The sequence below is a fragment of the Dyella sp. SG609 genome (assembly GCF_012275375.1).
Lineage (GTDB): Bacteria > Pseudomonadota > Gammaproteobacteria > Xanthomonadales > Rhodanobacteraceae > Dyella_D > Dyella_D marensis.
The window spans coordinates 1-454,775 of record NZ_JAAZQJ010000001.1 but is presented as its reverse complement, the minus strand read 5'-3'; the positions used below and the strand labels follow the sequence as shown (position 1 = coordinate 454,775).

The 454,775-nt window shown below is 68.0% G+C and carries 402 protein-coding genes, 3 tRNA genes and 3 pseudogenes (1 of these 408 running past the window's edge); 198 read left to right on the top strand and 210 right to left on the bottom strand.

The window, feature by feature from the left end:
• A protein-coding gene (locus FHW85_RS02035) for an aldose epimerase family protein (RefSeq protein ID WP_246866610.1) crosses the window boundary here: on the bottom strand, positions 1-1,093 show its 5' portion. The gene continues 11 nt to the left of window position 1, outside the view; the window shows 1,093 of its 1,104 coding nt (coding positions 1-1,093); the start codon lies at positions 1,091-1,093; its stop codon lies beyond the left edge, outside the window.
• A 456-nt stretch (positions 1,094-1,549) separates the two neighbouring features.
• On the opposite strand from FHW85_RS02035, the gene FHW85_RS02030 reads away from it, so the two are divergent.
• The 8 genes from FHW85_RS02030 to FHW85_RS01995 all read left to right on the top strand — a co-directional run bounded on the left by FHW85_RS02030 (position 1,550) and on the right by FHW85_RS01995 (position 9,855).
• Complete coding sequence (locus tag FHW85_RS02030) at positions 1,550-2,275, top strand: FadR/GntR family transcriptional regulator (RefSeq protein ID WP_168647138.1); 726 nt, start codon at positions 1,550-1,552, stop codon at positions 2,273-2,275.
• Positions 2,272-3,195, top strand: a complete 924-nt coding sequence (locus tag FHW85_RS02025) for a 2-dehydro-3-deoxygalactonokinase (protein ID WP_168647137.1) — start codon at positions 2,272-2,274, stop codon at positions 3,193-3,195. The genes FHW85_RS02030 and FHW85_RS02025 overlap by 4 nt, the downstream gene beginning before the upstream one ends.
• Positions 3,196-3,209: 14 nt before the next feature.
• Positions 3,210-3,851 carry a 2-dehydro-3-deoxy-6-phosphogalactonate aldolase gene (locus tag FHW85_RS02020; RefSeq protein ID WP_167258676.1) on the top strand — a complete coding sequence of 214 codons (642 nt, stop codon included), beginning with the start codon at positions 3,210-3,212 and terminating at the stop codon, positions 3,849-3,851.
• A complete protein-coding gene (gene dgoD, locus FHW85_RS02015) occupies positions 3,848-4,996 on the top strand; it encodes a galactonate dehydratase (protein ID WP_167258678.1) in 1,149 nt (382 codons plus the stop codon). The genes FHW85_RS02020 and dgoD overlap by 4 nt, the downstream gene beginning before the upstream one ends.
• 2 nt (positions 4,997-4,998) lie before the next feature.
• The gene (locus tag FHW85_RS02010) at positions 4,999-5,763 is read left to right on the top strand and encodes an SDR family oxidoreductase (RefSeq protein WP_168647136.1); all 765 of its coding nucleotides are present in this window, start codon (positions 4,999-5,001) and stop codon (positions 5,761-5,763) included.
• Entirely contained in the window at positions 5,760-6,662 is a 903-nt protein-coding gene (locus FHW85_RS02005) for an SMP-30/gluconolactonase/LRE family protein (protein ID WP_168647135.1), read from the top strand. Before FHW85_RS02010 ends, FHW85_RS02005 begins: the two co-directional genes overlap by 4 nt.
• A 77-nt stretch (positions 6,663-6,739) precedes the next feature.
• Positions 6,740-8,131 (top strand): sugar porter family MFS transporter, encoded by a 1,392-nt coding sequence (locus FHW85_RS02000; RefSeq protein ID WP_167258684.1) that lies wholly within the window; start codon positions 6,740-6,742, stop codon positions 8,129-8,131.
• A 176-nt stretch (positions 8,132-8,307) separates the two neighbouring features.
• Positions 8,308-9,855 carry an RICIN domain-containing protein gene (locus FHW85_RS01995; protein WP_168647134.1) on the top strand — a complete coding sequence of 516 codons (1,548 nt, stop codon included), beginning with the start codon at positions 8,308-8,310 and terminating at the stop codon, positions 9,853-9,855.
• 505 nt (positions 9,856-10,360) lie between these two features.
• Here the strand turns inward: FHW85_RS01995 and FHW85_RS01990 are convergent.
• From FHW85_RS01990 to fucP, 4 genes are all read right to left on the bottom strand, one after another.
• Entirely contained in the window at positions 10,361-11,182 is an 822-nt protein-coding gene (locus FHW85_RS01990; RefSeq protein ID WP_168647133.1) for an OmpA family protein, read from the bottom strand.
• Positions 11,183-11,223: 41 nt separating this feature from the next.
• The gene (locus FHW85_RS01985) at positions 11,224-17,841 is read right to left on the bottom strand and encodes an ESPR-type extended signal peptide-containing protein (protein WP_167254683.1); all 6,618 of its coding nucleotides are present in this window, start codon (positions 17,839-17,841) and stop codon (positions 11,224-11,226) included.
• A gap of 1,234 nt (positions 17,842-19,075) precedes the next feature.
• The gene (locus tag FHW85_RS01980) at positions 19,076-19,423 is read right to left on the bottom strand and encodes an L-rhamnose mutarotase (protein WP_167254681.1); all 348 of its coding nucleotides are present in this window, start codon (positions 19,421-19,423) and stop codon (positions 19,076-19,078) included.
• A gap of 1 nt (position 19,424) precedes the next feature.
• Positions 19,425-20,693 carry an L-fucose:H+ symporter permease gene (gene fucP, locus FHW85_RS01975; RefSeq protein ID WP_167254769.1) on the bottom strand — a complete coding sequence of 423 codons (1,269 nt, stop codon included), beginning with the start codon at positions 20,691-20,693 and terminating at the stop codon, positions 19,425-19,427.
• 211 nt (positions 20,694-20,904) lie between these two features.
• Between fucP and FHW85_RS01970 the strand changes: the two genes are divergently transcribed.
• Positions 20,905-21,684: an IclR family transcriptional regulator gene (locus FHW85_RS01970; RefSeq protein ID WP_167254679.1), complete on the top strand. Its 780-nt coding sequence runs from the start codon at positions 20,905-20,907 to the stop codon at positions 21,682-21,684.
• A 117-nt stretch (positions 21,685-21,801) separates the two neighbouring features.
• Positions 21,802-22,617 carry a glycosyltransferase family 2 protein gene (locus FHW85_RS01965; protein WP_167254677.1) on the top strand — a complete coding sequence of 272 codons (816 nt, stop codon included), beginning with the start codon at positions 21,802-21,804 and terminating at the stop codon, positions 22,615-22,617.
• Here the strand turns inward: FHW85_RS01965 and FHW85_RS01960 are convergent.
• Both FHW85_RS01960 and FHW85_RS01955 read right to left on the bottom strand, forming a co-directional pair.
• Entirely contained in the window at positions 22,586-23,164 is a 579-nt protein-coding gene (locus FHW85_RS01960) for an isochorismatase family cysteine hydrolase (RefSeq protein WP_167254675.1), read from the bottom strand. The two genes, FHW85_RS01965 and FHW85_RS01960, sit on opposite strands and share 32 nt — an antisense overlap.
• 86 nt (positions 23,165-23,250) lie before the next feature.
• Positions 23,251-23,562 carry a hypothetical protein gene (locus FHW85_RS01955; RefSeq protein WP_167254673.1) on the bottom strand — a complete coding sequence of 104 codons (312 nt, stop codon included), beginning with the start codon at positions 23,560-23,562 and terminating at the stop codon, positions 23,251-23,253.
• A gap of 136 nt (positions 23,563-23,698) precedes the next feature.
• On the opposite strand from FHW85_RS01955, the gene FHW85_RS01950 reads away from it, so the two are divergent.
• Both FHW85_RS01950 and FHW85_RS01945 read left to right on the top strand, forming a co-directional pair.
• Entirely contained in the window at positions 23,699-24,625 is a 927-nt protein-coding gene (locus tag FHW85_RS01950; RefSeq protein WP_343203658.1) for an isocitrate lyase/phosphoenolpyruvate mutase family protein, read from the top strand.
• 223 nt (positions 24,626-24,848) lie between these two features.
• A complete protein-coding gene (locus tag FHW85_RS01945; RefSeq protein WP_167254669.1) occupies positions 24,849-25,124 on the top strand; it encodes a hypothetical protein in 276 nt (91 codons plus the stop codon).
• Between the two features lie 12 nt (positions 25,125-25,136).
• Here FHW85_RS01945 and FHW85_RS01940 read toward each other — a convergent pair whose 3' ends face one another.
• Positions 25,137-26,543 carry a PLP-dependent aminotransferase family protein gene (locus FHW85_RS01940; protein WP_168647132.1) on the bottom strand — a complete coding sequence of 469 codons (1,407 nt, stop codon included), beginning with the start codon at positions 26,541-26,543 and terminating at the stop codon, positions 25,137-25,139.
• A gap of 101 nt (positions 26,544-26,644) precedes the next feature.
• On the opposite strand from FHW85_RS01940, the gene FHW85_RS01935 reads away from it, so the two are divergent.
• The 6 genes from FHW85_RS01935 to FHW85_RS01910 all read left to right on the top strand — a co-directional run bounded on the left by FHW85_RS01935 (position 26,645) and on the right by FHW85_RS01910 (position 34,328).
• Entirely contained in the window at positions 26,645-27,562 is a 918-nt protein-coding gene (locus FHW85_RS01935) for a DMT family transporter (RefSeq protein ID WP_167254665.1), read from the top strand.
• A gap of 106 nt (positions 27,563-27,668) precedes the next feature.
• Positions 27,669-29,426, top strand: coding sequence for a PD40 domain-containing protein (locus FHW85_RS01930; RefSeq protein ID WP_168647131.1), 1,758 nt, complete (start codon positions 27,669-27,671; stop codon positions 29,424-29,426).
• Between the two features lie 74 nt (positions 29,427-29,500).
• A complete protein-coding gene (locus FHW85_RS01925; protein WP_343203657.1) occupies positions 29,501-30,598 on the top strand; it encodes a histidine kinase in 1,098 nt (365 codons plus the stop codon).
• Positions 30,595-31,356, top strand: coding sequence for a LytTR family transcriptional regulator DNA-binding domain-containing protein (locus FHW85_RS01920; RefSeq protein ID WP_168647130.1), 762 nt, complete (start codon positions 30,595-30,597; stop codon positions 31,354-31,356). Before FHW85_RS01925 ends, FHW85_RS01920 begins: the two co-directional genes overlap by 4 nt.
• 122 nt (positions 31,357-31,478) lie before the next feature.
• The gene (locus FHW85_RS01915; protein ID WP_168647129.1) at positions 31,479-32,453 is read left to right on the top strand and encodes a PD40 domain-containing protein; all 975 of its coding nucleotides are present in this window, start codon (positions 31,479-31,481) and stop codon (positions 32,451-32,453) included.
• A gap of 324 nt (positions 32,454-32,777) precedes the next feature.
• Positions 32,778-34,328 (top strand): MASE1 domain-containing protein, encoded by a 1,551-nt coding sequence (locus FHW85_RS01910; RefSeq protein ID WP_167254657.1) that lies wholly within the window; start codon positions 32,778-32,780, stop codon positions 34,326-34,328.
• On the opposite strand, the gene FHW85_RS01905 is transcribed toward FHW85_RS01910, so the two are convergent.
• From FHW85_RS01905 to fusA, 4 genes are all read right to left on the bottom strand, one after another.
• Entirely contained in the window at positions 34,306-34,989 is a 684-nt protein-coding gene (locus FHW85_RS01905) for a hypothetical protein (RefSeq protein WP_168647128.1), read from the bottom strand. The two genes, FHW85_RS01910 and FHW85_RS01905, sit on opposite strands and share 23 nt — an antisense overlap.
• A 246-nt stretch (positions 34,990-35,235) precedes the next feature.
• Complete coding sequence (locus tag FHW85_RS01900) at positions 35,236-35,781, bottom strand: cytochrome b/b6 domain-containing protein (protein ID WP_168647127.1); 546 nt, start codon at positions 35,779-35,781, stop codon at positions 35,236-35,238.
• Positions 35,781-36,866, bottom strand: coding sequence for a catalase family peroxidase (locus FHW85_RS01895; RefSeq protein WP_168647126.1), 1,086 nt, complete (start codon positions 36,864-36,866; stop codon positions 35,781-35,783). The genes FHW85_RS01900 and FHW85_RS01895 overlap by 1 nt, the downstream gene beginning before the upstream one ends.
• A gap of 514 nt (positions 36,867-37,380) precedes the next feature.
• Positions 37,381-39,546, bottom strand: coding sequence for an elongation factor G (fusA, locus tag FHW85_RS01890; protein WP_167254649.1), 2,166 nt, complete (start codon positions 39,544-39,546; stop codon positions 37,381-37,383).
• A gap of 220 nt (positions 39,547-39,766) precedes the next feature.
• Here fusA and fabV point away from each other — a divergent pair, with 220 nt between their 5' ends.
• On the top strand, positions 39,767-40,969 hold the full coding sequence (gene fabV, locus FHW85_RS01885; RefSeq protein WP_168647125.1) for an enoyl-ACP reductase FabV: 1,203 nt from the start codon (positions 39,767-39,769) through the stop codon (positions 40,967-40,969).
• Positions 40,970-41,202: 233 nt separating this feature from the next.
• On the opposite strand, the gene FHW85_RS01880 is transcribed toward fabV, so the two are convergent.
• Positions 41,203-53,601: an autotransporter-associated beta strand repeat-containing protein gene (locus FHW85_RS01880; protein ID WP_168647124.1), complete on the bottom strand. Its 12,399-nt coding sequence runs from the start codon at positions 53,599-53,601 to the stop codon at positions 41,203-41,205.
• Between the two features lie 760 nt (positions 53,602-54,361).
• On the opposite strand from FHW85_RS01880, the gene FHW85_RS01875 reads away from it, so the two are divergent.
• Positions 54,362-54,613 carry a GlsB/YeaQ/YmgE family stress response membrane protein gene (locus tag FHW85_RS01875; RefSeq protein ID WP_168647123.1) on the top strand — a complete coding sequence of 84 codons (252 nt, stop codon included), beginning with the start codon at positions 54,362-54,364 and terminating at the stop codon, positions 54,611-54,613.
• Between the two features lie 77 nt (positions 54,614-54,690).
• On the top strand, positions 54,691-54,891 hold the full coding sequence (locus tag FHW85_RS01870; RefSeq protein WP_167254641.1) for a hypothetical protein: 201 nt from the start codon (positions 54,691-54,693) through the stop codon (positions 54,889-54,891).
• Between the two features lie 7 nt (positions 54,892-54,898).
• On the opposite strand, the gene FHW85_RS01865 is transcribed toward FHW85_RS01870, so the two are convergent.
• Together FHW85_RS01865 and FHW85_RS01860 are read right to left on the bottom strand one after the other, a co-directional pair.
• On the bottom strand, positions 54,899-55,243 hold the full coding sequence (locus tag FHW85_RS01865) for a hypothetical protein (protein ID WP_168647122.1): 345 nt from the start codon (positions 55,241-55,243) through the stop codon (positions 54,899-54,901).
• Positions 55,244-55,721: 478 nt separating this feature from the next.
• Positions 55,722-56,342, bottom strand: a complete 621-nt coding sequence (locus FHW85_RS01860; RefSeq protein WP_167254637.1) for a response regulator transcription factor — start codon at positions 56,340-56,342, stop codon at positions 55,722-55,724.
• Positions 56,343-56,568: 226 nt separating this feature from the next.
• Between FHW85_RS01860 and FHW85_RS01855 the strand changes: the two genes are divergently transcribed.
• The 3 genes from FHW85_RS01855 (at position 56,569) to FHW85_RS01845 (ending at position 62,169) form a co-directional block, all read left to right on the top strand.
• Positions 56,569-59,142: an ATP-binding protein gene (locus FHW85_RS01855; RefSeq protein WP_168647121.1), complete on the top strand. Its 2,574-nt coding sequence runs from the start codon at positions 56,569-56,571 to the stop codon at positions 59,140-59,142.
• A gap of 132 nt (positions 59,143-59,274) precedes the next feature.
• Positions 59,275-60,966, top strand: a complete 1,692-nt coding sequence (locus tag FHW85_RS01850; protein ID WP_168647120.1) for a FecR domain-containing protein — start codon at positions 59,275-59,277, stop codon at positions 60,964-60,966.
• A 51-nt stretch (positions 60,967-61,017) separates the two neighbouring features.
• Positions 61,018-62,169, top strand: coding sequence for a CHASE2 domain-containing protein (locus tag FHW85_RS01845; protein ID WP_246866609.1), 1,152 nt, complete (start codon positions 61,018-61,020; stop codon positions 62,167-62,169).
• Positions 62,170-62,173: 4 nt separating this feature from the next.
• Here the strand turns inward: FHW85_RS01845 and FHW85_RS01840 are convergent, their stop codons facing one another.
• From FHW85_RS01840 to FHW85_RS01830, 3 genes are all read right to left on the bottom strand, one after another.
• Positions 62,174-62,803, bottom strand: a complete 630-nt coding sequence (locus tag FHW85_RS01840) for a response regulator transcription factor (protein ID WP_167254631.1) — start codon at positions 62,801-62,803, stop codon at positions 62,174-62,176.
• Positions 62,804-62,863: 60 nt separating this feature from the next.
• Positions 62,864-63,502 carry a response regulator transcription factor gene (locus FHW85_RS01835; RefSeq protein WP_167254629.1) on the bottom strand — a complete coding sequence of 213 codons (639 nt, stop codon included), beginning with the start codon at positions 63,500-63,502 and terminating at the stop codon, positions 62,864-62,866.
• 118 nt (positions 63,503-63,620) lie between these two features.
• Positions 63,621-64,586 (bottom strand): histidine kinase dimerization/phospho-acceptor domain-containing protein, encoded by a 966-nt coding sequence (locus FHW85_RS01830; protein ID WP_168647119.1) that lies wholly within the window; start codon positions 64,584-64,586, stop codon positions 63,621-63,623.
• Positions 64,587-64,853: 267 nt separating this feature from the next.
• Between FHW85_RS01830 and FHW85_RS01825 the strand changes: the two genes are divergently transcribed.
• The 3 genes from FHW85_RS01825 (at position 64,854) to FHW85_RS01815 (ending at position 66,273) form a co-directional block, all read left to right on the top strand.
• A tRNA-Thr gene (locus FHW85_RS01825) sits at positions 64,854-64,929 on the top strand.
• A 419-nt stretch (positions 64,930-65,348) separates the two neighbouring features.
• Positions 65,349-65,888 (top strand): hypothetical protein, encoded by a 540-nt coding sequence (locus tag FHW85_RS22260; RefSeq protein WP_246866608.1) that lies wholly within the window; start codon positions 65,349-65,351, stop codon positions 65,886-65,888.
• Positions 65,889-65,955: 67 nt separating this feature from the next.
• Positions 65,956-66,273, top strand: a complete 318-nt coding sequence (locus FHW85_RS01815; RefSeq protein ID WP_167254484.1) for a RebB family R body protein — start codon at positions 65,956-65,958, stop codon at positions 66,271-66,273.
• A 67-nt stretch (positions 66,274-66,340) separates the two neighbouring features.
• On the opposite strand, the gene FHW85_RS01810 is transcribed toward FHW85_RS01815, so the two are convergent.
• The 7 genes from FHW85_RS01810 to murJ form a co-directional block, all read right to left on the bottom strand.
• Positions 66,341-67,630: a type II toxin-antitoxin system HipA family toxin gene (locus FHW85_RS01810; RefSeq protein WP_168647118.1), complete on the bottom strand. Its 1,290-nt coding sequence runs from the start codon at positions 67,628-67,630 to the stop codon at positions 66,341-66,343.
• Positions 67,627-67,992: a helix-turn-helix transcriptional regulator gene (locus tag FHW85_RS01805; protein ID WP_167254479.1), complete on the bottom strand. Its 366-nt coding sequence runs from the start codon at positions 67,990-67,992 to the stop codon at positions 67,627-67,629. Before FHW85_RS01805 ends, FHW85_RS01810 begins: the two co-directional genes overlap by 4 nt.
• A 204-nt stretch (positions 67,993-68,196) precedes the next feature.
• Complete coding sequence (gene ispH, locus FHW85_RS01800) at positions 68,197-69,159, bottom strand: 4-hydroxy-3-methylbut-2-enyl diphosphate reductase (protein WP_168647117.1); 963 nt, start codon at positions 69,157-69,159, stop codon at positions 68,197-68,199.
• A gap of 49 nt (positions 69,160-69,208) precedes the next feature.
• Positions 69,209-69,709: a signal peptidase II gene (gene lspA, locus FHW85_RS01795; protein WP_168647116.1), complete on the bottom strand. Its 501-nt coding sequence runs from the start codon at positions 69,707-69,709 to the stop codon at positions 69,209-69,211.
• Positions 69,710-69,768: 59 nt separating this feature from the next.
• The gene (gene ileS / locus FHW85_RS01790; RefSeq protein WP_168647115.1) at positions 69,769-72,630 is read right to left on the bottom strand and encodes an isoleucine--tRNA ligase; all 2,862 of its coding nucleotides are present in this window, start codon (positions 72,628-72,630) and stop codon (positions 69,769-69,771) included.
• A 94-nt stretch (positions 72,631-72,724) separates the two neighbouring features.
• Positions 72,725-73,684 (bottom strand): bifunctional riboflavin kinase/FAD synthetase, encoded by a 960-nt coding sequence (locus FHW85_RS01785; RefSeq protein WP_167254472.1) that lies wholly within the window; start codon positions 73,682-73,684, stop codon positions 72,725-72,727.
• A gap of 41 nt (positions 73,685-73,725) precedes the next feature.
• Positions 73,726-75,333 carry a murein biosynthesis integral membrane protein MurJ gene (murJ, locus tag FHW85_RS01780; RefSeq protein WP_168647114.1) on the bottom strand — a complete coding sequence of 536 codons (1,608 nt, stop codon included), beginning with the start codon at positions 75,331-75,333 and terminating at the stop codon, positions 73,726-73,728.
• A gap of 282 nt (positions 75,334-75,615) precedes the next feature.
• On the opposite strand from murJ, the gene rpsT reads away from it, so the two are divergent.
• Positions 75,616-75,879 carry a 30S ribosomal protein S20 gene (rpsT, locus tag FHW85_RS01775; RefSeq protein ID WP_167254468.1) on the top strand — a complete coding sequence of 88 codons (264 nt, stop codon included), beginning with the start codon at positions 75,616-75,618 and terminating at the stop codon, positions 75,877-75,879.
• 335 nt (positions 75,880-76,214) lie between these two features.
• Here rpsT and FHW85_RS01770 read toward each other — a convergent pair.
• The 7 genes and pseudogenes from FHW85_RS01770 to FHW85_RS01740 all read right to left on the bottom strand — a co-directional run.
• Positions 76,215-79,538: pseudogene (locus FHW85_RS01770) on the bottom strand (SbcC/MukB-like Walker B domain-containing protein); the annotation flags it as partial.
• A gap of 241 nt (positions 79,539-79,779) precedes the next feature.
• Positions 79,780-80,460 (bottom strand): DUF4194 domain-containing protein, encoded by a 681-nt coding sequence (locus FHW85_RS01765; RefSeq protein WP_168647113.1) that lies wholly within the window; start codon positions 80,458-80,460, stop codon positions 79,780-79,782.
• The gene (locus FHW85_RS01760; protein ID WP_167254464.1) at positions 80,447-81,916 is read right to left on the bottom strand and encodes a DUF3375 domain-containing protein; all 1,470 of its coding nucleotides are present in this window, start codon (positions 81,914-81,916) and stop codon (positions 80,447-80,449) included. Before FHW85_RS01760 ends, FHW85_RS01765 begins: the two co-directional genes overlap by 14 nt.
• A 60-nt stretch (positions 81,917-81,976) precedes the next feature.
• Complete coding sequence (cgtA, locus tag FHW85_RS01755; RefSeq protein ID WP_168647112.1) at positions 81,977-83,056, bottom strand: Obg family GTPase CgtA; 1,080 nt, start codon at positions 83,054-83,056, stop codon at positions 81,977-81,979.
• A gap of 193 nt (positions 83,057-83,249) precedes the next feature.
• Positions 83,250-83,507 (bottom strand): 50S ribosomal protein L27, encoded by a 258-nt coding sequence (rpmA, locus tag FHW85_RS01750; protein WP_026636285.1) that lies wholly within the window; start codon positions 83,505-83,507, stop codon positions 83,250-83,252.
• A gap of 24 nt (positions 83,508-83,531) precedes the next feature.
• Complete coding sequence (gene rplU / locus FHW85_RS01745) at positions 83,532-83,846, bottom strand: 50S ribosomal protein L21 (RefSeq protein ID WP_167254461.1); 315 nt, start codon at positions 83,844-83,846, stop codon at positions 83,532-83,534.
• A gap of 229 nt (positions 83,847-84,075) precedes the next feature.
• Positions 84,076-84,774, bottom strand: coding sequence for a DUF2059 domain-containing protein (locus FHW85_RS01740; protein ID WP_243868004.1), 699 nt, complete (start codon positions 84,772-84,774; stop codon positions 84,076-84,078).
• 243 nt (positions 84,775-85,017) lie between these two features.
• Between FHW85_RS01740 and uvrA the strand changes: the two genes are divergently transcribed.
• From uvrA to FHW85_RS01715, 5 genes are all read left to right on the top strand, one after another.
• The gene (gene uvrA / locus FHW85_RS01735; RefSeq protein ID WP_168647111.1) at positions 85,018-87,951 is read left to right on the top strand and encodes an excinuclease ABC subunit UvrA; all 2,934 of its coding nucleotides are present in this window, start codon (positions 85,018-85,020) and stop codon (positions 87,949-87,951) included.
• Entirely contained in the window at positions 87,948-88,400 is a 453-nt protein-coding gene (locus FHW85_RS01730; protein ID WP_167254455.1) for a thioesterase family protein, read from the top strand. The genes uvrA and FHW85_RS01730 overlap by 4 nt, the downstream gene beginning before the upstream one ends.
• Positions 88,401-88,625: 225 nt before the next feature.
• Positions 88,626-89,639, top strand: a complete 1,014-nt coding sequence (locus FHW85_RS01725; protein WP_168647110.1) for an asparaginase — start codon at positions 88,626-88,628, stop codon at positions 89,637-89,639.
• A 123-nt stretch (positions 89,640-89,762) separates the two neighbouring features.
• On the top strand, positions 89,763-91,229 hold the full coding sequence (locus tag FHW85_RS01720) for a DUF4139 domain-containing protein (RefSeq protein ID WP_343203656.1): 1,467 nt from the start codon (positions 89,763-89,765) through the stop codon (positions 91,227-91,229).
• A gap of 80 nt (positions 91,230-91,309) precedes the next feature.
• The gene (locus FHW85_RS01715; protein WP_168647108.1) at positions 91,310-92,062 is read left to right on the top strand and encodes an enoyl-CoA hydratase/isomerase family protein; all 753 of its coding nucleotides are present in this window, start codon (positions 91,310-91,312) and stop codon (positions 92,060-92,062) included.
• A 115-nt stretch (positions 92,063-92,177) separates the two neighbouring features.
• Here the strand turns inward: FHW85_RS01715 and FHW85_RS01710 are convergent, their stop codons facing one another.
• From FHW85_RS01710 to FHW85_RS01700, 3 genes and pseudogenes are all read right to left on the bottom strand, one after another.
• Positions 92,178-93,038, bottom strand: a complete 861-nt coding sequence (locus FHW85_RS01710; protein ID WP_168647107.1) for a sulfurtransferase — start codon at positions 93,036-93,038, stop codon at positions 92,178-92,180.
• A pseudogene (locus FHW85_RS01705) lies at positions 93,035-93,828 on the bottom strand (CoA pyrophosphatase). The gene FHW85_RS01710 and the pseudogene FHW85_RS01705 overlap by 4 nt, the downstream one beginning before the upstream one ends.
• A gap of 316 nt (positions 93,829-94,144) precedes the next feature.
• Positions 94,145-94,876, bottom strand: coding sequence for an FKBP-type peptidyl-prolyl cis-trans isomerase (locus FHW85_RS01700; protein ID WP_168647106.1), 732 nt, complete (start codon positions 94,874-94,876; stop codon positions 94,145-94,147).
• A gap of 178 nt (positions 94,877-95,054) precedes the next feature.
• On the opposite strand from FHW85_RS01700, the gene FHW85_RS01695 reads away from it, so the two are divergent.
• The gene (locus FHW85_RS01695; protein WP_168647105.1) at positions 95,055-95,837 is read left to right on the top strand and encodes an enoyl-CoA hydratase-related protein; all 783 of its coding nucleotides are present in this window, start codon (positions 95,055-95,057) and stop codon (positions 95,835-95,837) included.
• A gap of 117 nt (positions 95,838-95,954) precedes the next feature.
• Here the strand turns inward: FHW85_RS01695 and FHW85_RS01690 are convergent, their stop codons facing one another.
• From FHW85_RS01690 to FHW85_RS01665, 6 genes and pseudogenes are all read right to left on the bottom strand, one after another.
• On the bottom strand, positions 95,955-96,854 hold the full coding sequence (locus FHW85_RS01690; protein ID WP_343203655.1) for a DUF1684 domain-containing protein: 900 nt from the start codon (positions 96,852-96,854) through the stop codon (positions 95,955-95,957).
• Between the two features lie 5 nt (positions 96,855-96,859).
• Positions 96,860-97,675 (bottom strand): annotated as a pseudogene (locus FHW85_RS01685) (DUF1684 domain-containing protein); the annotation flags it as partial.
• A gap of 175 nt (positions 97,676-97,850) precedes the next feature.
• Entirely contained in the window at positions 97,851-99,689 is a 1,839-nt protein-coding gene (gene mutL / locus FHW85_RS01680; RefSeq protein WP_168647103.1) for a DNA mismatch repair endonuclease MutL, read from the bottom strand.
• A gap of 120 nt (positions 99,690-99,809) precedes the next feature.
• Positions 99,810-101,432: an N-acetylmuramoyl-L-alanine amidase gene (locus FHW85_RS01675; protein ID WP_168647102.1), complete on the bottom strand. Its 1,623-nt coding sequence runs from the start codon at positions 101,430-101,432 to the stop codon at positions 99,810-99,812.
• 186 nt (positions 101,433-101,618) lie between these two features.
• Positions 101,619-102,086: a tRNA (adenosine(37)-N6)-threonylcarbamoyltransferase complex ATPase subunit type 1 TsaE gene (gene tsaE, locus FHW85_RS01670; RefSeq protein ID WP_167254434.1), complete on the bottom strand. Its 468-nt coding sequence runs from the start codon at positions 102,084-102,086 to the stop codon at positions 101,619-101,621.
• Entirely contained in the window at positions 102,083-103,567 is a 1,485-nt protein-coding gene (locus tag FHW85_RS01665; protein WP_168647101.1) for an NAD(P)H-hydrate dehydratase, read from the bottom strand. Before FHW85_RS01665 ends, tsaE begins: the two co-directional genes overlap by 4 nt.
• Positions 103,568-103,618: 51 nt before the next feature.
• Here FHW85_RS01665 and queG point away from each other — a divergent pair, with 51 nt between their 5' ends.
• Positions 103,619-104,692, top strand: coding sequence for a tRNA epoxyqueuosine(34) reductase QueG (gene queG, locus FHW85_RS01660; protein ID WP_246866607.1), 1,074 nt, complete (start codon positions 103,619-103,621; stop codon positions 104,690-104,692).
• A 7-nt stretch (positions 104,693-104,699) separates the two neighbouring features.
• On the opposite strand, the gene pgi is transcribed toward queG, so the two are convergent.
• The 6 genes from pgi to pcnB all read right to left on the bottom strand — a co-directional run bounded on the left by pgi (position 104,700) and on the right by pcnB (position 110,527).
• Positions 104,700-106,337 (bottom strand): glucose-6-phosphate isomerase, encoded by a 1,638-nt coding sequence (pgi, locus tag FHW85_RS01655; RefSeq protein WP_168647099.1) that lies wholly within the window; start codon positions 106,335-106,337, stop codon positions 104,700-104,702.
• 107 nt (positions 106,338-106,444) lie between these two features.
• Positions 106,445-106,831 carry an aspartate 1-decarboxylase gene (gene panD, locus FHW85_RS01650; protein ID WP_090450268.1) on the bottom strand — a complete coding sequence of 129 codons (387 nt, stop codon included), beginning with the start codon at positions 106,829-106,831 and terminating at the stop codon, positions 106,445-106,447.
• 99 nt (positions 106,832-106,930) lie between these two features.
• Positions 106,931-107,776: a pantoate--beta-alanine ligase gene (gene panC, locus FHW85_RS01645; protein WP_167254419.1), complete on the bottom strand. Its 846-nt coding sequence runs from the start codon at positions 107,774-107,776 to the stop codon at positions 106,931-106,933.
• A gap of 9 nt (positions 107,777-107,785) precedes the next feature.
• Positions 107,786-108,616, bottom strand: a complete 831-nt coding sequence (gene panB, locus FHW85_RS01640; protein ID WP_167254417.1) for a 3-methyl-2-oxobutanoate hydroxymethyltransferase — start codon at positions 108,614-108,616, stop codon at positions 107,786-107,788.
• 55 nt (positions 108,617-108,671) lie between these two features.
• The gene (gene folK / locus FHW85_RS01635) at positions 108,672-109,154 is read right to left on the bottom strand and encodes a 2-amino-4-hydroxy-6-hydroxymethyldihydropteridine diphosphokinase (RefSeq protein WP_168647098.1); all 483 of its coding nucleotides are present in this window, start codon (positions 109,152-109,154) and stop codon (positions 108,672-108,674) included.
• Entirely contained in the window at positions 109,151-110,527 is a 1,377-nt protein-coding gene (gene pcnB, locus FHW85_RS01630) for a polynucleotide adenylyltransferase PcnB (protein WP_167254413.1), read from the bottom strand. The genes folK and pcnB overlap by 4 nt, the downstream gene beginning before the upstream one ends.
• A 165-nt stretch (positions 110,528-110,692) precedes the next feature.
• Here pcnB and FHW85_RS01625 point away from each other — a divergent pair.
• Together FHW85_RS01625 and fdxA are read left to right on the top strand one after the other, a co-directional pair.
• Positions 110,693-110,768 (top strand) — tRNA-Glu (locus FHW85_RS01625).
• A gap of 47 nt (positions 110,769-110,815) precedes the next feature.
• Positions 110,816-111,139, top strand: coding sequence for a ferredoxin FdxA (gene fdxA / locus FHW85_RS01620; protein WP_167254411.1), 324 nt, complete (start codon positions 110,816-110,818; stop codon positions 111,137-111,139).
• Positions 111,140-111,236: 97 nt separating this feature from the next.
• Here fdxA and FHW85_RS01615 read toward each other — a convergent pair whose 3' ends face one another.
• On the bottom strand, positions 111,237-111,833 hold the full coding sequence (locus tag FHW85_RS01615) for a hypothetical protein (protein ID WP_167254409.1): 597 nt from the start codon (positions 111,831-111,833) through the stop codon (positions 111,237-111,239).
• Positions 111,834-111,867: 34 nt separating this feature from the next.
• Positions 111,868-112,761 carry a 4-hydroxy-tetrahydrodipicolinate synthase gene (gene dapA / locus FHW85_RS01610; RefSeq protein WP_168647097.1) on the bottom strand — a complete coding sequence of 298 codons (894 nt, stop codon included), beginning with the start codon at positions 112,759-112,761 and terminating at the stop codon, positions 111,868-111,870.
• Between the two features lie 125 nt (positions 112,762-112,886).
• Between dapA and FHW85_RS01605 the strand changes: the two genes are divergently transcribed.
• From FHW85_RS01605 to FHW85_RS01570, 8 genes are all read left to right on the top strand, one after another.
• Positions 112,887-113,441: a glycine cleavage system protein R gene (locus FHW85_RS01605; protein WP_243868001.1), complete on the top strand. Its 555-nt coding sequence runs from the start codon at positions 112,887-112,889 to the stop codon at positions 113,439-113,441.
• 297 nt (positions 113,442-113,738) lie between these two features.
• On the top strand, positions 113,739-114,200 hold the full coding sequence (locus FHW85_RS01600; protein WP_167254405.1) for a peroxiredoxin: 462 nt from the start codon (positions 113,739-113,741) through the stop codon (positions 114,198-114,200).
• 145 nt (positions 114,201-114,345) lie between these two features.
• A complete protein-coding gene (locus FHW85_RS01595) occupies positions 114,346-115,725 on the top strand; it encodes a PhoH family protein (RefSeq protein ID WP_167254403.1) in 1,380 nt (459 codons plus the stop codon).
• Positions 115,726-115,791: 66 nt separating this feature from the next.
• Complete coding sequence (locus tag FHW85_RS01590) at positions 115,792-116,085, top strand: GIY-YIG nuclease family protein (protein WP_168647096.1); 294 nt, start codon at positions 115,792-115,794, stop codon at positions 116,083-116,085.
• Positions 116,086-116,124: 39 nt separating this feature from the next.
• A complete protein-coding gene (gene thiD / locus FHW85_RS01585) occupies positions 116,125-116,910 on the top strand; it encodes a bifunctional hydroxymethylpyrimidine kinase/phosphomethylpyrimidine kinase (protein WP_168647095.1) in 786 nt (261 codons plus the stop codon).
• A gap of 85 nt (positions 116,911-116,995) precedes the next feature.
• Positions 116,996-117,922, top strand: a complete 927-nt coding sequence (locus FHW85_RS01580) for an aspartyl/asparaginyl beta-hydroxylase domain-containing protein (protein ID WP_279589716.1) — start codon at positions 116,996-116,998, stop codon at positions 117,920-117,922.
• Positions 117,923-117,984: 62 nt separating this feature from the next.
• Positions 117,985-118,884 (top strand): RNA polymerase sigma factor SigJ, encoded by a 900-nt coding sequence (gene sigJ, locus FHW85_RS01575; RefSeq protein WP_167254397.1) that lies wholly within the window; start codon positions 117,985-117,987, stop codon positions 118,882-118,884.
• A gap of 40 nt (positions 118,885-118,924) precedes the next feature.
• A complete protein-coding gene (locus tag FHW85_RS01570) occupies positions 118,925-119,383 on the top strand; it encodes a carboxymuconolactone decarboxylase family protein (protein WP_167254395.1) in 459 nt (152 codons plus the stop codon).
• 190 nt (positions 119,384-119,573) lie between these two features.
• Here FHW85_RS01570 and FHW85_RS01565 read toward each other — a convergent pair whose 3' ends face one another.
• The 3 genes from FHW85_RS01565 to grxC all read right to left on the bottom strand — a co-directional run bounded on the left by FHW85_RS01565 (position 119,574) and on the right by grxC (position 121,496).
• Complete coding sequence (locus FHW85_RS01565; protein ID WP_167254393.1) at positions 119,574-120,590, bottom strand: isocitrate dehydrogenase; 1,017 nt, start codon at positions 120,588-120,590, stop codon at positions 119,574-119,576.
• 268 nt (positions 120,591-120,858) lie between these two features.
• Positions 120,859-121,236: a carboxymuconolactone decarboxylase family protein gene (locus tag FHW85_RS01560; protein WP_168647094.1), complete on the bottom strand. Its 378-nt coding sequence runs from the start codon at positions 121,234-121,236 to the stop codon at positions 120,859-120,861.
• Entirely contained in the window at positions 121,233-121,496 is a 264-nt protein-coding gene (gene grxC / locus FHW85_RS01555) for a glutaredoxin 3 (RefSeq protein ID WP_167254389.1), read from the bottom strand. Before grxC ends, FHW85_RS01560 begins: the two co-directional genes overlap by 4 nt.
• Before the next feature lie 125 nt (positions 121,497-121,621).
• On the opposite strand from grxC, the gene FHW85_RS01550 reads away from it, so the two are divergent.
• From FHW85_RS01550 to FHW85_RS01520, 7 genes are all read left to right on the top strand, one after another.
• A complete protein-coding gene (locus tag FHW85_RS01550; RefSeq protein WP_168647093.1) occupies positions 121,622-123,310 on the top strand; it encodes a M48 family metalloprotease in 1,689 nt (562 codons plus the stop codon).
• 130 nt (positions 123,311-123,440) lie between these two features.
• Positions 123,441-124,130 (top strand): phosphate regulon transcriptional regulator PhoB, encoded by a 690-nt coding sequence (phoB, locus tag FHW85_RS01545; RefSeq protein WP_026636248.1) that lies wholly within the window; start codon positions 123,441-123,443, stop codon positions 124,128-124,130.
• A gap of 90 nt (positions 124,131-124,220) precedes the next feature.
• Positions 124,221-125,489 (top strand): phosphate regulon sensor histidine kinase PhoR, encoded by a 1,269-nt coding sequence (phoR, locus tag FHW85_RS01540; protein ID WP_168647092.1) that lies wholly within the window; start codon positions 124,221-124,223, stop codon positions 125,487-125,489.
• A 247-nt stretch (positions 125,490-125,736) separates the two neighbouring features.
• The gene (ppk1, locus tag FHW85_RS01535) at positions 125,737-127,866 is read left to right on the top strand and encodes a polyphosphate kinase 1 (protein ID WP_168647091.1); all 2,130 of its coding nucleotides are present in this window, start codon (positions 125,737-125,739) and stop codon (positions 127,864-127,866) included.
• Between the two features lie 74 nt (positions 127,867-127,940).
• Positions 127,941-129,458 (top strand): Ppx/GppA phosphatase family protein, encoded by a 1,518-nt coding sequence (locus FHW85_RS01530; protein ID WP_167254383.1) that lies wholly within the window; start codon positions 127,941-127,943, stop codon positions 129,456-129,458.
• A gap of 95 nt (positions 129,459-129,553) precedes the next feature.
• Positions 129,554-130,261, top strand: a complete 708-nt coding sequence (locus FHW85_RS01525) for a peptidylprolyl isomerase (protein ID WP_167254381.1) — start codon at positions 129,554-129,556, stop codon at positions 130,259-130,261.
• On the top strand, positions 130,261-130,992 hold the full coding sequence (locus FHW85_RS01520) for a UDP-2,3-diacylglucosamine diphosphatase (RefSeq protein ID WP_168647090.1): 732 nt from the start codon (positions 130,261-130,263) through the stop codon (positions 130,990-130,992). The genes FHW85_RS01525 and FHW85_RS01520 overlap by 1 nt, the downstream gene beginning before the upstream one ends.
• 418 nt (positions 130,993-131,410) lie before the next feature.
• Here the strand turns inward: FHW85_RS01520 and FHW85_RS01515 are convergent.
• The 12 genes from FHW85_RS01515 to FHW85_RS01460 form a co-directional block, all read right to left on the bottom strand.
• Positions 131,411-131,503 (bottom strand) — tRNA-Ser (locus FHW85_RS01515).
• Between the two features lie 71 nt (positions 131,504-131,574).
• Positions 131,575-131,772 (bottom strand): carbon storage regulator CsrA, encoded by a 198-nt coding sequence (gene csrA, locus FHW85_RS01510; protein WP_167254377.1) that lies wholly within the window; start codon positions 131,770-131,772, stop codon positions 131,575-131,577.
• A gap of 257 nt (positions 131,773-132,029) precedes the next feature.
• On the bottom strand, positions 132,030-134,663 hold the full coding sequence (gene alaS / locus FHW85_RS01505) for an alanine--tRNA ligase (protein ID WP_168647089.1): 2,634 nt from the start codon (positions 134,661-134,663) through the stop codon (positions 132,030-132,032).
• 58 nt (positions 134,664-134,721) lie between these two features.
• Positions 134,722-135,231: a regulatory protein RecX gene (locus FHW85_RS01500; RefSeq protein ID WP_167254373.1), complete on the bottom strand. Its 510-nt coding sequence runs from the start codon at positions 135,229-135,231 to the stop codon at positions 134,722-134,724.
• A 15-nt stretch (positions 135,232-135,246) separates the two neighbouring features.
• Entirely contained in the window at positions 135,247-135,402 is a 156-nt protein-coding gene (locus tag FHW85_RS01495) for a hypothetical protein (protein ID WP_168647088.1), read from the bottom strand.
• Positions 135,403-135,420: 18 nt separating this feature from the next.
• Positions 135,421-135,864 carry a sulfur transferase domain-containing protein gene (locus FHW85_RS01490; protein WP_343203663.1) on the bottom strand — a complete coding sequence of 148 codons (444 nt, stop codon included), beginning with the start codon at positions 135,862-135,864 and terminating at the stop codon, positions 135,421-135,423.
• 190 nt (positions 135,865-136,054) lie between these two features.
• Positions 136,055-137,089 carry a recombinase RecA gene (recA, locus tag FHW85_RS01485; RefSeq protein ID WP_167254367.1) on the bottom strand — a complete coding sequence of 345 codons (1,035 nt, stop codon included), beginning with the start codon at positions 137,087-137,089 and terminating at the stop codon, positions 136,055-136,057.
• Positions 137,090-137,225: 136 nt separating this feature from the next.
• Positions 137,226-137,735: a CinA family protein gene (locus FHW85_RS01480; RefSeq protein WP_167254365.1), complete on the bottom strand. Its 510-nt coding sequence runs from the start codon at positions 137,733-137,735 to the stop codon at positions 137,226-137,228.
• Between the two features lie 118 nt (positions 137,736-137,853).
• Positions 137,854-140,205, bottom strand: coding sequence for a TonB-dependent receptor (locus tag FHW85_RS01475; protein WP_167254363.1), 2,352 nt, complete (start codon positions 140,203-140,205; stop codon positions 137,854-137,856).
• 159 nt (positions 140,206-140,364) lie between these two features.
• A complete protein-coding gene (locus tag FHW85_RS01470; protein WP_167254361.1) occupies positions 140,365-141,345 on the bottom strand; it encodes a FecR domain-containing protein in 981 nt (326 codons plus the stop codon).
• On the bottom strand, positions 141,345-141,896 hold the full coding sequence (locus tag FHW85_RS01465; RefSeq protein WP_343203580.1) for a sigma-70 family RNA polymerase sigma factor: 552 nt from the start codon (positions 141,894-141,896) through the stop codon (positions 141,345-141,347). The genes FHW85_RS01470 and FHW85_RS01465 overlap by 1 nt, the downstream gene beginning before the upstream one ends.
• Positions 141,884-142,939, bottom strand: a complete 1,056-nt coding sequence (locus tag FHW85_RS01460; RefSeq protein WP_168647086.1) for a DUF535 family protein — start codon at positions 142,937-142,939, stop codon at positions 141,884-141,886. Before FHW85_RS01460 ends, FHW85_RS01465 begins: the two co-directional genes overlap by 13 nt.
• 277 nt (positions 142,940-143,216) lie before the next feature.
• Here FHW85_RS01460 and mutS point away from each other — a divergent pair, with 277 nt between their 5' ends.
• Positions 143,217-145,805, top strand: coding sequence for a DNA mismatch repair protein MutS (gene mutS / locus FHW85_RS01455; protein ID WP_243867999.1), 2,589 nt, complete (start codon positions 143,217-143,219; stop codon positions 145,803-145,805).
• 19 nt (positions 145,806-145,824) lie between these two features.
• On the opposite strand, the gene FHW85_RS01450 is transcribed toward mutS, so the two are convergent.
• A complete protein-coding gene (locus tag FHW85_RS01450) occupies positions 145,825-146,454 on the bottom strand; it encodes a glutathione S-transferase family protein (protein ID WP_167254357.1) in 630 nt (209 codons plus the stop codon).
• Positions 146,455-146,591: 137 nt separating this feature from the next.
• Here FHW85_RS01450 and FHW85_RS01445 point away from each other — a divergent pair, with 137 nt between their 5' ends.
• Positions 146,592-147,191, top strand: a complete 600-nt coding sequence (locus FHW85_RS01445) for a TetR/AcrR family transcriptional regulator (RefSeq protein ID WP_168647085.1) — start codon at positions 146,592-146,594, stop codon at positions 147,189-147,191.
• Positions 147,192-147,328: 137 nt separating this feature from the next.
• Positions 147,329-149,530: a catalase/peroxidase HPI gene (gene katG / locus FHW85_RS01440; protein WP_168647326.1), complete on the top strand. Its 2,202-nt coding sequence runs from the start codon at positions 147,329-147,331 to the stop codon at positions 149,528-149,530.
• A 187-nt stretch (positions 149,531-149,717) separates the two neighbouring features.
• Here katG and FHW85_RS01435 read toward each other — a convergent pair whose 3' ends face one another.
• From FHW85_RS01435 to FHW85_RS01425, 3 genes are all read right to left on the bottom strand, one after another.
• Positions 149,718-150,266: a response regulator gene (locus tag FHW85_RS01435; protein ID WP_167254353.1), complete on the bottom strand. Its 549-nt coding sequence runs from the start codon at positions 150,264-150,266 to the stop codon at positions 149,718-149,720.
• Between the two features lie 109 nt (positions 150,267-150,375).
• Positions 150,376-150,768, bottom strand: a complete 393-nt coding sequence (locus tag FHW85_RS01430) for an RNA-binding S4 domain-containing protein (RefSeq protein WP_168647084.1) — start codon at positions 150,766-150,768, stop codon at positions 150,376-150,378.
• A 7-nt stretch (positions 150,769-150,775) separates the two neighbouring features.
• A complete protein-coding gene (locus FHW85_RS01425) occupies positions 150,776-151,678 on the bottom strand; it encodes an AEC family transporter (protein WP_210427673.1) in 903 nt (300 codons plus the stop codon).
• 130 nt (positions 151,679-151,808) lie between these two features.
• On the opposite strand from FHW85_RS01425, the gene FHW85_RS01420 reads away from it, so the two are divergent.
• Positions 151,809-152,951 carry an NAD(P)/FAD-dependent oxidoreductase gene (locus tag FHW85_RS01420; RefSeq protein ID WP_168647083.1) on the top strand — a complete coding sequence of 381 codons (1,143 nt, stop codon included), beginning with the start codon at positions 151,809-151,811 and terminating at the stop codon, positions 152,949-152,951.
• A gap of 88 nt (positions 152,952-153,039) precedes the next feature.
• Complete coding sequence (locus FHW85_RS01415; protein WP_167254347.1) at positions 153,040-153,597, top strand: hypothetical protein; 558 nt, start codon at positions 153,040-153,042, stop codon at positions 153,595-153,597.
• Positions 153,598-153,671: 74 nt separating this feature from the next.
• On the opposite strand, the gene htpG is transcribed toward FHW85_RS01415, so the two are convergent.
• Positions 153,672-155,540: a molecular chaperone HtpG gene (gene htpG / locus FHW85_RS01410; RefSeq protein ID WP_168647082.1), complete on the bottom strand. Its 1,869-nt coding sequence runs from the start codon at positions 155,538-155,540 to the stop codon at positions 153,672-153,674.
• Between the two features lie 104 nt (positions 155,541-155,644).
• Positions 155,645-156,532, bottom strand: a complete 888-nt coding sequence (gene htpX, locus FHW85_RS01405; RefSeq protein ID WP_167254343.1) for a protease HtpX — start codon at positions 156,530-156,532, stop codon at positions 155,645-155,647.
• 115 nt (positions 156,533-156,647) lie between these two features.
• Here htpX and gluQRS point away from each other — a divergent pair, with 115 nt between their 5' ends.
• The 3 genes from gluQRS to FHW85_RS01390 all read left to right on the top strand — a co-directional run bounded on the left by gluQRS (position 156,648) and on the right by FHW85_RS01390 (position 162,957).
• Positions 156,648-157,514, top strand: a complete 867-nt coding sequence (gene gluQRS / locus FHW85_RS01400) for a tRNA glutamyl-Q(34) synthetase GluQRS (protein WP_168647324.1) — start codon at positions 156,648-156,650, stop codon at positions 157,512-157,514.
• 174 nt (positions 157,515-157,688) lie between these two features.
• Complete coding sequence (phbB, locus tag FHW85_RS01395) at positions 157,689-158,429, top strand: acetoacetyl-CoA reductase (protein WP_167254335.1); 741 nt, start codon at positions 157,689-157,691, stop codon at positions 158,427-158,429.
• Positions 158,430-158,694: 265 nt separating this feature from the next.
• A complete protein-coding gene (locus FHW85_RS01390; RefSeq protein WP_168647081.1) occupies positions 158,695-162,957 on the top strand; it encodes a hypothetical protein in 4,263 nt (1,420 codons plus the stop codon).
• 56 nt (positions 162,958-163,013) lie between these two features.
• Here the strand turns inward: FHW85_RS01390 and FHW85_RS01385 are convergent, their stop codons facing one another.
• The gene (locus FHW85_RS01385) at positions 163,014-163,811 is read right to left on the bottom strand and encodes a tRNA threonylcarbamoyladenosine dehydratase (protein ID WP_168647080.1); all 798 of its coding nucleotides are present in this window, start codon (positions 163,809-163,811) and stop codon (positions 163,014-163,016) included.
• A gap of 155 nt (positions 163,812-163,966) precedes the next feature.
• Between FHW85_RS01385 and FHW85_RS01380 the strand changes: the two genes are divergently transcribed.
• Positions 163,967-164,356, top strand: a complete 390-nt coding sequence (locus FHW85_RS01380; RefSeq protein ID WP_167254329.1) for a cytochrome c — start codon at positions 163,967-163,969, stop codon at positions 164,354-164,356.
• 81 nt (positions 164,357-164,437) lie between these two features.
• Here the strand turns inward: FHW85_RS01380 and FHW85_RS01375 are convergent, their stop codons facing one another.
• The 7 genes from FHW85_RS01375 to FHW85_RS01345 form a co-directional block, all read right to left on the bottom strand.
• Positions 164,438-164,740 carry a DUF962 domain-containing protein gene (locus FHW85_RS01375; protein WP_167254327.1) on the bottom strand — a complete coding sequence of 101 codons (303 nt, stop codon included), beginning with the start codon at positions 164,738-164,740 and terminating at the stop codon, positions 164,438-164,440.
• 67 nt (positions 164,741-164,807) lie between these two features.
• Positions 164,808-165,683 (bottom strand): pirin family protein, encoded by an 876-nt coding sequence (locus tag FHW85_RS01370; protein WP_168647079.1) that lies wholly within the window; start codon positions 165,681-165,683, stop codon positions 164,808-164,810.
• Between the two features lie 14 nt (positions 165,684-165,697).
• Positions 165,698-166,750 (bottom strand): NADH:flavin oxidoreductase/NADH oxidase, encoded by a 1,053-nt coding sequence (locus FHW85_RS01365; protein ID WP_168647078.1) that lies wholly within the window; start codon positions 166,748-166,750, stop codon positions 165,698-165,700.
• Positions 166,751-166,805: 55 nt separating this feature from the next.
• Positions 166,806-167,699, bottom strand: a complete 894-nt coding sequence (locus FHW85_RS01360; protein WP_343203654.1) for an alpha/beta fold hydrolase — start codon at positions 167,697-167,699, stop codon at positions 166,806-166,808.
• A gap of 111 nt (positions 167,700-167,810) precedes the next feature.
• A complete protein-coding gene (locus FHW85_RS01355) occupies positions 167,811-168,032 on the bottom strand; it encodes a cold-shock protein (RefSeq protein WP_167254321.1) in 222 nt (73 codons plus the stop codon).
• A gap of 258 nt (positions 168,033-168,290) precedes the next feature.
• Complete coding sequence (locus FHW85_RS01350) at positions 168,291-168,506, bottom strand: cold-shock protein (RefSeq protein ID WP_167254319.1); 216 nt, start codon at positions 168,504-168,506, stop codon at positions 168,291-168,293.
• A 254-nt stretch (positions 168,507-168,760) separates the two neighbouring features.
• Positions 168,761-168,970 (bottom strand): cold-shock protein, encoded by a 210-nt coding sequence (locus FHW85_RS01345; RefSeq protein ID WP_026636216.1) that lies wholly within the window; start codon positions 168,968-168,970, stop codon positions 168,761-168,763.
• A 391-nt stretch (positions 168,971-169,361) separates the two neighbouring features.
• Between FHW85_RS01345 and FHW85_RS01340 the strand changes: the two genes are divergently transcribed.
• Entirely contained in the window at positions 169,362-169,826 is a 465-nt protein-coding gene (locus FHW85_RS01340; RefSeq protein WP_167254317.1) for a hypothetical protein, read from the top strand.
• 4 nt (positions 169,827-169,830) lie between these two features.
• Here FHW85_RS01340 and FHW85_RS01335 read toward each other — a convergent pair whose 3' ends face one another.
• Complete coding sequence (locus FHW85_RS01335; RefSeq protein WP_168647077.1) at positions 169,831-171,144, bottom strand: crosslink repair DNA glycosylase YcaQ family protein; 1,314 nt, start codon at positions 171,142-171,144, stop codon at positions 169,831-169,833.
• Between the two features lie 125 nt (positions 171,145-171,269).
• Here FHW85_RS01335 and FHW85_RS01330 point away from each other — a divergent pair, with 125 nt between their 5' ends.
• Both FHW85_RS01330 and FHW85_RS01325 read left to right on the top strand, forming a co-directional pair.
• The gene (locus FHW85_RS01330) at positions 171,270-171,755 is read left to right on the top strand and encodes a hypothetical protein (RefSeq protein WP_168646891.1); all 486 of its coding nucleotides are present in this window, start codon (positions 171,270-171,272) and stop codon (positions 171,753-171,755) included.
• A 123-nt stretch (positions 171,756-171,878) separates the two neighbouring features.
• Positions 171,879-172,958, top strand: coding sequence for a phospholipase A (locus FHW85_RS01325; protein WP_168647076.1), 1,080 nt, complete (start codon positions 171,879-171,881; stop codon positions 172,956-172,958).
• A gap of 31 nt (positions 172,959-172,989) precedes the next feature.
• Here the strand turns inward: FHW85_RS01325 and FHW85_RS01320 are convergent, their stop codons facing one another.
• Together FHW85_RS01320 and FHW85_RS01315 are read right to left on the bottom strand one after the other, a co-directional pair.
• On the bottom strand, positions 172,990-174,177 hold the full coding sequence (locus tag FHW85_RS01320; RefSeq protein ID WP_168647075.1) for an NAD(P)/FAD-dependent oxidoreductase: 1,188 nt from the start codon (positions 174,175-174,177) through the stop codon (positions 172,990-172,992).
• 89 nt (positions 174,178-174,266) lie between these two features.
• Positions 174,267-174,749, bottom strand: coding sequence for a peptidylprolyl isomerase (locus FHW85_RS01315; protein ID WP_167254309.1), 483 nt, complete (start codon positions 174,747-174,749; stop codon positions 174,267-174,269).
• A gap of 164 nt (positions 174,750-174,913) precedes the next feature.
• On the opposite strand from FHW85_RS01315, the gene FHW85_RS01310 reads away from it, so the two are divergent.
• Entirely contained in the window at positions 174,914-176,278 is a 1,365-nt protein-coding gene (locus FHW85_RS01310) for an MATE family efflux transporter (RefSeq protein WP_168647074.1), read from the top strand.
• Positions 176,279-176,289: 11 nt separating this feature from the next.
• Positions 176,290-177,837, top strand: a complete 1,548-nt coding sequence (dacB, locus tag FHW85_RS01305; RefSeq protein WP_168647073.1) for a D-alanyl-D-alanine carboxypeptidase/D-alanyl-D-alanine-endopeptidase — start codon at positions 176,290-176,292, stop codon at positions 177,835-177,837.
• Here dacB and FHW85_RS01300 read toward each other — a convergent pair.
• Positions 177,822-178,307 (bottom strand): glutathione peroxidase, encoded by a 486-nt coding sequence (locus tag FHW85_RS01300; RefSeq protein WP_168647072.1) that lies wholly within the window; start codon positions 178,305-178,307, stop codon positions 177,822-177,824. The genes dacB and FHW85_RS01300 overlap by 16 nt on opposite strands.
• An 89-nt stretch (positions 178,308-178,396) precedes the next feature.
• On the opposite strand from FHW85_RS01300, the gene FHW85_RS01295 reads away from it, so the two are divergent.
• The 3 genes from FHW85_RS01295 (at position 178,397) to FHW85_RS01285 (ending at position 181,082) form a co-directional block, all read left to right on the top strand.
• The gene (locus tag FHW85_RS01295; protein WP_167254301.1) at positions 178,397-179,407 is read left to right on the top strand and encodes a methionine ABC transporter ATP-binding protein; all 1,011 of its coding nucleotides are present in this window, start codon (positions 178,397-178,399) and stop codon (positions 179,405-179,407) included.
• The gene (locus FHW85_RS01290) at positions 179,404-180,087 is read left to right on the top strand and encodes a methionine ABC transporter permease (RefSeq protein WP_167254299.1); all 684 of its coding nucleotides are present in this window, start codon (positions 179,404-179,406) and stop codon (positions 180,085-180,087) included. Before FHW85_RS01295 ends, FHW85_RS01290 begins: the two co-directional genes overlap by 4 nt.
• Before the next feature lie 188 nt (positions 180,088-180,275).
• Positions 180,276-181,082: a MetQ/NlpA family ABC transporter substrate-binding protein gene (locus tag FHW85_RS01285; protein WP_168647071.1), complete on the top strand. Its 807-nt coding sequence runs from the start codon at positions 180,276-180,278 to the stop codon at positions 181,080-181,082.
• A 210-nt stretch (positions 181,083-181,292) separates the two neighbouring features.
• Here FHW85_RS01285 and pncB read toward each other — a convergent pair whose 3' ends face one another.
• Positions 181,293-182,486, bottom strand: a complete 1,194-nt coding sequence (gene pncB, locus FHW85_RS01280; RefSeq protein ID WP_167254295.1) for a nicotinate phosphoribosyltransferase — start codon at positions 182,484-182,486, stop codon at positions 181,293-181,295.
• A gap of 422 nt (positions 182,487-182,908) precedes the next feature.
• On the opposite strand from pncB, the gene FHW85_RS01275 reads away from it, so the two are divergent.
• Complete coding sequence (locus tag FHW85_RS01275; RefSeq protein ID WP_168647070.1) at positions 182,909-183,733, top strand: cytochrome c; 825 nt, start codon at positions 182,909-182,911, stop codon at positions 183,731-183,733.
• Position 183,734: 1 nt separating this feature from the next.
• Here the strand turns inward: FHW85_RS01275 and FHW85_RS01270 are convergent, their stop codons facing one another.
• The 4 genes from FHW85_RS01270 to FHW85_RS01255 form a co-directional block, all read right to left on the bottom strand.
• Positions 183,735-185,012 carry a dicarboxylate/amino acid:cation symporter gene (locus FHW85_RS01270; protein WP_167254291.1) on the bottom strand — a complete coding sequence of 426 codons (1,278 nt, stop codon included), beginning with the start codon at positions 185,010-185,012 and terminating at the stop codon, positions 183,735-183,737.
• Positions 185,013-185,113: 101 nt separating this feature from the next.
• Positions 185,114-186,145, bottom strand: a complete 1,032-nt coding sequence (locus tag FHW85_RS01265; RefSeq protein ID WP_343203662.1) for an aminopeptidase — start codon at positions 186,143-186,145, stop codon at positions 185,114-185,116.
• A gap of 103 nt (positions 186,146-186,248) precedes the next feature.
• Positions 186,249-186,635 (bottom strand): hypothetical protein, encoded by a 387-nt coding sequence (locus FHW85_RS01260; RefSeq protein ID WP_167254287.1) that lies wholly within the window; start codon positions 186,633-186,635, stop codon positions 186,249-186,251.
• Between the two features lie 107 nt (positions 186,636-186,742).
• Positions 186,743-187,348, bottom strand: coding sequence for a rhomboid family intramembrane serine protease (locus tag FHW85_RS01255; RefSeq protein ID WP_168647068.1), 606 nt, complete (start codon positions 187,346-187,348; stop codon positions 186,743-186,745).
• A gap of 136 nt (positions 187,349-187,484) precedes the next feature.
• Between FHW85_RS01255 and FHW85_RS01250 the strand changes: the two genes are divergently transcribed.
• Both FHW85_RS01250 and FHW85_RS01245 read left to right on the top strand, forming a co-directional pair.
• Positions 187,485-188,369, top strand: coding sequence for a PhzF family phenazine biosynthesis protein (locus tag FHW85_RS01250; protein ID WP_168647067.1), 885 nt, complete (start codon positions 187,485-187,487; stop codon positions 188,367-188,369).
• Entirely contained in the window at positions 188,366-188,860 is a 495-nt protein-coding gene (locus FHW85_RS01245; protein ID WP_343203578.1) for a YaiI/YqxD family protein, read from the top strand. Before FHW85_RS01250 ends, FHW85_RS01245 begins: the two co-directional genes overlap by 4 nt.
• On the opposite strand, the gene FHW85_RS01240 is transcribed toward FHW85_RS01245, so the two are convergent.
• On the bottom strand, positions 188,857-189,735 hold the full coding sequence (locus FHW85_RS01240; protein ID WP_168647066.1) for an NAD(P)-dependent oxidoreductase: 879 nt from the start codon (positions 189,733-189,735) through the stop codon (positions 188,857-188,859). The genes FHW85_RS01245 and FHW85_RS01240 overlap by 4 nt on opposite strands.
• Before the next feature lie 74 nt (positions 189,736-189,809).
• Positions 189,810-190,988: an NAD(P)/FAD-dependent oxidoreductase gene (locus FHW85_RS01235; protein ID WP_167254279.1), complete on the bottom strand. Its 1,179-nt coding sequence runs from the start codon at positions 190,986-190,988 to the stop codon at positions 189,810-189,812.
• An 86-nt stretch (positions 190,989-191,074) separates the two neighbouring features.
• Between FHW85_RS01235 and FHW85_RS01230 the strand changes: the two genes are divergently transcribed.
• The gene (locus FHW85_RS01230) at positions 191,075-191,557 is read left to right on the top strand and encodes a YajQ family cyclic di-GMP-binding protein (protein ID WP_167254277.1); all 483 of its coding nucleotides are present in this window, start codon (positions 191,075-191,077) and stop codon (positions 191,555-191,557) included.
• A 106-nt stretch (positions 191,558-191,663) separates the two neighbouring features.
• Here FHW85_RS01230 and FHW85_RS01225 read toward each other — a convergent pair whose 3' ends face one another.
• From FHW85_RS01225 to FHW85_RS01210, 4 genes are all read right to left on the bottom strand, one after another.
• Complete coding sequence (locus tag FHW85_RS01225) at positions 191,664-192,341, bottom strand: DUF1345 domain-containing protein (protein ID WP_246866605.1); 678 nt, start codon at positions 192,339-192,341, stop codon at positions 191,664-191,666.
• Between the two features lie 60 nt (positions 192,342-192,401).
• Positions 192,402-192,692 carry a GNAT family N-acetyltransferase gene (locus tag FHW85_RS01220; protein WP_168647065.1) on the bottom strand — a complete coding sequence of 97 codons (291 nt, stop codon included), beginning with the start codon at positions 192,690-192,692 and terminating at the stop codon, positions 192,402-192,404.
• A 120-nt stretch (positions 192,693-192,812) separates the two neighbouring features.
• Entirely contained in the window at positions 192,813-193,910 is a 1,098-nt protein-coding gene (locus FHW85_RS01215) for a 3-deoxy-7-phosphoheptulonate synthase (protein ID WP_168647064.1), read from the bottom strand.
• Between the two features lie 269 nt (positions 193,911-194,179).
• The gene (locus tag FHW85_RS01210) at positions 194,180-194,647 is read right to left on the bottom strand and encodes a VOC family protein (RefSeq protein ID WP_168647063.1); all 468 of its coding nucleotides are present in this window, start codon (positions 194,645-194,647) and stop codon (positions 194,180-194,182) included.
• 180 nt (positions 194,648-194,827) lie between these two features.
• Here FHW85_RS01210 and FHW85_RS01205 point away from each other — a divergent pair, with 180 nt between their 5' ends.
• From FHW85_RS01205 to FHW85_RS01185, 5 genes are all read left to right on the top strand, one after another.
• Positions 194,828-196,657 (top strand): 3'-5' exonuclease, encoded by a 1,830-nt coding sequence (locus tag FHW85_RS01205; RefSeq protein WP_167254269.1) that lies wholly within the window; start codon positions 194,828-194,830, stop codon positions 196,655-196,657.
• Between the two features lie 85 nt (positions 196,658-196,742).
• A complete protein-coding gene (locus FHW85_RS01200) occupies positions 196,743-197,828 on the top strand; it encodes an aromatic ring-hydroxylating dioxygenase subunit alpha (RefSeq protein WP_167254268.1) in 1,086 nt (361 codons plus the stop codon).
• A complete protein-coding gene (locus FHW85_RS01195) occupies positions 197,825-199,129 on the top strand; it encodes an amino acid permease (protein ID WP_168647062.1) in 1,305 nt (434 codons plus the stop codon). The genes FHW85_RS01200 and FHW85_RS01195 overlap by 4 nt, the downstream gene beginning before the upstream one ends.
• Positions 199,130-199,430: 301 nt before the next feature.
• Positions 199,431-200,831: a glycosyltransferase gene (locus FHW85_RS01190; protein ID WP_168647061.1), complete on the top strand. Its 1,401-nt coding sequence runs from the start codon at positions 199,431-199,433 to the stop codon at positions 200,829-200,831.
• Positions 200,828-202,243, top strand: a complete 1,416-nt coding sequence (locus FHW85_RS01185; protein ID WP_168647060.1) for a tetratricopeptide repeat protein — start codon at positions 200,828-200,830, stop codon at positions 202,241-202,243. The genes FHW85_RS01190 and FHW85_RS01185 overlap by 4 nt, the downstream gene beginning before the upstream one ends.
• On the opposite strand, the gene FHW85_RS01180 is transcribed toward FHW85_RS01185, so the two are convergent.
• Complete coding sequence (locus FHW85_RS01180; protein ID WP_243867994.1) at positions 202,240-202,683, bottom strand: hypothetical protein; 444 nt, start codon at positions 202,681-202,683, stop codon at positions 202,240-202,242. The two genes, FHW85_RS01185 and FHW85_RS01180, sit on opposite strands and share 4 nt — an antisense overlap.
• Before the next feature lie 74 nt (positions 202,684-202,757).
• Between FHW85_RS01180 and trxC the strand changes: the two genes are divergently transcribed.
• The gene (gene trxC / locus FHW85_RS01175) at positions 202,758-203,195 is read left to right on the top strand and encodes a thioredoxin TrxC (RefSeq protein WP_167254258.1); all 438 of its coding nucleotides are present in this window, start codon (positions 202,758-202,760) and stop codon (positions 203,193-203,195) included.
• Between the two features lie 68 nt (positions 203,196-203,263).
• On the opposite strand, the gene FHW85_RS01170 is transcribed toward trxC, so the two are convergent.
• From FHW85_RS01170 to FHW85_RS01155, 4 genes are all read right to left on the bottom strand, one after another.
• Positions 203,264-204,685: a phosphatidylinositol-specific phospholipase C domain-containing protein gene (locus tag FHW85_RS01170; RefSeq protein ID WP_168647059.1), complete on the bottom strand. Its 1,422-nt coding sequence runs from the start codon at positions 204,683-204,685 to the stop codon at positions 203,264-203,266.
• Positions 204,686-204,853: 168 nt separating this feature from the next.
• Entirely contained in the window at positions 204,854-205,213 is a 360-nt protein-coding gene (locus FHW85_RS22460) for an antibiotic biosynthesis monooxygenase (RefSeq protein ID WP_168647058.1), read from the bottom strand.
• Positions 205,210-206,181, bottom strand: coding sequence for an alpha/beta fold hydrolase (locus FHW85_RS01160; protein WP_168647057.1), 972 nt, complete (start codon positions 206,179-206,181; stop codon positions 205,210-205,212). Before FHW85_RS01160 ends, FHW85_RS22460 begins: the two co-directional genes overlap by 4 nt.
• Before the next feature lie 118 nt (positions 206,182-206,299).
• Positions 206,300-207,856, bottom strand: coding sequence for a YdiU family protein (locus tag FHW85_RS01155; protein ID WP_168647056.1), 1,557 nt, complete (start codon positions 207,854-207,856; stop codon positions 206,300-206,302).
• Between the two features lie 270 nt (positions 207,857-208,126).
• Here FHW85_RS01155 and FHW85_RS01150 point away from each other — a divergent pair, with 270 nt between their 5' ends.
• Positions 208,127-208,279, top strand: coding sequence for a hypothetical protein (locus FHW85_RS01150; RefSeq protein ID WP_168647055.1), 153 nt, complete (start codon positions 208,127-208,129; stop codon positions 208,277-208,279).
• Between the two features lie 3 nt (positions 208,280-208,282).
• Here the strand turns inward: FHW85_RS01150 and FHW85_RS01145 are convergent, their stop codons facing one another.
• The 4 genes from FHW85_RS01145 to FHW85_RS01130 form a co-directional block, all read right to left on the bottom strand.
• The gene (locus FHW85_RS01145) at positions 208,283-208,984 is read right to left on the bottom strand and encodes a 16S rRNA pseudouridine(516) synthase (protein ID WP_168647054.1); all 702 of its coding nucleotides are present in this window, start codon (positions 208,982-208,984) and stop codon (positions 208,283-208,285) included.
• Complete coding sequence (locus FHW85_RS01140) at positions 208,981-210,033, bottom strand: methyltransferase (protein WP_246866630.1); 1,053 nt, start codon at positions 210,031-210,033, stop codon at positions 208,981-208,983. The genes FHW85_RS01145 and FHW85_RS01140 overlap by 4 nt, the downstream gene beginning before the upstream one ends.
• A gap of 84 nt (positions 210,034-210,117) precedes the next feature.
• Positions 210,118-211,083: a C4-dicarboxylate ABC transporter gene (locus FHW85_RS01135; protein WP_168647052.1), complete on the bottom strand. Its 966-nt coding sequence runs from the start codon at positions 211,081-211,083 to the stop codon at positions 210,118-210,120.
• Positions 211,084-211,157: 74 nt separating this feature from the next.
• Positions 211,158-211,499 (bottom strand): carboxymuconolactone decarboxylase family protein, encoded by a 342-nt coding sequence (locus tag FHW85_RS01130; protein WP_167254241.1) that lies wholly within the window; start codon positions 211,497-211,499, stop codon positions 211,158-211,160.
• A 117-nt stretch (positions 211,500-211,616) separates the two neighbouring features.
• On the opposite strand from FHW85_RS01130, the gene FHW85_RS01125 reads away from it, so the two are divergent.
• Complete coding sequence (locus FHW85_RS01125; protein ID WP_168647051.1) at positions 211,617-212,543, top strand: AraC family transcriptional regulator; 927 nt, start codon at positions 211,617-211,619, stop codon at positions 212,541-212,543.
• 166 nt (positions 212,544-212,709) lie between these two features.
• On the opposite strand, the gene nfi is transcribed toward FHW85_RS01125, so the two are convergent.
• Positions 212,710-213,384: a deoxyribonuclease V gene (nfi, locus tag FHW85_RS01120; protein ID WP_246866604.1), complete on the bottom strand. Its 675-nt coding sequence runs from the start codon at positions 213,382-213,384 to the stop codon at positions 212,710-212,712.
• 94 nt (positions 213,385-213,478) lie between these two features.
• Here nfi and FHW85_RS01115 point away from each other — a divergent pair, with 94 nt between their 5' ends.
• Positions 213,479-215,929 carry a DUF3772 domain-containing protein gene (locus tag FHW85_RS01115; RefSeq protein WP_168647050.1) on the top strand — a complete coding sequence of 817 codons (2,451 nt, stop codon included), beginning with the start codon at positions 213,479-213,481 and terminating at the stop codon, positions 215,927-215,929.
• Between the two features lie 4 nt (positions 215,930-215,933).
• On the opposite strand, the gene FHW85_RS01110 is transcribed toward FHW85_RS01115, so the two are convergent.
• A complete protein-coding gene (locus tag FHW85_RS01110; RefSeq protein ID WP_168647049.1) occupies positions 215,934-216,809 on the bottom strand; it encodes a GyrI-like domain-containing protein in 876 nt (291 codons plus the stop codon).
• 220 nt (positions 216,810-217,029) lie between these two features.
• Between FHW85_RS01110 and FHW85_RS01105 the strand changes: the two genes are divergently transcribed.
• Positions 217,030-218,949 (top strand): CocE/NonD family hydrolase, encoded by a 1,920-nt coding sequence (locus FHW85_RS01105; RefSeq protein ID WP_168647048.1) that lies wholly within the window; start codon positions 217,030-217,032, stop codon positions 218,947-218,949.
• A gap of 295 nt (positions 218,950-219,244) precedes the next feature.
• Here FHW85_RS01105 and FHW85_RS01100 read toward each other — a convergent pair whose 3' ends face one another.
• The 4 genes from FHW85_RS01100 to FHW85_RS01085 form a co-directional block, all read right to left on the bottom strand.
• Positions 219,245-219,763 (bottom strand): DUF3761 domain-containing protein, encoded by a 519-nt coding sequence (locus FHW85_RS01100; protein ID WP_168647047.1) that lies wholly within the window; start codon positions 219,761-219,763, stop codon positions 219,245-219,247.
• Positions 219,764-220,088: 325 nt separating this feature from the next.
• Positions 220,089-221,708 carry an alpha/beta hydrolase-fold protein gene (locus tag FHW85_RS01095; RefSeq protein WP_168647046.1) on the bottom strand — a complete coding sequence of 540 codons (1,620 nt, stop codon included), beginning with the start codon at positions 221,706-221,708 and terminating at the stop codon, positions 220,089-220,091.
• Positions 221,709-221,772: 64 nt separating this feature from the next.
• A complete protein-coding gene (locus FHW85_RS01090; protein WP_168647045.1) occupies positions 221,773-223,413 on the bottom strand; it encodes a serine hydrolase in 1,641 nt (546 codons plus the stop codon).
• 96 nt (positions 223,414-223,509) lie between these two features.
• Positions 223,510-224,493, bottom strand: a complete 984-nt coding sequence (locus FHW85_RS01085; RefSeq protein ID WP_168647044.1) for a PD40 domain-containing protein — start codon at positions 224,491-224,493, stop codon at positions 223,510-223,512.
• A 154-nt stretch (positions 224,494-224,647) separates the two neighbouring features.
• Between FHW85_RS01085 and FHW85_RS01080 the strand changes: the two genes are divergently transcribed.
• A complete protein-coding gene (locus FHW85_RS01080) occupies positions 224,648-225,481 on the top strand; it encodes a DUF72 domain-containing protein (RefSeq protein ID WP_168647043.1) in 834 nt (277 codons plus the stop codon).
• A gap of 103 nt (positions 225,482-225,584) precedes the next feature.
• Here the strand turns inward: FHW85_RS01080 and FHW85_RS01075 are convergent, their stop codons facing one another.
• Positions 225,585-226,583, bottom strand: a complete 999-nt coding sequence (locus FHW85_RS01075; RefSeq protein ID WP_168647042.1) for an LLM class flavin-dependent oxidoreductase — start codon at positions 226,581-226,583, stop codon at positions 225,585-225,587.
• Positions 226,584-226,771: 188 nt separating this feature from the next.
• Here FHW85_RS01075 and FHW85_RS01070 point away from each other — a divergent pair, with 188 nt between their 5' ends.
• Positions 226,772-227,821, top strand: coding sequence for an HDOD domain-containing protein (locus FHW85_RS01070; RefSeq protein WP_168647041.1), 1,050 nt, complete (start codon positions 226,772-226,774; stop codon positions 227,819-227,821).
• Here FHW85_RS01070 and FHW85_RS01065 read toward each other — a convergent pair.
• From FHW85_RS01065 to FHW85_RS01045, 5 genes are all read right to left on the bottom strand, one after another.
• Complete coding sequence (locus FHW85_RS01065; protein WP_167254216.1) at positions 227,815-228,024, bottom strand: oxidoreductase-like domain-containing protein; 210 nt, start codon at positions 228,022-228,024, stop codon at positions 227,815-227,817. The genes FHW85_RS01070 and FHW85_RS01065 overlap by 7 nt on opposite strands.
• A gap of 4 nt (positions 228,025-228,028) precedes the next feature.
• A complete protein-coding gene (locus FHW85_RS01060; RefSeq protein ID WP_167254214.1) occupies positions 228,029-228,796 on the bottom strand; it encodes a class I SAM-dependent methyltransferase in 768 nt (255 codons plus the stop codon).
• 80 nt (positions 228,797-228,876) lie between these two features.
• Entirely contained in the window at positions 228,877-229,476 is a 600-nt protein-coding gene (locus tag FHW85_RS01055; protein ID WP_167254212.1) for a 2'-5' RNA ligase family protein, read from the bottom strand.
• A 194-nt stretch (positions 229,477-229,670) separates the two neighbouring features.
• Positions 229,671-230,879, bottom strand: a complete 1,209-nt coding sequence (locus tag FHW85_RS01050) for a multidrug effflux MFS transporter (RefSeq protein ID WP_168647040.1) — start codon at positions 230,877-230,879, stop codon at positions 229,671-229,673.
• A 431-nt stretch (positions 230,880-231,310) separates the two neighbouring features.
• Positions 231,311-232,195 carry a DUF3014 domain-containing protein gene (locus tag FHW85_RS01045; protein WP_246866603.1) on the bottom strand — a complete coding sequence of 295 codons (885 nt, stop codon included), beginning with the start codon at positions 232,193-232,195 and terminating at the stop codon, positions 231,311-231,313.
• A 168-nt stretch (positions 232,196-232,363) separates the two neighbouring features.
• Between FHW85_RS01045 and FHW85_RS01040 the strand changes: the two genes are divergently transcribed.
• Both FHW85_RS01040 and FHW85_RS01035 read left to right on the top strand, forming a co-directional pair.
• Positions 232,364-232,756: a biopolymer transporter ExbD gene (locus FHW85_RS01040; RefSeq protein ID WP_167254206.1), complete on the top strand. Its 393-nt coding sequence runs from the start codon at positions 232,364-232,366 to the stop codon at positions 232,754-232,756.
• 123 nt (positions 232,757-232,879) lie between these two features.
• Positions 232,880-233,374 carry a VOC family protein gene (locus FHW85_RS01035; RefSeq protein ID WP_168647039.1) on the top strand — a complete coding sequence of 165 codons (495 nt, stop codon included), beginning with the start codon at positions 232,880-232,882 and terminating at the stop codon, positions 233,372-233,374.
• A gap of 39 nt (positions 233,375-233,413) precedes the next feature.
• Here FHW85_RS01035 and FHW85_RS01030 read toward each other — a convergent pair whose 3' ends face one another.
• The 3 genes from FHW85_RS01030 to FHW85_RS01020 form a co-directional block, all read right to left on the bottom strand.
• A complete protein-coding gene (locus tag FHW85_RS01030) occupies positions 233,414-233,788 on the bottom strand; it encodes a hypothetical protein (protein WP_167254202.1) in 375 nt (124 codons plus the stop codon).
• Positions 233,789-233,889: 101 nt separating this feature from the next.
• Positions 233,890-234,258, bottom strand: a complete 369-nt coding sequence (locus FHW85_RS01025; protein ID WP_168647038.1) for a hypothetical protein — start codon at positions 234,256-234,258, stop codon at positions 233,890-233,892.
• A gap of 103 nt (positions 234,259-234,361) precedes the next feature.
• Positions 234,362-234,703 carry a zinc ribbon domain-containing protein YjdM gene (locus tag FHW85_RS01020; RefSeq protein WP_168647037.1) on the bottom strand — a complete coding sequence of 114 codons (342 nt, stop codon included), beginning with the start codon at positions 234,701-234,703 and terminating at the stop codon, positions 234,362-234,364.
• Between the two features lie 66 nt (positions 234,704-234,769).
• Between FHW85_RS01020 and FHW85_RS01015 the strand changes: the two genes are divergently transcribed.
• Positions 234,770-235,027: a GIY-YIG nuclease family protein gene (locus tag FHW85_RS01015; protein WP_167254196.1), complete on the top strand. Its 258-nt coding sequence runs from the start codon at positions 234,770-234,772 to the stop codon at positions 235,025-235,027.
• A 149-nt stretch (positions 235,028-235,176) separates the two neighbouring features.
• Here the strand turns inward: FHW85_RS01015 and FHW85_RS01010 are convergent, their stop codons facing one another.
• Together FHW85_RS01010 and FHW85_RS01005 are read right to left on the bottom strand one after the other, a co-directional pair.
• Positions 235,177-236,361 carry a YncE family protein gene (locus tag FHW85_RS01010; protein ID WP_168647036.1) on the bottom strand — a complete coding sequence of 395 codons (1,185 nt, stop codon included), beginning with the start codon at positions 236,359-236,361 and terminating at the stop codon, positions 235,177-235,179.
• Positions 236,362-236,412: 51 nt separating this feature from the next.
• Entirely contained in the window at positions 236,413-237,228 is an 816-nt protein-coding gene (locus FHW85_RS01005; protein WP_168647035.1) for a creatininase family protein, read from the bottom strand.
• Between the two features lie 188 nt (positions 237,229-237,416).
• Between FHW85_RS01005 and FHW85_RS01000 the strand changes: the two genes are divergently transcribed.
• Together FHW85_RS01000 and FHW85_RS00995 are read left to right on the top strand one after the other, a co-directional pair.
• Positions 237,417-237,881 carry an SRPBCC family protein gene (locus FHW85_RS01000; protein ID WP_168647034.1) on the top strand — a complete coding sequence of 155 codons (465 nt, stop codon included), beginning with the start codon at positions 237,417-237,419 and terminating at the stop codon, positions 237,879-237,881.
• Entirely contained in the window at positions 237,865-238,212 is a 348-nt protein-coding gene (locus tag FHW85_RS00995) for a metalloregulator ArsR/SmtB family transcription factor (RefSeq protein ID WP_167254188.1), read from the top strand. The genes FHW85_RS01000 and FHW85_RS00995 overlap by 17 nt, the downstream gene beginning before the upstream one ends.
• A gap of 68 nt (positions 238,213-238,280) precedes the next feature.
• Here the strand turns inward: FHW85_RS00995 and FHW85_RS00990 are convergent, their stop codons facing one another.
• Positions 238,281-239,621: a hypothetical protein gene (locus FHW85_RS00990; RefSeq protein ID WP_168647033.1), complete on the bottom strand. Its 1,341-nt coding sequence runs from the start codon at positions 239,619-239,621 to the stop codon at positions 238,281-238,283.
• Between the two features lie 368 nt (positions 239,622-239,989).
• On the opposite strand from FHW85_RS00990, the gene FHW85_RS00985 reads away from it, so the two are divergent.
• On the top strand, positions 239,990-240,490 hold the full coding sequence (locus tag FHW85_RS00985) for a hypothetical protein (protein ID WP_246866602.1): 501 nt from the start codon (positions 239,990-239,992) through the stop codon (positions 240,488-240,490).
• Positions 240,491-240,676: 186 nt separating this feature from the next.
• Here FHW85_RS00985 and FHW85_RS00980 read toward each other — a convergent pair whose 3' ends face one another.
• From FHW85_RS00980 to FHW85_RS00970, 3 genes are read right to left on the bottom strand one after another with little or no spacing between them, the layout of a single operon-like run.
• Entirely contained in the window at positions 240,677-241,963 is a 1,287-nt protein-coding gene (locus FHW85_RS00980) for an MFS transporter (protein WP_167254184.1), read from the bottom strand.
• Between the two features lie 46 nt (positions 241,964-242,009).
• Positions 242,010-242,567, bottom strand: a complete 558-nt coding sequence (locus FHW85_RS00975) for an isochorismatase family protein (protein WP_167254182.1) — start codon at positions 242,565-242,567, stop codon at positions 242,010-242,012.
• Positions 242,568-242,627: 60 nt separating this feature from the next.
• Positions 242,628-243,095 (bottom strand): MarR family transcriptional regulator, encoded by a 468-nt coding sequence (locus FHW85_RS00970; protein WP_168647032.1) that lies wholly within the window; start codon positions 243,093-243,095, stop codon positions 242,628-242,630.
• A 268-nt stretch (positions 243,096-243,363) separates the two neighbouring features.
• On the opposite strand from FHW85_RS00970, the gene FHW85_RS00965 reads away from it, so the two are divergent.
• Both FHW85_RS00965 and FHW85_RS00960 read left to right on the top strand, forming a co-directional pair.
• Complete coding sequence (locus tag FHW85_RS00965) at positions 243,364-244,023, top strand: glutathione S-transferase family protein (protein ID WP_168647031.1); 660 nt, start codon at positions 243,364-243,366, stop codon at positions 244,021-244,023.
• A 27-nt stretch (positions 244,024-244,050) separates the two neighbouring features.
• On the top strand, positions 244,051-244,755 hold the full coding sequence (locus FHW85_RS00960; protein ID WP_168647030.1) for a DUF899 family protein: 705 nt from the start codon (positions 244,051-244,053) through the stop codon (positions 244,753-244,755).
• Between the two features lie 62 nt (positions 244,756-244,817).
• Here FHW85_RS00960 and FHW85_RS00955 read toward each other — a convergent pair whose 3' ends face one another.
• Together FHW85_RS00955 and FHW85_RS00950 are read right to left on the bottom strand one after the other, a co-directional pair.
• Complete coding sequence (locus FHW85_RS00955; RefSeq protein ID WP_168647029.1) at positions 244,818-247,742, bottom strand: TonB-dependent receptor; 2,925 nt, start codon at positions 247,740-247,742, stop codon at positions 244,818-244,820.
• Between the two features lie 233 nt (positions 247,743-247,975).
• Entirely contained in the window at positions 247,976-248,512 is a 537-nt protein-coding gene (locus FHW85_RS00950; RefSeq protein WP_168647028.1) for a cysteine hydrolase family protein, read from the bottom strand.
• 136 nt (positions 248,513-248,648) lie between these two features.
• Here FHW85_RS00950 and FHW85_RS00945 point away from each other — a divergent pair, with 136 nt between their 5' ends.
• The 6 genes from FHW85_RS00945 (at position 248,649) to FHW85_RS00920 (ending at position 253,358) form a co-directional block, all read left to right on the top strand.
• A complete protein-coding gene (locus FHW85_RS00945) occupies positions 248,649-249,239 on the top strand; it encodes a DUF1579 domain-containing protein (RefSeq protein WP_168647027.1) in 591 nt (196 codons plus the stop codon).
• A 131-nt stretch (positions 249,240-249,370) separates the two neighbouring features.
• Positions 249,371-250,600, top strand: coding sequence for a DUF4331 family protein (locus FHW85_RS00940; protein WP_168647026.1), 1,230 nt, complete (start codon positions 249,371-249,373; stop codon positions 250,598-250,600).
• Positions 250,600-251,196 carry a HupE/UreJ family protein gene (locus tag FHW85_RS00935; protein ID WP_168647025.1) on the top strand — a complete coding sequence of 199 codons (597 nt, stop codon included), beginning with the start codon at positions 250,600-250,602 and terminating at the stop codon, positions 251,194-251,196. Before FHW85_RS00940 ends, FHW85_RS00935 begins: the two co-directional genes overlap by 1 nt.
• 8 nt (positions 251,197-251,204) lie before the next feature.
• Positions 251,205-251,678 carry a hypothetical protein gene (locus tag FHW85_RS00930; protein ID WP_168647024.1) on the top strand — a complete coding sequence of 158 codons (474 nt, stop codon included), beginning with the start codon at positions 251,205-251,207 and terminating at the stop codon, positions 251,676-251,678.
• Positions 251,675-252,496: a DUF4198 domain-containing protein gene (locus FHW85_RS00925; RefSeq protein WP_210427671.1), complete on the top strand. Its 822-nt coding sequence runs from the start codon at positions 251,675-251,677 to the stop codon at positions 252,494-252,496. Before FHW85_RS00930 ends, FHW85_RS00925 begins: the two co-directional genes overlap by 4 nt.
• Before the next feature lie 37 nt (positions 252,497-252,533).
• On the top strand, positions 252,534-253,358 hold the full coding sequence (locus tag FHW85_RS00920) for an AraC family transcriptional regulator (protein ID WP_168647023.1): 825 nt from the start codon (positions 252,534-252,536) through the stop codon (positions 253,356-253,358).
• A gap of 60 nt (positions 253,359-253,418) precedes the next feature.
• Here the strand turns inward: FHW85_RS00920 and FHW85_RS00915 are convergent, their stop codons facing one another.
• The 3 genes from FHW85_RS00915 to FHW85_RS00905 form a co-directional block, all read right to left on the bottom strand.
• The gene (locus FHW85_RS00915; RefSeq protein WP_167254166.1) at positions 253,419-253,568 is read right to left on the bottom strand and encodes a hypothetical protein; all 150 of its coding nucleotides are present in this window, start codon (positions 253,566-253,568) and stop codon (positions 253,419-253,421) included.
• Positions 253,569-253,661: 93 nt separating this feature from the next.
• Positions 253,662-254,042 carry a hypothetical protein gene (locus FHW85_RS00910; protein WP_168647022.1) on the bottom strand — a complete coding sequence of 127 codons (381 nt, stop codon included), beginning with the start codon at positions 254,040-254,042 and terminating at the stop codon, positions 253,662-253,664.
• A gap of 38 nt (positions 254,043-254,080) precedes the next feature.
• Entirely contained in the window at positions 254,081-254,419 is a 339-nt protein-coding gene (locus FHW85_RS00905; RefSeq protein WP_343203653.1) for a helix-turn-helix domain-containing protein, read from the bottom strand.
• 150 nt (positions 254,420-254,569) lie between these two features.
• On the opposite strand from FHW85_RS00905, the gene FHW85_RS00900 reads away from it, so the two are divergent.
• Entirely contained in the window at positions 254,570-255,316 is a 747-nt protein-coding gene (locus FHW85_RS00900; RefSeq protein WP_167254159.1) for a glucose 1-dehydrogenase, read from the top strand.
• A gap of 88 nt (positions 255,317-255,404) precedes the next feature.
• On the opposite strand, the gene FHW85_RS00895 is transcribed toward FHW85_RS00900, so the two are convergent.
• On the bottom strand, positions 255,405-256,247 hold the full coding sequence (locus FHW85_RS00895) for an MBL fold metallo-hydrolase (protein ID WP_168647020.1): 843 nt from the start codon (positions 256,245-256,247) through the stop codon (positions 255,405-255,407).
• 153 nt (positions 256,248-256,400) lie between these two features.
• A complete protein-coding gene (locus tag FHW85_RS00890; protein WP_168647019.1) occupies positions 256,401-257,276 on the bottom strand; it encodes a LysR family transcriptional regulator in 876 nt (291 codons plus the stop codon).
• A 167-nt stretch (positions 257,277-257,443) separates the two neighbouring features.
• Here FHW85_RS00890 and FHW85_RS00885 point away from each other — a divergent pair, with 167 nt between their 5' ends.
• Complete coding sequence (locus FHW85_RS00885; protein WP_168647018.1) at positions 257,444-258,559, top strand: hypothetical protein; 1,116 nt, start codon at positions 257,444-257,446, stop codon at positions 258,557-258,559.
• A 15-nt stretch (positions 258,560-258,574) separates the two neighbouring features.
• Here FHW85_RS00885 and FHW85_RS00880 read toward each other — a convergent pair whose 3' ends face one another.
• Positions 258,575-259,432, bottom strand: a complete 858-nt coding sequence (locus FHW85_RS00880; protein WP_168647017.1) for an AraC family transcriptional regulator — start codon at positions 259,430-259,432, stop codon at positions 258,575-258,577.
• Positions 259,433-259,701: 269 nt separating this feature from the next.
• Here FHW85_RS00880 and FHW85_RS00875 point away from each other — a divergent pair, with 269 nt between their 5' ends.
• The gene (locus FHW85_RS00875; protein WP_167254150.1) at positions 259,702-260,433 is read left to right on the top strand and encodes a hypothetical protein; all 732 of its coding nucleotides are present in this window, start codon (positions 259,702-259,704) and stop codon (positions 260,431-260,433) included.
• Positions 260,434-260,474: 41 nt separating this feature from the next.
• Here FHW85_RS00875 and FHW85_RS00870 read toward each other — a convergent pair whose 3' ends face one another.
• Both FHW85_RS00870 and FHW85_RS00865 read right to left on the bottom strand, forming a co-directional pair.
• Entirely contained in the window at positions 260,475-262,244 is a 1,770-nt protein-coding gene (locus FHW85_RS00870) for a monovalent cation:proton antiporter-2 (CPA2) family protein (protein WP_168647016.1), read from the bottom strand.
• Positions 262,245-262,416: 172 nt separating this feature from the next.
• Positions 262,417-262,872 (bottom strand): helix-turn-helix domain-containing protein, encoded by a 456-nt coding sequence (locus FHW85_RS00865; RefSeq protein ID WP_167254148.1) that lies wholly within the window; start codon positions 262,870-262,872, stop codon positions 262,417-262,419.
• 205 nt (positions 262,873-263,077) lie between these two features.
• On the opposite strand from FHW85_RS00865, the gene FHW85_RS00860 reads away from it, so the two are divergent.
• From FHW85_RS00860 to FHW85_RS00850, 3 genes are all read left to right on the top strand, one after another.
• Positions 263,078-263,998: an alpha/beta fold hydrolase gene (locus tag FHW85_RS00860; RefSeq protein WP_167254147.1), complete on the top strand. Its 921-nt coding sequence runs from the start codon at positions 263,078-263,080 to the stop codon at positions 263,996-263,998.
• Between the two features lie 136 nt (positions 263,999-264,134).
• Entirely contained in the window at positions 264,135-265,352 is a 1,218-nt protein-coding gene (locus FHW85_RS00855; protein WP_168647015.1) for a serine hydrolase, read from the top strand.
• 52 nt (positions 265,353-265,404) lie between these two features.
• The gene (locus FHW85_RS00850; RefSeq protein WP_167254145.1) at positions 265,405-265,788 is read left to right on the top strand and encodes an arsenate reductase ArsC; all 384 of its coding nucleotides are present in this window, start codon (positions 265,405-265,407) and stop codon (positions 265,786-265,788) included.
• A 13-nt stretch (positions 265,789-265,801) separates the two neighbouring features.
• Here the strand turns inward: FHW85_RS00850 and FHW85_RS00845 are convergent, their stop codons facing one another.
• Entirely contained in the window at positions 265,802-266,377 is a 576-nt protein-coding gene (locus tag FHW85_RS00845) for an ABATE domain-containing protein (protein WP_167254144.1), read from the bottom strand.
• A gap of 66 nt (positions 266,378-266,443) precedes the next feature.
• On the opposite strand from FHW85_RS00845, the gene FHW85_RS00840 reads away from it, so the two are divergent.
• The 4 genes from FHW85_RS00840 (at position 266,444) to FHW85_RS00825 (ending at position 271,747) form a co-directional block, all read left to right on the top strand.
• Entirely contained in the window at positions 266,444-267,325 is an 882-nt protein-coding gene (locus FHW85_RS00840) for an EamA family transporter (protein WP_168647014.1), read from the top strand.
• 11 nt (positions 267,326-267,336) lie between these two features.
• Positions 267,337-268,308: an aldo/keto reductase gene (locus FHW85_RS00835; RefSeq protein WP_168647013.1), complete on the top strand. Its 972-nt coding sequence runs from the start codon at positions 267,337-267,339 to the stop codon at positions 268,306-268,308.
• A gap of 392 nt (positions 268,309-268,700) precedes the next feature.
• A complete protein-coding gene (locus tag FHW85_RS00830; protein WP_168647012.1) occupies positions 268,701-269,204 on the top strand; it encodes a hypothetical protein in 504 nt (167 codons plus the stop codon).
• Positions 269,201-271,747 (top strand): XVIPCD domain-containing protein, encoded by a 2,547-nt coding sequence (locus FHW85_RS00825; protein ID WP_168647011.1) that lies wholly within the window; start codon positions 269,201-269,203, stop codon positions 271,745-271,747. Before FHW85_RS00830 ends, FHW85_RS00825 begins: the two co-directional genes overlap by 4 nt.
• A gap of 63 nt (positions 271,748-271,810) precedes the next feature.
• Here FHW85_RS00825 and FHW85_RS00820 read toward each other — a convergent pair whose 3' ends face one another.
• Entirely contained in the window at positions 271,811-273,013 is a 1,203-nt protein-coding gene (locus tag FHW85_RS00820) for an aminotransferase class V-fold PLP-dependent enzyme (protein ID WP_168647010.1), read from the bottom strand.
• Between the two features lie 126 nt (positions 273,014-273,139).
• Here FHW85_RS00820 and FHW85_RS00815 point away from each other — a divergent pair, with 126 nt between their 5' ends.
• Entirely contained in the window at positions 273,140-273,865 is a 726-nt protein-coding gene (locus FHW85_RS00815; RefSeq protein ID WP_168647009.1) for a hypothetical protein, read from the top strand.
• A gap of 91 nt (positions 273,866-273,956) precedes the next feature.
• Entirely contained in the window at positions 273,957-275,123 is a 1,167-nt protein-coding gene (locus tag FHW85_RS00810; protein WP_168647008.1) for a serine hydrolase domain-containing protein, read from the top strand.
• Between the two features lie 23 nt (positions 275,124-275,146).
• Here the strand turns inward: FHW85_RS00810 and FHW85_RS00805 are convergent, their stop codons facing one another.
• From FHW85_RS00805 to FHW85_RS00765, 9 genes are all read right to left on the bottom strand, one after another.
• Positions 275,147-275,872 carry a hypothetical protein gene (locus FHW85_RS00805; protein ID WP_168647007.1) on the bottom strand — a complete coding sequence of 242 codons (726 nt, stop codon included), beginning with the start codon at positions 275,870-275,872 and terminating at the stop codon, positions 275,147-275,149.
• A 44-nt stretch (positions 275,873-275,916) separates the two neighbouring features.
• Positions 275,917-276,642, bottom strand: coding sequence for a LytTR family DNA-binding domain-containing protein (locus FHW85_RS00800; RefSeq protein WP_167254133.1), 726 nt, complete (start codon positions 276,640-276,642; stop codon positions 275,917-275,919).
• Positions 276,639-277,733: a histidine kinase gene (locus FHW85_RS00795; protein ID WP_168647006.1), complete on the bottom strand. Its 1,095-nt coding sequence runs from the start codon at positions 277,731-277,733 to the stop codon at positions 276,639-276,641. Before FHW85_RS00795 ends, FHW85_RS00800 begins: the two co-directional genes overlap by 4 nt.
• 62 nt (positions 277,734-277,795) lie before the next feature.
• Positions 277,796-278,296: a nuclear transport factor 2 family protein gene (locus FHW85_RS00790; RefSeq protein ID WP_168647005.1), complete on the bottom strand. Its 501-nt coding sequence runs from the start codon at positions 278,294-278,296 to the stop codon at positions 277,796-277,798.
• Between the two features lie 164 nt (positions 278,297-278,460).
• Entirely contained in the window at positions 278,461-279,888 is a 1,428-nt protein-coding gene (locus FHW85_RS00785) for a nitrilase-related carbon-nitrogen hydrolase (protein WP_168647004.1), read from the bottom strand.
• Positions 279,872-280,453: a TetR/AcrR family transcriptional regulator gene (locus tag FHW85_RS00780; protein ID WP_167254125.1), complete on the bottom strand. Its 582-nt coding sequence runs from the start codon at positions 280,451-280,453 to the stop codon at positions 279,872-279,874. The genes FHW85_RS00785 and FHW85_RS00780 overlap by 17 nt, the downstream gene beginning before the upstream one ends.
• Positions 280,454-280,723: 270 nt before the next feature.
• A complete protein-coding gene (locus tag FHW85_RS00775) occupies positions 280,724-281,116 on the bottom strand; it encodes an STAS domain-containing protein (RefSeq protein ID WP_167254123.1) in 393 nt (130 codons plus the stop codon).
• Positions 281,117-281,130: 14 nt separating this feature from the next.
• Positions 281,131-283,437, bottom strand: a complete 2,307-nt coding sequence (locus FHW85_RS00770) for a SpoIIE family protein phosphatase (protein WP_168647003.1) — start codon at positions 283,435-283,437, stop codon at positions 281,131-281,133.
• Positions 283,438-283,560: 123 nt separating this feature from the next.
• Positions 283,561-284,409, bottom strand: coding sequence for a helix-turn-helix transcriptional regulator (locus FHW85_RS00765; RefSeq protein WP_168647002.1), 849 nt, complete (start codon positions 284,407-284,409; stop codon positions 283,561-283,563).
• Between the two features lie 105 nt (positions 284,410-284,514).
• On the opposite strand from FHW85_RS00765, the gene FHW85_RS00760 reads away from it, so the two are divergent.
• Complete coding sequence (locus FHW85_RS00760) at positions 284,515-285,420, top strand: SDR family oxidoreductase (RefSeq protein WP_168647001.1); 906 nt, start codon at positions 284,515-284,517, stop codon at positions 285,418-285,420.
• Between the two features lie 72 nt (positions 285,421-285,492).
• Positions 285,493-286,779 (top strand): MFS transporter, encoded by a 1,287-nt coding sequence (locus tag FHW85_RS00755; RefSeq protein WP_168647000.1) that lies wholly within the window; start codon positions 285,493-285,495, stop codon positions 286,777-286,779.
• Between the two features lie 134 nt (positions 286,780-286,913).
• On the opposite strand, the gene FHW85_RS00750 is transcribed toward FHW85_RS00755, so the two are convergent.
• The 3 genes from FHW85_RS00750 to FHW85_RS00740 all read right to left on the bottom strand — a co-directional run bounded on the left by FHW85_RS00750 (position 286,914) and on the right by FHW85_RS00740 (position 293,282).
• Positions 286,914-290,381 (bottom strand): methylmalonyl-CoA mutase family protein, encoded by a 3,468-nt coding sequence (locus FHW85_RS00750; RefSeq protein ID WP_168646999.1) that lies wholly within the window; start codon positions 290,379-290,381, stop codon positions 286,914-286,916.
• A gap of 94 nt (positions 290,382-290,475) precedes the next feature.
• Positions 290,476-291,606, bottom strand: a complete 1,131-nt coding sequence (locus FHW85_RS00745; RefSeq protein WP_168646998.1) for a PepSY-associated TM helix domain-containing protein — start codon at positions 291,604-291,606, stop codon at positions 290,476-290,478.
• Positions 291,607-292,325: 719 nt separating this feature from the next.
• Positions 292,326-293,282 carry a transporter gene (locus FHW85_RS00740; RefSeq protein WP_168646997.1) on the bottom strand — a complete coding sequence of 319 codons (957 nt, stop codon included), beginning with the start codon at positions 293,280-293,282 and terminating at the stop codon, positions 292,326-292,328.
• Between the two features lie 134 nt (positions 293,283-293,416).
• Here FHW85_RS00740 and FHW85_RS00735 point away from each other — a divergent pair, with 134 nt between their 5' ends.
• Positions 293,417-294,892: a PLP-dependent aminotransferase family protein gene (locus FHW85_RS00735; RefSeq protein ID WP_168646996.1), complete on the top strand. Its 1,476-nt coding sequence runs from the start codon at positions 293,417-293,419 to the stop codon at positions 294,890-294,892.
• A 1-nt stretch (position 294,893) separates the two neighbouring features.
• Here FHW85_RS00735 and FHW85_RS00730 read toward each other — a convergent pair whose 3' ends face one another.
• Positions 294,894-295,523, bottom strand: coding sequence for a YceI family protein (locus tag FHW85_RS00730; protein ID WP_168646995.1), 630 nt, complete (start codon positions 295,521-295,523; stop codon positions 294,894-294,896).
• A 226-nt stretch (positions 295,524-295,749) separates the two neighbouring features.
• On the opposite strand from FHW85_RS00730, the gene FHW85_RS00725 reads away from it, so the two are divergent.
• Positions 295,750-296,616 carry a hypothetical protein gene (locus FHW85_RS00725; RefSeq protein WP_168646994.1) on the top strand — a complete coding sequence of 289 codons (867 nt, stop codon included), beginning with the start codon at positions 295,750-295,752 and terminating at the stop codon, positions 296,614-296,616.
• A gap of 21 nt (positions 296,617-296,637) precedes the next feature.
• Here the strand turns inward: FHW85_RS00725 and FHW85_RS00720 are convergent, their stop codons facing one another.
• Together FHW85_RS00720 and FHW85_RS00715 are read right to left on the bottom strand one after the other, a co-directional pair.
• Positions 296,638-297,414, bottom strand: a complete 777-nt coding sequence (locus FHW85_RS00720; RefSeq protein WP_168646993.1) for a LytTR family DNA-binding domain-containing protein — start codon at positions 297,412-297,414, stop codon at positions 296,638-296,640.
• Positions 297,411-298,469, bottom strand: a complete 1,059-nt coding sequence (locus FHW85_RS00715) for a histidine kinase (protein WP_246866601.1) — start codon at positions 298,467-298,469, stop codon at positions 297,411-297,413. Before FHW85_RS00715 ends, FHW85_RS00720 begins: the two co-directional genes overlap by 4 nt.
• Positions 298,470-298,655: 186 nt before the next feature.
• Between FHW85_RS00715 and FHW85_RS00710 the strand changes: the two genes are divergently transcribed.
• Positions 298,656-298,991, top strand: a complete 336-nt coding sequence (locus tag FHW85_RS00710; protein WP_168646991.1) for a hypothetical protein — start codon at positions 298,656-298,658, stop codon at positions 298,989-298,991.
• A gap of 162 nt (positions 298,992-299,153) precedes the next feature.
• Here FHW85_RS00710 and FHW85_RS00705 read toward each other — a convergent pair whose 3' ends face one another.
• Together FHW85_RS00705 and FHW85_RS00700 are read right to left on the bottom strand one after the other, a co-directional pair.
• Positions 299,154-300,095 carry an alpha/beta fold hydrolase gene (locus FHW85_RS00705; RefSeq protein ID WP_168646990.1) on the bottom strand — a complete coding sequence of 314 codons (942 nt, stop codon included), beginning with the start codon at positions 300,093-300,095 and terminating at the stop codon, positions 299,154-299,156.
• A gap of 18 nt (positions 300,096-300,113) precedes the next feature.
• Positions 300,114-300,716 carry a TetR/AcrR family transcriptional regulator gene (locus FHW85_RS00700; protein WP_168646989.1) on the bottom strand — a complete coding sequence of 201 codons (603 nt, stop codon included), beginning with the start codon at positions 300,714-300,716 and terminating at the stop codon, positions 300,114-300,116.
• A 112-nt stretch (positions 300,717-300,828) separates the two neighbouring features.
• Here FHW85_RS00700 and FHW85_RS00695 point away from each other — a divergent pair, with 112 nt between their 5' ends.
• The 3 genes from FHW85_RS00695 to FHW85_RS00685 all read left to right on the top strand — a co-directional run bounded on the left by FHW85_RS00695 (position 300,829) and on the right by FHW85_RS00685 (position 302,529).
• Positions 300,829-301,632, top strand: coding sequence for a M48 family metallopeptidase (locus FHW85_RS00695; RefSeq protein WP_168646988.1), 804 nt, complete (start codon positions 300,829-300,831; stop codon positions 301,630-301,632).
• 142 nt (positions 301,633-301,774) lie between these two features.
• A complete protein-coding gene (locus FHW85_RS00690) occupies positions 301,775-302,104 on the top strand; it encodes a YXWGXW repeat-containing protein (RefSeq protein WP_167254088.1) in 330 nt (109 codons plus the stop codon).
• A gap of 74 nt (positions 302,105-302,178) precedes the next feature.
• A complete protein-coding gene (locus FHW85_RS00685) occupies positions 302,179-302,529 on the top strand; it encodes a YXWGXW repeat-containing protein (RefSeq protein ID WP_168646987.1) in 351 nt (116 codons plus the stop codon).
• A gap of 12 nt (positions 302,530-302,541) precedes the next feature.
• On the opposite strand, the gene FHW85_RS00680 is transcribed toward FHW85_RS00685, so the two are convergent.
• A complete protein-coding gene (locus tag FHW85_RS00680; protein WP_167254086.1) occupies positions 302,542-303,270 on the bottom strand; it encodes an AraC family transcriptional regulator in 729 nt (242 codons plus the stop codon).
• Between the two features lie 139 nt (positions 303,271-303,409).
• Here FHW85_RS00680 and FHW85_RS00675 point away from each other — a divergent pair, with 139 nt between their 5' ends.
• The 17 genes from FHW85_RS00675 (at position 303,410) to FHW85_RS00595 (ending at position 326,287) form a co-directional block, all read left to right on the top strand.
• A complete protein-coding gene (locus FHW85_RS00675; RefSeq protein ID WP_167254085.1) occupies positions 303,410-304,351 on the top strand; it encodes a 4-hydroxyproline epimerase in 942 nt (313 codons plus the stop codon).
• Positions 304,348-305,454: an FAD-dependent oxidoreductase gene (locus FHW85_RS00670; protein ID WP_210427670.1), complete on the top strand. Its 1,107-nt coding sequence runs from the start codon at positions 304,348-304,350 to the stop codon at positions 305,452-305,454. Before FHW85_RS00675 ends, FHW85_RS00670 begins: the two co-directional genes overlap by 4 nt.
• A complete protein-coding gene (locus FHW85_RS00665; protein ID WP_167254084.1) occupies positions 305,451-305,696 on the top strand; it encodes a 2Fe-2S iron-sulfur cluster-binding protein in 246 nt (81 codons plus the stop codon). The genes FHW85_RS00670 and FHW85_RS00665 overlap by 4 nt, the downstream gene beginning before the upstream one ends.
• Positions 305,689-306,978: an FAD/NAD(P)-binding oxidoreductase gene (locus FHW85_RS00660; protein WP_168646986.1), complete on the top strand. Its 1,290-nt coding sequence runs from the start codon at positions 305,689-305,691 to the stop codon at positions 306,976-306,978. The genes FHW85_RS00665 and FHW85_RS00660 overlap by 8 nt, the downstream gene beginning before the upstream one ends.
• Positions 306,975-307,880, top strand: a complete 906-nt coding sequence (locus FHW85_RS00655; RefSeq protein ID WP_167254081.1) for a dihydrodipicolinate synthase family protein — start codon at positions 306,975-306,977, stop codon at positions 307,878-307,880. The genes FHW85_RS00660 and FHW85_RS00655 overlap by 4 nt, the downstream gene beginning before the upstream one ends.
• 1 nt (position 307,881) lies before the next feature.
• Positions 307,882-309,468 (top strand): aldehyde dehydrogenase family protein, encoded by a 1,587-nt coding sequence (locus tag FHW85_RS00650; RefSeq protein ID WP_168646985.1) that lies wholly within the window; start codon positions 307,882-307,884, stop codon positions 309,466-309,468.
• Positions 309,465-310,670 carry a Xaa-Pro peptidase family protein gene (locus FHW85_RS00645; protein ID WP_168646984.1) on the top strand — a complete coding sequence of 402 codons (1,206 nt, stop codon included), beginning with the start codon at positions 309,465-309,467 and terminating at the stop codon, positions 310,668-310,670. The genes FHW85_RS00650 and FHW85_RS00645 overlap by 4 nt, the downstream gene beginning before the upstream one ends.
• Positions 310,671-310,689: 19 nt before the next feature.
• On the top strand, positions 310,690-312,453 hold the full coding sequence (locus FHW85_RS00640) for a DUF885 family protein (protein ID WP_168646983.1): 1,764 nt from the start codon (positions 310,690-310,692) through the stop codon (positions 312,451-312,453).
• Positions 312,454-312,481: 28 nt separating this feature from the next.
• Entirely contained in the window at positions 312,482-313,906 is a 1,425-nt protein-coding gene (locus tag FHW85_RS00635) for an amino acid permease (RefSeq protein ID WP_168646982.1), read from the top strand.
• 9 nt (positions 313,907-313,915) lie between these two features.
• Positions 313,916-316,270, top strand: coding sequence for a twin-arginine translocation signal domain-containing protein (locus tag FHW85_RS00630; protein ID WP_168646981.1), 2,355 nt, complete (start codon positions 313,916-313,918; stop codon positions 316,268-316,270).
• A 283-nt stretch (positions 316,271-316,553) separates the two neighbouring features.
• Positions 316,554-316,922 carry a hypothetical protein gene (locus tag FHW85_RS00625; RefSeq protein WP_168646980.1) on the top strand — a complete coding sequence of 123 codons (369 nt, stop codon included), beginning with the start codon at positions 316,554-316,556 and terminating at the stop codon, positions 316,920-316,922.
• A gap of 153 nt (positions 316,923-317,075) precedes the next feature.
• On the top strand, positions 317,076-319,949 hold the full coding sequence (locus FHW85_RS00620) for a TonB-dependent receptor (protein ID WP_168646979.1): 2,874 nt from the start codon (positions 317,076-317,078) through the stop codon (positions 319,947-319,949).
• Positions 319,950-320,173: 224 nt separating this feature from the next.
• Positions 320,174-321,277, top strand: a complete 1,104-nt coding sequence (locus FHW85_RS00615) for a Glu/Leu/Phe/Val dehydrogenase (protein ID WP_167254065.1) — start codon at positions 320,174-320,176, stop codon at positions 321,275-321,277.
• 518 nt (positions 321,278-321,795) lie between these two features.
• Complete coding sequence (gene yccS / locus FHW85_RS00610) at positions 321,796-323,937, top strand: YccS family putative transporter (protein WP_343203652.1); 2,142 nt, start codon at positions 321,796-321,798, stop codon at positions 323,935-323,937.
• 97 nt (positions 323,938-324,034) lie between these two features.
• Complete coding sequence (locus tag FHW85_RS00605) at positions 324,035-324,583, top strand: hypothetical protein (RefSeq protein ID WP_167254063.1); 549 nt, start codon at positions 324,035-324,037, stop codon at positions 324,581-324,583.
• 55 nt (positions 324,584-324,638) lie between these two features.
• A complete protein-coding gene (gene fabG, locus FHW85_RS00600; protein WP_168646977.1) occupies positions 324,639-325,367 on the top strand; it encodes a 3-oxoacyl-ACP reductase FabG in 729 nt (242 codons plus the stop codon).
• A 29-nt stretch (positions 325,368-325,396) separates the two neighbouring features.
• Positions 325,397-326,287: an aldo/keto reductase gene (locus tag FHW85_RS00595; protein WP_168646976.1), complete on the top strand. Its 891-nt coding sequence runs from the start codon at positions 325,397-325,399 to the stop codon at positions 326,285-326,287.
• A 5-nt stretch (positions 326,288-326,292) separates the two neighbouring features.
• Here FHW85_RS00595 and FHW85_RS00590 read toward each other — a convergent pair whose 3' ends face one another.
• Complete coding sequence (locus FHW85_RS00590) at positions 326,293-326,760, bottom strand: hypothetical protein (RefSeq protein ID WP_168646975.1); 468 nt, start codon at positions 326,758-326,760, stop codon at positions 326,293-326,295.
• Between the two features lie 283 nt (positions 326,761-327,043).
• On the opposite strand from FHW85_RS00590, the gene FHW85_RS00585 reads away from it, so the two are divergent.
• On the top strand, positions 327,044-328,201 hold the full coding sequence (locus FHW85_RS00585) for an isovaleryl-CoA dehydrogenase (RefSeq protein ID WP_167254055.1): 1,158 nt from the start codon (positions 327,044-327,046) through the stop codon (positions 328,199-328,201).
• A 36-nt stretch (positions 328,202-328,237) separates the two neighbouring features.
• Here FHW85_RS00585 and FHW85_RS00580 read toward each other — a convergent pair whose 3' ends face one another.
• Positions 328,238-331,048, bottom strand: coding sequence for an autotransporter serine protease (locus FHW85_RS00580; RefSeq protein ID WP_246866600.1), 2,811 nt, complete (start codon positions 331,046-331,048; stop codon positions 328,238-328,240).
• A gap of 247 nt (positions 331,049-331,295) precedes the next feature.
• Here FHW85_RS00580 and FHW85_RS00575 point away from each other — a divergent pair, with 247 nt between their 5' ends.
• The 6 genes from FHW85_RS00575 to FHW85_RS22155 all read left to right on the top strand — a co-directional run bounded on the left by FHW85_RS00575 (position 331,296) and on the right by FHW85_RS22155 (position 340,273).
• The gene (locus FHW85_RS00575; protein WP_168646974.1) at positions 331,296-332,477 is read left to right on the top strand and encodes an acetyl-CoA C-acyltransferase; all 1,182 of its coding nucleotides are present in this window, start codon (positions 331,296-331,298) and stop codon (positions 332,475-332,477) included.
• Between the two features lie 146 nt (positions 332,478-332,623).
• Positions 332,624-332,977 (top strand): hypothetical protein, encoded by a 354-nt coding sequence (locus FHW85_RS00570; RefSeq protein WP_167254051.1) that lies wholly within the window; start codon positions 332,624-332,626, stop codon positions 332,975-332,977.
• Positions 332,978-333,142: 165 nt separating this feature from the next.
• On the top strand, positions 333,143-334,750 hold the full coding sequence (locus FHW85_RS00565; protein WP_168646973.1) for a carboxyl transferase domain-containing protein: 1,608 nt from the start codon (positions 333,143-333,145) through the stop codon (positions 334,748-334,750).
• A gap of 126 nt (positions 334,751-334,876) precedes the next feature.
• Positions 334,877-336,613, top strand: a complete 1,737-nt coding sequence (locus tag FHW85_RS00560; protein WP_168646972.1) for a J domain-containing protein — start codon at positions 334,877-334,879, stop codon at positions 336,611-336,613.
• A 40-nt stretch (positions 336,614-336,653) separates the two neighbouring features.
• A complete protein-coding gene (locus FHW85_RS00555; RefSeq protein ID WP_168646971.1) occupies positions 336,654-338,336 on the top strand; it encodes a molecular chaperone HscC in 1,683 nt (560 codons plus the stop codon).
• Positions 338,333-340,273 (top strand): J domain-containing protein, encoded by a 1,941-nt coding sequence (locus tag FHW85_RS22155; protein ID WP_210427669.1) that lies wholly within the window; start codon positions 338,333-338,335, stop codon positions 340,271-340,273. Before FHW85_RS00555 ends, FHW85_RS22155 begins: the two co-directional genes overlap by 4 nt.
• 170 nt (positions 340,274-340,443) lie before the next feature.
• Here FHW85_RS22155 and FHW85_RS00545 read toward each other — a convergent pair whose 3' ends face one another.
• From FHW85_RS00545 to FHW85_RS00535, 3 genes are read right to left on the bottom strand one after another with little or no spacing between them, the layout of a single operon-like run.
• Positions 340,444-340,746: a DUF6587 family protein gene (locus tag FHW85_RS00545; protein WP_167254044.1), complete on the bottom strand. Its 303-nt coding sequence runs from the start codon at positions 340,744-340,746 to the stop codon at positions 340,444-340,446.
• Entirely contained in the window at positions 340,743-342,602 is a 1,860-nt protein-coding gene (locus FHW85_RS00540) for a ferrous iron transporter B (RefSeq protein WP_167254042.1), read from the bottom strand. Before FHW85_RS00540 ends, FHW85_RS00545 begins: the two co-directional genes overlap by 4 nt.
• Positions 342,599-342,859, bottom strand: a complete 261-nt coding sequence (locus FHW85_RS00535; RefSeq protein ID WP_168646970.1) for a FeoA family protein — start codon at positions 342,857-342,859, stop codon at positions 342,599-342,601. Before FHW85_RS00535 ends, FHW85_RS00540 begins: the two co-directional genes overlap by 4 nt.
• A 173-nt stretch (positions 342,860-343,032) precedes the next feature.
• Between FHW85_RS00535 and FHW85_RS00530 the strand changes: the two genes are divergently transcribed.
• The 7 genes from FHW85_RS00530 (at position 343,033) to FHW85_RS00500 (ending at position 351,551) form a co-directional block, all read left to right on the top strand.
• Positions 343,033-343,827 carry an enoyl-CoA hydratase-related protein gene (locus tag FHW85_RS00530; protein ID WP_168646969.1) on the top strand — a complete coding sequence of 265 codons (795 nt, stop codon included), beginning with the start codon at positions 343,033-343,035 and terminating at the stop codon, positions 343,825-343,827.
• Positions 343,828-343,872: 45 nt separating this feature from the next.
• Positions 343,873-344,262, top strand: a complete 390-nt coding sequence (locus FHW85_RS00525) for a VOC family protein (RefSeq protein WP_167254036.1) — start codon at positions 343,873-343,875, stop codon at positions 344,260-344,262.
• 111 nt (positions 344,263-344,373) lie between these two features.
• Positions 344,374-344,892, top strand: coding sequence for a cupin domain-containing protein (locus FHW85_RS00520; protein WP_167254034.1), 519 nt, complete (start codon positions 344,374-344,376; stop codon positions 344,890-344,892).
• 193 nt (positions 344,893-345,085) lie between these two features.
• Positions 345,086-347,083 (top strand): biotin carboxylase N-terminal domain-containing protein, encoded by a 1,998-nt coding sequence (locus FHW85_RS00515; protein WP_168646968.1) that lies wholly within the window; start codon positions 345,086-345,088, stop codon positions 347,081-347,083.
• Positions 347,084-347,136: 53 nt separating this feature from the next.
• On the top strand, positions 347,137-348,033 hold the full coding sequence (locus FHW85_RS00510; protein ID WP_168646967.1) for a hydroxymethylglutaryl-CoA lyase: 897 nt from the start codon (positions 347,137-347,139) through the stop codon (positions 348,031-348,033).
• Positions 348,034-348,228: 195 nt separating this feature from the next.
• Entirely contained in the window at positions 348,229-350,058 is a 1,830-nt protein-coding gene (typA, locus tag FHW85_RS00505) for a translational GTPase TypA (RefSeq protein WP_167254027.1), read from the top strand.
• Positions 350,059-350,225: 167 nt separating this feature from the next.
• Positions 350,226-351,551 (top strand): carbohydrate porin, encoded by a 1,326-nt coding sequence (locus tag FHW85_RS00500; RefSeq protein ID WP_246866599.1) that lies wholly within the window; start codon positions 350,226-350,228, stop codon positions 351,549-351,551.
• A 163-nt stretch (positions 351,552-351,714) separates the two neighbouring features.
• On the opposite strand, the gene FHW85_RS00495 is transcribed toward FHW85_RS00500, so the two are convergent.
• On the bottom strand, positions 351,715-353,583 hold the full coding sequence (locus FHW85_RS00495; RefSeq protein ID WP_168646966.1) for a beta-galactosidase: 1,869 nt from the start codon (positions 353,581-353,583) through the stop codon (positions 351,715-351,717).
• A gap of 9 nt (positions 353,584-353,592) precedes the next feature.
• A complete protein-coding gene (locus tag FHW85_RS00490; protein WP_168646965.1) occupies positions 353,593-354,249 on the bottom strand; it encodes a hypothetical protein in 657 nt (218 codons plus the stop codon).
• Here FHW85_RS00490 and FHW85_RS00485 point away from each other — a divergent pair.
• Complete coding sequence (locus FHW85_RS00485) at positions 354,248-355,357, top strand: hypothetical protein (RefSeq protein WP_168646964.1); 1,110 nt, start codon at positions 354,248-354,250, stop codon at positions 355,355-355,357. The two genes, FHW85_RS00490 and FHW85_RS00485, sit on opposite strands and share 2 nt — an antisense overlap.
• A 41-nt stretch (positions 355,358-355,398) precedes the next feature.
• On the opposite strand, the gene FHW85_RS00480 is transcribed toward FHW85_RS00485, so the two are convergent.
• Together FHW85_RS00480 and FHW85_RS00475 are read right to left on the bottom strand one after the other, a co-directional pair.
• The gene (locus FHW85_RS00480) at positions 355,399-357,585 is read right to left on the bottom strand and encodes an alpha-N-acetylglucosaminidase (RefSeq protein WP_168646963.1); all 2,187 of its coding nucleotides are present in this window, start codon (positions 357,583-357,585) and stop codon (positions 355,399-355,401) included.
• Positions 357,586-357,978: 393 nt separating this feature from the next.
• On the bottom strand, positions 357,979-358,137 hold the full coding sequence (locus FHW85_RS00475) for a hypothetical protein (RefSeq protein ID WP_168646962.1): 159 nt from the start codon (positions 358,135-358,137) through the stop codon (positions 357,979-357,981).
• Positions 358,138-358,258: 121 nt separating this feature from the next.
• Between FHW85_RS00475 and FHW85_RS00470 the strand changes: the two genes are divergently transcribed.
• The gene (locus FHW85_RS00470; protein WP_168646961.1) at positions 358,259-359,497 is read left to right on the top strand and encodes a hypothetical protein; all 1,239 of its coding nucleotides are present in this window, start codon (positions 358,259-358,261) and stop codon (positions 359,495-359,497) included.
• Between the two features lie 17 nt (positions 359,498-359,514).
• Here the strand turns inward: FHW85_RS00470 and FHW85_RS00465 are convergent, their stop codons facing one another.
• From FHW85_RS00465 to FHW85_RS00435, 7 genes are all read right to left on the bottom strand, one after another.
• Positions 359,515-360,672 (bottom strand): metallophosphoesterase family protein, encoded by a 1,158-nt coding sequence (locus tag FHW85_RS00465; RefSeq protein ID WP_168646960.1) that lies wholly within the window; start codon positions 360,670-360,672, stop codon positions 359,515-359,517.
• A gap of 157 nt (positions 360,673-360,829) precedes the next feature.
• Entirely contained in the window at positions 360,830-363,847 is a 3,018-nt protein-coding gene (locus FHW85_RS00460; RefSeq protein ID WP_168646959.1) for a TonB-dependent receptor, read from the bottom strand.
• Between the two features lie 98 nt (positions 363,848-363,945).
• The gene (locus tag FHW85_RS00455; protein WP_168646958.1) at positions 363,946-365,430 is read right to left on the bottom strand and encodes a hypothetical protein; all 1,485 of its coding nucleotides are present in this window, start codon (positions 365,428-365,430) and stop codon (positions 363,946-363,948) included.
• Positions 365,431-365,492: 62 nt separating this feature from the next.
• On the bottom strand, positions 365,493-367,505 hold the full coding sequence (locus tag FHW85_RS00450; RefSeq protein ID WP_246866598.1) for an enterotoxin: 2,013 nt from the start codon (positions 367,503-367,505) through the stop codon (positions 365,493-365,495).
• Between the two features lie 99 nt (positions 367,506-367,604).
• Positions 367,605-368,537 (bottom strand): hexose kinase, encoded by a 933-nt coding sequence (locus tag FHW85_RS00445; RefSeq protein WP_168646957.1) that lies wholly within the window; start codon positions 368,535-368,537, stop codon positions 367,605-367,607.
• Positions 368,534-369,472 carry a carbohydrate kinase family protein gene (locus FHW85_RS00440; RefSeq protein WP_343203651.1) on the bottom strand — a complete coding sequence of 313 codons (939 nt, stop codon included), beginning with the start codon at positions 369,470-369,472 and terminating at the stop codon, positions 368,534-368,536. Before FHW85_RS00440 ends, FHW85_RS00445 begins: the two co-directional genes overlap by 4 nt.
• A complete protein-coding gene (locus FHW85_RS00435) occupies positions 369,469-370,671 on the bottom strand; it encodes a tagatose-6-phosphate ketose isomerase (protein WP_243867979.1) in 1,203 nt (400 codons plus the stop codon). Before FHW85_RS00435 ends, FHW85_RS00440 begins: the two co-directional genes overlap by 4 nt.
• 108 nt (positions 370,672-370,779) lie before the next feature.
• On the opposite strand from FHW85_RS00435, the gene FHW85_RS00430 reads away from it, so the two are divergent.
• The 5 genes from FHW85_RS00430 to FHW85_RS00410 all read left to right on the top strand — a co-directional run bounded on the left by FHW85_RS00430 (position 370,780) and on the right by FHW85_RS00410 (position 376,728).
• Complete coding sequence (locus FHW85_RS00430) at positions 370,780-371,646, top strand: fructose-bisphosphate aldolase (RefSeq protein WP_243867977.1); 867 nt, start codon at positions 370,780-370,782, stop codon at positions 371,644-371,646.
• A gap of 115 nt (positions 371,647-371,761) precedes the next feature.
• Positions 371,762-372,964 carry an amidohydrolase family protein gene (locus FHW85_RS00425; RefSeq protein WP_168646956.1) on the top strand — a complete coding sequence of 401 codons (1,203 nt, stop codon included), beginning with the start codon at positions 371,762-371,764 and terminating at the stop codon, positions 372,962-372,964.
• Complete coding sequence (gene agaR, locus FHW85_RS00420) at positions 372,961-373,767, top strand: transcriptional repressor AgaR (RefSeq protein ID WP_167254004.1); 807 nt, start codon at positions 372,961-372,963, stop codon at positions 373,765-373,767. Before FHW85_RS00425 ends, agaR begins: the two co-directional genes overlap by 4 nt.
• Before the next feature lie 350 nt (positions 373,768-374,117).
• On the top strand, positions 374,118-375,368 hold the full coding sequence (locus FHW85_RS00415; RefSeq protein WP_168646955.1) for a DUF5077 domain-containing protein: 1,251 nt from the start codon (positions 374,118-374,120) through the stop codon (positions 375,366-375,368).
• Positions 375,369-375,435: 67 nt separating this feature from the next.
• Positions 375,436-376,728, top strand: coding sequence for a DUF5077 domain-containing protein (locus FHW85_RS00410; RefSeq protein ID WP_168646954.1), 1,293 nt, complete (start codon positions 375,436-375,438; stop codon positions 376,726-376,728).
• A gap of 94 nt (positions 376,729-376,822) precedes the next feature.
• Here FHW85_RS00410 and FHW85_RS00405 read toward each other — a convergent pair whose 3' ends face one another.
• The gene (locus FHW85_RS00405) at positions 376,823-377,428 is read right to left on the bottom strand and encodes a class I SAM-dependent methyltransferase (protein WP_168646953.1); all 606 of its coding nucleotides are present in this window, start codon (positions 377,426-377,428) and stop codon (positions 376,823-376,825) included.
• A 141-nt stretch (positions 377,429-377,569) separates the two neighbouring features.
• On the opposite strand from FHW85_RS00405, the gene FHW85_RS00400 reads away from it, so the two are divergent.
• The 3 genes from FHW85_RS00400 to FHW85_RS00390 all read left to right on the top strand — a co-directional run bounded on the left by FHW85_RS00400 (position 377,570) and on the right by FHW85_RS00390 (position 380,786).
• The gene (locus tag FHW85_RS00400) at positions 377,570-377,857 is read left to right on the top strand and encodes a hypothetical protein (RefSeq protein ID WP_167253996.1); all 288 of its coding nucleotides are present in this window, start codon (positions 377,570-377,572) and stop codon (positions 377,855-377,857) included.
• Between the two features lie 157 nt (positions 377,858-378,014).
• The gene (locus FHW85_RS00395) at positions 378,015-379,577 is read left to right on the top strand and encodes a DUF1800 domain-containing protein (protein WP_168646952.1); all 1,563 of its coding nucleotides are present in this window, start codon (positions 378,015-378,017) and stop codon (positions 379,575-379,577) included.
• Between the two features lie 9 nt (positions 379,578-379,586).
• Complete coding sequence (locus tag FHW85_RS00390; RefSeq protein WP_168646951.1) at positions 379,587-380,786, top strand: DUF1501 domain-containing protein; 1,200 nt, start codon at positions 379,587-379,589, stop codon at positions 380,784-380,786.
• Positions 380,787-380,898: 112 nt separating this feature from the next.
• Here the strand turns inward: FHW85_RS00390 and FHW85_RS00385 are convergent, their stop codons facing one another.
• From FHW85_RS00385 to FHW85_RS00365, 5 genes are all read right to left on the bottom strand, one after another.
• The gene (locus FHW85_RS00385) at positions 380,899-381,030 is read right to left on the bottom strand and encodes a DUF1090 family protein (RefSeq protein ID WP_168646950.1); all 132 of its coding nucleotides are present in this window, start codon (positions 381,028-381,030) and stop codon (positions 380,899-380,901) included.
• Positions 381,031-381,125: 95 nt separating this feature from the next.
• On the bottom strand, positions 381,126-381,569 hold the full coding sequence (locus FHW85_RS00380) for a DUF1579 family protein (RefSeq protein ID WP_168646949.1): 444 nt from the start codon (positions 381,567-381,569) through the stop codon (positions 381,126-381,128).
• A 24-nt stretch (positions 381,570-381,593) separates the two neighbouring features.
• Complete coding sequence (locus tag FHW85_RS00375; protein ID WP_246866597.1) at positions 381,594-382,928, bottom strand: hypothetical protein; 1,335 nt, start codon at positions 382,926-382,928, stop codon at positions 381,594-381,596.
• A gap of 28 nt (positions 382,929-382,956) precedes the next feature.
• Positions 382,957-383,862 carry a sensor domain-containing protein gene (locus FHW85_RS00370; protein WP_168646948.1) on the bottom strand — a complete coding sequence of 302 codons (906 nt, stop codon included), beginning with the start codon at positions 383,860-383,862 and terminating at the stop codon, positions 382,957-382,959.
• Entirely contained in the window at positions 383,859-384,224 is a 366-nt protein-coding gene (locus FHW85_RS00365; protein ID WP_026636043.1) for a PadR family transcriptional regulator, read from the bottom strand. The genes FHW85_RS00370 and FHW85_RS00365 overlap by 4 nt, the downstream gene beginning before the upstream one ends.
• 196 nt (positions 384,225-384,420) lie before the next feature.
• On the opposite strand from FHW85_RS00365, the gene FHW85_RS00360 reads away from it, so the two are divergent.
• From FHW85_RS00360 to FHW85_RS00345, 4 genes are all read left to right on the top strand, one after another.
• Positions 384,421-385,002: a TetR/AcrR family transcriptional regulator gene (locus FHW85_RS00360; RefSeq protein WP_168646947.1), complete on the top strand. Its 582-nt coding sequence runs from the start codon at positions 384,421-384,423 to the stop codon at positions 385,000-385,002.
• An 88-nt stretch (positions 385,003-385,090) separates the two neighbouring features.
• Complete coding sequence (locus FHW85_RS00355) at positions 385,091-385,915, top strand: oxidoreductase (protein ID WP_168646946.1); 825 nt, start codon at positions 385,091-385,093, stop codon at positions 385,913-385,915.
• 56 nt (positions 385,916-385,971) lie between these two features.
• Positions 385,972-386,865, top strand: coding sequence for an NAD(P)/FAD-dependent oxidoreductase (locus FHW85_RS00350; RefSeq protein WP_168646945.1), 894 nt, complete (start codon positions 385,972-385,974; stop codon positions 386,863-386,865).
• A 592-nt stretch (positions 386,866-387,457) separates the two neighbouring features.
• Entirely contained in the window at positions 387,458-388,717 is a 1,260-nt protein-coding gene (locus tag FHW85_RS00345; RefSeq protein ID WP_168646944.1) for a delta-60 repeat domain-containing protein, read from the top strand.
• Between the two features lie 404 nt (positions 388,718-389,121).
• Here FHW85_RS00345 and FHW85_RS00340 read toward each other — a convergent pair whose 3' ends face one another.
• The gene (locus FHW85_RS00340) at positions 389,122-389,649 is read right to left on the bottom strand and encodes a YdeI/OmpD-associated family protein (protein ID WP_168646943.1); all 528 of its coding nucleotides are present in this window, start codon (positions 389,647-389,649) and stop codon (positions 389,122-389,124) included.
• A 449-nt stretch (positions 389,650-390,098) separates the two neighbouring features.
• On the opposite strand from FHW85_RS00340, the gene FHW85_RS00335 reads away from it, so the two are divergent.
• Complete coding sequence (locus FHW85_RS00335; protein ID WP_168646942.1) at positions 390,099-390,470, top strand: carboxypeptidase-like regulatory domain-containing protein; 372 nt, start codon at positions 390,099-390,101, stop codon at positions 390,468-390,470.
• 69 nt (positions 390,471-390,539) lie between these two features.
• On the opposite strand, the gene FHW85_RS00330 is transcribed toward FHW85_RS00335, so the two are convergent.
• Positions 390,540-390,725, bottom strand: coding sequence for a CsbD family protein (locus FHW85_RS00330; RefSeq protein ID WP_168646941.1), 186 nt, complete (start codon positions 390,723-390,725; stop codon positions 390,540-390,542).
• A 36-nt stretch (positions 390,726-390,761) separates the two neighbouring features.
• Positions 390,762-390,953 carry a hypothetical protein gene (locus tag FHW85_RS00325; protein WP_167253830.1) on the bottom strand — a complete coding sequence of 64 codons (192 nt, stop codon included), beginning with the start codon at positions 390,951-390,953 and terminating at the stop codon, positions 390,762-390,764.
• Here FHW85_RS00325 and FHW85_RS00320 point away from each other — a divergent pair.
• Positions 390,952-391,935, top strand: coding sequence for a DNA topoisomerase IB (locus FHW85_RS00320; RefSeq protein ID WP_246866596.1), 984 nt, complete (start codon positions 390,952-390,954; stop codon positions 391,933-391,935). The two genes, FHW85_RS00325 and FHW85_RS00320, sit on opposite strands and share 2 nt — an antisense overlap.
• Positions 391,936-391,975: 40 nt before the next feature.
• Here FHW85_RS00320 and FHW85_RS00315 read toward each other — a convergent pair whose 3' ends face one another.
• From FHW85_RS00315 to FHW85_RS00285, 7 genes are all read right to left on the bottom strand, one after another.
• Positions 391,976-392,167 carry a hypothetical protein gene (locus tag FHW85_RS00315; protein ID WP_168646939.1) on the bottom strand — a complete coding sequence of 64 codons (192 nt, stop codon included), beginning with the start codon at positions 392,165-392,167 and terminating at the stop codon, positions 391,976-391,978.
• Between the two features lie 205 nt (positions 392,168-392,372).
• The gene (locus FHW85_RS00310) at positions 392,373-394,745 is read right to left on the bottom strand and encodes a GH92 family glycosyl hydrolase (RefSeq protein WP_246866595.1); all 2,373 of its coding nucleotides are present in this window, start codon (positions 394,743-394,745) and stop codon (positions 392,373-392,375) included.
• Between the two features lie 61 nt (positions 394,746-394,806).
• Entirely contained in the window at positions 394,807-397,935 is a 3,129-nt protein-coding gene (locus FHW85_RS00305; RefSeq protein WP_246866594.1) for a TonB-dependent receptor, read from the bottom strand.
• Positions 397,936-398,392: 457 nt separating this feature from the next.
• Positions 398,393-399,031, bottom strand: coding sequence for a glutathione S-transferase family protein (locus FHW85_RS00300; RefSeq protein ID WP_168646937.1), 639 nt, complete (start codon positions 399,029-399,031; stop codon positions 398,393-398,395).
• 95 nt (positions 399,032-399,126) lie between these two features.
• Positions 399,127-400,335, bottom strand: coding sequence for an autotransporter domain-containing protein (locus tag FHW85_RS00295; RefSeq protein WP_168646936.1), 1,209 nt, complete (start codon positions 400,333-400,335; stop codon positions 399,127-399,129).
• A gap of 214 nt (positions 400,336-400,549) precedes the next feature.
• A complete protein-coding gene (locus tag FHW85_RS00290; protein WP_168646935.1) occupies positions 400,550-400,933 on the bottom strand; it encodes a YciI family protein in 384 nt (127 codons plus the stop codon).
• A 143-nt stretch (positions 400,934-401,076) separates the two neighbouring features.
• Positions 401,077-401,508 (bottom strand): RcnB family protein, encoded by a 432-nt coding sequence (locus tag FHW85_RS00285; protein ID WP_168646934.1) that lies wholly within the window; start codon positions 401,506-401,508, stop codon positions 401,077-401,079.
• 413 nt (positions 401,509-401,921) lie between these two features.
• On the opposite strand from FHW85_RS00285, the gene FHW85_RS00280 reads away from it, so the two are divergent.
• Both FHW85_RS00280 and FHW85_RS00275 read left to right on the top strand, forming a co-directional pair.
• Positions 401,922-402,647 (top strand): hypothetical protein, encoded by a 726-nt coding sequence (locus tag FHW85_RS00280; RefSeq protein ID WP_168646933.1) that lies wholly within the window; start codon positions 401,922-401,924, stop codon positions 402,645-402,647.
• Positions 402,648-402,723: 76 nt separating this feature from the next.
• Positions 402,724-403,569 (top strand): transporter, encoded by an 846-nt coding sequence (locus FHW85_RS00275; protein WP_168646932.1) that lies wholly within the window; start codon positions 402,724-402,726, stop codon positions 403,567-403,569.
• A gap of 56 nt (positions 403,570-403,625) precedes the next feature.
• On the opposite strand, the gene FHW85_RS00270 is transcribed toward FHW85_RS00275, so the two are convergent.
• The 3 genes from FHW85_RS00270 to FHW85_RS00260 all read right to left on the bottom strand — a co-directional run bounded on the left by FHW85_RS00270 (position 403,626) and on the right by FHW85_RS00260 (position 405,672).
• Positions 403,626-404,327, bottom strand: coding sequence for a DUF4440 domain-containing protein (locus tag FHW85_RS00270; RefSeq protein WP_168646931.1), 702 nt, complete (start codon positions 404,325-404,327; stop codon positions 403,626-403,628).
• Positions 404,324-405,064 carry an AraC family transcriptional regulator gene (locus FHW85_RS00265; protein ID WP_210427668.1) on the bottom strand — a complete coding sequence of 247 codons (741 nt, stop codon included), beginning with the start codon at positions 405,062-405,064 and terminating at the stop codon, positions 404,324-404,326. Before FHW85_RS00265 ends, FHW85_RS00270 begins: the two co-directional genes overlap by 4 nt.
• 107 nt (positions 405,065-405,171) lie before the next feature.
• Complete coding sequence (locus FHW85_RS00260) at positions 405,172-405,672, bottom strand: hypothetical protein (protein WP_168646930.1); 501 nt, start codon at positions 405,670-405,672, stop codon at positions 405,172-405,174.
• Positions 405,673-405,818: 146 nt separating this feature from the next.
• Here FHW85_RS00260 and FHW85_RS22530 point away from each other — a divergent pair, with 146 nt between their 5' ends.
• The 3 genes from FHW85_RS22530 (at position 405,819) to FHW85_RS00245 (ending at position 408,564) form a co-directional block, all read left to right on the top strand.
• Complete coding sequence (locus FHW85_RS22530) at positions 405,819-406,931, top strand: histidine kinase (protein WP_168646929.1); 1,113 nt, start codon at positions 405,819-405,821, stop codon at positions 406,929-406,931.
• Positions 406,928-407,689, top strand: coding sequence for a LytTR family DNA-binding domain-containing protein (locus FHW85_RS00250; protein WP_168646928.1), 762 nt, complete (start codon positions 406,928-406,930; stop codon positions 407,687-407,689). Before FHW85_RS22530 ends, FHW85_RS00250 begins: the two co-directional genes overlap by 4 nt.
• Before the next feature lie 296 nt (positions 407,690-407,985).
• Positions 407,986-408,564, top strand: coding sequence for a hypothetical protein (locus FHW85_RS00245; RefSeq protein WP_167253944.1), 579 nt, complete (start codon positions 407,986-407,988; stop codon positions 408,562-408,564).
• Between the two features lie 136 nt (positions 408,565-408,700).
• On the opposite strand, the gene FHW85_RS00240 is transcribed toward FHW85_RS00245, so the two are convergent.
• The gene (locus tag FHW85_RS00240) at positions 408,701-409,288 is read right to left on the bottom strand and encodes a GrpB family protein (RefSeq protein WP_168646927.1); all 588 of its coding nucleotides are present in this window, start codon (positions 409,286-409,288) and stop codon (positions 408,701-408,703) included.
• Between the two features lie 93 nt (positions 409,289-409,381).
• On the opposite strand from FHW85_RS00240, the gene FHW85_RS00235 reads away from it, so the two are divergent.
• The 5 genes from FHW85_RS00235 (at position 409,382) to FHW85_RS00220 (ending at position 413,595) form a co-directional block, all read left to right on the top strand.
• Entirely contained in the window at positions 409,382-409,990 is a 609-nt protein-coding gene (locus FHW85_RS00235; RefSeq protein WP_210427667.1) for a PadR family transcriptional regulator, read from the top strand.
• Between the two features lie 5 nt (positions 409,991-409,995).
• Positions 409,996-410,499 (top strand): hypothetical protein, encoded by a 504-nt coding sequence (locus FHW85_RS22245; protein WP_246866593.1) that lies wholly within the window; start codon positions 409,996-409,998, stop codon positions 410,497-410,499.
• A complete protein-coding gene (locus FHW85_RS22240; RefSeq protein ID WP_343203650.1) occupies positions 410,489-411,115 on the top strand; it encodes a DNA-3-methyladenine glycosylase in 627 nt (208 codons plus the stop codon). The genes FHW85_RS22245 and FHW85_RS22240 overlap by 11 nt, the downstream gene beginning before the upstream one ends.
• 371 nt (positions 411,116-411,486) lie before the next feature.
• The gene (locus FHW85_RS00225; RefSeq protein ID WP_208399692.1) at positions 411,487-412,332 is read left to right on the top strand and encodes a hypothetical protein; all 846 of its coding nucleotides are present in this window, start codon (positions 411,487-411,489) and stop codon (positions 412,330-412,332) included.
• A gap of 6 nt (positions 412,333-412,338) precedes the next feature.
• Positions 412,339-413,595: a DUF4785 domain-containing protein gene (locus tag FHW85_RS00220; protein ID WP_246866592.1), complete on the top strand. Its 1,257-nt coding sequence runs from the start codon at positions 412,339-412,341 to the stop codon at positions 413,593-413,595.
• A 135-nt stretch (positions 413,596-413,730) separates the two neighbouring features.
• On the opposite strand, the gene FHW85_RS00215 is transcribed toward FHW85_RS00220, so the two are convergent.
• The 5 genes from FHW85_RS00215 to FHW85_RS00195 all read right to left on the bottom strand — a co-directional run bounded on the left by FHW85_RS00215 (position 413,731) and on the right by FHW85_RS00195 (position 419,953).
• Entirely contained in the window at positions 413,731-415,158 is a 1,428-nt protein-coding gene (locus FHW85_RS00215) for an XVIPCD domain-containing protein (RefSeq protein WP_168646925.1), read from the bottom strand.
• Positions 415,159-415,168: 10 nt separating this feature from the next.
• Entirely contained in the window at positions 415,169-415,789 is a 621-nt protein-coding gene (locus FHW85_RS00210) for a hypothetical protein (RefSeq protein WP_167253920.1), read from the bottom strand.
• A 280-nt stretch (positions 415,790-416,069) separates the two neighbouring features.
• Positions 416,070-419,015 (bottom strand): GGDEF domain-containing phosphodiesterase, encoded by a 2,946-nt coding sequence (locus FHW85_RS00205; protein WP_168646924.1) that lies wholly within the window; start codon positions 419,013-419,015, stop codon positions 416,070-416,072.
• Between the two features lie 126 nt (positions 419,016-419,141).
• A complete protein-coding gene (locus FHW85_RS00200; RefSeq protein WP_168646923.1) occupies positions 419,142-419,324 on the bottom strand; it encodes a hypothetical protein in 183 nt (60 codons plus the stop codon).
• The gene (locus tag FHW85_RS00195) at positions 419,324-419,953 is read right to left on the bottom strand and encodes a TetR/AcrR family transcriptional regulator (RefSeq protein ID WP_210427666.1); all 630 of its coding nucleotides are present in this window, start codon (positions 419,951-419,953) and stop codon (positions 419,324-419,326) included. The genes FHW85_RS00200 and FHW85_RS00195 overlap by 1 nt, the downstream gene beginning before the upstream one ends.
• A gap of 142 nt (positions 419,954-420,095) precedes the next feature.
• Here FHW85_RS00195 and FHW85_RS00190 point away from each other — a divergent pair, with 142 nt between their 5' ends.
• Together FHW85_RS00190 and FHW85_RS00185 are read left to right on the top strand one after the other, a co-directional pair.
• Entirely contained in the window at positions 420,096-420,611 is a 516-nt protein-coding gene (locus tag FHW85_RS00190; RefSeq protein ID WP_167253907.1) for a hypothetical protein, read from the top strand.
• A gap of 230 nt (positions 420,612-420,841) precedes the next feature.
• Positions 420,842-421,207, top strand: a complete 366-nt coding sequence (locus FHW85_RS00185; RefSeq protein ID WP_168646922.1) for a DoxX family membrane protein — start codon at positions 420,842-420,844, stop codon at positions 421,205-421,207.
• Positions 421,208-421,210: 3 nt separating this feature from the next.
• Here FHW85_RS00185 and FHW85_RS00180 read toward each other — a convergent pair whose 3' ends face one another.
• The 4 genes from FHW85_RS00180 to FHW85_RS00165 form a co-directional block, all read right to left on the bottom strand.
• On the bottom strand, positions 421,211-422,014 hold the full coding sequence (locus FHW85_RS00180; protein WP_168646921.1) for an SDR family oxidoreductase: 804 nt from the start codon (positions 422,012-422,014) through the stop codon (positions 421,211-421,213).
• Between the two features lie 118 nt (positions 422,015-422,132).
• Complete coding sequence (locus tag FHW85_RS00175; RefSeq protein ID WP_168646920.1) at positions 422,133-423,449, bottom strand: ATP-binding protein; 1,317 nt, start codon at positions 423,447-423,449, stop codon at positions 422,133-422,135.
• Positions 423,446-424,186 (bottom strand): response regulator transcription factor, encoded by a 741-nt coding sequence (locus tag FHW85_RS00170; protein WP_168646919.1) that lies wholly within the window; start codon positions 424,184-424,186, stop codon positions 423,446-423,448. Before FHW85_RS00170 ends, FHW85_RS00175 begins: the two co-directional genes overlap by 4 nt.
• 26 nt (positions 424,187-424,212) lie before the next feature.
• Positions 424,213-424,752: a thioredoxin family protein gene (locus FHW85_RS00165; protein WP_167253896.1), complete on the bottom strand. Its 540-nt coding sequence runs from the start codon at positions 424,750-424,752 to the stop codon at positions 424,213-424,215.
• Between the two features lie 301 nt (positions 424,753-425,053).
• Between FHW85_RS00165 and FHW85_RS00160 the strand changes: the two genes are divergently transcribed.
• From FHW85_RS00160 to FHW85_RS00130, 7 genes are all read left to right on the top strand, one after another.
• Complete coding sequence (locus FHW85_RS00160) at positions 425,054-425,467, top strand: organic hydroperoxide resistance protein (RefSeq protein ID WP_168646918.1); 414 nt, start codon at positions 425,054-425,056, stop codon at positions 425,465-425,467.
• A 35-nt stretch (positions 425,468-425,502) separates the two neighbouring features.
• On the top strand, positions 425,503-425,781 hold the full coding sequence (locus tag FHW85_RS00155; RefSeq protein ID WP_168646917.1) for a DUF2282 domain-containing protein: 279 nt from the start codon (positions 425,503-425,505) through the stop codon (positions 425,779-425,781).
• Positions 425,778-426,209 carry a DoxX family protein gene (locus FHW85_RS00150; RefSeq protein WP_168646916.1) on the top strand — a complete coding sequence of 144 codons (432 nt, stop codon included), beginning with the start codon at positions 425,778-425,780 and terminating at the stop codon, positions 426,207-426,209. The genes FHW85_RS00155 and FHW85_RS00150 overlap by 4 nt, the downstream gene beginning before the upstream one ends.
• Positions 426,210-426,261: 52 nt before the next feature.
• Complete coding sequence (locus FHW85_RS00145; protein ID WP_167253888.1) at positions 426,262-427,017, top strand: alpha/beta hydrolase; 756 nt, start codon at positions 426,262-426,264, stop codon at positions 427,015-427,017.
• 45 nt (positions 427,018-427,062) lie between these two features.
• Entirely contained in the window at positions 427,063-427,347 is a 285-nt protein-coding gene (locus tag FHW85_RS00140; protein WP_168646915.1) for a hypothetical protein, read from the top strand.
• Between the two features lie 239 nt (positions 427,348-427,586).
• Positions 427,587-428,432, top strand: coding sequence for a DUF692 domain-containing protein (locus tag FHW85_RS00135; RefSeq protein WP_168646914.1), 846 nt, complete (start codon positions 427,587-427,589; stop codon positions 428,430-428,432).
• Positions 428,432-429,178, top strand: a complete 747-nt coding sequence (locus FHW85_RS00130) for a DNA-binding domain-containing protein (RefSeq protein ID WP_246866617.1) — start codon at positions 428,432-428,434, stop codon at positions 429,176-429,178. Before FHW85_RS00135 ends, FHW85_RS00130 begins: the two co-directional genes overlap by 1 nt.
• 40 nt (positions 429,179-429,218) lie before the next feature.
• Here FHW85_RS00130 and FHW85_RS00125 read toward each other — a convergent pair whose 3' ends face one another.
• The 5 genes from FHW85_RS00125 to FHW85_RS00105 form a co-directional block, all read right to left on the bottom strand.
• Positions 429,219-429,455, bottom strand: coding sequence for a 4-oxalocrotonate tautomerase family protein (locus tag FHW85_RS00125; protein WP_167253880.1), 237 nt, complete (start codon positions 429,453-429,455; stop codon positions 429,219-429,221).
• Positions 429,456-429,506: 51 nt separating this feature from the next.
• Positions 429,507-430,217 carry an SDR family oxidoreductase gene (locus FHW85_RS00120; protein ID WP_168646912.1) on the bottom strand — a complete coding sequence of 237 codons (711 nt, stop codon included), beginning with the start codon at positions 430,215-430,217 and terminating at the stop codon, positions 429,507-429,509.
• A 102-nt stretch (positions 430,218-430,319) separates the two neighbouring features.
• The gene (locus tag FHW85_RS00115) at positions 430,320-431,291 is read right to left on the bottom strand and encodes a LysR family transcriptional regulator (protein WP_168646911.1); all 972 of its coding nucleotides are present in this window, start codon (positions 431,289-431,291) and stop codon (positions 430,320-430,322) included.
• A 52-nt stretch (positions 431,292-431,343) separates the two neighbouring features.
• On the bottom strand, positions 431,344-431,748 hold the full coding sequence (locus tag FHW85_RS00110) for a hypothetical protein (protein WP_168646910.1): 405 nt from the start codon (positions 431,746-431,748) through the stop codon (positions 431,344-431,346).
• Between the two features lie 223 nt (positions 431,749-431,971).
• Positions 431,972-432,889: a hypothetical protein gene (locus FHW85_RS00105; protein WP_168646909.1), complete on the bottom strand. Its 918-nt coding sequence runs from the start codon at positions 432,887-432,889 to the stop codon at positions 431,972-431,974.
• A 107-nt stretch (positions 432,890-432,996) separates the two neighbouring features.
• Here FHW85_RS00105 and FHW85_RS00100 point away from each other — a divergent pair, with 107 nt between their 5' ends.
• The 6 genes from FHW85_RS00100 (at position 432,997) to FHW85_RS00075 (ending at position 440,268) form a co-directional block, all read left to right on the top strand.
• Positions 432,997-433,878, top strand: a complete 882-nt coding sequence (locus tag FHW85_RS00100) for an alpha/beta fold hydrolase (protein ID WP_168646908.1) — start codon at positions 432,997-432,999, stop codon at positions 433,876-433,878.
• 102 nt (positions 433,879-433,980) lie between these two features.
• Positions 433,981-435,069 carry an alginate lyase family protein gene (locus FHW85_RS00095; protein WP_168646907.1) on the top strand — a complete coding sequence of 363 codons (1,089 nt, stop codon included), beginning with the start codon at positions 433,981-433,983 and terminating at the stop codon, positions 435,067-435,069.
• Positions 435,070-435,184: 115 nt separating this feature from the next.
• Positions 435,185-436,120 carry a peptidylprolyl isomerase gene (locus FHW85_RS00090; RefSeq protein ID WP_168646906.1) on the top strand — a complete coding sequence of 312 codons (936 nt, stop codon included), beginning with the start codon at positions 435,185-435,187 and terminating at the stop codon, positions 436,118-436,120.
• Positions 436,121-436,349: 229 nt separating this feature from the next.
• Complete coding sequence (locus FHW85_RS00085) at positions 436,350-438,491, top strand: AsmA family protein (RefSeq protein ID WP_168646905.1); 2,142 nt, start codon at positions 436,350-436,352, stop codon at positions 438,489-438,491.
• Between the two features lie 103 nt (positions 438,492-438,594).
• Positions 438,595-439,302: a PadR family transcriptional regulator gene (locus FHW85_RS00080; protein WP_243867970.1), complete on the top strand. Its 708-nt coding sequence runs from the start codon at positions 438,595-438,597 to the stop codon at positions 439,300-439,302.
• Between the two features lie 174 nt (positions 439,303-439,476).
• Entirely contained in the window at positions 439,477-440,268 is a 792-nt protein-coding gene (locus FHW85_RS00075) for a siderophore-interacting protein (protein ID WP_168646904.1), read from the top strand.
• Between the two features lie 117 nt (positions 440,269-440,385).
• Here FHW85_RS00075 and FHW85_RS00070 read toward each other — a convergent pair whose 3' ends face one another.
• A complete protein-coding gene (locus tag FHW85_RS00070) occupies positions 440,386-441,291 on the bottom strand; it encodes a LysR family transcriptional regulator (RefSeq protein ID WP_168646903.1) in 906 nt (301 codons plus the stop codon).
• Positions 441,292-441,404: 113 nt separating this feature from the next.
• Here FHW85_RS00070 and FHW85_RS00065 point away from each other — a divergent pair, with 113 nt between their 5' ends.
• Together FHW85_RS00065 and FHW85_RS00060 are read left to right on the top strand one after the other, a co-directional pair.
• Positions 441,405-442,283: an MBL fold metallo-hydrolase gene (locus FHW85_RS00065; protein ID WP_168646902.1), complete on the top strand. Its 879-nt coding sequence runs from the start codon at positions 441,405-441,407 to the stop codon at positions 442,281-442,283.
• 64 nt (positions 442,284-442,347) lie between these two features.
• On the top strand, positions 442,348-442,986 hold the full coding sequence (locus tag FHW85_RS00060) for an NAD(P)-dependent oxidoreductase (RefSeq protein WP_168646901.1): 639 nt from the start codon (positions 442,348-442,350) through the stop codon (positions 442,984-442,986).
• A gap of 104 nt (positions 442,987-443,090) precedes the next feature.
• On the opposite strand, the gene FHW85_RS00055 is transcribed toward FHW85_RS00060, so the two are convergent.
• From FHW85_RS00055 to FHW85_RS00040, 4 genes are all read right to left on the bottom strand, one after another.
• Entirely contained in the window at positions 443,091-443,642 is a 552-nt protein-coding gene (locus tag FHW85_RS00055; RefSeq protein WP_168646900.1) for a cytochrome c, read from the bottom strand.
• A gap of 13 nt (positions 443,643-443,655) precedes the next feature.
• Positions 443,656-444,588 (bottom strand): copper resistance protein B, encoded by a 933-nt coding sequence (locus tag FHW85_RS00050; RefSeq protein ID WP_168646899.1) that lies wholly within the window; start codon positions 444,586-444,588, stop codon positions 443,656-443,658.
• Positions 444,585-446,318 (bottom strand): copper resistance system multicopper oxidase, encoded by a 1,734-nt coding sequence (locus FHW85_RS00045; RefSeq protein WP_168646898.1) that lies wholly within the window; start codon positions 446,316-446,318, stop codon positions 444,585-444,587. Before FHW85_RS00045 ends, FHW85_RS00050 begins: the two co-directional genes overlap by 4 nt.
• Before the next feature lie 79 nt (positions 446,319-446,397).
• Positions 446,398-446,775 (bottom strand): hypothetical protein, encoded by a 378-nt coding sequence (locus tag FHW85_RS00040; RefSeq protein WP_168646897.1) that lies wholly within the window; start codon positions 446,773-446,775, stop codon positions 446,398-446,400.
• A gap of 158 nt (positions 446,776-446,933) precedes the next feature.
• Here FHW85_RS00040 and rlmJ point away from each other — a divergent pair, with 158 nt between their 5' ends.
• The 3 genes from rlmJ (at position 446,934) to FHW85_RS00025 (ending at position 449,412) form a co-directional block, all read left to right on the top strand.
• Positions 446,934-447,809, top strand: a complete 876-nt coding sequence (rlmJ, locus tag FHW85_RS00035; RefSeq protein WP_168646896.1) for a 23S rRNA (adenine(2030)-N(6))-methyltransferase RlmJ — start codon at positions 446,934-446,936, stop codon at positions 447,807-447,809.
• A 140-nt stretch (positions 447,810-447,949) separates the two neighbouring features.
• Entirely contained in the window at positions 447,950-448,462 is a 513-nt protein-coding gene (locus FHW85_RS00030; RefSeq protein ID WP_167253844.1) for a Slp family lipoprotein, read from the top strand.
• A 41-nt stretch (positions 448,463-448,503) separates the two neighbouring features.
• Positions 448,504-449,412, top strand: coding sequence for a cation diffusion facilitator family transporter (locus tag FHW85_RS00025; RefSeq protein WP_167253842.1), 909 nt, complete (start codon positions 448,504-448,506; stop codon positions 449,410-449,412).
• 10 nt (positions 449,413-449,422) lie between these two features.
• Here the strand turns inward: FHW85_RS00025 and FHW85_RS00020 are convergent, their stop codons facing one another.
• The gene (locus FHW85_RS00020) at positions 449,423-449,812 is read right to left on the bottom strand and encodes a VOC family protein (RefSeq protein ID WP_168646895.1); all 390 of its coding nucleotides are present in this window, start codon (positions 449,810-449,812) and stop codon (positions 449,423-449,425) included.
• Positions 449,813-449,828: 16 nt separating this feature from the next.
• Positions 449,829-450,215 (bottom strand): MmcQ/YjbR family DNA-binding protein, encoded by a 387-nt coding sequence (locus FHW85_RS00015; RefSeq protein WP_168646894.1) that lies wholly within the window; start codon positions 450,213-450,215, stop codon positions 449,829-449,831.
• A 182-nt stretch (positions 450,216-450,397) separates the two neighbouring features.
• Between FHW85_RS00015 and FHW85_RS00010 the strand changes: the two genes are divergently transcribed.
• Together FHW85_RS00010 and mfd are read left to right on the top strand one after the other, a co-directional pair.
• The gene (locus FHW85_RS00010; protein ID WP_168646893.1) at positions 450,398-451,012 is read left to right on the top strand and encodes a GNAT family N-acetyltransferase; all 615 of its coding nucleotides are present in this window, start codon (positions 450,398-450,400) and stop codon (positions 451,010-451,012) included.
• 144 nt (positions 451,013-451,156) lie between these two features.
• On the top strand, positions 451,157-454,615 hold the full coding sequence (gene mfd, locus FHW85_RS00005) for a transcription-repair coupling factor (protein WP_168646892.1): 3,459 nt from the start codon (positions 451,157-451,159) through the stop codon (positions 454,613-454,615).
• Positions 454,616-454,775: the final 160 nt, after the last annotated feature.

Here is a 454,775-nt window from a genome sequence, read left to right as displayed (position 1 = left end):
CTTGCACCGGCTCCGTGCCGAATTCGTACACGATGGTGTGGCGGTATTCCTGCCCCGGCGCCAGCCGCGCCGAGCCGAACGCCGCTTGATTGGGCGTGTCGGGATGGAACTGCGGTTCCAGCGCGAACGCATCGCCCTGGCGGTAGACATGGCCGCCGGTGCCCACGCTGGTCGCGTCGAGGAAGTTGCCGGAATAGAACTGCAGGCCCGGCATGGTGGATTTCAGCGTCATCACGCGGCCGGAAGCCGGGTCTTCCACTTTCGCCACCAGGCGGGGTTCCTTGGCCACGTCGCGCGCGATCACGAAATCGTGGTCGTAGCCGCGGCCGTTGAGCAGTTGCGCATCGGGCGTGCGGATATCGCGGCCGATCGGCTTGCCCTGGCGGAAATCGAAAGGCGTGCCGGCCACCGGCTGGAACTGGCCCAGCGGAATCGAAGTAGCATCGATCGGCAGGAAGGTTTCCGCCGGGATCGTCAGCTTCTGCTCCAGCACCGAGCCGGAACCCTCGCCGGAGAGATTCCAATACGCATGGTTGGTGAGGTTGACGATGGTCGGCTTGTCGGTGGTGGCGCGGTATTCGATGGTCAGCCGGTTGTGCGCATCGAGCGTATAGATGGCCGTGGCGGTGAGCTTGCCCGGATAGCCCATGTCGCCGTCGGGGCTGACATAGGTAAGCGTGACGCTGGCGCCGTCGGCGCCGCTCTTGGCCTCGCCCAGGCTCCACAGCACCTTGTCGAAACCCTTGCTGCCGCCGTGCAGCGAGTTGGGACCGTCGTTGACCGGCACGCTGTAGCTGTGGCCGTCCAGGCTGAAATGGCCCTTGGCGATGCGGTTGGCATAGCGCCCCACCGTGGCGCCGAAGTACTGCGGCTTCTTCAGATAGTCGTCGAACTTCGCATAGCCCAGCAGGATGTTGGCGCTCTTGCCATGGCGGTCCGGCGCGCTCACTTCCTGCAGGCTGGCGCCATAGGCGATCACGCGCACGCGCACGCCGTGGCCCGAGTCGAGCACCACGGCATCGACCTTGCTGCCGTCGGGCAGCGACCCGAACGTTTCGCGCTTCGCTTCCACTGCCTGCACTGCCGTCGCCATAGTCATCGCACCCAAAGAAACCGTGCCCATGAAACCCAGGAGCATCGCACGTCGCATCTCTCGTTTCCCCTTCGCCACCCTTACGGGACGGCGCATGCAATCACATTGTATGATTATCGTGCAAGCGATCTTTGCACCGTGTCCGCGCCCTTGCGCGGCGCAACATCGGCCTCGTGCACGCATACGATTCCCATCTTCGGTTTGTCATTTCAGGCCATTGCACCATTTCTTGCGGGACCTGACTTTCGTAAGCGATCTGAGAAATATCGCAATGCGTCATCGCCGGCGAATAGCCGTCCATGTACGGAACCGTCCGAAAACACACGCGACGCTTGGCAGAGACTAAGCGAAGTGCTTATAGTCCGTTTGTATGACAAATAACCCGGCAGCCCGGAAGCCGGGCGTCTGCGGCGCCGCCGCCCCTCATACAGAAAGGCACAGGGGATCGAGACATTCATGAAGAAGCCGCCCACCGTCCGCACGCTGTACGGACACGTGATGCACGAACTCGGGCAGCGCATCGTCAGCGGCCGGGTCAAGCCCGGCGACGTGCTTCCCCGCGAGGAAACCCTGGCCGAGAACCTCGGCGTGAGCCGCACCGCCCTGCGCGAAGCGCTGAAGGTGCTTTCCGCCAAGGGCCTGATCGCCTCGCGCACCGGTGTCGGCGCGCGTGTGCAGGAAGAACGCTACTGGAACCAGCTGGACTCCGACGTGCTCGCCTGGCGCTGCGCCTCCATGCCCACCGACGACTTCGTCGAGAAACTGGTGGAGATGCGTGAACTGATCGAGCCGGCCGCCGCTGCTTCCGCCGCGCGCCATCGCAACGCCGCCCAGCTGGCCGAGATCGACAGCGCCTACCGCGCCATGGACGCCGCACAGACGCCGGATGCCTGGACCGAAGCCGACGTGCGCTTCCACGACGCCGTGCTGCATGCCACCGGCAACGAACTGCTGCACTCGCTGTTCTCGGTGGTGGAAACCGCGCTGAGCGCGTTCTTCAGCCTGTCCGCGCGCAGCGCCGGCGACTTCAAGTACTCCCTGCCCTACCACCAGCAGGTGCTGGAAGCGATTCGCCGCAAGCAGCCGGAGGTGGCGCGCAAGGCGATGCTGGCGATGATCGCCGACTCGCGCGACAACATGCGCCGCAGCCGTCCGCGCACGCGCCGGAAGGCTTCCGCGTGAGCGCCAGCCTGATCGGACTGGACTGGGGCAGCACCCACCTGCGCGCTTATCTGTTCGGCGCGGACGGCATGGTGCTGGAGACGCGCGCGCTGGCCCATGGCATCCGCCAACTGCCGGCCGGCGGATTTCCGGAAGCGTTCGCCCTGGCCGTACGCGAATGGCCGGCGCTGCCGGTACTGGCCTGCGGCATGGTCGGCAGCCGCAACGGCTGGCAGGAAGTGCCTTACCTCGATACGCCCACCGGCGTCGAACGGCTGGCGCAACACCTGACCCCGCTCGCCACGCCCGGTGGCCACCGGCTCTATCTGGTGCCCGGCCTGCACGACCCGCACCGTCCCGACGTGATGCGCGGCGAGGAGACGCAGATCGTCGGCGTACTGGCCACCGAACCGGCCACCACGCGCCTGCTGCTCCCGGGCACGCACAGCAAATGGGTACGCCTGCGCGATGGCGTGGTCACCGATTTCGCCACGGTGATGACCGGCGAGCTGTATGGCCTGCTGCGCCAGCATTCGATCCTCGGCGCCGCGCTGCCCGAAGCGCGCGATGACGAAGAGGCCTTCCGCCGCGGCGTCGCCGCCGCGCGCGACAGCGGTCCTGCCGGCGCGCTGTCGCGGCTGTTCTCGGCACGCGCGCTGATGCTCGACGGCGCGCTCGATCCGGCCGCCGTGCCCGACTATCTCTCCGGCCTGTTGATCGGCGAGGAAATGCGCATGGCCCTGGCCGCCGGCTGGGCCGACGCGAACGGCAGCATCCCGATGGTCGGCGAAGGCCCGCTGTGCGACCGCTACCGCCGCGCCGCGGATCTCTACGGCCTGCAGCTTTCGCGCGCGCCGGACGGCACCACTGCCGACGGCCTGTGGCAGATCGCCACCGCGGCGGCGCTCGCCGCGGCACCCGCAACCGCCCACACCTCATGAACACGCTCCCTCCCATGCATACCTGGCTACAAGACTTGCCGCTGGTCGCGATCCTGCGCGGCCTGCATCCCGACGAAGCGGTGGACATCGGCCACGCGCTCGCCGGCGCCGGCTTCCGCGTGCTCGAAGTGCCGCTCAATTCGCCCGAGCCCTGCGCCAGCATCCGCCGCCTGGCCGACGCGCTGGGCGACGGCTATCTGGTCGGCGCCGGCACCGTGCTCGATCCGGCGCGGGTGAAAGACATCGCCGACGCCGGCGGCCGCCTGATCGTGATGCCGCACGCCGACGTCGCGGTGATCCGCGCCGCCAAGCAGGCTGGTCTCTATTGCGTGCCCGGCGTGGCCACGCCCACCGAGGCCTTCGCCGCGCTCGCGGCCGGCGCCGATGCCTTGAAGCTCTTTCCCGCCGAGCAATCCTCGCCCGCCGTGCTCAAGGCCTGGCGCGCGGTGCTGCCGAAAGACCTGGCCGTGCTGCCGGTCGGCGGCATCGCTCCCGACAACATGGCGCCATGGGTCGCTGCCGGCGCGGCCGGCTTCGGCATCGGTTCGTCGCTCTACGCCCCCGGCCGCGCGGCCGTCGACGTCGCCGCCCGTGCGCGCGACTTCGCCGACGCCTGGCGGCATCTACACCCCGTTTCGCAAGGAAACCGCGCATGAAGATCACCCGCCTCACCACCTTCCTCGTTCCGCCGCGCTGGTGCTTCCTGCGCATCGACACCGATGCCGGCATCAGCGGCTGGGGCGAGCCGGTCGTCGAGGGCCGCGCGCATACCGTGGCGGCGGCAGTCGAGGAACTCTCCGACTACCTCATCGGCAAGGACCCGCACCATATCGAAGACCTGTGGAGCGTGATGTACCGCGCCGGCTTCTACCGCGGCGGCCCGATCCTGATGAGCGCCATCGCCGGCATCGACCAGGCGCTGTGGGACATCAAGGGCAAGGACCTCGGCCGCCCCGTCTACGACCTGCTCGGCGGCCCGGTGCGCGAACGCATCCGCGTGTACTCGTGGATCGGCGGCGACCGCCCGGCCGACACCGCGCGCGCCGCGATGGAAGCGGTGGCGCGCGGCTTCACCGCGGTGAAGATGAATGCCACCGAAGAAATGCAATATGTGGACAGCTACGACAAGGTCGACCGCGTGCTCGCCAACGTGCAGGCGGTGCGCGACGCGGTCGGCCCGCACGTCGGCCTGGGCCTGGACTTCCACGGCCGCGTGCACAAGCCGATGGCCAAGGTGCTGATGCGCGAGCTGGCGCCGTACAAGCTGATGTTCATCGAGGAGCCGGTGCTGTCCGAATACCTCGAGTGCATTCCCGAACTGGCCGCCATTTCGCCCGCGCCGATCGCGCTGGGCGAGCGCCTGTACTCGCGCTACGACTTCAAGCGCGTGCTGGAAACCGGCGGCGTGGACATTCTGCAGCCCGATCCCTCGCACGCCGGCGGCATCACCGAGACGCGCAAGATCGCCGCGATGGCCGAAGCCTACGACGTGGCCATCGCCCTGCACTGCCCGCTGGGTCCCATCGCGCTGGCGGCCAACCTGCAGATCGACGCGGTCAGCCACAACGCCTTCATCCAGGAACAGAGCCTGGGCATCCACTACAACGCCTCCAACGACCTGCTCGACTACGTCACCGACCGCAGCGTGTTCGCCTACCAGGACGGCTACGTCAGCATGCCCACCGGCCCGGGCCTGGGCATCACGGTGAACGAGGAATACGTGGCCGAGCGTGCCGCCGAAGGCCATCGCTGGCGCAATCCGCTGTGGCGCCATGCCGACGGCAGCGTGGCGGAGTGGTGAGCATGGAGCAGTTCGCCACCTACCCCAGCCTGCTCGATCGCCACGTCTTCGTCAGCGGCGGCGCCACCGGCATCGGCGCCGCCTTCGTCGAGCACTTCGTACGCCAGGGCAGCCGCGTCGCCTTCGTCGACATCGACCGCGAACATGGCGCAGCGCTGGCGCAAAGCCTGGCCGGCGAACGCCACGCGCCGCGCTTCCTGCCTTGCGACATCACCGACCTCGACGCGCTGTACGCGGCGATCGCCGGCGCGCGCGAAGCGCACGGCCCGGTGGCGGTGCTGGTGAACAACGCCGCCAACGACGTGCGCCACAGCTTCGGCGACACCACCGGCGAGCAGTTCGACCGCAGCATCGCCATCAACCTGCGCCACCAGTACTTCGCCACCCAGGCCGTGCGCGAGGACATGCGCGCGCTCGGCGGCGGCTCGGTGATCTGCCTGGGCTCCACCGGCTGGATGAAGAAGAACGCCGGCTATCCGATCTACGCCATGGCCAAGTCCGCCGTGCACGGCCTGGTCAACGGCCTGGCGCGCGAGCTGGGCCACGACCGCATCCGCATCAATGCGCTGGTGCCCGGCTGGGTGATCACCGAGAAGCAGCGCCGCCTGTGGCTGGATGCGGCCGGCGAGGAAGAGATCCGCCGCACGCAGTGCCTGCCCGGCTACCTGATGGCCGAAGACCTCGCCCGCGCCGCGCTGTTTCTCGGCGCCGACGACAGCCGCATGTGCACCGGCCAGTCCTTCGTGGTCGACGGCGGCTGGGTATGAACGCGCGCGTCGTCCACCATCCGGCCAATACGCTGGGCGAAGGCATCCTGTGGTGCGAACGCGAGCAGGCGCTGTACTGGACCGATATCCAGGCCGCCGCGCTGTGGCGGCACCGCCCGGCGGACGGCGAAACACGCCGCTGGGACATGCCCGAACGCCTCGGCTGCCTCGCCCTGTGCGAAGCCGATGGCTGGCTGCTGCTCGGGCTGGCCTCGCGCCTGGCTTTTTTCCGCCCGCAGGACGAAACGCTGTTGCCGATCGTCGAGGTGGAACCGGACCTGCCCACCCGCCTCAATGACGGCGGTTGCGACCGTCAGGGGCGCTTCGTGTTCGGCACCCTGCACGAGCCCGCGGCCGGCGAAGCGCGCCAGCCGATCGGCGCGTTCTACCGCCTCAACGCGGACCTCACGCTGGAGCGGCTTAATCTTCCCGGGGTTGGCATCAGCAACAGCGTCGCCTTCAGCCCCGATGGCCGCACCATGTATTTCTGCGATTCGCCTTCGCGTTTGATCCAGAGCTGCGACTACGCCGAACGCTGCGGCGAGCCGCGTGCGTTCGCGCGCGTGGACGATGCGCGTGGCGAGCCGGATGGCTCCGCCGTGGATGCCGAAGGTTTTCTGTGGAATGCGCAATGGGGCCTGGGCCGCGTGGTGCGCTACGCGCCGGATGGCCGCGTCGACCGCGCGATCGAGGTGCCGGCCACGCAACCCACCCGTCCGGCTTTCGGCGGCCCGGAGCTGGCCACGCTCTACATCACCAGCGCGCGCGACGGCCTGTCCGCCGACGCGCTGGCAACCCAGCCGCAGGCCGGTGCGCTGTTCGCGGCCGATGCCGGCACCACCGGCCTGCCGGAACCCCGTTTCCGCGGAGCGCCGCCCGGTTTCGGCCGGCCTTCCTGATCCATCGTTCGTTCCTTATCCATCGGCGGTCCATCCTTGTTCACGCCTGCCTTCACGCCAGCGAGGTCCTCGGTTCCATGAACTCCCAAGCCATCGCCTCACCCACCGCCCACGCCAAGGGCACCGTGATCTACACCTGCGTGCTCGCCGCGCTCGCCGGCCTGATGTTCGGGCTGGATATCGGCGTGATTTCCGGCGCTTCGCAGTTCATCAAGGCCGAGTTCGCCATCAGCGACCACACCATCGAGTGGATCGTCAGCTCCATGATGTTCGGCGCGGCGGTCGGCGCGCTGGGCGCCGGCTGGCTGTCTTCGCAGCTGGGCCGCAAGCGTTCGCTGATCCTGGGCGCGATCCTGTTCGTGATCGGCTCGCTGCTGTGCGGACTGGCCTGGTCGCCGGAAACCCTGATTGCCGCGCGCGTGATCCTGGGCCTGGCCATCGGCATCGCCACCTTCACCGCGCCGCTGTACCTGGCCGAGGTGGCGCCGGAGCACATCCGCGGCGCGATGATCTCCACCTACCAGCTGATGATCACCATCGGCATCCTGGTGGCCTTTCTTTCCGACACCGCGCTCAGCTACCACGGTGCGTGGCGCTGGATGCTCGGCGTGATCGCCATTCCCGGCGCGCTGTTCCTGCTCGGCGTGCTCGGCCTGCCCGACAGCCCGCGCTGGCTGATGATGCGCGGCCGCCGCGACGAGGCCATCGAGGTGCTGCGCCGCCTGCGCGGCGACGAGGCCGCGGTGGCGCGCGAAGCGGCGGACATCGAGGAGCAGCTGAAGACCCCGCAGCGCGGCTGGCACCTGTTCCAGGAGAACCGCAACTTCCGCCGCTCGGTGTATCTGGGCGCCCTGCTGCAGCTGATGCAGCAGTTCACCGGCATGAACGTGGTGATGTATTACGCGCCGCGCATCTTCCAGGAAATGGGCTACGACACGTCCGCGCAGATGTGGTTCACCGCCCTGGTCGGCCTGACCAACGTGCTGGCCACCTTCATCGCCATCGCCCTGATCGACCGCTGGGGCCGCAAGCCCATCCTCTATACCGGCTTCACCGTGATGGCCATCGGCCTGGGCGTGGTGGGCATACTGATGAACGGCGGCATCACCGGCCAGACCGAGCAGTACACCTGCGTGGCCATGCTGCTGATCTTCATCGTCGGCTTCGCCATGTCGGCCGGTCCGCTGGTGTGGACGCTGTGCTCGGAGATCCAGCCGCTGAAGGGCCGCGACTTCGGCATCGGCGTGTCCACCTTCACCAACTGGATCACCAACATGGTGGTCGGCTTCACCTTCCTCAGCCTGCTCAACAGCATCGGCAATGCCTCGACGTTCTGGCTGTATGCGGCGCTCAACGCGGTGTTTATCGTACTGACGTTCTGGCTGGTGCCGGAGACGAAGGGCGTGACGCTGGAGCAGATCGAGCGGAATCTGCTGGCCGGAAAAAAGCTGCGCGATATCGGCCGCTAGCCATCGTAGGTTGGGGGGAGCCGCAGGCGAACCCCAACCTCGCGGCAAGCTTGGGGTTCGCCTGCGGCTCACCCCAACCTGCGCCGAAGGAATGAGCACAGAAAGCGAGGCCGGACCTACCGGCCCGCGCGCTCCACGACTTCACACACGCCACCAACTCATCCGGAGAGAACGTCATGCATCGCATCCGTTCCTGGTGGTTCACCGTGCTTTGCGCCTGCCTGCTCGCCGTCATCGGTACGGCCCACGCCGCAACCGGCACCGTCCTGCAAGGCAGCACGCTCTACCCTCGCGTGGTCCGGCTCGAACACGGCCCCGCCAACACCTACGGGCGCCTCGTCGCCAGCACCAACGGCATCATCTTCCAGAGCAACGACAACGGCGCCAGCTGGAGCCAGCTCGGCACCGTACCGACCGTGCCGGGCAGCAGCGAGCGCTGCTGCACCACGCTGTACGAACTGCCGCAGCAGGTGGGTTCGCTGGCGGCCGGCACGCTGATCTCCGCCGGCTCGTACTTCTCGGGCGGCAATCCGGCGATCGAGGTCTATGTCAGCACCAACCAGGGCGTGTCGTGGACCTACCACAGCACACCCGCGCTGGCCGCCGACAACAACCACGGCGGCCTGTGGGAGCCGGAGTTCAGCGTGGCCAGCGACGGCGCGCTGGTGATGTTCTGGTCCGACGAAACCGACCCCTGCTGCAGCCAGAAGCTCGCGCAGATCCGCACCTACAACGGCAGCTCCTGGCAGGACCGCACCGACACCATCCGCAGCACCATCCAGGGCGACCGCCCCGGCATGATCACGGTGAGCAAGCTGCCGAACGGGCATTACTTCATGAGCAACGAGCTGTGCGGACCGGCGGCCTGCACGGTGTTCTCGCGCACCTCGACCGACGGCTGGAACTACGGCGATCCCACCAACATGGGCACGCGTGTGCAGACTGCGGCGGGCCAATACCTGGAGCACGCGCCGCTCAATCGCTGGAGCCCGTCGGTGCTGTCAGCCAACGGCGCCATCCTGCTGGTGGGCCAGGTGATGTACGAATCCAACGGCAGCGTCTCGCCGTCCAACGGCAAGGTGCTGTTCGCCAATACCAACACCGACGGCAGCGGCAACTGGTACACCATCGCCGCGCCGGTGCAGGTGCCCACCGCGTACGACAACTACTGCCCGAACTACTCCTCCGCCCTGCTGCCGGCGGCGGATGGTTCCAGCATCCTGGAACTGGCTTCGGACTATCTCAATGGCGGCTGCATCGTGTACTTCGCCAGCGAGCCGTGGAACCGGCTGCCCGCCGACGGTTCGGTGCATAGCTTCCAGAGTGTGCAGGCTCCGGCGCTGTGCCTGGACAACACGGGCTGGTCGACCGCCAACAACACCAGCGCGGAGCTGTGGGATTGCAACAATCTCTCGGTGCAGAACTGGACTGTGCATGCCAAGGGTGGCGGCTGGTTCAGCATCCAGAATCAGGCGACTGGCTTGTGCGTGGACAACACTGGTGGGAGTACCTCGCCGGGCAATCTGGTCACGTTGTGGGGCTGCGCCAATAATGCCAATCAGAATTGGCAGTTTCTGGATCTGGGCAATGGCAGCTATAAGCTGATGAATCAGGCGTCGGGGGCGCTGATTCTGGATGATCCGGCCGGTTCCACTACGCATGGTACGCAGTTGCAGTTGTGGACTGATAACGGCTTGGCGCCGCAGCAGTGGATTCTGCATTGAGTCCATCCACGGGCTTTCCTCGCCGCCCCATCTTCGTCATCCCTGCGTAGGCCGGGATCCTTTTGCGGTATCGCCTGGTTTTTGCGCTGACGCGATTTGGCCGCTTATGCAGCGGGCATTTCGGACGCCTGCCGGCGCCCGAGTCACTTTCTCTTTGCTGGCCCAAAGAGAAAGTAACCAAAGAGAGAATGGCCTAAGAGCAACGGCTCGCGACGCGACTAGAAGGAGCGGTGGGCGGCTGCGGTAGCCTGATTAACCTGGGTCTACACGAAACATCAGTGCGTTTACGTAGCGGGTGCTTCAACGTGCCGTGGCGAAGAGGAAGTTCAGCGACTGAGGCGGCTTCTGCTTTTCGCTCCTGTATGCGACGCCACCACACTTCTCCCTCTCCCCTCCGGGGAGAGGGTCGGGGTGAGGGGCCGGGCGGAGCGGGGCGATGAATCCCGATGCAATGCGTCTCTTCCCTTCGCTCACCGCGAAGAGAAGAGACGCCCTATGCAGCGCACTACTCCGCGCTATCGACCTTCACTTCCACTCGCCGGTTCGGTGCCAGGCAGGCGATCAGTTCCGCGCGCTTGCCGTCCGGGCAGTCCTTCACCTGATCGGCCTTGCCATGTCCTTCGGCGCTGATCCGCTGTGCCGGCACGCCGGCGCGTACCAGTTCGGCTTTTACCGATTCGGCGCGGCGCTGCGATAGCTGCTGGTTGTAGGCATCGCTGCCCAGGCGGTCGGTGTAGCCGTCGATGCGTACCGAGCGCAGTTTGTCGCCCTGCCCGCTCAGTTCCGCGGCGAGGTCGCCCACCGTGCGGCGTCCTGCCGGCGACAGCTCGGACTTGTCGAACGCGAACAGCGCATCGGCGGAAAGCACGCGCGGCTTGCTCGCTGCCGGCGCCACGGGTGCGGGCGCCGGCGGCTTCGGCTCATCCAGCAAGGCCGCGCAGGACTCCGGTTTCCAGTAGAAGCTGCGCGCCAGCTTGTTCTCGTCGAACAGCACCTTGTACTGGCACACCGTCACCTCGTCGCTGCCGGGCTTGCGGAAGTTGAACAGGTAGTTCCACTCGCGCACGCCCCACACGCCTTCGCTGAAATGCGGATAGCCGATCAGGTCGGACACCTGCGGCTTGTTGAGGCCGGCCCTGATCTGCCGCAGGTTGGCCAGGTTCGGGAAGGTGCCGCCCTTGTGCATCGGCGTGGTGTCGCCGGGCTCCGGCCAGACCATCTGGCCGGCCGAGCCGCCGTCCTTGGCGATGTCGTGGCTCACATTGCCGCAGGCGGCCAGGGCCAGCGCAAACGAGGCCAGGGCGAGGTGCTTGATCGAGATACGCATGGAATGGACTCCTTGAAGATCGCTCATGGTCTTGTTCGCGCTCACCACACCACCCCCGCGCCGACGCCGGCGCCGGCATCGCCGCGCGAGTTGGTGGTGGCATTGAGCTTGAATACGTAGCGGCCGCTCTCGGTGATGGTGGACACGCCGACCGCAATGCCGTTCTCGCCGTGGAACGTGCCCAGCGCCACGCCGGCCGAACTCTGGTTCGGCTGGTAGGCCTGCGGCAGGCTGGCCATGGCCATGGCCGAGGCGATGCCGGCATTGGCGCGGTTGCCGATGCGGTTGAGGTCGCGGTCCACCGACTGGAAGCGCTGGTCGACGTAGTCCTTCGACCAGTTCTTGGCGCTCTGGATGGCGTCGTTGAGCTGGCCCACGTTCACCGCGTCGGTAGCGTTGGTGCCGGCCGCCACGTTGGTGACGGTGCGCTCGTGGCCCACCGAACCGACCGACACGGTATTGGCGGTATTGGCTACCGAGTTGGCGCCGATCGCCACGCTGTTGTCGCCGGTGGCGCTGGAGTTGCCGCCGATCGCCGTACTGTTGTTGCCCGAGGCGTTGGAGTTGGCGCCGGCCGCGGTGGAGTTGTTGCCGGTGGCGGTGGCGTTCTTGGTGTTGTCGACGCTGGTCTGGTAGGTGTTGTTGGTAGTGCCCGGCCCCTGCGACGGCAGGTTGTTCACCGTGTTGGTCAGGTTCTGCAGGCTGGTGTAGAGCTGCTGCAGGGTCTGGTTGGTGGCGAACAGCTGCGAGCCGTTGATCGCATCCGTGCTGCTGCCGCTGATGCGGCCCGCCGCCACGTTGGTAAGCGTGCGCTCCGCGCCCACGCTGCCCACGCTCACCGTCGAACCCGGCGTCGCGCCGGCGAAGTTGTAGGTGGTGCCCGCCAAGGTTGCGCTGGCCGTACCCACCGCCGCGTCGGTCTTCGAACCCGCGCCGAGCGCCACGCTGCCGGCGAATGCCGCTTCCGTACCCGCGCCCAGCGCCATCGCCTGGATACCGTTGGAGGTGGCATTGGTACCGAGCGCCACGCCATCGGCCAGGTTCACCGTGGCGTTCTGGCCGATCGCCGTGCCGCCCGGAGCCGTCTGCTGCACGATCGCACCGTTGCCGATGCCTACGCCGTTGTCGCCGTTGACCGTGGTCTTCGGGCCGACCGCCACGGACTCCGCACCCGCCGCCAGCGAATCGCTCGCGGTGGAGTTGGCGTGGAAGTACTTGATCGGCGTGACCGAGAACGAGGACATCGCACCCTTCAACTGGCGCAAGGTCACGGCATCCTGGTCGAGCGTGCCGTCCGCCACGTTGGTGATCTGGCGGAAGTCGGTGGTGTTGCCCACCGACACCGCGCCGAGCAGGTTGCGGTCCGTGGTGTTGTACGGAATCACATTGGTGCCGACGATGATCGAGCCGGACGCCGGCGCGATCGCACGATCGGACACCGCTCCCGAACCCAGCGCCACGCCGCCCAGCACCGATACCCCGGTATTCTGGCCCAGCGAAGTACCGGAAGCCGCCGTGGCCGTGGCGCCCACGCCCGCGGCCAGCGAGTTGGCACCCGTCGCGCCGTTGTTGGCGTAGTTGCCGCCCTGCGTGCCGCCGTCGTTGACGCTGTAGTAGTGCGTGGCGTTGGCGATCACGGTGCTGTTCAACGTGTCGATCGCCTGGTTGGTGGCGTACAGCTGCGAGCCGTTGATGGCATCGGTGCTGTTGCCGTTGACCTGGCCCGCGGCCACGTTGGTGACGGTGCGTTCGGCACCCGGCGCACCCACGCTCACCGTGCTGGTCGGCGTCGTGCCGGCATAGGTGTAGGTGTTGCCGGCGATGGTGCCGCTGCCGGTCTGCACTACGGCCGCGGTGCTCGAACCCGCGCCCAGCGCCACGTCGCCCACGTTCGCGCCGGCGGTGGCGCCATTGCCGATCGACACCGCGTTCTCCGTGTTGGCCGTCGACACCGGGCCGATCGCCACGCTGTTCAGGCCATTGGGCAGCGAATCGGCCAGGTTGGAGTTGGCGTGGAAATACTTGATGCCGCCGGTGTTGATCTGGTTGAACACCTGCTGCAGCGAGCTGTAGGTGTTGCCGCCGTAGGTGATGCTGGTATTGAGCGTGCCGGTGGCCGGATCGTAGGTGGTGTTGCCGCCGTAGCTGGTGGCGATCGAGTTGCCCAGGTTGGTGACGGTATTGCCCAGATTGGTGACGCTGGTGCCTACCGTGCCGATCGCCTGGTTGGTCTGGTACAGCTGCGAGCCGTTGATCGCATCGGTGCTGTTCTGGTCCAGGCGGCCGGCGGCCACGTTGGTGATGGTGCGCTCCGCACCGGTGGTACCGACGCTGATGGTGCTGCCCGGCGTGGTGCCGGCGAAAGCGTAGGTCTGGCCGTTGATCACCGTGTTGGGCGTACCCACCGCCGCGGCCGTGACCGAACCCGCGCCCAGCGCCACGCTGCCGGCGAACGCCGCCTGCGAGCCCTGGCCGATGGCCACCGCCTGGATGCCGTTGGAGGTGGCATTGGTGCCCAGCGCCACGCCGTCAGCCAGGTTCACCGTGGCGTTCTGGCCGATCGCCGTGCCGCCCGGCGCGGTCTGCTGCACGATCGCACCGTTGCCCATGCCGATGCCGTTGTCGCCATTGACGGTGGTCTGCGGACCGATGGCTACCGACTCCGCACCGGCGGCCAGTGAGTCGGTCGCGCTGGAATTGGCGTGGAAGTACTTGATCGGCGTCACCGAGAACGAGCTCATCGCACCCTTCAGCTGGCGCAGGCTCACCGCATCCTGGTCCTGCGTGCCGTCCGCCAGGTTGGTGATCTGGCGGAAGTCGGTGGTGTTGCCCACCGACACCGCGCCGAGCAGGTTGCGGTCCGTGGTGTTGTACGGAATCACATTGGTGCCGACGATGATCGAGCCGGAGGCCGGCGCGATTGCCCGGTCGGACACCGCGCCTGCGCCGAGCGCGACGCCGCCCAGTATCGATACGCTGGTGCCCTGTCCCAGCGAGGTGCTGCGATCGGCCGCGGCAGTGGAACCGACGCCCGCGGCCAGCGCATTGACGCCGGTCGCGCCGTTGTTGGCGTAGTTGCCGCCCTGCGTGCCGTTGTCGTTGACGCTGTAGTAATGCGTTGCACCCGCCGCCACCACGTTGCTGAGGTTGTCGACCGCCTGGTTGGTCGCCCACAGCTGCGAGCCGTTGATCGCATCGGTGCTGCTGTTGCTGATGCGCCCGGCGGCCACGTTGGTGATGGTGCGCTCGGCACCGCCCGCGCCCACGCTCACCGTGCTCGCCGGCGTGGTGCCTGCGAAGTTGTAGGTGGTGCCGGCGATGGTGTAGCTAGCCGTGCCCACCGCCGTGGTGGTGGTGGATCCGGAGCCCAGCGCCACATCGTTGGCATTGGTGGCGACGGCACCGTTGCCGAACGCCACGCCGCCCGCCGCCTGCGCGGCACTGCCGTTGCCCAGCGCGACCGAGCCCACGCCCTGCGCGTTGTTGCCGTTGCCGATCGCCACCGCACCGTCGCCGTTGGAGGTGTTGTTCGAACCCACGGTGACGGCGCCGTTGCCGGTGGCGGAGTTCGGATCGCCGATCGCCACCGCGCCATTGCCGTTGACGGTCTGGCTTTCGCCCAGCGCCACCGCGCCGGTGCCGCCGAGCACCTGCGAGTTGTGGCCGCCGGCGATCGAGCCTGTACCCGCGCCCGCCGCGACAGTATTGGTGTCGCCCAGAGCCACGGTAGATGCGGCGAGCGCCTGCGAAGCATTGCCGACCGCGGTCGCATTGGCCGCCGACGAAGTCGCCGCATTGCCGACCGCTATCGCGTTCTGGCCAGACGCATTCGCATGAAGCCCGACCGCCGTTGCGGCAGCCCCCGACGCGGAAGTCTGGAAACCCGCGGCAAACGCAAAATTGGCTGAGGCGACGCTGCTGGCACCAAGAGCGGTGGCCTGCTGGACCGAGGCGTTCGCTCCTTGACCGAAGCTCGTCGCCCAATCGCCGGTCGCCTTCGCGCCGATACCGATGGCGGTGGCGAACGAGCCGTTCGCGTTGGCGTTGCCTCCGATCGCGATAGCGCCTCCCGATGGTCCGGTGGAAGCAGCGCTGGTACCGATCGCGATGCTATCGACCGCGGACGAGGCTGCGCCGTTACCCACTGCCACGGCGTTCTGGGCGGAAGCGTTGGAATGAAGGCCGACGGCAGAGGCCCCCGAGCCGGTGGCCGACGCCTGGAACCCTGACGCCAGCGCGAAGGTGGCGCTGGCTGTGCTGCCGGCTCCCAGGGCCGTAGCCGTTTGCACCGTGGCGTTGGTGTTCTGTCCGAGCGCCACCGCCCAATCGCCGCCTGCCTTTGCATTCATGCCGATGGCCGCGGCGTAGGTGCCCGAAGCAGCGGCGCCCGGTCCGATGGCAATAGCGTTGGGGGAAGTGGCACCGTTGTTGAGGTAATTGGCCTGCTGCGTGCCACCGTCGGTGACGCTGAAGTAGTGCGTAGGCGCGCTGGTCGCGACCGCATTGACCGCCTGCGTCAGCGCATAGAGCTGCGAGCCGTTGATCGCATCCGTGCTGCTGCCGCTGATGCGGCCGGCGGCGACATTGGTGATGGTGCGCTGATTGGTACCACTGCCGACGCTCACGGTGCTGGTCGGTGTGGTGCCGGCGAAGTTGTAGGTGGTGCCGGCGATGGTGTAGCTGGCCGTACCGACCGCGGCAGCGGTGGTGGACCCGTTGCCCAGCGCCACGTCGCCGACATTGTTGGCGGCGGCCGAGTTTCCGAGTGCCAGCGTGCTGTTGGCGTTCGCGCCGGCGCCGGCACCCAGGGCCACCGCATTCGTCCCGTTCGCGGTGCTGATCCGGCCGATGGCGATGGCGCTCCCGCCGGTGGCACTCGAACTGGTACCGATCGCGATGCTCTGGTTGGTGTTGGCCACCGCCGTATCGCCGAACGCCACGGCACCGGCGGCCAGCGCCTGGCTGGTGCTGCCGATCGCGATACTGCCCTGGCCGACCACCGTGTTCTGGTAGCCGATGCCGACCGCGCCCTGCGCCGCGGTTCCGGCCGTACCCACCGCTTGCCCACCGCCGCCGACCATGTTGGTGTTACCCATCGCGACCGAGCCGTTGCCGGTGGCGGTGTTGTCCAGGCCGCTGGCGATCGCGCCGTTGCCGGTGGCGGTATTGGGATCGCCAATGGCGACAGCGCCATTGCCGCTGGCGACGTTGCCGGAGCCGACCGCGACGGCCTTGCCGCCGGTGGCGGTCGAGCCGTTGCCGATCGCCACGGCATCGCCCGCATTGGCGACCGTGGCGGTGCCGATGGCGATCGCGTTGGTGGCGGAAGAGGCAGACTGCCCGCCAATGGCGATGGAGTTATCCCCGCTGGCCGTCGCACTCGCGGTGGCATTTGCACCGATCGCGGTGGCCCCCACGCCCGTGGCATTGGCTCTCACACCCAGGCCTACCGCGTAATCCTTATTGGCGAGGGACTGTACGCCGATAGCGACGGAACCCGCGCCGCTGGATGTCACGTCCGTACCGATAGCCACCGCGCTTCCCGCGGTGGCCCCTGTATTGGCGGCCGTGCGCGCTCCGAGATAAATCGAATTAGTGCCGGAAGCGATCGCACCAGCGCCTTGAGCGATCGCGTTCAAAGCAGAACCATTGGCTCCTGAGCCCAGGACGACGGCACCTTGCCCACTCGCCTTGGTCAAATAGCCGATCGCTACGGCATTGACACCGCTCACCGCCGACTGCAGGCCCATGCCGATCGAGTACTGGCCTGACACGCTCACGTCCGTACCGATGGCGATGGCCGATTCGGCCGACGCGCCAGTACCCACGGTGCGCGCGCCAAGATAAACCGCATTGAGCGCTGTTGCATAAGCTTGCCAACCGGCGGCGGTCGCATGAGTGGCGGTGCTTTGCGATGACAAGCCGACCGCCGTTGCGCCATCAGCCGAAGCTTTGCTGGATGCGCCCAGCGCAGTGGCCTGGCCCGTACTTGCCGCGGCGCCGGAACCAAGGGCTACGGCATTGATGGCGCCGGTCGCGCTGGCCGAAGGACCGATCGCCACGCTGTTGCCGGAGTTGACATCGACGGAACTGAGAGCGCCGATGGACACCGCGTTGCCGCCGACAGCTTTCGCGACCGTACCGATGGCGACACCACTGACGCCGGAGGCGGTGACGTCCTGGCCTATACCGATGGAGCTATTGGCGAGCGCACCAGTGCCCGCTGCCGTGCGTGCACCGAGATAGATCGAATTGACGCCGGTCGTGTATGCCTGGAAGCCGAGGGAGATGCCGTTCTGGGCTGCCGCGTGCGAGTTGTACCCCACCGCCAGTGCGCCCAGCACGTCGGCATGCGCAAGCGAACCGAGCGCGGTGGCTCCTACGCCGCTTGCCGCGGAACTGAGGCCCATGCACGCAGCGGTACTGTTATAGGCGTTGTAAGGCGCCGCCGAGCAATCCACCGACTGCGCCTGCGCTGTCGCCGACCACCCGACCCAGCCAAACGCGACCATCGCGGTGAACACGCCCGCGCCCAACGGACGCAGCACGCCGCGCGCATCGCCCTTGGTACTGGCGCCACGCCGGCTCGTCGCCAGCTCCGACACCACCACGAGCTGCTGCAGCGCGCGGTTCCAGACCTTGCCGTAAATCTTGTTCATGACGATCTCCTTGCATGGGGCGAGTGCAAATCAAGGAGGCGCGCGGATCCGGCGACGCGGGCGCGCAAAGACCCGGAGCGCGCAACCGCCATCGGGTTCCGCGCTATCGGCGCCTGCGGCGCGCGTGCAGGTTGTGGTTCCGCGGCCCGTGTGTTTCAGGCGTTCGCGACGAGCGCGAACATCACGGCGACGGTGCCCGGGACATGGCCCGGATCAGTCGCTCATAAGCGCGGAAGCGGCGCGAGGCCGCGACATGGTTGGATGGGGATCCCCTGGATCGGCGGGCGCTGGAATCGCTTGTGCTCGACCAACGTCATTGTCGACTACTCCCGTATGGCTTCCATCTGTGGATACGTGTCCTTTGCGTATGCCACTTCCCTTCCTGGGAAGGCCGCCCCTTTCCATTCGTTTCCACCGCCGCTGCCGGAGTGCGCGCGAAACCGCGCGCCGGAAAGCGCGATGCGTGATCGTGGTCGAACCGGCGATGCGCGCGATGGCACGCCCACCGGCGAAAAACGCCAGGGCACTGCGTGCCTGCGATACTCGCCATCTGCTCTGGTGATTTTTCGCGCAGGGCATGTGCGCACGCGCGCGCATCAACGTTTGCCACGGCATGCATCCGCGCGGCCACCGGCAGCAACCTGCACGGCTGGCTCGGACTGGGTTTCCGCACGCGCGGGCACTGGCCCATTGCTTTCTCCCATGGCGCTGCATGGGAACACGGGAAGGTGGAACGTTTTCGCGGGGCAGCACTTTCCCGTGGCGCGGCGGACGCGCCATGGCAGGAACACATGCTTTGCCGGGCGAAACGCTGCTTCCGGATGCCCCCTGCACCTCGCTGTCTGGGGCCGCGTCCAGGCCCGTCGCTTCCTGGCGATGAGGCGTGAACGCAACCGTTGATTGGCATTCACGGATGGAAGCCGATGCGGGCCATCCAAGAATGCTTCCGTGAGACTACGCAGGTTTTGAGCAACGAAAAGTAGTGCCGCGCGGAGTTGCGAGCTGCGTCACTCTATTTTCCGGTAACGCTTTGTCGCTGATCTTTTCCGTCACGCGAGCCGTGACATTGATGCGCCGAAGACTTGAAAGATTGCGCAATCTAAAAATATTTGGACGTCCAAACAGAATGTCGCGCGATGCCGTCGCGGTCGCCGATCGCGATGATCGGAAGCCGGTTGCGAAACATGCGCGATGCATATCATCCGGGCGCCATGCGCACGCCGGAAACGATGGCTCAGGGGCAATCGCGCAAGGAGAAGATCGGCGCCATCGGCACCCATTTCTGTCCAGGCTGCGCCCACGGCAGGCGTTGCTGGAAGCTGTCCATCAAGGCCTCCCACGCCTGCACGCGCGGGTTGGCGGCATCGGCGGCGGCCTTTGCGGCGCCGTCGAAATCCTCGGCCACGTCCATCACCAGCACCAGGCGGTTGCCGGTGCGGAAGATCTCCAGGTCGCGCACGCCTGCATCGCGGATCGAGGCGACGATCTCCGGCCAGATCTGCTCCGGCCGGTGCCAGCGTTCGTATTCGGCGATCAGCGCCGGGTCGTCGCGAAGATCCAGCGCGAAGTACATGCGCGGCATGTCAGCGCTCCGCCGCGCCGCGCATGCGCGCGAACAGCAGGATCACCACGAAGCTCACCGCCGGCACCAGCATGGCGCGCGCGATGTCCGCGGCATCCGACACCGCGCCCATCACCGCCGTCAGCACCGCGCCGCCGATGATGGTCATCACCAGCAGGGCCGAACCGAGCTTGCGCTCGTCGTCGCCGCGGCCTTCCACGCCCAGCGCGAAGATGGTGGGATACATCACCGACATGAAGAAGCTGCACGCCACCAGCGCGCAGGCGCCCAGCGCTCCGGGCACCGCCACCGCGAACACGGTGAGCACCACGTTCACCGCGGCGAACAGCGCGAGCAACCGGCGCGGCGCGACATAGCGCATCAGCGCGCCGCCGGCGAAGCGCCCGGCCATGAAGCAGGCGAGGGACACGAGCATATAGTTGGCGGCGAGCTTGGCCGGCGTGCCGGGCACGGTTGCCTGCACGTAGCGGATCAGGTAGCTCCACACGCCCACCTGCGCGCCCACGTAGAAGAACTGCGCGGCCAGCGTGGCGAGGAAGCGGCGGTCGCCCAGCAGGCGCGCCAGCACGCCTTGGCCTTGCGCCGCGCCGCCCTCTCCCACCGCATGCACGGCGGGAAAGCGCGTGAGCACGATCAGCAGCCCCCAGGCCAGCACCACCAGGCCGATGGCCAGGTACGGCAGCTGCACCGCCGCGGTCTCGTGCGCGACGAAAGCAGCGCGCTCGGCGGCGCTCAAGGCGGCGAGTTGTTCGGGCGTGTGTTCGACACCGGAAAAGATGAAGTGCTGGCCGATCAGGATGCCGGTGATCGAACCCAGGGGATTGAAGGCCTGCGCCAGGTTCAGGCGGCGCGCCGCGGTTTCGCGCGGGCCCAGCAAAGTCACGAACGGATTGGCGGAGGTCTCCAGGAAAGCCAGCCCGCTGGCGATCACGAACAGCGCGAACAGAAAGAAACCGTACGTGCCCTGCTCCGCCGCCGGCCAGAACAGCAAGGCGCCCAGCCCGTACAGCGCCAGCCCGAACACCACCGCGCTCTTGTAGCCGAAGCGGCGCATATAGATGCCGGCCGGCATCGCCACCAGGAAGTAGCCCAGGTAGAACGCGCTCTGTACCAGGCCCGCCTGGAAGTCGTTCAGCACGAACGCCTTCTTGAACTGCGGGATCAGCACGTCGTTGAGGTTGTTGGCCACGCCCCACAGGAAGAACAGGCTGACGATCAGCGCCAGGGGAATCCACGGATGGCCGGCTACCCGCGCCGAGGGCGCCGCCAGCTGCGGCGTTTGCGTTGTCGTGTCCAAACTGCCTACCCCGCTGGCTGGCGTCCCTGGAGGGACAAGTCGCGACAGATTGTGCAAATATGAACAGCAAATTCACCCGTAACACAAGATGCAACGCAGCAAGGGGCCGCTGCGTGGCGCTACAGGACGCGCTGAGGCAATCTTGCCGGTCATCGAAGGGATCATCGAGGGGACCCCCAGCATCATGCCCAAGCAGAGCACACCCAAGTACCGCGCGCCCGCGCTGGACAAAGGCCTGGACATCCTGGAGCTGCTCGCCGGCTCGCCGGTGCCGCTGAGCATCGCCGAGGTCTCCGAGGGCGTAGGCCGGTCCCGCGGCGAGATCTTCCGCATGCTGCAGGTGCTGGAGGAGCGCGACTACATCATGCGCGGCGAGGGCGACTCCGGTTACTCGATCACGCCGCGCCTGTTCCGCCTGGGGATGGAGCAGCCGCCGCTGAAGACCGCGGTCGAAGCGGCCTTGCCTGTCATGCATCGCCTGGCCCACTCGGTCGACCAGTCCTGCCACCTGGTGGTGCCCTCGCGCGAGCAGATCGTGGTGATCGCGCGCATCGACCCGCCCGGCGAGATCGGCCTGGTAGTGCGCGTCGGCCACCGCCGCCCGATGTCGCAGGCCACCTCCGGCCACGTGCTGCTGGCGTTCCAGACCGACGAAGTGCAGAAGCTGTGGCTGGACATGATCGCCGCGCACGAACCCGAGCTCGACCGCAAGAAACTGCTAAAGCACGCCGCGCTGGTGCATTCGCGCGGCTACGCCACCGCACCCAGCCATATCGTCGACGGCGTGACCGACCTGTCGGCGCCGGTGATGCAGCACGGCAGCGCGGTGTGCGCGCTGACGGTGCCGTTCATCGAGCGGCGCGCTTCGGCGATCAGCGAGAAGCTGACGCTGGAGCATCTGCGCCAGGCGGCGGCGGATATCTCCGACACGCTGCAATACGGCGGCCCTTCGCGAGCGGATTGAACCGGACGGATCCGCACACGCGTTAGCGCGTTAACGGGCAAAGGCATACGTTTTTCACGCTCCGCCACGGCAAGGATGCCGACACTGGCTTGCCCTCAGGCCGCCCAGGAGCGCGTCATGCCGTCGTCCCTTCCGCGCTGGTGCATCGTGATCCCCTGCCACAACGAGGAACGCGCCATCGGCGGCGTGCTGGCCAGTGCGCAACGGCTGGGCGTGCCGATCTGCGTGGTGGACGACGGTTCCACCGACGCCACGGCGAAGATCGTCGCGCGCCATGCCGGCGTGACCCTGCTGCGCCACCAGGGCCGGCACGGCAAGGGCGAGGCGCTGCGCACCGGCCTGCGCGCCGCGCGGCAGAGCGGTTTCGAAGCGGTGCTGACCATGGACGGCGACGGCCAGCATCAGGCCGACGACGTGCCCTATATGCTGGCCGCCGCCAAGCGCCACCCCGGCAGCGTGGTGATCGGCGCGCGCCTGCTGGATACCGAACGCCAACCCCGCGCCCGCCACATCGCCAACCGCGTCGCCGACTGGGGCATCTCCTGGGCCTGCGCCCGCGGCATCGCCGACACGCAGAGCGGCCAGCGCTGGTATCCGCCGTCCGTACTCGAGCTGGCCGATACCGCCACCACGAACGGCTTCGCCTACGAGGCCTCGCTGCTGATCCGCGCCTGCCGCGAAAGCGGCGTCGACGTCGTTTCCATCCCCATCCCCTCGCGCTATGGCGCGCAGTTCCGCCACAGCCATTTCCGCCCGCTGCTGGACGTGGCGCGCATCACCTGCGCCACCGCCATGCACCTGCTGAGCTACGGGAAACTGCGCGAAAGCTACCGCCTGGCCCGGGAACGCCAGGCCTGCGTCGAGCACCATCGCGTGCGCATCGCCGCCGACGGCGCCCACCTCAGCACCGGCCTTCCCGGGGGATTCGGCTGACCAGCTCTTCCACGCCGGGCGTGGCCATGCCCAGCGTCTCGCGCAAATGCTCCAGCACGCGCCGGTTGCGCGCCTGCGTCTGGCTGGCGATGGCATCGCGCACCACCTGCACCTTGTAGCCATGCACGTGCGCATCCAGCGCGGTGGTGAACACGCAGGCATCGCCGGCCATGCCCGCCAGCACCAGCTCCCCGACCTGCAAGTGTTCCAGCAGCGCGGGCAGCTGCGTGCGGTAGAACGCCGAATGGCGCGACTTCAGCAGACGCACGTCCTCGCGCCCCGGCATCAGCGCATCGGCTGCTTCACGCGATACGGCAGGGCCGGCTTCGCGCGTGTAAGCGACCACGCCGTGCAGGTCCTCATGCCAGCGGTCGAAGTTGTCATTGACGTAGACGACCGGCACGCCCCGGCCACGGAAATGCTCGCGCAACAGCGCAAGCTGCGGGATCGCCGGGCGGAACTGCTCTGCCAGTCCGGTACCGCCTTCGAAACGGAAGTCGTTGAAGACGTCGACGATCAGCAGGGCCTGGCGATGGGGTTGCACCATGGCCGCAACGTGGCACCCGGATGGTCAACGGGGAGTGTTGGGGACGTGGAATTTTTCGGCAACGCACTGCCAGGCTTTCACTGGCGCTACGGCAGCCTGAACTTGCGCGTGGCGCGCAGCGGCCAGATAGACGTAAAGCGAGTGCCGCCGACCAGGCGGTGGGCGGCCGAAACGCCGTTCAGAACGCCCAATCCATCGAGCACATCCTTGGCGCGCCGGAAGGCATGCCGCGGGTCAGCGGTGAGCATGAAAAGATTGATCTCCTTCGGGCTGACGTCGTAGCCCTCCAGTTCGACCGCATCGCCCAAGGCCTCCTTCAACTTGCCCTCGATGGCCGCGAGAAAGGCTTCGTCGGCCAGGGATTTGCGCCAGAACTTGATGACGAGCTGATAGTCCATCGAATGATTGTATGCCCTGTTCCGGGTTCGTCGGCAGAGCTTATGCAAGCGCCATCGGAGTCACTCGAGGCGGTCGCTAAAGATTCTGACAGCGGGCCGGGCCGCCCCATGGTCTGCTTTACCTGCCCGGCGTCGGGTGCAACCACAGGCCAGCAGCATGAACCGCAAACAGAGAGAGCGTGCCGAGCTTTTCCATCAACTGCATGCCGGCCCAGGGCCATTGATGCTGCCCAACGCCTGGGATGCCGCCAGTGCCAGGGTGATCGAAAACGCGGGCGCCAAGGCGATCGCCACCACCAGCGCCGGCATGGCCTGGGCGCTGGGCTATCCCGACGGCGAGCAGATGCCCATACAGGAGCTGCTGGCGGCCTGCCGGCGCGTTTGCCGGGTGGTCGGCGCGCCGGTCAGCGTCGATATCGAACGTGGCTATGCGCTCGATGCCCAGGACACCGGCAACCTGGCCGAGGCGCTGATCCAGCTGGGCGTGGTGGGCATCAATATCGAAGACGGCACCGACCCGGGCTCGCGGACGCTGGCGCATCCCGGCGTGCTCAGCGAGCGCATTGCCTGCGTGCGGAGGATTGCGCGGCATCGTGACCTGCCTTTCTTCATCAATGCGCGCATCGATACGTATCTGAGCGATCTGCCGGCCGAAGCACGCCTGGAGGAAACCCGAAAGCGCGCGCTGGCCTATGTCGATGCCGGCGCCGATGGCATCTTCGTTCCCGGCCTGGCCGAGGCCGCGGACATCGCAACGCTCGCGCAATGGCTGCCGGTGCCGCTCAACGTCTATGCCGGCTATCCGGGCGCACCGGGCTCGCAGGCGCTGGAACAGCTGGGCGTGCGGCGCATCAGCCTGGGGTGCGGACCGATGCAGGCCACGCTGGCACACCTGGGCGCCATCGCGGCGGAAGCGCTCGATGAAGGCCGCCACGACACGATGGGCAAGCGGATGTTGACCCCAGCCCAAGCGAATGGCCTGTTTCGCACGAGCGAGCACGAGAAGGCCGGCGTCCAGCGATACGCAAGCCGTGCCGTGGCCGGCGCGGCGGCGACAGCATAGGAACACGGGGCGGCGCCACGAAGGGTTTCGGGTATGAGGCCACCCACGAGGATGGCCACAGGTGGAGCGCAAGCAGTGGAATGGGCAGAACCCAGCCAGGCCAGGAACATGGCCCGCGGCGTGCGATGCCCGCGCACCTGGGCCTGGCAAGCTTGCGAAGCAACGCTTGCAGGCGTCATACCCACCCGGCACTCTAGGCGGCTTTCGCCAACCGGGAATCCCCATGTCGAACCTCGACAACATCCTCCAGATCATGCCCGCCACCGGCTGGGTCGCCGTCTACGACGAAGCCGGCGAAGAAAGCGCCCAGGCCATCGTCTGCTTCGCCCTGGTCGAATCCGAAACCGGCGGCACCCGCCGCCGCAGCGTGCGCCCGATGTGCGCCGACGGCCGTGCCGTCGCCTTCGCCGACGAAGCGCCGAACTTCGTGCGCGTCGAAGAGCTCGAAGCCTTCGAGGAAGACGAGGAAGACGAAGAGGAAGAAGAAGACGAGGAATAAGCCCCCGTCCGCTCAGGCCAGCTGGCGCGCCGCCAGCTGGCCGAGTTTTTTCAGCGCCTGCTCCAGCCGCGCATCCCACGGCATCCCGCAGCTCAGGCGCAGGCAATCGCGGTAATCCCCGCGGCTGGAAAACAGCACGCCCGGCGAAGTGCCGATGCCCTGCCCCAGCGCCGCCTCGAACAGAGCCTCGCCATCGCCGCCCGGCGGCAATTGCAGCCACAGCGACAGGCCGCCCCGCGGCTCGCAGGCGCGCGTGCCCGCCGGCCAGTGCCGCGCGATCGCCTCGTGCAGGCGTTGCGCGTTGTCCGCCAGCGCGCGGCGCAGGCGCCGCAGATGGCGTTCCAGATCGTGCTTCTGCAGGTAATCGGCCATCGCCAGCTGCGGCAGGCTGGCCGCGCCGACGGTGGAGAAATACTTGGCGCGCACCAGCGCATCCGTCCATGCGCCGGCCGCCATCCAGCCCAGGCGCAGGCCCGGCGACAGCGATTTGGAAAACGAACCGCAACTGATCACGTTGCCGCGCGTATCCCAGCGGCGCAGCGGCGAGGGACGTTCGCCGGACCAAGCGAGATCGCCGTAAACGTCGTCCTCGATCACCACCGTGCCATGCCGCGCGCAACTGGCCAGCAGCGCCTGCTTCGCCGCGTCGCTGGTGACGCTGCCCAGCGGATTGTTGAAGTTCGGCACCAGCACCGCCGCGCGCACGCGGTTCTGCTGCAGCAGTTGATCGAGCCGCACCGCATCGATGCCCTGCCCGGGCAGGTTCGGTACCTCCAGCACCTTCAAGCGCAACGCCGCTACGGCCTGCAGAATGCCGTGATACGTCGGCGTCTCCACCAGCACCACGTCGCCCGGCGCAGTGAGCGTGCGCAGCGCAAGGCTGATGCCTTCCATCGCGCCGGCGGTGATCACGATCTCGTCCGGCGACACCGCGGCGCCCAATTGCGCATACCGGCGGGCGATCTGCCGGCGCAGCGCGGGCAGGCCTTGCGGCGGCGCGTAGTCGAGCGCTACGGCGGGATGGTGGCGCAGGCTGCGGCTCAATGCCGCCGTGAGCGCCGCCTGCGGCAACAGCGCGAGCGAGGGCGTGGCGCTGTGCAGCGGCAGCACGTCGCCGCGCGCCAGCATGTCGAGCACCTCCTGCAACGCAGGGTTGTTCACCGTGCCCGGCGCGCGCCGGCGCATCGGCCTGGCATCGGGCGGCGGCGGCGCGGCGGCCCGCACGTAATAGCCCGAACGCGGACGCGCCAGCACCAGGCCCTCCCGTTCCAGTTGCAGGCAGGCCTGTACCGCGGTGGCCGCACTCAAGCCATGGCCTTGCGCCAGCTGGCGGATCGACGGCAGGCGCTCGCCCGCGCGCAGGGCGCCGCGGGCGATCTGGCCGCGCAGTTCGCCGGCCAGGCGTTCGTAGAGCAGCATGGCGCCCTCCCAACTGTATCGGTCTAATTTCATCCTATCTGAATCTGTATCGGTTGAGGCAAGCGGCCTACGCTGGCCTCGTCGCCCACAGAGAAAACGCCATGACCTCCCTGCCCGGCCGCGGCGATTCGCGCGCGGCCCTGCTCCAGCTGCTGTTCGCCGAACTGCTGATCGGCTCGGTCGGCGTGTTCGTGCACGAGAGCGGCCAGGACGCCGTCACCGCCGTGTTCTACCGCTGCCTGTTCGGCGGCCTGTTCCTGCTGGTGCTCGGCCTGGCCCGCGGCTATCTGCGCGGGCTGTGGCAGGATCGCGCCCTGCTGCGCGGCGCCGTGTTCAGCGGCATCCTGCTGGTGCTCAACTGGGTGGCGCTGTTCGCCGGCATGGCGCGTTCGTCGATCGGCGTGGCCACCCTGGTCTATCACTTCTTCCCGTTCGTGATGCTGATCCTCGCCGCGCTGCTGCAGGGCGAGCGCACGCATCCGGCGGACCTGGGCTGGACCCTGCTGGGCTTTATCGGCGTGGCCTGTTCGGCCGATCCCCTCAAGCTGTGGCGCGACGCCGACACCTCGTACCTGATCGGCATCGGCCTGACCCTGCTGGGCGCGCTGCTCTGCGGTGCTTCCTTGCTGATGTCGCGCACGATCGGACGCGAGCGGCCGTTTGCGCTGGTGATGATCCAATGCTGGGTGGGCGTGCTGATGCTGGCGGGATTTTCCAGCCCCGGCGTGTTCCACGTCGGCACGCACTGGTGGTGGCTGTGCGGGCTGGGCGTGATCCACAGCGGCATCGTCTACATGCTGTTCTATTCCTCGTATCCGCGCCTGCCGGTGGTGACCATCGCGGTGGTGGCGTTCGTGTATCCGCTGGTGACCTTGCTGCTGGATTACCTGATCTACGGGCATCGGCTGGCGCCGGTGCAACTGGCGGGGCTGGCCCTGATCGTGGCGGGGACGCTCGGGGTCAATCTGAAGTGGCGGCTGGGCGCGGGCCGCAGGGTGGGCAAGGCCGTGTCCACCTGACCGGTCGACCGCTGGTCACGCTCGCGGCACCGCTCGTCACCGGAGGCGCGACCGCCGCCCGGTGCGCATCTAGCCTCGCCGTGGTTCCCATGACGAGGCACGACCGATGCGCCGCCTGCTCCCCCTGGCTTTCCTGCTCACCTTCGGCGGCACCGCCGCCGCGACCGACAACCCCACGGCAGCGGCGCTGTTCGCGCCCGGCGTGATCTCCGGCGCCGGCGACGAAGGCCCGGCTGCGTTCCTGCCCGATGGCAATACGGTCTACTTCTCGCGCGGCAGCAGCGACCACGAGCACTACGCCATCCTGGTCTCGCAACGCACCGGGCAGGGCTGGTCGGAACCGCGAACGGCGCCGTTCTCCGGCCGGTGGCGCGATGCGGATCCGGCCATGTCGCCGGACGGATCCTTCCTGGTGTTCGCCTCCAACCGTCCGGCCGACGGCAAGGGGGCAGTGCTCGATACGGTGATGGGCGGCAAGAGCTACCCCGGCCGCGGCATGAACTTGTGGCGCGTGGCGCGGCAAGGCCAAGGCTGGGGTGCGCCGGAGCGCTTGCCCGATACGGTGAACACCTGCCACTCGGTATTCGCACCCGACGTCGGTCCTGACGGCACGCTCTATTACATCGGCTGCGGCGCGGACGGCCAGCTGCGCCTGCTGCGTTCCGTGCATAAGGACGGCCGCTACCAGGCGGCGGAGCCGGTGGCATTCGGCGCGGACGACCTGACCGTGCGCGACCCGGCCATCGCGCACGACGGCTCCTTCATGGTGGCCAGCATCAAGAGTGCGAAGACGCAGCCGTACCGCCTGGCCATCGCCTTCGCCACGCCGCAGGGTTGGAGCACGCCGCAGGACCTTGGCGACGCCGTCAACGGCGGCACGCACGCCATGGGTGCGCAACTGGGCGCGGACGGCCGCACCCTCTACTTCGTCAGCGACCGCCGCGTGCCCGGCGAGCAGGCCGACTGGAACAAGGACGGCGACAACCTGTGGCAGGTGTCGCTGGCGCCCTGGCTGGATGCGCATGCGCGCGACGGCGCGCCGGTGGCCGGGCCGTGGGACCGCGCCCAGGACGCCTCGCCGGCGTTCGGGCCCGGTGATCGTTCGGTGGTGTTCACGCGCCAGGTGGACAAGACCTACCGGCTGTTCTTCTCCTCGCGCGATGGCGGCCGCTGGTCCGTGCCGCAGCCGCTGCCGTTCTCCACGCAATGGCAGGACATCGAGCCGGCGATGGCGCCGGACGGTGCCTCGCTGGTCTTTATCTCCAACCGCCCCGAGCACGACGGCGGCGCGGCACTGGACGGCGTGTTCGACGGCCAGCGTTTTCCGGGGCGCGGCGGCAACCTGTGGCAGGTGGCGCGCGGCAAGGACGGCTGGGGTACGCCGCAGCGCATCGCTGCGCTGCTCAACACCAACTCCTCCGTGTTTGCGCCCGCGCTGGCCGCGGACGGCACGCTTTATTTCATGCGCACGGATCCGGATGCCAATGGCAAGGGTGCGTTCCGCCTGTTCCGCAGCCGCAACGTGCATGGCCAGTACCAGGCGCCGCAGCCCCTGCCCTTCAGCGACGGCGTGACCGGCGATTTCGATCCGGCGGTGGCGCCCGACCAGTCCTTCATCGTCTTCAGTTCCAAGCGCGCACCGGCGGGGCCGGCGGGCAGCGAGCTGTTCATCGCCTTCGCGCGCGGCGAAGGCTGGAGCACGCCGCAACCGCTGGGCCTGACCGGCATCGAGGCGCGGCTGTCGTCCGATCACGCCACGCTGTACTTCAACGCGCCGGACCGCCGGGTGCATGCGTTCGACCTGCGCGGCTGGCTGGCCAGACACAGCGCGGTGGCCGACGTCGCCCGCGCCCGCAACCCCTGAGACCTGCGGCACTACCCGGGCATCGGCATCCGTCCCACACTGGATGCCCATTCCCGGTTGCCGATGAGAACCTCGTGTCCGCAGCAAGCACCACGCCACGCTGGGCCCGCCTCGCCATGCCGCTGGGTTTCTGGACCCTGCTGGCGGCCTCGTACACGCTGAGCGGCGGCCTGTCGCAGATCAGCGAAGGCGAAGTGCCGAACTGGCCGCGCGTGGCCACCTGGAACTTCAGCGACTTCTATCTGTGGATGCTGCTGGTGCCGCTGGTCGCCTGGCTCGGACGGCAGGCGGCGGACGGCGACTGGCGCCGCTACGCGGCGGTGCACGTGCCGGCCAGCCTCGCCGTGGCGCTGGCGCAGCTGCTGGCGCATCTGGCGATCTTCTGGAACGTCGCCGGTCCGGGCCATGCGCCGGTCGGCACGTACGCCGGCTTCGTGCGCATGCAGTTCGCTTTCAGCTACCACTTCGCCCTGCTGATGTACTGGGTGATCCTGGCGGTGCTGCGCGGGCTGGATTCGCGCCGTCGCCTGCGCGACGAACGCCTGCGCAGCGCGCAGCTGGAATCCCAATTGGCGCAGGCGCAGTTGCGCACCCTGCGCGTGCAGCTGCAGCCGCACTTCCTGTTCAACACGCTCAATGCCATCTCGGCATTGGCCCTGGCCGATCCGCACCAGGCGCGCCTGATGATCTCCCGGCTCAGCGACCTGCTGCGCCTGACCCTGGAAGAACGCCACGCGCTGGAAGTGCCGCTGTCGCGCGAGCTGGAACTGCTGCGCTGCTATCTCGACATCCAGCAGGTGCGTTTCCAGGACCGCCTGAGCACCCAGCTGGACGTCGCCGCCGACACCGTGCGCGCCGCGGTGCCCAGCATGATCCTGCAGCCGCTGGTGGAAAACGCGCTGCGCCACGGCCTGCTCGACAAACCCGAACCCGGCCGCCTGCACATCGTCAGCCGCCGCGAAGGCGCGCAGCTGTACCTGCGCGTGGACGACGACGGCCTGGGCCTGCCCGATGGCATGGCCGAAGGCCTCGGGCTGGGCAATACGCGTACGCGCCTGCAGGTGCTGTTCGGCGACGCGGCCAGCGTGGCCTTGGCGCGCAGGAACGAAGGCGGCACGCGGGTGGAGTTGCGTTTTCCTTATCGCGAATACGCCACCGAGCACGTGGCATGAGCATGCAGCCGATCCGCACCTTGCTGGTGGACGACGAAGTGCTGGCGCGCCTGGCGCTGCGCCAGGCGCTGGCCGCGCATGCGGACGTGCAGATCGTGGGCGAATGCGGCAATGCCCATGAAGCGCTGCAGGCGATCGCCGCGCTGGAGCCGGCGCTGGTGTTCCTGGATATCCGCATGCCCGGCATGGACGGCTTCAAGCTGCTGCACAAGCTCAAGCCCGAGACCTTGCCGATGGTGGTGTTCGCCACCGCCTACGGGCAGCACGCACTGCGTGCGTTCGACGCGGATGCGGTGGACTACGTGTTGAAGCCGATCGACCAGGCGCGCTTCGACCAGGCGATGGCACGCATACGGCGCGTGTGGGCGGGCTTGCAGACGGCAACGCCAAGCGTCATTAACAGCATGCCCGTGTCGCTCCCCACCCATGCGCAACGCATCAGCGTGCGTGTGGGCGAGAGCATCCGCGTGATCGCCACCGACGATATCGACTGGATCCGCGCCGACGGCAACTACGTGCATATCCATGTCGCCGGCACGCGCTATCTGCACCGCGAAACGCTGAGCCATCTGCTGGAGGCGCTGGATCCGCAGCGCTTCCTGCGCATCCATCGCGGCACCCTGGTCAATGTGGAGCGCATCCGCGAGATCCACCCGCTGTTCCAGGGCAATGCCGAAGTGGTGCTGCGCGACGGCACGCGGCTGAACCTCAGCCGCCGCTTCCGCGCGCAGGCGCGGCTGGCGCTGGGCATGGCCTGAGCGTCCGTCCGGACCGCTCGCCACGCTGCCGCAACCGCTCGTCACAAAAGCACGGCACGCTTGCGCACCTGCGCGCACCGTACGCACGGGCCGGCATGGCCCGGCCATCCACGGAAGCACACATGAAGTTGCATACGTTCGCCTGGGCGACCGCCTTTGCGCTGGGTTGCGCCCCACCTGTCGGCGCCGCCGATCTGCTCGGCCCCGGCGTGATTTCCACCGGCCTGCAGGAAACCACCGCCGCGCTGTCGCCCGATGGCCAGACCCTGCTGTTCCTGCGCTCCGATTTCGCCGAGAAGGACGACACCATCCTGCTCGCGCATCGCCAGGGCAACAGCTGGTCCGCGCCGGAAGTGGCGCCGTTCTCCGGCCAGTGGCACGACTCCGAACCGGCATTCGCCCCGGACGGCAAGCGCGTGTACTTCGTCTCCAACCGGCCGCCGCATGCCGGCGAGGCGCCGGTGACGGCGGAGATGGGCGGGCAGCATTTCGCCGGCACCAACCTGTGGTATGTCGAGCGGCAGTCGAATGGCCGCTGGGGCGAACCGGTGCACGTGGATGGCGCGCATAACGACGGGGCCATGCTTTACAACCCGACGGTGGCGGCCAATGGCGACATCTATTTCTCCGCGCACCGGCCGGATTCCGGCAAGTTCTATCAGGTGTACGTGATCCATCCCGCCGGCCAGGGCTATTCGGCGCCGGAGCGGGTGGACCTGGGCGATAGCGAGCACAACCGCATGGATCCGTGCATCGATCCCAAGGGACGCTTCCTGCTCTATGCGGGCAACGAAGGCGATTCGCTGGGCAGCGCCGACATCTATATCGCCTTCCGCCAGGCCGATGGCCGCTGGGGCAAGCCGGAACACCTGGGCGGCGACGTCAACACCGCCGCCCTGGAGAACGCGCCCACACTGGGTCCGGGTTTCGGCGAGCTGTATGTGTCCAGCAACCGGCAGGACGACGTGCAGTTCCCCAAGAAGCGCGACGACATCGGCTCGCTGCAGAAGCGGCTGAACGGTCCGAATAACGGCTCGCGCAATATCTGGCGCATGGATATCGCCGACGTGCTGAAGGCGCACGGCCTGCACGATTGACGGGTTTGCCGGTCACCCGGCGTGCGCACGGCAAGGCGCAGGCCGGTTCTTTTTGCTTCGCCGCGATCGCCGATGGTCATGCCAATGGACATCCGGAGGCGTAACGACAAGAAAAAAGCGTGATGCGATCGCCCATTTTCCCGACGCTTGCGTCACGCGGCACATGACATGGCGACAGCCTGGACTAAGCACGTTTTCACGCTGTTTTGTCATTCCTTATGAGCTTTGCAACAGCCGGTTGTTACCGCAGGAATCTTCTCGGACATTTCACGCCAGTGACCCTAATTTGCCACCGAATCGGGGAGCGGAGCGGCTGGCGCAAACATGGAATCCAGGCTTGGATGGTTAGGGCGGCAGCTCGCGGTCGCGATCATCTACGGCATCGCCTACATGCTGCTGCGCAAAGTGGGCTTCGCCCACTTCGTGCCCGCCAGCGGACTGAAACTCGCGGTCCTGCTGCTGACGCCGCGGCGCTACTGGCCGGCGTTCCTGGTCAGCGAAACCCTGTTGCTCGCCTACGATCTTTACGACGGCGTCGCCATGTTCGGCTGGGCGTTCTATCTCGCCTCCATCGTGCCGCCGATCGCCCTGCTGATGGCGGTGGTCGCCCTGTGCCAGGACCGCCTGCCCGGCGCCGCGTTTCCCGATATCCGCCTGGGCAGCGTGCTGGTGTGCATCTTCGGCGCCAGCGTGGTGCTGGTCGCCGACGGCCTGATGGTGGCTTCGCTGATGCCCGAGGCGGCGCGCTTCGGCCGCAAGCCGCTGACCGACCTGGTCTCCGATTATTTCCTCGGCACCTATAGCGGCATGCTCGCCGTGGTGCCGCTGGCGCTGGCCGGTGCGCAGCAGTGGCACGAGCAGCGTTCGCTGAGCGGCGTATGGATGGCCAATCGCAGCCTGCTGCAGGCTTCGGTGATCACGGTGATCGCGATGTCAGTCGAGGTGCTGGCGCTGTCGGGCACCCAGGACACCGCGCTGCGCTTCGTCGGCCAGGCGGTGCTGTTCGTGCCGGCCGCGTACTTCGCCATCACCTGGGGCTGGAAGGGCGCGGCGGTGATCGGCGCCATCGCCAGCTTCGGCATCGTTGCGCTGATGCCGGAGATGTTCGACATCGCCACCTTGATGACGCAGACCATGATGGCGCTGTTCCTCACCATCTCCACCGTGCTCGGCATGCAGACCACGCGGCTGGAACATGCGCTCGCCGCGGTGGACGACCAGCTGGACAAGGCCCGGCTGGAACAGCACCTGGCGGAGATGAAGCTGCAGCGCAGCTCGTTCGAGCTGGCTTATGTCAGCGGCGAGCTGGCGCGTGCGCATCGCCATCTGCTGATCCAGCTCGATCACTCGCCCAACCGCGGCGAAGTGGATACCTACAAGCGCACCCTGACCATGACCACCTCGCGCCTGAAGGAAATGGCCGATGCGCTGTCGCCGCCGATGGGCGCGGGCCATCCGCATGCCTTGAGCGAAGGTCCGCTGGTGCAGGTGCTCGACTCGCTCGGCATTGCCTACCAGGCCAACGTGCATGGCCAGTGGAGCCGGCTGCCGCGCAATACGCTGTCGCTGCTGTATCGCCTCGCCTGCGAAGCGGTGACCTACCTGCTCAAGGAATGCCCGAGCGACCGCATCGCGCTGACCACCGACACGCACACCACCGACAGCGGCACCACCATCCACCTGAGCGTGCGCAGCGAAGGCGTGCCGATGGCCCCGCCGGCACAGGACAAGATCACCAAGGGATTGGGCACGCTGGGCCTGGGGCTCGGCGAGCTGCGCCTGCGGGCGCAGCTGTTCAACGGCGACGTGATGGTGGATGGGCGCAGCGTCCAGGTGACGCTGCGCCAGGAACTCACTGTTCCCCGATTCGATTGATCGGGCAGCTGTTCGGGTCTTCCTTGCAGTTGGAATCCGGCGTGTCCTGCGGCGACAGGCGCATCGACTGCTGCGGATTGGCGCGATTGATCGGGCAGCTGTTCGGATCCTGCTTGCAGTTGGAGATGTCGCCGTCCGCCGGCGAAAGATTCGTGGTCGGCATGGTGACGCGGCGGTTGATCGGGCAGCTGTTGGGATCCTGCTTGCAGTTCGACGGATCGTCCGCCGGCGCGTAGCGCCCACCCGCCAGGGTGGCATCGGCCACCGTCCACACATATTGGCCGGCATCGTTCAGCCCGACGCTCAAGCTCACCAGCCCATCTTTGTAGACCGTTTCCGCACCACGGATGGCAGCCACGGCCAAGGGCGATTCCGGCGTGGAAACGCGCTCGGCATCGACACCCATCGGCAACACCAGATGCACCCCCGCAGCCGCCGCGACGCCGGCGCGCACGCGCCCCGCGGCATCGTTGACCTGGACGTACTCGATGCCGTCCTTGACGAAGGTATAGACGTGCCAGCGCGGACTGATCGAACGGTCCACCGTGCCGGGCGCGGCGCTACCCATGCCCTGCGTGGGGCCAGCCGCCCACACGACCGAACTGCAACTCAACGACACGCCCGCGGCAAGCAGGCCCCATGCGAGATAGCGCAGCTTCATCGTGGTGATTCTCCCTGTGGTGTCACCCCTGTGGTGTCAACGCATCGTGACCAAGCCATCGTGATGGCCGGGTGAGCGGTGCGCTATGCAATGGATACTCGAACGTGCAGTCAACGTCTGCATTTAGGTGACGTTCGAGCACCGATCCCCGGGTGAAACGCGGCGAGAACGTTTACGCGCACGCAGTACCGCGCAGGGGCCGAGCGGGGCCGGTGCATGACCTCGCTCGTGCCGGCATGCCGACTATCAGCGGCGCGGCCGCCACCCCACCATGCTGCCCAGCACGCCATCCCGGCGCACCAGTCCGTGATAGAGCGCCGCGCCCAGATGTGCGAGGAAGGTGGCGAACAGCAGCACCGCCAGCCATGCATGCAGATGCCGCAGCACCGCGAACGCCACCGCATTCGCCGGCAGGATCGAGGGCAGCCGCAGCGAAGCGCTGAGCATCACCGGATACCCGCCCGCCGAAAGCATCGCCCAGCCGACCAGCGGCAGAGTCAGCATCAAGGCGTACAGCAACCAGTGCGAAGCCAGTGCCGCCCACTTCTGCAGCACGGGAAGATCGGCAGGCAGAGGCGGCGGCGGATTACGCCATCTCACGATCAGCCGCACCACCGCCAACACCAGGATCGCCACGCCCAGCGGCTTGTGCAGCCGCACCAGCCAGTCATGGCGCTCGGATACCGAAGCCACCATCCCCACGCCGATGAACAGCATCGCGATGATCAGGACGGCCATCAGCCAATGCAGCAGCCGCGCGGGCCACACGAACATATCGGTCGGGCGTGCCATCAGCGGGCCTCCTTCTTTGCGGTCGCGCTACCTGGCAGGTGCGCCTCTTCGCTGGTGCGGCGCAGGTACGAAGCGGCGTAGGCCGCCGAACGCGCGGGCAGCAGCGGATCGTCCGAAGCCTGGATGCCGTCGGGCAGCACCAGCGGGTCGTAGTTGACGTCGCGGCAGGGGCCGCTGTCCTGCGGCTGGGTGGAAGTGAGCTCCAGCGTGCCGGCATCGATTTCGCGGCGGCTTGCCGGCCACGCCTTGGTTGCGTCGGACGTGGGATCGCCGGGATCGGCCAGCGTCACCAGCAGGTGCCAGCGCAAGGGGCCGGCCGCCAGGCGTTGTACGAGGTCGGCCGCGAGATAATCCTCGCCCTGCCCCGCGCTGCCGTCCGCCCTGGCCTCCGGCACCATCCGCCAGCGCACCGGGTGATGCGCGCCCTGCGCGTCGACCAGCTCGAACGCGTTCAAGCTCCAGTAGCTGTCCACCGCATAGCTGGGCGAAGGCTTCGCCGTCTTGACCCAGGCCAGGAACGCGCCGGCTTCCGGATGCGCACCGAAGAACGCGCCGACCTTGGCCTGGTCCGGCTTGCCGCTCGCCGGATCCGGCTGCTGCGCCTGCAGCAGTTCGTAGAAGGCCTGCGGCGTGGCCACCGGAAACACCGGCATGCTGTTCATGCCCGTGCGCCATTGCTGCCCGTTGGGCTGGGTCAGGCGCAGCGCCATGCTGCGGATCGGCGCGCTGCTGTCCGGCGCATAAGGGTTGCCGCCGGGAATGGCGAAGCGCCCGACCACCGGCACCACGCCCGGCGCGAACACCTGCGCCTTCGAATACGACTGCAAGGCGCCATTGCCGGTGAACGTGCCTGCCACGCACACGCCCTTGGCGTGGTTGCGGCGATAGCCCGGATGCACGCCGGCATTGGACTGCAGCTGGTCGACCAGTTTCTGCGCCGTGAGCCGCCCTGGCGTCAGCCAGCCGCCGGCGTAGCCCAGGCCTGCGGCGACCACCAGCGGCACGCCGGCGATCATGCCGTAGCGCCACCATCCACCCACGCGCCGCAGGACGCGGCGCCCTTCCCCATTTCCGTTCGATCCCATGACACCTGCCCCGTGGCTAGCCGACGATGCGCTGTTTTCGTAGGAACAAACCCGGAGGTTACTTCCTTCAGAAATGTCTGCCTGCCTGACGGATGGCCGATGCCGCGGGCGGCGCAAAAAGAAGGCCCCCTGTGCGGGGGCCTGGGAGTGCCTCGAAAGTAACCGCGAGGTGCTACCTCCGGGCACGGGCGAGACTCTGCGACGGCTTGCATCCGGGTCCATGGGCAAGGCGTGAAATCCGCCGAGAAGGCGGGAATCCGGGTGCTGCGTCACGCTTTTCAAAGCCGTGATACGGAGCTCGTTCGCACTGACGGCGCCTTCACGTTGCGACCGGTATCTAGTCACCCGTCGGGACGGTCTTGACCCCCCTTTCAACCCTCCCGACAGGCTATTTCCCAACGGATGGCCTGGCCCCCGCAAGGGGGCCATTTTTATGGGCGCGACAAAAATCGGCGCCATAAAAAAAGCCGCCGGGCGAACCCGGCGGCTTTCTCGATCGGGCAAGGCGAAAGAATTACTTCGCGCCTTCCTTCTCCATCAGCTTCGCGACCATGCTGGCCGGCACTTCCTCATAGTGGTCGAACTCCATGGTGAAGGTGCCGCGGCCGCTGGTGGCCGAGCGCAGGAAGTTGATGTAGCCGAACATCTCCGCCAGCGGCACGAAGCCCTGCACGAAGGCGTTGGTGCCACGCTGGCCCTGGTCGCTGATCGAACCGCGGCGGCGGTTGATGTCGCCGATCACGTCGCCGAGGTAGTCGGCTTCGGTCACCACTTCGAGCTTCATCACCGGCTCGAGCAGCTTCGGGTTGGACATCTTGTGCGCTTCGCGGAAGCAGGCCTTGCCGGCGATTTCGAACGCCAGCGCGGACGAGTCCACGTCGTGGTACTTGCCGTCGACCAGGCGCGCCTTGAAGTCGAGCACTTCGTAGCCGGCCACCTGGCCTTCGCGCGACTCCACCGTCACCGCATGTTCCACCGCCGGGATGTACTCGCGCGGCACGCGGCCGCCGACGATCTCGTCGGAGAAGATCACGCCGCTGCCGGGTTCGCCCGGCTCGAAGATGATCTTCACTTCGGCGAACTGGCCCGAACCGCCGGACTGCTTCTTGTGCGTGTAAGTGTGCTCGATGGTCTTGCCGAACGCTTCGCGGAAGCTCACGCGCGGCTTGCCCATGCTGGCGTCGACGCCCAGCTCCGTGCGCATGCGGTCGATGGTGATTTCAAGGTGCAGCTCGCCCATGCCCTTGAGCACGGTCTCGCCGGTTTCCTTGTCCACTTCGAGCTTCAGCGACGGGTCGGCCTTCACCATCTTGTAGAGGGCGGAGGACAGCTTGTCGATGTCGTTGCGGTTCTTCGGCTCCACCGCCACGCTGATCACCGGGTCGGGGAAGCGCATGCGCTCCAGCAGCACCGGATGGGCCGGATCGGTGAGCGAGTCGCCGGTCTCGGTTTCCTTCAGCGAGACGAAGGCGCAGATGTCGCCGGCGCGCACTTCCTCGATGTCCTTGGTGGCATTGGCCTGCACTTCCACGATGCGGCCGATGCGCTCCTTCTTGCCGCGGGTGACGTTCTGCAGGGTGTCGCCCTTCTTGATCACGCCGGAGTAGATGCGGCAGAAGGTGAGGCTGCCGAACTGGTCGTTGATCACCTTGAACGCCAGCAGGCGCGCCGGAGCGTCGTCCACCACGCCCTGCTCGCCGACCACGTGGCCGTCTTCGTCGACCAGCGCGATGCCGCCGTTCTCGCCCGGGTAGGGCATGTAGTCGACCACGGCGTCCAGCAGCTGCTGCACGCCCTTGTTGCGGTAGGAGGAGCCGCAGAACACCGGCACCAGCTTGCCGCTGACGCAGCCCTTGCGGATCGCCTTCTTCAGCAGTTCCAGGCTGAAATCGCCGCTCTTGACGTAGGTTTCCACGTCGCCCGCGTGCAGCAGCTTGTCGAAGGCCTCGTCGTCCATCTCCAGCGCGCGCTCGATGGTTTCCTCGTGCAGCTTGGCCAGGTTGGCCACCCACTCGCGGTCGCCGGTGGCGCTGAACTGGCACTTCGGATGGCTGGCGACCTGGTCGAGCGGGACGCTCTCCCAGGTGCTGTCCTTGTCGTCGCCCTGCCAGATGTAAGCCAGGCCGGCGACGAGGTCGGCCATGCCGATGAACTCGTCGTTGCTGCCGAGCGGCACCTGGCACAGCAGCGCGTTGGCGCCCAGGCGGTTCTTGATGCCTTCGACGGCGTGCTTAAAGTTCGCGCCGATGCGGTCCATCTTGTTGACGTAGCACATGCGCGGCACGTTGTACTGGTCGGCCAGGCGCCAGTTGGTCTCGGTCTGCGGTTCCACGCCGGCCACGCCGTCGAACACCACCACGGCGCCGTCGAGCACGCGCAGGCTGCGGTTCACTTCGATGGTGAAGTCCACGTGCCCGGGGGTGTCGATCACGTTGATCTGGTGGCCCTTCCACTCGGTCGACACGGCGGCCGACTGGATGGTGATGCCGCGCTTGCGCTCCTGCTCCAGATAGTCGGTGGTGGTGGAGCCCTTGCCGTCCTTGGTGTCGTGCACGTCGACGATCTGGTGCTTCTTGCCCGTGTAGTACAGGACGCGTTCGGTGGTGGTGGTCTTGCCCGCGTCGATGTGGGCGATGATGCCGATGTTGCGGTAGAGCGAAAGCGGTTTTTGGCGAGGCATACGGCCGTCCGGGTTGGTTGGATGGGAAGAAGGAATGGGAAAGCGGGGGGCTAAACCTGGAGATTCTAATGGGTTATGGCTACCGGTGGAAAACGTGCGGCGGGCACGAGCAGGCCGGGCCGGGTCCCGGACCCGCCGGAACCTACGTGCCAGTACGGGTAAAACGGCGCCATTTGGCTAAAATGCCCCGCTTTCACGCCCCAAGACGGACCCGAGACTCGTGATCATCAACCCCAAGATCCGCGGCTTCATCTGCGTCACCGCCCACCCCACCGGCTGCCGCCAGAACGTGCTGGAGCAGATCGCCATCACCCGCCAGGCGGGCGCCGCCACCCCGGCCGGCCCCAAGCGGGTGCTGGTGCTGGGCGCCTCCACCGGCTACGGGCTGGCCTCGCGCATCGCGGCGGCGTTCGGTTTCGGGGCCGCCACCCTGGGCGTGTTCTTCGAGAAACCCTCCAGCGAGAGCAAGCCCGGCACCGCCGGCTGGTACAACGCCTGGGCCTTCGACGAGGCGGCCAAGCAGGCCGGCCTGTACAGCAAGTCGATCAACGGCGACGCCTTCGCCAACGAGACGCGCCAGCGGGCCATCGAGATCATCAAGAACGAGATGGGCGGCCCGATCGACCTGGTGGTCTATTCGCTGGCCTCCCCCGTGCGCAAGCTGCCGGATACCGGCGAGGTGGTGCGCTCGGCCCTCAAGACGGTGGGCGAAACCTTTACCGCCACCTCGGTCAACACCGACAAGGACGAGGTGATCCAGGCCACGGTGGAACCGGCCACCGAGCAGGAGATCAAGGACACCGTCACCGTGATGGGCGGCGAGGACTGGGCGCTGTGGATCGACGCCCTCAGCCAGGCCGGCGTGCTCGCACCCGACGCCAAGACCATCGCCTACAGCTACGTGGGCACCGAGATCACCTGGCCGATCTACTGGCACGGCACCCTGGGCAAGGCCAAGCAGCACCTGGACAACACCGCCCGCGAGCTGCGCCAGCGCCACCCCGGCCTGGACGCCCGCGTCGGCGTGATGAAGTCGGTGGTAACCCAGGCCAGCGCGGCCATCCCGGTCATTCCGCTGTACGTGTCCCTGGCCTTCCGCATCATGAAGGAGAAGGGCATCCACGAAGGCTGCATCGAGCAGGCCAACCGCCTGCTGCGCGAGTTCATGTACCGCGCCGACGGCAAGCCGGCGCCGCTGGACGACGAAGGCCGCCTGCGCCTGGACGACTGGGAGCTGCGCGACGACGTGCAGCAGGCCTGCAAGGCCCTGTGGCCGACCGTGACCACCGCCAACCTGAAGCAGATCACCGATTACGAAGGCTTCAAGGCGGAGTTCCAGAAGCTGTTCGGGTTCGGGCGCAAGGATGTGGATTACGCGGCGGAGGTCAATCCGGACGTGCACTTCGACGTGGTGCAGCTCTAACCGAAGGAACCCTTCTCCCCTCCGGGGAGTACGCGGGGAGGGCACATGGATGTGCCCGGCTTTGAGGAGCGAGGAAGGTGGCGGCAGCCGGATGAGGGGCGGGTGCTCGCGGTAATGTTTCTACCGGGCGAGCAAGAGCTTTTGAGCTTGTAACGACCCTCCGCGCACCGCTCCGCCCGGCCCCTCACCCCAACCCTCTCCCCGGCGGGGAGAGGGGGCAAAGGCGGCGGCGCTCAGCCGTCGCACAGCGGCTCGGCGGCAGCGGGCTTCGGCTTCGCCGGTACCGCCCTCTTCTTTTTCACCACCACCGCCGGCTTGGCACCCGTGCCCGGCGCCGGCACGTGGCGCGGCCCCGTGCGCTTGCTCTTGGCGATCGCGGCTTTCTTGGCGCCCGCCGCAGCGCGCGGCTTGCACTTGCCGAGCGGGGCGTCGTCCGTAGCTGCTGGCTTGGCCGCTTCGGCGGCACCCGCACCGGCAGCGGCCAGCGCGGCGCCGGCAACCACCGGCGCGGCCTTGTCGCCACGCGAGGACGGATCGTCCGCCGCGGGCGCTGCAGCCGGCACGGCCGCGGCGGCCGGAGCCAGCGGCGCCGCCGGCAGCGCGTCCATCCGGCGCGCGCTCGCCGCCATCGCCGCGGCCGGCGCGGCAAAGCTCCAGCGCACGCCCAGGTTGGCGGCATGGCTGTCGCCGCGGCTGGCGATATCGGCGGTGTAGTAGAAGTAGGTGCTGGCCTGCGGCGAGATGTCGAAGCTGAAGCCGGCGCCTGCCTGCCAGTGATTGCTCACGCCGGGCGTGCCGTGCACGGCGAAGCCCATGTCCGGTGCGCCGGCGAAAGCCACGCTGGTGGTGGCATCCGCATCGGCACGCGTGTCGTGCAGATAGCGCAGCAGGAAGATCGGATGGATCTGCGTGCCATTGGCCTGCCTGGCGAAATCGCCGATCACGCGCAAGCCCGCGCCGTAGGCCATGCTGCTGGCGCGCGAGCGGCCCACGGCGAGGTTGGCATCGCCCGCGCCCTGCTCGGTGAAGGCGTCGTACTTCACCTTGGCGTAGTAGGCGCCGACGAAGGGCTCCAGATGCCACGCGCCGGTGTTGAAGCGATAGCCGCCTTCCAGTCCGGCGTTGAGCGACGTGCCGTCGTAGCGCGAGCTGGCGCGCGAATCGAACAGCGGCCCCACCTGGATGCTGCGGTCGCCGCTGGCGCGCTGCCAGCCATACGAAGCCGCGCCTTCCACCCACCACTGCTCCACCGGCATGTACAACGCATGCAGGCCCAGCGTGTACTGGTCGATATCGACCCGGTCGCGGCGGCTGTCCACCTGGGTGCGTGAATTGCCGAAGCTGGCATGCGCGCCCAGGCGCAGATCGGAACCGAGCGTGGTATCCGCGCCGACGATCACGCCGCGGATGCGGTAGTCGGTCTGGGCAATGCCATTGCTCGCGTCGCGGCTGGAACTGTACGTATACGGCTCCGCCCACACCGCCGTGCCCTGCTCGCCGGTATCGCGCGCCAGCTTCAGGCGATGGAACACGGTATCGAGCAGTTGGCCCTGGCCGTTGAGTTCGTAGCGCGTGGACGAGGCATAGGTCTCGCCGGTCAGCGTGTCGAACGAGCCGATCACCTGGTCGCTGGTGAGGCCGCGCGCGTAGCCGAGCAAGGTGGCCAGGCGCTGCGGCGTCTGCTGCGAGATCGTCTGCAGCGCACCCGCCATCGCCACCTGGTTGGACGACAGCCCCGGGTACTGGTTGAACGGCGTGCCGGTGGGCGCGCCGCTGCCGGCCTGGGTCAGCGTCAGCAGCACCGCGTTGCCTTGCGTGGTGACGCTGGCGGTGAGGAAGGGCAGCAGGTTCTGCACCACGCTCGCATAGCTGCCGCTCAGTCCACCGGTGGCGTTGAGGATGGTGTAGGTGGTGGTCGGCGCGTAGGAGCCGGCCGCCGGCAGCGCCACCAGCTGGCCGCCGAGCGTGGCCGCGCCGTTGACCTGCACGTGGTCGCTGGTGCCCGCCGCGGTGGCGCGGATATCGGTGATCGCACTGCCGCCGCTGCTCAAGCCGCCCAGCGTGATGGTGCTGCCCGCCGCGCCGCTGCCACCGGCCATGCCACCCGCGCCGGGCAGGCCGCTCGGTGCCAGCGTGCCGTTCAAGGTGACATTGCCGCCGACCGTGCCGCTGCCGATCAGCGCGCCGCCATTGGCGATCGTCGCCGGGCCGCCCAGGCTGCCGTTGCTGTTCACCACCAGGTTGCCGCCCACCGTGCTGCCGCCGGCAAAGCTCGCCGCGGTGCCGCCGGCGATGCCGAGCGTGCCGCCCGCGCCGACGTTGAGGTTGTCGATGTTGTTGAACGTGCCGGAAGGCAGCGTCGCCTCGCCGGTGCCGGTGAGGTTGACCGCGGTGCCGGCGCCCTGCCCGTTCACCGTGCCGGTGATGCCGCCCAGCGCACCGTAGCCCACGTTCACCGCGCTGCCGGCGCCCAGGTTGAGCGTGCCGGCCAGCGCACCGTTCACCGTCGCGCTGCTGCCGCTGCCCTGCAGGTTGGCGGTGGCGCCTGTGCCGACGCTGATGCCGCCGCTGTACGGCGAGGTGGCGGTCAGCGTGCCGCCGTTCACCGCCAGCGAACCGCCGAAGCCGCCCAGCGCACCGCCGAGCGTGAGCGTGCCGCTGCCTTGCTTGTCCAGCGTGCCGGTGCCGGTGAGGCTGCCGTTGAGGCCAAGATCCGCCGCGCCCTGCACGGTGAGGCCGTTGCCGCCGATGCTGACGTTGTTGGCGAGCGTCACCGCGGCATTGGATTGCAGCGAGCCGCCGTTGGCGGTCAGCGCACCGGTACCCAGCGCCGTGGCATTGCCCACCACCAGGTTGCCGCCGCCGAGCGTGACGCCGCCGGTGAAGCTGTTGGCGCCGTTCAAGGTGATCGGCGCCGTGCCGCCCACGTTCACCGCGCCGCTGCCGGAAAGCGTGCCGCCCAGCGTCAGCGCCTGCGCGCCGCCCAGGCTGAGCGCGGCGCCGAGCGTGACGTCGTTCGCCACGGTGAGCGGCCCGGTCGCATCGAGCGTGGTGGCCCCCGCGACGTCGAGCGCACCCGTGCCGAGTGCATTGGCATTGCCGAGAACCAGGCCGCCGCCGTTGCTCGTCAACCCGCCGGTGAAGGTATTGGCGCCGCCCAAGGTGAGCGTCGACGCACCGTCCTTGACCAGATTGCCGGTACCGCTGATCGCGCCATTGAGCGTGAGCGCGCCGCCCGCGCCCGGCAGCGTCAGCGTGGTGCCGCCGCCGAGGGCGATGGCATTGCCCACCGAGACCGGAGCCGACGCATCGAGCGTGGCCGCGCCATTGACCGTGAGCGCGCCGGTGCCGAGCGCGTTGTTGTTGCCCAGCAGAACCCCGCCACCGTTCAGCGTGACGCCACCCGTGAAGGTATTGGCGCCACCCAGCGTGAGCGTGGAGGCGCCGTCCTTGACCAGGCTGCCGCTGCCGCTGACCACGCCGCCGAGATTCACCGCGCCGCCGGCGCCGGGCAAGGTCAGCGTGGCGCCGCCATTGAGCGCGACGTTGTTGGCGACGTTGAGCGCCGCGGTCGCATCGAGCGTGGCCGCGCCGTTGACCGCGAGCGCACCGGTACCCAAGGCATTCGCGCTGCCGACGATCAAGCCGCCCGCATTGAGCGCAACACCGCCGGTGAAGCTGTTGTTGCCGGACAGCGTCTCCACCCCGCTGCCGTTCTTCACCAGGCTGCCCGTGCCGCTGATGGTTCCGGCAAAGGTCTGGTTGCTGGCGTCGCCGAAAGCCAAGGCGTTCGCACCCAGATTGATGCCACCTCCCGCGCCGCTCAGTGCACCGATGGTCTGCGCACCACCCGCTGCGCTGAGATCCAGCACGCCGGTGCCGTTGAGCGTGACCGCCCCCGTCGCCGCCAGGCTGCCGCCCGCGCCCAGGGCCAGCGTGCCCGTGTTGATCGTGGTGCCGCCGGTATAGGTGTTGGCGCCGTTCAAGGTCAGCGTGGCGTTGCCGTCCTTGACGAGGCTGCCGCTGCCGCTCACCGCGCCGTTCAAGCTCAGCGCGCTGCCGCCGAGCACGTCGAGCGCGGCGCCCGCGCCGAGCGTGACCCCGTTGGCCAGTGCGATCGGACCGCTCGCATCCAGCGTCGCCGAAGCACCCACGTTGAGCGCACCGGTACCGAGCGCCGCGTTGTTGCCTACCAGCAGGCCGCCGCCGTTGAGCGTCACGCCGCCGCTGAAGGTGCTGGCGCCGGACAGCGTCTGCACGCCGGTGCCGTTCTTGATCAACCCGCCGCTGCCGTTGATGGCGCCGGCGAACACGCTGCTGGCGGCGCCGCCGAGCGTGAGGCTGGCGGCGCCCAGGTTGACGGTGCCGCCGGTGCCGGCCAGCGCGCCGATGGTCTGGTTGCCGGCCGCGCCGATATCGAACGTACCGGTGCCGCCGAGCGTCACCGTGCCGGCCGCGCTCAGGCTGCCGCCCGCGCCGAGCGCCAGCGTGCCGGCATTGATGGTGGTGCCGCCCGTATAGCTATTGGCGCCGCTCAGCGTGAGCGTCGCCGCACCGTCCTTGATCAAGCCGCCGGTGCCACCGATCGCGCCGCTCAAGGTGAGTGCATTGCTGCCCACCACGTCGAGGTTGGCGTTGAGGTTCACCGCATTGGCGAGGTTCAGGCTCGTGGTGTTGTCGAGCGTTGCCGCGCCATTGACCGTCAGCGCGCCGCTGCCCAGCGCACCGGCATTGCCCACGCTCAGCCCGCCCGCATTGAGCGCGACGCCGCCGGTAAACGTATTGGCTCCGCTCAGCGTCTGCACGCCCGCGCCGTTCTTGATCAGGCTGCCGGTGCCGGAGATCGTGCCGGCGAAACTCGTGTTGCCCACGCCGTTCAGGGTGAGCGCGTTGCCGCCCAGGCTGACCGTGGTGCCCGCACTGCCCGCCAGCGAACCGATCGCCTGGTTGCCGCCCGCGCTGATATCGAAGGCGGCGCCGGGATTGATCAACGCAACGGCACCCGTCGCCGCCAGGCTGCCGCCCGCGCCGATAGCCAGCGTGCCCGCATTGATCGTGGTGCCGCCGGTATAGGTGTTGGCGCCGGTCAGCGTCTCGGTGCCCGCGCCATCCTTCACCAGGCTGCCGCTGCCGGCGATGCCGCCGCTGAAGGTGCCGTTGGTGGCGCCGCCGACGTGCAGCGTATTGGCGCCCATGTTCACCGTGCCGCCGCCGGTGAGCGTGCCGAACACCTGCGTGCCGTTGCCGGCGGAGAGATCGAAAGTGGCGCCGGTGGCCACATTGACGATGCCGCCCGCATTGAGGCTTGCACCCGCGCCCAGCGCCAGGATGCCGCTGTTGATCAGCGTGCCGCCGCTGTAGGTGTTGGCGCCGTTCAAGGTCAGCGTCGCCGCGCCTTGCTTGGTCAGGCTGCCGAGGCCGCTGAGGTTGCCATCGAGCGTCAGCGCATTGCTGCCGCCCACCGTCAGCCCGGCATTGAGCACGATGTTGTTGGCAAGGGTGACCGCGTTGTTCGCATCCAGCGTGGCCGCGCCGGCCACGGTCAGCGTGCCGGTGCCGAGCGCGCTATTGCTGCCCACGATCAGGCCGCCATCCACCAGCGCCACGCCGCCGCTGAACGTGTTGTTGCCGGACAGGGTCTGCGTGCCCGTTCCGGTCTTCAACAAGCCCCCGGTGCCACCGATGGTGCCGGCGAAGGTCTGATTGCTCGCATCGCCGAAGGTCAGCGTGTTGGCGCCGAGATTGACGCTGCCGGAAGCGCCGGCCAGCGAGCCGATGGTCTGGTTGCCGCCCGCGGAGATATCGAAGCTGCCGGTACCGCCGAGTGTCACCGCTCCGTTGGCGGCGAGGCTGCCGCCCGCGCCGATCGCCAGCACGCCGGACTGGATCGTGGTGCCGCCGGTATAGGTGTTGGCGCCGGTGAGCGTGAGCGTGGAGCCGCCATTCATGCTCAGGCTGCCGGCACCGGAAATCACGCCACCCAGCGTCAGCGCGCCACCGCCCTGCACGGTGAGGCCGGCGCCCAGCGTCACATTGTTGGCGAGGCTGATATTGCCGTTGGCGGCCAGCGTGCCGGCGCCGTTGACGCTGAGCGCGCCGGTGCCCAGAGCCGCGTTGTTGCCTACCACCAGGCCGCCCGCATTGAGCGCGACGCCGCCGCTGAACGTGCTGGCGCCATTGAGCGTCTGGATGCCCGCGCCGTTCTTGATCAGGCCACCGGTACCGCCGATCGCACCGTCGAAGCTGGCATCCACCGCACCGCCGAGCGTGAGCGTATTGGCACCCAGGTTCACGTTGCTGCCGGCCACGCCGGACAGCGTGCCGATCGCCTGGTTGCCACCCGCGCTGATATCGAACGCGGTGCCCGCGTTGACCAGCGACACCGCTCCATTCGCCGCAAGGCTGCCGCCCGCGCCCAGTGCCAGCGTGCCGCCGCTGATCACAGTGCCGCCCGTATAGGTGTTGGCGCCGGTGAAGGTCTCCACGCCCGCGCCGATCTTCACCACGCCACCGCTGCCGGCGATGCCGCCGCTGAAGGTTCCATTGGTGGCGCCGCCGACATTGAGCGTGTTGGCGCCCATGTTCACCGTGCCGCCGCCGGTGAGCGTGCCGAAGGTCTGCGTGCCGTTGCCGGCCGACAGATCGAAGGTGGCGCCCACCGCAACATTCACCGTGCCGCTGCCCGCAAGGCTGGCACCCGCGCCCAGCGCCAGCGTGCCGCTGTTGATGAAGGTGCCGCCGAGATAGCTGTTGGCCCCGTTCAAGGTCAGCGCGGCCGCGCCGTTCTTGATCACGCCACCGTTGCCGCTGAGGTTGCCATTGAGGGTGAGCGCGTTGCTGCCGCCGAAAGTCAGGTCGGCATTGAGCAGCATGCTGTTGGCAAGCGTGAGCGCGGTGGTGGCATCGAGCGTGGCGGCGCCGCCCACGGTGAGCGTGCCGGTACCGAGCGCGGTGTTGCTGCCCAGGCTGAGCCCACCCGCATTGAGCGCAATGCCGCCGGTGAAGCTGTTGTTGCCCGACAAGGTCTGCGTACCGGCGCCGAGCTTGATCAAGCCACCGGTGCCGCCGATGGCGCCAGCGAAATTGCCGCTGCCCGCGCCGCCCAAGCTCAGCGTGCTGGCGCCGAGATTGACGCTGCCGCCTGCACCGGCGAGCAAGCCGATCGTTTGATTGCCGCCACCGGAGATATCGAACAGCCCGGTGCCGCCGAGCGTTACCGTACCCGTCGAACTGAGGCTGCCGCCGGCGCCCAGGGCCAAGGTGCCCGCATTGATCGAGGTGCCGCCTGTAAACGTGTTGGCACCGGTCAGCGTAAGCGTGGAAGCGCCATTCATGGCAAGGCTGCCGGCACCGGAAAGCACGCCGCCCAGCGTGAGCGCACCGTTGCCCAGCACATTCAAACCAAAGCCGGCGCCGAGGCCGATCGTATTGGCCAGGCTGATATTGCCGTTGGCGGCAAGCGAAGCGTTGCCGCCCAGCGTGAGCGCCCCCGTGCCCAGCGCCGCATTGTTGCCAACCACCAGGCCACCGGCGTTGAGCGTCAGTCCACCGCTGAACGTGCTGGCGCCGCCGAGCGTCTGGATACCCGCGCCGTTCTTGATCAAGCCGCCGGTACCGGCGATGGCGCCGCTGAAATCCGCATCGGCCGCGCCGCCCAGCGTGAGCGCATTCGCGCCCAGGTTCACCGTGCTGCCCGCGATGCCGGCCAGCGATCCGATCGCCTGGTTGCCGCCGGCACCGATATCGAAAGCCGCACCCGCGCCGGCAAGATTCACCGCGCCATTCGCGGCCAGGCTGCCGCCTGCGCCCAGGGCCAGGGTGCCGGCATTGATGGTGGTGCCGCCGAGATAAGTATTGGCGCCGGTGAGCGTAGTGATGCCGGCGCCCAGTTTGACGATGCCGCCGTTGCCGCCGATTCCGCCGCCGAAACTCAGGTTGGCGGCGCCGCCCAAGCCAAGATTGTGCGTGCCGAGCAGGATGCTGCTGCCCGCGACGCCGGACAGATCGCCGATCACCCGATCGGCGCCTGCCGCGGAAAGATCGAGGCTTGCGCCGGCACCGGCGAGGTTCAATGCGCCATTCGCGGCGAGGCTGCCGTTCGCACCCAGGGCGATCGTGCCGGCGTTGATGGTGGTGCCGCCGGTGAAGGTGTTGGCGGCATTGAGGGTGATCGACGCGGCCCCGTTCTTTACCAGCGCACCGGCGCCTGAGATCGCACCGTTGAAGCTCAGCGGCTGGCCGCCGATCAGGTTGAGCGCGCCGCCCACACCGAGATTCACCGCATTGCCCAGCGACAATGCAGCCGTACCGTCCAGCATGACGTTGCCGCCGACGTTCAACGTGCCGGTGCCCAGCGCCGCGCCATTGCCGAGCAGCAGGCCGCCCGCATTCAAGGCGACGCCGCCGGTGAAATTGTTCGCGCCCGTCAGCGTCTGGATGCCGGTACCGACTTTCACCAGTCCGCCGGCGCCGGTGATCAGGCCGCCGTAGGTCTGGCTGGTGCCGTTGCCCAGCGTCAAGGTCTGCGCACCGAGATTGACGGTGCCGCCCAGGCCGGCCAGCGAACCGATGGTCTGGTTCGCGCCGCCGCTCAGGTCGAACGTCGCACCGGTGGCAAGCGACACGTCGAGGTTCGCGCTGAGGCTGCCGCCCGCGCCCATCGCCAGGGTGCCAGCGTTGATCGCCAGGCCGCCGCTGAAAGTGTTGGCGCCATTCAAGGTCAGCAACGAACCGCCGCTCTTGATCAAGCCGCCCGTACCGACAAGCCCGCCGTTGAACACCAGCGGCTGGCCGCCGAGCACGTTGAGCGAAGTACCCGCGCCGAGCGTGATGACGTTGCCCAGCGTGAGTCCGGCCGAAGCATCGAGCGTGACATTGCCGCCGACGTTCAAGGCGCCCGTGCCCAGCGCCGCACCGTTGCCCACCAGCAAGCCACCCGCATTGAGCGCAAGCCCACCGCTGAAGGTGTTGGCGCCATTCAAGGTGAGCAGCGCGCCGCCGTTCTTCACCAGCGCTCCGGTGCCGCCGATCGCGCCATTGAAGGTGAGCGGCTGGCCGCCCAGCAGGTTGAGCGTGCCGCCTGCGCCGAGATTCACCGCATTGCCCAGCGACAACGCAGCCGTGCCATCCAGCGTGACATTGCCGCCGACACCGAGGGCGCCCGTGCCAAGCGCGGCGCCGTTGCCGAGCAGCAGGCCGCCCGCATTGAGCGCGAGACCGCCGCTGAAGGTGTTGGCACCGGTGAGCGTCTGGATGCCGGCGCCGACTTTCACCAGGCCGCCGGTACCGGCGATAAGGCCGCCGAAGCTCTGGCTGGTGGCGTTGCCCAGTGTGAGCGTCTGCGCGCCGAGATTGACGGTGCCGCCGAGACCGGCCAGGGTGCCGATGGTCTGGTTCGCGCCGCCGCTCAAGTCGAACGTGCCGCCGGCGGCGAGCGAAACATCGACGTTGGCCGTCAGGCTGCCGGCAGCGCCCATCGCCAGCGTGCCGGCATTGATCGCCAGGCCGCCGCTGAAATCGTTGGCGCCATTCAAGGTCAGCAGACCCCCGCCACTCTTGATCAAGCCGCCCGCGCCGGTGAGTCCGCCGTTGAACACCAGCGGCTGGCCGCCGAGCACGTTGAGCGAACCGCCCGCGCCGAGGCTGATCGCATTGCCCAGTGTCAACCCGGCCGACGCATCGAGCGTGACATTGCCACCCACGCCGAGCGTGCCGGTGCCCAAGGCACCCGCATTGCCCAGCAGCAATCCGCCACCGTTGAGCGCAAGACCGCCGCCGAAGGTGTTCGCGCCATTCAAGGTAAGCAGCGCGCCGCCGGTCTTTACCAGCGCACCGGCACCGGAGATCACGCCATTGAAGCTAAGCGGCTGGCCACCCAGCAGATTGAGCGTGCCACCCGCGCCGAGGTTGACCGCATTGCCGAGCGACAAGGCACCCGTGCCATCCAGCGAGACATTGCCACCCACGCTGAGCGCGCCGGTCCCCAGCGCGGCGCCATCGCCGAGCAGCAGGCCGCCTGCGTTCAGAGCCACGCCGCCGCCGAAGCTGCTGGCGCCGGCCAGGGTCTGAATACCGGTGCCCAGTTTCACCAGTCCACCGGTGCCCGCGATACTGCCGGCGAAGCTGGTGTCGCCCAGGCCATTGAGGGTGAGCGTGTGGGCGCCGAGATTCAACGAACCGCCGAGGCCGGCGAGCGAACCGATCGCCTGATCCGTGCCCGCGCCCGACAGATCGAGATTCGTTCCCGCCGAAAGCGTGATGCCCGCGCTCGGCGACAGACTGCCGCCGGCACCCAGCGCCAGCGTGCCGCCGAGAATGGAAAGGCCGCCGGTGAAGCTGTTCGCACCGCCGAGCGTGAGCGTGGCAGCGCCGCTCTTCAGCAGGCTGCCCGCGCCGGAAAGACCGCCGTTCAACGTGAGCGCATTGCTGCCGAGCAGATTCAAGGAACCGCCGCCGCCGATCGCGATGGCGTTGTTCAAGGCGAATGCGCCGGAGGTGTCGAGCGTGGCGGCGCCTCCGACATTCAATGCGCCGGTGCCAAGCGCTCCGGCATTGCCGAGCAGCAGGCCGCCGCCATTGAGCGCAAAGCCGCCGCTGAAGGTGTTGGCACCATTCAAGGTGAGCTGCGCGCTACCGCTCTTGGCCAGGCCGCCGGCACCCGCAATCAATCCGTTGAAGCTGAGCGCCTGCCCGCCGAGCAGGCTGAGCGTGCCGCCCGCTCCAAGGTTCACTGCATTGCCCAGCGACAAACCCACGGAAGCGTCGAGCGTGGCGTTGCCGCCCACGTTCAACGCGCCGGTGCCAAGCGCACCGCTGTCGCCGAGCATCAAGCCGCCGGCATTGAGCGACAGGCCACCGGTAAATGTGTTCGCGCCATTCAAGGTGAGCAGCGCGCCGCCGTTCTTCGCCAGCGCGCCGCTGCCGCCGATCAAGCCATTGAAGCTCAGCGCCTGGCCGCCCAGCAGGTTGAGCGAAGTGCCGGCGCCGAGGTTCACGGCATTGCCCAGCGAAAGGCCAAGCGACGCATCGAGCGTGGCATTGCCGCCGACGTTCAACGCACCGGTACCCAGCGCACCGCCATTGCCCAGCATCAGGCCGCCGGCATTGAGCGCCAGGCCGCCGCTGAAACTGTTCGCGCCATTCAAGGTAAGCAAGGCGCTGCCGCCCTTCACCAGGCCGCCGGTGCCGCTCATCGCTCCGTTGAACACCAGCGGCTGCCCACCGAGCAGATTGAGCGTGCCACCCGCGCCAAGGTTGACGGTATTGCTTAGCGACAAGCCCACCGAGGCATCGAACGAAACATTGCCGCCCACGCCCAGCGCGCCGCTGCCCAGCGCGGAACCGTTCGCCAACACCAGGCCGCCCGCATTGAGCGCGACGCCGCCGCCGAAGGTATTGGCGCCGGACAGCGTGATCGGCGACGTCGTATTGATCGCCAGGCCGCCCGTGCCGGAGAGCACGCCGCCGAAACCGAAGTTGTTGGTGCCGCCGAGCGTAAGGCTGCCGTTGAGCGCGACGTTATTGCCCAGCGACAAGCCCGCGGTGGATGAGGCCAGCGCGCCGCCGTTGACCGTGAACGAGCCGCTGCCGAACACGTTGGCGTTGTCGAAATTGATCAGGCCGTCGTTGAGCGTGGCGTCGGTGCTGACCAGCGCGCCCTGCAGATTCCACGTGCCGCTGTGCACGGTCAGATGCTGGAAGCCGAGATAACCGGCGGCGCCGATGGTGGTGGCAGCGCCGCCCGTACCCGAACCGGGACCCGCGGCAGAGTTCTGCAATACCAGCGTGTTGTTCGCACCGGTGCCCGCGCTGACCGTGCCGGCCGCGGCCAGCTTCACGCCGGTGACGCCGGTCATCACACCGGCGATGGCCGTGCCGCCCGAAGCGTTGACGCTGGAACCCGAAACCGCCGTGAAGGTGCTGCCGGCGGCCGAGTCGCCGAGGTAGATACTGCCGTTGACCGTGCCGGCATTGAGAAACGTATTGCTGCCGCTGCTCGCCGCGCCCAGGCCGATGCGGCCGGTGATGGTGCCGGTATTGGTGAGGTTGGCGTTGGCGCCGCCATAGGTCACCACCGCGCCCGCGTCGGCGGTGTTGCCACCGCCGAGCAGCGACATGCCGATGGTGCCGGCGTTGGCGATGGTGGTGGTGCCGCCCGCGCCGTTCTGCACGGTCAGCGCCTGGCCGCCGAAGCCGAACAGCGTGGCGATGTTGAACATGCCGCGCATCGAGCCGCCGGCCAGGTTGTTCACCGCGATGGTGTTGGCGGAGGCGTTGCCGAGCACCGAGCCGGCCATCACCAGCGACAGGCCCGCGCTGTTGGTGGTGGGATCGATCGTGCCCTGGTTGTTGAGCGTGATGCCGTTGCCGGTGAGCGTGAGCGAGTTGCCGCCGACGATCGGCGGCGAACTGACCACCGCGCCGGTCTGCACGTTCACCGTGACATTGGCCGTGCTGTTGGAAAGATTGTTGGTGCTGGAGCCGGTGGCGCAGGTAACCGTGGTGCCGGCGGTGGTGCACGCGGCGAATGCCACGCCGGTGGTGAACGGCAGCGCGATCACCGGCGCCAGCGCGAGCAGGATGCTTTGGACCAGGGGGCGGCGGCCGAAGCGGCCGGAACGATGCACCTGCATGACGGTTTCTCCTTTGCACGAATGGGCACGCACCGCAGCCGCCATCGGCCCGCGCAGGCGCGCGGACGCACGGCGACGCGCCGCCCCGCGGGCGGCGGATCGAATCAGATGAAAATCAGGAATCCCCTTCCGCGCGGTTTACGCGGGATGCGGCCCTGGTGGCGACGCCGGGGGAGGCCCATCGCGATGGAATGAGCCGCGGCGATAGCTGGAACGAAGCACCTGCATGACAGCCTCCTTACCGATAGGCACCGCACCGTTGCCAGCTCGCGTACCCCCTGGAGGTCGTTCCACGCCCCCGCCCTGCCGCGAGCCGGTCCGCCGCTTGCGTGAAGCGGTCGGTCCACTTGCGTCGAAGAATTCGCGCGGCTCCGCACGCGAGCTTCGATCCCCTGCCGGTCGTCCGCTCCTCTGCCGGGAGGAGCGGCGGCGATGTTCCTTTCCGTAAAAACTGCGCGCCATATCACGAAATGCGCGCGCGGCGGAGTTTGCCGCCACGTGCCGTGAAAAGGTCGTCAATCGATCAGATGGCCGAAAGAAAACGCCGCAGCAAGAACGACGCCAACCGCGCTCGGATCAGCCTGAACAGCTGCCGCACGAAAACGGCTTCGTTGCGTGCAAGTAGGACTTATCTGAAAGAGCCGCCGCAGCGCGCTTCCTAGACTGCCGCCCGACCCGACCGCAGCACGCGGCGGGCCATGCGGCCGGGACACGGGGGCACTCCCGCACGGCCGTTCCATCAACGAACGGAGGGCATGACATGACGCACGGCATCCTGGCGTGGCTGGTCATCGGGGCGGTCGCCGGCTGGCTGGCCGGTGTGGTGATGAAGGGCGGCGGCTTCGGCCTCGTGGTCGACATCGTGGTGGGCATCGTGGGCGCCTTTATCGGCGGCTGGCTGTCGGGCCTGCTCGGCATCAGCCTCGGCGGCGGACTGATCGCTTCGATCGTCACCGCCACGCTCGGCGCGATCGTGCTGCTGTTCGTGGTGCGCCTGTTCAAGCGCGCCTGAGCACGGCGCCGGTCCACAGCAAGGCAGCGCGCGCGACGGTGGCATGCCGCCGCGCGCGCCAGCCGGGGGGCGACATCATGCAGACCATCGTTTACCGCATCCAGGAAGACCAGAACGGACGCTGGACCCTGTGGACTGGAGACCTGCCGGTTTCCGGCGGCCTGCGCCTGGGTCCGGCGATCAAGCTGGCGCGCATGCTCGCGCGCGAACGCAGCGACGACGACGCGCGCATCGAACTGGTGAGCTGCGGCCACACCATCGCGATCGACCGCTGCTGAGCGGCACTCAATAAAGGCGCTTGAGCGTCGCCACCGCGCGGCGCAGCACGTCGCCCATGTCCGGATCGACCGCCAGCAGGCTCTCTTCGGTACGCAGCATGGCCAGGGCGATTTCGTCGTGCAGGGCGGGCGCGCCCCATTCGGCTTCCAGGATGCGGCGGAGCAAGGGCTGGCGGATGCGCGCGAGCGACGCCGGTTCGTCCTGCCTGGTATGCGCGACCAGCTCGGCCAGTTCGCGCCACAGCTGCATGTCGCGCGGGCTGTGATAAGGCCGCGTGCGCGCATCCCCGACCAGGCGGAGCACATCGAGCAGCGAGCGGCGCCGGATCGGCCAGGCCATGGCAGCGTTCATGCCCGTCCCGCTTTGGCGTACAGCCCTGCCGTGGCGGCGACCTGCGTGCATGACCCGTTGCGATTCCTGCTCATCGTCTTTCCCGAATGACCGTTGCTCCGACTGCCGATGCCATCCGTTGCATGTGGATCCCGCATGGAATGAGGATCCCGGCACCCAGGCGCCAGGGGGCTAGTGCCTGGGTACCGCCAGCGTTAGCTCGCCGACACATACGCATCCTTGGTATGCGGGAAACCGGGTGCGGCACGGGGTGGGCGCTGAGCCCTGAAAGAGCGGACGTGCCCCGTCGCACTTGGCATGGCACATTTTGGTGACGGGGAGCACGCTTTGAATCAGAAAAGTCCTAGTGCGCACAGAATGTGCTTTAAGTCACGCAATTGACCGAAATGACGTGATAAGCGGCTGAACCCCGCATTCAGGCACGCGAAGCGCGCCGGCCAGCGGGGCCTGCGGGGAAGGAATCCGGTTGAGGGAGGGGCTACAACAGCCCGTTGGACCGCGCGTAGTCGAACAGCTGCTTGTCGCCGTCCAGGCCGAGCTTGCGCATGGCGTCGCGCTTCTGCTGGCTGATGGTCTTGACGCTGCGGCCGGTGCGGCGGGCGATCTCGGAAACCGTGACGCCCTGGGCGAGGAAGCGCACCACCTCGGCCTCGCGCGGCGACAGCGCGCTGGTTTCGTCGCCGCCCTCGATCTGCCGGCGGGTGCGTTCGCTCAGGTACACGCGGCCGGCCTTGATCATGTCGATGGCCAGCATCAGCTCGCGGGTCATCGCCATCTTGTCCACCACGCCGCGCACGCCGGCGGCGAGCATGCCCTGCACCAGGGCCGGGTTGCTGAGCATGGTGAGCACGAGGATGGGCAGCTGCGGCCAGTGTTCGCGCACGCGGGCGAGCATGGCCAGGCCGTCTTCGTCGGGGTTGTCGCCGGGCATGGCGAAGTCGGTGATGAGCAGGTCGCAGGGCTCGCGTTCGAGCAGAGCGAACAGCTCCTTGCCGCTACGCGCCTCGCCCACGATGCGGAAGCGCTCGCCGTAGCCCTGCAGGGCTGCCTTCAATCCCATCAGTACGACGGGATGATCGTCGGAAATGATGACCCGCAACGTGCCCTGCCTTGCCTGGGTAACCCCCTTGCCAACTGCCCCGGCGGGCTCCCCCCGGCCGGTCCGTCCGGTTTGTACCGGAACGGCGGCAACAGTAGCATGAACGCGCAGCGGGACATGGACACCGGCCGCCTGCGCCACGGGGAGCATCGCCAACCACAGCAGGCCGCCGGTCGCCGGCGCGCTTGCCGCGCACCCGATCGGAACCGTGACGTCCAGGAACGCCATGCCAACCACGCTACGCCGTCCTTGCTCCAGGCTTGCGTTCTCCCGGCCGGCCGCCGCCGCGCTGGCCTTCGCCTGGATCGACAACTCCCTGGTGGATAACCAGGCGGTGCCGGTCACCGGCGCCACCCTGATGCTGGCGGGCCTGCTGATCCTGGTGGCGGTGGCTGCCATGGCGCTGGCCTGGCGGCTGCACGGGCAGAACGAGCGCCTGCGGCAGAGCGAAGACGAGCTCGCCGCCGAGCGCGCCGCGCGCAGCGCCGACCGGGGCCTGCGCGAAGTGGTGCAGCACATCCCGGTGGTGGTGTTCACCCTGCAGCGCGATGCGGATGGCACGCGCCACGTGACGTTTTCCGCCGGCGACGTGCAGGCCCTGTTCGGCCTGGACACGCGCGAGCTGCTGCGCGACGGCGACGTGCTGCAGGAGCGGCCGCTGAAAGAACGCGTGCATCCGGACGACGCCGACGCCTTCCTCGCCCTGATCTCGCCGCTCGGCGACGACCTGGCGCCGCGCTCGCTCGACTTCCGCGCGTTCGGCGCCGAAGGCCTGCGCTGGATCCACGCCATGCTCGCGCCGCGCGCGCTGCCGGAAGGCCGGCTCAGCCTGGCCGGCTATTTCATCGACACCACCGAGTTGAATGCGCGCAACGAAGCGCTGCGCATCGCCCGCGACGTGGCCGAGCGCGCCTCCAAGGCCAAGGCCGATTTCCTCGCCACCATGAGCCACGAGATCCGCACGCCGATGAACGGCGTGATCGGCATGCTCGAACTGCTCGGCCGCACGCCGATCAATGCCGAGCAGCGCGAACTGCTGCGCGCGGTGGAGGACTCCGCCGGCGTGCTGCTGCAGGTGCTCAACGACATCCTGGATTTCTCCAAGCTCGAAGCCGGCGACCTGCGCCTGGACGACAGCGCCTTCGATCCGCGCGTGCTGGCCGACAACGTGGTGAGCGTGATGGCGGCGCGCGCGCAAACCAAAGGGTTGGCGATCCGGCTGGCGGTGGATGCCACCGTCGCCGGCACGCTGCGCGGCGACAGCGTGCGCCTGCGGCAGATCCTGCTGAACCTGCTGAGCAATGCCACCAAGTTCACCGAGCGCGGCAGTGTGGCGGTGCGGCTGGTGGTGCTGGGCGACGATGGCGCGCGGCAGCAGCTGCGCATCAGCGTGAGCGACACCGGCATCGGCATTGCGAAGGACAAGCAGGCCCATTTGTTCAATCCCTTCACCCAGGCCGAAGCCTCCACCAGCCGGCGCTACGGCGGCACCGGCCTGGGCCTGGCGATCTGCCGGCACCTGGCCACGCTGATGGACGGCACGGTGGAACTGGACAGCACGCCGGGCGCCGGCACCACCGTCGCTTTCGACGTGTGGCTGCCGGTCGAAAAACGCGAAGCGGCTGCACCGGCCTCGCTGCGCGGCCGCCATGCGGTGGTGCGGCTGGCCGCACCGGACATCGCCGCGGCGGTGGGCGAACATCTGAAGTCGCTGGGCTTGACGGTGGAGCTGGCGCCGCCGGAGCAGCCGCTGCGCGAAGGCATGGCGGCGAGCCTGCTGTTCGTCGAGCCGGCCGACCGCGACAGCGAGACGCGCATCAGCTCGCACGTGGTGGCGGTGACCGGGGAGGCGCTGCCCTCCGGCGGCACCGAGCAGCGCGACGAACGCTGGTGGCTCAGCGCCAATCCGCTGCGCTGGCAGGCGCTGCTGCGTGCGTGCCTGGGGGCGCTGGAGCTGCGCGACGAGGCCTATGCGGAACTGCCCGCCACACCGGAAGCGGCCGCACCGGCGCCGGCCTCCTTCGCCGGCCTGTCCACCCATCGCGGCGGCATCCTGGTAGCGGAAGACCATCCGGTCAGCCAGCAGCTGATCCAGCGCCAGCTCGCCCTGCTGGGTCTGGCCTGCGAGGTGGTCGACAACGGCGCGGACGCGTTCGACGCGCTGTCCGGCCACGATTACGCGCTGCTGCTCACCGACTGCAACATGCCGGGCCTCAGCGGCTACGAACTCGCCACGGCATGGCGCCGGCACGAGGCGCAGAGCGGCGCCGCGCGGCGCCTGCCGATCATCGCCATGACCGCCAACGCCCTGGCCGGCGAAGCGGTGCGCGTGCGCGAGGCCGGCATGGACGACGTGCTGGCCAAGCCGCTGCAACTGCTGCCGCTGAGCCAGGCGCTGCAACGATGGCTGCCGGAGAACGCTGCCGTGGCGGGCGCCGGTGCCGGGCTCCCCGGCCGCGCCACGCCGCTGGCCGGCATGGCCGAAGCCGAAGACGGCCCCGCGCTGTATTCGGACATGCTGCGCGCCTTCACCAGCGCCAGCCACGACGACCTGGGCGAATTGCGCCGCAGTGTCGAGCACGCCGACCCGGCCGCCGCCGCGCTCAGCCTGCACCGGCTGCTGGGCGCGCTGCAGCTGTTCGACGACGGTCCGCTGCTGAACCGGGGCCGGCAATTGCTCGAAGCGCTGCACGGCGCGGCGGCCCCGGAAACCCTGCCCCGCCTGCCCGGCTACGCGGCCGAGGTGGAGGCGCTGCTCACCAAGCTGAACCGGCTGACCGCCGAGCAGGGGCTTGGTTAGCTATTTTTCCGGGCGTCCGCGACAATAGGATTTGTCTGAATCCGCACGGGCGTTGGATGGATTGGACGATCCATCGACCCGGAGGGACCGCGCGGTGAGCGTCAGGGGGCGCAACAGGAAAGAGGTTTTCCCATGACATACAGGGTTTGGGGGCGGCCCAGGCTCGAGCGCCGTACGTGCACCGCCCCGATCGTTCAACGCATCGTTTTCGCCATCGCGCTGGCTGCGGCCACCGTCGCGCAGGCCGCGCCGTCGTCCGACTGGACGTACCGCGTACGTCCCAAGGACAACATCTGGGACCTGGCCGCCCGTTATCTGAAGTCCGATGTCCCGTGGCAGAAGCTGCAGGACTACAACCACGTCGCCGATCCCCTGCATCTGCCGCCGGGCATGACCCTCCATATCCCGGTCGCCTGGCTGCGCCTGGAGCCGGCCAAGGCCAAGGTGGTGGCGGTGATCGGCGAGGCCACGGCCAAGCTGCCCGACAGCGCCGCGCCGGTGCCGGTAAAGGCCGGCATGAGCTTCGGCTACGGCGCCAGCCTGAGCACCGGCAACGACACCAGCCTCACCTTGGAATTCGCCGACGGCTCGCGCGTGCTGGTGCAGGCCAACAGCGAGCTGGCGCTGGACCGGCTCAGCGCCTATGGCGATACCGGCATGGTCGACACGCGGCTGCGCCTGCAGCGCGGGCGCGTCAACAGCGACGTGCATCCGCTGACCGGCAGCGCGGCGCGTTTCAGCGTGTCCACGCCGGGCACCATTTCCAGCGTGCGCGGCACGCACTTCCGCGTGGTCGCCGGTGACGGCGCCGCACGCACCGAAGTGGTGGGCGGCAAGGTGGACGTGGGCGGCGAGAAGCGCCACGTGCTGGTGAAATCCGGCCGCGGCGTGGCCACCGCCGACGGCGCCGCGCCGGGCCAGCCGCAGGAGCTGCTGCCGGCGCCGGCGATCGCCTGCCCGAGCGGCCCGGTCAATCAGTTCCCGGTCGAACTGCATTGGCCGGCCCTGGCCGGCGCCGAGCATTACCGGCTGCAGCTGGCGCCGAACGACAAGTTCGAAGCGCTGCTGCTGGACCGCGTGGTCAGCACCAGCACCGCCACCCTGCCCGACCTGCCGGACGGCAGCTACGCCGTGCGCGTGCGCGGCATAGGCGCGGGTGCGCTGGAAGGACTGGACGGCGTCTGCCCGAACGTCACCATCGACGGCACGCCGCAGCCACCGCTGATCGTGTCGCCGCAGCCGGACAGCAAGGTTCGCGACAAGCGCCCGGAGTTCCGCTGGACCGAGAGCGTGCAGGCCGTTTCCTACCGGTGGCAGCTTTCCGCCGACGCCGCTTTCGGCCAGGTGCTGGCCGAACAGGACAACGCCCGCGGCGACGGCACGCGCGCGCCGCAGGCGCTGCCGCTGGGCCGCTACTACTGGCGCGTGGCCAGCCGCGACAGCAGCGGCAAGGTCGGTCCGTATACGCATGCGCTGCCGTTCGACCTGGTGGAAGAACCGCCGGTGCCGGTGCCGGGCGAGCCGAAGCGCTCCAACGGCGACCTGGTGCTGAGCTGGCCCGGCGGCACGCCCGGGCAGCACTACCACGTGCAGCTGGCGCGCGATCCGCAGTTCGCCAAGCCCGAGGTGGACGCCACGGTCGACAAGCCGGAGCTGGACCTGAAGAAGCTCAAGTCCGGCAAGTGGTACGTGCGCGTGCAGACCATCGACGTCGACGGCTACGCCGGCCCGTGGAGTCCCGCGCAGAAGACGCGCATCAGCTGCGCCTCCTGCCGCTGGGCCATCGCCGGCGGCGGCGCGGCGCTGCTGTGGCTGGCGCTGTGACGCGATGAGCGAACGCGCCGTCGCCAAGCTGCAGCGGCGGCGCGTCCGCGCATGAAGCGCTTCCATCCGATGGCGCTGCTGGCGCGCGCGCTGGGCTGGATGATCGGCGTGGCGGCGCTCACCCTGGTGCTGGCCAGCGGCCTGCCCGTGCGCCTGGACAACGCGTTCTACGACCTGCACATGCGCCACTGGAGCTACGGCCCCGGCGACGCGGTGGCGATCGTCGCGATCGATCCGAAGAGCCTGTCCGCACTCGGCAACTGGCCGTGGCCGCGCGCCACCCACGCCCGCCTGCTCGACCGCCTGAGCGAAGCCGGCGTGCGCGCGGTGGGCATGGACATCACCATGGCCGAGCCGGACCTGCGCCATCCGGAAAACGACCAGGCGCTGGCGCAGGCCATGCGGCGCAACGGCCGCGTGGTGATGCCGGTGTTTCCGGAAGCGGCGGATCTCGGCGGCACGCTGGAAGAAATGCTGCCGCCGCCGCAGATCGCCAGCGCCGCGGCGGCGTTCGGCCACGTGGACGCGGCGAAGGACGAGGACGGCGTGGTGCGCGGTGCGTATCTGCACGCCGGGCTGGGCAGTCCCTACTGGCCCGCGCTGGCGCTCGCGGTGCGCGACTTCGGCCAGGCCTCCGCGGCGCAAGGCCAGCCGCTGAGCCTGCATCGTTCGACGCTGGACAGCGCCTCGCCTTATCAATGGCTGCGCGACGACTACGTCATGCTGCATTTCGCCGGCCCCGCCGGCAGCTTCGACCAGGTGTCCTATGTAGATGTGCTCGAAGGCCGCGTGCCACCTGCCCTGCTCAAGGACCGCTGGGTGCTGATCGGCGCCACCGCCGCGGGCCTGGGCGACCTGCTCGACACCTCCGCTTCCGGCGGCAGCGAGCGCATGCCCGGCGTGGAATACCAGGCCAACCTGCTGGAATCGATGCACGACGGCAGCACGCTGGCGCCGCTGAATTTCAGCGGGCAGCTGGCGATCGGCGCGGCGCTGCTGGCGTTTCCGTTCCTGCTGTACGGACTGCCCGGCCTGCGCTCGGCGTGGATAGTCGCGCTGATAGCCCTCGCTGCGTGCTTCCTCGTCAGCGTGGGCCTGCTGCGCGAAGCGCGCTGCTGGTGGCCGCCGACCGGCTGCGCGGTGGTGATCCTGGCCTGCGCCGGCGTGCTGCGGCTGCTGCAGGGTGCGCGGCGGCGCGCCTGAGCTTTCATTCGATGATCCGGTGCTGGCGCGCCAGCTCGATCACCTCGCGGATGTTCGCCAGCCCCAGCTTGTCCATCAGGTTGCGCTTGTGCGCGCTGACGGTCTTGTTGCTGATCGACATGTGCCGTGCGATGTCGATATTGGCCATGCCCAGCGCCAGGCAGCGGAACACCTCGAACTCGCGCCGCCCCAGCTCGTGCAGCGGGCTGCGCGTGCCCTTCGCCGCCAGGCTGGACGCCGCATCCATGATGCCGCGGCTGAAATAGATCTTGCCGCGCACGATCAGCTGCGCCGCGGCGACCACGTCCTCCATCGGCGCGCACTTGTGCACGAAGCCGTCGGCGCCGGCGCGGAACGCGCGCACGCCGCTGACGGTTTCCTCGCTGGCGGAAATCATCAGGATCGCCATCGGCCCGCCGCCCTCGCGCAGGCGGCAGATCACTTCGATGCCGTCCGGCTGGGGAATGTCCAGGTCGATGACCAGCAGGTCCGGCTGCAGCTCCATGGCGACGGAGAGCGCCAGCTGGCCGCTGGTGCATTCGGCCAGCACCTTGAACTCCCCGGTCCGCTCCAGCATGTTGCGGATCGCCCCATTGATCATGGGGTGATCGTCGACGATGACGGCGGTGAACATGCCGCGGCCTCCCTGTGATGAATCGCCATGGCTCGTGCCGCGCATGGCGCCGCGGCGGACTCAGTAGCCCACTTCGGTGGCGTAGGCGTAGATCTCCATGTCCGAGCGCAGGCCCAGCTTCTTCATCGCGTCGGTCTTCTGCTTGCTCACCGTCTTGACGCTGCGGTCCAGCTTGCGCGCGATCTCGGTGACGCTCATGCCGGCGACCAGCAGGCGGATGATTTCGCCCTCGCGATCGGTCAGGCGGTTGATCGAGTGCGCGCCGAAGCGCGACAGCCGGCCTTCGAACGTGGCGCTGACGAAGACGTGGCCCGTGGCCGCAAGCCGCACCGCGGTATGGATCTCGGCCATGGCGGTGGATTTGTCCACGATCGCCTTCACGCCCGCCGTCAGCAGGGCCTGCAGCAAGGCGACGTTGCGCAGCATGGTCAGCACCACGATGGGCAGCTCAGGCCGCAGCTCGCGCAGCCGTTCGATCAGGCGGATGCCGTCCGGCGAGCTGTCGCTGGGCATGATGTAGTCGGTGACCACGGCATCGCATTCGACCCGGCTGAGCAGGGACAGCAATTCCACCGGACAGGACGCCTCGCCGACGACGGATATGTCGCTGCCGCCGAGCACGGCCATGACGCCTTTGCGAATGATCGGATGATCGTCGGCCAGAATGATCCGGATGTTCGCGTCGTTCGTGGTGTTCACTTAAGAAATCTCCTTGGCTTCGTAGCGCCTGGATGGCGGACATGCCGGGACTTGCCACGGCGGGTCCGCTGATGCGATGTCCCGGAAAACTCGCGCTGGGAAGTCCTGCGCGCAGCGTTCAATGTTCTAATGCGGCACCCGATGCATTTCCATGCGATGTATCCGAAATCGCATTCGTATTATTTGCAGCTGCGGAAGCTTCCTCGCTGCTTGCACGCAGCGCATCGATAAAGCCAGCCAGATAATCGTGCAGGGCCTTGGCGTGCCCGAGCACCTCTTCCGCGTCCCGGCCAGGCTCGACGGCGCCGGCCAGCACGGACAGCCGCTGCGCGCCGAAGAACGAACCCATGCCGCACAGGTAATGCGCCACTTCGCGCAGCCGCTGCAGATCGCGCCCGTCGAGATGCAGCAACAGGCGCTGCTCCTCGTTGCACATCAGCCGCAGGTAATCGTCCATGGCCGCCGCATCCTCGCCGAACACGTCGAGCAGGCGCCGCACGACCCGCTGCGCGTCTTCGCGGGTCGACGCATCGGGTTCCGGCCGCCCGGACAGGTCCGCTTCTGCCGAGGACGGTCCGTGGCGCGCGTCATTCATGAAGGAACAGCCGCCGCGCGGTGCGGCACCGGCGCCCAGCCAGACCAGCGCAAGCAGGCTCTCGATGCGTTGCTGCAAGGTTCGCGAAGCGTGTTCGGCGCCTTCGACCAGCGAGCGCTGGCGCGGCGTGAGCTCGGAATAGCCGAGCAGTTCGAGCGTACCGATGATGCCGGTGAGCGGCGTGCGCACATCGTGGCTGATCGTCGCGAGCATGGCCTGGTCCACCGGTGCCGCAGGCGTTGCGCTGCCGCTGCGCGCCGGCGCCAGGCGGCGGCGGAGCAGCAGCCATGCCGCCGCGACCGCGCCGAGCAGCACCACGCCCAGGGCGGCGTGGAGAAACCAGTGCTCCGGCGTCTGAATCGACGCCCGCGCCTGATCCGACACTTGCTCGCCGAATCGTCCTAACCAATCCCTGGCGACTCCCGCCCATATCTCGGTACTTGTGAGACGCATTGCCAGACTTCCTCCTGCTGCCGGGGACGCTTCCATCCCGCAAAGCCGCGTGGATCACCGCGGATCAGACGCTTGCCCGCATGCCCCCTTGTGGTCGTCCGTATCGGACTCCCCACTACCGCTGCGCCTACATGTGGCCTGAATCGGCTGCGGGCATTCTGGAACGGACGGCGGTGCTTAAGGCATTGGGAGTAGTCCGAAAAATCAGGCGCAGAACGCAAGCCCATGAATCGCCCGGCAAAACAGCCGCCACCCTCGCCGCTTGCGCCCCCATCGGCCGTTACGTAGAATTCGCGGCTCGCTGCCGGAATAGCTCAGTTGGTAGAGCGGCGCATTCGTAATGCGTAGGTCGTAGGTTCGATTCCTATTTCCGGCACCAGCTCGAAAACAAGAAAAGCCCTGGAAACCAAGCTTTCCAGGGCTTTTTTTGTGCTGTTCGGGCAGGCGCCGCCATCGCTTGCCATGCCCGCGCCGCTGCCTTGACGGCCCGCTCCTCCGCCTGCTGTGATGCCCCGGCCAGCGCTACGCCGCGGGCTGCGTGGCAGGGGCACGACACAGGGGGCAGGACCATGGATCGTCGAATCGCGGCGCGTCTTGCGCACGCTCAGCATGGAACACGCGCGGCCGGCCGCCGCCGATGCGGCTTCCGTTCGGACACCCCCGCGCCATTCCCATTCGCCTGACCACGAAAGCCCTGCCGCGCCCTTCCCGCCGGCGGCCTGCTTGTGCATCCGGTCGCAGGATCAGCGCCTTTTTCCAGCCGACAACGATCATCCCCTCAAGAAAGGAGTCCTTGAAGTGAAGCGATATCTCATCGAGCCCACGTTCCTGCCGGCGCACGAACCAGGTGCGGAAACCGGGCATGGCACCGGCGCCGCCTACCGGATTGTCGATACCAGGACGCAGCGCATCGTGCCTGCCGAAGGCGACGACATCGGCACCGTCGCGCGCGCCTGCGCCAGGCTCAACGAAGTGGACGAGCAAGCCGGGCCGGCATCCCCGAACCTGGCTTCGGGCGATTCGCTGCCAGACGACGTCGTGCAGTCCATCGCCATCTCCAATGCGAAGTCGCTTGAAGCGCAACCGGCCATCCTGGCTAATCTCGAACTGGCCCAGCAGGTGTTCAACCAGAACCTGCGCCAGCAGAACGCGGTGGCCCAGCAGCAGGCGATGAACCTGATCCGCCTCGCCGTGGTGGCCAAGTGCGTGTCGATGATCGAAAGCGCCGACGGCAACGACGATTCGGCCATCGAAAAGATCGGCAGGAACGCGGAAAAACTGTTCCAGGACCTGGGCCGCAGCATCGCCGGCGAAGAACCGTCGCCGCACGCGCCCTGACGGCTGCCGGCCGCAGACGCGACTAAGCCATCCCTACCCCATCACCATCATTCCAAGGAGCATCACCATGGCCAATCTTCCCGACGACATCATCGGCGCCGTCGCCATCGCCAACCTCAAGTCGATTGCCGAACAGCCCGCCATGCTGTCCAACCTGGCCTATTCGAACGCGGTGGCCACCACCAACCTGTCGCAGCAGAACGCCGTGGCCCACCAGCAGGCGATGAACGAGTTGAGCATCTCGATCCTGGCCAAGGCCGCCAACCTGATCAGCAACCTGGGCCCGCTGGAAGCGCGCTCGGCAGCCGAGGTGCTGACCAATAACGAGCTGGCGCAGACCATCGCCGACCTGAAGGCGACGACGCAGGCGTTTGCGGGCAAGTAAGCCGGCTGAAAAACGGAAGCCCCGAAAGGCGTGCTTTCCGGGGCTTTCTTATTCACCCATGCTTATCTCAAACGCTGGACAGCGAACGCGCCACGGCCTGCAGGCGGCGAGCGACAGGGGCAACCGTCTGCTTGTTCGCACCGAGCTTGAGCGCTGCCGCACCGGCCTCCGATGCGACCGCCACGATGTCGTCGACGATCCGCGCAGCCTCGCCGCGATCGATGCGGTAGTGATCCGCCAGGCGAAGCAGATCCTCGCGCGTGGGATCCGCCGACGTGCCGCCGGCGAAAGTCGTGGTGTGATGTCCGCCGGGGCCTTCCATATAGGTCAGATCGAAAGCCGGCGACAGCTGCCACTGGCCGCGGCGGTCCAGCATGAAGGCGAAGTTCTTGGCGTGGTCGTCGCGCACGCTCATCGCGGCATTGAATACGGCACGCCGATAAGCCTGCGGATAAGCCGCTTCCGGTATCGAAAGCGCCTGCATGATCTCGGCCACGTTCGCATAATCGAGGCCGAGATCGCGATGCGAGAAATGAATCAGTCCGCCCAGCGACTGGCAGAAAACCCGCGCGCCTGCCGCGCGATCGAAGCGGCGGGTAGCGAAAGCCGGCTTGCCATTGACCTCCAGCAGCAGGCTTTCCATCACGTCCACGCCTGCTTCGCGGGCGCACTGCATATAGGCGAGTTCGAGTATTGGAGCATCCGCCGGTTCGTTGCGTGCGGCGAACTTGATCAGCCATGCGCTGTATCCCTGCTCCGGCACACCGGCGGTGACGCGTGCGCGCCGATGGTCGTCCGACAGGTCCACCATCACCTTGGGACGAGCGCCTTGAGGAGAACTTCCCGCGCGCAGAAGTTCGTCGGAAACCTCGTCGAGATGGCCCTCGATGGTCGCCTCGACGCCTCGGCCGAGCACTTCGAGCGACATCTCCTCGCCGTGATCGTCATCGATGGCCGGGCGAAAACTCAGCGAACCCCAGGCGCGATGGCCCAGATAAGCCAGGCGGACGGCGGGAGAAATGTATTCCGGCTTGATCGCCAGCCGGGCCAGCGCCTTGTCCAGCAGATACAGGCCCCAGCCGTCCGGCAGCGCGTCGTTGAGCATGCCCGGCAGGCCGCGATATTCCGTGGGCAGGTCGCCGGCGTTCCGGCTGGACCAGACAGCTTCGTGGAGCGGCAGCGTGAAGGGAGAAAGCTGCAGCTGGCGCTCGCGCGCCTCGTCGCTCCACTCGAAATATCCGGCCTTGGTTTCCGTCTCGTAGTTGAGACGACCGACCAGGACGGGCTCCGGAAGATGCTCGGTCCAGACTTCGAGCTGGTGGTTCTTGGCCTGGAGCCAGGCCTCGGTGAAGTTCACCGCGGTGCCTCCGCCACGGGCCGCACGCGCCTGGCCTTCAGCGTATCCGTCGCCGACAGCTCCAGATAAAGCTCCTGCGCGCGCAGCGTCGGAAAGTGGGGGGACTCCAGCATGCGCAGGAAGTCCGCGCCATGGCCGAGGGCAAGCAGCAGTCGAAGCAGGCTTTCGTAAGCGATGGACTCCCCTTTCTCCATCGCCTTGACGGTTTGCACGGACACACCGGCCCGTTCGGCGAGATCGGCCTGGCGCCAGCCAAACGCCATGCGCTGGCGGCGTAGCCTTGCGCCGACCTCGCTGGGGAAAGCAGATAGGGAGGGAGGCTTGCGCCGCGGCGCTGGGACGAGTTCATTCAGGCTTTTCATGCACTTAGCATACATCGCCACTTAAAGTATGTCCATGGATACCTTAATTTAAGGTATCCATGGACATACTTTATCTGGACGGAAACGCCGAGCCACGGCTTATCCGAGGGCATCCCGGCCCGCACCGATCGGGCACCCGTTTCCGGCACCCGCATGCAAAAAGGCCCGCATCAAGCGGGCCTTTTTCTTAAACGTCGAGCGGCCTCAGAGCCTGGCCGACGTCCCGCCCTCCGCCAGCCGCAGCTCCTTCGGCAGCGCGAAGGTGATGGTCTCCGCTTCGCCGTCCAGCTCGCGCACTTCGCCCGCGCCCCAGGACCGCAGGCGCGCGATCACGTCGCGCACCAGCTTCTCCGGGGCGGAGGCGCCGGCGGTAAGGCCGATGTGCTGCACGCCGTCCAGCCATTCGCGCTGGATATGTTCGGCGCCGTCGATCAGGAAGGAGCGCACGCCCTGCTTCTCGGCCAGTTCGCGCAGGCGGTTGGAGTTGGAGCTGTTGACCGAGCCGACCACCAGCATCAGGTCCACCGCGTCGGCGAGGCGGCGCACGGCGTCCTGGCGGTTCTGCGTGGCGTAGCAGATGTCGTCCTTGCGCGGGCCTTCGATGTCCGAAAACTTTTCGCGCAGGGCCGTGATGATCGCCTTGGTGTCGTCCACCGACAGCGTGGTCTGGGTGACGTAGGACAGCTCGTGCGGGAAGCGCGGCTCCAGCTTCGCCACGCATTCCACCGATTCGACCAGCAGGATCTCGCCGGCATTGGCCGGGTTCCACTGGCCCATGGTGCCTTCCACTTCCGGATGGCCGGCATGGCCGATCAGCACCACGCTGCGGCCGGTGCGGCCCAGGCGCGCCACTTCCATGTGCACCTTGGTCACCAGCGGACAGGTGGCGTCGAACACGTTGAGCTTGCGGCTGTCGGCCTCTTCGCGCACCGCCTTGGACACGCCGTGCGCGCTGAAGATCACGGTGGCGCCGTCGGGCACTTCGTGCAGTTCCTCGACGAATACGGCGCCGCTGGCGCGCAGCTTGTCCACCACGTAGCGGTTGTGCACCACCTCGTGGCGCACATAGATGGGCGCGCCGTACGACTCGAGCGCGCGCTCGACGATGGCGATGGCGCGGTCGACGCCGGCGCAGAAGCCGCGGGGGTTGGCGAGAAGAATGTCCACGTGAAGCCTCGACTGTCGCTGGCCGGCGCGCGGGGCGCCGAGACCGGAATTATCCCACGCCCCCGGCCTGCTTGCCGGTGAACAGGCCGAAAGCGATCAGCAGCACGGCGCCGACGGTAATCCCGCAGTCCGCGATGTTGAACACCGGGTAGTACCAGTCCTGGTAATGGACCTGGATGAAGTCGGTGACCTGGGCCGCGTGCAGGCGATCGATCAGGTTGCCCAGGGCGCCGCCGATGATCAGGCCCAGCGGCAGCGCGGTGCGCCAGTCGGCGCGCGCGGTGCGCTTGAGCCACACCAGCAGGGCGCCGCTGATCAGCACGGCCAGGCCGACGAAGAACCAGCGCTGCCAGCCGGCGCTGTCGGCCAGGAAGCTGAAGGCGGCGCCGGTATTGAAGGCGAGGGTCCAGTTGAGGAAGCCCGGGATGACGGCGTGCTGCACGCCGGCCGGCTGCAGCGCGGACAGCGCCCACCACTTGCTCGCCTGGTCCAGCACGATCACCAGGGCGGACAGCCACAGCCAGGACAGGGCGTTGGGTTGCTTGCTCATGCGTCGTCCATGCAAGGGACTCAAAGAAAGCGGCCGGCTCGCGCCGGCCGCCCGCGTCTTCAGAACCAGCGGCGGTCTTCGCCCGGGCCGTCGACATTGCTCACGCAACGTCCGCACAGTTCCGGATGCTGCGCATGCTGGCCGACGTCGTCGCGGCGGTGCCAGCAGCGCACGCACTTGGCCGCGTCGCTGACCGTGGCCGACACCCACACGTCCGCGCCTTCCAGCTCCGACAGCACGGCGGTGTCCGGCTGGCCGCCGGCCACGTCCAGGCGCACGTCGGACGTGATGAAGAAGAAGCGCAGCTCATCGGCTGCCGGCGCATAGCGGCTCACCAGCGCGGGGTCGGCGTGGATGGCCAGCTTCGCTTCCAGCGAGGCACCGATCTGCTCGGCCTTGCGCATGCCTTCGAGCACGCGCGAGGCGGTGTCGCGGATGGCCAGCAGGTCGGACCAGTAGCGGCGCTGCTCCGGCGACCCTTGCGCGGCGGACAGGCCGTCGTACCAGGTTTCGAACAGCACGCTATCGCTGCGCTGGCCCGGCAGGGCCTTCCAGATTTCCTCGGCGGTGAAGCTCAGCACCGGCGCCAGCCAGCGCACCAGCGCCTCGGCGATGCGGTACATCGCGCTCTGCGCGCTGCGCCGGCCGCGGCTGTCGGTCGGCATGGTGTAGAGGCGGTCCTTGGTGATGTCCAGGTACAGCGCGCCCAGCTCGTTGGTGCAGAAGTTCTGCACGCGCTGGACGATCTCCGGGAAATCGTAGCGGTCGTAGGCCGCCGCCACCGCCTGCTGGGTGTCGTAGGCCTGCTGCACCGCCCACTGGTCCAGCAGCAGGCAGTCTTCCACCGGCAGCAGGTGCCGCGCGGGATCGAAGCCGTCCAGGTTGCCCAGCAGGAAGCGCGCCGTGTTGCGGATGCGGCGGTACATGTCGGAGACGCGCTTGAGGATCTCGTCCGACAGCGACATCTCGTTGCGGTAGTCGGTGGAGCAGATCCACAGGCGCAGGATGTCCGCGCCCAGGTTTTTCATGATGTCCTGCGGCTCGATGCCGTTGCCCAGCGACTTGGACATCTTGCGGCCCTGCGCATCCACGGTGAAGCCGTGGGTGAGCACGTCGTCGTAGGGCGCGCGACCGTGGATGGCGGCCGAGGTGAGCAGCGAGGACTGGAACCAGCCGCGGTGCTGGTCCGAGCCTTCCAGGTACATCACCTTGTACGAATCGGCATCGCCCTGCTGCAGCTCCGGGCGCTGGCCGAGCACGGCGAAATGCGTGACGCCGGAATCGAACCAGACGTCGAGCACGTCGTTGACCTTCTCGTAGTCCGCGGCCTCGTCGCCGAGCAGCTCGGCCGGATCGAGCGCGTACCAGGCGTCGATGCTGCCCTGCTCCACGCGCTTCGCCACCTGCTCCAGCAGCTCGACCGAGCGCGGATGCGGCTCCTGCGTGCCCTTGTGCACGAACAGCGCGATCGGCACGCCCCAGGTGCGCTGGCGCGAGATGCACCAGTCCGGGCGGTCGCCGACCATGCCGGCGATGCGCTCCTCGCCCCAGCCCGGCACCCAGCGCACCTGGCGGATGGAATCCATCGCCGCCTTGCGCAGGCCGGCCTGCTCCATGCTGATGAACCACTGCGGGGTGGCGCGGAAGATCACCGGCGTCTTGTGGCGCCAGCAATGCGGATAGCTGTGCTCGATCTTGTGGTGGGCCAGCAGCACGCCGCGGCCGCGCAGCATCTCGACGATGGCGTCGTTGGACTTCCACAGATGGGTGCCGGCCAGCGCCAGCTCGCCGGCCGGCGGCGTGTCCGCGCGATAGGTGCCGCGCGGCTCGACGTAGTTGAGCGTCTCGATGCCGTACTTGCGCGAAACCACGAAGTCTTCCACGCCGTGGTCGGGCGAGGTGTGCACCGCGCCGGTGCCGTCTTCGGCCGACACGTGCTCGCCGAGCAGCACGGGAATCGTGCGCTCGTAGAACGGGTGCTGCAGCAGCACGCCTTCCAGCGCCTGGCCGGCGACGTGGCCGAGCACCGGCGGATGCTCCACGCCATAGCGATGCGAAGCCTTCTCCACCAGCGCGCAGGCCAGCACCAGCAGCACGCGGCGGCCGTCGCGCGCGGGGCCTTCGACCAGGGCGTATTCCAGTTCCGCACCCATCGACACCGCCTGGCTTTCCGGCAGCGTCCACGGCGTGGTGGTCCAGATCGGGATGGCCACGATAGCGTCGCCCGCGTCCACGCCGAACCTGGCGGCGAGCGCCTTCGGGTCGAGCGCGTCGTAGGCCACGTCGATCGCCGGCGAGACCTTGTCGGCGTATTCGATCTCCGCCTCGGCCAGGGCCGAGCCGCAGTCGAAGCACCAGTACACCGGCTTGAAGCCGCGCATCACATGGCCGTTGTCGACGATGCGCGCCAGCGCGCGCAGCATGTCGGCCTCGAACTTGAAGTCCATGGTGCGGTACGGGTTCTGCCAGTCGCCGAGCACGCCCAGGCGCTTGAAGTCGGTGCGCTGCAGGTCGATCTGCGCCTGCGCGTACTCGCGGCACTTCTGGCGGAAGGCCACCGCGTCGAGCTTGTCGCCGGCCTTGCCGTGCTTTTTTTCCACCGCGATTTCGATCGGCAGGCCGTGGCAGTCCCAGCCCGGCACGTAGGGCGAGCGGTAGCCGGCCAGCAGGCGCGACTTCACCACCACGTCCTTGAGCACCTTGTTCACCGCATGGCCCAGGTGGATCACGCCGTTGGCGTACGGCGGGCCGTCGTGCAGCACGAACACCTTGTCGCGGCCGGCGGTGCGCTGCTGGATCTGCGCGTAGCGGCCGACCGTTTCCCATTCCGCCAGCCACTGCGGCTCGCGCTTGGGCAGGTCGCCGCGCATCGGGAAGTCCGTCTGCGGCAGGTTGATGGTGTTCTTGTAATCCTGGGTCATTGCTCGGATGCCATCGGGGTTGTCGGGCGCGGCCCTCGTGCCGTCGCCGTGGGGTGTGCGGCCGGCGTGGAAGCGCCGGCTTGAAGCGGAAAGCTCAAGTCCATGCCTCGGTCAGGCGCGGATTCATGCCGAGCACCTCGCGCGCCATGCGGGCGTCGCGGCGGATCTGCTCGGTGAGCGCGTCCAGGCCGTCGAATTTCAGCTCGTCGCGCAGCTTGGCCACGAACTCCACCGCCATGCGCTGGCCGTAGAGGTCGCCTTCGAAATCGAACAGGTGCACTTCCAGCAGCGGCTGGGCCACTTCGTTGACGGTGGGGCGGACGCCGAGGCTGGCCACCCCCGGCCAAGCGCATTCGCCCTCGCCCAGGCCCACGCGCACGGCGAAGATGCCCTGCACCGGCGGCACGCGGTCGCGCAGGTGGATATTGGCGGTGGGGTAGCCCAGTTCGCGGCCGAGCTGGTTGCCGTATTCCACCTTGCCCTCGATCACGAAGGGCCGGCCCAGCAGCGGCGCGGCGCCGGAGAACTCGCCGGCGGCCAGCAGCATGCGCACGCGGGTGGCGGAGACGCGGGCGCCGTCGAGCAGCACCGGCGGCATCACGCGGGCGGCGAAGCCCAGTTCCGCGCCCATTTTTTCCAGCAGGGCGACGTCGCCGCCGCGCTTGTGGCCGAAGCGGAAATCGCCGCCGACCCACACCTCGCGGGTGCCCAGGCGCTGGACCAGCACGCGGCGCACGAAGTCTTCCGCCGGCATGGAGGTGAGCTCGTGGTTGAAGCGCAGGATCAGCGCCTTCTTCACCCCAGCCGCCTCGAAACCCAGCAACTTCTCGCGCACGCTGGACAGGCGCGGCACCGGCTCCTTCGAAAAGAAGGCGCGCGGCAGCGGCTCGAAACTCACCACGATCGGCGTCAGGCCGGTCGCCTGCGCGCGCTCGTGCACCTCGGTCAGCAGCGCCTGGTGCCCGCGATGCAGTCCGTCGAACGCGCCGACGGCGACTACGCTACCGCCGGGCGCCAGGCACGGACCGGCGATATCCCTGGAAAGTCTGGTCATCGCGCGAGTATAGCCGTAGGACCGCAGCCTGCGGCGGCGCATCAAACGCCGCGCAGTTCACGCAGCCGGAAGCCCGCGGCGAACAGCGTGGCGAGATAGGCGCCACCGCCGGCGCCGACCAGCGCGGCGAGATGCCACACGCGGGCCCACTTGTCCGCCGCGGTCCAATCCGGCCACAGCCACAGCCCCGCCAGCAGCACGCCGATCATCACCGCGCAGGCCAGCGCCAGCCGGCCCAGATGGCGCATCCAGCCCGGCTGCCGCTGGTACACCCCGGCCTTGCGCAGCCAATACCACAGCAGGGCCAGGTTGATATAGCTGGCCGCCGCGCTGGCCACGCCCAGCGCCATGTGCAGGCCCGGCACCTTGGCCAGGCCTTCGAACAGCGCGCCCTGCTTCACCTCGGCCGGCGCCCACAGCGCGTACAGCACGGCCAGGAACAGCACGTTCAGCACCATGTTGGCGATCAGCGAGGCCACGCCGGCGCGCACCGGGGTGCGCGTGTCCTGGCGCGCGTAGAAGGCCGGCAGCACCACCTTGACCAGGGCGAAGGCCGGCAGGCCGAAGCTCAGCGCGGAGATCGACAGCGTGGCCATGCGCGTATCGAACGGGGTGAAGCGCCCATGCTGGAACAGGGTGGCGACCAGCGGTTCGGCCAGCAGCATCAGCGCGAACATCGCCGGCACCGCGATCAGCAGGGTGATGCGCAGCCCCCAGTCCAGCGCCTTGGAAAATCCCTCGCCATCGGTGGCCACGTGGTGGCGCGACAGCGACGGCAGGATCACCGTGCCCAGCGCCACGCCGAACACGCCCAGCGGCAGCTCCAGGAAACGGTCGGCCTGGGACAGCCAGCTCTGCGAGCCGATGAACAGCAGCGAGGCGATCACCGTATCCAGCAGCAGGTTGATCTGCGCCACCGAGGAGCCGAACAGGGTCGGCACCATCAGCTTGAGGATGCGCCGCACCTCCGGATGGCTCCAGCCCCAGCGCGGCAGGGTGAGCAGGTCCAGCTGGCGCAGCGCCGGCAGCTGGAACAGCAGCTGCAGCATGCCCGCCGCCAGGATCGCCCAGCCCATCGCCATGATCGGCGTATGCAGCCGCGGCGCCAGCCATAGCGCGCCGGCGATCATGCACAGGTTGAGGATCACCGGCGTCAGCGCCGGCAGGCCGAAGCGGTGGAAGCTGTTGAGCGCGCCGCCGGACAGCGCGGTCAGCGAGACGAACAGCAGGAACGGGAAGGTCAGGCGCAGCAGGTTGACCGTGAGCTCGAACTTCTCCGGCGTCTCGATCGCGCCCGGCGAGAACAGCGTGGTGACCTGCGGCGCGAAGATCACGCCCAGCGCCGTGATCAGCATCAGCACCCCGCCCAGGGTGCCGGAGACGCGCGACATCAGCGTTTTCAGCTCCTGGTGGCTGCGTTTTTCCTTCACCTCGGTGAACACCGGCACGAAGGCGGTGGAGAACGAGCCCTCGGCGAACAGCCGGCGCATGAAATTGGGGATGCGGAACGCCACCCAGAATGCGTCGGTGGCCGCATTGGCGCCGAAAGCCGCGTTGATCGACATATCCCGGACCAGCCCGAGCACGCGCGAAATCATGGTCATGCCGCTGAACGACAGCAGCCCTCGGAACATGCTGGGTGACTTCATGCGCGCGCCGGTGCCTTTCTTGTTGTGGTGGTCATCGATGGAAGCTGGCCCGCTCCGCCCCCTGGCGGCGCCGGCAAAGCGCGTAGTCTGACAGCGGCCGCGGGCGGGAACACAGCGCGTTTGTGGCAAAATCCCGCTTCTGTTCATGGGACCGGCCCGCCACCCCCGCCCGCAGGCCCCATCCGCACGGTCCAGGTGTCGCTAAGCTGTTGACGCAACGACCCATTACCGTCATAATTGCCCCCTTTTTCCAACCAACCCAAGCTATTTCGGAGTTCTACCTTGGCCAACATCAAGTCCGCGAAGAAGCGCGCGCGCCAGTCCGAGCAGCGCCGCCTGCGCAACGTCAGCGCCCGTTCCATGGTGCGCACCGCCCTCAAGAAGGTCGTCAAGGCCATCGAGAACAAGGACAAGGCTGCCGCTGTCGAGGCGTTCGCCGCCGCCCAGCCGGTCATGGATCGCTACGCCTCGCGTGGCCTGATCCACAAGAACAAGGCCGCTCGCCACAAGAGCCGCCTCAACGCGAAGATCCGCGAGCTGGCGTAAGCCGGCTTTATCAAGCGAATCGGGTTGGCGCAAAGGGCCGGCGAAAGCCGGCCCTTTCGTTATTGGGAAAACCAGCCGGCGAAAGCCGGCCCTTTCGTTATTGGGAAAACCAGCCGGCGCACCCTGCTCGTCATTCCGGCGCAGGCCGGAATCCAGTAACGAGGCGCTGCACGCAAGCGAGAACGCCAAAAGGCTGGGCCTTGTGCTTTTCGCGACAAACCAATCCTGGCGCCACTGGATTCCGGCCTGCGCCGGAATGACGAGCCGTGGCGCTACGCCGGAATGACGGGCGAGCCGTGGCGTTCCCGGCCCCTTACCTACGCCACCGCCTCGCGCGCCTTCTCCGGCAACGCCAGCCGCCTCTCCTCCGCGTCGTACTCGATCAACAGCACGCCCGAATCGTGCCTTCCGTTGATGTCCACGAAGCACGCGCCCCCGATAAACGGCTCCAGCGTCATCACCGACTTCAGCGGCGTCGCCACCACCATCTGGAAGCCGAAGTTCTCGAAGATATTCATTGCCAGCGCGGTGAATTCGTTGTCGGCCTTGTCGAAGGCCTCGTCCAGCACCACTGGCGCGTAGCGCGGCAGATGGCCGTCGTCGCCGCCGAGCTGATAGCGCAGCGCCGCGGCCAGGCAGGTGGTGGCCAGCTTCTGGCGCTGGCCGCCGGATTTGCCGGCGCCGCTGCGGTAGACCTCAACCTGGCGCCGCGTTTCCGCCTCGATCTCCACGCCGATGAATTCCACATGCAGGCGCACGTCCAGCACCTGCTCGCGCCAGCGGCGCAGTTCCGGATCCGGTGCGCCCAGCCGCTCGACCAGCCCGCGCAGCACGGCGAACTGCGCCTCGGCGCGTTCGCGGTCCTCGGTGGGGTGCTGCATCAGCACGTCGCGCAGCTGGGCCTGGAAATCGCGCACTTCCTGCAGGCCGCGGTCGCTCACTTCGATCTGCAACAAGGTGCCGCGGTTGAACGGCACGCGCTCCAGGCTTTCGTTGACCTCTTCCATGCGCTGGCCGATCGACTTGCGCGCCTCGGTCATATGTTTCTGCAGCACCAGCAGGTCCTGCTTGCTCTGGCTCTGCAGCAGCTCGAAGAAGCGCGCCTCGTGCTTGGGCAGGCCGTCCAGCTCCAGCCGGCGCAGGCGGGCCAGGAAGCCTTCGGCGGAATCCAGGCGCGGAGTGAAATCGGCGCTGTCCTGCGGCCAGCGCCGGCAGAACGCGCGGAAGCATTCCTCCACCGACTGCACCAGCCGGTGGTCGCGTTCGGCCTGGCCGTCCAGCACCTCGTGCAGCGCGCGCTCCAGCGCGCGGAACTGGTGATCGATGTTCTCCAGCGACAGCAGCGGCTGCGCCGGCAGGCGGGCCTGCAGGCCTTCCTGCTGCAGCGGCGTCAGCGCGGCGGCGCTGGCGCGCATGGCGCAGGCTTCGCGCTGGTTTTCCACGCCGCGGCGCTCGCGCTCCACCGCGATGCGTTCGGCCGCGCTTTCCTCGTAGGACTTGGCGGCTTGCTGCCGCGCCGCGCGTTCGGCATCGAGGCGGCGGCCGAGCTCGTTGAGTCCTGCGTCGCCTTCGTTCAATTGCCGCAGCTGGTCCTCGATATCGGCCAGGCGCTGCAGCTTGGGCGCGATGTCGATCTCTTCCCATTCGATGCCGGCGAACGCGGCGGCGGCGACGCGGCGGTCGCCGTCGCGGTCGCGCTGCGCCTTCAGCTGGGCCAGCGCGTCGCCGGTGCGCGCGATGGACTGCGCCAGTTCCTGGCCTTCCTTCTCGAACAGCACCAGCTTGTCGCGGTTGTCGAAACCCAGCACCCAGTGCCGGCGGTCGTCGGCGGCGCGGCGATCGTCCTTCTCGTAGCGGTCGCCGGGATGCTTGACCTGGCCTTCGCGCGTGATCGCGCGGTCGGCCTGGCGCAGCGCCGCGGCGTTGTCGACGCAGGCGTAGTCGAAGCGGCGCGCCAGCTCGGCCTGCAGCCAGGCGCGATGCGCGTGGTCGCGCAGTTCCAGCCGATGCACCAGCGAACGGCCGTCCGGCTTGCGCTGGCCGAAGGCTTCCACGCGGCCGACGCGGTAGTACACCAGCTTGCCGCCCAGATGGGTCTTGTTGACCCAGGCCGCCACCGCCGCGTACTGCTGCTCGTCCACCAGCAGCGACAGCGCGAAGCCGTGCAGCACGCGCTCGATCGCGCCGCGCCAGGCGGCGAATTCGTCCTTTACCTGCAGCAACTCGCCGGCAAACGGCACGGTGTTCCCGGACCAGCCGAGTTCCTCGCACAGCCGCGCGCGCATGGCCTGGATCGGCGCGGGGATATTCGAAGGGTGTTTTTTCAGCGCGTCGATTTCCGCGCGCACCGCAGCGAAGCGCTGCGCGGCCTGGCCGCTGTCGCGCTTGATCGCGTCCATCTGTTCTTCCAGCGCGCCGCCCTGGCTGCGCACGCCGCTGGCCAATTCGCGCGCCTGCCCGGCCAGTTCGGCCAGCGCGCGCGCCGTGCCCGGCAGGGTCCAGCCCAGTTCGCGGCAAGCGCTTTCGAGCTTGTCGCGGCGGCGCAGGCGCTCGTCGCGTTCGCGCTGCACCTGGGCGCGCTCGCGTTCGAGCTGGTCGACCGCGTCGCCGCCCTGCTCGCGGCGCTGGCGCTCCATATCGGCCAGGCGCTGGTCGTGGTTCTCCAGCGCCTGCTTGCGCTGCGCCTGCTCGCCTTCCAGGCCTTGCGCCAGCACATCGAGTTCGGCGCGGCGGTCGTCCAGCAGGCGCAGGCGGCGCTGTTCGCGGAACAGGTCCACGCCCTGCTGCTGCTCGCGCAGCGCGGAAGTCTCGCGGCGCAGCGCCTGCAGTTCGTCGTAGGCCTGGCGCGCCGGTGCCAGCGTCTGCACCTGCTCCCGCGCGATCACCACGGCCTTGTGCGCGGCATCGAGCTCGGCGAAATCGGCGACGAGGCGGTCGGCCGCGGCGAAGGTTTCCGGCTCCTCCAGCATGAAGCCGCGCAGGAAATGATTGAGGTCGCCCAGGTTCTTGGCCGACTGCGTCTTGTGCAGCAGCTTCAGCGCCATGTCGTTCTGGATGCCGAGCAGGCGGCGGAAGCGTTCCGCGTAGCCGGCGAAGGCGTCGAAATGATGCACCTCGTCGCCCAGTCTGGCCTTGAGCCGGCGCAGGTCCAGGTCGAAGCCGTCCATCTCCTTGGCCACGTCGAACGCGCGCTCGGTGACCATGTAGTGCTTACGTACGTCGGCCGCGGCCGAGCCGTTGCCGGCGATCCAGAACAGGCGGATCAGCGAGACCGTCTCGCCCAGCGCATTGCGGTATTCCAGTGCCAGCGCCGACCAGGTGCTGCCCTTGCGCAGGTACTGGGTGGCGATCTCGCCGGAGTCGCTGTCGTGCTGGTCGGCCCAGGCGCCGCGCACGTACGAAGCGAGGCTGCGGTCGCGGCCGCTGCGGTCCGCTTCGCGCGCCGCGGCGTTAAAGTCGACCAGGCTGGGCGGCACCAGCAGCGCGGACATCGCATCGAGCAGGGTCGACTTGCCGGAGCCGGAGCGGCCGACGAACAGGAAACCCTTCTCGGCGATCGGAATATCGACCAGGCCGCTGAAGGTGCCCCAGTTGAACACCTGCAGCCGGCGCATGCGGAACTGCTCATCGCGCGGGTCGGGCAGGTCGGAGAGGAACAGCGAAGGCGCGGCGGGGCGTGCCGTCTTGGTTTTCGACGGGCGCACGGGAGATGCCGCGCCGGAATCAGGTTCCGGTGCGGCAACCGCCACAGGCGGCTGGATCGGTTCAACCGGCTTCGCTGCCTTCGCTTTCTTCGGCGCGGCCCTGTCGCTGACGCTCGCGCTCTTTGCCTTCGGCTGCTTCGCCACGGCCTTACTTGCCGTTTTCTTGGCGGCGGCCGTCTTCGCCGGCGCCTTGCTTTTACTGCTCATCCGCAGCCTCCTGCAGCACCACGTCCGCGCCGCGCAGCTCGCGGTACACCTGGGTCAGCGCCTGCACGTCCTCGGCCGAGAACAGCAGCTTCAGCGTGGGCGAGACCTCGTAGCGGTCCTCGCTGCCGCGCAGGCGTTCCAGCACGTGGCTCTCGCGCATCTTGGCGATCGCCGCGGCGACGCGCTTGGCAAAGCCGGCGCGGTCGGTGGAGAAATTCCTTTCGTAGACCGACAACGCATCCACCAGCGCGCCCTCTTCCACCACCGCGCGGCGCCCGTGCGCCTCGCCTTCCAGCAATTGCTGGCGCAGGTGCAGCAGCAGCACGGTGTCGATGAACGTGAGCGGCAGCGAGCGCAGCAGCACAGGCGTGTCGAGTTCGCTGGTGTCGGCCTGGCGCGCGAAGGCGACCCCGGCCTCGCGGTCGATCACCAGTTCCAGGAACAGCTCGCACAGCTGCGAATGCAAGGTGGCCTCGTAGCGCAGCAGCACCGGCCACAGCGCGGCGTGGCGGCCGGCGTCGATGCTGGGGCCGGCCAGCAGCTGGCACAGCACGCGGCGCACTTCCAGCGGCAGCACACCGGTGTCGCCATCGAACAGCGCGCCCTTGGCGGTCGCGTCCGGCAGCGCCGGCACCGTTACGGCCAGATCGGCTTCTTCATGCAAATTCATGGCGTTTCTCTTTGAGGAACCACACCAGGGGCACGCGCGCGCGGCGCCACTGCCCGTCGCCGCCCTGCCACGAAACTTCTTCCAGCTCGCCTTCGGCCACCACGCCATGGCGCGTGGCCAGCGAGAGATAACCGATGATGCTGCCCAGGCCCTGCTCGGCCGGACGCGCGGCGAGCACTGCGCCGATCGACAGCTGTGGGGTGTCCTGCAGCAGTTCGTGCAGGTCGCGGCGCAGGCCGCGGTAATTGATTTCGGACTGCGCCACCAGCGCACCGACGCTGTCCAGCGAAATGGCGGCCGCGCCGGAGAGATCGATGCGCCCGTCGATGCGCGCATGCCGCGGATCGTGCAGGCGCCACTGCGAGAGCGAACGCAGGCGCGCGCCGGTCAGCGGCAGTTCGAGCGGCAGGCGGCGATGCGCGCCCAGTTCGTCGCGCAGCTGCAGCGCCTCGGCCTGGGCCTGCTTCAGCAGTTGATTGAGGCGGCGCTGCTCCAGGTAGCCGCGGCTCTGCACGAAGCCGCGCAAGCTGCGCGCGAAGTGCTGCATCACGTCGTGCACCTGGCCGCCGCGCTCCAGCATCACGCGGGTGAAGCCGCGCAGCAGCTGGCGCTCCTCGCGCTGCAGGCGGCGGGCGAAGCCGCGCGACAGCACGGTTTCCATGGCGGCGTCGAGCTGGTTGCTCTGCTCCACATTGTTGAGCAGTTTCCAGAACGCGCCGAAGCTGCGGCCGGCCTCGCTGCCGGCGATGACGTCGACGCCTTCGAACAGGCGGTCGAGCAGGTCGCCGCGCTGGCCTTCGTCGTCGATGATGCGTTCGCGGAATTCGCGATTGAGGCGTTCGAAATCCTCGCGCACGCGGCGGAAATCCTCGGCCAGTTCGTCGGCGAGCTGGATCACCTCGCGCGTGCGTTCGAGCGCGCGCTGGCCGCCGACGGCGTCGAGCTTGCCGCTGCGCACGCGTTCGATCTCGGCGTCCAGGCGCGCGCGTTCGGCCAGCAGGCTGTCCAGGCGCGTGGCGGGATCGGTCTCGGTCTGCTCGGCCAGCTGCACCAGCTGCTGGATCACCAGCGACAGGCGGCTTTCGGTGGCGGCGTGGCGCGGCGAGTGCAGCCCGGCGATAAAGCGCACGGCCTGCACGGCCTGCGCCGACAGCTCGTATTCCTCTTCGCTCGAACCTTCCGGCAGGCGGCGTTCGAGATAACCCTGCGCCAGCCAGTGCGCCACGTAGGCCTGCGCGGTGCGCGGCAGCTCGGTGGGCAGCTCGGAGGCATTGATGGTGTCGAGGTGGTCCTGCAGGCGCTCATGCAGGGCCGAGGCGGGCAGCCGGCGCTCGCCGTCCTGCAACAGGGACTGCAGCAGGCCGATCAGTTCCGGCGCGTGGTCGGCGGCCAGCAGCCGCCACAGGGCTTGTTCGCGCAGCCGGCGGTAGCCGGCGATGCGGGCTTGCAGCTTCATGCGTGCGGGGTGCTCCGGGCGGGGCGCGGGACGGCGCGGGAGACGGCGTGGCGCGCGCGCTCAGTCGTGCGGCGCGTCCCCGCGCAGGCGCACGTCGCCCGGCAGCATGTCGGTGCGGCCTTCCTGCACTTCGCGCTGCGCCTCGAAGAACCGCTGGATCTGCTGGCACACCGCCAGGGTGTTGTCGCGCGCGATGGCCGAGACCAGGAACCACGGCTGGGTCCAGCCCAGGCGCTGCACGATGTCCTCGGCCACGGCCTGGCGCTCGTCTTCCGGCAGCACGTCGGCCTTGTTCAGCACCAGCCAGCGCGGGCGCTGCAGCAGTTCGGGGTCGAACTTCTGCAGCTCGTGCTCGATGGCGTGCACCTGTTCCACCACGTCGGAGCCGTCGATCGGCGCGATGTCTACCAGGTGCAGCAGCAGGCGCGTGCGCGCCACGTGGCGCAGGAACTGGATGCCCAGGCCGACGCCCTCGGCGGCGCCTTCGATCAGGCCGGGGATGTCGGCGATCACGAAGCTCTGGTCCGGCCCCAGGCTGACCACGCCCAGGTTCGGGTGCAGGGTGGTGAACGGGTAGTCGGCCACGCGCGGCGTGGCCGCCGACACGGCGCGGATGAAGGTGGACTTGCCGGCGTTGGGGAAGCCGAGCAGGCCGACGTCGGCCAGCAGCTTCAGCTCCAGCTTCAGCTCGCGCACCTCGCCCGGGGTGCCGGGCGTGGACTTGCGCGGCGCGCGGTTCACCGAGCTCTTGAAATGGATGTTGCCCAGGCCGCCCTTGCCGCCCTGCGCCACCAGCAGGCGCTGGCCGTGGGCGGTGAGGTCGCCGATGATTTCGTCGGTGTCGACATTGGTGACCACGGTGCCGACCGGCACGCGGACTTCGGTGTCGTCGCCGCCCTTGCCGTACATGTCGCTGCCCATGCCGTTCTCGCCGCGCTGCGCCTTGAACGCGCGCTGGTGGCGGAAGTCGACCAGGGTGTTGAGGCCTTCGTCGGCCACCAGCCAGATCGAGCCGCCGCTGCCGCCGTCGCCGCCGTCGGGACCGCCGAAGGGAATGAATTTTTCGCGACGGAAGCTGATGCATCCGTTGCCGCCGTCACCGGCCAGGACCTTGATGATGGCTTCGTCGACAAATTTCATGGCTTGGGTGCCGGGAATAGGGAATAGGGAATGGGGAATAGGGAATCGCAAAACCACGCGATCTCGGGAATTGTAGAGGAGGCTGGGTGCGGGGGCTCTTAAGCTATTCCCTATTCCCCATTCCCAATTTCCTGTTCCCGCCCAAAAACAAAAGCCCCGCCGAAGCGGGGCTCTTGCGCTGCGCCGGCCGGGCTTAGCCCTGGACGACGTTCACGTACTTGCGGTTCTTCTCGCCACGGGTCTTGAACTCGACCGTGCCGTCGACCAGCGCGAACAGGGTGTGGTCGCGGCCGAGGCCCACGCCGGTACCGGGATGGAACTTGGTGCCGCGCTGACGCACGATGATGTTGCCGGCTTCGATGGCCTGGCCACCGTAGATCTTGACGCCGAGATACTTCGGGTTCGAATCGCGGCCGTTGCGCGAAGAACCTACGCCTTTCTTATGTGCCATGACTGATTACTCCAGATTGGCGGATCAGGCGTTGATGCCCGTGATCTCGACTTCGGTGAAATGCTGACGGTGTCCCTGCTGCTTCTTGTGGTGCTTGCGGCGGCGGAACTTGATGATGCGGACCTTGTCGGCGCGGCCATGCTTGCGCACGGTGGCGGAGACGGTGGCGCCGGTCACGGTCGGCGCGCCGACGGTGATGGTCTCGCCCGAACCCACCAGCAGCACTTCGTCGAACTTCACGCTGGCGCCTTCTTCGGCGTTCAGCAGCTCCACGCGCAGGACGTCGCCCTGCTGGACGCGGTACTGCTTGCCGCCGGTCTTGATGACTGCATAACTCATGGGAATATCCCTTCTGTCGTTATTCTCTTGGGTGTTCTCGCTTGCGCGAGCCGGCGATCATAACCAAAAAAATCCCAAGGATCAATCCGATAGCCCCGGCCGCCGGCGACCCTGGCTCGCGGCGGCGGTGCCAGGCCCGTTCCGGCTCCGCGGTTACCCCCAACCGGCGGGCCTCGGCGCGCTCCAGGCGGGTGTCGCCGGCGGTCCGCCGGCCCCGGCAGGCGCCCGGCTATTGCGCGGGCGTGCTGGCCTTGCCGGTATCGGCAGCCGGCTTGGCCGGCGCCGCGGCGGGCTTGGCCGGCGCCTTGGTGGTGGTCTTGGCGGGCGTCTTCTTGGCCGGGGCCTTTCTGGTCGACTTCGATTTGGTCGTCGCCTTCCCCTTCGCCTTGCTCGCCGGCGCCGCCTTCTTGGCCGGAGCCGCCTCGGCCGCGGCCTCGTCGTCGTCATCGGCGCCGGCGGCATTCGCCGCCGCGGCGCCTGCCGCCACGCCGGTGGCCGCCGCCGCATGTTCGGCCGGGCAGCGGCCGCCCGCGTCGAGGCTGCCCTTCTGCTTGAGCTCGGCGATCATCTGGTCGCTGCGCTCCTTGCTCCACTGCAGCCCGGCCTGGTTGGCCTCGCCCATGGTGGTCGGCATCTCGGTGATCACTTTCTGGCCAAGTGGCGACCGGTAGAACTTCAGCATGCCGTCGATCTCGTCGGCGCTGAAATGGCGCTGGTAGATCGGCACCAGCCGCCCGATGAATTGCTGGGTGCCGTTGCTGTCCATGTAGCCCTGCCAGTAGCTGGCCGGGATGCACGGCAGCGACTGCTGCATCACCGTCACGGCCTGGCTGTTCATCTGGCTGAGCATCTTGCCCACCCCCACCACTTCCATCAGCTGGCGCACCTGCTCTTCGCTGGGCTGGGTCGCGGCCGAGGCCGTGCCCATGGATGCCACCAGCGCCAGGGAGAGCCCCCATCCTTTCCACTTGCGCATGTGTACTGGTCTCGCTGCATCGGCCTTGCGGCCAAAACGCGTATTAAGCCAAGCCACTTGTTAACACTTTGATGGAACCCCACTTTCAGGCTTCTCCCCCGATTCCTCCCCGACCCCGCCAGCGGCAATAACTGACCTGGCGAGTTTGGTATAGTGCAGTTTTTCCCCCTCCTACTGACTTCTCCCCGGCGTTCAATGGACACCATCCGCATCCGCGGCGCGCGCACGCACAACCTCAAGAACATCGATCTGGACCTCCCCCGCGACCAGTTGATCGTGATCACGGGCCTGTCCGGTTCCGGCAAATCCTCGCTGGCCTTCGACACCATCTATGCCGAAGGCCAGCGCCGCTACGTCGAGTCGCTGTCGGCCTACGCCCGCCAGTTCCTCTCGATGATGGAGAAGCCGGACGTCGACCATATCGAAGGCCTGTCGCCGGCCATCTCGATCGAGCAGAAATCCACCTCGCACAACCCGCGCTCCACCGTGGGCACCATCACCGAGGTCTACGACTACCTGCGCCTGCTGTACGCCCGCGTCGGCACGCCGCGCTGCCCGGACCACGGCATCCCGCTGGAAGCGCAGACGGTGAGCCAGATGGTGGACGCCACCCTGGCGCTGGATCCGGACAAGCGCTTCATGCTGCTGGCCCCGGTGATCCGCGAGCGCAAGGGCGAGCACGTGCAGGTGTTCGACCAGCTGCGCGCGCAGGGCTTCGTGCGCGCACGCGTCGACGGCGTGGTGTACGAGCTCGACGCCGTGCCGCCGCTGACCCTGCGCCAGAAGCACACCATCGAAGTGGTGATCGACCGCTTCCGCCCGCGCGACGACATCAAGCAGCGCCTGGCCGAATCCTTCGAGACCGCGCTGCGCCTGGGCGACGGGCTGGTGATCCTGGCCGACATGGACGATACGAAGGCACCGGAACAGCTGTTGTCCTCGCGCTATTCCTGCCCCGTGTGCGACTACTCGCTGCCGGAGCTGGAACCGCGCCTGTTCTCGTTCAACTCGCCGATCGGCGCCTGCCCCACCTGCGACGGCCTGGGCGTGACCCAGGTGTTCGATCCGGCGCGCGTGGTCGGCCATCCGGAGCTGCCGCTGTCCGGCGGCGCGATCCGCGGCTGGGACCGCCGCAACGCGCACTATTTCCAGCTGATCATCTCGCTGGCCAACCACTACCGCTTCGACGTCGACACGCCCTGGCAGAAGCTGCCGGCCGGCGTGCAGAAGGCCGTGCTGTACGGCAGCGGCAACGACAAGATCCAGTTCCGCTACCTCACCGAACGCGGCGGCAAGGTCACCCGCGAGCACTCCTTCGAAGGCATCCTGCCGAACCTGGAGCGCCGCTATAAGGAAACCGAATCGCCCGCGGTGCGCGAGGAACTGGCCAAGTACATCGCGGACCATCCGTGCCCCGACTGCCACGGCCAGCGCCTGAACCGTTCGGCGCGCAACGTGTTCGTCGCCGACCACGCCCTGCCCTCGCTCACCTCGCGTTCCATCGACGACGCGCTGGGCTTCTTCGACACCCTCACCCTCACCGGCTGGCGCGGCGAGATCGCGGTGAAGATCGTCAAGGAAATCCGCGAGCGCCTGAGCTTCCTCAACGACGTGGGCCTGAACTACCTCACGCTCGACCGCCAGGCCGACTCGCTGTCCGGCGGCGAAGCGCAGCGCATCCGCCTGGCTTCGCAGATCGGCGCCGGCCTGGTCGGCGTGATGTACGTGCTGGACGAACCTTCGATCGGCCTGCACCAGCGCGACAACGAGCGCCTGCTCGGCACGCTCACCCGCCTGCGCGACCTGGGCAATACGGTAATCGTGGTGGAGCACGACGAAGACGCCATCCGCCTGGCCGACCACGTGCTCGACATCGGCCCCGGCGCCGGCGTGCACGGCGGCGAAGTGGTGGCGCAGGGCACGCTGAAGGACATCCTCGCCTCCAAGCGCTCGGTCACCGGCCAGTATCTTTCGGGCCGCCGCGCGATCGAGGTGCCGAAGGAGCGCCGCGAGCAGGAGGACAAGGACTCCTGGCTGCATCTGCGCGGCGCCACCGGCAACAACCTGAAGAACGTGGACCTGGCCATTCCAGCCGGCCTGTTCACCTGCATCACCGGCGTGTCCGGCTCGGGCAAGTCGACCCTGATCAACGACACGCTGTTCCGCCTCGCCGCCGCCGAACTCAACGGCGCCAGCGAGCAGCCGGCGGCGTACAAGTCGGTCGAAGGGCTGGAGCTGTTCGACAAGGTGGTCGATATCGACCAGTCGCCGATCGGCCGCACGCCGCGTTCGAATCCGGCTACGTATACCGGCCTGTTCACCCCGCTGCGCGAGCTGTACGCGCAGGTGCCGGAAGCGCGCTCGCGCGGCTACACCGCCGGCCGCTTCAGCTTCAACGTGCGCGGCGGCCGCTGCGAGGCCTGCGAAGGCGACGGCATGATCAAGGTGGAGATGCACTTCCTGCCGGACGTGTACGTGCCCTGCGACGTCTGCCACGGCAAGCGCTACAACCGCGAGACGCTGGAGATCGCCTACAAGGGCCACACGATCGCCGACGTGCTCGACATGACGGTGGAAGACGCGCTCAAGCTGTTCGAGAACGTACCCACCATCGCGCGCAAGCTGGAAACCCTGCGCGCGGTCGGCCTGGACTACATCAAGCTGGGCCAGAGCGCGACCACGCTGTCCGGCGGCGAAGCGCAGCGCGTGAAGCTGTCGAAGGAGCTGTCCAAGCGCGACACCGGCCGCACGCTGTACATCCTGGACGAACCCACCACCGGCCTGCACTTCCACGATATCGAGCAGCTGCTCGACGTGCTGCACCAGCTGGTGGACCAGGGCAATACCGTGGTGGTGATCGAGCACAACCTCGACGTGATCAAGACCGCCGACTGGATCGTCGACCTCGGCCCCGAGGGCGGCGCCGGCGGTGGACGCATCCTGGTCGCCGGCACGCCGGAAGCGGTGGCCGAGACGGCCTCTTCGCACACCGGCCGCTTCCTTGCGCCGCACCTGGGCATCAAGCCGGCGCAGGCGCAGAACGATGCGCCGAAGAACGGCGCGCAGAAGACCGGTGCACAGAAGAGCAATGGCCGCGACACCAAGGCCGTACGGAAGAAGACCGCATGAGTTTCACCATCACCGAATCGAGCCCCGCCGCGGATGCCGCGGCGGAAGTCCAGCCGCTGTTCACCGCCTCCATCGGCGTGCGCTGGCGTGATCTCGACGCCTTCAACCACGTCAACAATTCCAACTACCTCACGTATCTGGAAGAAGCGCGGCTGCAGTGGCTGAAGCACGTGCCCGGGCCGTGGTTCGACGAGCAATCGATGCCGGTGCTGGCGGCGAGCGAGATCAACTACCGCTTCCCGATCGAATGGCCGGCGCAACTGCAGGTGGAACTGTTCTGCCTGCGCCTGGGCAACAGCTCGATGACCATCGGGCATCGCATCGTCGATGCGGAACAGCCGGACAAGCTGTACAGCGACGGCCACGTGGTGATGGTCTGGATGAACCCGCACACGGGCAAGCCGGTGCCGCTGCCGCAGGCGATCCGCGACGCGGCTGAGCAGGCCTGATAGGCAACACACCGCCAACCAGCGTCATCCCGGCGCAGGCCGGGATCCAGTAACGTCACCGTTCGACCATCGCTGGAAGCTTCAAAGGCCCGGCCTTTTTGGGCCCGTATCTCCATGCAGCGCATCGCTACTGGATCCCGGCCTGCGCCGGGATGACGCATTAGCTAAGCTTCGCGGCTGGCGCGCATCTGGCGCCGACTTGAGTTGCGAAGGAATCCCGCCGTCATGTCCACGACATTCGCCCTCCCCCGCGTCGCCATCATCGGCTGCGGCGGCACCATCGCCTCGCTGGGCACTTCCAGCACCGACCTGATGGATTACCCGGAGCACGGCAGCAAGCTGGACGTCGCGCAGATCCTTGCGCGCGTGCCTGAAATCGCCGGCGTGGCCGAAGCGGTGCCGGTGCCGTTCCGTTCGGTGGGCAGCAACAATCTCACCATGGCCGACTGGTTCGAGCTGCGCGCCACCCTGCGGCGCCTGTCGCGCGAGCAGCCGGAGCTGGCCGGCTTCGTGATCCTGCACGGCACGGCTACGCTGGAAGAAACCGCGTTCTTCCTCAACCTCACGCTGGATATCCCGCAGACCGTGGTGCTTACCGGTTCGCAGCGGCCATTGAGCGCGGTGGGTTCGGATGCGCCGTCCAATCTGCTGGGTGCGATCCGCGTGGCGGGCGATGCGGATGCGCGCGGGCGCGGCGTGCTGGTGGTGTTCAACGACGGCATCTATCCGGCACGCGACGTGATCAAGGTTTCCACCTTGCGGCTGGATACGTTCCGCTCGATGGATCACGGCGTGCTCGGCACGGTCGATCCGGACCGCATCCGCTACCGCCGCCGCCCCGAAGGCCGCCATGCCCCCGGCGCGGCGTTCGCGGCATTGCCCGACGATGCGCGGCCGCCGCGCGTGGACATCGCCTATTCGTACGTCGGCGCCGACGACACCATGATCGAAGCCGCACTGGCCAAGGGGGCGCAAGGCATCGTCTCCGCGGGCCTGGCGCCGGGCCTGGTCACCCAGGCCGAGCGCATCGCGCTGGAAGCGGCCATCGCCGGCGGCATCGCGGTGGTGCAGTGCACCCGCTCGCCGCTGGGCAGCGTGGCGCAGCGGCGCTACCTGCAGGAGACGGGCTTTATCGCGGGCGAGGATTTCAGCCCGCAGAAGGCGCGCATCCTGCTGGCGCTGGGCCTTGCGCTCACGCGCGACCTGGCCGCGCTGCGCGGCTTCTTCGCCACGCACTGAATTCCTCCGGGTCGGCCACAACGCAGCCGGCGCGATCCGGGGTTAACGCATTGGCGGCCACGGATGCCGCATCTTCATGCGCGCTGCGTAAGATCGGCGGCGCCCAACGAAAGGAGTTCGCCCGTGAGCAAGTTCCCCTTCACCACCCTCGCCCTGGCCTGCGCCACCACCCTGGCCGGCACCGCCGCCGCGGCCACGCCCGAACGCACCGAGCTGACCCTGTACCGCAGCGACGACGCCTCCCTGTTCACCGGCGGCGATGGCAGCAGCGTGGACAGCGGCTACGCCATGGCGCGCGAACCGCGCCGGCTGGATCTGCAGCAGGGTGTGCAGGACGTAAGCCTCGGCGGCCTGCCCGCCTTTCTCGATACCGAAGCGCTCTCGCTCGACGTCGAAGGCGACGCCGCCAAGGTGCTGTCGCAGCGCCTGCTGCTGGCCCAGGGCCGCGACGCCGCGCTCGGCAGCCTGGTCGGCCAGCCGGTGGAAGTGCTCGGCAGCAACGGCCAGCCACTGGCCAGCGGCACCTTGCTGCGCGCCGGCAACGGCCTGCTGGTGAGCGATGCCAGCGGCCGCACCAGCCTGATCCGCGACTACGCGGCGGTGCGCGCCAGCGGCCACTTCAATACCGGCTCCAGCCTGGAACTGCGCGTGGATGCGGCCAGGGCCGGCAATGCGCGCGCCACCTTGAGCTATCCCACCGCCGGCCTCGGCTGGCGCGCGGCGTATATCGGCACCGTGCTGCCGGGCGCCGGCTGCAAGCTGCGCTTCGAATCGCGCGCCAGCATCGCCAACCGCAGCGGCCGCGACTGGAACGACGTGCACCTGACCCTGATCGCCGGCGAGCCGCAGATCACCCGCACGCCCGGCCCGATGCCGGCCGCCGCGCCGCGGATGATGTCCTTCAACGCCAAGGCGCAGGCGGCCGACATGCCGCAGCAGGGCTCGGTCGCCGACTACCGCAGCTACACCCTGCCCGGCGCGGTGAACCTGCCCGACGGCAGCGTCAGCCAGGTGCCGCTGTACGAAACGCGCCAGCTCGATTGCGAACGCACCCTGCTGTATGAAACGGGCGGCCGCTGGACCCCGCCGCAACCGGCGACCAACCGCGACTTCAACACCGGAGGCAGCAATACCGTGACCAGCACGCTGAAGCTGCGCGCCTTCGACAGCCTGCCGGCCGGCAACCTGCGCGTGATGACCACCGACCGCAACGGCACGCCGCAATTCATCGGCGAGGGCCGCATTGAGGACACGCCCAAGGGCAGCGACGCCACCATCACCCTGGGCAATGCCTTCGACCTGCGCGCCGAGCGCGAACGCACGCAGTTCAAGCTGGACAAGGCCGGCCGTTCGATGGACGAAGCCTTCCGCATCACCCTCACCAATGCCGGCGACAGCGCGCGCACGGTGACGGTGCGCGAACACCCCAGCCGCTGGCGCGAATGGACGCTGCAGTCGTCCAGCACCAAGCCTTCGGAGCAGAAGCCCGACCTGCTGGAATTCCGCATCGAAGTGCCGGCCGGCGGCAAGGCCACGCTGGACTACGCGGTGCGCTACCGCTGGGCCGAGACCGACCAGCCGCAGCAGTAAGCCCGGCGTTTAAAGCGCCGGCGAGGCCCGCGAGTTTGCTACGCTCGCGGGCCTTACTTCTTTCGTCCGGGGACGACGCCATGCTCAACCTCGTCAAGCACGACGCCATCGTCGAGATCAATCTCGCGCGCCCGCCGGTCAATGCGCTGAACCTCGAACTGCTGCACGCGATCCAGGCGGCCATCGCCACCGCCGTGCAGGACGGCGCCGCGGGCATCGTGCTGTCGGGTACGTCCGGCATGTTCTCCGCGGGCGTCGACGTGCCCGCCCTGCTCGGCCAGGACCGCGACGGCGTGCGCCGCTTCTGGAGCACCTTCTTCGCCACCTGCTCGGCCATCGCCATGGCGCCGGTGCCGGTGGTGGCCGCGATTACCGGCCACGCACCCGCAGGCGGCGCGGTGCTGTCGCTGTTCTGCGATTACCGCGTGATGGCCGAAGGCCCGTACCGCATCGGCTTGAACGAAGTGCAGGTCGGCCTGATCGTGCCGGACTGCATCCAGCTCGCGCTGCGCCGCGTGGTCGGCCCGTATCGCGCGGAGCGGCTGCTGGTGGCCGGCGCGATGATCGATGCGCAGCAGGCGCTGTCGTTCGGCTTCGTCGACGAGCTGACCGGCGTGGACCAGGTCACCACGCGCGCCCTGCACTGGCTCAACGAACTGCTGGCGCTGCCGGCGGGCGCGATGCTGGCCACGCGCCAGCTGGCGCGCGCGGATCTGACCGAAGTGTGGGCGGATCCGGAAAAGCTGCCGATCGGCGTGTTCGTCGATGCGTTCTTCAGCGAGGAAACGCAGGCGGTGCTGCAGCAGCTGGTGGCACGCCTGAAAAAGAAATAATCGCCACGGCGCCACGGCGTAGGTTGGGGTGAGCGCAGCGAACCCCAACACCGCACCGCCGGGCGCTTCGCATTGTTGGGGTTCGCTGCGCTCACCCCAACCTACGGTTACGCGGTTACGCGGTTTCGACGGGCCGTGCCGGATCGCTGACCCAGCCGCTCCACGACGGCGCGTACAGGCGCGAACCCGCCAGCCCCGCGTGTTCCATCGCCAGCAGGTTGTGGCAGGCGGTGACGCCGGAGCCGCACATGTGCACGACCTGCGCGGGCGGCATGTCGCCGATCAAGGCGGCGAAATCGCCGCGCAGCTGCCCTGCGGATTTGTAGCGGCCGTCCGCATCGAGATTGTCCGAATACGGGCGATTCAAGGCGCCGGGCACATGGCCGCCCACGCGGTCGATCGGTTCCACTTCGCCGCGGTAGCGCGGCGTGGCGCGCGCATCGATCAGCAACTCCGAGCGATCGGCAATCGCGCGGTGATCGACGATGTAGCGCGAGGCGTCGTAGCGCAGCGCAACGTCGCTCGGCTCGCGCGCCACCTCGCCGGACTCCAGCGGCAAGCCCGCCGCCTGCCATGCCTGGAAACCGCCATCGAGCACCGCCACCTCGCGCACGCCGGCCAGGCGCAGCAGCCACCACAGCCGCGCCGCGGCCAGCGCGCCGCCAGCCGCGTCGTAAGCCACCACCTGCAGGCCCGGACGCCAGCCCCAGCGCGACAGCACCGCGGAAAACGCCTGCTCGGACGGCATCGGGTGCCGGCCCAGCCCTTCGCTCTTGCGCGAGAGATCCGACAGGTCGCGATCCAGATGCGCATAGACCGCGCCCGGGATATGCCCCTCGCGATACGCGCGCTCGCCCTTGTCCGGATCGCCGCCGGCCACGGCCAGTTCGAAGCGGCAGTCGACGATCAGCACCTCGCGCGGCGGCAGCGCCGCCAGCGTGCGCGCATCGATCAGCGTGGTGTATGCAGCAGTCATAGACGTCCCATGCGGTGCAGCAGGTTGACCAGCATGGCGGCCGTCGCGCCCCAGATGCGATGGCCGCCGTGGATGAATTCCACCATCTCGCGGCGATGGCCGCGGAAATCCATGGTGTAGCGGCGCAGGTTGGCCGGGTCGAGGAAAAACGCCAGCGGCACCTCGAACACTTCGGCCACTTCCGCCGGTGCCGGATACAGGCTCGCTTCCGGCGCGATGCGCGCCACCACCGGCGTGATGCGGTAGCCGCTGATGGTGTCGAAGCTGTCGAGAAAGCCGATCGGCGTGACCAGGCGGCGATCGAGGCCGACTTCCTCCTCGCTCTCGCGCAAGGCGGTGGCGACGGCGTCGGCATCTTCCGGATCGGTACGCCCGCCGGGAAACGCCACCTGCCCCGCATGCGCCTGCAGGCTGTCGTTGCGCACGGTCAGCACCAGGCGCGGCTGCACGCCTTCGCGCCAGCCCACCAGCACCGCGGCGGGACGGCGCGGCGCATCGCCGATCAGCTCGGCCATCTCGCGGTGGTTCCAGCCCGGCCCCTGCGGCGGCTCGGCCAGCGGGAGCACGGCGGCGGCGACCGGCGCCAGCGAGTCGCTCATGGCTGCGGTTCCCGTGCCGGCAGTACCTCGTGCATGTAGCGCAGGCGTTCGGCGTCGCTCATGGCGCGCCAGCGCGCGATCTCGTCGCCGGTGCGCAGGCAGCCCTCGCAATAGCCGCGCTCGTCGAGCCGGCAAATGCCGATGCAGGGACTCAGGACGGCGGCAGGGATGGGGGCGGGATCGTTCGGCATGGACCGCTGATCTTAGAGCCTGTTCAAGGCCTCCGCGTAGCCCGCGTTGCCGTTGAGTGGCTCCCAGGCGGCAGCGCGTGGCGCGGGCCTGGCTGGTTGCCAGGTCAAGCCGCGCGCTGCCGCCTGGGAGCCACTCAACGGCAACCCGGAGGGCCGGCTCTGGTTGCCCGCCATCCTGCGTCATCGCTCGGTCGTGTACGGACGTACACTCCCTCACTCTTCCTTGTCTGGCGAGCAACCAGAGCCGGCGCGGGCCACGCGGAGGCCTTGAGCAGGCTCTCGCCGAAGGCCCCGCCCCGGGCAGCGAACGCCGCCCTTACTGCTTGATTTCCAGCAGCTCGATCTCGAACACCAGCGCCTCGTTCGGGCCGATGCGCGGCAGGTTGCCGCGTTCGCCGTAGGCCAGCGCGGGCGGAATGACCACGCGCCACTTGTCGCCCACGTGCATGCGCTGGATCACGTCCTGCCAGCCGGGGATCACCTTGTTGTTGACGATGAAGCTCACCGGCGAACCGTGCGCCCAGGAGCTGTCGAACTCGGTGCCGTCGATCAGCGTGGCGCGGAAATTCACCGTGACGGTGCTGTTCACCGCCGGCTGGTCCTTGCCCGTGCCTTGCTTTAGCACCTGGTACTGGATGCCCGAAGGCAGCTGCACCACGCCGGGCTTCTGGCGGTTCTTGGCGAGGAAGTCGGCGCTCTTGCTGGCGTTGGAATTGGCCAGCTGCTGGAACTGGGACTCCGCCTTGTCGTGCATGTGCTTGTCGAGGCGGCGCAGCTGCTCGTGCATGTCCTGCATCGGCACGGACGGGCGGCGCTTGGTGTAGGCGTCCTGGATCGCGCGCTGCATCACGGCGATGTCGACGTCCGGGTCGCCGCTGGCGAACTGGCTGCCGATCTGGTAGCCGATCGCATAGGACAGCTTGTTCTTGTCCAGCCCCGCGGCCTGCGCGTCGGACGCGCTGTCGCGGCTCTGCGCATGCGTGGCCATCGCCGCGCTCATCAGCATCGTGAGCATCGTGCCATGGGCCAACCAACGCAGTCGTGTCATGCCTATCCTCCATCGCGGATGCGCGAAGCCCGGCCATCGTAAGGGGTTTGCCGGGCGCGTGCAGCGGGGCCGGGCGGGGGTGCCGGCGCCACCGGCATGAGAACGCCCGCGGCGGCAAAGGTTCCCGCCGCAACCCCACTGCTACCATGGGCGTTTTCGACCTCCGCTGGGAACCGCCATGGCTTATCGCAATCTGGAAATCGGCAATCGCGGCGCGGTGCGCCTGATCACCGTCAACCGCCCCGACAAGCTCAACGCGCTGAACCGCGACACCCTCAACGAACTGACCCTGGCCTTCGCCCAGGCCGCCCAGGACGACGCCGTGCGCGCCGTGGTGCTGGCCGGCGCGGGCGACAAGGCCTTCGTCGCCGGCGCGGACATCGCCGAGATGAACGGCTACACGCCGGTGCAGGCGCAGGGCTTCTCGCGCGCCGGCCAGCGCCTGATGAGCTCCATCGAGCGCCTGGGCAAGCCGGTGGTCGCGCGCATCCAGGGCTTCGCCCTCGGCGGCGGCATGGAGCTGGCCATGGCCTGCCACCTGCGCGTGGCCAGCGATAAGGCGCGCTTCGGCCAGCCGGAAATCAATCTCGGCCTGATCCCCGGCTTCGGCGGCACCCAGCGCCTGCTGCGCCTGGCCGGCCGCGGCGCCGCGCTGGAGCTGTGCCTGACCGGCGCGATGATCGGCGCCCAGCGCGCCTGCGAGCTGGGCATCGTCAACCGCGTGGTGGCGCCGGAGGCGCTGGACGAAACGGTGGACACGCTGGCCGACCAGCTCGCCGCCTCGGCGCCGCTGGCGGCGGCGGGCATTCTCGACGCCGTGCTGCAGGGCGGCGAGACCGCGCTGGATCAGGGGCTGGAGTTCGAGACGCAGGCGTTCGCGCTGGCGTTCTCGACGGAAGACATGCGCGAAGGGACCACGGCGTTCCTGGAGAAGCGCAAGGCGGAGTTCAAGGGACGCTGATTCGAAGGAAACCCTCCGGCGTAGGTTGGGGTGAGCGCAGCGAACCCCAACATTGCACTTTCAGCCGTAGCGCATTGTTGGGGTTCGCTGTGCTCACCCCAACCTACGCCGGGCGATCTAGTGCCCTGCGCCGTGGAACTTCTGCTCGCCCGCGGTCACTTCCAGCTTCATCCGATTCTCCGGCGGCGCCAGAGGGCACACCACGTGCGGCGTGATCGCGCACGGCGGGTTCTCGGCCAGATTGAAATCCAGCGTCACCTTGCCGTCCTTCGGCATGTCGGCATAGAGAAAACGCGCGCCGCCATAGGTGAGCTTGCCGGCGGTGCGGTCGCTGAACACGAAGAACAGGCGGCCGTCCTCTTCCATCGGCGTGAGCGTGTAGCGCTGGCCGCCGCGTTCGAACACCGCCTGGCCCGGCACCGGCTCGTCGTTTTCCGTGCCGACCACGTTGGCGATGCGCAGCGTGTGCGGCGTGGTGTAGGCCTGCCACTGCGCCTCGATCCTCCACGAGGGATCGATCGGGAAATACGGAATGCCGGGGAAGTTCGTCCGCAGCGGCGCGGCATTGTCCTTCACCCGCAGCCCGCGCTGCTTGCCGCTTTCGACGACGTACAGATAGCGCTCCGCGCCGAGATAGGCGCGGGTGGGCTTGCGTTCGCCGTGCGCGCCTTGCGTGAGCATCGGCGCGGCGGAGACGGGATGGCCGTCGATCGTCACCGTCACGCCGTCGGCGGTGCGCAGATCCACCGCGCCATTGGCATCGAGATGCAGCACGCCCAGATGCGCGGGTGCGCCCGGCACCTGGAAACGGTTGTCGGCGGCGGCGCCGACCGTGTTGTCACCTGGCTCGAGCCAACCGGAAGCGATCAGCGTGAGATAGCCATCCGCCCGCTTCAGCTTCGTCACGCGTTCGGCGCGCGCCTGCTCGACCTGTGCCGTGTAGTCGCTGGGCTGCGCATACACCGGCGCAGTCCATAGCGCGGCCATCGCCGCGCCCGCAACGACGAGCGAACGCACGGCGCTCAATGATGGCCGCCGCGATACTTCTTCTCGCCCGCCGTCACCGCGACATCCAGCCGGTTCTCCGGCGGCGCCAGCGGACAGGTGGCGAACGGTGTGAATGCGCAGGGCGGGTTGTAGGCCTTGTTGAAATCCAGCACCACCTTGCCGTCCTTCGGCAGCGCGGCGTAAAGGAAACGCGCGGCGCCGTAGGTCTCCTTGCCGGAGGTGCGGTCGGCCAGCACGAAGAACAGTTCACCACCCGGTTCTTCCTGGTACGGCAGCAGTTCAAAAGTGTGGCCGTCGCGCTGGAACACCGCCTTGCCCGGCACGTCGACCTTGTCGATGGTGCCGATCACCGAGCCGATCTCCAGCTTGTGCGGCGGATCGAACGGCACCCAGTCGGCCACCACGCGCCAGGACGGGTCGATCGGGAAGTAGTCGATGCCCAGGAAGTGCTTGCGCGTTTCGGCGTTGCTGTCCTTCACGCGCAGCGCCTTGCGGCCATCGCGCTCGATCACGTAGAAGCTGGCGCTGCCGAACGCCACCGTGGTGGGCGTGGCTTCGCCGGCATGCATGTCGTCGATCAGCGCGGCTTCGCGCACCTGCTTGCCGTCGATGGTGGCGCCGGATTTTTCATCCAGCACGATGTGCAGCGCGCCGTCCTTGCCCTGCGTCACCACGCCCAGATGCGCCGGGCCGGCCTTCAGCACGATGTCGTTGTCGCTCGCGCTGCCGATGCGGTTGGCGCCTTCCTGCAGCCATTCCAGGCCGATCAGGCTGAGCCAGCCGGTGGGCGCGGTGAGGTTGGCGGTGCGCTTGGCGCGCCACTGCTCGATCTCGTGCGGGTAGTCGCCGGCAGCGGCGGCAGTGGCGGTTTCGGCTTGCACGGCGACGACTCCAAAGCTCAAGGCGACAACGAGGGCAAAGGCAACGCTACGCGACATGGCACGGCCCGCTCGACAGAGGAAGCCCGAGTATGGACGTCTATTTGCCGCAGCCGCAAGCGCCGGCTCAGCGCCCGCGCAGGAACAGTTTGTCCAGCTCGGCCAGGCCCAGCTGGGTCCAGGTGGGGCGGCCGTGGTTGCACTGGCCGGAGCGCTCGGTGGCCTCCATCTCGCGCAGCAGCGCGTTCATTTCCGGCGCGGTGAGGCGCCGGCCGGCGCGCACCGAGCCGTGGCAGGCCATGGTGGAGAGCAGTTCGTTCTCCAGCTCCTGCAGGCGGCGCGAACTGCCGTGCAGGGCCAGCTCGGCCAGCACGTCGCGGCACAGCTGCGCCACGTCGGCGCCTTCCAGCAAGGCCGGGATGCGCCGCACCACCACGCCGGACGGGCCGCTGCGCGACAGCTCCAGGCCCCAGTCGGCCAGCGCGTCGGCGTGTTCCTCGGCGGCGGCGGCTTCCTTCGCGCTGACCGACACGTTGAGCGGCACCAGCAGCAGCTGCGAGCGCAGGTTGCTGCAGGCGCGGCCGCTTTTGAGCTTTTCGTAGGTGATGCGCTCGTGCGCCGCGTGCATGTCCACCAGCACCAGGCCGTGCGCATTCTCGGCCAGAATGTAGATGCCCTTGAGCTGCGCGATGGCGAAGCCCAGCGGCGGCGCCTCGTCGTCCTGCGCGGGCGGCATCGGGGTGTTGGCAGCATAGGCCGGCACCGCCTCGCGCGAAGACTCGCCCAGCAGCGCGGCGTAATCGGCCAGCGGCTCGTCGCGCACGCCCAGGCTCAGGCGGCTCTGGCTGAACTGCCCGGACCAGGCCGGCGTGGAGGTGACGGCCGCGCCGGCGGAGGCGGCCGCGGCATAGCTGACCAGCGTGGGCGCCGTGTCGACCGAGTCGACCACGCTGCCCACCTGCCCCGCGCGCGTCTGCGCCAGGGCCTCGTGCAGGGTGCGGAACAGGAAGTCGTGCACCAGCCGCTGCTCGCGGAAACGCACTTCGTGCTTGGCCGGATGCACGTTGACGTCGACGCCGGCCGGATCGAGTTCCAGATACAGCACGAAGGCCGGGTGCCGCCCGTGGAACAGCACGTCGGCATACGCCTGCCGCACCGCGTGCGCCACGATGCGGTCGCGCACCAGGCGGCCGTTGACGTAGAAGTATTGCGAATCGGCCTGCGAGCGCGACGCCGTGGGCAAGCCGACCCAGCCCGACAGATGCAGGCCGGCCGCCACATGATCGATACGCAGGCTCTGCGCGGGAAATTCCTCGCCCAGCACGTCAGCCACCCGCAGCAGAGCCGCCTGTTCGTCCTTGGCGGCCTTGAGGATGCGCACCGGCTTGCCGTTGTGGCTGAGGCGGAATTCCACCGAGCCGCGCGCCAGCGCCAGCGACTTCAGCAGGTCGTCGATATGCGCGAACTCGGTGCGCTCCGCGCGGAGGAATTTGCGCCGCGCCGGCACGTTGTAGAACAGGTCGCGCACCTCGACGCTGGTGCCTTGCGGATGCTGCGCGGGGCGCGCCGCCTGCAGCTTGCCGCCGTCCACTTCGATGCGGAAGGCGGTGTCCTGTCCGCGTGCGCGCGAGGTGAGCGCAAAGCGCGCCACCGACGAGACCGAGGCCAGCGCCTCGCCGCGGAAACCCATGCTGGCCACGTGTTCGAGGTCGTCGAAGCTGCGGATCTTGCTGGTGGCATGCGAGGCCACCGCCAGCGGCAGGTCGTCCGGCTCGATGCCGCCGCCGTCGTCGCGGATGCGGATCAGGCGCTGGCCGCCCTGCTCGATATCCACTTCGATGCGGGTGGCGCCGGCGTCGAGGCTGTTTTCGACCAGTTCCTTCACGACGGAGGAAGGCCGTTCGATCACTTCGCCGGCGGCGATCTGGTTGATGAGTTCAGCAGGCAGGGGACGGATGACAGGCATCGCGCAAGCTTAAAGCAGGAACGCCACCCGAGGGGTGGCGTTCGTAAAAACAACATGTTGCGGCGGAACAAGCCAAACGGATCGGCCAAACGGATCGGCCGAACGGATCGGCCGGATGGATCAGCCGGATGGAATCGCCAGCACCATGCCCGCGCGCACCGTGTCGCTGTTGATGCTGCGGTTGGCGTTCTTCAGCGCGGTGATGCTCACGCCGTACTGGCGCGCGATGCTGCGCAGGCTTTCGCCCGCGGTGACGCGGTGCAGGTCGCGCACGTTGGCGTCGGCGCGTTCGCTGTCGGCCTTCACGCTGGCCACCTTGACCTCGCCCGACTTCGAACCGGTCATCGCCTGCGCCACCGCCTTGTTGGCAGCGGTGGACACGGGATTGCCGTCGCCGTCGTCATCGTCGTTCTTCGCCGCCGACGCCACCACGTTGCCGTTGCGGCGCGCGGCCTGCGCGGCGAACCACGAACCCGGCGGCGGGGTCGCCTCGAAATAGCTGCGCACGCCGCCCATCACGGCTTCGGCCAGGTGCGCCTGGTGCGAGGGATCGCGCAGCTTGCGCTCCTCGTCCGGATTGCTGATGAAGGCCGTCTCGACCAGGATCGAGGGCACGTCCGGCGAGCGCAGCACCACGAAGTTGGCGCGCTCCACGAAGCCGCGGTGGGTCGGCCCCAGGCCGCCCAGCGCCTTCAGCACATTGGTGGCCACCGCTTCGCTGGCCTGCATGGCGTAGCCCTGCTGCAGGTCCAGCAGCACGGCGGCGAGGCTGTCGTCCTTGTCGTCCAGCGACACGCCGCCGATCAGGTCGGCGCGGTTTTCGCGGTCGGCCAGCCAGCGGGCCGCCTCGCTGGTCTTGCCGCGCGGCGACAGCACCCACACCGAGGAACCCTTGGCGTCGCCGTTGACGAAGGCGTCTGCATGGACCGAGACGAACAAATCGGCGTTGTTGCGGCGGGCGATCTCGTAGCGCTGCTTGAGCGGGATGAAGAAATCCGCATCGCGCGTCAGCACCGCCTTCATGCCCGGCTGCTTGTTGATCTGCGCGGCCAGCTCGCGCGCCACCGCCAGGGTGACGTTCTTTTCCAGCGTGCCGCCGGGGCCGTGCGCGCCCGGGTCCTGGCCGCCGTGGCCGGCGTCGACCGCCACCACCACCTTGCGCTCGCCGTTGAGCAGCGCGGCGGCCTGGCGGGTGGAGGCCATGCCGCTCTGGGTGGAGCGCAGGCTGTTCTTGCTGGAGGCAGCGAGCTTGACCGTCACCGGCGCGGGCGGCGGCGCGGCGTCATCGTCGCTGTCGTCCTGTACCGGGGCCGGTGCGGGCGCGGCCTTGGCCGACGAGGCCACCCCGCTGCCGGGATAGACGTCGACCACCAGGCGGTAGCCGTAGCTGGCCTGCGGCTGCAGCACGAAGCTCTTGTAGTGGCTGGACGGGTCGACCTTGGCCACCAGCTGCAGGCGGTTGCCCTGCTGGCTGCTGTCCAGGCCCTTGAGCAGGCCCTGCGACTTCGGCGCCGAGTAGTCATCGCCCAGGGCGCTGCGGCCCAGGTCGATCACCAGCTGGTCGCCGTCCTGGCGGGTCTTGTAGTCCACGGGACCGGATACATCGAGCACCAGCCGGGTGTATTCCGGGCCGGCCCAGACGCGGGCCGACTTCACGTCGGTGGCGTGGACGGCGCACAGCGGCGCCATCGCCAGGGCGACGAGACAGGAAAACTGACGGATGCTGGCCGGATATCCCCTCATGGTCGCGCATTGAAGCTCAGCACTTTCCTGAATGCAAGTGCTTTTTCCTTGAAATATCCATAACCTGCAGCTGTTTTGTCAGGCTGGGTCCAGCTATCGGACGCAAGCCGCGCTGACGGAAGGGTTTCGCCCGGGGGCGAGACGGAACCCAAAATCTCATTAACGACGGATACTTAGCGCCGCGCCTCAGCTTGAGGCTGGCACCCGCGCCAGCAGGCGCTCGCCGCGCGGGCTGCGTGCGGCCACCTGAACGGTGCGGCCGGTGCCGGCGTAGGCCAGGTCGATCTGCAGATCCGGCGCGGGCAAGGCCCCTGCGCCCCGCTCCGGCCATTCCACCAGCACCAGGGCGGCGGGGTCGGCCAGCGTGTCCAGGCCCAGCCATTCCAGTTCGCCGGGGTCGGCGATGCGGTACAGGTCCAGGTGCCAGGCCGTGCGGGCGGCCAGCCGGTAGGACTCGACCAGGCTGTAGGTCGGGCTTTTCACCCGCTCGCCCACGCCCAGGGCTTGCAGGAAGGCGCGGGCGAAGCTGGTCTTGCCCGCGCCCAGGTCGCCGTGCAGGTAGATGACCGCGCCCTCGTCCACCGCGCCGGCCATGCGCGCGGCGAAGCCGGTGGTGGCCTGTTCGTCGGGAAGCGCCTGCTGCAGGGTGGTCATGCGTCGAGTCCGTTGAGCAGCCGGCGCAGCGGCGCCAGCAGGTCGGTAGCCATCAGGCCGCGCTCGCCGCCGTCGGCGGCGGCCGCGTCGCCCGCGCGGGCATGCAGGCCGACGCCCAGGCAGGCGGCTTCCCAGGCTTCGCAGCCCTGGGCCAGCAAGGCGGCGACGATGCCGGTGAGCAGGTCGCCCATGCCGCCGGTGGCCATGCCGGGGTTGCCCCAGGGGCAGACGGCCACGCGGCCATGCGGGTCGGCGATCAGGCTGCCGGCGCCCTTGAGCACCGCCACCGCGCCGTATTTGCGCGCCAGTGCGCGTACCGCGGCGTAGCGGTCGGCTTCGATCCCGGCGACCGAGCTTTCCAGCAGCCGCGCCGCTTCGCCGGGATGCGGCGTGATCACCGTGGCCGCTTCGAACACCCGCGGCTCGCGCGCCAGCAGGTTGAGGCCGTCGGCATCCAGCACCGTCGGCATGGCCATGTCCAGCGCGGTCAGCCACAGCGCATGGCCCCAGGCGCCCTGCCCCAGGCCGGGCCCGAGCGCCAGCACGTCGGCGCGCTGCAGCAGCGGCTGCAGGGACTGCGGGCCGTCGACGCCGTGCGCCATCAGTTCCGGACGGGCGCTGTTGAGCGCGGTGAGATTCGCCTCGCGCGTCGCCACGCTGACCAGCCCCGCGCCGGCGCGCAGCGCGGCTTCTCCGCTCATGCGGATGGCGCCGGCGGTGCCAAGGTCGCCGCCGATCGCCAGCACGTGGCCATTGCTGCCCTTGTGGGCATGGCGCGGGCGCGGCGGCAGCGTGGCGGCGTGCAGCAGCTCGGCGTCGGGCGCGATGCCGCCCCAGAGTTCTTCCGGCAAGTCCAGCGTATCCAGCTCCAGCACGCCCACGCGGTCCGCCGCCTGGCCGGTATGCAGGCCGCGCTTGTGCGCGATGAAGCTGACGGTGACATCGGCCTTGATCGCCTCGCCGGGGCATTGCCCGGTGTCGGCGTTGAGGCCCGAAGGCACGTCCAGCGCGAGGATCGGTTCGCCGCCCGCATTCAACCGCCACAGCAGGTCGGCCACCGCGGGCTCCGGCGCGCGCGCGAGACCGGTGCCGTACAGCGCATCCACGTGCACGTCGGCCACCGGCAGGCCGGTGACGGAGCTCCACATTTGCACCTGTCCGCCGGCCTCCTCGAAACGCGCGCGCGCCGCCGCGGCATCGCCGCGCGCTTCGCCGCTGAGCGCGAACAGCATCACCTGGTAGCCCTCCTGCAGCGCGAGCGCGCCGAGCAGGAAACCGTCGCCACCGTTATGGCCCGGCCCGCAGTACACCGCGATGCGCCGCGCCTGCGGCCAATGGCGCTGCAGCGAGGCGAACGCGGCCGCGGCCGCGCGGCGCATCAGTTCGATGCCGGGAATGCCCAGCACCTCGATGGCGCGGCGATCCAGCGCGCGCACCTGGTCGACGGTATGGAGCTCGTGGCTGTGCGGGCGTGGCGTCATGCGCCGGATTATAGGCGGAGGCCGCGGCCCGGCGGACTTACAATGCCCACCATGTCCGCCTACTCCGCCCTCGCCCACGACTACGCCGCGCTCGCCGCGGACATCAAGCGCTGGGCGCGCGAGCTCGGCTTCGCCGACGCCGGCATCGCCGGCATCGAGCTGGGCGAGGACGAGCAGCACCTGCGGCGCTGGCTGGACGACGGCCACCACGGCGAGATGGACTACATGGCCCGCCACGGCACCAAGCGCAGCCGCCCGGCCGAACTGGAACCGGGCACCCTGCGCGTGATCTCGGTGCGCATGGACTACATCCCGCCCGGCACGCGCAACGCCTGGGCCGTGCTGGAAGACGCGGACGCCGGCTATGTCGCGCGCTACGCACTGGGCCGCGACTACCACAAGCTGATGCGCAACCGCCTGCAGAAGCTGGCCGAGCGCATCCACGCCAAGGTCGGCGACTTCGGCTACCGCGCCTACGTGGATTCGGCGCCGGTGCTGGAGAAAGCCCTGGGCCGCAATGCGGGCCTGGGCTGGATCGGCAAGCACACCGTGCTGATCAACCGCAGCGCGGGTTCGTATTTCTTTCTCGGCGAGCTCTACACCGACCTGCCGCTGCCGGTGGACGAAGCCGCCACCGCGCATTGCGGCACGTGCCGCCGCTGCATCGATATCTGCCCGACCCAGGCCATCGTCGCGCCGTACCGGCTGGATGCGCGCCGCTGCATTTCCTATCTCACCATCGAACTCAAAGGCAGCATTCCGGAAGAGCTGCGTGCGCCGATGGGCAACCGCATCTTCGGCTGCGACGACTGCCAGCTGATCTGCCCCTGGAACAAGTTCGCGCGCGACGCGGCGGAGCCCGACTTCGCACCGCGCCACAGCCTGGACGGCGCGCGCCTGGTGGAACTGTTCGCCTGGAGCGAGGAGGAATTCCTGCGCCGCACCGAAGGCATGGCGATCCGCCGCACGGGCTACGAGGGCTGGCTGCGCAATATCGCGGTGGCGCTGGGCAACGCGCCGGGCTCGGGCGAAGTGCTCGACGCGCTGCGTGCGCGTGCGGCGCATCCGTCGGAGCTGGTGCGCGAACACGTCGCCTGGGCGCTGGCGCGGCACCAGGCGACGTAAGAAAGAATCAACCCTCGCGGCGCTGGGCGATCTCGTCGAGCAAGGCGCGGGTGGCGGTGTCGAACGAAGACAGATCGTCCGTCTGGCCTTCCAGCGCCGGCAGGATCTGCCGCGCGATCGACTTGCCCAGCTCCACGCCCCACTGGTCGAACGCGTTGATGCTCCACAGATGGCCGAGCATGAACACCTTGTGCTCGTACAGCGCGATCAGCGCACCCAGGCTTTCCGGGGTGAGCGAATCGAGCAGGATCACCGTGCTCGGGCGGTCGCCCGGGAAGGTGCGCTGCGCGGCGAGCACGCGGCGCGCCTGTTCGTCGCCGCCCTTGCTCTCGGCGAGGGCCTCGTCGAAGGTCTTGCCCAGCGCCAGCGCGGCGGCCTGCGCCAGCAGGTTGGACAGCAGCGCGTCGTGATTGGCGCGCAGCGGATGCGCCGGGCGCACCACGCCGATGAATTCCAGCGGCACGGTGTCGGTGCCCTGGTGCAGCGACTGGAAATACGCATGCTGCGCATTGGTGCCCACGCTGCCCCACACCACCGGCGAGGTGGACTGCGGCACCGGCTCTCCTTGCGGGGTGACCTGCTTGCCCAGGCTCTCCATTTCCAGCTGCTGCAGGTACGAGGTGAGGTCGCCCATCAGATCGGCGTAAGGCACCACCGCGCGGCTGCTGCGGCCCAGCGCATTGCGGTTCCAGTATTCGACCAGGCTGAGCAGCACCGGCAGGTTTTCCTGCCACGGCTTGCTGCGGAAGTGGTCGTCGATCTGCGCCGCGCCGGCGAGCAGCGCGCGGAAATGCTCCATGCCGATGGCCAGCGCCAGCGACAGGCCCACCGCGGACCACAGCGAGAAACGGCCGCCGACGAAATCCCACATCGGATAGATGTTGGACGTGGCCACGCCCCAGCGCTCGGCTTCGGCGGTGTTGGCGCTGACCGCCAGGAAATGCTTCGACGCGGCGCGCGCATCGCCCTCGTACGAGCGCACGATCCAGTCGCGCAGCACGTTGCCGTTGAGCAGGGTTTCCTGCGTGGTGAAGGTCTTGGAGACCACGATCACCAGGGTGCGGCGCGGGTCGAGCTGGCGCATCAGCTCGTAGGCGGCCTGGCCGTCGACATTGGTGAGGAAGTGGCTGCGCAGCTCCGGCACGTGGAACGGCGCCAGCGCGCGCACGGCCAGGCGGGGGCCGAGGTCGGAGCCGCCGATGCCGATGTTCACCACGTCGGTGATCTTCGGCGGCAGGCCCATGCTGGCGGCGTCGCCGCGCTCGATCGCGCGCACCAGTTCGTCGATGCGCTGCAGGGTGCGTTCGATCTCGCTGCGCGCCTCGCGCGGCGCCACCGGCGGCAGGCGCGAGGCACCGCCGCGCAGCGCGGTGTGCAGCACGGCGCGGTGTTCGGACGTGTTGATCGGCTCGCCGGCGAACATGGCGTCGCGGGCCTGCTGCCAGCCGCTGGCTTCGGCGTGCTCGCCCAGCGCCTGCAGTGCTTCGTGGTCCAGCTTCTGCCGGCTCAGGTCCAGCAGCAGCGGCCCCACGCGGTGGCGCAAGCGTTCGCCGCGCTCCCGGTCCTTCAGCAAGTCGCGCAGATGGGTGCGCGAAAGACGTTCGACGTGTGCTGCCAGGAAGGACGGACTGCGCTGCTGCGACATGGGCTCGTACTTGGCGGGAAGGGGAACCCCGATCTTAGAGCCATTGAGTGGCGCGTGAGTAGCGCGCCACGTGCCAATTCCGGCAGTTTTTGCCTTGAGCCGCGGCCTCAGGCCGCGGCCATCTGCTTCGGGATCGAGCGGTTGGTATGCGAGATGCGGTTGTCGGCATCCACGTACACCAGGGTCGGCTGGAACTGCTCGACCTCGGCCTCGGACAGCTGGGCGAACGCGGCGATGATGATCAGGTCGCCCGGCTGGGCGCGATGGGCCGCGCTGCCGTTCACCGAGATGATGCCGGAGCCTTCTTCCGCGCGCAGCGCATAGGTGACGAAGCGCTTGCCGTTGTTGATGTTCCACGCGTGGATCTGCTCGTACTCGCGGATGCCGGAGGCATCGAGCAGCAGGCCGTCGATCGCGATCGAGCCTTCGTAGTGCAGCTCGGCGTGCGTCACCGTGGCACGGTGGATCTTGGCCTTGAGCATGTTCAGGTTCATGGCATGACTTCCAGCAGAAAAGGTCTGCGTAGCGGGCAATTATCGATGGGCGGGCCGTCCGGCCGCAACGAGGCCGGATGCCGCGCTATGTGGGGTGCCTCAGTCGAAAGGCAAGTTGTCGATCAGGCGGGTCTTGCCCAGGCGGGCGGCGATCAGCGCCACCAGGCCCTCGCGCTCGCCTTCGGCCGGCTCGGACAGGTCCTCGGCCCGGCGGATCGCGGCGTAGTCCGGATCGAAGCCGCCGCGGGCCAGCTTGGAGGCCGCGGCCTGCTCCACCACCTTGATGGCGTGGCCTTTTTCGACCAGCTCGCGCATCTGCTGCAGGGTGGCGTAGATCTGCGGGGCCAGCTCGCGCTCGTCGCGCGACAGGTACTGGTTGCGCGAGCTCAGCGCCAGGCCGTCGTCGGCGCGCAGGGTGGGCGCGCCCATCACCTTCACCGGCAGGGCCAGGTCGCGCACCATGCGCTCGATCACCTTCAGCTGCTGGAAGTCCTTCTGGCCGAACACGGCCACGTCCGGCTGCACCAGGTTGAACAGCTTGCACACCACGGTGGCCACGCCGTCGAAATGGCCGGGACGGTGCGCACCTTCGAGCGTGTCGGTGATGGCCGGCACATGCACGCTCACGCTGCTGGCCGGGCCGAACGGATACATGGTGGCCACGTCGGGCGCGAACACCAGGTCGCAGTGCTGCTCGGCCAGGCCGGCCTGGTCCTGGCTCAGCGTGCGCGGATAGCGGTCGAAATCCTCGTTCGGGCCGAACTGGGTCGGGTTGACGAACACGCTCGCCACCACGCGGTCGGTGCGCGCGCGCGCCAGCTTGATCAGCGAGTGGTGGCCGGCATGGAGGTTGCCCATGGTCGGCACGAATCCCACGGTCTGGCCCTGGGAGCGCCAGCCGCGGATCACGGCACGCAAGGCCGCGGCGTCTTGCACAGTCTGCATGGGTGTGTCTCAGCTGAAACAGTGTTCGGGTGCGGGAAAGGCGCCGCTGCGCACGTCTTCCGCATACGCGGCGAGCGCAGCCGCCACAGAATCGCGTCCGGCCAGGAAATCCTTGCTGAACTTGGGGCGCTTGCCCGGCGTGATGCCCAGCATGTCCTGCAGCACCAGCACCTGGCCGTCGCAATGCGGGCCCGCGCCGATGCCGATCACGGGAATGCCGACGGCCTTGGTGACGCGCTCGCCCAGCGAGGTCGGCACGCCTTCCAGCACCAGCAGATCCGCGCCGGCCTGCTCCACCGCCTTGGCCTCGGCCACCACGCGGTCGGCGGCTTCCTGCTCGCGGCCCTGGATGCGGAATCCGCCGAACTTGTGCACCGATTGCGGCGTGAGGCCCAGGTGCGCGCACACCGGAATGGCGCGCGTGGCCAGCGCATGGATACCGTCGAGGATATGCGGCGCCGCGCCTTCGATCTTCACCATCGCCGCGCCGCCTTCGCCGACCAGGCGCGCGCCAGCGTCGAGCAGATGCGGCACGTCGCGGTCGCTCATGAACGGCAGGTCGCTCACCAGCAAGGTGGCGGACAGGCCGCGCGCCACGGCGGCGGTGTGGTAGACCATGTGATCGAGCGTCACCGGCAGCGTGCTCGCATGCCCCTGCACCACCATGCCGAGCGAATCGCCGACCAGGGCGACGTCGATGCCGGCGGTTTCCAGCTGCCAGGCGAAGCTGTAGTCGTAGGCGGTGAGCACCACGATCGGCTTGCCTTCCGCCTTCATGGCCCGCAGGCCGGGCACCGTCACGGGCTTGCGGGCGGGAGCACTGGCATTCTGGACGTACACGGCAACGCCTTCAGGTGGGTAAGAAGCGGATTATCCGCCGCATTGCACAAAAGGCTCAAGGCAGCACTTCACAGCCGCTGCGATCGAGCGCGGCGAGCAGCGCGCCCACCTTGCCCTGCCCCGGCAGCTCCAGTTCCGGCGCCAGGTCCGCCAGCGGCAGCAGCACGAAGGCGCGTTCGGCGATGCGCGGGTGCGGCAGGGTCAGGCGTTCGCCGTCGCGGCGCACGCCGTCCATGTGCAGCAGGTCCAGGTCCAGCGTGCGCGGTCCCCAGCGCTCGCCCTCGCGGACGCGGCCGGCGGCGCGCTCGATCGCCAGCAGGGCGTCCAGCAGCTCGTCCGCACTCAGCCCGGTATCCAGCTGCACGGCGGCATTGAGGAACGGCGGCTGCTCCAGCATGCCCCATGGCGGCGTGCGGTACAGGCGCGAACGCGCCGCCACCCGCGTCGAGGGCAACTGCGCCATCGCTTCGATGGCTTCGCTCAGGTAGCGCCGGGAATCGCCCAGATTGCTGCCCAGCGCCACATAGGCGGTGCTCACGCCGCGCCCGATTTGCCGCCGGATTTGCCGCCCGGCTTGCGGCGCCGCCGCTTGCGCGGCTTGCTCGCCGGCGCGGGCTCGGCATCGCCCGCCGACGGCACGTCGGCACCGGTGCCGGACAGCGCGGCGGCCAGCGTCTCGTGCGACAGCTGCTGGGCATGCGCCCACCACTGGCCCAGCTGGTCGATCGCCTGGGATTCGGTGGCGCGCAGCAGCAGGAAGTCGAACGCGGCGCGGAAGCGCGGGTGCGCCATCAGGCGGAACACGCGCTTGCGCTGCACCTGCTCGAAGCGCGGCTGCAGCGCCCAGATCTCTTCCATGGTGATGGTGAAGCGGCGCGGGATGGCCACGCGCTGGCACTGCTCCGACACCACGTGCGCCACCGCGCGGCCCCAGGCCGTGGCGCTCTCCACGCCCTTGACGATCCACGCATGCGCCAGGTCGCGCACCTCGCCCCACAGCAGCACGGCGAACAGAAAGGCCGGCGTCACCGACTTGCCTTCGGCCACGCGCGCATCGGTGCTGCCGAGGCCTTCCTCGATCAGCTTGCGCAGCGCCTCGTCACCGCGCTTGAGCGAGCGCGCGGTGGCCGGGAACATGAACTTCAGCAGGCCGCTCTTCTCCAGCATGCGGAAGCTCTTCAGGCCATGGCCGCTCAGGAACAGCTTGAGCGATTCGTCGAACAGGCGCGCCGGCGAGGCATCCAGCAGCAGCGGGCCGAGTTCCTCGAACGGCGCGGCGGCCGCGGCGTCGATGCGGAAGTTGAGCTTGGCCGCCAGGCGCACCGCGCGCAGCATGCGCACCGGGTCCTCGCGGTAGCGCGTGACCGGGTCGCCGATCAGGTGCAGCACGCGGTTCTCCACGTCCTGCATGCCGCCGACGTAGTCGCGCACGGAGAAGTCGCTGATGTCGTAGTACAGCGCGTTGACGCGGAAGTCGCGGCGCAGCGCGTCTTCCTCGATGCTGCCCCATACGTTGTCGCGCACGATGCGGCCGTCGACGATGTGGCGGTCGCCGCCGCCTTCGTTGCCGTCGTCCTCGCCGGTGCCGCGGAAGGTGGCCACCTCGATGATCTCCGGCCCGTACACCACGTGGGCGAGGCGGAAACGGCGGCCGATCAGGCGGCAGTTGCGGAACAGCTTCTTGACGTCTTCCGGCGTGGCGTTGGTGGCCACGTCGAAGTCCTTGGGATGGCCGCCGAGCAGGAGGTCGCGCACGGCGCCTCCGACCAGGAAGGCGTCGTAGCCGGCTTCATGGAGGCGGTACAGCACGCGCAGCGCGGCCTTGCTGATGTTCTTGCGCGATATCACGTGCTGCTCGCGCGGAATGATGCGCAGCGATGGCGTGGCCTCGTTCCTTGCTTTCAAGTTCAAGCGGTTTGAATCCTTGCAGCGAAAGGGTTGCCGCATGGCCTTGGGCCTAGGCTGGCGCCGGGTCGGAACCCGTGGCTGCGCATGGCTTCGGGCATGAGACAGCTGTCACGGAGGGCATTGCCGGCCGCAACAATTTCGCTATACTAGCGCGCTCCGGTGCTTTTCGCTCCCTTCGTCTAGTGGCCTAGGACACCGCCCTCTCAAGGCGGGAACACGAGTTCGAACCTCGTAGGGAGCGCCACTTCCGGGCCGCACAGGCCCATCCGGCATACACAGGCCCGCGATCGCATGACCTTTGTCGTCACCGACAACTGCATCAAGTGCAAGTACACCGACTGCGTCGAAGTCTGCCCTGTCGATGCCTTCCACGAAGGCCCGAATTTCCTGGTGATCGATCCGGACGAGTGCATCGACTGCACCTTGTGCGAGCCGGAATGCCCGATCAACGCCATCTATCCGGAAGACGACGTGCCCGCCGGGCAGGAGTCCTTCGTGGCGCTCAACGCGGAACTGGCCAAGGCCTGGCCGGTGATCACCGAGCGCAAGGACGGCCTGCCGGACGCCAAGGAATGGGAAAACAAGCCGGGCAAGCTGGACCAGCTGCAGCGCTGATTTTCCGACTGTTCCGAATCTTTTCTTCGGACTTCGCCCTATAAAAAAGCCGCCCGATGGGCGGCTTTTTCGTTCAATGAGCAACCGGGGCGCGGAATCAATTACCGCCCAGGCGCGACTTCAGCGTATCCACCACCTTGGCCACGGCGGCGGCATCGCCCTGCGCGCGCACTTCGCTGGCGCTCTGGCCGCTGGGGCCGATCACCACCTGCACCTGATGCGGCGCGGCGCCCGGCGCGGGGGCGGAGGCGTCCTTCTTGCCGCCGCCGAACATGCGGCGGAAGAAGCCCGGCTTGCTGCCCTGCGTGGCCGAGGCCACCACGCTCAGCGTGTAGGCATGGCCGGCGTCGTCGTGGCTCAGCACCTGGCCGATGTCGCCCTGCTCCAGCGCCTGGCCGACGCGGCGGTAGGCGTTGTCGACCGTGTCGGTGAGCACGAAGCCGTCGGCGATCACGCCGCCGCCCTTGCCCACGCGCGCCGTGGCGCCGTTGGAGGTGGGGTTGTTGGCGCCCTGCTCCGGGATCACCAGGGCGGCGCTGGTCGACGGCGTATCCAGGCCCGGCGGGATCTCCAGCGGCGTTTCCTGCTTGGCGGCCTCCCAGGCCTTCTCCGAGCGGAACATGCCGCAACCGGAAAGCAGCAAGGCGGACAGGGCGAGGGCCGGCATGGCGAGGAGGAGCGGGGATTTCTTCATTGAATTGGAGTTCCGTTGAGAGATCGGGCGGCCGTCAGGCCGCGTTTGCCAAGGATGCCAGAGCCGCCAGCGCTTCGGCGATGCGCGCCCGTTCCGGCCCTTCCTGCAGTTCGACCAGGGGCAGGCGCGGCACCGCCGAACCCAGCCCCAGCGCCGGCAGGCCGGCCTTCACGGCGATCGGGTTGGGAGCGCAGTTCAACGCCTGAACCAGCGCGGCGAGGACATCGTCGCAGCGCGCGGTGGCGGCCGCGTCGCCCGCGGCCGCCGCGTCGCACAGCGCGCGGAAGGCCTTGGGCGCCAGGTTGGCCACCACCGAGATGGTGCCGGCCGCGCCGGCCAGCATGGCCTTGCCGGCGGTCGGGTCGTCACCGGACAGGTAGACGAAATCGGCGCGCGCAAGTTCCGCCAGGGCGTGGATGCGCTCGTCGCTGCCCACCGCTTCCTTGATGCCGACGATGGCCGGATGGTCGCGCAGCGCGGCCACCGTCTCCGGCAGCAGGTCGCAGCCGGTGCGGCCGGGCACGTTGTAGAGGATCACCGGCAGGCCGCCCTGCTCGGCCACCGCGAGGAAATGCCGGCGCAGGCCTTCCTGCGTGGGGCGCACGTAGAACGGCGCCACCACCAGCGCGACGTCCGCGCCCAGTTCGCGCGCGCGGCGGGTCAGCGCTACGGTCCTGGCCGTGCCTGCCTCGCCGGTGCCGGCGAGCACCGGGATGCGTCCGGCCACGCGTTTCACCGCGAAGGCCAGCAGGGTGTCGTATTCGTCGTGCTCGAGCATGTGGGCTTCGCCGGTGGAACCGGCCACCACCACGGCCTGCGTCCCGCCGGCGATCTGGTAGTCCAGCAGCCGCCCGAAGGCGTCCAGATCCAGCGCGCCGTCCGACGTGAACGGGGTCGCCAGGGCGCAGATGCTTCCACGAATCTTCAAGACATACTCCGGCCAGAAGCCAAGCCCTGCATGTTACTTGCGACCTCGGAGGGGCGACAAGTAAGCTCGCCGGGCCTTGCGCCGCCGTCCCGCGCTGCGCGGGTCCACGCTACAGGCCGACCTCCTTGAACCGTTCCTCGCGTACCGGCAACGACCACCAGCTGCTGATCCAGGCCCTGACCCCGTCGCCGCGCACTCCCCTGCTGAACCTGGCCCGCCGCATCGCCGATGCCGGCTGCAACCTGGCCGACGCGCGCGTGTCGACCATCGGCGTGGACACCTCGCTGACCCTGCTGGCCACCGGCTCCTGGGACGCGGTGGCGAAGCTGGAGTCCGCCCTGGCCAAGTTCGCGCGCGAAGAAGACGTGCACCTGATGCACTACCGCACCGACGGCCGCAGCCAGGCCTCGCGCCTGCTGCCCTACCTGGTGGAAGTGATCTCGGCCGACCGTCCCGGCATCCTGGTGCGCATCATCGATTTCTTCGACCGCCACGGCATCGCGGTGGAACAGCTGCACTCCATGCGCTACCAGGCCATGCAGACCGGCGCGGCGATGTTCCAGGCGCAGATCACGGTGGGCATTCCCGCCGACACGCACATCGCCGCCTTGCGCGACGACTTCCTGGAGTTCTGCGACGGCCTCAACCTGGATGCCATCATGGATCCGGTCAAGTTCTAAGCGCCTGGATTCCAGAGCGGGGCCGCCAAAAACTTCTTCCGGGCCCCAGCGCGAGGGAAAGCCAGCATGCCCCCGCCACGCCGCGGTTGGCAAGGGCTGTCATCCGCCGCCGCAGGCGCGCTAGTCTTGGCCCCGAAGAGGCAATACCGGAGGGCCGGCGCGCATGCAGTACGCAGATCGAGCGAGCACCATCGCACGACGCGCCGCCTTCCCCTCCGTGCCGGCCACCGGCCGCCAGCCTCACTCCCCCACTAAAACCACAAGACGAAGCCAGGTGCTGGCTTCGCAGGAGCAGTCATGCCAGACCTCGGCAAAAAAGCCCCCAAGCTCAAAGGCCCGCTCGGCGACGGCGGCGAGCTGAAACTCGACAGCCTCAAGGGCCAATGGGTGGTGGTGTACTTCTATCCCAAGGACAGCACGCCGGGCTGCACCAACGAAGCCAAGGACTTCCGCGATCTCTACCCGAAGTTCCGCAAGCGCAACGCCGAGGTGATCGGCGTCTCGCGCGACTCGGTCAAGTCGCACGCCAACTTCGCCGCCAAGCAGGAGCTGCCGTTCCCGCTGGTTTCCGACCCCGAGGAAACCTGGTGCCAGGCCTTCGACGTGATCCACGAGAAGGTGCTGTACGGAAAACGTCACATGGGTGTCGTACGAAGTAGCTTCCTGATCGATCCCGAAGGCAGGCTGGTGCAGGAATGGCGCAACGTCAAAGTCCCAGGTCACGCTCAAGCCGTGCTCGACGCCATCCCCGCCAAGTGAACCCTTCCGACCTATCCGCTCCGTCCCGTCGGCGCTCACCGCGCAGGCGGCACGGACGCGCATGTTCCGGCCCGCGGGGCCGGATTCCCACGGCATCCCGCATGCCGCGTTTTCTCAACCAGCACGCCAGCGAGGCAACTTCCGTATGACCGGAAGCAAGCGCATTTACGCTCTCGATACCAATGTTCTGCTGCACGATCCCACGTCGCTGTTCCGCTTCGAGGAGCACGACGTGTTCATCCCCATGACGGTGCTGGAGGAGCTGGACGAAAAGAAGAAAGGCGGCTCGGAAGTCTCGCGCAACGGCCGCCAGGTCAGCCGCTTCCTCAACGAGCTGATCGAGCGCGGCAATGGCCACGGCATCAGCAACGGGCTGGAATTGAGCAGCCCGCAGGGCATCAAGCTCAAACGCAACAACACGGTGGGCCGACTGTATTTCCAGCAGCGCGCCACCAACGGCCACGGCAAGGCCGACAACCTGATCCTGGCCGCGGTGATCGAGCTGCGCGACCAGAATCCCGACCGCGCGGTGATCCTGGTCAGCAAGGACATCAACCTGCGCATCAAGGCCAAGATCTACGGCATCGATGCGGAGGACTACGAGAACGACCGCGCGCTCGACGATTTCGCCCTGCTCTACACCGGCTCCACCGAACTGACCGAGGACTTCTGGGACCGCCACCCCGAAGTGCAGTCGTGGAACGAGCGCGGCCGCACCTTCTACAAGGTCAAGCGCCGCGACGACGAGGACTGGCATCCGAACCAGTGCCTGTTCCTGCCCGGCGACAACAGCGTCGAGCTGCGCGTGCTGCACGTCGACGAGGAAGAAGCCACCCTGGTGCTGCTGGACGACCACAGCCATGCCAACCATGCCGTGTGGGGCATCGCGGCGCGCAACCGCGAGCAGAACTTCGCGCTCAACGTGCTGATGGATCCGGACGTCGACTTCGTCACCCTGCTCGGCACCGCCGGCACCGGCAAGACCTTGCTCGCGCTGGCCGCCGGCCTGGCCCAGGTGATGGACCAGCAGCGCTACCGCGAGATCATCATGACCCGCGCCACGGTCTCGGTCGGCGAGGACATCGGCTTCCTGCCCGGCACCGAGGAAGAAAAGATGACGCCGTGGATGGGCGCGCTCACCGACAACCTCGAAGTGCTCGCCAACCCCGAGGAAGGCGGCAGCTGGGGCCGCCAGGCCACCAACGACCTGCTCGCCTCGCGCATCAAGATCCGCTCGCTGAACTTCATGCGCGGCCGCACCTTCCTGTCGCGCTACCTGATCATCGACGAGGCGCAGAACCTCACGCCGAAGCAGATGAAAACCCTGATCACCCGCGCCGGCCCCGGCACCAAGATCGTCTGCCTGGGCAACGTGGAGCAGATCGACACGCCCTACCTCACCGAAACGACCTCCGGCCTGACTTACGCGGTGGATCGCTTCAAGGGATGGGAACATTCGGCGCATATCACCTTGCGGCGCGGCGAGCGTTCGCGGCTGGCGGATTTCGCCTCGGAGGCTTTGTAGAATTAGAGCAACCTCACCCCTTCACCGTCATTCCGGCGTAGGCCGGAATCCAGTAGCGACCACGCCATGGACAGGCGACAACCCTGCGTCTACATGCTCTCCAGCGGACACAACGGCACCCTCTACACAGGCGTGACCAGCGACCTCCTGAAGCGCGTATGGCAGCATAAACATGGCGTGGTCGATGGTTTCTCCAGGCGATACGACACCCATGATCTCGTGTGGTACGAACTGCACGAGACCATGGAGTCGGCCATCCTCCGCGAGAAAGCCCTGAAGAACTGGAAGCGGCAGTGGAAGATTCGCCTTATCGAAGGCGAAAACCCTGAATGGAACGACCTTTACCCAGCGTTGCTGTAACTGGATTCCGGCCTGCGCCGGAATGACGAGCAAAAAAACGTGTCGACGAATCCCCCCTCCATCGCCCTCACCATCGCCGGCTCCGACTCCGGCGGCGGCGCCGGCATCCAGGCCGACCTCAAGGCCTTCCATGCGCGCGGCGTGCACGGCCTTTCCGCCATCGCTGCCATCACCTCGCAGAACACGCGCGGGGTCAGCGCCGTGCATCCGGTGCCGCTGGCGCATATCCGCAGCCAGCTCGATGCGGTGTTCGACGACTTCGCCATCGGCGCGGTGAAGACCGGCATGCTCGGCAACGCGGCGATCGTGCGGCTGGTGGCGCGCGAGCTGCGCCGGCGCCAGCCCGCGTGGCTGGTGGTGGATCCGGTGATGATCGCCACCAGCGGTGCGCGCCTGCTGGCGGAAGACGCGGTGCAGGCCGTGGTGCGCGAGCTGATCCCGCTGGCCGACGTGCTCACGCCCAATCTGCCGGAAGCCGAAGCCCTGCTCGGCTACTCCATCCGCAACGCCCGCGACTACGACCGCGCCGGCGGCGACCTGCGCGCGCTGGGCGCGCAGGCCGTGCTGCTCAAGGGCGGCCACGCCCGCGGCGGCGAGGTGGTGGACCGTTTCTACGACGCCGCCGGCGTGATGGAACTGCGCCACCCGCGCCTGCGCGTGGAAGGCCACGGCACCGGCTGCACGCTGGCCTCCGCGGTCGCCGCGGAACTGGCCAAGGGGCGCACGCCGCGCGCCGCGGTGCGCCAGGCGGTGGCCTATGTGCAGCGGGCGCTGGCCCAGGGCTACCGCCCCGGCAAGGGCGCGGTGCGGGTGCTGCGGCACTGAGCCTCAAGGCGGCGGCAGGCTTGGGAGTAGAATGGCGGCTGGTCTTTCCGCCTTCGCCGCCCACGACATGATCCTCGCTCCGCGCCTGATCCTGCTGCTCATCTTCGCCGTGTTCGCGCTGTGCGTGCTCGCGGTGCATCTGCGCGGCCGCTCGCGCCTGCGCTTCGACCGGCAGCTGGTCGACCATTCGGCGATCTTCGCGCCGTACAACCTGCTGATGTACACCTTCTCGGCGGTGCCGGCGCGGCCGATCCTGGACCGCCGCGGCTTCCCCCAGCTGGACCTGCTGCAGGCGAACTGGCAGGTCATCCGCGAAGAAGCCATGCACCTGTTCGACGAGGGCTTTATCCGTGCCGCGGAAAAGCACAACGACGCCAGCTTCAACAGCTTCTTCAAGCAGGGCTGGAAGCGCTTTTACCTGAAGTGGTACGGCGAGCCGCTGGCCTCGGCCGAGGCGCTGTGCCCGGAGACGGTGAAGCTGCTCAACGCCATTCCCAGCGTGAAGGCGGCGATGTTCGCCCTGCTGCCGCCGGGCAGCAAGCTCAATCCGCACCGCGATCCGTTCGCCGGTTCGCTGCGCTATCACCTGGGTCTCATCACGCCCAACTCCGAGGACTGCCGCATCTTCGTCGACGGCGAGATCCACGCCTGGGGCGACGGCAAGGACGTGGTGTTCGACGAAACCTACGTGCACTGGGCCGAGAACCGCACCGACCAGACCCGCGTGATCCTGTTCGCCGACGTCGAGCGCCCGCTGCGCACGCGCCTGATGACCGCGGTCAATCGCCGCGTCGGCGCCTTCATGGGCAAGATCACCGCTTCGCCCAATACCGAATCGCCGGAGGAGAAGACCGGCTTCGTCAATCGCATGTTCGCGCTCAACCAGCGCTCGCGCGAACGCAGCCGGGCCTTCAAGAAGCGCAGCCCCCGGCTGTTCCGGGTGCTGAAATACATCGGCATCGTGCTGATGATCTGGCTGGTGTTCCTGGCCCCGTATCCGTTCTTCCGCTGAGGCGGTCACGTTCCGCCCGCCTGGCGCGTCCTGGCCTTGTCATCCACGCTCAGGAGCCGCCCATGGACCCGCAGACCGCCTTGTTCCAGCAGCATCGCCAGCGCCTGTTCGGCCTGGCCTACCGCATGCTCGGCCGCCCGGCCGATGCCGAAGACGTGCTGCACGACGCCTGGCTGCGCTGGCACGAGCAGGACACCTCCACCCTGGACGACCCGGAAGCCTGGCTGGTCACCGTCACCACCCGCCTCGCCCTGGACCGCCTGCGCCGCGCCAAGACCGAGCGCGAGCACTACACCGGCCCCTGGCTGCCCGAGCCGCTCGAACCGATGGACGAAGCGCCATCGGAACAGCTCGAACGCGCCGAGACGCTGAGCCTTTCGTTCCTGCTGCTGCTCGAGCGGCTCAGCCCCGAGGAACGCGCGGCGTTTCTGCTGAAGGAAGTGTTCGACTACAGCCACGCCGAGGCCGCCGCCATCCTGGGCATCGCCGAGGACGCCTGCCGCCAGCGCGTGCATCGCGCGAAGACGCGGCTGCGCGAAGGACGCCCGCGCTTCAACGTGGACCATTCGATGCAGCAGCGCATGCTGCAGCGCTTCCTCGCCGCGATGGACCGCCCGGATCTCGATTCGCTGCGCGCGCTGTTCGCCGAGGACGCCGTGCATATCTCCGACGGCGGCGGCGTGGTGCGCGCGGTGCTGCGTCCGCTGTACGGGCAGGATCGCGTGGCGCGGCTGTATCGCCAGATCGCGCTGCATTCCGGCGGCCCGGAAACCGTGCGCCAGCTGAGCCAGCTCAATGGCGCGCCGGCGTTGCTGATCTGGACCGGCGGCCGCCTCACTTCCGCGCTGTGGGTGGAGTGCGATGGCGAGCGGATCACCGCGATTCACTCGATCCGCCATCCGGAAAAACTCGCGCGGCTGGAAGCGGTCACGAAACGCGCGGCGTCTGCGTCCTTGCATTGAAGAGCGGCCATTGCGGCCGTTCCCTTTCAAGGAAACCGCCATGTCCCGCTTCAATATCGCCCATCACTTCAAGTCGCTGCAGCCGCTGTTCGTGCTGAGCAAGAACCTCAAGTCCGGCGGCCTGGAGCCGGCCATGATCGAACTGGTGCTGACCCGCGTTTCGCAAATCAACGGCTGCTGCTACTGCCTGGACATGCACACCAAGGACGCGCGCGCCGCCGGCGAAACCGAGCAGCGCCTGTACCTGCTGGCCGGCTGGCGCGAAGCGGCGTGCTACAGCGAACGCGAACGCGCGGCTCTGGCCTGGGCCGAGGCGCTGACCCGCCTGGTGCCCGGCGACTCGGTGCCGGACGCGCTGTACCAGCAGACCAGCCAGCTGTTCAACGAGAAGGAGCTGGTCGACCTGACCTTGCTGGTCACGCTGATCAACAGCTGGAACCGCATCAACCTGGCGGCGCATACGGCGGGCGGGGATTACCAGCCGGGGATGTTCGGCTGAGCAGGGCTCGTCATGCCGGCGCAGGCCGGAATCCAGTGGTGAAAGCGCCGCAATAGAAGCGGAAAACCACCCAGCGCTTTCGCGATAATCGTGTGGCATCGTTACTGGATTCCAGCCTGCGCCGGAATGACGGCAGAAAAGAAAAAAGCCGCGGCAAACGCCGCGGCTTTTTCGTGAAACGGCGGAAAACTCAGGCCGCTTTGACGCGCTTGACGATGGCGTCGCCGAAGCTGTCGGTATTGCCCTTGCCGCCCAGGTCCGGGGTGACGGCGTCGCGGTCGTTGGTCAGGGTGTCGCGGATGGCCGCGCGCACCTTGTTGCCCTTCTCCGCCATGCCCAGGTGGTCGAGCATGTCCGCCGCCGCCAGCAGCAGCGCGCAGGGGTTGGCGACGCCCTTGCCGGCGATGTCCGGCGCCGAGCCGTGCACGGCCTCGAAAATCGCCGCGCCCGCGCCGATGTTGTCGCCCGGGGCCAGGCCCAGGCCGCCGACCAGGCCGGCGCACAGGTCGGACAGGATGTCGCCGAACAGGTTGGTGGTGACGATCACGTCGAACTGCTCGGGCCTCATCACCAGCTGCATGCAGGTGTTGTCCACGATCATCTCGTTGAACTCGATGTCGGGATATTCCTTGGCCACTTCGCGGGCCACATTGAGGAACAGGCCCGAGCTGGTCTTCATGATGTTGGCCTTGTGCACGGCCGTGATCTTCTTGCGGCCCTTCTGGCGCGCCATCTCGAAGGCGTACTTGACGATGCGCGTGCTGCCCTTGCGGGTGTTGCGCACCATCGAGGTGGCGACCTCGCCGTCTTCGGACAGGGTCTGGCCTTCGGACAGGTAGGCGCCTTCGGTGTTCTCGCGCACCGTGATGATGTCGATGTTCTCGAAGCGCGCCTTGGTGCCCGGGAAGCTGATCGCCGGACGCACGTTGGCGTACAGGTCGAAGTGGCGGCGCAGGGTGACGTTGATCGAGGTGAAGCCGCCGCCGATCGGCGTGGTCAGCGGGCCCTTCAGGGCGATCTTGTGCCTGGCGATGGCGTCCAGCGTGTCCTTGGGCAGCAGGTCGCCGTGCTTCTCCAGCGCCACCATGCCGGCGTCGACGAACTCGTAGGACAGGCCGCAGTCCAGGGCGTCGAGCACGCGCAGCGTCGCCTTCATGATCTCCGGGCCGATGCCGTCACCCGGGATTACGGCGATGGTCTTGCTCATGGGGGAACTCCTTGGAGGAAAGAAATCGGGCGGCGCGGCGGGGGAAGGCCGGCCGAAAAATCCTATGAATTATCCCCGATGCCGGCAGGAGCGGCCAGTGCGGGCGCCCGCCGCGGCGTTGCAAATCCTCGTACGGAGCATTTCGCAAACTCGCATGGTGGCCCGGAGCCGGGCCGGGATTAGGGAATAGAGAATGGGGAATAGGTAAAAACGCCGCCCCGCCAGCTTGTCGGGGGGCGGGCTCGTCCTATTCTCTATTCCCGATTCCCTATTCCCGCCCTTCGAGCTGGTCCAGGAAGTCCACCGCGCGGCGCAGGTGCGGGATCACGATGGAACCGCCCACCACCAGGCCGACGCTGAAGGTCTCGAAGAATTCCTCGCGGCTGACCCCGGCTTCCTTGCACTGGGCCACGTGGTAGCTGATGCAGTCGTCGCAGCGCAGCACCATCGAGGCGACCAGGCCGAGCAGTTCCTTGGTTTTGACGTCCAGGGCGCCGGGCTTGTAGGTCTGCGTGTCCAGGGCGAAGAAGCGGCGCACGACCTGGTTGTCCTCGGCCAGGATGCGTTCGTTCATGCGCTGGCGGAACGCGGTGAACTCGGCCACGCGGTCCTTGCTCTTGTCCGCACCGTTGTCATGGTCGCTCATGCCGCGCTCCCCAGCAGCTGGGCCAGCTTGCCGCTGCGGTCGGCGGCGACCAGGTCGTCGAAGCCGCCGACGTGCTGGTCGTTGATGAAGATCTGCGGCACCGTGCGGCGGCCGCCGCTGCGCTGGAGCATTTCGTCGCGGCGCGCCGGATCGGTGTCGACCATCACCTCGGTCCACTCCAGTCCCTTGGATTTCAGCAGGTTCTTGGCGGATACGCAGTAGGGGCAGTAACCGGTCGAATAGACCTCGATCTTGGGCACGACGGACTCCGGAAAAGAAACGGCGATGGCGGCCTAACTGGGGGCCATGGCCCCTGAAAACAAGCCGCCTGAGACGGTGAACCGGACCCATGGGACGCGGTCACAAGTGCTATTGTCACCTACCTATGCGCATGGCACCACGTACCGTTACCACCCGTCTGGCGACCGCCCTGGCCTGCGCCCTGCTGAGCTTCGGCGCGGGCGCCCAGGACACCAATGTCCGCCTGCCGGACCTGGGCAGTTCCGCCAACGCCCTGGTCTCCCCGCAGGAGGCGCAGGAATACGGCGCCGCCATGCTGCGCCAGATGCGTTCGATGGACATGGTGGTCGACGACGCCTTGCTCGACGACTACATCAACGACCTCGGCTACCGCCTGGTCGCCGCCAGCGACAAGCCCAAGGACCACTTCTCCTTCTTCATCGTGAAGGAGGACGTGATCAACGCCTTCGCCGCCCCCGGCGGCTATATCGCGGTGAACTCGGGCCTGATCGACATCACCAACAGCGAAAGCGAACTGGCCGGCGTGATCGCGCACGAGATCGGCCACATCACGCAGAACCACCTGCAGCGCGCGTTCGAGTCCTCGAAAAAAGATGCGCCGCTGATGGCCCTGGTGCTGCTGGGCGCGATCGCCGCCGGCGCCGGCGCGCATGCCGGCGACGCCGCCGGCGCGGTGCTGATGGGCGGCCAGGGCCTGATGCTGCAGCGGCAGATCAACTTCACCCGCAAGGACGAGGTCGAGGCCGACCGCGCCGGCATCCAGACGCTGTCCAACGCCGGCTACGATCCCAACGCCATGGCCACCTTCTTCGAGCGCATGCAGGACACCCTGCGCGCCGGCGCGGGCGGCGACCGCGACGTGCCCGAACTGCTGCAGACCCACCCGGTGACGCTGTCGCGCATCAGCGACGCCAAGTCGCGCGCCGACGCCCTGGCCGCGCAGCAGAAGCTGCGTCCCACCGCGCCCACGCTCACCAAGACGCAGTGGGAAAAAAGCACCGCGCCGATCGCCTACGTGAAAGACCCGACCGTGCTGGCCGGCGCGCGCGGGCAGAAGGACGGCCTGGACACCTATGCGCTGATGCGCGAGCGCGTGCGCGTGCTGTCCGGCGACGCGCTGCCGCTCAGCACCTACTACGCGAACAACCTGGACAAGCACCAGGAATTCAACACGCCGGCCAACCACTACGGCTATGCGCTCGCGCTTACCCGCAGTGGCCGCGGCGCCAAGGCGGTGGAGGAACTGCAGCCGCTGCTGAAGAACCATCCGGACAACCAGATCGTGCAGCTGGCCATGGCCGACGCGAAACTGCAGTCCGGCCAGCGCGGCGAGGCGCTGGCGATGTATGCCACGCTCAACGGGCAGTCGCCGCGCAACCGCGCCATCGCGCTGGGCTATGCGCATGCGCTCACCGAAGGCGGCAGCCATGCGGATGCCGTGCAGGCCGCCGACATGCTGCGCCCGATGCTGGACAACGCCGACGAGCCCGAGCTCTACCGCAGCTACGCCCGCGCCAGCGAGAAAGCCGGTGAGGCGATCCGCGCGGGCGAGGCCTATGCCGACGCCAGCTATCTGTCCGGCCGCCCGTTCGACGCCATGGAACAGCTCAAGCGCCTGCTCAAGCGCCAGGACCTGGACTACTACGCCCGCGCCCGCATCCAGGCCCGCATCGCCGACCTCACTCCGCTGGTGATGGAGCTGCGCAAGCGCCGCGTGCAGACCGAAGACAACCCGGACGGCCGCACCCAGCAGCTGCAGCAGCAGCCGAACCAGGCCTGCGCCGGCCGCCTGTGCTTCAGCGCGGGGCGCTGAAAGCCCGCCGGCACCCCGCCGCCGGGGCCAAAAATCGACGATTTCGTTGCGTTCTCGTGAAATGTCATAGGGGCGTAACATTGAATCGTTGCAATATTTGCGTCACAGGCCCCCAAGCGGACCCCTACGCGTGCACAAGCGCATTCTTATCGTCGAAGACGAAGCTTCGATCCGCGACATGGTCGCCTTCGCTCTGCGCAAGGCCGGCATGGACGCAGTCCACGCCGCCGATGCCCGGGCTGCCCAGATCGCCATCGCCGAACAGGTCCCCGACCTGATCCTGCTCGACTGGATGCTTCCGGGCACCAGCGGCCTGGAACTGGCCCGGCGCCTGCGCAAGGAAGAACTGAGCCGGGAAGTCCCGATCATCATGCTCACCGCCCGCGGCGAGGAGATGGACCGGGTCAACGGCCTGGAAGCCGGCGTCGACGACTACGTGGTCAAGCCCTTCTCCACCCGCGAGCTGATCGCCCGCATCAAGGCGGTACTGCGCCGCAGCCAGGGCGACGACGGCTCGGGCATGGTGGAGCTGGGCGGCCTGCGCATCGACGGCCCGGCCCACCGCGTGTTCGCCGGCGAGGACTCGGTGCCGATCGGCCCGACCGAATACCGCCTGCTGTACTTCTTCATGACCCATCCGGAGCGCGTCTACTCGCGCGCGCAGCTGCTCGACCACGTGTGGGGCGGCAGCGTGTACGTGGAGGAGCGCACCGTCGACGTGCATATCCGCCGCCTGCGCAAGACGCTGGAGCCGTGGAAGCTGGACGAGATGGTGCAGACCGTGCGCGGCGCGGGCTACCGTTTCTCGGCCAGCGTCTAAGCGCCCGCCGGCGATTGCCGGGCCGGCGGCGGCTGTCGACAGCATTTGCCGATATGCTTGCCCGCCTTGTGGCGACCATGGCCCGACTGCATGCCTGAGCCGTTCGATCGTTCGTGGAAACTGCCGGCCGCCCTCGCGGCCGGCCTCGTGCTGGGCGGCCTGATCGGCGCCTGGGCGGGCGACCGCGCGGTGCTTGGCGTGGCGCTTGTCGCTATCGCGGAAACCGTCTTGCTGCTGACCCGAATCCGTCATGAAACACGGCACATCATGCCGCCGCACCCCACCATCAGCCCCCTGCAGCATGACCGCTTCATGACGCGTTCCCGTCGCATTGCCTCCAGTTTGCGCGATCTGCGCAGCGCCGCCGGCAGCCTGCCGGATGCCGTCGTGCTGCTCGACAACGAGCAGCACGTGCGCTGGTTCAATCACGCCGCCGAAGACCTGCTCGGCCTGCGCCGCCCGCAGGACCGCGGCATCCACCTGCATGAGCGCCTGGGCACCACCGAGCTGGCCGGCTGGCTGCAGGACGGCGCGCACGAGCCGCTCAACGACGTGGTCGCGCCCGGCCATCCGAACCGGCACATCAATGTCACCCTGCTGCCGTTCGGCCGCCGCCAGCGCCTGCTGCTGGCGCGCGACATCAGCCACCTGACCCGGCTGGAGCAGATCCGCCGCGACTTCGTGGCCAATGTGTCGCACGAGCTGCGCACGCCGCTGACGGTGATCCACGGCTATCTGGAACTGATCGATCCGGAAGACGTGCCGGAACTGGCGCCGGTGCTCGGCGAGATGCGCGCGCAGTCCAAGCGCATGGGCCAGATCGTGGAAGACCTGCTCACCCTGTCGCGCCTGGAAACCCAGGACCACGTCACCGACGAACGCGTGCCGATGTCGCCGCTGCTGGCCACCGTGCGTAAGGAAGCCGAGGCGCTGAGCCAGGGCCGCCACCATATCGCGGTGGAAAACACCGCCGAGGCCGACCTGCTGGGTTCGTCCAAGGACTTGCACAGCGCGCTGTCCAACCTGGTCAGCAATGCCGTGCGCTACACCCCCACCGGCGGCAACATCACCATCCGCTGGAAGCGCACCCCGGAAGGCGCCACCTATTCGGTCAGCGACACCGGCTTCGGTATCCCCGCCGCACACCTGGCCCGCCTGACCGAGCGCTTCTACCGCGTCTCCTCCAGCCGCTCGCGCGACAGCGGCGGCACGGGGCTGGGCCTGTCGATCGTCAAGCACGTGCTGAACCTGCACCAGGCCAGGCTGGAGATCCAGAGCGAGCCGGGCCAGGGGTCGACGTTCTCGTGCTGCTTCGGGCATGAGCGGCTGTTGAAGCCGGGCGGCCCGGACGAGGCCTGAGGACTTACTCCCTCTCCCCTCCGGGGAGAGGGCTGGGGTGAGGGGGCGGGCGGAGCGGCCAAGCAGGAGCGGCAAGCGCGCCTCGCCCTGTCGATCTTCCACCGCAAGCCCCGGCCCCTCATCCGGCTGCCGCCACCTTCTCCCCGGAGGGGAGAAGGATTCGATTTGGCGAAGCCAGATGAATCCCACATCACACTACGCGGCACCGCCGCATGAGCTTGCGCCCCGCATCGGCCAGAATGCCGCGATGCGCCGTAAACCGTCCTCGTCGTCCCCCGTGATCGACCACACCATCGACCCCGCCGCCCCCGAGCTGTACCTCAGCCGCGAGCTGGCCGCGCTGGAATTCAATTTCCGCGTGCTGGCCCAGGCCCGCGACACCGCCGTGCCGCTGCTGGAGCGCCTGCGTTTCCTCAGCATCGTGGCCAATAACCTCGACGAGTTCTTCGAGGTGCGCGTGGCCATGCTCAAGCATCACCACAGCTTCGGCTCGGCCGCACCGGGGCCGGACGGCATTCCCTCCGGCGAGCTGCTGGCGCGCATCCGCAAGCGCGTGCTGGACCTGGTCGACGCGCAGTACACCACCTGGCAGCACGAGCTCAAACCCGCGCTGGACGCCGAGGAGATCCATTTCCTCACCCGCGACCGCTGGACCGAGCGCCAGCGCCGCTGGCTGCAGGGCTATTTCGAAAACGAAGTGCTGCCGGTGCTGTCGCCGCTGGGCCTGGACCCGGCGCATCCGTTCCCGCGCATCCTCAACAAGACGCTCAACCTCGCCGTGGTGCTGAAGGGCCGCGACGCCTTCGGCCGCGAAGGCCACATGGCCCTGGTGCGCGCGCCGCGCTCGCTGCCGCGGATCATCCGCCTGCCCAACGAGGTCTGCGGCGAGGGCGACCATTTCGTGTTCCTGGCCGAGCTGCTGCAGGGCTTCGTCGACCAGATGTTCCCCGGCTTCAAGGTGGCCGGCTCGTACCAGTTCCGCGTCACGCGCAACAGCGAGCTGATGGTCGAGGAAGCCGAGGTGGAGAACCTGGCGCGCGCGCTGAGCGAGGAACTGCTCGGCCGCGGCTATGCCAAACCGGTGCGGCTGGAGATCGGCGCGGATTGCCCGAAGGCGATCGTGTCGATGCTGATCGCCAACTTCGAGCTGGAAGAGAACGACGTCTACCGCTGCGACGGCCCGGTCAACATCATCCGCGCCGGCAGCGTGTACGACAGCCTGGACCGCCCCGCGCTGAAGTTCCCGCGCTTCACCCCGCAGCTGCCCAAGGCCTTCGACGCCAGCAAGTGCAAGTTCGAGGTGCTGCGCGAGCGCGACGTGCTGCTGCACCATCCGTATGAGTCCTTCATGACCGTGGTGGAACTGCTCGGCCAGGCCGCGCAGGACCCGAGCGTGCTGGCGATCAAGCAGACCCTGTACCGCGCCGGCGCCGACACGCCGCTGGTGGACCTGCTGGTGGAAGCGGCGCGCAACGGCAAGGACGTCACCGTGGTGATCGAGCTGCGCGCGCGCTTCGACGAGGAGGCCAACATCCGCCTCGCCACGCGCCTGCAGGAAGCCGGCGTGCAGGTGGTATACGGCGTGGTGGGCTACAAGACCCACGCCAAGATGCTGCTGATCGTGCGCCGCGAAGGCGAGGTGCTGCGCCGCTACGTGCACCTTTCCACCGGCAACTATCACCAGGCCAACAGCCGCGCCTATACCGACATCGGCCTGATGACCGCGCAACCGGAGATCGGCGAGGACCTGCACAAGGTCTTCCAGCAGCTCTCCGGCTTAGGTCCCATGATCCAGCTCAAGCGCCTGCTGCATTCGCCGTTCACGCTGTACAAGAGCGTGGTGGCCAAGATCGAACGCGAAACCGCGCATGCCCGGGCCGGCAAGCCGGCGCGTATCGTGGCCAAGCTCAACGCGCTGAACGAGGCGCACGTGATCGAGGCGCTGTACCGCGCCTCGCAGGCGGGGGTGGAGATCGACCTGATCGTGCGCGGCGCCTGCACTCTGCGGCCGGGGCTGGCGGGCGTATCCGAGCGTATCCGCGTGCGTTCCATCGTCGGCCGCTTCCTGGAGCACAGCCGGGTGTACTGGTTCGCCAACGACGGCGCGCCGGAAACCTATTGCGCCAGTGCGGACTGGATGGAGCGCAACCTGATGCGCCGCATCGAGGTGGCCTTCCCCATCCTCGAACCGGCGCTGGCCCAGCGCGTGTACGACGAAACCCTGGCCAACTATCTGGCGGACAACACCCAGGCCTGGCTGCTGGACAGCGAGGGCCGCTACACCCGCGCCGAGGCCGGCGACGCCGCGCCGCACAGCGCGCAGGAGTATCTGCTGAACAAGCTCAGCCCCACGGTGCCCAAGGCCGTCCGCGGCTGAGGTGCCGCGGACTGACGCAGGCCGGCGCCTGCGTGCGAGAATTCGTACTCAATCGCACGGAATACGAGCCCCGGATGATTCAAGGCGAGCAGTCCCCGATCAAGGATGGCGAGCTGATCGCCGCCATCGATATGGGTTCCAACAGCTTTCACATGGTCGTGGCGCGGGTGGAGCATGGCGAACCCCGGGTGATCGACCGCCTGCGCGACACCGTGCGCATGGCCGCCGGCCTGCGCGCCGACGGCACGCTGGACGCCGAGCACCGCGCGCGGGCGCTGAACTGCCTGGCCCGCTTCGGCCAGCGCATCGCCGGCCTGCCCTCGGCCCGGGTGCGCGCGGTGGCCACCAATACGGTGCGCCGGCTGGCTTCGCCGCAATCCTTCCTGACCGCCGCCGAGACCGCGCTGGGCCATCCGGTGGAAATCGTCTCCGGCCGCGAGGAAGGCCGCCTGATCTTCCTGGGCGCCTCGCACGACCTGCCCGCCTCGCGCGAGAACCGCCTGGTGATCGACGTCGGCGGCGGCAGTACGGAATTCATCATCGGCCGCGGCCTGGCCCCGATGCACACCGAAAGCGTACAGGCCGGCTGCATCGCCTCGACCATGCGCTTCTTTCCCGGCGGCAAGCTCAATCGCAAGCGCTGGCAGCGCGCCACCGGCGAGCTGGGCGTGCTGCTGCAGCAGTTCGCCGAGGATTACCGCGAGGCCGGCTGGGTGGATGCCTTCGGCTCCTCCGGCACGGCCAAGGCGATCGGCGGCGTGGTGCAGGCCATGAAGTTCTCCGACGACGGCATCACGCCGGCCTCGCTGGCCCAGCTGCGCGACGCCCTGCTGGCCCAGGGCCAGATCGGCGCGCTGAAGCTGCCGGGCCTGTCCGACGACCGCGCGCCGGTGATTGCCGGCGGCGTGGTGATCTTCGAAGCCGCCTTCGAGGCGCTGGGCATCCAGCGCATGCGCGTGTGCGAAAGCTCGATGCGCGAAGGCCTGCTGTGGGACCTGCTGGGCCGCGCCGGCGGCACCGACCCGCGCACCGCCAGCATCGACGCGCTGGCCGCGCGCTACGGCGTGGACCGCGCCCAGGCGCGGCGCGTGGAATCCACCGCGCTGATGCTGTTCGACCAGGTGGCCAAGAGCTGGAAGCTGGACGGCGAGGCGCGCGAATGGCTGTCGTGGGTGTCGCGCGTGCACGAGATCGGCCTGGCCATCGCGCACAGCCAGCACCATCACCATGGCGCCTACATCCTGCGCCACGCCGACCTGGCCGGCTTTTCGCGCCAGGAGCAGCAGTTGCTTGCCGCCGTGGTGGAGGCGCATCGCCGCAAGCCGGAGAAGACCTTGTTCTCCGCCCTGCCGCAGCGCTACCGCGCCCTGGCCCGGCAGATCACCGCCCTGCTGCGCCTGGCCGTGCTGTTCCGCCGCGCGCGCCGCGCCGAATCGCTGCCGCAGATGCGCCTGGCCGCCACCGCCCAGCGCCTGCGCCTGGGGCTGCCGGCGGCCTGGATCGAACAGCATCCGCTGACCGAGGCGGACCTGGAGCAGGAGCGCCCGCCGATGGCCGAACTGGGCCTCACCCTCGACCTGACCACCTTCTGATCGTGCGGCCCGCGTTTTCCTGCGCCGACGCTCTTAAGGCCACCCTCACCGGCGCCGCGTATCATGCGCGGATGCCTGACGCCGCCCGACACGCCATGCGACGAATCCTTAGCCTTCTTGCCCTGCTCGCCCTGCCCTTCGCGCTCTCCGCCCAGGCGGTGAAGCAGGCGCCGGCCGCGACGCCGTCCAACCTGCCGCATCCGCAGGTGGTGCTGCACACCACGGTGGGCGACATCACGGTGGAGCTGTATCCGGACAAGTCGCCCAAGAGCGTGGCGAACTTCCTGCAGTACGTGCGCGAAGGCTTCTACAGCGGCACGGTGATGCACCGCGCGATCGCCGGCTACATGGTGCAGGGCGGGCTGTACACGCGCGACCTGCAGCCCAAGCGCACGCATTCGGCGATCGCCAGCGAGGCGGACAACGGCCTTTCCAATCTGCGCGGCACGCTGGCCGTGGCGCGCGGGGCGGATCCGAATTCGGGCACCTCGCAGTTCTTCTTCAACCTGGTGGACAACCGCCGGCTGGACTACGTCGGCAACCAGAGCGGGCTGACCTGGGGCTTTGCCGTGTTCGGCAAGGTGGTGAAGGGCATGGACGTGGTCGACAAGATCGCCGGGCTGCCGACGCGGGCGCTGGGGCCGTTTGCCAATGACGTGCCGAATCCGTTGCCGGTGGTGGACAGCGCCTATGTGATCGGCGAGGAGGCACCGGCGCGTGCGGCGAGCGCGGCGACACCTCCGGCTGCTGCGCCTGCCGCCCCCGCTGCGAAGCCCGCGCCTAAGAAAGGGACCAAGGGCTGATGCATACGTTGTTCATTGCCGATCTGCATCTGGATGCGGCGCGGCCGCGGATCACGCGATTGTTCGAGGAGTTTCTGGCCAGCGACGAAGCGCGTGGTGCGGATGCGGTGTACATCCTCGGCGATCTGGTGGAGGCGTGGATCGGCGATGACGACGACGCGGAACTGCCGGCGCGGATTGCTGCCGCGACGAAGGCGCTGAGCGATGCCGGGGTGCCGGTGTATTTCATGGTGGGCAACCGGGATTTTCTGCTGGGCGAGAAGTTTGCGCGGCGGGCGGGGTTTAGCTTGCTGGAGGATGGCACCGTGCATGACTTGTACGGGCGGCCTACCCTGCTGATGCATGGGGATGTGTTGTGTACCGATGATGTGGCTTATCAGGCGGTGCGGAAGCAGGTGCGGACGGCGGAATGGCAGGCGCAGATTCTGGCGATGCCGTTGGAGGCGCGTAGAGCGTTTGCGGCGAAGGCGAGAGAGGATAGTAAGGCGCATACCGGGAGCACCATGGAGACGATCATGGATGTCAACGCCGGTGCGGTGGCTGAGGCGATGGTGCGTGCCGGGGTGACGCGGTTGATTCATGGGCATACGCATCGGCCAGCGGTGCATGGTTTCGAGCTGGATGGGAAGGCGGCTGAGCGGATCGTGCTGGGGGATTGGTATGAGCACGGGTCGGTGTTGAAGGTGACGCCGAGCGAAGTCGAGTTGCGGGGATTGGCGGTCGGCTCCTAGTTCGTCATTCCGGCGTAGGCCGGACGAGCGCGCAACGCGAAGAACGCCCGAAGGGCGGCCCCGAAAGGGGCGAGCGCAGCGAGTCATCCAGTGGCAGTGCGCTGTGGGTAAGCATGGGCCTTCAAGAGACTAGCTCTCGACTAAACGTTCTTCGCGAAATGCAAAACGCCCCGTTGGGGCGTTTTTTGTTTTGGGCTTCGGTGTGCGGTGCGCTTTGCCGTGACGCGTGGGATTGTTGGGCCCATCCATGGGCCCAACCCCTTCGCGCTGCGCGCTGCGGGGCCAGCCTGCGGCTGTCCAAATTTGTTCCTGACAAATTTGTCGAACCGGTTGCTCGGCATAGCCGAGCAACCGGTTCTCTGTACCCTCTCTCTCCGCCAGATACGCAAAACGCCCCGAAAGGGGCGTTTTGCGTATCTGGCGGAGAGAGAGGGATTCGAACCCTCGATAAGGCTTTTGACCCTATACTCCCTTAGCAGGGGAGCCCCTTCGGCCTCTCGGGCATCTCTCCATTTTTGTCCGCATTTCTGCGGAGCCGGCAAGGATACCGGCCGATGGGTCTTTCGTAAAGCCTTCAGACGGTCAGTGGCTGTCGGAGCCGCCGTCTTCAGGTTTGTGCTCGTTCTGGATCCGCTGATAGATCTCTTCGCGATGCACGGCTACGTTCTTGGGCGCGTTGATGCCGATACGCACCTGATTGCCCTTCACGCCCAGGACGGTGACGGTCACCTCGTCGCCGATCATCAGGGTTTCGCCGACCCTGCGGGTCAGAATCAACATGTTTGCCACTCCATGAAAGCTATGTGGTCACAGGCCAGCGGATGGTGAAACCTCACCCCTGAGCTACACCATCCGAGTTTCGACGAACCATCGAAGGCCCTACCGCCTTCCCCGGCACAACGGCGTTCGCTCGAGAGCGGCCGCCGGCTGGCTACGCCACAACGCGCGTAGCCGACATTCGACCGATACTAGCCGAGCGCGCGCGGGCTGCGCAATGCGCTGGGCCTATGGCATGTGGTCTATTCACCTAGGTTTTATCAATTCAGACGCGAGCCAATCCATGCCGGCAAAGCAGCCAGCAAGGCAGGCAGCGCGGCGGTGTCGGAGCCGCCGCCCTGGGCCATGTCGGCGCGGCCGCCGCCCTTGCCGTCGATCTGGCTCGCCACGTGCGCGACGACGTCGCCGGCCTTGACGCGGCCGAGCGCCTTGCCGTTGACGCCAGCCACCAGCGACACGCGTCCGTCGGCGGCGCCGGCGAGCAGCACCACGCAGTCGGCGAGCTGCTGCTTGAGCTGGTCCATGCTGTCGCGCAGCGCCTTCGCGTCGAGGCCTTCCAGGCGGGCGGCGACGACCTTGATGCCATCGACGTCCTGCGCGGCGGCGGCCAGGGCGGCGGTAGCCGAGCCGGCGGCCTTGGCGCGCATGGATTCGAGTTCGCGTTCGAGCTTCTTCTGCTTGTCCAGCAGCTGGCGCAGCTTGTCGACCACTTCCTCGCCGCTGGTCGACAGCAATTGGGACAATTCCCCAAGGCGGCGCTCTTCGTCGGTGACATAGGCAAGCGCACCGGCGCCGGTCACCGCTTCGATGCGGCGCACGCCGGAAGCCACGCCGGCCTCGCTGACGATCTTGAACAGACCGATGTCGCCGGTGCGGCCCACGTGGGTGCCGCCGCACAGCTCGGTGGAGAAGTCGCCCATGCGCAGCACGCGCACTTCGTCGCCGTACTTCTCGCCGAACAGCGCCATCGCGCCGAACTCGATCGCCTGGTTGTAACCCATGTGATGCACTTCGGCCTGCGCGTTGCGGCGTACCTCGGCATTGACCAGGTCTTCGATGCGCGACAGTTCCTCGCGCGATACCGGCTTGAAGTGCGCGAAGTCGAAGCGCAGGCGCTCCGGCGCCACCAGCGAGCCCTTCTGCGTGACGTGCTCGCCCAGCACTTCGCGCAGCGCGGCGTGCAGCAAGTGGGTAGCGGAGTGGTTGAGCACGATGGCCTGGCGGCGCGCGCCGTCGACCAGCGCGTCCACCGCATCGCCCACGCGCAGCGGCTGCGCGCCCTGCCACTGGCCGGCATGGCCGAAGAACACACCGCCCATCTTGAGCGTGTCGGCCACGTCGAAGCGGCCGGCGCCGTTGGCGAGGCTGCCGGTGTCGCCGACCTGGCCGCCGGATTCGGCGTAGAACGGCGTGCGGTCCAGGATCACCAGGCCTTCCTCGCCCTGCGCCAGCTGCTGCAGCTGGATGCCGTCGCGCACAATGCCCACCACTTGGCAGCCCTGCGCCGAGATGGCGTCGTAGCCAAGGAATCCGGTGGGCTTGAGCTGGCTGGCCAGTTCCGCCGGCATGTTGCCCTTGGCCTTGAAGCTGCCGCCCTTGCGGCCGCGCTCCTTCTGCTCTTCCATCGCGCGGTCGAAACCTTCCATGTCCACCGACATGCCGCGCTCGCGCGCGATGTCGGCGGTGAGGTCGACCGGGAAGCCGTAGGTGTCGTACAGGCGGAACGCGTCGGCGCCGGGAATGCTGCTGCCGGACTTGCCTGCCACCTCGTCGAACAGGCGCATGCCGTGCTCCAGCGTTTCGCCGAAGCGCTGCTCCTCGGTGCGCAGCGCCTCTTCCACGAAGGCCTGCTTCGCGGCGAGGTCCGGATAGGCCGCGCCCATTTCCTCGACCAGCGGCTTGACCATCTTCCAGAAGAAATCGCCGCGCACGCCCAGCATCCAGCCGTGCCGCAGCGCGCGGCGGATGATGCGGCGGAGCACGTAGCCGCGGCCTTCGTTCGAGGGCAGCACGCCGTCGACGATCAGGAAGGAGCAGGCACGGATATGGTCGGCGATCACGCGCAGCGACTTGTTCGCCAGATCCGCCGTGGCGGTGAGTTCGCCGGCCACCTTGATCAGGTGCGCGAACAGATCGATCTCGTAGTTGGAATGCACGTGCTGCAGCACCGCCGCCACGCGCTCCAGGCCCATGCCGGTATCCACGCACGGGGCCGGCAGCGGCGACAGCGTGCCGTCGGGCGCGCGGTCGAACTGCATGAACACCAGGTTCCAGATTTCGATGTAGCGGTCGCCGTCCTCGTCCGGCGAACCGGGCGGGCCGCCGGCGATGTCCGGACCGTGGTCGTAGAAGATCTCGGTGCAGGGACCGCAGGGGCCGGTATCGGCCATCTGCCAGAAATTGTCGGAAGCGAACGGCGCGCCCTTGTTGTCGCCGATGCGCACGATGCGCTCGGCCGGCACGCCCAGCTCCTTGTGCCAGATGTCGTAGGCCTCGTCGTCGGTGTGATAGACGGTGACCCACAGTTTTTCCGCCGGCAGCTTGAACACGCCGGTCAGCAGCTCCCAGGCGTACTGGATGGCGTCGCGCTTGAAGTAGTCGCCGAACGACCAGTTGCCCAGCATCTCGAAGAAGGTGTGGTGGCGCGCGGTGTAGCCCACGGCGTCCAGGTCGTTGTGCTTGCCGCCGGCGCGCAGGCAGCGCTGCACGTCGGCCGCGCGCTTGTACGGCAGCTTCTCGCTGCCCAGGAACACGTTCTTGAACGGCACCATGCCCGAGTTGGTGAACAGCAGGGTCGGGTCGCTGGCCGGCACCAGCGAGCTGGACGGCACGATGGTGTGGCCCTTGGAGCGGAAGAATTCGAGGAAGGTGGAGCGGATGTCGGCCGTCTTCATTGCGTGCGGATCGTCGGAGTGGGCGCCGTGGAGGCCACGCCGCGACGCAGCCGGGCGATCAGTCGCTTTCGTCGGCCAACTCGTCCACTTCGGCGTGGGTAAGACCTCTTACTGTGGCGGCGGCAAAGCCCCGACGCAAGAGAAACTGCGCCCGGCGCTGCTTTTCGGCCGGGTCCGATGCGGGTTTGCCGCCATAGCGGCGGCGCAGCTGCGCGGCGGCCGACTCGGCCCAGTCCACCTCCGCGGCGTCCAGCAGCGCGCGGATGCGTGCGTCGGACAGGCCGTGGCTCTTGAGCTCCGCGCGCAGGCGCGCGGGGCCGTAGCCCTGGGCGGCGCGGCTGCGCACCAGCATCTCGCCGAAGCGTTCGTCGTCCTGGTAGTGCTGGGCGCCAAGGCGGTCCAGCGCCGCGCTGGCCTCATCGGCCTCGTAGCCGCCCTGGCGCAGCTTGCGCCCCAGCTCGCGGCGGGAATGCTCGCGGCGCGCGAGCATGCCCAGGCCCTTGGCGTAGGCCGTGGCCTTGTCCTTTTTCCCGGCGGGTTTCTTGTCGCTGGAGCGGTCTTTCGGCATGCGTGGCTGTACGTCTCAGCAGACCAGGTCGATCAGGCCGAACCAGAGCGCCCCGACCAGGCCGACCACCGCACCGATGGCCAGGCCGACGGCGGCGACCACGGCTTGCGCCACCAGCCGCGCCGTCAGGCTGCGGCGGAGGGGAATGGCGGGGGTTTCGGTGATGGCCATGCGCTGTCTCCGTACCGATCAGTGCGTGTCGGGCCGCGCGGCGACGCGGGCCGCGATCTGGTCCGCCAGGTCGGCGGCATCCTGGCCGGCCGCGTGGACCGCCTCCAGGATGGAGGCCGTCTGCAGCCCGCCGGGGCGCGAAGCCTCGGCCAGCGCCCAGGCACGCGCGGCGCGGCGGCCGCTGCGGCAGTAGAGCAGGACGGGTTTCTGGCCTTGGGCCAGGTTGCGGCCCAGCGCCTCGACGGCGCCGGCGGGCACGTCCCCGTGGCTTACCGGAATGTAGTCGAAGGCAAGGCCCTGCCCCGCGGCGGCAGTGCTCATCGCACTGGCGGGCGGCTGCCCGGCGACTTCGTTATCGGGGCGCAGGTCGATCACCGCGCGGAATCCCTGCGACTTCAGGCTGCCCAGCTGCTCAGGCCCGATCTGCTCGGAAATCCATACGCCCGGCGCCAGCTGCCTCACATCCAAGCGTGCCTCCGCTTGCGCATGACGCACCGCGCTCACGTGATCGAACGCGGACGTAGCCAGCACCGCTACCGCTCCTAGAGCGATCGCAGCAAGAAAAGTCCAACGCAACTTAGGCATCTTCCCTGCCCTCTATCGCCGGGATCGGCGCGGCCCGGCCAGTATGGCCGGGCCGCGCTGGCGTCGATCAGGCTTCCTCGAGCGCTTCTTCGGACGCCGTGGTCTTGCCACCGCCACTCACCAGCAGGCGGGCGCGCAGTTCGCGGTCCACTTCGTTGGCGATGTTCGGGTTGTCGCGCAGGAACTGGCGCACGTTCTCCTTGCCCTGGCCGATGCGGTCGCCCTTGTAGCTGTACCAGGCGCCGGACTTCTCGATCAGGTTCTGCGCCACGCCCAGCTCGATGATCTCGCCTTCGCGCGAGCTGCCCTCGCCGTAGAGGATCTCGAACTCGGCCTGGCGGAACGGCGGCGCCACCTTGTTCTTGACCACCTTGACGCGGGTTTCCGAGCCGATTACTTCCTCGCCCTTCTTCACCGCGCCGATGCGGCGGATGTCCAGGCGCACCGAGGCGTAGAACTTCAGCGCGTTGCCGCCGGTGGTGGTCTCGGGGTTGCCGAACATCACGCCGATCTTCATGCGGATCTGGTTGATGAAGATCACCAGGCAGTTGGACTTCTTGATGTTGGCGGTGAGCTTGCGCAGCGCCTGGCTCATCAGGCGGGCGTGCAGGCCGACGTGGGAGTCGCCCATCTCGCCTTCGATTTCGGCCTTGGGAGTGAGCGCGGCGACCGAGTCGACCACCACCACGTCCACCGCGCCGGAGCGCACCAGCATGTCGGCGATTTCCAGCGCCTGCTCGCCGGTGTCGGGCTGCGAGACCAGCAGGTCGTCCACGTTGACGCCCAGCTTGGCGGCGTAGGTAGGATCGAGCGCGTGCTCGGCGTCGACGAAGGCGGCGGTGCCGCCGTTCTTCTGGCAGTTGGCGATCACCTGCAGGGTGAGCGTGGTCTTGCCGGAGGATTCCGGACCGTAGATCTCGACCACGCGGCCGCGCGGCAGGCCGCCCACGCCCAGCGCGATATCCAGGCCCAGCGAGCCGGTGGACACGGTGTCGATGACGTCGTCGGTGCGGTCGCCCATGCGCATGACCGCGCCCTTGCCGAACTGCTTCTCGATCTGGCCGAGGGCGGAAGCGAGCGCCTTGCGCTTGTTGTCATCCATCGTCTTGTATCCCGAATGCGTGAGGAGTGGCGGTTAAGTGGAAAGCATGATGCGCCGGCCGTGTCTCAGGGGCTGCGATCACGCAGACAGGCAGTATCCCATACCGGTCAAGCCTGTCCGTGTAGGCGAACCCCGGTCAGTCGGTCAGCGCCTTGCGCACGCCGGCGAGGGCGGCGGCCACGGTCTGGCGGCGGATCGCCTCGCGGTCGCCGTCGAACTGGAACAGCCGGCCGTGCGCGTAGCCGCCGCGGCGCTTCCAGCCGATCCACACCGTGCCCACCGGCTTGTCGGCGGTGCCGCCGCTGGGACCGGCGATGCCGGTGACCGCCACCGCCATGCCGGCGCCGAAGCGCGCCAGCGCGCCGGAAACCATCTCCAGCACGGTTTCCTCGCTGACCGCGCCGGTGCGTTCGAGCGTGCGCGGATTGACGCCGAGCAGCGCTTCCTTCGCCTCGTAGCTGTAAGTGACCACGCCAGCGTCGAACCAGGCCGAGCTGCCGGGCAGATCGGTCAGCGCCTTGGCGATCCAGCCGCCGGTGCAGGACTCGGCGGTGACCAGCATGAGCTTGGCGGCCAGCGCGGCCGCGGCGACGTCGCGGGCAAGCGCGGCGAGGTCGGCGTCGGTGGGGACGGACGGCAGTGACATGAAAACTCCGTGGGGAAACGGCCGCATCGGATCGACGATGCGCAGCGGGCTGTTCTACCCCTTATGCGCGCGTGGGCCAAGACTTGACGGGGGCGCCACTTGGCCGTGGCGGTGGCCGCTAGAAATCGTAGCTGCCGCTCAGCAGCACGCTGCGCCGCTCCACCAGCGGCACGAAGCTGTCGTCGAAATCGTCCGCGCGCAGTGCCCGGCCCAGCAGGTTGCGCACGCCCAGGGTCACGCTCCAGCGCGGCGCGCGATAGAAGACGTTCGCGTCCAGGCTGTATTGCCCGGGGTTGCGGAACACGGTCTGGCCGTCGGTCAGCAGTCCGTCGGCGTGGCTGCGCGCATGCACGCCGGCGCCGACGCCCCAGCCGGCCCGCGCCGCCGGATCGAAGCGGTAGCTGGCCCATGCGTCCACCCGGTGCCGTGGCGCGCCCGGCACCGGCGAGCCGTCGTGCTTCTCCACCCGCGCGTAGGTGTAGCTGGCGCTCACGTCCAGGCCCGGCGCCAGCCGGCCGTTGAGCTCCGCCTCGACGCCCTGGTTGGTCTGCCCCGGCCCGCGGTAGCCGAAGTACGGCGGCTTGGGCGAGATCAGGTCGGTGCTGCGGTCCAGCGCGATGCGGTACCAGGCCACGGTCAGGCGCGCCCGGTCCTGCGCCAGGTCGAACTTGGCGCCGGCCTCCAGCTGGCGCGACAGCACCGGCAGCAGCGGCTTGCCGTTGCGGCCCAGCACGGTGTCGGGCTGGAAGCCGTGCGACAGGCTGGCGTACAGCGCCACGCCGGGCGCCGGCTTGTAGACCAGGCCGAGATTGGGCACCCACTGCACTTTGCGCCGCACCCACGGCGAGCCGTCGCGGTGCTGGGTCGACAGCACATAAGCGGCACGGCGGATCGCCACCAGCGCATTCCAGTGTTCGCCCAGCTGCATGTGGTCCTGCAGGAACAGGCCGCTGTCGGTCACCCACGGGTCGCCGGAGAAGGCGAACTTGTTCATGCCGAACGGATGCAGCTCCTGGTCCGAGGTCAGCGAATCGACCGGCGGCAGCTTCGCCCCGCCCAGGATGTCGATGCTGCCGTCGCCGAGCGTGGCCTGCACGTCCTCGAAGCGGCCGACGCGGGCGCGCGAGTAGTCGAAGCCGAGCATCACCTTGTGGCGCGTGGAGCCGGCGTCGAAGGCCGCGACCAGCTCGTTCTGCAGCGTGTAGAACGCGTCCTTGTAGCGGTATTTGTCAGCCAGCGCGAAGGCGTTGCCGTCGTCCTGGAAATAGATCCACCAGGCCTGCATCGTGCCCACCTCGTCCACGTACTGCGCGCGGCTGCGCAGCGACCAGACGTCGTCGAAAGCGTGCTCGAACAGGTAGTAGTAGCGGGTGGTGCGGAACAGCGCGTGGTCCTGCGCATTGCCCAGCAGCACGTCCCGCGGCGTCGCGGAAGCGGCGCTGTCGTCCGTCCAGGCCACGTGGTCCGGCACCGGAAAGCGGTTGACCATGCGCGACAGGCCGAGGATCCACTGCGTATCGCTGCCGTCCCAGCCCAGCGAAGGCGCCACGAAGTTGGTGCGCCGGCCCGCATAGCCCTGCGGCGTACGGTCGGTGCGGTCGGCCGAGAACACCAGGCGGTACAGCCAGCGGCCGTCGCGATCGAGCTTGCCGGCGAAGTCGCCGTCCAGCTGCGTGTCGCCGTGGCTGCCCAGCGCCCAGGTCAGCCGGTGCACCGGCGCGGCCTGCGGTTTCTTCATCACCAGGCCGATCAGGCCGCCGAAATTGTTGTTGCTGGAGACATCGCCCAGGATCGACTGCGGCCCGCGCGGCACTTCGATGCGGTCCACCGCCACCAGCGGCGGCAGGTCGCCCACGCCGACCACCGCATTGGGCATGCCGTCGGTCAGCCCGTTGCCGGTGCGGAAACCGCGGATGCGGAACTCCGGCAGGCCGACTTCGGTATCCAGGTATTGCACGCCGGCCAGGGTGCGCAGCGCGTCGGGCACGGTGCGGTCCTGGCGCGCGTCCATCAGGTCGCGCGTGACCACGCCTACCGACTGCGGCAGGTCGGCCGGATCGGCCTCCAGGCGCGCGGAGCCGCTGGCGTAGTCGGCGCGGTAGCCGTTGGCGAACAGCCCGATCGACTGCACCGCCGCCAGGTTGGTGACCGGCACCGGCGGCGGCTCGGCGTGGCCCGGCGCGGGCGCGGCCGCCGGCTTGACCACCACCGTATTGCCGCCGATGAAACGATAGGTGAGCGAGGTGCCGCGCAGCAGCTCGGTCAGCGCCGCCTCGCGGGCGAACGAGCCCTGCACCGGCGAAGAGCGCAGCGAGGCGGCCAGATCGCCGGAAACCAGCACCTGCACATTGGCCTGCCCGCCGTAGGCGATCAGCGCCGGCGCCAGCGGCTGGGCCGCGATGGCGAACGGCTGCGTGGCGGGGACAGCGCTGTCATCACCGGCGGCGGCAAGCGTCCATGGCGACGCCATGATGCAGCCGCAAACGAACAGCCAACCGAAACGCCGCATGTCCCCCGCCGCTTCCCCGACGAAAACCGCGAGTGTGACATGGTCGACAATTCATTAGGAATTGTTCTTATGCGACGGGAGCCGGCATCGATTCAGCCGGATACCCGCCAGGCTTGCGGCTCACTGACGCGCGATCGGCCCCCGGTCGCTCAGCACCACTTCGTCCGGCCGCATCTCGACCCGCAGCGGCAGCACCTGCGGCAGCGCTTCCAGCCAGCGGTCGATGGCGTCGGTGCGGATGGTGCCGGTGAAGGCCAGCGCGGCCAGCTTCGGATCGGCGATGCGTACCGGCCGCTTGCTGTAGCGATTGAGGCTGGCCACCACCACGTCCAGCGGCTCGTTGTCGAACTCCAGGCGGTGCTCGCGCCAGGAGGCGGTGCGCGCCGGATCGGACTGCGCCACCTGCAGGCCCTGCCCCGGCACGTAGACGATGCGCTGACCGGCGGTGGCTTCCTGCACGCTCACGTTGCCGGGCGCGTTGACCATCACGCGGCCCTCGGCCACCTCGATCATCACCCGGTCGCCGCCGCGCCGCACGTCGAACGAGGTGCCCACGTCGCGGATGCGCACTTCGCCCACGCGCACCTCGAACGGCATGTCGTCCGGGGCGATCTGGAAGAAGGCCTCGCCTTCGCTCAGCTCCACCCTGCGCAGGTTGCTGTCGAAGCGCGCGGCGATGCGCGAGGCGCCGCCCAGCGCCACCCTGGTGCCGTCCGGCAGCAGCACGTCCTGGCGCTGCGCCACCTGGCTGGCGTAGTCGCGCGCCACCGTGGCGGTGAGGAAAGTCCAGGCCAGATAGCCGCCCGCGGCGGCCGCCACGAAGCCCGCGGCCAGCGCCATCGGCAGCCATGGACGCGCGCTTTTCTTCGCGCGCGGCGTGGGCAGGCCGCGCCGCAGTACGTCGCGCGAGGCGCCGTCCAGCTGCACCACGTCGTCGGCGAGCGCGCCCAGGCGCTCGAACGCGGCGAGGTTTTCCTCGCGTGCGGACCATGCAATCCATTGCGACAAGGTCGCCTCGGACACTTCCGGCTCGCGCAGGCGCAGCCACCAGTCGGCGGCGGCGCGCAGGCGCGCTTCTTCGATCGTCGTGATGCCGGACATCAGCCTTCCTCCAGCTGGTCGACCCGGGCGCGGCAATGCGCCAGGGCCCGCGTAACGTGATAGCGCACCATGCGCTCGCTCAAGCGCATGGCATTCGCCACCGCGCGGAAATCCAGGCCTTCGATCATGTGCGCCATGAAGGCCTCGCGTGTTTTCGGCGGCAGTTCGCCCAGGGCCTGGCGCAGGCCGTGCAGGCGCTCCACCGCCATGGCCCGGCGCTCCGGCGCGGGCGCGGTCTGCGGCTCGCGGATCGCCACTTCGTCCACCGCCCTGGCGTGGATGCCGCGCTGGCGCAGGCGATCCATGGCCAGGTTGGAGGCGGTGCGGAACAGATAGGCGCGCAGGTCGTCGACGCCTTCGGGACGCTCCAGCGTCAGCATGCGCACATAGGCTTCCTGCGCCACTTCCTGCGCATCGGAAATCGACTGCAGCCGGCACTGCAGGAAGGCCAGCAGCGCGCGGTGATGCGTGCGGCACAGCTCCTCCAGGCGCGCGACGTGCGCGGACGTGCGGGTGCCGGGCTGGTCGGTGGAAGGGCTCACGGTATCCACGCGGGCTCCTGCGGCAAAAAGGGCATGAACGGTGCGGCGGCGCGCGGCGCGGGTGCGGCCACGGCTTCGGCCTGCGGCGCCGCGCGGCCGAGCGCGGCGGTCAGCACGCCTTCCGCGGCCAGGCGCAGCGCCTCGCGGCGCCGGAACGCGGCACGGTGGTGGCTGGGCACGTCGGCCTCGCTCTTGCGCGGCGGCTCCACCGGCAAGGCGAACCAGCCGTCCTCGGCCACGCCATGCTGTTCCGTCCAGAACGCATCGTAATCCGCCTGGAACTGCCCGGCGCGGCGGCGGTTCAGCGGGTGGGCGCGATTGGCGATGCCGACCACGCGGGCGATGCCGGCGTGGCGCGCGAAGGCGCAGGCCAGGCCCAGCATCAGCTGCTTCGGGCGCAGGCCGTGCATCTGCTTGGTCAGCTCGCGCACCAGCTCGCGCGCATCGTCGCCGCCCGGCCCCTGCAGGCAGCCGATGGCCAGCGCGCGGCCGTCGTCGATCACCGTGCACACCACGCGATACAGCGTGCGCCCGCCGATTTCCTCCAGATGGATGCCGAACTCGCCTTCGCAGCCCTTGTCGATCGACGGGCGCAGGCTCAGCACCAGCTCGCTGCCGTCCTTCAGCGCCAGCAGGCCGATCGGCACGCCGCCTTCGACGTAGATGGCGTCGAACAGCGGCGCCGGCAGCCGCGCCAGCATGAAGCGGTAGTGCGAGAGCAGCGCGCGCAGGCGTTCGCGGCGGCGCCACTGGTCGTTGACGAAGCGGTGCAGATGGCGCTCGAACAGGCGCGGATCGCGGCGGCAGCAGGCATGCATGCGCGCATCGCCCTGCACGAAGCGCAGGTAGCCGGTATGCAGCAGCGGCAGGCATAGCGCGCGCGCCAGGTACTTGGCCGCTTCGCGCAGGCGGGCGCGTGGCGCGCGCGGCCAGTCCTGGCGCTGCCGCAGCGAGGCCAGCCAGCCGCGCCCCGGCACGGCGGGCGCCGGGCGGCGCAAGCCCGGCGCCAGCTTCAAGGCGCCGCCATCGGAGACGGTGAGACGGATGTTCAAGCGGAAAGCTCGCGAGTGACCAAAGACCCCCGGAGGACGAACTCGCGCGGCGTTTTTGAAATACCCCGGGATCGCGCCGTGCGTGCGGCCGATAGCTGCCGCGTCAGCGACTTACGTCGGGCTTACGGCATGGCGCCGGAAAGCGGCATGGATCGAAGCTGCCCCAGGCCGTATGCTTCGGCGCTTTCGCTCCATCTTCCCCGGCCGCCGCACTCTTCGCGGCCCGCGCCTGCCCGCCAGCGCCAGCCGGAAGAGCCACCGGATTGCACGGACACCGATGACGGACACGCATCTCGAACACACCCCGCTCATGCGCCAGTACCTGACGGCCAAGGCCGCGCACCCCGAGGTGCTGCTGTTCTTCCGCATGGGCGATTTCTACGAGCTGTTCTACGACGACGCGCGCAAGGCGGCGCGGCTGCTCGACATCACCCTCACCCAGCGCGGCCAGTCGGCCGGCCAGCCGATTCCGATGGCGGGCGTGCCGTATCACGCGGTGGAGAATTACCTGGCCAAGCTGGTGCGCCTGGGCGAGTCGGTGGCGATCTGCGAGCAGATCGGCGATCCGGCGCTGGCCAAGGGCATCGTCGAACGCAAGGTGGTGCGCATCGTCACGCCGGGCACGGTCACCGACGCCGCCCTGCTGGAAGAACGCCGCGACAACCTGCTGCTGGCCATAGCCGCCGGTCCGCAGGCCAGCTACGGCCTGGCCTGGGTGGACCTGGGCAGCGGCCGCTTCCTGCTCAGCGAAGTGCCCAGCGCCGAAGCCCTCGCCGCGGAGCTGGCGCGGCTGCAGCCGGCCGAGACCCTGGTCGACGAAGCCGTGGCCTGGCCCAAGCTGGTCAGCGGCCTGCCCGGCCTGCGCCGGCGCCCGCCGTGGCATTTCGACAGCGATGCCGCGCGGCGCGAACTGAACCGCTTCTTCGGCACGCGCGACCTCGGCGGCTTCGGCGTGGACAACCTGCCGCTGGCGATCGCCGCGGCCGGCTGCCTGCTCGGCTACGTGGAAGAAACGCAGAAGAGCGCGCTGCCGCACGTCTCCGGCATGTCGGTGGAAAGCGCCAGCGAGACCATCGCGATGGACGCCGCCACGCGCCGCAATCTCGAGCTGGACACGCACCCCAGCGGCCGCACCGAACACACCCTGCTCGGCGTGCTGGACGAAAGCGTGACGCCGATGGGCGCGCGCCTGCTGCGCCGCTGGCTCAACCGCCCGCTGCGCTCGCGCGAGGCGCTGCGCCGGCGCCACCAGGCGATCGGCGCGTTGCTCGACAACGCGTCAATGAACGGCCGCGGTTACGAAAGCCTGCGCGAACGCCTGCGCGGCATCGGCGACCTGGAACGCATCCTGGCCCGCGTGGCGCTGCGCTCGGCGCGTCCGCGCGATCTGTCCACGCTGCGCGACGGCCTCGCCGCCGCACCGCTGCTGCGCGCGGAAATCGCCGCGCTGGACAGCCCGCTGCTGCACGCGCTGGTCGAACGCATCGGCGACCATGCCGACAACGCCGCCCTGCTCGCCGCCGCGGTGGTGCCGCAGCCGCCGGTGCTGCAGCGCGACGGCGGCGTGATCGCCGACGGCTACGACGCGGAGCTGGACGAACTGCGCCGCCTGTCCACGCATGCCGACCAGTACCTGGTCGAACTGGAAGAGCGCGAGAAAGCCGCCAGCGGCATTGCCACGCTCAAGGTCGGCTACAACCGCGTGCACGGCTACTACATCGAGATCAGCAAGGCGCAGTCGGAAAAAGCGCCCACGCACTACACGCGCCGCCAGACCACCAAGAACGCCGAGCGCTACATCACGGAAGAACTGAAAACCTTCGAGGACAAGGTGCTCTCGGCCAAGGAGCGCTCGCTGATGCGCGAGCGCGCGCTGTACGAAGCGCTGCTCGACACACTGACCCAGCGCCTGGAACCGCTGAAATCCGCCGCCGCCGCGATGGCCGAGCTGGACGTGCTGTCCACCCTGGCCGAACGCGCCGCGACGCTGGACTGGAGCGCGCCCACGCTCACCGACGAGCCCGGCCTGCACATCGAGCGCGGCCGCCATCCGGTGGTGGAGAAAGTGCGCGCCGAACCGTTCGAGCCGAACGACCTGCATCTCGACGACGCGCGCCGCATGCTGGTGATCACCGGCCCGAACATGGGCGGTAAATCCACCTACATGCGGCAGAACGCGCTGATCGTGCTGCTCGCGCATATCGGCAGCTACGTGCCGGCCAGCGCGGCGGCGATCGGCCCGGTCGACCGCATCTTTACCCGCATCGGCGCGGGCGACGACCTGTCGCGCGGGCAGTCCACCTTCATGGTGGAGATGAGCGAGACGGCCAATATCCTGCACAACGCCACCGCTTCCAGCCTGGTGCTGATGGACGAAGTCGGCCGCGGCACCAGCACCTACGACGGCCTGGCGCTGGCGCGCGCGGCGGCGGTGCACCTGGCGGCGAGCAGCCGTGCGTACACCTTGTTCGCCACGCATTATTTCGAGCTGACCGAACTGGCCAGCGAATATCCCACTATCGCGAACGTGCATCTGGACGCGGTGGAATACGGCGAGCAGCTGGTCTTCATGCACGCGGTGAAGGAAGGCCCGGCCAACCGCAGCTTCGGCCTGCAGGTGGCGGCGCTGGCCGGCCTGCCGAAGTCGGTGATCGCCGATGCTCGGCGCACGCTGGCGGAGCTGGAGCGCGGCATGCACCAGCAGGCGTCGGCGGCGAAGCCGAAGGCGGACAGCTCGCCGCAGCTGGGCCTGTTCGCGCCGGCGGAACCGTCGGCGGCGGAGCGTGCGCTGGACGAAGTGGATCCGGATGCGCTGACGCCGCGCGAGGCGCTGGAGGTTTTGTACCGTCTCAAAGCCCTGCTTTGAGACGGTACACCGTGCTGTCTTAAGCGGCTGCCGGCACCGGCGCCGGGAACGGATCGCGCCAGCCCGGCAAGGCCATCAGCCGCTCATGCCAGCGCTCGATGTTGGCGAAGCCCGCCACCGGCAGGCGCGCTTCCTTCGCCCACGGCAACAGCACGCCGGCGCCGAAGTCGGCGATGCTGAGCTGGTTGCCTACGAGGTAATCGCGCGTCGCCAGGTGCGCGTCGAGCACCGCGGCGAAGCGCTTGAAGAAGCCGGTCGCCTCTTCCACCGCCGCGGCATTGGGCTCGCCCAGGCCGGCCCAGGGCTTGATGATGTGCTCGAAGTACAGCGAGCTGCCGTGGCGCGAGAAATGCACCATGTCCCAGGACAGCCAGCGCAGCACTTCCACCTGGCTGGCCGCATCCGCGGGCCACAGATCGGAACCGGCCTGCACAGCCAGGTGCGCCATGATCGCGGTGCTCTCCCACAGCCGCAGCTCGCCATCGACCAGCAGCGGCACCTTGCCGTTCGGGTTCTGCTCCAGGAAGGCCGGCGCGCGATGCTCGCCCTTGCTGAGGTCCACGCGGATGAATTCCACCGGGGATCCCAGGTACTTCGCCACCGCGCAGACCTTGCGCGGATTCATGGTCTCTGCGTAGTACAGCTTCATGGTCGTGCCTCCATAGGTGAGGGGCTCCTGCCCCGGGGGATGGCCACGAAGTCTGCCGGCGAACTTCATATGTTCAAGAACATATTCTGCGGCGGGAGTACGCTTGCGCGGCTTCCCTTCCCCTGCATGACGCCGCCATGCCCTATACCGCCGAACACAAGCAGAAAACCCGCGAGCGCATCGTCGAATCCGCGCGCGAGCTGTTCAATCGCCGCGGTTTTTCCGACGTATCTATTGACGAAATCATGCGGCAGGCGGGGCTGACCCGCGGCGGCTTCTACAACCACTTCAAGGCCAAGGAAGAGCTGTATGCCGAGACGGTCGCGGCCTATATGCACTTCGATCCGTCGCAGCGCTGGAGCGGTATCGAGTTCGACCCGGACGCCAAAGGCACCGCCTGCGCGCAGCAGATGGTGAACATCTACCTGTCCACCGCGCACCTGGAAGATGTCGAAGGCCATTGCCCGCTGGTGGCCCTGCCCGCCGACGCGGCGCGCGCCGGGCCGCAGGCGCGGATGGCCTACTGCAAGCTGGTCGAGCACATGGCCGGCATGCTCAGCGGCGGCCTGGAAGGCTGCGAGGGCGAGGAGGCGCGCAAGCGCGGCCTGGCCATCACCGCGCTGTGCGTGGGCGGCATGGTGTTGGCGCGCACCATCGACGATCCGGCCTTCGTCGAGGAAGTGCGGCTGGCGGCGCGCGAGATGGCCTTGAAGCTGATCGGCCCCGAGGCGGCTTAAGTCATAGCTCGAAGCTATCAGAAAGATCAGAACAATCTAGTTCACCTAAGGAACCCATCTGCGTAGATTGGGACGGCAAGCCAGCCGACGCCAGCCACTCCGACTAGAAGGAATCTCCTGTGAATCAAGATCCCCACATCGTCACGCCTACCTCCGAGACCGCGCCCGACGCGGGCCAGTCGAAGTGTCCCTTCCATCACGCCGGCAAGACGGGCACCAGCAACAAGGACTGGTGGCCCAACCAGCTCAATCTGAAGATTCTCCACCAGCATTCCCCGCTGACCGATCCGATGGATGGCGATTTCGACTACGCCAAGGCCTTCGGCGAACTCGACTACGACGCGCTCAAGCGCGACCTGCACGCGCTGATGACCGATTCGCAGGACTGGTGGCCGGCCGACTTCGGCCACTACGGCCCGCTGTTCATCCGCATGGCCTGGCATAGCGCCGGCACCTACCGCACCGGCGACGGCCGCGGCGGCGCCGGTGCGGGCCAGCAGCGTTTCGCGCCGCTCAACAGCTGGCCGGACAACGGCAACCTGGACAAGGCGCGCCGCCTGCTGTGGCCGCTGAAGCAGAAGTACGGCCGCAACATCTCCTGGGCCGACCTGATGATCCTGGCCGGCAACGTCGCGCTGGAATCGATGGGCTTCAAGACCTTCGGCTTCGCCGGCGGCCGCCCGGACGTGTGGGAGCCGGAAGAAGACGTCTACTGGGGCACCGAGACCACCTGGCTGGGTGGCGACAAGCGCTATTCCGGCGAACGCGATCTGGAGAACCCGCTGGCCGCGGTGCAGATGGGCCTGATCTACGTGAACCCCGAAGGCCCGGAAGGCAAGCCCGATCCGCTGGCCGCCGCCAAGGACATCCGCGAGACCTTCGGCCGCATGGCCATGAACGACGAGGAGACGGTGGCCCTGATCGCCGGCGGCCACACCTTCGGCAAGACCCATGGCGCCGGCCCGGCCGACCACGTGGGCGTGGAACCGGAAGGGGCGGACATCGAGGAAATGGGCCTGGGCTGGCGCAGCAGCTTCAACAGCGGCAAGGGTTCGCACGCCATCACCAGCGGCCTGGAAGTGACCTGGACCACCACCCCGACGAAGTGGGGCAACGGCTTCTTCGACAACCTGTTCGGCTACGAGTGGGAACTGAGCAAGAGCCCGGCCGGCGCGCACCAGTGGGTGGCGAAGGACGCCGGCGACGTGATCCCCGATGCGCACGACGCCTCGAAGAAGCATCGCCCGACCATGCTCACCACCGATCTTTCGCTGCGGATCGATCCGGCCTACGAAAAGATCTCGCGCCGCTTCCACCAGCACCCCGAGGAATTCGCCGACGCTTTCGCCCGCGCCTGGTTCAAGCTCACCCATCGCGACATGGGTCCGCGCGCGCGCTACCTCGGCCCGGAAGTGCCGGCCGAAGCGCTGATCTGGCAGGACCCGATCCCCGCCGTCGACCACCAGCTGATCGACGCCCAGGACATCGCCGCGCTGAAGGCCAAGGTACTTGCCTCCGGCCTGTCGACCGCCGAGCTGGTCTCCACCGCCTGGGCCTCGGCGTCCACCTTCCGCGGCTCGGACAAGCGCGGCGGCGCCAACGGCGCGCGCATCCGCCTGGCCCCACAGAAGGACTGGGCGGCGAACCAGCCGGAACAGCTGGCCAAGGTGCTGAAGGTGCTGGAGCGCATCAAGCACGAGTTCAATGCGGCGCAGTCCGGCGACAAGCGCGTCTCGCTGGCCGACCTGATCGTGCTGGGCGGCAATGCCGCGGTCGAACAGGCCGCGAAGCAGGCCGGCGTCGAGGCCACGGTGCCGTTCGCGCCGGGCCGCATGGATGCCTCGCAGGAGCAGACCGACGTCGAATCCTTCGCCGTGCTGGAACCGGTGGCCGACGGCTTCCGCAACTTCCTCAAGCAGCGCTACAGCGTGCCGTCCGAGGTGCTGCTGGTCGACAAGGCCCAGCTGCTGACCTTGAGCGCGCCGGAGATGACCGTGCTGGTCGGCGGCCTGCGCGTGCTGGACACCAACGTCGGCCACAGCCGCCACGGCGTCTTCACCCAGCGTCCCGGCACGCTGAGCAACGACTTCTTCGTCAACCTGCTGGACATGGGCACGGAGTGGAAGGCGGTGTCGAAGGAAACCTTCGAAGGCCGCGACCGCAAGAGCGGCGAACTGAAGTGGACCGCCACGCGTGCGGACCTGGTGTTCGGTTCCAACTCGATCCTGCGCGCGGTCGCCGAGGTCTACGGCAGCGCGGACGCCGAGGCGAAGTTCGTGCGCGACTTCGTGGCGGCGTGGGGCAAGGTGATGGAGCTGGATCGGTTCGAGCTGAAGTGATGTTGTTCGCAGCCTGAAAGGCTGGAAAAGCGAAGCGCCGCAGCGTGATGACGCTGCGGCGCTTTTTTGTCGGGACCGGACATCCGGCGTAGGTTGGGGTGAGCCGCAGGCGAACCCCAACATCGGTGCCTTCGTACGCTTCGCCACGTTGGGGTTCGCCTGCGGCTCACCCCAACCTACGCCGCCGTCATACGGCCAGGCCGGACAGGCCGGACGGCAGCTCCTCGCACGGCAGCTCCGGCATCGCCGCCACCTCCACCGCTTCCGCCACACGCGCCGGCAGGCGGCCGGTGCGCACCAGGCGGTCGATGCACACCTGCACCTCGCGCCGGCCGAACGGCTTCTTGAGGAAGTCGTCGGCGCCGAAGCGCTGCACGTAGAACTGCTCGGTGGCCTGCTGGTTGCCGCTGATCATCACGATCGGGATGTCGCGGGTGAGCGGGTCGTGGCGCAGCGTGCGCAGCACGGCGAAGCCGTTGATGCCGGGCAGCACGATGTCCAGGAAGATCAGCGCCGGCTGTTCGGCGCGCGCCACCTCCAGCGCGCTTTCGCCGTCCAGCGCCCGCAGCGTGGCATAGCCTTCCTGGCCGAGCTGCCGGCCGAGCACGGCCAGCAAGGTGGGCGAGTCGTCGACCATCAGCACGCGCGCGCCTTCCGGTGCCTGCAGCCGCACGGCCTCTGCCTGCTCCTGTGCCGCGGCACCGAGCAGGCGCTTGAAGAATCCGATTCCAGACATGATGCGCGGCCCCTTTTTCCGCTGGCTGCCGGGGCGGAACGCCATCGCGCCGCGCCGTAGCCGATGCGCATGCTCGCTCAGAAGCGCCGGACAAACTGCGATGCGCTGCTCAGAGAGAGTCCTTTAAGCGTCGCAATTCCCGGCGTTCCTGCTTGTCCGGGCGCCGCAGCGGGCCGGCGGCGCCGACCAGGCGGCGTTGTTCGCGCGCCTGTTCGCGTGCCGCGGCGCTGGCTTCGGTCTCGCGGTACAAGGCCTGTGCCGCTGGGGCCGGGCCGCGCTTTTCGCTCAGCGCCAGCACCTCCACTTCCAGGCGTTCCTCGCCGCGGCTGATGCGCAGGCGGTCGCCGGCGTGCAGGGTCTTGGCGGGTTTGCAGCCGGCGTCGTTGACGTCGATCTTGCCGCCGTCGATGGCCTGCTTGGCCAGGCTGCGGGTCTTGAAGAGGCGCGCGGCCCAGAGCCATACGTCCACGCGCACGGCGTTGAGTTCGGTCGATGCGGTCATGCCGGCATTATCCGCCGAGCAGCAGATTGGCCAAAGGCACGGTGGCGAGCGAGAGCACGATGCCCGCGCCCAGCACGGTATTGGCCAGCGACGGTTCCAGCCCGTGCTCGTCGGCCAGGATCGCCGCCGAGATCATCGGCGCCATCGCCGCCTGCAGCACGCCCACCATCAGCACCAGGCCGCCCACGCCCGCCGCCACGCCGACGGCCAGGCTGATCAAGGGCGCCAGCGCCAGCTTCCAGGCCAGGCCCAGCGCCAGCGGCGCGGCCTGGCGTTCGCCGAGCCTGAACTTGAACTGCAGGCCCACCGAGAACAGCGCCAGCGGCGTCAGCGTATTGCCGACCGCGCCCAGCACGCCGTCGGCCACGGGCGGCCAGCCGCCCAGCGCACCGACGATGCCGCCCAGCACCAGCGCCAGAAACGCCGGAAAAGTGAGGATGCGCCGCGCGATCGCGCCCGCATCGGTGGAGCCGCCCGCGTAGAGATTGGCCACCACCACGCCGGCCGAAGCCAGCAGCGGAAAGCAGCCGAGCTGGTCGGCCACCACCGCCAGGGTCAGGCCTTCCGAGCCGTGCAGGGCCTGCATCATCGGGTAGCCCATGAACGAGGTATTGCCCAGCCCGCACACCAGGGTGAGCGCGCCGACGCGCCCGCGCGACCAGCCCAGCCCGCGCCCCAGCGCGGCGAACAAGGCCCAGGCGCCGAAGAAGGTGATCCACATGGCGGCCACCGGAAACCACAGCTGCGCATTCACCTGCACCTTCGGCACCAGCTGCAGCACCAGCGCCGGCAGCGCGATATTGATCACCCACCAGTTGATGCCCTGCACCGTGCCGGCCGGCGGCCGCGCATGGCGCTGCACCAGCAGGCCGAGCAGGAGACAGGCGAACAGCAGGATCAGGGCGGTCATCGGCACCGGAGCTTGGAGAGAAACCAGGCCGCTAGTTTCGCAGCTTCGCCACGACCTTCGCCGGCCCGGCGCGAAGGCGCGATGGAATGCCCATAATCGCCGCACCGCCACCCGACGAAGGCATGCACCGATGAGCGACACGGACGCCCTGGTGATCGGCGCCGGCCCCGCCGGCCTGGCCTGCGCCGCCATGCTCGGCGAGCAGGGCCTGCGCAGCGTCATCCTGGAGAAGGCCGCCACGGTGGGCGCGGTCTGGCGCCGCCACTACGACCGCCTGCACCTGCACACCGACCGCGGCCATTCCGGCCTGCCGGGGCTGCCGATGCCGCGCGACTATCCGCGCTATCCGTCGCGGGCGCAGGTGGTGGCGTATCTGGAAAGCTATGCGGCGCACTTCGAGCTGCGGCCGGAATTCGGCAGCGCCGCGCGCGCCGTTCTGCGCACGGAACACGGCTGGCGGGTGGAAACGCCGACGCGCGCATGGAACGCGCCGATCGTGGTGATCGCCACCGGCTGGGCAGATTTCCCGCACGTACCGGCCTGGCCCGGGCAGGCCCAATACCGCGGCGACGTGATCCACAGCAGCAGCTACCGCAACCCCGCGCCTTACGCCGGCCGCCGCGTGCTGGTGGTGGGCTTCGGCAACTCCGGCGGCGAGATCGCGCTGGACCTGGCCGATGCCGGCGTCGATACCACCCTGGCAGTGCGCAGTCCGGTCTGCATCCTGCCGCGCGAGCTCCTTGGCCTGCCCATCCTCACCTGGGCGGTCAGCCAGGCCGCCCTGCCGCCAGCCCTGGCCGATGCGCTCAACGCGCCGGCGATCCGCCTCGCCGTCGGTTCCATCGAACGCCTGGGCCTGGTGAAGGCATCCAAGGGGCCGCGCCGGATGATCGCCGAGGACCGCAAGATTCCGCTGCTGGATATCGGCACGGTGGCGGCGATCCGCGCCGGACGGATCAAGGTGCGCGGCGGCATCGGACACTTCACCGCCGAGGGCGTGGCGTTCGAACCCTCGCCTGCTACCGGCGGCAAGGCGGTAACCGAAGCCTTCGACGCGGTGATCCTCGCCACCGGCTTCCGCCCCGACCTGCGCACGCTGCTGCCTGGCACGCCCGAAGCGCTCGATGCACAGGGCCAGCCGCGCGTCACCGGTGCGGCCGCCGCGCCGGGGCTGTTCTTCTGCGGCCAGAGTCCCTCGCCAACGGGGCAGCTGCGCGAGATCGGCATCGAGGCGCGGCGCATCGCCCGGCTCGCCGCGGCCCTGCCGCGTTGACACCGGCCCGGGCCAGGATCACAGTCCGCGCGGGAGGAGGCCGCGACAGCGGCCCGGAGGCCCCCACCCTCCAGCCAAGGAGCCAGCCATGAAGCGCATGCATTTCCTCGCGGTACTGGGCTTGTCGCTCGTCGCCTCGCAGGCGGCGATGGCGAGCGAATCGCTCAGCGATTTTCCCCTAAGAACCCTGCCCGTCCTGGTCAACGTCGACGCCGCGGGCAAGATCACCAGCGCCTCGCCGGCGCGCGAGCTGCCTCCCGTGATGGAACGGCTGCTGCGCACCAACCTGGACGAGATGGTCTCCGGCCCCGCGCACTGGAAGGGCAAGGCGATCAGCAGCCAGTGCATCATCAACGTCGCGCTGCAAGCTTCGCCGCGCGACGACGGCAAGTACGACGCCGGCTTCGCCTATCTGTCCGCGCAGCCGGTGCCGATCGGCCGCTGGCACTGGGTGAACCTGGATGGGCGCCGGCTGATGCTGGCCAATGACGATTGGCCGCGGCGCATGCATGCTCCGCGCTTCGACGGCCACCAGGGCGGGTTCGGCTATCCGACCGGTGCCGAGCGCGCCTTGCAGTCGATGCCGTCCATGAACGCGCCGGCCGGCAATCCGGGCGGTACGCCTCCGGCCAGCCGGGGCCGCTGAGCCTCAGGCCCGAGTCCACAAAAAAAGCCCGCCGTCACCGGCGGGCTTTTTTCATGCGCGAATGGATGCTTCGCTCAGCCGAGCAGCACGCGGTTCATGCGCTGCACAAAGCCCGCCGGATCCGGCAGCTGCGCGCCGGCCGTGATCTCCGCCTGCTCCAGCAGCAGGTTGGCCAGGTCGCGCGCCTTGCTTTCGTCGCCCTCCGCTTCCACGCGCTGCAGCAGGGCGTGGCGCGGATTGATCTCCAGCGTCGGCTTGCTCTCGGGCGCGTCGTGCCCGGCTTCGCGCAGCAGGCGGGCCAGATGCGGGGCCATCTCGAAATCCGACAGCGCCAGGCAGGACGGCGAATCGGTCAGGCGCGCCGACACGCGCACGTCCTTCACCCGCTCGCCCAGCAGCTCCTTCAGCTTGTGCAGCAGCGGCTCGGCGGCCTTGCTGGCTTCTTCCTGGCGCTGCTTGTCCGCCTCGTCCAGCGGCAGCTCGCCCTTGGCCACGTTCTGCAGCTTCTTGCCGGCGTATTCGCTGAGGCTGCCGAGCATCCATTCGTCGATGCGGTCGGACATCAGCAGCACTTCGATGCCCTTGGCCTTGAACGCCTCCAGCTGCGGGCTGCCCAGCGCCGCCGCGTGGCTGTCGGCGGTGATGTACCAGATGGTTTCCTGGCCCGGCGCCATGCGGCCGATGTAGTCGTCCAGCGACACCGTCTGCGCCGCGCCCTCGCCCTTGGTCGAGGCGAAGCGCAGCAGCTTGGCGATGCGTTCGCGGTTGGCGTGGTCTTCGACGATGCCTTCCTTCAGCGTGTTGCCGAAGGCCTTATAGAAGGTGGCGAATTTTTCGGGTTCGTCGCGCGCCAGCTTTTCCAGCAGGTCGAGCACGCGCTTCACGCAGGCGCTCTTGATGCGCTCGAGCTGGCGGTTCTGCTGCAGGATCTCGCGGCTGACGTTGAGCGGCAGGTCGTCCGCGTCCACGACGCCGCGCACGAAGCGCAGGTAGTTCGGCAGCAGCTCCTCGGCGGCGTCCATGATGAAGACGCGCTTGATGTACAGCTTCAGGCCCTTGCGCTCGTCGCGCCCGCCCATCATCAGCTCGAACGGCGGCTGCGCCGGGATGTACAGCAGGGTGGTGAAGCTCTGGCTGCCTTCGACGCGGTTGTGCGTCCAGGCCAGCGCGTCGTTGAAGTCGTGGCCGAGCGACTTGTAGAAGCTCTGGTAGTCCTCGTCGCTGATCTCCGACTTGGGCTTGGTCCACAGCGCCGAGGCGGCGTTGACGGTTTCCCATTCCTCGCCCGGCTTGCCGTCCGCTTCCAGCGGCATGCGGATCGGGAAGGCCACGTGGTCGGAATAGCGGGTGATCAGGGACTTGAGCGTCCACGGCTGCAGGAATTCGTCCTCGCCGGCCTTCAGATGCAGGATCACGGTAGTGCCGCGTTCGGCCAGATCCAGGCCCTCCAGCGAGTACTCGCCCTTGCCGTCGCTCTCCCACTTCACGCCCTCGCCGGCCGGCGCGCCGGCGCGGCGGGTCAGCACGGTGACGCGGTCGGCCACCACGAAGGCGGAATAGAAGCCCACGCCGAACTGGCCGATCAGGCGCGCGTCGGTCTTCTGCTCGGCGCTCATCGCCTCCAGGAAGCGGCGCGTGCCGGAACTGGCGATGGTGCCGATATTGGCCACCACTTCGTCCAGGCTCATGCCGACGCCGTTGTCGCGCACGGTGACGGTGCGCGCGGCCGGGTCCCAGCTCACGTCGATGCGCAGCTCGCCGTCGCCGGCCAGGAGTTCGGGCTGGGCGATCGACTCGAAGCGCAGCTTGTCGCAGGCATCGGAGGCGTTGGAAATCAGCTCGCGCAGGAAGATTTCCTTGTGCGAGTACAGCGAATGGGTGACCAGGTGCAGGACCTGGGCGACTTCGGCTTCGAACTTGCGGGTTTCGGTGGTCATAGTCATGGACGCTGTGTTGGCGTGGATGGCTGATGCGGAACGTTGACGATGTCGAACCATAACAAGGGAGGCGGGCGCCGCGCGCCCGCCTCCTGGGAAAAACCCTGTGCTCAGGCCCGCTGCTGCAGCGCGGCGATGCGCTCGTCCAGCGGCGGGTGGCTCATGAACAGGCGCTGGAAGCCCGAGGCCAGGTGGCCGGAGATGCCGAACGCGGCGATGGTCTGCGGCAGGGTGCTCTCGCCGTGGTTGGCCTGCAGGCGCTGCAGGGCCGAGATCATGGCGCCGCGGCCGGCCAGCTGGGCGCCGGCGGCGTCGGCGCGGAACTCGCGCCAGCGCGAGAAGGCCATCACGATCATCGAGGCGAACAGGCCGAACACCAGCTGCAGCACCATCACCGACACGAAGTAGCCGATGCCGCCGCCGTCGCGCTCGCGCCCGCCGGACAGCCAGCTGTCCACCGCGCGGCCGACCAGGCGCGCCGCCACGATCACCAGGGTGTTGAGCACGCCCTGGATCAGGGTCAGGGTAACCATGTCGCCGTTGGCGACGTGGCCGATCTCATGGGCCAGCACGGCCGACACCTGCTCGCGGTCCATCTGCTGCAGCAGGCCGGTGCTGACCGCCACCAGGGAGCTGTTCTTGCTCATGCCGGTGGCGAAGGCGTTCATTTCCGGCGCGTCGTAGATCGCCACCTCGGGCATGCCGATGCCGGCGTTCTGCGCGTGGCGGCGCACGGTGTCGAGCAGCCAGCGCTCGCCCTCGTTCTGCGGCTGCTCGATCACGCGGGCGCCGGTGGACATCTTGGCCATCCACTTGGACATGGCCAGCGAGATGAAGGCGCCGCCCATGCCGAACACGGCGGCGTAGGCCAGCAGGCCGGGCATGCCGCCCAGCCCGCGCGAGGCGGCCCACTGGTCGATGCCGAGCAGCCGGCACACGATGCTGAGCAGGAACAGGACGGCGATATTGGTAAGCAGGAACAGTGCGATGCGACGCATGGCTGTCTCTCTGGGCAGTCATGAAAAGGGAATGCGGCGAGGCCGCACGCAAGTAATCGTGGCAAAGCGTACCGGTTTCAAGAGCGGCCGCGCCGCTGCCCCCTACAATGCATGGATGACCTATCGCGGACGCTTCGCCCCCTCTCCGACCGGCCAACTCCACTTCGGTTCCCTCGTCGCCGCCCTGGCCAGCTGGCTGTGCGCGCGCCACGCCGGGGGCCGCTGGCTGCTGCGCATGGAGGACATCGACCCGCCGCGCGAAGTGCCCGATTCGGCACGCGGCATCCTCGACGCCCTGCCCGCCTTCGGACTCGTCGCCGATGAACCGGCCTTGTTCCAATCACATCGCCTTGACGCTTACGAAGCGGCCTTCGAGCAGCTGCGCGAGCGCGACCAGGTCTTCCCCTGCTGGTGCAGCCGCGCCGACCTGGCCGCGGCCGGCGGCATGCATCGCGACGGGCGCTGCGTGGCGGCGCCGGATCCGTCGCGCGCGCCGGCCTGGCGCTTGCGCGTGCCTGACGTGGAGGTGGGCTTCGTGGACGGCCTGCAAGGCCCGCAGCGGCAGAACCTGCGCGAGTCGGCCGGCGATTTCGTGATCAGGCGGGTGGAAGGCTTCTACGCCTACCAGCTGGCCTGCGTGGTGGACGATGCCTGGCAGGGCGTCACCCAGGTGGTGCGCGGCAACGACCTGCTCGATTCCACTCCGCGCCAGCTCTGGCTGCAGCGCTGCCTGGGACTGGCCTCGCCGACCTATCTGCACCTGCCGCTGGCGGTGGATGCGCAGGGGCGCAAGCTCTCGAAGTCTGAAAATGCGCATCCGGTCGATCCGCGCGATCCGCTGCCGGCCCTACGCCGCGCCCTGCGTTTTCTCGAACTTCCCTGCGGGATGGAAGCGAACCATCCCGAGGCCTTGCTGTCCCAGGCGCTCGCGCATTTCGATCCCACGCGTTTGCCGCACTGCAGCGAACGCCTGGCCTGCTGAAGCGCTGCCTTCCGGCCGCATAAACCGCTATAAAGACCGAGCCGCCACGGCGCAGCGCATCGCGCGCATGGCGGTTTCCTTACGTCGACGAATTGCCATGTTTCCCTATCAACATGGCTTGGCAACACTGGTTCGGCTTTCTCGCACTCTTCGCGCATCTATGGAGACAACGGCATGACGCAGCGCACGGCATTGGTCACGGGTGGCACGGGCGGCATCGGCACCGCCATCGTTCGGTATCTGGCCCGCCAGGGCCATCGCGTCGCCACCAATTACCGCGACCCGGCCAAGGCTGAGGCGTGGCGCGCCGCGATGAAACAGGAAGGCTACGACGTGGTGCTGGTGCAGGGCGACGTGTCCGATCCGGCTTCGTGCGAAACCATGGTGCGCGAGATCGAGGCCCAGGCCGGCCCGGTCGAGATCCTGGTCAACAACGCGGGCATCACCCGCGACACCACCTTCCACAAGATGAGCTACCAGCAGTGGATGGACGTGGTGAACACCAACCTCAACGCCTGCTTCAACGTCACCCGCCCGGTGATCGACGGCATGCGCGGGCGCAAGTGGGGCCGCATCGTGCAGATCAGCTCGATCAACGGCCAGAAGGGCCAGTACGGCCAGGCCAACTACGCCGCGGCCAAGGCCGGCATGCACGGCTTCTCCATTTCGCTGGCGCAGGAGAACGCCAAGTTCGGCATCACCGTGAACACGGTGTCGCCGGGCTACGTCGCCACCGACATGGTGATGGCGGTGCCGGAGGAAGTGCGCGAGAAGATCGTGGCGCAGATCCCGGTCGGTCGCCTGGGCAAGCCGGAGGAGATCGCCCATGCGGTGGCCTTCCTCACCGGCGAGGAGGCGGCGTGGATCACCGGCACCAACCTGGCCATCAACGGTGGCCATTACATGGGCTGGTAAGAGCGTTGCGTCTTCTCAAATAGCACGAAGCCGTCATCCCGGCGCGGGCCGGGATGACGGTGAGGAAAATCGAACGGCGCGCTGCGGGCGCGCCCCCTGACGGGCGGGCCTTGGGCCTGCCCGTTTGCATTTCGATGCGGACGCCGCCGCCCCGGCCATGTGGCGCATTTGTGCTACATACCGCGCCCGTTCGAGGCGATAGCGTCGCCCCTCCGTGGTTGCACCCGGCATCCGCCGGGCGACCGTCATCACCCAGGGGAATGCCATGTCCGTCGATGCGAAAGAAGTTCTTGCCACGCCGTCGCTCCATGCAGCGGCCGGTCCGGGCGCCGCCGATCCGTTCGGGACTGCCAACAGCCGCGTACTGTTTCGCGACGAAGGCCTTGGCGTGCTGACCTGGTCCAGAAACGATGCGCGAGCCAGGTTCAACGCGCATCTGTTCAAGGACAATCGACAGCTGAAAGAGTCGAAGTCCCACGACTTCGACGCCGCCGATGGCACATCGGATGCTTATCTGCGCCATGCCGTCGCCGTGGGGCGGGTCATGACGGACGACTACGACGAATGTTTTGCGCTCAAGCGCCATGCGCTGGTGAAGATCAATAACCAGCATGCCCGGGTCACGTGGACGATCTCCAATCTTGGCGGCGCCGCCGCGGCGGCCGGCACGGCGCTTCCCTCCTTCATCTTCACGGACAACGTGGACCTGCGTGCCGACCACATGCATATGCAGACCCCGGGGGCCCTGGCGATTGCCGACCTCGACGGCCTGGTGGTCGGCGGCCGCACGCGCGACGAGATCATTACCGTGCGCGAGACCACCGGCAGCGACCTGACGCTGGAAGTGTTCAACTTCGCATGGGGCCTGCCGGGCTCGCACACGGCGATCCGACTGCCGGATCCGCTGGCTTTCCTGCCTCGCCTGGGCGAGTCGCAGCGCCGGCCCGGCACGGTGATCGTGAAGACGGGCGACTTCAGCGGCAACGGCAAGCGGCAGATCCTGGTGGTCTACCACGCGGCGGAACGCGCGAACCCCGAGAAGATCCGTATCCAGGCCGTCGTCTATGACTACTCGGTCGATGCCGACAGGCGCACGGCCAGCCTGGCGCAACGCGAGAAGATCACGGTCGCCGACAACGTCACGGGCAATACGGGGCTGGACGTGGCGGTGGGCGATTTCCTGGGCCTGACCGGACAGCGCAGGATCGATGGCGTGCTGACCGGCCTGGGACGCGAGCAGGTAGCGGTGATCTATCACGCCGACGGCCGCCGCAGCGGAAACAACGACAACATCTGCAACCTGATCGTCACCATGCTCGATCGCGATCCTTACTACGCCGCCAAAGAGGGCGCGGTGCTGGCGGTGCGGCACCACCACAAGGCGGTCAACCGGGACGACTTCCGGGCCCGCCGCACGACGCCGGATCCGGTCTTTCTGCAGGGCCCGAGAAAGCAGGTGTTCGCGCTGGCCGCAGGCCAGTACCGGCTGGACCCGGCCAAGGGCTACACGCTCGGCCGCAAACAGCTGGCGGTGGTGTATTCGGTGCTGGCCACCAATCGGGGAAAGTTCGACTTCTACGAAGGGACTTACAACTACGTCAAGGCGGTCGGCTTCTCCATCTCGGCGGCGCAGGCCGGAGGCGATGGTTCGGCGGCGCCGGCGTGGAATTTCGCCTGGTATGGACAAGTCCAGACCCAGGACACCGGCGAATTGATCGTCCAGCTCGATGCCAAGGCGGCCAATCTGTTCGACGGCCAGCTCAATCCACCGTCGCCGACCGACACCCTGGCAGTGGCCAGCCTCACCAACAACGGCTCAGGCAAGCCCGGCGTGGTCACGCTGCACCGGGGCACGCTCAACATCGATGGCGACCAGGGGATCACCGTCGCCGGCTATGACGAGAAGAACGCATCGAGCGATCCCGGATTCGACAACGCCAGCAACACCGGCATCGCCATCGTTGCCTACGATTTCAAGGGGCGTTCGACCCGGCTGGCGCCGCCGGTGCGCATCACCATCAACAATATCGTCAGCACCAATTACATCCTGCAGGAGCCGCCCAAGCATATCGACTACCTGCCCAACAACGATCCGCCGAGTCCGCTGGGCATCGTCAACGTCAGCCTCCAGGCGGGCTTCAACGTCACCTATACCGACGAGCAGAGCAAACAGGTGACCACCACCCACACCAGCACCGTGGCGAACACCTTCAACCACAGCGACGAGCTCACCATCGGCGCGGGCGTCACGATGGGCGACGTCAAGAAAACCGGCATGTCGTTGAACGTGACCGAGACCGTCAAGTTCGGCTATGCCTACAACGAAAAAAGCACCGAATTCAGCAGCGCGGTCAGCAGCCTTTCCACCAAGCTGTCGGCAAGCACCAACAGCGACGACGCGCTGAGCTATGTGCTGCGCACCGTGGACATCTATCGCTACCGCTTGCTGGGGCGCACCGCGGACAACGGCGACTTCGTATTCGTCGATATTTCGATGCCGCGCCCGTTTCCGCAGCAGGCGGTTTCCTGCGACGGCAGCACGCTGCCGGACGTCTACCAGCCCACCCATCAGAACGGCAACGCGCTGAGCTATCCGGTGCTGGCGCCGGGAATGAACGTCGCCTACGCGCCCGCCGACATGGGCGAAATCCGCCGCCCCGGCGACACGCCCGGGCAAACCGTCACGGTGACCGAACCGCTGACCACGCCGATCCTGTATTTCTGCAACGGCAACAGCGAAACCCAGGACATCAGCTGGAGCACCACGGCGGCCGGCACCTCGAGCTTCGAGTACAGCAAGACCCTGAGCGGCAGTTCCGACACGACGGTCTCGTTCGAGGCGAACGCCGACTATCTCGTCATGAGCACGAACTTCAAAGCCAGTTTCAAGACCTCGACGGGCGGCAGCCACGGCTGGAACAACCAGCGCCTGGAGAACATCACCGGCGCGCGCACCCGCAAGCTGCTGCTGACCAAGCCGAGCTTCAACAAGAACATGGGCTATGCGTTCCAGCCGCTGTTCTACGCGACCAAGGACGGCACCCTCAAGATGTCCAGCGCCACCAGCTTCACCGAGGGCGTCGGCCAGGAGTGGTGGGCGAAAACCTATGCCGCGCCGGACGCCGCGCTGAATCTGCCGTATCGCTTCCTGCCGGATGGCTCGGGCTTCAACACGCTCGACAATGCCCGCCGCATCCGGGGCGGCCTGGCCTACTACGCGACCCCGAGCAAGACGACCGGCCTGCTTACGCCGGTATCGGGTGCGGTGGCGCCGGGCGCCAAGCTGATGCTCGAGGTGCGCGTGCATAACTTCAGCCTCGGCAGCAAGCTCGGCCTGGCACCCGGCGGCGCCAGCAAGCCGGTCAAGGTGCGCTTCGACTACGTCGAGGTCGACAGCATCTCGCGCGAGGAAACCGGCGCCCGCGTCACCATCGGCACCGCCGCCGTCGAATTCCTCGACGCGAACCTGGCCGATCCGTCGCGTCCGCATCCCGACAGCCAGCGCTCGGCAGCCGATGACAAATACGTGATTCCGCCGCGCGGCATCGGCCGGGCCCGTTGCGCGTTCGAACCGCCCGCGCTGCCGGCGGGCAGCACCCGGCGCGAATACCGCATCTACGCCGTGGTCGATCCCGACAACGAGATCCGCTGGAAACGCACGGACGGCACGCTGGCTCCGCAGACGCACGTGCGCCATACCGATTTCGCGGTGATCCGCCTGCGCAATATCCCGCTGCCCGGCGTCAAGTACACGATCGTGCTGCAGGACCAGCAGAAGCGGGTGCTGGATACCGTGCAGTACATCAGCCAGGGCGGCGGCGGCCAGGCCGAAGTGCTCAATGCGCTGGCTGCGGCGCTGCAGAAGTCGGCGGCATTCAAGAACGCGGGATTGCAGCTCAACCCCGACGCGCTGACCTCGTCGGCCTCGGTGATCCGCATCTCCAGCAGCACCGGCAACGCCAAGGTCAAGCCGGGCAACGAATACCGCTCCGGCGTGGTGCTGGCGGACAACAGCGCCGTCTACTTCGTGCCGACCGTCGAAAGCACCAGCGGCCAGGCGACCACCCACAACGCCATCAGCATCACCAACGACAGCCCGGCGCAGAACAAGGAGGGATGGTTCCCGCTGGTGGTCGCGTCGACGGCGCTGCGGGCCACGTCGGCACCCGCCGCGCCCGCCCTGCTGACGCTGCCGGCCAGGCCGCTGGCGGTGCGCAACGCGCATGGCGAACTGGTGTCCGACCACGCGGAGCTGCCGGGCGGCCGGTACGCCGGTTTCCGCATCAGCGTCGGTGCCGACCCGGTGCAGCGTGCCGATGGCTGGGCCGAGGTGTTCCTCGGCGATCCGCAGCACGGTGGACAACTGCTGGGCATGACGGCGTTGAGCGCGCTGGCCGGGGGCGAGCCGGATCACGCCTGGGGCGAATGGCTGATCCCGCCGACGCCGGGCAGGTTCCCGCTGTTCGTGCGGGTGACCGGCGCCAACCGCGTCACCGCCAAGGCCATGGAACTGACGATCCTGGCCTAGCCCACGGAAGGAATGCGCCATCGCCCTGGCATGGCCAACCACGACAACCGGCGGCTTCAGGCCGCCGGTTTCTTTTCCAGCAGCTTCTCCAGCACCTTGCCCGCCGCGGCAAAGGCGAAGGTGCCGGTGACGTGGGTGGCCGCGCCCAGGCCGCCGCCGCAGGCCAGGTTCAAGGCATCGCCGCCCGGCGGGCGCGTGCCGCAGACCGTGCCGTCCGCCTGCGGGTACTGCACGTTCTGCAGCGAGTACACCGCCGACACGCCGAAGTAGCGGTCGGGATTGCGCGGAAAGCCGAAGTCCTGGCGGAGCTTCTTGCGGATCAGGCTGAACATGGCGTCGTGCTCGGTGCGCGAGAGGTCGCGCACGCGGATCATGGTCGGGTCGGTGCGCCCGCCGGCCGAACCCACGCTCACCACCGGCAGCTTGCGGCGGCGGCACCAGGCGATGGCTTCGAGCTTGACGCGGAAGGCGTCGCAGGCGTCGAGCACCACGTCGTAGCCGCGGTCCAGCAGTTCGTCGAGGGTGGACGGGGTGAGGAAGCGTTCGATGGCATCGATCCGGATGGCCGGGTTGATCGCCTTGGCGCGCGCCGCGACCACCTCGACTTTCGGCTTGCCGTACTCGCCATCCAGCGCATGCAGCTGGCGGTTGGTATTGGAGACGCAGACCTCGTCCGCATCGATCAGGGTCAGCCGCCCCACCCCGCTGCGCGCCAGCGCCTCGGCCGCCCAGGAGCCGACGCCGCCGATGCCGATCACGCAGACGTGCGCCTGCCGCAGGCGCTCCACGCTGCCCACGCCGTACAGGCGCTCCACGCCCTGGAAGCGTTCGGCGGGAAAGGCCACGTCGTTCATGCGCGCGCTCCGCGGCGGGTCGAAGGAATCATGTACATGGGGTGGATCGTTCGGTGCGTAAAGCCCGCCATTTTAGCGGGAGCGGGCGGCGGGCGCCGCGAGGCCGCGTGCTAACCTCGCGGGCGGTCCGTTTCATAGCAGGAATCAGGCAAAGCATGCGCGCAGCACTTCTGATCGTCCTCGGCCTGGCCATCGGCATCGTCGGCACCGTCTTCGCCATGAACGCGCTCAAGCAGCGCAATCCTTTCCCGCATGCGGTGATGGACGTGATGGCGCACCACTCCGGCGCGCTGCGCAACGCGGTCAAGGGCCAGCGCTGCGAAGCGGCCGCGAATGCCGTGCATCTGCAGCGGCTGCTGTCGACCTCGTCGGACATCGTCCCCGCCTTCCCCGGCATGGACCAGGGCTTTATCGACGAGGCCAACCAGCTGCATACCCAGCTGCAGGCCGCGGTGCAGGCCGCCCCGGCCGATTGCGCGGCGCTCGCGGCGGCGCTCAAGCCGGTGGGGGAGACGTGCCAGTCGTGCCACCAGAAATACCGCTGAAAACCAGCGTAAGTTGGGGTGAGCCGCAGGCGAACCCCAACGATGCGGCAACGTTGGGGTTCGCCTGCGGCTCACCCCAACCTACAATTTCACTCGTCCGCGCAGCACGTCCCAATACATCACCCAGTCGCCCATCAGGCTGTACAGCGGGTGGCGGAAGGTGGCCGGGCGGTTTTTCTCGAACACGAAGTGGCCGACCCAGGCAAAGCCGTAACCGGCAACGGGCACCAGCCACAGCCAGGCGAGGTGTCCGGTGATCACGGCGAACGCGACCACCGCCAGCACCAGGGTGCTGCCGGCGAAATGCATGCGCCGGCAATTCACGTCGCTGTGTTCGCCCAGATAGAACGGATAGAACTCGCGGAAGCTGGCATAAGCGGACATGCGGATTCCCTCTGGCATCGCTGCAGCCTAGCGCCGCGCCCCCGCGGGCGCATGCGCGGACGCAGCATCAACGCACCGGCAGCGGAATGAATTCTTCCTCGTCGCCGGCCACCTTGCCGTAGCGCTGCTCCTGCCATTCCAGCTTGGCCTGCTCGATGCGCTCCTTGCGGCTGGACACGAAGTTCCACCACAGATGCCGCTCGCCATCCAGCGGCGCGCCGCCGAACAGCATCACGCGGCTGCGCGTGGCGGCCTTCAGCGGGGCGGCGGTGTCTCCCGTCTGCACCGCCGTGTGTGCGGCGGGTACGTTCAAGCCGCCCCAGCTGACTTCGCCGTCGATCACGCAGACGCCGCGTTCGACGTGCTCGTCCGGCCAGGGCAGCTCGGCGCCGGCTTCCAGCGTGGCCTCGACGAAGAACATCGGCGCGAACACCTTCACCGGTGAGCGTTCACCGTAAGCCGTGCCGGCGATCAGCACCAGCTCGGCGCCGGGCCGGCGGATGCGCGGCAGCGCATCGGCGCCGTGATGGTGGAACTCCGGCTCCACTTCCTCGTCATGCCGCGGCAGCGCCACCCACACCTGCACGCCGTGCATGCGCTGGCCGTCGCGGCGCTCGTCCGGCGGCGTGCGTTCGGAATGGGCGATGCCGCGGCCGGCGGTCATCCAGTTCACTTCGCCGGGGCGGATGTCGGCCAGGCTGCCGACGGTGTCGCGATGGCGGATGGCCCCTTCGAACAGCCAGGTCACGGTGGCCAGGCCGATATGCGGATGCGGCCGCACGTCCATGCCCTTGCCCGGCGCGAAGGCAGCCGGCCCGATCAGGTCGAAGAACACGAACGGCCCCACATGGCGGGCCTGCAGCACCGGCAAAAGCCGGCGCACGGTGAAGCCGTCGCCCAGGTCGTGCAGGCGGCCTTCGATCAGCAGCGGGTTCTGGTCCACGTCGTTTTTCCTGCTTACCAAGCCCGCCGATATTGCACCGGCGCGTCGATCGACGCACCCAGCTGCTGCGCCGCGCGGCGCGGGAAATACGGATCGCGCAGGCTTTCGCGGGCGATCAGCACGATGTCGGCGTCGTCCTGTTCGACGATGCGCGCGGCCTGCTCCGCTTCGGTGATCAGGCCTACCGCGCCGGTGGCGATGCCCGCCTCGCGGCGGATCCGCGCGGCGAACGGCACCTGGTAGCCGGGGCCGAGCGGAATCTTGACGTGCGGGACCAGGCCGCCGCTGGAGACGTCGACCAGGTCCACGCCCAGCGCCGGCAGCTCGCGCGCCAGGCGCACGCTCTGCTCGATGTCCCAGCCGCCTTCGTGCCAGTCGGTGGCGGAAATGCGCACCCACAGCGGCAGTTCCGCCGGCCACACCTCGCGTACCGCGGCGATGATCTCGCGCAGCAGGCGCGTGCGGTTTTCGAAGCTGCCGCCGTAGGCATCCTGGCGATGGTTGCTCAGCGGCGACAGGAACTGGTGCAGCAGATAGCCGTGCGCGGCATGCAGCTCGATCAGGCGGAAGCCGGCGGCGAGCGCGCGTTCGGCGGCGCGGCGGAAATCCTCGATCACCTGGCGCAAACCCGCGTCGTCCAGCGCCTGCGGGGTGTGCCAGTCGTGATCGAACGGGATCGCCGAGGGCGCCACCGTCGTCCAGGCTCCTTCGCGCAGCGCGCCGCCGCCTTCCCACGGGCGCTGCGCGCTGGCCTTGCGGCCGGCATGGGCCAGCTGGACGCCGGCGATGGCGCCCTGCATGTCGATAAAGCGGGTGACCGGGCGCCAGGCATCGCGCTGTGCGTCGTTCCACAGGCCGACGTCCTGCGGCGAGATGCGCCCTTCCGCGGACACCGCCGTGGCCTCGGCGATCACCAGCGCGGCGCCGCCGACGGCGCGGCTGCCCAGGTGCACCAGGTGCCAGTGGTCGGGCATGCCGTCGACGGCGGAGTACTGGCACATCGGCGCGACGGCGATGCGGTTGCGCAGCGTGAGGCTGCGCTGGACGAACGGAGTGAACAGTTTCATGGGCAGATGCCGGCAAAGAATCGAATCCGCCACATGCCGGCGAAAGCTCCCCGCTTCAAGAGGCGGCTTGCACCCGGTCGCGGCGCAGGACCGGCGCCAGGCCATCGGCGATGGCTGCGGCGACCGCGGCCGGCTGCTTCATCCAGGCGAAGTGGTCGGCGGGGACGCCCAGTTCGTCGGGATCCAGGACAGCGCGCATGGGCCGGGCCTGCGGCATCTTCGCCAGCAGCCAGTCCAGCGAGGCCTGGGGGCCGAGCCAGTCGTCGCGCAGGCGCAGGGCCAGGATCGGCAGCCGCACGCGCGCCATGGCGCTTTCCAGGTCGTCCGGCAGGCCGGCGGCGGCGTAGCGGCCGGTGCGGCCGCTGCGCGCCCAGTCGGCGATCACGCCGCGCGCCTCGTTGCCGCCGAAGCCCAGGCGCCGCCCGGGCAGATGGCCGACCAGGCCGGCCAGCACGGGCGCCAGCGCATAGGCCGCACCGATCAGCGCGCCACGGCGGAAACGCCGCCAGTACGGCGAGCCGCTGGCCACCAGCACCAGGGCCTCGAAGTCCTGCGGATGCAGGCCGGTATAGAGCGAGCCGAGTTGGCCGCCCAGGCTGTGCCCGCCGATGGCGCAGGGCAGGCCCGGGCAGCGTTCGCGCGCCGCGGCCAGGCCGGCGGGGAGATCGAGCTGCAGCAGTTCGCGATAGCCCCAGTCGCTGTGCCGCCCGGCGCGCCGGTTGCTGGAGCCGATGCCGCGCCATTCGTGCAAGGCCACCGCGATGCCGCGCGCGGCCAGCGCCTGCGCCAGCGGCAGGTAATGCCGCGCGGCCACGCCCATCGCCGGCAGCCAGTACAACAGGGCCGACGGCGCCTGCGCGGGAAGCGTCAGCAGCAGCTCGGAAGATGCGCCATCGCCGGCCGTGGCGGGCGCGATGGCGGTCGGTAGCTCGGCCGATGCTTCCTGCACAGCGCACTCCGTCAGCGGAAAAACGGCAGGCTAGCACGCGTTCCCGTGCAGGCGGCGCGCAAGAAAAAGGCCGGCTTGCGCCGGCCTTTTCCGTTCGGTTCGACCTGAAGATCAGGCCGGCATCACTTCCTCGGCCTGCAGGCCCTTCTGGCCGTTGACCACCTTGAAAGTCACCGTCTGACCTTCTTTCAGGCTCTTGAAGCCCGTGCCCTGGATCGCGCGGAAGTGGACGAAGACGTCCTCCTTGCCGTTTCCCCTGTTGATGAAGCCAAACCCCTTGGCATCGTTGAACCATTTCACCGTGCCGGTTTCACGGCCATTACCTTCCGACATGACTTACTCCAATCGATTCGATTTGAGACAAGTCAGCCTCCCCCTTACGGCCGACGACTTACTGGGCTGCAGGGAACCGGTGAAGCGATGCGAGGCAAGGGCCGGGACATCGGGCACGCGCGTGGCCAGCGAACACAGTGAAGCGAGCATAGCCGATTTTTTTTCAAGGATAAGTGATGCCGCCGGAGCCCATGAACAAAGAAAGCCGGGCATCGCTGCCCGGCTTTCGTTCTTTGCGGCGGTTTTTACCCCGACCTCTCAGGCAGGCGCCACGTCCTCGGCCTGCAGCCCCTTCTGGCCGGTGACCACCTTGAAGGTGACCTTCTGGCCTTCTTTGAGGCTCCTGAATCCGGAACCCGAAATCGCGCGGAAATGCACGAAGACATCGGGACCGTTTTCGCGGCTGATGAAGCCGAACCCCTTGGCGTCGTTGAACCACTTCACCGTGCCGGTTTCACGATTACCATCCGACATGACTCACTCCGATCGAATCGACACTGAGACAGGCCGGTCTCCCCCTTGCGACCGACGACTTACTGGGCATGCAGGGAATCGGTGGAGCGATGCGGGTGAAACCGTACATCGGGGCACGCGTGACCTGACAAACACAGTGGCCCGAGCATAGCGGATTTTTCGCACGGGTATGTGGGAAGACCCCATGCCGAAAGGCGTAAAAAAAGGCCGGGCATCGCTGCCCGGCCTTTTCAATCGATCAAGAATGCCTTGGATCAGGCCTTCTGCACTTCGTCGGCCTGCAGACCCTTCTGGCCCTGCACGACCTTGAAGCTGACCTTGTCACCCTCGGCCAGGCTCTTGAAGCCGTTGCCCTGGATGGCGCGGAAGTGGACGAAGACGTCCGGGCCGTTGTCACGGCTGATGAAGCCGAAGCCCTTGGCATCGTTGAACCACTTGACGGTACCGATCTGACGATCAGACATGTGAAACACTCCTAAAGGTTTTGATTGAGGCTCAGCCGTTCCTTCGGAACGGCCGACTTACTGAGCTGCTAAGGAAAACCCTAGGGGTGAGGCGATGAAGCGGATCGCTGATCAGCGGCATCGGGTCACAAAACAGGTGACCCCGGCAAACACAGTCCGCACATCATAGCTGTTTCAAAGGGCGGAAAGCGAATAACCAGGTGCAAGGGGAAAACTGAACAGAAATAATCACGGCAGCATTTCCGCCCGTTCTTCACCCAAAACGCCATTCGATTCAGCTTTTCTTTACGACGCTCAGTGTCTATTGCGACTGCCTTTTGGCAACCGGGCGTTGCTCAACTTTCCATATCGCGGCACGGCCCGCCCGGGGCCGACAGTCAAGGAGATGCTCATGACCAGACTTCCCTCGCGCCTCGCCCTGCTCGTGCTCGCCGGCGGACTTGTCCTGGCCGGATGCAACGACAAAACCACCCGACCCAGCTCCAGCGGGAGCTCCACCACAACCACCAGCAGCAGCCGCGGCACGGCGCCCGCCAGCACCACCCGCGCCCCCGCCAGCAAGCCGAAAACCGCGCCCAGCCAGGCCTTGCCGGACCAGACCGGCATCCCCGCCTGCGACAACTATCTGAACACCTATATCGCCTGCCACCAGGCCGCGGCGATCTATCCGGCGGACCAGATCGAGGGTCGCTACGAGGCGATGCGCGAAAGCCTGCTGCGCGATTCGCTGGACCCGGATATCCGCCCGCAGCTCGGCAACCGCTGCACCTCGCTGGCCAACCAGCTGCACCAGGCCCTGCACGGCAAGGCCTGCGCGCCGCAGCCGGTGGTGCCGGCCAGCGGCGGCTCGCACTGAGCCGTCAGTCCATGGCGCGCCAGTGCGCGCGCAACGCTGCCGCCACGCTCGCGGGGCGGCAGCGGCCGAGGCGGATCTTCGGGGTGCCGTGCCAGCGCGCGGTTGCCGCGATCGCCTCGGCCACGTCGGCGATCCAGGCCGGCGTCGGCGTTTCGCCCTCTTCCAGGTAAAGCGCCTTCACCTCAAATACACATTCGGCTCGATGCGCCTTGGCATCGAGCCGGCCCACCAATTGCCCGCGGCGCAGGATCGGCAGCACGTAATAGCCGTAGCGGCGCTTCGCCGCCGGCACGTAGCACTCGATGGTGTATTCGAATCCGAACATCGCCTGCGCCCGCGCGCGATCCCACACCAGCGGGTCGAACGGCGACAGCAGGGCCGTATAGGTCGCGCGCAGGCCACCGCGCAGTACCTGCGCCAGCTCGTCCGCATGGTCGGCGTGCACGTAGCCGGGCACCTTCCAGTCCGCCACCGCCACTTCGATCAGCTCGCCTGAAGCCACCAGGGGCGCCAGCTCGCTGTCGGTCACCGCCGGCTTGAGCCGGTGGTAGTCGGCGATCCAGCGCGCCTGGGTGATGCCGAGCGCGCGCACGGCGTCGAGGATGAAGCGGCGGCGCAGCGCGCCCTCCTCCATGCCCAGCGGCGCGTCGTCGAACGATGGCTGCAGCTGCGCGATCACGCGCTCGGCCAGATCGTAGACGCGCTGGAACCGCTCGCGCCGGCTCACCATCAGCTCGCCCAGCGCGAACCACGCTTCCAGCCAGCGCTTCTCGGGTTTCCACGACCACCAGCCGCTGGCCGCACCCGGTTGCTCGCGTTCGAAATCCGCCGCGCGCGCCGCGCCGTTGGCGCGGATGCGTTCGAGCAGGCCGTCCATGTCCGCGCGCTGTTCGCGATGCATGCGCTCGGCATGGCGGTATGCCCAATGCGTGCCGCGGCGCACGCCCCACGCGCGATGCCAGGCGTAGTCGGCGGCCGGCACGAAGCAGGCTTCGTGCGCCCAGCATTCGGCGAGCTTGCCTTGCGCAAGCGCTTCGTCCAGCCATGCCGGCTCGTAATCGCCCACGCGCGAATGCAGCACCAGATAAGGACTGCGCGCCACCACGTGGATGGTGTCGATCTGCAGCAGCCGCATGCGCGTGATCGCATCCAGCACGTCGGCGCGCCGTGCGCGGCGGCGCGGCGCGCGCAGCAGCCCCTGTGCGGCCAATTGCAGGCGCTGCGCCTGCGCCAGCGTGAGACGCGGCTTGCCCGGCGGAAGTGCAGACGGCGACGACGAAGTTTTCACACCGACCACATCGAATGGTTGTGCAGGCATTTATCCGGCCTTTGTTAGCGTTGTCCTCAGCGCGGGACGAGCCATGCCGGCCCGGCACTGCGGCCGCTTCCACGTCCTCGCGCCTTCCGTCCTCGAGCCAGTCATTCTGGCATGGAGCATCGACGATGAATCCCCGCAATCCCCTGCTTAGTTTTCTTGCCTCCGGCTCGCTGCTGTTCGCCGGCACCTTGATGGCGCAGAACCAGCCCGCGCAGCCGATGCCTCTGCCGCCTCCGCCGCCGCAGGCACAACCGCAACCGATGCCGCCGCCGCAACCGGCGCAACCGCAACCCATGCCGCAGCCGCAAGCGCAGCCGCAGCCGATGCCTCAGCCCATGCCGCAGGCGCAGAGCGCACCCGCAACGCAACCCGGCCAGGACAGCGCGCAGTTCAACAGTGCGCAAGGCCAGGTCACCGTCAATTCCAGCATGCCCGCGGTCAAGGACGCCGGTCCGCCGCCGGACTTCGCCGCGCTCGCCAACGGCAAGGCGTACGTCACCGAAGACGATGCCTCCGCCTATCCGCCGCTCGCCAACGACTTCCTGCATGCGTCCGGCGGCGCGCAGCATCTGAGCAAGGCCGCCTATGCGCGCTGGTTGAAGCAGCGCTGAGCTTCCGGCACCCTGACGCCGGCCGCGGTCCGCCGCGGCCGGCGTTTTCGTGTGCGGCACCCGCGTTCGGCCGCGCCTTCCCCTCAATGAATTCCTCACGCCCCGTTTCTGGTGGAGTACGCAATGACGCGAACGAACGTCACCCTGGCGCTGCTGCTGGCGGCCGGCCTGCTCGGCCCGCGCGCGCATGCGCAGAATCCCGACCCGATGGACATCCGCGCCTGCACCGCGATCGAGAGCGACGCGCAGCGGCTGGCCTGCTACGACCGCGCCACCGGCCGCGTGAACCTGCCCACCGCGCAGAAGCGCATGAACGAGAACGCCGCGGCGCCGGGCGTGTTCGCTTCCGACAAGAGCGCCACGCAGGGCAATCCGGAAGTCAGCCGCCCGATGTCCCTGCTCGATTCGCGCTGGGAGCTGTCGCCGGAGAGCAAGCTCGGCACCTTCAACGTGCGCGGCTACAAGCCGCTTTATCTGCTGCCGGTATTCGCCACCAGCAACCAGAACGCGCAGCCGCACAGCCCCAATCCGCTGAACACGGTCGGCACGCCGCAGCAGCTGCAGAATGTCGAAGCGAAATTCCAGCTCAGCCTGAAGACCAAGGTGTGGCAGGGCGTGTTCGGCGACGAAGGCGACCTGTGGGTGGGCTATACGCAGTCGTCCCGCTGGCAGGTCTACAACAACAAGATCTCGCGTCCGTTCCGCGAGACCAACTACGAACCCGAAGCGCTGCTGATCTTCAACACCAACTATCAGGTGGCAGGCTGGGACGGCCGCCTGCTCGGCATCGGCATCAACCACGAATCCAACGGCCGCTCCAATCCGCTGTCGCGCAGCTGGAACCGCGTGATGGGCAATATCGGCTTCGAGCGCGACGGCTGGACGGTGATGTTCCGCCCGTGGTGGCGCGTGCCGGAGCACGGCAAGGACGACAACAATCCGGACATCAGCGACTACATGGGCCGCGGCGACGTGCAGATCGTGCACGAATGGAACGGCCAGGAATTCGGCCTGATGCTGCGCCACTCGCTGCGCGGCGGCGACCGCAGCCACGGTGCGGCGCAGCTCAGCTGGGCCTTCCCGATCACCGGCAACCTGCGCGCCTATATGGAACTGTTCAAGGGCTACGGCGAGAGCATGATCGACTACAACCACAACGCCACCTACCTCGGCGTGGGCATCTCGCTGCTCGACTGGTACTGAGCGCCGCCGTTTTACCGGGCAGGCCCGGTGGTCAACGCCACCAGGCCTTTTTCGTGCCGGTAAGGATCTTCAGCGTCTGCCCGCGCGCCAGCGGCAGGCGGCTCAGCGGATGGAAGGCCACGTCGCGCCACCACGCCAGGCCATCGCGCTGCGACTGGAACAGCGGCGTCAGCCAGCGGCTGATGCGCTGATACACGGCCAGATGATGGCGGCGGCGGCGCGCGTAATCGGCCAGGGCCGCATCGGTCGTGGCCTGCGCGGCGAGCGCATCGGCCAGCGCTTGCGCATCCAGCAGCGCCATGTTCACGCCCTGCCCCAGCTGCGGGCTCATCGCGTGCGCCGCATCGCCGACGAAGACCACGCGGCCGTGCACCGGATGGCGCAGCACCACGTCGCGATAGCGTGCGCGATGCAAGTGCGCGGGCGTGTCGATGCCGTCCAGCAAATACAGCGCTTCGGGCCACAGCTCTTCCACGCGCTGCCGCAGCCGCGCCAGCGCCGCGTCGTCGAAGCCGTCCACCTGCTCGCCCGGCAGGCTGAAGTAGAAAGTGAGCCAGTCGCCCTCGCGGTCCACCCGCCGCCCCACCGGCAGCAGGCCGATCATTTCGCGCGTGCCGGCATAGCGCTGGCGCAGTTCGCCGCGGTGCGGCCAGTCGCCCGCGGGCAGCAGGCACCACATCGCCCCCCACGGATAGACCGACTCGCGCCGGCGCTGCGCTTGCGGCAGATGGCGCCGCAGGCGCGAGTGCGCGCCGTCGGCAACCACGATCAGATCGAACGGGCCGTGCATGCCGCCGGCGCTGTCGCGCAGGTGCATGCCGTCCTCGGCCACTGCATCGATGCATACGCCGGTATGGATGCGCGCGGCATCGCCATAGGCATCGCGCAGCAGGGTGAACAGCGAACCGCGGGTGAGGCCCAGGCCGAAGCAGGCCGGCGCGTGGTCGGCGTAGCGCATGTCCATCACGCGGCGGCCGCGGCGATTCTCGCCATGCAGGCGCTCGATGCGCTGCCCTTGCGCCAGTGCGCCTTCATGCAACCCCAGACGCGACAGCACACCCAGGCCCGTGGGCTGCAGCAGGAAACCGGCGCCGACGGGGCCGGGCGTGGCCGCCTGCTCGTACACGCTCAGCGCGTGTCCCTGGGCGGCGAGAAACAGCGCCGCGGCCTGGCCGGCGGCGCCGTAGCCGACGATGGCGATGCGCAGGGAGTCCTGCATGGCGACTCGATCCTTGAGCGGGCAAGCGGGCGCACGGCGCCCATAAAAAAAGCCGGCCCGGTCGAGACCGGGCCGGCGCGCATCACTGCTTAGTGCTCGTGGCCGCCTTCGCCGTGGACGTGGCCGTGGGCCAGTTCTTCCTCGGTGGCCGCGCGCACGTCGGTCACCTCGATGGCGAAATGCAGGGTCTTGCCGGCCAGCGGGTGGTTGCCGTCGATATGCACGACCTGGTCGTCCACTGCGGTCACGGTGACGTTGATCACGCCCTGCGGGCCGTGGCCCTGGAACTGCATGCCGGGCTGGATGTCCTCCACGCCCTGGAACGCTTCGCGCGGCACCGACTGGGTGAGCTCGGCGTGGTGCACGCCGTAGCCTTCTTCCGGCGCCACGTCGACCTTGAACTGGTCGCCGGCCTGGCGGCCGGTCATGGCCTTCTCCAGGCCCGGCACGATCTGGCCGACGCCGTGCAGATAGGTGAGCGGCTCGCGGCCTTCGGAACTGTCGAGCACCTGACCCTGGTCGTCGGTCAGCGTGTAATGGAAGGAAGCGACGGAGCTCTCGGCAATCTGCATGGTGATCTCGCAAAGGGGGAAAAGTGGAACCGGTCCAGGCCCATGCATGGATGGGGGCCGGCGAGGCAATGGCCGGGAAGACTACCAGCTTGGGCGTCAATGCGCTGTTTTCCACGGCGCCGCGCTCAGCGCTACGCTGCGTCGTCCCCCGCCATCCGCCGCCCATGTCGACCCTCCTCGAAGCCTGGCGCCACCGTCCCACCCATCGGCGGGTGTGGGCGCTGGCCGTACCGATGATCCTGTCCAACCTCACCGTGCCGCTGGTGGCCCTGGTCGACAGCACCGTGGCCGGGCATCTGCCGCAGACGCAGGATCTTGGCGCCGTGGCGGTGGGCAGCGCGATCTACGCCCTGCCGGTGTGGAGCTTGGGCTTCCTGCGCATGGGCACCACCGGCTTCGCCGCGCAGGCCGAGGGCGCGGGCGACCGCGCCGCGCTGCGCACGGTGCAGGTGCAGGCCCTGCTGCTGGCCGCGGTGCTGGGCGTGGCGGTGGGCCTGCTGATGCTGCCGCTGCTGCCGTGGCTGATCGGGCAGATGCACGCCACGCCGGCGCTGGCCGAACGCGGCCAGGGCTATGTGCAGCTGCGCCTGCTCGGCCTGCCGGCCGCCCTGCTCAATTACGCGCTGGCCGGCTGGTTCATCGGCGCGCAGCGGGCGGGCACCACGCTGGCCCTGCTGCTGGTGGCCAACCTGGTGAATATCGCGCTGAACCTGCTGTTCGTACTCGGCTTCGGCTGGGGCGTGCCCGGCATCGCGCTGGCTTCCGCCTGCGGCGAGTGGTGCGGCGCGCTGTACGGCCTGTGGCGCGCGCGCCGCGCCGTGCAAGGCTGGCCGGGCAGCGTGGACTGGCAGGCGCTGCGCGGCTGGGCGCACTGGCGGCCGCTGCTGATGGTCAACCGCGACATCTTCATCCGCACGCTGGCGCTGGAAGGCGTGTTCTTCAGCATCTCCCTGCTCGGCGCGCGCCTGGGCGACGCCACCGTGGCGGCCAATGCGCTGCTGCTCAACGGGCTGATGCTCACCGCCTTCGGCCTGGACGGGCTGGCCAATGCGGTGGAGGCGCTGTGTGGCCACGCCATCGGCGCGCGCGATGCGCAGGCGCTGCGGCGTGCGCTGGTGGTGGCCGGCGGCTGGTCGCTGCTGGGCAGCATCGGCTTTGCGCTGTTGTTCGCCGGCGGCGGCCCACTGTTCGTGGACCTGCAGACCAGCCTGCCGGAAGTGCGCGCGGTGGCCTATCACGCACTGCCGTGGCTGGCCGCGCTGCCGGTGGTAGCGGTGTGGAGCTATCTGCTGGACGGCCTGTTCATCGGCGCCACGCGCGGACGCGAAATGCGCGACGGCATGCTGCTGGCGGTGGCGCTGTTCGCCCTGCTCGCCTGGGCCGCGCGCGGCTGGGGCAACGACGGCCTGTGGCTGGCATTCCTGGCCTTCATGGCGGTGCGCGGCGCCGGGCTGGGCTGGATCGCCTGGCGGCTGCGCCGGCGCGATGCGTGGATCGCCCCGCTGCCGCATCTGCGCGAGGCTGCGTAATACTGCGCGCCATGAACCAACTGCTACGGATCAGCTCCCTGCTCGCCCTGTTCGCCGCGTTGTGCGGCGCCGCCCGTGCCGACGAAGCCTCGTCGCTGGCCTCGCGCATCGACGCGCAGATCGCGCAGCCGCGCTTCGCCGGCGCGCGCTGGGGCATCGCGGTGGTGTCGCTGGACAGCGGCCGCACGCTGTACGCGCACGACGGCGACCGGCTGTACCAGACCGCCTCCACCGCCAAGCTGTTCACCGCCGCGCTGGCGCTGAGCGAGATCGGCGCCGACTACCGCATCCCCACCCGCCTGCTGGCCGGCGAGCAGGTGCGCAACGGCGTGCTGGACGGCCCGCTGATCCTGTACGGCATGGGCGACCCCACCCTGGGCGCGGACCGCGCCACGGCGGATTGGGCGGAACACATGGCGCAACAGGTGGCGGCGCGCGGCATCCGCACCGTCAAAGGCGGACTGGTCGCGGACGACAGCTATTTCGCCAGTCCGTCGATGGGTTCGGGCTGGGAAGCATCGGACCTGCAAAGCTGGTTCGCCGTGCCCACGTCCGCGCTGAGCGTGCAGGAAAACCAGGTCGAAGTGACGGTCGCCCCCGGCGCGGAAGGCCGGCCGGCGATCGTGACGCTGGACCCCGCCGGCGCCGTGCCCGAGGTCGCCAACCGCATCGCCACCAGCGCGCGCGGCGTGCGCAACGACATCAATCTCTACCGCGCGCCGGGCGACCGCACGCTGTATGCGTTCGGCAGCATCGCCGCGCGCACGCCGCCGCAGCGCTTCAAGCTGGCCGCGTACGATCCGGCGCTGTTCGCCGGCGAGCAGTTGCGCAGCGCGCTGGCGCGGCATGGCGTGGCGCTGCAAGGCGGCGTGCGCGCGCTGCACTGGCCGCAGAGCGACGAAGAGCTGCGCGAGGACGCCAGGATCATCGCCGAAGTGCAATCGCCGCCGGTCGGCGAGATTCTCCAGCGCGGCCTCAAGCGCTCGCAGAACCTGTATCTGCAGAACCTGCTGCTGATCGCCGGCGTGCGCGCGCAGGCCGCGGCGATGCAAGGCCCCTCGCCGCCCACCGGCTTTCTCAGCACCGAGAACTGGGGCATGCGCGGCCTGCGCGAGCTGCTCGAACAGATGGGCCTGCCGCCGGGCAGCACGGTGATCGAGGAAGGCACCGGCCTGTCGCGCCGCGACCTCAGCACGCCGAACGCGATGGCGCGCCTGCTGTCCTTCCTCGCCGCGCAGTCGTATGCGCCGGTGCTGTTCGAAGGGCTGCCGCTGGCCGGCGTGGACGGCACCTTGCAGTGGCGCATGCGCGACACGCCGGCCAACAACAACCTGCGCGCCAAGACCGGCAGCATGTCGCTGGTGCATTGCCTGGCCGGCTATGTCACTACCGCCGGCGGCGAACGCCTGGCGTTCGCCATCATGCTCAACAACTACGACCCGCCGGCCGGCGCGCCCGGCGCCAGCCGCGACATCGATGCGATCGCCGAAATGCTGGCCGGGCTGCGCGCGGAAGCGCCGCTGCCACAGAAAGCCGTAGCGGCTCAGCCGACCAATTGAACCTTGACGTCCTTGGCGATCTTTTCCGGTGTGTCGGTGGGCGCGTAGCGCTTCACCACCTCGCCGTCGGGACCGACCAGGAACTTGGTGAAGTTCCACTTGATCGCCTCGCTGCCGAGGATGCCCTTGCCCTCGCTCTTCAGCCACTTGTAGAGCGGATGCGTGCCGGCGCCGTTGACCTCGATCTTGGCGAACATCGGGAAGGTGACGTCGTAGCTGAGGCTGCAGAAGTTCTTGATCTCGGCCTCGTCTCCGGGCTCCTGGTGGCCGAACTGGTCGCAGGGGAAGCCCAGCACCACCAGGTCCCGGTCGCGGCCGGCGCGCCACAGCTTTTCCAGGCCCTCGTACTGCGGGGTGAAGCCGCACTTGGAGGCGACGTTGACGATCAGCAGGGTCTTGCCGCGCCAGTCGGCGAGGGAACGCTCGTTGCCGTCGATGTCGCGCGCGCTGAAGTCGTAGACCGTGGTCATGGCAAAGCTCCGTCAAGGGTGGCGGCAGTCTACGCCAAAGCCCCGCGTGGCATAGAATGCCGCCTCCCGGTCACTGTCCAAGGCCCGTCGTGATCCGCTTTGCCGATGTCCACAAGTCCTACCGCGTCGACGGCAAGGACATCCCCGCCCTGCAGCCCTTCAGCCTGGACATCGCCGACGGCGAGGTGTTCGGCATCATCGGGCATTCGGGCGCGGGCAAGTCCACGCTGATCCGCCTGATCAACCTGCTGGAGCGCCCCAGCGGCGGCAGCATCCGCATCGGCGACACCGAGATGACCACCCTGGGCGATGCCGCGCTGCGCGCGCAGCGGCGGCGCATCGGCATGATCTTCCAGCATTTCAACCTGCTCGCCTCGCAGACGGTGGCCGACAACATCGCCTTCCCGCTGCGCCTGGCCGGCGAGCGCGACGCCGGCAGGATCGCCGCACGCGTGGACGAACTGCTGCGCCGCGTGGGCCTGGAAGCCCATGCGGCCAAATACCCGGCGCAACTTTCGGGCGGCCAGAAGCAGCGCGTCGGCATCGCCCGCGCACTGGCCAACCGGCCGTCCATCCTGCTGTGCGACGAAGCGACCAGCGCGCTCGATCCGCAGACCACCGCCTCGGTGCTGGAGCTGCTGGCCGAGATCAACCGCGAGCTGAAACTCACCATCGTGCTGATCACCCACGAGATGGACGTGGTGCGCCGCGTGTGCGACCGCGTGGCGGTGCTGGACGCCGGCCGCATCGTCGAGCACGGCGCGGTGGCGGACGTGTTCCTGCATCCGCAGCACCCCACTACGAAGCGTTTTGTCAACGAGGCGCTGCCGGAGGAAGCCGCCGGCGAACTGGCGCCGTACACGCACGTGCCGGGCCGCATCCTGCGCCTGTCGTTCCGCGGCGAGGCGACGTGGACGCCGGCGCTGGGCCGCGTGGCGCGCGACACCGGCGTGGATTTCAACATCCTGGCCGGCCGCATCGACCGCATCAAGGACCTGCCCTACGGCCAGCTCACCCTGGCGATGCAGGGCGACAACGTGGACCAGGCGCTGCTGGCATTGCGCGCCGCCGGTATCGAGATCGAGGAACTGACCCGATGAGCGCGCCCCTGCTGCAAAGCCTGTTTCCGAACATCGACGACTGGGCGGAGATCGGCCACGCCTGCATCGACACCTTGCTGATGCTGGGCGGCTCGCTCGCCCTCACCGTGCTGATCGGCCTGCCGCTGGGCGTGCTGCTGTACCTCACCGGCAAGGGCCAGCTGCGCGCGATGCCGGCGTTCTATGCGGCGCTGTCGCTGGTGGTGAATGTGCTGCGCTCGATCCCCTTCATCATCCTGATGATCGTGCTGATGCCGCTGACCTATGCCCTGGTCGGCACCAAGCTGGGCATCCGCGGCGCGATCCCGCCGCTGGTGATCGGCGCCGCGCCGTTCTTCGCGCGGCTGGTGGAAACGGCGCTGCGCGAAGTGCAGCGCGGCGTGATCGAGGCCAGCCAGGCGATGGGTGCCAGCACCTGGCAGATCGTGCTGCACGTGCTGCTGCCGGAAGCCCGCGGCGGCCTGATCGCCGGCACCACCGTCACCGCCATCGCCCTGGTCGGCTATACCGCGATGGGCGGCGCGATCGGCGCGGGCGGTCTGGGCGACCTGGCGTATCGCTACGGTTACCTGAGCTACAAGTCGGACTACATGTTCGTCACGGTGGTGCTTCTGATCGTGCTGGTGCAGCTGCTGCAGATGGTCGGCGACCGCGTGGTGGCGCGCTATACCCGGTCTTGAGCGGGGCTGGGGCTTGGGCGGGAATAGGGAATAGGGAATAGGAAGAGCGGAGTGCCGCAAGCTTGCAGCGTACTGCTCTTCCGATTCCCTATTCTCTATTCCCTATTCCCGCAAAGCCGGCATCGCCGCTTTGCAACCAGCCGTATGGACGGCTATTCTGGTGCATCGCATCAAGGATTCCGACGCCCATGAAGAAGCTGCTCCTCGCCCTCGCCGCCCTGCTCGCGCTGGCCGGGTGCTCGTCCTCCGGTTCCGGCGACGCTGCCGGCAGCGGCAGCCAGAAGCTGGTGGTCGCCGCCACCGCCGTGCCGCACGCGGAGATCCTCAAGCAGGTCAAGCCGCTGCTGGCCAAGGAAGGAGTGGAGCTGGAGATCAAGGTCTTCGCCGACTACGTGCAGCCCAATACCCAGGTGGCCGAGAAGGCGATCGACCTGAATTACTTCCAGACCAAGCCCTACCTGGACGAATTCAACCGCCAGCGCGGCACCCAGCTCACCATTGTCACCGGCGTGCACATCGAGCCGTTCGGCGCCTACTCGCGCAAGCTCGAGAACATTGCCGACCTGCCCGACGGCGCCACCGTCACCCTGCCCAACGACCCGAGCAACAACAGCCGCGCCCTGCTCCTGCTGGCGCACCACGGGATCATCACGCTGAAGGACCCGAACGACGAGCTGGCCACGCAGAAGGACATCACCGCCAATCCCAGGCACCTGAAGTTCCGCGAGCTGGAAGCGGCCATGCTGCCGCGCACGCTGGACGAAGTGGACCTGGCCCTGATCAATACCAACTACGCGCTGGCCGCCGGCCTCCATCCGACCAAGGACGCGCTGCTGATCGAAGGCAAGGATTCGCCCTACGTGAACTACCTGGTCGGCCGCCCCGACAACAAGGACGACCCGCGCGTGCAGAAGCTGGCCAAGGCGCTGACCAGCCCGGAGATCAAGGCCTTTATCGAGCAGAAGTACCAGGGTGCGGTGCTGCCGGCGTTTTGAGCGGCGTTACCTGCGAAAAAGCCGGGCCTGGCCCGGCTTTTTTTTGCTCGTCATTCCGGCGCAGGCCGGAATCCAGTGGCGACACGCCAAATGAAGTGAATGCGCTTAAAAGTGCCGCTCTTGAAGTTCATTGCGATAACCAAGCGGTATCGTCACTGGATTCCGGCCTGCGCCGGAATGACGAGCGTGTGGCGAACCGCAACCTGTCTCTCAGGCGGCTTCTTCAGCCGGCGCGGGTATCTCGAACACCTGCCGCAGATACGCCACATAGGCCTTGTCCTCGCACATGTTCTTGCCCGGCGAATCGCTGAGCTTGGCCACCGGCTGGCCGTTGCAGCGGATCATCTTGATCACGATGTTGAGCGGCGCCGGGCCCACGTCATTGGTGAGGTTGGTGCCCACGCCGAAGGCCAGCAGGCAGCGGCCGCGGAAGTGCTGGTACAGCTGCATCACCTTGGGGATGTCCAGGCCGTCGCTGAAGACCAGCACCTTGCTGCTGGGGTCGACGCGGTTGGCGCGGTAGTGCGCCAGTACGCGCTCGCCCCAGGCGAAGGGGTCGCCGGAGTCGTGGCGGGTGCCGTCGAACAGCTTGCAGAAGTACATGTCGAAATCGCGCAGGAAGGCGTTGAGGCCGTAGACGTCGGACAGTGCGATACCCAGGTCGCCGCGGTATTCCTTGGCCCAGGTTTCCAGCGCCGCCACCTGCGAATCGCGCAGGCGCGGTCCCAGCGCCTGGTGCGCCTGCAGGTATTCGTGCGCCAGCGTGCCCAGCGGGGTCAGGCCCAGCTTCCAGGCCAGCCACACATTGCTGGTGCCGGCCAGCTTCGGCCCCAGCCCGTCGCGCAGCGCTTCCACCACCTCGGCCTGCCACTCGCGCGAGAAGCGGCGGCGGGTGCCGTAGTCGGCGATGCGGCAGCCTTCGTAGCCGGGCGTGTCGCGCAGCAGGGCGATCTTGTCGCGCAGGCGCTGGCGGCCTTCGTCCAGGCCGAGCCCAGGATGCGTAGTGCGGAAGTACACCTCGTTGACGATGGCCAGCAGCGGCACCTCGAACAGGATGGTGTGCAGCCACGGCCCCACGATGCGGATCTCGATCTCGCCGTTGCCGCTGGCCGCCGGTTCGATGCTTACGTACTTGGCATTGAGCTGGAACAGCCCGAGGAAGTCGACGAAGTCGCTCTTGATGAAGCGCCAGGAGCGCAGGTAGTTCAGCTCTTCCTCGCTGAAGCGCAGGCTGCACAGCGCGTCGAGTTCGGCGCGTATTTCCTCGATGTACGGCACCAGGTCGATGCCCGGGTTGCGGCACTTGAAGCGGTATTCGACCTGGGCGGCCGGATAGTGGTGCAGCACCACCTGCATCATGGAGAACTTGTACAGGTCGGTGTCGAGCAGGGAGCGGATGATCATCGGGTATCCGGCGGGGAAGGAAGCGGCGCGAGCCGTCCGCGATTATCCCCGTGCGCCGCGCTGGAACGCGAGCCTGGGAACCTTTCCAAGGGCCGGAAAAATGAAAACCCCGGTAGCCAGGGGAGTAGCTACCGGGGTCTTGTCAGGCCGTCCTCAACAAAGAGGGGGAGAAACAGAGGCGGCCCCCGATGGCGCGGTCTTCTGCCCCATCTCATTTCGCCTCACGGCGATACGAGTGGTTAGTGCGGTCGGGCGGGACATAGTTCAAGAGCGGATTTAGATCGGTTCAGGTTTCCGCCAGCTTCGGAAAACCCGGGCAAAATCCGGGAACGGGTTTCGAGCTGCAGGCATCGGCCTCCGCGGCCGTGCCGGGTGGAAAGCGCATGCCACAATGCCGTGCTTTCCTTCCCGGGAACCCACCCATGCTTCTGCGCCGCCTGTGCCTGCTCGCACTCCTGATCGCCCTGCCCGCCGGCGCCGCCGAGCTCAAGATCGACCTGGGCCATGGTGTGCAGACGCTGGACAGCCGCCAGCTGGCCGCGCGCCCCGACACCCGCGGCATCGAGATCCCCCAGGACGTCGCCTACCACCGCGCCATGCGCTACCGCGCCGTGCCGCTGAAGGCGCTGCTGGCCGGGGCGGCGGCGGGCGACCACCTGCAGTTCGTCGCCAGCGATGGTTTCGCCGCTGAGGTGCCGGCGGCACTGATCCTGGACGGTCACGTCCTTGACGGTCACGGCGCCCAGGCCTGGCTCGCTGTTGAAGACCCGGGCCAGCCCTGGCCCGCCCTGCCCGGCAAGAGCCAGAGCGCCGGGCCGTTCTACGTGGTGTGGACGCAGCCGGAGGCCGGCGGCATCAATCCCGAGCAGTGGCCCTACCAGCTGGCGTCGATCCGCAAGCTGGATGCGGTGGCGGCACGCTTCCCGGCCATGGCGCCGGACCCGAAGCTGGCCGCCGCCAGCCCCGAGCGCCGCGGCTTCGAGGTGTTCCAGCGCATCTGCCTGGCCTGCCACACGCTCAACGGCCAGGGCGACGCCAGGCTGGGACCGGACCTCAACGTGCCCTACAACCCCACCGAATACCTGCGCGCCGACCTGCTGCGCGCCTACGTGCGCAATCCGCAGTCGCTGCGCCACTGGCCGCAGGCGAAGATGCCGGGCTTCGACGCCAAGGTGCTGAGCGACGCCGACCTGGACGCCCTGCTCGCCTACCTGCGCCACATGGCCGGGCGCAAGCACGGCCCCTGAGTCAGCGCGCGGGTTCCTGCTCCGCGTGCAAGGCGGTGGGCGCGGCCTCGCCCAGATAGACGTCCATATCCAGCAGCCCCTGCTCGCGCGCCACCAGCACCGGCACCAGCATCTGGCCGGTGACATTGGTCATGGTGCGCATCATGTCCAGCACGCGGTCGATCGCCACCAGATAGCCGATACCCTCCACCGGCAGACCGGCGGAACTGAGCACCAGGGTGACCATCACCGTGGCCGTGCCGGGTACGCCGGCGGTGCCGAACGAGCCGAGCACCGAGGCCAGCAGGATCACGAAGTACTGCGCGGGTTCCAGCGTCAGGCCGAAATACTGCGCCACGAAGATCGCGCTGATCGCCGGATAGATCGCGCCGCAGCCGTCCATCTTGATGCTGGCGCCCAGCGGCACCGCGAACGAGGCATAGGCCGGCGCCACGCCCAGGTTCTGCGTCACGCTGCGCAGCGCCACCGGCATCGAGGCAAAGCTCGAGGACGAAGTGAAAGCCACCTGCATCGCCGGCAGCACGCCGCGGAAGAAGCGGCGCGGACTGAGCCCGTGCGCCAGCAGCAGGCCGCCGTAGACCAGCACGATCTGCACCGCGCACGCGGCATACAAGGCCAGCACGAACTTGCCCAGCGGCAGCAGCTTCTCGAAGCCGTAGCCGGCCACCAGGGCGGCGATCAGGCCGAAGGTGCCGATCGGCGTCATCTCCAGCACGAAGCGGGTGACCTGGATCATGGCGTCGTTGGCCTCGCCGAACAGCTCGCGCAGGCGCGCGGACTTCTCGCCGATCTTCACCAGGGCCAGGCCGAGCAGGCCGGCGAAGAAGATCACCTGCAGGATCTTGCCCTCGGACAGCGCGCGGAACGGATTGGTCGGCACCACGTCGAGCAGCACCTTCACCGCCGAGGGCACTTCGCGCACCTTGTAGTCGGCCGCCATCGCCAGTTGTCCCACGCCCAGGCCCGGGTTGGTCAGATGCCCGACCAGCAGCCCCACGCCCACCGCCAGCGCGGCCGTCACCGCGAACCACAGGAAGGTGCGTCCGCCCAGCGCCGCCATGCGCTGCACGCCGTGCAGGCTCGATACGCTGTTGACCACGGCGAAGAACACCAGCGGCACCGCGATCATCTTGATCAAGGCCACATACACGTCGCCCAGCGGCTGGAACCACGCCACCGCGCCCGGTCCGCACGCCCAGCCGGCCAGCGCGCCCAGCACGAAACCCGCGAGCACGCGCTTCCAGAAACGGATACCGAGCCACCAGGACACCAGCTTCAAGGGCCTTCTCCACGCACGCGAAAGGCTCGACCATACACCGGTTATGGCCGTCTGGACGTCCATACGGCAACACAGCGTTTCGTTTCAGGAACGATCCAGGCTTATGGAGCCTGCCCGCCGGCCGTTGCCCCGGCAAGACGGCGCAGCTCGCCGTCACGCGCATCCCTGGGCAGTTTCGCCAGCCGGCGCACGTCGGCGTAGAACACCGGCCACTGCCCTTCGCCCTGGTGGAACAGCGCGGCAAAGGCCGGTTTCCACTGGTCGTACAGGCCGAACGGCAGCAGGCGCGCGTTGTTGATCGGGGCCGCCACCCAGGCGTCGTAGCGGTGGTCGTCGGGCCAGTTCGCCTCGCGCCACTGCCGATAGCGTTCGCGGAACGCGGCGATCTCCGCCTGCTTGGCCGCCTCCAGCGCCGCCTCGTCGCCGCCCCTGGCATAGGCCTGGCGCAGGCGGTTGCGCAGATCCAGCACCAGCCTGGTAAAACCGTCGTCTTCGGCCTGCTCGCGGCCCAGCAGCGGCGGCAGCTTGCGCGAGGCGCGCCATTCCTTCAGCCCTTGCTCCTGCACGAAGCTGGCGAAGGATTCGTTGAAGGCGCTGTCGTCCTGCACGTAGATCAGCTGGTGCGCCAGCTCGTGGAAGATGGTGCCGGCCAGCTCGTCGTCGTCCCAGCGCAGCATGCTGCTGAGGATAGGGTCGGCGAACCAGCCCAGGGTGGAATACGCGGACACGCCGCCGACGTAGACGTCGTCGCCCTCCGCCTTCATCCGCGCGGCCTCGCCCTTGGCCTTGGCCTCGTCGAAATAGCCGCGGTAGGCCACGCAGCCGGCGACCGGAAAGCAATGCCGCACGGCATCCACCGAATAGCGCGGGGTGGCGAATACGTTCCACACCACGTAGGGGCGGCCCAGTTCCACGTAGCGGGTATAGCTGCGGTTGTCGGGCAGGCCCAGCTGCTGCGAGGCGAAGCGGCGCGCCTGCCGGGCCAGCTCCAGGCGCCTGGCCAGGGCGGGGCTGGTCGCGGGGTCGGCGATCACCCGGTCGACCGGGCGCTGCTTCAACAGCAGCTGGCTCTGCCCGTGCGCCACGTGGGCGTAGTAGCGCAGGCCGCCGCAGGCGGATAGCAAAAGGCCCACCGCCACGAGGACGATGAGCCTGTTGAGTCGTTGCGGCAGAAGCTTACCCGGATAGCCCATCCGGCGATTGTGCCGGGCCGGCCCTCAGCGGGCCAGGGCGGACTCAGCGGCCGTGGCCGCTCCAGTGCCCGCCGCGGCCGCCGCTCCAATTGCCGCGATGTCCGCTCCAGTTGCCGCCGCGCCAGTTGCCGCCGCCGCGGTAATAGCGGCCGCCGCGGTCGTGCCAGCGCGAACCGCCGCCGTACCACACGCCGCTGATGCCCACCGTCACCGGCGGGGCGTAGCAGCAGCCGTAATAGCCGCCGCTGTAATAGGTGGGATAGGCCGGCGCGTAATAGCCGTCGTCGTAGACCACCGTGCGGCCGGAGCCGTAATAGGCGTCGCCCACATAGCTGGAGCTGCGGACGTAGCTGTAGCCCGGATCGTAGTAGCAACCCGACAGGGCCGCGGTGGCGGCGACCAGGGTCAGGCCGGCAAGCAGGCGTTTCATGGGGCACCTCGCGGAGGTTGATGGCGCCACGCTAGGCCCGGTGCGTTGAATGCGCACTGAGCGGAAACGCCCTCTTCCGGCGCCGGTTGAACCCCGGGCGGCGGCGTTCAGAAACGCGGGCGCGCCAGTTCGCTAAGGAAGTGTGAGACCAGGTCCGGCTTCATGACCAGGGTGAAGGCCACGCCATACGCCGCGCCCCACAGATGCGCGCTGTGGTTGACGTTGTCCTGGCCGTGGCGGTCCATCCAGATCGAATAAGCCACGTACAGCACCGCATAGACGATCGCCGGCATCGGCACGAAGAACACCCCGATGCGCGCCCACGGCGCCACCAGGATGAAGGCGAACAGCACCGCCGACACCGCGCCCGACGCACCCAGGCTGCGGTACCGCTCGTTATGCCGGTTGGCGATATAGGTCGGCAGGATCGAGACCACCAGCGCGCCGAGGTAGAACAGCAGGAAGCCGGTCTTGCCCAGGTAGGCCGTGTACTTCGGCTCCATCGCGCGGCCGAAGAAGAACAGCGTGATCATGTTGAACAGCAGGTGGTAGAAGTCGGCATGGATGAAGCCGTAGGTCACCAGCCGGTGGTATTCCTTCTTCTTCTCGATCGCCGGCGGCCACAGGATCAGGTCCTGCATCAGGCGCGCGTTGTTGAACGCGATGAAGGACACGATGCAGTTGACGGCGATGAGCAGCAGGGTGATCAGCATGTACGGTTTCCGTGCGCGGGTACGGCAAAGCGCGCATCTTGGCGGGCCGGCCGGAGCTTGTCGACCTCGCCCTGGCGTGCCCGCGCGACGTATCATGCGCGGCTAAGTGCTTCTTCCCCGCCACACGCTTCCCCTCATGCCCCCCATCCGCTATCTGCATCTGGACGTCTTTGCCGCTGCCCACGGCGGCGGCAACCACCTCGGCGTCGTCACCGACGCCACCGGCTGGAGCGACGCGCAGATGCAGCGCTTCGCCCGCTGGACCGACCTGGTCGAGACCACCTTCCTGCTGCCGCCGTCCAGTCCCGAGGCCAGCTACCGCGTGCGCATCTTCACCCCGCACAAGGAAATCCCCTTCGCCGGCCATCCCAGCATCGGCAGCGCGCATGCGGTGCTCGAATGCGGCCTGGCCGCGCCGCGCGACGGCGTGCTGTGGCAGGAATGCGGCGCCGGCGTGCTGCCGATCCGCATCGAAGGCACGGGCGACAGCCGACAGTTGCTCTTGCAATCACCGCAGGCCACGGTCGAGAAGACCGGCGCCGGCGCCCATCCGCTGCTCGCCGCGGCGCTGTCCGGGATCGGGCTGGGCACGCTGCCGCCGGCCTACGTCGCCGGCGGCCGCCACTGGTGGCTGGCCGAATGCGCCGACGAGGCCAGCCTGCGCGCCTGGCAGCCGGACCATGCGGCCATCGGCGCGCTGGCCCGCGCCACCGACAGCCTGGGCCTGTGCGCGTTCGCGCGTGCCGCGCATCCGGACTACCAGCTGGTGGTGCGCGCCTTCCCCGCCGGCGTGGGCATCGTCGAGGACCCTGCCTCCGGCGCCGCCAACGGCCTGATCGCCGCCTATATCGCCCACGCCGAGCCGCAGGGCACGCTGGCCGCCGGCTATACGGTGAGCCAGGGCCGCGAGATCGGCCACGACGCCAGCCTGCGCGTGCGCATCATCGACGGCACGGTCTGGATCGGCGGCCGCACCAACACCGTGGTCGACGGCACGCTGCACTGGAACGGCCAGCCGTGAAGCTGCCCGCCGCCAACGCGGATGCGCAGATCTGGGTCGATGCCGACGCCTGCCCGGTGGCGATCAAGGAGATCCTGTTCCGCGCCGCCGAGCGCGAACAGGTGCACGTCACCCTGGTGGCCAACCAATTCCTGCGCACGCCGCCGTCGCGCTTCGTACGCGCCATCCAGGTACCCGGCGGCTTCGACGTGGCCGACGCGGAGATCGCCAACCGCGTGGCCGCCGGCGACCTGGTGGTGACACAGGATATTCCGCTGGCCGCGCAGGTGATCGCCAAGGGCGCGCTGGCGGTGCATCCGCGCGGCGAGCTGTTTACGCCCGACACCATCGCGCAGCGCTTGGGGCTGCGCGATTTCATGGAAGAACTGCGCGGCGCCGGCGTCGATACCGGCGGCCCGGCCGCCTTTCATCCGCGCGACAAGCAGGCCTTCGCCAACCAGCTCGACGTGTGGCTGGCGCGGTTGCGCCAAGCCCGCAAAGCCGCGCCTTAGTCCTTCAAGCCCGCGCGGCGCGCGGCGACAGTCGACAGCGCCGACCAGTCCACGTCCTCGTCGCCCAGTGCCAGCGTTTCCAGCAGGCTGTCGCGCAGCACGCTGGCGAACGGCAGCGGCACGCGCGCGGCGTCACCGGCCGCAAGCGCCAGGTTGATGTCCTTGTAGCCCAGCGGCAGCGCGAAGCCGGCCGGCTTGAAGCGCTGTTCGGCGATCAGTTTCGCGTAGCCCTGGTACGGCGGCGAGGCGAACAGCGTGCTGGTCATCAGATGCAGGAAATCGCCGGCGCTCACGCCATGCGCGCGCGCCAAAGCCGAAGCCTCGGCCATGCTTTCGATCGCCGCGCCGAGCATGAAGTTGCCGGCGATCTTCACCACGTTGGCGCGCTCGGGTTCCTCGCCCATCGGCCAGATCGCGCTGCCCATCGCTTCCAGCAGCGGCCGCACGCGTTCGAGCACCGCGGGCTTGCCTGCCGTGACGATGTTGAGCTTGCCGGCGGCGGCCACGTCCGGCCGGCCGAACACCGGCGCGGCGAGATAATCGATCCCGCGCTGCGCATGCGCGGCGGCCAGTTCGCGCGCCAGCGCCACCGACACCGTGGCGTGGTTGACGTGCACGGCGCCCTTGTCCATCTCCTCGAGCAGGCCGCCTTCGAGCACCACCGCGCGCACCGCCTGGTCGTTCGACAGCATGCTGAACAGCGCATCGCCCTGCGCCGCGCGCTCCGGCGTGCTGGCCACCTTGGCGCCCAGCGAAGCGAGCGGTTCGGTGGCGGCCGGCGAACGATTCCACACGGTCACGCTGTGGCCGGCCTTGAGCAGGTTGCTGGCCATCGCGCTGCCCATCGCGCCCAGGCCGATAAAACCGACTTTCATGGAGAATTCCTCAGCAAGGGAAAACGGAACACAGGTCGGTCACCGTGCGCCACGCCAGGTGGATGGCACGTGACTCAGGCCGCCAGCCCGGCGGCATGGCCCGAGGCCCATGCCCACTGGAAGTTGTAGCCGCCCAGCCAACCGGTCACGTCCACCACTTCGCCGATGAAGTACAGGCCGGGCACGAGCTTCGATTGCATGGTGCTGGACGACAGGCCATCGGTATCCACGCCGCCGAGCGTGACTTCCGCGGTGCGATAACCCTCGGTGCCGCTCGCCACCAGCGGCCAGTCGCGCAGCTGGGCGGCGATCGCATCCAGCTCGGCGGGGCGATACTGCTTCATCGGCCGGCTCTCGAACCACAGCTCGCACAGGCGCTGCGCGAGGCGGCGCGGCAGCAGGTCGCCCAGCACGTTCTTCAGTTCCATCGCCGGGCGCGCATTGCGCTGCGCATGCAGCCAGCCGGCCGCGTCCTGGTCGGGCAACAGATCGATACGCAGGTCGTCGCCCGGCTGCCAGTACGAGGAAATCTGCAGGATCGCCGGCCCGCTTACGCCGCGATGGGTGAACAGCATGCCGGCGCGGAAAGCGCGCTTGCCGACGCGCGCCTCCACCAGCGGCAAGGCCAGGCCCGACAGATCCTGGTAGCGCTCCTGGTGCTTGCCGCTCAGGGTCAGCGGCACCAGGCCGGCGCGCGTGGGCAAGACCTGGTGGCCGAATTGCTTCGCCAGTTCGTAGCCGAAACCGGTGGCGCCCATGCTGGGAATCGACAGGCCGCCGCTGGCCACCACCAGCGATTGCGCATGCAGCTCGCCGCGCGCGGTGTGCACGGCGAAGCCCTCGTCGGTCTTGCGCACGCGGTCCACCGCGCAACTGGTTTCCACGCGCGCGCCGGCCGCGGCGCATTCGTCCAGCAGCATGCGCACGATCAGTTTCGACGATTCATCGCAGAACAGCTGGCCCAGCTCCTTCTCGTGGTAGGCGATGCGGTGCTTTTCCACCAGCGCGATGAAATCCGCCGGCGTATAGCGCGCCAGCGCGGACTTGGCGAAATGCGGGTTGGCGGACAGGTACTGCGCGGGCGTCACGCCCAGGTTGGTGAAATTGCAGCGCCCGCCGCCGGACATCAGGATCTTCTTGCCCGGCTTGTTGGCATGGTCGAGCACCAGCACGCTGCGCCCGCGCTGCGCGGCCACGATCGCGCACATCAGGCCGGCCGCACCCGCGCCGATCACCAGTACATCCACCTTCACGCCATCACCCACCCTAGCTGCGAGGGGACGGATTATCCCCTACCCGCGTACACTTCCCTACCGTTTTCCCCTTGCGAGATGCCGACATGCCTTCCTTCGACGTAGTTTCCGAAGTCGACAAGCACGAACTCACCAACGCCGTCGACCAGGCCAACCGCGAGCTGTCCACCCGCTTCGACTTCAAGGGCACCGAGGCCAAGTTCGAGCTGGACAAGTTCGTGATCACCCAGAGCGCGCCCAGCGAATTCCAGCTGGAGCAGATGCTGGACATCCTGCGCGGCCGCCTGGTGTCGCGGAAGATCGACGTGCGGGCGCTGGACGTGGCCGATCCGGAAACCAACCTGGGCGGTTCGCGGCAGAAGATCACCGTCAAGCAGGGCATCGAGCAGCCGGTGGCCAAGAAGCTGGTGGCCTCGCTGAAGGAGGCCAAGCTGAAGGTCGAGGCGCAGATCAACGGCGACAAGCTGCGCGTGACCGGCAAGAAGCGCGACGACCTGCAGCTGGCGATGCAGGTGCTGCGCAAGGCGGAAGTGGAGCTGCCGCTGCAGTTCGACAATTTCCGCGACTGACGCCACCAACGCCACGGCGTAGGCTGGGGTGAGCCACCGGCGAACCCCAACACCGCAACATTCAACCGTGCCACATCGTTGGGGTTCGCCGGCGGCTCACCCCAACCTACGCTTTGCCCGCCACCACATTCACGCTCAACGCGATGATGAACACGTTGAAGAAGAACGCGATCACGCTGTGCAGCAGCGCCACGCGGCGCAGGTAGCGGCTGGTGATCTGCACGTCGGAGACCTGGAAGGTCATGCCGATCACGATGGCGAAATACGCGAAGTCCCAGTAGTCCGGCTCCGGCGTCTCGGGAAACTGCAGGCCTTCGTGCTTCTTGCCGAAGTCGCCGTAATAGCCATGCGCATAGTGCATGGCGAACATGGTGTTCATGAACAGCCAGGACAGCACGATGCTGCCGGCGGCCAGCACGATCGAGGCCATGCCGCCTTCCGCGCCGCCGTGCAGTTCCGCGCCCAGCGCGACCATCACCACCGCGGTCAGCACGATCGCGCTCCACAGGAACCCCCAGCGCCCCGTGTCCTGCGCGCGCGCCTGGCAGCGCATCAGCTCCGGGCTGGCGCGGCCGAACAGCACGGCCAGCAGGCTGAGGTAGACCAGCGCGGCGAAATCGAAAGCCAGCAGCAGCGCCATCGAGGCGCGCGTGCCATACACCAGCAAGGCGGCCAGCGCGGCGGCGAAGATGCCCATCGACACCATCAGGCGCGGACGCGCGCGCAGATAATGGAAGCGCCGGTACGTCCTGGGCCGGGGCTTGCCCGGGGCGGTGCTGTTCATGGCGATCTCCCTGGAAGCCGCGGCGACCATCGCAGCGACCGCGCGATGATAGCGAGCCGGTCAGCCCGCGCGCAGGTCTTCGTACTCCGGATGGCGGCGCATCCATGCATCGGCGTAGGAACATGCGGGACGCACCTTCCAATGCTGCGCGCGTGCATGGTCCAGCGCGGTTTTCACCAGGGCCGAGGCGATGCCGCGTCCTTCCAGCGGCTGCGGCACGCCGGTATGGGTGATGGTCATCACTTCACCGGAAGGCGTGGGCGACAAGGTGTAGTCGAGCACGCTCAGTTCCAGCTCGACCGCGGTGGAGAAGCGTCGCTCGTTCGGCTGATGCTTGATCTCGTAGTTCATGGCGTGGCCTGGAATGGATGAAGCAGGCAGCTTAGGGCAGGCCGCGTGCCTGCGCCCGTGAAAGGCCGGCTCGCGGCCGATCCCAACCGGAGCCGACGCGAAACTGCCCCGGGCCTTGGCTCAGCAACCCACCGCCTGCCGCAGCCGCGCCGCCACGCCCGAACCCGCGCGGCGGCGGCGCACGGCTTCGTCCAGGCGTTCCAGCACACCGAGCGACGTCTCCCAATCGATGCAGCCGTCGGTGATGCTCTGGCCGTAACGCAAGGCTTCGCCCGCCACCAGTTCCTGGCGTCCGCCGACCAGATGGCTTTCCACCATCACGCCGATGATGCGGCGCTCGCCGTCTTCCAGCTGCAGCGCGATATCGTCGATCACCCGCGGCTGGTTCTCCGGCTGCTTGCTGCTGTTGGCGTGGCTGGCGTCGACCATCAGGCGCGGCGCCAGGCCCGCGCGCGCGATCGCCTCGCACGCGGCATCCACGCTGTCCGCGTCGTAGTTCGGCTGCTTGCCGCCGCGCAGGATCACGTGGCAGTCCTCGTTGCCGATGGTGCTGGCGATGGCGGTGCGGCCGTCCTTGGTCACGGCCATGAAATGGTGCGGCTGCGAGGCGGCCTGCACCGCATCCACCGCGATCTTGACGTTGCCGTCGGTGCCGTTCTTGAAACCCACCGGGCAGGACAGCCCCGAGGCCAGCTCGCGATGCACCTGGCTCTCAGTGGTGCGCGCGCCGATCGCGCCCCAGGCCACCAGGTCGGCGATGTACTGCGGGGTGATCATGTCCAGGAATTCGCAGCCGGCCGGCACGCCCAGCTCGTTGATGTCGCGCAGCACGGTGCGCGCCAGGCGCAGGCCCTTGTCGATGCGGAAGCTGCCGTCGAGATCCGGGTCGTTGATCAGGCCTTTCCAGCCCACCGTGGTGCGCGGCTTCTCGAAATACACGCGCATCACGATCTCCAGCGTGTCCGCATAGCGGCGCCGCTGCGCCAGCAGGCGGCGCGCGTATTCCATCGCGGCGCTGGTGTCGTGGATCGAGCAGGGGCCGATCACCACCACCAGCCGGTCGTCCAGGCCGGCGAGGATGTCGTGCACGGCGCTGCGCGCATGCGCCACGGTGTCGAGCGCGCGTTCGCCGGCATGGCAGTCGCGCATCACGTCGGCGGGCGTACTCAAGGGGGTGATCGCGCGGATGCGCAGGTCGTCGGTGTGCGGCAAGGTCATGGCTCGGATTCCTGGGTGGGGGTCCAGTGGCGGCCATGAAAAAAGCCGCCAGTGGTGGCTGGCGGCTTTTCGGAAGTGTGGTCGTCGGGTTCTGCTTACGATCGCACCTCTTCCTCCGCCGCCGGCATCGGATAGCCGTAGAACCAAAAGTAATAGCGGGCGGAGGAGAAGGTCATGGGGCGTATGGATAACACAGCATCCGGGCGATGCAAACCCCCGATGGTGAAATCCGGAAAATGCCGGCGACGGTTGCGATCGCAACCAATGTATCAGCCGCCGGCCATCAGCGCGTCGTAGCGCCGCTGCATCTCTTCGGGGCTCACGTCCTCGATCGAATGCCCGATCAGCCACTCGTGCCCGAACGGATCGCGCACCGTGCCGCCGCGCTCGCCGTAGAACGCATCCGCCGGCGGGCGCACCAGCTCGGCGCCGGCGGCCACCGCGCGGTCGATCAGGCGGTCGGCGTTGTCCACGTGCAGATGCAGGGTGACGCTGGTGCCGCCGACGGATCTCGGCCCGACGATGCCGTATTCGGGATATTCGTCGGACAGCATCAGCACCATGTGCTCGCCGAACACCAGCTCGGCATGGCCGATGCGGCCGGTGCCGGCTTCGTCCAGGCGCAGGCGCAGCGTGGCGCCGAACACCTGCCGGTAGAAGGCCAGCGCGGCCGCGGCGTCGTGCACGCGCAGGTAGGGGTAGAGCTCGTGGATCTGCGGCAAGGAAGAGGCATCCATGACAGGCTCCTCGGGGTGGGAACGGCCATCATGCACCCTCCGCCAGGCCCCGTCCCATGCGGCCTGCCATGCCAACCGCGAATTGACACCGATCCGCGATCCGCTAACGTCGCCGCCACACGCAAAAGGGAAGCGACGGTGGCAACGCTCATTCCAACCAGAAACAGCTGCCTGTCGCGCATGACCAGCGGCGAAAAGCGCTTTTCCGAGCGCCTGGAACAGAAGCTCGAGGAAGACTACCTGCTGTGGTACGACGTGCCGATCGGCCCGCGCCAGCGCCGCCCGGACTTCATCGTGTTCCACCCCCGCCGCGGCCTGCTCGCGCTGGAAGTGAAGGACTGGAAGCCGGACACCATCCAGCAGGCCGACCCTACCCTGTTCACCCTGCTCACCGGCCGCGCCAGCGTGAAGGAGCACAACCCGCTGATGCAGGCGCGCGACTGCGCCAGCGAGGTCTACAAGCTGCTGCAGCGCGACCCGGCGCTGCGCCACCCGCCGGGCCACCCGTACGAGGGCAAGCTGATCATGCCCTGGGGCTACGGCGTGGTGCTGGCCAATATCAGCCGCAAGCAGTTCGACGCGGGCGGGCTGGATGCGGTGATTCCCGCGCATCTGGTGATCTGCCAAGACGAGATGTACGAGTCGGTCGACGCCGAGGGTTTCCAGGAACGCCTGTGGGCGATGTACCCGCAGATCTTCCCCACCGCGCTCACCTTGCCGCAGATCGACCGCGTGCGCTGGCACCTGTTCCCGGAGATCCGCGTGGAACCGGGTTCCGGCCAGTTCGGCCTGTTCGACGCGTCCACCGCCGGCGCGGTGGCCAAGGTGGAGATTCCCGACCTGATCAAGGTGATGGACGCGCAGCAGGAACAGCTGGCGCGTTCGCTCGGCGACGAGCACCGCATCATCCACGGCGTGGCCGGATCCGGCAAAACCATGATCCTGGGCTTCCGCGCCATGCACCTGGCGCGTGCGCTGAGCAAGCCGATCCTGGTGCTCTGCTACAACAAGACGCTGGCCGCGCGGCTGGACCAGCTGATGGGCGAGCGCGGCCTGAGCGACAAGGTGCAGGTCTACAACTTCCACAAGTGGTGCCGCGCCATGCTCAGCGCCTACCACGTGCCGCTGCCGCCGGAAGGCCGCGGCTTCTTCGACGCACTGCCGCCGGCGGTGATCGAGGGCGTCGACAAGGGCCAGATTCCGCGCTTCCAGTACGGCGCCGTGCTGATCGACGAAGGCCACGACTTCGAGCCGGACTGGTACAAGCTGATCGTGCAGATGATCGACCCCAGCACCAACTCGCTGCTGGTGCTGTACGACGACGCGCAGAACATCTACGGCAAGCCGGACCGCAAGCGCCTGAGCTGGAAAAGCCTGGGCGTGCAGGCGCAGGGCCGCACCACCATCCTCAAGCTCAATTACCGCAATACGCTGGAAATCCTTTCGGTGGCGCGCGGCTTCGCCAACGAATTGCTGCTCGGCCACGACGACGCCGACGAGGACGGCGTGCCGCTGGTGGCGCCGGAAAGCGCCGGCCGCCGCGGCGCCCTGCCCGAACTGGTCCGTGTGGAACGCACCGAGGACCAGCTGCCGGCCATCATCGACCGCCTGCGCGAGGAGCGCACGCTGGGCCGCCCGCTCGCCGACATCGCGGTGATCTTCCGCAACAAGTGGGAAGGCGAGCGCCTGCACGAGGCGCTGCAGCGCGCGGAGGTTCCCAGCACGCTGGCCGACGGCGACGGCAAGCGCGCCCTGTTCGAGCCGGGGCTGGATACGGTCAAGCTGGTCACCATGCATTCCAGCAAGGGCCTGGAATTCCCGCTGGTGATCATCCCGGGCCTGGGCTCGCTGCCGATGCCGGGCAAGGACGAAGCGGAGGAAGCGCGCCTGCTGTACGTGGCGATGACGCGCGCCACCGAGCGGCTGGTAATGATCCACCACGCCGATTCGATCTTCACCGTGCGCATCCGCAACTCCATCAACGACGTGCAGACCCAGCTGCAGCAATAACCTGCGGCGCCGCATGCTGCGGCGCTCCTTCACGCCGCCGGCGCGCCGGGTCGATACTCGGGATTCGCCGCCGACGGAATCCGCCATGACCGAACTGCTTTCGCCCGACGTGCTCGCGCCGCAGGCGCTGGACCATGCACTGGCGCTGTCCGCCCGGTTCTACACCCATCCCGCCGCGCCGGCGCTGGATGCGCGCGCGGTGTTCGCGCCGAGCTGGCAGCTGGTCGGCCATCGCTCGCAGCTGGCGGAAACCGGCGACCACCTGGTGACCCAGATCGCCGGCCTGCCGCTGCTGGTGGTGCGCAGCGACGACGGCAGCATCCGCGCCTTCCACAACGTCTGCCGCCATCGCGCCGGCCCGATCGCCAGCTGCGACGGCAAGGGCGCCAAGGCGCTGCGCTGCCGCTACCACGGCTGGACCTACGGCCTGGACGGCGTGCTGCGCGGCGCGCCGGAAATGGGCCGCACGCCGGATTTCGACCCCGCGCAGATCCGCCTGCCGGAAGTGCGCGTGCAGCTGTGGCAGGGGCTGGTATTCGTGGCGGTGGGCGAGGCGCCGCCGTTCGAGCAGTTCGTGGCGGGCATCGACCAGCGGCTGGGGCCGGACCGTTCGCTGGCGGACTTCGAATTCCATCACCGCGTCGGCTACGACGTGGCCTGCAACTGGAAGGTGTACGTGGACAACTACCTGGAGGGTTACCACGTGCCGCACATCCATCCGGGCCTCAACAGCCTGCTGGATTACCGCAGCTACATCACCGAGACGGCGCAGTGGTATTCGTACCAGTACAGCCCGCTGGAAAGCGCGTCCGATCTCTATGGCAGCGGCGAGGCGCTGTATTACTTCCTGTATCCCAACGCTATGCTCAATATCCTGCCCGGCCGCCTGCAGACCAACCGCGTGCTGCCGCTGGGCGTGGACCGCTGCCGCGTGGAATTCGACTTCTACTACGCGCCGGAGCCGGGCGACGCCGCACAGGCGCGCCGCGCCGCCGACATCGCCTTCAGCGACGAGGTGCAGGTGGAAGACGTGACCATCTGCGAGGACGTGCAGCGCGGGCTGGCTTCCGGCTCGTACGAAGCCGGCCGGCTGAATCCGCTGCGCGAGAACGCCGTGCACCACTTCCACGAACTGCTGCGCCGCGCGTACCGCGAAAGCGCGCAGGCATGAAGGCGCCGGCCCGGCTGCTGGGCCCGTGGATGCTCACCGCCCTGGTGGTGGGCAACATGATCGGTTCGGGCGTGTTCGTGCTGCCGGCGGCGCTGGCGCCGTTCGGCGCGGCCAGCCTGCTCGGCTGGGCCTTCACCATGGGCGGCGCCCTGCTGCTGGCGCTGGTGCACGCATGGCTGTCGCAGATCGTCGCCAACCACGGCGGCGCCTATGCCTACGCGCGGCTGGCCTTCGGCGACAGCGCCGGCTTCGTCGCGGCGTGGAGCTACTGGACCTGCGTGTGGACGGCCAACGCGGCGATCGCGGTGGCCTTCGCCGGCAGCCTGGGCGCGATCTGGCCCGCCGCCAATGCCACGCCCTGGCGCGGCACCGCGGCGGCGCTGGGCGTGCTGTGGCTGTGCACCGCGATCAATGCGGCCGGCGTGCGCGAGGCGGGCCGCATGCAGCTGGTGACCACCGCGCTGAAAGTGATTCCGCTGCTGGTGTTCGGCGTCTGCGGCCTGGCCCTGGTGCACGGCGCGGCGTACCGCCCCTTCAATCCCAGCGGGCAGGCGCTCACGTCGGTGACCACCGCCACCGCCGCGCTCACCCTGTGGGCTTTTCTCGGCCTGGAAGCGGCCACCGTGCCCACCGGCGTGGTGCGCGATCCGCAGCGCACGGTGCCGCGCGCCACCGTGGCCGGCATGCTGATCGCCGGCGTCGCCACCATGCTCGCCTGCACCGCGGTGATCGGCCTGCTGCCGCATGGCGCGGCGCAGGCTTCGGCCGCACCGATGGCCGCCGCGGCCGCGCAGACCTGGGGCCCGGCGGCGGGCTGGGCGATGGGACTGGTGGCGACGGTCTCGTGTCTTGGCGCGCTCAACGGCTGGGTGCTGCTGCAGGGCCAGACGCCGTACGCCGCCGCGCAGGACGGCCTGTTCCCCGCGCCGTTCGCGCGCACCGACGCACGCGGCACGCCGTGGTTCGGCCTGCTGCTCAGCAGCGTGCTGGCCAGCGTGCTGATCGCCGCCAACGGCAGCAAGTCGCTGGTGGCGCTGTTCACGCTGTCGATCCTGCTGTCGACCGCGGCCACCCTGCTGCCCTACGTGCTGAGCGTGCTGGCCTGGTGGCGCATCGACCGCGGCGCCAGCCTGGCGCGCCGCACCGCGGCCGCATTGGCGCTGGCCTACAGCCTGTGGGCGCTGATCGGCACCGGCGCGGAGGCCTTGCTGTGGGGCGGCGTGCTGTTGCTGCTGGGCTTGCCGGTGTTCCTGTGGCAACGCTGTCGGCCGGCGGCGCGGCGGGTGTCGCCGGAGCGCTGAGGCCTATCTCTTTAGGCCGAGTCAGGCCCTGACGTTTTGTGACCTGGCGCAAACAATTTTCGCATCCCGTTCAGGATTCCGCGCCAGGGGTTCAAAGCTAATCATTTGTTTTACTTAAATATTTTTGCCATGCCACGCGTGGCATAGCTTTTGCCGCCTATCCAGCGAAACACCGGGATCGACGCCCGCCGACAGCACGCAGCGGGACCGCCTTTATCGAACAGCGACACGTTCCACTCCGGCGCCATGCCGGCAGGGGCCGGGATGCCTTTGCCCGCGGGAGCCACCCAGGGGAAAGCCTATGAGCACGCAAGCACAAGACTGGTCCAGCTATCCGCGGCCGCTGCCGCCGCTGGAATCCGCGCCGGCCAGGCCCGCCGACGGCGAACGGCACCGCCGCTACTACCTTTCGGTGCGCCTGAAGTTCGCGCTCACCGTCGCGCTGGCGCTGGCCTGGTCGATCGTGTCGTACCTGCTGGCGCGCCGCTGGCTGCACGACCTGGCCGCGGTCGAAGGGAACGTGCTGGCCATGATTATGATCTTCGGCATCGCCATCCTGCCGGGCTTCATGAACGCCTTCCTGGTGTTCGGCCTGCTGATGGACCGCCGCCCGGTGCGCCGCTACGTGTCCGACGCCGAACTGCCCGGCATCACCGTACTGGTCGCCGCGTACAACGAAGAGGACTCCATCCTCTCCACCATCGCCAGCATCGAGCGCCAGTACTACGGCGGCACGCTGGAAGTGATCGTGATCAACGACGGCTCCACCGACGGCACCATGGACCGGCTGCGCAGCGTCAGCCATCCCTGGCTGCACGTGATCGACCTGAAGTGCAATGGCGGCAAGGCCAACGCGCTCAACGTCGGCCTGCGCCATGCGACGCAGCCGCTGACCATCACGCTGGACGCGGATTCCTATCTGTACAAGCACGCGCTGCGCCGGCTGGTCGAGCGCTATCTCAGCGATCCGCCGAACACCGCCGCGGTGGCGGGCGCCGTGCTGGTGCGCAATTCGCGGCAGAACCTGATCACGCGCATGCAGGAGTGGGATTACTTCCACGGCATCGCCGCGGTGAAGCGCCTGCAGAGCCTGTTCCAGGGCACCCTGGTGGCGCAGGGCGCGTTCTCGCTGTACCGCACCGACATCCTGCGCCAGGCCGGCGGCTGGCCCGAGGACGTGGGCGAGGACATCGTGCTGACCTGGGCGATCCTGCGCATGGGCCACCGCGTGGGCTATTGCGAGGACGCGGTGGCGTTCACCAATGCGCCGGCCACCTTCCGCCAGTTCATCCGCCAGCGCCAGCGCTGGTCGCGCGGCCTGATCGAAGCGTTCAAGGAACATGGCGCGCTGCTGTTCCAGCGCCGCATGAGCACGCTCTTCATCTGGTGGAACCTGCTGTTTCCGTACATGGACCTGGTCTACACCCTGGTCTTCATTCCGGGACTGGTGCTGGCCTGCTTCGGCATCTACTGGCTGGCCGGCCCGATGACCCTGCTGGTGCTGCCGATGGCCGGCCTGGTCAATTACCTGATGTTCTTCATCCAGTCGCGCATGTTCCGCGCGCAGGGCCTGAAGGTGCGCCACAACCCGCTGGGGCTGCTGGTGTACACCTTGTTCTACGGCATCGTGCTGCAGCCGGGCTGCGTGCTGGGCTATGCGTCCGAACTGCTGAAGCTGCGCAAGCGCTGGGGGACCAAATGAACGCGCCACGCCTGCTGTTCGCCTTGTCGCTCGCGCCCGTCGCGGCGCTGCACGCGCAGGCCGCCGCGCCCGCGGCGGAACTGCGCGCCGGCCGCGCGGCGATCGCCGCCAACCAGCCCGCGCAGGCGCGCGATCATTTCGCCGCCGCGCTTGCCGGCCAAGGCTCGCCCGAGGAGCGCTACGCCGCCGCCATGGGCCTGGGCCAGTCCACCTTGTGGCTGGGCGACTACGCCGCCGCCGACCGCGCCTTCCGCATCGCCCGCGACGCGGCGCCGGACGACGCCGCGCGCCAGGCCGCCTCCACCGGCCTGGCGCAGGCACTGAATGCACGCGACTACCCGCGCGAGGCACGCGCCCTGGTGGCGCCGTATGCGATGAGCCAGACCCGCCCCACGGTGGAACTGCTGCGCGCCGAACAGGCGCTGGGCTGGCTCGACCGCGGCCAGCCGTATCTCGATGCCGCGCCCGCGCCGGATGCCGCCGGCTACGTCGGCACGCAATACCGCCTGCTCAAGGACGACGTCGCCTTCAACCGCGCCGCGCAGCTGGAAGGCGGCTTCGGCTACAGCCACGACAGCGACGGCCTGGATACCTGGCGCCTCGGCGCGGCCTATCGTTTCGCGCCCTCGTCCAGCGAGGACTTCAGCCAGCGTTGGGGCGTCGCCGCCGGCACCACGCACCTGGACCACGACGGCCGCTCGCGCCGCATGGACGACCTCTCGCTGACCGCGCAGCTGCGCGTGGGCGAGGACAACACCGTCAACCTGCACGCGGGCCCGGGCCGCGCCAACGGCTGGCATTACCTGCAGGGCAACGCCGACTGGACGCTGCAGCCCAGCGACGTCTTCAGCTTCAGCGCCGGTGCCGAGCGCGCGCCGGTGCCGACCGACACCGCCATCGACCATCACTTGCTCTACAACCTGTTCAGCGCCGGCGTCAGCGTGCGTCCCGCGCCACGGCTGTACGTGCTGCCCACCTATTACCGGCAGAACTTCAACGACGGCAATCATCGCGACGGCGGCGTGCTGCGCGTGCTGCTCAGCCCCTACGACCTTCCCGGCACCCGCGCGGCGATCGGCGCCGAGTTCTCCGGCCGCATCTTCCACAGCAGCGAACCGAGCCACGGCGTGTATTTCAATCCGCGCAATTACCGCTCGGGGCAGTTCGGCCTGGTCGGCGTGTACAGCATCAATCCGGAATGGAAGCTGCGCGCGGTGGTGTCGGGCGGGCGGCAGGTGATCGACGGCAACAGCGCCGGCATCTACACCGTCGGCCTCTCGCTGCAAGGGCGCCTGCCCGGCAACGGCCGCCTCGACCTGCAGCTGGGGCGCAGCTCCGCCGCCTCGGCCAGCAATGGCGGCTCCGGCTACTGGAACAACAGCATCAACCTGGTGGTGCGCTACCCGCTTTAAGCCGTAGCTGTCTTGACCCAGGGCCACCAGGAGGCGCCGCCGTCGCGCGCATAGCGGTCGGCGGCGCGCTCGAACGGATTGCGCACGCTGACGCCGCCGCACAGCAGGTACAGCGGCAGGAACAGCGGCCCCAGCAGCATGTACTGGTAGACGTGGGCGCGTTCGTGCGCGGCCAGCGACACCGGCGCTTCCGCGCCGCGGCCGGCGCGATGGGCGTAGGTGAGACAGGGCGTATCCAGTTCGTCGCCGGTGTACAGGATGACGTTGCCCAGGGTCAGCGCACCGCGTCCGCGCCATGGCACGCGGACGAAGGTGAGCGCCAGTTCGGCGCCGCGCCAGCGCAGCCTGGCGCCAGCCATCAGGCAGCATAGTCCGGCCAGCAGGCCCAGCGCAGTGTTGGGCGACGTCCACAGCACGCCGGCCAGGCGCAGGACCCGCATGCCGATACTGCCGGTGCTTGCTTTCGTTGCAGCCATCGCTATCTTCGCGTCGAATCCGACCGCCGGAGTCTGCCATGTCCGCCACCACCGATGTCCCCTGCCCCCACTGCGGCTCGCTCAATCGCGTGCCGACGGAGCGGCTGGCCGACAAGCCGTCCTGCGGCCATTGCAAGCAGAAGCTGTTCGAAGGCCGGGCGATGGAGCTGGATGCCGCGCGCTTCGACAAGGTGGCTTTGCGCGGCGACCTGCCGGTACTGGTGGATTTCTGGGCGACCTGGTGCGCGCCATGCCGCAGCTTCGCGCCGGTGTTCGCCGAGGCCGCGCAACAGTGGGAACCGAAAGTGCGCTTCGCCAAGGTGGATGTCGATGCCCAGCAGGATCTCGCGCAGCGCTATAGGGTGCAGAGCATTCCCACTTTGCTGGTGTTTCGCAGCGGCAACGAGACCGCACGGCAGATCGGTGCAACGACGGCAACGCAGCTGCGGCGGTTTATCGAGGCCAGCTTGCGCTGAGCTGGAGCGGGCCGGATTCGAATAGCAAACCCGGCCCGGCCACCATTCAGTGCCCACGTTTTATAGGCTCACTTGACGGCAAAGATCTGGTCGCCCCCTCCAATCCCGCACGGGCGCACCGTGAGGCGCGAAGGAAATCCTTCGACGGTCAGGCACATGGATTGCAGGAACAGCGATCGGCGCTGACTCTCGATGCGGCCATCCTCGCGCGTCACCCACTGCTGGTTGGTATCCCCATGGCATTCGTAAAGGATCACGGACTCATGATCCGTTACGATGCCCGAACGGATGTCCATGCATAGCCGGCTCGATGTTCCGCCTACTGCCATGCTGAGGTCATCGATCCTGATGTCCTGCGCGGAATCCTGACGGCAAGGCATCAGCTGCAAGGTGCCGCCCGGCCTCAGCGTCCCTTCCGCGTCGATGCACCGTCCCGTCGATACCTGCTCGATCCGATTCAGGCGTGTATGGGGATTAGCCCGAACAAGCGCTCCGATCAGATCCGGGCCAGGAAAGTCCGCTGCCACGATGCCTAGCCCACTCCATGACTTGCCTTTCAAATAATTGACGGTCAACCCATTGGTGCCCAGAAATTCGATCGTGCACCAGGTGCCAAGGCAGGCAGTTCGCGGAAAGTCCGGCCATGAATCCGCCCAGGCTCCAATCGTAGTGCGTCCCGTGACCAGCTGGGGGGCATGGGTTTCCGGTGAAGATTTGCCGCTGGCTATGAAGTAGGGGAAGGCTCCTCCGGAAGCACTCAGATAATGGAGGTAGATGCTGCCGCTGCGATCTTCGGCGGACTTTCCGAGATGACTCTTCACCTTCTCCCATTTGTCATAAAGATCCCAGTTCGTCGAAACCGAATAAGCATCTTGAATACTCAGCCCGCTGTAGTTGCGGCCATAGCTGAAATCGGAGCGCGAATAATCGGCGAGGATCAGAATCTTTCCGCGCAACGCTCCCAGCGTTGGGTTGTTCTCGCCAGGACTGGCGAACCAATGCCGGTTCGGATCGTAGTAGGACTTGAAAGTCCGCTCGAAGGAGCGCGTGTTTCCAGCAGGATCGTGCTCCTGCTTCAGGCGGGCGACAATAGTTTCGGAAGGATGCCGGCGCAGGAAATCGATCATCTCACCCAGCACGTCGCCGAACATCGCCCCCTGGTAGACGGGGCCGTGATGCATCGCGAAAACATCATTGATATGGCGCACCCTGAGATCCAGGAAACGTATACCCCCGTTCAACTGCCGGGTAATAGTCAACGATTGCGTGAGAACGATATCGCCGCCATTCTTGAAAGCCGCCGAATCGTGCGTACCTGGAATGCTCATCTCGGACAGACGCGTGGTGTCCGCCAGCTGCTTCATCCAATCCGCGCGCTGCGGCAACTCCCCGCCATCATGGTAATAAGCCTGCGCGCGAACTCCGCCCGCGAAAGCGCACGAAAAAATGATTGCGACGCAATGTACCCAGGAAACATATCGCCATTTCATAGGTGATGACCTCATTTAAGGATTGGCCCGACCCAGCACAACCGTCTGGGTCAGGCTCACCTTAGATAGGCCTCAGTACCAACAAATACGAATCGACGCCTCTTCCAGAAAAACGCGACAGATGGATACTCAGGCCTCAACAATTGAGCCCCCTAATGCCCGCGCCGGCTATAGCCGCGTCACCGCCCCGTGATACCGCCGGCTGTCCTCCGGCACCTCCCCACGATTATCCAAGCCGTAGTCGCGCAGCACGCCAGCCACGCGCAGGCGGTAGTCGCGCAAAACTCCGTGCCGGCCTTCGGCCTGGGCGGTGCGATGCGCTTCCTGCCGCCGCCACGCCGCCACGGCTTCTTCATCGCGCCAGAACGACAACGAAAGCAGCTTGCCCGGTTCGGCCAGGCTCTCGAAGCGTTCGATCGACACGAAGCCGTCGATCCCGTCCAGCAAGGGCCGCAACTCGGCGGCGATATCCAGATACGTTTCGCGGCAGCCTTGCGCCGGCCACGCTTCGAAGATCACCGCGATCACGGCTTCGCCTCTTCCGCCGCATCGATAAACGCGGCGACGCTGCGGTAGAGCGAACGGCGATAGCGCTCCAGGTGCAGCACATGCGTGCCGTGGTCGATACGCAGGCGCCAGACCAGCGGGCTGGCGCTGAAGCGGCGCAGGAAGTCCGCCGCCTGGGCGTCGTTCACCACCGTGTCGTAGTCGCCGTACACCACGAACACCGGTGCCGCGATGCTGGCCGCGTCATAGGGATAGCGGCCGCCCTGCGCCTGGGCGATATCGGCGCCCGGCCCCGAAGGAATCCGCAGCGCATCCGGCGCGTCGCCGCGCAGCTTCGGCACCGAGGCATCGAATGCCGCGGCCCAGCGCTGCGTCACCGTCGGCTCGATCAGGCGCAGGTCTTTCGGCAGCACCTGCTCGAACAGCAGCTGCCGGTAGCGCTGCTGCGCGGTGATGCTCCACCACGCGGTGGTGTCCGGCTTGTCGGCGGCACCGGTCGGCACCACCGGTCCGAACAAGGTGAGTGAAACCAGCGTGCCGGGATGCTCGGCGGCGTATTCGGCGGCGGGAATGGTGCCCCAGGAATGCGCGATCAGATGGACGTCCAGATGGCGCTTGCCGCGCAGCTCCTGCATCGCAAGCGCGATCTGCCGCGCGGCTTCCGGCGCGCGCGTCACCGGCGTCGCCGCATTGGCGGCACCGGCCATCGCCGGCGGGCGCGAGGATGCGCCGAAGCCGAGAAAATCCAGCCCGCAGGAGATAAAGCCGCGGCGCGCCATGAAGGCCATCCACGAATCGCCCGGTGCGAATTCGAAACCGGCCGCGAGCATGGTGGGAAAGCTGGCGCCGTGCACGAACAAGGCGGCGTGGCGGACCGGACCTTCCGGCTCGATGCAATGCAGCGCCACGTGCTGGCCATCGCCCGCAGGCAGGTCGTACGTGCGGATGGCGGAGAGCGCGGACAGGCCGATGGCGAGCAGCAGGGACATGCGACGGGCCTCGTGGGGAACTGCCCGTCAGCTTGATCGCTTTCGCGCGCCGTCGTTTCGCCGGCCGGCGAAGCGACGCGGCACGCCGCCATGGCAGGTCAGTTCCTGACCCGGAAGGTCAGGAACTGCACGACAACATGGAACAGCCCGCCTTCTCCCGCGCCCAGTCCGGCCGCTTCTGCGCGAAACGTTCGCGGCCCGGCTGCTCGTCGTAGGGATGGCGCATCACGTCCAGCAGTTCGTGGATGCCGGCGTAGTCGCCCTGCTCCGCGCGGTCGATCGCTTCCTGCGCCAGGTAGTTGCGCAGCACGTAGCGCGGATTGACGCCGTGCATCAGCGCGCGGCGCGCCTCGCGCGTCTGCGGGTCCTCCACCAGCCGCGCGGTGTACTGCGCCAGCCAGGCCTGGAAGCCGGCATCGGTGCGCCACAGGCCGGCCTCGCCGTAGAAGGCGTGGCGCAGCGGGTCCAGCGACGGCAGGTAGGGATCCACCTCGGACAGCGCGCGGAAGAACAGCGTCATGTCCACCTCGCCTTCCGCCAGCAGCGCCTGCAGCGACTTCATCAGCTCGATGTCCTCGTCGCGGCATTCGGCCAGGCCCAGCTTGGCGGCGACGAAGCGGCGGTCCGCCGCGGCAAAGGCGTCGGCATAGCGGTCCAGTCCGGCCTGCAGGGGTTCCACGCCGCCGAACAGCGGCGCCAAGGCGCCCGCGAGGCGGCTCAGGTTCCACCAGGCGATGCCCGGCTGCTGGCCGTAGCGGTAGCGGCGCCGGCCGGCGTCGGTGGTGTTGGGGGTCCAGTCGGGATCGAAGTTGTCGACCCAGCCGTAGGGGCCGTAGTCGATGGTGAGGCCGAGGATGGACATGTTGTCGGTGTTCATCACGCCATGCACGAAGCCCACGCGCATCCAGTGCGCCACCATCAGCGCGGTGCGCTCGCAGACCTGGCCGAACCAGGCGGCGTAGAGCGCTTCGCCCTCGCCTTGCAGTTCGGGAAAATCGCGGCGGATGGTGAAATCCACCAGCTGGCGCAACAGCGCCGTGTCGCCGCGCGAGGCCGGCAATTCGAAGTTGCCGAAGCGGATGAACGACGGCGCCACGCGGCACACGATGGCGCCGGGTTCCTCGCGCGGATGGCCGTCGTAGAACATGTCGCGCACCACCTGGTCGCCGGTGAGCACCAGGCTCAGCGCGCGCGTGGTCGGCACGCCCAGGTGATGCATCGCTTCGCTGCACAGGAATTCGCGGATCGACGAACGCAGCACCGCGCGGCCGTCGGCGCCGCGCGAATACGGCGTGGGTCCTGCGCCCTTCAACTGCAGCTCCTGCCGGTGGCCGTGCTCATCCACCAACTCGCCCAGCGAAATGGCGCGGCCGTCGCCGAGCTGTCCGGCCCACACGCCGAACTGGTGCCCGCCGTAGTTCGCCGCCCAGGGTTCCATGCCCGGCATCAGCGCATTGCCGGCGAACACGCGGGCGAACTCGGGGCGGGCCAGATCCTTCCCGGCCAGGCCCAGCTGGGCGGCCATCTCGGCCGACCAGGCGATCAGCCGCGGCGCCGCGACCGGCGTCGGTTCCACCCGCGAATACGCCGCCGCGACCTGACGCACTGCAGCACCCTGCGCCGGGTCCGCGGGAAGTTCGCGCACGAAGGCATTGTCGAAACGGAGTTTTTGCATGGCGGGGAGCGGCCTGAACTTTCCATCCATATGCGGCACTGCAAGACGAACGCAAGGCCGGCCCGATGGCGCCGGTACGGACTTTGCAAGGAGCAAATCCGACCGGAGCGTTACCTTCGACCTAATGGATTTCACACTTCACACACATCCCTGTTTTTCTGTTTACTATGCGTTCACGGCCGCGCAGGGGCGGCCTAAGGGGGATTCCAGACTATGCAGATGCCAATGGCGGGTTTCGCGCTCGGACGCGGAATTCAGCGGATCGCAGGGATGATCGCCGCGAAAGCGGGCCAGGACGCCAAGAACAAGCACAAGGCCGAAGAATTCCACCTGGTTTCCTGGCAGCCCGGCGCGCGTTCGCGCCGCGAAGACGAACTGGCGCGGGCACGCCAGCAACTGCTTTCCGTGCCGGCCGAGTCCTGAGGCTCAGCTAAAGATCGTCTCGACCTCGCCCGGCGCAAGCATGCGCCAGGCGCCGGGTTCCAAGCCTTCGCTCAGCACCAGGCCGCCCACCGAGGCGCGGTGCAGCGCCTCCACGTGATTGCCCACCGCGGCGAACATCCGCCGCACCTGGTGGTAGCGCCCTTCGGTAATGGACAGGCGCGCGCGGCGCGGCCCCAGTACCTCCAGCTGCGCCGGCTCCAGCGGTTCGCGCTCGGCCTCCAGCATCATCGTGCCGCTGGCGAACAGCGCGCCTTCGTCGCCGCGCAGATCGCTGGCCAGTTCCGCCTCGTACACCTTGGCCACCTGCGCGCGCGGCGAAATGATCCGGTGCAGCAGCGCGCCGTCGTCGGTGAACAGCAGCAGGCCCGAGGTGTCGCGGTCCAGCCGGCCCACGGTGGACAGCGCCGGATCGCGCATGCGGTAGCGCGGCGGCAGCAGGTCGAACACCACCCGGCCCTGGTCCTTGCGCGAGCAGGTATAGCCGACCGGCTTGTGCATGATCAGCACCAGGCCCGGCGGCGGATCCAGCGGTTCGCCGTCGACGTGGATCTGCTCGTGCGGCACCTTGTCGTCCGCATACAGCACCTCGCCCTGCGCGTCGGTGATGCGGCCTTCGCGGAACATCCAGGCCACGTCCTTGCGGCTGCCATAGCCCAGATTGGCGATCAGCTTGACCAGCTTCATGCGCGCACGCCCCGTGCCTCGATCACTTTGAAACCCTCCTGTGCCACCACGGTGCGCACTTCGGCAAAACGGCCCGCAAGCGTGGCCTCGTAGGGAAGGTGCCGGTTGGCGACCATCCAGAAACTTCCATGCGGCAGCAGTGCCGACGCGGCGGCGGCGATAAACGCGCGGCCCAGTTCGGGCAGGTCTTCGCGTCCCTGCTGATGGAACGGCGGATTGCTGACGATGGCGTCGTAGCGGGCCGGCAGACCCGCCGCCACATCGCGCCAGTGCACTTCGGTGCGCACCGCCACGCCGCTTTGCTGCCGCGCGGCTTCCATGTTCATGCGCGCCGGCTCCAGCGCGCGCGCTTCGGCTTCGTAGAGATCGATCGCCTCCACCTGCGGACAGCGCGCCAGCACCTGTGCGGACAGATAGCCGTAGCCCGCGCCGAGATCCGCCACGCGCCCGCGCAGGCCGGCCGGCAGATGCGCGGCCAGCAGGGCGGATGCGACGTCGACGCGATCCCAGGCGAACAGGCCGGGGCGGCTCCAGTAGCCGGCCGCGTTCTGGCGCGGCTGGTCGAACGCGGCCCATGGTTCGAGCAGTGCGTGATTCACCCGCTCGCCGAGCGGCGCGCTCCAGAACACGCGGCATTTGTGCTTGGACAACTGCGCGACCGGGCCGGCCAGCTGCGCCAGGTCGGCCTCGCCGGAGCGCGCGCCGCCGGCATTGGCCATGCACGCCAGCACGATGCCGCCGGGCGCGGCATGCCGCACCGCGCGTGCGAACAGCGCGCGCGCTTCGTCGCGCTGCCGCGGCGGCAGCACCAGTACCAGCGGGAAATGTTCGTCCATCGCCGGGTCGCCCACGCGCAGGCCGCTGCGCTCCAGCTCCGCAGCGAACGGCTTGAAGCTCTGCGCGCAGATCCAACCCGGCTGCGCCATCTCGCGCAGGCGGAAACCGTCGCGCGCATGCAGGAACAGCACGCGCCCGTCCGGCGGCAGGCGCAGCTGCCCCGTGGCGATGGGAACGAACAGGGCCTCCAGCGCCACGTGCGCGGAGGACAGAGCGGCAGCATTCACCGGCCGGCCTTTCGAAAGCGGAAACGGCGGCATTTTACGCGGCGCGGCGGTTTTCCGCGCCGACGGCGTTCAACGCGCGGCCGGCACCGGCACCATCGCGTCGCCCCGCGCCAGGCCCCGCAGGCTGCGCCAGGCCAGCGCGCCGATCGCCAGCGTGGCCAGCGCCAGCAGCGCCACGGCGACCGAACGGCCGAACCAGCCCGGCATCGCCAGCGCATAACGCTGCGCCGCCACCGCGCTGGCCGCCAGCGGAAAGCTCAGCGCCCACCAGTTCAGGCGGAACGGCTGCCCGCGCAGCATCGAGTACACGCGCGGCAGCAGCACGGCGAGCAGGAACAGGTCCAGATAGAACAGCGAGCGCGCGAGCGCATCCACTTCGCCGGCCATCGCCACATAGGCGGAAAATCCCACCGCGAACGGCGCCAGCAGGATCAGCAGCGTCGGCTGCGCCCCCGGTGCGCGCGAGACCAGCCGTCCGAACACCAGGGCGAACACCGGTATCGCCAGCACGAAACCCGCCGCCAGCGCGAACAGCATCCACTCGCGCAAGGCGGGCCAGCCGAGCGCGGGAAACGCCAGCGGCACGTCGAGCAGGCCGACCACCGGAATCAGCCAGGCCGCGCTCACCTGCCCTTCGTCCAGCGCGCCGGCCGTCCACTGCAGGAAATTCCTCCATGCGCACACCACCATGCCCGCCGCGCCGAGCAGCCACATCGCGCGCGCCGGCCAGCCCGGCGGCGCCAGCATCGGCAGCAGCAGGAGGCTGATCCAGAACGTGCCCAGGAACGGTGCGGTGGCGGGCTGGCGCAGTTCCGCCAGCCACGTCTTGCCATCGCTCCACACACGGCGCAGCTGCACGCCTGCCAGGAACAGGAACGTCAGCCACGCCAGCATGGCCAGGCCATCGCCGATCCAGCCCGGCGCGCCGTAACGCGCCGCCAGCCGCCACGCCGCGGACAAGCCCGCAAGGCCCATCACGCTGGCGAACAGACCCACCGGCCACGGCACCGCCGCGGTCGCCTGCTTTGCATCCATGTGTGCGTCTCTCTGGAATTTGGTATGCCGTGCGAGTTCCGGCCGCGGCGCGAGCGCGCGGCCGGATCTGCGCATCAAGCCTTTTCGTGCGCGCTGACCGCATCCAGCACGCGCGCCGAATACACCAGCGCCGCGCCCGCATTCAGCGCCACTGCCACGCCCAGCGCCTCGGCGATCTCTTCGTGGCTGGCGCCCTGCTTCAGGGCCGCGGCGGAATGCACGGTGATACAGCCGTCGCAGCGCGTGGTCACGGCCACCGCCAGCGCGATCAGTTCGCGCGTCTTGCCGTCGAGGTGGCCGGTCTTTTCGCCGGCGCTGCTGAGTGTCTGGTAGCCGGCCAGGGTGCCGGGGCTGAGCTTGCCGATTTCGCCGATACGGCCCAGCAGTTCGTTGCGGTATTGGACCCAGTCGAGCATGGCGGTTCTCCTCGGGATGACAGGGAGCGGGCGGCCTGCCCGCCGTGCTGCGCAGTGTTGCGCCGCCCGCCGCTGCGCTGAATACTCGCGCGACTCCATTGTTGGCGCGAACGTCTCATGGACGCCCTCAGCCGTCTGATCCAGCTCGCGCAACTGCAGGGCAACCTGGACGTGCGCTGCCAGTTCGCCGGCGGCTTCGCCGTCGACCATGCCGAGGCGCCGCGCGGCGAAGCGCTGTTCCACCTGGTGCTGGACGGCGGCTGCGCGATCGAACCCGCCGGCGAGCCCTCGCTGGACATGCAGGCCGGCGACCTGGTGATCTTCCCGCACGGCGCCGCCCACCTGATCCGCGACCGCCGCGGGCAGCGCCGCACGGCGCCGGTGCGGGTGGAACACGACGGCCTGCTGCCGCTGCGCCGCAACGGCGACGGCGCGCCGGAACTGGACCTCTTGTGCGGCCGCTTCCGCTACGCCCCCGCCTCGGCCAGCCTGCTGCTGTACACCCTGCCCGGCACGCTGAAGGTTTCCCTGCGCGACACGGCCGGGATGGAAGCCCTGCAGGCGCTGGTGGCGCTGATGCGGCACGAGGCCGGCCAGCGCCAGCCCGGCGCGCTGGCCGTGGTCACCGCGCTGACCCATGCCTTGTTCGCGCTGGCCTTGCGCGCGTATGCCACCGGCGACGTGCACGGCCTGCTGCCGCTGCTGGCCGACGCGCGCCTGGGCGGCGCGGTGCAGGCGATGCTGGCGGAACCTGCGCACCCGTGGACCTTGGAGGAGCTGGGCCGTGTCGCGGCGATGTCGCGCGCCAGCTTCGCGCGGCATTTCGGCGAACGTGCGGGGATGACGCCGGGGGAATGCCTGGCGCGCCTGCGCATGCAGATCGCCGGCGATCTGCTGCTGCGTACGCGGCGGCGCACCGGGGATATCGGGCAGGACGTGGGGTATCAGTCGGAGGCGGCGTTCGGGAAGGCGTTCCGGCATTACATGGGGACGACGCCGGCGAGGTTTCGGCGGGAGCACACGCGAGAGGAAGAACACATCTAGTGAATCCTTCGCCCCTCCGGGGAGAAGGTGGCGGCAGCCGGATGAGGGGCGGGTGCTCGAGACGGCGGATCGACGAAGCGTCGCTCGCTTCTGTGCTCTTGCTTCATCGCTCCGTAGGTCCCCCTCACCCCAGCCCTCTCCCCGCAGGGGAGAGGGGGTTAAGAGCTCAGCGGCGGGAAGCCAACTTGTCGGCCCACCGCGTCGGCTCCGGCAACCGGTACTTCGTGCAAGCCGCCAGCGCCCGCCGCGCCGCGCCCTCGATACTCACCCGATGCCCCGGCGACACGATCAGCGGCCGTACCCGCTCCTTGCTGCGCAACACCGTGCCGATCGTCCGCCCGCGATACATCAGCGGCACGCTGTCGCCGCGCCGCTCGCCGAGCGGCTCGTGCACGCCGACCAGGATCGTCTTCGCCACGCCGATCGTCGGCAGCCCGGTGATCACGCCCAGGTGCGCGGCAATGCCCAGCCCGCGCGGATGCGCGATGCCCTGCCCGTCGACGAACACCAGCCCGGGCTGCTCCGGCAAGCCCGCCAGCGCTTCCAGCACCGCGGGCAATTCGCGGAACGACAACAGGCCGGGGATATACGGCATGCGCGTCGGCAGCCGCGCCACCGTATGCGCCAGCGGCTGCAGGCTGCGCGCATCGAGCAGCACCGCGGCGGCGCGGGTGATCGCGCCCTGTTCCTCGAAACCGACATCCACGCCGGCGATGCGCGCGGGTTCGGCGAAATCCTCCACCAGGCTGACGCGCCCGGCCAGCGCACTCTGCAAGGCGCGCGCCTTGGCCACGTCGCCATCCCATGCGGGCACTGCCTCGGCCATCGTCATCCAGTCCATCGGGGAAGCCTGACGCCAGGGCGCTGAACACCCCGTCAAGAAAAAAGGCGCAGGCTTGATTGACCGTACACCCATGCCTCCGGATCATGCCGCCATGTCCATCCTGCTTCGCATCGCGCTGATCCTCATCCTCGCCATCGGCGGCGGCTCCCTGGCCCTGGCCCAGGACGCTCCCGATGCACCGTCCTCCTCCGCCGCCGCACCGGTCACCGTGGACCAGCTCAACGGCCAGCTCGAGCAGCTGCGCCAGACGCTGGCCGACACCGACAAACTCGGCGACGCCGCCCTGCAGGACCTGCGCTCGCGCGCGCAGGCGCTGCAGCAGCAGGCCGATCAGCTGGTCGCCTCGCTGTCGCCGCAGTCCGATGCGCTGAAAGCCAAGCTCGACGTGCTCGGGCCCGCGCCGGAAAAAGGCCAGCCCGGCGAACCGCCGGAGGTGGCCAACCAGCGCAAGCAGCTGGGCAAGGACAAGGCCGATCTCGATGCGCAGATGAAGCAGGCCAAGACGGTGAGCCTGGAAAGCGCCCAGCTTGCCGGGCAGATCGTCGGGCTGCGCCGCCAGCTGTTCGAAGCGCGGCTCAGCCAGCGCACCTCCTCGCCGCTCAGCCTCGCGTTCTGGTCCTCGCTGTCGCGCAATGCGCCGGACGACCGCGCCGGCCTGGCGGAACTGGGCCGCGATACCTGGACGGCGATGAGCAAGGCCTGGCAGCCCGGCAACCGCACGCCGTTCTTTATCTGCACGCTGGCCGCCATCGCGCTGTTCGCGGTGGGCCGCCGCCTGCTGGAACAGGCGCTGCTGCGCCTGACCAGCGACCGCATGCCGGCCGGCCATCTGCGCCGCAGCGCGCTGGCGCTGTTCATCACCCTGGGCACCACGCTCACCTTCGGCTTCGCCGCCTATCTGCTGTACCTGGGGCTGGATTGGAACGGCACCCTGGGCGAGGAGATCGGCGGGCTGTTCGCATCGCTGGTGATGCTGGCCTGGATCGCCGCATATATCGCCGGCCTGGGCCGCGCGCTGCTCAGCTCCGGCCGTCCGTCGTGGCGCATGCCGGCGCTGAGCGACGATCTCGCGCGCCGCCTGCGTCCGTTCCCGCCGCTGCTGGCCTGGTGCACCTTGCTGATCGGGCTGGCCGAGCGCATCACCGCGCAGGTTTCCGCATCCCTGTCGGCCACGGTGGCCGTCAACGGCTTGCTCTCGCTATTGGTAGCGGGGCTGATCGCGGCGGCGCTGCTGCGCATGGGCCGCGCGCGGCGCGCCCTGCTCGCCGCCGGCACCGCGCCCGGCAAGCGGCCGCTGTGGGTGGGCCTGCTGGTGGCGGTGGCGTTCGCCGGCGTGGTCACGCTGGCGCTGAGCCTGCTCACCGGCTATATCGCCCTCGCCTTCTTCGAGGCGCGGCAGATGCTGCGCGGCGGCGTGATCGTCGGCACCGTGTACCTGCTGATGCATCTGCTCAACGACGTGTTCGAGAGCCTGCTCTCGCCGGATTCGCGCACCGGCTCGCGCATGCATGAATCCTTCGGCGTGTCGCCCGTGCGGATGGAGCAGGCCGCGGTGGTGCTGTCCGGGGTGACCCGCGCGCTCCTGCTGCTGCTGGCGATCTCCTCGCTGCTGTCGCCCTACAACGCCGGCCCCGACGAACTGTTCGAACGCGGCAGCCAGCTGTTCGCCGGGCGCACCATCGGCACCTTGTCGATCGTGCCGGGCAATATCTTCAGCGCGCTCGGCGTGCTGGTGGCCGGCGTGGCGGCGATCCGCCTGGTCAAGCGCTGGCTGTCGCAGCAGCTGCTGCCGAAGACCGCACTGGACCCGGGCATGCAGATGTCCATCGTCACCCTGCTCGGCTACGTCTGCGGCGTGCTGGTGTTCGTGCTGGTGCTGGGCGCGCTGAAGGTGGACCTGCAGAGCATCACCTGGGTGGCCTCGGCGCTGTCGGTGGGCATCGGCTTCGGCCTGCAGGCGATCGTGCAGAACTTCATCTCGGGCCTGATCCTGCTGGCCGAGCGGCCGGTGAAGGTCGGCGACTGGGTCAGCCTGCCGGGCGCGGGCGTGGAAGGCGACATCAAGCGCATCAACGTGCGCGCCACCGAGATCCAGCAGGGCGACCGCTCCACCGTGATCGTGCCGAACTCGCAGCTGATCACCCAGAACGTGCGCAATGTGACCCAGGCCGGCGCGCTCGGCCGCGTGCAGATCCGCCTGCCGCTGCCGCTGAGCACCGACGCCGGCAAGGCGCGCAAGGTGCTGCTGGGCACGATGGGCGAACACCCCTCCACCTTGGAAACGCCCAAGCCCAGCGTGCAGCTGGACACCATCGACGGGCAGTCGCTGATCTTCGTGTGCACGGCCTATGTCGGCAGCCCGCGCGAAGTCGCCGCGGTGAAGAGCGACCTGCTGTTCGAGATGCTCGAGCGACTGGCCAACGCGCAGCTGCCGATGTCGACGCCGCAGGACATGGTGCTGCGCCGTCCGCCATCGGAATCGCGTACCAGCGTCGACGCGCAGTTCGGCGCGCCGCCGCCGGCCACGCCGCCGGCCAGCTGACGCCCTATGCCACCGGCAGGTAGATGTCGGTGCGCAGCAACGCTTCCGGTGTCTGCTCGGGGTCGTCCAGGTAGTGATGGAAGAACGGCAGGTCGCGCAGCTCGCGGCCGCTGCCGGGCAGCCAGTGCGCGAGCAGCGCGTCGGTGGCGTCGTCGAGCAGGTCGAAGCTGCCGACGTGGCGATAGCGCGCCCACTGGCCGCCGCCGAGTTGTTCGGCGATCAGGCCCGCGCCCGGTTCCGCCGGGCGATCGAACGCCACCGCGCAGTCGAAATCGACGCCTTCCGGCGGCGCGTCGCGATGATCGCCGTGCAGCACGCCGTAGACGCCGCTGACGTGCTCCACCAGGCCCTGCGTGGCCGCCCACTCGAACAGCCGCAGATAGACCTTGTCCAGGCCGTCGAACGGCCCGCGATGGCGCACCGCAATCACCCGGAACGGCTCCATCGAAACCACTTCCACGCGCAGCTCCGCCGCTTCGTGCGCAGGCGTCGGCGCGCGGCTGGATTGCTCGATCGCCTGCGCCACGCGCTCCGGCTGCGCGCGCAGTTCGCTGGGCGAGGCGCCATAGGCCTGGCGGAACGCGCGCGCGAACGCCTGCGGCGTTTCATAGCCCACCGCCAGCGCGGCATCGGTCACCGGTTGCGCGGGATCGGCCAGCAGCTTCAGCGCGCGTAGAAGGCGCAGCCGCAGCACCGTGCCGCCGGGCGTTTCGCCGGTAAGCGCGCGGTAGATGCGGTGGAAATGGAAGGCCGACAGATGCGCCGCTTCGGCCAGCTGGCCCGGGTCGGGCAGTTCGGCGCTGCTGTCGACGGCGCGCTGCAGCAGCGCAACCGCGCGCTCGATGCCTTGCACGTAGCGGTGGCGGGTCTGGTCTTTCATGCTGGCTCTCCGTGAGGTGGCGCCGCCCAGGATCGGCGCACTACTCCGCCGCCGCGGTTCCGATCCTGCGCATACGGCACCCGTCCCGGAAGCAGCGCAAGCCATAGGCAAGAAGTCATGGTGGGCACCATCCGGCGATGACCGTAAAGTCGGCGTTCATTCTCCCATCCCCTTCACGCCGCCCGCGATGGACCGCCTTGCGGCCCTGCCTGGAGGTTTCATGTCGATCAGCCGCCCGCTCCTTCTTACCGCCGCGCTCGCCGCCGTCCTCGGCGCCGGCCTTGCCCAGGCGCAGACCGCGCCGCTCACGCCGGACATCCCGGCCAAGTTCGAATCGCCCACCACGGGCTTCGACTACGTCAAGCGCGAGGTGATGATCCCGATGCGCGACGGCGTAAAGCTGCACACCGTGATCGTGATCCCCAAGGGCGCCAGGCACGCGCCGATCCTGCTCACCCGCACGCCATACAACGCCAGCGGCCGCGCCGCGCGGCTGGAGTCGTCGAGCATGCTGGCCGAGCTGCCGCAGGGCGACGAAGTGTTCGTGCGCGGCGGCTATATCCGCGTCTTCCAGGACGTGCGCGGCAAGTACGGCTCCGAAGGCGATTACGTGATGACGCGCCCGCTGCGCGGCCCGCTCAACTCCAGCGAAGTCGACCACTCCACCGACGCCTACGACACCATCGACTGGCTGGTGAAGAACCTGCCCGAATCCAACGGCAAGGTCGGCATGCTCGGTTCGTCGTACGAAGGCTTCACCGTGGTGATGGCGCTGATCAACCCGCATCCGGCGCTGAAGGTGGCCGCGCCGGAAAGCCCGATGGTCGACGGCTGGATGGGCGACGACTGGTTCCACTACGGCGCCTACCGCCAGACCAACTTCGACTACATCCGCGGCCAGACCGCGCAGAAGGGCAAGGGCTCGTCCGCGCCGCGCGACGGCTACGACGACTACAGCAATTTCCTCGAAGCCGGCTCCGCCGGCGACTACGCGCGCGCCAACGGCTTCGAGCAGCTGCCGTTCTGGAAGAAGCTGGACGAACACCCCGCCTACGACGCGTTCTGGCAGGGCCAGGCGCTGGACAAGATCATGGCGCAGCAGCCGCTGAAGGTGCCGACCATGTGGCTGCAGGGCCTGTGGGACCAGGAAGACATGTGGGGCGCCATCCACAGCTACGAGGCGACGGAACCGAAGGACAAGGGCAACGACAAGAACTTCCTGGTGATGGGCCCGTGGCGCCATAGCCAGGTGAACTACGACGGCACCTCGCTGGGCCCGCTGAAGTGGGACGGCGACACCGCCCTGCAGTTCCGCCGCGACGTGCTCAAGCCGTTCTTCGACCAGTACCTGGTGGACGGCGCGCCGAAGGCGAACACGCCGCCGGTGCTGATCTACAACACCGGCGAGAACCGCTGGGACCGCTTCAAGACCTGGCCGCTCAGCTGCGACAGCGGCTGCGCCAGCAAGCCCAAGGCGCTGTACCTGGAAGCCGGCGGCAAGCTCTCGTTCGAGGCGCCGGCCGACAGCGCGTCGAAGTACGACGAATACATCTCCGATCCGGCCAAGCCGGTGCCGTACCTGCCGCGCCCGGTGCACTTCGCCGACCACGATGCGTGGACGCGCTGGCTGGTCACCGACCAGCGTTTCGTCGACGGCCGTCCGGACGTGCTCACCTACGTCAGCGAACCGCTGACGGCGCCGCTGCACGTCGGCGGCGCGCCGCAGGTGAACCTGTATGCGTCGACCAGCGGCACCGACAGCGACTGGGCGGTGAAGCTGATCGACGTGTATCCGGACACGGTGGCCTCCGACCCCGACATGGGCGGCTACGAGCTGCCGATCTCGCTGGATATCTTCCGCGGCCGCTACCGCACCAGCTTCGAGCATCCGCAGGCGATCGCCGCGGACCAGCCGCTGCTGTACAGCTTCGGCCTGCCGACGGTGAACCACGTGTTCCAGCCCGGACACCGCATCATGGTGCAGGTGCAGTCCACGCTGTTCCCGCTGTACGACCGCAATCCGCAGACCTTCGTGCCGAACATCTTCGACGCCAGGCCGGGCGATTACCGCAAGGCGACGCAGCGCGTGTGGCACGCGCCGGGGACGCTGAGCGCGATCAGCCTGCCAGTCGTGAAGTGACGCAGGTTGGGGTGAGCACAGCGAACCCCAACGTCGCGCAACACAAAAAACGAAACGGCCTGCCCTGGTGCGTCATCCCGGCGCAGGCCGGGATCCAGTAACGACCACCTTGCACGCTGTCGTGCTTACGTCCCAATGCTGGCTTGGTGGCGCCGCGTCATCACCGGGCGGTGTCGCCACTGGATCCCGGCCTGCGCCGGGATGACGGCCTGGATAGCGCGCGGCATGTACCAAACAAAAAAGGGCTGGCGGAAACGCCAGCCCTTTCTGTTTTCAACGCCGCGACGCTACGCGGTTACGGCGTGCAAGCCTTGCCATGATCGCCGTGATAGCCCTTGGCCTTCGCATCGGCTTCGCTCATGTACGAGCCCTGCTTGGTCTTGCCGTACCACTTGTCGCTCGGACAGTGATAGACCTTGCTGCTCGCATTCACCCACACCATGCCCGGGCCACCGCCCGGCGCCGGCTGCGAGTTGGGCGACGGCGGCATCGGCATCGGCTTCTTCGGCGCGGCCGCGGCGGCGGGTGCCGACGCTGCGGCGGGAGCAGCCTGCGGCGTCGGCGCGGGTGCGGCGGGAGCCGCGGCAGCAGGCGCAGCCGCCGGTGCGGCAGCCGCAGCCGCGGCGGCCGCGGCGTACCACTCCTTCACGCCCTTGTGGCCGGAACAGGCCCCCTTCTTGGTGGCGTGATCGGTGTAGCTGCCGTCCTTGCACTGGCCGGTGGAACCGGCCGGCGCCGACGCCTGCTGCGCGAACACGGCCGGACCGGCCAACAGGCAGGCCGCCATCACTGCGATCGAAACGAACGATTTCATCTGTACTCCCTCCAGCGCGATTGACCTTCCGTTGCTTCGCCGCGGGTGCCGCCCTTGCCCCCATGCCGCCGCGAAACACATGCGCCGACCGGCGCACGCGGCGCGACTATGCATCAAAAAAAACAACGCGCCATGCGTGGGGGCATGGCGCGTTCATCATTCATCGTGCTGTTTCGCAAGCTCTTGCGCAGGGCTTTCATCCGCCCGTCGCAAACCGGCTGGCGTAGGTTGGGGTGAGCCGGAGGCGAACCCCAACATGGCCCGATCCAGACGCATCGCATCGTTGGGGTTCGCCGAAGGCTCACCCCAACCTACACCGCACACCTTATTTCGCGGGCGGCTTCAACGTCGAACCCGGACGCGCGATGCCGTACATCTCCCAGGTGATCTGCTTGAGCAAGGCCCAGCGGTCGTCGCCCTGCACGTACAGGTCGAAATGCGTGCGGTCCGGAATGAAGCGCACCTCGGCCTTCGCATGCAGTCCGTCGAGCACGGCCTTCAGGCGATGCGCCGCGCCGTCCAGGTAGAACGTATCGGCGGTGCCCACGATCAGGTGGATCTTGCCGTCCAGGTCCGGCTTCAACGCCGGCCATTCCTTCTGCAGGCGGTGCGCGATGTCGTAATGCTCGATCCAGTACGCCGCCACCGCCGGATCGACCGCGCCGGTATCGCGATCGAACATCGGCTGCGGACGCCCGTCCGCGCCGCGCGGCGAGAACACCCAGTCGAACGAGGCGAGCTGGCCGCCGTATTCGCCGAGCACGCGCTCCAGCCTGGCGTACTGCTCGAAGGTGGCCAGCACCTTGCCCTTGTCGCGGATCAGCGGGTTGGCCGAACCGTCCGGCTTGCGGAAGGCATTGGCATCGGACAGGTACAGGTCCACGCCGGTGAAATCGTGGAAGTCGCTGGGATCGGGCGAGGTCGACCAGGTGCCGCCGAACACCTTCGGATAACGCGTCTGTAGCCACAGCGTGGCCCAGCCGCCGGAGGAATGCCCGTTGAGGAAGCGGCCCCGCGCCTTGCCGTCCATGCGGTACTGCTTTTCCAGCGACGGGATCAGCTCCTCGGTGAGCGCCTTGCCCCAGGGGCCGTTGTTCACCGAGTCGGCGAATTCGTGCGTGCCGGTGGGGCTGGACTCGTCCAGGAACACCCAGATCATCGGCGGCATCTCGCCCTTGGCGGTCGCCGCGTAGCTGTTGGCGATCGGGCCGTACAGGCGGTCGCCGCCGCCGCCGAAGCCGTGCGTGTAGTACACCACCGGATAGCGCTCGGCCTTCTTCGCCTGGTAGTCCGGCGGCAGCAGCACCCAGCCGCGCATATGGATGGGCCGGCCCCAGAACGCCGACAGCGCGGGGCTGACGAAATCGATCGGCTGCGCATGCTCGCGCGCGGCAGCCATCGCATCGCGCATGTCTTTCGGGGCGGACGGCGGCAAGGTCCACGCTTCGCGCGCCGGCAGCGTCCTGCTCAACTGCAGCACCGGCAGCGACGCCGCCGGCAGATGCACCGGCGTCACCTCGCTGACCACGTCGCCCGCGCCGCGCCCGCTGTAGTTGTAGTTGTGGTTGGCATCGAGCACCGCCTGCACCAGGTAGTCGCCGGCCGGCAGCTTGGCCAGCGGGCCGGGAAAGGCGATGTCGTCGGCATCCAGGCTGACCGTGTCGCCGGGCGCCAGCCGCGCCACTTCGCGCGCGGCCACCAGGGTCTGGTCCGGATGCAGCGGATTGACGTCGACTTCCTCCACCTTGCCGTCCTTCGCCTCGGCCTTGGCCGCCGCGGCGCTGGTGACGAACAGCAGCAGGCGCCCGCCGACCGGCACGGTCTGCGCGCCGCCGAGCTGCACCTGGACATAGTGATGCGCAACCGGCGCATCGTTGCGGGCCTGCGCGCTGCCGATGAGCGCAAGGCCCAGCAGCGCGGCGGTGACGGGACGGCGAAGCAGCATGGCGTTCTCCCTGAAAACCGGATGGGGAAGACGGCGGCGCAGCCCCCTGCGCCGCCGCCGGGGTTCAATCGTCTTTGGCGTTCTTCACCGGCGCCAGGCGCAGGTCCTGGAAGTCGAAGCTGAAATCGGTGAGCGGCGAGATCGGCTCCATGCGCGCCTCGCGGATCGCGCCGTCGGCATCGAGGGTGAAGCTGACGAAGGCGTCGGCATTGAGCGAGCGGTCGTCCCAGCGCACCACGAAGGTGTCGTGCTGCCACGGCGTCATGGTGCCCACCAGCTGCGGCGTCTTGCTGAAGGTCAGGCGCAGCTTGCCGCCTTGCTGCGCGACCACGACGTCGCCGTACCAGCGGTCGCGATAGGTGCCGGCATACCTGGCGACGGCCAGCGAGGGCTTGCCGTTCCTGTCGCGCGCGGCCTCGTGCTTCTTCCAGCTGTCGTCGGCCTTGTCTTCGGACTTCTTCACCGCGGCGGCATACGCGGCGACCCAATCGGTCTTGTCGCGGCCCAGGTACGCATCGAGCACGCGATAGGTGACCGCGTTGAACGCGGCGCCGGATTCCTGGTTGGTCAGCACCACCACGCCGAGCTTCAGCTCCGGCACCAGGGTCAGGCGCGAGACCATACCCGGCCAGCCGCCGGTGTGCCACACCAGGCGCTGCCCGCGGTAGTCGGTCAGGAACCAGCCCTCGCCGTAGCCGGCGAAGTTCGGCTTCACCGCGGCCAGTTCCGGCACCGGCGGTTCGCCGATGCGCATCGGCGTGAGCATCGACCACATCTGCTTCTGGCTTTCTTCCTTGAACAGGCGCTTGCCGTTCGGCAGCGCGCCGCCGGCCAGCTGCAGGTTCATCCACTTGGCCAGGTCGTGCACGCTGGCATAGATGCCGCCGGCGCCGGGGTTGTTGACCCAGGCCATCGGCGGCACCGGCTTCAGGTCCTTGAAATCGAACTTGGCGTGGCCCATGGCCACGTCCATGCCGGGCTTCAGATAGGTCATGTCGACCAGTGACTCGTCCATGCCTACCGGCTTGAACAGGTTGTCGCGCACGAAGTCGGCGTAGCTCTGGCCCGAGGTTTCCTCGATCACCAGCGTGGCCACCGCGAACAGGATGTTGTCGTAGGCGTAGGCGCTGCGGAAGCTGGTGGCCAGCGGTACCTCGCGCAGGCGCTGCACCACTTCCCTGGTGCTGTATCTGGTGGGCGGCCAGTACAGCAGGTCGCCCGCGCCCAAGCCTAAGCCGCTGCGGTGGGCGAGCAGGTCGCGGATGCGCATCTCGCGCGTGACGTACGGGTCGGACATCTGGAACCACGGCAGATGGTCGATCACGCGGTCGTCCATCTTCAGCTTGCCGCGCTCGGCCAGGATCTGCAGCGAGGCGGCGGTAAAGGCCTTGGTGTTGGAGGCGATGGCGAACAGCGTGTGGGCATCCACCGCGCCGGACTTGCCGGCCTCTTTCTCGCCGAAGCCCTGCTCCAGCACCACCTTGCCGTCCTTGACGATGGCCACCGCGATGCCCGGCACCTCGAACTGCTTGCGCGCGCTGTCGACGTAGGCGGTGAAGTCCTGCAATTGCGCGGGCAGCGCCGCGCTGGCGGAGGCGGCCGGCGCGCTATCGGGCAGCGGCGGCTGCGCCCAGACCGGGGAAGCGGCAAAGGCCAGCAGCGCGGCGCAGCAGGCCAGGCGCGGGGACAGGACTCGTCGGGACATCGTCGGCTCCAGCTTGGCGAAAGCGGCCAACTATCGCGGCAAAGCCGCGCCGGCGCCAGCGCGGAAAGTCACAGCCGCCGCGGGGCGCCTGCCAACTCAGTCGTGCGCGGGCTTGCCGCGGCTTTCCAGCCACGGCGCCAGCGACACCGACCAGATGTTTTCGCTGGCGTTGTCCCAGGCCTGCATGCGCGCCAGGTCCTTCTCGGCCTGCTCATGCGAACGCGGATAGCTCACTTTCTCCGCGCGATGGCTGCTGAAGTAGAGCGTGCGGCCGTCCGGCCCCAGGTGCGCGCCCCAGGGGTCGCCGACGTTGACCGCATCGCCCAGGTCGACCGGCGCGCTCCAGCCGCTGCCTTCGCGGAAGGCGATGTACAGGCGGTCGGCCTTGCCCTTCCCCGCGTAATCGGCGTCGAACACGATGAAAGACTCATCGGGCGCGATCGCCGGATCGAGCTTGTGCGCGGCCGCGTCGCCCAGCACCACCAGCTCCGGCGCCTCGTAGGTGCCGTTGCGGTACTGCGTGCGGTACAGGCGGAACTCGTCGTCGTCGCCCGGACGCTGGAAATACACGCTGCCATCGGCGGCAACGCTCGGCGCATAGGTGCGCGTGCTGCTGTTGACCGCATCCGGCAGCCGCACCGGCTCGCCCCAGCCGTCGCCCTTGCGCTCGACGCGCCACAGATGCCCGCCCGCCGCATGCTGCACCTTGCCGTTCGCCATCACGCCATCCAGCGCTTTGCCGCCGGGCGTGTCGGGACGGTTGGAGGTGAACACGATGAAGGAGCCGTCCGGCGCCATCGCCGGATCGTGGTCCAGCCATTGTCCGGAGAACGGTGCGATGCGCGGCTCGGACCAGGCGTGGCCGATCTTGTGCGATTCCAGGATCACCGCGTTCGGCCAGCTGATGCGGTCGAAGAACACGGTGTGGCCGTCCGGCGAGAACGCGGCGGAGTCTTCGTTGGCCGGGCCGGACACCACGCCCGGCGCGAAGATTTCCGGCACGGTGTCGCGTGTATCGGCCACGGCGTTCGCCGCCACGGCAAGACCCAGCGACAGCAGGGCGTAAGCGAACGGTTTCATGGACGGATCCGTCGATGCCGTAACGGCGATGCGCCTGGATACGCTTCGCCCCGGCGCGCGGCGCGTGCCTGAAGTCACGACCGCGGGTTCACGCGCCGCCATGGCATCATCGCCGCCCCGCCACCGCGCCCCGCCAAGCCAGCGACCCGACCCGATGGACGATCTCTTCAGCAGCGCCACGCCCCGCGCCGAACGCATCCGCACCGGCATCGGCGGCTGGAACTACGCACCCTGGCGCAAGAATTTCTACCCGGAAGGACTGGTGCAGCGGCGCGAGCTGGAATACGCCAGCCGGCACCTGCGCGCGATCGAGATCAACGGCACTTACTACGGTGCGCAGAAGGCCGAGACCTACGGCCGCTGGGCGGCGGAGACGCCGGAAGGCTTCGTGTTTTCCTTGAAAGCGCCGCGCTATGTCACGGAGGGCAAGCGCCTGGCGGCCACCGGCAAAGGCATCGACAGTTTCGTGCACGGCGGCCTGGCCGAAATGGGCGACCGGCTGGGGCCGATCCTGTGGCAGCTGCCGCCGTCGCGCGTGTTCGACGCGGACGACATCGCCGCGTTTCTCGATCTGCTGCCGCGCCAATTGAACGGCAAGCCGCTGCGCCACGTGCTGGAGGTGCGGCATCGCAGTTTTCTCAGCGATGCGTATGTGGCGCTGGCGCGCGAGCGGCGTATTCCCACCGTGTACACCGACTCGCCGGAGTATCCGAATATCGCCGACCTGACCGGAGACTTCGCTTATGCGCGGTTGATGCGCAGTGCGGATGGCGAGGCGACGGGTTATCCGGCGGCGGCGCTGGACGAGTGGGCGGATCGTGCGCAGCGTTGGGCGCGTGGCGAGGATTGCGCGGAGCTGCCGCATTTCGCGGCGCCGCTGGCGAAGGCGGAGCCGCGCGACGTGTTCGTTTATTTCATCAGTGCGGCGAAGCATCTGAATCCGGCGGCAGCGATGGCGCTGCAGAAACGCGTCGACCGCACGGCGTAGGTTGGGGTGAGCCGCAGGCAAACCCCAACAATGCGGTGCGTTTGGATGTTGCGATGTTGGGGTTCGCCTGCGGCTCACCCCAACCTACGCCGGCTTGATCCGCCTAGGCCGCGGCGGCGAGCTCTTCGCGGATCGCCGCCACCATCTCGTACGACCTGCGGCGCAGCGCGTGCTCGAACACATTCGCCGTGATCATCAGCTCATCCGGCTGGTGACGCCCGATAAACGCGAGCAAGCCCTCCCGCACCGAACGCGCATCGCCCACCACCGAACAGGCCAGCGCGCGCTCCACGCCGAACTTCTCGGTCGGCGTCCAGTAGCTCTCGATATCGTCGATCGGTGGCGGAATCAGCCCCGGCATGCCGCGGCGCAGATTGATGAAGCTCTGCTGCTGGGTGGTGAACAGCTTGCGCGCCTGCGCATCGCTTTCGGCCGCGATCACGTTGATGCCGAGCATCGCGTGAGGCCGCGCCAGGTGTTCCGACGGGCGGAAATCGCGGCGATACAACGCCAGTGCCTCGTCCATCGCATCCGGCGCGAAGTGCGAAGCGAATGCATACGGCAGGCCCAGCGCCGCGGCCAGGCGCGCGCCGAACAGGCTGGAGCCGAGGATCCACACCGGCACGTCGATACCCGCGCCGGGCACCGCGCGCACCGGCTGGCCGGCCTGCGCCGGCTGGAAATACCTCAGCAGCTCCTGCACGTCTTCGGGGAACGCATCGGCGCTCTCGTAATAGCGGCGCAGCGCGCGTGCCGTCGGCTGGTCGGTGCCGGGCGCGCGGCCCAGGCCCAGGTCGATGCGGCCGGGATACAGCGAAGCCAGCGTGCCGAACTGCTCGGCCACCTGCAGCGGCGCGTGGTTGGGCAGCATGATGCCGCCGGCGCCGACGCGGATGCTCGAGGTGCCGCCGGCGATATGGCCGATCAGCACCGAAGTGGCGGCGCTGGCGATGCCGGGCATGTTGTGGTGCTCGGCCAGCCAGTAGCGCCGGTAGCCCAGGCGCTCGGCCAGGCGGGCCAGGTCCAGGCTGTTGGCGAAGGCCTGCGCCGGCGTGCTGCCCTGGGTGACCGGCGCCAGATCGAGTACGGAAAACGGAATCATGGAGTGTCCTCGCGGCGAAGCTCCCGATCTGGGGGCGGACCGGGGCATTGCCAGCCTCCCCGGTACAGAAAATGTCGACCGGCCTGCAGAGCCGGCGACGCGGGCGGCCCATGCTCTACAGCTTCGATCCGGGCAGCCGATAACCCGGCGGGGAGACCGCGTCCGCGGCAGCAGGGGAGAACCACACGATGTACTGGCTAAGGCGCTTCTTCGCCCCCTCGCCCCTGCCCGCCGTACAGCCGCTGGCGCGCGCGCAGTTCCAGCGCCCGGCCAGGGCGCCGGCCGCTCCGCTGGCAGCGCCTGCGCCCGCCCCCGCGCCGGAATTGGCTGCGCTGGCCGAACGCTTCCAGCGCTTCATGCTCGGCCTGCCCGACGCGCGCCAGGGTGCCAACCCGAACGAGGCCGCCCTGCTGCGGCGCCTGCAGATCGTGGCCGAGCGCTTCGACGTGCGCAGCCTGCCGCGCCTGCCCGCGGTGCTGCCGCAGCTGCTGCTGGCATTGAAGAACGACGACGTGGCCGGCGCCGAGCTGGCGCGCCTGGTCGGGCGCGATCCGATGCTGGTCGGCGAAGTGATGCGGGTCAGCCGCAGCATCTACTACCGCACCCTGCATTCGATCCAGAGCCTGCAGCACGCGGTGGTGCTGCTGGGCCAGGACGGGCTGCGCCGCGTGGCGACCCAGCACATGATGAAACCGATCCTGCAGGCCAGCGCCGGCGTGCACGGCCTGGTGGCGGGACAGCGGCTGTGGGATCACGCCGAACGCTGCGCGCATGCCAGCGCCTTTCTCGGCAAGTTCGCCGGCTGCGATCCGTTCGAGGCTTACCTGGCCGGCATCGTGTGCAATACCGGCACCGGTGCGGTGATCCATCTGCTGAGCATGGAAGAGATTGCCGCGCCCGAGACGCTGAGCCCCGCCTTCCTCGAAGGCTGCGCCCAGCTGGGCGCGAGCCTGACCTTGCGCGCCGCGCGCCACTGGGAACTGCCGGGCGCGGTGATCCAGGCACTGTCCGAACATGCGCAGGAACAGGCGCCGGAAACGCTGTCTCCGCTCGGCAAGACGTTGCACGTGGCGCATTACCTGTCGATGGCGCAGCTGCTGCGCGATCATCGCGCGCTCGACGCCATGCCCGATCTCAGCGAAGCCTGGCCGGCGCGCTTCGCACCGGCGCAGGTCGCGCGCTGCCAGCAGGATCTGCAGCACCAGTTCGATTCGGTGCCGCGCGAAAAAGGCTACTGATCCTTGGGCGCTTCCGGATGGCGTTCCAGCCATTCCGCCAGCGCCGCCTTGTAGCGGTCCAGCGCCGCTTCGTACAGATCGTAGATGCAGGGCACGCAGCCCTCGCCGCAGCAGTCGAGCGCGTCGGGTTCGATGGGCCTTACCGGCCGTGGATCGCCGGGAGGCGCGGAGCCTCCCGGCGCTTGTTCTTCAGAGCCGCTCAAGCGCTCAACCCGGCTTGCGGAACCGGTACGCGAACTGATCGGTATGCCCGCGTATGGCCTTGTCGAAGACCTTGATGTCGTGCGGATCGGCGGGATTGCGCAGCACGTTGCTTTCGCCGTCGAACACGAAGCCCGCCGCTTCCACCTGCTTCTTGACGATGGCCGGATCGATGCGGTGCAAGGTGTCGGTGTCGCGCATGCCGGAACCGGCTTCGGCCACGTGGTCGACGATCACGAACAGGCCGCCGGGCTTGAGCGCATCGAACACCTGCTTGTTGAGCACGGCCGGATCGATCTTGCCCATGAACTTGTCCGGGTAGTCGTGGTAGTTCTGCGAGGTGAACACCATGTCGACCGGCTTGGGCACGCTGAACTGGTTGCCCGGCTGCAGCAGCACGCTGACGTTCTTGTAGTGCGGCTGCGCGGCGAGCGCGTTGGAGGCCTTTACGTCGGAATCGGCCTCCTGCGCATACTCGTTGGGCCACACGTCGTAGACATGTCCGCCGTCGCCGACGGCGGCGCTGAACAAGCGGGTGAAGTAGCCGCCGCCGGGAATCAGGTCGACCACGCTTTGGCCGGGCTTCACTTCGGCGAAGGCCAGCAGCTCGCCGCCCTTGCGGCGCGCGTCGTTGGCGGCGTCGGCCTTGCGCGCCGGATCGGCGACCGCGGCGGCGACGTTGGCGGGCATGGCGCCGGCGGGTTTCGGCGGCTGTGCCGCGGCGGCCAGCGGCAGGGCGAGGACGATCAACGCTGCGAGAACGGTCGTGCGCATGACGGGACTCCGCGGTGGGTTGGGAGCGGCATTGTGCGCCTAAACCGCGGGCCGGGAGCCAGGACCTTCGGCACCTCCGCTCAGGCCAGCGGCCAGCTGTGCAGCAGCCGGTAATCGCCCTGCCCGACCACGCTGTGCACCAGCGCCAGCTGCTGCACGCGCCAGGCCAGCGGCCCCACCGGAAGCTCCGGCAGCAGGCCGCCGCGGCTGTAGCCCAGGGTGACGTGCGGGGTGAACGTGCGCGACAGATGCGCGCCCTGGCCGGCGCGGATCAGGCCTTCGCGCAGCTGGCTCCACAGCTGCAGCAGCGGCGCGGGCACCTCGCGCGAACGCAGGATGCAGGGCGGTTCGCGGCCGTGGAAGCTGGCCGCGTAGTCCAGCGTCCATTCGAAGGCACCGGCCTGCAGCGCATCGCCGGCGCGGGTGGCGGCCTGCACGATGTCGTCGCGCAGCATCGGATGGTCGCCCAGGAAATGCACGGTGGCGTGGTAGCGCGCCGGCGACACCCAGCGCAGGCGCAGGCCGGGCTGGCCGGCTTTCAGCATGTCGGCGACGCCGGCGAAAGCGGCGCGCGTGGCCTCGTCCGGCAGCAGGGCGAAGAACAGGCGGTGGGTCTGCGCGGGCTCGGCCTGGCCGCCCAGCAGGTCCAGCTGGGGCGAGTCAAAGACGTTCGGTGTCATGGCGGCATCCGCTGTGCATCGGCGCGCACCTTAGCGCAAGCCATGCGGCGCCGGGGGCGCCACGCGGCGATAACAAGCAGCGCACGCCCTGCTTACTCAAGCAGGCCAACAATACGCCGCAGGAAGCCACGCCTCGCGCGGCGGCCCGGACGACCGCACCGCGCGGGGCTCACCGCGCGTGCTGACTTGATCGTTTAGTCCGCCGACGCTTCCGCCACCGGTGCGGGCCGGTGGCGCAGCGTGCGCTGCGCCAGCACCAGCGCGATCACCGAGCAGGCCGCGATGCCGGCGAGCATCGGCCGCGCCGTGCCATCCAGGAAACGCCCGACGACGCCGATCACCACGGCGCCCGTGCCGAACTGGATGGTGCCGAGCAGGGCCGAGGCGGTGCCGGCGATCTTGCCGTGCTCTTCCAGCGCCAGCACGGCGGAGCTGGGCATCACCAGGCCGAGGAAGCCATAGCCGACGAACAGCAGGGCCATCAGCACCCCTAAGTTGTCGATGCCGGCGAGATTGAGCAGCAGCAGCGCCACCATCACCACGCTGTAGCCCACCACCGCGGTGCGCACCAGCCGCGGCAGGCCGTAGCGCTTGCCCAGGCCGCCGGTGAACTGCGCCGCGCCGATGAACGCCACCGCATTGACCGAGAACGCCAGGCCGTACAGGGTGGGCGACAGGCCGTAGTGGTCGATCAGCACGAAGGACGAATTGGCCAGATATGCGAAGAAGCTCGCCACGCCGAACGAGCAGATGAACACCAGGCCCAGGTAGTGCGGATCGCGCAGCAGGGTGCCATAGGCCGACAGCGCGCTGCGCACGTTGCTCGCCACGCGCGCTTCGCGTGGCCGGGTTTCCTTCAGCGCGGTCGCCGCCAGCACCAGGCCGAGCACGGCGGCGACGGCCACCGTCCAGAAGATGCCGCGCCAGCTGGCCAGGCGGATCACCAGGCTGCCGGTGAGGGGGGCCAGGATCGGCGACACGCTGAACACCAGCATCAGCAGCGACATCAGCTGCGCGGCGTCGTGGCCGGTGTGCATGTCGCGCACGATCGCGCGCGGGATCACCATGCCAGCGCAGGCGCCCAGGCCCTGCACGAAGCGGAACGCGATGAGCGTGTGGATGTCCGGCGCCATCGCGCAGCCGATGCTGCCCAGCGCAAACAGCACCAGGCCGAAGTAGATCGGCGGCTTGCGGCCGACCATGTCCGATACCGGCCCGTAGATCAGCTGGCCGATGCCCACCGCCGCGAAGAACACCATCAGGCTCAGCTGCGCGGTGTCGACGTCGGTATGCAGCGCCTCGCGGATGGTCGGCAGCGCCGGCAGGTACATGTCGATGGCGAACGGCCCGATGGCCGACAGCAGGCCCAGAATGAGCGCCGCCCCGAAAAGCCGGGTATTCATGGGTGGGGTTTCCTTGCGAGAGCGGAAGCGGGTGGCCGGGGCGGGGCAGCCGGAACGGCCAGGACGGGCTGGCGTGGCGGCAGCAATGGGAGCCTCGGCGAGGCGCGAATTATTGAACCAGAAAGTATAGAAATGCAAGCCCGTCGAGCTGCCTTGCGCCGCGGGACGGCCAAGGACTTTACAGCACGCTGTTGGCGAGCAGCGATAAGAAACGTCGCAAAGTGCCAGCACTCTGCCCCCTCTCCCCTTCGGGGAGAGGGCTGAAGAGTTCGGTCTGGGGGCTGCACATCCCGATCACCTCAACATACCCCCTCTCCCCTCCGGGGAGAGGGCTGGGGTGAGGGGCCGGTCGGAGCGGTGAGCTGAGGGTCGTACAAAGCGCTCAAAGCTTTTCCTTGCTCCGCAGCAGCGCTACCGCGAGCACCCGCCCCTCATCTGCCTGCCGGCATCTTCTCCCCGGAGGGGAGAAGAGTTCCCCGCTGCGGCGCTTGTCCTGCGAGTGCCGCGCGGATCTCCCGCAGCTTCGCCTTCACCTTCGCCGCGTTCTCCGGCCCCATCCGCAGCAGCAACTTCTGTCCCGCGGAAAGCCCCTGCAGGGAAGGATCGGCAAAGCGGTAATAGGTATCGCCGCGCACCAATGCGATCGGCACCGCGCTGCCGGGGGTGGCGAGCATGTCGTCGATCGCCGCGACCAGCCGGTCGTTGAAGTAGCCGCGCGGATAGCCCAGCTCGCGGTACGCCTGCTGGAACAGCGGGTAATAGCGCACGTACCACGCCACCGCCTTGCGCGCGTCCACCGCCTCGGCCACGCGCACGTAGGGCGCATAGCGTTCCGCATTGCGCGGCGACAGTTCGATGCTGCCTTCCTGTTCGTCCACCGCGAAGGCGCCGCGCGGCGTGCGCAGCGGCAGGATGCGCGTGGCCACGCCCTGGCGCGGCAGCGCATCCACGGTGGCGACGATGCGCGGGATGATCTGCTCGCGCAGCAGCAGGCCGGTGAGATCGCCGCCGCCCAGCTGCGCGAGTTCGTCGGCGACGGTGCCGTCGCTGCCGTCGAGCGCGGGCAGCGGCGCGGTGGAGGCAGACGCCGGCCCCGCATCGGCGATGGGATGGCGGATCGCCGACGACGGCGGCGCCGGCATCCCGCTGCTCGCCGCGGCGGCCGGCGCGGATGGCGCTTCCTGCGCGCCTTGCAGCCCCTTGCGCCAGAGATAGACACCGCCCGCAATCGCCGCCGCCACCACGACCACCGCCACCAGCCACGCACCGTACGAGTTCTGCTGCTTCTTCACTGCCGCGCACCTCATCTGCTTCATGACCACCACGATGAGACTGGCCCCGTCCCGGATGGTTCATCCCGCGTGGCCGCGGCGCCCCCCATGGCAAGCTCCGCGTGCGCCGCAGTAACCTGCACTCGCCGCGGCATCCCCCATTGGCTGCGGCATCCGCAAGTCCACATCGACGCTTCGCCCAGGAGGAAGAACATGGCTTTCTCTGTCCGTGCCGAAAGCAGTGCCATCTCCAACATCAATGTCACGCCCCTGGTGGACGTGCTGCTGGTGCTGCTGATCATCTTCATGATCACCGCGCCGGTGATCACCCACCGCACCCGCATCGACCTGCCCACCGCCGGCGGCAAGGCGCTGCCGGCGGCCGAGCCGATCCGCCTGGCGATCCAGGCCGACGGTTCGCTGTACTGGAACGACACGCCGATCGACCAGGCGCAGCTCGACACACAATTGGCCGTCGCCGCGCAGCAGGCCGCACCGCCGCGCCTGGTCATCAATGCCGCCGACGGCGCCGCCTACCAGGCGGTGGCCCACGTGCTGGCGCAGGCCAAGGCGCAAGGCCTGGCCGGGATCGATTTCGCGCGCTGAAGCTCGCGGCGCAGGGGGCGGAAATATTTTTCCGTCCCCTTGTCGATTTCGCTTTTCCTGGTTCGTCGCCTGGATGGAACGCCACCGCGGCGCCCTTTGCCATCCACTCAAGAGGATCCAGCCATGACCGCCCGCTTCCAGCGCATCACCCCGTTCCTGTGGTTCAACGACCAGGCCGAGCAGGCCGCCCAGCGGTATGTGTCGCTGTTCGAGAACTCGCGCATCACCCACGTGGCGCGCTACACCAGGGAAGTGGCGCAGGCGGCCGGACGCAAGGAAGGCGACGTGATGACGGTGGCGTTCGAACTGGACGGCCAGTCGTTCACCGCGATCAACGGCGGCCCGATCTTCAAGCTCTCCGAAGCGTTCTCGCTGGTGGTGCATTGCCGCTCGCAGCAGGAGATCGACCATTTCTGGAACGGCCTCATCGCCGACGGCGGCGCCGAAAGCCAGTGCGGCTGGCTGAAGGACCGCTACGGCCTGTCGTGGCAGATCGTGCCGGAAGAACTGATCACGCTGATGACCGGCCCGGAACAGGACAAGGCCGCGCGCGCCATGGGCGCGGTGATGCAGATGCAGAAGATCGACCTGGAGCAGATCCGCAAGGCGGCTGCGTAAGAGCCGGGGGCGCGCCGGCTGCCGCCGGTGCGCCTCGCTTTACTGGGTGTGCACCCAGTGCACGTAGATGTTGTTTTCCTCGTCGTCCGTGCGGGTGCCCTTGCGCCCGTCGGCCACCACGCCCCACACGCTGCGCAGGCCGGTGGCGGTATGGCGGTCGATGCGCAGCTTCTCGTCCTTGGCGATGGGGAACTGCGTTTCCAGCACCAGGGCCTGGCCGCGCTCCCATACCAGCAGGGCCGGCCGGCCGCCGCTGGCGCCCCAGCCGATATGCACTTCCACCCGCTGCGCCTCGAAGCCGCTGCGGTTGTCCAGGGTCCAGCCTTCCGAGCGGTCGAGCAGCGCCTTCAGGTCGGGATCGGACCAGTCGACCTGGTTGGCGTTCCACTTGGACGGGGGCTTCTGGAAGGACATGGGCGCGTCACCTCGCGATCGGGACCGGCATGCGCCCGATTTTGCCGCCTTCGCGCCGGGTTTGGGTGAACAGCGCGGCCGCCCGGTAGCGAAATCAGGCCCTAGCGCACATGCACCCAATGCACCCAGGCGCCGGCCTCGCGGTCCTCGGCGCGGAACCCTTCGCGGCCGTCCACCACCACACCCCAGGCGCTGCGCACTTCCTCGCCGGCATGGCGGTCGATACGCACGTGCTCGCCCACCGGAATGGCGAAGCCGGTGACCAGCACCACGGCCTGATCGCGCTCCCATACGAGGCTGGCGTGGCGCCCCGATGAGGCGCCCCAGCCCACGTGCAGTTGCACGTCGAGCGGCTCGGCGGTGTCGCGGTTGTCCAGGGTCCAGCCTTCGGTCTTCTTCAGCAGGGCCGACAGGCGCTCGTCGTCCCAGTCGACGCGGTTGCCGCTCAGGCGGGCGGGCGTTTTGTGCATGGGGCGGCAGGCTTCCGGACGGTTGGCGATTACCGCGCTATCGGCCGCGCCCGGGGTTTCTTTAGCGCCGGTTCCGTGATGCGGACCGCGGCGCCATGCCGGCTCAGGCCTTGCGCAGGAAGCAGACCTTCAGCACCAGGCCCTTGATCTTGTCCGAATGGCCTTCGATATGTTCCGCATCGCCGTCGACCAGGCGGATGTTGCGGATCACCGTGCCTTGCTTCAGCGGAATCGAAGAACCCTTCACCTTGAGGTCCTTGATCACCACCACCGTGTCGCCGGCGGCAAGCACATTGCCGTTGACGTCGCGCACCACCAGCGTTTCTTCCTGCGCGGCGGCGGCGGCTACGGGCCATTCGTGGGCACAGTCGGCGCAGACGTAGTTGTCGCCGTCCGGGTAGGTGTTCTCCATGCCGCAGCGCGGACAGGCGGGGATGTCGGACATGGCGGGGTTCCTGCGAAGTAGGCGGTCGGCGATTATATCGCCCGCCTCCCTCCTGCCGCCCGCGCCGTGCCCAGCGACGAACGCCCCTGGTTTCTCTACCTGATCGAATGCCGCGATGGGTCGTACTACGCGGGGATCACCAATGACCTCGATGCGAGGTACCGGGCGCATGTCGATGGCAAGGGCGCGCGGTATACGCGGTCGCACCCGCCGCTGCGGTTGCTGGGGTCGAAGAGCTATCCGGACCGGGCAGCGGCGTCGCGCGCGGAATGGGAAATCAAGCAGCTGCCGAAAGCGAAGAAGCCCGGTTTTCTCACCCCATGACAACCGGCGTAGGTTGGGGTGAGCCGCAGGCGAACCCCAACGATGCGACGCGCCCGATGCGCCCTAGCTGTTGGGGTTCGCCTGCGGCTCACCCCAACCTACGCCATCGCGGCTTTGGCTGACCCAGAACCAATAAAAGCGAACGCAACTCAGCGCATGATGCCCGTGTGACCCAGCGAATAGCGGCCCGGCTGCGGCCACACCGCCAGGCCGTGCGGCTCGGCGCCGACCTTGATCTTGCGCACCGCGCCGGTGCTGGTGTCGAAGGCATAGACCAGGTCGTCGTAGCGGCCCGACAGCCACAGCGTCTTGCCGTCGGCGCTCACGTTGCCCATGTCGGGGCTGCCGCCGCCGGGGATCGGCCAGTTGGCCACCACCTGGCGGGTGGCGAAATCGATCACCGACACGCTGCCCTTGTTGACGCCCTTCTTGTTGCCGCGGCGCTCGCCGTGCACGTGGTTGGAACCGCGGTTGGCGACGTACAGCTTGCTGCCGTCGCGGCTGGGATACAGGCCGTGCGTGCCGATGCCGGTCTTGACGAAACCGATCTTGGTGAAGCTGTCGCCGTCCACCAGGTACACGCCGTCGGCCATCATGTCGGCCACGTAGAACACCTTGCCGTCGGGCGAGACGCGGATGTCCTGCGGCATGCCCTTGGCATTCAGGTCGAGATAGCCCAGCACCTTGCGGTTGACCATGTCGATCTTGACCAGCTTGCCGCCGAATTCGCAGGTAAAGATGGCGTAGCGGCCGTCGATGGAGAAGTCGGCGTGGTTGATGCCCTTGCACTCCGGCGCCTCGAGCTTGCTGCGCAGCTGCATGGTGTGCGCATCGCGGAAGTCCAGGCGCGCGTGCGCTTCGGCCACCACGATGGCCTCCTTGCCGTCGGGGGTGAAGTACATGTTGTAAGGATCGTCCACTTCGATCGCCTTGCCGGCCTTGCCGGTCTTCGGATCGATCGGGGTGAGGCTGCCGTCGCTGCGGCCCTCGGCGTTATTGGTGACCCACAGCGTCTGCAGGTCCCATGCCGGCACCACATGCTGCGGGCTGCGGCCCACCGGCAGGGTGTCGATCACCTTGTAAGTGGCCGGGTCGATCACCGACACCGTGTCGGAGCGCAGGTTGGGTACGTAGATGCGCTGCAGCGCGCCCTTCACCGCCGGGCTGAAATTGCCGGCGCGCGCTTCGGTGTACATGTTGGCCGGATTGATCACCGCGGGCATGCCCGCCACGGTCTGCACCGGCGCCGCCGGCGCGGCGAAGGAAAGGCCAAGACCGGCCAGCGCGCCTGCAACGATGGCAAGCCGCGGCGAGCAAAGGGAACGAGACTTCATGGGGGAGTTCCGTATTGTTCTTCGAGGGAGAGAGAAAGCCCGACTGTGCGATCAGCGGCCGGCCGTGGCCTGGCGGATCGCTTCCACGGTCCGCGCAACGATAGCATCGACGCCAGCCTGGCCGAGCGCCGCGCTGGAACGGCGCGGGTCGCCGCCGAACACGCCGTCGGCCGCGCCGAGTCTGGGACCGCGCTTCAACGCATCCATGCGCACCATCTCGGGCGCCACGGCCAGTTGCAGCGAGGTGTCGGCGAGGCCGGCGTGGGTGCCGATCTCGTCGTCGCGATAGCCCTGCTGGCGCAGCATCGCGGCGAAGCCGTCGGAGCTGGCCTGGTAATAAGCGGCGGGCACGAAGGCATGCACCGGCTTCCCAGCCCAGGCTTTGTCGAGCTGCGCAACCACCCGTTTCAGATCGTTCTGATAACCGCCGTGGTCGCCGAGAAACACCACGTTGCGGAAACCGTGCGCCGCGAAACTCTGCGCCGCGGAAACCAGGCTGGCTTCGAACGCCGCATCCGGCACGGTGATGGTGCCCGGGAATTTCATATGCCCTTGCGGCGGCGAGATCGCACCTTCCGGCACATAGGCCACCACGGGCGCCACCAGCGCGTCGCCGAGTCGCTCGGCAATGCGGCGCGCCAGAAAAAGCGCACGTGCGTTGTGCTTGCCCAGTGCAACGCCCGGCCCGCTCTGCTCGGTGCCGCCGATGGGAATGATGATGGTGGTCTTGCCGGCCTGCTGCGCGGCGCGCAGTTCGGTCCAGGTGAGGTCTTCGAGCATCACGCTGCGCGGCGTCTGGGCGGATGCGCACTGCGCGGCGGCGAACAGCAGGATGGCGGCGAAAGCGCGCCGGAGCGGATAAGTCATGCGGGGATTCGTGCAGCGGTTACGACGGCGCGACACGTTAGCACCATGGCCGCGGCGGAACATGACTGGGAGCGGGCAAAAAGCGGCCTCGACGACAGGCAACCGATAGGTTGCATTTCGCGACCGGGATCCCTAACATGCAACCATCAAGTTGCATTTGATCTTCCCCACCCGCACCGGAGGACCGCATGAACATCCCCTCGACCGACCGCATCGAACGCCAGGTCCAGCTCAAGGCCCCGCGCTCGCGCGTATGGCAGGCGCTCGCCGACGCCGAATCCTTCGGCGCCTGGTTCGGCGTGAAACTCCAGGGCCAGCGCTTCGTCGCCGGCGAGTACACGCGCGGCAACCTCACCTATCCCGGCTACGAAGACCTCGTGCTGGAAGCGCTGGTCGAGCGCATCGAGCCGGAGCGCTATTTCTCCTTCCGCTGGCACCCGTATGCCATCGACCGCGAGCACGACTACGCGGACGAACCCACCACGCTGGTCGAGTTCATGCTGGAAGACCACGCTGGCGGCACCTTGCTGCGCGTGGTCGAATCGGGCTTCGACCAGATCCCGGTCGCGCGCCGCCACGAGGCCTACCGCATGAACAGCGGGGGCTGGGAAGAACAGATGCACAACATCCGCCGCTATGTCGACACGCAGTAAACCGATCGCCGCACCCGCGCTGCAGCGTGCCGCGCCCATTTTCGCCGCGCTCGGCGACGCCACCCGCCTGCGCCTGGTCGCCCTGCTCTGCGCCGGCGGCGCCATGTCGATCGCCCAGCTCACCGTAGGCACCGAGATCAGCCGGCAAGCCGTCACCAAGCACCTGCAGGTGCTGGCGGATGCGGGGCTGGTGCGCGATGCAAAGCTGGGGCGCGAGCGGCGCTGGGAACTGGAGCCGTCGCGCCTGGACGAAGCGCGGCGTTCGCTGGATGCGATCGCGGCGCAGTGGGATGCGGCGCTGCTGCGGCTGAAGGATTTCGTCGAGAACTAAAACCCGGCGCAGGTTGGGGTTCGCCACAGGCTCACCCCAACCTGCGCCGGGACGATATCAAGGCTTCATCAGTGGATTTCGTCCAGACCCGGATCGCGGGTCACCTTGAAGATCTTGGTCGGCTGCGGCACCGCATTGAGCTGCAGGCGCGGCCCCGGACGATTGGTGCAGGCATTGCCGCCGCTGACGAACACGCCGCCCTGGTTGCACTTCCAGTCATAGAAGTTCTGCAGGCCACCGGCCAGCTGCAGGCTGTAGTCGGTGCTCAGCGCCTTGCCCGGATCGAACGGCCAGCCGGCCGGCTCGTTCTGGAACCAGCGCATCCATTCCTTCGAACCCACCGGCGGCGGATTGGACTGGAAGGTCGGATTCATCGGCGACACCGCCGGCGCCTCGGCCGTCATGTGGCAGCTCATGCAGGCACTGACCGGATTGTCCACCGGACCGTTGAGGCGGCCATTCCAGCCCAGGTGGGTTGGCGGCAGCTCCTTGGTGTTGGCGTTGATCGCGGTCTCGCGCAGGTTGGGGTTGATCCTGGTCTGCGTCGGCTGCGGGTTGCTGTAGGTGTTGCCGTTGTCCTGCGGATCGTTGCCCCACATGATGCCCACCGGCACCAGGTTGTCCCAGCCGGGCTTGCCGGTCACGGCGCCGTTGTACTGGAAGGTGCCGAACAGCCAGCCCGTACCCGGCACGCGCGTATCGCGCACGGCGAAGTCCATCTGGATCAGCGCGACCTTGCGCATCACGCGGTTGGAGGACTTGAACGCGTCGGTGATGTACGCATCCCACTGCACCGGATTCTGCAGGAACGGCACTTCCGACAGCACCACGTCGGCGAACAGCGCTTTGCACACCACGGTGCCATTGGGGAAGCTGTTGGGCTTGGACGTGTAGCGCGGATCGGGATTCTGCGGATCCTTCCAGACCTGGCCGAAGGTGTAGGCGCCGAGGTCGTTGTAGATGCCCACCGCGTAGGTCTGGCCCGAGGTCTTCTGGCTCGCGGCCAGCTGCTGCGGCTGGATCTGCGCTTCCTTGGTCAGGCCATGGACGCCTTCGCGGCCGTCCGGGCCGTAGTGCTGCCACGGCGCGTGGTACCACTTGCGCACCGGGTTCTTCTGCACCACCCAGTCGGTTTCCACGTTGCCTTCCAGGCAGTATTTCTTCACCGCGTCCACGTACGGCCGCCAGGTCTCGAAGTTGTTGCTGAACTGCTTCGGCAGCAGGTTGAAGAACGCCGGCGGCGTCGAATTCGGCATCTGCTTCGGATAATCCTGGCTCAGCTGGAACAACGGACCGCTGTACAGCTTGGACGGTGGCTGGTAGCCGAAATCCGGAAACGTCCCCGCATTCGCCGCTCCAGCGACGAAGCTGAGCGCGGCCAGCGCCGCCAATACCCCTGATCGATTCATGCGCATTGCATCTGCTCCCTGTTGGATAGATGAACCCCCTGGGCGCGGACCTTGCGTCCGCGCCTGCGTCTGTCCGGAATGCGGCTGGCCCCGGACCGGCCTCATGCCGATCGCTTGCCGGCGACCTGCGTCGCCAGGAACCTGGGCTGGGAGATGTCTTGGTGTTGCCCCCTGATGCGCCCCCCTGGCGCGGCGGCGGTAAGGTCGCGCCAGGGCCGTGCAGACGATGTGACGGTACGCAGTCTCTCCAGAGAGCGGGCATTGCGTTGAAAGCCTGCCCGGACGTCCCAGCATCTGCGAGCGGACGGCGCTAGCCTTGGGGCGCTCGTGCAGTGCGTAACCACCACATCCATGAAAGGGGAAAGGCCATGACCCAGTCCGATCTACATCACGCCAATCCACATCGCTTCGCGCGCCGGCTGTTCCGGCGCGCGCTGCTCGTCCTGTTCGCGCTGGCCCTGGCGCCGCTGGCGGCCCAAGCCGCGCCGCAATCGCCTGGCTCGCAGTCGTCGGGGTTGGGCCAGGCCTGGCCCAATGCACCCGACGTCAGCGCCAGTCCGCACTGGCACGTGTACGTGTTCGAGCGCGACGGCGTGCGCTTCGTCCAGATCAACGACCTCAACGGCCGCGTGATGGGCGCCTTCGCCACCGCCGGCGGCCAGTTCCTGGTGCTGCCGATGGGCAGCGGCGCCGGCCTGAGCGTGGCGCCGGCCGGCAGCGCCGTGCCGGCCGGCGGCGAGCTGGTCTACAACGACGGCACCGTGCAGCTCACTGCCGCTCCGGCGGCGGACGGCTCGCACAACCTGCGCGCCTTCGACCTGCCCTGCACCGACCCGGTGGAGTGCAGCACGCATATCGCACCGCAATAAGCGAACCGCGGAGGCGGCCGTTTTCACGGCCGCCTCACGCCCGGGTCGGCATATCTCCCGCGCCCGGCCGGGAAGCCGGACCAACCTCGTAGCTCGCGCCTCTCCACCCCTGTAGGCGCTGTTTCCCGCGTCCGCCGACACACCCGGCGGACGCGGCTTTTTTTTGGGGCCGCGCTTTTTCGGGAACTAGGCTTTTTCCGCCGCCGCGCGGCTGGCCTCGGTGGCCAGCGACACGCTGAAGCGCAGGCGCCCGCCTTCGACGAACATGCGCAGTTGGCGATAGCGCACCAGATAGCGCAGGCCGACCGCGACCGCCGCCAGCCCCGACAACGCGCCCAGCCCCAGCGACCAGCGCGGCCCCAGCGTGTCGGCCACCCAGCCCACCAGCGGCGCGCCGATCGGCGTGCCGCCCAGGGCGATGGCGAATTGAATGGCGATCACCCGCCCGCGCATGGCCGGCGCGGTCGACAGCTGCACCAGGCTGTTGGTCGAGGTGGTGTAGGTCTGCGCGGCCATGCCCACCAGCATCAGCATCACGCCGAACCACAGATAGGTCGGCATCACCGAAGCCAGCACGCAGCCCACGCCGAAGCACAGCGCCGCGCCGATCAGATAACCCAGCCGCGGCCGCGCCTGCTGCGCGGCGAACAAGGCGCCGGCGACGGAGCCCGCAGCCATCAGCGAAGTGAGCAAACCGTACTGGTCCGCTTCGCCGTGGAACACCTTCACCACCATCGCCGCGATAAAGATCGGAAAGTTCAGGCCGAAGGTGCCGATCAGGAACAGCATCAGCAGCACCGCGCGCAGATCGTGCCGCCCCCACACATAGCGGAAGCCTTCCAGCAGGCCGCCGCGGCTGCGCTGCGCATGCAGCCGCGGATGCAGTTCCGCCGTGCGCAGCAGGCCCAGCGAAGCCAGCACCGCCACGTACGACAAGGCATTGAGCAGGAACACCCAGCCCGCGCTCATCGAGGCCAGCAGCGCGCCGGCCACCGCGGGGCCGATCATGCGCGCCGCATTGAACGAGGTGGAATTGAGCGCCACCGCATTGGAGAGATCGTCCTCGCCGGCCAGTTCCGACACGAAGGTCTGCCGCGCCGGCGCATCGAACGCCGCCACCGCGCCGAGCAGGCCGGCGAACACGTACACGTGCCACAGCCGCACCCATCCGGCCAGCGTGAGCAGGCCCAGGCCCAGCGCCAGCGCGCCCATCAGCGCCTGCGTGACCAGCAGCAGCTTGCGGCGGTCCAGATGGTCGGCCGCATAGCCGGTCAAGGGCAGCAGCAGCAACTGCGGGCCGAACTGCAAGGCCATCACGATGCCTACCGCGGTGGCGTTCTTGTGGGTCAGCTCGGTCAGCACCAGCCAGTCCTGCGCGGTGCGCTGCATCCAGGTGCCAACGTTGGAAACCAGGCCGCCGGCCGACCACACGCGGTAGTTGTAGCTGCGCAGCGAGCGGAACGCGCCTAGCACCGGCGCGCTCCCGTTCGTGCGGATGCGGGTGCGGATGCGGCTGCGCTCATGCGCGCGCGTCGAGGCGCTCGACGATCTCGCGCGTGCTGCCGGTTTCGCCCAGGCGCGGGAAGATGCGCGCGACGCTGTTGTCGTGCGCTTCGGCGCGGGTGTCGGTCATGGCGTCGATCGCCAGCGTTACGTTGAAGCCGCTTTCGAAGGCCTGGCGCGCGGTGGATTCCACGCCGATGCTGGTGGACACGCCGCCGATCACCACCTGGGTGACGCCGTGCCCGCGCAAGTAGCTGCCCAGGTCGGTGCCGGCGAACGCCCCCCAGGTCTGCTTGCTCACGCGGTGATCGCTGGCCTGCACACCCAGCTCCGGCACCAGCTCGGCCCAGTCCGCCGGACGCTCGCCGCCCGCGCGCTGCTCGACGCGGCCCGGCGCGCCGCCGGTGACATTCACCAGCACCACCGGCAAGCGGTGCCGGCGGAATGCATCGGCCAGCTCGCGCGCGTGCCTGAGCACGGCGTCGACGGGATGCGCGGTGGGATAGGCGACGATGCCCTTCTGCAGGTCGATCAGGATCAGTGCGGTGTTCGCGTCGATCGCGGTGATGCTCATGGGGAAACTCCGTGACGTGCGGGGAACACGCGCCGCGCGGGCGCGCGGGGGAGGAAACGGTCAGGCTACGCGCGGCTCCGTCGACGCATCGAGCAGGCGGCGCAGCAGCGGCATCACGGCGGCAAGCTGCGCCTGCTCGCCCGGGTCGAGCTGCTCGCGCAGCAGGCGGTCGAGCCAGTCCTCGCGCGCCGCGCGGCTGGCGCGTACCAGCTCGTGGCAGGCGGGCGTGAGGGTCCACAGCGTCTGCCTGCCGTCGGCCGGATCCGGCGCGCCGGACACCAGGTCCAGCGCTTCCAGCGAGGCGACGGTGGCGCCCATCGACTGCGGCCGCACGCCCTCGGCATGCGCCAGCGCGGTGACCGTGGCCGCGCCATGGCGTTCGAGCTGGATCAGCACCGAAGTCTGCGCGGAGGTCAGCTGATCCGTGCGGCCCTGCTTGCGCAGGCGCCGGGCGAGCTGGCCGAACACCATGCGCATTTCCACGGCGAGAGCGTGGGTGGCGTCGGGCCTGGGGGCTGGGGTGGGCATGGGGCGGCATCGTAATGGCTGCGAAGGAAAACTGCAAAGTCTTCCTTCGTATATACCTGCGAAGCCGTCATTCCGGCGCAGGCCGGAATCCAGTAGCGGTAGCGCCCGGTTGTCGCGCGAAACCAAGAGCATCGCGTGGGGCGCCCTCACTTGACCTGACGTGATCGCTACTGGATTCCGGCCTGCGCCGGAATGACGAGTGAAGGATGTCGATTCGCCAACGGCCCGTTCGTCGCCTTCATGTCCCCTCGAACCGACCGGAGTTCCCATGGCCCTGCAGCTCTACGCCCACCCGTTTTCCTCCTACAGCCAGAAGGTATTGGTCGCGCTGTACGAGAACGGCACGCCGTTCGAATGGCGCGAGCTGTCGCCGGAGCATCCGGAAGCGATTGGGCAGTGGCTGGAGATGTGGCCGGTCAAGCGGTTCCCCGTGCTCGTCGACGGCGGCCGCATGGTGGCGGAGGCCAGCACCATCATCGAATACCTGGGCCTGCACCATCCCGGCCCGGTGCGCCTGCTGCCGGAAGACCCGCGCGAAGCGCTGGAAGTGCGCGCGATGGACCGCTTCTTCGACAACTACATTTCCACGCCGCAGCAGAAAGTGGTGTTCGACGCGATCCGCCCGCAAGGCACGCAGGACGCGCATGGCGTGGCGCAGGCACGCGAGATGCTCGACGCCGCTTATGGCTGGCTCGACCGCACCATGGCCGGCCGCACCTGGGCCGCGGGCGAGCGCTTCACGCTGGCCGACTGCGGCGCGGGGCCGTTCCTGTTCTATGCCGACTGGACCCATCCGATCGACCCGGCCTTCGCCAACGTCATCGCCTACCGCAAGCGGCTGCTCGCGCGCCCCTCGTTCGCGCGCGCGGTGGACGAAGCGCGCCCCTATCGCCCGCTGTTCCCGCTTGGCGCGCCGGACCGCGACTGACATCCCCACCCGCAGGAGGACGACAAGATGAGTGCAACTCCCCTGGTTCCCGCCACCGAACTGGCCGCGCGTTCCGGCGTCGCCATTCCCGGCGAAAGCGCGGAATACCGCAAGGCGCGCACGGCGCTATTGGCCGAAGAGATCGAGCTGCGCCGGCATATCGAACGCGTGGCCGCGCAGCGCCGCGCGCTGCCGCCCGGCCCCACCATCGACGGCAACTACCGCTTCGAAGGCGAGCGCGGCCCCGTCGACTTCGCCGACCTGTTCGGCGACAAGCAGACCCTGCTGGTCTACAGCTACATGTTCGGCGCAAAACGCGAACGGCCCTGCCCCATGTGCACCTCGCTGCTCGGCGCGTGGGATGGCGAGGCGCGCGATATCCAGCAGCGCGTGGCGCTGGCCGTGATCGCCGGAGCGCCGATCGGGCGCCTGCTCGCCTTCAAGCAGGAGCGCGGCTGGCGCGACCTGCCGCTGTATACCGACCTCAATGGCGACTACACCCGCGACTTCCGCGGCATCGCGCCGGATGGCAGCGACATGCCTTCGCTCAACGTATTCACGCGGCGCGACGGCACGATCCGGCATTTCTGGAGCGAGGAAATGAGCATAGCCACCGCCGACCCGGGCCAGGACCCGCGCGGCGCGCCGGATCCGATGCCGATCTGGACTTTGCTGGACATGACGCCGGAGGGGCGCGGGAAAGATTGGTATCCGAAGTTGCAGTACGACTGATGTGCCGAAAAGAAAACGCCCGGCGGAGGCCGGGCGTTTCTTGTGCGGAAGTGGGTGGTGGCTTAGAGCTTGTAGTTCAGGCCAAACATCACCGTGCGGCCCCAGGTGTTGTAGTCCAGCGGGCGTCCCAGCTCCATGCCGTTGGGCAAGCCGGCCACCTGCATGGTCTTCTCCGGCGAGTTGGTGAGGTTGTTCACCTGCAGCAGCAGCGACAGGCCGCCCCAGCGGCTGGTCTGGTCGAACTCGTAACCGACCTGCAAGTCGGTCTGCTTATCCGCCAGCACGGTGACATAGCTGAGCTGATCGAACTTCGGCGAACTCTCGCCGGTGAACGAAGAGCGATAGCGCTCGGCGATGCGCACCGACCAGCCGTATTTCTCGTAGTAGAGCGCCAGGTTGGCAACCTTGCGCGAAAGGCCCGGCAGGGTCTTCGGGCCGCCCGGCACAGCGGATACCGAACTCACGGGGATCGAGCTGTTGGTCAGCGAGAAGTTCGCCTGCATGCCGAAGCCGTCGAGGGCGTTCGAGATCAGGCCGCCTTCGAAGGCCCCGGACAGCTCCAAGCCTTGCATGCGGCCGCCAGTGCCGTTTTCGGGACGCGTGAACAGACCAAAATCGCTCGTCGGCGTCAGAGTGGGAGTGTCGTTCTGGTATCCCGATTGCGGGAAATTGATGACTACCGTCTTGTTGTAGATGTAATTGAGCAGGTTCTTGTTGAAGACCGCGACAGCAACGTAGCTGGACTTGCCGAAATATTTCTCCCACGACAAGTCAGTACCCACAGCGATATACGGCCGCAACTGCGGGTTGCCGCCACTGCCCGACCACAGGTTCTGTCCAGCCTGCGGTCCCGTATCCACATGCGACACGCTGGCTGACGAGGCTACCTTCTCGTCGTCGATGCGCCCGCGCGCCATTGTCTTGGCCAGACCGAAGCGTAAGTACTGTCCGTCTGCAATCTGGGCAACCAGGTTCAGGCTGGGCAGGAACTTGTTGTACTTCGCGCCGCCGGAAAGCCTGCCGACCAGGTCATTGCCATTGGTCTGCAGCGCTGTTGAAGACTGGTCCGTGCGGACGAATTGGACGCCCATGTTGCCGCGCAGCGGGACATCGCCCAGATGCGTATCGATATTGAACTTGGCATAGGCAACCGGCACCTTTTCCGTGATCGAGTAGTTGCGGTTCCAGTCCGCAAGTCCATTACTCGGCACAAGATAGAACTGGCTACCCAAGGCATCCAGTACGTTGTAATTCAGCACACCGGGAATACCGCCGTAACCGAGCGAAGTCGGACCGCGCAGGAAAGCGGAGCCGACGGGTGCGCTGAAGTTATTGTCGTAGGGACCGTGCGCCGCATCATCGCCGTTGCCATTGAGATAGGCGAAATACACATCGGCCTGTTTGGTTTTCTTGCGCTCCGAGTAAGCGGCGCCAACATCAACCGTGCTGAATATCCAACCGACTGGATGCGACACTTGAAAACGCGCTGCCTTGATCGTGTCTTTCTGCTTGTCGAACTCTTCGCGTCCGTTGTAGCCGTACCTATACGGATCGGTGAATACGACGCGCGCGGGATCCCGTAAATCCACGCCAGGGCTGAAATCCGGATAGTCGTAGCCCGTAGGCGTGCGGAAGGCGATGCTCGTGGTGGGATCGCCCTCCAGTCCGCTGAAGAGATAGGCGTCGCGCAGGCGCTTCTTGGCCATCGAATACGACAGGTCGCCGGTGAGTACCCAGCCGTTGCCGAAATCGTATTGATGATTCCAGCCGGCCGAGAACAACTTGTCCTTTTCCTTGACGTATTCGTTCTGCAGGACCGGCACTACATTGCCCATGACGCCGGAAGTGACAATCGGATACGGCACGCCGGGCGTGATGCCAACATTGCTATAGACCGGCGGACCCCAGTTTTCGTAGGGGCTGTTCGACCATTGCGCACCGTTCTTGTAAGTGCGCTCGTTGAATGTCGAGTAATAGAGATCGAGTGTAGTGTGGTAGTGCTCGCCCGGAGCCCACTCCAGCACCGTCATCAAGCCGTTGCGCAACTGATTCTCCGATTGCGCACGCAACTGCATGCCCTCCTGCGACAGCACGCTATTGGGCAATCCCGGCGTGTGCGTGTTGTTGAATCCAGGCTCGATGCCATCCGGCCCGTTGTCCACACTCCACCACCACGCCTGATACTGCTTCTCCTGAATCGGCGAATCCAGCTGCGCAAAGCCAACCGCCACGCCCAGCGTGTGATCGAAGAACTGGTCGATATACGACACGCTCGCGCGATGCCCCATATCGCCCACGCCGGAGCCGGGATTGAGGTTGCCGTTGGTGTTGTGCTCGCCGCGCAGATTGATGGCGATGGCACGCTTGGGCAGGTCCAGCGGCTTGATCGTATGCAGATCCACCGTACCGGACAGCCCCTGCCCGACCAGGCTGGCATCCGGCGTCTTGTAGACCGCGGCGCCGCTGATCAGCTCAGAGGGATATTGGTCATATTCGACGCCGCGATTCTCGCCGATGGTGGCCTGTTCGCGCCCGTTGAGCGTGGTACCGGCGAAATCCGGCGAAAGGCCGCGGATCGAAATCATGTTCGCACGGCCGTCCACACGCTGCGTCGCCAGGCCCGACAAACGCGCCAGGCTTTCCGCGATGCTCGCATCCGGCAGCTTGCCGATGTCCTCGGCCGAGATCGCCTCGATGATGCTGTCCGAATTCTGCTTCGCGCGGATCGAACTCTCGATGCTGCCGCGAATACCGGTGACCACCACTTCCTGCAGGTTGCTGACCTGCCCCGGGGCCGGCTTCTTGTTGGCATCCTGGGCCTGGCTGGCGGGTGCCTGCTGTGGCGGCGTGGTGTCCGCCGGCTTGGCGGTTGTCTGCGCGTCCTGTGCACTGGCAATACCCGATGCCAGCAAAGCGGCGATACATGCCGCAGCGAGCGGCTTGCGTGCAATGACCAGCCGCGAACGCGGCGCGAGGCCCTGACTCATGACTCCATTCCTCCCTCTTTTATTGGGTGCCCCCCATGGCACCGGCAGGCATACGCGCCAATGGAGCAAGTCATCGCGAGATGCCCGCTCTTCGGATGGCGCGTGCCCGGATTCGCCGCGGAGAATGAGCGAGCGTCAGCGCCGCGTCATTCCGCGGCGCAACAACTTACTGAGGGAAGGTTCAGCAGCGTGAAAACGACGGATAGAACGCGTAAGGAAAAATCAGACTGGTCCTACGCAAACGGCACGGCCTCCGCGGGCACGACCTCCATCCGCGTGCCATACGTCTGCAGTCTCGCCAGCACCCAGTTGTGATGCGCCGTGATCCGTTCCGCCGGCAGCACCTCGTTGTCCACCGTCGAGTGCGCATCGCCCGCCAAAGTCACGTGATATCCCAGCGCCAGCGCATGCCGCACCGTGGTGTCGATGCAGAAATCGCTCTGCAGCCCGCAGATCGCCAGATGATCGATGCCGCGCTGCTGCAGCAGCTGGCCCAATTCGGTTTCGTAGAACGAATCCGGCGTCAGCTTGCGCACGCGCGGGTCGCCAGGCCGCGCATGCAGGCCGTCGACCAGTTGCCAACCGGAGGTGTCGTGCACCAGGTCGCCTTCGCCCTCTTCGTGCTGGATCAGCACCACCGGCACGCCGGCCGCCCGGGCGCGATCGATCAGCCCGTTCACCCGCTGCAGCACGCGGTCGATATCGTGTGCGGCCCATTCGCCGCTGCACAGGCCTTGCTGCATGTCGATCACGAGTAGGGCGGAAGTCATGGCGAAGAGGGCGTGAGACGGGACGAGGATCATAGCCTTCGGCGAAGTGGTCCGGCGAAGGCTGGCCAAGTGGCTATTTCCGCTCCGCCGCAGGCCACGCATGGTGGCGCCACCCCAACTCAAGCCGAGGTGATGCATGCGCGAGATCGACACGCACCGCCGCCAGCTCCTGCAATGGACCCTGGCCAGCCTGCCCGCCCTGCCCACCATGCTCGTCGCCCTTGGCGGCCTGGGCATGGCCCCGCCCGCGGCGGCGGCCGCTTCCGGCGCGCATGACTTCGATTTCTTCCTCGGCAACTGGCGCGTGCACCACCGCCGCCTGCGCAAGCGCCTGGCCGGCAGCCGGGATTGGGACGAGTTCGAAGGCAGCTCCCGCTGCCAGGCCCTGCTCGGCGGGCTGGTCAATGTCAACGAGAGCGAATCGCGCCGCGGCGGCCAGACCTACAACGGCTTAGGCATCCGCGCCTACGACGCCGCCAGCGGGCTATGGGCCGACTGGTATCTGGACGGCGGCAAGCCGACCTCGATCGAAGCCGCCGGCTCCGGGCGCTTCGCGGGCGGCGTCGGCACCTTCCTCGCCGACGAAACCTTCGAGGGCAAGCCGGTCAAGGTGCGCGGCATCTTTACGCCGGTCACCGCCGATACCTGCCAATGGGAGCAGGCCTTCTCGCCGGATGAAGGCCGCAGCTGGGAAACCAACTGGATCATGCGCTACACGCGCGTCTGAGCTTCGATCCTCATTCGCCTGACACCGCCGGCCCGCCAGGGTGCCGGCCGGCGGCTTGCTAAAGATTTTGATAGCCCGGTTTTGCCCCCTCGGGCCTACTGCTCGTGCCTCATCCACACGAGTAGAAACCCATGAATCGCACAGCTGCAATGCGGCTGCAGGCGCTGGCCTGCCTCGCCCTGAGCCTGGGCCTTGGCCATGCCGCCCAAGCCTCTGACCATCTCGACACCCCCTCGGTGATCGGCGACCCGCGCGCCGATATCGGCGACCTCTATGCCTGGACCGCGCCCGATGGCAAGCACCTGAACCTGGTGATGGACATCGTCGGGCATACGTTCTCGGACAAGCTCGACTACGTCTTCCATATCGACAGCGGCAAGCGCTTCGGCCACAGCACGGCGAGCACCGCCTTGCGCTGCCGTTTCCGCTCGGGCACCGATGTCACCTGCACCGCGGGCGATGCCGACAAGGCGCAGGGCAACCCTGGCGACAGCAAGGGACTGGTCAGCGAACACGGCAGCTTCCGCGTCTTCGCCGGCCCGCGCGACGATCCCTTCTTCAACAACGTCAAGGGCACGCGCGCCGCCTATGACAAGGCGCACGCCGCGCTCGAAGCCGGCGCCAAAGTGGACGCCGCGGGCTGCCCGGCCTTCGATGCGCCCACCGTGCGCGCGGTGGCCGACGAGTGGCGCCACACCCAGGGCGGCCCGGCCAAGAACCTGCTCGCCGGCTGGACCACCTCGGCCATCGTCATCTCGATCGACTTGGGCGCGGTGAACAAGGGAGGGCCGCTGCTCGCGGTATGGGCCGCCACCCAGGGGCCAACGCGGCAGATCGATCGCGCCGGCCGCCCGCTCACCGGCAATGCCCTGCTCGGCACGCTCGCCCCGGAGGAGATCAGCGACGCGTTCAAGGAGACCTACAACATGGCGACGCCCGCGGACGGCGCGAAGTTCGTCGACGAGATCGCCAGCAATCTGGGGCTGTACGACGGCTTCGACGGCAAGTGCGGCAACCAGTGGCTGGCCGACGGCAAGGCCGCGCCGGCACGCCGCTACCACGCGCTTGCCGCGCTGCTCGCCGACGATCGCCTGTGGGTGAACAGCGCTTCGGCCACCTGCACGCAGTTCTTCGCGGTGGAACGCGCGGCGCTGGGCGGCAATCGCGAATTGGCGAAGGACTGCGGCGGGCGCACGCCGAACTACAGCGCCTCCAACGTATGGCGTTCGATGCTGGTCGACGGCACGCCGGACAGCGTCAGCGATGGCTTGACGCGCGATGAGCGCGAGCATTCGGACAGCGTCTTTCCGTTCCTCGCGGCGCCCGATGCGCAGGCCGCTGCCACCGGGGCGTATCAGTGATGGCTACGCCATCCATCCGTGGGCGTAGCGCTTTTCTCGGCGGCTGCGTCCTCTCGCTCCCCGCGTATGCGCATACGGGCACGGGCCTGGCCGGCGGCTTTCTCGCCGGCTTCGCCCATCCGCTGTCCGGCGCGGATCATCTGCTGGCGATGGTCTCGGTCGGCTTGTGGGGCGCGTTTCTCGGCCGCCCGCTGGTGCATCTGCTGCCGGTGGTGTTCCCCGCAATGATGGTGGGCGGGGCGATGCTCGGCATGTTCGGTGCGCCGTTGCCGTCGGTGGAGAGCGGCATCGCGCTGTCGGTGCTGGTGCTGGGCCTGTGCATTGCGCTGGCGTGGCGTGCACCGGCGTGGGCGGCGGTCGCGGTGGTGGCGTTGTTCGCGTTGTTCCATGGCTATGCGCATGGCCGCGAGTTGCCGGCGGCCGCCGACCCGGTGGGCTACAGCAGCGGTTTCGTGCTGGCGACGGGCTTGCTGCACGTGGCGGGGATTGCGCTGGGCCTGCTGTGTGCGCAACCGGTTGGCAAACTGGTGGCGCGAGGCATCGGTGCGTCGATTGGCGTCGCCGGCTTGTGCTTTCTGCTGAAGGCCGTGTCATGAGGGGCGGCGTGCCGGCGGCCATGTTGCTGTGCGCCGCGTTCGGCGTGGCTTTGGCGTTTGCGCCGCGGCGTGTGTGGTTGGCATGCCTTGGGTTGGTGGCGATGGCGGCGACCATGGGTTTTGCGTTGAAGCCGCCGGCAGCAGCCGTTGATGCGGTGTTTCTATGCGGTTGGCTCAGCACAGTAGCTTGTGCCGCGATGGTGCATCTGCGTGACGGGGTTCCTGCGCGGCTCGCCCTGCTGCTGGCGGCCGATGCCGGAATGTGGAGCGGCGCCATGATCGCTTTCGAAGGCCGCTGGTTCCACCTGCCTGTCGCCTGGCTATGCACGCTGGCGCTGGTTCCCGCCGCGCTGGCGGTGCACTGGCGCGTGCCGATCGCCGCCAAAGTGGTGTCGAGCTGGCTGATCGCCATCGCCGTGCTTGCCGCCGCCCTGCCCTATCTGCCCGTGACACCGGGCTATCTGCCGGATCATCTCGAATGAGCATGCGCAGCTGGATCGCTACAGCATTGTTCGCGCTCGCCGCATGGCCGGTTTGCGCGCACGACTTCTGGCTGCAACCGTCGCCGTATTGGCTAGCGCCCCAAAGCGCGGTGCAGTTGACGTTGCAAGTGGGCCACGGCCCCTATCGGCAGCGCTCGCCGATTCCTGTGCGGCGCATTGCACGCTTCGAAGACCTGGCGCCGGATGGAGCCATCGGCGATCTGCGCCCCCGCTTGCATCTTGGCGCCGCAGAAGCCGATGCCGATGCGCCGCTGGCCGTGCCCGGCACGCATCTGCTGGTGCTGGAAACCGACAACGGCGCGATGACTTCCTTGCCGGCCATCCGTTTCAACGACTACCTGCGGGCGGAGGGCCTGACACCGGCCCTGGTCGAACGCGAACGAACGCATCGTACGGACCGCGACGGCGCCGAACGCTACCGGCGCCATGCCAAGGCCTTGGTGCAGGTTGGCGCGCCGGGCGCGGGTGGCTCCGACGCCGTCACCCGCCCGCTCGGCCTGGCCTTGGAAATCGTCCCCGAGCGCAACCCCTACGCGCTGCCCCACCACGACGAACTCCCCGTCAAAGTCCTCTATCTCGGCCACCCGCTGCCCGGCGCCCTGGTCAAGCTGACCCGTCTGGAACACGACGAAAGCCCTGTGGAAACCCATCGCACCGACGCCGCCGGCCGCGCCGTCTTCACCGTACCGGCGCACGGCAGCTGGCTGCTCAACGTCATCTGGACCCGCCCGCTGCCCGCCAGCGACGACGCGGACTTCGAAACCTCGTTTTCGAGCCTGGCGTTCGGCTTCCCCTGAACCACTTCGGCACCCCAATCAGGCTATCCTGCGCCTCATGTCCGCCTTCCACGTCGACCGCTGGCTGAGCACCGACACCGTTGCCTTGCGCAACGTGCGCTGCGACGGCGCCTGCCGGCATCGCAGCGCGGAGGAATGCGCCGCTTCGACCAACCTGGTGTTTCCGTATCGCGGCGTCTATGTGCGCCACGTCGGCAGCGACCAGTCCGTGGCCGACGCCAACCACATGCTTTTCTTCAATGCGGGCGAGGCTTATCAGGTCAGCCATCCGGTGAATGGCGGTGACGCCTGCCTCTCGGTGGAAATCCCCGATGCCATGCTGGAAGAACTGGCACCGCGTGCGCTGCTGCGCCAGGGCGGCGACAAGGTCGGCTTCAACCGCCAATCGCAACCGATCGACCCGCGCGCGCAAGCGCTGGTTGCCCTGCTGCGCCACAACCTCGAAGGCGACAGCATCGAGCCGCTCGAAGCCGAAGCGCTGCTGCTCACCTTGATCGGCCGCAGCCTGGGTCCGCGCAGTACGCGCGAGCCGGCCGCCACGCATGCGCGGCGCCGGCTCGCGGATCGCGTAAAGGTGCTGCTTGCCAGCGATCTGTCGCGGCGCTGGACCCTGGCCGATATCGGCACCGAGATCGGCTGCTCGCCGGTCTATCTCACCCAGGTATTCCGCCAGGTGGAAGGCGTGCCGCTGTATCGCTACCACCTGCATCTGCGCCTGGCGCGCGCGCTCGACCTGGTGCCGCGCAGCGAAGATCTCTCCGCGCTCGCCGCGGATCTGGGCTTCTCCAGCCACAGCCATTTCGCCAATGCCTTCCGCCAGGCCTACGGCCGCTCGCCGAGCGCATTCAAGCAATCGACCTGAGTGTTTCGCCGACGAAAAGGGCCGCCTTTACGGCGGCCCGGCTTGCGGTTACGTTGCGGCTCAACGGCCGGAAGCGGCCGAAGCATGCGCTTCCCGCAACTTCTCCGCGCATTCCTCGCAGCACACTTCGACGGTCTTGCCGCCGATCTTCACCTGGATCGCGTTGGCATCCAGTTCGCAGTCGCAGGCGGCACAGGTTTTCTCAGACATGGCCTTGGGCTCGTTGATGGCACCCGACGTCCGGGTGTGCTCATTGGGCCATCCGGGAGGGCTTGCCGCTGTCAGATTATTTAGCGATCGCACTCAGTCGACGCACCAGCGCGGTTGCGGCTGGCCATGCAGCACTTCGCTCCAGCAGCCGAACAGCTGGTTGTCCCGCTGGCAGGTTGCGGTCCGTGGAGTGCTCTTGTCCGCCACGAATTCCGTGATCAGGCATCGCCCCTGGCAATCCGCCTTGTCGTTGCAAGGCTTGCCGCCATCGGCGAACGGCACCACGCACGCCGGCATGCCCAGCATGCCGACGCCTTGCACAGAGCCACCCTTGCCGCGGCATGCCGCCTCGTCGATATGCGCGCGAGCTACCGCACGATCGTGTTCGAGCTGACGTTCGGATCCTCCGTCGCGAACGCCGCCGCAACCGGCAAGCGCCCGCGCCACGCCGAGGAGGAGCCAGTTGCGAAACATACGTCCCCATGCAGATCCGCGCTCCGCGGAGCGAAAGATCAAACGCCCCTGGCCTTGCCGCCTTTCCGTTTCGCCGCCTTGATCCGATCCATCAGCTGCTGCTGATACGCCCCCATCACCGCCGGCAACAAGCCGGGAAAGCGCTGGTTGATCTCCCCGCAGCGTGTGGTGTTGCGCATCTCCACGCCCTGCCGTTCGCTGCGGATCAGGCCAGCTTCGCGCAAGGCACGGAAATGCTGGGAGAGCGTAGACTTCGGAATCTCGCGGTCGTCCAGCTGCAGGAAGGCCGAGCAGCTCGTGCCCTTCTCCGAAGCGGCGAGCCCGGCATAGATGGCCACCCGTACCGGGTCGGCCAAGGCGTGGAGGATGCCTTCCACGGTGACGTCTTCGATCGAGGGGTGAACTAGCGGTCTCATGGCGGCGATCTTAGCAGCCCTTGACTTGCAGTTCGTTAGTTCATATGTTGCGAACTATTGAATTACTGAACCGGGCAGTTCGCCCTTCCATCACCTGACAGGAAATCCGTCATGAGCAAGCTCAAAGGCAAAGTCGCGCTGGTCACCGGCGCATCCAAGGGCATCGGCGCCGGCATCGCCAAGGCGCTGGCCGCCGAAGGCGCCGCCGTCGTCGTCAACTACGCGTCCAGCAAGGCGGGCGCCGACGCCGTGGTCGAGGCCATCACCAAGGCCGGCGGCAAGGCCGTGGCGGTGAAGGGCGACGTTTCCCTGGCCGCCGACGCCGAGGCCATCGCCAATGCCGCGGTCAAGGAATTCGGCCGCCTGGACATCCTGGTGAACAACTCCGGCGTGTACGAGTTCGCGCCGCTGGAGCAGATCACCGAAGAGCATTTCCACAAGCAGTTCAACGTGAACGTGCTGGGCCTGCTGCTGACCACCCAGGCCGCGGCCAAGCATATGAACGACGGCGGCAGCATCATCAACATCGGCTCGCTGGTCACCCGCATCGTGCCGCCGGGCGGCTCGGTCTACACCGCCACCAAGGGCGCGGTCGACGCCATCACCGGCGTGCTGTCGCGCGAGCTGGGCCCGCGCAAGATCCGCGTCAATGCGCTGAACCCGGGCATGGTGGAAACCGAAGGCACCGTGACCGCCGGCTTCATCGGTTCGGACTTCCATCAGGAGGCCATCGCGCACACCCCGCTCGGCCGCATCGGCCAGCCGGATGACATTGCTTCGATCGCGGTGTTCCTGGCTTCCGACGACTCGTACTGGCTGACCGGCGAGAAGCTGTATGCCGCGGGCGGCGCGCGCTGATCCCAGCGATTCGCGCAAGCAGGCTGGGGAAAGCCACGGGCGGACCCCGGCCTGCTCTGCTGTCTGCGTACTGCACTACCACGCCAACTCAAGCCGCAATGGCTTGAGCCAAAGGCAGCCACGCATAGCCCGGGCCATCGCGCCGCACTTTGCCGATGCCGGGAAACGGCGCATGCGCCGCCGCCAGCCAATCGCCACGCCCGGCAGCAGTTGCAAGCAGATGCTCGCGTGCATCGCTCGCCAGCGCCGGCTCGCTGTCGTAGCGGATGGCCAGGCGCGGCTCCGCCAGCTGCAGCGCGGCCACATGCAGCACGTCGCCGCAGACGATCAGGCGCTCGCCTTCGCTTTCCACCATAAAACCCGTATGCCCGGCGGTATGCCCTTCCAGCCCCATTGTGCGCAGCCCGCGGACCGGTTGCTCGCCAGGCCGGAAACTGCGCAGAACGCCTGCTGACTCGTAAGGCCGCAGCGACGCCATCGCACCATCGAAACTGGCGCGCACACTCGCATCGACCTGCGCACTGCGCGTGCCATCGCACCAGAACACCAGCTCGCGCGCATCGACCCATACCTCCGCGGCGGGAAACACCCTGCGCCCCGCGCGTGCGATCCCGCCCACGTGATCGGGATGCAGATGCGTCAGCAGCACCGCATCGATGTCCTCCGGCGCATAGCCCGCCTTGCGCAATGACGCCTCCAACCTCCCCAGCCCCGGGCCTTGCAGCTCCCCCGCGCCCGCATCGACCAGAACGCGGGCTTCGCCCGTGTCGATCAGGAACGCATTGACGGAACTGCGCATCACCGGTGGGAGCTGCGCGCGCTCCAGCAGCTCGCTCACCTGGCCGGGCCGTTCTTCGATCAGCAACTGCACGGCCGCCAGATCGAAATCGCCATCCGAGAGGGCAAACACCCTGAACTTGCCCAAGCGCATCGCCGCATGCACGGAAGACGGCGGCGTTCGCGCCTCCATGGCGCGAACGGAAAGCGGAACGGATGGACACATGGCTGTTCCTCACGGTGACGAGGCAGCCAGGATGCGCCGCACGATGCGCCCCGGACACTGACGCCTGCGTACCGCCGCCGTTCAATTCCGTAAGGGCGGATCGAGCACTCCGTCGCCGAGCATCCGCGCGGCCAGGTCGGCCAGCGCACGCAGGCGGTCCATGCGGCGCAGATCGCGGTGATAGCCCATCCACACCTCGCGGCCGGGCGGCAGACCGCCCAGATCCAGTTCGCGCAGGCCGGCCATCTGTTCGCCCACCGGCCGCGGCAAAACCGCAATGCCCATGCCACGTGCGCACAACCGCGCCTGCAACCCGCGGTGGTTGGTGGCAAACACGGTACGTGCCCGCGGCAGGCGCTGGCGCAGCCATGCCACATCCGGGTAGTGCAGGCCCGGCGCGTCCATCGCCAGCAAGGCCGCGCCTTCGCCGTCGGCCGCCGGCGCTTCCGCTTCGCACGCGGCGTACACCGCGTAAGGCACGCACATCAGGCGGCGCTGCACGATGTCCGCCTCGTCGAACGGCACCACGCGAAACACGATGTCCGCCTCGCGGCGCGACAGATCGAACAAGCGCGTGCCGGCCATCAGCTCGGGCACGATGCCGGGATGCTGCCGCTGCAAGGCATGCAGCACCGGCGGCAGCACAGACGACGCAAACCAGTCCGGCGCGGAAACGCGCAATACGCCTTCGGGCCGTTCGCTCCCCCCGGCCAGCCGCCGCTGCATCGCCAGCGCGCTCGCTTCCATGTCCTCGGCCAGCCGCAGCACCGCCTCGCCAGCCTCGGTCAGCACCGCACCTTCGTTGTGCCGCTGGAACAGCGCCTGCCCAGTGGCGGCCTCCAGTGCGCGCAGGCGCCGCCCCACGGTGGGATGGCTGATGCCCAGCGACCTGGCCGCGGCACCCAGCGACTGCTCCCGCGCCACCGCGAGAAAGACCTTGACGTCGCTCCATTCCATTCGGCGCATTCCCCAGGCGAAAGAGCCGCAATGTGCGGCATGGCCGGCCGCGCCGCAATGCGTCGCTCCATCCAAGTGGTCATGCCATCTGCGATAGATGTGGCTATTCAAGCGAGCCACTCAGGCGCGTAGCTTCCGCTCCACTTCCCTCCGTTCGAGGCCGTGCCATGCAAGCAACCGCGAAGATCCTGCTCTGCTCCGCCATCGCCCTGGGTTTCGCCCCGGCAGGCGCCGTGGCGGATCAGCCGCCCACCGCGGCCGCCGCGCAGGCGCGCGCCGACGGCAGCCACGATTTCGATTTCAACATCGGCACCTGGCACACCCATATCCGCACCTTGAAGGAACCGCTGTCGGGGCGCAGCGAGTGGAACGAGATGCGCGGCACCGTCACGGTGAACCCGATCTGGAACGGCAAGGCCCAGGTCGAGGAGATCGAGGCCGACAGCGCCGGCGGACGCTTCGAGGGCATGACGGTGTTCCTCTACGACCCCGCCGCCCGGCAGTGGCGCCAGTACTTCACCAACAGCGACAGCGGCGTGATGGAAGCGCCTTCGGTCGGCCACTTCGAACGCAACCGCGGCGAGTTCTACAGCCAGGAGCTCTACAAGGGCCGCGCCGTGCTGGTGCGCGGGATCTGGACGGTCACCTCGCCCGACACGCACAGCTACGAGCAGGACTACTCGGACGACGGCGGCAAGACCTGGGAGGCGAACTTCATCGCCGACCTCACGCGCTACAAACCGGGCGAAGCGGTCACCCCGATGAAGCCGGTGGGCAACGCAGCCGGGCAGCACGACTTCGACTGGCAACTCGGCAACTGGGATATCCATATGTCACGCCTGGAGCATCCCCTCGCGGGCAGCACCCGCTGGACGCCGCTCGACGGCACGGTGCGCGTGCGCAAGCTGTGGAACGGCCGCGCCAACCTTGCCGAGATCGACACCCAGGGTCCGTCCGGCCATCTGCAGTTCCTGTCGCTGCGCCTGTTCAATCCCGTGGCGCACCAGTGGAGCCTCAACTTCGTCAGCAGCGGCAACGGCAAGTTCAGCTCGCCGATGATCGGCGCCTTCGTCGATGGGCGCGGCGATTTCTACGACCAGGAGCCGTACAACGGCAAGGCCATCCTGGCGCGCTTTTCCTTCCTCAATCTCGCCAAGGGTTCGAATGGCGACGAGCAGGCGTTCTCCGCGGATGGCGGAAAGACCTGGGAGGTGAACTGGGTCAATGCGTCGAAGCGCGCGGCGGATGCCGGAAAGGTGGCGGCTGCCAGCCACTCGCCCTGAACTCTCCAAGGCGACTCAATGCGGGCGGGCGTCCTGATTTCCCGTCAGCCGCGCCCGCAGCCGTTTCAGTTCGCTGGTCCGCAACTGCTCGCGCAGATCGCTCGGCGATGCGCCCAGTGCCAGCCGGAATGCATCCGTCATATGGCTATGGCTGCTGAAACCCACGTCGCAGGCCAGCGCCGCCAGATCTTCCTCGCCCTCTCCCAACCGTCCCAGCACGGTCCCAAGGCGCTGCTGCAGGCGGAACTGCCGCAGCGATTGCCCGGTGCCCTGGCGGAAGATGCGGCAAAGATGAAAAGGCGAGCAGCCGGCGATCCGCGCCAACTCGTCCACGCCAAGATTCTCGCCGGGGTTGGCGACGATCGCTTCCTGCACGCGCTGCAGTTGCCGCGCCGTGCCCTTGCTCGATGCCGGCACGGGCTCGCTGCCGCGCATCAGCCCATCCAGCAGCGTCAGCAAGGCCTCTTCGGCCTCCAAGGCATCCGGCCCCCGCCGCATGCCCTGCAGCATCTCCACGTGCGCGTGCTGCAGCTGCAGGCCGTGCTGGACGTCCAGGCAAACGGGCGTGCCGGCGCCTTCCAGCCCCAGCGGATCCAGCCACGCATCGTCCAGCCACACGTCGGTGCAGCAGGCGCAGCCGCGATGATCCGGATGCGATACGCGGTACTCCACGTCGCGGCCCAGGAATACGGCTTGTCCCGGCCGCGCCAGGCAGGTCCGGTTGCCGACCTGGATCGAGAACGCCCCGCGCCGCGTCAGCAGGAAGCGCGCGGGTTCGCCTTCGCCGTGGCCGCAGTTGATGCGCGGATAGCTGCAATCCTGCGTCATCACCGTGAAGTGAGGTGCGCTCAGCACCGTCTGCACTATGGACATACGCCTAAGCCCCCGCCGGCATCCGGGGCCGATCATACGCCCGCGACGGCGATGCAGGCGGAGCCCGCGCACGAAAGCACGTTTTCGGAAGCGCGCCGCCGCGTGAGGCGGCACGCTGTGCGGTTGCGTTGCGCAACCCGCGCGGTGGCCAGATGCAAACGCGCAAGTTTCTGGAAGCGCGCATCAGCGCATGCGCCCAAGCTGGACTGGCGGAAACCCACCGTCCCCACCCCACGCTTCCGCGCATGCATACCCACAAGGAGAGCGTTATGCGCAAGACGTTCTGCGGTCTGCTGTTCGCCTGTACCACCCTGGTCACCGCGCAGGCGGCCGAGCCGCCGGGCAACGACCTGTCCGGCTTCGGACCCAACCCCCAGCTCTACCCCAAGGACTCGCGCCCGTTCGGCAAGAGCATCTATGGCTGGGCCGACCGTTCCATCCAATGGCTGTATGCGCAGCCGGATGCCAGCAATCCGCTGTTCGACAGCACCGGTGCGTTCTGCGCCTCGGGCCAGGACGGCCCGGTATGGAACCTCGCGCCCGCCGCCATGCCGATGATGATGGCCGGCGACGTCGCGCGCAGCTGCACGGTGCCGCACAGCAAGGCGCTGCTGCTGATGGTCGGCTTCGTCAGCGATACCTTTCCGTGTCCGGATCCGAACTTCGGGCCGAAGCCGGGACAGTCGCTGTACGACTTCCTCGTCGCGGATGCGAAGACCTATCCGATGATGGGCAATATGCAGGTGACGCTGGACGGCCGGCCCATCCGCGCCGTCAACGACTATCTCTACACCTCGGAAAACCTGTTCTCGCTCAAGGGCGATCCCAGCCTGCAGAGCACGCTCGACCCTTGCATCACCACCGGTTGGCAACCCGTGGTGAACTACGGCTACTACCTGATGTTCCGCCCGCTGCGTCCTGGCCAGCACACGCTGGTGAGCCGCATGACGGATATGACAGGCATGACCAGGTCGCTGACCTACTTCCTCACCGTGCAGTAGTAGCAGTACGGCCGTGGCGCGGCGGCACATGCCGCGCCACTTCAGCCCTCATCGGCATCCGCCGCATGGCGCTTGCCGCGGAATAACGCGCGTCCCGCGAACATGCCGCCGGTGAGCTCCATCTGCAGGCGTTCGCGGTCACGCTCGCGCAGGCGCCGCGCGATCTCCTCGATCTCCTCGCGGCCGACGCCCAGCTTTTCCAGCGCCGCCTCGCCGAGCAGCACGGCCGACTCGAAGGTCTCGCGCACTTCCAGGTCCGCACCGGCCTTGATCAGGTCGATGCTGTGGCGGCGGTCGATCGCGCGCACCAGCACGGGCACCAGCGGAAACTCGGCCTTGACCAGTTCGGTGATGCGCGTGCCCTCGTCGGCCTTGTCCACGCATACCAGCACCACCCCGGCACGGCCCGCGCCGGCGGCTTCGAGAATGTCCAGGCGCGTCCCGTCGCCGTAGTACACGTTGAAATCCAGGCTGCGCGCGGTGTCGATCATCTCCACGTCGGTGTCGATGATGGAGATCTCATAGCCGCGCTCGAACAGGAACTGGCTGGCGATCTGCCCCACCCGCCCAAAGCCGATCACCAGCGCCGCGCCATTCAGGCCGTCGGGCCGCTCGTAGCCGTCGGTGGATGGACGGATGCGCGCGCGGACCGCATTCATCGCCGCGATGGCGATCGGCGTCAGCACCATGGAAAGAATGATGATCGCGGTCAGCTGCGCGTTCTGCTCGGCATTGATGATGCCGGCCGCCGCGGCCGCCGCGTACAGCACGAAGGCGAACTCGCCGCCCTGCGCCATGAATACCGCGCGATCCAGCGCCTCGCGGTGCGAGGAACGGAACAGCCGCGCCACCGCATAGATCACCAGTGCCTTGGCGGCCATGTACAGGAACACGTAGCACAGAATGCTGCGCCAGCTGGCCGCCACCACGCGCAGGTCCAGCGACATGCCCACCGCGATAAAGAACAGGCCCAGCAGGATGCCGCGGAACGGTTCGACGTCCGCTTCGAGCTGATGCCGGTACGAGGACTCCGACAGCATCACGCCCGCCACGAACGCACCCATCGCCATCGACAGGCCGCCCAGCTGCATCGCATAGGCCGAGCCGAGCACCACCAGCAGGGCGGCGCCGGTCATCACCTCGCGCGCACGCGCATTCGCCAGCAGGCCGAAGAAGGGATTGAGCAGATAGCGCCCGGCCAGCAGCAGGCCCGCGATCGACGCCGCGCCGATGCCGATCGCGCGCCAGTCGATGCCGTGATGCGCCACCGGACTGCCAGGAGCGATCGGCGCCAGGAACGCCACCGCCGCCAGCAGCGGCACGATCATCAGGTCTTCCAGCAACAGCACGCAGACGATGCGCTGGCCGCTCGGCTCGTTCACTTCGCGCCGCTCCTCCAGCAGCTGCATCACGATCGCGGTGGAGGTCAGCACGAAGCCCGCGCCAGCCACGAACGACGGCGCCACCGGATAACCCGTCAGCACGCCCACCGCGGTAAGCGCAACCGCACAGACGGCTACTTGCGCCAAGCCCAGGCCGAAGATCTGCCGGCGCAGGCTCCACAACCGCGAGGGATGCATCTCCAGTCCGATCAGGAACAGGAACATCACCACGCCCAGCTCGGCCACCTGCAGGATGGCCGCCGGATCGGTGAAGACTTTCAGCCCGAACGGCCCGATCGCCAGGCCGCCGGCCAGGTAGCCCAGCACCGCGCCCAGGCCCAGCCGCTTGAACAAGGGCGCCGCGACGACACCCGCCGCCAGCAACGTAATGACCGGCAGCAACGCCACCCCTTGGTGTTCCACCGCCATGCGCCTGGCTTCCCCTCGCCGGAATCGTGCGCGGAGCGTAGCAAAGCAGGCCGCGCGGAAGGGGGCCAGGTCATGCCGGGCGTGACATGCAACTCGCGATTGCCGTCCTTGCGCGGCGCCGTGCTGGCCGTTCCGCCAGGAACTCAAACAGGCACATCCGACGCCGGGCCGATCAACGCCGCCGCACGGGCATGCGCACTTCCGTGTCCTCGGGCGCCACGTCCCGCCCATCCAATGCGCGCGGCTGCAGCTTCTCCAGCGGACGCCCCGTCTGCTTGTCCACCAGCATCACGCGCGGCTCCTTGCGCTCGAACAGGAAGTCCTCGCCCCACTGCCGCAGCGCCACCAGCACCGGGAACAGGCCGCGGCCTTTCCCGGTAAGCACGTATTCCTGGTAAGCGCCGCCATCGGCAGCAGCCACTGCTTCCATGATGCCGTGCGCCACCAGGTGGCGCAGCCGCGCGGCCAGGATGTTCTTGGACAGCCCCAGGCTCTTCTGGAACTCACCGAAGCGGCGCATGCCGTTGAATGCATCGCGCACGATCAGCAGCGACCAGCCGTCGCCGATGGCGTCCATCGGGCGGGCGACGCCGCAGAGCGAATCTTCCTGAGTGACGCGTTTGACCATGCCGGTATCCAGGCCGCCCACCGGCCAAGTGGTTGCAAGATAGGACCTACACTGCTACAAAGGCAACAGGTTTCAATTTGAAACCAACGCCACCACCCGAAGGCGCGCGGTGGCGCGCGACTCCTTACGCAACCGACAACATCCGCGGCGGGTGAGGCCGCGCCGTGCCCGCGCGGATGTCCCTGCCCTCTTCCGAGACCCGCTCATGATCCGTCCAGACGAAACTTTCGATGGCAGCTTTCCGTTCGCTCCGCATTTCACCGACGCCCCCGGCTTCGCCATGCACTACGTGGACGAAGGCCCGCGCGATGGCGACATCGTGCTGTGCCTGCATGGCGAACCCACCTGGGGCTATCTGTTCCGCCATCTGATCGGCGCGCTGCGTGCCACGCACCGCGTGGTGGTGCCCGACCATATGGGCTTCGGCAAGAGCGCCACGCCGCCGGAGCGGCGCTACTGGATCCAGGACCATATCGACAATCTCGAACGCTTCGTGCTCGCCCTGGACCTGCGCGGCATCACCCTGGTGTTGCACGACTTCGGCGGGCCGATGGGCATGGGCCTGGCCGCCCGCCACCCGGACCGCATCCGCCGCATCGTCTCCGTCAACGGCCCCACGCCGTTCGGCCACGCCAGCCTGGCGGACCGTGTGACCGCGAACGCACAGGTAGCGCCATGGTTCCGCTGGATCGTCCAGGCCAACGCGGAAGGCCGGCTGGAAGGCGTGCTGGACGAACTAGGCTACAACATTCTCAGCACGCTCAAGCTCAACGGCTTCGAGAACAACGCGCTGATCGACGACACCTGGCTGCGTGCCTACGGCGCGCCCTTCGCCACGCCGGCCGAATGTGCCGGTGCGCTCGGCTGGGCCAAGGGCTTCGCGCTCGGCGCGCACGAGTTCCCTGTGGCGGACGAAGCCACCTGGCAGGCGATCAGCGCCAAGCCTGCCATCGCGATCTGGGGCATGGCGGACCGCACGCTGCATGCGGAACACTTCCTGCCGCTGTTCACCGAACTGTTCCCCGGCGCGCCGGTGCACCGGTTGCCGGGCGCGGGACACTACAGCTTCGAGGATGCGCCGGAAGAGATCGCGCAGCTGGTGACCGCCTTCCTGCAGCGAACCTGAGTACGCCATCGCGGGGCGCTTCGCATGGCTTTCACAACCGCCATTGCGAAGCGCCTTGCATGGGTCGTCAGTCACCTGTTCATGCCGCCCGCCCAGCACCTAGGATGCACGCCATCCAATGACGTAGGGAAACGGCATGAAGCGCCTCGGTCCATGGTTCGTGCTTGCCACGCTGGCACTAACCGCCGGCTCCGCCCTTGCGGGCAGCAGCGATACCGCGCTCAAGGCCATCGTCGACGACGCCAAGGCCGCGCAAAGCGACACGCTGCTGGTGATGCACGACGGCAAGACCCTGGTCGACTACCGCCGCCCCGGCGCGCCCGCCGGCCCGATCGAAATGATGTCCTCCACCAAGTCGCTGATCGGCCTTGCCGTCGGGCGACTGGTGACGCAAGGCAAGCTCAAGTCGATCGACGAGCCGGTGAGCGATTTCTATCCCGAATGGAAGCAAGGCAACAAGGCGAAAATCACCGTCCGCATGCTGCTCAACCATACCTCCGGCATGCAGAACGTGCCGATGGCTCCGGTGGAGATCTATCCGGCGCCCGATGTCTACCAGCTCGCGCTCGCCGCGGAGCTGAGCGACCCGCCGGGCACGAAGTTCAGCTACAACAACAAGGCCATGAACCTGATCGGCGGCGTGATCGAGAAAGCCTCCGGCAAGCCGATGGACGTCTATATCGCCGACGAGCTGCTCACCCCGATGGGCATCAAGGCAGCGCCGTGGAATCCGGAGAACCGCGACAAGGCCGGCCACCCCATGGCCATGGCCGGCTGGATGTCCACCGCGCAGGACGCCGCGAAGATCGGCCAGCTGGTGCTGGATAACGGCCGCTGGCAAGGCAAGCAGCTGATCGACGCGGACTACATCAAGCAGATGGTCGGCCAGAGCACGCCGCTCACCACCGGCTATGGCCTGCTCTGGTGGCGGCGCGGCGACGGCATTCGCTTCAACTCCGCCGTGGTCGAGCGCGTGCGCGCGGGAGGCGACACCGCCCTCGCCGACAAGCTGGCGCGCGTCGCGACGAAGGTCTATCCGACCGCGCGCGACGTCGTTGCGGCCATCACCGCGGAGGGTGTGTCCCGCGCGGACATGCACGACATGATGAAGAGCAACCACCTCGTCGACGACGACCTTTTCGCCAGCACCCCGATCGTCGCCTGGGAAGCCAACGGCTATCTCGGCAACTACATCGTGATCGTGCCGAAGGTGCACCTGGTCGCCGTACGGCAGATCGCCGAACGCAAGGATGCGGACGAGGATCACTGGCCGTATGGCTATGCGAAGTTCAGCGCGGACGTGATCGGGCTGGGGCGGACGTATGCCAAGGATCTGGCGGTGGATACACCATAAATTCGGACGGTCGTGCGCTTAAACTGATCGCCCGGACCTCCACACCTTTTCTATGAAACGCATCCTCTTCGTCTGCATCGAAAACGCCAACCGCAGCCAGATGGCCGAAGCGTTCGCGCATATCTACGGCGGTTCCGGCGTCGATGCACAGAGCGCCGGCTCGCGCCCTTCCGGCCAGATCAACCCCAAGGCGCTGCGCTTCATGGCGGAGCTGGGCTACGACCTGAGCGTGCACACTTCCAAGTCGCTGGACGAAGTCGAAGGCGAGTTCGATGCCGTGGTGACCATGGGCTGCGGCGACAGCTGCCCATGGGTTCCCGCACGGCGGCGCGAGGACTGGAACCTGCCCGACCCCAAGCATATGGACGACGACGGCTACCGCGCCGTACGCGACGAGATCGCTGCGCGGGTGAAACGGCTGCTGGAAAGCCTTTGACGCGGACCGGAGGCTAGACCTTCGTCCGGTGGTAGTACCGCCGTGCCTTGTCGCGGCTGCCGCAGTCCGCCATATCGCACCAGCGGCGTTGGCCATTGCGGGTCTGGTCCTGGAACAGCCAGTCGCAGGACGGGCAATAGCGCAGGCGTTCGTGGTCGGCGGCCGTCACCAGTTCCGCGGCATCGAGCAGCAGCGGCGTCAGCGCGTCCTGCGCCGTGGATGGTTCCGGCCAGTGCCAGGCGAGAGTGCGCGGGTCGATCGCCCGCGACTGGTAAGCCTTGGCCACCGCCTTGCTGAGTTCGGCGAGCGCGGCTTCCGGCACCGTCTGCTCATGCGCCAGCGGGCGCAGCACGCGCGTCAGCAACTGGCGCGCCTTGTATAGCGGCGCAACGTCGACCGTCTTTCCGCGCGGAAACGGCAGCTCCATCGCGGCGAACCAGCGCCGCGCATTCTCCGGCAGCGCCAGCCAATCGTGCTCGCGCTCGGTATCCGGCCAGCTGATCGTATTCACGAAGTCCAGGCTGGGCCGTCCGCCCACCAGCTTGTAGGTGCCGCCGTAGCCATCCGGGTTCAGGTCGAGTGCGTCCATGCGGCGCATCTTACCAGCTATTCGATTTTGACAGGTGAGTTTTTCGGGCGTATAAACATCACCACTATGAATACTATAGATGGTAAAAACGCAACCAGGCCGCCGCTGGCCGAACGGATCCCTCCGCATGCGTTCTTCGTCGGCAGCGCGATCTTCCATTACCTGGGCCCGTCGTTCGCCGTGCTGCTGTTCGCACGCGTGCCGGTGGCGGGCGTGGCCTGGCTGCGCATCGTGTCGGCGGCGCTGGTGTTCGCTCTGTGGCGCAGGCCATGGCGGGCGTTCGTGGCGTCCACGCGGCGCGCCCAGGCCACCATGGTCGCGCTGGGCGGCGTGTTCGCGCTGATGAATTACTCGTTCTACAAGGCCATCGCCGCCCTGCCCCTGGGCACCGTGGCCGCCATCGAATTCATCGGGCCGGTGGCGCTGGCGCTGGCCGGCGTGCATTCCCGCCGCAATATCGTCGCGCTCGGCCTTACCGCGGCAGGCGTGTCGCTGCTGACCCAGGTGCGTTTCGGCGGCGCGCCGGAAGCGTTCTTCTGGGCCTTCGCCAATGCCGCGCTGTTCACCGCGTACATCGTGCTGGCGCATGCCGTGTCTCGCGCCGATCCGGACACCAGCCCGATCGACCGTCTGGGCGCCGCGATGATCGTCGCCGGCGTGGCGATCTCTCCGCTCGGTTTCCGCGACGCCGCGCCCGCGCTGCTGGATCCGCTGGCGCTCGGTGCGGGCCTGGCCGTGGGGCTGAGCTCTTCCGTCATCCCCTACGTGTTCGACCAGCTCGCGATGGCACGCCTGCCGCGCGCAACCTACGCCTTGTTCGTGGCGCTGCTGCCGGCGACCGCGGTGATCATCGGCGTGCTGGTGCTGCGCCAGATGCCGACACCGGTCGAGATCCAGGGCGTGGCGCTGGTAGCCGCCGGAGTTGCGCTGCACCGGCCACCGGAATGAGCGAGACAGCCATGCCATACGTCAACCTCGGCCGCAGCGGCCTGAAAGTATCGCGCCTGTGCCTTGGCGCCATGAGCTACGGCAACCCGCAGGCCAAGCCGTGGATCCTCAGCGAGGAACAGGGCCGCCCCATCCTGCGCCGCGCGCTGGAACTGGGCATCAACTTTTTCGACACCGCCGACATGTATTCCGGCGGCGACAGCGAACGCGTACTGGGCCGCGCGCTGCGCGACTTCGCGCGCCGCGAGGAAGTGGTGGTGGCGACCAAGGCCTACTACCCCACCGGCACCGGCCCGAACCAGCGCGGCCTGTCGCGCAAGCATCTGCTGCATGCCATCGATGCCTCTCTCGCTCGCCTGGGCATGGACTACGTCGATCTCTACCAGATCCACCGCTGGGACGACGGCACGCCGCTGGAGGAAACGCTGGAAGCGCTGCACGACATCGTGCGCAGCGGGAAGGCGCGCTACATCGGCGCATCGAGCATGTATGCGTGGCAGTTCCAGAAAGCGCTGATGACGTCCGAGCGGCACGGCTGGACGCGCTTCGTTTCGATGCAGAACCACTACAACCTGGCGTACCGCGAGGAAGAGCGGGAGATGCTGCCGCTGTGCCGGGATGCGGGGATTGGGGTACTGCCATGGAGTCCGCTGGCCCGCGGGTTTCTGGCGAGGCCAAGGAACAAGGCGGATACGACGCGCGCGCAGAGCGATGCGTTTGCACGGGAGTTGTATTACAGCGAGGACGATTATCGGGTGGTGGATGCGGTGGAGCAGATTGCGGCGGAACGTGGTGTGACGCAGGCAAGCATCGCGTTGGCCTGGCTGCTTGACCGAGCCGAAGTCACGGCGCCGATCATCGGAGCGACGCGAATGGAGCATCTGGAACAGTCGGTGGAGACGCTGTCGCTGCCGATCACGCCCGAGGAACGGGCGAGGCTGGAGACACCCTATCGCCCGCATCGGGTGCTGGGGCACGAATAGCGCGATTTATCGGGAGCCACGTCCGTCCGGCGCTCGCGGTCAGCAGGAACTTGCGAACGCGATCGGTATCGCGCCTCGCAGCAACCACGAGGCAATCCGGCGCAGCCTTGCCGATCCATAGCTGCCGAAAACCCGCATCACCCTGGGCCTGCGGACAAAATCACCAAGCACTACGTTAGCGTTGCGTCGCCTCCCCCGGCGGCGTACCTTCCTGCTCCAGGCCGGCCCACGGAACCGCCGATCCCCGCTTGCAGGAGGCGAGCCCCATGCTCAACGCAGCTCTCCGCGATCTTCAGACCGAAACCTCGCGTACGACCGAGGGCGCAGACCCGCGCCTGCAGCTTCTGAAGACAAGCCCCTGACCCGCCCCGCGCCCCCACCGGATCATCGCCATGTCATTCACCCCTTTGCGCTTCGAAGCTAACGACGGCTCGGCCGTGGATCGACAGCACGGTATCGAGATCTTCGAATCCCGCATCCAGCCGGCCGAGCAGCCGGGCGAGACGGAGTATCAGTTCGGCGTCTACCAGGGCGACAAGCGCTTCGGGTTCGGCTGCAACGGCACGCAGCGGGTCAGCGAGGACGGCGGGCGCACGCAGCGCACCTTCGTGCTGAACCTGGGCCAGGACGCCACTTTCGAATGGGCGCTGCAGCTCAAAGGCTGGCTGGAGTTTCCGGGCGACGACCGCAGCTTCCTGTGGGGGCTGGCCGATGGCCTGGTCAAGACCTTCCAGGACCGCACCGACAACTACGACGAAGACGTCCGCTACGAAGTGGTGATCGACGCGGGCGCCCTGCAACGCCATGGCATCGCGGCGCCGCAGGATGCCGGGCAGGAAATCCTGGTCGCCGCGGTGGACATCCCGATGCATCCGCTGTCGGGAGTGCGCTCATGACGACGCCTCCTTTCGTATTCGAAGACGTGGTGCGCACCACCATGGGCGGCGCCACCAATGCCCATGGCAACAAGCTTTCGGCCGCCGAAATCGACCGGGTCATCGCCTACCTGAAGTCGCCCGGTTCCGGCCCCGACGCCACCAGCAGCTATGCCGACTACGTGGCGAAGGAGATGGCGGCGCATCCGCCCAAGCTTCCCGCCGGCGTCGATTACGTGGCTTTCTCGGGCAGCGATGCCGCCGGCAAAAGCAACTACAAGAATGCTTCCGAATACGTCGCCGACACCAAGGGCCGCGCGGACATCATCGGCCACACGCCCTGGGGCGAATACATCGAAAGGTGCAAGGCCACCGCCGAGTTCAAGACGGTCAACCAGGAGTTTACGAAGTACCTCGCCTCCGAAGGCATCGAGGTCTACGGCAAGAACACCGCCGGCGCGCTGCAGGACATGATGTGGAATGCCGGCAGCGCACCGTATATGGAGAACGCCGTGCATAGCGGCCGCCCCATCGTCGCCTTCGTCGAGAACGCTCCGCCGAATCGCGGCTTCTCCAACTTCGAACTGCCCGAGGCATTGAAGAGCCCGAAGACCATCGTCAACGGCCATCCGATGAGCGACTTCGGTCCGGATCCGCTCACCTTCGCCAGCAAGTCCGCCGCCGAATTCCAGAAGCTGGAGAAATCGCTGGCCGACGTGACGGTGAAAGCGAACGGCCAGCCGGCTTCGCTCGCCGAGTTCCGCGCCAACGTCAACCTCATCAACGGCTACAACGCCGCGCAGAAAACCGTGTTCGGCCAGCCGCTGAGCGATTTCTCCAAGCTCAACCTCGACCAGATGTCGGCGGCGAGCAAGGCGTGGAAGGTTACGCATACGGGCGTCGTCGCTCACCCGCCGGCGGAACCCAAGCTCGGCGAGACGCGCGCCAAGGCCACCGAACTGCACCCGCCCACCGGCCCACCCAAGGGCGTGGTCGGCGAAACGGAAGCCAACGTACGCATCCGCCCCGGCGAGGCCGCCAAGAGCGCCGCCCGCGGCGAAGTCAGCGCCGGCTCGGTGGCGAAGGGCGCGCTGGGCGTGGTCGGCACGGCGGCGGTGCTGTACGACGCCGCGCATACCGCTTCGCGCGCCTCCGATATGCGCCAGCAAGGCAACGTGGTCGGCGCCAATTCCGAAGTAGGCCATTTCTACGCGCGCACCGGCGGCATGCTGGCCGGTGCCGAAGCGGGAGCAGCCGGTGGCGCGCTGGTGTTCTCCGAGACCGGGCCAGGCGCGCTGATTGCCGGTGGACTCGGCGGCATCGTCGGCGCGATCGGCGGCGAGAAAGTGGCGCAGGCCATCGACTACCACCACATCTACAACCAGTCGGACAAGCAAGGGAATCACTGGCATTTCGATCCCAAGCATCCGGACCAGGGCTGGACGCGGCTGCATCCCACCGGCGAGCTCGATTACGAGGCCATGCGCTACAGCGAAGGCATGCCGGTGCAGAAGTACGAAACGCTGACCGCCAGCCCCGCGCTGAAGAACGAGCTGGACTACAAGGCTTCCAATGTCGCCATCGGCCTGACCCTGGCGCACCCGCCGACGCCGCGCGATCCCTACACCCTCCCGGCCAACGAGCGCGACACGCACAGCCTACGCGAAGCGCCGTGGACGCGCAGCCCGGACACGCACCAGTGGAGCCGCACCGTCGCGGCCGGCCTGATCGACTACCGCGTGATGGATTACCGCACCGAAGTCGCCAGCCCGCAGCGCGCCGCGGAACTCGAGCGCGCCTCGCAGCAGATCGTGAAGGACAACCTGGCGCATTCGGCCCAGCACATCGCGCAGGACTACAAGACCGCCTACGAGCAGCGCGGCTGGAACCAGTTCGGCGGCGTGCCGCCGGTGGTGAACAACACGCTGAAGACGCAAGGCAGCGTGCTCGAGGCTTCCGACGGCCACACCTACACGCGCGACGTCAAGGGGCAGTGGAATACCCCCGGGATGCTGTGGGGCACGAATGCCGCGGAAGGCAATATCAAGGAGGAACTGAACGCCACGCGCCAGGCGCAACAGGCTCCCTCAGCCAGCGCGCCCCCGGCCCCGGCCACCACCTCGACCACCGCGCCGGCTGCACCGGCGGCACCGCTGCGCCTGGACGATCCGCAGCACCCCGATCACCAGCTGTTCGGCCAGACGCGTGCGCAGGTCGCCGCCATCGACCAGCAGCTGGGCCGCAAGCCGGACCAGCACACCGACAACATCACCGCGGCCGTCGTGGTCCAGGCCCGCGCGGATGGACTGAGCCGGATCGACCACGTCGCGCTGAGCCCCGACCACAGCAAGCTATGGGCGACGCAGACCACCCCGGGCGCGAAGGATCATTTCCTCGACCGGCAGACCAGCGTACCCACCGCCGCGGCCAACATACCGTTGGAACAGAGCTCGGCGCAGTGGCCGAAGGCGATGCAGCAGCATCAGGAAGCGCAGGGGCAGCAGGCGCAACAAACGCAGGCGCAGGGGCAACCGAACCAGCAGCAGGCCGGGCCGGGGCGGTAGCGGACGCTTTGCCCGTGAGCACTCAGTGCGAGTCCGGCGCAGATACCGGACACGCCGCCGGCATCAGTCCGCCATCAGCCACGCCGCGCAACGCTCCACATCCTGGCCCGAATGCCAGCCGTGGAACGCCACGCGCAAATAGCCTTCGCGGATGCTGGTGCCGATGCCGATGGCCTCTGCATCTTTCAGCAGCCGCTCGTAGCGGTCCGCGGGCGGGACGAAGGACAGGATCGATCCCAGGCGGCCTGCCTGCAGCAGATCATTTAAGCGCGCAGCCTCGCCCTTCCATGCTGCGGACGTCGCAAGCTCGATCAACAAGCCTCGCTGCAACTTTTCGACATGAGCCTGGACGGCAGCCACACCGCCATGATCGAGCAGCATCTGGATGGAACTGGCCAGCACCGCGCACGACAGGATCGAGGGGCTTCCCGCCTCCAGTCGGCGACCATCGGCCGCCCATGGCGAGCTTGCCTTAGCCTGCGTGCCCGCTTGCGAAAATGCATCCGGCGCTGACAGCCAGGTTCCGACCGGCATCAGCTGCTCGCGGAATGAGGCATCCGTCCACAGCAGCCCCTGCCCTTGCAGGCCAAGCAAGCCTTTGTGTCCACCCGTGGCAAAGGCGCTGACGCCCTCGAAGGACGGCACGGCCGTGCCGGCACCCTGGATGCCGTCCACCACCAGATGGACGCCGCGTTCGCGACAGCCTCGCCCGAGCTTGGCCAGGTCGAGGCGAAGGCCGTCCTGATAGCGCACCCACGAGACGGAAACGATGCGGGTGTTCGGCGCGATGGCGTCGAGCAAGCGCTGCTCCGGTTCGATACCGGCATGCGGCGGCATGGCCGCGTTGACAGCCTGATCGGGCCACAACGGCACTTCCCTGCAACGCACGCCGCGCGGCTCCAATGCCAGCCATGGCAGCCGGTTGCTGGGAAATTCGCCTACGGGAATAAGCACCTCGTCGCCGTCCTTCCACGGGTAGCCGAGCGAGATGGCTTGCAGGCCGGTGGAGGTGCAGGTGGTGAGGCTGATGTCCTGCACGTCCACGCCGAACAGGGTGGCGCCGGCCTGGCGCAGCGATGCCTGGATGTCGAGGAAATCTTCGTTCCAGCGGAGTGACCACGGCCGCAGCTCGGTGTCGAGAAGGCGGGTCAGCTGCTGTGCCGCCGCCCGGGGAATCGGGCCGTCCTTGCAATGGGAGAGCCAGAGCATATCGGGCGGGAGGTCGAAGAGATCGCGCGGAAGCAAGGGAGGGATGGCGAGCGTCACGACGCGGATTTCCTGGGCAAGAAGGTTTCAACGCCGGCGATGCCGCCTCGTTGCAAGTCCACGATGATACTCGCCGGCAGCCCGGCGAAGGGCGCTATGCTGGAAGCACGACAGGGGAGAAAACGCATGGATCAGCAAACCGAGCTGACGTTCAAGGCATTGAACGAGCGCATCGATGGCATACCTGAGCACCCTAGCCTCGCCATTGGATTCTCGACCAGAGAGAAGTACGGCCAGGCAACGTCCTTGCTTGCGGTCGCACTCTTCTTTTTCTCCATGAAAGTGCTGCCTGACACCATTTATACGCTGGTCATCGGTTGCTTCCTTCTCCTGGTGGAACTGGTTGCCGTTGCGGCCATCCTCATACCGAAATGGCCACCGCGCCTGCCGAACTTCCGCTCGGAGCGCAACGAATATGCCGAACAGCTCGACTACGATCTTGAGCACTACGAGGCCCTGATAGCCTGGATCGTGCAGTTTCCAAGGGAACGGATCGCAGACATGGCCGACTACGCGGAGATGCGCCAGGAGCGCTTCCGCGAAAAGCAACCGCTATTAGTAGGTGGCATAGAGAAGCTCGGTGCGCTTCCCGTACTGATCGCCATCGCGGTGCAGTTCAAAGCGATGCACTGGCCCCCTGAGATCAGTTGGCCGGAAATTGTCGCTTATGTGTTGGTCGCCTGGCTGTACTGGCTTTGCCTGATCAGCATCGGCACAAGACACCGCGGGCGGTTTCTCGAAATCGCACTCAAACGCGCGCTGGCGATCAAGGACAGGCAAGCCGTAGAAGCCACGACCGCGAAAGAAATCGCGCCGATAGTGAGCGACAAACCTTCGACGGCAGCCGCTTGATTCATACGACTCGCCATGACCTCCGACACAAGGCCGGGCACTGACCATGAGAGACGATGGCCCCATCCAACCCTCCGCCCCGGAGCAGACCATGCGGCCATCCCCTCAAGCCAAGCACCTGTTCGGCCTGACTGCGTTGCTCTGCGCTACCGCGCTGGTTGCAGGTGAGCCGGCGCAATCCTCCGTGCGGAGCGACAACCCCCATCGCTCGCCCCTCGACCGCGCCGTCGACGATGCCGCCGCCGGCTACTTTCAGAATCGCTGCCACGTCGGCCTCTCCCTCGCCGCGGTAACACCCGAAGGCCGCTTCTTCTACAACTACGGCGCGACCAAACCGCACGGCAGCCAGCTGCCAACCCGCCGGAGCATCTACGAGATCGCCTCCGTCACCAAGACCTTCACCGGCGCACTCGCCGCGCGTGCCGTCGAAGAAGGAAAAATGCGTGTCGATGCCGACTTCCGCCCCTATCTCCCGGGCGACTACGCCAACCTCGCCTGGCAGGGCAAGCCGGTCACGCTGGCAACCCTGATCACCCACCGCGCCGGCATGCCGCGCGATATCCCCGACTCGGACGCGATCTTCGCAAAGAAGGATTTCAACACCCTGCCCTACGAGCTGATGGCGCTGCAGAAGGGACTGAATCACGACACTCTGCTGTCCGCCCTGCACGGCACCCAGCTGCGCAGCGAACCCGGGAGCAAGGAGGCGTATTCCAACGCCGGTTACCTGGTCATCGGCCTGGGGCTGGAGCAGGTCTACGGGAAGCCGTTCGAGACGCTGATGCATCAGCAAGTGCTCAAGCCACTGCGCATGGACTCCACCGGCTTCGCCGTGGAAGGCGCCGACCGCGCACGCCTGCTCCCTGGCTTCAACCGCGAAGGCCGCCCGATGCCTTATCACCTGCGCAACGCCGGCGCGGCGTGGGGCTTGTACTCCACCACCGAGGACATGGCGAAGTACGTGCATTGGCAACTCGATGGAAAGGACCCGGTCGTCCAGCGCATGCGCCAACCCTTGGTCGGCACGCCTCAGGAAGGCGTAGCCATGCCATGGAACCTCGCCTACGCAAGCGGCCAGCCGATGCTTGCGCACGGTGGCGGCAGCGGCGGCATGTCCAGCCAGGTCGTGCTCTTTCCGGCCCAGGACGAAGGCTTCGCCCTGTTCGCCAACGACACCTGCGAAGGTACGGAAAGCGCGCTCAAAGCCATCGCCGTAGCGGTTCATGCCGCGGCCGGCGCCAGCCACGGATCACCCTGACCGGACCAACGCCAACCGGGCGCCTAGCGGCAACCGAACTTGGACATCTGCGGGCAGTTGGGTATCGGTATCGGATGCTCCACCGGCACCGGCACCAATTGCCGCACCAAGGCGCTGCCCTGCTCGAAATCCGCGATACGCCGCGGCTTGCCCGCGGCCAGCGCCGCCAGCACCGGCCTGACGCTTCCGTAAGTCGCCGCCGGATCGACCTTGAGTTCGACCGGCGTATCCGCACCGCGCGGATAGCCGGGCGCCGCCGACAGCTTCAGCCACTCGCCCAGGGCACGCCCGTCGAGCGGCGTGTCGTCCAATGCCATCCGCCCGTCAACTTCGATGGACAGAACATGCGGCCCCGGCGGCGGCAATACGTCGGCCGGCGTCAATGAAGAAAGCGCCAAGGCCTGTCCGTTCCGGTCGACCGCATAGCCGATATCCGGCATACCCCGCCGCCGCGCCTCGCCCAGAGCCTCTTCAACCAGCGCATACGCAACGCCGTCATCCGCCCCTACACGAACCGGAACCCCGGAGTTCAAGCCCAACGCAAGCCGCCAGTTGTCCTGCCAATGCGTCAGCAGCGACTTCCGCTCATCGATATGGACGACGCCATCCGCCCCGAACCAGAGCAGGACCGGCTGCGGCTGCGCCGTCCTGTCGGCATGCCGCCGGGCGGAGTGGCCGAGGCCAACCGCAAGGATCCCTCCGGCGAGCAGGACCACGATCAAGCCCCAGCCCAAGATGTTCCTGATCACAACGCTGCCCTTCCCCGCTCCTGGCGTCCGTCGATCCTACGCCATCAGCGGGCTGCCAGGGCTGCGTTGAGCTGGTCGATGTAGGTGCGGCTCACCCGCAGCGGCGTGCCATCGCGCAGGCGCAGCAGGCAATCGCGGTTGACCAGCGGCTCCAACTCCGCAACCCGGTCGAGCTTGACGATCGCCGAGCGGTGGATGCGCACGAACTGCGCCGGATCGAGCCGTCCGGCCAGCTGATGCAAGGGTTCGCGCAGCAGATGCACGCGCGGCCCCACATGGAGGCCGGCGTAGTCGTCACTCGCTTCGATCCAGTCGATCTCATCCGCGTCGATCACCGCGATGCGCTGACCGGTGCGCACGCTGAATCGCCTGGCATAAGCCACCGGCGCGGCCTCGCCCACCGCGCGATGGCGAAACGCCGCGCGGGCACGGTCCAGCGATTCGCGGAAGCGTTCGTCGTCGACGGGCTTGAGCAGGTAGTCCAGCGCCTGGATCTCGAAGGCGCCGACCGCGAAGTGATCGTAGGCGGTGAGCAGGATGGACAGTGGCCGCTCCGCGGGCGGAAGCAGGCGCAATGCGGCGAGGCCGTCGAGACCGGGCATCTGCACGTCCATGAACACCAGGTCGGGCCGCAGCGCGGCGATGCTTTTTATCGCTTCCTCGCCATCGGCTGCCTCGCCCACCAGCTGCATATCGGCATGCGCGGCAAGGCGCGCGCGAACACCGCCGCGCGCCAGCGGCTCGTCGTCCACCACCAGCACGCGCATCATGCGCTGAGCGCCTCGGCGCCGCGGGACGATGGAGCCAGGCGCAGCGGCAGGCGGATGCTGACGCGGCAAGCGCCGTCGTCCGCCAGCTTCATCTGGAAATCGTGCGTGCCCGGATAAAGCGCCAGCAAGCGTTGGCGCACATTCGTCAAACCCACCGCGTTGGAACGGCCATTGCGCTCGCCGCCTGCGTCAACCGGCGCAACACCATCGTTGCGCAGCTCGATATCCAGCCATTCGCCTTGCCGCTCCACCTGCAGCGCCAAGGTGCCACCGTCCACGCGCGGAGCGATGCCATGGCGGATCGCATTCTCGACCAGCGGCTGCAGCAGCAGCGGCGGCACCAGCGCCTGCAGCACGCCGGCGCCGATGCGCATATCGACCTTCAGGCGGCGGCCCAGGCGGGCCTTCTCGATATCCAGATAGTGCCCGGTGGTGCTGAGTTCTTCGGCCAGCGTCACTTCCTGGGCGTCGCTGCGCTCCAGCGAATCGCGCAACAGGTCGCCGAGCCGCGCCAGCATGCGCGTGGCGTCCGCGCCGCGGCCATCGGCCACCAGCGAGGAAATGCTGTTGAGCGTATTGAACAGGAAGTGCGGTTGCAGCTGGTATTGCAAGGCGCGCAACTGCGCATCGCGGGCGAAACGCGCGGCCTCGGCTTCGCGCAGGCGCGAGTGCTGCAACTCCGTGTAATGCAGTACCAGCGCATGGATCGCACAGTAGGCAATCAGCGCCAGCCAGCAGCCATCCAGCCCCGTGAAGATGCGTTGCAGCGGCAGCGACGGCAACAACCCCACACGCACGGCCGCCCATCCGCCGATGGCGTTGTTGATCACCGACGGCACATAGGTCGCCACCAGCAGCACCACCGCCGTGAGCCAGGCCACGGTGCGCCGTTGCCACAACTTCCGCTGCAGCACGCTCAGCGGCACGATCCAGAACAGATAGGCCACCGCAAAGAACAGGCGATAGGCGCCGGCATACGCGCGGCCAAGCTCGGGCAAGGCCATCACCGCCATGCACAAGGTAATCGGCAATCCCGCCACCAGCGGAAGCCAGAACGGTGGAACGGCGGGTCGCGTCGGCGAGGCTTGCATGGCTTGGGTGCCCGAAAGGTGCGCCGGTCCGTCGCCGGCTACGGCGCACCCTAGCCCGAAGCTCAGTGCCTGTCATCCAGCACGACGGAGTACAGCATCGCGCTGATCTTCCAGCCATCCGGCGTGCGCACCAGCTGCCAGGTCTCGGCGCCATGGTTGGTGGGCTTGCCCGATTCCAGGAACACGTAATCGAAGTACACCGTGCCGATGCTGCCGTCGGTCTCGATGCGCACGTTGTCGAAGGTCTCCTCGATGGGCTTGCCCGCCTTGCCCACGAACTGCGAGAACTTCTGGAAGTCGCCCGGCGTCACCTGCCGGGCGTTGGGTTCCTTCACCTTGACCTTCTCGTAGGAGGCATCGTCCAGGGTCTGGAACCAGGAGCTGCCGGGCATGAACAGCCTGGCCATGCCTTCGCCATCGTGCGCTTTGATCGCGGTCTTGAACTGCTCGACCAGTTGCTGGATCTGGCTGCGGGACTGCGCCACGCTGGGCGCCTCCTTGGCCTGCGCGGCGGGAGCCAGGGATGCGGCGAGCACGAACAGCGCGGGAAGCAGGATTTTCACGGCGACTCCGAAGGTGTGGGGTGCGCCGATTAAGCGGGACCACCGCCACCTCGTTCCAGCGAAATGCGGCGGCACGTGCATGGCCTGCGGCGAACCGGTTCAAACCTCCTGCCACCCCGGCATGCTTCGTCGGCACAAAGGGCATCCGCATTTCCGCCGACGGTTCAATTCGAACGCGGCGGCACCACGAAGGCCCACACCAGCAGGATGGCGAGCAGCGCCAGATCCGCCCAGGCGAACCAGTCGCCCCATTGCGCGTAGAACGTGCGCGATGCGTGCAGCGGCAGTTCGCCGACCAGTTCCGCATCATGCTGCTCGCTGGACGCTTCGGCCACGACCCGGCCGCGGTCGTCGCTGAGCGTCAGGCGTCCGGCACGCGCCGCGCGGGCGATGGCGAAGCCGCTTTCCACGCCGCGCATGATCGCCATGCGGCCGTGGAACCAGCCGTCGACACCGAAATCCCAGGCCGGCACCAGCAGCAGCTGCGCCTGGCGGTCGGCGTAGGCGCGGCCGATATCGTGGAAGTCCATGTCCTTGCAGATCGCCAGGCCGATGCGCGGAGAGCCGTCGAGCATGGTGTAAGTAGCGCCGGGCGTGTACTGGTTTTCGAAGCCGGGGATCAGGTGATGCTTGGCATAGGTGGCCGGCGACTGCAGCCCGGGACGGAAGACCCATTGCGCGTTGCGCTCGCCGTCCGCGCCGCCTTTGGCGTCGATGCCCGCGGCCAGGAGCACGCCATGGCGGCGCGCCGCTTCGGCAAAGGCCGGCACGGTGGTTTCGCCGGTGGCGAAGGCGGTTTCGGGCGTGACGATCACGGTGGCGCCGCCGGCGGCGAGGCGGTCGATCGCGGCGAGATAGCGCTCCAGCAATGCCTGCCCTTCCGGCACCGACAAGGCGGGGCGCACCGGCTTTTCTATCGAGGCGAGGCCGATCTTGATCGAGCCGGTTGCCGGTGCATGCAGGCGTGCGTAGCCGTAAGCCAGCGTCGCGCCCATCGCCACCACCATCGCGGCCACCGCGGCGGGACGCGCATGCGGCGCGGCCTTGCGCGTCAACGCCACCGCCAGCGCCGCCGGCATCAGCAGCAACAGGAAGCCGATGCCCCACAAGCCAGTGATCGAAGCCAGCTGCAGCACGGGCAACATATCCATCTGGCTGTAGGCGAGGCTGCCGAACGTGCCATGCGGCGAGGTCTGCGTGTTGGCGTATTCGATCGCCACCCACAAGGCCGGCATGGCCAGCATGGCGGCAACGCCATGTCCGCGCCGCAGCAGCCGGCGGAACAACAGCAGGCACAAGGCGAGCACCACGCCAGGCAGTGCGGTGAACAGCGCGATCACCGGCACCGGCAGGCCGATCACGCCGTGCAGGTAATGCCATTGATTGAGCGCACCCAGCGCCCCGGCCACGAAGGCCGCGAGCGCGAGCCAGCGCGCTTTGACATGCGGCGCCAGCAAGGCCAGCGGCAAAGGCGCCAGCCAGGTGAGCCAGGGCAGCGGCTGCAAGCCGGTACCGAAACCATAGGCCAGCGCGGACAGCGCGGTGGCGGCGAGGCCGGCGATGAGCCGGCGCGAATCAAGGCTTGATGCCATCGAACACGGTCTCCAGTGATTGCAGATAGAAAGCGCGGAACTGCCGTTCGTCGTAGCTGAAGCGGCCGGCGCGGTAGAGCGAGATCAGGCCGTGGCCGAGGCCCCATAAAGTCATGGCCACGTCCCAGGGATCCGCCTGGCGGAACAGCCCCTGCGCCATGCCTTCGGCCAGCTTGTCGGCGATGACGGTGAGCGTGGGCGACTGGCGGTCGCGGAAATCCTCGGGAAAACGGCGCGCGTCGTCGCGGCGCACGGAGAAAGCGTGGTCGAACAGGTTCGGATGGGTCAGCGCGTAGTCGAGGTATTGCTCCATCGACTGCAGCAGGCCCTTGTAGACATCCGGATGGCTCGCGCGCTCCGACCAGTCCTGCGCCACGCTGGCGAAGCTGTCGTCGGAGATGCGCTTGAGCAGCGCCTCGCGACTGGGGAAATGGCGGTAGATCGCCATCGGCGTAATGCCCACCGCCTCGGCGACGCGGCGCATGGTGACGGCATCCGCGCCATGGCGGTCCATCAGCTTGTGGGCGGCGCGGAGGATCTTCTCGGGGGTGGTGAGTTTCGGCATGTATACAGTGTATACATGCCTTGCGCGGGTTGGCAAAGGTGACTGATGGCAGGGCTTTGCCCCCACGCCACCCGCGCCCTTGCCCCCTCTCCCCTCCGGGGAGAGGGCTGGGGTGAGGGGCCGGTCGGAGTGGTGAGCGGAGGGTCGAGAAGGCCAAAAAGCTCTTCATTCGTTCCGTAGAAAGGCCACCGCTAGAGCGGCCCCTCATCCGGCTGCCGCCACCTTCTCCCCGGAGGGGAGAAGGGTTTCAGTTAGCAACGGCCCAAACGATCAAACGTCGTCATCCTCCCCACCCAACACCCTCTTCTGAATCCGATCCAGATACTCATCCAGCTCTGCCACGCTGGAAAACACGTCGCTCACCGGCACCGCCTTGACGATCTCGAACACCTTGCGCACCTGCGGCTGCGGATTCACCAGCAAGGTATGCCCTTCGCGCGCGCGCATGGCCTTGCGGATCTTGGCAATGCTGCGCAGGCCCGCGCTGCTGATGTAATCGAGCGCGGACAGGTCCAGTACCACCGTGCCGCCCTGCCCCATCTGTTCCAGCACCGGCGCGGCGCCGCCGTCGAAATCGCCGAACGTCAACGCATCGAGCCGGCCGTGCAGGCGCAAGGTGCTGCGCTCCGGCGACAGGGCAGCGGTATCAAGACTGAAGCTCATGGTCGTGCCTCCGCTCAGGAAGGAAGGATGAAACGCAACTGCAGATGGTTGCCCTGCTCGTCATGTGCGTAGCTGAAATCGCTGGCCATGGCGCGCACCAGGTGGATGCCCAGGCCGCCGTCGATCTCGCGGTCGGCGACGTCGCCGGTGAGTTGCGGCACGGGCGACAGCAAAGGATTGAAGGCCTGGCCGTCGTGATGCAGGTCGACCAGCACGGCATCGGCGGCCAGGGCCATGCGCAACTCGATCCGCGCGTCTCCATCAGGTGGGCGCCCGTGCTCGGCCATATTGACCATCAGCTCTTCCAGCACCAGGCGCACGTCGTCGCGCACGCCCTGGGCGACGCCGGCACTCGCGAGCTGCTCGTCGCAGTGCCGCAAGGCGTCGAATACCGCTTCGATCGAAGCGGGCATGGTCAGGTCCAGCATGGACGCACTCCCGTCTGCCCCGGCGTGGTGCCAGCGTAGCGCCAGCACGGTGATGTCGTCGGCCTGTCCATGGCCCGCGGCGAACGCCTCCACGTCGGCCAGCAGATAGCCGGCCGGATCGCCCTCGGCCTGCGCGGCATAGCGCGCCAGACAAGCCAGCATGCGTTCCTGGCCGTACATGCTGAGGCTGGCGTCGGTCGCTTCGGTGATGCCATCGGTATACATCAGCAAGGTCTCGCCCGGCCGCAGGCGCACACGCCGCGAGCTGTAGGTGGCCTCCTCGTCCAGGCCCAATGCCGGCCCCGTTTCGATGTCCAGCAACCGCGGTGCGCCATCGCCCCACAGCACCGGCGGCTCATGGCCCGCGCTGGCCATCGAGAAATGCCCGGTGGCGGTATCCAGCAGGCCGCACAGCAGGCTGACGAACATGCAGCCGTCGTTGTTGCGGCACAGGTCCTGGTTAAGCAATTGCAATAGCTGCTGCGGCGATTGCGCGCGCGGAGCCAGGGCCTTGGCGAGCGTGATGGCGCGGGCCATGAACAGCGCGGCGGGAATACCCTTGTCCGAGACGTCGCCGACCATGATGTAGAAGCGCTGGTCGTGCAGCATGAAATAACTGTACAGATCGCCGCCCACCGTGCGCGCCGGCTTCAGCACCGCATGCAGCTCGAAGTTGTGGCAGCGCGCGTCGAGGAAATGCGCACCGGGCAGCAGCGCCGTCTGGATCTGCTGGGCGATCTCCAGCTCGCTGGCCAGGCGCTGCTGCTCGCGCGCGACCCGGCCCAGCTCGGCCAGATGGTCGGCCAGCTCGTGGCGCATGCGGTCGAACGCATGCGTCAGGCGGCCGACTTCGTCGCGGCGGCGCACGGTGGGCAAGGCGAAATCCAGGGCGCCTTTCGCCACCTGCTCGGCGCGCTCGGTCAACACGCCCAGCGGACTGAGCACGCGCCGCGTGACCACCAGGGTCAGCAGCGTGAGGCTCAGCAGCGCCAGCGCGCCCACCGACAAGGCCACCGAGAAGGTGCGCCGCACACCCGCATAGATCTGCTCCTCCGGCACCACCAGGCCGAACTGCCAATGGGTGCCGTCGATCGGCGCGTGATAGATCCACACCGGCGCGCCGGCATGCGCGGCCAGGATGCCGGTATGCCTGATGGGTTCGTCCGTATCGCCGCGCAGCGCCGCGACCAGCTCGTCCTGTGCACGACGACCGGCCAGCACCGGACCGTCGGTGGCGAGATAGACACCTTGCCGGTCGATCACGAAGGCCTCGGTGCCCTTGGGCTTGTTCAAGTTCTGCAGCACGCCCTGCAACCACTCCAGCGTGACATCGGCATTGAGCACGCCCACCGCGCGGCCGCCCGCCAGGATGGCGGCCGAGTAGTTGACCAACTGGCGTTGCCGCGATTGCGAAAAGAACGGCTGCTGCCAGCAACCGACGGAACAGCCGAGTCCCGTGCGGAACCATGCCTGTGTCCAGTACGGCGCGGGATCCTTCAGCAGGTCGCGGGTGACGAGCCTGCCGTCGCCCTGGCGGCTGACGAAGGGCGAGCGGCCCGGTGATGCCGCATCCATCGATACGGGCACATAGGCCGCGGCGAGTCCCGCGAGATCGGCGTTGTGCCTCAGCGCATCGCTGATCAGGGTTTCCGCGTCATCCGGCCGCGGCCCGATCAGCGCCGCCAGCGTCTGCGCGGTATCGGCCACCTTGTCGAGGCGGTGCTGGATGCGATGGCTGACGTCGCCGGCGAGCACCGCGGATTCGCGATGGGTCTGCTGCAGAATCTGCTCGCGGATGACGCGGAACAGCAGGAACCCGCCGGCCACGACCACGAGCAGGGTGCCGGCCAGCACCCAGGCGGCCAGTCGCGACGCAATGCTGCGCAACACCATGTGACGCTCCCCCCTGGTGCGTCGCATCTTGCGATCCACGGCAGGTTTCAGGAAGAGAGCGCTATCACAATCGTGCGATATGGATTGCTCTACGCCGCGAGCTTTCTTCACGCCACCTGCACATCACGCGCTACGGTCGGACCCCTCAGCCTCGATCAGGCGGCGAATGCGTTGCGCATCCTCCGGCGTCGCCGGGTTGTAGACCACCATGCTCAGGTCGGGGCATCCGTCGACGGCAAAAGCCGAGTACTCCATCGCGATCGCACCGAGCGTCGAATGCCGCAGCTGCTTGGTGCCGCCGCCGTGCTGCTGCACGTCCTGGCTTTGCCACATCGCGGCGAACTCGGCACTGCGCTCGCTCAGCTCGTCCACCAGCGCCTGCACGCTGCGCACCGCACCCGCGCGCGCCGCATCCAGGCGGAACGCGGCCACCACGAAACGCGCCACGCTTTCCCAGTCGACCTGGTGCGCTCGCACCTCGGGGTTGCAGAACATCAGGCGCAGCACATTGCGCTCGGCGGGTTCGAGCTTGCCGTAGTCGGTAAGCACCACGGCCGCGGCCCGGTTCCAGGCCAGCACGTCCCAGGTGGCGGTCTTCACCATCGCGGGACTGCACGGCAAGGCATCGAGCACGCGCTGCAGGCGCGGCGCCACGCCTTCGCTGGCCTGGTAGCGGATCTCCGGCGGGCGCCCCAGCGCGAGCAGGAACAGATGCTGGCGTTCGATCTCGCTCAGCAGCAGCGCGCGGGCGATGCGGTCCAGCACTTCGTCCGATGGCGCACCGCCACGCCCCTGCTCCAGCCAGGTGTACCAGGTGGCGCTGACGTTCGCGCGCTGCGCCACCTCCTCGCGGCGCAACCCTGGCGTGCGGCGGCGCCCGGCGGGATAGCCGAGCGCGGACGGATCGAGCCGTTCGCGGCGATCGCGCAGATAGGCGCCGAGCAGGTTGTCGTTGGCCACCGTCGTATTCATCTGCTTGCCGAGCCTGTTAGTCCGTATACCCGTATAACGCCACGGCTTCATCCGCGCACGCCGCGCGAGGACGATGCCGCGCATCCCAAACCTGGAGGATGCATTGTGCGTGTATTCGTTACTGGCGCGACAGGGTTCGTCGGTTCCGCTGTCGTCGATGATCTGCTCGCCGCCGGCCACAAGGTGCTGGCGCTGGCCCGCTCGGAGGCTTCGGCCGCAGTGCTGGCCGGACGCGACGTCGACATCCTGCATGCCTCGCTGGAACAACCGGAACGGCTCGCCGAAGCCGCTGCCGCCTGCGATGGCGTGATCCATACCGCCTTCAATCACGACTTCTCGCGCTACGCCGAAAACGCGGTGACCGAACGCCGCGCGGTCGAAGCGATGGGCGAAGCGCTGGCCGGTTCCGGCAAGCCGCTGATCGGCACCACCGGCACCGGCATGCTGGCACCGGGCCGCATCGGCACCGAGGACGATAGGGCCGACGCCGCCTCGCATGGCTCGCCGCGCTTGCCGATGGAAGTGATGACCGTAGCCTTGGCCGAACGCGGCGTGCGCTCGGGCATCGTGCGCTTGTCGCCTACCGTGCACGGCGACGGCGACCATGGCTTCGTGCCGTGGCTGATCCGCATCGCGCGGGAGCGTAGCGTATCGGCTTATATCGGCGATGGGCGGAATCGCTGGCCGGCGGTGCATCGCCTGGATGCCGCGCGCCTCTACCGGTTGGCGCTGGAGCACGGTGCGGCAGGCACGTGCTATCACGCGGTGGCGGAGGAAGGCGTGGCGACGAAGCGGATCGCTGAAATCATCGGGCAGCGCCTGGGCCTGCCGGTGGTGACAAGGACGCGCGAGGAAGCGCAGGAGCATTTCGGCTTTCTCGCCTATTTCTTCGGTGCCGACATACCCGCATCGAGCGCGAAGACGCGCGAAGCACTGGGCTGGATGCCAACCGGGCCGGGCCTGATCGAGGATCTCGACCGCGAGGCCTATTTCCCGCGTATCGCCGCCTGATCGCGGCTTGACGGGCCAGGTACGGCGGATCGCGCTAGGATCGCGGTTTCCGTACCCGGCCGCCGTCACCGCATGACCGAAAAGCCCGGCACTGCCGAAATCTCCCGCGCCTCCATGGCGGTCGCCGCCCTCTCGACCGTGGTCGAGTGGTACGACTTCACCCTCTATCTCTATTTCGCCACCGTGCTGTCGCGGGTGTTCTTCGGTGGCGGCGAGAGTTCGCTGCTGGCGACGCTCGCCGGCTTCGCCATCTCCTACGCGATGCGGCCGCTGGGTGCGATGGTGTTCGGCCATATCGGCGACCGCATCGGGCGGCGCCGCACCCTCCTGTGGTCGATGATGCTGATGACCTTGGCCATGCTGGCCACGGCGCTGTTGCCGTCGCATGCCAGCATCGGCCCGGCGGCGGGTGCGCTGCTGTTGCTGCTGCGCTGTTTCATGGCGTTCTCCGTCGGCGGCGAATACACCGGCGTGGTGGCGTATCTGCTGGAGGGCGCGCGCAAGGATCGGCGTGGGCTGATCACTTCGCTGGCCTCGGCCGCCAGCGAGATCGGTGCGCTGCTGGCGGTGGGTGTTTCCGCATTGACGGTGAGCGCCATGAGCACGGCGCAATTGGATGCCTGGGGTTGGCGCATCCCGTTCTTCGTCGGCGCGGCGCTGGCCGGCTGCGTGTGGATCGCGCGCTCCACCATGGAGGAGTCGCCGGACTTCGTGCGGCAGGTGCGGCAGCACACCGTGCCGGAGTCGCCGCTGAGCCATACGCTGGCTAACCATCGCCCTGCCCTGTTTCGCACCTTCGCCATCTCGGCGCTCGGTTCGATCACGTACTACGTGGGCATCACCTACGTGCCGGCTTTTCTCAGCTCCTCAGGCATCCTCGCCGAGGAACGCTCGCTGTGGCTGTCGACGCTGGCCGCGGTGGCGGTGATCCTGGTCACGCCGCTGGCGGGCGCGCTGTCCGACCGTGTCGGTCGCCGGCCGGTGCTGGTGTGGCTTGCGGCGGCGGGCGTGCTGTTGCCCTTGCTGATGTTCGAGTGGATGGCGCGCGGGAAGGAAGTGGATATCGCGCTGGCTTCGATCGTGCTGGCCTGCCTTGCCGGCGGTGTCAGTGCCGTGGGCGCGCCGGCAACCGCCGAGCAGTTTCCCGGCGAAGGCCGCTTGAGCGGGTTGGCGCTGGGCGTGACCATGGCGACGGCGATCTTCGGCGGCTTGACGCCGTTTCTGGCCGAGCTGCTGATTACCGCGACCGGATGGAAGGTGGTGCCGGGCGTGATGATCGCCGCGGTTGCGCTGCTGGTGCTGCCGGTGTTGGCGCGGATGCCGGAGACGCTGCCGGTGCGGCCGCGCCGCTGGTACTAGCAAGTAACCTCTCGTCTTCCCCTCGGTCTCCAAGCCCAATCCTTCTCCCTCCGGCCACCCGAAGGTAGTCCCGTGGGAGAGAAGGTGGCGGTACCCTCACCCCCTCTCCCGGAAGGAGAGGGGGAGGAACCTGCTTACATGTTGCGGCGGTACTCGCCACCCACGTCGTACAACGCGTGGCTGATCTGCCCCAGCGAGTTGTACTTAACCGCTTCCATCAGCTGCTCGAACACGTTGCGGCGTTCGCGCGCGGTGTTCTGCAGGAGCTTGAGGCTTTCCGGGGCCAGGCCGTTGCGGGCATTGGCGTAGGCCTGCACGTTGTCGATCTGCTGGCCCTTCTCCTCTTCGGTGGAGCGGATCAGCTCGATCTCGGTGGCGATCTCGCCGCCGTGATCCTTGGGCAGGAAGGTGTTCACGCCGATCAGCGGCAGGCTGCCGTCGTGCTTCTTCTGCTCGTAGTACATCGACTCTTCCTGGATCTTGCCGCGCTGGTACATGGTGTCCATCGCGCCGAGCACGCCGCCGCGCTCGCTGATCGCCTCGAACTCGCGGTAGACGGCTTCTTCCACCAGGTCGGTAAGCGCGTCGACCACGAAGCTGCCCTGCCAGGGGTTCTCGTTGAAGTTCAGGCCCAGCTCGCGGTTGATGATCAGCTGGATGGCCACCGCGCGGCGCACGCTTTCCTCGGTCGGCGTGGTGATCGCCTCGTCGTAGGCGTTGGTGTGCAGGCTGTTGCAGTTGTCGAACAGGGCGTACAGCGCCTGCAGCGTGGTGCGGATGTCGTTGAACTGGATTTCCTGCGCGTGCAGCGAGCGGCCGGAAGTCTGGATGTGGTACTTCAGCATCTGGCTGCGCGCGCTGGCGCCGTAGCGTTCGCGCATGGCGCGGGCCCAGATGCGGCGGGCCACGCGGCCGATCACGGTGTATTCCGGGTCCATGCCGTTGGAGAAGAAGAACGACAGGTTCGGCGCGAAGTCGTCGATGTGCATGCCGCGCGCGAGGTAGTACTCTACGATGGTGAAGCCGTTCGACAGCGTAAAGGCCAGCTGGCTGATCGGGTTCGCGCCGGCCTCGGCGATGTGGTAGCCGGAGATCGACACCGAATAGAAGTTGCGCACCTTGTGGTCGACGAAGTACTGCTGGATGTCGCCCATCATGCGCAGCGCGAACTCGGTGCTGAAGATGCAGGTGTTCTGCGCCTGGTCTTCTTTAAGGATGTCCGCCTGCACGGTGCCGCGCACGGTCTGCAGGGTTTCTTCCTTGATGCGCGCGTAGGTTTCGGCATCCACCAGCTGGTCGCCAGTGATGCCGAGCAGGCCCAAGCCCAGGCCTTCATTGCCCTTGGGCAGCTCGCCGGAATAACGCGGACCACCATGCGGATGCAGCGCGGCGATCTTCTTCTGCGCCGCGCTCCAGCGCGCCGGATCGGCCTTGAGGTACTTCTCCACGTTCTGGTCGATAGCGGTGTTCATGAACATCGCCAGGATGATCGGCGCCGGACCGTTGATGGTCATGGACACCGAGCTGCTGGGCGCGCTGAGATCGAAGCCGGAATACAGCTTCTTCATATCGTCCAGCGTGGCGACGTTGACGCCCGAGTTGCCGATCTTGCCGTAGATGTCCGGGCGCGGCGCCGGGTCCTCGCCGTACAGCGTGACGGAGTCGAACGCGGTGGACAGGCGCGTGGCCGCGCCGCCCTGGCTCAGGTAATGGAAGCGGCGGTTGGTACGCTCCGGCGTGCCTTCGCCGGCGAACATGCGGGTGGGATCCTCGCCGGTGCGGCGGTACGGATACACGCCACCGGTGTAGGGGTAATAGCCCGGCAGGTTCTCGCGCATCAGGAAGCGCAACAGGTCGCCCCAGTCCTTCGTCTTCGGCGGCGACACCTTCGGGATCTTCTGGTGGCTCAGCGATTCGCGATAGTTCTCGACGCGGATCGTCTTGTCGCGCACCTTGTACTCGTTGTACTCGTCGGTGACCGATTTGTAGCGCACCGGCCAGTCGTGCAGCAGGTGCACGGCTTCGTGGCTCAGCTCCTTCACCGCCTGGTTGTAGCGCTGGCGCAGCGTGAGCAGCGTGCGGTCGGCGCCCTCCTCGTGCAGCGACTCGCTGTCGTAGCGCGACAGCTCGCGCGGCAGGCGCGCATCGCCCAGGTCCTTCAGCGACTCGTAGTAGTGCTGCGCCTTGCTGGCGAATTCCGCCTCGCGCTCGATCTCCGTATTGATGCCGCGGCCCTGCTCGGCGATCTCGGCCAGATAGCGCACGCGGCTGCCGGGAATCAGCACGGTGGCGCGCGGCTCCTTCAGCGAGGTGTCCAGATCGGGCGTCCACTTCGGCGCGGGCAGGCTGAGCTTGTCGCGCAGCAGGCGGCACAGGTTGGCGAACATCCAGGTCACGCCCGGATCGTTGAACTGGCTGGCGATGCTCGGATAGACCGGCACCTCCTCGTCCTTCAGGGCGAAGGCGGTGCGGTTGCGCTTCCACTGCTTGCGCACGTCGCGCAGCGCGTCTTCGGCGCCGCGCTTGTCGAACTTGTTGAGCACCACCAGTTCGGCGAAGTCCAGCATGTCGATCTTTTCGAGCTGGCTGGCCGCGCCGTAGTCGCTGGTCATCACGTACATCGGGAAGTCGACCAGGTCGACGATCTCCGAATCGCTCTGGCCGATGCCGGCGGTTTCCACGATCACCAGGTCGTACGGCTGCGCCTTGAGGAAGTCGATGCAGTCGTGCAGCACCACGCTGGTGGCGGCGTGCTGGCGGCGCGTGGCCATCGAGCGCATGTACACGCGATGGCTGCGCAGCGAATTCATGCGGATGCGGTCGCCCAGCAGCGCGCCGCCGCTGCGGCGGCGGGTCGGGTCGACCGCCAGCACCGCGATGCGCATCTCCGGAAAGGCATGCAGGAAGCGCAGCAGCAGTTCGTCCACCACCGAGGACTTGCCCGCACCGCCGGTGCCGGTGACGCCCAGCACCGGCGTCTGCTTGCCCGCCATCTTCCATTGCTTGCGCAGGTGTTCGAGCTCGGCGTCCGGCAGCTGGCCTTCCTCGATCGCCGACAGCATGTGGCCGATCGAGATCTCGTCGTCGATATCCACGCGCGGCGCGACGGCGGTGGCCTGCTCCGCATGGGCGCGCTGGTCGGCGGCCTCGCGGGTGCGGCGCATCACGTCCTCGATCATCTCGGTGAGGCCGAGCTTCATGCCGTCGTTCGGGTGGTAGATGCGCTCCACGCCGTAGGCCTGCAGCTCGCGGATTTCTTCCGGCGTGATGGTGCCGCCGCCGCCGCCGAACACGCGGATATGCGCGGCGCCATGTTCCTTGAGCATGTCCACCATGTACTTGAAGTACTCGACGTGGCCGCCCTGGTACGAGGACAGCGCAATCGCGTCGACGTCTTCCTGCAGGGCTGCGCGGACCACGTCCTCCACCGAGCGGTTGTGGCCCAGGTGGATCACCTCCGCGCCCTGCGACTGGATGATGCGGCGCATGATATTGATCGCCGCGTCATGGCCATCGAACAAGCTGGCGGCGGTGACGAAGCGCAGGGGACGGCTTTCGTGCACTGCAGCACTGGCAGAAACGTGCTGGGCGGGGGAACTCATGGCAACTCCAACGGAAGGGTGTGCGTAAGACGCGCAATTCTAGTGTGGAATGCCGTTAAGCGCTTGCTGCAGCGCGCTTACGCAGGCGTGCGGCTCAGGCCTTGCCAAGCACCTGTTGCGCATGTTTGCGGTGGCGCGTGCGCGTGCGCCAGAACAGGAAACCGGTGACCAGGAAGAACGCCGGCAGCACGCCCACTACGCCAATGACGAGTTGCCACGGCACGCCGCCGACCTGGCCGGAATGCACCGGGTAGATCTTGTCGACCAGCTTCGCGCCACCGCCTTGCGTCTGCGCGTCGTACACCGACAGCACCTTCGCACTGTACGGATCGACCACCACCACGCTGCGGCCCACCGCATTCCACTCCTGCGGGCCGCGTGCGCGGATGGTCAGCGCGGCGTTCTTGTCGTTCGGCAAGGTGATGCGGCGCAGTTCGGCCTGCGGCAGCGCGGCCTGCGCGGCGGCGAGCGCGGCGGACCATTGCAGCGGCGCGTCGCTCGGCGTGACGGCCGGCGCTTTCGGCGGCTTCGACGACGTGTCGCCGAACAGCGCGGCGAGCGCGCTGCGCGTGGTGTCCTTGTAGATCAGGGTGACGCCGGTAAGCGTGCTGAGCAGCAGGAATGGAAACAGCAGCGCGCCGATGCCCTGGTGCCAGCTGCGCCAGCGGCGCGTCGGCGGTTGCGCGTACATGCGCACCGCGTGGCGCCAGTGCCCGCGGCGCGGCCACCACAGGGTGAGGCCGATCAGGATCAGGCCCAGCTCGGCCAGGCCAAGCACGCCGAGCGCGGTTTCGCCGTTGTGTCCGCTGAGCAGATGCGTATGCAGATCGCGCAACCAAAGCACGAAATCGTCGTTTTTGGAGCGCACCAGCAGCTGATGTCCATCCGTTGGATCGAGATAAACGCGTTTTTCCCCACCGAGGGAGAGTTGCCACATCGGCATGTCGGCGGTGGGCGTGTCGATCGCGCGCAAGGGCGCCGGCCATTCCGTGGCGTGGATGCGTTCGAGGATGGCGGCGCGCTGCTCCGGCGTCGGCAGCGCATGCGCGAACAACTCCGGATGGCGCCAGCGCAGCAGGTCCGTCTGGAATGCCAACACCGTGCCGGATAAAGCCAATACCGCGAACGCCAGGCCGACGCTCAAGCCCAGCCACAGATGCAGCTTGCGCAGCGGGTCGCGGAGGCGCCAAGGGTGGCGTGCGGTCGGGCGGGAGGTGGCGGGCATCGGTCGCGCTGGCCTGGAATCAGGGGCGCGACCTTAGCATAGGGATGAGAATGGTTCGCATCTTTCAGCGCCCCGGGGCGAATGAGGGGCTAAGCGTTTCCATGGCGCGAAGCAAAGTGCTCTGGCTTTCTCGCCCCTCCGCGCATCGCTCCGCCCGACCCCTCACCCCGGCCCTCTCCCCGGCGGGGAGAGGGGGATGTCGGGCGAGGCGAAAATCCAGCGAAGAGCACGCGGCGCAGCCGCGGCGTTCCGCTTGTGCGCTTTGGCTCTTGATTTACCGGGTCCCCTTGGCGCCGGCGGTGAGGGCTGGACGAAAAGGCCCCCGCAAGGGGGGCGAGGACAGGACGTCCTCGCCTTTTTGACTCGGGCAGGATGCCCGATCAAAAAGCCCGGCCAGCCCTCACGGACCCTCAGCAGCTTTGCTGCTGAGGGCGCCAAGCAGGGTGCCCTTTCTTCTTGGTTACTTCTTCTTTGGGCACGCAAAGAAGAAGTAACTCGGGCCGCGGCAGCGGCACGAAACACTCGCCAAAGGCGAGACACCCAAGCGCCAGCGCAACAACCGAGCGATACCGCCACTGGATGATTCGCTTCGCTCACCCCTTCGGGGCCGCCCCGCGGGCGTTCTTCGCGCTACGCGCTCGTCAGGCCTCCCCCTGGATGACGAAGATGAGACAGTGAGGCAAGACCATTGCTCACCCCGGAGCGGAGAGGGAACAGAATCAGCGCACGTAATTAAGTGCGATGGCCGGCGTCACCGAACGCTTGGTGTTGTTGCCGCCGGCAATCACCCGCACGCCGAGCAGCACGCCGATATTGGGCGACCAGTTGTATTCGATCGCCGGCGCATAACCCACCGCATCGCTGCGGCCGAAGCGGTTGCTCACCCGCACCGGCTCCATTCCCGGTACTACGTTGAAACCCTTTACCCAGGTGTTGCCGTTGTGGCTGTAGGTCAGGTCCAGCGCCAGCACCCAGCGCGTGGTCAGGCTGTACTCCAGCGCGGCGCCCACGTAGAAGTTGTCGCCGCCGCGCGCATGGCCGCGGAAATCCTGGCCGGTGCCGTAGGTGCTGATGCCTTCGACGTCCGCGCGTCCGGCGAAAGTGGTGGTGGCATTGAGGCGCGCGCGCAGGATGCGTCCGTTCGGCATCCAGAAGAAACTCTGCATGTTCAGGCCCACGGTGGTGGCGTAGGCGCCGCCGCCCATGCCATTGGCGGGGCGCCGGCCCAGGCGGTCGTAGCGTCCGGTGGGCACCGCTTCCTGCACCATCAGCGAGACGGTCGGCACCCAGCTGCCTTCGTGGAAGCGGATCAGCCGGTACTGGAACTGCAGGATCTGGTCGCCCAGGCCGATGCCGGAACTGTTCGGGCCGTTGCTGACCCGGTTGTAGCCGATGATCGGGATGGCGCCGACGGTGATGCGGTCGGTCAGGCCGTACAGCACGTAGGCGCGCGAACCGAACGCATCGACGCCCGGCGTCATCACGTCATAGATGTAGGGCTCGATCAGCATATGGCCCTGCGGCAAGGTCTCGGCGCCGTTGGCCAGCATGGGGCCGGTCCACCAGGCGTCGTCGCGCGACTGGCGGATCGGCGCGCCGGCGTCCTGCGCCATCGCCGCCGAGGCCAGCAGGCATGCCAGTCCACCCAGGAACCCACGCTTCGCCCTGCCCTTCATGATGTGCCCCACGCCCAAGTCCGTCTCCGCTCTCCTGCCCGGCTATGCGCCGCCGGGCAACACTACGAATGGCAGTGGCGAGGGCGAATAGCCACTTGGCTATGATCCGCCATGACCACTTGAGGCCCACCCGCATGCCGCGAGCGTCCACTTCGTTCCTGCCCCCGATCGCGCTGGAAAACGGCAGCGGCGTGCCGATCTACCAGCAGCTTTCCGAATGGTTCCGCCGCGCCATCGCCGACGGGCAGTTGCGCCCCGGCCAGCGCGTGCCATCCACCCGCAGCCTGGCCACCGAGCTGCGCGTGTCGCGCCTGCCGGTGCTCAGCGCCTACGAGCAGTTGCTGGCCGAAGGCTATCTGCAGAGCTTCGTCGGCGCCGGCACCTGCGTGGCCCGCTCGATCCCGGCGGCGGCACTTAAGCCCGCGCGCCCGCGGCTGTCCGTGGTCCCGGTCGCCAGGCACAACGCCAACCGCCGGGTGGCACAGCGCGTGGCCGCCATGCGCACGCCGGAGCAGACCTGGCTGGACAGCCAGGGCGCGTTCCGCGTCGGCCTGCCCGCGCTGGAGCATTTCCCGACCGAGCTGTGGGCCAGGCTGCTGAACCGCCACGCGCGCACGCCGAGCACGGAGTCGCTGGTCTATGGCGATCCGCGCGGCTGCCCGCTGCTGCGCGAAGCGATCGCCGACTATCTCGGCGCGGTGCGCGCGGTGCGCGTGGATGCGGCGCAGGTGCTGATCACCACCGGTTCGCAACAGGGCGTGCAGATCTGCGCGCATGCCCTGCTCGATGCCGGCGACCGCGCCTGGCTGGAAGACCCCGGCTATCCCGGCGCGCGCCAGGCCTTCGGCACCATCGGCGCGCGCATCGTGCCGGTACCGGTGGACCAGGAAGGCCTGGACGTGGCCGAAGGCATCCGCCGGGCGCCGGATGCGCGGCTGGCCTATATCTCGCCCTCGCACCAGTTTCCGCTGGGCATGACCATGAGCGCGGCGCGGCGCATGCAGCTGCTGCGCTGGGCCGCGCGCTCCGGCGCGTGGATCGTGGAGGACGACTACGACAGCGAATACCGCTTCGGCGGCCGCCCGGTGGCCTCGCTGCAAGGCCTGGATACCGAAGAGCGCGTGATCTACGTCGGTACCTTCAGCAAGGTGATGTTCCCCGCCCTGCGCCTGGGCTACCTGGTGGTGCCTAAGGACCTGGTCGACACCTTCGCCGCCTGCCGCGACGCGCTGGATACCTGCACCGCCACGCTGCCGCAGCTGGCCATGAACGACTTTATCCGCGAAGGCCATTTCGCGCGGCATATCCGCCGCATGCGCGTGCTGTACGCGGAGCGGCGCGCGGCCCTGGTCGCCTCGATCCGCACGCATCTGCCGCAGCAGCTCGAAGTGATCGGCGCCGAAGCCGGCATGCAGCTGGTGGCGCTGCTGCCGCCGGGCGTGGACGACGTGGCGCTGTCGCGCCGCGCCGGACAGGTAGGCGTCTCCGCGCGGCCGCTGTCGCTGTGCTACGCGCAGCCGCCCGCGCGGGGCGGGCTGATCATGGGCTACGGCGGCGCCGACGCACGCGCGCTCGACGAGGCGGTGCGCCGGCTGAAAAGCTGCCTGTGAATCAGTGCGCGCCGGCGGTTTTCCTGGCGTCGGCTTCATCGATCAGCGCCTCGACCTGGATGCGCAGCGCCACGTCCATCTTGAAACCGTAGTCCTTGCCGGCGCCCATGCCGTAGTCGTCGCGCTGGAAGCTGGCGCTGGCGTCGGCGCCGCACAGTTCGCGCTTGAACAGCGGATGCGGCATGCACTTGAACGAGTTGACGGTGAGCTCCAGCGGGCGCGTCACGCCGTGCAGGGTCAATTCGCCCACCACCTTGGTCGGCTTGCCGTCGACGAAGCCGGCGAGCTTGCCCTTGTAGGTGGCCTTGGGGTACTTCGCGGTTTCGAACAGCTCGGGGCCGCGCGCGGCCTCGTCCATCTTGTCCAGGCCGAAGTTGGCGCTGTCCATGTCCACGGTGATGTCGACCGTGCCGGCGCCCGCGGCCTTGTCCAGCGTGATCTTGCCGCTGGTGCGATTGAACTTGCCGCGCCATACCGACAGGCCGCCGAAGTGGTCGGCCTCGAAGCTCGGGTAGGTGTGGGCGGGGTCGATGGTGTAGGTGGCGGAAGCGGCGTGCGCCGATGCGCCGGCCAGGGCCAGGGCGGCGGTGGCGAGCAGGGTGCGCAGGGGGCGGTGGGCGATGGCGTGCATGGTTGGCGTTCCTCAAGTAGACGATGGATGTTTTAGACGATGGATGTTTCGCCGGTGCGATGACCGGCTTGCCAAGGCGACGAACCACGATGTCGAAAATCGACACGTCGCCTCTAGCGGGTTGTCATCGCCGCGCGACATACTCGAGCCTCGGCAAGACAACCAGGGGAAGTCGATGAAACGTTTAGGACTGTTGCTGCTCTGCGCAGCAACTTGCGGAATAGCTGTGGCGCAGACTGCCAGCGAAGTGCGCGCGAAGGCTGAGTCCAGCCTGCTGGTCAATGGTCACGTCGTCGTGGCGCCGGACGGCACGGTAAGTTCTTTCGACCTCGACCGGCAAGAGTCGGACGCGGTGACCGCGCTGATCAAGCAGTACTCCTCCAGCTGGCGCTTCGAACCGGTGCTGGAGAACGGCAAGCCGGTGGAGGCGAAGGCGCCCATGCACCTGCGCGTGGTGGCTTCGCCCGATGGCGACGGGTATCAGCTGCACGTCGTCAGCGCCTCCTTCGGCAGCCCAAGTGACCATCGCGATGAGCTCGTCACGATCAAGGACCACAGCGCACGCCCCACTTTTTCCGCCAGGGCAAACTTTCAGATGCAGCAGGGCGGCAGCATCCGCCAGGCCGGCCCCGCACGCCCGGCAGGCGGTACCTATCCGACCGGCACCGTCTTCATGGTTGCGCGCGTCGAGCGTGACGGCAGCATCAGCCATGTGACCGCCGAACAGGTCAATCTGGACAAAGTAGGCTCCGAGCCGGTCATGCGCGAGATGCGCAAGACGCTGGCCGAAGTCAGCACCCGCGCCGTGCGCCTGTGGACCTTCAACCCGCCATCTGCCGGTCCGCTGAAGGATGCCGACGGCTGGATCATCCGCGTGGCGATCTCCTACCACCAGTACGCGCCAACCGAGAAGGATGCGCGTGACGCCACCTGGCACACCTATATCCCCGGCCCGAAGGAACCGGTGCCGTGGATGGACGAATACCGCAGCAAGCCTAAGCCCGAAGGGCTGGGCATCGATGCCTTGCCGGACGACGGCGTACTCACTCTTGGCACCGGCTTGCACCTGCTCAATCAGTCGGACCACACCTGATCCGCTCCTGCGCGGACGCCGCTACGGCGTCCGCGCATTCAGCCGCACCAGGTCGCGGAACGCATCGTGCTGGTAGCGGCTCATGCGCAGCTCCTGCCCGGTGCTCAGCACCAGCATGTGATAGCCCTTGAACCACGGGTGGATCGCCTGGATGCGGTCGATATTGACGATGGCCGAGCGGTGCACGCGTGCGAACTGGCGCGGGTCGAGGCGTTCTTCCAGCGCAGCCATGGTCTCGCGCAGCTCGTAGGTGTCCTTGCCCACGTGCAGGCGCACGCAGTTGCGGTTGGCTTCGATCCAGTCGATGCGCGCCACCTCCAGCAGGATCACGCTGCCATCCAGCGGAATCGGCAGGCGGCGCGCGTAGCTCTGTTCGCGCCGCAGTTCGGCCAGCGCCTGCCATACCCGTGCGGGCGCGGCGTCGCCGCCCTCGCCTGCCAACCGCCGCCGCACGCGGCGTAACGCGGCGTCGAAGCGTTCGCTGCTGAAAGGCTTGACCAGGTAGTCCACCGCGTTCGCTTCGAACGCGCGCACGGCGTATTGCTCATAAGCCGTGACAAATACGGTGGCCGGCAGGTTTTCTTCGCCCAGCGCCGCGGCGACGTCGATGCCGGTCATCTCCGGCATCTGGATGTCCAGGAATACCAGGTCCGGCCGCAGCTGGCGGATCGCCTCCAGCGCGCTGGCGCCATCGCCGAATTCGCCGGCGATGGCGATCTCCGGCTCCTTGCGCAGCAGGCGCACGATGCTGTGCCGCGCGATCGGCTCGTCGTCGACGATAAAGGCGCGGATGCTCATGCGGCCGCCGCGCCCAGGGCACGGAACGGCAGGCGCAGGCGGCAGGACACGCCCTGCGGCGACAGCGCGTCGATATAGACGGTGGCGAGATCGCCATACAGCTCTTTCAAGCGCAAGCGGGTATTGGACAGGCCGATGCCGCGCGTGAAGGCTTCTTCCGGCGTCACTTCCAGCACGCCGTTGCGGTTGCGCACTTCCAGGTAAAGGCTGTCGGTGTCGCGGTGCGCGAACACTTCCACCGTGTCGCTGCCGGCATGCCGGCCGATGCCGTGATGGATGGCGTTCTCCACCAATGGCTGCAGGATCAGGCCGGGCACCGCGCCGCCGAGCGCGGAGACGGCCGCATCGACGCGCGTATCGAGGCGGTCCTTGAAGCGCACGCGCTGGATGCCGAGATACAGGTCCAGCAGTTCCAGCTCGCGGGCCAGGGCGATTTCATGGCGGTCTTCATCGAGATAGACGCGCAGCAATTCGCTCAGGCGCAGCAGCATGTCCTCGGCGACCTCCGGCTCCTCGCGGATCAAGGTGGTGATCGCATGCAAGGTGTTGAACAGGAAATGCGGCTGCAGCTGCATCTTCAGCACCTGCAGGCGCGACTGCGCCAGCAGCGCCTGCAATTGGTCCGCGCGGCGGTCCTTCTCGCGGAAGAAGCGCATGGCATGCCAGCCCACCACCAGCACCCAGTAGATAAAGAAATCGATGAAGACGTATTTGTCGATGAACTGCTGCAGCTGGTCGTCGAACGGCGGGTTACCGGGTTCCAGCAGATGGCCGAGCGTGGCGCCGATCAGCACGGCGCAGGCAGAGAACACCAGGCTGCCGGCGACATACACCGGCGCGTAGCGCCACTGCGCAGTGCTGTCGACGGTGAAGCGGCGCGCCAGCGCGAACACGCCCGGCGCCAGCACGGCCAGCGTGTACCACTGCACCATCGCCCAGCGGATGTAGTCGCCGGCGTTCCAGGTATGCCCGCGCATCGCATCCATGCTGTAGCCCTGGATGGCGAACAGCACGGCCGGCACGCTCCACGCGGCCAGGTAACGCCAGAATCGCATCGCACTCCTCCATCCACGAGGCGTCCGCATCCTACACAGGCCCGGCCGCTGGCGAACAGACTCGGAGGTCACGGCTGCCATTCGTCCCGCGCCGGCTACGATCCGTCCCGCTGCGGCCGCTTCCGACGGGCGCTTCGCGCCCAATCCGCGCATCGCCGCCCGGGCGGCATCTGTGGAGAGGAAGCCATGAACCGTCGCCTTGCGGTGTTGCTCGCCTGCGTGTCGCTGCCAGCGGTTGCCGCCGCGCAGACGCGCTATCTGGAGGTCTACAACGACGCGCCTTCCAGCCTGGTGGCGCTGGCCGTTGCGCCGGCGGGGACGGAGGCGTTTCGCGAGCTCGCCATCGGCGATCGTCCGCTGCAGGGCGGCGGCAATGCCGTCACCGTCGCAATCGATGGCCAGGAAGGTTGCCGCCGCGATCTGCGCGCCACCTTCGCCGACGGGCGCTCGCTGTTGCAGCGCAACTTCGACGTGTGCCGTTATCGCAGCTATCGCACGGGACGCGTACTGCCGCCCAAGTAGGTTGGGGTGACAACCCCAACAACACGATGCCACCACCTCGCAAGCGGCAACGTTGGGGTTGCCACCCCAACCTACGCAGCTATCACGCGGGACGCGTGCTGCCGCCCCAACAACACGATGCGGCTACCTCGCAAGCGACGATGTTGGGGTTGCCACCCCAACCTACGCCACGCCGTAAGGCAGGTTTGGCGTGGCGACCACGCGTTCGCCCACCGTCTCGCCGCGCAGGAAGGCGAAGGTCGCCTCGATCACTTCCGGCGCATCGAGCACGCGGTGATGTCCCAGCCCCTGCGTGGTGAGCAGACGCGCGCCCGACCAGTAGCGGGCATAGCGTTCGCCCTCTTCCCACGGCACGTCGCGGTCGTCGAGATCGTGGATCACCAATCCTGACTGGCCCAGCGCCGGCAAGTGCTTGTGCACCTGCAGATCGCGCACCATCACCCCGGTGCGCCGTTCCAGCCAGCCATAGAACGCCTCGCGCAGATGGTCGCCCAGCCTCACGAAGCGGAAGAAGCGGCCGGTGGCGGCTTCCATGTCGGCCGCGGGCGCAACCAGCACGAGTTGGCGCGCCAACCAGGTTTCGCTCTGTGCCAACGCCAGCGCGGCGCCGCCCAGCGAATGGCCGATCGCCAGCGCCGCGTGCCCATAGTGCTGGCCGACCGCGCGGATGGTGGCGATGAAATCCGGCAGCGTGCACAGGCGCCCCGTGCTGCGGCCATGGCCGGGCTGGTCGAATGCGACCACCGCCAGGCCTGATTCGCGCAAACGCTGCACCCAGGGCAGATAGCGCAGGCCGAAGCTCGACCAGCCGTGCACCAGCAGCGCATAAGGCTGCGTCGCCGGATCGCCCCATACGTACGTGGCGATCTTTTCTCCGCCGACCTCCAGCTCACCCTGCTGCATCGCCTCGTCCGGCCGTGCCGCCAGCGCGCGGCTGCGGCTGCTGGCGAACGGCGTGGCGAACAGGCGCGCGGCGCGGTCCACCGTGCGGCGCGGGGCGAGGCGCCCGCCGACGGCAAAGCTGGCGCGCACCGCGCCGAGTTTCAGCAGAAGACCGGCGCTGGGGCGGCCGTGCGGGCGATGGGCGCGTTGCGTGCGGGGCATGGGCTGGCTCCTGGGGGTTCAGGTGCGATAACTGGCGAACAGGCGATCGACAGCTGACAAGGTGCGGCGGCGCGCTTCCTCGAAGCCGAACAGGCCGGCGTCGTGATGCAGCACGAGCATGAAGGCGTAGATCTCGAAAGCGAGCTGGCTGACGTCGGTGCCGCGGCCGAGATGCGCTTCGTCCACCGCCTGCCCGATGGCCTTTTCCAGCTGGCCGCGCCAGCCGGACTGCTGCCGCACCACGGCATCGTGCAGCGCGCCGTCGCGGCCGTCGTATTCGCCGACGGCGGACAGCAGCACGCAGCCGCGCTCGTAGCGCTGTGCCCAGTCGCACCAGTTCTCCACGATGGCGCGCAGGCGCGGCAGGCCGCGCGGGGTTTTCAGCGCGGGCAGCAGCACGTTGTCCATGAAGCGCTGCGCGCCCAGCTCCAGCACGGCCAGCTGCAGGTCTTCGCGCGAACCGAAATGCGCGAACACGCCGCTCTTGGACATGTCCGCCGCCTGCGCCAGCGTGCCGATCGACAAGCCTTCCAGGCCGTCGTTGCAGGCCATGGCGTAGGCACGGTCCAGGATCATCTCGCGGGTGGCGGCGCGCTTGCCGGGGGCGGTGGTGGTGTTCATGGGGCCTGAAAATAGAACGACCGTTCGTTCTTTTCAAGTGCCAAACTGGCACACAATGCGCCGCCGAACGCAAGGTTATGCTTCGGACCAGTTTTCCAGGGAGGTAAAACGCATGAAATTCCGCCTGCCGCTCGTGCTGGCCCTAGGCGCCCTGCTCTGTGGCTGCTCCACCTCGCCCACCGGGCGCAAGCAGCTGATGATGGTCTCCGACGGGGATATGTCGAAGATGGGCCTGGCCGCATTCAACGATATGCGCACCAAGGGCAAGTTCGCCGACGCGCCGAAGGAGCGCGCCTATGCCACCTGCGTCGCCAACGCCCTGGTAGCCGTGCTGCCGGCGCCGTGGAACACGCAGCAGTGGGAAGTGCAGATCATCGACGACAACACGCCCAATGCCTTCGCCTTGCCGGGCGGGCGCATCGGCGTCAACCGCGGCATGTTCAAGGTGGCGTCCAACCAGGACCTGCTCGCCGTGGTGCTGGGGCATGAGCTGTCGCACGTGGTGTCGCGCCATGGCGCCGAGCGCATGTCCGACAACATCGCCGCCCAGGTGGCGGTGGTCGCCGGCAGCGCCTATGCCGCCAGCCGCGGCACCAACGTCGGCTACGCCGCGGCCGCGCTGGGCGTCGGCGCGGAGGTCGGCATGCTGCTGCCGTTCTCGCGCATGCAGGAAAGCGAGGCGGACACGCTGGGCCAGCGCTACATGGCGCAGGCCGGCTTCGATCCGCGCTCGGCCCCCACGCTGTGGGAAAGGATGGCGGCCCAGGCTCCCGGCGGTCCCAAGCAGCCGGCCTTCATGTCGACCCATCCGGCTTCGTACAACCGCCAGCAGGCGCTGACCAGGCAGGCCGACCAGCTGATGCCGGTGTACGAGCAGGCGCGCGCCAGCGGGCACAAACCGAACTGCGCGATGTAGCGGCTTGCGCGGCCGCGCCCGACCGCGGCCGCGCCTTCCACCCTGCCCATGTCTGAACGAGCCGGCCGGCCGCGGTCAACAGGCGCAGGCCCATGCCGTTTTTCCGTGCGAGCCACACGCTGCGTGGCCGAGGAGAAACCGCATGAACACGCTGGCACGAAGCTTCGCCGTGCTGACCGCGCTGGGCCTGGGCCTGGGCGCTTGTGCCTACGCCCCCGATGCCGCTGCCCGCACGCAGATTTCCGTGGGCATCAACGTCGCCCCGCCCGCGCCGCGCTACGAAGTGGTGCCGCCGCCGCGCGTCGGCTACGCCTGGGCGCCGGGCTACTGGCGCTGGGATCCCTATGCCCGCCGCCACGTGTGGGTGGTCGGCCGCTGGATTCCGGCGCGCCACGGCTACGTCTATCGCGCGCCGCGCTGGGAGCCGTACCGCGGCGGCTGGCGCTTCCACGACGGCTACTGGGGCCACTGAGCCCGGTTCGATTCCGACGCGGCTGCCTTGAGGCAGCCGCGTTTTTCTTGACTCTCGAAGAAGGGGTACTTCCGATGCAGATCCGAATCGCGGCGCTCGCCGCGCTCACCATGCTCGCCAGCGGTTGCGTGGAAGAACGCGTGGTGCACGACCGCCCGGTGGTAGTGGAACGTCCGATCGTCCGCCGCGAGGTGGTCGAAGTGATCGCACCGCAACCGCCGCCGGAGCGGATCGTGGAAGTGGAGCCGGCACGGCGCCCCGGCTACGTATGGGCGCGCGGCTACTGGCGCTGGACCGGGCGCGAATACGTCGCCGTGCCGGGGCATTGGGAAGTCGAGCGTCCCGGTTACCACTACGTCCATCCGCATTACGAACACCGCAACGACGGTTGGCATCTGAACGTCGGCGTGTGGGTGAACGGCTGAGTTCGATGCGCTTTACGCCGCCGGCGCCGCACGCATGGCGCCGGCGGCCATCGCCCGGTAATCCCGCGGCGTCATCCCCACCGTCGCCTTGAACTGCCGCGCGAATGCGCTCTGGTCGGCAAAGCCGCAGGCAAGGCCGATCGCCGCCACGCTCTGGTCGCCGCGCAGCAGGCGCATGGCCGCTTCGATGCGCAGCTTGGTCTGCACCTGCTGCGGCGTCAGCTGGAACACGCGGCGGAAATGCCGCTCAAGCTGCGCCACCGACACGCCGGCCAGCTCCGCCAGCTTCGCCACGCGCACGCCTTCGGCGTAGTGCTCCTGCAGATAGGCGAGCACGCGGCGCAGCCGCACATAGGTGGGGTGGCGGCCATCCGGCTTGCCCAGGTCGCGCGAGATGCCGACGATGCCGTGCACCTCCCCGCGTTTCAGCAGCGGCCGCTTGCAGGTCAGGCACCAGCCCGGCACGCGGTTGGGGAAGATGTGCACTTCGAGCTGGTTCTCGATCACCTCGCCGTCGAGCACGCGGCGGTCCTGCGAGGCGTAGGAGCCGCCCAGCGTGGCGGGAAACAGCTCGACCACGCTGCGGCCGATCACGTCCGCGCGCTGCTTCAGGCCCAGCCGGCGCACCAGGGTGAGGTTGGCATGCGTGTAGCGGCCCTGGCCGTCCTTCACGAAGAACACCACGTCGGGCAAGGCGTCGAACAGCGCCTCCAGCTCGTCGGCCGAAATCTTCATGTCCATCGCAGGTCCTGCCCCGTCGCGAAACCTTGTGCAATCGCAGCATGGCACAAAACCGGCCTGGCGCATTATGCCGATTTCCGCATGCAGCGATGCCAAGCCCTGCTAGACGCCCACCGCCGCGGCGGCGAGCATGTCCGGCATGCATACCATCGACGTGATCGACTCGCACACCGGCGGCGAACCCACCCGCACCGTCATCGCCGGCTTCCCCGACCTCGGCGCCGGCACATTGATGGAGCAGCGCGAACGCTTCCGCCGCGATTTCGACCGCTGGCGCGCCGGCATCGCCTGCGAGCCGCGCGGCTCGGCCACCGTGGTCGGCGCCCTGCTGCTGCCGCCGCAGAGTGCGGAGGCCTGCGCCGGCGTGATCTTCTTCAACAACGTCAGCTATCTGGGCATGTGCGGCCACGGCACCATCGGCGTGGTGCGCACGCTGCAGCACCTGGGCCGCATCGGCCCCGGGCTGCACAAGATCGAGACGCCGGTGGGCACGGTGGGCGCGGAACTGCATGCGGATGGCCGCGTGTCGATCGACAACGTCGAAAGCTACCGCCACGCCAAGGACGTCAGGATCAGCGTGCCCGGCTACGGCGACGTCACCGGCGACATCGCCTGGGGCGGCAACTGGTTCTTCATCACCAGGGACACCCCGCTGCCGCTGGAGATCCACCACCAGCGCGAACTCACCGCCTACACCGAAGCGATCCGCCGCGTGCTCGAAGCGCAGGGCATCACCGGCGCCGAAGGCGGCGAGATCGACCATATCGAGATCAATGCCGACCTTGGCGCCAAGGCCGGCCGCAACTTCGTGCTGTGCCCCGGTCTGGCCTACGACCGCTCGCCCTGCGGCACCGGCACCAGCGCCAAGCTGGCCTGCCTGGCCGCGGACGGCAAGCTCGCCCCGGGCGAGGTGTGGCGGCAGGAAAGCATCCTCGGCGCGGGCAGCGAGTTCGAAGCCACCTACACCCCCTCGGCACGCGGCGTGAAGCCGCGCATCACCGGCAGCGCCTTCGTGGTGGCGCGATCCACCTTGCTGTTCGACGAAGCCGACGCATTCACCTGGGGCAGTGGCGCGGAATGAGCGTGCCCGGTTACGACCTGATCGTGATCGGCGCCGGCATCGTCGGCGCCGCCTGCGCGGACGCGGCCAGCGGCGACGGCCTGCGCGTGGCGATCGTCGAACCCGGCCCGATCGGCGGCGGCGCCACGGCGGCGGCGATGGGGCATCTGGTGGCGATGGACGACGACCCCGCCGAACTGGCGCTCGCGCGCTACTCGCTGCGCCAATGGGAAGCCTTCGCCGACCTGCCCGAAGCCGAATTCAGCCGCTGCGGCACCTTGTGGGTGGCGCGCGAGGAGCGCGAGCTGGCCGCCGCCGCGGCACGCGCCGCGCGCCTGGCCGCGGCCGGCGTGGAAGCGCAACTGCTGGACGACCAGCAGCTCTACGAACTGGAACCCGAGCTCGCCCCCGGCATGAGCGGCGGCATGCTGGTGCCGCGCGAGGCCGTGGTGTATCCGCCGCGCGTGGCGCGGCACCTGGTTGCCCGCGCGCAGTCGCGCGGCGCGGTGCTGTATGCCGGACGCCGCGTGCAGGCGCTGCGCCGCGGCGGCGCGCAACTGGACGATGGTTCCTCGCTCAGCGGCCCGGTGCTGGTCGCCACCGGCTGCGCCCTGCCCGCGCTGCTGCCGCAGTTGCCGATGCGCGCGCGCAAGGGGCATCTGGTGATCACCGACCGCTATCCCGGCCTGCTGCGGCACCAGCTGCTGGAACTGGGCTATGCCGACAGCGCGCACGGCGATGCGGACAGCAGCGTCGCCTTCAATGTGCAGCCGCGTCCCACCGGGCAGATCCTGCTCGGCTCCTCGCGCGAATTCAGCGCCACCGATGCGGCCGTATCGCCGGCCATGCTGCGCCGGATGCTGGAACGCTGCTTCGCCTTCGTGCCCGCGCTGCGCGAGCTGCAGGCGCTGCGCGCGTGGACGGGCTTCCGCCCCACCACGCCGGATGGACGTCCCTATCTCGGCGCCGTACCCGGCGCCACCGACCAATGGGTGGCCGCCGGCCACGAAGGCCTGGGCGTCACTACCGCCCTGGGCAGCGCGCGCCTGCTGCTGGACCTGATCCAGCAGCGCCAGCCGGCGCTCGATCCGGCGCCTTACGCGCCGTCGAGGCTGGCCGCATGAGCGCAACGGTGCGATTGCAGGTCAACGGCCAGCCGGTCGAAGTACCGGCCGGCGCCAGCGTCGCCGCCGCGGTGGCGCATTGGACCTTGCATTTCCGCACCTCGGTCAGCGGCGAAACGCGCGCCCCGCTGTGCGGCATGGGCGTGTGCTTCGAATGCCGCGTGCGCATCGACGGCGTCGCGCACCAGCGCGCCTGCATCACGCCCGCACGCGACGGCATGCAGGTGGACAGCCATGACTGAGCGCTACGACGTGCTGGTGGTCGGCGCCGGCCCCGCCGGCCTGGCGGCGGCGGGCACGGCGGCGGCGCATGGCGCGCGCGTCGGCCTGCTCGACGCCCAACCGCGCGCAGGCGGCCAGGTGTGGCGCCACGATGTGCGCAAGCCGGCGCCGCGCGCCGCGCGCGAAGCCATCGCCGCCCTGCATGGCGTGAACCTGCTGGCGCAGCACAGCGTGATCGCCAGCGAAGACGGCGCGCTGCGCGTGGAAACGCCGGAAGGCTCCGCCCTGCTCACCTACGGCGCCCTCGTCCTCGCCACCGGTGCGCGCGAACTGCTGCTGCCCTTTCCCGGCTGGACACTGCCGGGCGTGAGCGGCGCGGGTGGCCTGCAGGCGCTGACCAAGCAAGGCTGGCCGGTGGCCGGCAAGCGCGTGGTCATCGCCGGCAGCGGGCCGCTGCTGCTCGCCGCCGCGGCCACCTTGCGCGCGCACGGCGCGAAAGTCGTCGGCATCCACGAACAGGCCTCCCCTGACAGCGTGCACGCCTTCGCGCGGCAACTGCTGCATTGGCCCGCTCGCGCCGCGCAAGCCTTGTCCCTGCGCGCCAGACTCATGGGCGTGCCGTATCGCTTCGGTTCGATCGTGCGCCACGCGCATGGCGAAGACGCCGTGCGCGTGGTGGAAATCGAAGACGCCCACGGCACCGCCTGCGTGGACTGCGATCTGCTCGCCGTCGGCTACGGCCTGGTGCCGAACGTGGAACTCGCCCAGTTGCTCGGCTGCGCACTCGACCACGCGCCAACCCATCCGCACGTGCAGGTGGACGAACTGCTGCGCACCAGTGTGCCGGCCGTCTTCGCCGCGGGCGAAGCCTGCGGCATCGGCGGCCTGGCGGCCGCGCGCATCGAAGGCGCCATCGCCGGCCATATGGCCAGCGGACATGCCGACGAAGCCCGCGTCCTGCTGCCGGAGCGCGATCGCGCCCGCCGCTTCGGCGCACTGCTGGCCCGGCACTTCGCACCGGGCTCACGCGTACACGCACTGGCCACGCCGCAGACCCTGATCTGCCGCTGCGAAGACGTGACGCTCGGCGCGCTCGACGGCTATGCCGACGCGCGCGACGCCAAGCTCGCCACCCGCTGCGGCATGGGCGCCTGCCAGGGCCGCATCTGCGGCACCGCGCTGGCGGAACTGGGCCGCTTCCCGCGCGGCGCCGGCCGCCCACCTTTGTTTCCCGCGCGCCTCGCCACCCTGGCGGGGCTCGCCACCTCCCCTTCCGACGACGCATCGAGGTCAACGACATGAGCACTGCATCCATCTGGCGCGGCGTGATTCCCGCCATCACCACGCCATTCACTACCGACGGCCAGGTCGACCACGCCTTCCTCGCCAAGCATGCCAACCAGCTGATCGACGCCGGCTGCACCGGCATCGTGCCGCTCGGTTCGCTGGGTGAAGCCGCTACGCTCTCGTTCGAAGAAAAGCTCGCCATCATCCGCACCCTGGTGCAGGCGCTGAACGGTCGCGCGCCGGTCATTCCCGGCATCGCCGCGCTGTCCACCGACGAAGCCGTGCGCCTGGCGCAGCAGGCGAAGGCGCTGGGCTGCTCGGGCCTGATGGTGCTGCCGCCGTATGTGTATTCCACCGACTGGCGCGAAATGGGTGCGCATCTGCGCGCGGTGATCGCGGCCACCGACCTGCCCTGCATGCTCTACAACAACCCCGTCGCCTATAAAACGGACTTCGCGCCGGAACAGATCGCCGAACTGGCGCATGAATTCCCCAATGTGCAGGCGGTGAAGGAATCCTCCGGCGACGTGCGCCGCTTCGCCGGCATCCGCGCCCTGCTGGGTGACCGCGTGGAATTGCTGGTGGGCATGGACGACGCCATCGTCGAAGGCGTGGCCATGGGTGCGCGCGGCTGGATCGCCGGCCTGGTCAATGCCTACCCGAAGGAATCGGTGAAGCTGTTCGAACTGGCTCGCGACGGCGGCGCCGATGCGGCGCTGGAGCTGTATCGCTGGTTCCTGCCGCTGCTGCGCCTGGACACGGTGCCGACCTTCGTGCAGCTGATCAAGCTGGTGCAGGCCAAGGTCGGCATGGGCAGCGAACACGTGCGCGCGCCGCGGCTGGCGCTGGTCGGCGAACAGCGCGAAGCTGCACTGCGCGTGATCGATCACGCCATGGCCCACTCACCCAAGGTATGACATGGATATTCAGCCCATCCTGATCGACGGCCACTGGCGCGCGGCAAGCGCGCCGGCCGGCCAGTTCCGTGCCGAGAATCCCGCGACCGGCGAAGCGATCGGCCCGGCCTTCCCGGTCTGCGGCGCGCAAGATGTCGAGGCGGCGCTCGCCGCCGCGACCGCGGCGGCCGCCGAACTGGCCGCGGCCCCGCCGGAACGCATCGCCGCCTTCCTCGAAGCGTATGCCGATGCGATCGAAGCCGACGCCGAAGCGCTGGTCGACACCGCCCACGCCGAAACCGGGCTGCCCAAGCAGCCGCGCCTGGCCGCCGTGGAACTGCCGCGCACCACCAACCAGCTGCGCCTGGCCGCGAAGGCCGTGCGCAGCTATGCGTGGACGCAGCCGGTGATCGATACCGCCGCCAACCTTCGTTCGCACTTCGCGCCGCTGGGCAAGCCGGTGCTGGTGTTCGGCCCGAACAATTTCCCGTTCGCCTTCAACGCCATCGCCGGCAGCGATTTCGCCTCGGCCATCGCCGCGCGCAATCCGGTGATCGCCAAGGCGCACCCCTCGCATCCGGCCACCAGCGAGCGCCTGGCGCGCGCGGCATTCGCGGCGCTGCGCCAGGCCGGCCTGCCGCCGGCTTCGGTGCAGATGCTCTATCACTTCGATCATGCGATCGGCGGAAAGCTGGCCGGCGACGCGCGCCTGGGCGCGATCGGCTTCACCGGCAGCCGCGCGGGCGGACTCGCGCTGAAGGCCGCCGCCGATGCGGCGGGCGTGCCGGCTTATGTGGAGCTGTCCAGCGTCAATCCCGTGTTCCTGCTGCCGGGGGCGCTGGCCGAACGCGGCGCCGCGCTGGCGCAGGAGTTCTTCACCTCCTGCACCATGGGCAGCGGCCAGTTCTGCACCAATCCCGGCGTGGTGATCGTGCCGCGTGACGAGGCCGGCGATGCCTTCGTCGAAGCGGCCAAGGCCCATTTCGCCGGGGCCGCGCCGGGCGTGCTGTTCTCGCGCGGCGTGCTGGAACATCTGCAGCACGGCATCGCCACGCTGCGCAAGGCCGGCGCGCAGCTGCTGGCCGGCGGCGTGGCCGGCTCGCCCGGCTACCGCCATGCGCCCACGCTGCTGGAAGTCGACGCCGCGCAGTTCCTGCGCGAACCGCAGGCGCTGCAGACCGAAGCCTTCGGCCCGGCAAGCCTGCTGGTCCGCACGCACGGCCTGGCGCAGATGGTCGAGGTGGCCAATGCCTTCGAAGGCAACCTCACCGGCACGCTGTACACCGGCAGCACCGACGACGAAGCGTCGGCCGCCGTCGCGCGCGCCTTGCGTCCGCGCGTGGGCCGCCTGATCGGCAACCGCATGCCCACCGGCGTGGCGGTCAGCCCGGCCATGAACCATGGCGGTCCGTATCCGAGCACCGGCCATGCGGGCTTCACCGCGGTGGGCATGCCGGCGGCGATCCACCGCTTCGCCGCCCTGCACTGTTACGACAACCTGCCCGAACACCTGCTGCCGGCGGAACTGCGCGACCACAACCCCGGCGGCGTGGCGCGGCAGATCGATGGCTGCTGGTGCGTGGACGATCTGGGAAGCAAGAACGCATGAGTTCCAGCCAGATCGGCGGCCTCGATCCCGCCCAGGCGCGCGCGCGCCTGCAACCGTGGCAAGCCGCCGCGCCCGCCATCGGCGCGGACGAATACCAGCACCGCCTGGAACACGCCCGCGCGCTGCTGCGCGTGCAGCGGCTCGACGCCCTGCTGGTCACCGCCGGTACTTCGCTGCGCTATTTCACCGGCGTGGCCTGGGGCGCGAGCGAGCGGCTGGTCGGCATGCTGCTCACCGCGCAGGGCGATCCGATCCTGATCTGCCCCGGCTTCGAGGCCGGCTCGCTCGCCGCGGTGCTGCGCATTCCGGCCGAGGTGCGCCTGTGGGAAGAACACGAGGACCCGCAGCAGCTCGTCGCCGACGCATTGGCCGAGCGCGGCGCCGGCAGTCTGGCGCTCGATCCGGCGGCGTCCTTCGCCGTGGCCGAACGCCTGCGCGCCGTGCTCGGCGGCAAACCCATCGCCGACGCCAGCGCGATCGTCGACGGCTGCCGCATGTGCAAATCTTCCGCCGAACTGGCGTTGATGAAGCAGGCCACGGCGATGACGCTGGAGGTGCACCGCCTTGCCGCCGGCCTGATGCGCGAAGGCATCTCGCGCACCGAGCTGGTGCGCTTTATCGACGAAGCGCACCGCGCGATGGGCGCGGACCACGGGTCCACCTTCTGCATCGTGCAGTTCGGCCACGCCACCGCCTACCCGCACGGCATTCCCGGCGAGCAATACCTGGAGCGCGACCAGCTGGTGCTGATCGACACCGGCTGCACCGTGCAGGGCTACCACTCCGACATCACGCGCACCTACTGCTTCGGCACGCCCACCGCCGAGCAGGCGCGCATCTGGGAACTCGAACAGGCCGCGCAACGCGCCGCGTTCGAAGCGGTGCGGCCCGGCGTCACCTGCGCCAGCGTCGACGATGCCGCCCGCGCCGTGGTGGAAGGCGCGGGCCTGGGTCCGGACTACCGCCTGCCCGGCGTGCCGCACCGCACCGGCCATGGCTGCGGCATGGCCATCCACGAGATGCCTTATCTGGTGCGCGGCTCGCGCACCGCGCTGCGGCCGGGCATGTGCTGCAGCGACGAACCGATGATCGTGGTGCCCGAGCGTTTCGGCATACGCCTGGAGGACCACTTCTACGTCACCGAGGACGGCGCGGCCTGGTTCACCCCGCCCTCGCCGGCCATCGACCAGCCCTTCGCCTGACGCCCCCGGAGAGGAGCCGATGAAACGACCGATCGCCCATCTTGCCTGCGCCATCTGCCTCGCCATCGCTCCTCTCCTCGCCCACGCCGCCGACGATGCGGACGCACGCTTCCGCGCGATCTACACGCAGGAATGGCAATGGCGCCAGGCGCAGTTCGCCGGCGGCGACGACGAGGACGGCGAGGGCGAGGCGGCCGATCATCTGCCGAAGGTCGATCCAGCCACGCAAGGCCAGCGCCAGCGCTACTGGGCCGACGTATTGAAGCGGCTCGACGCCATCGCGCCGCAGCAGCTGCATGGCGACGATGCGGTGAACTACGCGGTCTACCGCGAACAGATCGAAACCCTGCTGGCCGACCAGCGCTTCCGCACCTGGGAAATGCCGTTCAACAGCGACACGGCGTTCTGGACCGACCTGGGCTTCACCGCGCGCAAGCCCATGCGCACCGCGGACGACTATCGCCGCTACCTGAGCCAGCTGCGCGATATCCCGCGTTATTTCGACGAACAGATCGCCAATATGCGCGCCGGCCTGGCGCGCGGTTTCAGCGTGCCGCGCGTGACCCTGGCCGGGCGCGATCAATCGATTGCCGACGTGGCGAACGCCAAGGGCGACGACAACCTGTTCTACACGCCGTTCCGCAAGATGCCGGACACCATCCCGGCTGCCGCGCAGGAACAGCTGCGCGCGCAAGCGCGTGCCGCCATCGAACGGCAGGTGATTCCCGCCTACGCTCGGCTGCTCGACTTCATGCGCAACACCTACATGAAGCAGGCCCGCACCACGCTTGCCGCCGAAGCGATGCCGGACGGCAAGGCCTTCTACCAGGCGCAGATCCGCGAGTTCACCACGCTGGACCAGAGCCCCGAACAGATCCACGCCACCGGCCAGCGCGAAGTGGCGCGCCTGCGCGCCGAGATGGAGCGCACCATCGGCGAAACCGGCTTCAAAGGCAGCTTCGCGCAGTTCCTGCACTACCTGCGCACCGACCCGAAGTTCTATCCCAAGAGCGCCGACGAGCTGCTCAAGGACGCCGCGTGGATCGCCAAGCGCGTCGACGGCAAGCTGGGCCAGTACATCGGCCGCCTGCCGCGCCAGCGCTTCGCCATCGAGCCGGTGCCGCCGGATCTGGCGCCGTTCTACACGGGCGGCCGCGGCGGCCCGGGCATCTACCTGGTCAACACGTACGACCTGCCCTCGCGCCCGCTGTACTCGCTGACCGCGCTGACCCTGCACGAATCCGCGCCGGGCCATGCGCTGCAGATGCCGCTGGCCGCCGAGCACGAGGGGCTGCCGGACTTCCGCCGCTACACGTATATCTCCGCCTATGGCGAAGGCTGGGCGCTGTATTCCGAGCGGCTGGGCGTGGAGATGGGCATGTACGACACGCCGTACGACCGCTTCGGCTATCTCAGCTACCAGATGTGGCGCGCCTGCCGCCTGGTGGTGGACACCGGCATCCATCACCTCGGCTGGACGCGCGAACAGGCGCAGGCCTTCATGCGCGACCACACCGCATTGAGCGAGCACGAGATCGAGACCGAGGTGGACCGCTATATCGCCTGGCCGGGCCAGGCGCTGTCGTACTACCTGGGCGAGATGGCGATCGTCGATGCGCGCGCGAAGGCTGAAAAAGCCCTGGGCGAACGCTTCGACCTGCGCGCCTTCCACGACACCGTGCTGTCGCTCGGCTCCGTGCCGCTGCCCGTGCTGCAGCAGCAGGTGGACCGCTTTATCGCCAAGGGTGGCAAGTCGCCTTACGCGCAGGCGCAAGCGCCGTAACGAACACTGTGGTTTCGGGGAGGAACCGATGGGCCTGATCGACGACATCACCCGGCGCAAGCCAGTGGAAAGCCTGCAGCGCGAGGCGGGCCAAGGCACCGGCCTGCGCCGCGTGCTGGGCCTGTGGCAACTCACCGCCATCGGCCTGGGCGGCATCATCGGCGTGGGCATCTTCGTGCTCACCGGCACGGTGGCGGCGACGCAGGCGGGGCCCGCCGTGCTGCTGTCCTTCCTGCTCGCCGGCATCGCCAGCGCGGCGGCGGCGCTGTGCTATGCGGAGTTCGCCGGGCTGATTCCCGTCACCGGCAGCGCCTACACCTACGGCTACGCGGTGCTGGGCGAATTCGCCGGATGGATCATCGGCTGGGACCTGCTATTGGAATATGCGCTGATCGCCGCGGTGGTGGCGGTAGGCTGGTCCGGCTACGCGCAGGTGCTGCTCAACAACTTCGGCTTGCCCTTGCCCACCTGGGCGCAAGGCGCATGGGGCACCGGCCCCGGACGCGTGGTGAACCTGCCGGCCATCCTGATCTCGGTGGCCATCACCGCCCTGCTCGCGGTGCGCATGGAATGGGGCGCGCGCTTCAACACGCTGATCGTCGGCATCAAGATCGCCGGCGCCGCCTTGATCGTGATCGCCGGCGCGGCTTACGTGAAGCCGGAACGCTGGCATCCGTTCATGCCGTTCGGCATGCATGGCGTGGTGACCGGCGCGGCCGTGGTGTTCTTCGCGGTGTTCGGTTACGACATGCTGACCACCGCCGCCGAGGAATCGCGCAACCCGCAGCGCGACCTGCCGCGCGCGGTGCTGCTGTCGCTGGGCATCGCGATGCTGCTGTATTTCGCCATCTGCCTGGTGCTGACCGGCATCGTGCCTTACACCACGCTGGACAACGACGCGCCGGTGGCCAACGCGTTCATCCGCATCGGCATGCCGTGGACCATGGCGGTGATCTCGCTGGCTTCGGTGTGCGGCATCACCAGCGTGATCTTCGCCAACCTGCTGGCCGGCGCGCGCATCGGCTTCAGCCTGGGCCGCGACGGCCTGCTGCCGGGATGGTTCGCCGGCATCCATCCGCGCTGGCGCACGCCGCATCGGGCGACCTTCCTGCTGGGCACGGTGACGGCGGTGGCGGCGGGGCTGTTTCCGCTGGACGAGCTGGCGAAGCTGGTGAATATCGGCGTGCTCGGTGCCTTCATCGTGATCTGCACCGCGGTGGCGGTGTTGCGCTGGCGGCGGCCGGATCTGCACCGGCCGTTCCGCACGCCATGGGTGCCGGTGGTGCCGCTGATCGGCGTGGGGTTTTCCTGCTGGCTGATCTGGGGGCTGCCGGCGGTGACCTATGTGCGGTTTGCGCTTTGGCTGCTGGTGGGTTGCATGGTGTATCTGGGGTATGGGCGCAGGCATAGCCGCCTGGCTCAGCGGAACACGCCGGCATCGGAAACGGTTTAGGGGAATCGAATGGATCGGCGTCGTTTTCTGCAAGGCCTGGCCGCGACGAGCGCGGCCGCGGGGCTGGTGGGTTGGGAAGGGGCATCGGCGCAGTCGGGCGCGCCGGCGGGAGGCGCCGGCACGCTGGCGCCACCGCCACGTATCCCGCTCGCCAAGCTTTCCACCGAAGGCCATGCGCGGCTCGCCGGTTTCGATGTGCAAGGCGCCGCGTGGTCGGTATTCGAAGACCTGAGCACGCCGGATGGCGCGATCACCCTGGCCGGTCCGGATGGCGGCTGCGTGCTGGGCAAGCGCACCGAGTCCTGCGCCGCCGAAGCCGGCACGCCTTATCTCGGCCTCGCGCTGAAGGAACTGGCCCTGGCCGACGCCGACCTGCTGGCCGATCGCCTGCTCAAGCGCGGCGAACCCGATCCCGAACAGGTGCGCCTCGCCGCGCCTCCGCTCGCCTCGACGCTGGACCCGAAGGACTACAACGGCCGCCTGCCGTGGACCACCTTCGTCGGCAACGTGGCCTGCGCCGACACCATGCCGGTGTTTCCGGACGGCCGCACGCGCACCTTCAAGCCCATGCAGGAAACGGCGGCGCTGCGCGACGAGAAGCTCGCGCCGCAGCGGCGCGAAGGCCTGCTCGGCGGCTGGCTGCCGGCGGTGCACAAGGTGTTCCCGCTGGGCGACGGACGCTGGTACGACGTGCTGGTGTTCGCCGACGTCGACGCGGCCGACCGCTTCGTGGTGCAGACCTGGCACCGCACCGCGCTGATCGAGCATGGGCGCGCGAGCGAAGTGCATTACGGCTACAGCTATCCCTCATATCCGCCCACGCGCCAGCCGCCATCGGCGGAAGCTTTCTATCGCGCCCTGCTGCGCTTCCACGACGCCTGGCAGCAACAGCTTGCCGATGCCTGCGCCATGCGCACCCCGGATCCGAGCTGGGCCGACATGGCGCGCCATGCGTTCGCACGCGAACTGGTGGTGCGGCCGGGCGGCAGCTATCCGAAGTACGGCGCGGTGGACCGCGACTACTACGGCAACGAGTACGACGGCTTCCAGGACACGTTCACCAGCTCGCTCTACGCGAACCTCGAATGGGGCCGCAACGCGCAGGCCGCGGCGGTGCTGGACGGCTATTTCACCGATTTCGTGCAGGCCGACGGCATGGTCAACATGCGCGGCGCGGAAACCGGCCAGTTCGGCCTGACGCTGTCGCTGCTGGCGCGCTATCTGCACTACACCGGCGACACGGCGCTGCTGTGCAAGCACCAGGGCAAGATCGAAGCCACCGCGCGCATCCTGCTGGACCTGCACGATGCCAGCCTGCGCCTGCCGAACAACGACCCCGGCCATGGCCTGCTGCATGGCTGGAACGAGTCGGACGCCTGCCTGTTCCCCGAGCCGCAGCTGTGGTGGAAGCCTTACTACGCCAACAGTGCGCTGGCTTCGCGCGGCCTGCGCGATCTGGCGGCGGTGTGGGAGCGCATCGATGCCCATGGCAAGGCCTTGGCGGACCGCTGGCAGGAGCGTTCGCGCGTGCTCGCCGCGCAGCTCGTACGCAGCGTGCGCGCCAATGTCCGCCACGATCTGCATCCGCCCTATGTCGGCCCGCTGCCCGGCGCGAAGCTCACCTTCCGCCAGTCGCTGCTGCAGGAAAAGCCCAGCGAACAGCAATGGCCGCATCGCGCCTATGCCGAACTGCTGCAGGCGGACGTGCTGCCGGACGACCTCGCCCACCTGGTGATCGACTGCATGCGCGGCCACGGCGCCACCTCGATCGGCGTGGTGGCGAACGTGGCGCCGCCTTCGCCGGACGGACGCGACATCCTGGGCTTTATTTCCTACGGCTATGCGCAGCAGTTGCTGCGGCTGGGGCGGATCGACGAGTACCTGCTGTTCCTCTACGCGCACCGCTATCACGCGCATACGCCGGGCAGCTGGACCGCGGGCGAGGTGAGCGACCTGAGCGGCGGCATGCCGCTGTTCTGCATGCCGGCGCAGTTGACGATGCCGTTGCTGCTGCGGTGGATGGTGGTGTTCGAGGACAGCGAGGGCGAGGTCTTGCACCTGGCGCGCGCGGTGCCGCGGCGGTGGATGGGTGGAGATCAGGCCATCGAGCTGCGCGGCGCGCCGACGCGGTGGGGGCGCGTGGATGTGCGTCTGCAGCCGGATGGCGGGCATGGCGTAACGGGGGAGATCAGGCTGCCGGAACGTGCGCCCGGTGCCGTGTGGTTGAGTCTTCGGGCACCGGAAGGTAAGCGGCTGGGGAATGTGCGCGCCGAGGGAGCCGTGGTGAAGGAGCGGCGTGGGGAGAGCGTGCGATTGGATGGCAAGGCCACCGAAGTCGTGCAAATTTCCGCAACGTTTATTTGAGAAACCCTTCTCCCTTCGGGAGAAGGTGGCGGCAGCTGGATGAGGGTACGGGCGAAGCGATGCACTTCGCTCCCCCGACCCCTCACCCCGGCCCTCTCCCGGGAGTGGAGAGGGAGTACGTTGCGCTGCGCTGAAACCACTATGCGCAATTCCGCACGCCTCTTTCCCAAATACGACAAGACGCCCCGCGCATGTGACGGCAGGATGAAACCATGCGCATCGGGGGACGCGCCGCCAACCGCCACGCCGCGTCCACGCGCGGCCGCACGCACGGGGAGAGGGCATGCCGTCCGGATGTAGCGATCACCGCAAGCGATTCCTGACGAAGGCTGCCGCCGCGGCGAAATTCCGCCACTCGCCGGCTGACTCGTTCTGGTGCCGTACCGGCTCGGTTGCCGATGCATTCGCGCGTTTCGATGCCAGCATTCGCTCCCATGACGACGACGGCCCGCACGCCGCTTCCCCTTCGAAACCCAGACCCCGGCCGGCGCCGGGCGTGGCAGCCGGGCGGCCTGGAGCGGCCGCCCGGCTGCGCACGCTTTCGGCGCACGGGCTTCGTTTCGAGGCCGTCGCGGCGCGACCGCTGAAGGAACTCCACGGGGAGCGCCACACCGTGTACCGCCAGCAATCCGACGCGCCCGGCCAGGGCTGAGCGCGTCACGCCCGCCTCGCGCGGGCCGCAGCAACGCAACGCACCCGGCCGGGCCGCCAGCCCGGCACGGCGTGCTGTTGCCCGACGAAACGCAATCGCCGCAGGGACGGCCGTTGCGCATGCCCCATCACTGGCACCACGAGGTATCCGCCCATGCATCCACGTTCCGCCTGTCGCCATCCACGCGCGCTCAGCCTCGCCGTCAAGCTCGCCATCGCCAGCACCGCGGTCGCCATGGCAGCACCTGGCTGGGCGCAGGACGCGCCGCCGCCCGACGCCGCCGATCCGCAGAAAGCCAAGAGCCTGGAAACCGTCACCGTCACCGGTTCGCGCATCCGCCGCGTCGACGTCGAAACCGCCAACCCGGTGGTGACGCTGGACCGCGCGCAGATCGCCGCCACCGGCAAGGCCACGCTCGGCGACCTGGTGCAGGAACTGCCGTCGATCGCCGGCAACGCCACCAATGCCAATACCAATAACGGCGGCGGCACCGGCGCGGCCACCATCTCGCTGCGCGGCATGGGCGACAAGCGCACGCTGATCCTGGTCAACGGCGTGCGCCTGGCCTACAACGACGTCAACAGCATCCCCGCCAACATGATCGACCGCGTGGAAGTGCTGAGCGACGGCGCCTCGGCCATCTACGGTTCGGATGCGATCGGCGGCGTGGTGAACTTCATCCTGCGCGAGCATTTCAGCGGCGTGCAGCTGTCGGGCGATTTCGCCCAGAGCAGCCGCGGCGACGGCACCCGCCGCAACTTCACGCTGACCGCAGGACAAGGCAACGAGCGTGGCAGCGTCATCGCCGGATTAGGGCACCAGAGCCTGGATGCCGTATCGGCGCGCGACCGCTCGTTCTCGCGCGACGCGCTCAACCTCACCGGCGGCAAGGTGATCGTCAGCGGCTCCTCGGCCGCGCCATACGGCGCGATCACCCTGCCCGGCGCGCAGGCCAGGGCCCTGGGCTGCACGTCGCGCGTGGCGCTCAACGCCGGCGTCAGCGGCGCCACCACGCCCGGCGACTATCATTGCTACAGCGTCGCGGACAGCTACAACTACCAGGGCGACAACATCCTGCAGACGCCGCAGAAGCGCGACCAGTTCTTCGTGCTGGGCAAGTACAAGCTCAATGACAAGCTCGAAGCCTACGCCAACCTCTACTACACCAAGACCCAGTCCGAATCGCAGATCGCGCCGGTGCCGGTGTTCGCCAACGGCGACAACTTCATCGTGTCCAAGGACAACTACTACAACCCGTTCGGCGTGGACTTCGGCACCGACCGGGTGAGCGGCGCCAACAACGGCGACTTCAATACGCGCTTCACCACCCTGGGCTATCGCCGCTACAGCTACAACACCTACAACCTGCAGGTGACACCGGGCCTGCGCGGCGGCTTCGGCGACAGCAGCTGGCAATGGGATGCGGCGTTCAACTACGGCAAGGTACGGCAAAAGTCGGTCAACTATGGCTTCCTCGATTACGCCGGCTTCCAGCAAGGCCTGGGGCCTTCGTATCTCGATGCGTCCAGCGGCAAGGTGACCTGCGGTACGCCGGGCAACCCGATCGCCGGCTGCACGCCGATCAATATCTTCAACGTCAACGACCCCACCACCATCGCGGCGCTGAAGAACATCCAGCGCAATCCGGTGACCACCACCGCGTATACGGTGAAGCAGTTCGAAGCGAACGCCAACGGCGGCCTGTTCGACCTGCCCGCCGGCACGGTGAACCTGGCCACCGGTTTCTCCTACCGCAAGGAGAGCACGTCCACGCGCACCGATCCGCTGGCGGTGGCCGACCTCAACGGCCTGTGCGGCGTGGTGGAGTTCTGCAGCTCGGTGCTCGCCGGCAGCTTCAACGTGAAGGAGGCCTACGCCGAAACGCTGATCCCGCTGCTGTCGGGCAAGCCCTGGGCGCAGGCGCTGAACCTCACCCTGGGTACGCGCTGGTCCGACTACAGCAGCGCCGGCCGCAGCACCAACAGCAAGCTGGCGGTGGAATGGCGGCCGATCGACAACCTGCTGCTGCGCGGCACGGTGTCCGAGGTGTTCCGCGCGCCGAACATCAGCGAGCTGTACGGCGGCATCGCGGGCGACGCGCCCACCGTGAACGACCCCTGTAACGGCTATACCGGCGGCCATCCGCAGGCCTGCGCCAGCGTGCCCACCGACGGCAGCTACCGGCAGGCCAATCCGGAGATCTCGGCCAAGACTTCCGGCTCGCTCGCCGCCGGCTACCAGCTGAAGCCGGAGCAAGGCAAATCCTTCGACTTCGGCGTGGTGTACGACCCGCAATGGGTGCCGGGCCTGTCGCTGAGCGCGGATGTGTGGCGCATCAATCTCAACGACACCATCACCGCGATCTCGGCGCAGACGGTGCTGAACCAGTGCTATGCCAACCCGGCCAGCCCGTTCTGCAGCTTTATCCACCGCTTCGCCAGCGGCGCGATCAACTACGTGGCGGAGCCGACGGTGAACCTGGGCGCGCTGTCCACCAAGGGCGTCGATGGCAGCGTGGCGTATCGCTTCAACACCGAGCGCTACGGCCGCTTCAACCTGCGCCTGGATACCACCTACGTGGCGCGCTACGACGTCAATCCCGACCCGTCCGACGCCACCTCGGTGACCATCCACAACGCCGGCCGCTACACCTACGCCTATGGCAACTTCCCGCGCTGGCGCGGGCTGGCCACGCTGAACTGGGCGCAGGGTCCGTGGAGCGCGAGCTGGCGCCTGCGCTATGTCGGCCGCACCGAGGTAGGCAGCCCCGACGCGCGGCAGCAGCTGTCGGCCGACCTGACCGTACCGTCGGTGGTGCGCAAGGTCGGCGCGTACGCCTACCACAGCGTGCAGCTGGGCTACGAAGTGAAGGGCTGGCGCACGCGCTTCGACATCGGCGTGGACAACCTGGCCGACAAGCAGCCGCCCCTGCTGTACCAGAACAACGTGAACAACTCGAACACCGACGTAGCCACTTACGACGTGATGGGCCGCTATTACTGGGCCCGGGCGACGCTGACGTTTTGATCGAGTGAAACGAGGCGGGCCAAGGGCTGGCGCGCGGTGCCGCGCCGGCCCTGCTGCAACGCAACAGCGCCCTGCCGGGTGACCCGCTAGACTTATGGACTGTGTTGACACCCCGACCCCCGGTCGGGGTTTTGACTTTAGAGGCATGCGCACGCCGCCCCGCGGCCGCCGTACCGACCACCGCATCCCCAACCGCGCCACCCCACCGTGGAGTCACCGTTCCAATGATTTTCGAAACCATCGCCAAAACGGGTCACGAAGAAGTCGTCTTCTGCCACAACAAGGACGCCGGCCTGAAGGCCATCATCGCGATCCACAACACGGTGCTGGGCCCGGCCCTCGGCGGCCTGCGCATGTGGCCGTACAAGACCGAGCAGGACGCGGTCAACGACGTGCTGCGCCTCTCGCGCGGCATGACCTACAAGAACGCCGTGGCCGGCCTGAACCTGGGCGGCGGCAAGGCGGTGATCATCGGCGATCCGTCCAAGGACAAGTCCGAAGCGCTGTTCCGCGCCTTCGGCCGCTTCGTCAACTCGCTCAACGGCCGCTACATCACCGCCGAAGACGTCGGCATCGACGTCAACGACATGGAATACGTGTTCCGTGAAACCGAATACGTGACCGGCGTGCACCAGGTGCACGGCGGCTCGGGCGACCCCTCGCCGTTCACCGCGTTCGGCACCCTGCAGGGCCTGATGGCCGCGCTGCAGGTCAAGCACGGCAACGAGGACGTGGGCAAGTACAGCTACGCCGTGCAGGGCTGCGGCCACGTGGGCAGCGAGTTCATCAAGCTGCTGCGCGAGCAGGGGGCGAAGGTGTTCGTCACCGACATCAACAAGGACGCTGTGCAGCGCTGCGTGGATGAGCTGGGTTGCGAGGCCGTGGGCCTGGACGAAATCTATGACGTCGACGCCGACGTGTATTCGCCGTGCGCGCTGGGTGGCACGCTCAATGAGCAGACGATTGATCGCATCAAGGCGAAGATCATCTGCGGTGCGGCCAACAACCAGCTGGCTACCGATTCGATCGGTGATGAGCTGACGCGCCGCGGTGTGCTGTATGCGCCGGATTATGCGGTGAACGCGGGTGGCGTGATGAATGTGTCGCTGGAGATCGACGGGTATAACCGTGAGCGGGCGATGCGCATGATGCGTACCATTTATTACAACCTGGGTCGGATTTTCGAGATTTCGAAGACTGAGGGTGTGCCGACGTATAAGGCGGCTGATCGCCTGGCGGAGGAGCGGATTTCCTCGATCGGGAAGATCAAGTTGCCGCATATGGGTAATGGTGCGCCGCGGTTTGCGGGGCGTATGCGCGGGCAGTAAGCGGCGCGCTTTGGTGTTTGGGAACGCCTCCCGTTTGGGGGGCGTTTTTTTTTGCTCGTCATTCTGGTGTAGGCCGGGATCCAGTAGCGACTAGGTGCGGTTGGCGCGACTTGGCCGCTTATGCAGCGGGCATTTCGGACGCCTGCCGGCGCCCGGGTCACTTTCTCTTTGCTGGCCCAAAGAGAAAGTAACCAAAGAGAGAATGGCCTGAGAGCCAAGGCTCGCGACGCGACTAGAAGGAGCAGTGGGCGGCTGCGGTAACCGGATTAACCTGGGTCTACACGAAACATCAGTGCGTTTACGTAGCGGCTGCTTCAACGTGCCGTGGCCGAGAGGATGTTCAAGAACTGAGGCCAGCTTTGAGCTGCCTGTTACCTCAACCTCCCAGGATGAGTCCTTCTCCCTCCGGGAGAAGGTGCCGGCAGGCGGATGAGGGGGCGGGCGGAGCGGGACGCACCACGCTGCCCGTACCCTCCCCCCTCTCCCGGAGGGGGAGGGGCTTTCCGTATCCTTGTGGGGTGACCCTGGCCCCATCCTCCATCGCCGACACCTGGCGCCGCATCCGCGGCTCCGACCGTTTCGCCGAATGCCTGCGCGTGCTGCTCGGCCTTGGCGGCGTGGTGCTGTACTGCCTGGCGGATGGCCATTTCGCCGACGCTATCCCCGCCCTGCTCGGCGTGATCGCCTGCGCGCTGGCCGAAACGGAGGACCATTGGCGCAGCCGCCTGGCCACCCTGCTGGTGACGCTGGCCTGCTATGCCGTCGCCGCCAGCTCGGTGCAGCTGCTGCTGCCGCATCCGGTGCTGTTTGCGCTGGGCCTGCCGCTGGCGACGTTCGCGCTGGTGATGCTGGGCGCGGCCAGCCATCGCTACGCGACCATCGCCGGCTCCGCCCTGCTGCTGTCGGTGTACACCATGATCGCGGCCGATGCGGGCGCGCATCCCGGCTCCCTGCGCGAACCGGCGCTGCTGCTGGCCGGCGCGGCGTGGTACGGCCTGCTCTCGCTGCTGTGGAGCGCGCTGTCGCCGCAGCAGGCGGTGCGCCATGCGCTGGCGCGCACTTTCGATGCGCTGGCCGGCTATCTCGAAGGCAAGGCGGCGCTGTTCGCGCCGCTGCCGGGCGTGGATCGCGAGGCCCTGCAGCAGGAGCTCGCCATGCGCAACGAGAAAGTGGTGCAGGCGCTCAACGAGACGCGGCTGATCCTGATCGACCGCATCGGCCCGCGCCGGCCCAGCGGCCCTACCGCGAAACGCCTGCGCCTGTACTTCGCGGCGCAGGACATCCACGAGCGCGTCAGCTCCTCGCACTACCCGTACGACGCGCTGGCCGAAGCGTTCTTCCACAGCGACGTGCTGTTCCGCTGCGAACACCTGCTGCGCCGCCACGCCGGCCTGTGCCGCCAACGCGCGCGGACGCTGCGCCTGCGCACGCCGCTGCAGGTCGACGACGGCGCGCGCGCCGCGCTGGACGACGTGCGCGATGCGATCGAGGCGCTGCATGCCCAAGCCACGCCGCCGGATGCGCACCTGCTGCGTTCGCTCGATGCGCTGCTGCGCAATATGGATGCGATCCAGTCCCTGCTCGAACGCGAGCAGCCGGCGAGCGGCCCGGTGCCCGGCGAGGAAAGCGCCCTGCAGGACCCCGGCCCCGGCAACCTGGCCGAGGCGTGGGAGCGCATCCGCATCCAGTTCACGCCACGCTCGTTCCGCTTCCGCCATGCGCTGCGCCTGGCCTTGGCGCTGCTGGCCGGCTATGCGGTGCTGCGCGTGGTGCATCCGCAGAACGGCTACTGGATCCTGCTGACCACCTTGCTGGTGTGCCAGCCCAGCTACGGCGCCACGCGGCGGCGCCTGCTGCAGCGGACCACCGGCACGCTGGCGGGGCTGGTGGCCGGCTGGGCGGCGCTGCGGCTGCTGCCGTTCGGGCCGGCGCAGGTGCCGCTGCTGATCGTGGCCGGCGTGGTGTTCTTCGCCGCGCGCCAGCGGCGCTACACGCTGGCCACCGCGGCGATCACGCTGTTCGTGGTGCTGTGCTTCAACCAGGTGGGCAATGGCTACGAAGTGATGTGGCCGCGCATGGTCGACACCTTGATCGGCGTGGCGATCGCCGCGCTGGCCATCCACCTGGTGCTGCCCGACTGGCAGGGGCGGCGTCTGGACCAGGTGATGGCCGACACGCTGCGCTGCGATGCGCGTTATCTGGCCAGCATCCTGGCGCAGTACGCCGACGGCCGGCGCGACGACCTGCCCTACCGCATCGCGCGGCGCGACGCCCACAACGCCGATGCCAACCTCAGCGGCGTGCTCTCCAACATGCTGCGCGAACCGGGCCGGCACCGGCGCGGCGGCGAATCCCTGCTGCGCTTCCTGGGCGCGGCGCACGTGCTGCTCAGCCAGCTTTCGGCACTCGGCGCCAACCGGCAGGCGCTGGCCGCGGGGCATGCGCGCGAGGCCGTGCAGTCCTGCGGCGCGCAGACCGTGGAAGCGCTGGAGCAGCTGGCCGAATCCGTGGAGACGAACGAACCTGCGCCGCTGCTGCTGACCATGCCCGCGTATGCCGGCGGCGACGAGACCGCCCGCCTGGTGCTGGGCCAGCTCGCCCTGATCCTGGCCCAGCGCGAGCGCCTGGCCGAGCTGGCGCTGGAAGTGCGGGACAGCTAGCCGCCTCTGGTAGCATGCCGCCGGCCCGCGCACCGCGCGGGCGCATAGTCGCGGAGGTGGCGAGCCCCGCCTGCTTCGTGGAGTGCCGACCGGCCGCATGCGCAAACTCACTTCCTTCCTGCTGCTCGCCGTCGGCGTGCTGTATCCCTTCCTGGTGTATGCCGGCATGCGATACGTGCCGCCGCAGATCTTTGCGCTGGCGCTGGGCGCCGCCTGGCTGCTGCGCGCGCCGGCGCTGTGGAACCAGCCGGGCGGCCGCTGGATGCTGGGCGCGGCGCTGGCCTATTGCGCGCTGCTGGCGCTCAGCGGCGAATCGCAGCTGCTGCGCTGGTATCCCACCCTGGTCTGCGCGCTGCTGCTGCTCGCCTTCGGGCTGACCCTGCGCTACGGGCCGCCGATGATCGAACGCATTGCCCGCGTGCAGGACCCGCAGCTGCCCGCCGCCGCCGTGCCGTACACGCGCAAGGTGACCTGGCTGTGGATGGGCTTCTTCGCCGCCAATGCGCTGGCCTCGGCCGCGCTTACGCTGTGGGCGCCGCTGCGCTGGTGGACGCTGTACAACGGGCTGATCGCCTACCTGGCCATGGGCGCGCTGTTCGCCGGCGAATGGCTGGTGCGGCGGCGCGTATTGCGGCAGGCGGCGTGATCGCCGCGCGCCGCTTCGCTATCGTTGCCGCTGCGCTTATCGAGGACAGCCACGCATGACCGACACCATCCTGGTCACCGGTTCCAGCCGCGGCATCGGCCGCGCCATCGCCCTGCGCCTGGCGCAGGCGGGCTACGAGCTGGTGCTGCATTGCCGCTCGCGGCGCGACCAGGCCGAGGCGGTGCAGGCGTCGATCCAGGCGCTGGGCCGGCAGGCGCGCGTGCTGCAGTTCGATATCGCCGACCGCGCCGCCTGCGCCGCCGCGCTGGAAGCGGATGTCGCCGCGCATGGCGCGTACTACGGCGTGGTGTGCAATGCGGGGCTGACCCGCGACGGCGCGTTTCCCGCGCTCAGCGAGGAAGACTGGGACCAGGTGCTGCGCACCAATCTCGACGGCTTCTACAACGTGCTGCATCCGCTGGTGATGCCGATGATCCGCCGCCGCGCGCCGGGGCGCATCGTGTGCATCACCTCGGTGTCCGGCCTGATCGGCAACCGCGGGCAGGTGAATTACAGCGCATCCAAGGCCGGCGTGATCGGCGCGGCGAAGGCGCTGGCGCTGGAGCTGGCGAAGCGCAGGATCACCGTCAACTGCGTGGCGCCGGGCTTGATCGATACCGATATGGTCGATGCCGGACTGCCGCTGGAAGAGATTCTCGCGGCGATACCGATGCAGCGGATGGGTACGCCGGAGGAAGTGGCCGGTGCGGTGCAGTTTCTGATGAGTCCGGAGGCGGGCTACATCACGCGGCAGGTGCTCGCGGTCAACGGCGGCTTGTGCTGACATCTTCTGGATAGAACGAAAGAGCCATCATGCCATCGCCCTTCCCCGTACCTGACCTGCAGCTCTCTCCCATCGTCGCCGGCCTGTGGCGGCTCACCAGCTGGAAGCTCGACGTGCAGGCGCGCGTGCGCTGGATCGAGCAGGCGCTGGAGCTGGGCATCACCTCGTTCGATCACGCCGACATCTATGGCGACTACGAAGAGGAAGCCACCTTCGGTGCGGCGCTGAAGGCAGCACCGGCTTTGCGCCGGCGCATGCAGCTGGTGACCAAGTGCGGCATCCGCCTGCGTTCGGCCAAGCGGCCATATCCGATCAACTACTACGACACCACGCCGGCCTACGTGCGCGCGCAGGTGGAGCGCTCGCTGCAGTGCCTGCATGCCGATCAGCTGGACCTGGTGCTGATCCACCGCCCCGATTACCTGATGGATGCGGAGGAACTGGCCGACACCTTTGCCACGCTCACCCGCGAAGGCAAGGTGCGCCACTGGGGCGTGTCCAATCACAGCGCCAGCCAGTTCGCGCTGTTGCATCGGCACGTGCCCTTGCTTACCAACCAGCTCGAACTGTCGCCGCTGCATCTGGATGCGCTCGACGACGGCACGCTCGACCAGGCCCAGCAGCTGGGCCTGCGGCCGATGATCTGGTCGCCGCTGGGCGGCGGCCGGCTGTTCACCGGCACCGACGAACAGGCCGTGCGCGTGCGCGCCTGCATGGAGGCGATCGCCGCGCGGCTGCGGATCAGCCTGGCCACGCTGGCCTTCGCCTGGGTGCTGCGCCATCCCTCGCGGCCCTGTCCGGTCACCGGCAGCGGCCGCATCGAAGGCCTGCGCGAAGCGGTAGCCGCACTGGAAGTGCGGCTGAGCAACGAGGACTGGTATGCGATCTGGACCGCCAGCCAAGGGCACCCGGTGCCCTGAGCCTGCTACGCCGGCTGCCGCTGCGCGTGCCCGTAGCGCACCGGGAAGCGATGCATCGCGCGCTCCAGCTGTGCAAAGAATTCCTGCAGCTGGATCTGCGTGACCAGGAACAGCAGGCCGCGGCCGGCGTGCCAGGCGTCGTACAGGGTCTGGCCGTCGCGCGCGGGATCGACCAGGGCCACCGTCACGGCGGTGAGGTCTTCCTGCACCGGCCGCTGCAGATGCAGGCCGATGCGGTCGCTGACGCTGCACAGATGCAGTTCGGTCAGCTCGCCTTCCAGCAGCGGCGGCAGTTTCAGGCACCAGGCCTGCAGATCCACCGCGGACAGCAAGGTGCCGTGCGCGTGCAGCGCGCGCTCCTGCGCTTCGCAGCGGGCGTCGACCAGCAGTTGATTGCGGCGCCAGGCGTCGGCGGCGGACGGCTGTTCCCGGCGCAGCACGCGCAGGCGCAGTCCGCCCAGCTCGATGCTCACCGATGCGCCGCGTGTCCAGACTCCCCTGCGCAGCCGCCGGCTCGCCCAAGCGCTCAAGCCCCCGAGCAATGCCGGGAGCGCGAGAAAACCTCTCACATCCATAGTCCCTGAGGTGCCCCCACCCACTTATTCTGCATAACTGTGATCCACCTCACGGACAGAAGCAATCGGACTTATTCCAGCCCGATGCCGCCCCCGACGGCGTCGTGGTGCGCTGCGCCATAGGACGGCACCGCTCCTGCGTTAGCATTTCCGGCTCCCCCGCCTCTGCCGGAAGCTTCCGATGCGTCCATTTTCCCTCGGTGAAGAGCTCGACCTGTTGCGCGAAAGCGTGCACGCCTTCGCGGAAAAGGAGATTGCTCCCCGCGCAACCCAGCTCGACCACGACAACGTCTTTCCGGCCGACCTCTGGCGCAAGTTCGGCGAGATGGGCCTGCTCGGCATGACGGTTCCGGAGACCTACGGCGGTACCGGCCTGGGCTACCTCGCGCACATGGTGGCGATGGAAGAGATCTCGCGCGCTTCCGGCTCGGTGGGTCTGTCCTACGGCGCGCATTCCAACCTGTGCGTGCAGAACCTGTTCCACAACGGCAACGAGGAACAGCGCCGCAAGTACATCCCCAAGCTGTGCTCGGGCGAATACGTGGGCGCGCTGGCCATGAGCGAGCCCGGCGCCGGTTCCGACGTGGTCGGCTCGATGAGCTGCAAGGCCGAGCTGCGCGGCGACGTGTGGGTCGCCAACGGCTCCAAGATGTGGATCACCAACGGTCCCGACGCCGACGTGCTGCTGGTCTACATGCGCACCGCGCCGCGTCCGGCCGGCAGCCGCTGCATGACCGCCTTCATCGTCGAAAAAGGCATGAAGGGTTTCAGCACCGCGCAGAAGCTGGACAAGCTGGGCATGCGCGGCTCCAACACCTGCGAGCTGGTGTTCGAGGACTGCGAGATCCCCGCCGAAAATATCGTGGGCGAAGTCAACGAAGGCGTGCGCGTGCTGATGAGCGGCCTGGACACCGAGCGCCTGGTGCTCTCGGGCGGCCCGCTCGGCCTGATGCAGGCGGCGATGGACCTGGTGCTGCCGTATGTGCGCGAGCGCAAGCAGTTCAATGCGCCGATCGGCACCTTCGGCATGATGCAGGCCAAGGTTGCCGACATGTACACCGCGCTGCAGTCCTCGCGCGGTTTCGCCTACATGGTGGCGCAGGAATTCGACCACGGCAGCAAGTCGCGCATCGACCCGGCCGCCTGCCTGCTCAACGCCTCGCAGAACGCGGTGAAGGTGGCGCTGGAAGCGATCCAGGCGCTGGGCGGCAACGGCTACATCAACGAGTTCCCGGCCGGCCGCCTGCTGCGCGATGCCAAGCTGTACGAGATCGGCGCCGGCACCAACGAGATCCGCCGCATGCTGATCGGCCGCGAGCTGTTCCACGGCAAGTCCTGAGCCGCCGGCGGAGCGCGCGCCGGCGCCGCGCCCTGCCTACCAGCGGTACTGATACGCCAGGGTGGCCATGCTCGACTGGTCGCGCTGGCCGAAGTACTGGTCGTAGCCCAGCAGCAGCGCGCCGCGCGGCGAGAAGCGCCAGTCCAGTTCCAGCCCGGCCAGGCCCGCATAGCGCGCCAGCCCGATGCCGCCGAGCGGCGCCCATTGATTGAGCCCGGTGAAGCTGGCGTCGAACACGTCGCCGCGCGTGGCGAACGACTGCTGCCAGGACAGCCGCGCTTTCAGATCCAGCCGGCCCAGGCTGGGCACCAGCCAGCTGCGCGCCGCGCGCAGGCCGGCGCCGGCCTGCCAGCGTTCGATGGTCTGGCCCGGCGACTTCAGGCCGAAGCCGTAGCCGCCCAGTTCGTTGAAGCCGTCGCGCTGGATGCGCGTGTATTGCACGTCCACATAAGGCGTGACGCGCAGGCCGGCGGCATCGAAGCGGTAGCCGCTTTCGCCGTAGGCCACGCCGTAGCGGCCGCGCGTATCGCTGGCCACCGCGGTGGTGGCGTCGCCGAGCTGCAGTTGGCGGCGCATGTTTTCCTGGTAGCCGCCGATGCCGAGGCGGCCCATCGCATACCAGGAATCGCGCATGACGCCGGCATACAGGCTGCCCTCGACCGCGCGGCTGCGGCCCTGGTCGGCGCTTTCGGCCAGGCGGCCCAGGCCCTGCATCTGCGCCACCGCGAAACCGGCGAACCCATTGGGGCCGAGGCGGCGGTCCTGGCCGACCATCCAGCCGTTCAAATCCATGCCGACGCTGCCGTAGCCGGCGCGCGCCATCGAGCCCTGGTAGCCGAGGTTCTGCGCCCAGCCGCCGGCCTGCGGCGCCTGCGCGAGTTCGTCGAAGCGGTCGGAGAACGCGCGCGTGCTGGCGTCGATCGCCTGCAAGGTCATCGCCGCACTCGCCGCATGCAGCTGGCCGGACAGGCTTTCCAGCGACTGCTGCGCGGAGCCCAGGTTCGGCGACTGCTGCAGCAGCGCGGCGCCCTGGATAAAGCCGGAGGCCGCCGCCTGCCCGCCCGCGCCGTTCTGCGCGAGCTGCGTATTGAGCTGCTGGAAGGCGCCGTCCACGCGCTGCGCCGCGCCCATCGAGGCGGCGGTGTAGCTCATGCCCTGCACTGCCGTCACCTGCACCTGGGTGACGTTGAGCCAGGCGCTGGTGGCGTCGTAATTGATCGACGCATTGAGGAACACATTGGACGCGGTGTTGACCGCCGAGAACGTGCCGGTGAGCCCGCCGTTCGCCACCAGAACATTGGTATGCGCATTGGCGACATAGCCCGAGCCCGCGCCGATCACGTAGAGATCGCCGCCGCCCAGCGTGGCGCTGCCGCCGGTGCGCAGCGCCGAGCCCAGTTCCAGCGCGAGCCGGCCGCCGCTCATCTGCTGATAGCTGCCGGCCACGTTGACGTCGCCGCCGCGCACGGTGAGCACGCCGGCATTGGCCACGTTGCCGCCGATGCCGTGCGTGTCGGTGAGCGTGCCCTGCGCGCTGATCGCCACGCCGGAAGCCAGCGACTTCGCCGACAGCACGCCGCCCTGCACCTGGGTCAGGCCCGTGTAAGTGGACGGCTGGGTCAGCAGCAAGGTGCCGGTGCCCTGCTTGATCAGGCCGCCGGCGCCGGAGATCGGGTTGTTCCAGCTGGAGCTGCCGGCGAAGTTCACCGTGACGTCGCCCCAGTCGAACTTCGCCGGACCGTTCACCGCCTTGCCCACGTCGAGCATGCCGTAGCCGAAGGTGGTGTCCGGCCCGGGCGTGCCGAGATCCGCCGCGGTGCCGAGCAGGGTCTGGCGCACCAGGTCGTTGCTGAAATACGGATAGGCCTGCCACACCAGGGCCGCCGCACCCGACACCTGCGGCGCCGCGAACGAGGTGCCGGTGATGATGTAGTAGCTGGTGCTGGTGGCGGTGTCGTCCTTGCCGGTGACGATGAGGTTGCCCGGCGCGGCCAGGCAGTAGTTCATGGCGATGCCGCAGGCGTTCGAATAGCTGGCCAGCTTGGTGGGGTTGTTGCTGTCCACCGCCACCACCGTCAGCCAGCCGCGGGTGAGGTCGGGCGCGCGCGCCGGCAGCGCCGCCACGTCGCTCGGGTTGGCTTTGGAATCGTTGCCCGCGGCGAACACCACCAGGCCGCCCCAGCTGTTGACGAAACGGTTGTAGGCGTCGTGGAAGCTCTGCGTGGTGGCGGTGGCGGTGGCGTCCCAGTACAGGCCGCCCCAGGAGTTGTTCATCACCTTCACGCCGTTGGCGATCAGGTCGTCGTTGATCGCGCCCAGCGGGTCGGCGGTGGTGACGCGGTTGCCCTGGCCGGAGCCGTCGTCGGTCGGCGCCTTGTCGGCGATGATGCGCGCCGACACGATGTCCGCCCCCGGCGCGATGCCGCCGACGAACTGCCCCACCGGCTTGCCCGCGGCCACCTGCGACACCCAGGTGCCGTGGCCGACCACGTCGTCGATGCTGGTGTTGTTGACGCTGGGGTCGACGTAGATCAGGTCCGCCAGCACGCGCCCGGCCAGCGCCGGGTGGTTGCGCATGACGCCGCTGTCGACCACGCCGATGGTGACGCCCTGGCCGGTATAGCCCTGCGCGTGCGCCGCATTGGTGTCGGTCAGCGTGAGCTGCGCGTCGATCGGCGGCTGCGGGCTGGACGGCTGCGAGGGTGTCGAGGGCGTGCTCGGCGGCGTGCTCGGCGATACGCGGACATTGCCGCTGCCGCCGCCTCCGCCGCAGGCGCTCAGGCCCAATGCCACGACGACGGCCAGGCACACTTCGCGCTGGCGCGGATAACCGTTCCCCATACCCATGATCTTGATCCCCAGGCTTTGACGACCCATGTCAGAGCCGGCGCGGCTTGCCCGCGGCCGGCGATTCCTGCGGCTAATGTTGGCACAAAGCCGGCGCAACGAATTGCGAAGGAATAATGACGGAGGTCGCACGCAAACCCTTGGCGCGGCAACGGTTTGCCGACAGTGGTAGGCGGCTGCGATAATCCGGCGATCGCTACACACCCTACGGGCATCCCCTGCCCACCCAGTCCTTGCGGAGATCTCCATGTCGGACGTCAGTGTTGTCATCGCGGGCGCCAAGCGCACCGCCATCGGCTCTTTCCTCGGCCAGTTCACCGGCGTGCCCACCCCCACGCTGGGCGCCACCGCCATCAAGGCCGCACTGGAGCAGGCCGGCATCGCCGCACAGGACGTCAATGAAGTGCTGATGGGCTGCGTGCTGCCCGCCAACCTCGGCCAGGCCCCGGCCCGCCAGGCGGCGCTCAAGGCCGGCCTGCCCACCGCCGTCGGCTGCACCACCGTCAACAAGGTGTGCGGTTCCGGCATGAAGGCCATCATGCTCGGCCACGACCTGATCAAGGCCGGCTCGTCCGCCGTGGTGGTGGCCGGCGGCATGGAGTCGATGACCAATGCGCCGCACATGGTCAACGCGCGCACCGGCATCCGCTACGGCGACGGCCAGCTGGTCGACCACATGGCCTGGGACGGCCTGACCAATCCGTACGACGGCAAGGCCATGGGCGTGTTCGGCGAGCTGTGCGCCGACAAGTACCACTTCACCCGCGAGGAGCAGGACGCCTTCGCCATCGAGTCGGTCAAGCGCGCGCAGGCCGCGCAGCAGAACGGCGCCTTCGCCGGCGAGATCGTCCCGGTCACCGTGGCCGGCCGCAAGGGCGACGTGGTGGTCGACACCGACGAGCAGCCGGGCCGCTCGGACATCGCCAAGGTGCCGGCCCTCAAGCCCGCCTTCCGCAAGGAGAACGGCACCATCACGGCCGCCAGCTCCTCCAGCATTTCCGACGGCGCCGCCGCCGTGGTGCTGCTCTCGGCCGACGACGCCAAGGCCCGCGGCATCCAGCCGCTGGCGCGCATCGTGGCGCACGCCACCCATTCGCAGGAACCCGAATGGTTCACCACCGCCCCGGTCAGCGCCATGCAGAAGGTGCTGGAAAAGGCCGGCTGGAAGGTCGCGGACGTGGACCTGTTCGAGGTCAACGAAGCCTTCGCCGTGGTGGCCATGGCGCCGATGCGCGAGCTGGGCATCCCGCACGACAAGCTCAATGTCAACGGCGGCGCCTGCGCGCTCGGCCATCCCATCGGCGCCAGCGGCACCCGCCTGGTGGTGACCCTGCTCAACGCGCTGAAGACCCGCGGCCTGAAGCGCGGCGTCGCCTCGCTGTGCATCGGCGGCGGCGAAGCCACCGCCATCGCGGTCGAACTGCTCTAAAGCAGAACAGGCATGGCCCGGCCGGTACCCCCATGAAAGGGGGATAACCGGCTATGGCCTTGTTAAATAAAGATGTGGCGCAAATTCCGCGAAAGCGCTATTAATACGCCCGCCAAACGGCATTCCACGGCAAAGGAGATTCAACAATGAAGTTCACGCGTACCCTACTCGCCTCCGCGCTCGTCGCGCTGCTGGCGGCTTGCAGCAACGGCGCGCAGGATTCCGCGCAGGACGCCCAGAAGTCGGCTGACCAGGCTCAGCAGTCGGCTGACCAGGCTCAGAAGGCTGCCGAGGCTCCGGCTGCCGCCGCGACCGCCGCCGCTCCGGCTGCTGCTCCGGCTTCGACCGCTGCTGCCCCGGCTGCTGCCGGCACCGCTCCGGCCGCCGCCATGGAGCAGGCTGCCGACGCCGCTTCCAAGGCCGCCGACGCTGCCAAGGACGCTGCCGGCGCCGCCAAGGACGCTGCGGACAAGGCGAAGGACGCCGCCAAGGGTCAGTAATCCCTTAGCGATCTGCTTCAAGGAAAACCGGTCGCGCAAGCGGCCGGTTTTTTTTCGTCCGCGAGAAATAGCGCGGCGCCGCGCGAGGAAATGCGGCGGTGCGTTTCGGCCCCGGCGCGCCGGCCGCTATCATCCGGCCTTTCCCTTCGAACGCGCCCTCGCCTCATGAGTGTCCTTACCTCGCAGCTCGATACCCGCTCGCCCGAATTCCAGGCCGGCAGCGCCAACCTGCGCGCGCTGGTGGACGACCTGCACCACCAGCTGGCCGTCAGCGCGGAAGGCGGCGGCGACAAGGCGCGCGAGAAGCACACCGCGCGCGGCAAGCTGCTGCCGCGCGAACGCATCCGCGCCCTGCTCGATCCCGGCTCGCCCTTTCTCGAACTCTCGCCGCTGGCCGCGCACGGCATGTACGACGACGCCGCGCCGGCCGCCGGCATCATCACCGGCATCGGCCGCGTGCACGGCATCGAGGTGGTGGTGGTGGCCAACGACGCCACCGTCAAGGGCGGCACGTATTTCCCGATGACCGTGAAGAAGCACCTGCGCGCGCAGGAAGTGGCGCTGGAAAACCGCCTGCCCTGCGTCTACCTGGTCGATTCCGGCGGCGCCTTCCTGCCGCTGCAGGACGAAGTGTTTCCGGACCGGGAACACTTCGGCCGCATCTTCTACAACCAGGCGCGCATGTCGGGCTTGGGGATTCCGCAGATCGCCGTGGTGATGGGCTCCTGCACCGCCGGCGGCGCCTACGTGCCGGCGATGAGCGACGAGACCATCATCGTGCGCGAGCAGGGCACCATCTTCCTGGGCGGCCCGCCGCTGGTGAAGGCCGCCACCGGCGAGGTGGTGGACGCCGAGGCGCTGGGCGGCGCGGACGTCCATACGTCCGTCTCCGGCGTGGCCGACCACTTCGCCGAGAACGACGCCCACGCGCTGTCGATCGCGCGCGACATCGTGGCCAGCCTCAATCGCCGGAAGGACATCCCGCTGGCGCTGCGCCCGCCGGCCGAGCCGCGCTACCCCGCCGAGGAGCTGTACGGCGTGATCCCCCAGGACACGCGCCGCCCGTTCGACATCCGCGAGGTGATCGCGCGCATCGTCGACGGCTCCGAATTCCACGAATTCAAGGCGCGCTACGGCAAGACCCTGGTCTGCGGCTTCGCCCACATCCACGGCTACCCCGTGGGCATCGTCGCCAACAACGGCATCCTGTTCGCCGAGAGCGCGCTCAAGGGCGCGCACTTCATCGAGCTGTGCAACCAGCGCAACGTGCCGCTGGTGTTCCTGCAGAACATCACCGGCTTCATGGTCGGCAAGAAGTACGAGAACGCCGGCATCGCCAAGGACGGCGCCAAGATGGTCACCGCCGTGGCCTGCTCGCACGTGCCGAAGTTCACCGTGGTGATCGGCGGCAGCTTCGGCGCCGGCAACTACGCCATGTGCGGCCGCGCCTACGGCGCGCGCTTCCTGTGGATGTGGCCGAACGCGCGCATCAGCGTGATGGGCGGCGAGCAGGCCTCCTCGGTGCTGGCCACCGTGCGCCGCGACGGCCTGGAAGCAGCCGGCAAGAGCTGGAGCGCCGAGGACGAGGAAGCCTTCAAGGCGCCGATCCGCGAGCAGTACGAGCGCCAGGGCCACCCCTACTACGCCAGCGCGCGCCTGTGGGACGACGGCATCATCGACCCGGCCGACACCCGCCGCGTGCTGGGCCTGGCCATCTCCGCCTCGCTCAATGCGCCGATCGAGCCGCAGCGCTACGGCGTGTTCCGTATGTAGCCGAAACGCGGCATGCTCTTTCGACAGGGGGACGGAACGTGCACGCAGAACGCATAGCAGCCATCGCGCCGGACGGCGCGATGGGCCGGCCCCAGGGAGAGGACCGGCACCACGGCAGGGAACCGCATGATCCACGGCATCTTTGAACGGCTGGGCCTGGCGCCCGACGCCGACGAGCAGGCGATCAGGCGCGCCTACGCGCAGCGGTTGAAGCAGCACCGGCCGGACGAGGACCCGGCCGGCTTCCAGCGCCTGCACGATGCCTACCAGCAGGCGCTGCAGTGGTGCCGCAACCGCGTCGCCATGCCCGCGCCTGCCGCGCCTGCGCCAGCTCCCGCCGAGCGCTCCCCGCGCCCGCGGCCAGTCCCGCACGCGCCTCCCGCCACGGCGATGGAACGCCACGACGCGATCCAGGTCGACCCCGACGACTTCCTGCGCGAACTCTCGCTGATCGCCGTCCAGGGCGACGCCGCCGCGCTGCGCGGCTGGCTGGAGCGCCACCCCGGCCTGTGGTCGCTGCGGCTCAAGCAGCAGCTCGGCGACGCCGTGCTGCGGCAGCTGCGCCACAACCCCATGCCGATGCCGGCGACCTGCATCGATACGCTGCTGGACTACTTCGAACTGGACCAGGTCGCCCGCGGCGCCGATGGCCCCCTGCTTTTCTACCTGCGCGAAACCTGCCACCAGCGCTACGTGCCGATCGGCCGCTATCTCGCCCAGCACCCGGAACAGCCGCGGCTCGGCGCACGCTTCGAACCGGAAAGTTTCCTGGCGCGCCTGCAGGAGCTGTGCACGGCCGGCGACCCGGCCGACCTGTGGGCCTGGCTCAGCCTGCGCAACATGGCCTGGTCGCTGGCGGAAGAACAACAGGCCGGCCGCGCCGCGCTGGACTGGCTGCGCGCCGAACCGCGGCCGATGCCGCGCATGTGCTACGAGCAGCTCGCCGAATTCTTCGAATGGAAGGACGCGGCGCTGGGCGGCGACGCGCAGGCCACGCAGTCGGCGGTGGCCGAACGCCACCTGGCCTGGCTGATGGCGCCGGCCCGCGTGAACCTGCTGGCGCGCGCGGTGGAAGACCCGCAGCAGCGCTATATCGACGTGGCCCGCACGCGCCGCCTGCGCGACCAGCTTGCGCGCCCCTTCAGCTGGCCGCGCATCCTGCTGCTCGCGCTGTCGCTGTCGCTGTCGCGCGAACTGGGCGATTTCATTTTCCGGCTGCGCGCCGCGGTCGGCCTGCATGGCCGCCACGTGCGCCTGCTCGGCCGCTACTTCGACCACCGCTCGCTGTATTTCTGGAGCGAAGCCGGCGCGCCGGGCCAGCTGACCCGGCCCAAGCTGATCGTATGGGGCGTGCGCCTGCTGGCTGCGCTGGCCGCGGAAGCGTCGATCTGCTTTTTCGTCGCCTGGCAGGCCGGGCCCGCGGCAGATCCGCGGCGCTATGTCGACATCGCGATACTGGCAACGTTCGCCCTGCCGCTCTATGTCGTCGTGTTCAACTTCCTGCTGTTCTGGCAGACCTTGCCGGGGCCGCATTCGCGCCTGGCCACGGCGATCCAGGCGAGCTTCGTTCCGCTGCTCGCCGCGCTCTCCTTCGCCGCTGCCGCGCAGCTGCCGCCGCCGCATCACGTCTCCAACGGCGTGGCGGCGTCGGCGATGCTGCTGGCGCTGCTCACGTATCTGAAGCGCGAGGACGCCAACAAATACCTGCCCAGGGTGATCCTGCTGATGGGCGCGATCTGCGCGTTCCGCAGCTACGTCGTGGGAAGCACGCTGTGGTTCCAGTGGACGTCCGCCCTGGCCATGGTGTTCTGGGGCATGGGCCAGTCCTGGCTGACGCGCAAGGCCACGCCCGGCGTGCGCTGAGCGCGCCGCGGGTTTCATTTATCGACAAGGGTTCGCAAGCATGATCGTCGGCATCGACCTAGGCACCACCCACTCGCTCGTCGGCCGCTACGGCGAAGCCGGTTCAACACTGTTTCCCAATGCGCTGGGCGAACTGCTGACGCCTTCGGTGGTGAGTGTCGACGAGGAAGGCCACATCATCGTCGGCCAGGCCGCGCGCGACCGCATGATCAGCCACCCCGGCGACAGCGTCGCCGCCTTCAAGCGCTGGATGGGCACCGCGCGCGAAACCCGCCTGGGCGCCCGCACGTTCCGGCCGGAAGAACTCTCGGCGCTGATCCTGCGCACGCTCATCGCCGACGCCGAGGCGGCCACCGGCGAGAAAGTGAGCGAGGCGGTGATCAGCGTGCCGGCCTATTTCTCCGACGCGCAGCGCAAGGCCACCCGCGCCGCCGGCGAGCTGGCCGGCATCCGCGTGGAGCGGCTGATCAACGAACCCACCGCGGCGGCGCTGGCCTACGGCCTGCAGGAACAGCGCGACGGCACGCGCTTCCTGGTGTTCGACCTGGGCGGCGGCACCTTCGACGTGTCGATCCTGGAGATGTTCGACGGCGTGGTCGAAGTGCATGCCAGCGCCGGCGACAACTATCTCGGCGGCGAGGATTTCCTCGACGTGCTGGAAACGGCCTTCCACGCCGACCACAAGCTGGGCGAGCTGTCGCCGCAGGAACGCGGCCAGCTGCGCCGCCGCCTGGAGCAGGCCAAGCGCGAGCTCGGCGCCGGCCAGGCCCAGGTGAACTGGAAGCGCGGCGAGGAGCTGCTGTCCTGGAACATCGACGAGGAACGCTTCGCCCGCCTCAGCGAGGAACTGGTGCAGCGCATGCGCGCGCCGCTGGAACGCGCCATGCGCGATGCGCGCCTGCAACCGAACCAGCTCGACGAGATCATCCTGGTCGGCGGCGCCAGCCGCATGCCGCTGGCGGCGCGCCTGGTCTCGCGCATGTTCGGCCGGCTGCCGCTGCGCCACATCAACCCCGACCAGGCCATCGCGCTCGGCGCCTGCGCGGCGGCCGGCATGAAGGCGCGCGACCAGCGCCTGGACGAAGTGATCCTCACCGACGTCTGCCCCTACACGCTGGGCATCGCGGTATCGCGCCGCGACGAAGGCGGCACCGAGCAGGACGGCTTCTTCGCGCCGATCATCCACCGCAACAGCACGGTGCCGGTGAGCCGCGAGGAGCAGTTCTATCCCACCCGCGACCACCAGCGCGAAATCAAGCTGCGCGTGTTCCAGGGCGAGAACCCGATGGTCGAGCGCAACATCAAGCTGGGCGAGCTGGACATTCCCCTGCCGCCGCAGCGCAGCACCCAGGAGAACGCGGTGAACGTGCGCTTCACCTACGACGTCAACGGCGTGCTGCAGGTGGAAGCCGAGGTGATCGCCACGCGCGAGCGCCACGAGCTGGTGCTGGAACAGAACCCCGGCGTGCTCAGCCCCGAGGAAATCCGCGCGCGCCTGCTGGCGCTGGAAAGCATCAAGGTGCATCCGCGCGACAAGCAGGAGAACATCGCCATGCTCGCCCGCGCCGAACGCCTGTACGAGGAATACGTGCAGGCACGCGACCAGCTGCAGCACTGGATCGCGCGCTTCCGCTCGATCCTGGAAAGCCAGGACGAGCAGATGATCCGCGAGCACCGCCGCCACTTCGGCGAGGCGCTGGACACGCTCGAGGCCAGCCTGTGAAGTCCCCGCTCGACTGGTTCGGCCTGCCGCCGGAAGCGGACGAGCGGGAGATCAAGCGCGCTTATGCCAGGCGCCTGCGGACGGTGCGTCCGGACGAGGATCCGGCCGGCTTCCAGCAGCTGCACGAGATGTATCAGCGCGCCCTGGCCTGGCAGGCGCGCGCGGCGATGATGGCGATGGCGCCGGACGAGGACGAAGCCGGAGAGGACGACGGCGAGGAGCTGGAGCGCGCCGGAGAAATCGCCGCGCCGGTCCAGCCGCAGCCTATGCCGGAGCTGCCGCCGATGCGTTCCGCACCGCAGATGCCGCATGTACCGAACGTGCCGCCCGCTCCGCACATGCCGCACGTGCCGCCTGCGGCACCGGCACCGCAGATGCCGCGCGTGCCGCCCGCGGCGGCGCCCGCGCCGATGCCCCCGCCGCCGCCCGTGCCGGACAGGCACCAGCCGTGGCGCCCCGTGCAGTTCGGCCAGCCGCCCACCGCCGCGGCGCCGCAGGTCTTCGATCTGCAGGTCTTTATCGAGGCCTATCTGAAGCTGGCGCCGCTGGGCGACCCGCGCCAGCTGAAAACCTGGCTGCACGAGCAGCCCGCGCTATGGTCGCTGCAGATCAAGCAGCAGGTGGGGCGCGCGCTGATCCAGCGGCTGCTGCAGGAAGTGCCGCCGATCGACGCGGCGAGCATGGACGCCACACTGGGCTTCTTCGATCTGGAGCACACCCAGAGCGGCGTCGACGCGATGCACCTGCACCAGCTGCGCAACCTCGCGCAGGAGCGCTACCAGCTGGTCAAGCGCCACTCGCCCACCATGCAGCCCTGGGGCGCGAATGCGCAGTGGCTGGACATGGACGGCTTCTATGCCTGGCTCAGCGCGCAGGCGCTGGCCGGCGACCGCGCGGCGCTGGAAGCCGTGCTGTGCGTGCAGCCGGCGCTGCGCAACTTCGCCGTGCGCCAGGCCGCCGCGCGGCCCTTGTTCGAACGGCTGTGGCTGGAGCGTCCGCCGATGCCCGCGGCCTGCGCCGCGCTGCTGATCCAGTTCTTCGGCCTGCGCCCGCTGCTGGCGCAGGCCGGGCAGGCGCCGCAGGATTTCGCCGCGCGCCTGGAGCTGTCGTGGCTGATGCAGGAGCGCAACAAGAATGTGCTCGCCACCGTCACGCGCGATCCGAAAAAGCCCTACCCGATGCCGAACCAGGCCTGGCGCGAACTGCAGCGCCTGCGCCAGCCGTTCCGCTGGTGGTGGATCGCGTTCGCCGCGCTGATCCCGCAACAGCTCAGCGCGCTGGGGCGTTTTGCGCTGCGGCTGTGCGGCGGCAACGTGGCCTTGCTCGACAGCTTCTTCGATCCGCGCCTCACGCGTTTCTGCATCGGCGCGGCCGAGCGCTTCGTGGTGACGCGGCCGCGGGTGATCGTCGGTGCGATCCGCTGCTTCGCGCTGCTGCTGTTGGGCACGCTGCTGTATGCGGTCGTGGACGACCCCGAAGGCCGCAACGTTTTTCCGGTCCTGGCCGGCATCGCCACCGGCGCCTGGGCTTACTACCTGCTGTTCCTGGTGGCCTGGCGCTGGCAGCAGCAGCCGGAACAACCGGTGACGCCATGGCCGCTGCTGCGCATGGCCTTCGTGCCCGTGCTGGCGCTGGCCGCGTTCGCCATCTACAGCCTGGGCCAGACCGACGACGGCAAGCCCCTGCTGTTCCCCGCCCAGCTGCTGGCGATACCGGCGCTGGCCCTCGGCTTCCTGCGCATGCGCGCGCGCAATCCGGGCAAGCGCTCATGGCTGAGCAAGCTGCCGGATACGCTGGTCGGCGTGCTGGTGATCATCGCGGCCGTGGTGCTGCTGAGCGACGCGCGGCTGCCCGCGGCGGGCGCCGTAATGTTCTGGATGGTGGATCTGTTCAAGCAGCGCAAGCAGCTGCGCTTCCGGCGCAGCGGTGATGCCTGATCGATAGGGAAGCGCTGCCTACACAGCGTCATCCCGGCGCAGGCCGGGATCCAGTAGCGACATGGCTCATCTGAGCGATGACGTAAGGCCGGAGCTCTTGCACCCTTGCGCGACAATCCAGCGGTAACGCCACTGGATCCCGGCCTGCGCCGGGATGACGAGCAGAAGCGTCAACGCTGACGCGGACGGAATTCCAGCGGCTGCGCCTCGGGCCGCGCCGCGGACGGCGGCGTCGGTCCGCAGCTGCCGCAGGTGCCGCAGCCGTCGCCGCAGTTGCCGGTGGCCTGCGCCGGCTGCAGCCGGCGGCCCAGCGCGCGCAGCCAGGGCTTGCGCCACGGCTTGTTGAGCGAGGCCGAAGCCGCCGCCAGCCAGCGCGTGCTCAGGCCCGGCAGCAGCTTGCGGAAGGCGTACAGCGCGCTGCACAGCACCAGCGCGCCGATGATCACCGCCTGCACGATGGCGAACGCAGTCACGACAGCGCCCTCGCCACCTGGTAGGTGATCAGCGAAGCCAGATAGGCCAGGCCGAACAGATAGCCCGCCGTGATCGCCACGTTGCGCCAGGAATTGGTCTCGCGGCGGATCACCGCCATGGTCGACATGCATTGCGGCGCGAACACGTACCAGGCCAGCAGCGACAGCGCCGTGGCCAGCGACCACTGCTGCGCGATCACCGGACCGAGCTGGCTGGCCAGCGCATCGTCGCCGCCCGCGGCCGCGGACATGGCGTACACCGTGCCCAGCGCCGACACCGCCACTTCGCGCGCGGCCAGGCCCGGGATCAGCGCGATGCAGATCTGCCAGTTGAAGCCGATCGGCGCGAACACGTAGTGCAGCGCGCGGCCCAGGCGGCCGGCCAGGCTGTAGTCGATGGCCGGCTGGGTGGCGCCTTCCGGCGGCGCCGGAAAGCTGGACAGGAACCACAGCAGCACGGTGAGCGCCAGGATGATGCCGCCCACGCGCTTGAGGAAGATCAGCGCGCGCTCCCACAGGCCCAGCGCGATGTCGCGCGGATTCGGCAGGCGGTACGAGGGCAGCTCCATCAGCAGCGCGTGCTCGCTCTTGTCCTTGCGGAAACGCTTGATCACGAAGGCCACGCTGAGCGCGCTGACGATGCCCGCCACGTACAGCGTGAACAGCACGATGCCCTGCAGGTTGAACACGCCCCACACCGTGCGCTGCGGAATGAAGGCGGCGATCAGCAGCGTGTACACGGGCAGGCGCGCCGAGCAGGTCATCAGCGGGGCCACCAGGATGGTGGTGAGGCGGTCGCGCGGGTCGGTGATGCTGCGCGTGGCCATGATGCCGGGGATGGCGCAGGCGAAGCTCGACAGCAGCGGAATGAAGGCGCGCCCGGTCAGGCCCGCCTTGAACATCAGCTTGTCCAGCAGGAAGGCCGCGCGCGGCAGGTAGCCGGATTCCTCCAGCACCAGGATGAACAGAAACAGGATCAGGATCTGCGGCAGGAACACCAGCACCGCGCCCAGGCCCGCGAACACGCCGTCGTTGAGCAGGCTGTGCAGCGCGCTCCCCTGCGGCAGCGCGCTGGTCACCCAGCCGCCAAGCGCGGCCACGCCGGCGGCGATGGCATCCATCACCGGCTGCGCCCAGGAGAACACGGCCTGGAAGATCAGGAACATCAGCACCGCGAGAATGCCGAGACCGAACACCGGATGCAGCGCCCAGCGGTCGAGCGCGTCGTCGATGGCGTCGGTACTGCGCGGCATCGCCACGGTGGCGGCGAGCAGCTCGCGCACCTGGCCGTGCAGGTCGGCGCGGCTGGCCGGGTCGTCCGGCAAGGCGGCCGGCGCTTCCGGAATCGCACCGTCCACACGCTCGATCAGCGCCTTGGCGCCGCCGCGCTTCACCGCGACGGTCTCGACCACCGGGATGCCCAGGCGGCGCTGCAGTTCGTCCACGTTGATATCGATGCCGCGGCGGCGCGCCGTATCCATCATGTTCAGCGCCAGCACCACCGGGCGGCCCAGGCGCTTCACTTCCAGCACGAAGCGCAGGTGCAGGCGCAGGTTGGTGGCGTCGGCCACGCAGACGATCAGATCCGGTGCCGGCTCGCCCGGATAGGCGCCGGCGCAGACGTCGCGGGTGATCTGCTCGTCCGGGCTGGTGGCGTCGAAGCTGTAGGTGCCCGGCAGGTCGATCAGGTGCAGTACGCGGCCGCTGGGCGCGGTGAAGCGGCCTTCCTTGCGCTCCACGGTGACGCCGGCGTAATTGGCCACTTTCTGGCGGCCGCCGGTGAGCTGGTTGAACAGCGCCGTCTTGCCGCAGTTGGGGTTGCCCACCAGGGCGATGCGCAGGGTGCTGGCGCTCATCCGTGCACTCCTTGGACGTGTTCTCCCGTGCGCACCGTGACGCGCGCCGCTTCGCTGCGGCGCAGGGCGAAGCGCGTCGAGCCGATCTGGATCAGCAGCGGATCCGCACCCAGCGGCCCGCGGGCCACCACGCGGACGGGCTCGCCAGCGACGAAACCCAGGTCGCGCAGGCGTTGCGCGATCGGATCGCCGGCAAGCACATCGTCCACTCGGTCCACCACGGCAGGCGCCCCTTTCGGCAGGTCGGACAGTCGCACGGCCAACACTCAAATAAGAATGGTTCGCATTGTAACCAGGTTGTGATGGAAACGGGGGAATCAACACCGGCTGTGCCATTGCCTACGGGTGGATCGCAAGCTCTTGCTGCCCCTTGGCCGTTGGCCGCCGCCTTTGACTAACCTAGGCGCTTTCCCCAGACCTCCAGGCCGCCATGTACACCAGCCTCCAGCTCGCCGATCGCGCCGGCGTCCGCACCATCGCGATGAACCGCCCGCAGGTGCACAACGCCTTCGACGACGGCCTGATCGCCGAACTGACCGATGCGCTCGCCGCCGCCGGCCGCGACCCGGCCGTGCGCGCGGTGGTGCTCACCGGCGCGGGCGCCAGCTTCTCCGCCGGCGCGGACCTCCACTGGATGCGCGGCATGGCCAAGGCCAGCGAGGCGGAGAACCGCGAGGATTCGCTGCGCCTGGCCGCGCTGATGCGCACCCTGCAGTTCCTGCCCAAGCCCACCGTCGCGCGGGTCAACGGCGCGGCCTACGGCGGCGGCGTGGGCCTGGTCGCCTGCTGCGATATCGCCATCGGCGTGGACGGCGCGAAGTTCGGCCTGACCGAGGTCAAGCTCGGCCTGGTGCCGGCGGTGATCTCGCCGTACGTGATCGCCGCGATCGGCCTGCGCCAGTCGCGCCGCCTGTTCCTGACCGGCGAACTGTTCGACGCACCGACCGCCCAGCGCATCGGCCTGCTGCACCAGTGCGTGCCGGCGCAGGAACTGGACGGCGCGGTGGACGCCGTGCTGGCCGCGTTCGCCAAGGCCGGCCCCGTCGCCCAGGCCGAGGCCAAGCGGCTGGCCCTGCGCGTGGCCGGGCAGGACCAGGCGCAGGCCGAGCGCATCGACCGCGAGAACGCCGAACTGATCGCCCGCCTGCGCGTTTCCGCCGAAGGCCAGGAAGGACTCGGCGCTTTCCTCGACAAGCGCGCTGCGGCCTGGGCCGCGCCGGCATAAACTCGCCGCGCCAGCCACCGTCATTCCCTGCAAGGAGTAGCTTCCATGCTCGACCATATCGGCGTGCCCGTCTCCAACTACGCACGCAGCAAGGCCTTCTACGAACGCGTGCTGGCCCCGCTCGGCGGCGGCCTGGCGATGGAAGTCACCCAGGAAGTGACGGGCAGCCGCTCGCATGCCGGCTTCGGCAAGGACGGCAAGCCCAGCTTCTGGATCAGCGCCGACCCGATCGCGCCGCTGTCGGCCATCCACGTGGCCTTCGTGGCGCCGACGCGCGAAGCGGTCGACCGCTTCTACGCCGCGGCGCTGGCCGCCGGCGGCACCGACAACGGCCCGCCGGGCCTGCGCCTGCATTACCACGACAACTACTACGCGGCTTTCGTACTGGATCTGGACGGCCATAACGTGGAAGCCGTCTGCCACCTGCCCGCCTGACGCCGCGGCGCAGGTTGGGGTGAGCGCAGCGAACCCCGACACCACCACCTCCACGCGCATCGCATTGTTGGGGTTCGCCTCCGGCTCACCCCAACCTACCCAGGACTTGCCATGGCCCGCCAAATCGTCAATGTCGCCGACGTCGAACCGCAGCCCATCCCGCTCGCCTTCGCCCCCACCGGCACCGCCGCCGAACGCTACGGCCCGCGCATCGCGCGCATCTCGATGCAGCTCGGCGCGCAGAAGCTCGGCTACAACGTGACGGTGCTGCCGCCGGGCAAGCGCGGCTATCCGTTCCACAACCATCGCGTGAACGAGGAAATGTTCTTCGTGCTGGATGGCGAAGGCGAAGTGCGCATCGGCGAGGAACGCCACCCCATCCGCGCCGGCGACATCATCGCCTGCCCGCCCGGCGGGCCGGAGACCGCGCACCAGATCGCCAACACCAGCGACAAGGAGCTGCGCTATCTGAGCATCAGCACGCGGCAGTATCCGGAGGTGTGCGAGTACCCGGACAGTAACAAGTACGGCGTAATGGCGGAGTACGGCCCGGGGGCGGACGGGATGCCGCAGTTTTTCCGCGTAGTGGGGAGGCAGGGCGAGTCGGTGGATTACTGGGAAGGCGAATAACGCCCTCATCGTCGACGTAGGTTGGGGTGAGCGCAGCGAACCCCAACAAACAGCCGCCGGCACGCCATCGTTGGGGTTCGCTGCGCTCACCCCAACCTACGCCGTTCGCATGAATGCTGCGCCGCGCATCGGCCTGAAACGCCCGTTCTGCTAGTTTTACGGACTTTGCACCCCACCCACGACGGACCCGTGCATGTTCGAGCGCGTACTCATAGCCAACCGCGGCGAGATCGCCTGCCGCGTGATCCGCACCTGCCGCCGCCTGGGCATCCACACCATCGCGGTGTACTCCGAGGCCGATGCCGATGCGCAGCACGTGCGCCTCGCCGATGAGGCCTGGCCGATCGGCGGGCCGCGTCCGGCCGACTCCTACCTGCGCGCCGACGCCATCCTCGACGTAGCCCGGCGCAGCGGCGCCCAGGCCATCCATCCTGGCTACGGCTTCCTGTCCGAGAACACCGCCTTCGCGCGCGCCTGCACCGAGGCCGGCATCGCCTTTATCGGCCCGCGCCCGGCCAGCATCGACGCCATGGGTTCCAAGGCGGCCGCCAAGGCGCTGATGGAAAAGCACGCGGTGCCGCTGGTGCCGGGCTACCACGGCGACAACCAGGACGCGGACTTCCTCGCCGAGCAGGCGCGCCGCACCGGCTTCCCGCTGATGATCAAGGCCGCCGCGGGCGGCGGCGGCAAGGGCATGCGCATCGTGCGCGCCGAGAAGGAATTCGCCGACGCGCTCGCCTCCGCGCAGCGCGAGGCGGCCAATGCCTTCGGCGATACGCGGGTGATCCTGGAACGCTACGTCGAGCATCCGCGCCATATCGAATTCCAGGTGTTCGGCGACAGCCACGGCAACGTCATCCATCTCAACGAGCGCGAATGCTCGGCGCAGCGCCGCTACCAGAAGGTGCTGGAAGAAACGCCCTCGCCCTTCCTCACGCCGGAACGCCGCGCCGCCATGGGCGAGGCGGCGGTAGCCGCGGCGCGCGCGGTGGATTACGTCGGCGCGGGCACGGTGGAATTCATCGTCGGCCCAAGCGGCGAATTCTTCTTCATGGAAATGAATACGCGCCTGCAGGTGGAGCATCCGGTCACCGAGGAAACGCTGGGCCTGGACTTGGTCGAATGGCAGCTGCGCGTGGCCGCCGGCGAAGCGCTGCCGCTGCGCCAGGATCAGATCCACGCGCAGGGCCATGCCATCGAAGTGCGCCTGTATGCGGAAGACCCGGAACAGAACTTCCTGCCCGGCTCCGGCAAGCTGCTGCGCCTGCGCCTGCCGGCACCGTCGCGCCACGTGCGCCTGGACGGCGGCGTGATCGAAGGCGACACGGTCACCATCTTCTACGACCCGATGATCGCCAAGCTGATCGTGCACGACCGCGACCGCGCGCAAGCGCTGCAGCGCCTGCGCGAAGCGCTGATGGCCTGCGAGATCGCCGGGCCGAAATCCAATATCGCCTTCCTCGAGCGCCTGGTGCGCCACCCGGTGGTGCTGGAAGGCCGCATCGACACCGGCTATCTCGACCGCCACCTCGAGGAATTCCTGGCCGGCGACGCCGCGCCCGCGCCGCAGCTGCTGTTCGCCGCCGCCGTCGCCGCGCTGCTGCACGACGAACATGCCGTGGCGGCGCAGGCCGCGCATGGCAGCGATCCCTATTCGCCCTGGTCCCGCGCCGACGCCTGGCGCGTCGGCCATGCCGGCAAGCGCATCGTGGCGCTGTCGCTGCGCGAGCAGCGCTACGAAGTGGAAGCCCACGGCCACGACGGCAACTATCAATTGCGCCACGGCGAGGCCAGCTGCCAGGTGCAGGGCGCGCGCCACGACGGCAATGCGCTCAGCGCCCGCTTCGACGGCGAAGCGCTGCGCCTGCCGCTGCGCGCCGATGCGCAGCGCGTGCTGCTGCACGACGCCGACGGCCGCCGCCACGCGTTCATGCGCGCGGCCGCGTTCGAGTGGGCCGCGAAGGAAGGCGGCGGCGGCAACCAGGTGGCGGCGCCGATGCCGGGCCGCATCGTGCTGGTCAAGGCCAGGCCGGGCGACCAGGTGGAAGAAGGCCAGGAGCTGCTGGTGATGGAAGCGATGAAGATGGAACTGGCGCTCAAGGCCCCGCGCGCCGGCACCATCGACAGCATCGGCGCCGCGCAGGGCGATTTCGTCGAAGCCGACGCCGTGCTGGTGCGCTTCGCCACTTGACCGGCGCCGCGCCGGACGCATCTCCCTTCACGTTGCCACGGGTCACTACCGCCATGAACGACAACCACGTCCGCATCGTCGAAGTCGGCCCCCGCGACGGCCTGCAGAACGAAAAGGCCATGCTCCCGGCCGACGTGAAGATCGCCCTGATCGACCGCCTCTCCTCCACCGGCCTGGCCACCATCGAGGCCACCAGCTTCGTCAGCCCCAAGTGGGTGCCGCAGCTGGCAGACGCCGCCGAGGTGTTCCAGGGCATCCGCAAGGTGCCCGGGGTGAGCTACCCCGTGCTGGTGCCGAACGAACAGGGCTACCGGCGCGCGCGCGAAGTGGGCGCCACCGAGGTGGCGGTGTTCACCGCGGCCTCCGAGGCGTTCAACCGCAAGAACATCAATGCCGGCATCGACGAATCGATCGAGCGCTTCCGCCCCGTGCTGGAACTGGCCCGGGCCGAAGGCGTGAAGGTGCGCGGCTACGTGTCCACGGTGCTGGGCTGCCCCTACCAGGGCGAGGTGCCGGTGGCGGACGTGGTGCGCGTGGCCGCGCGCCTGCACCAGCTCGGCTGCCATGAGATCTCGCTGGGCGACACCATCGGCGTCGGCACCCCCGCCAAGGCCCGCGCCATGCTGAAGGCCGTGGCGGCCGAGGTGCCCATGGCCGCCCTGGCCGTGCACTTCCACGACACCTACGGCCAGGCCCTGGCCAACATCCTCAGCTGCCTGGAGGAAGGGGTGCGGGTGGTGGACAGCGCCGTGTCCGGCACCGGCGGCTGCCCGTACGCCAAGGGCGCCACGGGCAATGTGGCCAGCGAGGACGTGGTCTACATGCTGCACGGCATGGGCATGGAAACCGGGGTGAACCTGGACCTGCTGGTGGCGGCGGGGGCCTGGCTGGCGGCGCAGTTGCACAAGGAAACGGCCAGCCGGGTGACCCGGGCGCGCACTGCTGCCTGAATGGGCTCTTCAGGGCGCTTCGCCGCGAACAGGCGTTTTCGCGAGCCCCGGCCCCTCACCCCGGCCCTCTCCCCGAGGGGGAGAGGGCGCAAAGCAGGCGGACGACAAGCAAGTTGTCACATAAGCCCGTATAATCCGCCGATTCGCCCTTGAGAAAACCACGCGACGGCCATTCCGGCCGCCCGAGCCCACTCCATGTCCATCGAAAATCTGCGCAATATCGCCATCGTCGCCCACGTCGACCACGGCAAGACCACGCTCGTCGACCAGCTGCTGAAGCAGTCCGGCACGCTCTCCGAGCGCACCGTGCTCGCCGAGCGCGTGATGGACAGCAACGACCAGGAAAAGGAACGCGGCATCACCATCCTGGCCAAGAACACCGCCATCACCTGGCAGGGCAACCGCATCAACATCGTGGACACGCCCGGACACGCCGACTTTGGCGGCGAGGTGGAGCGCGTGCTGTCGATGGTCGACACCGTGCTGATCCTGGTCGACGCGATGGACGGCCCGATGCCGCAGACCCGCTTCGTGACCCAGAAGGCCTTCGCGATGGGCTTCAAGCCGATCGTGGTGGTCAACAAGATCGACCGCCCCGGCTCCCGCCCCGACTGGGTGGTGGAGCAGGTGTGGGACCTGTTCGACCGCCTCGGCGCCACGCCGGAGCAGATGGACTTCCCGATCGTCTACGCCTCGGCCCTGAACGGCTACGCCTCGCTCGACCCCGAGACCCGCGAAGGCGACATGACCCCGCTGTACGAAGCGATCATGAAGCACGCGCCCAAGCCGGAAGTCGATCCGGAAGGCCCGTTCCAGATGCGCATCAGCCAGCTGGACTACAACAACTTCGTCGGCGTGATCGGCATCGGCCGCATCCAGCGCGGCACCCTGAAGAAGAACATGCCGGTGGCCGTGATCGACCGCCACGGCAAGAAGCGCCAGGGCAAGATCCTGCAGGTGCTGGGCTTCATGGGCCTGGAGCGCATCGAGCAGGAGACCGCCGAGGCCGGCGACATCGTGGCCATCTCCGGCATCCAGGAGCTGACCATCTCCGACACCGTGTGCGCGCTCGACACCCCCGAGGCGCTGCCCGCGCTGACCGTGGACGAGCCCACCATCAGCATGACCTTCCAGGTGAACAACTCGCCGTTCGCCGGCAACAAGGACCTCTCCGGCGGCAAGTTCCTCACCAGCCGCCAGATCAAGGAGCGCCTGGAGCGCGAGCAGGTCCACAACGTGGCGCTGCGCGTCGAGCAGGGTTCGGACGCCGACAAGTTCCTGGTTTCCGGCCGCGGCGAGCTGCACCTGTCGGTGCTGATCGAGAACATGCGCCGCGAAGGCTACGAGCTCGCCGTGTCGCGTCCGGAAGTGATCATCAAGGAGATCGACGGCCAGAAGATGGAGCCGATCGAGCAGCTGGTGGTCGACGTGGAAGAAATCCACCAGGGCCCCGTGATGGAGCGCCTGGGCGTGCGCAAGGGCCAGCTCAAGAACATGGAGCCGGACGGCAAGGGCCGCGTGCGCCTGGAGTACATGATCCCGGCGCGCGGCCTGATCGGCTTCCAGAACCAGTTCAAGACCCTGACCCAGGGTTCGGGCCTGCTGTTCCACGTGTTCGACCACTACGGTCCGAAGGAAGAAGGCCAGATCGCCAAGCGCCTCAACGGCGTGATGATCGCCAACGCCGCCGGCAACACCCCCGCCTATTCGCTGGGGCCGCTGCAGGAGCGCGGCAAGCTGTTCGCCGCCGAAGGCGACGCGGTGTACGAAGGCCAGCTGGTCGGCATCCACTCCAAGGACAACGACCTCACCGTCAACGCCATCAAGCCCAAGCCGCTGACCAATATGCGCGCCTCCGGCAAGGACGATGCGATCCAGCTCACCCCCGCGATCAAGTTCTCGCTGGAGCAGGCGCTGGACTTCATCGACGACGACGAGCTGGTCGAGATCACCCCGAAGGAAATCCGCCTGCGCAAGAAGCACCTCACCGAGAACGACCGCAAGAAGGCTTCGCGCGGCGGTTGATGGTTTGCCCGATGCAGGATCCAAAGGCCGCCGCAAGGCGGCCTTTCTTTTGGAACGATGCCGCCCCGTTTTCCGGCGCCGGGACATCGTTGACGTTGACGTGCCACACCCGCATGCCACCATGCGCCTTGCCGCGGAAACATGGGCCGCGCCGCCACGGAGTAAGGATGAAATCGCTGCGTTTCCTGGCAGTCGCCGCCCTGCTGTCCGCCGGCCCGGCCCTGCGCGCTGACGAAGCACCGGTGTTCGTGCCGCAATTCCTCGGCGCGCAATACACCATGATCGACCAGCATCAGGACCGCGTGCATTCGCCCTACTCGGGCCCGCTCAGCCTCAGCGCACGCACCGACACCGCCCGCTCGCACACCTTCGGCGCCTACTTCGGCGTGGCCCTGCCCGCGCATTTCCAGTTCTACTTCGACGTGGAGATGTTCAAGGGCCAGGGCGTCAGCGGCGCCACCGGCATGGCCGGCCTGCCCAACGGCGACGTGATCCGCTCCGGCTCCGCCAACCTGGGCAAATCGCCCTACGTCGCGCGCCGCTTCCTGCGCTGGACCCTGCCGCTGGGCGACGACACCGAGGACAACGAGCGCGCCATGGACCAGCTGCCCGGCAAGGAAGCCGCGCGCCGCATCGAAGTGAAGATCGGCAAGATGGCGATCAATGACGACTTCGACAAGAACCGCTACGCCGACGGCACCCGCACGCAATTCATGAACTGGGCGCTGTTCAACAACGTGGCCTGGGATTTCGCCGCCGACACGCGCGGCTATACCGAAGGCCTGATGCTGGGCCTGGTCGAAGCGGGCTGGAGCCTGCGCTACGGCATCTACCGCATGCCCACCGAAGCGAACGGCTCGCGCCTGGTGGAATCGCTGCGCAAGGCGCGCGGGCAGCAGCTGGAATTGACCCTCCAGCCGGACAAGGATGGCTGGGCCTTGCGCGCCCTGCTGTTCCAGAACCAGGCGAGCATGGGCGTGTACCGCACCGTGATAGCGCAGGCGCTGGCCACCGGCAGCACGCCGGATATCCGCGCGGACGACCGCCCCGGCCGCAAGAAGTACGGCATCGGCCTCAATGGCGAACTGCCGCTGGCCGATGGCGGGGAAACCGGTTTATTCATGCGTGCCGGCTGGAACGACGGGCGCAACGAGTCGTTCGCGTTCACCGAAGTGGATCGCACGCTGAGCGGCGGTTTCCAGCTGTCCGGCACGCATTGGGGACGCCAGCAGGATCACTTCAGCCTGGGCCTGGCGATCAATGCGCTGTCTTCGCCGCACCGCGAATATCTGGAGCTGGGCGGCAGCGGTTTCGTGCTGGGCGACGGCGCCTTGAATTACGGCCGCGAACAAATCATGGAGGCGTACTACAGCTTCGTGCCGTTCGAGCATCTGACGCTGAGCCCGGATGTCCAGTGGGTGCGGCACCCTGGCTACAACCGCGACCGCGGGCCGGCGAGGTTCGTGGCGCTGCGTGCGCATGTGGAGTTCTGACGGGACCGCGACAACCTCTCAATCCTCGTCATTCCGGCGCAGGCCGGAATCCAGTGACGTCGGGGCTCGATTGTCGCGATATCGCCACGCATTTCGCTTTTGGGCGATGACGCGACAATCCAACACTGTCGCTACTGGATTCCGGCCTACGCCGGAATGACGGCTAGGCGTGCAGGTGCTCGAACCCTTCGATCGCCGCCGCTTCAACACGATGCATATCGAACACCAGCACCTCGTTCTCCCCCGCCTTCAACCACGAAGCCGGACAGAACAACCGCTGCTGCGGCCCGATCCGCCAATACCTTCCCAGCAGATGCCCGTTCACCCACACATAGCCCTTGTCCCAGGCGCTCATGTCCAGATAGGTATCCGCCGTCTTCTGCAGCGCCAGGGCGCCCTTGAAGAACAGCCCCGGCCGCTCCGGCTTGCGCGCCAGCGGACGCAGCCCCGCCAGATAAGCATCGTCGAGCGGAAAACCATGCGCCGACCAGTGCTGCTGCACTTCGCCATCCAGCCGTATCTCGCCCACGATGCCCTTGCGGTCCGCCATCGCCTGCCCATAGCCGACGTGCCCGAAGCTGTCGACCAGGATCTCGATCGCCTCGCCATCCTGCGCATGCGGCGCCGGCACCTCCACGTAGGTGGCCTCGCGCAAGCCCGGCTTGCGCACGCGCGAGATGTAGCCGAGATAACGCCCCGCGCCGAACACGGTCGCGTAATCGCGCACGCCTTCGACGGACAGGCGCCCGCCCTTCGGCGACATCGCGCGATACAGCACCATGCCGTGGTCCTGCCCGAACAGCAGCTCGTTCGCCACCGGCCCCTGATCGAGCGGCTTCGCCGGCGTAAGGTTCTCCCACAGCGACGCATACGGCTGCAGCTCGAACTTCGCGAACCGCATCGCCGGCGGCGCCGCCGGAACCGCCGGCAGCGGATGCGCCAGCTTCTCGCCGATGATGCGGCGGAACTCGCGGTAATCCGCCGTCGCCGCGCCGCGCTCGTCGATCGGCGCGCCGTAGTCGTAGCTGGTGATCACCGGATCGAACTTGCCGTAATCGGCATCCGCATTGGCGCCCGCGCCGAAACCGAAATTGCTGCCGCCATGCGCCACGTACAGATTGAACGAGCGCCCCTCGGCCATCAGCTTCTTCAGCGTCGCCGCGTAATCGCCGCGCTGGAACTCCTGGTCGCCCCAGTGCGTCAGCCAGCCGGGATAACCCTCGCCCACCCACACCGGCGCCTCGCCGGCGACCGCCTGCGCCGCGGCGAAATCGGTATCGCCGTCCAGGCCCAGCGCGCTGCCGGGCAGATACGTCTGCTGCTTCTGGATCGTGCCCAGCCCATCCGAAATGGAGAACGGCCCCTCGATGCCGCGCTCGCGCCACATCGCCTGGATCCGCTGCAGATACGCCAGGTCGCCGCCGAACGAGGCGTACTCGTTCTCCACCTGCACCATCAGGATCGGCCCGCCCTTGTCCGCCATCAGCGGCGCGATATGCGGCGCGATCGTGTCCAGATAACGCGCCACTGCCCGCATGTAGCGCGGATCGTCCTTGTCGCGCACGCGGATGTCAGGCTCGCGCAGCAGATACGGCGGCAGCCCGCCGAAATCCCATTCGGCGCAGACATACGGACCGGGTCGCAGATACACCCACATGCCTTCCTGCTGGCACAGCTTGATGAAGCGCACGAAGTCGCGGTTGCCGCTTTCCAGATCGAACACGCCGGGTTCTTGTTCCAGCGCGTTCCACATCAGATAGATGGCTACCGTGTTCAGGCCCATCGCCTTGACCATGCGGATGCGCTGCGTCCAGTACTCCGCCGGCACGCGGATCGGATGCATCTCGCCGCTGCGGATCTGGAATGGACGTCCATCCAGCAGAAACTCGCGCTTGCCGAGTGCGAAGCGATGGACGCGGCCATCGGGCGCAGGCTCCGCATGCTTCGGCGGAGCGGTTGCCGCGTCGACACGCAGGCTCAATGCACCCAACGGTGCGAGCGCACTCAGGCGCAGGAAGGCTCTTCGCCGCACGGGAACTCCTCAGGCTGGCAGGGGATGGAGGCGCATCCGCGTGGCGTCCGGGCTGGGCGAAAGCCGTTCGATGGTAGCGCGGGCCGGCAGGCCCCGCCGTGCGCGAATGCCCACGGCTGCCGCGCCCTGGCGAGCGCCCCGGGCCCGGAGTAACCTCCGGGGTCCTTGAGGGGGAATCAGGGTCATGCCACACGGAACAGGGAGTTCTGGCACGGGCGGCAGCGGCTCCGGCAGCGGGAGCGGGAGCGGGAGCGGTTCTGGCAGCGGCGGTTCGGGAGGCGGGCGCCCGCGCAGTTCCACGCCTTCGTCGTCGTCTTCGACCTCGGGGCAGCCACTGCAGCATTCGTCCACCTCGTCCACGCGCACATCCAGTACGACGCTGTCGCCCATGGTCACCCCATCGCCCAGGCCGACCACGCTGTCGCCCGTGTTACGCAGTGGCGCGGCCAGCGCGCCACGGCCTTCGATCACCACCACGGCATCGACGACCTCCACGCCGCCGCCCTCGTCCACCACCTCCTCCTCAGCGCTTTCGCCCATGCTGCCCTTGCATGGCGGCGCGACGCATTCGACCGCGCAGGCCACCTCGTCCGGTGCAGCATCGCCATCGAGCTCGCTGTCGCCGATGCCACCGCCGCCGACCGCGCCGCCGACGCTGTCGCCCATGCCTGGCTACAAGGCCTCGTCCGACAAGACGTTGACCTCGGGGCAGGCTTCTTCCGGCGGCTTCCGCCCCGCCGGCACCGAAAAAGTGGTGCAGGCCAAGCCGATCGACGAGAGCGAGTTCCGCTCACCGTCCAACCCGACCACCTCCGGGCACAGCAGCGGCTACCACGAGAGCTTTCTGCCGACGGACGCCATGCGGTTCCTGTCGCGGCGCAAGGTCAACACCGACGGCACGGCCACCATGCCGGCCTGGAGCGGCAACAGCGTGCTGCCCAAGTACGCCGGCAGCACGATCCTGGAACCGAACGTCAGGCCCGTCGCCGAAGCCAGCGACGGTGCGCGCACGGATACCGCGCAGACCGTGCTGAGCGTGCCCGGCGGCAAGCCCGCGGGCCATACCGGCTCCGGCGTCAAGACGACGGGACAGGCCGCGGCGCACGACTTCCTGCGCCACCAGGGCATGCGCACCCTGCAGGAACCCGGCGTCACCTCCGGCGTGGCAGGCACCGTCGCCGGCGCCATGACGGTCATGAGCGTCGCTCCGGGCCAGATCGCCAGCACCGCGCAAGGCGCCGGCAACCTCAAGGACGTGCAGGCCCGCTCGAGCTACGAGGAGCGCAGGAACGACGCCAAGCGCAAGCTTGGCGCGTACTACCAGTCGCTGCCGCCGAAAGAGCAGAACGTCGTGATGAAACTGGCCAAGCAGGGCATGGGCGATCTCAAGGACAGCGGCCGCCGCCTGCTGCCCGACCGTCCCCACTCGCCGCTGCGCGATCCGACCGGCGGTACCGGGGCCGCCCTCAGCGGCGGCGGCTACCTGCCCATGCCGCCCGTGCTTACGCCGACACCGCCGCCGTCCGCGTTCGCGCCCATACCCACCAGCAGCTCGTCGAGCTCGTCGTCGACATCCAGCACGCACCAGACGCCGACGATCGGCACGCCTGTCGTCACCGCGCCCCCGAGACTGGCCACGACGACCACCACCACGACCACCGTCGCCACCGCCACGCCGCCGACCACGCCGAGCACCGCGGCCGGCGGATCCGGCGCCGATGCCCGCGGCATCGCCATGGACATCACCAGTTCGTTCCGTTCCGATCGCAAATAGCCGTACGCGCGCAGCCTGCCGCGACCGGATGACGATCCGGCTCAGTCGCCGGCAGCGGCGCAGAGCCGCAACCGATGCGCGACCTCCCCGGCGAGGCGCCATGGATCGCCGGCGGGTTCCGTAACGTACGGCTCGCGCGAGCGCGCCCAGGACTGCTCCATCGCGTACCAATCGATCGGCTGCGTCCGACTGCCGTTCAATCCATCCTGCAGCGTGTCGAACAAACGCCGCCACCGTTGCGCATACAGCCCGCCGACCAGGCCCGCCAGCTCGCGATTGGCATAGTCGTGCAAGCCGCCGCGGTCGGCGCCCGAGCGGTCGCCCCAGCTGGCCAGGATCGAGCGCTGGTCGTATTCGAGCTGCGCCGCTTCGGCGTCGTCGCGCGCGGCGGCCTTTGCGTGCATCAGCCAGCGGCCGAGCAGGAAGTCGGGGTCGGAGGCGAGCAGGCGGTCGAGCATTGCCATGTCGTCCATCCATGCGGTGGTCAGTGCCTGGAACTGCTTCGTGTCTTTCGCTTCGTAGGCTGCCTTGATGCGCGGCAGCAGCAGCCGCGATTGATTGCTGAGCGCCTGCCGCGTGATGTCGACCAGGTCGTGGCGATACGCAGAGGTGGTGCGCAATGCCGGCGCCACCTCGAGCAACTCGCATACGGCGCCGTTGAAGCGTGCGGGATCGTAGCGCGCAGCGGTGGGCGACCAGGTCGCCGCGCTGCGTACATCCAGGCTCGGCCTTGCGCCAAACAGACCGTCGTGCGGTTCCGACCATTCGCCCGACGGCATCGCATAAGCGGTCTGCGCGAGGATCCGCCACGCAGCGCGCGCATGAGCGCCGCCGCCGCCGTAGCGGTACACCGCATAGCGCTCGAACCAGCGCGGCGCATCGTCCGGCACCGGCGTCCAGGCCAGGGCCGTGAACAGCGCATATGTGGCCGGATCGGTGCCGCTGCCCTCCGGCATATAGGCGATGCCACGCAGCGAGCCCGCATCCTCGCGCCGCCACGCGGCGAAGCGCCGGATCCACACACCGGCGTTCGCCCCCAGCGTGGTGTGGCCGCCGAAATTGGGAATGGTGCCGAATGCGAACGGCGCGCCCGCCCAATCGCGTTTGCGGTCGATGCCGTTGTAGCGGTCGGACAGGCCATCGACGATCAGCAGGCGCTCATGCGGTACCGCCGCCATCACCGCATGCGGCGGATTGTGCTGCCAGCCGAGCAGCACCCAGCGCGCGGCAGGATGCGCGGCATCCAACGCGGCGAACACTTTCTTCGCAGCCTCGCCCACCGGTACGTCACCGGCGCGCCCGCCCTCGTGCAACAGATCCATCTTGTACAGCACACCATCACCGAACAGCTCACGCTGGTGGCGATAGAACGCAGCAGCCACCTTGGCGAAATGCGCATCGCGCGGATCCAGCCAGTCCGGCCGCTGGAATCCCACCCACTCGCCCTGCGGCACCAGGGCCGCACCGGGCTGCTTCGCCGCGAAGCCCGGCGGCACCGTGCCGAAATAACCCGGCAGCACCGGCTGCATGCCCAGTTCGCGCAGGCGCTCGACGATACGGCGACCCAATGCCACTCGCTGCGCGAACAGTTGCGCCGATATCGGCCCGCCGAAACCCGACATGTTCTGCAGCAGCCACCACGGCTGATGCGCGGGTGCCGGGATCCACGCGCGCAGTTCATCATCGCTATAGCCGAACTCACGGAACGCGCGGCGGTACACCTCCTCCGCACCCGCCGGCACGAACACCTCGTTGATGCCGCGCAATGCGAGCAGGTCGATCTTGTGTTCCCATCCCGGCCAGTCGAGATAGGCGTCCGAATAACCGTCGTCGACGTCGTTGAGGGCGAATCGGTCGGGCACCACCGCATGGCTTTCGATCGGATGCGTCGGCGCAGGCAGCGTGGCGGGCAGCCGGTCGAGGCTGTCGCCCGGCCAGCCGATGCTCACTTGCGGCACGTGTTCGAGATAAGCCTCCGCGCCGGCCAGCAGCGCAAGTGGCGATGTGCCGGCGATCTCGATATGGCCCGCCAGGCCGCGAATGCGGTAGCGCTCTTCCGTGCCGGACGGCAGTGCGACCAGCGCGATCTGCTGCGCATGATGCGGCAGCAGGCGCTGCAACGCCGCGCGTGCGGGCCCCACTTCGAAAGCCGCGCCGGCATAGGCAGCGCACGATGCCACGGCCAGCACGCCCGCCAGCAACCCCTTCATCGTGCCGGTGCGAGCCATCGGTACTCCTCCCATGGGCCAGAGCCGCCAGATTACTTGCTCGCGCGCCTGCCTCGCGGTGCCGGCGGCACCGGCCGCCGGCTCACTGGCAGGCGGCGGCGACCGCGATTAGTCTTCGGGGTCCTTGATGGGGATCAGGGCAATGCCAGGGAAGCCGGACGCAGCAGGCGGTGGTTCGGGATCAGCCAAGCCGCAGGGCACGCCCCCTGCCGCGCGGCCGTCGGGCCGTGCGCCTGGCGGCGTTGCCCCACCCACCGCTCCCCCGCTGCGGTTACCGCCGCCCATGCCAAGGACGCATGCGTCACCCGGCCTGACCCGCATGCCGCCGTCGACGCCGTTGGTGCCGCCCCGCCCATTCGGCGCCGCGGCGCCGTTGACGATGTCGCATAAGCCTCAGGCTGCCACGGGGTCTTTGCCCGCCCGGCACATGCCTCCTTCGTCACCATCACCCGTGGTGCCTTCATCCGGGGCGCTGGCAGGCATGGGGACGACACCGGCCGCCGTCAGCTCGCCGGGATCGCTGTCGCCGATGCCGGCGGCGGGCTTGCGCACGCCATCGCCGGCCACTCGATCCGTATCGTCTCAACATGATCCGCGCCGTGCGGCAACCGCCGCCGCGGCAGGCACGCTGTCGCCGATGGTGACGCCCCTCACTCCCGCGTCGCGGCCGCCCATGGCGCCCCGTTATCGCGCCGCGGACGACCGGACACTGACGCCTTCGCAGGCCAAGGCCGGAGCGTTCAAGAAGGAAGCCACCGAAAAGATCGTGAAGGGCAACAAGACCACCTCGGCGGAATTCCGCGCCGCCTCCAACCCGACCAAGGCCGCGTCCGCGCATAGCACCGGATACCACGAAGCGGCTGCCCCCACCGACATGGCGGTATTTCTGTCCGGCCGCACCAAGGGTGCGGTGGAGTCGACCCTGCCCGCCACCAAGAGCAAGTCGGCGCTGCGCCATTTCTCCGGCGGGAAGATCCGCGAGGCCAACGTCAGGCCCGTCATGGAAGCCAGCGATGGTGCGCGTACGGATACGGGCAGAACCTTCGTCAGCGTGCCCGGCGGCGGCGCGGCCGGACATAGCGGCTCGGATACGCATACCGCCGGCCAGGCTGCGGGACACGATTTCAATCGCGTGCAGATGATGAAGATGCTGCGGGCGCCCGATCTGACGCCCCCTTCGGCCGGCGTAGCCTCGGCCGCGCTGATGGTGATGAGCATGGCGCCCGGAGAACGCGCCGCCAGGGTCAAGGATGCGGGCAAGCTCAAGGACCGGGGAGCGCGCAAGACCTATGAAAGCGATCGCAACGCAGCCAAGACCAAGCTCTCGCGCTATCACCGCGCGCTGTCCGCCGCCGATCAGGCCACGGTAATGCGCCTGATGGGCGGCGCGATGGGCGATCTCCAGGACAGCGGGCGGCACTTGCTGCCCGACGCGCCTCATTCGCCTTTGCGTCATCCCACCGGTCCGACCGGAGCAGCCATCGCCGGCGGCAGCTATATGCAACCTCCGCCACTGGCGCTGCCTCCACCCGCGGCGGCTTCAGGCACCTCCGTCGCAGCGCCGCGCTCCACCCACCAGGCCGCGACGGCAAGCGCCTCTTCCGCGGCGTCACAGCAGCCGCCCCCGGGCGCTGCGTCTGGAAGCGCCAAGCGGAGGCGCGCGGATTCCCCGCCTGCCGGCACTGTCGCGGGTCCGACTCGGCCCGCCGCGGTTCACGGCAGGCAGACAACGCAGGTCGTTGCTGACCCTTCCACTTCACGTGCCACCAAACGCGCTCGTGCGGAACCCCAGATCGCCGCGGCGGCGACAAGCGCAAGTGCAGGACCGCATTCACCTGCGGCCACCACACCCTTCCCGTCCCCGCGCGACGTCAATCTGGATGTCAGCAGCCATTTCCGTGCGCCCCGCTAGCAGGGCGACACCTGCCGCTATTTATCCCGCCGCTTCAGCACGAAGGCCTCCACGGTCTTGCCCGTCCGATCGATCACGCTCACTTTCAGCACGCGCTCATCGGCTTCGACCCGCGCGATCTGGTCCTGGCCCAGCGCCAGGATGGTGAAGTCGTTGCCGCGCTCGCCCGGCTTCACCCGTTCCAGCCGATGCAGATGGCCGGCGATGAACAGGTCGACCTTCGCTTCGTTCGCGCGCTTCGTCCATTCGCCATCGGCGCCGTCCAGCCAACCCCATGCGGGATCGTGGCCAAGCACCACCGTGAACGGCGCAGCGCGCACCCGTGGCTCTTCAGCCAGCACACGCTTGAACCAGGCGTATTCCTCTGCACGGTATGCGCGCAGATCGTTGAGGCCCGCATAGACGTTGGTGGCGTCAGGCTTGTCCTCGCCGGTATCGACCACGACCAGATGCACCGGCCCCTGGTCGCGCGTGTAGTAATAGCGGCTTTCCTGCGCATGCAGATAGTCGCCGAGCGAACGGGCGAACTCGCCGCGGTATTCGTGGTTGCCGCGCGCATAGAGCAGCGGCATGCGGCCCTGCAGCCCCGTCGCCAGCGGTTCCAGGAACTTGTCTTTCACCTGATTCTCGCCGGTGGCGTAATGCACGCCGTCGCCGGTATGCACGACGAAGTCCACCGGTTGGCGCTGCGCCAGTTCCGCCAGGGCGCGGACGCGCTCGACGTTTTCATGCGTGTCCGTCATCGTCGCGAAGCTGGTACTCGGCTTGGACGCATCGAACGTCGTGAAGCTGTAGACATCACTCTCCGCGGTCCTGCCGCGGTCCGGCCAGTACGGCCGCAACGCAACCACGCGCCGTGAGGCAACCCGGTACTGATAGGTGCGCCCCGGCTGCAATCCGCGCAGCACCACGCGATGCATCGTGCCCACCGAGACCAGGCCGTCGACCTGCGGCACCGCCTCATGGTCGAGCGCATGCTCGCCGTAGCTGACCTTGGCGTCGCTTGGCGCATCGGTCATCCACTCGATCACCACCGAGTCCTCGGCCATGTCCAGCAGCAGCGGACCCATGGTGATGGCCGGCGTGGCGTCGTAGACCTTGTAAGGCGCGTTGGCGTCGTCGTCCACGGCGGCGGGCGCCGCCGCGGTCTTGGCTGGCATCGGCTGGGCATGCATGGCGGACATCCCGCACAGGAGAAAAAAGATCGAACCTGCCTTGATTAACCCCAAACCAGCCATCGATATCTCCGCCCGCTGCAGTTCAAATCATCCGGACACGCCATGTGGCCGGATGGGCATTCCATGGAAAGGCACGTCCCTGTGCCGTCGCTCATCAATAGTCGTAAGTCACCGAGAAGCGCAGGTAGCGCGGCGCCTGCATCACGCGCGGCGTGCCGTACAGCGGATTCAAGGTGCCGTCGGACTTGGCATACAGGTTCGGCGTGATGTTCACCACCGGCTGGCTGTTGAACACATTGAACACGTCCAGGTGCAGGCCCAGCTTGTGCGCGGCGAAGTCCGGCGTGTACTTCACGCCCAGGTCCACCTGGCGCTGCCACGGCAGGCGGCCGATGCTGCCCGGCGTCACCGGCACGCCGCGGCAGAAGTGGTACGAGGAGCCATAGCCGGACGGATCCGGGTTGTCGCCCGGGAACAGCCCCAGGCACACATTCGGCGCACCCGAGATCAACGACACATTGCCCGACACCAGCCACTCCGGCGTGATCTGGTAATAGCCCCACAGCTTGATCTGGTGGCGGTGGTCGTTGCCCTGGTCGCCATTGCTGTAGACCATGATCGGCGCATTGTCCCAGTCGGCCGATTCGCTCGGGCCGTCGGACTGCACGTTCGACTGCGTCCAGCCCTCGGTATTGCCATAGCTGCGCGAGAACACGTAGTCGAGCTTGCCGTACCACTTGCCGTCGAACGGATGCTCCAGGAACAGGTCGAGCTCGTAGTACTTGCGCTTCATGTCCGGGAAGCCGAGTTCCTCGCGGCTGAGCTTCACGTCGTGGTGCTGGCCCGCGTCGTCCACCACCACGAAGGTGTTGGCGCGGCCAGCGTTGATCAGATAGCAGCTGTTGAGCGAGCTGACGTTGTAGCCCAGCGCCTGCGCCTTGGCGGTGATCAGGTCGACGTCGCAGAAGTCGTCGATCGCGCTGCGCAGCACGCGGCGGGTGGCCTTGGCGCCGTACACCCACTCCTGCCCCAGGGTCTTGGTGAAGCCCAGGATGTACTCGTCCTGGTACATCGACTTCAGGTCCTTGGCCGTCACCGTCTTCGGGTCGGGCAGCACGCCGAAGTTGTTGTTGGCCGAGACCGGCGGCGACATCTGGGTCAGCCCGCTGGGCGTGCCGTCCGGATTGATGCCGCTGTAGGTGAAGTACTGCGTGGTGCTGGTCTGCGCGCCAGCAGCGCTCAGCGCCGGCTCCAGCGGCGAGGCCAGATAGTAGCGGCCGATATTGCCGAATACCTTGAAGCTGGAATCGCCGTTGACGTCCCAGGCAAAGCCCAGGCGCGGCGCCCATTGCGCGGTCTGCTTGATGTACGGCTGCGCGTTGGCGTTGTAGTTGGTGAACTGGTCGTTGCGGATACCGAGCGACAGCAGCAGGCGGTCGTTGAACTGCCAGTTGTCCTCGATGTACTGCGCATGCTCCACCGTCTTGACGTTGGCCAGCTGGCTGTTGACGTTCCTCATCACGTAATAGCCGGTGGCGCCGTTGGGAAAGCCCGCGGTTGGGCCCACGCCCAGGCCCGGGTCCAGCGGCGCGGTCGGATGATCCGAATGGCCATAGCTCCAGCTGTAGCCCGGACCGGAAGTCACCCTGCCCTGGTTCAGCGCTTCGGCGGTGAGGTTGTCGATGCCGGCGGTCAGCGTGTGGTCGCCCAGCTTGTACTCCAGCGCCACGCGCAGGTTGGTCACCGTGTTGCCGCGGTCCGGGTCGTACAGCGAAGTGGTGGTCTGGTTGTTGAAGCGCGGCTGGCTGCCGACGATGGCCGGGTTCTGCGCGGTGATGCCCGACACGTAGGTCAGATCCGGGGCATAGCCGACCGGCTGCTGGAACGCGCGCGTCTTCATCTTGCCGTACTGCGCGGTGAGCGTGAGGCTCTCGGTCAGGTAGCCGGTGTACTTGCCCGTCCACAGGTCGCCGCCGTTCTTGGTGCTGTCGGCATGGCTGACCAGGCGGCCGGGCACCATGTTCTGGAAGTCGTAGCGGTACAGGTTGCCCTGGTACGAGCGCTTGTTGGAGGCGCCGGTCAGTTCGACAATATTGCTGTCGTTGATGTTCCAGTCCAGCTTCGCGTACCACTTGGGCATCTTGTACTGGTAGGTCTGGTACGGCGAACTGCTGGTCACCGTGCCGACCGAGCTGCCCTGCTGCTTGGACATCTCCGCCGAGGCGAAGAAGAACAGCTTGTCCTTGACGATCGGGCCGCCGACATAGGCGTCGTAGGTGGTGATCCAGTATTCGTTCTTCTCGCGCGGCGAATACAGCGAGCCGGTCGGCAGCGGCGGATTCGGCAGGCCGTTCTGGTAATAGAAGTTCTTGGCCGAGGAACGCAGCGATGCTGGTTCCCAGCTCGCGCGTCCGCCGAAATGCCATTCGTTGGTACCGCGCTTGCCCACCATGTTGAGCACGCCGCCGTCGGAGCGGCCGTACTGCGCGCTGTAGCCGCCGGTGTAGGCCTCTTCCTGGTCGATCGAACCGTAGGGCAAGGTCAGGCCGCCCTCCGACTTCAGCGGATCGGTCGTGTTGAAGCCGTTGATGTAGTACGCGTTCTCGTTGGCGCCCGAACCGCCGAAGCTGACCAGCGAGCCGCCGGTGGCGCTGGTGAAGCCGCCGCCGTTGTTCACCGCGCCCGGCGCCAGCCGCGCCACGGCTTCGGCCGAATAGCCCAGCGGCAGCTTGGCCAGCTGCTCGGAGGTGATCACCGTGCGCGAGTCCACGCTGGTCACGTCGATCGCCGGCAGTGCATTGGCGGAGACGCTGACGCCTTCGAGGTTCTTGGTGGCGGCCTCGGTAAACGACACGTCGGTGGCCGCACCCACGCGCAGGGCCACGTTGTCGCGCGTCTGCACGGCCTGGCCGCCGCGCTTCAAGGTCACCGTGTAATTGCCCAGCGGCAGCTGGTTGGCCGAATAACGGCCGCGCTCGTCCACCGCCACGTCGCGCTGCAGGCCATTGCCGCTCTGCAGGGTGACGGTATCGCCCATGCCCGCCGGCACCTGGCCGACGATGCTGCCGGTGGTGGACTGCGCATGCGCGATGCCGCCGGTGAGGCTGAGCGCGATCAACAGGCTCAATGGGCGTGGACACAGACTCTGGTACTTGGCTTGACGCTTGTTCATTTCGGCAACTCCCCAATCGTTTTATGGCTCATTGATTGACCGCTCCTTCCCCGCTGCCGGCGCGCGGCCGGCAGCTATCGGCGTCCATGCCGGCCCTTTCAAACCATCCGTTCGAAACTCAGCAGCGCGGCGCTGCCGCGCGGCACGGCGATGCGCGCCGCGCCTTGCGTATCCAGGTGCACGTCTTCGTTGGCATCGGCGAAGCTCACGCCATCGCGGCTGTCCAGCGCCGGCGCGCGCAGGCGCATGGTGTTGCCCTTGCCGTAGCCGGCCAGGCCGCCGACGGCGACGTCGGCGTCGCGCAGGCAGTCCTTGTTGATCAAGGCGACCAGCACGCTGTCGCCGCGCCGCGCGGCATAGGCGCCGAGGTTGGCGCCGCCGGTGTCGAAGCGCGCCGGCAGCATGCGTGCGCCGGCAAAGCGCTGCGCCAGCTCGATGCCGTGGAACAACGGCCGCGGCTGGAAACCCAGTTCGACGTTGCCGGCGATGGCCGAATAGCGGGAACTCACGGCATCGCGGCGCGCGGCGATGTCCGTCGCCGTGGTGGAAGCATTGGCCTCGCGGCCAAGAGAAGCCTCCACCGAAGCCAGCGTGCCGCCATGGAAATGGATGCCCGCAACGCCCAGTTGCGCCAATGCGAGCATGAAGTCCGCGCCCCAGAGCGCGGAAGCGAAAACGTTGCTGACGCCGTCGCGGCCGCCGAAGTAATACGAGTTGGCTTCGGTCAGGCGCAGCGGCAGATGCGTGGCATCGGCAAGGCCCGCCAGGCGCTCGGTATCTTCGATGCAACCTGGATCGCCGCCGAGCAGGTCGCCGATCGAACCGCGCGGCGCGGCATCGCGATAGTAGTGGCGGCTGAGAAAAACGCTGTCCTTGCCGTGCCGCCGGGCGAACTCGGCCACCCAGTCGGAGTTGGCGCCGGTATCCGGTCCGCCGAGCGGCAGGCCGGCCTTCCGCAACGCTTCGGCGTATGGCAGCCACATCGCCTCGAAGCTGGCGTAGTCCTTCGCGTAGTTGTTCGCCTCGTTGCCGATCTGGATCGCCACCAGATCGTCACCCGCCGCCTTGCGCACGGCCTGGGCCAGCTCCACCGCCATCGCCGGCACGCCGATCTTCAGATTGACGCCGAAGATCAGCTTCCATCCGGTCGCACGCAGAAAGCCGGCCAGTTCGCGCAAGGCCTCCGGGCGCAGCATCACCGGATGCTGCGGCCCGCCCTTGCGCGCCGGCTGCGGCGGCAGCGTGCCGCGGTATTCGCTCCACACCGTGAAGTCGCTGGTATTGCCGCCGATGCGCAGCACGCCCCGCGGATTCATGCGGCGCAGCAGTTCCACCAGTGAGCGATTGCCGGCCGAGAAGAAGGTCGGATCGGCCAGCTGGCCGGTCTCGTAGCTGAGGCTCGCCAGCGACTCGCTGACGACGCGCCCCGTTCCTTCCGGTTTGATCGCGAAACTCGCCTGCGCCGCATCGGCCACGGACGGTGCCCGCTCCGCTGCCCGCGCCAGCCCGCCCAGCGTACCCGCCAGCGGCAGCAGGGCCGCCGCTTTCAACAGTCCGCGCCTCGTGCGCTCGAACGTGGTCATGCCTACCTCCCCGAAGATCGCCGGCCGTCCGCGCACCTCCCGTGCCGGACAGCCGGATCCGCTCAGCGCGTGGGTGTCAGTTCCAGCGTCAGCACTTCGAACGGCGCCAGCTGCACCGTCGCCGCGTGGTCGGCATCGAGCGAAGCGGGCACCTGCCCGCCGCCGGTCTTCCATACGTCGCGCACGCTGAAGTTGCGCGCGGCATCGGCCGGCAGCTGCAGTTGCCGGGCCAGGTCGAGCACGGCCGTCTGCGGCTGCGCATCCGGATTGCGCAAGGTGACGATGGATTTCTTCGGCGACCACGCGCCCCAGCCGTACACGTCCAGGCGTCCCGGGTCGCCGCCGATCCAGTGCGAATCGCGCAGCACGTCGGCGTTGTCGCGCGCCCAGCGCGCGGCCTCGGCCAGCGCGTCCCAGTCCGCTTCGGTCAGCAGCGTGGGCGTGATGTAGAGCTCCTGCAGCTGGGTGCCGGTGGCGAAGTACGAGCGCACTTCGCTGGCGAAGTCGTGGCCCGGATCGCTGCCGAGGTTGCGGTTTTCCTTCGCATAGATGATGCCGTGGAGCATCAGCGAATTGAGCGGGAACAGCGGCCCCTTGACCACGATATTGCGGTAGGTCTCGCGGTCGCGGTAAGTGATCCAGCGCTCGCGCTTGCTGCCCACGCCGGTGAGGTCGTCGTCCTCGCCGTCGCGCCAGATCGAATCGGCGTAGCGCAGCCAGAACGGCGAAGCCGTGGTGCCGGTGGTCAGGTTGATATAGGTGCCCGGCTTGGCCGCGCGGATGTCCTCGATCAGCTGGATCGCCGCGCCGAAGTCGCTGTCGAACACGCTGCCCGGGAATACCTTGTCCGCATTGCCGGTGCCGTCAAACTTGAACTGGTTGACGCCGTCCTTGGTCACCAGCTCCATCACCGCATCGTGGAAACGCTGGTAGTACTTCGGGCCGGACAGCGCCAGGCCGCCGTCGATGATCTCGTAGCCGGCCTGCGCGCCGCGCTCGGCGCGCTCCTTCTTCGGCGGGCCATAGCCGCCCCAGGGCGACAGCCACATGCCGGGCGCGGCGCCGTACCTGGCGGCGGCATCGCGCAGCGGCAGGAAGCCGTGCGGGAAGTCCTTGCTGAAATGCCAGCTGCCGCTGCGGTCGTCCCAGCCGTCGTCGAACAGGAAGGAATCGAGCTTGACGTGGCGTTTCACGCTCAGCGCCTCGCCGAAGGCATGGATGCGGTCCAGCGCCTGCGCTTCCGTGTAGGGCGTGAAGTAGCCGATGTCGTACCAGGAGTTGTAATGCAGGAATGGCGCGTAAGGCCGCGCGCGTTCGCGTTCGACGTAGGCGGCGAAATCGCGGCGCAGCTGGTCGCCATGGGTGGCGCCGATCACCGCCGAGTAGGTCACCGATTGCCCCTTGCGCAGCGGCAGCTCGCGGTCGATCCACAGATTCACCTTGCTGCCGTGCACCTGGCTGCCGGACAGCGGATGTTCGAAGCCGAGGTAATCGCGGCCCGATACCACCGGCGAGCCGGCCACCGTGCCGATCACTTCCGCATCGGCGATCTTCGCCTGCAGCAGGTCGATGCGCTTGATCGCCTCGTCCTGCTTCAGCGCCGTGACGGTGACGATCTCGCGCAGGTAATCCGAACCTTCGCGCTGCACCAGTTGCCAGTCGACGCGGAAGCGGCCGTCGGCGTCGATGAAGCTGGTCTGCACCGACTGCCCCTTCAGGCGCTCGGCCAGGCGCGAAGCCTTGGCATTGGCCTTGAGTGCCGCTGTCTTCGGCGCGGCGCTGGCGCGCATGTCGGCCGTGGTGATTTTGCTGCCGTCGGCGAGGGTCAGCACGAAGGGGGCGGTGACCTCCAGCGGGCGCTGGTTGATCTTGTCGTCCACCACCAGGCGATCGAGCTTGCCGTCGGCATACGACCAGCGCGCGGCGATGGCGCTGTTGCCGAAGGCCGCATCATCCGCGGCCTGGGCGGAGCCGATGCCGAGCACGGCGAGCAGCACGGCGATGAATTTGCGGCGCGGCCTGGCTAACGCAGGCCGCAGCGAAGGCGGAAGTTCGGATACGGATACAGGTGACATGCCGCAGTTCTCTCCAGTTCTGGAAAACACCACGGTCCTCCCCGTGGCCTCGTAACACCGTCCCGCGCGCCGCCGCTCCCACGGCGTCGCGCGGTGTCGTCAACCGTCGTAACGGACCAGCCGTACCTCCGGCAGCAGCGTTTCCACCTGCGCCCGCTGCACATAGCCGGTCTCCTCGTGCAGCGCGTTGGCCGCGCCGCAGGCCACGCCCAGGCGCAGCGCCTGCGCGGGCTCCTGGCCGCGCCGCAGCGCCACCGCCACGCCGGCCAGGAAGCAATCGCCCGAGCCCACCGCATTCGCGCTGTGCGCGATGGCGAGCGAGGCGTGCCAGCAGGCCGCGCCGTCGAACCCCAGCGCGCCTTGCGCGCCGAGCGTGATCACCGGAAATGCCACGCCGCGCGTGTGCAGCTCGCGCGCCACGGCGGCGGCGTCTTCCAGCGTGTCCACCGCGCGGCCGGCCAGCTGGCCCGCCTCGTCGCGGTTGGGCTTGAGCAGGAAGGCGCCGGCAGCGGCGGCCAGGCGCAGCGCTTCGCCGCTGGCGTCGACCAGGCAGGGCAAGCGGCGCGGCGCGATCTGGCGCAGCAGCGCGGCATAGGTATCTGCTTCGAAACCGCGCGGCAGGCTGCCGGAGAACACCATGGCGTCGGTGTCTTCCACGCAGCGCCACAAGGTGTCCAGCAATTGCTGCTGCGCGCGCGGCTGCAGCAACGGGCCGGGATCGAGCACTTCGGTCATGCGCCCGCCGCGCTCGCGCAGCGCCAGGCAGTGGCGCAGCTCGCCGGGAATTTCCACGCCGTGGAACAGCACGCCGCGCTCGCTCATGCGGCGGGCGATCAGGTTGCGGTGGAAGGCGTCGGTCAGGCCGACCAGCTGCACCGGCTCGCCCAAGGCGGCGATGGTCTGCGCCACGTGCAGGCCCTTGCCGCCGGGATACGCCTGCACCGCGGCGGCGCGCTGAACTACGCCAGGCTCCAGCGCCTCCAGCGTGTACAGCCGGTCGATCGCGGTGTTGAAGCCGGCGACGGTGATCATGCGGCGCCCGCCAGCAAGGCCGCGACTTCGTCCGCGCTGGCCTGGCGCGTGGTGCCGCCGATACCGCGCGTGGACAGGCTGCCGCAGGCATTGCCCCAGCGCAGGCAGTCGCGCAGCGGCAGCTGGCGCAGCCACGCATGCAGGAAGCCCGCATCGAAGGAGTCGCCGGCACCCGTGCTGTCCACCGCTTCGATGGCGAGCGCCGGTGCGATCAGCAGCGCGCCGTCATGCAGCACCGCGCAGCCTTGCCGGCCGCGCTTGGCCACGATCAGGGTGCGGCCGTTGTCCAGGGCGGCCAGCGCCTTGCGCACGTCGGTCTCGCCGGTCAGCGCGCGCAGCTCTTCTTCGTTTGGCAGAAATACGTCGACGTCTTCGAGCACGCCGCGCAGATCGTCGCCCCAGCGCTGCTCGGGATCGAAACCCGGGTCCAGCGAGATGCTCAGCCCGGCCTCGCGGGCGCGCGCGAACAGTTGGCGGATCTCGGGCCGCAGCGCTTTCTGCAGATAGAACGAAGACACATGCAGGTGGCCCGCGCCCGCCAGCAGCGCATCGCTGACATCTTCCGCGCGCAGTGCCGCAATGGCGCCGCTGAAGGTCACCAGCGCACGGTCGCGCGGCGTGGACAGCGAGACGGTGATGCCGGTGCGCAAGCTGGCTTCCGGCTGCAGCGAAGCGACATCGATGCCGGCCTCGCGCATGGCGCCGAGGCAATAGTGCCCCCACGCATCCGCACCCAGCCGGCCATGGAACGCCACCGCATTGCCCAGCCGCGCCAGGCCCATCGCGCAGATCATCGAGGAACTGCCCGGCGTCATCAGGAAATCGTCGGCCAGCACTTCCTGGCCCGGCGCGGGCTCGGCATGCAGGCCTTTCAGGACCAGGTCGACATTGACCTCGCCCACCACCAGCACGCGTCCAGGCACGGCCGTCGTCACGCGCCGTTTCCGTGCAACGTGAAGGACTGCACCACGCGCGTGAGCACGCCTTGCGAGGGTGCGTCGGGGCGATCGCCAAGACGCAGGCAACGGAAGAATGCCAGCAGCTGGCCCACCGCCACATCCGCCAGCAGCGAAGGCAGTTCGCCGTGGTGGCCCAGGCCGGCGAGTTCGATCGCCACGTCGCCGGGCCGCAGTACGTCGGCGGGGATGCCCTCGCCCACCACCAGCTTGGCCAGGCCCAGCTGCTTGCGGTCCAGTTCGCGCAGCAGGTCCAGCTCGTAGCCGCGCACCGCCGGATCCGCCGACAGGAAGCCGACGATCAGCGTGCCGGGGCGGATGCTCGACATCGGCCCGTGGCGCAGGCCCAGGAAAGTCTCGGCCATAGTGATGACCTTGCCGCCGGTCATCTCCACCATCTTCAGCGCTGCCTCGTGCGCGGCGCCGATGCCGCCGCCGCTACCCAGGTACACCGCGCCCTCGACGTTGCGCGAAGCCAGTTCCGCCAGCGCCACGGCTTGTTCGTCGAACAGGTAGTCGACCACCGCGGCCAGCGCGGCGACGGCCTGCCCGGTCAGCACGCCGGCGCTGTCCAGCAGCAGGCCGGAACCGGCCAGCAGCAAGTTGGTAAAGCTGCTGGTCATCACCAGGCTGCGGTCGTTGGTGCGCTCGTCCAGCACCAGCACGGTGACGCGCGGATCGTGGTTGTAGCGCGTGGCGAGCTTGCCGTTGGCATTGCAGGTGATCACCAGGTGCCGCCATGCCGGCGCATCGGCCAGCACGCGGTCCACCACGCCGCAGCTTTCGGGGCTGTCGCCCGAACGCGCCAGCGAGATCAGCAGGCCCTCGCCCGGCGGCAGCACGCCGCGCCAGTGCGTAAGCAAGGTGCCGGCGGCGATCGCCTGCGCGGGAATGCCCAGGCCCTCCTGCAGCGTGGGCGCCAGGCATTCGCCGATATACATGGAGCTGCCCGAACCGGTCAGCACGATGTGCGGCGGCCGCGGCGACATGGCGCGCGCCAGCCGCTCGCGCACCGCCGGCTCGCGCAGCAGGGCCGCGGTGCCGCGCCAGGTGGCTGGCTGCTGCAGCACCTCGCGCAAGGTGTCGGCATAGCCGGCCGTCTGCTGCTCCGCCACGGGACGGCTGCGCAGTCCGGAAAGACCGTCGTTTTCTTTCGTTTTCTTATCAACTATTGACATTTCGGCCGTTTCGCTCGAATGTGAAACCGTTCGATCACGAAACGCAGGGTATTCGAAATGATTCAGAGCACACAAGCCCTTTCGAAAACTTCCGAACGGTTTTCGAAATTGGCGCTTTCACACGGCAAGCGCACCCGCCTGTGGCGCCTGCTGTACGGCCATGGCCCGCGCAACGGCAGCCTGCTGGTGCTGCCGCTGGACCAGGGCCTGGAACACGGCCCGACCGATTTCTTCCCCAACCCGCCCGCGATCGATCCGGACTACCAGTTCCGCCTCGCCGTGGAAGGCAACTTCTCCGCCATCGCGCTGGGCGTAGGCCTGGCCGAGAAGTACATGGGCGAGTACTGCGGGCGCATTCCGCTGATCCTCAAGCTCAACGGCAAGACCAATATCCCCAGCGACGCGGAAGCCACCTCGCCGCTGTTCGCTTCGGTCGAGGATGCGGTGCGCCTGGGCGCCGACGCGGTGGGCTACACCATGTATGTGGGTTCGCCGCGCCAGGCGGACGAGATCCGCCAGTTCGAAAAGGTGCGCCAGGACTGCGAGCGCTACGGCATGCCGCTGGTGATGTGGTCGTATCCGCGCGGCGAGGCGATCGAGGCGAAGGGCGGCAAGAACAGCCTGTTCGCGCAGGACTACGCGGCGCGCGTGGCGATCGAGATGGGCGCGGACATCGTCAAGCTGCACGAGCCCAACGACCACCGCACGAATGCACCGGCACCGTACGACCAGCTGCAGGAAGATGCCGCCGCGCGTGCCGAACGCGTGGTGCGCTCGGCCGGCCGCACCATGGTGCTGTTCTCCGGCGGCGAGAAGAACGACGACGATGCGGCGGTGCTGCGCAAGGTCGAGTTCTACATGGCCTCCGGCGCGCAGGGCGTGATGTTCGGCCGCAACATGTGGCTGCGCCCGCTGGACCAGGCGGTGGCGCTGGTGCACGAGGTGCACAAGATCATGGCCAGGTACCCGCGCTGATCGTCGGACGCAGGTTGGGGTGAGCCGCAGGCGAACCCCAACAACCCGTGCACCGCCGTCACCACGTTGGGGTTCGCTGCGCTCACCCCAACCTACGCGACCAGAAAACGCTCACATGCCCAAACCCTGCCTCTGCTGCTCCCCGCCCACCGGCGCCGGCACTGTCCGCATCGACAGCGGCAAGAACCAGCTCGCCACCGCGCCGGACGAGAGCAAGAGCAGCCTGCGCCTGTTCGACTTCAAGCCGCGCAGCATGCTGCACGTGAAGCAGACCCGGGTGGAGCGCCCGCGCTTCCCGGTGATCGACATGCACACCCACCTCACCTGGACCGCCAACGTGCGCAACGGCGTGTCGGTGGGCGAGGAAATCACCATCTTCGCGCAACCGGAAGACCTGTTGCCGGTAATGGACCGCAAGGGCATCCGCACCCTGGTCAACCTCACCGGCGGCACCGGCGCGGGGCTGGAGCAGGCCATCCGCACCTTCGACCAGGCCGCGCCCGGCCGCTTCCTCACCTTGACCGAACCCTCGTTCGGCCTGTTCGGCGAAGCCGACTATGCCAACCGCCAGGCCGACGCCATCGCGCATGCCCACCGCACCGGCGCGCGCGGCCTGAAGCTGTTGAAGACGCTGGGCCTGTACCTGCGCGAGCACATCGACGACGGCCCGCTGGTGGCGATCGACGACCGCCGCTTCGACCCGATGTGGGAAACCTGCGCCGCGCTGGGCTTGCCGGTGTTCATGCACGTCTCCGATCCGGAGGCGTTCTTCCTGCCCACCGACGCGGGCAACGAGCGCTACGAGGAATTGGCGAGGCATCCGGACTGGTCGTTCTACGGCCCGGAATTCCCCAGCAATGCCGAACTGATCGCCGCGCGCGACCGCCTGATCGCACGCCACCCGAACACCACCTTCGCGCTGATGCATGTGGGCAACGGCGCGGAAAACCTCGCAGCCGTGGCGGCCTGCCTGGAGCGCTATCCCAATACCCTGGTGGACATCAGCGCGCGCATCGGCGAGCTGGGCCGCCAGCCGCGCACGGCGCGGCGCTTCTTCGAGCGCTTCCAGGACCGCATCCTGTTCGGCACCGATGCGGTGCCCTCGCCCTGGGGCGACGACGTGCCGCAGCAGCTGTTCGGCGACGCGCTGTACGAGATCTACTACCGCTTCCTGGAAACCGACGACGAGTACTTCGACTACGCCCCCGCGGAAACCCCGCCGCAAGGGCGCTGGTCCATCTATGGGCTGGACCTGCCAGACGCTATCCTGCGCAAGGTATACCATGACAACGCCGCACGACTTCTAGGCCTTCCATGACTCCAAACCGAGCCTCCGCCCCGACGCGCCGCCTGCTGGTGGAAGAGCGTCGCCGCCTGATCGTCGAATACGTCGAGAAGCAGGGCCGGGCCACGGTGGAAGAGCTGGCCAGGCAGTTCAGCACCTCGGCCGTCACCATCCGCAACGACCTCGAATCGCTGGCGCGCACGTCGGCCATCGCCCGCTCGCACGGCGGCGCCCTGCCCGCCACCGCGCCCAATGCGCACGACACGCCGCTGAACATCAAGGAGACGCGCCATCACGCGCAGAAGCTGCGCATCGGCCAAGCCGCGGCGCGGCTGATCCAGAATGGCGAAACGGTGATTCTCGATTCCGGCTCCACCACGGTGGAGATCGCGCGGCAGATCCGCCAGCAGAAATTCGAGTCGCTGACCGTGATCACCAATGCGCTGAATATCGCGCTGGAGCTGTCGGGCCTTTCCAATATCCGCGTGATGATGCTGGGCGGCCTGCTGCGCGAGACCTCGTATTCGCTGGTCGGCCCCGACGCGGAACAGGCGCTGGCCAAGCTTTCCGCCGACAAGCTGTTTCTGGGCGTGGATGGACTCGATCCGGTGGTGGGCGTCACCACGCCGGATCCGCTGGAAGCTTCGCTCAATGCGCTGATGATCCGCGTATCGCGCGAAACCATCGCGGTGTTCGACGCGAGCAAGCTGGGGCAGCGCAGCCTCTCGGTGATCACGCCCGTGCAGCAATTGCATCGCGTGATCACCGACAACAGCGCCGAGCCGAAGGCAGTGGAAGCACTGCGTGCGGCGGGCGTGGAAGTGATGCTGGTCTGAATCCTTAGCAGCGCACGACGTAGGTTGGGGTGAGCGCGGCGAACCCCAACGATGCGTCGCGCCTGCATGGAGCGTGTTGGGGTTCGCTGCGCTCACCCCAACCTACGGCGCCCCCTCCCCCTTCATCGCGCTACTGCGATGCGCAGCACTTGCATCGCCGATAACTTTCATTATTCTCCGATTTTCGTCGATTAACTTCCGTTTTGAATCAATAACTTTCATTTTCGCTTAAAACGAAAACGAAACCGGAATAACGGTCGACGCGACGCGAAACCTGCCTGACCCGCAACACCGGACCGCTGGGGGCGGTCCGCCTGACGAATCGAAACGTCACTACTTGGGAGGGAGTCATGCGATCGATTGCGTACCAAAGCCTCGCCTTGCTGTTTGCGATATCCACCGCCGCGCACGCAGCCACCAGTACCGTGCCGCTGGGTGGCAATGCCTTCATCACGCAAGCCTCGTCCGGCGCGAACGAACTGATCAACGACACCGGCCTGCACAACTGGAATTCCAGCCAGGCGGTGATCAGCGTCTACGTCGACGTGCAGCAGGCCGGCACCTTGTCGCTTGCCCTGGCCGGCGCGCTCAACGGCGCCAGCAGCAGCACGGTGAAAGTCACCGTCGCCGGCCAGTCGCACAACGTGAATCTCAGCAGCACCTCGCCGGGTCCGTTCAGTGCGGGCAACTTCAGCGTGGCGCAGGCGGGCTACGTCAAGGTGGATCTGCAAGGCGTGTCCACCAACGGCGGCTACTACGGCGACATCAGCGGCCTGCAGGTTTCCGGCAGCGCCACCAACGCGGGCGTGACTTACGCCAATGATTCGGCCAACTACTACTGGTCGCGCCGCGGCCCCTCGGTGCACCTGGGCTTCACCGCGCCCGCCAACACCGAATACTTCTACAGCGAGATCAACGTCCCCGCCGGGCAGGACGCGATCGGCTCCTACTTCATGGCCAACGGCTTCAACGTCGGCTACTTCGGCATGCAGGTGAATTCCGCCACCGAACGGCGCGTGCTGTTCTCGGTGTGGGATCCGCCGAGCGGCAGCACCACCCTGGTGCGCAAGGGCGCCAACGTCACCACCAATGGCTTCGGCGGCGAAGGCACCGGCGGCCAGAGCTACCTGGTCTTCAACTGGGTGGCGGGCCACACCTATCGCTTCCTTACCCGCGCGCAACCGGATGGCAACGGCAATACGCAGTACACGTCGTGGTTTTCCGACGCCGCCACGCCGGCCACCTGGAACCTGATCGCCACCTGGCAATACCCCGGCACCAGCACTTATCTCAGCGGGCTGTATTCGTTCCTGGAATGCTTCGATCCGGAACGCGGCTATATCGGACGCCGCGCCACCTACGGCAACGAGTGGGCGAAACCGGCGGGCGGTGCCTGGACTGAGCTCACCTCCGCGTATTACGACGTCGACCCCACCGGCCTCAACAGGCAGCGCCTGGATTTCGCCGGCGGCGTCAGCGGCGCCAACGCGTTCTATCTGCGCAACGACGGCTTCTTTACGCCATCCGTCGCTTCCGGCCAGACCTTCGTGCGCAGCGCGAACGGCACCGCGCCGGACATCGATCTCAACGCCCTGCCCTGAGGCAGCCGCGCCGCTTTATCCCGCGCCGGCCGCGGGACGCACCACCGTCATCCACTGGGAGGGAATCATGCGATCGATCATGTACCGCAGCCTCGTCGCGCTGCTTGCCATGTCCGGCGCCGCCATGGCGCAGGACGCAACCAACACTGTGCCGCTCGGCGGCAACGCCTACGTCACTCATCCCGCGCCCACCGACGACGAGACCATCGCCGACGACGGCCTGCACAACTGGGATTCCAACAAGGCCGTGGTCAGCGTGTTCTTCGACGTGCAGCAGGCCGGCGAACTGAAACTCGCCCTGGTCGGTTCGCTCGGCGGCGCCAGCCACAGCACGGTGGAGGTGTCGGTGAACGGCCAGTCGCGCCTGGCCAACCTCAGCAGCGCCGCGGCCGGTCCGTTCGACGCCGGCAGCTTTACCGTGGCGCAGCCTGGCTATGTGCGCGTGGATCTGCAGGGCGTGTCCACCGACGGCAGCTACTACGGCGACATCAGCGGCCTGCAGGTCTCCGGCAGCGCCGCCGCGGCTGGCCTGACCTACGCCAACGATCCGGACAATTTCTACTGGTCGCGCCGCGGTCCCTCGGTGCACCTGGGCTTCAAGGCACCGGCGAATACCGAATACTTCTACAGCGAGATCACCGTGCCGGTGGGCGAGGATCCGGTTGGCTCGTACTACATGGCCAACGGCTTCAACGTCGGCTACTTCGGCATCCAGGTGAACTCGCCCACCGAACGCCGCGTGCTGTTCTCGGTATGGGACCCGCCGAGCGGCGGCAGCACTACCCTGGTGCGCAAAGGTCCCGGCGTCACCACCAATGGCTTCGGCGGCGAAGGCACCGGCGGCCAGAGCTACCTGGTCTACCCGTGGGAAGCGGGCCATACCTATCGCTTCATCACTCGCGCGCAGCTCGACGATGCGGGCAATACGCTGTTCAGTTCGTGGTTCGCCGATGCGGCCTCGCGCGGACAGTGCAATGCGCACAGCTCGCACGGCAATTGCAGTTGGCATCTGATCGCCACCTGGAAATATCCCGGCGTGGCGACGTATCTGAAGGGCCTGTATTCGTTCCTGGAATCGTTCGATCCGGACCACGGCTTTATCGGCCGCCGCGCCACCTACGGCAACGAGTGGGCCAAGCCCGCAGGTGGAGCGTGGACCGAGCTGACCTCGGCCTACTACGACGTCGACCCCACCGGCCTGAACAAGCAGCGCCTGGATTTCGCCGGGGGCCTGAACGGCGGCAACGCGTTCTATCTGCGCAACGACGGGTTCTTTACGCCGTCCGTCGCATCGGGTCAGACCTTCGTGCGCACGGCCAATGGCACGCCGCCGGACGTCGACCTCGACAACCTGCCTTGATTGCCGCATAGCGATCCTGGCTCCCTCCGCCCGGGAGGGAGCCAGCATTTCAGGCGGAAAGCCCGCCCGCAGTCGAACTCGCGCCAGGCCCGGCTCAGGCCAGCTGCGCCCGCTCCAGCGCCGCGATGCGCCGTTCCAGCCGCGGCCCCAGATAGCAATGCGAGCCGCATGGCAGCAGCCCCGCCTCGCGGAAGTTGCGCAGATACCAGGACGGCGCGCGGGAGGCGAAGCCGTCGTGGTCGCCGGCCACGTCGTCCTTGCTGGTATAGGCCTCCAGAAAGGCCACGCCCTCCAGCATGTCGACGATGCCGCCCAGACCCGCACGGATTTCCGCCGGCTTGAGGTAATGCAGCACGTCGGTGCAGACGATCAGGTCGAAGCGCTCGTCGAAGCGCAGCTCCGCCAGCTGCCCGAACCGCGCCCAGCCGATATTGCGGCTGCGCCCGTAGCGCGCCACCACATATTCGCTGGCATCCAGACCGCGATAGGCAATGCCCGGCCGCAGTGCGCGCAGCGGCGCGCGCCACGGCGCCTCGCCGCAACCCACGTCCAGCACGTTGCGGATCGGCCGGCCCAGGTAGTACTCGGCTACCGCCACCACCATCGCCACCTTGCGCCGCAACTCCGTGGGCGAGGCCACCGAATGGCGCGGGTTGCGGTACCACTTGTCGAAATAGGCGCGGTCGTAGGTCTTGGGCATGGGCGATGCGTCGGTTGGCACTGCGCTTATTGCAGCATGAAAAGCCGCGTCGCCACTACTGATCCTTACCGCTTGCATCACCCGTTGCATACAGGCCCCGCGCCAGCATGTCGGCGCATCCGCAGCACCCGGTACTCCGCCATGCCCATGATCCGAATGCGCGTCTCCGGCAACCGCGACAAGATCGATACGCTGATCGGCGCGATCCGCGGCATCGATGGCATCGAACACGTCGAGGACGTGGACGAAGAATCCATGGACGAGATGCGCGACGATTCCAGTTCCAGCGACCTGGTCGACGACAACCAGGCCGACGTGGTGCGCGTGGAGATCGAAGCGCCGCAGAAGAAAGCCGAGCTGGTGCGCAACGTCGCCCTGCTGGCCACGCGCGAGCTGGATATCGCGGTGGAGTTCGTCGACGAGTTCTGAAAGCGCCCGCCACCGCAAGTTCATGCGGCAGCCCGGGTGGTGAATGCCGGCCGAATGCGGCCCGGTCCACGGATGGCCCGTGTCGACGCATGGCAAGGTGAAGCGTTGTCAGTTCCCGCAACCCTCGCCGACGTCAACCGCCAGGAAGCCAAGACGCATGCGCCGCTCCGCTCCATTCCGCCCACAGGCATTACGCCGACACCTTTCCACCCTGCTGCTCGCCTGCGCCGCGACGCTCGCGCTCGCCGCGCCGCCCGCTTCCGCGCGCGGCCGCGACGCGCTCGGCGCCGACGACGTGGCTTGGCTGCGCCGCGACGGCTTCGGCCTGGACAGCGCCAGCGTGGCGCGCTATCGCGAGCTCGGCCGCGACCGCTATCTCGATGCGCAACTGGACGACAAGCTCGGCGACGAGCTGCCGCCGGCGATCGATCAGCTGATCCGCGGCTACGAGGTGGTGAGCACGCCGCCCGATCAATTGATCGCCTCGTACCAGGCCGAGCAGGAACGCATCAAGGACATGCCCGACGGCGATGCCAAGGTGGAGGCGCGCAAGGCCCTGCAGCAGCGTGGCAACGACCTGCTGCAGGAAGCCCAGCAAGCCGCCCTGCTGCGCGCCGTCTATGGATCCAACCAGCTCAAGGAACAGATGGTGTGGTTCTGGCTGAACCACTTCAGCATCTACGGGGCCAAGGGGCGCGTGCGCTGGGTGGCCGCGCGCTTCGCCGAGGAAAGCATCCGCCCGCATGCGCTGGGCAAGTTCAAGGACCTGGTGATGGCCACGCTGAAAAGCCCGGCCATGCTCGAGTACCTGGACAACGCACAGAACGCCAAGGGCCACGTCAACGAGAACTACGCGCGCGAGCTGATGGAGCTGCACACGCTGGGCGTGGGTTCCGGCTACACGCAGCAGGACGTGCAGCAGCTGGCCCTGGTGCTCACCGGCGTAGGCATCGCGCCGCCGGCCGACAAGCAGCGCATCAATCCGAAGATGGCCTCGCTCTACGTGCGCGATGGCCTGTTCGAGTTCAACCCGATGCGCCACGACTTCGATGACAAGCAACTGCTCGGCCAGCGCATCAAGGGCAGCGGCTTCGACGAAGTGGAAAAGGCGGTAGACCTGATCACCCGCCAGCCCGCCTGCGCGAAATTCATCGCCACCAAGCTGGCCCGCTATTTCGTCGCCGACGAGCCACCGCCGGCCCTGGTCGACAAGATGGCGCGCACCTTCCAGCGCAGCGACGGCGATATCGCCAAAGTGCTGCGCACCATGCTGGAAGCCAAGGAATTCACCGCCGACAGCGGCAAGAAGTTCAAGGACCCGATGCAGTTCGTGGTCTCCTCGGTGCGCCTGGCCTACGACGGCCGCCCGGTGGTGAATGCGCGTCCGCTGCTGAACTGGCTCAACCAGCTGGGCGAGCCGATCTATGGCCGCCTCACGCCGGACGGCTGGCCGCTGGACGCCGCCGGCTGGGCCAGCTCCGGCCAGATGGCCAAGCGCTTCGAGATCGCGCGCGCCATCGGCACCGGCAACAACCGCCTGTTCGTGCCCGAGGGCAGCAACGGCGTGGCGCCCGGCTTTCCGATGCTGACCACGCGGCTGTACTACGACGCGATCGATCCGCATCTTTCGGTGGCCACGCGCGATGCGCTGGGCAAGGCCGCCTCGCAGCAGGAGTGGAACACTTTCCTGCTGTCGTCGCCCGACTTTAATTACCGCTGAGGGATCGCCATGAACCGCCGCCAGTTCCTGCTTGCCGCCGCGGCTGCCGCCGCCTCGCCGATGTTCGGCTACTCCGGCCGCCTGTTCGCCGCGCCGGCCAGCACGCCGCGCCTGCTGCTGGTGTTCCTGCGCGGCGGCTACGATTGCAACAACCTGCTGGTGCCCTGCGGCAGCGACTTCTATTACGAATCGCGCCCCACCATCGCCATCGCGCGCCCCGATGCGGCCAATGCCAACAGCGCGATCGCGCTGGACGGCCAGTGGGGCCTCAACCCGGTGCTGCGCGATTCGCTCTATCCGCTGTGGCAGCGCAAGCAGCTGGCCTTCGTGCCGTTCGCCGGCACCGACGATATGTCGCGCAGCCATTTCGAGACGCAGGACAATATCGAATCCGGCGAACCCACCGGCCAGCGCAGCGACTATCGCTCCGGCTTCCTCGCGCGGCTTTCCGGCTCGCTGTCGAATGTGCCTTCGATCGCCTTCACCGATGCGCTGCCGCTGAGCTTCCAGGGCGGCGGCAAGGACATCCCGAATATCTCGCTGCGCGGCGTGGCCAAGCCGGCCTTCGACGAACGCCAGTCGGCCATCCTGGCCGAGATGTACAAGGGCACCACGCTCGCCGCCGCTGCCACCGACGGGCTGGAGCTGCGCCAGAAGGTCTCCAGGGACCTGCAGGACGAGATGATGAAGGCCAACCGCGGCGCCACCACCGCGAAGAACTTCGCCGCCGAAACGCAGCGCATCGCCACCATGATGCGCGACCAGTACCGCGTGGGCTTCGTCGACGTCGGCGGCTGGGATACGCACGTCAACCAGGGCGGCGCCAACGGTGCCCTGGCCAACAACCTCACCAATCTCGGCCAGGGCCTGGCCGCTTATGCGGATGCTCTAGGCGACGAGTGGAACAACACCGTGGTGGTGGTGGTTTCGGAGTTCGGCCGCACCTTCCGCGAGAACGGCAACAAGGGCACTGACCACGGCCATGGCACGGTGTACTGGGTGCTCGGTGGCCGTGTGCGCGGCGGCCGCATCGCCGGCGAACAGGTGGCCGTGAACGCGCAGAACCTGCTGCAGAATCGCGACTATCCGGTGCTCAACAACTACCGCGACGTGCTCGGCGGCCTGTTCGCGCGCACCTGGGGCTTGTCGCCAAGCCAGTTGCAGGCGGTGTTCCCAGGCGCAAAGCCGCGCGACCTGCAACTGGTCTAGAACAGCGCCACCTTATCCGTAGGTTGGGGTGAGCCGAAGGCGAACCCCAACATCGGCGCGTCCATGCGCATCGCACTGTTGGGGTTCGCCTTCGGCTCACCCCAACCTACGGTTATCGATCGCGCGCTTCGCGCAGCTCCTGTTGCGCTTCTTCCAGGCGGCGCTGTTTCTTGGCGATCTTGTCGGACTTGCCGGTGGCCTGCGCCTCGCCCAGGCAGAGGCGATTGCCGGGATTGGCAGCCATGCACGGAGAAACGCATGGGCGCGCTATGGCCCGGTGTGCTTCCTAAAGTTCGGAGCCAAGATCCCGAATGAGGTCGCTGGCGAGAGCTCGCCGGATCAGGCGATGCGGCGATACGTGCCGCTCATCACCGCTTCCCACTGCACGCCGCCGTCGAACGAACTCTCCAGCGCGAGCGTGTAGCTGCCGTCGTCGTTCGGCGTGTACACATGGCGCGTCTGCCCGCGCGGCGAGCTGCGCAGGAACACCAGGCGCTTGCCGTCCCAATGGCCCGGCGCCGGCGCGGACGGCACGAAGCCGTAGCTGTCGAACCAGAACAGTTCGAAGCGATCGTGTTCGGGGCCCGCGGCAATCACCGCGTGCGCTTGCAGTGCCGGCTTGCCGTCGCGCTGCTCGCGATAATCGATCACCAGCGACTTGCCGCCCAACTCGATACGCGCATCCACTTCCGCCGTGGCGGGGCCGCCCTGGCCCCAGCGCGTGGTGGCGATCTGTTCCTCGCCGCTCCAGCGGCCGATCAGAAATCCCAGCGTGTCCTGCATCTAAGAACCTCGTGCGCGGTGCGCTCAGTGCGCGCCCTGGTTGGCAGGCGACACCAGCAGGTCGCCCGGTCGTTCGCCGGCTTCCATCCGCCAGCCGTCGTTGAGTTTCAGCGTCCAGCCCGGGCCCGCGATGGTGCCCGTGCGTGCGGCCTGCTTGCCCGGCACGGCCACGTAGAGATGCTTCCAATCCGGCGCCAGCAACGCGCCCGCGCTCACTTCGATGGCGCCCCAGTCCGACAGCACCTTGATGGTGGGATAGACCGTACCCGCCTCGCCCAGCGGCACCAGGGTGCTGGGATTGAACATCACCTTCGGCTCGTGCAGCGGCAGTACCAGGCGCGGACCGTCGACCAGCAGCGCCTTGTAGCGCGCGATGTCCTGCTGGTGGCGCTGCTCGCGCGCCTGCTCCGCGGCGAGCAGCGCGGGCCCGTCGTAGGCGGCGGCGCGGCGCTGCACTTGGGCGTCGGTGACATTGACGTTCTTGATGCCCAGTGCACCGGCAAGCAGATCGGAGAGTCCAGTGTCCGGCGTTCTGATGCGTTGCCGCCACGCCGGCAGATAGCGATCCAGCAGCAGGCCATAGCCCGGCCCCGTGGCATAGGCGAACGAGCGCACGAAGCTGGGCGCCGACACGTGCGAAACCAGGTCGTCCGCGGTCAGCGCGGTGCGCTCCGCGGGCGACACCGCGCCGATCGCGATGCCGGTGTATTCGGCCAGGCCTTCGTTGCGTTCCAGCGAGCGCTCGCTCTGCGCGGCGTCGGGAAATTGCCGGTAGCGCGCCGCGCGGAACAGCAGCGCATCCGCGGCGTGGCTGCGCCGTGCCTTGTCGTCGGCGGCCGCCACGGCCTTGGCCAGGGCACGCCACTCCAGTTGCATGAGGTAGCGGCCCTGCAAAGTGTCGAGCTGATCGTTGCCCAGCTCATGCGGCGGATCGAGGCCCACCTGCGGCTGGATGCGATGGAACGACTCGTGCGCCATCAGCACGCGCCGCTGGCCCGCATCCGCCGGCAGCGGCCAGCCCATCTGCGCCCAGCGCACGCCGGCCCAGTCCAGCGAGCTGTTGGCGAAGGAGACGTCGTCCGGCAGGTGGCCGGTGAACACGCCCTGCTCGCCTTTCAGCAAACCTTGCGCGTCCGCCTGGTTGGCGATCACGCGGCGGGTGGGCGGATCGACCAGCATGATCGGGCCGCACAGGCTGGCACCCCATAGCTTGCCGCCGTCCTTCTGGCATTGCTGCGTCGCCTCGGCGAACCAGGCTTTCGCCTGTGCGGGCTCGAAAGGCGGCGCATCCGCCGCCACGGCAGCGAAGTTCGACGACAGGCACAGCGCGAAGATCAGGCACGAACGCGTACGAAGCATGAGGCCTCCGGCGACGGACTGGCAGGGATCAGTTGACGCTGCGCGACACCAGCAGGCTCTTGGCGATCAGCCCATGCATCCGGCCGAGGCCGCGCACCAGGTGCAGCGTGGCGAACAATAGCAGCACGCCGACGGCCAGCAGTACCAGTGCATCGCCGAACGTAGGAACGTGCGCGCCATAGCCCCAGTGGATGGTGGCCAGTTCGTGATCGAAGTCACCGAAGGTCCAGGCCAGCGGCGCCCCGATAAATGCGATCGACACCGACAGCAGGGTCACCGTGATGGTGAAGTAGATGATGCCCAGCGGCAGCATCAGCACCATGTACAGCATGGTGGTCCAGGTGCGCGCGTCGGTGAACATGGCGCCGATGCGGCTCATCAGCGAACGGCCGGCCACCGGAAATGGCGGACGCCGCGGCATGCGCACGCCCAGCATCGTCTCCACGATGCGCCCTTCCATCAGCGACAGCCCGCGCACCGTGCCGAAGAACAGCACGATAAAGGGAATGCCGACGATCAGCACCGCCAGGCCCGCCGACATCGAGATGCCGGTGATCACCCAGGTGAAATAGATGATGCCGGTGGCCAGCGCCAGCAGCATGTAGAACAGCGAGCCCCAGGTGCGCGCATCGGCGGCGACGCCGAAGAAGCGCCCGAACAGCGAATGGCGCTTCGGCGGCGGCGGCGGACGCAGCGCGCGCTGGATCTTGATCTCCTGGTCGCGGTAGATGTCGGCCACTTCCTCGGGCGAACCGTAGCTGCCCACCACCTTGGCCAGCATGTCTTCCTGCGACATGCCCGGATGCTCCTGCAGCTCGGCGCGCAGGTGTTCCTCGGCGTCGTAGAGCGCGTCCTGGATCAGCGCCGGATCGGCCCCGGCCAGCGCGGCGCGCAGCTGCTCCAGGTATTGCGCGATGGTGCGCGGCGTGTTCATGTCACCCCTCCTTGCAAGACGGTATCGACGGAATCGCGGGTAGCGCTCCACGCCGCCACCCACTCGCGCAGCGCTTCGCGGCCCAGCTTCGTAATGCGGTAATAGCGGCGCGGCGGCCCGCTGACCGAAGGCTCGACTTCGCTTTCCAGCAAGCCGTAGGCCTCCAGGTTGCGCAGCACCGGATAAAGCGCGCTCTGCTTCCCCGCCAGCACGCCCTCGCCCACTTCCTCCAGCCGCTTGGCGATCTGGTAGCCGTACATCGGCTGCCGCGACTGACCCAGCACCGCCAGCAGCACCAGGGACACGGTGCCTGCCGACAGCTCCTTCTGGAATTTCTTCAACAGGCCGGCGACGTCTTCCACCTGGCTCACCCTCTGGGCTACTTAGCCTTGAGTGAAGCATAGTGTGAAGTTATGGATAGTCCATGCGCTGGAAGTCATGGCGTTGGAATGGGCTTTTGGGCATGACACCGACGTATGTGCAGGTTCTCCGATCGCGGACAGATGACTTGCCCGGCCTTTTGCAAAGGCCTTGGCAAGCGAATATGATGTGCGTCATATGAAACGTTCTCCCACCCGTTCCAAGGAAGCCACCCACGAGCGCATCGTCGATGTGGCAGCACGCGCCATCCGCTGCAACGGCTACCACGGCATCGGCGTCGCCGACATCATGAAGGCCGCCGGCCTGACCCACGGCGGCTTTTATGCCCACTTTCCCTCGCGCGACGCCTTGCTCGCAGAGGCAGCCGACCGCGCAGGCTTCGAGAGCGTGCAGTCGCTGCAGCGCCTAGCCGCGGGTTCGTCGGGGCCGCAGGCGCTGCAGGCAATGATCCAGGGCTACCTGTCCAAGGGCCACCTGGAAAGTGCGGAGACGGGCTGCCACATCGCCGCGCTCGGTTCCGAGATGGCGCGGCAAGTGCCCGAAGTGCGGCACGCGGCGACCCGCCGACTCAAGGAAACGATCGATCTGATCGCCCGGCAGTTCCCGGACTGGGGACAGCCGGCTGCGCACGAACGGGCGCTCGTCACGTTGGCGACGATGGTCGGCACGATCGTGCTCGCCCGCGCCGTCGACGACCCCAAGATGTCTGACGCGCTAATCGACGCGGCGCTCAAACACCTCGATCCGATCTCGCACTGACGCGGCAAGCGCTACCGCGTTTTTTTATCGTCCGCACATATTACGACCATCATATAAACACCCCCTTTCAACACGCGAAGGCACGGTTATGAACTCCAAGAACAAGGTTGCCCTGGTCACTGGCGCGTCGTCGGGCATCGGCGAAGCCATCGCGCAGCGCCTCTTCACCGCTGGCTACAAGGTCTATGGCACCAGCCGGCGCGGTGGCGTTTCGAAGAACGAGTTCGAGATGTTGCCGCTGGATGTCACCAGCGACACGTCCATCGTCTCCGCCGTCAGCGACCTGATCCGACTGGAAGGCCGCATCGACTTGCTCATCAATAACGCCGGCTTCGGCACGGCCGCCGCCGGCGCCGAAGAGAGCTCGATCGAGCAGGCCAAGGCGATCTTCGAAACCAACTTCTTCGGTGTGGTGCGCATGACCAAGGCTGTCGTACCGCACATGCGACGGCAGGGCAGCGGTCGGATCATCAACATCAGCTCCGTGCTCGGCTTTCTGCCCATGCCCTATGGCGCGCTGTACTGCGCAAGCAAGCACGCGGTCGAGGGTTACTCCGAATCGCTCGACCATGAGCTACGCACGCACGGCATCCGCGTGTCGACGATCGAGCCGGCCTACACGCGCACGCAATTCTTGACCAGCGCGATCGCGGCGGATACTCCGATGGCCGAGTACGAGAGCGTGCGTACGCATGTCGACGCAGTGACCAAGGAGTTGTTCGCCGAGAGCGACGACCCCACGGTCGTGGCCGAGGCGGTGCTGCAGGCGGCCACCGCCGAGCATCCGAAGCTGCGCTACACCGCGGGCAAGCAAGCCAAGGTCCTGAGCCTGCTGCGTGCCTTTGCGCCGGCGTCTGCGGTCGATGCCGGCATCCGAAAAAAACTTCGCCTGCACCTGCTGCCGACGAAGTAACAGACGATATTGCGCGCGAGGCCAGCCCCTCCGTCCACCACACGGTGCCCATCAGCATGAATCACGTCATCATCATCGGCGGCAGCTTTGCTGGCCTCGCCGCCGCACTGCAGCTCGGCCGTGCCCGTCGCAAGGTGATCGTTCTCGATACCGGCCTGCCGCGCAATCGCTTCGCCGGCCACTCGCATGGCCTGCTCGGCCACGATCACAAGCCACCGCTGGATATCCTGGCCGAGGCACGGCAGCAGCTGGCGCGCTATCCCACGATCAAACTGGTCCATGCCCGGGCCGACAGCATCTCCGGCGCCATCGATGATTTCTCCGTCCTCACTGGCGATGGCGAAAGTCTTAGGGCGCGCCGTCTGATCCTGAGCTATGGCGTCGCCGACCAGATGCCTGATGTTCCGGGCTTTGCCGAAAGCTGGGGCACGTCCATCGTGCCTTGCCCCTATTGCGATGGCTTTGAAGTTGCCGGCCAGCATTGGGGCCTCGTCTGGTCCGGCCCGCAGTCGCACCAGTCTGCCAGGCTGTTCCACGATTGGACCGACAGGTTGACCGTCTTCGCTGATGGTCATGACATTCCGCTCGATATCCAGGCTGATCTGGCGAGCCGCAACATACCCGTCGTCGATGGCGGGATCGTCGAGATCGCGCATCACAAGGGCCATATCACCACCGTCAATCTCGATACCCGCCGCCATGTCGCGGTCGACGTCCTGTTTGCCCATCCGCGCAACGAGCCGTCCGCAAGCCTGCATGCATCGCTGGGCCTCGCCACGATCGATACGCCCACCGGCTTCGTCCTCAAGGTCGACGAGCGCCGCCAAAGCAGCACGCCCGGCATCTACGCCGCCGGCGACCTGACGACGCCTTTCTTGCCGTCGGTCACCCAGGCATCATCCCAGGGCGCGATGGCGGGTATCTTCGCTCAGCAATCGATGCTGGTTTGAGTGCACCGATTCCCTCAGGGTGCGACGCACCGTAAAACCGTATTGACTATTTGATCGGGGCTACCGACTTCTTCAGGGCGAATGCTTTTTTTCGTCTACGCCGAAGGCCAACCATGCGACATAGCCTTTGGTTATCAGACCAGGGGGCGTGTCGCCGCTCCATTCCCGCAACCGGTTGAATTAACCGATCGCGCACGTACTTTGCCCTTCCGCGCAAGGCGAAGTACGTGCAGCCACACCTTCATAAGCACGAACTTTGCTTAAGAAATGGGTACACACTTTGGTGCTATGCCCACTTTTTGGCATGCCCACCCAAGCGCCGATTGCACGAATAAAAACCTCCATCGGCGCAGTCCGTGAGACAGCAAAATTGGATGATTACGGGGTCGCAACGACCGCTTGCGGACCCGCCCCGGACCTGGTTTTCCGGCCGATCAGCCGATCGTCGTCAGGTCAGCGCAGGGCGGAGCTATCAAGATCGGATTTCACTTCAAGGAGGGGAGCGCTGCGGGCAGGGGGCCACGCGGCTGGCGAAGGTGGTTTGAATTGAACCTCAAACAGATTTGACGTTATTCAACAGGGAGAAGCATCAGTGATCAGCACCACCATGAAGGTATCGCTCGGCATCGCCATCAGTGCCGTCAGCGCCGTTGCAACGTTCGCCCAGGCCGTATCGCTGGACCCGGCGTTCGGTTCGGCCGGCATCACCTCCACCGCCTTTGGCGCCTACGGTTCCGCTGCCCGGACGGTCATCCAGCCGGACGGCCGCATCGTCACCGCCGGCCAGGACGTCGGCGGCGACTTCGCGCTGGCGCGCTATACGGCCAGCGGTGCGCTGGATACAAGCTTCAACGGCACCGGCAAGGTCACCACCACGCCGTCCGGCAGCTGCTCGGGACAGGCGCGCGCACTCGCCCTGCAGACCGACGGCAAGATCGTCGTCGCAGGCACCTCGTGCCCGAACTTCAGCTCCATCCGCAACTTCACCGTCTATCGCTACAACACCGATGGTTCGCTGGACACGACGTTCGGCAGCTCGGGCAAGGCGACCGTCAGTTTCTATGCGGGCGCCTCGGAAGCCTTCGCCGTTGCCGTGCAGGGCGGCTCGATCTGGGTGGCGGGCTATGCGGGCTCCAGCTTTGCGCTGGCGCGCCTTACCAGCAGCGGCAGCCTGGATTACAGCTTCGGCAGCGGCACCGGCATGGTCACCTCGGCGCTCGGCACCAGCTCGGCCTACGCCAACGGCCTGGCCATCCAGGCCGACGGCAAGCCGGTACTGGCCGGCTATGCGTCCAGCGGCGGCACCGTCTTCGCGTTGACGCGCTACACCACCACGGGCGCGCTGGACACCACGTTCGGTACCGGCGGCAAGGTCCTGACCAATGTGGGCGGCACCTTCAGCGGCAACGCCGCCATCGCCACGTCGCTGGCGATCCAGGGCGACGGCAAGATCGTCGCCGCCGGTTATGCGAACAGCAGCAGCGGCGGCTACTACCGCTTTGCCGCGGTCCGCTACACGACCGCCGGCGCGCTGGACAGCGGCTTCGGTGCCAGCACGGGCAAGGTGCTTACCGCGATCGGCAGCGGCGATGCGATCGGCAGCGACGTGGCCATCGATGCCGGCGGCGGCATCATCGTCGGTGGCTACTCCAGTGCAGGCAGCTATCGCCAGCTGACCTTGAATCGCTACGACCAGCTCGGCAACCAGGACTACAGCTTCGGTCCGGTGAGCACCGCCGTCGGCAGCGCGAATGCCGCGATCCAGGGGCTCGCCATCCAGAGCGACGGCAAGATCGTCGTCTCGGGTTATGGCAACTCGCCGACGACGTTCGTTGTAGCGCGCTATCAGTAATCTGCTGTATCGCCAGCCTCAAGGGCTGCATCAGGAAAGCCCCCTCCCGCTCGCTGCGGGAGGGGGCGACATGCGTCTACTTTGGAATGAAGGTGGCACAGGGTGGATGCAACGGCAGCTACGAGGAAGGCTTGGGCTTCTGCCGTGGAGAATTCTGCGGCTCATGCGGCGTCTGGGCATCGGGCATGCTGCTGCCCTTGCGATTCGGCACCGGCTGAGGCTCGGGATAGCCGGAGGTCCCCGCAGGTCGACGCGGTTTATGCTTCTGCTCTTTGCTCTCGCTCATGATGCGCGGCTCCCAGGGCGGTAGCGCCAACATGGCCCGCTGACGATCAAGGTTGCGTCATGCGGTCGTCAATGCGGGCAGGCATGGCCTTTCGACGCCACCGGTCCGGGGCAATGATTCAGCTTACTTGGCCGCCGCTCCACGAACGCGCCATGAAACGCGCCTGGCCACCCGACAGCACATACATCGCGCGCTCGAGATGCCGCGCCTTGGCCTCGGCTGATTTCACCTGCTGGAAATAGCGCAGGATTTCCTTCTGCAGGCTTGGAATCAAAGCTTCCCAGGCTTGCCGCGCGACCGGGTTGCTTTCCAGCGCCGCACTGAACTCCGGCGGCATGGGATGGACCGGTCCGCTGCGATAGCCATCGTCGAACGCGAGCTCCACGTCGACGGCATCGCCCACCTGGCTGGCTGCCGCCTTTCGCACCTCGGCATGCAGGTACAAGTAAAACGAGCCGTCGCCCAGCGGCATCATATTGATACGCCACCACGCCTCCGGCACGCCGTTCACCCGGACCCGCACCGGCATCGGCCTGCGCCAGCCCTGCTTCAGCCGTTGCGCATCGCGCGCACTCACCAGCACGTAAGGATTGATGTTGTTGATCCCGATCGTGGCGCGGAAACGCAGGATGTCCGTACTGTCCATCGCATCAGGCTCCGGTACGTCATGCGGCGGTCAAAGAAGCGCCATCGGCGCATCGCGATTTTCCGGCCGGCGTGGCGGTTGTCAAACGAGTCCGCGGCCAGCGGCCGGGACGATGCCTGCATGCTGTAGTCCGGCTTCCCCCAGAGCGCCTTCCGGTTTTCCTTGATCCTCCGGCATGACACCAGCCGGCCCGCGCCGAAAAAATCCATTACGACTTTCACATGTCTCGCCCGAGTCGCCTTGGGTAACTTAGGCACGCCTTCGCCATGGGTCATTGGAGAAAATGATCCGGGCGATCGGGCGCGAAGAAGTCGCAAGAAAAAACGCTTCCGCTAAAAGATAATGACCTCGGCAGTCCCCACTGCCTCGCTTCAACTGACATCGATCGCAAACCGGCTGCTGCGCAAGCGGTCGACCGGTTTGCCGTGCCCCCATCTCCGAGAACCCACATGAAGACCAGCCAGAAAACCGCACGCCGCCATGCGTTCAAGCTCATGACGGCAATTGCCGTGAGCGCGTTCGGCATCATCGCCGTCAACGCCGCCTACGCGCAGTCGACCAGCTCCAGCATTCTCGGCAAGAGCCCCACGGACGCCTCGGTCACCGTGCACAGCGACAAGGGCATCACCCGCCACGGCTCGCCCAACAGCAAGGGCCGCTACAACCTCTCCGCGCTGCCGCCGGGCACCTACGAGGTGTCGCTGGAGCGCGATGGCAAGACGCTCGCCACGGTGGGTGGCATTCCGCTTTTCGCAGGCCGCGCCTCCCAGGTGGATTTCACCTGCGAGAACGACCAGTGCACCGGGGTGTTCAATCACTGATCGCCCAGGCCCTGGTGCCATGCCGTCGCGGCATGGCACCAGGGCCATTGTCGAACGACGCGGCGCGGATCAATGACGCTCGTCTTCGTCTCGCTGGCGATCGCGCTCCTTGCCGACCTCCTTCTGGATCTTGCCGGCATTCTTTTCGACATTGCCGGCTACCTGCTTGGCCGGATTGTCGGTGATCTTGCCTACGCCTTCTTTGATGGCGCCTTTGACTTCGTGCTTGGTGCCTTCGATGCGATTCTTGTCCATGACATCCTCCAGTTCGCCGCATTACGGCAGGCGTTTTTATAGGAAGAACGCGGTGGCACGGCCGTGAAATCCAGGCATAGCGATTAAGCATTCGCCTTCACTTTCATCTGGCTCAAGCGGCGCTTTCACATCGCGGATGAAAACCTGAAAACCTCCGGCGAGGAAATCGGGAATGGCGCGACGAAAACCTGCTGCTGCCGCATCGGACGCCGCGGCGGTGCGGCTCATGTATGTCAGCGACGATCAGGCAGGCTTGCGGCGATATCGCCGCGGCAAGGGTTTCGTCTATCTGGATGCACGAGGCCGCCGCGTGACGCGGGAAGATGTGCTGGCACGCATCCGCGCGCTGGCAATACCGCCGGCCTATCGCGACGTATGGATCTGCCCGCATCCGCGCGGCCACCTTCAGGCCACGGGCCGCGATGCCAAGGGACGCAAGCAGTATCGCTACCATCCGCGCTGGCGCGGCATCCGGGACGGCAGGAAGTTCGAGCACATCAGGGATTTCGGCGCGGCGCTGCCGCGTATCCGGCGCAGGGTCCGCGCCGACCTGGCGTTGCCGGGATGGCCCAGGGAAAAAGTGCTCGCCCTGGTGGTGCGCCTGCTGGACACCACGCAGATCCGCATCGGCAACGAACCGTATGCCAGCGAGAACGGCAGCTATGGCCTGACCACCCTGCGCTCCTATCACGTGCATCCGCGGCGCGGCCGACTGCGCTTGAGCTTCAAAGCCAAGAGCGGACGCCGCAGCGAGATCGAGCTCGACGATCCGCGCCTGGTCCGGCTGCTGTCGCGCATCCAGCAACTGCCCGGGCAGCGCCTGTTCCAATACCTGGACGACGACGGCAAACGGCAGGCCGTGGACTCGGGCATGGTCAACGATTATCTGCGCGAAATCGGCGGCGGCGATTTCACCGCGAAGGATTTCCGCACCTGGGCCGGCACGGTATATGCCATCGGCCTGCTGGCGCGCACGCCGGTGCCGCCTGACAAACCCAAGCGCGCCAGACAGCAGGCGGTCAACGAAGTAGTCAAGCAAGTGGCCGGTGTGCTGTGCAATACACCGAGCGTCTGCCGCGCTTCATACATCCATCCGCGCGCTTTTACGGGCTGGGAAGACGGCAGTCTGTCGCGCATGGTGCCGCCGGAAACGAGTCGTCACCCGCGGCGGCTGGAATCGGCGGTACTGCGTTACCTCAAGAAACGGTAAGCGCCGCCGCGCGGGCGGCCCGAAGGCCGCCCTGAAAAGATCAACGGTTCTTGTGGCTCTGCTCGCCAGCCTTCACGTGCTGCTCGTGGCTGCCGCCACGCTGGCCGCTGGAGCCTGCCTGCTTGTTGCTGCTGTCGCTGTCGTTCTTGTGGCTCTGCTGGCCTGCTTTGACGTGCTGCTCGTGCGAGGCGTGATCACCACCGCGATTACCGGGGTTGTTGGTATTGGGCATGTTGAAGTCCTCGTGCGCACATGGCGAATGGATGCGGACCGGCGTGCGCGTTTACGGCCGCGGGGACATTCTTGGACGTCGAGGCAGAACGCCGCGTCTGCGACAAATGAAGGCGCCCCATATCAAAGTGAAGGGGCACATGCACGAAGCCTTAGTCGCAGCTTGGCGCTGCCTCCCTGGAATTCGAATAACCAGTAATCCGGCTTCAGTGCGCGGCGGTCATCGACGCCGGTGCATCGCCCGGATCCGCACCCCACGCCTTGTTCGGCTCCGGCCCCATCTGGAGTTCCAGCGTCGCGCCGCCAGCGATGTCGGCATGGCTGAACCATGGTTTGTTCCATGGCTTGCCATTGAGCGTCGCGGACTGGATATAAATATTCTTCGCCGAGTTATTGCGCGCGACGATCTCGAACGATTTGCCATTGCCCATGCGCAAACGCACCCGGTCGAAAATCGGACTGCCGATAATGTAATCGGGAGTCGCCGGATCGACCGGATAGAAACCCATCGCGCTCAGCGCATACCAGGACGAGGTCGAACCCTGGTCGTCCATGCCCGGATAGCCATAACCACTGGCGTCGCTGCCATAGAGATCTTCGAGAATGCGGCGCACCAGCGCCTGCGTCTTCCACGGCTGCCCGCTCCACGCATAGAGATAGGCGGCCTGCTGATCCGGCTGGTTGCCTTGCACGTATTGCCCGATCAGGCCGGTGCAATCGCGGCAGATACCCTTGGGCCGATAAGGCGTGGAGAAGAATGCGTCCAGCTTGGCATTGAATCCATCGCGTCCGCCGAGCAGTTCGATCAGGCCCTGCACGTCATGCGGCACCAGCCACAGCGTGGACCAACCCGACGCCTCCTTCATCATGAAGTTGTAGTACGGCTCGCCCGGATCGAATGGCGAAATCCACTGGCCGTCCTCGGTGCGTCCACGAACAAAACCCACCGAAGGATCGAATACGTTGCGATAGCTCGCGGCGCGGCGCATGAACATCTGCGCGTCTTCCGCCTTGCCCAGGCGCCTGGCGACATCGGCCAGCGCATGGTCGTCCCAGGCGTATTCCAGCGTGGTCGCCGCGCCGGCCTTGCCGCCGGCATAAGGCGGGCTGGGATTTCCCGGCGGAACGATATCGGAGATCCAGCCATTCTTGATGTACTCGGCCAGATAACCGCGCGGCCCGTTCGGGTCGGTGGCGTTCTTGCGCAGATACGCATAGGCGGAAGCGTAATCGAACGGAATGCCGCGCTGCCACGCGCCGTCGTAAAGAAAGACCGCATGGTCGCCATGGAACGAGGTGTTCATGTAGCCCCGCTCGCGCGCCATATCCAGCTCGGAACGCATGATGTCCTGCACCACCTTCGGTTCCAGCAGCATCAGCAGCACGATCTGGTTGCGGCCCGTATCCCAGAATGGCACGGGGCCGTAGCGGTCGTAGCCGGCGACCTGCACCTGGCCCTTGCTGTCGATGAAGCGCTCGCCCTTGCGCGCCACCAGGCGCGGGCTGGCAAACGAGTGGTACAGCGTCGAATAGAACAGCATGCGCTGCTTCGGCGTGCCGCCGGTGACTTCGACGCGCTCGAACAGCTGCGCCCAGGCTGCACGGGCCCGCGCATGGATCCCGTCGAAATCCCAGGCAGGATCTTCGGCACGCAACCGCTGCTCGGCTTCCTCGGCGCTGTGGCCATGCGCGATCTTTACCAGTACCTGCTCGCCGGCCTGGGTATCGAACGTGACGTAGGCGCCGGCATAGCTGCCGGAAATCTTGCGCCGGCCGGCTTCCACATCCTGCCCACCGATACCGTAACCCTCGTGCTCGCGGTTTGCATGGAAGCTGCCGAACGCCGCGAACGGCCGCGAGAACTCCGCCACGAACCAGGCGCCATTGGGGTCGCGCGACGCGCGGCCATCCGTGCTGACACCGCGGATCGTACGGTCGCCAACCACTTCCACCTCGCCGCCAGCGCGGCGCAGATTGATCACCACGTTGGACCGGCGGCTCGCCGGGAAGGTGAAGCGCATCAGCGTGGTCCGCTGCGTCGCCGTCAGCTCCGCCCTGGTGTGGAAGCTGGCCAGATCCACCGCGTAGTAGCCGGGCGACGCTCGCTCGCTGGCCTTGTCGTAATACGCTGGCGTGTAATCCGGCGGCACCGTCCAGTCGCCCACCACCGGCATGACCATCGGCGTGCCGCGCCCGCCATAGGTCGAACCGCCGCCGCCGGTGAAGCCGATCATCGTAGGGCGTCCATAGCCGTACGAAGTGGCCACGCCGGTCGGGTAACTGAGATCGACATTGATATTGACCGGCGCCGCTTCGGTCGAGCTTTGCGGCAGACTCGCGCCGGGCGAGGTCATGCCGGAATACAGCGGCTCGCCCGGAGGCGGCGCATTGCCGATCAGTTCCTGCCGGTCCAGCGGGGCGGTGCCGACCAGGGGATTGGCGATGTCCGCCGGCGCCGTGGCGGGAGCCGCATGCATGGAGTCCTGCGCCGGTGCGGCCATCGCTGAAGTCACCACCGCGAGCGCCGACAGCGCGGCCGCGACGGCACGATGGGGAAGGCGTGCCATGGAGGTATTCATGCGGTTTTCCCTCTGGAAAAGAACAGGGGCCGGGTGATGCACCCGGCCCCGTCGTTTCTGCTTACCGGTTGCTGTCTCCACCGAACTTGTAGGTCACGCCCAGGTAGTACTGCCGGCCCGGATACATCAACTGGACCAGGCGCGCGCGCGTGTCGCCACCGAGGTAGGTGTGCGGCGTGGCCTTGTTGAAGTTGATGATCGACGCGGTGACCATCAAGTGCTTGTTGATCTCGTAGTCGCCGTTCAGATCGATCTGGTGATACGGCTGCGCATAGATCGGCAAGCCCGCGGCCAGGCCCTGCATGGTGCGGCCCGTCCAGTTCTCGCTGGCGCGCAGCAGCAGGCCGTGCTTTTCGTAGAACAGCGAGATATTCGCCGCGTACTTCGCGCTGCCGATCAGCTCCGCCTTGCCCACCTGCGTGTCGCCCAGCGTCACCGCGGTTTCGTTGGTCTTGTTGAGCGTGTAGTTGGCGATATAGCCGAAGCCCGAGTCCCAGGTGTGCTGCGCGTAAAGCTCGATGCCCTTCGACGTGCCGGAGCGGCCGTTGGCATTGGTGCTGTACTGGCGGAAGTTGGTCTGGGTACCGCCTACGTTCACGTCGATGTTGTTGACGGTGACCGGGACGACGAAGTTCTTCACCTTCTTCTGGAACAGGTCGATGCCGACCACGCCGTGGGGGGCGTAGTACCACTCGCCGGCGAGATCGAACTGGGTGGCGGTGAAGGGTTTCAGCTCGGCGTTGGCGCCGGAGCCGTACCAGCCCGGCAGCGGCGCGCCGAATTGCTTGCGGTCGTTGTAGTAGTCCTGCGTGTTGTTGGTGAGCTGGCCGAGCTGCGCCAGGTCGGTGTAGTTGGCGCGTGCCAGCGCCTGCGAGCCGGCGGCGCGCAGGACGAACTGGTCGGCAATGGTCCAGGCGACGTTGAAGCTTGGCAGGAGCTTGTTGTAGCGCTTGTTGGTGGTCGAGTTGGTGAAGTTCTCCACCACCGCCACTTCGCGCGGCAGGTACTGGAAGTCGCCCGGCGCGCACTTGCCGCCGCCCGCGTTGATGCCCGAGGCCGGGCAGATCAGGATGTTGCCGCCGGCATCGTGGTAGTACACCGCGTTGTTGGTGGTGACCTGGTTGGCGACCGTGAGGTCCTGCTTGGTGGAGACGAAGCGCAGGCCGACGTTGCCGCGGATGGTGCCCGTGTCGAAGTTCGCCTGCACGTAGGCGGCGGCGATCTTCTCGCCGATCGACGACTTGTTCTGCGGCTTGTTGTAGATCACCCGGTCGTAGGTCGAATTGAGATGGTTGTAGTACGCCGGGAAATTGATCGCCGGGAAGATGCTGTCCTCGTAGGCATGGTTCGCGCCGTTGAGGTAATTGGGCAGGAGGAAGCTCGCCGGCAGCTGGCCCGCGGTCGGATCGCAGGTCTGGAACTGCGAGGTGGTGCCTTTGCAGTACCAGCGCACCTCGTTGCTCTGCTGTTCGGCATTGGCATCGCTGTACTTGGCGCCGAACTGCAGCGACTGCAGCCACGACGACTCGAACGCCCAGGTGAAGTCCGCCTGCGCGAAGTTCTGCGAGGTGCGGGTATTGACCATGTTGGAGCCGGTCGAACCCAGGTCGACCTGGCCCGCGCCGGCCAGCATGTTCTGCAGTACCGACTGGTCGGCGACGATGCCCGGCTTGCCGCTGAAGGTCCAGGCCGCGCCGGTGCTGCCGTCCACCCACTGGCCGTTCACGAAATTGCGCGGCTTGGCCGCCATGCCCAGTTCGATGGAGGGGCCGCCCTTGGCCCAGGTCCGGCCGACGTTGAACGAGCCGCTGAGGCTGCCGCCGTTATCCCATTCGCCTTCCAGGTTGAGAGTCTGCGAGGTGGCCTTCTCGACGGAGTAATTGCCGTTGAGCCACGGGATTTCCGTCGAGCACACGTCCACCGCCTGGCGGGCGGCGCCGGTGACCGGGTTCACCGCGGCATTGCATCCGACGCCCGCCGGCGGCAACACGTAGTTCGCCCCCGTGACGATCGTGCCGGACTTGTCGAAGGTCAGGCCGTTGGGCGCGAGCAGGCGGCCGTTCTGGTCGGCGTAGTTGCTGTTGTTGGGCAGGCCCCACTCGGGAATTTCCAGGGTGTTGGTGATCTGCGTCTGCTGGCGCTGGAAGCGGAAGTAGTTGCCGGTCAGCAGGAAGTGGTCGCTCGGCTTGAACTGCATCGTGGCCTGGGCGCCCTTGGTCTTCAGGGTCAGGTCGTTGCGGCTGGTGGCGAACTGCTGCGGCATCCAGAAGCCGTTGGAGACGTGCCCGGCCTGGTCGACGACGCCATTGCCCCACAGGTCGATGTTGTTGTTGACCGCGGACGGATACGGCCTGCCGTTGACGTTCACCGGCGGCTGGGTGCAGGTGGTGTGGTCCGTGCAGTTGTCCGACCACCAGTGCCAGCTGGTGGCATCGGCTTCGTAGGTGGTCGCCTGGCGCTTCTGGTAGGAGCCCGCGACGAGGACGCCGAAGGTTTCGTCCTTGTTCTTCCACGACCACAGCGCGGAGACCTGCGGTTCCGTCTTCGAGCTGGTGTCGGAGCTGGCGGCGGTGCCGGAGATGAAGCCTTCGTTCGCCGCCATCTCCAGCGGACGGCGCGTGCGCAGGTCGACGTTGCCGCCGATGCCGCCTTCGTCCAGGCGCGCTTCAAGGCTCTTGTAGAGCTTGATGTCCGCGAACATGTTGGCCGGGAACAAGGTGTAGTTGAACGAACGCGAGAGGCCCGCCGAGGTGTCGGCCGACGCCACGTAGTTGCCGTTCAACTGGGTCAGCGTCAGCTCGGGCGCGAGGCCGCGGATGCTGACGGTCTTGCCTTCGCCCGACTCGCGGCTGATCACCACGCCGGGTACGTGCGCCAGGGCATCGGCGATGTTCTTGGCCGGGAACTGCGCGATGTTCTGCGCATTGATCACTTCGACGATGGAATTGGAATCACGCTTGTCCTGCATGTTCTGGTCGACCGACTGGCGGAAGCTGGTGACCACGACCGTCTGCAAGGTGGTGGGGTTGCGGTTGTCCCCATTCTTGTCCTTGCCGGTTTTCTTCTCGTCGGTACTGCTGGATTGCGCGCCGTCGGCGGCCTGTTGCGGTTGCGCCGCCGGTGTGGCGGCAGGCGTCGCGGCAGCTGCGGCCGGCTGTGTGGCGAAGGCTGCCGTGGGTGCGTTGCCCATGGCTAAAGTGGCTAAAGCGAGTGCGATGTACAGCGGTTTGCGAGTGAACACATGCGACTGGTAAGTCATTGCTCTCCCCTACATGGTGCGCGCCGTTTTGCATCGGCGCGGATATCCCCCGTTCGATCACGTGCTGCGGATGCGCGTCTGCCCTCCTCTGTCATTGGATCGATTGAAACTAACGGCTCCGGAAAATCGTCAGTTCTGTCGTCTCCGCGGCATGAACCGAATCACGCTTTATTTGGATCGATCTAAATCCCCGGGCGCCAATTAAGGCGCTGAACGGGCGAGCTGTCACGCTGCGTCGCAAAAAGTTGAGTGGGAAGCCCCAGGGGTTTCAGGCGGCTAGATGGCCGCCGGAGAAAAACTCTTGGCCCATCATTCCGGCGCAGGCCGGAACGACGCTGTCTCGCGTTGCGCCAGGTTGGCGGTATGGAGAGTGGCGGATCACCACGATTCAAGCCGCATTGATCGCCAACTGCGCCGCGAACGCCCGCTGATACGCCGGCCGTGCCTCGCCCTGCGCGACATAGGCCGCCAGACTCGCAAACTCATCCAGCATCCCCGACGGCCTCAGCCTCAACAACACCGACACCATCAACAGATCGCCCGCGCTGAATGCGCCATCGAGCCATTCCGCATCGCCCAGGCGGGCGGCCAGCTGATGCAGCCGCTGGCGGATGCGCTCCTGCACCAGGGGCGTGCGCTCCTTGGACCAGGGCTTGTCGCCTTCGATGATCCTGACGGTGACCAGATCCAGGATCGGCGGCTCCACCGAATTGAGCGCGGCGAACATCCAGGTGATCGCACGCGCCCTCGCATGCGCATCGCGCGGCAGCAGCTGCGCATGGTGCTCGGCGATATGGAACACGATCGAACCGGTTTCGAACAAAGCCAGCCCGTCTTCCTCATAGGTGGGAATCTGGCCGAACGGATGCAGCCGCAGATGCGCCGGCTCCTTCATCGCCTTCGGTGAAACCAGGCGCACCTCGTACGGCAGTCCCGCTTCCTCCAGCGCCCAGCGGACACGCGTATCGCGCGCCAGTCCCTTGCCGCCGTCGGGCGACTTCTCGAATGCGGTAATGGTGATGCTCATGGTTGGCTTCCTCCGTGCAAAGGTTGTAGTGAGCGCCCCCTGCACGTGGTGCCTAAGGGCGATGGTCGTCCGGCCACCGCCCTTAGGCACACGCCTCAGAAGCGCACCGACATCGCTGCTGTTACGTTCTGATCCACCAGGCGCTGGCTGCCGGCCTGGCCGGTATAGCTCAGCGAGAACACGGCGTCCGGCGCCAGCGTGAAATCCAGGCCGGCATCGAGCACGCCGACGTTGCGGCTCACCACCAGCCCGTGCAGGTCATACGCGCTGCCGCCCGCGCGGAAGACCAAGGCGTGGTTGACGTCCACATCGCCCGTGGCGTGGCGCCAGGCCAGGCCGGCACGTGCATTCACCGCCACCGTGCCGAGCTGGAAACTGTCCGCCACGAAATGCACGCCGAGCGTGGAGTACGTCACGTCCGCGTCGTGGCTGCCGCCGGCCAGCGCCGCGGCGCCGCCGGATTCGCGGAACGACTCGAAGTTCTGCCGCACCTGGGCCAGCTGCAGATACGGCTGCAAGGTGCTGCCGCCCCAATGCACGCCGTAGCCGAGTTCGCCGAAGACCTGCGCGGTATGGCCGTAGTAATCCGTGCCGAGGTGCGCCGCGGCGAGCCCGGGCACCTGCACGAAGCGGTCGGTGGCGATGTCGTGGCGCACGTACGCCGCGCCCAGCTTGAGCGTGAACGCACCCCACTGCGTGCCCGCATACGCGCCGTAGGTGGTGTCGTGCGTGGTGGCGGTGGAGTCGCGGCTGTCGGCGTCGATGCGCGCATGGTCGTAGCCGAACAGCAGGCCGACGCGCCAGCGGTTGTTGAAGATCAGCGTATCGACGCCGCCCATCACGCCGCCCATGTCGCGCGAGATGGCGCCGGCATTGCCGTTGTTGCCCTGGTGGCTCCAGCCGCCGGCGGCCTGCGCCCACAGATGGCTGCCGTCGGCGCAGCCGGCCGCGCAGGAAAGCCGTGCAAAAGCCGCGTCCCGGGCGAAATGGCTGTCCTCGATCATCTGCGTGCCGACCGCGGCGTGGATCTCGCCGGAGAGGCGATCGTAGGCAGCGCCGGCTGCGGCGGGATCGGCAGGCCATTGGCTTTGCAGCGAAGTGCGCAAGGCGCTGCGTGCGGGCAGCGATTGCAAGGCCTTCGCCACCGCCACCTGGTTGGACGAACCGGCAGCGACGAAAGGCTGGCTCTGCGCGAAGGCGGCGGTCAACGGCGCGGCGGCCAGTGCGGCGCCGATGGCCAGCACGTGGCGGATGCGCCGGGCGCCAGCCCGCGGCGCGCCGGGATTACGGTTGCAGATATTCATGCAAAGCTCTCGATGATCGCCACCGGGCGTGGCAACCACCGAGTATCTGCATCGCCTTGCAAATTTATGTGTGCATGGGGCCGATACGATCGCGCTTCGTGCAATGGCACACACTCGCGGTTTCAGAGCGGTACATACATGGCTGCAGCGATACCGCGCCCCATGCCGATTTGGCCCGGGGCGATCGCAACCCATAGGCACATACCTGAACATGTCAGGCATCCGCACCCAGGCCGAGATCGTCCATCTCGTACAAGGGCCGGATCTCGATCTCGCTCGGCCCCGGCATCGGATTGGGGCAGCGCTTCACCCACGCCACCGCTTCGTCCATGTCCTTCACCTGCCATAGCCAGAAACCGGCCACCAGCTCCTTGGTCTCGGCGAATGGCCCATCGATGACCAGGCGGCCCGCGCCGTCGAAGGCCACGCGCTTGCCGTCCGAGGAAGGCCTGAGGCCATCGCCGGACAGCATGATGCCGGCCTTGGCCAGCTCATCGTTGTAGCGGTCCATCGCCTCGAGCATCCGCATGTTCCAGGCCGTGGGCTTGAAGCCCTGCTCGCTGTCTTCGGTCGCCTTGACCAGCACCATCACGCGCATCGCCGTTCTCCGGTTCGGGCCGAATGGATCGGCCTCTTAGGGAAACGACGAATGGGTATCGCGAAAATCGACACCGCCGGAGAAACTTTTTTGGGCGGTGCGCGGCGCGCCGGAGCAAGCTCTCCGCGGCGCGCCGATCGGGATCAAAGCCCGGTGGCGATATCGATCACCACGCCGCTGGAAATCAGCGTCAGATAGAACTGGCCTTCATCGGCGCGTACCCAGCGATAGCCAGGTTCCGGGCGGCGCAGGTGATAGCGCTCGTAGTCGGTGATGTAATACGTGCGGCTGTAGTAGCGATCCGGCAGGCGCTCGCCCCGCTTGTACCAGCCAAGATGCCTGCCGTTGTCATGGCGCCCCTCGTTCTTGGGGTTGTGGCCGCGGCCGGGACCATCGTCGTCCCACTGCTGACTGTTGCCGTTACCGTTACCGTTGCCGTTGCCGTTGCCATTGCCATTGCCATTGCCATTGCCATGACCGCGACCGTGGCCATGACCGTCCTGCGGAGACGCCAGAGCAAGTGCGCTGCCGCCAAGCAGGACCGCCGCGATGGCCAGAGAGAAAAAGCGCTTCATATTGGCTTCCCCGAAAAAGTGGATGGGACATGCATGGCCTTCGATGACCGCGCGCCACGTTAGCTCGCGCCATGCCACAACGCAAAAATATGCGCCGGATATCAGCCATCCGAAACACTGAATCGCTTTCCCTGAAGAAAGCTTGATGCAAGGAAAAACCCTTGTTTCCGTGATGGAAAACACATCGTGATCCGACGTTTAACTCGCAGCTGAAGCATTTCCGTCAGATCGCTGAACTTTATGCGCGCGCATTCTTTTTTTATTTCCTTCACTCGGACAGTATCCGCCGCCGAGGCCATGGAGCACGCAATGCTGCTGCGATGCCACATGAAAGGTGCGGAGTGCATCGGCCGCGTTTGCAGCGGTACCTCGCGGGGAACCCATCAAACCCACATGCGTTGCCAGGGCGAATCATGAAAAAACATTTCCTCGCGTTTTCCGTATTGAGTGCGGCCATCGGCCTCGGCGTCGCCGGAGGCGCGACCGCGCAGGCGGCCGCACCGACGACGACGACGACGACCACGACCACCACCACGGTGGAATCCACCCGCATCAGCACGTCCTACACCAGCTTCGCCGGCTCTGCCGGCAACGCCAACGCGCTGGTCACCGGCCTGCGCGGCGGCACGTCGGTAGTGCTGGTGACGCCGGCCACGGCGACCACGCCGGCCGTGCAGACCACCTTTACGCCGGCCACCGGTCCGATGGGCTGGGGCAACGTCAATATCGCGCTGGCGCTGGCCCAGGCCGAACTGACCAAGGCCGGCATTGCCAATCCGACGGCAGCCGATCTGCAAGCCGCGCTCAACGGCGGCACCATCACCACCTCCACTGGCACCGTGCAGTTGTCCGGCGTGCTCGCCGCGCGTGCGTCCGGCGAAGGCTGGGGACAGATCGCCAAGTCGCTCGGCTTCAAGGTCGGCGAGGTGATGGGCCAGGCCAAGGCGCACGGCCCGCTGCCATCGACCGCCGACATCGAGCACGGCCCGAAGGCGGACAAGGTCGCTAAGGCCGACAAGGCTGACAAAGCCGACAAGGTGGCGAAGGCCGATCGTCCCGACAAGCCCGACCGCCCGGCCAAGGCCGATCGCCCGGACAAGCCCGAGCGCCCCGACAAGCCGGAACACGGCGGCCGCTGAGCCTGCCCGATAACTACGCCAAGACGAGGAGGCCCGCGCAGGGCCTTCTTTTTGCTGCTGCCCCAAGGAAATGAACATGAAGCTGAAGAATGCAAGCACGCTCGCCGCCCTCGGCGTGCTGGGCCTGATGGCCCAGGCGGCGCACGCCGAAGACGCGCCCACCGTGAAAATCGGCGCCGGCGTCGACTACACCTCCGGCAAGTACGGCACTTCCGAAACCACCGACATCACCCAGGTGCCGGTTTCGTTCGGCTACGACACCGGCGACTGGTCGCTGAAGCTGGTCGTGCCATACATCCGCGTGTCCGGTCCGGACAATGTGATCCCGGGCGTAGGCCCGGTGAAGAACGGCAATCCGAATGGCCGCGGCAAGGGCAAAGGCAAGGGGCAATCGGGCGGCACCACGACGACCACCGCCGACACCACCACCACGGGCTCGGCGTCGGGCCTGGGCGATGTCATTGCATCGGCCACGTACTCGGCCTACCGCAACGATGCCGCCAACTTCGGCATCGATGTCACCGGCAAGGTGAAGTTCGGCACGGCTGACGAAGACAAGGGCCTGGGCACCGGCAAGAACGACTACACGGCAGCGGTGGATCTGTACAAGGGCTTCGGCCGCTGGACCGTGTTCGGCGGCGCCAGCTACACCTGGCTGGGCAGCTCCGAGTACATCCGCCTGAACAACGTGTTCGGTGCGAATGTCGGCCTGGGCTACAAGATCGACAACCAGAGCAGCATCGGCGCGTACTACGACTACCGCGAGAAAGCCGCCAGCACGAGCTTCTCGCGTAGCGAAGTGACCGGCTACTACTCGTACAAGTTCGCCAGCCAGTGGAAGGCGCAGGTGTATGCCAGCAAGGGCTTCACCGACGGCAGTCCGGACTGGGGCGTGGGTGCTTCGGTGGCGTACTCGTTCTAAGCGGCAGCGCGGCTTCCCGCCATGGGAAGCCGCGCTGGATTTCCTGAAGCACCGGGCTAAGGCAGCCGGGTCCAGATCACATCGTGCCCTTCGCGCCGCGCGGCGAAGGCGGCGATGGCGCCGCGCCCATCGCGCTGGAATACCAGGCGCTTGCGCGGTTGCCCTTTGAGAAACAACACATCGGTGGCTTCGGCCAGCAGCGGCTGCAGCGGTCCACCTTCGGCGCCGCCCATCAGCTTGCCGTCCTGGATACGCACCACGTAGCGCAGGTCCGGCGCTGCCTGGTAGCGGCCCGTGTACTCGGCGAGTTTTGCCGCCGGCAACGCGATCGCCGGTGGATCGTCGTTGACCACATAGACGTGCGCGGAAGCCAGCTTCCACTCGTTCCGTTCGAGCCGCCAGGTTTCGGTCATCAGGTAATGCGCCAGCAGCGCCTGGCCGTGGAACATCTCGCGCTCTTCGTCCCGGTGGATGACGAAAGCGCTGTCGCCATGCCGTTGCACGCGGTAATCGGTGATCGCAATGGAACCGCTGACACCATGCGGCAGCGGCACCAGCGAGGTCAGGAAGGCCTGGCGGTCCATGATCGTGCCGTTCTCGTCGACGTAGATGGCGTCGTCCGCCAGCGTGCGTTCCCACAGCGCACGGTCGCCGGGGGCGATGGCGTCCAGCAGCGCCTGGTCCTTCGCTCGCAGCGTGGTTTCGAGCGGAGCATCGGCGGGGCCGGCCAGGGCAAGAGCGAGCAGAAGAGTGATCATTCCGGCAGCTTGGCGCCGCCGTTCGCGCGTGTCTTGAACGAATGTGACCTGGCGCGCCAGGCCGTCGGCGTGGCGCCGGTCAGGCGTGTTATGGCACGCGTCATGTGCGCCTGGTCGGCAAAACCGCAATCGGCGGCGATCTCCGCCAGCGGCTTGCATTCGCCGGTGATGCGCAGCCATGCGGCGCGTGCGCGCGCATCGGCGCGGAAGCCGCTGGGCGATACGCCGTACAGGCGGGCGAAGCCGCGCGACACCGTCTCGCGCGCAAGGCCCATGTGCTCGGCCCATGCGTTGATCTGCGGCGCATCGGTTTGCATCAAGGCAGCGGCGAGGACGTCGGCGGGGTCTTCCATCAGCGCTGGCCGCATGGGCCTGTACGCAAGCTGCTCGCGCAGGGCCACGGCCGCTTCCACCACGTCGCGCTCGGCCAGGCGCGCCAGCATGTCCACGTCGCAGCCGGCATGGACGCCGCCGCATCCCGCGTCGCGCGGCCAGGCAAGGCGCAGCACGGTCAGTCCGGCGCTGAGCATGCGGTCGGCATGGCAATCGAGCGTAGGCTGCACCAGGACGTCGCCTGCCGCGACGCGCATGCGCCCGGCGTAGCCCGATTGCTCGAAGCGGCCGCGCAACAGCACGGTGGCGTAGGCTTCGTAGTGCTGGTGCCGGGGCGGCGCATAGCCGGGCGCGAGACGCTCGATGCCGCGCCGTGCCATGCGAAAGCCGTGTGGGGTCGCCATGCGTCGCACCTCGCGCGTTCTAGCCGCTCTATAGCAACGGTGGCGTGCGGCTGGAAGTGCGGGTCGTCGTGGGGCGCGGCGGCCAGGCCTGACTCGCGCGCGCCGTATCAACCATCCATCGCCATGGCGACCTTCCGCAGCAGCGGCTGCCTGTCGCGCGCGGCCAGCAGCGCGATCGGAATACCCACCAGCACGATATGGCTGAACCATTGTTCGCCCAGGCTGACCATGCTCACGCGCTGCAGGATCGCCGGCCAGCGCAGCGGCAGAACGATCAGGTACATCACGCACCACAGGCCCAGGCCATAGAGGCTGCCCGCGATGAAAGGATGCCGCACGGCCCACTCCCGCCGGCGCGCCAGCGTCACATAGACCCAGACCATCACGCTCATGATGGCGAAATGCAGCAGCACGCCCGCCAGCATGCCCGCCAGACCCGCGTTGCGCGCCCCGGGCCAGATGCCGGAGGCGATGGCGAACAGCACGCCGAGCGGCGGGCGGCCTTCGAGCATGGCATAGACGAAGGCCGAACCCAGGTCCAGGAAACCGGCGATCAAGGTCGCCTTGATGATGAGCCGCTTCGACTCGTTGTATGCATCGTTCGCCATCGTGTGCTCCCGCATTCCAGGCCAGACTCCTCGCTGGAGTCGGCCGGCAGGCTAGCAACCGTGCCGGCGGTGCAGTTGCGCTTTTCGGCGAACGGACCGCTTGCGGCCGTCAACCGGTACGCGGATGGCTTCCACGCATACCTGGCGTGGCGCAAACTCTGCTGCCCATGACGGAATCCATCGATCCCAGGCAGCGCCCCCGGTTCTGGCTGATCCACTTCGGTGGCTGGCTGGGCTATGGCGTGGTCAGTGCGCTGGGCGCGCTGCCCTATCGCAATGTTTTCCCGGTGCTGATGTATTTCCTCGGCACCACGGCGATGGCATTTCTGTGCAGCCCGGCCATCCTCGCCATCAGCCATCGGCTGGCGGTGGCGAAGGCTTCATGGCCGCGCACCTTCGGCATCGTCATCGCCTGCGCCTATACGATGGGCATCGTGTGCTCGACCACCGGCGCCGCGCTGGAAACGGCATTCGGCCATCCGCCGCCGGAGTCGGCGCATTGGTATGCGGTGGCCTTCGTCGGCTTCGCCAATGCCTTCAGCCCTACGCTGATGCTGGTAGCGTGGGCCGCGCTTTATCGCGGTGCCTGGCATTGGCAGGAAGCGCAGCAGCGCGAGCGCCAGTGGCTGCTCGCCGAAACGCTGGCGCGCGACGCGGAGCTGAAGGCATTGCGCTACCAGATCACGCCGCACTTTCTGTTCAACACGCTCAATGGCGTGTCCACCCTGGTCGGCGAAGGCGAAACCAGTGCGGCGCGGCGCATGATCGCGCTGCTGGCGGACTTCCTGCGTTCGACCCTGGAGCCCACGCGGCAAGGCGACGTGAGCATGGCCAAAGAACTGACCCAGGTGAAGCAGTACATCGAGATCGAGCAGATCCGCCTCGGCGCGCGCCTGGCCGCTACGGTGCAGTGCGATGCAGGCGTGCTGGATACGCCGGTGCCGCACCTGCTGCTGCAACCGCTGGTGGAGAACGCGATCCGCCATGGCATCGCGCCGTTCGCCGAAGGTGGCAGCTTGTCGCTCACCGTGACGGGAGATGGCGAGGTCGTGCGCATCCTTATCCGCAATCGTGCCGAGGGCATGCTGAGCAAGCGTCCGGAAGGCGGCGGACTGGGATTGGCGAACACACGTGCCCGGCTTGCCGCGCGGTACGGCAATCGCTGTCGCTTCGCCGCGCAAGGCACGCCGGATGGTGGCTGGGAAACGCTTATCGAGATCCCGCGGCTTGCGGGCGCTGCTGCAGGTCCGGCGGCATGATCCGCGTGCTTGTCGTCGATGACGAACCGCTGGCGCGCCGCGGCGTGCGGGTGTGCCTGCGGCGGGCGCACGACGTCGAGATCGTCGGCGAAGCCGACTCCGGCGAGACCGCGCTGGAGCGGATTGCCGCCCTGCGCCCGGACCTGCTCTTTCTCGACGTGCAGATGCCCGGCATGGATGGCTTCGGGATGTTGTCGAAGCTTGATCCTGCCGAGCTGCCGCTGGTGATTTTCCTGACCGCCTACGATGCCTATGCGCTGGAAGCGTTCCGCGTGCATGCGCTGGACTATCTGATGAAGCCGATCGACGACGACCGCTTCGACGAAGCGCTGCGGATCGCTCGGCACCGCCTGCACGAGCAACGGGCCGGCGAGCAGGTCGACAAGCTGCTGCGCCTGTTGCATGCCGGCGCGTCGCCCGGCGGTGCATGGCTGACCCGCTTCGAGGCCAGGCAGGGCGGCCGGACGCTGTGGATACCCGTGGACGAGGTCGACTGGATCGAGGCCAGCGGCGATTACGTGATCCTGCACTGCGGCCCGCGCATGCACATGCTGCATGCGCGCATGGATGGGATCGAGCAGCGTCTCGATCCTGCGCGCTTCGCACGCATCCACCGCTCGGCCATCGTCGCGCTCGAGCGCGTGCGCAGGTTCGCCCTGCTGCCGACGCGCGACGCCTTGCTCACGCTGGCCGACGGCACCGAGCTGCGGGTGAGCCGGCGGTTCCGGCATCGGTTGCGGTTGGACAGCATGGGATGACTGGACGCTCCCGCTGAAGCGACCGCGCTCACGCCGACGTCTTCGTCACTTGGCAAGCAGCCCGTTTTCACACCCGGTTCGCGGAATGCCGCAGCACCCATGGCGCGATGCGCGCAGGTAATTCCATTTGCAGTATTAACAGCGGGCCGCCCGGATCGGACGATTTATATCCGCATGGTCGACCGGCCATTGGCGGCACAAGCTTGCATGTGTTTCTCAATAACCGCTGCGGACCCGCCGGAGCGCCCGCGATCCGCACGCTTCCTTCCGCCACGGCGCGCCAGAAGGAGATCGCCATGTTCATAAGCACCCTTTCGTCCCGGGCATGGCTCGGGCTTCGCCTGGCACCGATCGTCATTGCCTGGCTTGCGGTCATCCTGGTGTTATCGACACCCGTGCGGGCCCAAGCCGCCAACCTGGTCAGCTGCACCGGTACGGAGACCGTGAGCTTTGCGCCCGGCCTGACAAATACGCCGCACCCGCTGACCGTCACCACGGCGGACAACTTTCCGGTATGCATTCATGCCTCGGCCCCGATCTTGATGCCCGCCACGGCCCAGGCGCAGATTTCGCGCACGGCCTCCTGCCTGGATCTGCTTGGCGGCGGCCCCGGTACGCGCGTGCTGCATTGGGCGAACGGCCAGACCAGCACCTACAGCTTCGTCAGCAGCGCCAATGTGGTGAACGGGAACATCGTCACCGTATCGACCGGCACGATTACCGATGGTCTCTATAAGGGCGCATCCGCCACCGGGAATGTCGTACTGACTCCGCTGCTGGCAAACGGCACCCTGAATTTGAACGACACCTGCAACTCGGCGCAAGGGATGATCAGCGCCAGCGGCACGTATATTTTCAATGTATTGCCACTCTAAGGGCGATCTGGCTTGAACGATGGACTTATGGTCCCGCGCCACGCTTATGCGGCGCGGGATCCGCAAAGCCAGTCGTGCCGCAAAGCGGTGGTGCATCGCGCCTGCCCGCCGATCCTCGTTGAGGATTCCGCGTATCTCAACTGCCGGTATTCACGCGGCGAACCTCGCGCAGGTCTTCGGCGCGGCAGCCTGCCTCGCTCAGGATGGTGAGCAGGAAATCCGTCTTGCCCATGCTGTAGCGGAACGGCTCGTAAGGGTATTGATCCGCCAGCCGCAGTTTCAGCTCGCCATAGGCTTGCGCGGTGCCCGGATGGGCGCGCAGGTAGTCGCGCACTTTCAAATGATTTTCCAGCGCCACGCCGCCGCGCACGCAGGCATACAGGTGATGCGACGGCGAACCCGGCGGCGGTTCGAACGCCTCGCGGTCTTCGATGCCCAGGTCGCCGACGTGCAGATAGCCGATCCCGGCCAACCGCTCGATCGCGGCCGCCATGCCGGCGCGGGACGGCACGATCACGTCGATATCGATGATCGGCTTGGCCGCCAGCCCCGGCACCGAGGTGCTGCCGACATGCTCGATGGCGATGGCGGCGTCCCCGACCGCGGCCTGGATGCCTTGCCGCAAGCGCTCGAACTGCTGCGGCCAGGCGGGATCGTAGGCCTCGACCAAGACGCGCCGGCGCAGCAGGTCGGGGGCATCGGATGCGGGCGGGTTCGGGATCATGGGCCGGCACTATAGGCTAAATAGTTGATGCTGACTAGTTGATCTCAACCATCGAGCCACCGACACTGCCCTACGGCAGCGACAGGAGGCCCGGTGAGCAGTCGAAAAGTGTCCAATCCGCTGGCTTTGGCCGTCATGGCCTGGCTGCTGACCGGTCCGATGCACCCCTACGAGCTGGGCAAGCGGCTCAAGGACACCGGCAAGGACCGCAACATCAAGTACAACCGCGGCTCGCTCTACATGGTGGTGGAGCAGTTGCTCAAGGCCGGCTACATCGTCGAGCACGAAACCCTGCGCGATACCTCGCGGCCCGAGCGGACGGTCTACGCCTTGACCACCCTGGGCCGGCACGAGCTCTACGCATGGATGCGCGAGTGGACCGCCACGCCCCAGCACGAATACCCGCAGTTCGGCGTGGCGCTGTCGCTGTTGAGCGTGATGGAACCCAGCGAAGCCGTCGAACTGCTGCTGCAGCGGCAAACCGCCATGCAGGCGCAGATCGAAACCATCGAGTCGATGTTCGACCAGGCCAGGCGCGACAACGTGCCATGGATCTTCCTGATCGAAGAGGACTACCGGCTTGTCCTGCTGAAAGCCGAGTACGGCTTTATCAGCGAACTCGCCGAGTCGCTCAACCGCGCCGACTATCTCGAAACCTGGCAAACCTGGAAGGCTTCGCTGGGCCAGGGCCAGGACCCGTAGCGCGCATGAAACCGCCGAAATATTCGCTGCCGGAAATCGAACGGCGCTGGCTGGTGGAACCCTCGCGCCTGCCCGAGCTCACCCGCCTGCCCTGCCGACGCATCGAAGACTGCTACATCGAGCAAAGCCTGCTGCGCCTGCGCCGCATCGAGGCGCCGGATGGCGAGGTGGTCTACAAGCTGTGCAAGAAATACGGCCGCGGCGATACGCTGGCCAATCCGATCACCAACCTCTACCTGTCGCCGGACGAATATCTGGCGCTCCGCGCCCTGCCCGGCCTGCGCGTGCACAAGCAACGCTACGCCGTGGAGGGCGGCGCCATCGACATCTACCTTTCATCACCCGCGCTGGCGATCTTCGAGATCGATTTCGACAGCGAACAGGCGGCGGCGGACTACGTTCCTCCACGCTTCGCCGGCAGGGAGATCACCCACGACAGCGCGTATTCGGGCGCTGCACTGGCAGCGCGTTTCACATCGGATCCAAGGGACGAAACGCGTGGCCCGTAAAGCTACATCGATCCACTGGCCCGGCACGCCGCTGCAGCGCGCATTCTTCGACCGCCCTTCGGTCACCGTAGCGCCGCTGCTGCTCAACAAGATCTTCGCCGCCGCCGATGGCCGCGCCGGCCGCATCGTGGAAGTGGAAGCCTATGCCGGTGCCGTCGATCCCGCTGCGCACACCTATCGCGGCAAGACCCCGCGTAACGCGACCATGTTCGGCCCGCCCGGACATCTGTATGTGTACTTCACCTATGGCATGCACTGGTGCGCCAATTGCGTATGCGGTCCGGAAGGCGCCGGCGGCGCCGTGCTGATCCGCGCGCTGGAACCGATGCACGGCCTGGCCCGGATGCGTGCGGCGCGTCCGCGTTGCGCACTCGATCGCGACTTGTGCCGCGGCCCGGCGCGCCTCACACAAGCACTGGGCATCGACGGCGAACAGGACGGTATCGACCTGGTGAGCGCCAAGGACGGCTACACCGTCGTCGACGATGGCGTCGCGCCGCCGGCCGGCATCGTCGGCGGCTCGCGCATCGGCATCAGCGTCGCCAAGGATTTCCCGTGGCGCTGGTACGTGCCCGGCAATCGCTACGTCTCCGGCACGGCAGCGCAGCGAGCCTGAAGACCTTCGCCCGCCGGCGCGCCTCGTTCAAAACGTTCGAAACGCGAGAACTTGCAGAATCACGGCCTGCTCACGCCGCCCCCGCAGTTGCGGCACCTTGCGTGCGTGACATGTCGCTGCAACGAAGATAGCCGCACCGCTTCACAGAATCCGTGGCGATCCGCCGGCTAGATTCCCCGCGCTCAGCCCTACGTCCGCATGGAAGCCGGCACCAGGCATCGCCGCCATCGCTCTCCATGCGCGCCCGGCTCGCAGGCGCGCCGTTCCCGACGACACCGCTCGTCCCGCACGGACGCCATACCCGCGCATGGCTGCACGCCATGCGCCCACTCAAGGAGGGAACTGACGTGCGACGTTCGATCGGAACTTTGATGGGAATCCTGCTGCTCGGCCTGGCCTGCGCCACGGCCCATGCAGCCACCGGCGTGGCCCTGGTGCACGGCACCGGCAAGCAGACCGACGCGGCCAACGACTACTGGCAATCGGCCATGGTCGAAGGCGTGCGCAACGGGCTCACCGACAAGCAGAACCTGCTCGTCGTCAACTGCGACTTCGAACAATACATGTGGGACAACCGCGCCGCAGGCTGCCTGGCGCAGCAGCTCACCGACTTCATCAACGCCCGCAATATCGACCGCCTGATCGTGATCACGCATTCCAACGGCGGCAACGTGATGCGCTGGATCCTGTCCAATCCCACCTACGACGCACGCTATCCGAACATCATCCGCCGCATCGTGCGGGTGAATGCGATCGCACCGTCCAGCGCCGGCACGCCGCTGGCCGATGCGGTGATCAACGGCAACGTATTCGAGTCGGCGCTGGGCTGGCTGCTCGGCTACCAGAACGACGCCGTGCGCATGCAGCAGGTGAGCTGGATGGCCACCTACAACCAGCAGAACCTGCTGGGTACCGCCGGCCGCCCTGCGCTGCCGGTGGCTTTCCGCGCGGTGGTCGGCACCGACGTGACTTCGGCCGTGTGGAACGGCGACAGCTACTGCGGCGGCTATGCGCAGAGCGTGGGCCTGGAGATCACGCAGAACTGGCTGGACAGCTGCTCGGACGGCTTCATCAACTGCAGCAGCTCCTCCGCCGCCGGCAGCGTGTGGTTCCGCGATACGCAGCGCACCAGCGGGGGCGCGGTGCTGAACCACAACCAGAGCCGCCGCGCCTGCTTCGGCCTGGAATCCATCCTCGCCAACGACATCAAGGGATAAGCCGCCATGCGCATTCGACCGATGATGCTGGCGCTGCTCGCCGGCGCCCTGCCCCTGTCCGCCTTCGCCGCCACGCAGAACCTGCTGCCCGCGCAGGCCGGCGACCTGGTGCCCGCCCTGGTGCATGCCCGCATGGCCAGCCCGACCGCCGCGGTATCGAGCCGGCTCGCGCCGGCCGCGCCGCAAGTGCATGAAGAGCGGCAGCCGATCCAGGTGAGCTGGGCACTGAACGCCACCGAATCGCTGCAGGCCACGCCGCAGGCGGTGCGCCGCGAAAGCCGCGAATACTGGCGCGAAGTGAGCGACACCGAACTGCAGCGCGGCGTCGATCTCGCCACCACCGCACCCGGCGCGATCATCCGCCTCAGCCCCGGCCAGGGCGGCACGCGCCTGCAGCCGGCCGACCTGCGCCTGCAGGTGGGCGGCAAGCGCTTCGACGGCAATGCGGCCACGCGCAACGTCGCCGACACCGCGCAGTTGCAGGCCGCCGGCATGGAGGCCACCGATGCTTCGATGGCGCTGCAGCTGCGCACGGAACTGGGCGCCGGACGCACCACGCTACAGGCACCGAAGGCGCACGGGCGCTATGTCGTCTACGTCTACGAGCCGCAAAGCCCGTTGGTGGTGGAAGCGCAGGCCGATCGTCCCGAGCTGCTGCTCGGCGGCAACCTGCAGGTGGCGCTGAACCTGCGCGACGGCGCGCAGCAGCGCGCACTGGGCGCCGCCACCGGCGTGCTGCGCTCGCCCGACGGTGAAACCACGCCGTTGAGCTTTCAACGCCGCAGCGACGGCAGCTTCGTCGCCATGGCCACCCCGGCGAAGCAGGCTTCCATGCCCGGCCTGTGGGAAGTGCAGAGCACCGTGACCGGCACCGATGCCAACGGCCGCGAGGTGCGCCGCAACGTCAACACCGCGGTGGCGGTGGCGGTGCCCGATGCGCGCTTCATCGGCAATGCCGAACCGCGGCGCGCCGGCGATGGCGGCGTGGATATCGCACTCGGTGTCGACATCCGCAGCGGCAGCCGCTATGCGGTGTCCGGCGTGCTGTACGCACGCGGCGGCGAAGGCCAGCAGATTCCTGTGGCCTATGCGCAGTCGGCGGCGTGGCTGGAAGCAGGTGCCGGCGAGCTGCGCCTGCACTTCGATCCGGCGAGCCTGCACGGCGTGGCACCGCCGTACGAGCTGCGCGACCTGCGCCTGCAGGACCAGCCCGCCATGGGCCTGGTCGAGCGGCGCGCCAGCGCCTTGCGTTTCTCGCTGTAAATGCACAAGGCCGGGAATGGCTCGTCCATTCCCGGCCTTGGCGCAGCCGAAAAAAAGAGGTGCCGGCTAGCGGCACCTCGATAAGTCTGCTGTCCTGCCAGCGCGTGGATCGCGTCGGCAACTACCGCGGGACGTTCAGCGCGCCTGGGCCTGCTGACCCTGCTGGTTCTGCTGACCCTGCTGCTGATGCTGCCCCTGCTGCTCCGGCTGCGCGGCGCGATGCTGCTGCCACTGCTGGCTGCTCTGCGCGACCGAGGTATTGACCGCCTGCGCCGTGCCCACCTCGGTGATCTGCTTGGTGGGCGAATGCAGGTCGCCCTGCACGCCGAAGGCCTTGCTCTTGTCCTCGCTCAGCACGACGTGGTTGATCTCGTTGAGGCCGTCGCGGCGCGCCTGCACCGCCACCGCCGCGGCGAGGTTGTTGCTGCTGACGTCGGGCTGGCGGCCGACCTGCGCGTCCAGGCGGTGCACGGCGTCCAGGGTCTGGCGATACAGGCCGTTGTCGGGATGCGAGGCCTGGTCGAGGCGCGTCACGCCGGGTTCCGCGCCGGAAGGCAGAGGAGCGATCGGCTGGTAGGTATGCGTGGTGGCGCTGTGCCGGAACGTGGCATCCACCGACGTGCCGGAACTGCGGTCGACATAAGGCACGGGCGTGGTGTTGCTGCCCAGGTCGATGCCGTTCTGCGCCACGATGTTCGGGCTCAGACGCAGATTCGCCATGTCCACCCGCAGCTCGTGCGCGGGCACGCCCGGCTGCGGCGGATTGTAGTGCCGCTCGAAGCGGATCGCGTCGCTGATGGCGTTGGCGCCGTAATAGTTGGCGTAGCTGGAATTGCCGTTGTGGCCCAGGCCGCCGGCACGGTCGAAGTAGTTCTGCCCCATGCCTTCGAGGTTCTTCGCCGACGTCGCCATGTGCAGGTTGGCGTCGACCTCGAGGTTGGGCTTCATCGAATAGGTCGGCGGCACGTGGCTGCGGTCCACGTCGATGAAGTCATTCATGCGGAACGGCTGCTGCTTGTAGATGTCCTGCAGCGTGGGCGCCGGGCGATGGTGGTCCGCCGCATCCTTCTGCGCGGCGCTGACGATCGCATTCCAGCCGGAGATCTCCGCGCCCGCCTCGTCGCGCCGGCTGGCGGCAATGAGGTTGCCGATCGGCGCGGTGTAGTCGTGCTGGTGGCCGGGCGACTGCGCCACCGCCGTGAGTTCCTGGCCGAACCTGGCGCTGGCCTGGGCCTTCTCGGCGGCATTGAAGCCGTGCTGCAGCTCGTGGCCCAGCACGAAGGTGGCTTCGCCGGCCTGGTAGCTGCCGTGCGCTGGCGAGGTGAGCATCGTCAGCGGCAGCCGCATTTCCTTGTCCTGCGGGCTGTATTCGCCGCCCGCGTGCGGATTGTTCAGCGGCACGATGCGCTGCAGGTGTCCCGCCGCCACCGCGTCGTTGACCTCCTGGGTCAGCGCGGGCGAACCGTTGAGGGTGTTCTGCAGGTTCTGCAGCTGTTGCGCGGTGACGCCGGGCTGGTGCCCGAACGCATCCACCACCGCCTGGGCTTGTGTAGTCAAAGGCATGACGGTCTCCTTACCGTACCAGCACCATCTTCACGCAGGTCGGGCCGGAGGGCTCGCCGTTGTCGGCGTGTTCCACCTCCGGATACACCTCCACGCGCATGCCCGGACGCTCGAACGCGTCGTAGGTCCAGCGATTGTGTTCGCCGTGCGCGGAATGGCGGGCGAAGCCCATCGATTCCAGCTCCGCGGTGAAGCGGGCGAAATCCGGCTCGCAGATATCCTTGAGCGCCGCCTGGGTACCCGGCAGCGGATCGAAGTTCAGGTCCACGCGCCCTTCGCCGTCCACTTCCTGGCGCATGATGCTGAAGGCCCAGTTGCCCGGCAGGCGCTGGCCGTAGCCGAACTCCTCCGAGTCGACCTTCTTCACCGGCACGCCGAACGCGCCTTGCATGGACTCCGGAGTGATGTCCGCGACGCTCTTGCTGCCGCGGATCAGTTCCAGCGTCCGCTGCAGCGCCTGGCTCGCGCTGAGAGAGTCGGTAGCTGCCGACGTGGTCATCGCATGTTTCTCCTTGACGTGATCGTGTGGCTGGCCGGACGCGGCCAGGAGCGGGCCGGCGCCCAGCATACCGATGGCGGCGAACAGCATGAACCGGCCCGCGGCCGGTGTGCGCGAAGCTGCATGATGCATGCGAGATCCTTGTCCGCTTCGTGTCTTTGGCACATCCAGTCCCTGTGCTGCCCCGTGCTTCGTCGTGGTCGCCCGCGTGGCCGCGGCGCGCCTGTCCCTGACGTTCGATGAATCAGTTTGCCAACCCGAATGTGCGCGTCAGGTTAAGGCGCCGCGCCGGCGAAAACTGCGGACCAGCGCACTGTTGCTTCCCCGCCGCGAGGCCGGGGGAAAGTACTCGCGGCCCTGGTGGCCTTCAAGTAGACCGAATGGCCAGGGGTGCAGGCGCCTGGCGCCCCGCCTACTCCACCCTTGCCCTGGCCGGCGTCCACTGCGCCAGGAAATCCGCGAGCCGCTCCGGCCGGCCCAGGTAGAAGCCCTGCGCGCCATCGCAGCCATGGCGATAAAGCCATTGGTATTGCGCGGGCCGCTCGATGCCTTCGGCGATCACGCGGATGCCCAGGCTCTTGCCCAGCGCGATGATGGCATCGCAGATCGTCGCCGAGCGCGCGTCGCTGTCGACGCCGCGAATAAAGGCCTGATCGATCTTGAGCATGTCGATCGGCAGGTCGTGCAGATAGGAAAGGCTGGAAAAGCCCGTGCCGAAATCGTCCAGCGCCACCGCCACGCCATCGGCGCGCAGCTGCCGCATCACTTCGATGGCCTTGTCGCGGTGCTCGATCAGGCAGCTCTCGGTAAGCTCGATATGGATGGCGTGGTCGGCCAGCTCGTAGGCCGCGCGCACCGCGCGCAGGTTGGCGACCAGATCGCTGCCGCGCAGCTCCGCGGGCGAGATGTTCACGCCGATCGGCAGATCGTCGAAACCGGCCTCCTTCAATTGCAGGCTGGCCTTGGCCACCTGGCTGAGCACCCAGCGTCCCAGCGGCACGATCAGGCCGGACTCCTCGCACACCGGAATGAAGGTGGACGGCGGTATCAGCGAACCGTCGGCCTGCGGCCAGCGCATCAGCGCTTCCAGGCCGATCAGGCGCTGGTCGGGAAAGCCGGTGATCGGCTGGAAATACATTTCGAACTCGTGGCGCCGCACCGCGCGCCGCAGGCTGGCCGAGAATTGCATGCGCTCCTTCGACTGCTGCGCCAGCGCCGGCTCGAAGTAATGCACCGAACGGTGGCTGCGCACATGCGCATGCGCGGCCAGCGCGGCGCGCGCGAACAGCACGTCGCCCTGGCTGCCGTCCTTGGGGTAGCTGGCGACCCCGAGCACGATCTCCATCTGGTGCTGGGTTTCCTCGAAATACAGCGGATCCGCGGCGCACTGCACCACCGCCTGCAGCGCGGCCTCGCTCATGCGCTCGCGCGGCGCGACCCAGGCGAATGCTTCGTCGTTCACCGCCGCCAGGAAACCATCGCCGCCCACCCGCTGCACCAGCCGCGCGGTCATCGCGCGCAGCACACCGGCGGCGACGTTGATGCCGAAGGTATCGGCCACCGCATCCATGCCCAGCAATTGAACGTAGGTGACACCGAACGGCTGGCCTTCGGCGGCCAGCTCGTCCAGCTTCGCCAGCAAGGCATGCTGGTTCGGCAGTTTCGTCACCGGATCGTGCGAAGCGCGATACGCCAGCTCGCGTTCGCCCGCCAGCTGCTGGCCGACGTCTTCGGCCAGCACCAGCCGCGCCGGCACGCCGTTGAAGACGATGTCGGCGGCATGGATGCGCACTTCGATCGCCCGGCCCTGCCTGGTTCGATGCGTCCACACTTTCGGCGCGCCGCGCGCGTCACCGGACGCCAGGTACGCCACCAGACCGGGGCTCTCGCCAGGATCGCGCAGATCGAAAATGGTCATCGCGAGAAACTCCTCGCGCGTATAGCCATAAACCTGCACCGCTGCGGCGTTCACCTCGAGAATGCGCAGCGACTCGGCATCGAACACCCAGAACGGCAACGGATTGCGGTCGAACAGCGAATGGAAGCGCTGCTCGCTCTCGGCCTGGCGCCGATGCGCTTGCGCCTGTTCGGTGACGTCGACGACGGTGCCGGTCATGAACCGTGCGCCGTCCTGGCCGACCACCACCTTGCCGCCCGCGGAGAGGCTGCGCTCGCTGCCGTCGGCGGTACGGATGCGGAATTCGGCGCGCAGGTTGTCCTGGTTCCTCCATGCGGCGCCGGCCTGGGCGATCAGCGGCGCACGATCTTGCGGATGCACCATGGCCAGGAATGCCCGCACGCTCGCCGCCTTGCTCCCGCCGGGCAGGCCGAAGATCTCGCCCTCTTCGTCGGTGCAGGCCAGCCGGCCCTGCTGGAACGTCCAGATCGCCGTGCGGCCCACGCGCTGCGCGGTGTGCAGTTCCTGCGTCTTGGCCTGCAGGTGTTCGATGTAATAGCGCTGCACCTTGCCGGAGCGATAGATCACGCCCAGCAGGCTGGCGAAGGCGAACAGATAGAACAGATAGAAGGCGGTGGCCGCGATTACCTGCCGGCGCCACGGCGCCAGCGCCTTCTGGTAGGTGATGCCGGCGACGACCTTGAATGGATACGGCTCGATGGCCGTGGTGGCCCGCAACGGCAGCGGCCCTTGCCAGCCGAACAGATGGCGCACCCACCATGGCGCCACCAATGCGTTGGCATCCGCGGCGGCGGCCCTGGCATCGCCGCCCTGCACGATCGCGCGGCCCTGCGCATCTTCGAGCGCGAAGAAGATGTCGTTCGCATGCGGCACGTTCACCACCGCGCGCTCCAGCGCGGCGACCTGCATGTCCGCCACGATCCGCCGATGCTCGTCGAACGGCGCCCCGACGTACATCACTTCGCCGCCGGCCGTCTTCTCCACGGGGCCGAAGCATGGCGCGCCCACGGTGCGCAGCTCGCCCATGCCACAGGAGGCCCATACGGTGCCGGTCGATACCTCCGGCACCGTGCCCGACGAGGCCGAGGCCGCCGCATCCACCACGTCGATATGCAGGATCTGCGGCTGCCGCCGCATGATCTCCGCCACCATGCCCTTGAGCAGCACCTCGCTCTGCTCCGGCGCCACGCTGTGCAGCCGGTTCGATTCCTCGGCGATGAAGGTCAGCGAATTGGCGCTGAAGCGCAGCGGCATGCGTACCGCCTGCGACACGTGCGCAGCCACCTCATGCGTGCGATGGCTGCTCTCGCCCAGCTGGGCGCGCAAATCCGAACGCAGGCCGCTCATCAGCACGGCGAACAGCAGCACGGCCGTGAGGCTGCCGAACACGAAGATGCTCAACAGGGATGGCCCTTTCGGCGGACCGCTCGTCGTCGCCATGACCTGCCTGCTTCCTCCCCCTGACGCCGTATGCGCGGATCGGCCCGGTGGCCAGGGGACCGCGGCGCGCATCCTGCGTGCATGCAAGCCCCTTGGCATGAGGCGACGATAACGCGAGCGCTGCGCTCAGGCCATAGGGCAGCCCCGCCCGGCGTGCTCGTGCAGCATCTTCCGTGACGCGACGCTCACATGGTTGCGCAGCGCGTGGCGCTGGCGTTGCAGGTCCCGTTGGCGGCAGCAGGGTTCGATGGCGCGCGGACGGCGGGTGCCGCCGATGCGCTCGCCAAGCTCGTCCAGCTGCATCGGCATCAGCGCCGCGCCGCCGGATAGAGCCGCAGAAAATCCGCGGCGGCCTGGCCGCCCCGCTGTTCGCATTCCTTCGGCTTGGGCGCCTCGCGCAGGCGCAGCAGCAGGCTGATCATCAGGTCGCCCCAGAGCAGCGCAAGATAGCGGGCGCTCATCTCGCGCGGATCGCCGGCGGCCAGCATGCCGGACGCTTGCGCCTGGGCGACGAGGTCGTGCACCGCGATGCGGATCGAAGCGCGGGCGGTATCGAGTGTTGCCGCCACTTCAGGCGCGCGCTGCGCCTCGGTGATGGCGAGACGGAAGACCGCCATCACGCCAGGCTGCGTCACTTCGCGCAGCACGGTGGCGCCGAGCTTCGCCAGCATGGCGGCCAGCTCTTCGCGATGGAGCGGCGCCGGCAAGCCGGTCGGCAACCGCATGCGCTCCGCGCGGTCGGCGACGCAGGCGGCGAGCATCGCCTGCTTGCTGCCGAACAGCGCATACAGCTCGCGCTTGGAGACCTGGGCGCGCGTGGCGATCTTCAAGGTGCTGGCCTCGGTGTAGCCCAGCTCCATGAAGCTTTCCATGGCGGCGTGCAGGATCCGCTCGCGCACCGGCGCTGGACCGGCTTCGACGCTGGCTGGCTTCTTCACGTAAAGATCCTTGCATTGGTACCCGCCAGTACCGTAGCATGAGTTTCACCGGTACCAACCGGTACCAAATGGAGCCGCAGCGCCTTCGACGCCCGCGGCGTTTCCGGCATAGACCCAAGCCACCACCCGATGGGGGGCCGACATGTTGCCTGCCGCTATCTTTCTGACGCAGATGATCCTTGGCTACGTTGCCTGGCTGCTCTGCTTCCGCGCTTATCTCTGGCCCTGGCTGCGCTCGATGGAGCGCATCGATGCGCTCCGCGCCATCGCCACCTTGCACAGCTTCCGCTTCTTCGGCCTGGTCTTCATCATGCCCGGCGTCGTCGGTCCGCATCTGCCGGCAAGCTTCGCCGGCTTCGCGGCCTATGCGGATCTGGCCACTGGCGTACTGGCCCTGCTGGCCCTGATGACGGTGCGCATGCGCCCGATGTTCTGGACCTGCGTGGCCGCCTTCAACGCGGTCGGCATGGCCGACCTGCTGCTGGACTACTACCACGCCGTGCAGGCGGGCCTTCCCGCCATGGCGGGCGAGCTGGGCGCCGCGTATGCGATCCCGGTGATCTACGTGCCGCTGCTGATGATCACCCACGTCGCCGCGTTCTATCTGCTGCTGCGCGCACCCGCCCCGCAGGCATCGGTGCGCGCGGCTGCCGCCTGAGGCGCCGCAAGCCGGCCGTCATCGAATCGCCAGGGCGAACGCCTGCGCCGCCCGCAGGTCGGTGAACCGGCGCGAGCATCGTGAGCGAGGAATGGCCAGCGCTGAAACCGCGGCTTGCCGCGCAGCTCGAAGGGGCGGGATAGCGCCGCGCCGATTCAGCAAGATCGGGACCGCACCGCGCTTGCGCCTTGCGGACACTTTGGATCCACCGGCGATCCAAGGCGTCCCGCATGCTTGCACTTCCATGGCTGGCCTCTTTCGGCTACGTCCTGCTCGGCCTGTACTACGCCGTGAACGGCGCGCTGCATTTCCGCCACTTTGCCGGCCTGTCCGCCACCTTGTCCGCGCGCCGCATTCCCTGCGCAGACGCCACGCTCGCTATCGGCTCGATCTTCCAGCTCATCGCCGGAACGATGCTCGCGCTGCAGTTTCAGTTGCGCCTCGCCGCACTGGGCCTGGCCGCATTCACCGTGCTGGCCTCGCTGATGATGCTGGACTTCCGGCGCGCCGAAGGCGCGGCGCGCGAAGCGGCGATCCGCGCCTGGCAGGCCAATCTGGCGCTGACAGGCGCGTTGCTGGCGATCGCACGGGCCTGAAGCTCAATCCACCGCGCGCAGGTAGCGCACCGCCGGCTGCGCACGCGAGAGTTGCGGCAGCAGCTTTTCGCGGGCGCCTTCGTAGGCGGCCCAGTCGCCCAGTTCCGGCAGCGCCGGGATGGTGAACACCTCGCCCTGGTCGAAGCCGGCCAATGAGGCATCGACCATCGCCTCCGCCGTCATCACGATGGCCGGCGGCAATTCGCTCACGGGCTTGCCGGAGTCCGCCCAGAATTCCGTCGCCGTCGCACCCGGCAGCACCGCCTGCACGCGAATGCCTTGCGCGGCGAGTTCGTGTTGCAGCGAGCGGGTGAACGCGAGCACGTAGGCCTTGGTGGCGCCGTACACGCCATTGAGCAGCTCCGGCGCAATGGCCACCACCGAAGCGATATTGATCACCGCCCCCTGCCCGCGCTCGACGAAACCCGGCACCGCCGCATAGGTGAGACGCGTAAGCGCGCCGATATTCAGCTCGATCATCTGCGTCATGCGCGCCACATCCGATTCCAGCAGCGGCGACACCGCTCCCATGCCTGCGTTGTTCACCAGCATCGAGATGCTGCGATCGGTGCGCAGCAGTTGCTCCACGCCGGCGACGCCGGCCGGATCGCCGAGATCGGCGGGAAACACCTGGATCGAGCGGCCGGTTTCGTCGGTGAGGCGGCGGGCCAGTTCGTCCAGGCGCTGCCGGTTGCGCGCCACCAGGATCAGGTCGTGGCCGCGGCGGGCCAGGCGGTCGGCGTAGATGGCGCCGATACCGGTGGAGGCACCGGTGATCAGGGCGGTGCCGTATGGGTGGGTGCTCATGTCGATGCTCCGCATGCGCCAGCGGGATGCCGGGCAGATGCGGACTTTGTATGCCTGGCGGCCTTCGACTTAAATGTCGAAGATGCCACCTTTTATGACATGCCCATCGGGCGCCCGCTCAAGGCAGGCTCACGGTCGCCACCAGTCCGCCGCCCTCGCGATTGGCAAGTTTCAGCGCGCCGCCGATCGCCAATGCCAACTGCGCGGCAATCGCCAGGCCCAGGCCCGCGCCGCCGGTGTCGCGGTTGCGCGAAGCCTCCAGCCGGTAGAACGGCTGCAGCACCTGTTCGAGTTCGTCTTCCGGGATGCCCGGCCCGCGATCGGCCACCGCGATGCACAAGGCGCCGCCCGCGTCGCGCCACGACGACACTGCGGCCGAGCCGCCGTACTTGATCGCGTTGTCGACCAGATTGCCCAGCACGCGCTGCAGCGCCTGCCGGCGCACCATCGCGGTGCCGCCGGCCACGCTCTCCAGCGTCACCGGCTTGCCGATGTCCTGGTAGTCGAACACCAGGCTTTCCAGGAAGGCATCCATGTCCAGCCGCACCGGCGTCTCCGCGCCGCCGTGCGCGCTGCGCGCATAGGCCACGCCTTCGCGCACCAGGTGTTCCATCGCCTTCAGGTCGCCCAGCAGCTTGTCGCGCTCCTCGCCGTCGGCCAGCCCTTCGGCACGCAGGCGCATGCGGGTGATCGGCGTCTGCAGGTCGTGCGAGATCGAGGCGAGGATGTGCAGGCGCTCCTTCAGATGCCGCGCGATGCGCTCCTGCATGGTGTTGAAGGCGACCGCGGCCTGCGCCACTTCGGTGGGGCCGTCCTCATGCAGGCGCGGACCGTCGGCGGTCGGCGTCATCGCCTCCGCCGCCTCGGCCAGCCGGCTGAGTGGGCGCGTCGCCAGCCGCACCGCCAGCCATGCGCACAGCAGCACCGTCGCCAGCTGCAGCACCAGCACCAGCGGCAGCCAGGGCTGCACCGGCTTGAGCGCGGGCGTGACTTCCAGCGTGAGCGGCGTGCCATCGCCCAGGGTGAAGTGCACCTGGTAGCGTTCCGGCACCTTGGAAATCGCCTCGGCATGCACGCGGTACGCGGGGCCGACTTCGTTGGCGATGCGCTGCGACAACTCGCGCGAGCGCTGGGAAATCAGCGGAAAACCCGGCTTGCCCGCGTCCAGCAGGTAACGGTAGTTGTCGCGCTCCAGCCGCCCCAGCCAATCGGCGCGCTCCGCCGCCGGCAGGCGATTGAGCACGGCGACCGAGGTGGCCACGTCGTGCTCCACCGTATTGAGCATGACCGCGGTGGCGCTTTCGAAGCGCTCGTAGAACGCCAAGGCCAAGGACAACCCGGTCGCCAGCGCCAACCCGACGACGATGATCAGATACAGCCGCGACGCCATGCTGCGCGGCAACCAGCGCGGCGTGCGTGCGGCTTGCGCGCTCATGCGCCCTCGCCCGGCACGGTCACCGGCATGCTGAACACATAGCCTTCGCTGCGCACCGTCTTGATGTAGGCCTGGTCCTTGGCATTGTCGGAAAGCCGCGTGCGCAGGCGGCTGACCAGCAGGTCGATCGAGCGGTCGAACAGCTCCGCGTCGCGCCCCTGGGTGAGGTTGAGCAACTGGTCGCGCGACAGCACGCGCTGCGGATGGTCGAGGAACACGCGCAGCAGGCGGAACTCGGCGCCGCTGAGCGGCACGATGGTGCCGTGCTCGTCGAGCAGGTGGCGCGCGGTGGTGTCCAGCCGCCAGCGGCCGAACGCCAGCTCGCTGGCCGCCTCGGTCACGCGCAGGTTGGGCGGCAGCATGCGCGTGCGGCGGATCACCGCCTTGATCCGCGCCAGCAGTTCGCGCGGCGCGAACGGCTTGGTCACGTAGTCGTCCGCGCCCATCTCCAGGCCGACGATGCGGTCGGTCTCGTCGTCGCGCGCGGTGAGCAGCACCACCGGCAGCGCGCGGTGCTTGCCGCCGCGCAGCGTGCGGCACAGCACCAGGCCGTCGTCGCCCGGCATCATGATGTCCAGCACCACCAGGTCGAAGGCCGAGCCGTCGAGCTGGGCGAACATGTCGCGCCCGTCCACCGCCGCGCTGGCGCGCAGGCCGTTCTTGCGCAGGTAGTCCACCACGCCGTTGCGGATCTCGCGGTCGTCGTCCACGACCAGGATGTTGTCGATGTGGTCCATACCTTGCCCCGTTGCGGCGCGCCCGTTCAGGCCTTGCCGAGCAGCGTGCGCACGCGCTGCTCGATCTGCTGGTAGTTTCCCTCGCCGAAGTGGCTGTAGACCAGCTTTCCGTTGCGGTCGATCAGATACAGCGCCGGCCAGTAGCGGTTGCCATAGGCATTCCACAGCTTGTAGTCGTTGTCGGCCACCACCGGCCAGTCGATCTTGTACTGCGCGATGGCGGCCTTGAGCGCGGCGGGGTCGCGCTCCTCGTCGTATTCCGGCGTGTGCACGCCGATCACCACCAGGCCGTCGCCGGCATAGCGGTCGTGCAACTCGCGCGTGTGCGGCAGCACGTGGATGCAGTTGATGCATTCGCGCGCCCAGAACTCCACCAGCACCACCTTGCCCTGCAGGCCGGCCAGCGTGAGCGGCGCGGAGTTGAACCACGGGCCGGCGCCGGCCAGTTCCGGTGCGGGGCGCGCCTCGCGCTCCGGCGCCAAGGCAGCGGGAGTGGTGCCGGGCCAGACGGCCACGCAGGCGGCGGCCAGGAACAGCGCGGCGGCGGTGATTTTCAGATAACGCATGGGGATGTCCTCGTGATGGCGATGCAGCGCATGCGCTGCCCAGGTGCGTATTGAAGCGCCGCGCCTTATCCCCTCCATGTCCGCCGAAGCGGCTTTTTGTATCCGAATGTACAAGCCGCCCGGGCCCGCACCGGCGCCCGCGCCGCGGCTTTTGTATCGAAACGTATCGGCCCCCGCCCGCTACACATTGCGTTGCCTTTGGGCACCCGCGGCGACACAAGCGGGATACGCCGCCGCGGTTTCCTGTGTCCACCGGCCGCCGCCATTCCGGCGCGATGGCCAACCACCAGGAAACCATCCCATGAGCAGCAACGTTCTCTACACCGGTAAGACCACCACCACCGGCGGCCGCAACGGCCAGTCGCGCAGCGACGACGGCCGCCTCGACATCCAGCTGACCCCGCCGGGTGCGCCGGGCGCCGGCACCAATCCCGAGCAGCTGTTCGGCGCCGGCTGGTCCGCCTGCTTTATCGGCGCGATGGGCTTCGCCGCGCAGTCGATCGGCGTGCGCCTGCCGGCCGGCACCGAAGTGCAGGCCGACGTGGACCTCGGTAATACGCCCGAGCGCGGCTACTTCCTGCAGGCGCGGCTCAACGTGAGCCTGCCGGGCCTCGATCGCGACACCGCCCAGGCCATCGTCGACGGCGCCCACCAGACCTGCCCGTACTCCAAGGCGACGCGCGGAAACATCGACGTCGCGATCCACCTGATCTGAGCTCTCACACCTACACCATCCCAAGGAGAACACCGATGCACCGCACGCACGCCAAGCTCGCCGCCACCCTCGCCCTGGGTCTCGCCTGTTTCGCCGCCTCGGCCCATGCCGACGAAGCGCAGAGGAAGCCCTTGGAAAAATGTTACGGCGTGTCTCTCGCCGGCAAGAACGACTGCGCCGCCGGCGCCGGCACCACCTGCGCCGGCACGTCCAAGACCGACTACCAGGGCAATGCCTGGGTGCTGGTCGACAAGGGCACCTGCACCACGATCAAGACGCCCAAGGGCTACGGCACGCTGGAGCCTCGCCAATGAACACGGTGGCGACGACCACGTCGCGCTGGAACCGCGCGCTGCCGGAGGCCGCGCTGCTGCTGATCGGGCGGCTGGCCATCGCCGCGGTGTTCTTCCAGTCCGGGCGCACCAAGGTCGAAGGTTTTCTCACCATCAAGCAGTCGACCTACGACCTGTTCGTCGCCGAGTACGCCCTGCCGGTGATTCCGCCGGACTGGGCGGCCCGGCTCGCCACCGGTGCGGAGCATCTGTTCCCCGTGCTGCTGGTGGCCGGCCTGTTCACCCGCTGGTCGGCGCTGGCACTGCTGGGCATGACCGCGGTGATCGAGATCTTCGTCTACCCGCTGGCCTGGCCCACCCATCTGACCTGGGCCGCCCTGCTGCTCCCGCTGATCGTCTACGGCGGCGGCGACTGGTCGCTCGACCGCCTGCGGCGGCGCCAACGCTGAAATTCTTTTTGCCAACCCACTCCAACCGCTTAGTCAACCAGGAATCCATTCCATGCGTACCCTGCTAGGTATTGCCATCGCCATGGCCGTCGCCACCGGCGCAGCCACCGCCGCCGAGGCGCCCACGCCCGCCATCAAGAACGTCGTGATCGTGCCCGGCGCGTTCGTCGACGGCTCCGGCTGGCGCGTCGTCCACGACATCCTTATCCACAAGGGCTACAAGGTGGTCGTTGCGCAGCCGCGCATCGACACGCTCGCCAACGACACCGAACAGGTGCGCGAACTGATCCGCCAGCAGGACGGCCCGGTGGTGCTGGTCGGCCACAGCTACGGCGGCGCGGTGATCACCCAGGCCGGCAACCGCGACAAGGTGAAGGCGCTGGTCTATGTCGCCGGCGTGCAGCCCGACGTGGGCGAGAGCCTGTCGCAGGTGGTGGGCTCGATGCCCTCGCCCAGCAACGACGTGATGCCGACCCGCGACGGCCATCTGTATTTCGATCCGCGGAAATTCGGCGACGACTTCGCCGGCGACCTCGGCAAGAACCGCACGGACTTCATGGCCGTCTCGCAGGTGCCCGCCAGCACCGCCGCCTTCGGCGCCACCATGCAGGTCGCCGCCTGGCACAGCAAGCCGAGCTGGGCCGTGGTCACCACCGACGACCGCGCGCTGAGCCCCGACCTGCAGCGCTGGATGTACCAGCGCGCCGGCTCCAAGGTCACCGAAATCAAGGCCAGCCACGCCGTGTACATCTCGCAGCCCGAGGCCGTGGCCAGGGTGATCGAGGACGCCGCCAACGGCGTGCGTTGAGTTTCTTCTCTCTTATTCCATTCCATCCATTCAAGGAGTCACCTCATGAGCATCATCGCTACCAGGTCCCGTTCCAGCCTCGCTGCCGCGGCCGCACTCATCGCCATTGCCGCGGCTTCCGTCATCTCGCCGGTCAAGGCGGCCGACCAGGGTTCGCAGCAGCGCGAACCGGTGCGCTGCTATGGCGTCAACAGCTGCAAGGGCGAGAGCCTGTGCGCCACTTCGAAGCACGATTGCAAAGGGCTTAATGACTGCAAAGGTCAGGGCGTCGTCGTGAAGACGAAGGCGGAGTGCCTGGCGGCGGGCGGGACGTTGACTGAGCCAAAGTAAATAGGCTCCAAGTCGGAGCCTCCCTTCTCCCCTCCGGGGAGAAGGTGCCGGCAGGCGGATAAGGGGCCGGGGCTCGCCACGAGATTTCAACGGAGCGGAGAAAAGCTTTTGAGCCCTCCTCCAGATTCGACGTCGCGCTCCGCCCGGCCCCTCACCCCAACCCTCTCCCCGGAGGGGAGAGGGGGCTGGTCGAGGCGAGCAATCAACCTCCTTTTTCAAGCGAACGCAGGAGCAACACCATGCCCCACGCCAACCCCACCTTCGACGGCTACGGCCTCGGCCTGCGCCGCGAGCACTACCGCGACTTTCTCGACAACGACGTGCCGGTCGACTTCGTCGAAGTGATCTCCGAGAACTTCATGGTCGATGGCGGCCAGCCACTGGACATCCTGCGCCGCGTGCGCGAACGCCACCCGGTGATCCTGCATGGCGTGTCCATGTCGATCGGGTCCGCGGATGGCTTGCGCGTCGATTACCTGAAGCGCCTGCGCAAGCTGGCGGATACGATCGAGCCCTTGTTCGTTTCCGATCACCTGAGCTGGTCGCGCTTCGCCCATTTCAATTCGCACGACCTGCTGCCCCTGCCCTACACCGAGGAAACGCTGGCCGTGGTCTGCCGTAACATCGACATGGCGCAGGAAGCGCTGGGCCGCGCGATGCTGTTCGAAAACCCGTCCAGCTACGTCAGCTTCGCGGCGTCCACCATGGCCGAATGGGAATTCATTGCCGAGATGAGCCGCCGCACCGGCTGCGGCCTGTTGCTGGACGTCAACAATATCCATGTCAGTGCGCAGAACCACGGTTGGGATGCGCAGGCCTATCTGCACGGCATACCCGCCGACCGCGTGCGCCAGATCCACCTGGCTGGACACACCCAGGGCGAGGATCTGCTGATCGACACCCACGACCAGCCGGTCAACGACGAAGTGTGGTCGCTGTATGCCGCCGCCACCGCGATGTTCGGCCCGGTCGCCACCATGATCGAACGCGACGACGCCATTCCGCCGTTGCCGGAGCTGCTCGCGGAACTGACTATCGCCCGAAGCTTGCGCGATGGCCATGCGGCGGTGAAGGAGGCTGCGTGATGCTGGCCGAAATGCAGCGGGATTTCAGCGACTGGCTGGTGCGGGCGGGAGACGACGACGGTTTGCGTCGTGGCCTGGTCGCTACGCGCGGCCTGGCTGCCTACCAGAACAACTACCGTACGCAACTGGTCAATGTGTTGCGCGCCAGCTATCCGCAACTGAAGCTGGCCATGGGCGACGAGGCCTTCCTGCAGCTGGCCATCCATTACATCGACCGGCAACCGCCTTCCTCGTGGACCCTCGACGCCTATGGCGCCGATCTCCCCGACAGCCTGCAGGCGCTGTATCCGCACAATCCCGACCTGCAGGAGCTTGCGTGGATCGAATGGACGCTGTCGGAGGTTTTCGTCGCGGCCGATGCGGCGGCGCTCTCGCCCACCGATCTCGATGGCGTCGATTGGGAGACGGCTAAGCTGCGCCTGAGCCCCGGGCTGCGCCACCGCGCAGCCACCACCAACGCGATGGCGATCTGGTCGGCGCTGCAGGACGAAACGCCGGTGCCGGAGGCTGAAATGCTCGAAGCACCGGCAGGTCTCGTCGCCTGGCGCCAGGGCTTCATATCACGCCTGCGCCAGGTCGATGCGATCGAACATGCGGCCCTGCTTTCCTTGCAGGAAGACGGGCATTTCGGCGCGCTGTGCGATGCGCTGGCCGAACGCCTCGGCGAAGAGCCAGGCATTGCGCGTGCGGGCCAGCTGCTGGCGGAATGGATCGGCTCGGGCATCGTGGTTGGCGTAAGCCACTGAACGCCACGGCCGCGCGGCACTGCCCGCGCGGCCTCCCGGCTTACTTCTTCGCCGCTTCGCGCTGCCGTCGATATTCCAGCGCCGGCAAGCCGCCCCAGCCCCAGTTCTCCGTCTCCACTTCGTCGATCACCACGAAGGTGGAATCCAAGGGCTTGTCCAAGACATCCAGCATCAGCTGGCTGACGCCCTTGATCAGGGCGGCCTTCTCTTCGGCGGTGGCCGCATTGCGGCCGGGCGCGGTGCCCTCGCGGGTAATTTGAATATTGATATAAGGCATGACGCTTTCCTCGCGGTGATGAAAGGGCCGGCCACGGCCGGCCCATCCGTTTCAGTGACCGGCGCTCTGGCCGCCGTCGACGTGCAGGATCTCGCCGGTGACGAAGCCCGCCGAATCCAGGTACAGCACGGCATCGACGATATCGGCTACTTCGCCCATCCTGCCCACCGGATGCAGCGCTGCGAGAAAGCCGTGCGTCTCCGGTGCGTGCATCGGCGTCTTGATCACGCCGGGCGATACCGCATTCACGCGCACGCCACGCTTGGCATATTCGATGGCCAGCGACTTGGTGGCGGCATTCAGGCCGCCCTTGGTCAGCGCGGCCAGCGCCGCCGGAACGCCGTCGATCGCGTGATCGGTAAGACTGGTGGTGACGCTCACCACGTGGCCGCTGCCCTGCTTCTCCATCTCCGCGATAGCCAGCTGCGTGATATGGAAGAAACCGGTGAGGTTGACCGCGATGTTGGCGGCGTAATCCTCCGCTGTAAATGCGGTAAACGGCTTGGCGGTGAAAATGCCGGCGTTATTGACCAGGGTGTCGATGCGGCCGAAGCGCCCCAGCGCTTCCGCCACGATGCGTTCGGCGACGGCACGCTCGGCGATGTCGCCGGCTACGGCGATCACGTCCGGATCGCTGGACGGCTGGATCGAGCGCGAATTGGCAAGCACGCGGTAGTTGCGGTCGCGGAAAGCCCTGACGAGGCTTGCGCCGATGCCTTGCGATGCGCCGGTGACGATGGCGACTTTCTGTTGGCTGTTCATGGGGTGCGTCTCTTGGGGGAAAGGAGGTTCGGCTTATCGCCGATCGGGCTGCCTGCCCGATGCCTCCAATCTAGGCGCACACCTGAAACCAGCGAATCCCCGTCACCCGGCAGACATTCTTCCGCGCCGCGGTGGAATCGGCGCATCCGGCGCCATCTCCACTTCCTTGGCGAAGCTGGCGAAACGCGCGCGCAGGCGCGGCAGCGCGAAGTCGGCGAAGGCGCGCACTTTCGGCACGGCCAGGCGGCCGTACGGCGAAACCAGATGCACCGGTATCGGCGCCGGCTCCGCATCCGCCAGCACGATGCGCAGCCCTCCCGCCCTGATCTGCGGCGCCACGTGATAGGAAAGCAGGCGCGTCACGCCATGGCCTTCGACCGCCGAATCGATCGCGGCGCGCACGTTGTTCACCACCAGGCGCGGCGTAAACGCCACGGCGCGCGGCACCGACGAACCCTCCTGCGGCGGGAAGCTCCACGACTCCGGCCCCATATGCGTCATCGCGATCAGCTGATGCTTGCCGAGGTCCGCCGGTTCCACGATGCGCGGATGCTTCGCCAGATAACGCGGCGACGCCACCACCACCCGCCGCACCTCGCCGATGCGATGCGCGACCAGGGTGGAATCCGGCAGATGCGTGATGCGCAGCGCCAGGTCCATGCCTTCCTCGACCAGATTCACCGGCCGCTCCAGCAGATGCAGCCGCACGCTGACCGTGGGGAATTCGTCCATGTACGCATCGACGATAGGCCGGAGGATTTCCACGCCGGCGAATACGGTGGCCGAAATGGTCAGCGTGCCGCGCGGCACCGAACGCTCGCCTGCGGCGTTGCGGTCGGCTTCTTCGAGATCGGCCAGCACCTTGCGACAGGCCATGGCGTAGCGCTCGCCCGCCTCGCTCAGTTTCAGCGAACGCGTGGTGCGATGAAGCAGCGGCACGCCGACGTGCGCTTCGAGAAACGCAATGGCGCGGCTCACCGCCGCCGCCGAACGCCCCGTCTTGCGACTGGCCCCGGCGAGGCTGCCTTCGTCGAGCGCGGCGACGAAGACTTTCATGGCGTCGATGCGGTCCATGGAGATTGCCTCGCTACGTAGCGGCCTGCGCCGGAATGACGAGTTGCCGGACTCACCGCTCAGCGGAAAGTTTGAGCAACAGAACGCTGATGTCCCGCTTCAGATCCACATCGTCCACCGAAGCGGCATGCGTATTGGCCTGTGAAGCGCAGCCCCACGCAGCCTCGGCCTGGCCACAGCCGACGTAGCGCCGGGCCAGCTCCAGCAGAATCGACGCCCGATAAGCGTCGGCCTGTTCGGCCTGACCCAGCGCATGCAGATAAAGCGGCACGGCGGCGAGGTCGTCGTGCGTGAAGTCGGCCAGTGTTTCCCATGGAAACGGATGGCGCACGCCTTGGGCTTCCTGTTCCTCGCAATAGGCGAGCAAGGCGTTATAGCTGCGCCAATAGATAGCCGCCTGCCCGGCTTCGCTCGCCTCGAACATCGACCAGGCCAGCGAGGAGACGGTTTCGTACATCAGTGACGGGATGTCCATCCTGGCTCCCCGGACTCACCGGCACCCGGCCGGCGCCTGGCGTATGAGCTGCGGAAAGGCCCGATGCCTCGAACCGTCCACCACCGTCACTTCGGCGCGAATGCCCATGGGGACTCCTTTCTCAAGCTGCGTTTCCGTATACGTGGCGCGATTAGAACATGGGCTGTACATGCGATTGTGACCATGCCTTCACGCGTCTCCGGCCTCAGGGTTTCCGCTTCGCCGGCCGTCCGTCGAAACCGGTCAGGCAGCAGATCAGCTTGCGCTCCGTCACCACGAAGATGGCGTCGTCGCCCTTCTCCTGCTGTCCGACGAAGAACAGCAGGCTGCGGTCCTTGCTGCCGGCCTTCTTCAGGTCCCTGGCTTCGTTGCTGGCGGTTTCCACTTCGCGCAGCAGGGCATTGCGCTGGCGCTGGGTCCAGTCGCCCCACAGCACTTTTACCTGGTACGGACGGCCGGGCTTGCCGTCGTGCCATTCCTTTACGTCCATCTCGATCAGCGCGTGGGCGTCGGTGACTTCGGGTGCGCGCCAACCGATGGGGCCGTGAAAAAGATGGGGGATCGGATAGCGGATCAGATGCTCCTGCCTGGTGCGCAGGCGCCAGATCACTTCGTCGTAGGTGGTGCCGTACAGATCGAGAAAGTGCAGCTCGCGATGGCGGTCGTTGGGGAAGTTGAGATAGGCGCGGCAGATATCGCGAAAGCTCGTGGTGACGCGCGGTCGCTGGCGTGCGCCATGCTCCGGCGGCGCGGCGGGTGCACGGCGCGCCTTGCCCTCGCCTTCGACGGCGCCCGCGCCTGGCGCGCCTTCGGCCGGCGCCGTTTCCACCGGCAGGCGAAAACCCGCGGGCATATAGCCGGGAAAACTGCCGTCGTCCTCGCTCAGCGATTCCGTGCGGGCACGCTTGAGCAGGTCGGCCTCGCCATTGCTCGGGCACCACGGCGGGCATTTCGGCTTGGCGGCGAAATGGGCGCGGCGCAGGTTTTCCGGGCGATACGAAGTGGGATAGACCTTGGAGCCGCAGTCGGGGCAGGCGAAACCATCCGGGTCGACCGGCTCCATCGACCACAGGTCCTCGGCATCGACGTCCTGGCCGGTATAGATGTTGGTGGCGCGAAACATGGTCCTTCACCCTGGCTGGTCCTGGCGCAAGCCTAGTGCATATCGCTGCGTCGGCAATGCCCGCTCGTTTACCATGGGCCGGACCGGCGAAGGCGAAAGGAGCTCGCATGAATGCTATCCCCACCCACTCTGGCCAGACGCTCACCCTGGTGGCGCAGGACGGTTATCGGCTTGGCGCCGTGTTCTATCGCGCCCATGGCAACGAGACGGCACGCATCGTGGTGGGCAGCGCCACCGGCGTGCCGCAGGGTTTTTATCGCCGCTTCGCCGAATTCGCCAATGCGCGCGGCTATTCCGTCCTCACCATGGATTACCGCGGCGTCGGTGCTTCGCGCCCGGCCAGGCTGAAAGGCTTCGAGATGAGCTTTCTCGACTGGGCCACGCTGGACCTTGCCGCGGCGGTGGATCACTTCGCCGCCGATGCGACGCCGCTGTATCTCGTCGGCCACTCCTTCGGCGGCCACGCGCTGGGCCTGCTGCCCAATCACGAGCGCCTTGCCGGCGCTTATCTGTTCGGCGTCGGCGCCGGCTGGCACGGCTGGATGCCGCAGCCGGAGCGCACGCGCATCTGGCTGGCGTGGAACGTACTGCTGCCGGTACTGACCCGGCTGATGGGCTATATGCCCTGGAAATCGCTGGGCGCGGGCGAAGACCTGCCGATCGGCGTGTATCGCGACTGGCGCCGCTGGTGCGGCTTTCCGCATTACTTCTTCGACGATCCGGCGATGGCGCATATCGCCGACGTCTATGCCCGCGTACGCACGCCGATCGTCGCCGCCAATGCGCTGGACGATCTGTGGGCGCTGCCGCGCTCGCGCGATGCCTTCGTCGGCGGTTATCGCCAGGCGCCGCTGGAACGGCGCGACGTCGATGCGAAGAAGGAAGGCTTCGGGTCGCTGGGCCATATGGGCTATTTCCGCCAGCACGCGCAGCCGCTGTGGGAGGAAGCGCTGGCCTGGTTCGGCACGCGCGCGGCCCGTACGGCGTAGCCCTCGGCATAACCCGGACCGCGGCTGACCGCAGGAACTTGCCTCACCTCCGGCAAGCGCCCGGCGCGGCACACTGGCGCAAAAGGAAGGCCAGGAGCCGTCATGCCACGTGGATCCATTGCGCTGTCGCTCGCCATCGCTGCGTTGTTCACCGCCACCGCCACCGCGCAGATGCGCGGAACCATGACGCCACCGCGCGCCATCACCCTGTGCCAACCCAAGGCACCGGGCGCGGGAGAGCAGAATGCATCCGCCAAACAAGTCCTCGCTGCCGCGGAAAAACATCTGGACGACCAGCCCCACGCGCTCGCCCATGTGCACACCGAAGGCACGCTTCCCCATCAAGGCATTCGCGACCAGAGCATCGAAGCCGAACGCGACTGGCCGCTGATGCGGCAGGCGGCGCTGGCCTGGCGCTTGAGCGCCGATGCGCGCTATCTGCATCAGGTCGACGCCTATCTCGCGGCCTGGTCGAACACGTATCAGCCGGATTTCAATCCGATCGACGAAACCAATCTCGACGGCCTGATCGACGCCTACGTGCTGACTTCCGCCGCCCTGCCCGCATCGACGCGCGACGGCACCCGCGCCCTGCTGCGCAAGCTGGGCGATGGCTATATCGCACGCATCCACGCGTTTCCCACGGAACACAAGCCCGGCACCGCGACCAACAACTGGCAAAGCCACCGCATCAAGCTGGTGACGCTCGCCGCCGCCGCGCTCGGCGACCAGGCCATGCTGAAAACCGCGCACGAACTGTTCGAGCGCCAGGTCGCCGACAACATCAAGCCGGACGGCGAAGTGATCGATTTTGCCGAACGCGATGCCTTGCATTACGTGGTGTACGACCTGCAACCGCTGGTTGCCGCAGCACTCGCCGCCAAACCCTTCGGCGACGACTGGCTGCGCTACGCCACGCCGCAGGGCGCCTCGCTGGCGAAGGCGCTGGACTGGCTGCGCCCTTATGCAGAGGGCAGCAGGACGCACCAGGAGTTCGTGCACACCCGGGTGAAGTTCGACCGCGACCGCGAGCAGGCCGGCGAGAAGGGCTACAGCGGCCCGTGGGATCCGAAGACCGCGGCCCCGCTGTACTGGCTGGCCGCGCAACTGGACGACGGCTACCTGCCGGTGGCGCAGCGGCTGTCCCCCGCCCCGCCCGACTGGATCGGCGCCTGCTCCTACGGCCAATGACCCCGGATCAATGACCCCGGGTCAATGACCTGCGCCAATGACCCGGGGGCCCGCGTCGCCGGCCGCGCACTCTGCTACCTTCCGGCGGGTTTCCACCACACCGCCAAGGTCTGCCATGTCCCGACCCGTTCCGCGCCTGCTCGGCCTTTCCCTGCTCTGCGCCCTGGCTCTGCCGGCCCTGGCCGACACGCCTCCGGCGACCAAGTCGGCGACGCCGAAGGAGCTGCTGCAGCAATCCAAGCCCGCCGAATGGCGCAAGCCCGACCCGAACAACCTGCTGGAGATGCGCCTGCCGCAGGGCAAGGTGCTGATCGAGCTGGCGCCGGATTTCACGCCGCTGCATGCCGACAACATCCGCACCCTGGTGCACGAACATTATTTCGACGGCCTGGCGATCATCCGCGTGCAGGACAACTTCGTCGCGCAGTGGGGCGATCCGGAAGACGACGACAAGGGCGACAAGAGCAAGCTGCGTTCGCTGGGCAAGGCCAAGAAGACCGTGCCTTCCGAATACACCCGCCCGATCGACGCCAAGCTGCCATGGACCGCGCTGCCGGACGGCGACGTGTATGCACCGGAAGTGGGCTTCAGCGAAGGCTTCCCCGCCGCGCGCGACAAGGCCAGCGGACAGGAATGGCTGACGCATTGCTACGGCGCGGTGGGCGTGGCGCGCGACGTCGGCCCCGACACCGGCAGCGGCAGCTCGCTGTACGCGATCATCGGCCAGGCCCCGCGCGGATTAGACCGCAATCTCGCCGTAGCGGGCCGCGTGATCCAGGGCATGGAGTTTCTCTCGGCCTTTCCGCGCGGAACCGGTCCGCTGGGTTTCTACGAGAAGCCGGAGCAGCGCACCACCATCGAGTCGGTGAAGCTCGCTGCCGACATGCCGGCGAAGGAGCGTCCGAATATCGAAGTGCTGCGCACCGACAGCGCCACCTTCGCCGCGCTGATCGAAGCCAAGCGCAACCGCCGCGACGATTTCTATCGCAACCCGGCGGGCAAGATCGACCTGTGCAGCATCAATATCCCGGTGCGCGAAGCGAAGCCCTGAGCACTGCCTCAGCACCTGGCGTAGGTTGGGGTGAGCCGCAGGCGAACCCCAACATCGTCGCCCCGTTGGGGTTCGCCCGCGGCTCACCCCAACCTGCGCCAGGCGTGCGCGTGCAGGATCAGCCCGCTGCGCGCAGCGTGAACGGGTTCTGAGCGCAGGACCCCGCACATACACAATTTTTTCGCGCATGCGGTTATCTGTCGCGATGGAAGTGGCGCGGGAGGAAGGCATGAAGCGAAGCCGCAAGCTGTGGATCTGGTCGTTAGCCGCACTGCCGGTGGCCTTGCTGGCGCTGGCGGTGCTGATCATCGCCACCTACGACTGGAATCGCCTCAAGCCCACCATCAACGACAAGGTGAGCCAGGCGGTGGGCCGGCCCTTCGTCATCCAGGGCGACCTCAGCGTGGCATGGCGCCGCGAGCCCGGCGAAAGCGGCCTGGGCGGCTGGATTCCGTGGCCGGAACTGATCGCGCGCGATATCCGCATCGCCAACCCCGAGTGGGCGAAGCAGCCGCAGTTCGCGCAATTGGACGCAGTGCGCGTGCGCGTGTCGCCGTTGCCGCTGCTGGCGCATCGCATCGTCATTCCCAGCGTGCAGCTGGAACATCCGGTGGTCGATCTCGAACGGCAGGCGCCGGACCAGGCCAACTGGGACTTCGCCTTCGGCAAGAGCGATGAACCTTCGTCGTGGAAGATGGATCTGCGCGCGATCGGCTTCGACCGCGGGCAGATCGGCTACGACGATGCGGTGAGCAAGGTGAAACTGCAGGTGGACGTGCAACCGCTGCAGCAGGCGATTCCGTTCGCCCAGATCATGCAGCAGCAGTCCGACGATGCGCGCGACCAGGCCGCACGCACGGCCGGCGGCGCTGCGCGCAAGGCGCTGGCGGCGAGCAAAGAGAAGGACGAGGACAAAGTCGACGCCAAGGCTTCGCGCACGGCCTATCTGTTCGCCTGGCAGGCCACCGGCAGCTACCAGGGCGCGCCGCTCAAGGGCAATGGCAAGACCGGCGGCGTGATCGCGCTGCAGGACACCGACCGTCCGTTCCCGCTGCAGGCCGACGTGCATATCGGCGACAGCCATATCGCCCTGGTCGGCACCTTGACCGACCCGCTGCACCTGGGCGCGCTCGATGTGAAGCTGTGGTTCTCCGGCACCAGCATGGCCAAGCTCTACACCATCACCGGCGTTACGCTGCCGGATACGCCGCCCTATGCCACCGAAGGCCATCTCGTCGCGCAGCTCGCGCGCGGCGGCAGCCATTTCAGCTATCGCAACTTCCGCGGCCGCGTCGGCGGCAGCGACCTCGCCGGCAATCTGGATTTCGTCACCGGCGGTGCGCGGCCCAAGCTCAGCGGCACGCTGCGCTCGCAGCTGCTGCAGTTCTCCGATCTGGCCCCGCTGATCGGTGCCGACTCCAATGCCGAGAAGCAGCGCCGCGGCGACGCCACGCCGCAACCGGCGGACAAGGCGCTGCCGGTGGAACCGTTCCGCACCGAGCGCTGGAAAGCCATGGATGCCGACGTGCACTTCACCGGCGCGCGCATCGTGCGCGGCGCGGACCTGCCGATCGATTCGCTGCAGACCCACGTGGTGCTGGACAACGGCGTGCTGCTGCTGGACCCGCTGGATTTCGGCGTGGCCGGCGGCCGCGTCGGCAGCACCGTCCGCCTGGACGGGAGCCAGGCGCCGATGCGCGGCGCGATCGACCTGCGCCTGCGCGGACTGAAACTGAAGCAGTTGTTCCCCACCTTCCAGGCGATGAATGCCAGCTTCGGCGAGATCAACGGCGACGCCAGCCTCAAGGCGCAGGGCAATTCGGTGGCCGCCCTGCTCGGCAGCGCGGACGGTGAACTGAAGCTGCTGATGAACGACGGCGCGATCAGCAAGAACCTGCTCGAAACCGCCGGCCTCAACGTCGGCAATATCGTCATCGGCAAGCTGTTCGGCGACAAGGTAGTGAAGATCAACTGCGCCGCCACAGACTTCGCCGCCGACAACGGCGTGTTCAATACGCGGCTGTTCGTGTTCGACACCGAGGACGCGCTGATCAATGTCGACGGCAAGGTCAACTTCGCCACCGAGCAGCTGGACCTGGACGTGAAGCCGCACAGCAAGGGCCTGCGCGTATTCACCCTGCGCTCGCCGCTGTACGTGCGCGGCACCTTGAAGAACCCCGACGTGGGCGTGCACACCGGCCCGCTGCTGCTGCGCGGCGGCGGCGCCGTGGCGCTGGGCGTGCTCGCCGCGCCGGCCGCGGCCCTGCTGCCGCTGGTGGTGGCCAGCCAGGGCGGCCAGCCGAATACCTGCCAGCGGGTGCTGCAGCAGATGCGTTCGGGCAAGACGCCTTCGAACCAGCCGCATCAATAACTTATGGGTTAAACGATATATCGTCCCGGGACGACGGGACACTTGCACTCGATATTCTTTCGATATATCGTCAGCGCCAACTTACGATATATCGGAACTCATCATGCGCAGCCCCCGCCACTTCTTCCACGCCCTTCGCCAGTACCACCACCTGCATCACCACTACATGCGCGAACGCTTCCATCCCTTCCAGGCCGACGACATGGACTGGGAAGGCGGCGAGCGCCACGAACGCTACGAGCACCACTTCGGCCGCGGCCACCACTTCGGCGACCGCATGGGCGGCGACTTCTTCGCCGAATGGGCCGGCCTGCGCGGCGGCGGCCGCCGCGGCGGCGGTGGCCGCATGTTCGGCCACGGCGACCTGAAGCTGCTGCTGCTGGCGCTGATCGAGCAGCAGCCGCGCCACGGCTACGAACTGATCCGCCTGATCGAAGAGATGTTCCACGGCCACTATTCGCCCAGCCCCGGCGCGATCTACCCCACCCTGACCATGCTCGAGGAACTGGGCCATGCCCAGGTCGAGAACGAACAGGGCGGCCGCAAGCTGTATGCGATTACCGATGCCGGCCGCGCCTTCCTCGACGAGAACCGCTCGGCGGTGCAGGCGGTGATGAGCCGCACCGAGGAAAGCGCGCGCATGGCGGCGCGCATGTCGCTGCCGATGTCGATCCGCAATGCGATGCACGCGCTCAAGCATGCGCTGCTGATGCGCGGCGCCTCCGACTGGAGCAAGGCGGAGACGCAGCGTGTCGCCTCGATCCTGGAAAAGGCCGCCGCCGATATCGCCGCGGGTTCGCGCCGCGAGTGATCCGCGCCATGGCATGTAGCCGGGCCGCGCGCTGCCGCGGCCCGGCTTGAAATACCCGTCGCCGCGGCCCACATCCGCATCGCGACTTTCCCTCCGGCGCCACGCCCCTCGGCCAGCCACCCGGTTTCCGCCCCGCCATGCGCGGTGGCGTTCCCCTTTCGTTCCGAGGTTTTCATGAGCAGACACGAATCCCGCAGGGTGATGCATGAAGTGCGCATGCGCCGGCTCGCAGTACGGCGCGTGGAGCGGCTGACGCCGCACATGCAGCGCATCGTGCTGGGCGGCGCCGAGCTGGAAGGTTTTTTCAGCGGCGCGCCGGACGATCACGTCAAATTGTTCTTCCCCAACGATGCCGGCGAACTGGTGTTCCCCAAGCGCGGGCCGAACGGCCTCGAGTATCCACCCGGCGCCGATCCTTCGCCGATGCGCGATTACACGCCGCGCCACCACGACACCCTGCATGGCGAGCTGACCGTGGATTTCGTGCTGCATGGCGACGGCCCCGCCTCGACCTGGGCGGATGCGGCCAAGGTCGGCGATGTCATCGGTGCGGGCGGCCCGCGCGGTTCCTTCGTGGTGGCCGACGATTTCGACCACTACGTGCTGGTGGCGGACGAGACCGGCCTGCCGGCGATCGGCCGCTGGCTGGAGGAAATGCCGGCGTCGGCGTCGGCCACCGTGCTGGTGGAAGTGCCCGATGAGTCCGATCGCCAGGTGCTGTTTACCGATGCGCAATGCGACGTGAGATGGTTCGAGCGCGACGGCGTGGATGCCGCGGTCAGCACGCTGCTGGAGGACGCGCTGCGCGGCGTGTCGCCAAAGGGCGATGCGTTCTATTGGATCGCGGCCGAATCGCGGCGCGCGCGCAACATGCGCTTGATGCTTGCGGAGCGTGGCGTGCCGAAGGAATGGGTGCGTGCGACCGGCTACTGGAAAGCCGACGGCACGGACGACGAGGACGAATGACCCGCCACCGGCGTAGGTTGGGGTGAGCCATGGGCGAACCCCAACATCGTCAACTTCAAGCGTTGCGTATTGTTGGGGTTCGCCCATGGCTCACCCCAACCTACTTCACCGCCAACGTCATCGAGTGAGCGGCGGCGCCATTTCGCCCTGCAGATGGTCGATGAAAGCGCGCACCTTGGCCGGCGCCTTGCGCCCCGGATACACCGCGTGCACGCCGCCTTCCGGCAGGCGGTACTGCGCCAGCAGCGCGACCAGGCGCCCGGCGCGGATGTCCTCTTCCACCAGGTAATCCGGCAGCACCGCGATGCCCGTGCCCGCCAGCACCAGGCCGCGCACCGCGGCGGCGCTGTTGGCCTGCGCGGCCTGCCGCAGGCGGAGGGTGCGGCGCGCACCGCCCGGGCCGGTGAACTGCCAGCGCAGCGGCACCGGCAGCGCGGACATTGCGATCGCTCCATGCGCGGCCAGATCGTCCAGCCGCCGCGGCGTGCCATGTTCGGCCAGATACGCCGGAGCGCCCACCAGCAGCTGGCGGAAGCTGCCCAGCCGCGTGGCGCGCAAGGTGGAATCGCGCAGCCAGCCGCCGCGGATGGCCAGGTCGAAGCGTTCGGCGATGACGTCGGTGATGTGGTCGCTCAGCACCAGGTCCACCTGCACCGCCGGATAGCGCCGCATGAAGCTGGCCAGCCGCGGCACCACCACCGCGATGCCATAGTCGAGCGAGGCGGTAAGCCGCAAGGTGCCGCGCGGTGCGTCGCGGCTTTCGCCGGCGCGTTCGATCGCCGCTTCCGCATCGGCCAGGATGCGCACGCAATCGGCGTGGAAAGTGGCGCCCGCCTCGGTCAGCGACATGCGCCGCGTGCTGCGCACCAGCAGGGTCACGCCCAGCTCCTGCTCCAGCCGCGCCAGGTGCTGGCTGACCATCGCCTTGGTCATGCCCAGTTCCTCCGCGGCGCGGGTGAAGGAACCGGCGCGCACCAGCGCCGCGAACACCGCCAGCCGGTTGAGATTGACCTCGTGCGCCATGCGCGCCTCCGCTCACTGTCAATCCAGACTTTACAGTGAATTATCCGTTGATACGTATATCCGTATCAATGATCGGCGCATGCTTCGCCCCGTTCCCATCGCGAGACACTCCCATGCGCAAGCTACGCACTGCCCTGCTGTTGTCCCTCGCCCTGGCCGGCGCGGCCCAGGCCAAGGATGCCGCCCGGCCCCTGAAGCTGGACGTCTACAACCCCGGCGACAAAGGCATCTTTCCGGTCGCTTCAGTGCTGGTCGAAGGCGAGCGCGATGCCGTGCTGGTCGACGCGCAGTTCGCCAAGGGCGATGCGCAGAAGCTGGTGGAGAAGATCAAGGCCTCGGGCCGGCACCTGACCACCATCTACATCAGCCACGGCGATCCGGATTACTACTTCGGCCTGGACGTGCTGCACGCCGCCTTCCCCGATGCGAAGATCGTCGCCAGCAAACCCACCGTGGAGCATATCCAGGCCTCGTCGAAGGCGAAGCTCGCGTACTGGGGGCCGATCCTCAAGCAGGATGCGCCCGCCGCGCTGGTGGTGCCGGACGTGCTCGAAGGCAGCCGCCTGACGCTCGAAGGGCGCGCGCTGGACGTCGTCGGCCTCGACGGCCCGACGCCGGAGCGCAGCTTCGTCTGGATTCCCTCGCTGAAGGCGGTGGTCGGCGGCGTGGTGGTGTTCAGCAACCTGCATGTATGGATGGCCGATACGCAGACGCCGGCATCGCATGCGCAGTGGCTCGCCACGCTCGACCGCATCGAACAGCTCAAGCCGGCGAAGGTAATCCCGGGCCACTACCAGGAAGGCACGCCGTTCGACCTGAGCCAGGTGCGCTACACCCGCGGCTACATCCAGGCCTATGACGCCGAAGCCGCCAAGGCCAAGGACGCCGCCGCGCTCGTGGCCGCGATGGAAAAGCGCTACCCCAAGGCCGGCGAGAAAGCATCGCTGGAACTGAGCGCGAAAGTCAGCAAGGGCGAGAAGCAGTGGCCGTAAGCCGCAGCATGTCGTCCGCAACCTCCCCCTTTCTTTATCGACTGTCCCTCACCGGAGCTCGCTTATGAAAATCGCACTGTTCGGCGCCACCGGCCATATCGGCCAGGGCATCCTCGACGAAGCGCTCGCGCGCGGTTACGACGTGGTCGCGGTCGTCCGCGATGCTGCGCGCCTGCCGCAGAAGAATGCCAAGCTCACCGTGGTCACCGGCGACGCAGCCAGGCCGGAAAGCTGGAGCGACGCCGTGCGCGGCGCCGATGCCGCGGTGGCCAGCCTGTCGGCACGCCGCGATGGCGATCCGGAGCTGGTGCCCGCCAACGCCCGCGTGCTGATCGGAAACCTGCCCAAGGCCGGCGTGCAGCGCCTGTTCTGGGTGGGTGGCGCGGGCACGCTGGAAGTGGCGCCGGGCAAGCGGGTGATCGACGACGCGCATTTCCCGGCGGCGTGGAAGCCGGAAGCGGAGGCGCAGGGGAAGGCGCTGGAAGTGTTTCGCGCCAGCCAGGGCATTACGTGGACGTACCTGAGTCCTGCTGCGTTGATCGAGCCGGGCGAGCGCACCGGCAAGTATCGCGTGGGTGGCGAGCAACTGCTGGTGGATGCCCAGGGCAACAGCCGGATTTCGATCGCCGATTACGCGGCCGGGTTGCTGGATCGCGTGGAGAAGCGGGATGCGGAGAACAAGCGCATCACGCTCGCCTACTGATCGACTCGCCTTCACTCGGGCGTAGGTTGGGGTGAGCGGCCAGCGAACCCCAGCGTGGCGATACGTTGGGGTTCGCCTTCGGCTCACCCCAACCTACGCGATGTTCAATGATCGTCGTCATGCTCGTCGTCGTGATGATGATGCCCACCACCATGCCCATCGTCCCCCGCCGATCCCGCCATCGCCTCGAACGCCGCCTCGTCCTGCTTCGGCAGCACCTGCAGGAACGCCACCATATCCCAGATCGCCGCATCGTCATGGCTGCGGCCCCAGGCCGGCATCGCGCTCATCTTCACGCCATGCTTGATCGTCCAGAACGCCTCCGCCGGATCGTGCACGCCATGCCTCGCCAAGTCCGGCGGCTGCGGATACAGGCCCTTGCGCAACTCGGTATCGCGCATGCCGGGCGTCAGATGGCAGGAGCTGCACATCTCGGCGTAATGCATCGCGCCGCGGCGGATGCGCGCTGGATCGTCCAGCGCGGGCACGGCGATACCGGCGGCCTGCTTCTCGATCGAACGATCGCGCAGCACCTCCACCGCACGTTCGGTCACGGCCCAATGGGGCTGGTCGGCGCCGATCGGATAGACGCCGGAATACACGAAGGCCGCCGCGGCAACCGTCGCCAATACAAGAAACAACAGCAAAGCTTTCATCGCAGGATCCTCCTCAGAACCAGAGCCGCACGCCGGCCAGCCAGGTCGTCTCGCGACGCGGCAGGCCGGTGGGCAGACCATTGGGTTGGCCAAAACGCCGCGTGTGGTTCACGCCGATATACGGCGCGAAGCGGCGGCTGAATTCGTAGCGCAGGCGCAGGCCCGCTTCGGCTTCGGACAGGCCGGCGCGGATGCCGCGTTGCGGGTCGTCCTTGCCGTAGAAGTTCACTTCCAGCTCCGGCGCCAGGATCAGCCGCTGGGTGAAGCGCAGGTCGTAGCTGCTCTGCAGGCGCAAGGCGGTGCGTCCCCGCGTACCGGCGTAGAACGTCGCCTGCGTTTCGAACCAGTACGGCGCCAGGCCTTGCACGCCCGCGGCCACCCATTGGCGGTCCGGGCCATGGCCGAAGTCGTGGCGCACGCCGAGCTGCCAGTCCCAGAACGTGCTGAACGCGTGGCCCCACAGCACTTCGGCGCGCGCATCCTGGGTGCCTTCCGCGCTGCGCTCGCCTTCCGTGCGCAACCATACGCGGTTGGTGTCGCTGCCCCACCAGCCTTCGGCTTCCCATGCGGTGGCGTAGTCGCCGCCGACGCCGCGCGTGCGTTCGAGGCGATCGAACAGCCACATGCCGCGCCTGGCGAGGTCGTCCATCTGCATCATGTCCACCATGTGCTCCGGTGGCATCGGCGCGGGCTGGTGTTGCGGAGGCGGCGGCGGAACGTGGCCGTTCGGCGGCAGCGCGGCAGGCATCGGCATGGTGTGGCCGGCATGCTCATCTTGCGGATCCATCTGCACGTCCGGCATGTCGTCCATCGCCTGCGGCTGCGCTGGAGCCGTGGCAGGCATCGATGGATGGTGATGTTCGTGCCCTTGCATGGCGTCCTGCGCGGCCGCGGCAAACGGCAACAGCAAGAGCAGCGCGGCAAGTGCATGGCGCTTCGTCCTCATGCCACCACCACCTCGCGGAACATGCCCGCCTCCATGTGGTAGAGCAGATGGCAGTGGTAGGCCCAGCGGCCCAGCGCATCCGCGTTGACGCGGTAGCTGAGCTGCTGCGCCGGCTGCACCACCACAGTGTGCTTGCGCACCTGGAAATCGCCATGCTCGTTTTCCAGCTCGCTCCACATGCCGTGCAGATGGATCGGGTGGGTCATCATGGTGTCGTTGACCAGGGTGATGCGCACGCGCTCGCCATGCTTCAGGCGCAGCGGTTCGGCGTTGGAGAAACGCGTGCCGTCGAACGACCACAGGTAGCGTTCCATATTGCCGGTCAGGCGCAGGGTGAGTTCGCGGTCCACCTCGGGCGAGATCGGCGCATCCACCGCATGCAGGTCGGCATAGCTGAGCGCGCGGCGGCCGGTATTGCGCAGGCCCACGCCGGGGTCGTCGAGATTGCGGCGCGGCTGCGGCACACGCATGTCTACTTCCACGCCGGTCTTCAGCGCGGGCATGGCCGCCATGCCGTGGCTGCCGTGATCCATGCCGCTCATATCGCCCATGTCGTGGCCCATGCCCTCATGACCCATGCCCACGTGACCCATGGAACCCATCATGTCGCCCATGCTCAGCAGCGGGCGCGGATCCAGCGGCGGCACCTCCGCCGCCATGCCCGCACGCGGCGCCAGCGTGGCGCGGGCGTAGCCGCTGCGGTCCATGCTCTGCGCGAAGATGGTCCAGGCGCGGTCGGCGGACGGCTCCACGATCACGTCGTAGGTCTCGGCCGTGCCGATACGGAATTCGTCCACCGTCACCGGCTCCACCGGCTGGCCGTCGGCGGCGACCACGGTCATCTTCAAACCAGGAATGCGCACGTCGAAGAAGGTCATCGACGAGCCGTTGATAAAGCGCAGCCGCACCTTCTCGCCCGCCGCGAACAGGCCGGTCCAGTTGCCGGCCGGCGCGCGGCCATTGATCAGATAGGTGTAGGCCATGGCGGAGACGTCGGCGAGGTCGGTGGTGTCCATGCGCATCTGCTGCCACATGCGCCGTTCCGCCAGCGCGCCGCTCAAACCCTGCCGGCGCACGTCGCCGGCGAAATCGCCCACCGTGCGCTTGCCCAGGTTGTAGTAGTCGCTCTGCTTCTTGAGGTTGGCGTAGATGCGCTCGGGGTCGGTATCGGTCCACTCGCTCAGCAGGATGGTGTAGTCGCGCTGCGCGGCATGCCGTTCGCCGTCGCGCGGCTCGATCACGATCGGGCCGTACAAGCCGATCTGTTCCTGGAAACGCGAATGGCTGTGATACCAGTAGGTGCCGGCCTGGTTCACGCTAAAGCGGTAGAGGTATTCGCCGCCCGGCGGAATGCCGTCGAAGCTGATGCCGGGCACGCCGTCCATGTCCGCCGGCAGCACGATGCCATGCCAGTGGATGGAACTGGTCACCGGCAGGCGGTTGCGCACGCGCAAGGTGACGGTGTCGCCCTGGCGCCAGCGCAGCAGCGGTGCGGGCAACTGTCCGTTGACCACGGTGGCGATGCGCCGCCGCCCGGTGAAATCGACCGGCAGCTCGCCGATCTCCAGTTCGAAATGCGTGCCGCTGAGTTCGGCGCGCGGCGCTTGGGCGATCTGCGCCAACACATCGCCGCGCCACAGGCCGAGGCCGGCGGCCACGCCGCCCAGGGCCAGGCCTTGTACGAAACGCCGTCGCGGCAGCTGGAAGCCGCGCGGATCTTGCTTGTTCATGCTGAAACTCCGTCATGCTCGTGCCTGCCGCGCAGGCATGGATAAAGAGCGGCCGTAGCGGCCGCGCCATGCACGACAGTCAGGCCGACGGGGGTCTCAAGGGAGGTTTGGCGGGCTGTTGCGGCGCGGCTTCGCTGCCGCGCGGCAGGCCCAGACGTTCGGGCGAAGGATGCGCGGCGGCGACGATGGCGACGCCGTCCAGCCTGGCCGGCGCGTGCGCGCAGGTGCAATCCGGCGCCGCGTGGCCATGCGTATGCGGCGGTTGCGGCTGCGCGTCGTGCATGCCATGCATGCCGGCATGGCCGTCCATCTGCATCGCCTTGGCCGGCGCCGGCCGCATGTCGTCGCAGCAGCCGCCCGCGGCCCAGGCCATGCCCGCCAGCAGCAGCCACGCGCACAGCGCCAGCGCGAACAGGGCGCGGGAACGGCGTAGCGATTGCAGGAGGCGATGGAACATGAGCCGGAGGATGCCAGCGGGCACCAGGGGGAACAACTCTGGAGTTGGCTTCAAGCGGCTTCACCGCATGGCGTAGGTTGGGGTGAGCCCCAGGCGAACCCCAACATGGCGGCAACGTTGGGGTTCGCCTGGGGCTCACCCCAACCTACAATGGCGGAATGAACTATCGCCACGCCTACCACGCCGGCAATTTCGCCGATGTCCTCAAGCACACCGTGCTGTTCGCCCTGATCGAGGCGATGAAGGCCAAGCCCACGCCGTTCTGCCTGATCGACACGCATGCGGGCAGCGGCTGCTATGCGCTCGACAGCGCCGAAGCGGGCAAGACCGGCGAATACAAGGACGGCATCGCCCGCCTGCTGTTCCCCGACCTGCACCAGAGCACTCCTTCCGGCCCGCTGCCGCCGCTGCTGCGCCACTGGCTGGACTCGGTGCTGGCGCTGCCCGGCAACAAGGACGGGCTGCGCCTGTATCCGGGTTCGCCGCTGCAGGCCGCCAATGCCCTGCGCGAGATCGACAGCGCGCAGCTGTGCGAACTTCAGCCGGACGAAGCCACGCGCCTGCGCGAGCTGTTCCATCACGACCGCCGCGTGCACGTGCACGAGCGCAACGGCTACGAAGCCTTGAAAGGCCTGCTGCCGCCGAAGGAAAAGCGCGGCCTGGTACTGATCGATCCGCCGTACGAGGCGCAGGAAGCCGAGTACCGCACCATCGAGCAGGCGCTGAAAGCCGCGCTGCTGCGCTGGCCGACCGGCGTGTATGCGGTGTGGTATCCGATCAAGCTGCGCAGCCAGGTGCAGCCGTTCCTGCGCTGGGTGCAGCACAGCGGCGTGCGCCGCGCGCTGCGCGCGGAACTGCTGCTGCGTCCGGACGACTCGCCGCTGCGCCTCAACGGCTCGGGCATGATCATCCTCAATGCGCCGTGGAAGTTCGACGAGGTGCTGCGCGAACCGCTGCGCGCGATGAGCCGGCTGCTGTCGCAGGAGCGCCCGGCCAACTGGAAGCTGGACTGGCTGATCCAGGAAGCCGACTGAGCCGCTATCGCCCCCGGCCGCCCCGCGGCTAAGCTTGGCGCCGCGTCCGCGCACGCGCGCGGACACTCGACCTGGCGCGCCCTCGCGCCGACACTCGACCCGCGCCGTCCCACCGTCCCACCTCACGCAGGAGACCGACCATGCGCATGCCGAACGCCTATCTCGTCCTTCGCCTGGCGGCCGCCGCCGCCCTGCTCGGCCTGAGCGCCTGCGCGCCCGCGCCGATCTACAAGTCCACCGGCACCCTCGCCGCCGCGCCGTTCAACGTGGCCGAGGCGCCGGAGCGCTACAGCAATGCGCCGGTGATCTGGGGCGGCCGCGTGGTGGCGGTGCGCAACCTGCCGGACCGCAGCGAGATCGAAGTGCTGGCCTATCCGCTCGATGGCTCGCAGCGCCCGAAGGCGAACGACAGCGGCCTGGGCCGCTTTATCGCCACCATGCCCGGCTATGTGGAACCGATGGACTACCCGGCCGGCGCGCTGATGACCATCGACGGCCAGATCAGCGGCAGCCGCGCCGGCAAGGTCGGCGAGGCGCCCTACGTGTTCCCGCTGGTGAAGGTGAACCAGTCGCACGTGTGGACCGCCAGCGAGCTGAGCAGCGGCAAGAACAACGTGCATTTCGGCGTGGGCGTGGGCGTGGGCATCCGCTGACGCGCGTTTCATTCATTACTTAGGTTTCAGGGAAGAGTCCGATGTCGGGTCATGCGAATTCGTTGAAGGCGGTGCTGCTGGCGCTGGGCGCCAACTTCGCCATCTTTCTCAGCAAGCTCGCCGCCGCGGTGCTGACCGGCTCCGGCGCGATGCTGGCCGAGGCGATCCATTCGCTGGCCGACTGCGGCAACCAGGGCCTGCTCCTGCTGGGCATGCGCCAGGCCAAGCGCCCGCCCAGCGAGGACTATCCGCTGGGCTGGGGCCGCGCGCTGTATTTCTGGTCCTTCCTGGTGGCCATCCTGCTGTTCAGCGTGGGCGGCATGTTTTCCATCTACGAGGGCGTGCACAAGCTCGGTTCGCCCGAGCCGCTGCAGCGTCCGTGGCTGGCGGTGGGCGTGCTGGTGTTCGGCATCGTGATGGAAGGCATCTCGATGCGCGGCTGCATGCAGGAAGTGAACAAGGCGCGCGACGGCATGGGCCTGTGGCAGTGGTTCCGCGAGACCCGTTCGAGCGAGCTGCTGGTGATCTTCGGCGAAGACCTGGCCGCCCTGCTCGGCCTGGCGCTGGCGCTGCTGGCGATCCTCGCCACCATCCTCACCGGCAACCTGCTGTTCGATGCGGTCGGCACCATCGCCATCGGCGTGCTGCTGGTGGTGGTCGCCATCGCCGTGGCGGTGGAAGTGAAAGCCCTGCTGATCGGCCAGGGCGTGGAGCCGCGCCGCCGCCAGGAGCTGCTGGCGTTCCTGGCCGAGCGGCCGGAAGTGGCCGAGGTGCTGAACCTGATCACCCTGCAGCTGGGCCCGGACGTGATGGTCTCGGTGAAGGCGCGCATGGCGCCGGCGGCGGACAATCTCGCGCTGATCCACAACATCAATGCGGTGGAGCGCGCCATGAAGGCGCGCTTCCCGGACGTGGCGTGGAGCTTCTTCGAGCCGGACGTGGCGGACTGAGCGCAACGCCTTACTTGCGCTGCAGCAGATCCCACTTGTTGCCGTAGAGGTCCTGGAACACCACCACGGTGCCGTAGGCCTCTTCGCGCGGTTCCTCGCAGAAGGTGCAGCCGGCGGCTTTCATGCGTTCGTAGTCGCGCCAGAAATCGTCGGTATTGAGCAGCAGGAACACGCGGCCGCCGGCCTGGTGGCCGATCGAGGCGCGCTGTTCCTCATTGGAGGCGCGGGCCAGCAGCAGGCGCGTTTCGGTGGAGCCGCGCGGCGCCAGCACCACCCAGCGTTTTTCCTCGTCCAGGCGGGTGTCTTCGATCAGCTCGAAATTCATCACGCGGGTGTACCAGGCGATGGCCTGGTCGTAATCGGCCACGAGCAGCGCCAGGGCGCCGAGATGCTGTTTCATCGTTATTCCCGTCGATTCAGGCCGGCGGCAGGGGCGCCAGCTCTTTCTGCAGTTTCTTGGTGAGCTTGGCGCGCACCAGGGTGTAGGAGTCGCGCACCATCGCGTCCAGCTCGCCGGTGGCGAAGCGCTCCGGCTCCACCACGGCGACCCAGTGCGCGCGGGCCAGGTAGGGCGAGGGGACGATGCCCGGCTGGTCGGTCAGCTCCAGGAAGCGGTCGTCGGCCACCTTCAGCGCCAGGCGGTGGCCATGGGCCGCCTGCTCGGCGCGGGTGATGGCGAACATCTTGCCGCCCACGCTGAAGACCAGGTCCTCGCCCCACTTGATGTCGCGGGTCACCCCCGGCCAGGCCCCGCACAGGGCTTCCAGCTGAACCACCGTCATGCCCTTGCCGGCCTTGCCCATGCCCCGCTCCCTGTCGGCGCCATCTGGCCGATCGTCCGCGCATTGTGGCGACTCGGCCGGAGGCCGTCTTCCCGGAGGCGTGCCGGGCCGCAACATGAACGGACTCAAGCGCGACGTAAAGCCACGCCTGTAAACCAGTTTTGTTCATGTTGCGATGCACACAATACGGTAAAGTACGGAACATGGCTGCGAACTTCCTTACCGATATGTCCCCCGCCCGTCGTCCCCTGCCCCCGCCCAGCAACGAGCGCTTCGCCCGCCCCCGGCTGGCCGAGGTCAGCACCTCGCCCAAGGGTGAGCTGGTCCGCACCCGCGACGGCCGCGAGCTGCGCCTGCGCGCGATCGAGCCGGGCGACGTGGCAGCGCTGCAGCGCTGCTTCGGCCGGCTGTCGCCGGAGGACATCCGCCGCCGCTTCCTGCACGCCATGTCCGAGCTGCCGGCGCCGATGGCGCAGCGGCTGAGCCGGGTGGACCCGGCCGTCGAAAGCGCCTACGTGCTGATGGACGAGACCGTGCAGCCGGCGGAAATGCGCGGGGTGGGCCGCATCTATGTGGACGAGGCGGCCAACAGCGCGGAATTCTCGGTGCTGGTGGAGCGCGACTGGGCCCGCGTCGGCCTGGGCGCCCTGCTGATGCAGCGCCTGGTCGACGACTGCCGCCAGCGCGGCCTGGCCGAGCTCTGGGGCTACGTGCTGCTGGAGAACCGCCCGATGTTGCAGCTGTGCAAGGAACTGGGCTTCGTGCGCCGCCTGAGCCCGGAAGAACCCGGCACCACGCAGATCTCCCTGCGGCTCTGAGCCGCGGCACCGCGGTGGCGCATACACCGCGGCAAACTCCCATATGACTTCCGACCGCCCCGGCTCGCCGGGGCGGTCGCGTTACACTTGCCCGCTTTCACCGGCGCGGCCGTCCTGGCCGAACCCACGGAACGCCAGCGCGACATGCCCAGTCCCATTCTGCTCCCCGCCCTTCCCACCACGCCCAAGCACCGCCGCTACTGGACGCCGCCGCACGGCTCCTCGCGCGCCCTGCTGGTGGCCGAAGCCGCCCGTGCGCACGCCGGCCTGCTGGTGGCGGTGACGCGCGACACGCAGCGCGCGCACGCGCTGGAGGACGAACTGAAGCTGTTCGCCGGCGACCTGCCGGTGCTGCATTTCCCGGACTGGGAAACCCTGCCCTACGACATCTTCAGCCCGCATCCGGAGATCGTCTCCCAGCGCATCGCCACCCTCTACAGCCTGCCGTCGACCAGGCGCGGCGTGCTGGTGGTGCCGGTGGCCACGCTGATGCAGCGCATCGCGCCGCACAGCCACGTGACCGGCTCCGGCCTGGTGCTGAAGAAGGGCCAGAAGCTGGATCTCTCCGCCGAGCAGCGCCGGCTGGAAGCGGCCGGCTACCGCAACGTGCCGCAGGTGGCCGAGCCCGGCGACTTCGCCGTGCGCGGCGCGCTGATCGACATCTTCCCGATGGGCGCGGGCGAGCCGTACCGCATCGAGCTGTTCGACGACGAAGTGGAATCGATCCGCAGCTTCGATCCGGAAACCCAGCGCTCGCAGCAGCCGGTGGAAAAAGTGGAGCTGCTGCCGGCACGCGAATTCCCGCTCACCGAACAGGCCGCCAAGGATTTCCGCGGCAAGCTGCGCGAGCGCTTCCCGATCGACGTGCGCCGCTGCCCGCTGTACCAGGACATGAAGGAAGGCGTGACGCCCGGCGGCATCGAGTACTACCTGCCGCTGTTCTTCGAGCAGACCGCCACCTTGTTCGACTATCTCGGCGAGGGCGCCGTCTTCCTGCTGGGCGAGGAGGCGCTGGAATCGGCCGAACAGTTCTGGCAGCAGACCGGCGAGCGCTACGACCAGCGTGCGCACGACATCGAACGCCCGGTGCTGCCGCCGGCCGAACTCTACCTGCCGCCGGAACAACTGCGCGAACAGCTCAACCGCCGACTGCGCGTTGAAGTGGTGCCCAGCGGCCACGAACACGCCGCCGACATCGGCACCCAGCCGGCGCCGGAGCTGCCGCTCAACCGCAAGGGCGAGGAACCCGGCACCTCGCTGCGCCATTTCCTGGGCAGCTATCCGGGCCGCGTGCTGATCGCCGCCGATTCGGCCGGCCGCCGCGAGGCGCTGATCGAAACCCTTGCCGCGGCGGGGCTGAAGCCCGACAGCATCGACGGCTGGCCGCGCTTCCTGGCGGCGGACGGCGGCGGACCTAAATTCGCCATCGCCATCGCGGGCCTGGAGCAGGGCTTCGCGCTTAAATCGCCGGCGATCACCGTACTCACCGAGCGCGAGCTGTACGGCGAGCGCGTGCGCACCGAGCGCAAGCGCCGCCGCGGCGCGGCGCGCGATCCGGACGCGATCATCCGCGACCTCACCGAGCTGACCATCGGCGCGCCCATCGTGCACGTCGACCACGGCGTGGGCCGCTACCAGGGCCTGGTGTCGATGGAGCTGGGCGGCACCGAGGGCGAGTTCCTCACCATCGAGTACGCCAAGGGCGACAAGCTCTACGTGCCGGTGGCGCAGCTGGGCCTGGTCAGCCGCTACACCGGCACCGCGCCGGAACTGGCGCCGCTGCATTCGCTGGGCGGCGACGCCTGGGAACGCGCGCGCCGCAAGGCTGCGGAGAAGGTGCGCGACGTGGCCGCCGAGCTGCTGGCCATCTATGCGCAGCGCGAGGCGCGCGGCGGCGAATCGCTGCCGATCGACCGCCAGCTGGTGGAAGAATTCGGCGCCAGCTTCCCGTTCGAGGAAACCCCGGACCAGGCCCAGGCGATCGACGCCGTGCTCGGCGACCTCGCCGCGCCGCGCGCGATGGACCGCGTGATCTGCGGCGACGTCGGCTTCGGCAAGACGGAAGTCGCGCTGCGCGCCGCGTTCGCCGCCGCCACCGCCGGCAAGCAGGTGGCGGTGCTGGTGCCCACCACCCTGCTGGCGCAGCAGCACTTCCGCAACTTCGCCGACCGCTTCGCCGACTGGCCGGTGCGCGTGGACGTGCTGTCGCGCTTCAAGTCCACCAAGGAAGTGAACGACGCGCTGAAGCGCCTGGCCGAAGGCCAGATCGACGTGATCATCGGCACGCACAAGCTGCTGCAGCCGGATATCCGCTTCAAGAATCTGGGCCTGGTGATCGTCGACGAGGAGCAGCGCTTCGGCGTGCGCCAGAAGGAGCAGCTGAAGAAGCTGCGCGCCGAAGTCGACCTGCTGACCATGACCGCCACGCCGATCCCGCGCACCTTGAACATGGCGATGAGCGGCCTGCGCGACCTGTCCCTGATCGCCACGCCGCCGGCGCACCGCATGGCGGTGCGCACCTTCGTCAGCGCGTGGGATCCGGCCACGGTGCGCGAGGCGTTCCAGCGCGAGCTGGCGCGCGGCGGCCAGGTGTACTTCCTGCACAACGAGGTGGACAGCATCGAGCGCACCGCGCGCGAGCTGCAGGAGCTGATTCCGGAAGCGCGCATCGGCATCGCCCACGGCCAGATGGCCGAGCGCGAACTGGAACAGGTGATGGCGGACTTCCATCGCCAGCGCTTCAACGTGCTGGTGTGCACCACCATCATCGAGACCGGCATCGACATCCCCACCGCCAACACCATCATCATCGACCGCGCCGACCGCTTCGGCCTGGCCCAGCTGCACCAGCTGCGCGGCCGCGTGGGGCGTTCGCACCACCGCGCCTATGCCTATCTGGTCGTGCCGGACCGCAAGGCGATGACGGCGGACGCGGAGAAGCGCCTGGAAGCGCTGGCTTCGCTCGAAGAACTGGGCGCGGGCTTTACGCTGGCCACGCACGACCTGGAAATCCGCGGGGCGGGCGAGCTGCTCGGCGACGAGCAGTCGGGGCAGATCCAGGAGATCGGCTTCGGGCTGTACACGGAATTGCTGGAGCGCGCGGTGCGTGCGCTGAAGTCGGGCAAGGTGCCGGACTTCGACCTCAGCTCCGAGCACGAGACCGAGGTGGAACTGCATCTGCCGGCCTTGATCCCCGACGACTACCTGCCCGACGTGCACACCCGCCTGACGCTCTACAAGCGCATCGCCAGCGCGCGCCACGACGAGGCGCTGCGCGACCTGCAGGTGGAAATGATCGACCGCTTCGGCCTGCTGCCGGAGCAGGCCAAGACGCTGTTCGCCATCGCCGGCCTGAAGCTGATGGCGACGCCGCTGGGCATCCGCAAGCTGGACTTCGGGCCGAACGGCGGTCGCATTACTTTCCGCGAGAAGCCCGAGGTGGATCCGCTGGCGATCATCCGCCTGATCCAGGGCCAGCCGCGCGTGTACAAGCTGGATGGCCAGGACAAGCTGAAGGTGCTGCTGGAGTTGCCCGGGGCGGCGGAGCGCATCCGCACGGCGCAGGAGATTCTGGTGCAGTTGGGGGCGCGGAGGCCCGCTTGATGCTCGTCATTCCGGCGTAGGGCGGGGTTCAATTTCTGTCGCCTGGTTTTTTGCGTTACCGCGACCTGGCCGCTTATGCAGCGGGCATTTCGGACGCCTGCCGGCGCCCGAGTCACTTTCTCTTTGCTGGCTCAAAGAGAAAGTAACCAAAGAGAAATAG

What these genes read in the sequence shown, in the direction of transcription:
- FHW85_RS02030 (WP_168647138.1), top strand. Translation starts at nt 1,550, where the DNA reads ATGAAGAAGCCGCCCACCGTCCGCACGCTGTACGGACACGTGATGCAC.
- FHW85_RS02020 (WP_167258676.1), top strand. Translation starts at nt 3,210, where the DNA reads ATGCATACCTGGCTACAAGACTTGCCGCTGGTCGCGATCCTGCGCGGC.
- dgoD (WP_167258678.1), top strand. Translation starts at nt 3,848, where the DNA reads ATGAAGATCACCCGCCTCACCACCTTCCTCGTTCCGCCGCGCTGGTGC.
- FHW85_RS02010 (WP_168647136.1), top strand. Translation starts at nt 4,999, where the DNA reads ATGGAGCAGTTCGCCACCTACCCCAGCCTGCTCGATCGCCACGTCTTC.
- FHW85_RS02005 (WP_168647135.1), top strand. Translation starts at nt 5,760, where the DNA reads ATGAACGCGCGCGTCGTCCACCATCCGGCCAATACGCTGGGCGAAGGC.
- FHW85_RS02000 (WP_167258684.1), top strand. Translation starts at nt 6,740, where the DNA reads ATGAACTCCCAAGCCATCGCCTCACCCACCGCCCACGCCAAGGGCACC.
- FHW85_RS01995 (WP_168647134.1), top strand. Translation starts at nt 8,308, where the DNA reads ATGCATCGCATCCGTTCCTGGTGGTTCACCGTGCTTTGCGCCTGCCTG.
- FHW85_RS01990 (WP_168647133.1), bottom strand. Translation starts at nt 11,182, where the DNA reads ATGCGTATCTCGATCAAGCACCTCGCCCTGGCCTCGTTTGCGCTGGCC.
- FHW85_RS01985 (WP_167254683.1), bottom strand. Translation starts at nt 17,841, where the DNA reads ATGAACAAGATTTACGGCAAGGTCTGGAACCGCGCGCTGCAGCAGCTC.
- FHW85_RS01980 (WP_167254681.1), bottom strand. Translation starts at nt 19,423, where the DNA reads ATGCCGCGCATGTACTTCGCGCTGGATCTTCGCGACGACCCGGCGCTG.
- FHW85_RS01970 (WP_167254679.1), top strand. Translation starts at nt 20,905, where the DNA reads ATGCCCAAGCAGAGCACACCCAAGTACCGCGCGCCCGCGCTGGACAAA.
- FHW85_RS01965 (WP_167254677.1), top strand. Translation starts at nt 21,802, where the DNA reads ATGCCGTCGTCCCTTCCGCGCTGGTGCATCGTGATCCCCTGCCACAAC.
- FHW85_RS01960 (WP_167254675.1), bottom strand. Translation starts at nt 23,164, where the DNA reads ATGGTGCAACCCCATCGCCAGGCCCTGCTGATCGTCGACGTCTTCAAC.
- FHW85_RS01955 (WP_167254673.1), bottom strand. Translation starts at nt 23,562, where the DNA reads ATGGACTATCAGCTCGTCATCAAGTTCTGGCGCAAATCCCTGGCCGAC.
- FHW85_RS01945 (WP_167254669.1), top strand. Translation starts at nt 24,849, where the DNA reads ATGTCGAACCTCGACAACATCCTCCAGATCATGCCCGCCACCGGCTGG.
- FHW85_RS01940 (WP_168647132.1), bottom strand. Translation starts at nt 26,543, where the DNA reads ATGCTGCTCTACGAACGCCTGGCCGGCGAACTGCGCGGCCAGATCGCC.
- FHW85_RS01935 (WP_167254665.1), top strand. Translation starts at nt 26,645, where the DNA reads ATGACCTCCCTGCCCGGCCGCGGCGATTCGCGCGCGGCCCTGCTCCAG.
- FHW85_RS01930 (WP_168647131.1), top strand. Translation starts at nt 27,669, where the DNA reads ATGCGCCGCCTGCTCCCCCTGGCTTTCCTGCTCACCTTCGGCGGCACC.
- FHW85_RS01920 (WP_168647130.1), top strand. Translation starts at nt 30,595, where the DNA reads ATGAGCATGCAGCCGATCCGCACCTTGCTGGTGGACGACGAAGTGCTG.
- FHW85_RS01915 (WP_168647129.1), top strand. Translation starts at nt 31,479, where the DNA reads ATGAAGTTGCATACGTTCGCCTGGGCGACCGCCTTTGCGCTGGGTTGC.
- FHW85_RS01910 (WP_167254657.1), top strand. Translation starts at nt 32,778, where the DNA reads ATGGAATCCAGGCTTGGATGGTTAGGGCGGCAGCTCGCGGTCGCGATC.
- FHW85_RS01905 (WP_168647128.1), bottom strand. Translation starts at nt 34,989, where the DNA reads ATGAAGCTGCGCTATCTCGCATGGGGCCTGCTTGCCGCGGGCGTGTCG.
- FHW85_RS01900 (WP_168647127.1), bottom strand. Translation starts at nt 35,781, where the DNA reads ATGGCACGCCCGACCGATATGTTCGTGTGGCCCGCGCGGCTGCTGCAT.
- FHW85_RS01895 (WP_168647126.1), bottom strand. Translation starts at nt 36,866, where the DNA reads ATGGGATCGAACGGAAATGGGGAAGGGCGCCGCGTCCTGCGGCGCGTG.
- fusA (WP_167254649.1), bottom strand. Translation starts at nt 39,546, where the DNA reads ATGCCTCGCCAAAAACCGCTTTCGCTCTACCGCAACATCGGCATCATC.
- FHW85_RS01880 (WP_168647124.1), bottom strand. Translation starts at nt 53,601, where the DNA reads ATGCAGGTGCATCGTTCCGGCCGCTTCGGCCGCCGCCCCCTGGTCCAA.
- FHW85_RS01875 (WP_168647123.1), top strand. Translation starts at nt 54,362, where the DNA reads ATGACGCACGGCATCCTGGCGTGGCTGGTCATCGGGGCGGTCGCCGGC.
- FHW85_RS01870 (WP_167254641.1), top strand. Translation starts at nt 54,691, where the DNA reads ATGCAGACCATCGTTTACCGCATCCAGGAAGACCAGAACGGACGCTGG.
- FHW85_RS01865 (WP_168647122.1), bottom strand. Translation starts at nt 55,243, where the DNA reads ATGAACGCTGCCATGGCCTGGCCGATCCGGCGCCGCTCGCTGCTCGAT.
- FHW85_RS01855 (WP_168647121.1), top strand. Translation starts at nt 56,569, where the DNA reads ATGCCAACCACGCTACGCCGTCCTTGCTCCAGGCTTGCGTTCTCCCGG.
- FHW85_RS01850 (WP_168647120.1), top strand. Translation starts at nt 59,275, where the DNA reads ATGACATACAGGGTTTGGGGGCGGCCCAGGCTCGAGCGCCGTACGTGC.
- FHW85_RS01845 (WP_246866609.1), top strand. Translation starts at nt 61,018, where the DNA reads ATGAAGCGCTTCCATCCGATGGCGCTGCTGGCGCGCGCGCTGGGCTGG.
- FHW85_RS01840 (WP_167254631.1), bottom strand. Translation starts at nt 62,803, where the DNA reads ATGTTCACCGCCGTCATCGTCGACGATCACCCCATGATCAATGGGGCG.
- FHW85_RS01830 (WP_168647119.1), bottom strand. Translation starts at nt 64,586, where the DNA reads ATGGAAGCGTCCCCGGCAGCAGGAGGAAGTCTGGCAATGCGTCTCACA.
- FHW85_RS01815 (WP_167254484.1), top strand. Translation starts at nt 65,956, where the DNA reads ATGGCCAATCTTCCCGACGACATCATCGGCGCCGTCGCCATCGCCAAC.
- FHW85_RS01805 (WP_167254479.1), bottom strand. Translation starts at nt 67,992, where the DNA reads ATGAAAAGCCTGAATGAACTCGTCCCAGCGCCGCGGCGCAAGCCTCCC.
- lspA (WP_168647116.1), bottom strand. Translation starts at nt 69,709, where the DNA reads ATGAGCAAGCAACCCAACGCCCTGTCCTGGCTGTGGCTGTCCGCCCTG.
- ileS (WP_168647115.1), bottom strand. Translation starts at nt 72,630, where the DNA reads ATGACCCAGGATTACAAGAACACCATCAACCTGCCGCAGACGGACTTC.
- FHW85_RS01785 (WP_167254472.1), bottom strand. Translation starts at nt 73,684, where the DNA reads ATGACCAGACTTTCCAGGGATATCGCCGGTCCGTGCCTGGCGCCCGGC.
- murJ (WP_168647114.1), bottom strand. Translation starts at nt 75,333, where the DNA reads ATGAAGTCACCCAGCATGTTCCGAGGGCTGCTGTCGTTCAGCGGCATG.
- FHW85_RS01765 (WP_168647113.1), bottom strand. Translation starts at nt 80,460, where the DNA reads ATGAATTTGCATGAAGAAGCCGATCTGGCCGTAACGGTGCCGGCGCTG.
- FHW85_RS01760 (WP_167254464.1), bottom strand. Translation starts at nt 81,916, where the DNA reads ATGAAGCTGCAAGCCCGCATCGCCGGCTACCGCCGGCTGCGCGAACAA.
- cgtA (WP_168647112.1), bottom strand. Translation starts at nt 83,056, where the DNA reads ATGAAATTTGTCGACGAAGCCATCATCAAGGTCCTGGCCGGTGACGGC.
- rpmA (WP_026636285.1), bottom strand. Translation starts at nt 83,507, where the DNA reads ATGGCACATAAGAAAGGCGTAGGTTCTTCGCGCAACGGCCGCGATTCG.
- rplU (WP_167254461.1), bottom strand. Translation starts at nt 83,846, where the DNA reads ATGAGTTATGCAGTCATCAAGACCGGCGGCAAGCAGTACCGCGTCCAG.
- FHW85_RS01740 (WP_243868004.1), bottom strand. Translation starts at nt 84,774, where the DNA reads ATGGGCACGGCCTCGGCCGCGACCCAGCCCAGCGAAGAGCAGGTGCGC.
- uvrA (WP_168647111.1), top strand. Translation starts at nt 85,018, where the DNA reads ATGGACACCATCCGCATCCGCGGCGCGCGCACGCACAACCTCAAGAAC.
- FHW85_RS01730 (WP_167254455.1), top strand. Translation starts at nt 87,948, where the DNA reads ATGAGTTTCACCATCACCGAATCGAGCCCCGCCGCGGATGCCGCGGCG.
- FHW85_RS01725 (WP_168647110.1), top strand. Translation starts at nt 88,626, where the DNA reads ATGTCCACGACATTCGCCCTCCCCCGCGTCGCCATCATCGGCTGCGGC.
- FHW85_RS01715 (WP_168647108.1), top strand. Translation starts at nt 91,310, where the DNA reads ATGCTCAACCTCGTCAAGCACGACGCCATCGTCGAGATCAATCTCGCG.
- FHW85_RS01710 (WP_168647107.1), bottom strand. Translation starts at nt 93,038, where the DNA reads ATGACTGCTGCATACACCACGCTGATCGATGCGCGCACGCTGGCGGCG.
- FHW85_RS01700 (WP_168647106.1), bottom strand. Translation starts at nt 94,876, where the DNA reads ATGACACGACTGCGTTGGTTGGCCCATGGCACGATGCTCACGATGCTG.
- FHW85_RS01695 (WP_168647105.1), top strand. Translation starts at nt 95,055, where the DNA reads ATGGCTTATCGCAATCTGGAAATCGGCAATCGCGGCGCGGTGCGCCTG.
- mutL (WP_168647103.1), bottom strand. Translation starts at nt 99,689, where the DNA reads ATGCCTGTCATCCGTCCCCTGCCTGCTGAACTCATCAACCAGATCGCC.
- FHW85_RS01675 (WP_168647102.1), bottom strand. Translation starts at nt 101,432, where the DNA reads ATGAGGGGATATCCGGCCAGCATCCGTCAGTTTTCCTGTCTCGTCGCC.
- tsaE (WP_167254434.1), bottom strand. Translation starts at nt 102,086, where the DNA reads ATGACCACCCTGCAGCAGGCGCTTCCCGACGAACAGGCCACCACCGGC.
- FHW85_RS01665 (WP_168647101.1), bottom strand. Translation starts at nt 103,567, where the DNA reads ATGACGCCACGCCCGCACAGCCACGAGCTCCATACCGTCGACCAGGTG.
- queG (WP_246866607.1), top strand. Translation starts at nt 103,619, where the DNA reads ATGTCCGCCTACTCCGCCCTCGCCCACGACTACGCCGCGCTCGCCGCG.
- pgi (WP_168647099.1), bottom strand. Translation starts at nt 106,337, where the DNA reads ATGTCGCAGCAGCGCAGTCCGTCCTTCCTGGCAGCACACGTCGAACGT.
- panD (WP_090450268.1), bottom strand. Translation starts at nt 106,831, where the DNA reads ATGAACCTGAACATGCTCAAGGCCAAGATCCACCGTGCCACGGTGACG.
- panC (WP_167254419.1), bottom strand. Translation starts at nt 107,776, where the DNA reads ATGCAGACTGTGCAAGACGCCGCGGCCTTGCGTGCCGTGATCCGCGGC.
- fdxA (WP_167254411.1), top strand. Translation starts at nt 110,816, where the DNA reads ATGACCTTTGTCGTCACCGACAACTGCATCAAGTGCAAGTACACCGAC.
- FHW85_RS01615 (WP_167254409.1), bottom strand. Translation starts at nt 111,833, where the DNA reads ATGAAGAAATCCCCGCTCCTCCTCGCCATGCCGGCCCTCGCCCTGTCC.
- FHW85_RS01600 (WP_167254405.1), top strand. Translation starts at nt 113,739, where the DNA reads ATGCCAGACCTCGGCAAAAAAGCCCCCAAGCTCAAAGGCCCGCTCGGC.
- FHW85_RS01595 (WP_167254403.1), top strand. Translation starts at nt 114,346, where the DNA reads ATGACCGGAAGCAAGCGCATTTACGCTCTCGATACCAATGTTCTGCTG.
- FHW85_RS01590 (WP_168647096.1), top strand. Translation starts at nt 115,792, where the DNA reads ATGGACAGGCGACAACCCTGCGTCTACATGCTCTCCAGCGGACACAAC.
- sigJ (WP_167254397.1), top strand. Translation starts at nt 117,985, where the DNA reads ATGGACCCGCAGACCGCCTTGTTCCAGCAGCATCGCCAGCGCCTGTTC.
- FHW85_RS01570 (WP_167254395.1), top strand. Translation starts at nt 118,925, where the DNA reads ATGTCCCGCTTCAATATCGCCCATCACTTCAAGTCGCTGCAGCCGCTG.
- FHW85_RS01565 (WP_167254393.1), bottom strand. Translation starts at nt 120,590, where the DNA reads ATGAGCAAGACCATCGCCGTAATCCCGGGTGACGGCATCGGCCCGGAG.
- FHW85_RS01560 (WP_168647094.1), bottom strand. Translation starts at nt 121,236, where the DNA reads ATGAGCGACCATGACAACGGTGCGGACAAGAGCAAGGACCGCGTGGCC.
- FHW85_RS01550 (WP_168647093.1), top strand. Translation starts at nt 121,622, where the DNA reads ATGCGCATGGCACCACGTACCGTTACCACCCGTCTGGCGACCGCCCTG.
- phoR (WP_168647092.1), top strand. Translation starts at nt 124,221, where the DNA reads ATGCCTGAGCCGTTCGATCGTTCGTGGAAACTGCCGGCCGCCCTCGCG.
- ppk1 (WP_168647091.1), top strand. Translation starts at nt 125,737, where the DNA reads ATGCGCCGTAAACCGTCCTCGTCGTCCCCCGTGATCGACCACACCATC.
- FHW85_RS01530 (WP_167254383.1), top strand. Translation starts at nt 127,941, where the DNA reads ATGATTCAAGGCGAGCAGTCCCCGATCAAGGATGGCGAGCTGATCGCC.
- FHW85_RS01525 (WP_167254381.1), top strand. Translation starts at nt 129,554, where the DNA reads ATGCGACGAATCCTTAGCCTTCTTGCCCTGCTCGCCCTGCCCTTCGCG.
- FHW85_RS01520 (WP_168647090.1), top strand. Translation starts at nt 130,261, where the DNA reads ATGCATACGTTGTTCATTGCCGATCTGCATCTGGATGCGGCGCGGCCG.
- csrA (WP_167254377.1), bottom strand. Translation starts at nt 131,772, where the DNA reads ATGTTGATTCTGACCCGCAGGGTCGGCGAAACCCTGATGATCGGCGAC.
- alaS (WP_168647089.1), bottom strand. Translation starts at nt 134,663, where the DNA reads ATGAAGACGGCCGACATCCGCTCCACCTTCCTCGAATTCTTCCGCTCC.
- FHW85_RS01500 (WP_167254373.1), bottom strand. Translation starts at nt 135,231, where the DNA reads ATGCCGAAAGACCGCTCCAGCGACAAGAAACCCGCCGGGAAAAAGGAC.
- FHW85_RS01495 (WP_168647088.1), bottom strand. Translation starts at nt 135,402, where the DNA reads ATGGCCATCACCGAAACCCCCGCCATTCCCCTCCGCCGCAGCCTGACG.
- recA (WP_167254367.1), bottom strand. Translation starts at nt 137,089, where the DNA reads ATGGATGACAACAAGCGCAAGGCGCTCGCTTCCGCCCTCGGCCAGATC.
- FHW85_RS01480 (WP_167254365.1), bottom strand. Translation starts at nt 137,735, where the DNA reads ATGTCACTGCCGTCCGTCCCCACCGACGCCGACCTCGCCGCGCTTGCC.
- FHW85_RS01475 (WP_167254363.1), bottom strand. Translation starts at nt 140,205, where the DNA reads ATGGCGTCGCCATGGACGCTTGCCGCCGCCGGTGATGACAGCGCTGTC.
- FHW85_RS01470 (WP_167254361.1), bottom strand. Translation starts at nt 141,345, where the DNA reads ATGTCCGGCATCACGACGATCGAAGAAGCGCGCCTGCGCGCCGCCGCC.
- mutS (WP_243867999.1), top strand. Translation starts at nt 143,217, where the DNA reads ATGACGGACACGCATCTCGAACACACCCCGCTCATGCGCCAGTACCTG.
- FHW85_RS01450 (WP_167254357.1), bottom strand. Translation starts at nt 146,454, where the DNA reads ATGAAGCTGTACTACGCAGAGACCATGAATCCGCGCAAGGTCTGCGCG.
- FHW85_RS01445 (WP_168647085.1), top strand. Translation starts at nt 146,592, where the DNA reads ATGCCCTATACCGCCGAACACAAGCAGAAAACCCGCGAGCGCATCGTC.
- FHW85_RS01435 (WP_167254353.1), bottom strand. Translation starts at nt 150,266, where the DNA reads ATGTCTGGAATCGGATTCTTCAAGCGCCTGCTCGGTGCCGCGGCACAG.
- FHW85_RS01430 (WP_168647084.1), bottom strand. Translation starts at nt 150,768, where the DNA reads ATGACCGCATCGACCGAACTCAACGCCGTGCGCGTGGACGTATGGCTC.
- FHW85_RS01425 (WP_210427673.1), bottom strand. Translation starts at nt 151,678, where the DNA reads ATGACCGCCCTGATCCTGCTGTTCGCCTGTCTCCTGCTCGGCCTGCTG.
- FHW85_RS01420 (WP_168647083.1), top strand. Translation starts at nt 151,809, where the DNA reads ATGAGCGACACGGACGCCCTGGTGATCGGCGCCGGCCCCGCCGGCCTG.
- FHW85_RS01415 (WP_167254347.1), top strand. Translation starts at nt 153,040, where the DNA reads ATGAAGCGCATGCATTTCCTCGCGGTACTGGGCTTGTCGCTCGTCGCC.
- htpG (WP_168647082.1), bottom strand. Translation starts at nt 155,540, where the DNA reads ATGACTATGACCACCGAAACCCGCAAGTTCGAAGCCGAAGTCGCCCAG.
- htpX (WP_167254343.1), bottom strand. Translation starts at nt 156,532, where the DNA reads ATGCGTCGCATCGCACTGTTCCTGCTTACCAATATCGCCGTCCTGTTC.
- gluQRS (WP_168647324.1), top strand. Translation starts at nt 156,648, where the DNA reads ATGACCTATCGCGGACGCTTCGCCCCCTCTCCGACCGGCCAACTCCAC.
- phbB (WP_167254335.1), top strand. Translation starts at nt 157,689, where the DNA reads ATGACGCAGCGCACGGCATTGGTCACGGGTGGCACGGGCGGCATCGGC.
- FHW85_RS01390 (WP_168647081.1), top strand. Translation starts at nt 158,695, where the DNA reads ATGTCCGTCGATGCGAAAGAAGTTCTTGCCACGCCGTCGCTCCATGCA.
- FHW85_RS01385 (WP_168647080.1), bottom strand. Translation starts at nt 163,811, where the DNA reads ATGAACGACGTGGCCTTTCCCGCCGAACGCTTCCAGGGCGTGGAGCGC.
- FHW85_RS01380 (WP_167254329.1), top strand. Translation starts at nt 163,967, where the DNA reads ATGCGCGCAGCACTTCTGATCGTCCTCGGCCTGGCCATCGGCATCGTC.
- FHW85_RS01375 (WP_167254327.1), bottom strand. Translation starts at nt 164,740, where the DNA reads ATGTCCGCTTATGCCAGCTTCCGCGAGTTCTATCCGTTCTATCTGGGC.
- FHW85_RS01365 (WP_168647078.1), bottom strand. Translation starts at nt 166,750, where the DNA reads ATGAAACTGTTCACTCCGTTCGTCCAGCGCAGCCTCACGCTGCGCAAC.
- FHW85_RS01355 (WP_167254321.1), bottom strand. Translation starts at nt 168,032, where the DNA reads ATGTCGGAAGGTAATGGCCGTGAAACCGGCACGGTGAAATGGTTCAAC.
- FHW85_RS01350 (WP_167254319.1), bottom strand. Translation starts at nt 168,506, where the DNA reads ATGTCGGATGGTAATCGTGAAACCGGCACGGTGAAGTGGTTCAACGAC.
- FHW85_RS01345 (WP_026636216.1), bottom strand. Translation starts at nt 168,970, where the DNA reads ATGTCTGATCGTCAGATCGGTACCGTCAAGTGGTTCAACGATGCCAAG.
- FHW85_RS01340 (WP_167254317.1), top strand. Translation starts at nt 169,362, where the DNA reads ATGACCAGACTTCCCTCGCGCCTCGCCCTGCTCGTGCTCGCCGGCGGA.
- FHW85_RS01335 (WP_168647077.1), bottom strand. Translation starts at nt 171,144, where the DNA reads ATGCCTGCACAACCATTCGATGTGGTCGGTGTGAAAACTTCGTCGTCG.
- FHW85_RS01330 (WP_168646891.1), top strand. Translation starts at nt 171,270, where the DNA reads ATGAATCCCCGCAATCCCCTGCTTAGTTTTCTTGCCTCCGGCTCGCTG.
- FHW85_RS01325 (WP_168647076.1), top strand. Translation starts at nt 171,879, where the DNA reads ATGACGCGAACGAACGTCACCCTGGCGCTGCTGCTGGCGGCCGGCCTG.
- FHW85_RS01320 (WP_168647075.1), bottom strand. Translation starts at nt 174,177, where the DNA reads ATGCAGGACTCCCTGCGCATCGCCATCGTCGGCTACGGCGCCGCCGGC.
- FHW85_RS01315 (WP_167254309.1), bottom strand. Translation starts at nt 174,749, where the DNA reads ATGCAGATTGCCGAGAGCTCCGTCGCTTCCTTCCATTACACGCTGACC.
- FHW85_RS01310 (WP_168647074.1), top strand. Translation starts at nt 174,914, where the DNA reads ATGTCGACCCTCCTCGAAGCCTGGCGCCACCGTCCCACCCATCGGCGG.
- dacB (WP_168647073.1), top strand. Translation starts at nt 176,290, where the DNA reads ATGAACCAACTGCTACGGATCAGCTCCCTGCTCGCCCTGTTCGCCGCG.
- FHW85_RS01300 (WP_168647072.1), bottom strand. Translation starts at nt 178,307, where the DNA reads ATGACCACGGTCTACGACTTCAGCGCGCGCGACATCGACGGCAACGAG.
- FHW85_RS01290 (WP_167254299.1), top strand. Translation starts at nt 179,404, where the DNA reads ATGAGCGCGCCCCTGCTGCAAAGCCTGTTTCCGAACATCGACGACTGG.
- FHW85_RS01285 (WP_168647071.1), top strand. Translation starts at nt 180,276, where the DNA reads ATGAAGAAGCTGCTCCTCGCCCTCGCCGCCCTGCTCGCGCTGGCCGGG.
- pncB (WP_167254295.1), bottom strand. Translation starts at nt 182,486, where the DNA reads ATGATCATCCGCTCCCTGCTCGACACCGACCTGTACAAGTTCTCCATG.
- FHW85_RS01275 (WP_168647070.1), top strand. Translation starts at nt 182,909, where the DNA reads ATGCTTCTGCGCCGCCTGTGCCTGCTCGCACTCCTGATCGCCCTGCCC.
- FHW85_RS01260 (WP_167254287.1), bottom strand. Translation starts at nt 186,635, where the DNA reads ATGAAACGCCTGCTTGCCGGCCTGACCCTGGTCGCCGCCACCGCGGCC.
- FHW85_RS01255 (WP_168647068.1), bottom strand. Translation starts at nt 187,348, where the DNA reads ATGCTGATCACCCTGCTGCTCATCGCCGTCAACTGCATCGTGTCCTTC.
- FHW85_RS01250 (WP_168647067.1), top strand. Translation starts at nt 187,485, where the DNA reads ATGCCCCCCATCCGCTATCTGCATCTGGACGTCTTTGCCGCTGCCCAC.
- FHW85_RS01240 (WP_168647066.1), bottom strand. Translation starts at nt 189,735, where the DNA reads ATGAAAGTCGGTTTTATCGGCCTGGGCGCGATGGGCAGCGCGATGGCC.
- FHW85_RS01230 (WP_167254277.1), top strand. Translation starts at nt 191,075, where the DNA reads ATGCCTTCCTTCGACGTAGTTTCCGAAGTCGACAAGCACGAACTCACC.
- FHW85_RS01225 (WP_246866605.1), bottom strand. Translation starts at nt 192,341, where the DNA reads ATGAACAGCACCGCCCCGGGCAAGCCCCGGCCCAGGACGTACCGGCGC.
- FHW85_RS01220 (WP_168647065.1), bottom strand. Translation starts at nt 192,692, where the DNA reads ATGAACTACGAGATCAAGCATCAGCCGAACGAGCGACGCTTCTCCACC.
- FHW85_RS01215 (WP_168647064.1), bottom strand. Translation starts at nt 193,910, where the DNA reads ATGACCTTGCCGCACACCGACGACCTGCGCATCCGCGCGATCACCCCC.
- FHW85_RS01210 (WP_168647063.1), bottom strand. Translation starts at nt 194,647, where the DNA reads ATGGATGCCTCTTCCTTGCCGCAGATCCACGAGCTCTACCCCTACCTG.
- FHW85_RS01205 (WP_167254269.1), top strand. Translation starts at nt 194,828, where the DNA reads ATGACCAGCGGCGAAAAGCGCTTTTCCGAGCGCCTGGAACAGAAGCTC.
- FHW85_RS01200 (WP_167254268.1), top strand. Translation starts at nt 196,743, where the DNA reads ATGACCGAACTGCTTTCGCCCGACGTGCTCGCGCCGCAGGCGCTGGAC.
- FHW85_RS01195 (WP_168647062.1), top strand. Translation starts at nt 197,825, where the DNA reads ATGAAGGCGCCGGCCCGGCTGCTGGGCCCGTGGATGCTCACCGCCCTG.
- FHW85_RS01190 (WP_168647061.1), top strand. Translation starts at nt 199,431, where the DNA reads ATGAGCACGCAAGCACAAGACTGGTCCAGCTATCCGCGGCCGCTGCCG.
- FHW85_RS01185 (WP_168647060.1), top strand. Translation starts at nt 200,828, where the DNA reads ATGAACGCGCCACGCCTGCTGTTCGCCTTGTCGCTCGCGCCCGTCGCG.
- FHW85_RS01180 (WP_243867994.1), bottom strand. Translation starts at nt 202,683, where the DNA reads ATGCGGGTCCTGCGCCTGGCCGGCGTGCTGTGGACGTCGCCCAACACT.
- trxC (WP_167254258.1), top strand. Translation starts at nt 202,758, where the DNA reads ATGTCCGCCACCACCGATGTCCCCTGCCCCCACTGCGGCTCGCTCAAT.
- FHW85_RS01170 (WP_168647059.1), bottom strand. Translation starts at nt 204,685, where the DNA reads ATGAAATGGCGATATGTTTCCTGGGTACATTGCGTCGCAATCATTTTT.
- FHW85_RS01160 (WP_168647057.1), bottom strand. Translation starts at nt 206,181, where the DNA reads ATGTCCCTGCTGCTCGCCATCGGCCTGTCCGCGCTCTCCGCCATCCGC.
- FHW85_RS01155 (WP_168647056.1), bottom strand. Translation starts at nt 207,856, where the DNA reads ATGCAAAAACTCCGTTTCGACAATGCCTTCGTGCGCGAACTTCCCGCG.
- FHW85_RS01150 (WP_168647055.1), top strand. Translation starts at nt 208,127, where the DNA reads ATGATCGCCGCGAAAGCGGGCCAGGACGCCAAGAACAAGCACAAGGCC.
- FHW85_RS01145 (WP_168647054.1), bottom strand. Translation starts at nt 208,984, where the DNA reads ATGAAGCTGGTCAAGCTGATCGCCAATCTGGGCTATGGCAGCCGCAAG.
- FHW85_RS01135 (WP_168647052.1), bottom strand. Translation starts at nt 211,083, where the DNA reads ATGGATGCAAAGCAGGCGACCGCGGCGGTGCCGTGGCCGGTGGGTCTG.
- FHW85_RS01130 (WP_167254241.1), bottom strand. Translation starts at nt 211,499, where the DNA reads ATGCTCGACTGGGTCCAATACCGCAACGAACTGCTGGGCCGTATCGGC.
- FHW85_RS01125 (WP_168647051.1), top strand. Translation starts at nt 211,617, where the DNA reads ATGGACGCCCTCAGCCGTCTGATCCAGCTCGCGCAACTGCAGGGCAAC.
- nfi (WP_246866604.1), bottom strand. Translation starts at nt 213,384, where the DNA reads ATGGACTGGATGACGATGGCCGAGGCAGTGCCCGCATGGGATGGCGAC.
- FHW85_RS01115 (WP_168647050.1), top strand. Translation starts at nt 213,479, where the DNA reads ATGTCCATCCTGCTTCGCATCGCGCTGATCCTCATCCTCGCCATCGGC.
- FHW85_RS01110 (WP_168647049.1), bottom strand. Translation starts at nt 216,809, where the DNA reads ATGAAAGACCAGACCCGCCACCGCTACGTGCAAGGCATCGAGCGCGCG.
- FHW85_RS01105 (WP_168647048.1), top strand. Translation starts at nt 217,030, where the DNA reads ATGTCGATCAGCCGCCCGCTCCTTCTTACCGCCGCGCTCGCCGCCGTC.
- FHW85_RS01100 (WP_168647047.1), bottom strand. Translation starts at nt 219,763, where the DNA reads ATGAAATCGTTCGTTTCGATCGCAGTGATGGCGGCCTGCCTGTTGGCC.
- FHW85_RS01095 (WP_168647046.1), bottom strand. Translation starts at nt 221,708, where the DNA reads ATGCTGCTTCGCCGTCCCGTCACCGCCGCGCTGCTGGGCCTTGCGCTC.
- FHW85_RS01090 (WP_168647045.1), bottom strand. Translation starts at nt 223,413, where the DNA reads ATGTCCCGACGAGTCCTGTCCCCGCGCCTGGCCTGCTGCGCCGCGCTG.
- FHW85_RS01085 (WP_168647044.1), bottom strand. Translation starts at nt 224,493, where the DNA reads ATGAAACCGTTCGCTTACGCCCTGCTGTCGCTGGGTCTTGCCGTGGCG.
- FHW85_RS01080 (WP_168647043.1), top strand. Translation starts at nt 224,648, where the DNA reads ATGGACGATCTCTTCAGCAGCGCCACGCCCCGCGCCGAACGCATCCGC.
- FHW85_RS01075 (WP_168647042.1), bottom strand. Translation starts at nt 226,583, where the DNA reads ATGATTCCGTTTTCCGTACTCGATCTGGCGCCGGTCACCCAGGGCAGC.
- FHW85_RS01070 (WP_168647041.1), top strand. Translation starts at nt 226,772, where the DNA reads ATGTACTGGCTAAGGCGCTTCTTCGCCCCCTCGCCCCTGCCCGCCGTA.
- FHW85_RS01060 (WP_167254214.1), bottom strand. Translation starts at nt 228,796, where the DNA reads ATGCGCACGACCGTTCTCGCAGCGTTGATCGTCCTCGCCCTGCCGCTG.
- FHW85_RS01055 (WP_167254212.1), bottom strand. Translation starts at nt 229,476, where the DNA reads ATGACACCGAACGTCTTTGACTCGCCCCAGCTGGACCTGCTGGGCGGC.
- FHW85_RS01050 (WP_168647040.1), bottom strand. Translation starts at nt 230,879, where the DNA reads ATGAATACCCGGCTTTTCGGGGCGGCGCTCATTCTGGGCCTGCTGTCG.
- FHW85_RS01045 (WP_246866603.1), bottom strand. Translation starts at nt 232,195, where the DNA reads ATGAAGCAGATGAGGTGCGCGGCAGTGAAGAAGCAGCAGAACTCGTAC.
- FHW85_RS01040 (WP_167254206.1), top strand. Translation starts at nt 232,364, where the DNA reads ATGGCTTTCTCTGTCCGTGCCGAAAGCAGTGCCATCTCCAACATCAAT.
- FHW85_RS01035 (WP_168647039.1), top strand. Translation starts at nt 232,880, where the DNA reads ATGACCGCCCGCTTCCAGCGCATCACCCCGTTCCTGTGGTTCAACGAC.
- FHW85_RS01030 (WP_167254202.1), bottom strand. Translation starts at nt 233,788, where the DNA reads ATGTCCTTCCAGAAGCCCCCGTCCAAGTGGAACGCCAACCAGGTCGAC.
- FHW85_RS01025 (WP_168647038.1), bottom strand. Translation starts at nt 234,258, where the DNA reads ATGCACAAAACGCCCGCCCGCCTGAGCGGCAACCGCGTCGACTGGGAC.
- FHW85_RS01020 (WP_168647037.1), bottom strand. Translation starts at nt 234,703, where the DNA reads ATGTCCGACATCCCCGCCTGTCCGCGCTGCGGCATGGAGAACACCTAC.
- FHW85_RS01010 (WP_168647036.1), bottom strand. Translation starts at nt 236,361, where the DNA reads ATGAAGTCTCGTTCCCTTTGCTCGCCGCGGCTTGCCATCGTTGCAGGC.
- FHW85_RS01005 (WP_168647035.1), bottom strand. Translation starts at nt 237,228, where the DNA reads ATGACTTATCCGCTCCGGCGCGCTTTCGCCGCCATCCTGCTGTTCGCC.
- FHW85_RS01000 (WP_168647034.1), top strand. Translation starts at nt 237,417, where the DNA reads ATGAACATCCCCTCGACCGACCGCATCGAACGCCAGGTCCAGCTCAAG.
- FHW85_RS00995 (WP_167254188.1), top strand. Translation starts at nt 237,865, where the DNA reads ATGTCGACACGCAGTAAACCGATCGCCGCACCCGCGCTGCAGCGTGCC.
- FHW85_RS00990 (WP_168647033.1), bottom strand. Translation starts at nt 239,621, where the DNA reads ATGAATCGATCAGGGGTATTGGCGGCGCTGGCCGCGCTCAGCTTCGTC.
- FHW85_RS00985 (WP_246866602.1), top strand. Translation starts at nt 239,990, where the DNA reads ATGACCCAGTCCGATCTACATCACGCCAATCCACATCGCTTCGCGCGC.
- FHW85_RS00975 (WP_167254182.1), bottom strand. Translation starts at nt 242,567, where the DNA reads ATGAGCATCACCGCGATCGACGCGAACACCGCACTGATCCTGATCGAC.
- FHW85_RS00970 (WP_168647032.1), bottom strand. Translation starts at nt 243,095, where the DNA reads ATGCCCACCCCAGCCCCCAGGCCCGACGCCACCCACGCTCTCGCCGTG.
- FHW85_RS00965 (WP_168647031.1), top strand. Translation starts at nt 243,364, where the DNA reads ATGGCCCTGCAGCTCTACGCCCACCCGTTTTCCTCCTACAGCCAGAAG.
- FHW85_RS00960 (WP_168647030.1), top strand. Translation starts at nt 244,051, where the DNA reads ATGAGTGCAACTCCCCTGGTTCCCGCCACCGAACTGGCCGCGCGTTCC.
- FHW85_RS00955 (WP_168647029.1), bottom strand. Translation starts at nt 247,742, where the DNA reads ATGAGTCAGGGCCTCGCGCCGCGTTCGCGGCTGGTCATTGCACGCAAG.
- FHW85_RS00950 (WP_168647028.1), bottom strand. Translation starts at nt 248,512, where the DNA reads ATGACTTCCGCCCTACTCGTGATCGACATGCAGCAAGGCCTGTGCAGC.
- FHW85_RS00945 (WP_168647027.1), top strand. Translation starts at nt 248,649, where the DNA reads ATGCGCGAGATCGACACGCACCGCCGCCAGCTCCTGCAATGGACCCTG.
- FHW85_RS00940 (WP_168647026.1), top strand. Translation starts at nt 249,371, where the DNA reads ATGAATCGCACAGCTGCAATGCGGCTGCAGGCGCTGGCCTGCCTCGCC.
- FHW85_RS00935 (WP_168647025.1), top strand. Translation starts at nt 250,600, where the DNA reads ATGGCTACGCCATCCATCCGTGGGCGTAGCGCTTTTCTCGGCGGCTGC.
- FHW85_RS00925 (WP_210427671.1), top strand. Translation starts at nt 251,675, where the DNA reads ATGAGCATGCGCAGCTGGATCGCTACAGCATTGTTCGCGCTCGCCGCA.
- FHW85_RS00920 (WP_168647023.1), top strand. Translation starts at nt 252,534, where the DNA reads ATGTCCGCCTTCCACGTCGACCGCTGGCTGAGCACCGACACCGTTGCC.
- FHW85_RS00915 (WP_167254166.1), bottom strand. Translation starts at nt 253,568, where the DNA reads ATGTCTGAGAAAACCTGTGCCGCCTGCGACTGCGAACTGGATGCCAAC.
- FHW85_RS00910 (WP_168647022.1), bottom strand. Translation starts at nt 254,042, where the DNA reads ATGTTTCGCAACTGGCTCCTCCTCGGCGTGGCGCGGGCGCTTGCCGGT.
- FHW85_RS00900 (WP_167254159.1), top strand. Translation starts at nt 254,570, where the DNA reads ATGAGCAAGCTCAAAGGCAAAGTCGCGCTGGTCACCGGCGCATCCAAG.
- FHW85_RS00895 (WP_168647020.1), bottom strand. Translation starts at nt 256,247, where the DNA reads ATGCGCTTGGGCAAGTTCAGGGTGTTTGCCCTCTCGGATGGCGATTTC.
- FHW85_RS00890 (WP_168647019.1), bottom strand. Translation starts at nt 257,276, where the DNA reads ATGGAATGGAGCGACGTCAAGGTCTTTCTCGCGGTGGCGCGGGAGCAG.
- FHW85_RS00885 (WP_168647018.1), top strand. Translation starts at nt 257,444, where the DNA reads ATGCAAGCAACCGCGAAGATCCTGCTCTGCTCCGCCATCGCCCTGGGT.
- FHW85_RS00880 (WP_168647017.1), bottom strand. Translation starts at nt 259,432, where the DNA reads ATGTCCATAGTGCAGACGGTGCTGAGCGCACCTCACTTCACGGTGATG.
- FHW85_RS00875 (WP_167254150.1), top strand. Translation starts at nt 259,702, where the DNA reads ATGCGCAAGACGTTCTGCGGTCTGCTGTTCGCCTGTACCACCCTGGTC.
- FHW85_RS00870 (WP_168647016.1), bottom strand. Translation starts at nt 262,244, where the DNA reads ATGGCGGTGGAACACCAAGGGGTGGCGTTGCTGCCGGTCATTACGTTG.
- FHW85_RS00865 (WP_167254148.1), bottom strand. Translation starts at nt 262,872, where the DNA reads ATGGTCAAACGCGTCACTCAGGAAGATTCGCTCTGCGGCGTCGCCCGC.
- FHW85_RS00860 (WP_167254147.1), top strand. Translation starts at nt 263,078, where the DNA reads ATGATCCGTCCAGACGAAACTTTCGATGGCAGCTTTCCGTTCGCTCCG.
- FHW85_RS00855 (WP_168647015.1), top strand. Translation starts at nt 264,135, where the DNA reads ATGAAGCGCCTCGGTCCATGGTTCGTGCTTGCCACGCTGGCACTAACC.
- FHW85_RS00850 (WP_167254145.1), top strand. Translation starts at nt 265,405, where the DNA reads ATGAAACGCATCCTCTTCGTCTGCATCGAAAACGCCAACCGCAGCCAG.
- FHW85_RS00845 (WP_167254144.1), bottom strand. Translation starts at nt 266,377, where the DNA reads ATGGACGCACTCGACCTGAACCCGGATGGCTACGGCGGCACCTACAAG.
- FHW85_RS00840 (WP_168647014.1), top strand. Translation starts at nt 266,444, where the DNA reads ATGAATACTATAGATGGTAAAAACGCAACCAGGCCGCCGCTGGCCGAA.
- FHW85_RS00835 (WP_168647013.1), top strand. Translation starts at nt 267,337, where the DNA reads ATGCCATACGTCAACCTCGGCCGCAGCGGCCTGAAAGTATCGCGCCTG.
- FHW85_RS00830 (WP_168647012.1), top strand. Translation starts at nt 268,701, where the DNA reads ATGTCATTCACCCCTTTGCGCTTCGAAGCTAACGACGGCTCGGCCGTG.
- FHW85_RS00825 (WP_168647011.1), top strand. Translation starts at nt 269,201, where the DNA reads ATGACGACGCCTCCTTTCGTATTCGAAGACGTGGTGCGCACCACCATG.
- FHW85_RS00815 (WP_168647009.1), top strand. Translation starts at nt 273,140, where the DNA reads ATGGATCAGCAAACCGAGCTGACGTTCAAGGCATTGAACGAGCGCATC.
- FHW85_RS00810 (WP_168647008.1), top strand. Translation starts at nt 273,957, where the DNA reads ATGCGGCCATCCCCTCAAGCCAAGCACCTGTTCGGCCTGACTGCGTTG.
- FHW85_RS00800 (WP_167254133.1), bottom strand. Translation starts at nt 276,642, where the DNA reads ATGATGCGCGTGCTGGTGGTGGACGACGAGCCGCTGGCGCGCGGCGGT.
- FHW85_RS00795 (WP_168647006.1), bottom strand. Translation starts at nt 277,733, where the DNA reads ATGCAAGCCTCGCCGACGCGACCCGCCGTTCCACCGTTCTGGCTTCCG.
- FHW85_RS00785 (WP_168647004.1), bottom strand. Translation starts at nt 279,888, where the DNA reads ATGGCATCAAGCCTTGATTCGCGCCGGCTCATCGCCGGCCTCGCCGCC.
- FHW85_RS00780 (WP_167254125.1), bottom strand. Translation starts at nt 280,453, where the DNA reads ATGCCGAAACTCACCACCCCCGAGAAGATCCTCCGCGCCGCCCACAAG.
- FHW85_RS00775 (WP_167254123.1), bottom strand. Translation starts at nt 281,116, where the DNA reads ATGAGCTTCAGTCTTGATACCGCTGCCCTGTCGCCGGAGCGCAGCACC.
- FHW85_RS00770 (WP_168647003.1), bottom strand. Translation starts at nt 283,437, where the DNA reads ATGGTGTTGCGCAGCATTGCGTCGCGACTGGCCGCCTGGGTGCTGGCC.
- FHW85_RS00765 (WP_168647002.1), bottom strand. Translation starts at nt 284,409, where the DNA reads ATGAATACGACGGTGGCCAACGACAACCTGCTCGGCGCCTATCTGCGC.
- FHW85_RS00755 (WP_168647000.1), top strand. Translation starts at nt 285,493, where the DNA reads ATGACCGAAAAGCCCGGCACTGCCGAAATCTCCCGCGCCTCCATGGCG.
- FHW85_RS00750 (WP_168646999.1), bottom strand. Translation starts at nt 290,381, where the DNA reads ATGAGTTCCCCCGCCCAGCACGTTTCTGCCAGTGCTGCAGTGCACGAA.
- FHW85_RS00745 (WP_168646998.1), bottom strand. Translation starts at nt 291,606, where the DNA reads ATGCCCGCCACCTCCCGCCCGACCGCACGCCACCCTTGGCGCCTCCGC.
- FHW85_RS00740 (WP_168646997.1), bottom strand. Translation starts at nt 293,282, where the DNA reads ATGAAGGGCAGGGCGAAGCGTGGGTTCCTGGGTGGACTGGCATGCCTG.
- FHW85_RS00735 (WP_168646996.1), top strand. Translation starts at nt 293,417, where the DNA reads ATGCCGCGAGCGTCCACTTCGTTCCTGCCCCCGATCGCGCTGGAAAAC.
- FHW85_RS00730 (WP_168646995.1), bottom strand. Translation starts at nt 295,523, where the DNA reads ATGCACGCCATCGCCCACCGCCCCCTGCGCACCCTGCTCGCCACCGCC.
- FHW85_RS00720 (WP_168646993.1), bottom strand. Translation starts at nt 297,414, where the DNA reads ATGAGCATCCGCGCCTTTATCGTCGACGACGAGCCGATCGCGCGGCAC.
- FHW85_RS00715 (WP_246866601.1), bottom strand. Translation starts at nt 298,469, where the DNA reads ATGCGATTCTGGCGTTACCTGGCCGCGTGGAGCGTGCCGGCCGTGCTG.
- FHW85_RS00710 (WP_168646991.1), top strand. Translation starts at nt 298,656, where the DNA reads ATGAACCGTCGCCTTGCGGTGTTGCTCGCCTGCGTGTCGCTGCCAGCG.
- FHW85_RS00705 (WP_168646990.1), bottom strand. Translation starts at nt 300,095, where the DNA reads ATGCCCCGCACGCAACGCGCCCATCGCCCGCACGGCCGCCCCAGCGCC.
- FHW85_RS00700 (WP_168646989.1), bottom strand. Translation starts at nt 300,716, where the DNA reads ATGAACACCACCACCGCCCCCGGCAAGCGCGCCGCCACCCGCGAGATG.
- FHW85_RS00695 (WP_168646988.1), top strand. Translation starts at nt 300,829, where the DNA reads ATGAAATTCCGCCTGCCGCTCGTGCTGGCCCTAGGCGCCCTGCTCTGT.
- FHW85_RS00690 (WP_167254088.1), top strand. Translation starts at nt 301,775, where the DNA reads ATGAACACGCTGGCACGAAGCTTCGCCGTGCTGACCGCGCTGGGCCTG.
- FHW85_RS00685 (WP_168646987.1), top strand. Translation starts at nt 302,179, where the DNA reads ATGCAGATCCGAATCGCGGCGCTCGCCGCGCTCACCATGCTCGCCAGC.
- FHW85_RS00680 (WP_167254086.1), bottom strand. Translation starts at nt 303,270, where the DNA reads ATGGACATGAAGATTTCGGCCGACGAGCTGGAGGCGCTGTTCGACGCC.
- FHW85_RS00675 (WP_167254085.1), top strand. Translation starts at nt 303,410, where the DNA reads ATGCATACCATCGACGTGATCGACTCGCACACCGGCGGCGAACCCACC.
- FHW85_RS00670 (WP_210427670.1), top strand. Translation starts at nt 304,348, where the DNA reads ATGAGCGTGCCCGGTTACGACCTGATCGTGATCGGCGCCGGCATCGTC.
- FHW85_RS00665 (WP_167254084.1), top strand. Translation starts at nt 305,451, where the DNA reads ATGAGCGCAACGGTGCGATTGCAGGTCAACGGCCAGCCGGTCGAAGTA.
- FHW85_RS00660 (WP_168646986.1), top strand. Translation starts at nt 305,689, where the DNA reads ATGACTGAGCGCTACGACGTGCTGGTGGTCGGCGCCGGCCCCGCCGGC.
- FHW85_RS00655 (WP_167254081.1), top strand. Translation starts at nt 306,975, where the DNA reads ATGAGCACTGCATCCATCTGGCGCGGCGTGATTCCCGCCATCACCACG.
- FHW85_RS00650 (WP_168646985.1), top strand. Translation starts at nt 307,882, where the DNA reads ATGGATATTCAGCCCATCCTGATCGACGGCCACTGGCGCGCGGCAAGC.
- FHW85_RS00645 (WP_168646984.1), top strand. Translation starts at nt 309,465, where the DNA reads ATGAGTTCCAGCCAGATCGGCGGCCTCGATCCCGCCCAGGCGCGCGCG.
- FHW85_RS00640 (WP_168646983.1), top strand. Translation starts at nt 310,690, where the DNA reads ATGAAACGACCGATCGCCCATCTTGCCTGCGCCATCTGCCTCGCCATC.
- FHW85_RS00635 (WP_168646982.1), top strand. Translation starts at nt 312,482, where the DNA reads ATGGGCCTGATCGACGACATCACCCGGCGCAAGCCAGTGGAAAGCCTG.
- FHW85_RS00630 (WP_168646981.1), top strand. Translation starts at nt 313,916, where the DNA reads ATGGATCGGCGTCGTTTTCTGCAAGGCCTGGCCGCGACGAGCGCGGCC.
- FHW85_RS00625 (WP_168646980.1), top strand. Translation starts at nt 316,554, where the DNA reads ATGCCGTCCGGATGTAGCGATCACCGCAAGCGATTCCTGACGAAGGCT.
- FHW85_RS00620 (WP_168646979.1), top strand. Translation starts at nt 317,076, where the DNA reads ATGCATCCACGTTCCGCCTGTCGCCATCCACGCGCGCTCAGCCTCGCC.
- FHW85_RS00615 (WP_167254065.1), top strand. Translation starts at nt 320,174, where the DNA reads ATGATTTTCGAAACCATCGCCAAAACGGGTCACGAAGAAGTCGTCTTC.
- FHW85_RS00605 (WP_167254063.1), top strand. Translation starts at nt 324,035, where the DNA reads ATGCGCAAACTCACTTCCTTCCTGCTGCTCGCCGTCGGCGTGCTGTAT.
- fabG (WP_168646977.1), top strand. Translation starts at nt 324,639, where the DNA reads ATGACCGACACCATCCTGGTCACCGGTTCCAGCCGCGGCATCGGCCGC.
- FHW85_RS00595 (WP_168646976.1), top strand. Translation starts at nt 325,397, where the DNA reads ATGCCATCGCCCTTCCCCGTACCTGACCTGCAGCTCTCTCCCATCGTC.
- FHW85_RS00585 (WP_167254055.1), top strand. Translation starts at nt 327,044, where the DNA reads ATGCGTCCATTTTCCCTCGGTGAAGAGCTCGACCTGTTGCGCGAAAGC.
- FHW85_RS00580 (WP_246866600.1), bottom strand. Translation starts at nt 331,048, where the DNA reads ATGGGTATGGGGAACGGTTATCCGCGCCAGCGCGAAGTGTGCCTGGCC.
- FHW85_RS00575 (WP_168646974.1), top strand. Translation starts at nt 331,296, where the DNA reads ATGTCGGACGTCAGTGTTGTCATCGCGGGCGCCAAGCGCACCGCCATC.
- FHW85_RS00570 (WP_167254051.1), top strand. Translation starts at nt 332,624, where the DNA reads ATGAAGTTCACGCGTACCCTACTCGCCTCCGCGCTCGTCGCGCTGCTG.
- FHW85_RS00565 (WP_168646973.1), top strand. Translation starts at nt 333,143, where the DNA reads ATGAGTGTCCTTACCTCGCAGCTCGATACCCGCTCGCCCGAATTCCAG.
- FHW85_RS00560 (WP_168646972.1), top strand. Translation starts at nt 334,877, where the DNA reads ATGATCCACGGCATCTTTGAACGGCTGGGCCTGGCGCCCGACGCCGAC.
- FHW85_RS00555 (WP_168646971.1), top strand. Translation starts at nt 336,654, where the DNA reads ATGATCGTCGGCATCGACCTAGGCACCACCCACTCGCTCGTCGGCCGC.
- FHW85_RS00540 (WP_167254042.1), bottom strand. Translation starts at nt 342,602, where the DNA reads ATGAGCGCCAGCACCCTGCGCATCGCCCTGGTGGGCAACCCCAACTGC.
- FHW85_RS00530 (WP_168646969.1), top strand. Translation starts at nt 343,033, where the DNA reads ATGTACACCAGCCTCCAGCTCGCCGATCGCGCCGGCGTCCGCACCATC.
- FHW85_RS00525 (WP_167254036.1), top strand. Translation starts at nt 343,873, where the DNA reads ATGCTCGACCATATCGGCGTGCCCGTCTCCAACTACGCACGCAGCAAG.
- FHW85_RS00520 (WP_167254034.1), top strand. Translation starts at nt 344,374, where the DNA reads ATGGCCCGCCAAATCGTCAATGTCGCCGACGTCGAACCGCAGCCCATC.
- FHW85_RS00515 (WP_168646968.1), top strand. Translation starts at nt 345,086, where the DNA reads ATGTTCGAGCGCGTACTCATAGCCAACCGCGGCGAGATCGCCTGCCGC.
- FHW85_RS00510 (WP_168646967.1), top strand. Translation starts at nt 347,137, where the DNA reads ATGAACGACAACCACGTCCGCATCGTCGAAGTCGGCCCCCGCGACGGC.
- typA (WP_167254027.1), top strand. Translation starts at nt 348,229, where the DNA reads ATGTCCATCGAAAATCTGCGCAATATCGCCATCGTCGCCCACGTCGAC.
- FHW85_RS00500 (WP_246866599.1), top strand. Translation starts at nt 350,226, where the DNA reads ATGAAATCGCTGCGTTTCCTGGCAGTCGCCGCCCTGCTGTCCGCCGGC.
- FHW85_RS00485 (WP_168646964.1), top strand. Translation starts at nt 354,248, where the DNA reads ATGCCTGGCTACAAGGCCTCGTCCGACAAGACGTTGACCTCGGGGCAG.
- FHW85_RS00490 (WP_168646965.1), bottom strand. Translation starts at nt 354,249, where the DNA reads ATGGGCGACAGCGTCGGCGGCGCGGTCGGCGGCGGTGGCATCGGCGAC.
- FHW85_RS00480 (WP_168646963.1), bottom strand. Translation starts at nt 357,585, where the DNA reads ATGGCTCGCACCGGCACGATGAAGGGGTTGCTGGCGGGCGTGCTGGCC.
- FHW85_RS00470 (WP_168646961.1), top strand. Translation starts at nt 358,259, where the DNA reads ATGGCGCCCCGTTATCGCGCCGCGGACGACCGGACACTGACGCCTTCG.
- FHW85_RS00465 (WP_168646960.1), bottom strand. Translation starts at nt 360,672, where the DNA reads ATGCATGCCCAGCCGATGCCAGCCAAGACCGCGGCGGCGCCCGCCGCC.
- FHW85_RS00460 (WP_168646959.1), bottom strand. Translation starts at nt 363,847, where the DNA reads ATGAACAAGCGTCAAGCCAAGTACCAGAGTCTGTGTCCACGCCCATTG.
- FHW85_RS00455 (WP_168646958.1), bottom strand. Translation starts at nt 365,430, where the DNA reads ATGACCACGTTCGAGCGCACGAGGCGCGGACTGTTGAAAGCGGCGGCC.
- FHW85_RS00450 (WP_246866598.1), bottom strand. Translation starts at nt 367,505, where the DNA reads ATGTCACCTGTATCCGTATCCGAACTTCCGCCTTCGCTGCGGCCTGCG.
- FHW85_RS00445 (WP_168646957.1), bottom strand. Translation starts at nt 368,537, where the DNA reads ATGATCACCGTCGCCGGCTTCAACACCGCGATCGACCGGCTGTACACG.
- FHW85_RS00435 (WP_243867979.1), bottom strand. Translation starts at nt 370,671, where the DNA reads ATGTCAATAGTTGATAAGAAAACGAAAGAAAACGACGGTCTTTCCGGA.
- FHW85_RS00425 (WP_168646956.1), top strand. Translation starts at nt 371,762, where the DNA reads ATGCCCAAACCCTGCCTCTGCTGCTCCCCGCCCACCGGCGCCGGCACT.
- agaR (WP_167254004.1), top strand. Translation starts at nt 372,961, where the DNA reads ATGACTCCAAACCGAGCCTCCGCCCCGACGCGCCGCCTGCTGGTGGAA.
- FHW85_RS00415 (WP_168646955.1), top strand. Translation starts at nt 374,118, where the DNA reads ATGCGATCGATTGCGTACCAAAGCCTCGCCTTGCTGTTTGCGATATCC.
- FHW85_RS00410 (WP_168646954.1), top strand. Translation starts at nt 375,436, where the DNA reads ATGCGATCGATCATGTACCGCAGCCTCGTCGCGCTGCTTGCCATGTCC.
- FHW85_RS00405 (WP_168646953.1), bottom strand. Translation starts at nt 377,428, where the DNA reads ATGCCCAAGACCTACGACCGCGCCTATTTCGACAAGTGGTACCGCAAC.
- FHW85_RS00400 (WP_167253996.1), top strand. Translation starts at nt 377,570, where the DNA reads ATGCCCATGATCCGAATGCGCGTCTCCGGCAACCGCGACAAGATCGAT.
- FHW85_RS00395 (WP_168646952.1), top strand. Translation starts at nt 378,015, where the DNA reads ATGCGCCGCTCCGCTCCATTCCGCCCACAGGCATTACGCCGACACCTT.
- FHW85_RS00390 (WP_168646951.1), top strand. Translation starts at nt 379,587, where the DNA reads ATGAACCGCCGCCAGTTCCTGCTTGCCGCCGCGGCTGCCGCCGCCTCG.
- FHW85_RS00385 (WP_168646950.1), bottom strand. Translation starts at nt 381,030, where the DNA reads ATGGCTGCCAATCCCGGCAATCGCCTCTGCCTGGGCGAGGCGCAGGCC.
- FHW85_RS00380 (WP_168646949.1), bottom strand. Translation starts at nt 381,569, where the DNA reads ATGCAGGACACGCTGGGATTTCTGATCGGCCGCTGGAGCGGCGAGGAA.
- FHW85_RS00375 (WP_246866597.1), bottom strand. Translation starts at nt 382,928, where the DNA reads ATGCTTCGTACGCGTTCGTGCCTGATCTTCGCGCTGTGCCTGTCGTCG.
- FHW85_RS00370 (WP_168646948.1), bottom strand. Translation starts at nt 383,862, where the DNA reads ATGAACACGCCGCGCACCATCGCGCAATACCTGGAGCAGCTGCGCGCC.
- FHW85_RS00360 (WP_168646947.1), top strand. Translation starts at nt 384,421, where the DNA reads ATGAAACGTTCTCCCACCCGTTCCAAGGAAGCCACCCACGAGCGCATC.
- FHW85_RS00355 (WP_168646946.1), top strand. Translation starts at nt 385,091, where the DNA reads ATGAACTCCAAGAACAAGGTTGCCCTGGTCACTGGCGCGTCGTCGGGC.
- FHW85_RS00350 (WP_168646945.1), top strand. Translation starts at nt 385,972, where the DNA reads ATGAATCACGTCATCATCATCGGCGGCAGCTTTGCTGGCCTCGCCGCC.
- FHW85_RS00340 (WP_168646943.1), bottom strand. Translation starts at nt 389,649, where the DNA reads ATGGACAGTACGGACATCCTGCGTTTCCGCGCCACGATCGGGATCAAC.
- FHW85_RS00335 (WP_168646942.1), top strand. Translation starts at nt 390,099, where the DNA reads ATGAAGACCAGCCAGAAAACCGCACGCCGCCATGCGTTCAAGCTCATG.
- FHW85_RS00330 (WP_168646941.1), bottom strand. Translation starts at nt 390,725, where the DNA reads ATGGACAAGAATCGCATCGAAGGCACCAAGCACGAAGTCAAAGGCGCC.
- FHW85_RS00320 (WP_246866596.1), top strand. Translation starts at nt 390,952, where the DNA reads ATGTATGTCAGCGACGATCAGGCAGGCTTGCGGCGATATCGCCGCGGC.
- FHW85_RS00325 (WP_167253830.1), bottom strand. Translation starts at nt 390,953, where the DNA reads ATGAGCCGCACCGCCGCGGCGTCCGATGCGGCAGCAGCAGGTTTTCGT.
- FHW85_RS00315 (WP_168646939.1), bottom strand. Translation starts at nt 392,167, where the DNA reads ATGCCCAATACCAACAACCCCGGTAATCGCGGTGGTGATCACGCCTCG.
- FHW85_RS00310 (WP_246866595.1), bottom strand. Translation starts at nt 394,745, where the DNA reads ATGAATACCTCCATGGCACGCCTTCCCCATCGTGCCGTCGCGGCCGCG.
- FHW85_RS00305 (WP_246866594.1), bottom strand. Translation starts at nt 397,935, where the DNA reads ATGGGCAACGCACCCACGGCAGCCTTCGCCACACAGCCGGCCGCAGCT.
- FHW85_RS00300 (WP_168646937.1), bottom strand. Translation starts at nt 399,031, where the DNA reads ATGAGCATCACCATTACCGCATTCGAGAAGTCGCCCGACGGCGGCAAG.
- FHW85_RS00295 (WP_168646936.1), bottom strand. Translation starts at nt 400,335, where the DNA reads ATGAATATCTGCAACCGTAATCCCGGCGCGCCGCGGGCTGGCGCCCGG.
- FHW85_RS00290 (WP_168646935.1), bottom strand. Translation starts at nt 400,933, where the DNA reads ATGCGCGTGATGGTGCTGGTCAAGGCGACCGAAGACAGCGAGCAGGGC.
- FHW85_RS00285 (WP_168646934.1), bottom strand. Translation starts at nt 401,508, where the DNA reads ATGAAGCGCTTTTTCTCTCTGGCCATCGCGGCGGTCCTGCTTGGCGGC.
- FHW85_RS00280 (WP_168646933.1), top strand. Translation starts at nt 401,922, where the DNA reads ATGAAAAAACATTTCCTCGCGTTTTCCGTATTGAGTGCGGCCATCGGC.
- FHW85_RS00275 (WP_168646932.1), top strand. Translation starts at nt 402,724, where the DNA reads ATGAAGCTGAAGAATGCAAGCACGCTCGCCGCCCTCGGCGTGCTGGGC.
- FHW85_RS00270 (WP_168646931.1), bottom strand. Translation starts at nt 404,327, where the DNA reads ATGATCACTCTTCTGCTCGCTCTTGCCCTGGCCGGCCCCGCCGATGCT.
- FHW85_RS00265 (WP_210427668.1), bottom strand. Translation starts at nt 405,064, where the DNA reads ATGGCGACCCCACACGGCTTTCGCATGGCACGGCGCGGCATCGAGCGT.
- FHW85_RS00260 (WP_168646930.1), bottom strand. Translation starts at nt 405,672, where the DNA reads ATGGCGAACGATGCATACAACGAGTCGAAGCGGCTCATCATCAAGGCG.
- FHW85_RS00250 (WP_168646928.1), top strand. Translation starts at nt 406,928, where the DNA reads ATGATCCGCGTGCTTGTCGTCGATGACGAACCGCTGGCGCGCCGCGGC.
- FHW85_RS00245 (WP_167253944.1), top strand. Translation starts at nt 407,986, where the DNA reads ATGTTCATAAGCACCCTTTCGTCCCGGGCATGGCTCGGGCTTCGCCTG.
- FHW85_RS00240 (WP_168646927.1), bottom strand. Translation starts at nt 409,288, where the DNA reads ATGATCCCGAACCCGCCCGCATCCGATGCCCCCGACCTGCTGCGCCGG.
- FHW85_RS22245 (WP_246866593.1), top strand. Translation starts at nt 409,996, where the DNA reads ATGAAACCGCCGAAATATTCGCTGCCGGAAATCGAACGGCGCTGGCTG.
- FHW85_RS00225 (WP_208399692.1), top strand. Translation starts at nt 411,487, where the DNA reads ATGGGAATCCTGCTGCTCGGCCTGGCCTGCGCCACGGCCCATGCAGCC.
- FHW85_RS00220 (WP_246866592.1), top strand. Translation starts at nt 412,339, where the DNA reads ATGCGCATTCGACCGATGATGCTGGCGCTGCTCGCCGGCGCCCTGCCC.
- FHW85_RS00215 (WP_168646925.1), bottom strand. Translation starts at nt 415,158, where the DNA reads ATGCCTTTGACTACACAAGCCCAGGCGGTGGTGGATGCGTTCGGGCAC.
- FHW85_RS00210 (WP_167253920.1), bottom strand. Translation starts at nt 415,789, where the DNA reads ATGCATCATGCAGCTTCGCGCACACCGGCCGCGGGCCGGTTCATGCTG.
- FHW85_RS00205 (WP_168646924.1), bottom strand. Translation starts at nt 419,015, where the DNA reads ATGGCGACGACGAGCGGTCCGCCGAAAGGGCCATCCCTGTTGAGCATC.
- FHW85_RS00200 (WP_168646923.1), bottom strand. Translation starts at nt 419,324, where the DNA reads ATGCCGATGCAGCTGGACGAGCTTGGCGAGCGCATCGGCGGCACCCGC.
- FHW85_RS00190 (WP_167253907.1), top strand. Translation starts at nt 420,096, where the DNA reads ATGTTGCCTGCCGCTATCTTTCTGACGCAGATGATCCTTGGCTACGTT.
- FHW85_RS00185 (WP_168646922.1), top strand. Translation starts at nt 420,842, where the DNA reads ATGCTTGCACTTCCATGGCTGGCCTCTTTCGGCTACGTCCTGCTCGGC.
- FHW85_RS00180 (WP_168646921.1), bottom strand. Translation starts at nt 422,014, where the DNA reads ATGAGCACCCACCCATACGGCACCGCCCTGATCACCGGTGCCTCCACC.
- FHW85_RS00175 (WP_168646920.1), bottom strand. Translation starts at nt 423,449, where the DNA reads ATGAGCGCGCAAGCCGCACGCACGCCGCGCTGGTTGCCGCGCAGCATG.
- FHW85_RS00170 (WP_168646919.1), bottom strand. Translation starts at nt 424,186, where the DNA reads ATGGACCACATCGACAACATCCTGGTCGTGGACGACGACCGCGAGATC.
- FHW85_RS00165 (WP_167253896.1), bottom strand. Translation starts at nt 424,752, where the DNA reads ATGCGTTATCTGAAAATCACCGCCGCCGCGCTGTTCCTGGCCGCCGCC.
- FHW85_RS00160 (WP_168646918.1), top strand. Translation starts at nt 425,054, where the DNA reads ATGAGCAGCAACGTTCTCTACACCGGTAAGACCACCACCACCGGCGGC.
- FHW85_RS00155 (WP_168646917.1), top strand. Translation starts at nt 425,503, where the DNA reads ATGCACCGCACGCACGCCAAGCTCGCCGCCACCCTCGCCCTGGGTCTC.
- FHW85_RS00150 (WP_168646916.1), top strand. Translation starts at nt 425,778, where the DNA reads ATGAACACGGTGGCGACGACCACGTCGCGCTGGAACCGCGCGCTGCCG.
- FHW85_RS00145 (WP_167253888.1), top strand. Translation starts at nt 426,262, where the DNA reads ATGCGTACCCTGCTAGGTATTGCCATCGCCATGGCCGTCGCCACCGGC.
- FHW85_RS00140 (WP_168646915.1), top strand. Translation starts at nt 427,063, where the DNA reads ATGAGCATCATCGCTACCAGGTCCCGTTCCAGCCTCGCTGCCGCGGCC.
- FHW85_RS00135 (WP_168646914.1), top strand. Translation starts at nt 427,587, where the DNA reads ATGCCCCACGCCAACCCCACCTTCGACGGCTACGGCCTCGGCCTGCGC.
- FHW85_RS00130 (WP_246866617.1), top strand. Translation starts at nt 428,432, where the DNA reads ATGCTGGCCGAAATGCAGCGGGATTTCAGCGACTGGCTGGTGCGGGCG.
- FHW85_RS00125 (WP_167253880.1), bottom strand. Translation starts at nt 429,455, where the DNA reads ATGCCTTATATCAATATTCAAATTACCCGCGAGGGCACCGCGCCCGGC.
- FHW85_RS00120 (WP_168646912.1), bottom strand. Translation starts at nt 430,217, where the DNA reads ATGAACAGCCAACAGAAAGTCGCCATCGTCACCGGCGCATCGCAAGGC.
- FHW85_RS00115 (WP_168646911.1), bottom strand. Translation starts at nt 431,291, where the DNA reads ATGGACCGCATCGACGCCATGAAAGTCTTCGTCGCCGCGCTCGACGAA.
- FHW85_RS00110 (WP_168646910.1), bottom strand. Translation starts at nt 431,748, where the DNA reads ATGTACGAAACCGTCTCCTCGCTGGCCTGGTCGATGTTCGAGGCGAGC.
- FHW85_RS00105 (WP_168646909.1), bottom strand. Translation starts at nt 432,889, where the DNA reads ATGTTTCGCGCCACCAACATCTATACCGGCCAGGACGTCGATGCCGAG.
- FHW85_RS00100 (WP_168646908.1), top strand. Translation starts at nt 432,997, where the DNA reads ATGAATGCTATCCCCACCCACTCTGGCCAGACGCTCACCCTGGTGGCG.
- FHW85_RS00095 (WP_168646907.1), top strand. Translation starts at nt 433,981, where the DNA reads ATGCCACGTGGATCCATTGCGCTGTCGCTCGCCATCGCTGCGTTGTTC.
- FHW85_RS00090 (WP_168646906.1), top strand. Translation starts at nt 435,185, where the DNA reads ATGTCCCGACCCGTTCCGCGCCTGCTCGGCCTTTCCCTGCTCTGCGCC.
- FHW85_RS00085 (WP_168646905.1), top strand. Translation starts at nt 436,350, where the DNA reads ATGAAGCGAAGCCGCAAGCTGTGGATCTGGTCGTTAGCCGCACTGCCG.
- FHW85_RS00080 (WP_243867970.1), top strand. Translation starts at nt 438,595, where the DNA reads ATGCGCAGCCCCCGCCACTTCTTCCACGCCCTTCGCCAGTACCACCAC.
- FHW85_RS00075 (WP_168646904.1), top strand. Translation starts at nt 439,477, where the DNA reads ATGAGCAGACACGAATCCCGCAGGGTGATGCATGAAGTGCGCATGCGC.
- FHW85_RS00070 (WP_168646903.1), bottom strand. Translation starts at nt 441,291, where the DNA reads ATGGCGCACGAGGTCAATCTCAACCGGCTGGCGGTGTTCGCGGCGCTG.
- FHW85_RS00065 (WP_168646902.1), top strand. Translation starts at nt 441,405, where the DNA reads ATGCGCAAGCTACGCACTGCCCTGCTGTTGTCCCTCGCCCTGGCCGGC.
- FHW85_RS00060 (WP_168646901.1), top strand. Translation starts at nt 442,348, where the DNA reads ATGAAAATCGCACTGTTCGGCGCCACCGGCCATATCGGCCAGGGCATC.
- FHW85_RS00055 (WP_168646900.1), bottom strand. Translation starts at nt 443,642, where the DNA reads ATGAAAGCTTTGCTGTTGTTTCTTGTATTGGCGACGGTTGCCGCGGCG.
- FHW85_RS00050 (WP_168646899.1), bottom strand. Translation starts at nt 444,588, where the DNA reads ATGAGGACGAAGCGCCATGCACTTGCCGCGCTGCTCTTGCTGTTGCCG.
- FHW85_RS00045 (WP_168646898.1), bottom strand. Translation starts at nt 446,318, where the DNA reads ATGAACAAGCAAGATCCGCGCGGCTTCCAGCTGCCGCGACGGCGTTTC.
- FHW85_RS00040 (WP_168646897.1), bottom strand. Translation starts at nt 446,775, where the DNA reads ATGTTCCATCGCCTCCTGCAATCGCTACGCCGTTCCCGCGCCCTGTTC.
- rlmJ (WP_168646896.1), top strand. Translation starts at nt 446,934, where the DNA reads ATGAACTATCGCCACGCCTACCACGCCGGCAATTTCGCCGATGTCCTC.
- FHW85_RS00030 (WP_167253844.1), top strand. Translation starts at nt 447,950, where the DNA reads ATGCGCATGCCGAACGCCTATCTCGTCCTTCGCCTGGCGGCCGCCGCC.
- FHW85_RS00025 (WP_167253842.1), top strand. Translation starts at nt 448,504, where the DNA reads ATGTCGGGTCATGCGAATTCGTTGAAGGCGGTGCTGCTGGCGCTGGGC.
- FHW85_RS00020 (WP_168646895.1), bottom strand. Translation starts at nt 449,812, where the DNA reads ATGAAACAGCATCTCGGCGCCCTGGCGCTGCTCGTGGCCGATTACGAC.
- FHW85_RS00015 (WP_168646894.1), bottom strand. Translation starts at nt 450,215, where the DNA reads ATGGGCAAGGCCGGCAAGGGCATGACGGTGGTTCAGCTGGAAGCCCTG.
- FHW85_RS00010 (WP_168646893.1), top strand. Translation starts at nt 450,398, where the DNA reads ATGGCTGCGAACTTCCTTACCGATATGTCCCCCGCCCGTCGTCCCCTG.
- mfd (WP_168646892.1), top strand. Translation starts at nt 451,157, where the DNA reads ATGCCCAGTCCCATTCTGCTCCCCGCCCTTCCCACCACGCCCAAGCAC.